This is a genomic window from Paenibacillus tuaregi (assembly GCF_900086655.1).
In the GTDB taxonomy this organism is placed as follows: domain Bacteria; phylum Bacillota; class Bacilli; order Paenibacillales; family Paenibacillaceae; genus Fontibacillus; species Fontibacillus tuaregi.
This window is the reverse complement of the sequence record NZ_LT575476.1, coordinates 2,387,540-2,848,912: the sequence shown is the minus strand read 5'-3', so window position 1 is coordinate 2,848,912 and position 461,373 is coordinate 2,387,540. Positions and strand designations below refer to the sequence as shown.

The following is a 461,373-nucleotide window of genomic DNA, read 5'->3' as shown; positions in this document are numbered from 1 at the left end:
GGATCATTTCATTCATTCTCCAGCGAACCGCCCCATCTTTGATGCTTCGGCCTTTAGCATATTCCTGATCGGAAGCATGGAGGCCATCGCCCCTATGTACGGGGAGAAGGAAGGGCTTGGCTACGCAATGATGGAGGCCGGAATTATATCACAGCTTTTGGAAGAGAAGGGCCCGGAACACGGAATTGGCCTAAGCCAGATGGGCACATTGGGGTTTGATATGATTCGTCCGCTGTTCCGTCTGCGCGCAAGCGACGTGTATCTGCACTGCCTGCTCGGAGGAGGAATTGAGCCAAGCCAGATGACTCTGGAAGGGCAAGTCGAGGAGATGAATTTGTATTCTTCAAGCAAAGGTGAGCATAAGGTGAGCAAACCCGATATAGGGAAAGCCATGACGGCGTATTTGAAGGAACGGCTGCCTGCTTATATGATTCCGGCAGACGTGTATGAGTTGGAGACATTCCCGTTAACCCCGAATGGAAAAGTAGACCGTAAAGCGATTGCGGCGTCGGCTGCATCTGAACCGGAAGCGCCTGAGACAACACCAGTTCCATCGGATGAGCAGCAGCTTCCTGGAATGCTTGTGATTCAATCAGACATTATTGACGCCTGGAGACAGGCGCTTGATCGGAATGAGATCAGCATTCATGATAATTTCTTTGATCTTGGGGGCGACTCGGTATCAATGGTAGCCGTATACCGCGAGCTCCAAAGCAAATATGGGTCCCGCCTGACGATGGTCGAGTTGTTCCGGTATACAACCATCAAGGATTTGACGGAGTTTCTGTATCAAGATGCAGACGGGGAACAAGGGAATGAACGGCAGGAGGCTGAGGCGGAGCGTGCGAACTCGCGAAGAAGCGCCATGCAGCAGTTTGCCGGAAAGAGGGGCTCATCAAGATAAGCTTAGTGGTTGAGAGGAAGCTATAACCCAATATGATAAAAATTTGGAGGGGTACTATGTTTAAGAAACTGGTCCTGATGTTATTGGTTATCTTGATTGCATCTCCTGCAGTACAAGCAGGGGCAGCCTCAGCTCCGATCACGGTTAAATGGCACGGTAAAACTGTTAAATTTACCGGGGTACAGCCTTTTGCCAAAGATAAAACGGTCCTGGTACCGATTCGGCCTGTTGCGGGGGAATTTGGAGCCAACGTGAAGCTCGAGAAAAAGGGGAATTCCCAGCAGCTCACCATAACAACATTTGCCCGTACCGCCATCCTTGTCATTGGAAGCAAGCAAATGAAGGTGAACGAAAGAACCTTAAATCTGGATACTGCGCCGCAGATCAAGCAATCCACCGTGCTTGTTCCTATCCAGGCTTTGCAAGAGATCGGATTAAAGGTCAATTGGTCTAAAGCCAAGCGTTCCATTGAACTCAATCCCGAGTTCACGGTGGTGAAGAAATATGTTATGCCTGTCTTGGTCGCGAGCGTACGTTTCCGTGGACAATATGAAGAAATATCAGACGTATATGAGAAACTGGATCATGAAGTTAAAGATCTCGTGAATGCTAGAGGCTTTAGTTTGTACTATGAACAAAACTATGAAAAAGGACATGATACCGAAATTTGCATTCCTGTAAGCAAATCTGTCGAAGGGGCATCCATAGAATACAAGGGCAAACAGCTCCCGGTTACCTTCAAAATTCTCGAAGGCGGATATTTCTTATCCGTTGTTCATCAAGGAACCCCAGATACGCTGGCCAACGTCTGGGCGCAAATCGAGGAATACGCGAAAAATACAGGCGTTAAAATTCTCTCTCCTTCGAGAGAGATTTATGTGCAGGAGGATCTGAAAGACTACCGCAAGCAGGTGACGGAAATCCAGCTTCAATTGAAAAATTAACTTTATAAAATGAACTTTAAAGATTAACCGATCTCAGCGGAGAGACCGAGTGATTCTGAAGAAGCGGAGCGTCCGCCTTTGTCTCCGAAATGTCCCACTGAATAACTAGTTCAAGCATTTCGGAGACAACAGCGGTCGTAAGAACACTCGACATCGCAGCGTCCCAAAAGGGTAACCTTCATAAGTTCATATTTTATATTATTCATTGAAGGAGGTTATGCACATCATGGATAAAACTTATACAGAAGGATTATTTTGCTGGGCAGAATTGGGCAGTACGAATCCTGAAGAGTCGGGAAAATTCTATTCCAAGCTGTTTCCATGGACGGTCCAGGAATCTGTGTTTGGCCATAATCAGACCTATACGGTCTTTCAATACGACAAACAGGACATTGCAGCGATGTATGGCCTTGGCGAAACAACGATCCCTTCCTATTGGGGCTGTTATATTGCCGTCAACAATATTGAGGTGTCCAGCAAGAGAGCAGAAGAACTCGGTGCCGAGATGCTGATTGCTCCAAGGCGTGTGGACGATAAAGGAAGCATGTGCGCTTTCCGCGATCCGACAGGCGCTACAGTCGCACTTTGGGAGGCGGGTGAGCATCCCGGAGCAGGGCTGATTCATGCGCCATACAGTATGGACTGGCATGAGCTGAGCACCACCGACTTGTCAACTGCAGCCGACTTTTATACGGGACTGCTGGGTTGGACCAAAGAGGAAGTCCGAACGCCTACCGGGCCTTATCTTCAGTTCCGGGCCGGAGATCAGTATGCGGCTGGAATGAATCAGATTTCACCCGAAGCAGGAAGCGCGGGCAGCTATTGGAGCATTTATTTTAAGGTTCCCGATTGTGACAGTGCCGTACAAAAGGCGCAAGAGCTGGGAGCGGAAATTATTGTGCCCCCGTACACGGTGCCAGGCTCTGGAAGATTTGCTGCGATTCGCGACCCTCAAGGGGCTTTCTTCTCTGTACAAAGCGGATTCCAAGAATAAATGATGACTTGGGAAGTTGGCTGCAAGCCTTTAGCTGCAGCCGGCTTCCCAGATGTTTTTACATGAACAAGACCGAAAGGACGATGCATGAATCATGTCTTATTTGCAGATTACGAAAGACAACATCGGCACAGAACATATTTGTTGTGCGCTGGGTGCCAAGCAATATGAAGAAGCGGTACGTGAAAAAAAACAATGGCTCCGTGAACGCATGAATGATGGGCTCAAATTCTATCGCCTTAATGACCGGGCCAAGGTATTCATTGAATATTTGCCCGCAGAGAAAGCTTGGGTTCCCATCGATGCCCCTAACTATATGTACATTGATTGCCTCTGGGTTTCAGGACGGCATAAGGATAACGGTCATAGTAAAAATCTGCTGGAGCAATGCATCCAGGATGCCAAAGAGCAGGGGATGGACGGAATTGTTCATTTGTCGAGTAGTAAGAAAATGCCTTATCTAAGTGACAAGCGTTATCTTGAACATATGGGGTTTACGGTAGCAGATCAGGCTGATCCTTATTTCGAGCTGATGGCTCTGAAATGGAATGATCACGCGGCTAAGCCTGCTTTTATGAAATCGATTCATACCAAACCAGGCTCCGACCAAGGCATCTATATCTATTACACAGCCCAATGCCCATTTGCCGTAGGTGTACTGGATGACTTGCGTAAAGTGGCACAGGGGAGAGGGATTCCTTTTCAGACGCATCGGATCACCCGATTGGAAGAGGCCCAGCAATCACCCGCGATTTGGACAACGTTCAGCTTGTTTTATAACGGGGAATTTGTGACACATGAAATTATGAGCGCCGGAAAATTCGAGAAGCTGCTTGAGAAATGTTCGTAATTCCAAATCAGGGTGTCATCTAGTAAGATCGAGGGAGGAGATCGTATGGAATGGGTTTATCAGACCGCTTCGGAGCTAATTCGCCAATTGGGCGAAGGGCAAGTGACGTCCAAGCAGCTCGTCGAGTATTATTTCACGCGCATAGATCGTTTTAATCCCGAAATAAATGCAGTCATTCAGCAGCAGAGAGAAGCCGCATTACAGCAGGCAGAGCTGGCGGATCTTGAACGGGAGGCTGGCACAATCCGCGGTCCTTTGCACGGGCTTCCGATGACAATCAAAGAGTCTTTTAACGTCAAAGGATTATTGACAACCTCCGGAGCCAAACATTTGCGCAGCAATGTTGCGCAGGGCAATGCTCCAACCGTGCAAAGTCTGCTTAATGCAGGTGCCATCATTATGGGGAAAACCAATGTGCCAACCATGACGTCGGACTGGCAGACGTATAATGATATCTACGGAACGACCAACAACCCGTGGGATTTGAGCTTGAGCCCAGGAGGTTCATCTGGAGGCAGCGCGGCTGCATTGGCCGCAGACTTCACCCCGGTGGAATTCGGGAGTGATTTGATAGGCTGCCTTCGTATCCCAGCTCATTATACCGGGGTATATGCCCATCGCTGCAGTCTTGGGGGCATGTCGGTTAGAGGTCACGTCCCTGGCAACCCACCTGATGATCCGAGCGAACCGGATTTGTCAGCAGCAGGGCCTCTGGCACGCTCTGCCGCCGACTTACGCTTAATGATGAAAGTGTTATATGATCCATGGCTTGAGGTGCCAGATCAGCCTGATTTTACTTCGAATACGTTAATCAGCAAAAACAAAATCAAAGTGCTCACCTGGTTTGGAGATGCCGCTCATGAGCTGGATGCACCCATCATACGCAGATACGAGGACTTTATCGCCAAACTGTCCCAGAAGTCAGAGATTGAGGTTCATCGCCAGATGCCGGCGGATATTCGTATCGAAGAGCTGTTTGAGCTTGCAATCCAGCTGTCCGCCAGATTGGTAGGAACCTCATTTAATGCACGGCAGCGGATGGTGGCCAGTCTTGCTTCCCTTGGGCTGCGAATGTCCAAAGCATTCACCTCCGCCTTCCCGGAGGGGCTTGATAGATATTATGCCGCTATGAATGACGGTCCGGCCGAGCAGCGGCGGACAGATCAATTGCGGCAGGAATACCATCAGAAGTTCGCCGCTTTATTTGAGCAATACGATGTGCTGCTTATGCCGGTGAGTCCGGTACTTGCTATTCCGCATATGCAGATGGCCGTACATAGAAGAAGCCTGGATGTGAACGGCAAAGCAGTCGGATACAATGAGCATTTGATTTGGAACGTGCTGGCTACTGTGCTCGGGTTGCCTTCAACGGTTATGCCCCTTCAGCATCGGGAAGGAGAAATGCCTTGCGGAATTCAGATTGTGTCGGGACAATTTCAGGATCATAAAACGATAGACTTTGCGGAAATATGTGAAGAAATTACCGGCGGATTTGTTGCCCCGGCGCCTTATCGTGCTGCAACCGTATAGACTCACGTTCCTTCAATGCTATATTATTATTTTCAAACATAGAACAGCCCCCCTTTCATGGCTGAGCTTAAATTTTTAATTTCACGACAAGCTCAGCTAGGGGCGGGGACCCTTTTAAGAACAGAAAGGAACACAAATGAAAATAGCTGCGGTATACATAGAAGAGTTTAAGATTAATAACGATTGGTTTCGGCGTATGATGGAGCTTATCAGTGAGGGAAGAGCCCAGAAAGTGAACAAGCTGCATTTTGCCGAGGACAAGATTCGATCGATCCTTGGCGAAATGCTTATTCGAATTCATCTGAGAGAAGCATGGGGGATGGAAGATAAGCATATTCAATTTGAGTATAATGAGTTCGGCAAGCCCCGGCTGCAAAACCACCCCCAGCTTTATTTTAATATCTCTCATTCCGGCCAGTGGGTTATAGCTGCTGTAGATGAATGTCCAATCGGATTGGATGTGGAGCAGATCAAACCGATTGATTTGGACATTGCCGAGCGTTTCTTCGCCCCGGCAGAAATACAATATATATCAGATCAATCTCTGGAACGGAGATTAACGAGCTTTTATCGCATTTGGACACTTAAAGAAAGTTACATCAAAGCGGTAGGGAAAGGGCTGTCCATCCCTTTAGACAGTTTTTCGCTGGTGCCTACTGGAGACCGGATTATTTTAAATGCTCCAACAGATGGGGAAGATTGGTTTTTTAGAGTTTACGAGGACTTATCCGGGTATGCACTGGCGATTTGCAGTGCCCATAACAATATCCCTGACCAGGTACCCCGCTTTTCACTAGCAGAATTTCAAAACAAGCTTTTTCAATTTTATGATGAATAAACTAAAATCTTCATATCTTTTCTGGAATGCGGATATATTACGTTTTGAGTTCGAAAGTTATTGGAATAAAACCGCATTCGGTACTAAAGCATCTTCTTCTTCATAAAAACTCTGGTTTCTCATCCAACATAAACCGGCTGCAGCTCGTTTGCAGCCGGTTTAATTTCATCTTCAGGCAGTTTGACAAGTCATTGTATTTTACGTTAAATGAAATGCTACAATGTGAATAAACAAAATTAACGCCATCGGAGGGATGTTTGAAGCATGAGCGAATCTAATCAGGAATACATAATCATCACGGGTGCGAGGGAAAACAATCTCAAAAATGTATCCTTACGCATTCCAAAGCGGAAGATCACGATCTTTACGGGGGTATCCGGCTCTGGCAAGTCATCGATCGTCTTCGATACGATCGCCGCTGAATCCACGCGCTTGCTGAATGAGAACTTCAGCATGTTCGTACGCACATTCCTGCCCCGCTATCCGCAGCCGGATACAGATTCGATCGAGAACCTGAGTATGGCTGTTATCGTGGATCAGAAGCGGCTGGGTGGAGGCTCCCATTCCACGATGGGCACAATTACTGATATTTCGCCCATTCTTCGTCTTCTCTTCTCCCGGGTGGGGCAGCCCTATGTTGGACAAGCTCATATGTTTTCGTTTAACGATCCGCTAGGTATGTGCCCCGAATGTAACGGAATTGGCCGCAGCCTTGCCGTTGATATGAGCAAGGCGCTTGATATGTCCAAGTCGCTTAATGAAGGAGCAATCCTGCTGCCGGGCTATTCGGTGGACAGTATGGATTGGACGATGGCCGTGCAGTCGGGGCCTTTTGATCCCGACAAGAAGCTTAGCGATTATTCCGAGGAAGAACTGGAACAGCTGCTGTACAGCAAGGCGAGGAAAGTGGCTACGCAGTTCGGCGGAAAGACAATTAATATTACAGTTGAAGGTGTCATTGAGAAGTTCACCAACAAATACATTAAGCAGGATGTCAAGACGAAGTCCGAGCGCACACAAAAAGCTGTTGCGCCGTATATCTCCGAGGGTCCATGCCCCAGCTGCCATGGGGCGAGACTCAGTCAGGCTGCACTTAACTGCAGAATCAATGGACTCAACATTGCCGAAATGTCCTCCATGGAGGTAGGCCAGCTCATTCGCGTTATTCGGGAGATTGACGATACTGTTGCCGAGCCGATCGTGAAGTCGCTGACTGAACGATTGCAGCATTTAGTGGATATCGGACTTGACTACTTGACGCTGGATCGTGAGACAGATACCTTGTCTGGCGGCGAGTCGCAGCGCGTCAAAATGGTGAAGCACCTGAGCGGCAGTCTGGTAGATGTCACTTATATTTTCGATGAGCCCAGCGTTGGCTTGCATCCCCGTGACGTACACCGTTTAAATGAGCTGCTCAAGAAGCTCCGTGACAAGGGTAATACCGTAATTGTCGTCGAGCACGATCCGGATGTAATTAAAGTTGCAGACCATATCGTTGATGTCGGGCCACATGCCGGCAGGCGAGGCGGTACCATTATGTATGAAGGAAGCTTCCAAGGCCTGCTGGAATCAGGTACATTGACAGGTACCCACATGAGGCGGCCGCTCCAATTGAAGCAGGATTGCAGGCAGCCATCCGGCAAGCTGCCCATTAAGCATGCCACGCTTCACAACCTGCAGAACGTGACTGTAGATATCCCAACCGGAGTACTGACTGTGGTTACGGGTGTCGCCGGCTCAGGCAAAAGTACCCTGATTAACGAAGTATTCTTAAGCCAGCATCCGGATGCAATCGTCATCGACCAATCGGCGGTAGGCGTATCCACCCGTTCGAATCCAGCAACATATACCGGAATTATGGATGACGTGCGCAAGGCGTTTGCCTCCGCCAGCAAGGTGAACCAGGGACTGTTCAGCTTTAATTCCAAAGGGGCCTGCGAGAACTGCCAAGGGCTGGGCGTTGTATATACGGATCTTTCCTTCCTTGACAGTGTGAAGCTGCCATGTGAAGTATGCGGAGGTAAACGGTTCAAGGAAGAGGTGCTTGCATACAAGCTGAACGGCAAGTCGATTGCAGAAGTGCTGGAGATGACGGTGGAACAGGCATTGGACTTTTTCCAGTTAAAAGAGGTCGTGCGCAAGCTTCAGGCGATGAGCGATGTTGGGCTGAACTATATTACCCTTGGCCAGCCGCTCAGCACGCTTTCGGGAGGAGAATGCCAGCGCATCAAGCTGGCCAGCGAGCTGCATAAGAAGGGCAGCATCTATGTGATGGACGAGCCGACGACCGGCCTGCATATGTCAGATATCGGTCACCTTCTGGAGATCATGAACCGCCTTGTGGATGCGGGCAATACGGTGATTGTCATCGAGCACAATCTCGATGTAATCAGCCAAGCGGATTGGATCATCGATATGGGACCGGATGGAGGCAGCAAGGGCGGCCAAGTGGTGTTTGAGGGCACGCCTCCTCAGATCATGTATGCGGAGCAGTCGATCACGGGAAGATACTTGAAGCAATAATCGATCAAAAATACAAAACTAAAAAACTACTCTTGTGTAATAAACAGAATCAGATATTTTCTTATAACAAGAAGAACCCATGTAATCATGGGTTCCTAACTAGGGCTGCCGACTATGCCGGCAGTTCTTTTTATATTTCAGCATAAAATTTTCAGTCACACTTACAATTTAATGCGTTTCTCAGCTCAATCCAATTCCGATTTATAGGTCTGGCGGTATTTAAGAGGTGACAGGCCGATGATATCTTTGAAAATGCGCCCGAAGTGCGTCATGCTCTCAAAGCCGACCCTTTCGGCAATATCGGCTATTCTTAAAGTGCTCCCGGTTAAGAGCTGACGAGCTTCCTTAATCCGGACATTGTTCAAATACTCGGTGAAGGTGAAGCCGGTATTCTCCCGAAACATTTTACAGAAATAAGAGGGACTGATGAAGAACCTGCTGGAAACGCCTTGGATCGTTTGGGGCTCGTGGTAATTCTGATTCAAATAATCTACAATATCAAAGATTTTTTTATGAATCGGATTGCTTCTGGATGGTTCGGGCGCAGGCAGCGTTGACGTCTTGCGGTAAATGAAAATAAGCAGCTCAAACAGCAGCGTCTTTAAATAATACTCATAACCGGGAGGTTTCTTGTTAAACTCGGTGATCATTTTATCGAAATGCTTCTCAATAAAGCTTTGTTCCTGGCCATTTAAAGGCATGAAATTTCTGCCGCTTGAAAAGCTGGACAGCACATGAAAACTGTCGTTGTAAGGAAACATATCTTCGAGGAATTCTTCCTGAAACAGCAGCGTAATCCGTTCAAAGGTCTCCTTACTTGAATTGACCAATTTATGGATCTCATTCATATTGATGATCAGCAAAGCTCCCCCAACTACCTGGTAGCTTTTATCTTCAATGAAATAGCTGATATCCCCAGAGACCAGATAAAAAATCTCATAACCGTTGTGATAATGACGCGATGGCATGCTTGTGTTATATTTTCTCTCACGACTAACATCAAATTTAGCAGCTTCATAAAAGTCCGAGTGCATAAACCTACCACCACCATGTTATGTTGTGAATTTCATAGTTATAATAACATATGTAGAAAAAATAGAAAATAGATAATATATGTGCGGAAAAATCATATTTTCATATGCTATATTGATAGCAACAAGGCGCAAAAAACAGTAGGTGATGCATAAAGAAAGAAATTACAAAATTGGGTATTTTAAGTTTGAAGTCAGATTTATTAACATTGTGTAAAATTGTAAAATTGTTTTCGGATTTTCGAGTTAGTTTTATTAACATTAGTTAAAAACTGGGTTTTCGAGGTTCCAAGTTAAAGTGGTTTGTAAATTTGGTCTAATAACGGGGGCAGAATAATCATGAAAAATCAAATCTCGAAAAATCGGTTTCTGATGAGTGTGCTTCTCTTGTTTTCCCTTTCCACGGTGCTGTCTGCTTGCGGCGATACATCCGGATCGAATAAGTCGGATAGTGCAGATCCCCAGAGTAATAAGACAGAGATCGTGTGGGTGATGGCAACAGACCCGGATAAAAAGGCATGGCAGGACACCATGATCTCGACCTTCGAAGCAAGTCATCCCAATGTGAAAGTCCGGCTTGAGAATATTCCGTATGATCAATTTGATCAAAAACTGACTACCTTAATCGCCAGTGGCAATGCACCCGATGTATGGAATCCGAACCAGGCGGACAGCGGCTTTGCCACTTATATGAAGATGGGGGCTTTAAAGGACCTGACTCCTTATATCAAGAAGGGGGCCCCCGAGCTCAATACGATGGACCCGAACCTGCTCAATATTTATAAAATTGATGGCAAGTATTACGGTGTCCCGCTCGTGAGCAACGCGACTTACCTATACTACAATAAGGACCTTTTCGATGCGGCGGGCCTTCCTTACCCGACAACGGACTGGGATGACAAGTCCTGGAATTTCGATACAATGCTCGAAACCGCGAAGAAATTGTCTCATGATGTGGGCAATGCCCGGAAGCAGGTTTTTGGCTTCTCCACTGCTTTAAGCGCAAACGAAATGACATGGTTGTTCGGTGGAGACATGTTCAAACCAGAGGCATATACGACTGGCGTAATGGGTGAGCCTGATCTTACGAAGCCTGTGAATATCCAAGCCATGCAGTTCAACGTGGATCTGATCAACAAGTATAAAGTCGCACCAGACGCAGAGACGGTCGAGGCGTCTAAACAACTTGGTGATCCTTTCCTTACCGGCAAAGTGGGCATGTACATCTCGGGAGGATGGGGACTTGGCTCCTATAGACAAGCGGATTTCAAATGGGGGGTTGCTGCTGTTCCATATCACGAGGGCCGCAAGGTCCCATTATATGTCGATCCTTGGAGCATTTCAGCAACAAGTAAACATCCCGATGAGGCATGGGAATTCGTACGGCATTTGGCTAACCCGGCAGAGGGCGGCGGTGCCTACAAGTATATGAATGATGTAGGGAGAACACCTGCGGATACAAGCCTGTTCAAGCTGTGGTATGACAAAATGGGCAAAGAAGTCGGCATGGATCCCAAGGCGTTCAAACAGGTTCATGAAGGTTCGATCAAATATGGACGTGAAGCAGAAAATCACTTGATTGTTAACTTCAATACCATTCTCGAAACGATGAATCAGTCGCTCTATCAGGTGTGGGGAGGCAAGGAGAGTGTGACTGACGGCTTGAACAACTTGAAGGATAAACTCCTATCGCTAAATTTGAATCACTAACAGCAAGAGCTTGAAGCAAATTACACCGGGCGTGAACTACCACCATCTGCGGTTCCCGCCCGGCAATAGGAGGTACCCATGAGAAAGCTTACGCTCGCCATGAAGCGGGAGGAAAGGTCGTTTTGGTTTTTTATAGCCCCATGGTTTATTGGTTTTGTTTGCTTTACTGGGGGCCCTATTATTTTCTCGCTGCTGCTCAGCTTCACTGAATATAACGTCATCTCTTCCCCGAAATTTGCAGGGGTTAGCAATTATACCCAGTTGTTTGGGGATCGGCTGTTTTACAAATCGCTGTCTGTGACGCTTTATTACAGCTTGCTGGCCGTACCGTTTACCATCTTGACCTCATTAATTATTGCGGTTCTGCTTAATCATCGAATCAAAGGGCAGTCCCTGCTTCGCACGCTGTATTACGCGCCCAGCATTGTATCCGGGGTGGCCGTTTCATTTCTATGGTCTTGGCTGCTCAACCCGCAGTTTGGTGTTGTGAATTCCGTACTTTACGATTGGTTCGGAATTGAAGGGCCGGGATGGTTTACGAGCCCCGGTACAGTAGTACCGTCTATGGTTCTCATGCAGCTCACGGCCTCGGGCAGCACAATGGTCATCTTTCTCGCGGCGCTGCAATCGCTCCCGGCAGATTTGTTCGAGGCTGCCTCATTGGAAGGGGCGAATGGCTTCACTAAGTTCTGGAGAATTACAGTCCCGCTCATTTCACCCGTTATCCTATTCAACACTATTATCAGCATGATCGCATCTCTGCAAATTTTTACGGAATCTTACGTGATTACCAAGGGTGGTCCGGACTGGAACTCTTATTTCTACGTCTATTATTTATTCGACACTGCATTTAAACAGTTCCGGATGGGATATGCCTCTGCTCAAGCATGGATCTTATTCCTGCTGATTTTCGCACTCACACTGGTTTCGATGTGGGGCTCCAAAAGATTCGTCCACTATGAATATGACTCGAAGTAAGGAGGTGCCTTCATCATGCCAAGTAAATCGTACAAATATGGCGAAATGCGTCCCTTGAACAAAGTAGTGCTTTATGTTCTTTTGTACGGTGGTGTTCTTTTATTCGCATTTCCGTTGTTTTGGATGCTCTCCACTTCACTTAAAACGATTGGTGAAATCCATCGGGTTCCGATGACGTGGTTTCCTACTGATTTACAATGGTCCAATTTCAAGCAAATCTTCATTGATGCGCCGTTAGGCCGCTTTCTCTGGAATTCCGTATGGTACTCAGCCGTTACGGTAATTGCGGTCGTATTCTCTTCATCGATGGCTGCATTCGCTTTTGCACGATTGCGGGCGCGCGGCAGCCTCCTGCTATTCGGGCTTGTCCTTAGCACGATGATGATTCCGTCTCAGGTCACATTGATTCCGCAATATTTGCTGTTTACAAAGCTGCACTGGACAGGCACATATTTGCCGCTCGTGATCCCGGCTTTTACGGGAAGTTCATTTACGATCTTTCTGATGCGGCAATTTTATTTAGGTATCACGAGAGAGTTGGATGAAGCCGTCAAAATCGATGGGGGTAATCACTTTACGATGTATTTCCGCGTGCTCATTCCGCTATCCATGCCGGCCTTTGCCACAGCGGCTATATTGGAACTGATATCGAGATGGAATGACTTGTTTGGACCGCTCATTTATTTGAACGATATGACAAAATACCCGATTTCGCTTGGTCTGGCCAATTTTACAGCAGCATATGGGGCAACTCCATGGAACCTGCTGATGGCCGCTTCGCTGGTCGCGATTCTACCGCTGTTGATCATCTTCTTCTTTGCACAAAAGTACTTTATTCAAGGAATCGTGATATCCGGTTCTAAAGGTTAACTGATTTATTGAGCCATTATTATGTAGTTATCGGAGGTTTCCCATGAAATTTGATTTCCATACCCATCATGAGCGCTGCGGACACGCAGTTGGCTCGGTTAGAGACTATATTGAAGCAGCAATAGAGCAGGGATTGGACATGATCGGTATCTCCGACCATACGCCACTTTTTGCCTCTGAAGAGGATCATCCTTCTTCAGGCGGATGCATGGCGAAGAAAGAGTTTCCCCTTTATGTTAACGAGGTTCTGAAGCTGAAGGAAGAATATAAAGGAAGAATAGAGGTGCTGCTCGGCATCGAAGCTGATTTCTTGCCGAAGCACCTGGATTTATACCGTTCGGTCATTGCAGCTTATCCTTTTGATTATGTCATTGGCTCCGTGCATGAGTTCGCAGGAATCAGCATCTATGATTCGGAATATTGGGAGGGCTTGACTGCGGCAGAGAAACTGGCAGTGAAAACTTTATTCTATGATTATATCGCTCAGTCCGCGAAATCTGGACTATATGATATTTTGGGTCACGTGGATTCTTTGAACCGTTACTTCTATGGTTACTCGGAGCTGCGCACGGAAGCAGCCGACGACACTTTGAAAGCGATTGCGTCCAGTGACGTCGTGATTGAAATCAATTCCTCAGACGACAATTGGGTGCCGGACGGTTACTTCCTGGAACGCGCACTCCATTATGGAGTTAAGGTGACTTTTGGTTCTGATGCGCACGAACCCGAACGCGTAGGCGAGCATTTCGCAGCGATCGGCAGACATTTATATGAAATCGGCTACCGGGAGTGGGCCGTGTTCCGCAATCGTGAGCGGCTGATGGTTCCGATCGTTCGGTGAACACCGTAAACAACAAGGAGGGCTATAGCCTGATCTTGTGATATACAACATAAGACTTTATTCAAGTCGGGGTGCAATCTTGTAACCTCGTTTGGATAAAGTCTTTTTGCATTCCGTATGTGATATTGATTTAACTTGCAACGCTTGATGAATTATGTTACATTTCTTTTAGTTAGATAATCTAATTACATTGCGAAGGATCAGTAAATGAGAAAAAAAAGAACTAAAGAGCATTTGGCGGATCAACAACTGCCGCCACTTGGTGTTGGACCTTATCTAGAGCTTATGAGTAAGGCCGCCTCCAAAGATACGGAACGTAAATCGGCTCATATGGGACTGCTTATGCTGTGGCTCAGTGACAACGTGCTTGATGTCATGGACCTGGAGTTAGCCCCTTACGGCATTACAGAGAGCAAGCTGGACTTATTGCTTCTGCTTGTGCTGCATGAGGGAAGGGACCTTATTACTCCTTCCGCCCTAGCAGATCGACTCGGCATCAGACGGGCTTCGGTAACTGCTCTGCTCGATTGGCTGGAAAAGAGGAAGTGGATTATCCGCAGCCAGAGCGATCTGGACCGGCGTATGATTCATGTAAGTATTACGGAAGAGGGAAGCGAATTAGTTAAGCAAGTTCTTCCGACCTTCTGGTCAACTTGTGCCTCTTTGGTTGAAGGCTTGACCGAAGAGGAGAGTGCGGCTTTTGAGCAAATTTTAATTAAACTGCACCGCTTGGCGGAGAAACGTATGGGAGGAGGGCGATAAATTTTTTTCGGAATATGATTAGATTATCTAACTAATTTCATATTATTATAATGAAAGAGGTACTATTATGACACAAGCATCCGCTGCCAGCATGGCAAAACGGAATTATTCTTTCATGACAGCTTTGTTGTGCTGGTCAGGCATGGTTATCATGTCAAGCCTATATGTAACTATTCCTCTCATTTCTCTGTTCTCGGATATTTACGGTGTATCTTCCACGCAGGCTGCGGCTGCGGGAAGTATTTTCTCTTTGGGATTTGCCTTAGGTTGTCTGATATATGGAGCCGTATCAGATAAGTACGGCCGCAAGAAAGTGATCTTTATCGGCTTGATTGCCTTAACCTTCGTTTCTTTGCTGCTAGGCACAGTCCACAGTTTCTCCTGGATTATCGTACTCCGGGGATTACAGGGTGCGGCGGCAGCAACATTCTCCCCTGTTGCGCTTGCTTATGCGGTAGAGATGTATCCGGCGCAGAAACGGGTAACGGCAATTGGATTCATAAGTACAGGATTCCTGGTTGCTGGTATTGTCGGGCAAGTCTTGAGCGGGATCATCAGTCAACATCTTGGATGGAACGCAGTCTTTTATTTGCTGGCCGCTGTATATACGGTTACCGCTATTTTGATATTGAAGTTTCTTCCGAAGGATGATATTCAGCATCCGAATTCCAGCATTCTGGAGCCGATTCGGAATATGGGCAGAGTTTTCACCCATAAAAATCTGATTTTCGCGTATTTGGTGGCACTTGTTCTGCTGATGTCCTTCGTTAGCATGTCGACCGTGCTTGGAAATTACATAAGCGGCTCTACATTCGGGCTGGATAATCAGGGGATTTTATACGTTCGCTCCTTTGGTGTTTTGGGAATGCTGATTTCGCCTTATGCGGGACGGCTTGCCGGGCGGTTTGGCACACTGGCGGTATTGCGGGGAGGGGTATTGTTAGCTATTCTCGGGCTGGCCTCTTTGGGGCTAATCTCCAATTTGCCGCTGCTCGTCGTGATGAGTATCATTTTTACAGCAGGCATTGCCCTTGCAGTTCCATCTCTTGTCTCACTCGTTGGTCAATTCGGCGGTAAATCGCGGGGGGGTGCGGTATCGACTTATACGTTTATCTTGTTTGCTGGAACGAGCCTGGGACCCATGATTTCGATTCAGTGCATGAGAACCGCCAGTTACCCACTCACCTTTATCTTGCTGGCGCTTGTGCTCAGTCTGGGATTGTTAGCTGCCTGCCTAATTCGTAAGGAAAGTCCTTCATTATAACATTAAACATGGCTGTAATCTCGTAGATCGCATTTTTTAGGTTGAACCTTATGTGGGCATCCGCTGCTAAAGAGGCGGAAATGTCCACATTTTTGTTAAAAGGTTACTCCTGTTCAGGTGCTGCATCCAGAATTCATGTCGGATTCAAATAACATTATGACATGCACTTATATCACAGTGACATTCCAATCCACAATACTTATCAGATATACTTGAGCTGTCTAATAGCAGGATTATAACTTTATGACATGCCTTGTGGGAGATGTGATAAGAAGATATGTACATATTTCGGTGTTCAAGATCGGTATCCCGTCAAGGAATGAGAAAGGATGAAACCAAATGACTTATACAGCGAACGAGGAGAGATACGAGAAAATGGAGTACCGACGGATCGGCCGGAGCGGCGTCAGGCTGCCAGCTGTTTCGCTCGGCTTGTGGCAAAACTTCGGAGGGGACAAGCCATTTGAGGATAGTCGTGCGATGATATTACGCGCTTTCGATCTCGGTATCACACATTTTGATTTGGCGAACAATTACGGCCCGCCCCCTGGATCGGCCGAAGAAACCTTTGGAAGCGTTCTGAGAAAGGATCTCGCGCCTTACCGGGATGAGTTGTTTATCTCAACCAAAGCTGGTTACTATATGTGGCCAGGTCCGTACGGTGAGTGGGGATCAAGAAAAAACCTGCTTGCAAGCCTGGACCGCAGCCTTCAGCGGATGGGACTCGACTATGTCGATGTCTTTTATCATCACCGTCCTGATGGCGATACCCCGATAGAGGAGTCGATGGGGGCGCTTGCCCATGCCGTGAAGTCAGGTAAGGCACTATATGCCGGTTTGTCCAACTACGGACCGGAGGAGACAAAACAAGCTGCTGCAATTCTTAAGGACCTGGGTACACCACTGCTTGTCCACCAGCCAATGTATTCGATGCTGAACCGCTGGATTGAGAATGGGCTGCAGGATGTACTGGCTGAAGCTGGGGCCGGCACGGTGGCTTTTTGCCCGCTTGGTCGCGGACAGTTGACCGGGAAATATATCGACAAGCTGGAAGCTGAGTTTAAAACAGGCCTTCGTACTCTGAAGCCGGCGGCTGTGTCTGCAGAACGGATTGATAAGTTCCGTTCGCTGGAAGCGGTCGCGAAGCGCCGAGGCCAGACGCTGGCGCAGATGGCTCTGACATGGGCGCTGCGAGAAGGCGGCGTCGATTCGGTGCTGATTGGTGCAAGCCGTGTAAGTCAAATTGAGGAAAACGTGCAAGCGGTTCACGCGGATCCTTTATCAGCAGCGGAACTTCAAGAGATCGACCAGGTTATGCATAATATCGGGGATGTTCCCTGGTAGAACCAAACCCAGAACTTGATTCGATAAACGGACAAATTAGTCAGGGGTTGTTGAAAGACCTATTGACCTGTCTCTTTTAAGCCCATCCCGAAAGTGTGACGGTGAGTGTCCCTTTACTCTTTTAAACATCTTGGAGAACAGCAGCGGGTCGCTATAGCCAACAGAATGAGAGACCTCCACAATGGATAAAAGCGGGTTGTTCAGCAGTTCACCCGCTTTGTCCATCCGCAGGTTAAGCAAGTATTGTTGTGGGGAAACATCTAGAATTTCCTTGAAAAGCACGGACATATAGACACGGTCAATCCCAACCATGCGAGCAACCTGGGAAATCGAAATCCTCTGGTTATAGTTCATTCGAATAAATTCGACCGCTTTACGAATGTATACATCCTTGGGCCGTGGCTCGGGCAGCAGTTGACTCGTTGCGATCAACATTTCGATCCAATCGGCGAGACACCCGAACAGAATGCTCTGTCTTCGCAGTTCAGACGTGTTATGGTTCTCGTCGCAGGCGGATAATTCATCCAAATAAGGATCGGACCAAAACAACGGAGAGTATCTGAACACAGGTTGAAGGGGAGAGATGTGTACCCGCTCAAATAGAGATATAACCCCAGTACCCGAAAAGGCAATCCACGAATAAATCCAAGGGTCGGTTGGGTCCGCCTCCATATAACATAGAATGTCATTGTATACAATAAAACCTTGACCTTGCTGAAGATGAAAGGTCTGACCGCCGATCTGGTACAAGCCCTTACCCGCATGGATGAACATGATTTTGTATTGCCCTTTGATGCCAGGACCCCAAGCGAAGCCGGGTTCACAAACTTGTTTCCCGTGATAACAGTAACAAATATCCATCTGATATGCGCCTCCTATGATATTACATCATGACACATTTCCGTGCTTTTATCAGCAAAACAAACACATATTTTAAATTGACACGTTAGTAGGAATAAGCCATTCGCTGACGTAACATTTCGTAAACCGAAGAATACTTCTTCGGTTTTTTTGTTGGGCTGCTGGACTACTGCCCGATTGATTTGAAATATCTTTTCCAAACTGGCAGGCTTATTCGTTCTGTGGTGGTGATTATACTTGTGCAACTATTCCGAACTCGAATATAATACAAACAAGTGTTCTCTCGCTTTGACGAGGGACGGAAATCGGCAACCCCAGCGCACTATAATCGGAACCATATTGGATGAAGGTGAATTCAAGCATGAAAAGGAAATCAGATGACCTGTTTTTTTCGGAGTTTGATCTTGATGAAGAAGAAACGGGGACGAGCATTCCCGTAAACACTTTTGCGAACCTTGGGATTACTAGGAATGTGTCCGTGGAAAATGAAACCCGGGAGCAGCGCTTTACCAATCAGGCGAAGGCCCTCGCGGACCGCATTGGAGATCCAGCGCCTTTTGTTCCGTTTATGTGTTACTGGCCCACCTATAACGACATGACCGATCCTCAGCAACAATGGTACTTCTTCTGGAGATCAGAAGTCCGGAATAACCGGTTTCCCCAGACGGATTTGTCCTACATTTTTCTTCATGTCTATGAACTTATTAATGGGGTAGGCTGGACCGAGCCCACAAGCGGACTTGCGCAGCTGATCCGGCTATTAACGCACTATGGGGGAACATTTCATCAGCTCCAGAACTATTTGTTTGAGTGGATCTTTGATTTCACTTTAATCCATGACCTAGCTCTTGAGGCGGATCATCTTACCTCACTTGAAAGAGAACCGGAAAGGCTCCCTGGCGAATTTCTTGATATGCTGCTGTTACGCAAATTCCGGGAATCGCCACTCCAGATCTCACTGGACATGCTCTTAACCTTAAGTGATTATGACATGAAACGAAGCCGGTTTTTCCAAGGGGAAGGCAAGGTGGACCTTGAATATTACATTCCTCGTATTATGGCGGTTGTGGATGCTTATATGACCAAAATGTCTGGCATGCGATTAATTGACATGTTCTCTCCTGAAACGGAGCAGAGGACTCAGCGGCACCTATTCCGCAGCGCAATTTATGACAGCACCTTATCCGGGTTCACCACCTCCGTGAGCCGCTTGCCTGTCCGTAATCATACTCCTCTGCGGCAGTACATAACTCAGGTTCTCAAGTTTGCCGAGAATAGGCTCCGGAAACAGAAGGGCTTTAAAGGGCGCTTAAAAGGAATTGAGCTAGAGTCTGAAGTGGAGCTCCTGATTGATCGTTATCTTTCTAAGGAATATAACCGGAAACCTACTCAGTCAGTCATCCAAATTGACACAGAGAGATTGGTCCAGCTGCAGCAGGATACGGAGTATGTGCGTGAGATGTTAACCGTTGAAGAAGAGGGAGCTCCGGCCGAGACATATGAGGAGATCCATACGCATGAAGATTACGTGAGTGGCTTGATAGGTCAGCCGGACAGTTCGGCTATGGATCACCATAAACCCGAGATTCATTCAGCAGGATGGGTATGGGATACGGGAACCCTTGGAGAGGAGTGGTCGCATCTTGCGGAAGCTCTGGAAGAGATTCATTTAAGAGCTTTGCTGACCCTCATGAGTGACTCCCCGGAGCTAACCCGCTTGGCCGAAGATTATGGAACGCTGCCGGCACTTATTATCGATGAGATTAACCAAGCCGCAATGGAGCATATTGGTGATCTTATCGTGTCTGAAGATGGTGTCGTTGAAGATTATTTGGATTACGTGAAGACCTTGAAAGGGTGATGATGATCCTATGAGTGAACAGAAAATACCTAAGCGGCTTACCACGGCGCTTGTCAACTCCCTTACCGCAGGGGTTGTCCCGCGTGTAGGACTGGAGCATGTTGCAGTTGGCCGCAGAGCTGAAGTCGAGGCTATTTTGAGAGATATGGAGAACATAGCGGAGGGAGGAGCAGCCTTTAAGTTTATTACCGGACGATACGGGAGCGGGAAGAGCTTTCTGCTCCAAACGATCCGGAATTATGCGATGGACCGGGATTTTGTCGTCGCGGATGCCGATCTGTCTCCCGAGCGGCGTTTCGTAGGCACAAAAGGGCAAGGCTTAGCCACCTACCGGGAGTTAATGATGCACCTTTCCACCCGGACCCGGCCGGACGGCGGGGCTCTTGAATCTATCCTGCAGAAGTGGATTGCCTCAATTCAGCAGGAAGCGATGAAGGAGCTGGGGCTTCGCCCAGGTGATCCTGCGCTGAACCTGGAAGTCGAACAACGGATTTTTGCTATTACAGCAGAGATGCAAAGCCTGGTGCATGGATTTGATTTTGCGAGGGTGCTGTCCATCTATTGGAACGGCTACAAGCTTGCAGATGATAACCAGAAGCAGGCCGCGCTCCGATGGCTTCGAGGGGAGTTTCCGACCAAGACCGAGGCGAAGCGGGAGCTCAATGTGGGTGTAATTATTGATGATGAGAATTGGTACGAATACATCAAGCTTTGGGCGGAGTTTACGTCACGGTTAGGATATAAAGGACTTCTGCTGTTTATAGATGAAGCCGTTAATTTATATAAAATTACAAATAGTGTCTCCCGGCAAAGCAACTATGAAAAGCTGCTTACCATGTTTAACGATACCATGCAGGGCAAGGCAGCGAATCTGGGAATCTTCATCGGCGGGACACCGCAATTTGTAGAGGATGAACGAAGAGGTCTGTTCAGTTACGAAGCGCTTCGTTCCCGTTTGATAGAAGGGCGATATGCCAATCAAGGGTACATGAACTACACCGGCCCGATTCTTAAACTCGACATGCTGTCTCATGAGGAAATCTTAATCCTGCTGCAGAAGCTTACTCAAATTCATGGCCAGCATTTTGGATATACACCTGCCTTGACCAATGAGGAGCTTATTGCTTTTATGCAAACAGCCGTTGGACGGCTCGGGGCCGATCAGCTGCTCACTCCGCGGGAAGTGATCCGGGATTTCATGGATCTCCTTCACACGTTACACCAGAATCCGGAAGTCTCATTTGCAAAGCTTGTTGGGGAGAGAACAGTTCAGCCAGCGGACGCTGATCCGGATGAGGTTAGCGACTTTCTCTCGGAGTTTGAACTATGACTCAGAATCCATTTTACAGACTTGCTCCGTTTCTCCAGGAATTTATTTATAAAAAGAAGTGGGATTCGCTCAGACCTGCTCAGGTTGAAGCGTGCCGCGTTTGTTTTGAAACTTCACATCACTTACTTATTGCGGCAGGCACAGCTTCAGGAAAGACGGAAGCAGCCTTTTTCCCCGCCTTAACTGAATTGTACGAACGGCCTTCCCGGTCCGTAGGCATTCTTTATATTGGTCCATTAAAGGCACTGATTAATGATCAATTTGAACGGCTTAAGGATCTCCTGCAGAACTCCCGAATTCCGGTATGGCACTGGCATGGAGATGTTTCCCAATCCGAGAAAACGAAGCTCATGCGTAATCCGTCCGGTATTCTTCAGATTACCCCCGAATCACTGGAGGGACTTCTGATGAACCGCCCGAATGCGATCACAGCTCTCTTCGGCGATCTCAGATATGTCATTGTGGATGAGGTTCATGCCTTCATGGGGGCCGATCGGGGAATTCAGGTGTTAAGCCAGATTAGCCGTATTGAGCGTATGACAGGTACTCACCCCCACAGAATCGGACTATCCGCAACGCTGAGCGACTATGATTCGGCAAAGGCTTGGCTGGGTGCTGGAAGCCCGCAGGACGTGGAGGTTGTTACCGCTGGTGCCGGTCGTAAGCTTCGGCTGCGGGTAGATCACTTTTCTTTCCCGGACGCCCGTGACGAGGAACAGGCAGAGCAGCTGGAGAATGTCAGAAAGGCTTACTATAACCATATCTATGACAGCACTCATCTAAAAAAAGCCCTGATCTTCACAAACAGCCGGTCGGATGCGGAGCTGACCACGCTGGAAATGAGAAGGGTAGCCGCCCGGCGGCAGCAACCGGATATATTTCACGTGCATCATGGGAGCATTTCAGCCATGCTCCGGGAGGAAGCAGAGAATGCGCTCAAGAGTGGTCCTGGACCCGCCGTTACGGCTGCAACGCTAACACTGGAGCTAGGTATCGACTTAGGGGAGCTGGAACGGGTCGTGCAGCTCGGCGCGCCTTACAGCTCATCCAGCTTTGTACAGCGGCTAGGGCGTTCGGGCCGGCGTGAAGATAAAGCCTCAGAAATGATGTTTGTCATTCAAGAGGAGGAAGACGAAGAAGCGCCGCTGCCGGCCCGCATTCCGTGGACACTGCTCCGGGCAATTGCCGTTATCGAGCTGTATGTGCGGCATAAATGGGTAGAACCCCTGGAAGCCCGCAAACTTCCGATCGGGACGCTGTACCATCAGACTATGAGCGTACTTAAGAGCATGGGGGAAGCGGAGCCTGGCGATTTAGCGAGGACGATACTGACGCTGCCTTCCTTTAGTGACGTGACTCCAGACCAATATAGAACATTGCTCAATTATCTGATACAAACGGATCACATCCAGTGGACAGAGGACAAGACTCTGATCATTGGCCTGACTGGGGAAAAGATCGTCAACAATTTCCGGTTTTATGCCGTCTTTAAAGATGATGAAGAACACTCCGTCTACAACGGCTCTGAGGAACTTGGTTCCATCACCACCGTCCCGCCGCCTGGTTACTGCTTCTCTCTTGCCGGGAAGCTGTGGAAAGTCGTTGAGGTGGATACGAAACACAAGGCAGTGTACGTTAAAGCAGCCAAAGGGAAAGTCGATACGTTGTGGCTTGGTTCAGGTGGGGATATTCATACCATTGTCACTCAGAAGATGAGGGAAGTGTTGGCCAGCGGGGAGATCTACTCGTATCTCTCACCTGAAGCGGTGAACCGTTTGGAAAGAGCCCGGCGTTTGGCAAGAGAAAGCGGGCTGCTCAAGGAGATTATCGTGCCGGCGGGAGGGGACTCCTTGTTCATTCTTCCCTGGATTGGAAGCAAACAATTCCGCACAATGGAACGGTTACTAAAACACACCCTTTCCACGAGGCTTGCCTTAAGATCGGTTGTACCGATGGAGCCTTATTATATGATTGTGTCAGGGCCAAGCGATGCAGCCACACTTCTTCAGGAAATCATCTCCGCGTGCAGAACCTGCCATGAGGAGCAGCTGCTTGATGACCAGGAGGCTCCATACTTAGGGAAGTATGACGAATTTGTCGCGCCCGAATTAGTGCGAAGCGCTTTTATTGCTGACGGATTGGACCTTAAAGGGCTTGCTGTCAGCTTGGGGTGGGAGCGTATACAGTAAAAGTAAAAGGCAGCTTAAATATTCGTATTTAGCTGCCTTTTTTAGGGCTTGTAGAGCTGCTAAGTGCACCCTCAGGTGCGCCTCATTATTCGTGGGAGCAGGATAGCGTGTTAGCAATATTACTAACAGAACAACAACTTAAGTATCTTAAAACTATGGAGTTATCGTTAATCAACGACTCCCCTTTTTTAACCGTTTTATTAGGTTGAGCTTATAAATTATAAAAAAGCCTTTTATAGCCGCAACTTCGGTTGACTATAAAAGGTTAGCGTCTACAGCATAGCGGTTACTTAGAATTTTTCAGGGAACTGCCTGACAATGCCTTCTGTCAGAATGTCTGCTAAATGAATCATATGAACTTCATTTTTGTCGGTCGCTGCAATATCCGCCTTCCAATTTCCTTTGAGACATTCAAGGACGATTTCCGTAATGAGCTGAAGGTGTGTATACAGCATATCCTGCAGCTCTTTAAACTGCCAATTCGGATTTGCTGCGCTTAAAAATTTGGCGATATCGTCGGCGTTTCTATGCCAATCCGCCTCTAACTTTTTCACATTCTCCTGATTGCCCGCTTTGGCCGCCTCCACAATTTTCGCTGCAATTAGAATATGCTCCCTTAGAAGATCAGCCAGTTTGTTACCGGCGGCTTCCCCATAATAAGGCTTGATCACATTGCCTATGTCCTGCTGGTTCCGCAACAGCCGGTCCAATACGTCCTTCTGGTCGGGACGATTGGATACGGCACTGACAATATAACTTCTTGTCCATATCGTATGATCGATCCAGACCTTCTGCATATCAACTTTCAGCTGCACCATTTTGGAACTTAGGCAAGTTGAGTCCTTCTTTGCATCCGCCGTCCTCGCATGAACAGGTGCTGCTGGTGGCGTCAAGCCAAATACGAGCGCCAAGGCTAGCATCAACGCCACAAACGATTTATTTTTCACATGAATCTGCTCCTTTGTAAGTTTTGCAATAAAACAGGCTGTCTTATTATGGTGGAAATTTCCGGTTTTATGCAGCGATCACAAGATAGAAAAGGGGCAAATGTTAGAGCAAATTCCTATGGGGAAGAATGTGCAGGTAAGTTCAAATATGCGAAAAAAATAAAAGCCTGGCCAATTCGGCCAGGCTCCATAAAAAACAACACAAAAACAGCACTTCATGTTATAATGAAGAGCACTGTTGACAACATTGAGTTAAATAAGTGTGAGACTATAATTACTATTCCTAATTTCATCTTACACCAGTGGCCTCTGATTTGTCAATGCTCTTTTTTTCCAGACAAGACTGAGAAGGAGTGTTCAGAAAATATGGAAGCAAAGGAATGGCAGACCGAACAAGAACGGCTGGAGCAGGTTAGGGAAAAACTGAAGGCGAGGATCGACGAGTTGGAACCGATGGTTACCGGCATGCGTGATCAGGCTGCCGAGATTCGCCGCCGATTCTGGGAAGAAGTAACGGTGAATACGAGTACGGACGAGGACTTTGAAGAAACATTTTATACGATCAAACAACAAGCTGCGGTGTTATCTGAGCGGGAGCGTGGCCACCGGCTTCTGACGCAGCAGTGGAAGAATTTAAACCGGCTGCTCCCTTCTCCTTATTTCGGTCGCTTTGATTTTCTAGAGGACGGTTTGAATCTGAGCGAACAGATTTATATCGGCGTATCTTCCTTCATTGACGAAGATGGCCTGAGCTTTCTTGTGTATGATTGGCGTACTCCCATCGCTAGTCTCTACTACGATTATACCCCTGGTGAAGCTTCTTACATCACTCCGGGCGGACCGATCACAGGTAAGATGGAACTGAAACGGCAGTATCAAATTCAAGATGGACAGATCCTACGTATGTTTGATGCTAACGTAACGATCGGCGACGAGATACTTCAGGAGATGCTGGCTAAAGGTGCTGACTCGCAAATGAAGAGTATTGTATCTACTATCCAGAAGGAGCAGAATGCCATCATCCGTAACGACCATAGCCGGCTGCTCATTGTTCAGGGTGCGGCTGGAAGCGGGAAGACCTCAGCGGCCTTGCAGCGCGTCGCATATTTACTGTACAAAAATCGCGACTCGATTAAAGCCGACCAGATCGTGCTTTTCTCGCCGAATGCGATCTTTAACAGCTATGTATCCTCCGTCCTGCCTGAGCTCGGCGAGGAGAATATGCAGCAGACGACATTGCAGGAGTATCTGGAATACTGGCTTGGCTCATCCTTACGCCTGGAGGATCCCTTCGATCAGATCGAGTATGTGCTGAACGCACAATCAACTCCAGATTATGAAGCCCGTCTTCAGGGAATTAAATACAAGGCGTCCGAGGCGTTCCTGCGGGCCCTGCAGAACTATGCACAGGGGTTGGGAAGGGAAGGGATGCTATTCAACAGCATCCGGTTTCGAGGCCGTGATCTGATCACTGCGGAGCAAATGAAATCGCAATTTTACAGTTATGATCCCTCGTTGCGGTTGGCTAATCGTGTTAGTCTGCTGCAGAAATGGCTTTTGCAGCAATTAGCACAGTTAGAACGCGAGGAGCGAAGGGCGGCCTGGGTAGAAGAGGAGCTCCAATATCTCGATAACGAGCAGTATGCGGAAGCTTTCGGTTCCCTGCATAAGGAGAGGGAAGTCTTCGATATTGCCGAGCATTACGCCGTAGTTTACGAGAAAATAACCAGGAAACGCCGGGAAGATGAAGGCGACTTCGACTTCTCCGAGCGGGAGGAGGATTTGCTCAGCCAAGAGATAGTGAAAACGAGCTTTAAGCCGTTAAAGCAAGGCGTAAAAAAGTTATCGTTTATTAATGTTCAAGGCTTATACGCCCAATTGTTTGACGATGAATTGGTATATCGGGGCATGACGAATGAGGTGGAGATCCCTGCTTTATGGTCTGAAATTTGCAAGCAAACCAAAGAGAAGCTGGGGCAGCTCGAATTATTTTATGAGGATGCGACTCCGTATTTATATTTAAAAGAACTGATCGAAGGTATTCGAACGAACTCGGAGATTCGGCATGTCTTTGTCGATGAAGGCCAGGATTATTCATTGTTTCAATATGAATATCTCAAGAAGCTTTTTCCTCGTGCGCGCATGACTGTACTCGGAGACTTCGGGCAGGCAATCTTTGCGCAGGCTACAAACTTGCAGGAGTCGGATTCGCCGCTGTACCGGCTTTATGGCGAAGCCGAGACAAGTCTGATCCGGCTTGTACGCAGCTATCGTTCAACGCGGGAGATCGTGGAATTCACGAGAGCATTGCTCTCTGATGAGCCCGAAATCATCCCCTTTGAAAGGAGCGGACCGAAGCCTCTTCTTGCCAGAGTAGAAGGCAACAAGAGACGCGACTCCAGATTATTGCAGGATATCGCTGCACTTAAGGCCGAGGGCTTCGGCTCTATTGCTGTCATTACGAAGACCGCTGCTGAAAGCCGTACAGCTTTTGAATCGTTACAGATGCAAGGAGGCGATGGATTGCATCTCATTACAAAGGATACAGCTACCTTTGAGAAAGGAGCGATGGTTATTCCCGTCTATCTAGCGAAGGGTGTTGAGTTCGATGCAGTCCTGGTGTACGATGCTTCGCCTGAAGCTTATGGCCGGGATAACGAACGCAAGCTTCTGTATACTGCGTGTACGCGGGCCATGCATCGGCTTCACCTTTATACAACAGGCGATTGGTCGCCATTCGTGCAGGCATTGCCTGAGGATTTGTACGAGAAAGCAACCTGCTGACGCAGGGGCCTGTTCTTTCGCGGTAAATACGCGATCAAGATTCAGCAAGCAGATGAGCTTCAGTGGCATCCCGTCCGGCTGCGACGACACGAACCATCTGTTCGATGCCTCGTGATCTCGGGTATCATAAAAGGCACTTCGCTTACGCAAGCCGCAGCTGCAGGAATAACGCGCCCACAGCGGGGATTTATCCGATGCAGTCCGTTGATGCTTCACCAGGCGCGAATCGTCTTCGATCCGCCGGAATACTAACAGCCTTGGCCGATAGTTGGCCAAGGCTGTTTGCTATTGCCCAAAGGCGGTAATTTTATTCCGCCGAGGTTTGGTTGAAGTCAGTAGAATCTTTCATTTTTTCCATCTCAGCCAGTGTCATTTCATTGCATAACCGGATAAATTCAAGGAGTAGATTTGTTTCCTGTTCATCATAACGAGAAAGGATCTTTATTGTTGAGTGCATCACTGAATTAAACAAGGGAGAAATTTGGGCCGAGCTGCCTTCAGCAGGTTTGACCACAACACGTCTCCGGTCTTTCGGGTCCTTGTCCCGAATAACATAACCCGCTTGCTCTAATCGATCGATGACATTGGTTACCGCACCGGTTGTCAAACCGGTTAACTGAGCCAATTGTCCGGCGGTAACAGGCCCGGTACGGTTCAAAAAATCAAGGCACTTGTGATCGGTCGCATTCAGGCCTAACTTTTCAGAAATGAGTTGGTGCATCATAACAGCCCGCGCACTGTTTTGACGTAATTCGTGAAGTAACGACTGCTGTGTCGGGGTGAGGTCAGGAAAATCTGGAGAAATAGTTCTTGACATGACAAAACCTCCAAGTTATTATAAATTTAACTTAATTGATTAAGATAAATAATGAATTAAGAAAGTTTATTAATTAAGATTAATTGTGCCTACAGTATACCACAAGGTTAAAGTGTCCGCCAAATTTAAGCTGAGTAAAAAACGAAGAGGGTTCTGTAAGTGGAAGAGAAATTCGCTTTACAGGCCATAAATCACAATGGGAGAGTGAATATAATGAATATTCGTAACGCACAGGGCACCGGAGAGATCGAGAGCTTGTTCGAAAGACTGAAGTTGGCTTGGGACAGAGGAGACGGGGAAGCTTATGGCGCCTGTTTTACAGAGGATGCCGATTATGTTACGTTTCAAGGCGAACATTTGCAGGGGAGAAAGGCGATTGCTGATACACATCAAGAGCTGTGGAACAGCGTATTGAGAGGTTCGGCTTTGGAAGGCGAGATTAAGAAGATTCGCTTTATTACGCCGGAGATCGCGATTTTCCACGGACTGGGCGTCGTCAAACTCAGATGGCAAAAAACGGCCCCGAAGAAAAGAGATTCTATCAATACGAACATCGCCGTCAAACAAAATGGCGAGTGGAAGATAGCCGCTTTTCAGAATAGCCGGATTTCGGGGCCAGGTCTGATGCAAAAATTGTTTATGAAGCTTAGCAAGTAAAGCTTTAATACTATAGGGACACAGCTATAGCTTATAACTTACAAGGTGCTGTATACAATGTTGCGCAGCTTGCGTGTAATCGCCATTGTGCCAGCATCTTTTTTCTGGATCATAAACAGGATCGTCAGACGGTCTTGCGGACTGTTGCTAAAGTAAGGCCCAAGCCAGCCGTCCCAGCCGTATTCGCCTGGACTGCCGATAAAACCAGCCTTGCGGTTATCTGTGATGATGCGCATTTGGTTCCCGTAGCTGTGACCGCACATGGTATGCCAGGTATCAAATCCCTGCTGCTGCCAATCGGTTAGTGCCGCTGATGTCAAATACTGAACCGTTCGAGGCCTCAAGATTTGAACATCGTTTAAGCTGCCTTGATTGATCAGCATAGTCGTAAATTTAGCGGCATCATCAATCGTTGAGGCAAGACCGGCACCGCCCGACTCAAAAGCTGGGTCACGGTCCATCTGGTGCACAATGCCAAGATGGCTTTCCTCATACAACTCCAATCCGCCTTCGCCGTCATCCTGATAGGTTCTCACAAGGCGGCTTCTTATTTCTTCAGGCAGCCAGAAACCGGTATCTTTCATTCCCAGCGGTTCGAATATTTCCTGTCTCAAAAATTGCCCGTAACGCATGCCGCTTACCGTTTCCACAATCGCACCAAGAATGTCTGCCGATGTGCCATACTGCCAGCTTGACCCCGGATCGAACGATAGAGGGCCTTGGCCCAGACGGTTTGCAAATTCCATGGTGCTCATTGGAGTCTCACCGTACAAACGTCTGCCCAGTTCTTGGAACAAAGCATCCGTGTGCTGCCCGGCTTTGTCGGTTCCGCCGTATACTAACCCTGACGTCATGTTCAGCAGGTCATGAATGTCGACCTCCCGGGTGGGCGGCTCCAGCTTGCCATTTCTCTCGACCAGTTGATTTTTGAAACCAGGAATATAGCGGCTTACAGGATCGAACAAGTCGATCTCACCACGCTCCAGGAGAATCATGATTGAAACAGCGGTAATCGGTTTCGTCATCGAATATAAGCGAAAAATTGAATCTCTTGTCATTGGGCGTCCAGACTCAATATCGGCAAAGCCATCTTCATGGTAAAAAGCTTCATTGCCGTCCTGAATCACCATAAAGTTCGCGCCGGCAATTTCCTTGTTGTCGATACTTGCTCTTAACGTTTTTTTCAACAGGTTTGTTATGTATGGGGTTAACATGTCTTCTTGTCTCCTTCTTCGAAATAAGTTCTTTCTATAATTTGGAGGATGATAACGAGCTGTCTAAAAAAATAATAGGCGCTTTGGAAGCGTTTGTATAGCGCTATTTTGCCGGGCTGCACTAAAACGGTAGGGAATCACCAGTTATACCAGCAGAAGACGAGAGTGCTTGAAAATAAAACTGGCGTCGATAGAGTACCGACGCCAGTCTGTAAATTAGCATTAATATTCAATAAAAAAGAACCCGAGCAATTTTCTCAGGTTCTTTGTATTGCATATAAACAAACAGACTGGTATAATCAGTCTGCGACTTTTTAAAACTTGAATTAGGTATAGTTATCTTATCTTACATTTTAATTGTAACATGCAGCTAAACCTTTGTCAAATTTAAATTTCGCAAACTAATGGTTAGGAGAGATTGGGTATGAATTCTTTGGTTCTTGGGTTTCAGGAGATGGATACAACGCAGCTTATGCTCGTTGGGGGAAAAGGGTTGAACTTAGGAGAATTGTCGAAAATCGAAGGAATTCACGTGCCGGAAGGATTCTGTGTTACAACCGTGGGATTCCAAAAAGCCATTGAACAAAACGAGGTGTACCATACTTTGGTGAGTCAACTAACCAGGCTAAAAGTTGAAGATCGGGATCAAATTTCCGAAATCAGCAGCAAGCTTCGTCAGCTTATACTGGAAATAGAAATTCCTTCCGATGTGGCGAAGACAGTTGCTCACTATCTCTCCCAGTTCGGTGAGGAGCAAGCTTATGCCGTCCGCTCTAGTGCGACTGCTGAAGATCTGCCCCACGCCTCTTTTGCCGGTCAACAAGACACTTACTTAAATATCATTGGCATAGAAGCAATTTTGCGTCATATCAGCAAATGTTGGGCTTCCTTATTTACGGATCGTGCAGTCATCTACCGAATGCAAAATGGATTTGACCATAGTCAAGTATATCTGTCGGTTATTGTGCAAAAGATGGTATTCCCTCAGGTGTCAGGAATTTTATTTACCGCGGACCCAATTACCTCAAACCGAAAGCTGTTATCTATCGATGCAAGTTTCGGACTTGGAGAAGCTCTGGTCTCCGGCTTGGTATCTGCAGACTGTTATAAAGTACAGGAGGGCGAAATCGTCGATAAGCGGATCGCAACCAAAAAAATTGCGATTTACGGACGGAAAGAGGGCGGGACAGAGACCCAGCAGATCGATCCGGATCGGCAAAAGACTCAATCCCTTACTGATGCCCAAATCATACAACTGGCACGCATCGGAAGACAGATCGAAGCCCATTTCGGCCAGCCGCAGGATATCGAATGGTGTTTGGCCGAAGATACATTTTACATTGTCCAGAGCCGTCCGATCACCACGTTATATCCGATCCCTGAAACGAATGATCAAAACAATCACGTGTATGTATCTGTCGGCCATCAGCAGATGATGACCGATCCCATCAAACCACTGGGGATATCTGTTTGGTCGTTAACAGGTAACCGATCCATGTTTAAGGCTGGTGGGGGAAGACTATTTGTAGATATCACGATGGGCTTGGCTTCAGCGGCTGGCAGGCAAAATTTATTGGATGTTTTAGGGCATTCCGATCCGCTCATAAAAGACGCGCTTATTACCATCATAGAGCGGGAAGATTTTATCAAATTGGACCCAAATGACCAAAGCGAACTGGGGCCTGTTAAAAGCCATAAGGGGATGTCGGCTGCGGATATTCTGGCTGAAGCAGGAGACGACCCGGCAATTGTTGCTAGTCTGATTAAGAGTAGTGAGACATCAGTATCAGCGTTAAAACAGAGCCTCCTAACGAAATCAGGATTGGATGTATTTGATTGTATCCTGGAAGATATGCAGCAGCGGAGGCAGCGTTCGTCAGATCTGAAGAATTTGAATGTGATTATGGCCGCCATGCATGCTTCAGCATGGATTAATGAAAAAATGAATGAATGGTTGGGTGAAATAAACGTAGCAGACACACTTTCCCTATCTGTACCTAACAACATCACTTCTGAAATGGGGATGGAGCTGCTGGATGTCGCAGATGTGATTCGTCCTTATCCGGAAATAATTGAATATCTACAACAGATAAAGGATGATAACTTTTTAGATGAACTGGTTCAATTCGAAGGTGGGCAGCGGGTGCGTGACGCTATTGCCGCTTACCTCGACAAATATGGAATGCGATGTGCCGGGGAGATTGATATTACAAGAACACGCTGGAGTGAAAAACCAAGTATACTGGTACCAATGATCCTCAGTAACATCAAAAACCTTGAGCCTGGCGCCAGCAAACGAAAATTTGAGCAAGGGCGGCAGGAAGCTTTGGAGAAAGAACAGGACTTATTAGCCCGCTTGAAACAATTGCCGGATGGTGAACAAAAAGCCGAAGAGACAAAACAAATGATCGACCTGCTCCGGAATTTCATCGGTTATCGTGAATACCCGAAATATGACATTGTTAGCCGCTACTTCATTTATAAACAGGCTTTACTGAAGGAAGCGGAACAGCTTGTCCAAGCGGGCGTTCTTCATGATAAAGAAGATATTTACTATCTCTCATTTGAAGAATTCCAGGAAGCCGTACGCACCCATAAACTGGATTACCAGGTCATCAACAAACGAAAAGATGAGTACAGATTATATGAAAAACTAACCCCGCCACGTGTGATCACGTCTGATGGTGAAATCATTACAGGTAAGTACAAAAGGGAAAATATCCCCGCCGAAGCCATTGCAGGTCTCGCTGTCTCTTCGGGCGTCGTAGAGGGACGGGCACGTGTCATCTTAAATATAGAAGGAGCTAATCTTGAAGATGGCGATATACTAGTCACCGCCTTTACTGACCCGAGCTGGACTCCGCTGTTTCTATCCATAAAAGGCTTGGTTACAGAGGTGGGCGGACTGATGACCCATGGAGCCGTTATCGCACGTGAATATGGCCTGCCGGCCGTTGTAGGCGTGGAGAATGCTACCAAACTAATAAAAGACGGTCAACGCATTCGTGTGCATGGAACAGAAGGATATATCGAAATTTTGTAATGGCTGAGTACATCAAGTCTTAAAAACGGGACAAAAAACATCATGCTAGAACGGCAGCCGGTTAAAGGGATCGGCTGCCGTCGTTTTTTATGATGAGAGTCCAGAGATTCCGTTCTCAGCGATCACGATAAATTACCAGCCTACACGGATAATCAGGCCTTTCGGGTCGCTTACTTCAAGATAAGAGGATTGGCCGTTGACATCGTCATATGGAAAACCGTAGGCCAAGCGGTTAATACTGTGATCGTGCCAGAATTTCGCGTAATAATTGGCCGGCGCGGCTTGATAGTATTTTGACACGTTATTCCAATCGCTTGTCGTATACACATGGCGATTAATCGCTGCACAAGTATCCGCATTGGTTAAGGCCCCATCGCAGCGGAAAATATCCTGCGTACTGTATGGAGCGTACCCGCCGAAATAGTTGGCATTAGCGCCACCCGGGGCGAAGGAGCCGTGAATTGGAGCGACGATGCGATAAGGCGCTTGAATGGTGGCCAGCGATTTGAAAACTGCAGGAACTTCAGCCTGATATTTGGTGAAGATTCCACTGCGAGTCTCGGATTCAAGCTCACCTGTAGTTTGATCGAAGGAACCAGATTTGTTAATCAGTCGATGTTGGATGGGGAAACCGAATCCATCTACGCGGGTCGTATTGCCGTGATAGCCAGCTGCATCAATCGTGAACTCGACGAAATCAAAATAAATATCCCGGTTTGGATCGGTTGGATTATTCAGATCCGGGCCAGCGAATCCATCGTTAAAGGTTTTAAGGTACAGAGGAGTACCGACACTAAGAAACATTCGGCCTGCTGTGATCTTAGGCAAGGTTATCCAGGAAGCATCGCTAGCTTTATGGTAAATGTTGGCGTAATTGATGCCGTTCTTGGTTAGGTGGCCCGGCGCATCATTTAAAGCGGTGGAGATGGGAATCAGATTGCCGTTCAGGTCCAGATAGCTCCATCGATTGTTGGCGGGATTGATGCCGAGAACACCCCAATATATTTGTTGGTCGTTGTAGGTGCCTTTGGTACCATTCATGATCTTTACCGATACAGCACCGTTTGGCGGCATGGGGATTGAGGATGGAAGAATGTCATAAATCGAGCCGGAAGAAGGAGATGGTGTGTTACCCGCAGTGTATGTAAAGTCTTCGGTGTCATAGGCTGGGTTTCCGTTATTGTAAGTGAAAGAATACATAATCACGGAGCCGGTGGAAATGCTGGGGATGGCCTGTTCATATCGGGATTTGCTCGCGTTGTAAGCCATTCTGAAATTTTGCTGTGCACCACCGTTCACTTTGTAATGGACATCAACCCAACTTGTGTTGACAGTGGATTTGAACCATACGGTGGCTACGCTTCCGGATAAATCGACACCCCGCGTATAATCCGCTGCTTCGGCTTTCCCAGCGAAGATCGAGCAGCAAGTCAGCAGTAACGACAGGATCAGCAGGCAAGGCATTCCCTTTCGCATGATTAGAGTTCCTCCTTTTAATATGGGGATGATGACCAGCTTCGGATTAGGTTTTAAAATGGCATCCCTCCTTTGGCGTTAACAAAAAGATTATAATCTCATGAATCATAATTTGGTAAGCACTGGAATTTCGGGATATAGCCCACAATTTCGGGTAAGAAATAGTGCCGATTCACCAGTTCCTACTCAAAAGAATTATGGCTTTTTCGCCTTGTGTATTCCCCACCAAACCATAGCGATACATATGAGTAAGCCTACAATTGCCGGTACGAGGATGGATTGCCCGGATTTTCCACCGTAAGCGACGCTCCATGCCATTTTCCCCATAGCAATCAGTACGAGAACAGTCAGTCCGATGCGAACGCTCCTCTTCCAGAAAGCCATTCCCAAAGAGACGAATGAAAGGGGGACAAGCAGAGCCATTATCATTTTGACGAAATCCCAATTGCCCCGCAACCATCCTTTTTCCATTTCCAAAAATTCCATAACGCTTTGATTCGACTCCTCCGGTTTTGGAAACCAGAACATGCTGGTGAAAAGCAAAAAAATCGTTGCAGTCATTCCGCTCCAGCTTTTTTTGAATGCAAAATAGCAAAAAGGAATAAGAAATACCGGTCGAATATACCAGCTTAATTGATTATGATGCCTGTCGAAAGCCCAGTTGAAAAAATCAGTACTGATGGCTGTCAGCACGAAAAAGCTGATGGTCAGCACAGCAAAGACCATGGCCAGCGTTTTATCGTATTTTCGGCAAAACAAGATCATACCTCTTCATCTCCTTAATAGATCGAACTTCAAGTTATTTTGCTGTTCCACCAAGAGCATTATTTAATATGTATACATATTTATTGACATGCTCAGTCAAAGCCTGGTGGTCCCAAGCTGAAACATCCTTGTCCCGAAGCGTTTCCGAGATTGTCAAACTTAGGGTGGCAATAAAATGATGTAATGCCTCCGTATCGATTTTTCCATCAATTTCCCCGGCCGCTTTTCTTTCTTCAATCAGCGAGCGAAAATACTCTGCGCTTTTGCGTATGCTATCACCAGTAATTTCCTTAATCAGAGCAGTATCCCTGATCTTCAAAAAATCTTGTGCAACTTTTGCCATCACGGGTTGCTCAATGTAGAAACGGATACCACCATAAAATAGATCGCGAACAATTTCGGTAAAAGGAGCCCTATTCATTACAGAAAGTGTGGAGTAGTTATGTTTTTGCTGCCCAATTACTTCAACGATTAAATATCGGTACAGATCTTTTATATCATCGAAATACTGGTAGAAGCTTCCTCGAGCAATGCCCGCAGCAGCCACGATCCGTGCAATACTCGCCTTTTCAAAGCCTGAGAGATGAAACTCATTTAAGGAAGCAGAAACAATTAACGATCTCTTTTCAGCGGATAAATTAAAAAACGTATGAGTTGGCATTTGCAGTCCTCATTCCTTTCTTCACTAAAGTGACACTTGTGTCACATGACACTACTGTCACATTAAATCGTTGTAATGATCTTGTCAACTTTAATTCTGACGGTGTGCCTGTGGAGTAGACCTAGCATGTTGCGTTCTCCAAAGTATGTACAGATATTACAATAGATCAAAGTAATTGCTGGAACAAAAAATTTAGAGATTCTCCGAAAATTGGTGAACCGTTCATGGATGAATTGAGGAAAAACCTTCCTTGATTTTGTTGACAGTAGGAAGAAATAAGAAGTATACTTCATATGAATAAATGCTCATATATAGTTTTGTTGAAGAGGTGAGATCAACATATGAAAACTGGTACTTCTGTAGTTAAGCGAAAACTGGTGCTGGAGGGTTTGGATTGTGCGAACTGCGCTATGAAAATCGAGAACGGTGTCCAGAAGATTGAAGGAGTTTCGGCTTGCACGGTGAATTTTGCAAACCAAACGTTGACTATGGAAATGACGTCGGACCGTTCGGATGACATTCTCGAACAGACAAAGAAAAAAATTCGCACACTGGAGCCCGGTATTAAAGTATTGGAGTATGGGGCAGCGGGAAACCACAAGGGGGGATCCTCCAAACATAATCACGCCAATGACTATGATCACGGTGCCGAAACGGCGGATGATGGGCACGGACATTCCCATGACCATGGGGCGCAAAGCGTCAAAGTCATGACCGCCCGGCTAATCGCGGGTCTTGCCATCGGCGCGGCAGCGTTTTCGTTATCCCTGAGCCGGGAACTTGAACTATTCTTGTTTATTGCATCCTATCTTATTGTTGGCGGGGATATTGTTTTTAAAGCACTGAAGAACATCATAAGAGGTCAGGTGTTCGACGAATACTTCCTTATGGCGATCGCGACTGTCGGTGCTTTTATAATCGGGGAATATCCCGAAGGCGTAGCTGTTATGCTCTTTTACCAAGTTGGCGAACTGTTCCAAAGTATCGCTGTCAACCGGTCACGGAAGTCGATCAGCGCACTGATGGATATCAGACCAGACTTTGCCAATTTGAAAACGGGCGACGAGATCCAACGTGTGAGTCCGGAGGACGTGCAGATCGGCGATTTGATTATCGTTCGGCCTGGTGAAAAGGTCCCTCTTGACGGTAAGGTCATTGATGGGAAATCGGCAATGGATACCTCAGCATTGACCGGCGAATCCATGCCGCGTGAAGTGGCTGCGGGTGATGATGTACTGAGCGGATTCATCAACAAAAACGGGGTTCTGACGGTCGTGGTCTCGAAGGTATTCGGGGAGTCAACCGTCGCCAAAATTTTAGATCTGGTGGAGAACGCAAGCAGTAAGAAGGCACCCACGGAAAACTTCATTACGAAGTTTGCACGTTACTATACACCGTTTGTTGTCATTTTCGCCGCGCTACTGGCTGTTGTTCCACCGCTGCTCTTCAGCGGAGCAACATTCTCGGATTGGGTGTACCGGGCTTTAGTGTTCCTAGTCATCTCGTGTCCTTGTGCTCTAGTGGTATCAATCCCGCTCGGCTTCTTTGGCGGTATCGGGGCTTCCTCCAAGAACGGTGTCCTGGTTAAGGGCAGTAATTACCTGGAAGCGTTGAATAATGTGAAGTATGTTGTATTTGACAAAACAGGAACGTTAACTAAAGGTGCATTTAAAGTAAACGGTATCCATCCGCAACACGGATGGACTGAACAAGAGCTGTTGCGCCAAGCCGCTTTTGCCGAAATGCACTCCACCCATCCGATTGCAGAATCCATCAGGGAAGCTTATGCACAGGAATTGAATGAAGATCATCTTTCGGATTACAACGAAATTTCGGGACACGGCATTCAGGTTGTATTCGAGGGCAAAGAGGTGCTGGCCGGAAACGCGAAGCTTATGGAGCAAGAAAATATCGATTTCGCCGCGCCATCTGAGCTGGGTACCATCGTGCACGTTGCGATTAATAAACAATATGCCGGGTACTTGGTTATTGCCGACGAGGTCAAGGAGGACTCGGCCCAAGCGATCCGCTCGCTTAAGAATCTCGGCGTCAAGAAGGTTGTCATGCTGACAGGCGACATCAAGGCAGTGGGTGAAGCGGTCGGCAAAAAGCTCGGTGTGGACGAGGTTCGGTCAGAACTGCTGCCACAGCATAAGGTCGAAGAGCTGGAGAAGATCGATCGCCAAAAATCGGGCAAAGAAAAGATCGTGTTCGTTGGCGACGGCATTAACGACACGCCGGTTCTGGCCAGAGCCGACATCGGCGTGGCCATGGGCGGCCTGGGGTCCGACGCGGCCATTGAAGCCGCGGATATCGTCATCATGACCGATGAGCCTTCGAAGCTGGCTTCCGCGATTCATATCGCGAAGAGAACTCGGAGCATCGTGTGGCAGAACATCCTTTTCGCGCTGCTTGTCAAAGCGGTCTTCCTGCTTCTGGGTGCGTTCGGAATTGCGACGATGTGGGAGGCGGTCTTCTCGGATGTGGGCGTCACTCTGATCGCTGTATTGAACGCCATGCGCGTCTTAAAGATCAAGCCCAATTTGGTTTAAGGAAAGGAAATTAGGTATGAACAATCGCTGGAATAAGCTGATTTATCGAGCGGGGGCTCCGTTTTACGATGTTTTATTTAATGCAGGCCCATTCGCCCGGGCCAGAAAAAAGGTTTTTGCCGATTTGGCTCCGGAACCGGGCCAGCGAGTGCTGCTGGTCGGGGTTGGAACGGGGGCCGATCTGCGTTATTTCTGTGGAAAGAAGCTTGAGATCACGGCGGTCGACCTCTCCGAGGCTATGCTGGCTCAAGCGAAAATAAAAGTAGACGAAAACGAGCATATCCGTTTTTTGGAGATGGATGCGCAGGATCTGAGGTTTAATGACCAATGCTTTGACCTGGTGATAGCGAGCTTGATTTTGTCGGTGGTTCCCGACGAACACAAATGTATGTCGGAGTTAGTTCGTGTGGTGAAGGAGCGGGGAAGAATCGTTATTTTTGATAAGTTCAAAGGTGGGGAGGGGGGAATGCCTCTGATTAGTCGAATGCTGCGGCCGCTCATAGCCTTATTGGGCACCGATATCGGCAGGGATTACCGGTCGATGCTTAAACCCCACCTTGGACGTGTGATCCTTCGCGAGGATAGCCCCGCCATGTTTGGCGAGATGTATCGAAAAATTGTACTCGAGCGTAAATAAGTTGTGTACTTATTAGCCAAGATTGTGCCTTTGAAGAGGCTCAGTCTTGGTTATTTTTATGCTTTAATCTATGTACTATTGAAGTACTTAAACAACTAAACTATTGCAACAAAAGAAGGACTGTCCGGGGACGCTTAAACACGTTGGAGGACAGTCCTGTCTGCTCTCTAAATAGCCAATTAGCGGAAAGCTCCGCATTATCCGTGGCTGGTATGCTGAAGAGTTTGCAGAAAAATTTGCTCGATATGAGCGTCATCGAGTGAATAATAAACCGTTTTTCCAACCTTTCGCCGTTTCACGATTCTGAGGTTGCGTAAATATCGCAGCTGGTGAGAAACGGCCGATTGTCCCATTTCGATGAGTACCGTCAAGTCGTGTACGCAAAGCTCCCTTTTTAAAAGGGCGCTGATGATTTTGACGCGTGTCGGATCGCTGAAAGCCTTAAACCATTCGGCAAATTGAATCGCTGCCTGGTCATCGATAAGCTCCGCCTTGACCGCATCCAAATCTTCGGTTGTGCCTGGGCAGTTCGTATCGCATTCTTCCGCCGTATTTATGGACTTAGTCATTGATTATCACCTTTCTGTTAGGTGTTTGTATCATTATATCAAAAAAGACGTGTTAAACGAAATCATTACAATTAATCGATAGTTGTCATCACAATAACATATAAGATTACTACGAACAAGAATACTAAGCGAAACCGATGAACAGAAGGAGTTAAGGCCTCCTCATAAACATGATAAAATAAGTATGATTGGAGGGTGATTAACTTACGAAGATTACTTATTTCTTGCCCACGTAAGATAAAGAGCATTTTATTATCAAACAGACGAAAATTATCACAGATAGTTTGATTGAAGATTTCGGTTCTCTCATGGTCAGCTACCTTGTGGATAATTTGGATAAAGCGAATCCGGAGCTTATCGCCAAGCTTACATAGAAATTGGAAGAGTTAAAAAACTAGCACTGAATCATCTGACATTAAGAATTCCCCGGCAAAAAAGCTCGCATTACTTGCGCTCAGAATCACGGGTATGGCCGTAGTTTTTTTGGCTGTAGTAAATATGTTTCATCAATTGCGGTTTACGAACGTCCATTTGGCGGGAACAGGGGCTTTCGGGTCTCGCTTCAAGCTGGGTAGGGCCTTTGCAGGAAATCCATGATGCCTCACCAGAGACGGGAGCGGGGGCTCTTGTTATTATACTGTGAGTTATCTTTGTGATCATGAACTGTGAAAAGATGTTAATCTGTAGACATGAGGAGGATAACACTATGACAAAAAACAAATTACTAAGAATGGACAATGTTGGCATCGTTGTAGAATCGCTTGATGATGCAATCTCTTTCTTCGAGGAGATTGGCTTGAAGCTCGAAGGGCGAGCTACTGTTGAAGGTGAATGGGCTGGTCGCGTAACCGGTCTGGGTTCACAGTGTGTAGAGATTGCTATGATGGTTACCCCAGATGGCCACAGCCGACTTGAACTTTCGCGATTTCTCACCCCACCACCGATATCAGATCACCGAACTGCTCCTGTAAATGCCCTCGGTTATCTACGCGTTATGTTCACCGTGGAGGACATTGACGAAATGGTATCCAGACTCACCAAGTTTGGTGCTCAGCTCGTTGGCGAAGTAGTTCAGTACGGGGACTCGTATCGGCTCTGCTACATTCGTGGAAAAGAAGGAATTTTAGTCGGTTTGGCGGAACAACTCGGTAATAAATAGGTGACGGTTAAATGAACAATACTTCACTGATTGGCGCGGCATTAACAGTAAAACGGCGGCCTAACGATACTCTAGCTGCGGGTTCCCGTCATACTCTTGGCATTAAGTCAGACGGCACGGTAGTGGCTGTAGGGGATAATAACTATGGCCAATGTGAGGTAAGCGGATGGCGCAATATTGTGGCGATAGCCGCAGGCAATGTTCATAGGGCTGCGAACACAGGTAACGCCCACACGGTCGGTCTTAAATCTGATGGTACGGTCGCGGCTGTGGGTTGGAACAAGCATGACCAATGTAATGTAAACGGCTGGCGTGATATTGTAGCGGTCGCGGCCGGTTGGCGTCGTACCGTCGGACTTAGATCGGATGGCACGGTAGTAGCTGCTGGTCGAAATAATGAAGGCCAATGCAATGTAGGGGACTGGCGTGACATGGTGGCGCTAGCCGCAGGAGACTGGCATACCGTTGGTCTTAAATCGAACGGTACAGTGACAGCTGTGGGTAATAACCGGTACGGCCAATGCCATGTGAACTGCTGGTGCGACGTAGTTGCGATAGCCGCGGGTTACCTGCATACCGTTGGGCTTAAATCAGATGGCACGGTGACAGCGGTTGGCTTGAACAAGCATGACCAATGTGAGGTAAGCAGTTGGCAGGATATTGTCGCTATAGCAGCAGGTAGCAGTCATACCATCGGCCTTAAATCGGATGGAACTGTGTCTGCTGTAGGGATGAATAAGCATAATCAATGTAATGTAAGTGGCTGGCGTGATATTGTGGCGATAGCCGCAGGCTGCGCGCATACTCTTGGCCTTAAGTCGGACGGCACAGTGGTGGCTGTGGGGGATAATGAACAAGGGCAATGTGAGGTAAGCGGCTGGCATAGCATCCAGCTTCCTGGAAATTAGCTGTTGGATATCCTAATCTTGAATGATTCCTTCATAGTTAAGGCTAGTAATGCGAAATCATAGCTCAATAAACAATGCCAGCCGATCATGTTGAACGGCTGGCATGTTCTTTTTTTGTTGGGGTTTATATTGAACACTCCCTTAAACAATCAACTCAAATCTATCCCCGAGTATCAACTGTTTGGAGCGATGAATTTTTTGGCCGTCCGCATTGCTGACAGTACTTCTGATGCAGAGCAGTGGATGGCCTTCCTCGATATTTAGATAGGCGGCCACATCGAAGGAGGCGTATTCCATTACGATATATTTTCGGGATATACCAAATGTGATTTTAAGTTTATTTCTTAAAATTTCGTACAGGGATTTATGATTTAAATCCTCCTGCAGCAAAAAGGAAAAAGAAGAAGGAAGCCGGGTATATTCCACAGATACAGGGATATTGTCGGCATACCTGATTCTTTCGATATTAATGATTTTATCCCCGGGTTTTAAGTCCAAATGCTCCTGATCCGCAGCTGTAGCCTCTTCAATCACACACTTAATGACTTTAGCACCAGGGACTTTGTTTTGCAGTCTGCAGGTATCGCTGAAGCCAATCGTTTCTGTGACATTCTTCTTGATTTTCTCTTTCGTAATAAAAGTGCCTTTTCCCGGGATTCGCACCAAATATCCATCTGAGGTGAGTGAATCGAGGGCGGTGCGGACCGTGACCCGGCTCACATTGTTGGTTTCGCTAAGCTCCAATTCCGTGGGGAGTTTGTCCCCTGGCTTCAAAGTACCATTATGGATAGAGTCCAAAATTTTGTCTTGCAGCTGTTTATATAATGGCGAGGATTCCGAATGATCAACCATGATTTTACCTCCAAAACACTTTGTATTATATTGTTTTATCCTTGTACTTCTATATTATAACAATATTTACAAGCAGGGAACAAAAAAAGGCGGAAATATATACTTGTTAATTGTATTATAATGTGCTATTATTTCATCAATACATTCCAATACAAATCACCGGTGTGGAATGAAAACAAACTAATTGTATCATACAAGGAGAAGACGATGGAGATAAAACAAATCATTGGAGAAATTGTTGCGGGGAAACAAGAGGTCGGAGGCATTAAGCAGGTTTATTATGTAGCTTGTGGCGGTTCTTATGGCGCTTTTTATCCAGCCAAAACCTTTCTTGAGAAAGAGGCTAAGGACATTAAAGTTGGCCTGTATAACAGCAATGAATTCGTGCACAACACACCTAAATCATTTGGCGAAAATTCGATACTGGTCGTAGCCTCGCATAAAGGTAATACACCAGAGACTGTGAAAGCGGCTGAGCTCGGCAAAAAGGCGGGAGTTCCGGTCATTGCGTTAACCTGGATTACAGACTCACCGATTACGGAGCATGCCGATTATGTAGTGAAGTATACCTTTGGAGAAGGCAAGGATATTGCTGGAGAAAAGACCATTAAAGCCCTGTTGACGGCGGTAGAAGCCTTGAACCAAACTGAGGGATACGAGCACTATAATCAATTCCTCGATGGAGTAGCCAAAATTGATCATATTGTTAAAAACGCTTCCAAACACGTGGCCAAACGTGCTCTGACATTCGCCAAAAATCACAAGGATGATCAAGTAATCTACACCATGGCCAGCGGAGCCGGTTACGGGGCTGCCTACATGGAAAGCATCTGTATCTTTATGGAAATGCAGTGGATCAACTCTTCGAGCATCCATTCAGGTGAATTTTTCCACGGGCCGTTTGAGATTACAGATGCGGAAATTCCGTTTGTCATTCAAATTTCCGAAGGAAGCACCCGACCTTTGGATGAAAGAGCGCTGGAGTTCCTGAACCGTTATGCCAAGAGAGTGGAAGTGCTGGACGCCAAGGATTTGGGCTTGTCCACCATTGACGGCTCCGTAGTAGATTACTTCAACCATTCCCTATTTAACAACGTTTACCCGGTTTACAATCAAGCTTTGGCGGTGGAAAGAGAGCACCCGCTCACAACCCGCAGATATATGTGGAAGGTTGAGTATTGATTTCGTTTATATTTAGCAGCCTCAAAGGGGATTAATCTTATGGAACAATACAAGGTTATCGGCATTGGCGACAACGTAGTAGACAAGTATGTCCACCAGGGTATGATGTACCCTGGTGGAAACGCCTTGAATTTCTGCGCATATGCCACAATGTGTGGAGTGGAGGCTTCTTATCTAGGGAAATTCGGCAACGATCAGATTGCCCACTATATCAAGCGGGTGATGGACGAACTTCGGATTGAGCATAGTCATTGCCGGACTTTTGACGGAGAGAACGGGTATGCGCGGGTTACGTTAAAGAACGGGGACCGTGAGTTTCTCGGTTCCAATAAAGGTGGTATAGCCAAAGAAAAGGCTTGGGATTTCACGGAAGATGACCTGAATTATATTAAACCATTCTCCGTGATTCATACCAGTCTAAACAGCTATATTGAAGAGGATCTGGCCATCTTACAAACCACCCGTGTGCCGATCTCCTTTGACTTTTCGGTTCGCTGGAATGATGAGTATTTAGAGCGGGTGTGCCGGTACGCGGACATATCCTTTCTTTCCTGCAGCCATCTAACGGAAAGCGAACGAGAGAGAGAAATGCGGAAAGCCCAGGCTTTCGGCTCTAAAATGGTGATCGGAACAGTAGGAGAGAACGGCTCATTTGCGTTGTATAAAGATCAGTGGATATACCAGCCGGCCGTTTTAACGGAAACGGTGGATACGATGGGAGCGGGCGATTCATATTTAACCGCCTTTCTTATCGGGATGATTAGAAGTTCGGAAGAAGGCAACATTTTTGCGGGTTCAGATGAGGAAATGCTGCGCAAGATCAAAGCGAGCATGGAGCAGGGAGCCGCATTTGCCGCGAAGATATGCCGGCTTAACGGCGCTTTTGGTTATGGAACAGCAATCCTATAAAGCACCCTCCGACACAAAAAGAGACATATTGCATCGGCGATTTGTAAGCGCATTCAATCAATAGCGGCACAGCTGCCGCAACAGACTAGACAAGCCGGAAAATCACATAAGGAGGGTGAACCTTCATGTTTTGGTTTCAGCTGATCATCATCATTTTGCTCATTTTCTTTGGTGCCAGAAAAGGCGATATATTTATGGGCTTGCTTGGCGGTGTGGGTGTGGCTATCTTTGTTTTTATCTTTCAAGTCCAGCCGTCGGCTCCTCCCATCGATGTTATGTTGATTATTTTAGCGGTTGTCTTGGCGGCCTCCGCGCTGCAATCTTCGGGCGGGCTTAATTTCCTCGTCTATCTTGCAAAAAAAATGCTCAGTAAGTCGCCTAAAAATATTACGATCATAGCTCCGATTATCTCATGGTTGTTTACATTCATGTCGGGAACGGGACATGTCGTCTACAGTTTATTGCCGATTATAAATGAGCTTGCCATCGACAATAAAATCAGACCGGAAAGACCCATTTCCAACAGTATCATCGCTTCCCAGCAGGCAATTACCTGCTCGCCGGTATCGGCGGCTACCGCTGCGATGATCGGATTTATGGCCCCTCTCGGGGTAGGATTGGGAACCATCTTGACGATTGCGATACCGGCTACCCTCCTGGGGGTTGTTGCAAGCGCAGTATTGACGATACGCAAGGGCAAAGAGCTTGAGGAAGATCCGGAATATTTGCGGAGATTGGCGGAAGGATTAATTGCCAAACCGGAGAATGCCGAGGAACAAACAGTTTCCAAAGGGGCAAAGGCCTCGGTTGTTCTCTTTTTGCTAGGAGTTCTGGCAATTATTATTATGGGTTTGTTTACCAAGCTGCGTCCTTCCTGGGCGGCAAACGGTGAGACTACGATTTTATCCATGCCAAACACGATTGAAATTATTATGCTGGTCTGCGCCACACTCATCATTATCTTTGGCCGTCCAGCAATCGAAACCATTCTTAACGGCCCGATCTTTAGAGCAGGGGCGCTGGCGATGGTTTGTGCTTTCGGGCTGGCTTGGATGAGCAGCACATTCATCAACGGTCAAACCGCTTTTATTCATGATCATGTTGCCACCATTGTAAACAGCCATCCCTGGATGCTTGCTGTGATTATGTTTATCGTCGCCGCTTTGACAACGAGTCAGGGAGCCACGACGTTAATTATGGTCCCGATCGCCATCGCCCTTCATCTGCCTCCTTATATCATCATCGGAGCATGGATGGCCGTTAATGCCAATTACTTTTTGCCGGTCGCGTCCCAATGTCTTGCAGCTATCTCGTTTGATACTGCGGGAACAACCAAAATCGGTAAATTTGTATTAAACCACAGCTTCATGATACCGGGATTAATTAATACTTTGATCTCAGTTATTGTAGCTACTTTAATTGGAAGCGCTTTAGTATAAAAGTTTCCATAAGCATATAAGGCTTTCGGAGAAGGATACAAAATCTCGAAATAATGACCTTGAACAAAGGAAGGGGATCGAGAGCGTGCGAATAGCGGGAGTTGGATTCAGCTGCGTGGATGTTTATGACCAATTGAACAGGATGTATCCAACCGGGAACAGTGTCGATTTTGTTATTCATATGCGCAGAATGGGAGTTCAGGCTTCCATGGTCAGTGCGGTTGGGACGGATGCCTACGGCGATATGATGATCGACATGCTGAAAGCAGAGAAGATCGATGTATCCCATCTTGGCGTATGTGAGGGCAGTACGGCGGTGTTTAAGATGGAGCTGAATGGGAATGATCGCGTTCACAAGGAAAAAATCGAAGGCGTTATGGCGCATTTCGCATTGAATGAGGATGACCGGCGATTTATTGCGGAGCACGATGCACTCCACACCAACCTTTCCGGCAGAATCGAGCGGGAACTGCCTTATTTCCGGGAGCGGGGGGTCTCCATTGTGTTTGATTTCTCCACACGAACGAAGAAGGATATTGCCGGGCCGATTTTGCCGGATGTGGACTACGCATTCTTCTCCTATACAGAGGAAGACGCGTATATTAGGGAGTTCATCACTTGGGCTCAGGCGTTAGGGCCGCGTATTGTCATCGCGACGTTAGGGGAGCTCGGCAGTCTGGCTTATGACGGCACAACGTTGTATCGCGGTCAGATCGTGCCCGCAGAGGTTGTCAATACGGTAGGGGCGGGGGATTCCTTCTGTGCCGGCTTTATGTATGGCGAACTGCGAGGCTGGTCCATTCCGGAATCGCTGAAACATGGCGCTCGAACGGCAGCCGGGGTTGTCACCAAATTCGAACCCTACTGAATGAGTACAGACCAGAGAAGAGGTGTTTTCTTTGATTATTGATGTGCACACACATCCAATTTTTCACAAGGCAATTTGCGAGAACAAAGAGACGTTGGAATATCGAAAACGGGAGTTCGGCATATTCAAACAGTCGCCAACTCCTGTCGAATCGGTGCTTCAGGAGATGGACTACAATGGTGTAACACGCTCCGTGCTGCTCCCGTTAGATCTGACGACCAGAAGCGGAGGCTGGATTGTCGCAAATGAAGAGGTGCGAACGCTGGTCGATCTTGCGCCGGATCGGTTTATCGGTTTTGCCAGCGTGGACCCGTATCGCGAGGATGCGGCAGAGGCGCTGGAATATGCGTTCGCCCATCTGAAGCTAAGCGGCCTGAAGCTCCACCCTTCAAAGCAGAAATTTTACCCCGATGATGACCGGTTGAAGCCGCTCTACGAGATTTGCTTAAAGTACGACAAACCGATCATGTTCCACGCGGGTATGAGCTGGGAGCCTGACGCTCCGGCCATCTATTCGCACCCGCTGCGTTTCGAGGGAGTCGCGATCGCGTATCCCGAGCTGCGTATATGCCTGGCGCATTTCGGCTGGCCATGGATTCAAGAAACAACGATGCTGCTGCTGAAATATCCTAATGTGTTCACAGACACGTCATTGCTCCATATGGATAACGCGCTTGACTTCTATACGCAGATATTCAAAGTGAACATGGGTCCGCTCTGGATCGAGCGCAATCTGAGAGACAAGGTCATGTTCGGCACCAATACGCCTAGGTTCAAGGCGAAGCGGCTATTGCCAGCGCTTGAGGCGATGGCATTCCGGCCGAAGACATTACAAAAGATTCTGAGCGGCAACGCAGAGGTTTTCCTGGGAGAGAGGAGGAATGATCGGCCGTGGTTAAATTAAAATCACTTGTGCTCAGATCGACAGCCGAATTTCAGATGATCAAAATCACGAGAGAGATTCAAAGTTTCGTAGAACAATGCGGCATAGCCAACGGTCTGGCGGCTGTGATCTCGGCGCATACGACTACCGGCATTATGGTTAACGAAGGACTTGAATGCGTGGAGACAGATATCGAGGAACTGCTGGAACGTTTGGCTCCTAAAGATTGGCCATATGCTCATGCGCATTTCCTGCCATCGTACGGAGCAACGGGCAGTAACTCTCCTTCTCATCTCAAGTCGATGATTTCCGGCAACAGCTGCATGTTCGTTGTGCAGGATGGGAAGCTGGTGTCGGGCGACGCCCAGGATGTGTATTTGGCCGAATTCGATGGTCCGAAGAGCAGGAAAGTTTACATTCAGGTCATCGGGGAGTAACAGAGGGTCTTGATAGGAAGTGCCATATTACAACCGTTTGTCACAAGCAAAGGAGGAATCTGGTTCATATGATACAAATCTGGCAAGTAGCCGCCGCCAACTATCATTATAAAAGGTATTCCCTGGAATATTTCCTGAATTCCGTCGCAAGGTTAGGATTCCGTAATATTGAATTGTGGGCTTCGGGTCCACACTTCCATTTGGACTACTTCTCACTTCAAGACGTCAAAAGTCTGCAGCAAAAAATAAAAGCGCACGGGTTAAAGGTCATCTGCTTGACTCCTGAGCAATATGTTTATCCAATCAGCATCAGCCACCCCGATCCGGAATACCGCAAGCAAAGTGTCGAGTTCTTTCGCCGGCATATTGAAGCCGCGTCGCTTCTGGAATGTGATAGAGTGCTGGTAACGACAGGCATTGCCTACTTGGACGCCGATGTGACGGAGACGTGGAAATGGTGCCAGGAATCCCTGAGCGAAATCTGCAAAACAGCGGAAAAAGAAGGGGTATACCTTCCCGTGGAGTCATTTACGAGCTTTACAACACACGTATTTAACCAGGCCGAACACATTTCCAGGATGATCAAAGAGGTGGGCAGTCCGAATTTGAAAGGTTTGGCGGATACGGATGTCATGGCGACAACAGGCAAGGATACGATCCATGACTTCATCAGAGAACTCGGAAATGACCTGAATCATGTTCACTTTGTGGACGGTAATCCTGGAGGGCATTTGGTTCCCGGTGAAGGCCGGCTCAATTTAGATGAAGCATTGAAAGCGCTTAATGATATTGATTACAAAGGATACCTAGGCCTGGAATTACTGGACAGAAGATATATTTTAGATCCGGACAAGGCAATGCGGGATTCGCTCGCCTGGTTTGAAGAGCGTTTGTCCTAATCTCTATCTGCGAAAGCGAAAGGAAGGGTAAACCCATGAAAGCAGATATATTTATTCATGACGGCGAAGGCATCAAATGCGTGTACAAAAATGAGAAGTGGCTGGTATGCATCAAAAACTGGAAGCCGGATAATGATATTGACGGTATTTATCGCCTGGAAGTCCACCGCGAAACCGATGAACAATTTATTCTCGTGAAAGGCAAAGCGATCCTGCTGGCTGCGGACCGGGCCGATGACAAATTTGATATTGAACTGATCGAGATGGAGCCAGGAAAAGTCTACAACATTCCTCAGGACACCTGGTTTTATACAATTATGCAAAAAGATACGGTGATGACGTATGTGCAAGACGCCAACACCACGAATGAAAACAGCGAATACTGCAATATGAGCGAAGCAGAGCTGTCTGACGTTAGAACAAGAGCGCTTGAAATATTTAGTCAGTAGACTTAACACTCCCAATCGACTGAGCATTTAACGGTTGGGAGCTTTTATTTTTGGACATTGAAATAAGATGTACCGAGACTGTGTTAGGTTTCCATGTTGCTTATCATAAATTTAACATGGATAATTATTATGATATTGTTAATGCAGCAGGGGTGGGAGGGCAGGCCATGAACAAAGAAGATCAGGTCATAGCCGGTTTCAGAGACTTGTTTAACAAGTTGGTGTGGCTTAATAAGGACAAGATGGAGGATAAGCTTAAGGGGTATAAGCCCTCTGAGGTACATTGCATCGAATACATTGAGAAAAATGAAGATCCCAACGTGACAAAGCTTGCGGAGTCCCTTTATATGACAAGCGGTGCTATAAGCAAAATAACTAAAAAGCTCATAACCAAGGGCATTATCGAAAGCTACCAGAAGCCGGATAACAAGAAAGAGATCTATTTTCGGCTTACTGAGCAAGGGAAAATCATCTTTAACATCCATGAGGAGTTGCACAAGGAATTCCAAGAGCGGGACAAAGCTGTATTTGAGCAGGTAACCGAAGAACAATTTGACAGTATGCTTGGTTTCATAGAAAAGTATAGTAGGCATCTGGATGCGGAAATAAAAAAACAGGGTAAGGATATGAACTCCGAATAAATAGGTATCATGGTAATCAAACCTCAAGCAGTCGGGCTCTATTGAGAACGGCTGCATTTTTATTGTTGCTATTTTGTTGCCAAGGAAGCAAAATGGTGATACGATGTTTTTGTTTCCTAGGAAGAAAAAACGCTTTAAGAGGAGAATTTAAGTGTACAAATTTAGGTCAAACCATGAACAGAACACAGACCAAGCCGTAGATAAACACGCTTTAATATTCGGTCTTATCTCTGTGTTTCTATGCGGAATAGGGTTCAGCATCATTACACCTGTCGTCCCATTCTTAGTACAGCCTTATACAAGCAATCCGGAAGAACAAGCTATAATTGTTACGCTGTTGACTTCAATTTATGCAGTCTGTGTGTTTTTTGCGGCCCCCGTACTTGGGGCTTTGAGCGACAGATATGGCCGTCGTCCTTTGCTCTTAGTATGCCTTTTGGGTTCAGCGATCGGGTACTTGGTTTTCGGTTTAGGCGGAGCTTTATGGGTACTATTTGCCGGGCGGATAATCGAAGGTATAACAGGCGGGAGCATAAGCACCATCTTTGCATATTTTGCCGACATCATTCCTCCAGAACAAAGAACCAAATATTTTGGATGGGTGAGTGCGGTTGCAGGTGTAGGCACCGTCATTGGCCCAACTCTAGGCGGATTACTTGCCAAGCTAGGTTATGCTGTACCGATGTATTTTGGAGCAATAATAACACTATTGAACGTTGTGTATGGAATCTACTATATGCCCGAGAGCCTTGATAGGATGAAGAGACTTAAAGAGATCACTCTTGCAAGGTTGAATCCATTTATACAGCTTGCAGCCATCCTTTCCATGAAAAACTTAAAAAGGCTGTTAATCTCGGCGTTCTTACTTTGGATACCGGGCGGTTCTTTACAGGCGGTTTTTTCGCAATTTACAATGGAAACCTTCAGTTGGAAGCCTGCACTCATCGGGCTCATGTTTTCAATAATGGGCTTCCAGGACATCATTTCCCAAGGATTTATCATGCCAAAGCTGTTGAAAAAACTCAGTGATACACAGATAGCAGTGGCTGGAATGGCATCTGAGATTATAGGCTACGGTCTTATTGCATTATCTGCTTTGTTCTCATTCTATCCTTTACTTATCGCTGGGATGTTTATCTTTGGGTTTGGTGATTCGGTGTTCGGGCCAGCTTTCAATGGAATGCTATCCAAGTCGGTTGACTCTAGCGAGCAAGGAAGAATTCAAGGAGGGAGCCAATCCATTCAGGCTTTAGCAAGAATAATTGGGCCGATCCTTGGAGGGCAACTCTATGTGTCACTTGGACATGCAGCACCCGCTTTCATGGGAATGATTCTTATAGCTGCAGCAATACCCGTTTTATATAAGAGAACACATTAACAAATTGAGTCAGACGTGTTAACAAACCGGCTGGCAATTCCCGATAAAAATACCTATAGTAGTCTTAAAGTATTGCTGTGAATGCTGCTAATTGCAGATAGCAAATTATGGAGGTAAGAATCGTTGGAATTGTTCGAATTTATACTGCTAATGCTGGTGGCGGTCTCATTATCCAATTTAGTGAACCGGTTTATCCCTTCGCTCTCCGTGCCGATTATTCAAATCGCGCTGGGGGTGTTGATTACTTGGCTGCCCTTGCACTATGAGCTGAAATTAAATCCAGAGCTGTTCTTGCTGCTGTTCATTGCCCCTTTGCTGTTCAACGACGGCAGGCATGCAGACAAAGAAGCGCTGTGGAAGCTGAAGAAACCTATCCTTATGCTGGCGCTGGGTCTAGTGTTTGTAACGGTAGCCGTGATGGGTTATTTCCTGAATTGGCTGCTCCCAGTCATCCCGCTGGCGGCATCCTTTGCACTGGCAGCCGCTCTAGCACCGACGGATGCTGTGGCCGTGGGCGCACTGGAGCAGAAAGTAAAAATCCCCCATCAGACGATGCAGATTCTCGAGGGGGAATCTCTAATCAATGACGCGTCGGGGCTGGTCTCATTTCAATTTGCCGTAGCGGCTATGGTCACGGGTATGTTCTCTTTCAAAACTGCCGGGATCAGCTTTATTTCCATTTCACTTGGAGGTATGGTACTGGGCCTGCTGCTCACGCTAGTGAAATATGGCGTGGTGAAATGGCTCCGGAAACTGGGAATGGAGAACGTCACACTGCACATGCTGATTGAGATTCTGACTCCTTTCTTGATATTTATGGCAGCTGAAGAGTTGGGGGTCAACGGCATCCTGGCCGTTGTCGCCGCAGGAATCGCCCATTCTCTCAATTACAAGAAAATGAATCCTGAGGTAGCCAAGCTGAGAGTGGTATCCAAAAGCACCTGGTCGGTCATTATATTTGTATTAAACGGACTGGTTTTCCTGCTGCTGGGCACGCAGCTTCCTGATATTATTCAGACGATTTGGATCAGCACAGAAATAGGGAATTTTGAAGTAATTATGTACACACTGTTATTGACTGCGGCTGTACTCGGGCTGCGCCTCATCTGGGTGCTTCTGATGGATATTTTCCTTGGAACCAAATCACGCGATCCTTGGCAGCTCAGGTTCAAGAATGCACTTATTCTTAGTCTGTCGGGAGTCCGGGGAACGATCACGCTGGCGAGTACGTTGTCCTTGCCGTTGTTTCTTGATGATGGCACAGCATTTCCGGCTAGAGATCTGATTATCTTCCTTGCGGCTGGGGTAATATTGTGGACATTGCTGGCCTCCAACTATTTGCTGCCGCTTCTATTAGGGAAGGAAACGCGAACAGAGCAGGAAGAGGAGGAGACTCAGGCCAAAATAGAGATTCTGACGAACGTTGTTACGGGATTAAACGAACTGACCACAGACCAGAACCGGCTGGCAGCCGCCCAGATCATCAATACATATACTTCCAGAATTCGAACACTCAGGAAGGATGAGAACAACGATAAGGCACAGCGGTCCTTGGGCTTGTCTGTATTGAAATGGGAGAGAGAGAACACGCTGCTTGCGCTTAAAAGGAAAGATGTGCATCCATACACAGCGTACCGTTACCTTGGGAGGATAAACCAGCTGTTGTATATGCAGACAAGAGATGTCCGTTATAAAAAAGAACTCTTCCCCATTAAGCAATGGGTAGAAATGTTCGGGATGCTGAATCCCGTCCGGTTAAGCTTCCGGGAAAGGCGCGCCGAAATAACCAAGCTCAGAACTCAAAATACGGCTTATATCATTAAGCAGCTTAATGCTCGTCTTGCAGAAGGCGGGCCGGATATGGAGACCGTCAGCTCGCTGATTCTGCAATATGAACGTACACTGCTGCGTCTGACGAGAAATGATTCGGACACCTACAGCCGACAAGAGTTCGACAGCTCGTTGGAGGAGATGGCCCGGATCGGAATTCAGCTGGAGAGAGACAATATTCAAGCCATGTTCGAGACAGGGCGGATCTCCAGACAGGGTATGAAGGAAATGAAGCGCGATATCCTCTTCATGGAGCATGATCTGCGGGAAGAGACGAGTTGAGAATGGTCCCAGACTGATGACCAATGAATTGGAATAGCAGAAGCACTCCGGAGGAGGATTAGAGGTAGGGAGTGGATTCGATTTTGATTGTGAAATAATCATCACATATGTAAGGCTGCCAATTAACTTGGCAGCCTTTATTCATCTTCACTTAGGAATACTTACCTATCATTTCAAGTAAATAATTTCGAAATTGTTCAACATAGGATTGCGGCTCTACAATCTGTAAATTTGTACCGAAACCTGCTAAAAATTGAAATCCAATACGGTTTTGAGGAACCTGGATTGTGGCCAGGAAAAGCTCAGAACTGCACTCCTCAATACTTTTTCTGCCATATCTTTCAATGAACTGGTCTTTTATACTGGGGGAAATTAACGCTCTCAAAGTAACTAACTCCGGTTGATAACTGTCTTCATGCTTTTGGTCTAACGAATCATCTCTTAGGTTAAATGATTCTTTATCCAAATGAAGATCTTCGATTCTGGATAATTTAAACGTTCTATATCTCATGCGATGCAAGCAAAACCCCTTTAGATACCAACTCGTTTCGCTAAAATGGAGCTGATATGGTTCCACCGTTCTATTCGTTTTCAAGCCATTTTTATCCATATACTTGAATGAAATGAGCCTTCTCGCTAATATCGCTTCTTGACACCTCTTCAAGGTTTGAACAATTTCAGACCGGCCCTCCCAATCATAAAATGACAGCTGGATTGAACCCTTAGGAGACAAAGGGCTGACCATCGCTTCTATTTTCCTTATAGTCACTTCAACGTCTTCGCTAATTAGAATTTGTTCCAATCCGCCAAGCGCAGTTAATATATTCTCCAAGTCGGAGCTGCTTAGAAGACGTTTATCAAATTTGTATTCATCCATAATACCGTAGCCACCATGAACACCATTGACAGAATAGATGGGGATGTTTGATAAACTCAGGGTTTCCATATCCCGAAGTATGGTTCTTTTGGAAACGTTAAATAATTGTGCGAATTCTGTGGTTGGAACGACATCCTTTTTCAGCAAGATCATGATGATAGATATTAATCTCTCAACCTTGTTCATATCTGCCCTCGTTTATTCTTCCTCAGGATTAAATGGTGACATATAGTTGTCACCTATTATGAATTATACTACATCCATAACAAGAAGGAGGTTTACTATATGTCAGCCATTGTATATTTGAACTTTGATGGGATTGCAGAACAAGCGATTGAATTTTATTCGGAGGCCTTAAATGCAACCGAGGTCAAAAAAGTGAAATTTAAGGATTTCCCACAAGATCCGAACTACCCTTTGCCGGAAAATGAGTTAAATATGATCATGGAGTCTTCCATACAATTCGCAGGTGGGAAGATCATGATGTCGGATATTGTTCCCTCAATGAAGAGTGTAACTGGCGAGTTGGTTAAGGGCAACAATATACTGATCAGCATCGTTAATGAGGATAAACAGACACTGGAAAATTACTTTTCTAATTTGTCTGTAAATGGTCATGTTATCATGCCATTATCTCATACACCTTGGTCTTCGTGCTTTGGAATGCTGGTTGATAAGTTTGGAGTTTCCTGGAAGTTTAATGGGGACGCGGACAAGTTTCTTGATAACATAGTTTCGGGCAAATAATAACTCATTTTTGAAAAATGGTCTTGCAACTGAAGGCCATTTTTTTATATACCGAGGGGGCACGATTTATGAAAAACAGCTATACTTCGCTGATTTTTTTTCTGGCTTTAGGCATATTTGGTATCATTACAACTGAAATGGGTGTGATCGGAGTTATTCCCCAACTCACCGAGAAATTTCACATATCGGCTTCCCAGGCCGGGTACCTTGTCAGTGCATTTGCTTTAATCGTTGCCATCTCAGGCCCCTTCCTGACATTACTCGCTTCGGGAATGAATCGAAAAGCGATCTTACTATCCGCTATCCTGATGTTTGCTATTTCTAATTTGGTGTATGCTTATACAACCAGGTTCGAAGTTATGCTCGCTTTCCGGATTGTTCCTGCGTTTTTTCACCCTGTCTTTTTTTCGATTGCGCTTGCGACCGCCGCCAGCCTGGTTCCTCCCGAAAAGAGCCGTAAAGCGGTGACCCAGATTATGGCCGGCGTTACCGTTGGATTCGCTTTTGGCGTGCCGATTACAACCTATCTCTCTACAAAAATTTCGCTGGAGGCTGCTTTCCTGTTTGGAGCCATTGTGAGTCTCATTGCCTTTATAGGCATCCTGTTCTGGCTGCCTTCAATGCCTGTTAAGGAACGAATGTCTTTTGGCAAGCAGCTCGGCATATTGAGCAGACCTCAGCTGTGGTTAACGATCTTGATCGTGGCGATGATCTTTACAGCGATGAGTTCAGTTTACAGCTACTTTGCCGAATATCTTGGAGAAGTCACCCATATGAACGGTACATGGATCAGTGTAATGTTGATGATCTTTGGCATCACCATGATTGCAGGGAATTTTTTGTTTGGGTTCTTTCTGAACAAAAGCATGACAAAAACAGTCGTTCTGTTTCCACTCATATATGCGGTCATTTACTTATTCACATATTATTGGGGTGCTTATTTTTTGCCGATGGCGGTCATCGTATTTGTGTGGGGAGCTGTGCATTCCGGCGGGCTTATTCTTAGTCAAGCCTTATTGATGACTGACGCGAAAGAAGCTCCCGAATTCGGTAACAGCTTGTTTGTTTCCTTTTCGAATGTTGGTATTACGGTTGGGACATGGATCGGCGGTTTGTTTATTTCCCGGCTGGGCACGCATCAGATCATCTGGAGTGGTGTTATGCTTTTGCTATTTGCTTTCATACTCATCATGATAAAAGCGGGAATTTCCAAATCACAGGTTGAAAAAGCAAGCATGGATTAACGGATATATGATAAATGTATATAAAATGAACTTTAGAATTAACCGGTCTCAGCTTCGATCCCGAGTGATTCTGAAGAAACGGAGCGTCTGCCTTTGTCTCCGAAATGCCTCACTGATATCTAGTTCAAGGATTTTGGAGACAACAGGGGTCGTAAGAACACTCGGCATCGCATCGCCCGAATACGGCAACTTTCATAAGTTCATTTTATGTAGAAAGGAAATTTTCAATAAATATGGAAATCGATCGTTTAATATCGGTAAAATCGAGAGAAGAGTTGAGGTTTTGGCTGCTGGAAAATAGTAAGACTGAAGAATCTTGCTGGGTCTTGGTTAGTATGATGCCCAAATCGGATACGCTCTTATATCTGGACGCAGTAGAGGAAGCGTTATGCTTTGGATGGATTGATGGAGTTAAGAAGAAGATATCTGATGCGGAGCTGTCTCAGAGACTGTCCCCTCGAAGCAAAAAAAGTTCCTGGACTGAATTAAATAAAGAACGTGTCCGCCGCCTCGAAAAGCTGGGGTTAATGACAGATGAGGGAAGAAAGGTTCTTCCTGATATGAATCCTGATTCTTTTACTATCGATAAAGTGATAGAGCAAAGGCTGCAGGAGGATAGGCAGGTATATGCGAATTTCATGGCGTTTCCAGATCTATATAGAAGAATTCGCATCGACACGATACAGAGCTATAAGAATCAGCCGGAAGTATTTAAGAGCAGGTTAGACAAGTTCATTACCAACACAAGAGATAACAAGATGTACGGCCAGTGGAACGATCACGGTCGTCTGCTAGATTATTAATCATTGTGAGGTGATCTTTAGCGTGGAGCCGAATAGCTTAAGCTTGGAATGGACTGGATCAGAACAGTCATATCTTGATTCGCCATCAGTAGAGAAACTTCAACACATAACAGTCGGCAGATATGGCGGGAACACCGGGAGTGGGGCACACAAGAATGAGGATGGTTTGCTAGTATGGCAAAGTAGTTCATGGGAGTTTGCAGCGCTCATTGATGCGCATTCCTCGTGGGATAGTGCAGAACTGATCATTGCCACTCTGAAGGACAAGGAAACTTCGATTAAGGAAATTCTCGATTCAAAAATAGATGTTTTGTTTGACCCTATTGAGCAATTCCTGCTTCAATTATTTAAATCGGATGAGTTTAAAAGTCAATGTCGTTCCCTAGATGGGGAAGCCTCATGCTTAATCTGTATTCGAAAAGAGAACGTTCTTTGGTGGTTCTCCGTCGGTGATTGTCAGCTGTATCTAATTCATGATGAATTAGAGAAGTGGGGGCAGGTGAGTTTAAACCAAAGAAATTTTTACGAATGGATAGGTAAAGTCAATACGTTCGATAAGGCAGTCCCCTGTTACTCACTTGGACGGAGGGAGCTTAGAACAGGAATTAACTATATTTTGATGATAACAGATGGATATTTGGACGCAAAAGAGGCTGCAATTCCAATTCCTGAGCTTTGCCGCTCGGAGAGTTTGGTTGCAGCCTTTCTGAATAATCTACATTGTCAGCAGACAGTGGACAGTACTACATTAGTGCATTGGTCTGTAAAGAATGAGCTTGATGCAGCAATTCCTTCAGATGGTTGTATTTCACAAAGCAAGCCGAAAAAATCCATTGACCATTACCGTCAAAATTAGATTGCCAGTTAAGCCGTTATTCTCATTTCAAATAGAAGCATAAGTTCATTACGTAGTATGCTCAAATTAGGGCTGCCAGCAGAATTGGCAGCCTTTCGTTTGTTTTATGGTAGATCGGCTTCTATACTAAGTGCCAAATAAAAAAATACATAGTGCATTTTTTTTCAAATGAGCCGAACCTTTTTCAAATAAAGCGACAATATAGGGTGTAAGCTTACTCAGGAGGGTCCTCTGAATGCAAAGTGAATACATGTACGATTTACTCGTGAAAATGAAGGATGGGGATCGACAAGCGTTTCATTCGCTGTATGATGCCACCTATCAGAACGTCTACCGTACAGTCTCCTTTCTGGTGGATCACCAACAGGACCGGAAGGATGTCATGAATGAGATCTATATGCAAATGTGGACTTCACTTGATAACTACGATACAACCCGGCCTTTCCAATTCTGGATGCACGGCTTGGTTATCCGTCAAGTTCAGAGATTTCGGGTCAAGAACTGGCGGAGATTCCGGATTTTCGAACGCATCCGTGCACCTGATTATTTTGCCGACGCCTTTTTGAATGATGAAAAACTGTTCACTTTACTAAATATCAGCGGAGCGGAATTAAAACAAGAATTAACAAAAGGGAAATCTGTTGCAGAAGTTGCCGCTTCTAAAAATATCTCTAAACAACAAGTCATTGATGTTATTAGCAAAACTCAAGTTGATCTACAAAATGAAGGTGATCATAGCAAAGTTTCTAAAGAACAATAGATGAAAGCTATTGAACCAAAGGTATTACAAGTTATTGAATACAAAAGCGAAACTTCATCGAAGAAATAACAAATAAGCCCAATTCACAACGATGACCCGTAAGATGGACATGACAAAGTGTCTATCCTACGGGTTCGTTAGGAAGGAGATTACTGACTCGATCTTGATGAATATTAATGATTATTGTTCATTCTAAAAGACTTGTAGAAAGCACGAATATCCTGAGCTAAAAGCTCGGGCTCTTCCATAGCAGTAAAATGTCCGCCGCTTGGGAACGAAGTCCAGCGAACTATATTTAGATTACGCGCAGCCCATTCCTTGGGCGGCAACAAGATATCCGCAGGGAACAATGCGACGGCTGTTGGTACCTCTATATAGTCCAAGGGCGGTAAAGAGTGGGAATTCTCATAGTACATTCGCGCCGATGATCCAAATGTATTTGTAACCCAATAAATCATAATATGCGTGATTAGTTCATCCTTGTTGAATCTATTCTGCAGATTGCCATTACAATCACTCCACGCGCGGTATTTTTCAATGATCCAGCCAGCCAATCCTGCCGGTGAATCGGAAAGTCCATAAGCAAGGCTTTGGGGCCGTGTAGATTGAAGGGACATATAACCTCCTTCTTGCGCAATCCATTCCGAAGCGTTCTTCTTGTATTGCAGTTCATCCTCGGAAAGATTTGCCTGATCAGATGAAGTCAGGAGGTTTCTTATAATGCCGATATCGGTCAGGTGAATTCCGAATACCAATTCTGGATGGTTTGATGCCAGGTATCTTGTAACACCGGAACCAATATCCCCACCTGCTGCAGCAAATCTTTTGTAGCCTAATTCTTCTGTCATTAGCTTGGCCCACATTTCAGAGACGTGATAATTATTAACCCCAGGTTGTTTGGGGGGACTTGAGAATCCAAATCCAGGTAATGAAGGAACTATCACGTCAAAAGAATCCTCAGGGCTACCTCCGTAGCTGGCCGGATCCGTAAGCAGGGGGATAATCTTTTGGTAGCGAAGGTAGCTGTCGGGCCATCCGTGGGTAAGAATAATAGGCAATGGGTTTGGGCCTTTACCACGCTCATGTACAAAGTGTACATCTATGCCATAGATATTGCAGCGAAACTGGGACAAGCGGTTTAACTTGGATTCTTGGGCGCGCCAATCATAATGGTCCTTCCAATACGAAACGAGCGACTTTAAGTAACTTAATTCTGTGCCTTGTTCCCATTCCGCATTCTCTACTTGATCCGGCCAACGAATGTGATGCAGTCTGTATTTGAGATCGTCAAGAATATCATCGGAAACATGAATATGAAAACGTTCAATAGGCATCGTAGTTCCCTCCTTTTGGTGTTACATCGCCATTATATCTTGGACACATGTGTGATACACTGGCATAAGTGAAGCATCTAACTATAAGATTTGATAGGTGATGGCTATGCCACAAATAGACCGATACAAAGGCCGACCCGTTAATATTGAATTTACCGCAGTGGAGGATTTTAGAGTCCTTCCTTATCCTGAACGTCTCACTCTTGTTCTCATTACGACAGGAAGCATAAACGGAACATTAAACGAACGACCTATATCCATTTCCGCTCCCGGTTTTCTTTGCTTGGCCGAAGATGATGATCTCATAATAATGGAGAAACAAGACGTTGCCGAACAGTCCTTTCGTTTTCATCCCGATTTTCTGAACACCATATCCCTTTCCGAAACGGAGGACTACTTGGCGGCAGGTCTGAGAATACGAACAGGTCTTTCACTTTTTCAAAGAGATGATCCTTATATAGCTGTGCCCCGTATCACAGAGAAAGCATATCCGCTTTTATTTGAATGGTATTTTATATTAGGTACGGAAGTGCAGGCCCAAAGTGATGCGCGGTGGGTATGCAGAATAAAAAAGTACCTCATTCAAATATTGGGTTTGCTGGAGGATTTGCATCGGAATAGCGAACAATCACCGGTTGATGCGGTGCTGGAATATATACACACGAACTATTCCAGAAAGATATTTTTGCAGGATCTGACAAATTGCGCTCATTTAAATCGTGTAACTCTTAATAAGCTGTTTCAGGAACGATGCGGAAACACAGCAATAGGTTACTTGCTTTCACATCGTTTGAAGGTTGCATGTGAACTGTTAACTCACACTGGCATGAAGCTTGATGAGATTGCATGCGCTACCGGATTTGAGTATGATACATACTTGATCAAGCAATTTACGGCTAAAAAAGGGATCTCACCTACAACGTTTAGGAATATCAGCCGTAAGTCCGCCGCGGCCCAATAGAATTCATAAGATTATGGGGAATACAAGGTCAATTTAATTTTGGAGGATATTTATGAATCAACGCTTTCGAATTACGAGATCCATGCAGCCAGACACTAGTGATTCAGAGATTTCATTGGAAGAATGCCAAGTTTATTTCTCATCCAAGGCTGATTTTACTTATCAGACGGTGCTGACCATGAAAGGGGAGGAGAGCACCATGTCTATAGAAGGGGATTTCTTTATGTGGAAGCATGGGGAAGCCCTTATTCCATTCAGACACTATATGGGGGATTTGTATGTAGCCGTCTCCCATCAAGAAATCGTGCCCCTCATGATCGAAATTGCAACAGACCTTCGGGCAGATATTGTGGAAGGGTAGATCCAGCGAACCTCAAATTGGAATAACCTCAACCGAAAGTTAAATGACAACAAGGCCTCTCCCTTAAAGACACATGAAGGGAGAGGCCTTGTATGCCTCTGTCTGCAAACCTTATTTAGAAATGTTCTTTCTTCTTAAGAAACGTCTGTCCGCTAAATAAAGGACGAACAGAGACAACATGCTGACACCGATCGGAATGCCGAACGCTTCGTATGAAAAAGGGGCTCCTTCAAGTTTAAAGTGACCTGTGGCACGGTACTCGAGCCGCTTGGCGGCGAATTTCGCCGTCAGAATGTCTTCCTGTCTGGCCAGATCTTCAAACGCTGGTTCCATCGCGAATCGCTCGGGTGAGTCGGTGTGCAGGTAAAGCTGTTCAGCCCCACCACCGTTTTCGGTCCAGTTTTGTATATCACCCGCAGCGACCGTCTTCACGTTCGGGCCAACGAAAATCATTCTGTCGAGTTTCGGAGCATCCGCAATTTGGTATCGGGCAACAAGATTCAGACCGTGCCGGGTCACGACCGGATCGCGTTTACTTGATACCGTTATGGTTGTCGTTGTTCCGGAAGCTCCATATGTGTCAAAAGCAGAGGATAACATGAGTTCGTCCGCACCGTTATATAACAAGATTCCGTCTTTCTTCTTGCTCCATTGAAATGCGTTGTTTAGAATATAGACGACATCGCTCAATCCGGCAGTGAACGGCTCCATTTGCGGATGCTGAACAAAATGGTACGAAGGATAATTCATTTCCTTCGCCACTTTCTTAGCCGTCGGCTCTCCCATTTGCCGGGAGATGACGTATAGGGTTGCATCGATTCCCGAGGTCAGGCCTGCAGACGAGACCAAATTGCCGTCCGCCACGTAACGCTGGTCTCTCTTCCAAGTAACCTCGGTATATTTCTTTTCCAACCTGCTGATATCTCCCCAATGCGTTGCTGCAGATTTTCCATCCAGTACGCCGGTGTCAGCCAGGTTCTCGGCACCATTACAGATGGACAGTAATGTCGTTTCCTTACCTGAGTGTTTCCTAATCCAATCGCGGACAGGCTTGTATTTCGCTTCATCCAAAATCGGCATGAAAGGAATGACAATAATATCCGGACCTTTGCCCGTCAATTGATCTAATTCATCAAAAGTATAATGGGGCACGATATCAAGACCACCTGTCAAAGATTTGACGTTTTTGTCGGGCGCAGCCGCATACACATTGTATGAGCCGGTCATAGAGAACATTTCGTACGGTACGAGGAAATCGAACACCTCGGTCACCTCATTCGCCAACATAACGGCTACTGTAGGCTTATTGGAATCATATGCAGGAGCCTGGACATTTTGTATAGAAGCAGGAACCGGCTTATCGTAAACCGACATAGACTCCTGCATCGTACTCATATAGCCGATCCCTCCGGTTCCTCCTACTACCAAGATCGTAACGCACACGTATGCGATGAAACGCCATACTTTTTTCAAAATTAATCTCTCCTTTAATAAGTAAGTAAATATTTGTTATTAACTTTCTCAATTAAAGGATAATAGATAAAGGTAACTGTAAAAACCTTCCGAAGGCGGTTATTTCCCTAGACTTAAGTCCAGTCAAGGTTTATTTGCGGATATCGGCATGTCGCTACTTTATCATCATAGCTGACCGAATCTTTTTTGAATATGACTCGATGGGACTATTCAATTTGTCTGGACGCAACTATTACTATTTCAGAATATCAGCAATGCTGGAATAAAGAGTGCAAAAAGGGCTTGATCCTTTGCCGGTTTTTAAAATATGAGCCGAATATGCAAAACAAGGGCACTCCAATGCGCCCTTGTTTTCGGCTTTATATATGATTAAGTCTGATTAACCTATTGCTGCGAACCGTTCAACCATACGGATTTGATCGATAAGGAATCCGAAATATTAGTGGTCGGATCACCATCTACGAGAACAAGGTCAGCGCGAGTACCTTCCATAATACGGCCGCGATCGTGAAGACCAAAGCAGCGGGCCGGTTTGGAAGTAGCCGACTGAAGAGCTTCGATCGGAGAGAATCCAGCCTTTACCGGCAGAAAAATATATATGTATTGCCTAAAGCGATTGAACTGATTGAAGACTTTCAAGATTCATTCCGAAAGGTGAAGGAAGAGATCGTTCAAGCCCTTACCGACGAGGAGAAGCAAGTCTTAAAGAATGAATTTGTTGGTCAAAATCAATGAGCGCATATAAAAAAGACGATCCCCTATGAATTGAAACACAAGGAATTCTCCTTTTATTCCAAAACTTGCTATTGTTATAGAGTTTGATTATACTTTTAGCCACTATAGAATCGCCTATTCCAACCTAGGAGGGATTTAAGTTCGATGAATTCAGCTGTCAATTTGATGCAAAAATTCAAGGACCGCGATACTCAGAAAAGGCTGAAAGTCTATCAGGACAAAGTGGAGCTGATCAGGAAACGGAATTTGGAAGCATGGGATGACGGGCAGCTTCAAGCAGAATCCCTCCGGCTGCAAAAAGAAGCAAAGTCGGGTACAGCTTTGGATGAGCTGCTTATTGATGCTTATGCGTTAGTCTGCGAGGCAGCGAAAAGAAAGCTCGGATTACAGCCTTATGATGTCCAGATCATGGCTGCCATCGCTCTGCACGACCGAATGTTGATCGAGCAGCATACCGGTGAAGGAAAAACGCTCTCTGCTGTGATGCCCGCTTATCTAAATGCACTGACCGGCAAAGGCGTTCATGTGTTGACGTTTAACGATTATTTGGCAAACCGGGATGCAAAGTGGATGGGGCCGATCTATCGCTTCCTCGGGTTAACAGTAAACTCGGTTCAAGCGGGCATGAGCCTATCCGAGAAACGGGAAGCGTACGCCTCAGATATAACTTATGTTACGGCCAAAGAGTCGGGTTTCGATTATTTGCGTGACACAATCGCCTTGACCGAAGCCGATACTGTGCATCGTCCTTTCCACTACGTCATCGTTGACGAAGCAGATTCACTGCTTCTCGATGAAGCTAGGGTTCCGCTGGTCATCACCGGCGAGTCGGACACTTCCAGCGAGGATCGGATTCGTTTCGCAGAAGTGGCTCGGCAGCTTGTGGAAGAGGAGTATTACGACTTCGACGAGTTCCAGCGGAACGTGTACTTGAATGAAGCAGGCTCAGCGAAAGCGGAGGAGCTGCTGGGATGCGGCAATTTGTACGATAGCCATAATAGTCATTTGTTAACCTCATTAAACTGCGCGCTGCATGTGGAATTGCTGCTAAAAAAAGACGTCGATTACATCGTCCGGGACGGTAAAATTGAGCTGATCGAAGAATATACCGGGCGCGTGGCGGAGAACAGATATTTGCCGGAGGGGCTGCAAGCCGCGCTTGCGGCCAAAGAAGGGCTGCAGTCCTTAGCCGGCGGGAAAATTCTCGGCACGATCACCCTTCAGCACTTCATAAGTCTGTATCCGAAAATTTGCGGAATGACGGCTACCGCGCACGCTTCCGCAATGGAATTCGAAGCTATCTATCAGCTTCAGGTTGTACAAATCCCACCGAACCGGCCAAACATACGGATTGACCATCCGCATCGGATTTATACTCATAAAGAAGCAAAACTTAAAGCATTAGTACAAGAAATATCCTCTGTCCACGCAACGGGGCGTCCAATTCTCATTGGGACGTCAAGCGTCGAGGAGTCTGGCATGCTGGCGGAAGCGCTAGCCGTTATAGGCGTGCCCTGCCACGTTTTGAATGCGAAAAACGATGCAGAAGAAGCGGAGATCATCGCCAAAGCGGGAGAAATCGGTGCCGTAACGGTGTCTACGAATATGGCGGGGCGAGGTGTCGACATTCGGCTCGGCGGCGGCGACCGCACGCAAGCTGAACTTGTCACCAAGCTGGGCGGGTTGTACGTGATTGGCACACATGTGAACGAAAGCGTGCGGATCGACGACCAGCTTCGCGGGCGTTCTGGCCGCCAAGGCGACCCGGGAGCTTCCATATTCTTCGTAAGCTTGGAGGACGAGTTGCTGCTTCGGTTCGGCATCAATAAAGCGTTTCGCGCTCCCAGGCAGGATGAGGCTCTCGAAGAGCCCGTGCTCCGCAGCAAGATCGCGCATATTCAGCGCGTTATTATGGGCCAAAACTTCGATATCCAACAGGAACTGAACTGTTATTCGGATATGGTGGAAGATCAGAGGCGAATTCTATACGCGGAGCGGCTCAGAATTTTGAAAGGCGAGAAGCCGATGAGCCTTTCAGAGCAGCGGGTACGGCTTTTTTATATCGATGAGTTCTGGGCTGACCACCTGGCATACGTTTCTTACCTTCGCGAAGGCATCCACTTGGAGAGCCTTGCCAGCCGCAATCCAATCGACGAATTTCATGCGCAAATTACCCAAGCGTACGAGCAAATTCCAGCTAAAATAAATAGCGAGACGGCAAAAATGCTTGTAAAGCTTGGAGGTTCGAATGATCCCGCGGAGTGGGAAAAGTTCGGTCTGAAGAGCCCTTCTTCCACTCGAACCTATATTATCAACGATCAGTACATCCAGAATAAGCGCAGCTCATGGGGCGCAATGACCGTATTTGCTTTTTGGATTCGCAAGACTTTGCAGCCGGTGTTCGGATGGTCAAAACTTTGAACGGGACAGTCAAAAATGGTCTGGTAAATTTATAACGATAAGAAGATCAAATTTAAGGCTTACGATACAAGAGCAGATTGCTTCGGCAGCTGCTTTTTTTCTTTATCCAATTTCTTATTTTACAGATTTAATTTCAATGAACGGTATGAGAGTAGGAGAGAGCAACGTGTTAGAAATGGCTTAGTAAATAGTTAGGAAGATAGCGAGGCAGAGTCTAGTCTATTAGGTCTAGGCTGTGTGTTATAATGGTAGAAATGACCACCAAAGTGATGAGAATAATGGAGGAATGTGATGAAAAACGTACGTCATAAGTACCTGCTAAGCCGGATCATGACGATGATCGGCCTAGCTGTGTTCGTGCTTTTACCGGTGATAACAGCCGCCGGAAGCAAGGCTAGTGCAGCCGGAAATGCCGATTTATCGGAAGTCTTCAGGGGAGAAATTTATACTACTGCGTTCGACCCAGGTATAACCAGCTACACGGCTTATTTAGGCAGTTCAACGGATAATTACTATTCCGCTTTTAAGACGGCCGACCCCAGTGCAACCATGCAGTATTCGTTAAACGGCGGAGGCTGGGTAAATCTACTCTCTTGGACGTCAACAGGCAATCTTGGCATCCAATACGGTCATAATACGTTCGACCTCAAGGTCACTTCATCGGACTCTGCGACAACGAAGACATACCGGTTCAATCTGAACCGTGCCTTTCCGAATGATTCATCATTAAGAGGATTGGTTGTATCTTCAGGAACTTTAAATCCCGGATTTGCACCCGGGACGATGGAGTACACGATGGATGTACCTTATACGACGAATAGTCTTTCATTGACGCCGATTTTAGGCGACAGTTCGGCTGCGGTGACCGTCAATCATGCGAGCACAGCAAGCGGTGCTCCATATGGACCGATAACACTGGAGGTCGGCTCCAATACAATTCAAGTGAACGTTACATCGGCGGATGCCTCGAAGAGCAGCTTGTACCAGATTGTTGTCAACCGTGCCAAATCAAGCAACGCCGACTTAAGTGGATTAACGCTAGATCAAGGTGCAGTGTTGTCACCGGAATTTGCAAGTGGTAAGACAAGTTATACCGCAAATGTTGCAAATGCGGTCCATAGCATAAATGTGACACCATCTTTGGCAGACAGCAGCGCCACCGTGACGGTGAATGGCGGCGTGGTCACCGGCGGCGCTCCCACGGCGGTGAATCTGAACGTGGGATCGAACGAAATCAAGCTGGTGGTAACAGCCCAGGACGGCAGCACGAAAACCTATACCTTGACCGTTACTCGTACCGCATCGAGCAACGCAGCCTTAGACAATATCTCGATTGATCAAGGCTCGCTTACGCCAGCGTTTAAACCGTCAATTCTGAATTATTCGGTCGCTTTGCCGAATACAGCCAGCAATCTGAATCTCTTGTTAACAAAATCCGATTTAAATGAGACCCTCTCGGTATCCGGAGCGGTATATCATTCTGAATTGGGCAGTGTGGTTACCTATAATGCAAGCTTGAGAGCTGGCGAGAATCCGATTCGGATTGTAGTGACTGCACAAGACGGCTCGCAAAACACGTATAACATCAACGTAACCCGGGAGAGCCTGTCGAGCAATGCCGACCTAAGCGGATTGTCACTATCGGAAGGAGAGCTAAGTCCGGCCTTCTCCCCTAGTAAGGCGAGCTACACTTCCTATGTACCGTACCGGGTCTCCAGCCTATCGGTAACGGCGAGTGTCTATGAGCCCCATGCTTCGATCAAGGTAAATGGAGAAAAAGTCGACAGTGGACAAGCAAGTAGAGCACTTCATCTAGACGTAGGGATGAATTTGATCCAGGTGATTGTAACCGCTCGAGATGCTACAACCAAAACGTATTCGATTGCAGTAACAAGGGCATCCGATTCATCGGGTTCTTCATCTTCTGGTTCACCGACCGTTTCTACCGTTAATGAGGTTCCCCCTGTAGCGAGCGCCAGCTGGGAGCTTACTATCAATGGCACCCAGCAGAAAGATGCGGCTAAAGTAACCACCACGAACCTAAACAATCAGACTGTCCTTACGGCTGAACTGGATAAATCTAAATTAGATTCCTTAGTGGGACTTAAGGGGACCATCGTTCTCCGTATCACCTCAACCGTAGATCGCGTAGACTCCGTGTTATCAGGCGAAGCCGTGAAGCTTCTGGAGAATAAGCAGGCTGCACTGGAAATCCAGACACCGAATGGAAACTATATGCTGCCGGCATCCGAGCTATTGATCGACTCATTATCTAAGCAATGGGGCGGGCAAACCGAGCTGAAGGATATCACCGTACGTGTGAGCATTTCGAAAAGCAATACAAACATGGTCCGACTCATGGAGGAAACAGCTGGCAAGGAGAGTTTTACTGTTGTCGCACCTCCGGTGGATTTTGCGGTTACCGCTTCATACAATAATCAGACCGTAAATTTTGATAAATTCAGCTCCTACGTGGAACGAGAAATTCCGATTCCGAATGGAGTGGACACGAGCAAGATTACAACAGCCATTGTTCTCAATGAAAATGGAACGACCCGTCATGTCCCCACTTATGTTACTTCTCACGATGGAAGATCCTACGCTGTAGTAAAAAGTTTAACCAACAGCACGTATGCCTTGATCTGGCATCCGGCAGCTTTTGCAGATGTCGAGGGACATTGGGCTCAAAGTGCAGTAAACGACATGGGTTCACGGATGATTGTTACCGGTGAGGATTCGTCCCATTATCGACCGGATGCGACCATCACGCGGGCAGAGTTCGCTGCCATTGTAGTGAGGGCTTTGGGATTACCTGATAATGGCTCAATCTCTCCATTCGGAGACGTGAAGAGCGGCGATTGGTTTGTCGGGGCAGTGGCTCAAGCCAAGGGATACGGAATGATCAACGGTTATGAAGACGGAACATTCCGTCCGTTGCAGACGATCTCCCGCCAGGAAGCGATGGTCATGATCGAGCGAGCGATGAAGATAATGGGAATGACAACGAAGGTAGATGGCCCTGAGGGGGATACTTTGCTTCAGCCATTTTCCGACAGGGCAGCAGTAGATGGGTGGGCCAAAGCAGCGGTCGCAGCCGTAATCAAAAATGGAATTGTTGATGGCTCCAGTGCCGCACTGCTTCCAAAGAAGGAAATTACCCGAGCGGAGACTGCCGCTATCGTGCAGCGCATGTTAGAAAAGGCGAACTTCATCAATTGAATCTTGGAAATTTCATAATGGTTCAGGACGGGACGAAGAGTTCCGTCCTCTTTTTTGTGCGTGGCGGTGCAATCGGGAAGGGGACCTTTATTCATGCTCCGTTCATATTGCATTCATTAAGAGGACATCTTGGTTGGCAAATCTTGAATTACAGACAAGCTGCAGTCCTTACTAAGAAAACCACCCGTCATTCACATATTTCAACATGAATTACGGGTGATTTTGTTATTCCCATCGAAGCCTGTTGAGGTAACCAATCCGGTTAATAGGCTATCGATTTTTTAAATTGAGGATTTTCTTGAGTCACCGAGTTAAAGGTTGCGATCTAACAAAATCCCTGTCTGTTCTGCTATGACACGGGGGGGAACAGACATTCCATTCCTGAACCACCACTCAACGGCTCCTACTACGGCTGCACCAAAAAATTGTAGGATAACTTCTTTATCTAAGCCTTGATTTTTCCCTTCGGTTACATCGACTTCAACCTCATACTCTTGGACGACTAAGTCAAGGAACCGGCTGCGAAAATGAGCTGCACTTTTCGTGGTTAACATAATTGAAAAAAACAGATGATGCTCTGCAAAATATTCGAACCAGATATAATTTCCTACTTGAAAGCTCATTTCAGATGCAGATCGGCAAAGCTCACTAAGATTATTGATGTGTTCTTCAATAATCTTATCCAGCAGGTCATATTTATCCAAATAGTGCAAATATATCGTGCCTCGATTCACATTTGCCCTGTCGGAAATATCCCGGATGGTGATATCATCAAAGTTTTTTTCTGTCATCAGTTCGAGAATGGCCTTCTTGATGGCTTCTTGGGATTTGAGTACCCTTCGATCCACTTTAGTCATGTTTAAAAGTCCTCCACCTTAAAATAATCGGCAATTTCAAATAATTTGTTGAGTAACGCACAGATTGCAAGGAAATGACCATTGTAAGCATATAGTTTCTGTATAAAATTATAAACACGAGTTGATTAAACAATCAATGTTCATTTCGAATATACAAGTTTTTGATTAGATGCTTAATATCAAGTTCTAAGGAGGAGCCCATTCATGAGAACGTGGTCTAAAGAAGAATTGAACAAAATTGCTGAGTCCGATGATCTTCATATCTCTCCTTTCCGTGAAGACGGAGTTACCTATGGTACACCGACCTGGATTTGGTCCGTTGTTGTTGGAGACTCACTCTATGTACGCGCCTACAACGGGCAGAATTCCCGATGGTACCAGGCAGCAGTACAGCAGAAGGCGGGACGAATCACGGTGGCTGGCATGACAAAGGAGGTCGCATTTGAACTGGTTGATGGCGACGAGATCGGCAACCTCATCAATGATGCGTATCGCGCAAAATACAAGGGCAGTCCATATCTCAACTCGATGATCAGTACGCGAGCCCGTTCAGCGACAGTTAAGGTTGTGCCGCGCGAAACCAATACTGATTTACGTTGATGAATCAGCTCGTTTGATATGCGTCAGGAAAAGAACAGGAGGGAAAATCATGGATTATACGAAACTAGGAAATACCGGCCTGGATGTATCCCGGCTTTGTCTTGGATGTATGGGCTTTGGTGACGCGTCGAAAGGCCATCATCGGTGGGTTCTTGATGAAGAACGGGCACGCCCGATCATCAAAAAAGCTTTGGAGCTGGGAATCAATTTTTTTGATACAGCGAATGTTTATGCTGAAGGAACAAGTGAGGAGATTGTCGGTAGTGCATTAAAGGAATACGCAAACCGTGACGAAATTGTCATCGCAACCAAAATCCATGGGCGAATGCATCAAGGTCCCAACGGCGCCGGACTTTCCCGTAAAGCGATCATGAGTGAAATCGATAAGAGCCTCAAGAGACTGAAAACCGACTATGTGGATTTGTACCAAATTCATCGTTGGGATGCAGAGACCCCAATCGAAGAGACGATGGAGGCTCTTCACGATGTAGTCAAGGCCGGTAAAGCGCGTTACATCGGTGCTTCTGCCATGTGGGCATGGCAGTTTCAGAAGGCGTTACATGTAGCCGAAAAAAACGGGTGGACTCGTTTTGTCTCGATGCAAAATCATTTAAACCTCATTTACCGTGAAGAGGAGCGTGAGATGCTGCCGCTTTGCAAGCAAGAGAAAATCGGGGTCATTCCTTATAGTCCGCTCGCAGGAGGAAGATTGGCTCGAGAAAAAACCACGCCTCGTGCCGAGACCGATGAAATTGCCAAACAAAAATACGATGCAACAGCAGATGCAGATCAGTTGGTGGTAGACCGGGTAGCGAGTCTCGCAGAGAAACATGGCGTTCGCCGGGCTCACATCGCAATTTCGTGGCTTCTCCATAAAGAGCCAGTAACTTCTCCAATTGTTGGTGCGACAAAAATATCCCAGCTCGAAGAAGCGGTTGCTGCTCTTTCCATCCGACTAACGTCAGAAGAAATTGCGTTTTTGGAAGAACCGTATGTACCGCACCGAGTCGTTGGGCATTTTTAAGTGACCGTACGTTAGTAGTAGAGCTTGCGTGAATTGATCCCATTGCACTCATATTAGAGGGAAGAATAAATGAACATACTTGGAAAATATACAAAGGAGCTTCGTTATGGATCGAATTGAGAAGAGTCAAGTCACTTATAATAAACTATTTGGCGATGGGGTATCAGCGGCATACGCTACCGATCCTGATTTTCAGGACATTCTTAGCCGCTTCATTTTCGGGGAGGTTTTTTATCAGGGGAACCTGGACGATAAACTACGCGAGCTGATTACCCTGGTCGTGCTTGCAACCAATCAAACCTTGCCACAGCTCAAGGCACATGTGCATGCCGCCCTGAACATCGGAGTTATGCCAACCGAGATCAAGGAAGCAGTGTATCAGTGCGCGCCTTACATCGGCTTTCCTAAAACGCTGAATGCCATTACGGAGGTCAACGACGTTTTCAAAGCGAGAAATATCGAATTACCTCTTGAGAGTCAGAAGCAGGTTGAAGAAGAGACGCGGTTTGACAAGGGACTTGCCGTGCAGGTGAAGATATTCGGGGGACATTATTTCTAAAAATCGGGGAAATGCCCCAGACAATCAAAAGCATATTCAAGATTATCTTTCCGCCTTCTGTTTCGGCGACTTCTATACCCGAGGAGGTCTCGATTTGAAAACACGGGAGTTGCTGACTCTGTGCATCCTAAGCGCACTCGGGGGTGCAGAAAATCAAGTCAAAGCACATGTGCAGGGTAACCTAAATGTCGGTAACAACAAAGAAATGATGATTACCGCTATCACGCATTGCCTCCCTTATATTGGCTTTCCGAGAACATTAAACGCATTGAGTTGCGTAAATGAAATCATTCCGGAATAGGAAGTGCAAAACAAAGGAGACAACAACATGTTTAGAGAAACTTATAAATTAGCAAATGGTATTGAAGTTCCCAAATTAGGTCTTGGTACCTGGCTGCTGGATAATGAACAAGCAGCTCAGGCCGTACGTGATGCGGTATCTCTTGGATACCGTCATATTGATACGGCTCAGGCTTATATGAATGAAGCTGGTGTAGGCGAAGCAATCCGTTCCTGTGGTGTCGCAAGAGAAGAACTGTTCATTATGACAAAGGTTGCCGCAGAAGCAAAGAACTATGATACAGTTACGCAGTCTATTCATGACTCATTAGCCAAATTGGGACTGGAATATATTGACCTTCTGATTATCCACAGCCCACAGCCTTGGAAGGAGTTTCGCGAGGAGAACCGTTACTTCGAAGAGAACAAAGAAGTATGGAAAGCGATGGAGGATGCTTATAGGACTGGCAAGGTTAAGGCCATCGGCCTTTCCAACTTCCTTCAGGATGATGTAGAGAATATACTTGCCAGCTGTGAGATCAAGCCTATGGTCAATCAGATCTTGGCACATGTGGGCAATACGCCATTGGAGCTTATTGAATTCTGCCAGAAGAATGACATCCTGGTGGAAGCATATTCGCCCATTGCACACGGTGCAATCCTTGATCATGCAGAGGTTAGGATCATGGCCGACAAGTATGGAGTATCTGTTGCTCAGCTTTGCCTTCGATATGATGTCCAGCTTGGTCTTGTCGTACTTCCGAAGACGGCAAATCCAGATCACATGAGAAACAATGCAGAGCTTGACTTTGTTATCGGCGACGCAGATATGGAAAAATTGAAGAATATTGAGCCCATCCAAGATTATGGCGAGCATAGCTTCTTTCCGGTATTTGGCGGGAAATTAAAATAAGGAGGGCCAGAGGCTGCTGATCATAACGATGTTTAAAGGAGGAGCCAAAATGGCAAAACACGAAGAGGTAAGAAACGGCGTGATTTTCCCTGTGGGGGAGAAGAATGAAGCTTTTGCACAATATTTTGTGCGACAAAGTTATCTACAGACGTTGGTTGCCGATCCTAACGTTAACGTTGGAGTTGGGAACGTAACCTTTGAACCGGGATGCCGGAATAATTGGCATATCCATCATAATGGATTTCAGCTTCTATTGGTAACCGGCGGCGAAGGCTGGTACCAGGAAGAAGGAAAAGCTGCCCAGTTCCTAAAAGCCGGTGATGTTATTGTTACCCATGATGGTGTAAAACACTGGCATGGTGCAGCAAAAGACAGCTGGTTTGAACATATTGCGATCACTGCAGGTAAACCGGAATGGTTAGAACCCGTAACGGATGAGTATTACAACAATTTATAATAAAAGATCTTAACAGCCGCGTAACTGCGGCTTTTTTGTTGTAACGAATGATATTTTTGTTAGAACCGATGGACTAGAATATGCGCCGTTCACTTCTACCTAATCTAGTTTTTGGTACCTTCACATAAATAATTTTGTTTTTTTTGTTAATTATACAGGTGAAGAGTTGATCAAATTTGCGGTATTTCGGACACCCTGAATGGAAATACATATCACTTTGGATTATCATAACAGGCCCCTGGTAAAAGGCCGCAGAAGGGGATATGTTTCAAATTCGCTAAATAGGTATATACATTACCATATTTCCTTGAAGGGGGACACCTGTTTTGGATGCGCAGTTTTTAGATTTATTGGCCCACAAATATGATACGGAAGAAAAAGTCATAACAGAGATCATCAACCTTGAAGCGATCTCCAATCTCCCCAAAGGAACTGAGCACTTTGTCAGCGATTTGCACGGGGAGTTTCATGCTTTTCAGCATGTGCTAAGAAACGGTTCGGGCAATGTGAAAGAGAAAATCAAAGATTTATTCCGTGATGTTTGGACAGAGGATGAAATCAATGATTTTGCGGCGTTGGTTTATTATCCAGAAGAAAAGATACAGCTGGTTAAAACAGAGCTGTGCAATAAGCAAGCCTTGAACCGATGGTATAGACAAACGATTGAACATATGCTTAAACTCGTTTCTTATGCTTCTTCCAAATATACACGTTCGAAGTTGCGCAAAGCTCTGCCGGAGCAGTTTGTATATATTGTAGAAGAGCTTCTATACAAGACGGATTCGACCACCAATAAGGATCCTTATTATGAGGAAATATACCGGCAAATTATCTCTCTGGGCCAGGTGGATAAGCTTATTATTGGTCTTGCTTATACGACCCAGCGCTTGGTGGTTGACCATCTTCATGTGGTCGGAGATATCTATGACCGTGGCCCTGACCCCGATAAAATTATGGACACGCTGATCAGCTACCATTCTGTAGACATCCAGTGGGGGAACCATGATGTTCTGTGGATCGGCGCTTATGCAGGCTCCCTGGTCTGCCTTGCGAACATTATCCGAATCTGTGCCAGATACGACAATCTGGACATCATCGAAGATGTGTATGGAATTAATCTTCGTCCGCTGCTGAACTTAGCGGAGCAATATTATGATGACAATCCGGCTTTCAGGCCAAAGCTGCAAGCCGGCCATAATTTATCAGAACAGGAAATCCTGCAGATTACCAAAATTCATCAAGCCATTGCCATGATCCAATTCAAACTTGAAATCCCGATTATCAAGAGACGGCCTTACTTTAATATGTCTGAGAGGGTTTTGCTTGAGAAGATCGATTACGACAAAAATGAAATCAAGATCGGCGGAAAAACTTATCCGCTGGAAAACACCTGCTTCAGGACCGTTAATCCGCAGCAGCCTGAACAATTGCTGGAGGAAGAACAGCAGGTGATGGAGAAGCTGCTGTTCTCCGTTCAGCATTCCGAAAAACTGGCCAGACATATGAATTTTCTTATGAAGAAAGGCAGCTTTTATTTAAAATACAACGGCAATCTGTTAATCCACGGCTGTATTCCTTTGGATGAGGAAGGAAACATGGAAGAGATGCAGATTGAAGGCAAGACATATTCAGGCCGTCGGCTGATCGATGTTTTTGAATATTATTTGCGTTATGCCTTTGCGCATCCGGAAGAGACGGATGATCTGGCTACGGATATGGTATGGTACATCTGGACAGGGGAACGTTCCTCGCTCTTTGGAAAGAGAGAAATGACCACCTTTGAACGGTATTTTATCCAAGATAAAGAAACCCATAAGGAGAGAAAGAACCCTTATTATCATTTACGTGAAAATGAAGAGATCTGCCGGAAAATTCTGTTGGAGTTTGACTTGAATCCGGATCATGGACATATCATTAACGGCCATACACCAGTTAAAGAAATTCGTGGAGAGAACCCGATTAAAGCGAATGGGAAAATGATCGTCATTGACGGCGGTTTTTCCAAAGCTTATCAATCCACAACGGGAATTGCCGGCTATACCTTGTTGTATAATTCCTTTGGCATGCAGCTCGTCGCCCATAATAAATTTAAATCAAAAGAAGATGTGTTATGTAACGGAACGGACGTCTTATCTGTAAAAAGGCTGGTGGACAAAGAACTGGAGCGAAAGCTGGTAAGGGAAACGAATATCGGGGAGGAGCTGCAGCAGAAGATCTCAAATTTGAAGGATCTCCTGGAATATCGCTACATGAAATGAAACAGCTGAAATGAAATAATTCTGGAGAGCTAAAAAGATAGCCAACTCAATAGAGTCGGCTATCTTTTTATGTCATATTAAGATCCAATTACCTTACTGGTATCCCGTTTCTTCTTGTCAAACCGTTCTAATTGAAGTAATTTAATTTTGACTGCCATGTTTTGTTAACAATTCTAGCACTTAGTTAATAATGTAAATCAATTAGAACGGAGAACAGACTTGTTATGAAGTCATCATATTTGACTCGCCCTTTTTATTTCCTGTGGACAACCCAAACCGCTGCGAACGCAGCTGATGTACTTTACATTATGGCGCTTACGGTGCTGGTACTCGACCGTACTGACTCTCTCGTATCGGCAGCGCTGATGCCGCTGATGCGCAGCGGAGCCCAAATGCTGAGCAGTCTGATTGCACCTCTATTGATCAATCGCTTTAAGTTAACCAAACTTCTTTTGTTATCACAAGTGGGGCAATTCCTGCTGTTCGTTTGCCTGGCCATTTATTTGCAGCTTAATGGAGAGGCCTCATCGCTTGTTTTGGTCTTTGCGCTCGTATTCGTGATGTCCTTTCTTGACGGGTGGACTACCCCGGCTCGAAATGCGCTTATTCCGCGTCTGGTGACGCATGAGCAAGGGCTGCTTAAAGCCAACGGACTGCTTAGCGTCAGTGATCAGGTTGTACAATTCGCGGGTTGGGGACTAAGCGGCGTAGTGGTTGCATTTATGGGAGCCGGCCACACTTTGCTGTTCACGGTTGCCATTTATGGCTTGGCGGCGGTATTCACACTGGGCGTTAGAGAACCCACGAATTCGGAAGTCGAAGGCATGGGATTAAGCGCGGTGCCGTCTGACGATACATCGGCTCAAGGTGCATCTAGATGGCATCGGCTAACCGAGGGCTGGAAGATGATATGGAAAATGCCTCGCCTGCGGGTGCTTACGTTTATGGATATCATCGACATGCTCGGTGGTTCAGTGTGGGTAGGTGCCTTTACACTTGCATTCGTTCAAGTCGCACTTGGACAAGGTGAAGAATGGTGGGGCTTCATTAATGCCGCTTATTTTGCAGGTACAATTGGCGGAGGGCTGTTGGTACTGTCGCTAACACGGATCATCGGTAACCGCTATCTCGGAACCATGATGATTGGCATGGCGGGTTACGGGGTTCTAACCGCACTTTACGCACTCAACACGAAGCCCTCCATTGCTCTTATTTTTGTCATATTGATGGGGCCTTTCGCAGAGCTCTCTGCTATAAACCGGCGCACCCTGATTCAGCGCAGCGTAACCAGACTGTTGCTGCCCAAGGTGTTATCTGCTCAAGCTTCACTTTTGCATCTAGTATTTTGCATTTCGTTATTAGGTATGGCAGGGCTTGCCGAATACTTCGGGATCGTAAATCTCTATCTGTTCGCAGCCGGCCTGACCATGCTGGCGCTCGTGGTAGGCTTGCTAAGCCTCCGAGCCTTCCGGGACCAATCTGCACATGATAATGTGTCTACAGCTTCTTGAGTGGACAATTTACCCTGCTTCAGCATAAGAACAAAACAAGCAAAAATTTCAGGATACAGGCAAAAAAAATGGCCAACTCACAGGAGTTGGCCATTTTTTACGTAGAGGTGATATTTATTGCTCTATATAAAACGAACTTTAGAATATACCGATCTCAGCGCCCCTATAGGGTAAATTTCATAAGTTCATTTTATATAATCTCAAATTGAAGCTTTTTATTTTGTACTGTCAATTGAATGCAACTCAGATGAACCAAGGTGTAATAGAATATCACGCAATTGATTTTGCTGTTCCTTACTAAGATGCTCAAGTAAATTTTCCGACACTTCCACCATGACTTCTTCTGCCTTTTCAATATGAGGCTTTGCATGATCTGTGAGCTGAAGGATGGTAGCACGACGATCGGATGGATCGGGGTTTCGCGCAATAAAATGCTCCTTCTCCAGTGCATCGATAAACTGGGTAACCGTCCGAGCCTTAATCCCCAGTTTCTTAGCAAGTTCATTCATTCTTATGCTGCCGGCTGAGGAAATCTCCATCAGAACGCGTAGTCTGGGACCGGTTAATTCATCTGGCATGCCGTAGGCTAATAATCCTTTTTCGAATTGCTGCTGAAGATAATGAGTCGTTTTAAGCAGCAGGTGTATTAAGTCATGTGCGGACAGCTCTCCATTGGCAGATGATGCTTCAAAATCAGTCATAAATCCTCCTTGACGTTAAATTAAATAGAGAGTATACTCACTATATCGCGAAATTGATGAGTATACTCATTATGTCTTTACTCCATATTTATCATTTTACTTCATTCCAAGGCTTGTGTACAGGGAGGTGTTATTTAAATTATCCGGTCCACCATAATTGAAGGAGGAATTGATCAATCATGGCAGATGAAACCATCGCACGCCAGGAACAATTTTCAATTCGCAGCATATTGCCTGCATTATTAGCCATTTTAACCGGAATGCTGCTCGTCATGCTGGATAGTACCGTCATGAATGTAGCAATTCCTCATCTAGAAAAAAGCTTTCAAACAGATCTAAAGACGATACAGTGGGCGATTAGTGGGTATACCCTTGCTTTATCTGCTGTCATCCCTTTGGCAGGCTGGTTTTCAGACCGCTTTACAGCAAAAAAAGTGATCTTAACCTCGATTTTCCTTTTTACGGGTTGCTCTGTACTATGTGCAATTGCCGTTACACCCTCGCAGTTAATTTTGTTTCGAATTCTGCAAGGAATAGGCGGAGGCATGATCGCTCCAATCAGTATGGCGCTTTCCTTCAAGCTGGCTCCCCCAGATAAAAGAGGTTCCGTAATGGGGATATTAGGGCTGCCTATGTTAATTGCTCCTATTGCAGGACCTGTCTTGTCGGGATGGCTTTTAGAGTATGTGAACTGGCAGTGGATTTTTCTCATTAATGTTCCTATCGGTATATTTACACTTGCTTGGGGTGCAAAATTCCTTCCAGATTCCAATGTGGAAAAACGTATCAAATTGGATATTTCGGGTGCCATTTTGGCTCCATTGTCATTCTCTTCTTTGATTTATGGTGTGCATATTGGCGGAAGCGAGAATTGGGGCAATCCTTCCTCTATGATTTTTATCATTGTGGGGTTAATTCTTTTAGTTATTTTCATCCTAGTCGAAATCAGAAAAGAAGAGCCGCTGCTTGAACTTCGTTCCTTTCGTTCTCGAGAATTCAGCAAAGGCGTGATCTTAACCTGCTTGAACTGGATGGCATTAGCCGGATCATCTTTGTTAATCCCGTTATATTTGCAGCAAGTTAAAGGATTTACACCCTTCGAATCAGGGTTGGTTGTCATCCCTCAAGCTATTTTATCGTTCACCGGGATGGTGATTGGCGGCAAATTGTTTGATAGATACGGTGTAAAGCCTGTAGTATTTGCAGGACTTGTATTGCTGACGACTGCTTTGGCAGGTTTATCGGCAATTCAGGAACCAAGCAACCTGTATCTGTTGATCGGCTGCATCTCTATTATGGGTCTTGGACAGGGATTGGCAACGATGCCACTCAGTACGCATGTTTTGAAATCTGCTCCCGAGAAATTTATAAGCAGAGTTACTCCGCTTACCACATCTGTTCAACAAGTTTTTGGCTCCTTTGCTATTGCAGCTATGTCGGGATTTTTAACAACCCATATCCAGAATCATACGGCTCAGATCAATACAGATTTGCCAGGAGTACAAGTTGGGGCAATGGCAGCAGGATTCTGTGATACGTTCTTCCTGTCCATGATACTAGCTATTTGTGGTGTAATTATGAGCTTGTTTTTACGCAAGTCTGAAGTGAAATCCAAAAAAATAATTGAAAAAGGATGATTTCGTATGGCAAATGTACTTTTTTTAAGCATTCCCTCACATGGACATGTAAATCCTTCATTAGGGCTGGTGAGCGAACTAGTCAGACGCGGTGAAAAGGTGATTTATTTTTCTTCCGAAGATTTTAAAGAGAAGGTGGAACGAACAGGAGCTATATTTCAAAAATATAACGAAGATTTGAACATTTTCAAAATGGAGGGGATGGGCGGGCTGCTTGATTCACTTAGTAGAATAGCCAAAGCAAGCACTTCTATTGTTGATGATATGTTCAGCAAAACTGCAGGTGTAAAATTTGATTATATGATTTATTCTGCGGCCTTTCCGTTCGGCAGTGTGATAGCAAAAATTCTACAAATCCCCTCTATTTCAACTTGGCCCGTGTTTACTGGACTCAAAGAAATTCTAAATGACCATCATGAGGAAGACGATGATCAAATTGCACCATTTCAAGAGATACTTGGCTCCTATCAAGAGGCTTCCAGCACCTTAGAAGCTGCTTATTCCGTTAATTTGCCCGATAATATCATGCATCTCTTGTTTAATCGGGGGGATATGAACCTTGTCTATACATCGGAATATTTCATTTCTGAATCAGACCGGGAGTTTCTTGAACAATTTTTTGACGGTAAGCTTACGTTTATCGGACCTCCCGTTTATGATCGTAATGAAAATTTAGATTTTCCTTTTGAGAAATTAGCAGGAAAGCAGGTCCTATATATCTCACTTGGTACCGTATTTAGCAGTTCCAACCTCACTCTGTATGATATATTTTTCAAAAGCTTTGCGGATTGGGACGGGGTTGTTGTAATGGCCGCTCATCATGTGAATTTGACGCAATTTGAGATCCCTGATCATTTTATCGTCAGAAATTACGTCCCCCAATGTGAAATCTTAAAGGTTGCCAATGCGGCCATTACCCATGCGGGTATGAATACAATCAGCGATCTGATGTATCATCAGGTGCCCTTTGCAGCGATTCCTCTGGGGGCAGATCAACCGAAGATGGCCCGCCGGGCTGAAGAATTAGGAGCAGCAATTTACCTTGATGCCCAGACCCTTACTCCTGAAATATTAAGAAATGCAATTGAACAAGTCATGAGTGATTCAAGCTACCTTGAGAACATGAGCAAGATCAGTGATTCCTTTAAAGCAGCCGGAGGTTATAAAAAAGCGGTTGATGAGATTTTTATGATGAAAAAAGAAACAGGTATTGAGGGGTGATTGAAATGAAGGGCATCATATTAGCGGGCGGATCAGGAACTCGTTTATATCCACTAACAAAGTCTGTGTCCAAGCAAATTCTTCCGGTTTATGATAAACCGATGATTTATTACCCTTTATCAATCCTCATGTTAACGGGGATTAGTGAAATATTAATTATTTCTACACCAAGAGATATTCTTCTTTACCAAGAGCTTTTGGGAGATGGCACCCAACTCGGTATTTCCCTTCAATATGCGATCCAAGAACAGCCGAAAGGGCTTGCGGAGGCATTTATTATCGGTGAAGCCTTTATAGGTTCGGATTCGGTCTGTATGATTCTGGGAGACAACATTTTCTATGGACAGGGCATCAGCGCTACCCTAAAAAAGGCTGCTCAAAGGCAAGAGGGCGCTACGATTTTTGGCTATTATGTAAAAGACCCTAGAGCCTACGGGGTGGTTGAATTCGATAGTGAAGGCACGGCCATTTCCATTGAAGAAAAACCGCAAATGCCAAAATCGAATTATGCCGTGCCGGGATTGTATTTCTATGATCATCATGTAGTTGAAATAGCCAAGCAGCTTCAACCTTCTGCACGGGGAGAGCTGGAGATAACATCCGTGAATGAAGCCTATATGCAGCAAGGAAAACTCCATGTGCAGCTGCTGGGGAGAGGTGTGGCGTGGTTAGATACGGGGACAATTGAATCCTTAATGGAAGCCAGTCATTATATTGAAGCCATTCAAAAAAGACAGGGATTGTATGTAGCTTGTATTGAGGAAATTGCCTTCCGAAACGGTTATATATCCAAACACCAGTTATTGGAATTGGCTAAACCGCTAAGTAAAATTGATTATGGCCAATATCTCATAGGTATTGCTGAATGACACCCGAATATATGTAGTCCCGCATATTGAATCAAACAATTTACTATATCAAATAAATGTAAATAAAGGTTGTTAATGTTATTTAAACCGGATATACTAGCAGTGTAAGCGCTTGCTTTAGTAGATTTATACTTCTAGATTTCCCTGACGCTGTGCCAAACCAACATAAAGCGAGGTGATTTCCGTCCCGATTGTAAGCTCATTGATGATGCAGGTCAGATCTTCTTTAAAGTGTCTATGACGTTTTCCCAATATGAAGAGGAGGGAACAAGATGCTGAAAAAAGGACTATGCGTAATCATCATGATCAGTCTTATGATTGCTTTAATTCCTGTCAATCAGGCGAGTGCAGCTCCAAACTGGAAGCTGGTATGGAGTGATGAATTCGACGGCAGCACGCTGAACCGTTCCAATTGGACTCCGGAGATTGGCACTGGCAACGGTGGGTGGGGGAACAACGAACTTCAATACTATACGGATCGGTCGCAGAACTTGCAGGTTACCGGAGGGAATCTCGTAATAACGGCAAGAAAAGAAGCTTACGGCGGAATGAACTACACCTCGGCACGAATCAAAACGCAGAACCTCAAAACCTTTACGTACGGAAAAATAGAAGCTAGGATCAAGCTGCCTTCAGGACAAGGCCTGTGGCCGGCGTTTTGGATGCTGGGCAGCAACTTCGACACGGTTGGATGGCCATACTGCGGGGAAACGGACATCATGGAGCGGGTTAATAACAACCCCTTTGTGAACGGCGCCGTCCACTGGGATGCGGGAGGGCAAGCAGATTACGGCAAAGAATCGGGCAATCTTGATTTTTCCCAATACCATGTGTACAGCGTAGAATGGGATTCGAAGTATATCCGATGGTTCGTTGACGGACAGCAATTTAATGAGTTCTATATCGAGAACGGTACCGGCAACACTGAAGAATTTCAACGGCCGTTCTTCCTGCTCTTGAACCTTGCGGTCGGCGGCAACTGGCCGGGTGCTCCGAACAATTCGACACCATTCCCGTCCCAGATGCTCGTGGACTATGTCCGCGTGTATCAAGACAATGGCCAGTCCAGTACGATCAGTAACGGGGTCTATACCTTGGCCTCCAAGGCTAGCGGAAAAGTGATGGATGTCACCGACGTGTCCATGGCAAGTGGCGCCAAAATCCAGCAGTGGACGAATTATACGGCCAGCAACCAGCAATTCCGGATCGAAAGCACGGGTGACGGCTATTACAAGCTTACTGCCGTACACAGCGGCAAAGTTCTCGATGTGCCGAATTCATCAACGGCGGCCGGTGTCCAGCTGCAGCAGTGGGATGACAATGGAACGAACGCGCAAAGGTGGAGAATCGTTGATGCAGGCGGGGGCTATTACAAGCTGGTTTCCAAAGCTAACGGGCTCGTCGTTGACGTATCCGGTTCATCCACAGCGGATGGGGCGGCCGTTCAGCAGTGGACAGATAATGGAACAGATGCCCAGAAATGGGCCTTAACCAAAATCAATTAAGGCACAAATCAAAAGCAGCGGTTTCCGCCAAAACGGAAATTCGCTGCTTTATTGTTATTTAAGTGATTTTTTGATTAATGTAAACATTCGTGAGGCGAAATCCCACTTCTCTATAATATTAAAATCCTGTTCAAAACAAGAATAAAAGGCGTTAACATTACCTCTACCTGTGAGTTTATTGTTTCGTGTCGCAAGTGGGAGACGTCAGCTCGGGAAAGCTGAGTTTGATGATTGTGCCTTCACCGATGTTCGACTCCACTTTAATCGTTCCTTTGTGTGCAGCCACGACAGCGTAAGCAATGCTCATGCCGAGTCCTACTCCATCGATGCCCTCGTCAGTGTTAGTCCCTCGGTAATAACGATCAAAAAGGCGAGATTGTGTCTCCTCATCCATACCCACACCATTATCGCGGACGGTGATGAAGGCAAATTCTCTTTCTCGTTTGAGACTCAGTACAATCTCCGTGCCCGGCGGGTTATGCTTAACAGCGTTGGAGATTAGGTTGTCAAGCAGACGTTGAAACCACTTTGGATTTGCTAGAATTCGAAGAGAAGTTGCACTTTCTTCGAAATCGAAAGCCACGTTTTGCAGTGTTACATCGTTAACATAACGCAGAACGGCACGCCGGACGAATTCATTTAGTTCCAGCGGTTCGAGCTTCTCGCCTGGCGTATGATTTTTCAACTCGAATGTCAGCGAAAAGTCCTGCAGCAGCTCCAACATATATGTACTTTTTTCGCGGATCGCGCCTCCAACCTCTCTCAATTCGTCCTCATTCCAGCTGAACTGTCCACTCTCAAGCAGGTGACCGTAGCCCTGGATAGTTGTGAGCGGGGTACGCAGATCGTGCGAGATGCCTGTCATCCATTCTTCGCGGGATTGCTCCAGACGCAGGCGTTCACTGCGCGCAAAGGCTAGTTTATCCGCCATATCGGAGAAGCCCGCAATTACCTCATGGTACAGCTTATAGCGGGCGCGAAATCGATTGTTTTTGCCGAAAATCTTCCGCCGCTCTTTATCGGTAAAGACCTGCTCGTATTCTCCCCTGCCCATTCGTTCGAATCCTCTCATGAATAGCAGCAGCGGACCACCGTATCGGTAGCCGTGCCAAACCGCGAGACCAAGGGACAGCAGTAAAATCGCTATGCCGATGATAACTGAAATGATAAGGAACGTACGGAATATTGGCTGGTTTGTCGGTTCTTCACTCTCTCGCGGCCGTTCGAGCAGCCACGTATATTTGGAAGAAGGATCATAATAATAAGAGACTTCAAATTTCGATTTAGCCGGTTGCTGACGCAATTTAATCAGGTCCAGTGCCCCGTATGTACGCTTGTCTGACGGAAGTCCGAAGTTCTGTACGATAAGGCCGGTCTCGTCCAAAACAACAAGTGAAGCTCCGATCGATTCCGCTTTATCGCTTAGAGTTTCAGCCACCGAGGTTGGCACCTGCCCGTTTTTCGAGTACAGTTCGTACCATTCTTCAAGCCTTGTTCCGTCTGAATCTTTCCGCCCGAGTAGATATAAATTTCTGGAACCCAAAATCTCCTCATATAACGTTGTGATCTGATATTCATTCAGCCTTCTTGTGTCACTAATACGCAGTAGATCTGCAGCAGAATATTGCTCCGGCATACCCTCTGGTACGTTCAAAGCATATACTTGCTGACCACTTTCGTTGATGATCTGAAGCCAATAACCCTTTTTTTTAAGCTGATCAGGCCAGAAAGAAGGAAGCTGTACGCTGTCGCCTTCGATCGTTGTCTCGACCGATAGCGAATCCAGCAAGTCTGAAGGTAAGTCGCTCTTCAGTTGTTCATTACCGATATAGTACATAATGGTGAATAAAGAAATTAGAATGATGACTAGCACCAGCAGCCAAGTAGTGAAGAGCTGGGCGGTAAAATGAAGTCCCAAGCGCCTCGCGATACGGCTCCGTTTAAATTTCTCCTGCTTTTTCATTCCTTCTCGCCTTTCACGAGCTTATACCCAAGCCCCCGAATAGTCAGAAGATAACGCGGGCAGCTGGGATCCGGTTCAATGCGTTCACGTATTTTGCGGACATGGACCATGACCGTATTATCGTCACCAAGCCCATCGTAGCCCCAGACTGATTCGTACAGTTGAGCTTTGGAAAAAACGATGTTCGGATTTCGGCACAGGAACAGCAGCAGTTGGTAGGCTTGAGCAGGGCAGGGAATACTCCGGCCCCCGACAAGCAGCTCACCAGCGCGTTCATCCATGACAAAGCCCCCGAAATCATACCGTTGCCGGGGATCGACGTTTGGCGCAACAACGGATTGTACCGCTGTTTCAACGACTCCTCGTCTCAGACGTGCCTTAATTCGGGCTGCAATTTCCAAGGGGTTGAACGGCTTAGTAACATAATCGTCCCCGCCTACAGCAAAGCCCGTCAGTCTATCCAGATCCGTCGTGCGCGCCGTCAGATAGATCAGATGCGCGTCGGAGTTGGACCGAATCTGCGGTCCGAGATCAAAGCCGATCCGATCAGGCAGCATGACATCGAGCAAAATAATATCCGCGCCGTATTCGTGCAGAAGCCGCATTCCTTCTTCTGCGTTACCTGCTGTATAGATATTCTCGAAGCCTTCCTTGCGCAGCACGAACTCGATCATCTGCAAGATGGCTTTTTCATCGTCAACAATGAGAATTTTTGCAGAATTCATTGCGAATTTCCTCCTTATCTTCGTGTTACATTTAGACATTGTATCAGAGAAAACTTAACAGCGCTTAAAGAGAGCAGTCTGTTTTGTGCCCTGCGTTAAGAAAACGTTAAGATAAGCTTTAACCCTCATTTAGGACGGGGCGTTATGCTGAAGAACAGAGGTGATTGATATTGAGTACATTTAAAAAGCGCGTCCAATTAATCGACGGACTGCGCGGATTCAGTCTGATGGGCATTGTACTGGCGAATATGCTTATTTTCCAGTACGGCCTGTTCGGCGAGAGCGAGCCCCAGCTATTTGGGATTAAGGGGGCAGACCTCGCTTTCTATTCATTCTTGCATATCACGGTGGTGGGCAGCTTCATGCCAATCTTTGCATTTATGTTCGGGTTCGGCATGATTAAGATGTCGGAAAGCCTGAAAAAGCGGGAATTACGACCGAAGTGTCATCTAACCCGCCGTTTTCTGCTTCTATTCGTTATCGGATTACTGCACTCGACCTTCCTATGGGAAGGGGATATCCTGACGTTTTATGGCATAACCGGGTTCTTCCTGCTCCTGTTTCTGAATCGGAAACCAAAAACGCTGCTGGTGTGGGCCGTACTACTTCTCTCTGGTGCGGGGTTACTTGGTCTCCCGGCTACAAATCCAGCAGATCCCCTAACTGCTATGTCCCAGGATAAGCAAAATTACATCTTGCAAAGCAAGGACATATACGGCAGCGGCAGCTATTTGGAGATTAAGGATTTTCGCAATAATGCCGATCCGTTTGGGGAGACAGATGAGACGTTCATCATGCTTGCTCTCGTGCTTGCCCCGCTTATCACAATGCCGATGTTTCTGCTTGGCATGCGCGCCGCCAGAATCGGAACGTTTGACGATCCACCAGCAATGAGACGTACATATTCCCGCCGTGCCGCGTTCCTAATTCCTATAGGTCTGATACTTAAAACATATGGCGTATTGGCCCAGCAGCTTGGTGCAGGAAGTTGGCCAGGCGTCGGTATTGGAGAAACGCTTGGGGGGATGCTTCTTGCACTTGGCTACATTTACGCATTTGCACTCTTGTATACGGGAAGCCGTCGTGCTGCCCTAATGGCCAGATTTGAGACGGTTGGCCGTCTCTCGCTCACGAATTACCTAATGCAAAGCGCGATCTGCACAACGATTTTTTACGGATACGGCCTAGGACTATTCGGTCGTGCCGGCGTATTCATTGGGGCACTTATCGCAATCGCCGTTTATTGCACTCAGTTGTGGTTGAGTCCGATCTATTTAAAGAAGTTCAGCAGGGGGCCGATCGAACATGTCATACGCATCTGGACTTACCTTTCTTGGAGAGGACAGCCGAAAAAGAAGAGACGAAAACCTCAGAATGCGTTAGAAAGCGAAGGCAACGTCACTAGAGCCGGGTGAATCTATCACGAGCCGAACTAGTGTATTAAGTGATGGATAAAATGCTTGAGGACAGGTATAAAGTGAGATTGCATTCAGGAGAGGGAGGACGGCAGACGCGAGACGTCTGCCGTTTTTCGTGTATGATTCAAATAGTTTAAGATTTCTGGCCTCGGTAAATCTGGGGAAACCCCGTTGAAGTTCCTGCACGGAAAGTTAGTCCGAATTGGGAATATCGTTATATGATTTGAGACAAAAGTACATTAATCTTCGGCGGCAAGATGATATAATTTCATCTTGCAGAGCTGGAAAAAGTTAGGTAAGATGTGTTGGAATGTTCGCTTTAAGTACATAAATGACGAGAACCAGGAGGGCTTATGAATATCGAAGAGATCAAGAAGATGATTAATTCTGGTGACATGTATGATGATGCCGGAAAAGATGTATCCGCACTTAGAGCGCATGCGATTTCGGAATGTCGGAAATACAATCATAAAGTCAATGCCTATAATGAATACGACATGTCCATATTAAAAGAGTTGTTTGCCGAAGTCGGGGAGAACGTATACATTGAATCTAATTTCCGGTGTGAGTTTGGTTTTAATATTTCCATCGGTAATGATGTGTACATTAATCATGACATGATTATTCTCGATTGTAACGAAGTGAAAATCGGCAACGATGTTTATATTGGTCCGAGGGCGGGATTGTATGGAGCCAATCATGCGGAAGATCCTTTTGAACGGGCAGATAAAGGAGTGTATTCAGCACCAATCATTCTGGAAGACAACGTATGGCTTGGTGGAGATGTTAAGATTACGCAAGGTGTGACCATCGGTAAGAATAGCATCATCGGAGCAGGGAGTGTAGTGACCAAAGATATTCCACCGAATACTATTGCGGCCGGAGTTCCGTGTAAAGTCATCCGACCGGTCCGATTCTCTGACAATCCATGGAGAAGACCTGTTGAATAACCTCAAGCCCAGATCTCACACTGAGGAGGATTCCAATGCAGCAATATCAGGATTTCAAATGGCTTAATGAAAGCAGTGTTCGGTTTGAGAATGATGTAATGATTTTACATGCACCTGAGCATAGCGACTTTTTCTGTAATCATGGAGCTTCAGAGGACGGCAGCCCGGAATCACTCTCTAATGCGCCATTTTTCTATACAGAAATATCAGGAGATTTTGTAATGAGAGTGAAAGTGCAGCATGATTTTAAAGATGTATATGACTCCGCTTCGATTATGGTTATGAAGAATGATACGATCTGGGCAAAGTTGTGCTTTGAACTTACGGACTTTTATTCTCATGCTATCGTAAGTGTAGTTACAAACGGGCTGTCAGATGATGCTAATGGCAGCAATGTTGAAGGGAATGCAGTTTGGCTGCAAGTTGCGAGAGTGGGTCGATCCTTTGCTTTTCACTATTCACAAGACGGTTCAGAGTATTTCATGACCAGGTTTTTTAGTCTGCCCGTCGATGAAGTTGTAAAAGTTGGTTTTGTTCCTCAATCACCTACGGGTAAAGGTGGAGATCGAATCTACTCTAATTACTCCCTGGAAAATAGGACTGTAAAGAACATACGAATGGGGAAATAAACTAGAGTGAAAGATAGAAAGGAGCGGTTTGCCCGTTGGCATCTGCTCCTTTTTTCATTAAGTTAACGGCAGGATAATTTGAAATTGCTCACCGTGACCTTTCTTATGAAAAATCCTTTTTATGTTGGACGGCTAGGTAAATCCCGCCAGCTAAAATTGCCAGCGCATATTTGAACAAGAAAAAAATGTTCCACATATACTCATTAGGAAAAATAATGTCACATAGAATTATGGCCAACAGCACATAGTAACTGCTTTTCAAAAAGATTTTATTTGTCCGTTCGTCGTCCTGCCCAATCTTCTTATAATATACATAGGTCAAAATCGCACTTCCAATAAGCATTAACCCACCAAATCCAACGAGAATATTCCAATTTTCTGGAGATTGTTCAGCCCAGGATTTTAAAGGGTAAAAAATTGCGTTAGGGATATCTGAGATAGACTTAATTTTCATTTTGATCATTTCCTTTCACATAAGTAAAAATATCGTTTACATCTACATTAAAAAATTCGGCAATTCGAAAAGCTAACAGCAGAGTCGGAACATAGTTTCCTTTTTCCATCACGAAGATGGTTTGTTTGGAAACCCCGACTTTCTCTGCCAATTCTTGCTGAGACATTCTGGCAAGTACACGATATTCATAAACCTTGTTAGATATCGAATCACCAAAGTCTTTCTTCATGACCATCACCTCATGAGTCAAATTATAAACTTAATTTTTATAAAAGTAAAGTAAACTTATACAAAGTGATTTAATACCTTTATGTTTGCTTAGACTACTTAGATCTAAAAGAGCCAAAATGCACAAAAATCGTTAGAATTGTAGACATGATAAGCGAAAAATATCTTTTGTTAATTACAGGTATGGGTTATGAAAATATAATCTAAACAGATGTTGTGGAAAAGCGCATTCTCCTATCCGCTGTTTCTTCCTGCCCTTACCGCGGATGAACATTGTAGGATTCATTTTTGAACACTATAATGAGTTGAGGAATGTTCAGCATATGGACCAATACTCTCTGCACAAATTTGCTGAAGATGAACAACACGAATCGATTACAAAAGTGGTGATGGAATGGCAGTAACCGTGAAGGATTTGCTGCAGCTGCCTTCGTTTAGAGGATCTGAAGTGGTTGCCGGCAGAAACAGGCTTCATCAGACCGTGTCCTCTTTATCTGTGCTTGAGGTGGCGGATGTCGATTTTTTCTCGCAAATTATTCAAACCGTTCAGGAGGAATGGTATGCCGAGGAGCTGGTGATCAGCTCATTTTATTCCATTAAGGACAGCGTGGAGCATCAGTGCCGTACAATCCAGTACTTGCATGATCTGGGTGAAGTGGGGCTGATTCTGTACTATGTGGGAATCATTATGCCGGATATACCGGATGAAGTCCTTCAGTTGGCTGACTCTCTGGACTTTATAATCATCTGTATGCCAAGAAACGACTATTCCCTTCGTTACAATGAAGTGATTTATGAAGTGATGGAGACAATTGTAAGCAACCAGAATGTGAATGAGCATTTTGTGAATGAATCGCTGGAAAAGGTAACCCGGCTGCCGGAGCACTTGCGGAGCGTCGAAATTACGCTGAAATTGTTATCCGACCGGATGAAAGCCAATATCGTGCTTACCAATTCCAAACTGGATATCATTAACCGGGTCATGTGGCCGCGCAACTCCACCCTGGATGTTTCGGAACTTATTCGTTCGATGGCTCCAGCGATTTTGAACAGTAGAATAGAGGTGGAAATGCCCAAGCTCTCCAGCTTTGTGGAATACAGACGGGTTCATCAGAAGAATGGGGAAGCTCTTTATTTATTCCTCATTAAAGAAAATAGCAAGCTTCCGCCGAAGACGATGGATCAAATCAGCGAGGTTGTGCAGGTGGCCCTTAATTTGTGGGGAGACAAGCATAACGAGGTCAGCGAATATGCCTTGGTCAGAGCCATCGTTAATGATGAAAGCGAGAAAATGCGCCGGCTGGCCAGTCGGCTTCACATCGATGTTTCAGCGATCCAAATGATGTGGCTTGTTTATATTCAAGACTTGTCAGAGGAAAAAACGATCAGAGAAGACTTAAAGGCGCATCTCTCCCAATATTATAAAACGTCAGTCATTCAAACGATCGATCGGTGCATTGTGGTTCTGCTTGGGAACTGTTCCTATAAATATAAAGAGTTTGAAATCGCAGCTGAATATATAGATACGACAAGTCTTGTCTCCGAGATATCAAATATCGTGTATTCTCCGAGAATGCGGAACACACAGGATGTACGCCGGATGTACCAGCTCGTGAACAGTGTAGGCAACAAGGTTCACCGCATCTATCATGGCCGCAAGCTGTTTACGTCGGCTGAATACCGGTCCATGAAACGAGCGATCGACCTCAGCAAGCAAGGGGAAGAAATGATTGAGGAGTGCCTTGCCGTTATAGATCTGATTAGGGATGATCCTGATGCCCTGACAACGCTGATGACATTTCTTTTGGATGCCAAGGGGAACATAGATGAATGCAGCAGGCTTCTATTTGTCCACAAAAATACGGTGAAATACCGCATCAAAAAAATTAGTGAGCTCTTAGGCTATGACATCACGATTCATTCGGAATCGTATGAAATTTATACTGCCTGCATGGTTTATCGTCTGATCCACAGCTGATCAGCCTCCGATGTTTGTCGAATTAGACAAAAACATCGGATTTTTTTTTATTTTAAGAAAAAGACGGCTTTCCTCATTTCTTTTACAATGAGTAAAAATTATTCGAAACAAAACAAGGTTGAGGAGGGAAGCTCATATGAAAGTCATTAAAGAACATCAGTCCTGGTTCAGCCTTGGGATCATCTGGGCCGGCGCGGTCATTAGCATCCCAAGTCTGTTGGTGGGAAATACGCTGATCACAGGCATGGGACTATCCAAGGCACTGCTCGTCACGCTTGCAGGGTACTCGATCATTGTGGTGCTCATGATATTACAGGGGATTCAAAGTACGGACTTGGGGAGACCGACCGTTCAGGTGGCAGCCCAGGTATTTGGCAAAAAAGGGTCACGCACGATTCTATCCATCATCCTGGCCATCGCGTGCCTAGGTTGGTTTGGTATTCAGGCGAATGTGTGCGGTGCGGCCTTAGCCAATCTGCTTGCCGTGTCCGGCATGGATATTCCGGTGCCGTTAGCATCTCTCATCTGTGGACTCATCATGGTCACCTCGGCGGTCTATGGCGTTAAAGTGCTTCGGGTGATCAGCTATATTGCCGTGCCACTACTGGTGGGAATCAGTGTCTATGGTCTTATCGAAGCTTTGACCGGGGATTCACTGCATATCATTCAAAACTATAAGCCTGCGGGAGCAATGAGCTTTACAGATGGATTAGCCGTAACTCTGGGTTCATTTGCCCTTGGAGCGGTCATTGCAGGGGATTATTCGCAATTTTCAAGACAAAGGTCTGATGTTCTGAAAGCCGCTCTATTTGGAATCATCCCAGCAGGTCTGCTGATGATAGGGGCTGGAGCTGTCCTGACGATTGCTTACCAAACCAGCGATATTACAGCAACCTTTCTCAGTATTACAACTCCGTTTATCGGCGGGGTGGTTTTGATTCTGGCTACCTGGAAGACAAATCTCGTGAACGCGATATCAGGCGGGATTGCTTTGATTAATGTATTCAACGTATCGAAGGAAAAAGAAAAGTGGGCCGTCGGCATCGCCGGAACGATTGGCACAGTACTGGCTGTCATCGGGATACTTAACTATTTCACTCCGATTATGTCCATCCTGTCAGCCATGATTCCACCGGTGGCAGGTGTGATGATTGCGGCTTACTGGGTGCTTGGCAAAGGGGATAAGAACCGCTGGCATGAAGTGGACGGTGTAAATATTCTGGGCGTCGTTTCCTGGCTGGTTGGCGCGCTTATTGCCTGTACCCCTGTTGTGCTGTCATTCTTCCCAAGCCTGCCTCAGGTACCGAATCAACCGCTGATTGGGATAGTCATTTCTTTTGCAGTATATTATGTCGGCTATCGTGTATCGGCTCAAAAGACTGTCATATTGGAGGAAAACTAAATGAGATATATAGATAAAACAGCTGTTGAAAACATTGCCGTCGGCGCCGCCTTCTTAGGAACTGGCGGAGGTGGCGACCCTTATATCGGCAAATTGATGGCTCTCTCGGCCATCGAGAAGTTTGGACCTGTCAAACTATACTCGGTGGAAGAGATTGAGGATGAAGACTTCTTTATACCGGCCGCTATGATGGGTGCGCCTTCCGTATTGATTGAGAAATTCCCTAAAGGGGACGAATTTGTTAAGGTTTTTCAGAAATTAGCGAATTACTTAGGGAAAGAACAAATCGCTGGCACGTATCCGATGGAAGCGGGGGGTGTCAATTCGATGATTCCCATCGTCGTTGCTGCTCAGCTTGGTCTGCCACTGATCGATTGTGACGGGATGGGGCGGGCATTCCCGGAGCTTCAGATGGTGACATTTAACCTGGACGGCATTTCAGCGACGCCGATGGCGATTACCGATGAGAAAGGGAATATCGGCATCTTCGAGACCCTTGACAATAAATGGACGGAACGGCTGGCAAGAGTAGCTACGGTGGAAATGGGAGCAAGCACTCTAGTCAGCCTGTACCCAACAACGGGAGCTCAATTGAAGCAAAGCGGTGTTCATCATATCGTGACCCTCTCGGAGCAGATTGGAGAAATCATTACCTCGAAGAACCGGGATGCCAAGGATAAACTTCAAGAGCTGCTTGCCCTTGTATCCGGCTATGAGCTGTTCCAAGGCAAAATCGTGGATGTCATTCGTGAAACCAAGGGAGGCTTTAACCTCGGCCAGATGCATCTTGAAGGAATCGAGGCGTTTAAGAGCGGAGAGATGAAGGTTCATTTTCAAAATGAAAACCTGGTCGCTGAAATGAACGGTCAAGTGGCCGCGTTGACTCCGGATTTGATCTGTCTGGTTGATTACGACACGCTGTCGCCTGTGACCACAGAGAGTCTGAAATACGGCAAACGTGTAAGAGTGGTTGGATTGCCTGCTCATGAGAAATGGAGAACGGATAAAGGAATCGAAACGGCAGGTCCAAGATACTTCGGATATGATTACGATTATGTTCCGATTGAGGAATTAGTGAAGAAGGCGGTGGCTAAAAATGTATAGAATCGGGATCGATGTGGGCGGCACCAACACAGACGCCATCATTTTGGATCAGAATTATCAGCTGGTTCATGCGGTGAAATCACCGACAAGCCTCGATATCAAAACAGGGATTGAAACTTCCTTGCGTAACCTGCTCCAGGAAGCAAGCATCGATAAACACCAGATTACGCATGCCATGTTAGGTACGACACAGTGCACAAATGCGATTGTTGAACGCAAGAAGCTTGCCAAAGTCGGCGTCATTCGTCTGGGTTATCCCGCCACGGCTTCGGTTCCTCCGTACACGTCCTGGCCTGAAGATATGATTCAGAAGCTGTCAGGCAAATATGCTCTTGTGCATGGCGGATATGAATACGACGGCCAAGTACTGGGAACAGTCGATGAAGCTGAAATTAGTACACTGTTAGAGGATTGGCGTGACAATGTGGAGTCCATTGCGGTCATCGGCGTATTTTCTTCGATTAAGAATGACCAGGAGCTCCAGGTCCGCGATCTTATCCAACAAGTGTATGGCCCAGCGTTTCCGGTATCCTGCTCATCCCTGATCGGTTCGGTTGGTTTAATTGAACGGGAAAATGCAACGATCCTGAATGCTGCATTATGCAAGGTCATCGAAACGACGACCCAGGGATTCATTCAAGCGTTAGAGGAAGAAGGGATCTCTGATGCGGCTGTGTACTTATGCCAAAATGACGGGACTCTGATGTCCATTGATTACGCTAAACAATTTCCGATCCTGACCATCGCTTGCGGACCCACGAACAGCATACGAGGAGCTTCTTACTTGGCGAAAATAAAAAATACAATGGTTCTCGATGTTGGCGGAACGACCTCGGACATCGGTGTATTACAGGACGGCTTCCCGAGAGAATCGTCGGTAGCAGTCGAGGTTGGCGAAATCCGCACAAATTTCCGCATGCCGGATATTATCTCTGTTGGACTCGGCGGAGGCAGTATCGTGCGTATGGACGACAACGGTCAAATTACAGTTGGGCCGGACAGTGTAGGCTACAGGATCGGACAGGAAGCACTGGTCTTTGGCGGAAATACGCTTACGACAACAGATATTGCCGTACGGTTAGGGCTCGCAGATGTCGGGGATAAGAGCCTGGTGGAACATCTGAATGAGGATTTTGCGAGAAGTGTACAAGCGGAGATTGGCTCGATCATTGAGCAGGCCATTGATAAAATGAAAACCTCCTCGGGAGACGTCGAGCTGGTGCTGGTTGGCGGCGGTAGCGTGGTCATTCCGGACACGATACGCGGCGTATCCAGCATGATTAAGCCGGAGAACGGGGGCGTAGCTAATGCCATTGGGGCATGTATTGCCCAAATCAGCGGACAATACGAGCAAATTTATATTTACTCTAGAGAGCCGCGTGAGGTATCGCTTAAGGACGCGCAGGAGAAAGCCGTGAAGCAGGCGGTTCTGGCTGGTGCTGATCCGGATACGGTGGAGCTTGTGGAAGTGGAAGAAACCCCGCTCGCTTATCATCCGGAAAACGCGACAAGACTGAGAGTGAAAGTGGTAGGGAACATGAAGTAAGAGGAGGTAAGCTGATTAGAATATGAACCAAAGATAAATTAGAGAATCAATAAATTTACCGCATTTAACAAATAATGAAACCGACAAAGTTCCCTGTATGGAGCCCTTGTTGGTTTTTTTTCTGCGAAGGAACTTGATTTTCTAATCATAAAGATATATGATTGATCCATCAACCATTGATGGGTCAATGAAATGAAGGGGGCTTTATTATCTCTACATGCCATACAGATGACCTGCTGTACCTGCTCATGCATTTAAACAAGCATATTGCGACCCGGTTTGAACGATGTGCTGGTGTTAGTCCGAATCGGCTCGAACTTCTATGCAAACTGACAGGTGGCCAAATTAGCCAATCGGATCTGCAGAAGGCTGTGTCTATTGATCCGGCCGCGGTGACCCGTCATGTTCAGCAATTGGAAGCGGAAGGAATTCTTCTGCGAACAAGATGTGAGAGTGACAACCGGATTACGTTAGTTCAGCTAACCGAAGAAGGCCAAGCTAAAGTAGCGTGGTTTAAAGCGGAGAAAGATCGGTTTCTGGAGGAGCTGCAGGCAGACCTCACGGAATCAGAACGGCTTGGGTTTATTCAAGTTCTACGCAAGCTGAACAACCAGATTCAACTGATGAAAGAAACAAGCAAAACCAATTAATTATAGAGATTAGGAGAGAATAACATGACTGTAACTTCCTTAAACAACGATTTCAAAGAAATTATTACTTCCCGGCGCTCTGTGCGAGTGTACGATCCTGCGGTCAAAATCAGTCGTGAGGAAATGACTGAAATTTTGGAAGAAGCGACTTTGGCACCGTCATCCGTTAATCTTCAGCCTTGGAGATTTCTTGTCATCGATAGCCCAGAAGGTAAAGCGACGCTTGAAGAGCTTGCACCAGGCAACAAAACGCAAGTTACGACCTCATCTGCAGTCATTGCCGTTTTCGGTGATATGAACGCATTTGACAATGCGGATGAAATTATGGGTTCAGCTGTGGAAAAAGGGTACTTACCGCAAGAGATTAAAGATCAGATGATGGCCAACTATACGGATCTTTTTGGACGCATACCAGCGCAAGCTTTTCGCGAAATGATTCTTGTTGATAGTGGTCTGGTATCCATGCAGCTTATGCTTTCTGCTCGTGCCCGTGGATATGATACCAATCCGATTGGCGGATATGACAAATCCAGAATTGCGGAAGCATTTGGTATGGAGAAGGAACGTTATGTACCAGTCATGCTGATTTCTGTAGGTAAAGCTGCTAAAGAGGCACGCAGAACCACTCGTCTTCCTATTGACCGTATTGCGGAATGGAAGTGAGGTTATCCCCATGATTATTATCCATGCAGAAATGAAAGTAAACCGCGAAGCAGAAGCAGAATTTCTGGAGTCTGTACAAGAACTTATTGAGTCCTCCCGCGCGGAAGCAGGGAATGTGTCGTATCAGCTCCTGAAGGATACAGATCAGGACAACACTTATCTCATGGTCGAGCAGTGGAAGGACCAAGAAGCAGTAGAAGCTCACAATGCAAGCAGCCATTTTCAAGCATTCGTAACCAAAGCTCCAAAGTATTTGACAGCTCCACTAAATGTTCAAGCTTTTATTGGTCAACCCATTAGCAAATGAGATCATTGAAGCTTATGAAATGCAAGTGTTCAAGCTAACGAATAACACAGTTCAAAACAACAAAAACAGCTCCCAGCTAATAGATGGGTGCTGTTTTTTTGTACTAATTGTCGAGGAAAAGAACATGATCCTATTGCCAGTATAATTCAAAACTTGATCTAACCAGATGAATATACGGTATCGTATTTATTACAATAATATTGTATCAAAATCCGATAAATTGATTATATCATTGATTTATTCAAGAATTTTGAAATAAATCGTTGACTTAGCTTGGAAGATGCCGATATACTCACGATGTATTCTAAATATATTGGATGAATTGAGGTGGTGTGATCATGAGAGCAGGTGAATGTCCATAAGATCATTCATCTGTGAAAGCGTTTTAATAAAATAGTGAGGTGATAATTTTGATGTTAAAACGAAGTATTGCGGTCATCCTGTGTGTGCTGCTCTTGATTGCCCCTCAGGCGGCATTCGCCTATAAGAACCCGGCATCGCTGCCGGACGAATGGGGACAATATGGTCTTGGCGACCCTTATGTATTGAAGTTTAACGGTACATATTATTTATATGTCAGTACGAGAGATACCGATATCGGAGTCAAAGTATGGAGCTCGCCAGACCTTGTACACTGGAGCTATGGGGGATTGGCCGCAACCGATCCGGTTACGAAGGGAGCTTACGCCCCTGAAGTCGTTTATTGGAACGGATACTTCTACATGTATACGTCTCCTGCCGGGAATGGTCATTACGTGCTGCGCAGCGAGAGTCCGACCGGTCCGTTCACCGTGCAGACGGGCAATTTGGGCCATTCGATCGACGGCAACGTCTTTATTGACGATGATGGCAAGTGGTATTTCTACCATGCGAACGAGGAGGGAATTCTTGCGGCTGCGATGCCAACGCCGACCATGATCGGCAGCAGCGTGAAAACAGGTGCGAGCATGAACGGTTGGACGGAAGGTTCTACGTTGTTCAAGCGCAACGGTAAATACTATATGACGTATACCGGCAACCATGTATTCAGCAAAGGCTATCGGGTCGACTACGCAGTCAGCTCCAACCCGCTTACGGGGTTCGTGCGTGATACGGATAACCCGATTCTAATCAGTACGGAAGGTCCGACTGTCGGTCTCGGCCATAATACAGTTGTCGTTGGCCCGAACTTGGATGCCCGTTATATTATCTACCACAATCTTGAAGGTAAGGGTATTGTCGGACCTCTTCGCCATTTGGGAATGGACCGGATCGTGTTCAACGGGGATAAAATGTCGGTACTCGGACCAACGGCAACCATACAGCCGGATCCGGAGATGCCGGATTTCGAGGATCGGTTCAAGGGTGCGGAACTCAGCCCGGCGTGGAAGAATGCGGACGGTGTCGGCTGGAGCATTAATTCCGGACTTCTGAGGCAGCAAGCCGTCGGCACAAGCAGACTGCTGACCACGGCTGAGACCGAAGGTAACTATACAGCAGAATTCAACCTGCAGCTTGCTGAGTCCAGCAATACCGGCAGTCCGCGGCTCGGGGCAGTATTCTCCTATAAAGATGATAACAATTTCGGCACAGCGCTATTAAATCCGTCGAGCAATTCGCTGCAGACGCAGTTCCGGGTGAATGGCACCGATCTGGGATGGGTGACGAGTACGCTGCCGGAAGGATACGATTATAAGAAGCTGCACAATATCCGGGTTGAGAAAGCAGGAAATACGTTCAAAATCTATGTCGACGGTATGCTGAAGCAGACGCGCAGCATCATGCTTGACGGCGGCAGTATCGGTTACGTCACGGAGAATGCGAAGGCGAATTTCGGTTATGTCGCTTTCAACAACGACGTGAACGGGAGCAGTGATTTTGACGCCGTGAAGCCGGTTCCGGGTCAGGTCGAGGCTGTTCATTATCTGTCAGGCGGCGAAGGGGTCGGGTATCATGACCTGACACCGGGTACAGTCGGCGATTACCGCGGAGATAGCATGGATACAGCCAGAGCTGGTGACAGCACTTCACATATTACCGATTTCGAAAAAGGCGAATGGCTGCAATACCGGCTGAACATCGCGGAAACAGGCAAATACGATATCGACCTTTCTTATAAGGATGCAGCCCTGGGCAGCAAGGTACAGCTCACATTGGATGGTGGACAGCCGCTGGGCGAGTTTGAGCTGGCAGGAGACACTGACACTGCTGATACAGGATGGCAAACCACACAGCTGAGTGGGATAGCTCTCCCGGCAGGTGTGCATACCTTGAAGGTCACTGCCGTATCAGGCAAGACCTCACTGGATAAGCTGTCGTTCCATCGGCACGTGGACGTTCCAGTTCTCTATGATAACTTCGATGATGGCCAGGATGACGGCTGGCAGCGGTTTGAAGGTTTCTGGAGCGTGAAGAGCGACATGGCCAGGGAGGAGCAGGCTTACGATGCTTATCATCCGATCCCTGGTGAGATCGGTACGGTTCACTATATTTCCGGCGGCGAGGGTGTCGGTTATCACGATAATACACTTCAAAACATTGGTGGCGAGTACAGAGGAGATTCGGTCGACATTCGCTCCAATCCGGTCAGCGGCGGTTTCAACGTTGGCTGGAACCAGACAGGTGAATGGCTAAAGTTTAACATTGACGTAATAAAAGCCGGAACCTACAACGCAGAATTTAAAGTGGCTACTACGATGGATGGAGGTCAGATTCGGCTGTGGCTGGACGATACGACAGATCTAACCGGTATCGTAGACATTCCAAAGACCGGTGACTGGAACATTTGGAATGTGGTGCGTAAATCCGGTGTTACCCTGCCAGCAGGTAAACATACGTTGAAAGCCGAAACGGTACGCGGAGAGTTTGATTTTGCAAGTATAGCCATGACGAGGACAGATCAGCCAATACCCGTACCCGGCGTCATCGAATCCGAGCATTACAAGCCTGGCGGCGAAGGGGTAGGCTACCATGATTTGACACCTGAGAACATTGGAGGCAAATACCGCACCGAAAGCGTCGACATTCGATCCGCTGCATCGGGTGATCAGATCGTAGGCTGGAATCAAACAGGCGAATGGCTGAAGTACAATATCAACGTTGCGCAAGAAGGACTGTACGATCTTGACTTGTGGGCAGCTACGACGTTCAAGGATGCACAAGTCCGGCTGTGGCTGGATGACGCGACGGATCTGACAGGCATATTGGACGTTCCTGCTTCCGGCGACTGGAATAAGTGGAAGTCGGTGACGAAATCCGGTATCAGGCTGCCAGCCGGTGATCATGAACTGAAGGTCGAAATTGTCAAAGGCGAGTTCGACATGACGAGAATGTCGTTCACCCAGTTCGATAAGCCGCACGTGCTGCCCGGATTTATTCAGGCTGTTGATTATAGAGCAGGCGGCGAAGGTACGGGCTACCATGATCTGACACCTGATAACATCGGTACGGAATACCGGAATGATGCGGTCGATATCCGCCGAAATGCGGGCGGCAGTTATAATGTGGGGTGGAACGCTACCGGGGAATGGCTGGCCTACAACGTAGATATTGCCAAAGCCGGTGTATATAACATCGACTTTGTGACCGCTACATCGATGGACGGTGCTAAGGTTCGGCTGTGGCTGGACGATACAACTGATCTAACCGGGGAAGTCAACATTCCGAATTCTGTGACCTGGGAAGATTGGGCGACAACAACGAAGCAAGGCGTCTATCTCCCGGCGGGCGAACATACTTTGAAGGTCGAAACCGTGAAAGGTGAATTCGACTTCCAAGGAATACGCATTCACCAAAATCCCGCCGTACCAAAGGTTGCTCATATCGGCGAATATCAGGCAGCGGTGGGCAGCTTCGGGAAAACGTTGATTGGAGATGCCAATTGGTCGAATTACAGCGTAGAGTCTGATATCAAGCTCATTAGCAATACAGGTGACGGAGGTATCCTGTTCCGGGCGAGCAACCCGGCTCACGGCAAGGAGCTGAATCAGAACAATGCGGATTTCGTACAGGGATATGTTGCCTACCTGAACAAAGAGGGCGTTCATCTCGGCAAGCTGAATTACAGCTGGACCTATTTGACAGGGGCTCCACTCACGGTAATGACAGGGGTATGGAAGCATGTAAAAGTCGTTGCGCAAGGTGCCCGCATCCAAGTGTTTGTCGATGATATGAGCAAGCCGGTTATCGACTACACCGACCGCAGCGGCAATCCATTCACATACGGCAAGGTCGGTATGCGGACGTTCATGAATGAAACGAGCTACGACAATTTCACGATTCTCCCTACCCCCATCAACACTCCTGCCATCGGAAAGCTGCTGGAATGGTTTGGCTCAGCCGGTCAGTTAGACAAGAAGACTTGGAAGCAGCTGGATAAAGAGCTCGAGCATGCAGCCGATGCGGTCAGCAGGAACAAACCGGACTGGAAGCAGGGGATCAAGCATTTGGAGAATTTACTGAAACAGCTGAATAAAGAGAAGAGTCAGGAAAAAGTTTCCGAACAAGCAAGAACCATGCTCAATCGCAGCATTAACGCACTCGTTGAGGTGTGGAGCGTTTCTCAAAGTTTCTGAGCCTAATGGTACATTTTTAAGAGCCTGAGAAGCCTGATTTATTCAGGCTTTAGGCTTTTTTTATTTTAATGTAGCCCAAATTATGTCATCACTATTGACAACGCCACTACTACGTGTTACTTTATAGCAGTAGTAAGTAATACTTCATACCAGTATTACAGAATAGCAAGGAGTGATTGTGCTGGAAAATCTTACGGAAATGCTTAAAGGCGTGCTTGAGGGCTGTGTCCTTGAAATTATAAGCCGCAAAGAAACCTACGGCTACGAAATTACACGGCGGCTGAACGCCCTCGGCTTCTCAGATGTTGTGGAGGGAACGGTATACACCATCTTGGTCCGACTTGAAAAAAACAAGTTAGTGGAGATCACCAAGAAGCCCTCCGACATGGGACCCCCGCGAAAGTTTTTCGCGATCAATGATGCAGGGCATGAAGAACTGCGGAAGTTCTGGGAAAAGTGGGAGTTCGTATCCTCAAAAATTAACGAGTTAAAGGAGAAGATACAATGAATTTTTGGGACAAAATCACCGGCAGCGACATGACCAGAGAAATGAAAGCTTTTGAATCGCGGGTCAAAAAACTGCCGGCCGATTATCAAGCGGCATGGAAAAAAATTAATGAACATCTTTGGTCGTACTCCAATTTCTCGGGTCGCAACCTGATGCCGATCCTCGATGGCGTGCTCGGCCTGCTCGAAGAATCGGCGGCGGAAGGACAGCGCGTCGAAGAGGTGCTGGGCGACGATATCAAAGGCTTCTGTTCAGCACTGGCCGGCGAAGAAGGGGCGAAGTCCTACCGCGACAAGTGGCGCGAGCAGCTCAACAATAATGTCGCAAAAAAATTAGGCAAATAGGAGGAAATCATAATGAACATACGGGATATCATCGAAGGCAAAAAAGAGTGGCGGGCGCATGTGGCGCGTGTCAAAGCGCTGCCGCAGGACTACCAGATTGTTTATAAAGAAATTCAAAAATATCTCTTTAAGGTCGGCCCTGTCGAACTGACAGTAGAGTCCAATCATGGACTTGACCATACCAAGGGGGCGGGGCTGCTGTCGGGCATCGTCGATCTGTTTGAAGAGGGCGCAGCCTCGGGAAAAGGCGTGCTCGAAGTGACGGGCACTGACGTAGCGGCTTTTTGCGACGATCTAATCAAAGATTCCAAGACCTACATGGACATCTATCAAGAATCGGTTAACCAACAAGTAAGCAAGGCCATGAAAAAGGTTACGGATAAAACAAAATAAAAGGGGGAATACCGGATGGAAAAAGTAATTGAAGTGAAAGGTCTGCGAAAATCTTACAAGGACACAGAAGTCCTCAAGGGCGTTGATTTGGAAGTGAAGCGCGGTCAGATTTTTGCCCTGCTTGGCTCCAACGGTGCAGGCAAAACAACGATGGTCAGAATCCTTACCACGCTGCTTAAACAGGACGAAGGCACCGCCACCATCAACGGATTTGACGTCGCATCCAACCCCGATAATGTTCGGCGCTCGATCAGTCTGACCGGGCAATTTGCTGCCGTGGACGAAATATTGACCGGGCGGGAAAATCTTATCATGATCGCCAAGCTGCGGCACCTTAACAATCCGCGTCAGGTTGCGGATCACATGCTTAGTCGCTTCGGCTTGACGGATGCAGCGGACCGAAAGGCATCTACTTATTCGGGTGGCATGCGCCGCAGGCTCGACATCGCCTTGAGCCTTGTTGGGAAACCGCAGATCATTTTCCTCGATGAGCCGACGACCGGGCTTGACCCTGAAGCCCGCATCGCAGTTTGGAAAACTGTCAAGGAACTGGCAGACGGCGGCACGACGATATTTCTAACTACTCAGTATCTAGATGAAGCTGAGCAATTAGCCGACCGAATCGCCATTCTCCACGAAGGCAGGATTATTGCGAATGGCACGCTCTCGGAGCTGAAAAAGCTGTTCCCGCAGGCGAAGGTGGAGTATGTGGAGAAACAACCGTCGTTGGAAGAAATATTCCTCGCAATTGTTGGAAAGAAGGAGGCCATCTAAATGGAGACAGTAAAGAATCACTTTTTTAGCGATATGGGCGTTATGCTTGGGCGCTCCATGCGCCATATTTTCCGCAGTATGGATACCATCATTACGGTTTGCATTACTCCGATTGCGATGATGCTGCTGTTTGTCTATGTGTTTGGCGGCGCAATCCGTACAGGTACGGATAACTATGTGAACTACCTGCTGCCCGGCATCCTGCTGATTGCCATAGCAAGCGGTATATCCTATACAGCTTACCGACTGTTTATGGATAAGCAGCGGGGCATCCTTGAGCGGTTCCACTCCATGCCGATTGCGCGTTCCTCCGTGCTGTGGGGACATGTGCTAACCTCGCTGGTATCCAACATCATTTCTCTTGCCGTCATCATTCTTGTAGCGCTCATGATGGGCTTTCGCTCTTCGGCAGGAGTCCTGCCATGGCTTGCCGTTATCGGCATACTCCTGCTGTTCACGCTGGCTTTGACTTGGGTCGCGGCGATTGCCGGATTGTCTGGAAAATCGGTGGAAGGTGCAAGCGCATTTTCCTATCCGCTGATCTTCCTGCCGTTTATCAGCTCGGCCTTTGTACCAACCGATTCGATGCCGACCGTCGTTCGCGCCTTCGCCGAGAACCAGCCGGTAACTTCCATCGTGGAATCCATCCGTGCACTGCTGTCAGGTCAGCCTGTGGGCAATGATATATGGATCGCCCTGGCGTGGCTTGTTGGGATTACGCTCGTTGCATATTTCTTTGCCATGAGAGCGTATAAAAAAACAGGCGTGAAATAGCAAAATTGAAATCCGCTGTGATACGGATTTTGTCCTCCTCAATGAGAAGTATGAAGTACAATGGACGATAATTGGGGGGCAACAATAATTCAAAGAAAAAGCATATTTTCGCTCCATAATGAGGATATCCCCTGTAAAATTTTGGGATTAATGAACAATATACAATCGCAATAAACCGAACAAATTAGGACAAATCGTGACTTTGCTTCCAACGAAGATTTGAGAACGAAAGGATTAATCATTCCTTTCGTTTTTTTCTTTTCAGTCACTCGAAACCAATTAAACGTTTAACTAGTGATTTATTTGAAGTGGAAATAATAGTAAAATAATCCCAGACGAAGAGAGCCTTCCATGGGTACGGAGAGATTTGGAGCAAAATTTGAGAACTAATCAGATTTTGAAAGAGATTAATCTGAAAGGAAGAGAGTGCGATGCGTAAATTTATTCTTTTATTATTGGCCGCTGTGATAATTATTTCAATTTCGTTATTTTACTTTGGATTTATCAGGAATAATAAGGACATTAATGAAATTATAGGATTGGTGGATGATCATTTAATTAGTAAAGGTAATTCAAAAGGCGAATTTAATGTGGCGGTTGAGTATCATTGGGAAAATAAATTGTTTGGTTATAATCCATATAATATTAATGTTTTTTTAACGATGAACAAGATGTGAAATATTTTTATAATTACAATGAAAAAAATAATGAAATATGGCAGGATGGGATAGCGCCAATGAAAAACACAGAAGATAAGAACTTTAAACATACTGAAGATGTACAGTGACTTAAAGATTCATTCTTAAGAAGTATGTTGATTCACTAAGCTAAATTAAGACGGTACTGGTAAAAATACCTGTATCATTAACCAATACTGATGGGAAAAATCCATTTTTTGTCGAAGGTCAAGAGAATCGTCCCACGAAGGACGTTCTTTACATCGTGGGAAATTTTGCTACTAAAGACTCAAGACCTATTCACCAAATCATTCTAAAATTCAATAATATGTTTTACAATCAACATTACTAAAGAAAAGCACGATAAACAATACTTAGCCGGAGGAATCACTTTGTGAGAAAGTTATCATTCTTTATTGCCATTATCGTATTAAGTGCCGTGTTGTCCGCTTGTTCTGCCAATTCATCCATCGCAGACCAAGCGACTATAGGCCTTACGTCCGGCGAGAGCAAAAAAATCGAGAAATACAATGCGTATGTGGGGCTCAATAACTTGATGACGGGCCGAATCAACGAGGTCTTGGTTCATTATTTCAAGAATTTCGGAGTTGATCAACAGCCTGCAATCGAGAAGAACCTCAGCTTCATCATGCTCGGCGTTGCTGAAACGGAGCGGGAAGTTATCGATAAGGCGAACGGCTATATCTCAAACCAACCTGCTTTTTCGAACGTGGATCCTGTAGTAACCAAACTAACACCGGTCATCAAAGAGCTGTTATCCGTCCTGGACGATATGAAAGCTTACTATGATAGTAGAGGCTATGTGGACGATAATTTCACAAAAGGAAAACAGCTGCATACCAAGCTAGTGAGTGCCAATATCGCTTACGAGACTGTCGCCAAACAATACTTCACCGCTTTACAAAAATTGGATAACGAACAGCGTCAGGCTCAACTGCAAAAACTCAAGGATTCAGACCAGCAGATCAGGTATAATGCCCTGAAGTTCATGATAGACGCTGAGGCTGCGGTCATTGAAATGAACGAGCAGGGAATCACCGCCGGCAATGTGTTGCAGCTTGAGATGAAGAAATTTAAAGCCAAATACGACATTATGACGGAAGATTTGAATTCGCTCATGACCATCGCCAAAGACAAGAAACGAATTCAAACAGAAGGGATTAACAGCTTCAGCATCGAGAGCTATGTTCATTCAGCTACTGAGGCAAAAGCGGCCGCTTCGAAAATCATTGAACGCATCAATAAGAAGCAACCTGTATCTGATTCTGACCTGAACGGCCAGTTCCTGAACACTACGGACGGTACACCTGAGAATTTCTATTATCAGCTAAGCAAGGCAGTCGAAAGCTATAATCAAATGAATTAAGCGTATCTAACGATTGAGTCTTTCAAAATATGGAGTCCCATTAACCAACAAGCCTTAGCCGCGAATGGAACGCGGATAAGGCTTGTTGCGTCTTGGGCGCACCGCTCCTCAACGCAGGCCTACCATATGCGAATTCAAAAGTCTAACAGTTAGTTCCCTAATTTTGGGGGTAGCTAGATAACGGAAAGTTTTGTTGAATAAGGTATAAATTTTATGTTTTAAAGTAAAAGTATTTCTTTGTAATGAGAGATGCTTTTATTTTTGCCAAAATTAAAGTGTATAAAATAACAATAATAACATAACTAAAACAATAATAATTTATTGTAAAACGATAAATAACGTGTTAAAGTCAATTTACAACTAAATTCGTGAGGTGCTCTTTATGAAACGGGGAACAACATTCTTTTTGAAGATGGCTGTTATTCTTATTGGAATCCCAATTCTAGCTTTGTGCATATTTTTAGTGCCTAAGATTGGGAGTTTTGCTGGAGAATTGTATCCAGATATTGCTTATATGAAATCTCTTGTTCTAATAGATATGTACGCGGCAGCAATCCCTTTTTACTTAGCTCTGTATCAGGCTTTTAAACTTTTAAGCTATATTGATAAGAACCAAGCGTTCTCGGAATTATCGGTAAAAGCTTTAAAGAATATAAAATACTGTGCCATCACAATCAGTACCTTGTACCTGCTAGGTATGCCGTTCTACCATCTCATGCAGATGAGAGTTGACCCTCCAGGTATTACAGCAATCGGATTGGTCATTATTTTCACCTCCATGGTGGTCGCCGGTTTTACCGCTATCCTTCAACGGCTTCTACAAGAAGCGATTAATATAAAATCTGAAAATGATTTTACGGTCTGAGGTGGAGGATATGGCAATTATTATTAATATTGATGTGATGTTAGCAAAACGAAAAATGAGCGTAACGGAGCTTTCCGAGAGGGTTGGAATTACTATGGCGAATCTTTCCGTTCTGAAAAATGGGAAAGCAAAAGCGGTTCGTTTCTCGACATTAGAAGCGATATGTAAATCTTTGAATTGTCAGCCGGGTGATATTTTGGAGTACAAAAGTGAAGATGACATTAAATAAAAACGGTCAACAAATTATTTAATTAACGGAATACGTTTGTTGAATTTCCAGGGAGCAGATTACTGTGGTAGCTGCTCCCTGTTTTCATTGAAGTAACGGACATGATCGGGCAAAAAATTATATTGTCATCTGTAGCTATTATTCTTACGAAAATGTAAGAGAAAAGGTCAAAGAGTTAGACAAGAGTCATTAACTTATAAAGAGTAATTATTTATAATCCAAACATCAAGTGATTTTTACAAAGGAGCAGTCAAGGTGAAGAAGTTGATAGGTTTCGTATTGGTTATCGTTATTTTTGCAGGTATTGGATTTGGAGTAAAACGTTTTGTAGAAGGCCCATCCCAATCGGCCAATGGAATTCTAGTGATCGGGGCTGATCAAGATTTGAATAAAGTCAAAGAGCTGTACAAAGATAGAAGCAAAGAAATGACCGACTACAAAATGGAGCTAGTTACGACAAAAATAGGAAGCAATTAAGCCCGATATATCAAGTATTCAGTTATTACTCGTTCTATCGCTGAGCAATTCATCAAGAAGGGAATTATAAGAGCCAGACAAAATCCTGGAAGCACGTCTCTTATTTCAGAGCCAGTTACCGACATCAAAGAATTTTCGAATGGTCAAAATTTGTTCTTCTCCTCAAGTGATGCAGATATGAAGAACAACCAAATCGATTTGAAAGGCCAGATGGTGCCTGTACAGTATGTAAAACGTCAGGCGTGGATTAAAGATAAAGTGAACAAGGTTTTCTATGAAATTAGAATCGTCTATGCAGTAACTGATGAACAAGTTAACTTTGTAGATGTCCAAGATTGAGTATAAGAGAATGAAATAATGAATCTCCCATGCCTAGAGCGATGAGGGCATGGAAGAATCTTAATAATGGACAGATATTAATCTCTCCTTGGTGGTATCTTAGCCTCACACATGGGTTCAGACCAAATTTCAGTTCCTAGGCGACCTCTAATATTAGAACCTACTTTTTCAAAATAACCATCGGTTACCTGATGTGTAAATAGCGTGCATGATGTTACATCTAAATTTGTTAAAGGGAGTTGATGGATAAGGGCACCAGTAACACCCAGAGCTAGGATAGGCTCTCCTTGTGGAGTAATGTTTCCCATGGGATAAAGTGAGGACAATACAGAATCTACCCTAGAAAACCAAACCACGGTACCCTCTTCATTACCACCCGTTAAAGATATTTTAGTTGAAATTGCATATTGACCGGTATTGGTAAAAGAATCTGCTGGAATAGCAGCTGCCATACACCACCAAGATTTGCAAATGGGTATGTAGTCACTTTCTCTGCCTTCATAATATTTTTTTGCGGCAAATGCAACTGCCTCATTTCCTAGGGAATGGGAGACGATATAACCTTCAGTAACGTCAAAGCGAAAAATTTTATTAAATAAAGGTGTTAGGTGTCTCTCGCCAGCATCGTGCGCTCGTTGAACTAACTCCTTCCATAACGCGGCAGTGTATATAATATCTGATTCACCTAAGACTACCTCTTGTAGCACTGTCTCAATAGCTACATTGATCATTGTTTTCGTCTCATTTGTGATTTCACTATCATAATTCAAGACATAAATATCAACATTGGGCGGCCGATCGCCTTTAAATAAGTGAGCTGCCTCCTCGAAATACTTGAAAAATTTGTTAGCTTCCTCATGTTTTCTGGCATAACCGGCACCATGTACTAAAATTATTGGCTTTCTATTCCTTCTTGGATCTTCATTATTAACATCAAACTCTTTCCATATGGGCTCTTCTCTTGACCAAACCTCATCAGGGTTGCTTAGAATAAAAAGAGTTGGCTCTGGATGAGGAGGTAATTTCCCAAAAATAAGCTCCTGTACTTTTCTAATAAGTTCTGAGGGAATTATTTTTTTTTCAATTAATGCTCGCACATATGCGGTTTCGTATTGTATAAATCTTTCTGTTGCACGAATCCGTATCTGATCCATTTCTCCAAAACAGTTCAACGTGTGGTCAATATAATCACTCATATCATCAGTTGTGTTTTGAATTAATTTGTCAGCTTCCTTTTTAAAAGCATCTACCGAACCCTTCGCTATATTCTCAGCAGATTTCATATCCCAACTCATGTTCTAACCCCCAATTAAAATCCTTATTTTTTAGAGTATCTGTAATGTTATTTGAATTATTCATTAATTTGCATTTACGGTCCTGACTCGGAACTACACATTTGAATTTTAAACCGAATACATGTAATTCAGAGGTGAGATTAGAGAAGTTGAACTACATTTTGTAAATAATGTGTAGCTCTTTCAATTTGATTGTGAAGTAAACACAGCCTGACCCTATCTTGACCTTAAGTTGAGCACCATATGACGGTTTTTCCGTGATGGTATGTAAGCATAGAAATGGTAGGAATGACACGCACGGCTGCACAGGCAGCGGATGACCGGGGCATAACTCTTCCCGCTGTTTCTGTTTACAAATGAAATAAAGGTCATACTGGACCAAGGAGATTTCAGCATGCTAGTGCAAGCTGATCATGACCGGTTTATCGAAGGACTCGTTATCGATTACTAAATTAAAAACCCGTTGATCTGATGGATACATGATCGACGGGTTTTTAATTTTGATTTGATGTAAAAAATAGCTAAAGCAAATAAGTAAGAAAGAGGACCGAGGACCACCGGCACAAATCCCTGTCCTCCTACGGGAAAAGATAGGACAAGAACATATGTCTAATGACACAAAGTTACCTACATATATACCTTAAGCGGACTCTCTCAAGCTGAAATATCCCGCAAGATCAAATTACACGGCTGTAAGGTAGATGTAAGGCAAATCAATAGATAAAGCCAGCCTGGCAGGATAAGATGGGAAAAAACAAAAATAGAATGTTTATAAAAGGAGAACCGAGATGAGGCTGTTTGAATTGTTGCTTGTTTTGTCAAACATCGGCTTGTTTGCAATAACCGTCCTATTAAAAAAAGGACGGCGTAGAATTCCAGTCTTCGCTGCAAGCGGAATCGCCACACTTTTACTGGTCATTCATTGGACGGTGGAAGGATATAGACTTCAGCTATTATTCTCATATTGCCTAACGATCATTTTTTTAGCCATTTCAGGTTATAGCTATTTCACAAAGACCGGCCCAAAAAAAATTCCACGCTTCATGTTGGGTTCAGCTTATACCGCTATAGCATTAATGCTGGCCGCAACCGCAAGTCTCATGTATGTTTTTCCTGTATTTAAACTACCTGAACCGACTGGCGAATTTAAAGTAGGAACGCAAACTTTTCATTTTGTGGATCCAAATAGGGAAGAAACTTTCGATGAAGCCAGAGACAGTAAGAGAGAGCTGATGGTTCAGGTATGGTATCCGGCTCAAGCTGGCACCGGCAAGTACGCTCCCTTTGTTCCCAATCCCCAGATTTTGCGTTATATGGCTGCGAACTATGGCCTTCCCGGATTTACTCTTCAACACCTGAAGTACGTATCCAGTCATGCTTATTCGGGGGCCGAAGTCTCTTCGGCACAGACTTCATACCCGCTGATCCTTGCGAATCCCGGCAACGGCTCTTCCAGGTTCCTCCACACGTCGCAAGCCGAAAATCTCGCGAGTCACGGATACATCGTTGCCGTGATCGACCACACCTACAATACATTTGCAACCGAGTTTCCGGACGGGCGAATCACGACCAGTACAACCAACGACTTATTCTCTCCGGGCGATGATTACAAGACGAGTAGAGAAAGTCGTGACAAGTTGGGAAAAGTACTAACCGACGATGTGGCGTTTACACTGGATCAATTCGAGCTTATCCAATCGGGGAAGATTCCAAGTCATCTAAAAGGAAGGATTGATCTCGGCCATATTGGTGTGTTCGGTCATTCCATCGGCGGAGCAACGGCCTATGACGCTGCTTACGATCCGCGAATCGCAGTTGGAATAGACCTTGATGGAGGGCTTTATCGTATGCGTGACAGAGAAGGTCTGCGAAAGCCGTTTTTGTTCATCAACTCGGAAAGCTATTTCGAAAAATTAAAAATGGTGTTGGATAGCCGGGTCTACACGGATGATGAGCTTAACCGTATGGGTTCAACAAGAGAGTGGGAGGATCAAGTAGCGGAGGATAAAAAGTTAGAGCTCAAGCGGATGCGCGAAACGGTTGCTTCAGGGGGACAATTCCTCTATATCGAAGCTACGGAGCATTTGAATTTTACGGACGTACAGTACATTTCTCCGATTTTCAAAATGCTGGGCGTTACAGGAAAGATTGCACCCGAAAGAGCGGACTTCGTGATCAATGCCTATATGCTGGATTTCTTCGATAAGCATCTGAAAAATCAAGGCGGAACCTTAATGAAAGGACCGGATAACCGCTTTCCGGAGGTGAAGTTCGCAACCCCGCTATTATAAATTACGGAAATATATTACGGATCAAGCTGCCGATTTTGATATGCTCCCCTTCAAGCAGACAGGTTTATAAATAAACCGCTGCTCGAAGGGGAGTTTTCCTTTATCTAAGAAGAACGAATACAATATGGAACTTTTCGAATATAGCCAAAAGACCTCTTATCGGTATAAAGTGGAAGATGAGTAGGATTCAACCATTCATACTCATAACAGATCCGACGTACGTTGATAAAGTGGTTAGGAAGTAACAGAGATAGGAGCGATAATCTTGATTGAAATTACAGCATCATACGTGGATTCACTGGCTTCGAATGCCGCGGCGATAAAAAATGCACAAGGTCTGGTGAAGAAGCGAAGTTTCGTGCAGCTGCATCAATCCGAAGATGGTACCTTGTTATTCGCGGAATGCAAAGGAAGCGGAAGCTCGAATTACCAATGTTCCGCAGATTTCATCCAACCTGATAAACCGATCCTGCGCTGTTCTTGCCCAAGCAGGCAGCTGCCGTGTAAGCATGCGTTGGGACTGTTATATGCCTACACCGGGGGAGAAGCCTTCACTACCGCCGCAGTACCGGAAGACATTGTTGCCAAACGGGAAAAAGCGGAGAAGCGGGAAGAGAAGAAGTCGCAACAGACGAGTCAAGGGGCGGAACCCAAGCCTAAAAAGGTGAACAAGACAGCGCTCAAGAAAAAAGTCCAATCTCAGCTCGAAGGATTGGATGTGCTCGAGAAGCTGCTGCGATCCTTGGTTCGCAACGGTCTGGGAACGATGGATAAGAAGGTCATCAAGACGATGCAAGAACATGTGAAGCAGATGGGGAATTATTATCTCACGGGCGCGCAGACGGAGTTGCGGCGGCTTACCTTACTGCTCTCGGATGCAGATGATCGTGAGCAAATCTACACAGATGTCGGAGAGCAATTGGCCGTAATGCATGCTTTTATTAAGAAGGGACGTGCCCATTTAACAAGCAAATTGGAAGATCCGGCACTCGCGCTTGATCATGAATCAACGATCGAGGAATGGCTGGGACATGCATGGCAGCTCACAGATCTGAAGGAATACGGGCTGATGAAGGAGCAGGTAGAGTTGGTTCAGCTCGCATTTGTAAGTTATGACGATTCGGCAAGACAAGAGTATGTTGACGAAGGGTATTGGCTGGAGCGAGACAGCGGAGAGATTCATCGAACGATTCAATATCGGCCTTACAAAGCAGCTAAGCTGATGCGTGAAGAGGACAGCTTCTTTGATGCTGTGCGTATTCCTTCCTTATATCAATATCCAGGGGATATGAACCGAAGAGTTCGGTGGGAAGAGATGGCTGTTAGACCGCTCGAGTCGCATGAGACCCTGGATATATCCAAATATGCCGAGCGGTCGTATACAGATGTCATCAAAAAAGTGAAAACCCAGTTGAAGAATCCGCTAAGTCACGCCAATCCGCTCGTGCTGCTGCATGTGGCCGAGGTTAAGCAATCCAATCAAGATGAAGTTGTCATTGCTGATGAATCCGGTCAACATCTCGTGTTACGGGATCACGAATCAAATGGGCATCGGACCCTTCCACTGTTCAAGCATTTGTCTGCATCGCAATTAGAGGATATAAGCATGCTGGTTCGGTTCGAGCACGATATGGACACGGGGCAGTTAACAGCAATGCCTTTAACGATATTGAAAGATACGGAAATGCTCCGTCTCTTGTATTAGGAGGAATGAAGATGAGCACAGACTTACTACAAGAGCTCCATCAAGAGCTTCGCAGAATCTACATCGCAGGAAGCGATCTGGCACTCGGGGATTACCGGCTAAAACGGATGCTGCCGCAATTCCTGCAGCTTGGCGAGCGAGCACCGATTTTTAAGAGATTAGGGGAGGGGATTGCGGCTCTAATTGAGCCTAAGGATGCAGAAAACTATCAATCTGCAGAACAGCTGCAGGATTTGAATCTACTTCTGACTTCCGTGCTTCGTACACAAGGCATAACAACACCGCAGGGTGAGCTTCGGCCACTAGAGAATCACCCCGTATCCTTATCCACATTTCTTTCATATCGCAAGCTGGCTGCTGTGGAGGAGGCGCTTACGACGACAGGAAGCAATCGGTATGAGGTGGTTGCTCACGCATTCGAAGAAGGCATGTTCCGGGATCTTCGTCTGCTGGAGCTTGCCGTTCGAGCGCTGGGGGATCCCTACTCGGAGATCGCTGAATTTGCAATGCAGAAGATCCTTCCATCCTATGGGGCTGAGGTCGTGCCCTATCTGATCGACAGCTTCGATCCAATGGGAGGCAAGGTAGAGAGCCGCAAGCTTCAAGTGATCGGGCAGGCCGGTGGAGAAGACGTATTGGATCTGATCTTTCAGGCAGCTGAAGCCGGGTCGGAGGAAGTTCGTGTGACGGCGATTCGTCTTCTAGCAGCTCATGCTTCCTTTGCGTCAGATTTGCTCACTTGGACGAGAGACAAGAAGAAATCGATTCGTGAAGCGGCCTATCAAGCCTTAGCAGTAATGAACGATGAGGCAGCGGTTGAACGGATCTATGAAGCTTTTGCGGGCAAAGACATCGAAATCGCAGCTGAAGCCGCTGCCAAATGCAGCTCGGAGCAATTAACGGCATGGCTGGTTCGTGATCTCGGTGAAGAGCTGAAGCACCTACTTGAGTACAAAGAAGATAAGAAGAAGGCAGAAGCATCACAGAAAAAAATGAGGCACGTTCTCACCGCTCTGGAAGGGAAAAGGAGCGACACGTTATATGAACTATACCTTGAGGTATCAAGACAATATTCATTATATATTTCTTCTGCTGGACTCGATCTTGTGGATGCCGCAGCACATTACTTGGAACACGAAAATTCCTTGGAAGCTTTGGAAGCTCTATATGCCTTAGAACAACACAATATGCGCTACCTGTCCTATGCCTTCCGTGCTTCGTTCCGGCAGCTCTCGCCATCCGCGTTGTATGAGCACTATGTGCATTCCATTCGTAACAAATGGAAGATGAAAACCAATAAGGAGACCCAGAAAAAACTGAAGCAGTTCCTATCTATACTGGAAGAGCAAGTGATTGCCTATCCCTATCAGCTTTACCCTAATCTGTGGGGCTCCCCTGGAGAGTCAATTTACCTGAGCACAGTGGAAATGATGCCTGTAGAACAGGTCGCACAGCTATGGGATTCGCGTTGGTTAGATTGGCTGATTGAGATCCAGGCCACTCATCTCGTCTGTGTGTTCGCGCGGCCGGACCATACGGAATCGCAGTCATTCCTAACAGAGCGGATGCGAGACATGACAGATCTGCGTCATCCATCCTTGGATATTCTGCTTCTTGGCCTTGAACGAGCGGGGGTAGATGCATCAATCCGGTTGGAATTGCTCATGAATGTGCTTGAACAAAAGCGGGGTGGCAATCTTTACTCGTTCGAAGGCCCTGTGCTGGAAAATTTATATCAGCTGCCTTTAAGTTATCAAGATCGTCTGGCTGATATGATCCAGAAATATCGGTATACCGCTCGCGAACAGCTGCAATATGTATGGAACGAGATGGAAAGAAAGAAGCATGAAGCGGTCGTGACGGATTCTGTGTAATTTTGATCACGGTCTTCGAAATGCGACACAGGATGTCTAGTTCAAGGATTTTGGAGACAACAGCGGTCGTATGAACACTCGGCATCGCAGGGCCCGAACTGTGTAAACCTTGCTTAATTCAATTTATATAGAAAAGATCATTAGGAGATGGGAAAATGGTTACGAGTCAAGAGCAATGGCAAGAGATGATGCGGCTGCCAGCCGAGCAATTATATCAAGAAGAAATAGCTGCTCTTAAGAAAGCAGATAAAGGGAAGGTCCCTGCTGGATGGCAGATGTCCCCGCAATCCGTACTTACGTTCATTACTGGAGGGAAAGTCGGTAAAACGGTGATTACACCTAAATACATTGGCAACAAAAGGCTGATTGAAATGGCCATCGCCACGCTGGTTACTGATCGTGCGCTGCTGTTAATTGGGGAGCCTGGTACGGCTAAATCCTGGTTATCCGAAAATCTAACCGCCGCCATTTATGGAAATTCCGGCCTTGTTGTTCAGGGGACGGCGGGCACGAGTGAGGAGCATGTGCGATACACATGGAACTATGCCATGCTGCTCGCGAATGGACCTACACCGGAGGCGCTTGTGCAGAGCCCTGTGATGCGGGCGATGGAAGCCGGAGGTATTGCCCGTTTCGAAGAAATTTCACGATGTGCTTCTGAGGTACAGGATGCGCTGATCTCGATTCTATCGGAGAAGACGATTTCGGTTCCAGAGCTCAGCCGAGAGGTTAGTGCACGGAAAGGGTTCTCGATTATCGCTACGGCGAACACGCGGGATCGGGGTGTCAATGAGATGTCGGCAGCCCTGAAGCGTCGCTTCAATATTCTGATCCTGCCGACACCAAGCGATATGGACACAGAAGTCGAAATTGTGAAGAAAAGAGTACGTGAAATTGCTTCCTCCTATGATCTGCAAGCCGCTGTCCCTGCGGATGAGGCGCTGATTAAGGTGGTAACCATCTTCCGGGAATTGCGCAGTGGGATGACACTCGATAAGAAGGAGAAGCTGAAATCTCCTGCGGGTGTAATCTCCACAGCGGAGGCAATTTCTCTGCTCACGAACTCCATGGCTTTAGCAGCGAGCTTCGGCAATGGCGACATTACAGATGAAGATCTTGCCGCAGGTTTGCAAGGAGCCATCGTCAAGGATGACGTAAAAGATAAGCTGGTCTGGAAAGAGTATCTCGATAATGTGATGAAGAAGCGCGGCGCAGAATGGCGAGGTCTGTACACAGCCTGTAAGGAGATGAACGAGTGAATAGCGTAGCGGCGGCCGCTGTACATATCTTTGGTGTGCGGCATCTGTCACCCGGCGGCTCCTTGCATCTTCTGGAGCTGCTGCAGGAAGTGCAGCCAACCGCCGTACTCATTGAAGGACCCGCAGATGCGAATTCGGAGCTCCATCACCTAACGAACCGGAACACAACTCCGCCTGTCGCCATTCTCGCTTTTACAGAGGATATCCCTGTTCGAACGGTTTTATGGCCTTTCGCTGCCTACTCCCCGGAGTATCAAGCCATGAAATGGGCAGCTGAGAATGGAGCTCACGCCGCATTTATCGACCTGCCGTCCTCAGTTACGGTTGCGATGCAGCAGCTGCGATCAGAAGCGAAAGAAAACGCGGAGGATAATGATACGGTAACTGGAGAGCGTAGCGATACCGATACCAATTCCGCTTCCTATTTTCCCAACGATTCTTCCATTTACAGTCGTATCGCTGCGATTGCAGGCGAGTATGATTACGATATGTACTGGGAGCGTAATTATGAGCTCAATCCTACCAAAGGGGCCTATCAGGAGGCAATTATCGCCTTCTCTACACAGATGCGCGAACTGACGGAGGAAGAGGAGAGGCAGCATCAACGCGTGGAATACGCCTATAACGCAGTTCGAGAAGCTTACATGCGCAGACAGATTCAGGACACGATTGCCGCAGGCCATGAACCGAACCGCATTGTTGTCGTCTGCGGAGCATATCATGCGTCTGCGCTGGCACACGATTACCATGCCATGACGGATCAAGAGTGTACACAGCTGCCATCCCGGAAGACGAAGCTGACACTTATGCCTTATTCGTATTATAAGTTATCTTCGATGTCCGGCTACGGGGCAGGCAATAATGCGCCGAATTATTATCAAATGATGTGGGAGCGCATGCGGACCAACGCGCTGGAGGAGCTTCCGCATTATTACTTATCATCAATCGCAAGGTGGATGAGGGAGACGGGGAACCATCGTTCAACCGCTGAAGTGATCGAAGCGGTTCGGCTTGCGGAAGCACTAGCAGCTATGCATGGAGGGAGCGCGCCAACCCTTCGTGATTTGAGAGATGCTGCTCAGACGTTGCTGGGACGCGGCGACCTCTCTGTCATCGCAGAAGCGCTCGCACGCGTTGATGTCGGAACTGCCATCGGTTCATTGGCCGAAGGTGTCAGCCAGACCCCGATTCAAGATGATCTGAATCGCCTGTTGAAGCAATTGAAGCTCGAGAAATACAAGACAACCGTGGCGACCGACTTATCCCTGGATTTACGTGAGAATCGCCGGGTTACATCGGAAGACTCTGCCTTCCTTGATTTGAATCGGTCCACGTTATTGCATCGCTTGGCATGGCTCGGCATCTCTTTTGCGAAGCTTCGTCCTAGCGGGCAGGAACATGCAACTTGGGCAGAGCATTGGGTGATTCAATGGTCTCCCGAGGTGGAAATTCAGGTAGTGGAATCGACGCTTCTTGGGGAGACGATTGAAGTAGCCTCTGCGTATGTGCTGCAGCAGAAGTTGGATAGCTGCACAACCATCGCGGACGCATCTTTACTGATCCGTACAGCATGCGATTGCCGTATGCTGGAGCAGATGGAAACCGCACGGCAGACCCTGCAGCGGCTTGCCGCAGATAGCCGTGATGTGGTCCAGATCGCTGCCGCAGCGAAAGAGCTGTCCATGATTATCGGTTACGGCGGCTTGCGCCGCATGGATACCGCACGGTTGCTGCCGCTCCTGGAACAATTATTTATGAGGGCATGCCTGTTCCTCCAAGATGCAGCGCAGTGCAATGACGAGAGGGCAAACGACATGATGTCGGCGATGAATGAGCTGAACCGGATTTCCTTGGAGCATAGCGACCAAGTGGATGAAGCGTTATGGCTTCAAGAGCTACTGCATTTATCCGAAAGGGATGATCGGAATCCGCGTCTCTCCGGTTTTGCTTGCGCCATCTTAATGGAACGTCATGCCATTACCGCTCAGCAATGTGCTGAAGAAGTATCTAGAAGGCTCTCTCCCGGCATTCCAGCAGACCTCGGCGCAGGCTGGTTCGAAGGGGTGTCGCAGCGCAATCGGTATGCCCTTCTATCCCGGCAGAGCTTATGGGAGCAGTTGAATGCGTACATTGTCTCACTGAGCGATGATGAATTTGCTCGTGCGCTCGTGTTCCTGCGGCGGGCTTTCAGCTCGTTCGCTCCGCGCGAGAAAACGATGATTGCCGAGTTATTAGGTGAATTGTGGGGAGTTCATGCCGATCAAGCAGCTGAGATTTTGACGGGGGAATTGAAGGAGGACGAAGTAAAGATGATTGACGAGCTAAATGATTTTGATTTTGAGGAATTCTGACCATGGACAACTATGCAGATACACAGACAGTGACGAGATGGAGATTGATATTAGGCGCTTCTGCCGAGAAGCAGCTTGCGGGCTGTTGTTCAGGCGGGAGCATTGCGTTAACGGAAGAAGAGAGAATTATGGATGAAGCCTTGGCGGCAATCTATGATGATACAGGTGGGGAAAATACGGGGCAGAGCAGCACCGGGTCTTCTGCGGGGAGAAATGCAGGTCTCGGCAAGTCTGCGCCCCGACTATCCAAATGGCTCGGTGATGTCAGACAATGTTTCCCCGAAGATGTCGTCTCGATCATTCAGAACGATGCGATGGAAAGAAAGGGGTGGAAGCAGCTCCTATTCGAGCCTGAAGTGCTAGCCCAAGTAAAACCCGATATTCAATTGGTGGGCACGCTGTTATCGTTGAAAGGGAAAATTCCGGAAAAGACGAAGGACACAGCAAGAATGTTGGTAGCTTCCGTTGTGGAAGAACTAGTCAAGCGTCTCGAACACGACATCCGGCGCGCGGTTACTGGAGCATTGAACCGTCGGCAGCATTCCCCGCTCCCTTCTGTGAGCGGTATCGATTGGAAGCGTACAATTCAGCGGAATTTGAAGCATTATGATCGAGAGAGCCGTCAGATTATACCGGAAAAGTTCTACTTTTTTGACCGGGCACAGCGCAGTCAGGAATGGACGGTGATTCTGGATATTGATCAGAGCGGATCGATGGCGGATTCGGTCATATGGGCCTCGGTCATCGGTTCGATCTTCGCCAGCATTCCTGCGCTGCGTACACGTGTCGTCGTATTCGATACGGAAGTTGTAGATTTGACAGAGCAATGCGCGAACGATCCTGTGGAGATGCTGTTCGGCATTCAATTGGGCGGCGGAACGGATATTAACAAATCTGTTGCCTATTGTGAGCAATTTGTGGAAGAACCGAAGAAGACCTTGTTTATCATCATTTCGGATCTATACGAGGGCGGCAATCAATCCACATTGATACGACGGATGCGTGAACTGCGAGAAGCGGGTGTACGAACGATGTGCTTGCTCGCGTTGTCGGATCAGGGCCAACCGTTCTATGACGAACATGTTGCGAGACAGCTCGCTCGGGATGGAACGCCTTGTTTTGCTTGTACACCTGCGTTACTGCCTGAACTCGTAGAAGGCGCGCTGAAAGGGTTAGATTTAGCCGAACTTGCAAAGCGGGTAGGATCGAAGTCAGGGTGATGCCTTCTGAAGGGTGACATAACATTATCTTATTAACAGCCGCGTAAATCGCGGCTTTTGCATTTTATGACCACCTTAGTGATATGGCGATATCGCTACGAGTGAAATCCGCCCAACGATTTGGGTGGACGATGGGGAACTTTATCGTTAAGACTCCCTTTATAAGGTATACTTAATCTGGCAATGGACAACGCTTAAGGTTAAATATTGTCTTACGCGGGAGGTTATCGCTTCTTGAAATTTGAACTTGGGCGCTGCTTACTGAATGAACGACTAATAGAATCCGGAAAGTCAGCGGAATGGCTGGCAAATAACATGCTTGTTAAACCGGAACGAGTTTACGACTTTATTGACAACAAAAGAGTGATGCCGCTCAAATTTGCCATATCGATTGCTGATTTCATCGGTTGTGATGTTCGTGATTTGTATGAATTAATTCCGAACGAATATGAAGTGAAGAGGAAAAGTCAATATCCTTAATGCTTACTGGAGGTTTCTTCGATGGCAAATATGAACGATGCGGCCAAGGTCAACACCGCAGTTATTCCCGTGCCGAAGCTAGAGGAGGACTGCTACGATTGGTGGGAGCGCCACGAACAGGTGCTGCGGGAGAAGGATAAGATCAACCCGGAAGTTGTCTTGATTGGTGATTCCATTACCCATTTCTGGGGAGGCGATCCGCAGACAGAGGGGATAGAAGGGGCGAAGGAGGCATGGCGATCCGTATTCGCCTCTTATCGAGTGCTCAATCTCGGCTTTGGTTGGGACCGAACACAGAATGTGCTCTGGCGAATCGATCACGGTGAGCTGACCGGCCTAAACCCAACAACAGTTGTAATTCTGATCGGGACAAATAACACGAGCGAGACTGTGAACGCCCGCGCCAACGATCCGGACGAAATTGCGGAGGGCCTGCGGGCGATCTGCGACCGCGTTCATGTCCATGTGCCGCATGCAGCAATCGTCATCATGGCTGTACTTCCCCGTGAGGAGAAGCCGGACCATCCCCGCCGCACATTGATCGCAGAAATCAATGCCAGGTATGCGGAATTAGCCAAGAAACGCAATTACGCCTTTGTTGACATCGGCCTGAAGCTGCTTGAGGCGGACGGTACGCTGACACAGCAAATGGCGTCCGACTTCTGCCACTTGACGGAGCAAGGGTATCAACTCTGGGCGGATGCCCTTCGTCCGCTGCTTCCACAGCGATAGGACGGATGGGCACCCTCTTGCAAAAGTGGAGGGATTGGACTATAATCAATTTCGCAATAGTGATTAGATTATCTAACTAATTTGACCGGTTGAGACGCCGAAGAGCATAAAGTATTCGAGAAAGGGGAGAAGAAGCTGCATCAATCGATGAAGGCAAGGGTGGATGAGGGAGGATAATTTTTTCAAACAAATAGTTAGATAATCTTACTATATGAAAAAGAAATGCAGGTGATGCAAAATGAACAAGAGACAACCCTCTTCGGAAATGTTCAGGGAGCTGCTGGCTCACACAAGGGGGCAATGGCCTCTAATCCTGCTCGCGGCAGTGGCGCTTGTGGCGATTTCCATACTAGAATTCTGGATTCCCCAATTTACGAAAATCGTGTTCGACGAGCTGATTCCCAACCGTCGTTATGACGCCTTACTGAAGATAGGAGGTTATATGATCGGCGCCGCGCTGCTGCTGGGGGTATTTCGATTTTGCAGCGGCTTCATGATGACACTGGTGAGCCAGCGGGCGATTATGCGGCTGCGGAATTTGCTCTACCGGCACACCTTGAGCTTAGACTTGCAGTTTTTCGAGCGCAATCGTACCGGCGATCTGATGAACCGGCTCACAAGCGACGTCAATCAACTGCAGGAGTTAATGTCCACAGACACGTTGTCAATTGCGGCCGATCTGGTCACATTCATCGCCGTGTGCGGCTTCTTGCTCTATGTCGATGGGGAGCTGGCGCTGCTGGTCATTGCAACATTCCCTTTCCTGTTCTTTACGTCGCGTTATTTCAGCGGTCGCATCAAGTCAGCTTACCGGCGCGTACGCCGGAGTTCCGCCGAAACGAGCAATCATCTTCAGGATACGCTATCCGGCATTCAGATGATCAAATCGTTCGCCACCGAGAACGAGGCAGAGCGACAATTCATTCGTTGGAGCGAAGAGAGCCGGGGCGATACGGTGACCGCTTCGCGGCTGTCCACGCTGTTCGCTCCGATCATCGAGCTGCTGAATTTTGTTGGCATGACACTTGTACTGTTATTCGGCGCTTGGCAGGTGATGCGGGCGGAGCTTACGGTTGGCGACATCGTGGCTTTTCTTGCTTACTTGCGCCTGCTGCAAGGGCCGGTTCGCTCGTTCAGTCGCATCGTCAGCCGGGTGCAGCAATCGGCCTCCGCGTATGAACGGATTTACGAGCTCTTGAAGGAGCAGCCGCTCATTCGCAGTTCAACGGACGCGGCTGTACTGCCTACGATTCAGGGAGACATCTTTTTCGATGATGTGTATTTCGAGTATGAAGCGAATGCACCGGTGCTGCAGGATTTCCATCTGCACATCCGAGCGAATCAGGTGACGGCACTGGTCGGCTCATCAGGCTCCGGCAAATCGACGATTGCGCATCTTATTCTTCGTCTGTATGATGTGCAGAAAGGGACAATTTTTATCGACGGGCATCCGCTCCGTCAAGTGGCCTTGGATTCGCTGCGTCGGCAGGTCGGCATAGTGTCCCAGGACGTGATTCTGTTCAATGGTACGATCCGGGACAACATTGCCTACGGCAAAACGGATGCGTCAGAAGATGAGATCGTAGCAGCGGCTCGAGCGGCAAACGCGTTGGAGTTCATTGAAGCTTTTCCCCAAGGGTATGATACGTTGATCGGCGAAAGAGGCGTCAAGCTGTCGGGTGGGCAAAAGCAGCGGCTTTCGATTGCACGGGCGCTGCTGCGAAATCCACGCCTGATTATTTTAGACGAGGCGACGGCGGCGCTCGACACCGAGTCCGAACAGCTTATTCAAGCGGCGCTGGCTCGGCTGCTGCCCGGACGAACTTGCCTTGTCATCGCGCACCGTCTCTCCACGATTCGCAACGCGGATCAGATTGTGGTGTTGGAGAAAGGGGAGATTGTAGAGGCAGGCAATCACGAACAATTGCTGCGCCGGGCCGGACGGTACAAAGCACTGTATGACAAGCAGTTTCCGCAAGCGATCATGGGGACGGGATAATTCTTGATCACGACATCTGATGGAACACCATATGTCTGACTTTCAGTATTGGGTTAAAAACTTCTTGACTATGACGTTAGGTCATAGCGCATAATTCTCTCTATCTAATAAATAGGAGTGAGAGAAATGAATATAAGAACGCTGCGTTCAGACCACATTTATCAAAAGGTTGCCCAAGCTTCGCCTGATGAAAAGCTTGAATTATTCAGAAACGAAATGATGGCTCCCTTTATGAAGCAATGGCAAATTCAGCAGATCCCTTTTAAAGCTGAAGAAACGAATGGTTTTGACGTGATTTCGTTTAATAACATGATGCATCGTTCCCCTGATCAGATTACCCCTCAGATTTCGGCAGAGATTGAGCAGATTTCGTCCGAGACATTTTGGTCAGAGTGTGAGCATGCTGTGAGGAAAAGTCTACATTTATTTATAGAGCAGGGAATTAATCTCCCTGTATCCGAATATTTGTTTACCATTCAGCTAGGGAATCCGGAAAGCCGTGCCTTGGTTATCAACGAAGGATATAGCGGCTTTGGGGGCATTCCGGGGTTTATCTGGGGTACACTCCTGCCAAATGAGTATACGATTCCCCGAATGAAGGCTTCGCTGGCGCACGAATGCAACCATAATGTGCGATATCAATTTATTCAGTGGGATCACACCGTTAATTTGGGCGAGCTCATTGTAAGTGAAGGATTAGCTGAAAACTATGCTACGTTCATGTTTGGCGAAGAATTCCTCGGCCCTTGGGTAACGAGAACAAACGCAGACACACTTAACAAGCGCATCAAGCCTGTCCTTAGAGATCAACTGCAATTAACAGGATTTGATCAATTTGCTCCGTATCTTTACGGAGATGAGATCGCAAAGCTTCAAAACCTTGAACCGGTTAATATGCCTTACAGCGCTGGCTACGCATGCGGCTATTATTTAATCCAATATTATTTAAGAAAAACAGGAAAAACGATTTTTGAGGCCACAATCACACCAGCTGCGCAAATACTAGACGAAGTAAAAGGATTTTGGGATGAAGAAACCACTATTAGCAGTTAAAGATATTGTTCGGATTACAGGCATTACAAGCCGGACCTTGCATTATTACGATCGGATTGATTTATTTAAACCGACATATCTGACCGAAAAAGGGTACCGCTTGTATGATCGAAGCAGTTTGGAAAAACTTCAAACGATTTTATTCTTAAAGGAATTGGATTTCTCCTTGAAAGAAATTGCGGACATTTTAAAGCTGACCAGGCAGGAACAGAAACAATTATTAAAGAAGCACAGCCAAACCTTGTTATCGAAAAAGCAAAGACTAGAAACCATCATGATAGCCCTCGAAGAATACGTTTCGGGCAGTGATATCAGTCACTTACAAATCTTCAACAGTTCTTCCGTTCTACCTTTAAAAGAACAATACGCAAATGAGGCGAGATTCATTTATGGTGAAACAGAAGCGTATCAAGTGTTTAACGAAACAATGGATAAACTATCCCAAGATGAGATAGATGAACGTTATCGATCGATGGAGGAAGTATTCAAGCAACTTGCGTCTTGTATGGATCGGCCTCCTTCTTCCGATGAAGTTCAGCGATTAATTGAGAAGTGGAAAAAAATCCTCATGCAGTTCATGCCATGTGATACAGAGCTGCTGGCTTGCATTGCCGATACTTATAAATCCGATGCACGATTCAATAACTACTTTAATCAATATGGCAATGAGAATTTCGCAGATTTTCTATATCGTGCTATTATGCATCATATATCTCAGTCGGATTGAGAACAATGAAGCCCCGTCAAAATGGCGGGGCTTTACCAGTTATATCGTTAGAGGCACGACTTTTTTATTGACATTACTTGGGTGAAGCAATATTATAAGTATACATATTATATGTACACTTATAAAAGGAGTTTTAATGATGGAACTTGGTATTAAGATTGCTTTTAATGCACCAAAAGAGAAAATATGGGAACACTATGTTGACAAAGAAAAGCGTGTCTTATGGGAGGAAGACTTAGAAGATCTTCAATATGATGCGGAAATAAAAACTGGCACTACCGGCCGAATGAAATTGAAGGGCAGGCCAGCAATGGATTTTGTTTTATCAAAGATAATTGAGAACGAGGTCTATTATGATATGTATTCCATTCCGAACGCAGGAACATTTTATTTTTGTCATGATATCACGGAAGAAGATGGACAACTATTTGTAAAGCATTCAATTTGTTCTGATGAGGATAATGAAATTGCATTAAATGTTTTGACTGAAATTTTTTCAGATTTCCCAAAAGTGTTGTGGAAATTCAAAGAGGTAGTTGAAGCTTAATGGAATTCAACTCAATGTTTAAGAACAATGCTGATGAATCAACTGGATTGTTGTTTGTTAAAACATACAATAAGTGGCATGGTAGAATAAAGTCAGCTTTAAGCCATTTAGGAATAACTCATCCTCAGTTTGTTGTGTTATGTACTGTTAACTACTTAAGTCAATTTGAAAAACATATAACGCAGGCAAAAATTTCAAGCGTTTCAGAGATTGATGTAATGACAGTTTCACAAATACTCCGTACACTTGAGAAAAATGAACTTGTAAGTAGAAAGCAAAGTCCAATAGACTCAAGGGCCAATTCCATTGAAATTGTCCAAAAAGGTTTAGAAATTATCAGTAAAGCTATACCCATTGTTGAATCCATAGATGCTGAGTTCTTTGGGACATTAGAGCCTGAATTGGCACAGTTTAAAGATCATCTAAGAATGATTGCAAATGCCAATGAAGTATGAAGTAAAGTATGGAGAAACAACAACATGTTCCCATTAAAGTCGCTATTTAAGCGGCTTTTTTTGTTTGTTCGGTAGATGTATGAAGGAAAACTATTACTACAAGTAAGAAATAAGATAGCGAAGAGCTAAAAATCGTGAATATGGTCGTAGCATTAGTTAATTAATGAACCTTTTTCCTCTGTTATTTGTTCATATATCAGACGGTAATAACTCCTCCTAATAAGCTTTCACTGGGAGACCGTTGATCTAGAATTTACAGAAGAACGGATGGAGGTGTTTTAAGGATGAAGAGTAACAGGGACCTGTTCGAGGCTTACAAGCAGGATGTATATAAGCTTTGCCGGTACATGACAAATAACGGAGCCGATGCCGAGGATATCTGCCAGGAAGTGTTCATTAAAGCCTTTGGACAGGACCGGAACCGGGTAACCGAGGAAAAGGCATGGTTGCTGCGCATTGCGGCTAACCTGTGCCGGAATCATTACAATCGGAAGAAGCGAGGGGCCCATAAGGAGATTCGCTCCGTCTTCCTCATGAAGCCGTCCATGCCGGCGCAGCCGGAGGACGAGGTAGTGAGGCAGGAGCAGTCGAATGAGTTCGCTCAACTGCTAGAAGGGCTGCCGGTGAAACTTCGTACGGCCCTCACACTCCGTTATGGGAATGGTCTCAGTCTGGAAGAAGTAGCTCAAATAATGGAGATTCCACTCGGCACCGTGAAATCGAGAATCCATAAGGGGTTAGCGCTGATGAGAAAAAAGATGGAATCACAGGAAAGCTACAATAGGAAGGGAGAGAAGTGTTTTGACTAAATCAATGGAAGGGAATCTGGAGCGGATGGGGCGCCAACCTTTGGACGGGGAGCCGGATTATGAGGCCATGTGGAATCGGATCGAAGCACAGCTCGTGCAGAAGAATCAACAAGAGCGTGCTTCCCATCGGGGGATATCTCGTCATAAGAAGAAAGTGCTTGTACTGGTCGCTTCTGTCTCTATTTTGGCGGCCCTTCCGGCTATGGCAGCCGTAAATGGCAGCTGGGACAGCTTATGGAATGGCCGAAGCTCGCTTAACGCTATTGAGCAAGGGCTAGGAGATCGTCTTGATCAAACAGTCACAAGCGGAGATATCCCCGTTACCTTGAACGGAGTGGCAACCGATGACCAGCGGATGAACATGCTTCTGACCATGAATGTTTCCGGTCTTCCTGCTTACGATGCTATAGAGTTCGAGAGGTCGGAGCTGTCAGAAGGCAAGAATAAGGCGGAGCATATACAAGTGCAGCTCAAGCAGGAGCAGGGCCAAGGGCGTCTGTTCGGATTGGCCACAGTACAGAACAAGCTTGGGGAAGAGAGAAAGAGTTACCAGCTTACTCTGGAGAACGTAGTCTTCTACCAGTACCGCAGCTTCCCGCTGGATCTGATTCCAGTTGAATCACAGGACAAGAAAGCAGCGCTTTCTGGTACCCCTGTGTCTTCCGTCGAAATGACATCGGTGATCAGGGAAGGCAACGTTTTCACGGTACGGTATAAGCTTAGCGGTGTAAATTTAGAGGCTGTGGCCAATCCGCATCTTGTACTGACCTCAGGTGGGCAGGTTATTAAAGAAATGTACGCGGCTGTTCTCCCTTCTGAGGATCCGAACGTGATTGTACGCCAAAGCAACTTTGAAATCTCGGATGCCGATCTTAAAAAGGCGCGTTTCGAGCTCTCTGCTCTTGAGGAATCCGGAAGAAAAGAGGGCCGCTGGAACTTCGCCTTCGAAGCCGACGGGAAAAAAGCGGCTCAGGCCATGTTTGCGGTTAAGCTGAATCCGACGGATGATGCCAATGATTCCATGATGAAGTTCACGGAAATGGTGGTTACCCCTCTCGAAATCCGGCTTATGTACGAAGAGGGGGGGCGTTTCCCTGAACCTGGTGTTCCCCTGGTTAATTATGACTCGGTTAAACTCATAGTTGACGGCCGCGAAATGGACAGCGGATCGGGCTTCTGGACGACGAAAGATGGCCGCTTCTACCGCAGGTTCGAGCTCCCGCAGTGGTACGAGCAGAAGGATTGGCGCAACGTGCCCGTCAAAGTGATTCTTTCCGGCAAAAAGGTTCAGGAGCGCGCCAACAAAAATCATTTACTTGAACTGGTTCAGCCTGCAGCCGAAAGAAAGACGGTAAAGACGGAGCTACATGGCACTTCGGTTGAGTTTACTTATTACAAAAAAGGTAAGGATCTGATTGTGGAGTCTTCCTCCAGCGATCCATCGTTTGGGGGCATAACTCAAAGCTACCTTGACATGAAAGGTGAGAGAAAGTTTCCCGAAATGAACCCGAATCCTCCAGGAGGAAATGGGACCAACCACAAAACCGAACGCTACGTCAATGTACCAGAGGGCGACTTGAAACTGAATCCTTTCTTGTACCAGTGGGTTGATCCCAAGGCTAGAGTGGAGTTGAACCTCCGCTAACGTATCAGATGCAGCTTTTTTCTGAACAAAAAAACATGTGTGAGTTGCGATAGAAAAGTGTATCTGTCTCTACTGCTTCTTCCGCTGAAAGGTTAATGTTGTATGCCCGCCAGAACCTATGGCGGGTTATTTTATGTGACGGGACTATTTGAATGGAGTATGCTACCATAAATACGAAAAACTACTATAAGGGGTTGTTTGGCTATGAAAAAGAAGAGAGTGTTTACTGGTACTCTAGCAGTATTATTAGTTTTACCAAGCGCATCAATAGTTTCTGCTCATCCAGGTAGAACAGATGCAAATGGAGGCCATACTTGCTGGACGAATTGTTCAAAATGGGGACTGGAATATGGGGAATATCACTATCACAATGGAGGAAATTCATCCTCGGGAAGTTCATCGTCTTCCAATACAAGTAAAAACAAGTCATCTTCAAAAAGCTCTACACGCAAATCAACAACACCTGCCTACAAATCCTCTGGACTTAAGGTATATATAAATGGTCAAAAGATCAGCTTTAAAAGTGAGCCAGTGATATACCAAAACACAAACCTTGTCCCTTTGCGTGAAATTGCTGAAGGTTTGGGAGCGAAAATTACCTACGACAAAGATAGTGGAACGATTGAAGTCACTAAAACGAGTAACAAGGTTACTTTAACTATTGGGAGCAAAACTGTTTATTACAACGGTACATCCGACATAGCTAGTGCAGCCCCAAAAGTGATTAAGGGTGTTACCTATGTTCCTGTGCAAATTTTTGCCAAGGGGCTAGGCGCAAGGATTGAGTATAGCTCTTCCAGTAACTCACTCAAAATTTCAATTTAATATTTTAAACTAGAAAGGGAGAGACCCCTTGGACTCTCCCTTAAATCGGTTAATTCACGAGAACTCCTTAACCACGGTTTATTCACAATATCACAGCAAAAGAAACGCACTGTTACTATATTGTCAGGTGAGAAGAAACATATATACAATGGAAGTCGCATAAACTGCGGCTTTTTTGTTTATCTTGGCCCGATTACCGATTAGATAGATATCTAACTGATTGAAACTCGGAGACAATTTATTGACAATTTGATTAATAAATGATGATATCTCGGGATTATTTTAAATATACGACATTTAAAAATGGATATATATATATTTTTGAATAAGAAAAATCGAAGTACACGGGGGTTCAAAAAATGAAGAAAAAGTATTTTTCAATCGTTTTGGTTTCAGTAGTAACGATTTTAACAGCGCTCACTCTGGGAGGATGCTCATCTTCATCTAATCAACCTCAACATACGGCCCCAGCAACAGACGTCGTTAAGAAAACACCACCAGCCAAAGTGCCGAACATCCCAACAAACCCACCGGTTGAGTATGAACCTGCCTGGCCGGATCGTACGGTGAAGTCTTCTAGCGGGCATCTTTTGAATAGTTGTGTTCCTGATAAGCTGCACGATAAAGCAACTACATTGACAACCAGCGATGGGGTGTATCTGTCAGCACTTGTGCTTGGCAGCGGAGATAAAGGAGTCCTGCTTGCACACGAGCAAGGTTATAACATTTGCTCTTTTCTTGACATGGGAACGGAGCTGGCAGAAAGTGGATATCTGGTCGTTATTCCTGAATATCGTAATCACGGTGCCTCACAGAATATTCAAGAGGATAATCAACCTATAGATCGTGATGCAGATGCAGCCTTAAGCGAACTCAAGCGATTGGGTGCAAAGAAAGTATTTTTGGCAGGAGCATCATGTGGAGGTAGTACAGCAATCATTGCAGGTGTTCGTCAAGAGCTGCCTATTGAGGGGCTCATTATTCTTTCTTCTCCTGCAAAATGTGGGCCCCACGATGCAATTCCAAGTGTCAAAAAGATTAAAGCACCATCCTTGTTTGTTTTTTCACCTGGCGATTATGGAGGCTCAATTGAAAAAGAAGTGCGCAAATTATATCAAGCATCTGGAGCAACTGATAAAGAGCTAATTGTGGATGAGAGTGGTTATCATGGAACAGATATGTACCATAAAGGAGAGCATGGTGATGCACTAAAATCCAAACTCATTAACTTTGTTAAAAAGAATTTTAATTAAGGTGAGTGGATCGAGTCAGACAGCGTTAAAGAAGAAACCAATTTTTGGATTGTGTGTGTTGTGTGTTAATCTGTCTAATAGGGAACCCATTTAGAGAGAGGGAAGTTACTTGGACAGAAGCATATTATATATTGAGGATAATGAGAAAATAGGCAGCCTGCTAAAAGAAGAATTGGAACAGCGGGGATATTCAGTACAGTGGCTGCTTTCTGGTGAAGGAGCCGAAGAAGAAGTACATCAGCATCAAATCGTAATTTTGGATATCATGTTACCCGGTTTAGACGGATTTACGGTGGGAAAACGATTAAAAAAGGCAGCTCCTGCTGTTCCTATTTTACTATTATCTGCCCGAACATCGGTAAATGATAAGGTCGATGGTTTACAATTTGCTGATGACTATTTAACGAAACCATTCCATACGGATGAATTAGTTGCAAGATTAGAAGTATTAATCCGGCGAAGTGGCGGAATACATACTGAACGCATTTCATTAGGAAATCATATTGAGGTAGATCCAGAAGCCCAAATGGTATTTGACAAACGCACAGGAGAAGAAATTATATTGACAGGGAAACAACATCGAATTTTAATGTATTTCTTACGTCATCCTAATCAAGTTTTACCGAAAGAACAAATTTATGAAGCCATTTGGGAAGAACCTTATCTCACTGGAGACAAAACATTAATGGTACATATCTCTCGTCTGCGTCAAAAGCTGGAACGTAGTCCAGATTCCCCAGAGATTATTGAAACGCTGAAGGGAATAGGCTATCGGGTGAAACTATGAAACAGACTAGATCTTTATTTCGTCGTTTTATAAAAGGACAATTTCTAGTTATCTTCTTTCCTCCAATTGTGCTTCTTTTCTTCTCTGCGTTCGTTGGGGTTGCTATCAATGAAAAAGATCTGAATATCCATACGTTAAATCAATTTTACGTCACACTGCTTATATTTGGTTTTATTATTGTCTCATTTGTTGTCATATCTTGGCTGTTCTTCTTGAGACTTCGTAAACGTCTTGCACGCTTACAGGAAGTCATGTCGTTTTCAGCTCATAATCACTCATTTCCTAAACCAGTGCCTGTCCAAAGTGATCGTATGGATGAAATAGACCAGTTAGGAAGCTCTTTTAATTGGATGATTCAGCAGCTTGAAGACAGCCGCAAGCGGGAATATGAAGAGGAATTATTACGACATCGTCTCATTGCGAATTTATCTCACGATTTACGAACGCCGCTTACCATTCTAAGAGGACATATCACCAAATTAAATAAAGAACCCATGAGTTTGGAAGAGCACAACTCATTAACAGAAATGAACCATACGATTACAAGAGTCGGAGATCTAATGGATGATTTACTTTCCTATACATTGCTTACATCAGGAAAACATCCTTTTCATCCCACTTCAACAGATATTGGACGTTTAGTAAGAGCATCTGTTGCTGCGTGGTATCCTGTATTTGAAGAACAAGAAATTCAGCTAGATGTTGATTTACCGACAGAGCAGACTTTTTATTGGGAAGCAGATCCTAAATGGATGACACGGGTTCTGGATAATTTATTTCAGAATGTTGTTCGCCATGCAGCCGAGGGGAAATATGCAAACATTGTGGTTGATGTAGAAAAAGAACAGATCATTGTTGCAGACAGAGGTCCAGGTATGGATAACTCTCCCTATGAGCGTGGAGCGGGGATAGGTTTATCGACTTCCAATTATATGTTGAAAAAAATGAAACTGAAAGCTGACTTTACATCAAATGCACATGGCACAAGAGTAACGATTGGTAGAGCTTAACCTAAAGTTAACCCAGAAGTAAACAGGCTGATACCCGAGATGTAACTTTGCTTTTTTATAATTAGAACCATAACAGAAAGGAAGTGTTATGGTTGCTTACCATTAATAACTTAGTCAAACATCGCGGAACTGTGGAAATCTTATCAGGGATCAGCTTTAAAGCTAGACCAGGTAGAGTAACTGGTTTTTTAGGTCCAAATGGGGCAGGTAAAAGTTCAACACTTCGCATCCTGCTAGGATTAGATCGCGCCACTTCAGGGAGTGCATTAATCAATGGAAAGCCATTTGCAGAATTACATAATCCTCTAACAACAATAGGTGCTGCACTTGATGGATTTGGAGCTCATCGTATGCGAACAGGACGGGCACACTTGCGTTGGATTGCTCATGCCGCGGGATTGTCCCGCTCACGCGTCGAGGAAGTTCTGGAAATAGTAGGTCTTACGAATGCAGCTGACAAAAGGGTTGGGAATTACTCCCTTGGTATGGGGAGAAGGCTTGGAATAGCCGCTGCGCTGCTTGGTGATCCAAAAATATTGGTTTTAGATGAACCTGTAAATGGACTTGACCCGGAAGGAATTCGGTGGATTCGGACATTCTTACGTGAACGGGCGGAGTCTGGAAACACGGTGTTACTATCCAGTCATCTCATGGGGGAGCTTGCAGAGACTGTGGATGATGTAGTGATTATTAAGCATGGGAGGATCGTTGCAGATGGAACCTTGGAAGAAGTAATAGGTACCCATTCCACGCTGGAGGAAGCCTTTTTTGCCCTGACATCTGAAAGTGCAGGTGGTGTGGTATGAGAGCATTCAAGGCGGAACTATCTAAATTGTTCTCTCTGCCGGGCATTTGGCTTGCCTTTCTTATTGGAGCATTCGCCCCAGCGGTCATTGCTGCTTTGGACAGTATAGCAGAAAAAGAAGAGATTATAGCTGGAGTTAGCACACGGCTATCGGAAATTGGCTATATTGGATTAGGTCTTGGCGTGCAAGGTGTCATTATTCTTGGTGTGCTTGCTGTCAGTAGCGAATATTTGACAGAGAGCAGTGAATCTGGTGGAGGACGACAGATTACAACAAGTTTAACTGTTGTTTCATCCCGGCTTCGTTTTTTGCTGGCAAAAGCAGGCGCTGTGACTGTAATCAGCCTACTGCTCTGTATGGTTGCTATACTGACAACTGTGTCGGCAACTCATCTTATTCTTGGTGAATACACCCCTGCATTTGAAGCATCCAGACTTATTGGTGCAGTTTGTTACTGGACATTGACCGCACTTTTAGCATTTGGGATTACGGTTCTAACTAAGAATAGCATGATCCCGCTTACTGTGCTCCTCATAAATTCATCCCTGGTTTCATTTAGCGTTCTGCTTTCTAAGGTTACAAAGCTGGCGTTTTACTTACCAGATCGAGCTGGCCTTGAACTGTTTATGTTTACGAACGACAGATTTCATCCCCCGTTCACAGGGGGGTTAATCTTATTTGGCTGGGTAGTCGTTTTTTTCATTGCTGCAGCTATTGTATTCCATAGGAGGGACGTTGCATCATGAGTGTCTCTACTAGTAGAAAGATAACACCAATCCTTCGTGCTGAACTGGATAAATTAGTTACATTACCATTGATATGGCTCACTCTTATGGGTACGTTCATTCTTAATTTAGTTTTAGCCGCAGCTTTTACTTCTATTGGTCTGCAAGGGGCAGCCGGAACGCAAAGTATACTGAATATAGGACTTGCTTCTATGGGATATCTTCAAGCAGGGTTCATTATCCTGGGGATCATAGCTACTTGTTCGGAGTATACTGGTGGGCAGATTCGAACTACTTTAACTGCGATACCTTGGCGTGGACTTCAATTATCCGCCAAGCATTTGGCATTGGCAATTATAACCCTTCCCGCGGCGTTTATTATTGCTGCTTCAGGCGTGCTATATACTTTTATTATGATGAGAGACACAGCAGTAGTAGCTGAAATAAACACAATGATAAAAACCTTAGCAGGAGCAGCAGGCTACCTAACCTTAACCACACTTCTCAGTGCAGCTATAGGTGCTTTAATAAGACGAACCACCCCTGCTTTAGTGGTGTTGCTTGGTTATTATTTCACTGTCAGTCCATTGACGAGAGATTCTTTACCTAAATATTTTCCGGATACGGCAGGATATTATATGTATATGCCACCTTCCTCTAATGAGATAAATGCCCTTACACCAATGCAAGGGACTGGTATTTTAATATTATGGACACTGATCTTAATAATAATAGCTATTGTATTTTACTGTAAAAGAGATGCCTAAGTTTAGATTCACAGGAAGTATGAGGGGTGCTACCCTTTAGATATGTGTCGAATCAATTTAAAAATTGATATCTCCTTAAGCTGTCGGCCAGTTTTGCAGAGTACAAAGGAAGGATTTTTTCTAGTTAGTAAAATACTCCATTTGTGATTAGCAATCCGTAAGAAACAATCCAAGTTGAAATGTCCTATAATGTAGTTAATGTAGATATCCCTCATGAACAAAGGAGAACTGAAGATGAGAAAACTCGTTCTATTTTTGCACGCATCGCTTGACGGTTTTGTAGAAGGACCGAACGGTGAAATGGACATTGGCTGGATTTCCTACGATGCTGATTTGGAGAAACACGCGAAAGAAATTCTGAGTACTGCCGACACTGTCATTTGGGGACGTGGGACTTATCAGATGATGCACAGTTACTGGCCTTCTGTGCCTTCGAACCCATCAGCTTCGCAGCATGAACGGAATCATGCCGAGTGGATTGAAAAGACAGCCAAAATTGTTTTTTCCACGACGCTGGAGAAAGTCGAATGGAACAATTCCAGACTGGTGAAAGAAAATGTCGAGGAAGAGATCAAGAACCTCAAACAGCAGCCAGGCAAGGATATGGTCATCCTCGGCAGTCCTAGATTCGCACACTACCTTATGCAGCTTGATTTAATAGATGAGTATAAAATTACGGTTTCTCCCATTTTGATCGGCAGCGGGTTGCCGTTATTCCAAGGTCTCAAGGAGAAGATCAATCTTAAACTTATCGAGAACAAGACCTTTGATTCTGGAGCCATAGGCCTCGTTTACCAGACGGTTAGATGACCTTGGCTCCAAAAGTAAATTACGCGAATAGCTCAATGAAGACATTTGTAGGCAGCCGACCCAAAAGCCGGCTGCTTTGAGTTTCCCGTTCACATTTTGGATAGTAGAGAAGATCAGCTTTTCATAGAGTTTCTTCCTTAATGCTGTCACGGGTTTTGTTGCCACAAACAGGACAGCGTATCCAATCTGTTATATTTACTTCCCATATTGAATTGCTTATTCTCAACAATTAGGAGAAGACGGAGGAATATTTAACAGACTATTTGAAGATAAGATTCAGTTGGAGAAGCAGCAATCTGATCATAACGGATACCGGAAAAAATATTAGAATCATTATCTGTAGCAAGGCCCAATATAGCCTAGAATTGCAAGAGCTTGTCTTATCGACAGCAAGTTACTTTAATGACAACGGTACTAATGAATTTTTTAGTAGAGCACAAGTTAATTGTTATAGAACCTTTCTATGAGGATGGTTCGCTCAAGGACGACTTGGAACTGCGAAGCTCTGATTTAACCGATTTAGGAAATGAATTCTTCAAAGAAATTTTCCCCAAATGGTCTGCGTATATTGATCGTGGCGGAGATGTACAAAAAACAACCATTCTTTTAAAGGGATTGAACAAGCTGCAAATATAGCTGTTCGTTTCTGTCGAGGAACAACAATAAATAGATAACAGCAAGTGGAAATGTTAAGGAGAATATACTCAGTCAAGGATAGGATGAGATATATGAACGAAAAGCGAATATATAAACCACTCGATGACCTCTCAACTGAAGAAGTGATAGACATTCTGAATAGAGATCAGCATGAAGAGCTACTAACCTTGCCCCTTTCCGTAGGACAGAATCACCCTAATTGGAAATTTGCCCAAGACGTTTGCATTCGACTCGCAAGCCATGAATCCTCTGTCGTTAGAGCCAACGCTGTTTTAGGACTTGCATATATTGCAAGAACAAAAGGACAGTTGGAAAAACACATCGTTAAACCAATCGTACTTAGAGAATTCCGTGAGAATCATGAATATCACTGGAGAATATTGGATTCTATAAATGATATTAATCTATTTATGAAGTGGAATATAGCTTCTAAAAGATATTGAGCTCTTAGCCAAAACATTCGGCGTCACGCCCAAGCGGGGCATACTGACGGATAGGTAACCAAGATTGTGTGTTCTAGTTTGGAACTGCAGAAAAGTAGGCCGAATAATTATTTTTGGCCTACTTTTATTATCAAGAGTTTCTCGTCAATATACTTGTTGTATCAATATTCCCGTCTAAATTCTATCATGTGTTTTGTTGCCACAAACAGGACAGCGTATTTCAATCTGTTTTATTTACTTCCCATATACCGTTCCAGATACTCATTTATCTTTTCTATATATTTTGCAGAAAGCTTAGTGTCATTTTGCAGACCGTGTCCCGAATGGGGAAACTCGATATAATCGTGGGGAACATTGTTTTTCTCCAATGCATTAACCAGATGTTTTACTGTTCCGAACGGACATACCTTATCGTATCTTCCATAGGCAGCCAGCGTAGGTACAGCATTTTTATCAATCCACATATACGGTGAAATATCTTTGATTACTTCCTCATATTTTGGCGTTCCAATCATATCTGTTGTAATGGTGTTACCAGACATAACGCTGAATAAGTTTGCTGCTGCCTCTGGACTCTGATCCAAACCATAGGTAGTCCAGTCCTCTGGATAAAAGCTGGACGGCCCGACCATCTCAAAGACCATTTTAATGGGAATAGGAGAGGTATCCGCATCACGGTAAGCATACAATAATGCCAGAGTCCCGCCCGCCGAGCCACCGGAGATAGCCATTCTATCGAGATTGTAGCCTAATTTTTCCGCTTCTGCTTTTACAACGGGGATACTGTTTTTGATTTCTTGAGACATGGTATAAACGCTGGTTTTAGAGTTATTGTTGTCACGCAGCGTGTAATTAATACCTGCGGCAACATAGCCTTTTGAACAGAGCCATTTCAGCATATCGGCGTCATCGCTTTTGTCACCGGATGTAAAACCTCCTGCATGGAGATATACCACAAGACCGTAGGTTTTCTTTGTATGATCCGCAGGAACATACAGGTCAAATTTGTTCTTCTCCTTTTCGCCATATGCGATATCCGTATATACACGACCAACGGAATCATTCCAGTTCACCTGCATTTCTCCAGACAGTGGATTGTATGTCATTTTGATGATTGCAGAAACGGCAAATGCAACAACGAAAACACATACATAAATAAATCCCCATAATACTCTTTTCCTGCCTTTTTCTTTATTTTTCATAGGAAGTTACCTCCGAACAGTGTACCTCCGAGCATAAAATTCAAAAATGCTCGCACCGCAAGCCGCCCCAAAACGGCAGCTACGATGATAACTACAATCAGAATGACGATGCGTTTTTGTATAAGTGTCATTTCGTTAATCTCCTTTTCGTTTTTGTATCAGAACAGCCCTTTTGACATGCAACAGATGTATCTTTTTTTGCGTAACAAATGTATCATTGGTTAATATCAGAATCAATACAACAATAGAAAATGATACACAAAGGATGAAATGTAACGTGGCAGATAAAAAGGTGAAAAACACATATGTGAAGCTTCGAATTACAAATTCACTTCTTGATTTGTTGAAAACAAAAGAGCTTAAGTCGATCTCAATTAGTGATCTTACCTCCACGGCACAAGTAAGCCGCGTTTCCTTTTACAGGAATTATGATGAAAAAGAAGATGTACTAAAAGAGTATCTCTATAAACTTATAGGTGACTGGTATACGGAATCTCAAGAGAGTGGAAGTACTTCTGAAGATGAAATTCTGGGTAGTTTGTTTGGACACTTTAGTAAAAACAAAGATTTCTATCTGCTTCTTAGTCAAAGAAACTTGTTCTATCTTCTGAAGGATATGCTCAAAGAGCTCTTCGGACCGAAACCGGAATATCCAAACTTCGGTGCATATGTGGCAGCTTATTTTTCTTATGGACTGTTTGGATGGATTGAAGAATGGTTTGCTAGAGGGATGCAGGAAACTTCCGAAGAAATGACTATACTACTAAAAAATCGTGATCTAAATCAAAAATAGTTTCCATCAGAAACTTTTTCTATAATCAGAAGCAGTCAGATTCGTTTTTTGTTTGAATATCTTGGCGAACTGTTGAGGGTCTTCATATCCAACGGACTGGGCAATCGTATTAATGGGAGAGTCCGTATTAGCTAGCAGCTCTTTAGCTTTTCTGATTCGCACTTCGGTTAGGTATTCTTTAGGACTCATATTTAATTCCTTCTTAAATAATCGATGTAAGTAAGTCCGGTCAATCGCTAAGGAAGCAGCAAGTTCGGAAATTTGTATGTCCGTTTCATAGTTATTCCGAATGAACTGCAAAGCTCGTACGAATAACGTATTTTTCTTGCTTGCGTTACTGCCTTTTTCTTCGCTAGGGAAAAGGACGCTTAAATGATACAAAATTTCTAATAACTTTGCATTTAATAACAGATCATTGTCTTCTTTTATAAAAGAAAGTTCAATCATCTCACTTAACTTATCTTTAATGGCAGATGCTTTGTCTATATTAAATATGGGATTAAATCTTGATATGGAAGTTCTGTTTAGATATTCTGCTGCGAGTTCACCACGAAATCCTATCCAATATAAAGCCCACGGATGGGTTGAGTCTGCCACGCATTTTACAATTCTATTACGCTCAATAAAGAAAAAATCCCCTTTTTCAAGTTGAAATTCTATTCCTTCGCTAGTGAAAATCCCTCTTCCGGAATGGACATAATGGATCATATAACCACTTCTTATAGTTGGGCCATATGTATGCCCCTTTACTGTTGGATCATAACCTCCTGAGTAGAGATATAACTGACTATTCTCATGATGATTATTAAAAAAGTATCGCATTAGCATCCCCCACAGCCGTAACATTTAAATTAACATTGTCTACATTTCTCCATTTAATGATATCCCAAACGCGCGTAAAATGAAACCTAGCTGAAAGAGCTTACATGCAAAAGGAGGGGCAAATTTTATGGGGAAGAAATATGAGGATATTTCCAGAGATATTGAAAAATACGTTGGTGGAAAAAATAATATTCAAAGCGTAACACATTGTGCTACGAGATTACGGTTAGTTTTGAAGGATAATGATAAGGCCGATTTGAAGAAGATTGAAGATATCCGACTGGCCAAAGGGGCTTTTGTTGCTGGAGACCAGCTGCAAATCATATTTGGTGCAGGATTGGTCAATGGGGTATGTGAAGAGCTTATGGACTACTTAAGTATCGATCAGAATCAAACACCGTCAAAAAGCTCATCCAGTCAAAAAATGAATCCGCTTCAACGGTTTCTGAAGTCCATTTCAGACGTTTTTATTGAAATCATGCCTTGTATTTTAGCAGCTGCGCTATTAATGGGATTAACTTCCTTATTGTCTACAAAAGGTTTGTTCGGGGCTAATTCTATAGTTGAGATGTATCCTGCTATAGCAGGCTTAAACCGAATCATTTCCATTTCTTCTTCAGGAATCTTTGCATTCTTGCCCATGATCGTGGCTTACTCGGCCACAAAACGATATGGGGGGAGACCAGCTTTAGGTTTAGCGATTGGTGCAATCATGGTTCATCCCAATTTAGCAGATGCTTTTGCTGCTGCACAAGGAAATGCCCATGTTGAAACAGTCCATCTTTTCGGACTCAATATTCAATTGATAGGATTCCAGGGCGGAATCATTATTGCTTTAATGATTGGTTACGTTGTTGCTTGGTTAGACCAGTTCTTTAATCGATTATTACCAGATATTATAAAGTTCATTCTCAATCCAATGCTTACCATTCTGATTTCCTCTCTTTTACTCTTTACCGTCATTGGTCCATTAGGTGGAATGTTAGGCAATGGAATAACCAATGGTTTGCTGTGGATGGCAGAAAATTTCGGAGTATTTGGCTATATGATTTTCGCTGGAGTCCAACAGCTTATTGTGATTACAGGGTTACATCACACCTTCGGTGCGATTGAAGGGCAGTTATTAGCGAACACACAAAGAGACTTTTTGAACCCTTTGATGTCAGTTGCGTTAGTGGCGCAGGGCGGAGCTGTCTTAGGTTATATGATACTAAACTTGAAAGACAAAAAAGCTAGAGAAATCAGTATTTCTGCGTTTACGTCTGTACTGTTTGGCATTTCAGAACCGGCATTGTTTGGCGTTAACATAAAATATAGATTCCCACTTTTGGCAGGGTGTATTGCTGGGGCAATCAGTGGTGCATATGTGTACTTCACAAAACTAACTTCCGTTGGCTATGGAACAACAGGCCTTCCAGGCTTCACGATTGTAGATCCAGCGAATAACGGTTATCTTCATTTTGTTATTGCACACTTGATTGCAGTTGGATTAGGCATTGTTTTTTCATATATCATAGGCCTAACTCGAAAAAAATCTGACGCTATTTGAAGAGTTTAAATGAACTAGCACAAAACGTAAGGCGGTGCAAAAATAGAACTCATGATGAGATATAAGAAATATTCTGACATACCGATATCTTTAATTAAAACTGCTGAACTGACACCAAAAAGCAGCTTGTACAGACAAAACTTTCATATTGAGCCAAGCAGCGGATACTTGAATGATCCGAATGGGTGGAGCTATTTTAATGGAAAATACCATTTATTCTATCAATGGTCTCCGCTTCGATATGTAGGAAATTCAGAGGTTTGGTATCAAGGATGGTTCCATATGATATCTGAAGATCTAGTGCATTGGGAAGCTCTGGGCCCAGGCATCGAACCAGATTCTGTCTATGATAGCCATGGAGCATATTCTGGCAGCGCGATAGAGGATAACGACCAATTACTCATTTTCTATACAGGGAATACAAGAGACAAGGATTGGGTTAGAATCCCTTATCAAATGACTGCAACCATGGACAAAGACGGAAGGATTAGCAAGAACAAAACCCCTGGGTTTACAGGATTAATACCAGGTTACACAGATCATTTTCGCGATCCGAAAATTTGGAAAGAACAAAATGCTTATTACGCAATTGTAGGAATTCAAAGAGAAAATAAAACAGGTACGTGCATGGTTCTCAAATCAGATGATGCTATCCATTGGGATGCGCTAGGAGAAATACAAACGAAGCTCACCCAGTTTGGATATATGTGGGAATGTCCGGATTACTTTGAATTAGGCAACCAAGGCGTATTGATTTTTTCCCCACAAGGACTTACAGCAGAGGGAGATAAATATCAAAATATTTACCAAACTGGTTACTTAGTTGGCGATCCACTTAACCGGGAAAGTCTACAGTTCAATCATGGAGAATTTCATGAATTAGATCTCGGATTCGATTTCTACGCCACACAAACCATGATTTCTCCAGATGGAAGAAGAATTTTGAGTGCATGGATGGGATTGCCGGAAATCAACTATCCCACGGAGAAATTTGGATACTGCGGTTGTTTAACCATTCCAAGAGAATTAAACATAAAGGAAGGAAAGCTAATTCAGCAGCCTATTGAGGAACTAAAACAGCTAAGATATGATCATAAACAATTTCATGAGACAATAAATACTAACGAATATTTTATGCTGGAAACAGGGGCATTGTTCGAGTTAGCAGTAACTATTGAATTTAAGAAATCGACTAAATTAAGCTTAGGAATTCGAGCAGATAAACAGAACGAAGCCAGAACATTAATTGAAGTTGATAAAAATGCGAATGAAATTAGAATTGATAGAAGTCAATCAGGAGCCTCATTTGCTGAAGAGTATGGAACTACCAGAACCATTCCCTGCACTATTAGTAACGAAACGAAACTACAAATTTTTGTGGATCAAAGCTCGATTGAAATATTTATTAATGGCGGGGAAAGTGTCGCTTCTGGACGAATATTTCCAAATGAAGATCAGAATTATTTATTCATTGAATCGACTGACGGAGACAGCGCTGTTCAACTAGATTATTGGAAATTAACAAAGTGCTAACTAAGATAGTTCATGATATTCTTATTGATAGAATAAAGCGACAGATCCAAGAAAGGCAGGCACATGTTATGAAACTAATGTTCCCACGCGTGAACACAGCTGAACAAACTGCTGAGGTTGCCCGATTGGCGGCAGAAATATGGCATGAGTATTATATTTCCATTATTACAAGCGAGCAGATTGATTACATGATTGAAAAGTTCCAATCTGTTAGAGCGATTACGGATCAGATCCATCATCTGGGCTATGAATATTACTTGGTCCATAACCATGGCTCCGCAGTGGGATATATTTCGCTCAGACAAGAAGAGGGGAAGCTCTTCCTAAGCAAGTTTTATATAGTTAAGGAATATAGGGGACGCGGCTATGCCAGCCAAGCGTTGGAATTCCTGGAGAAGCTGTGTAAAGATCGAAACCTAAGTCATATTTGGCTAACAGTCAATCGTAATAACAACTCCAGTATAGCGGTATATGAGAAAAAAGGCTTCCAGACTGTGCGGGAACAAATTTCGGATATTGGAAATGGATTTGTCATGGATGATTTTATTATGGAAAAAGAGGTTCTCAATTGGGTCTGAAATGAGGATAGCATGGCGCTACTTCATAAAAGTCCTTATTGTTCATAATTTGGTTTCACCGTAAATTACCCTACAATTTATCAGATTAATGCTGAAGTTGGGCGAAACAGGATATTACATCAGCTAGTGTCGAAAAAGAGAAGAAGCAGGCTACTTCGCTGAAAGGAGACATTGCGGCATGATTGTGATCCCTGATACTTTTATTGAAAGAATGAACGAACTCCACGGTAAGCAAGGCGTAGCATGGTCGGAAGCCCTACCTGGGTTGCTTAACGATTATACAAGCCGCTTCGAAGTCACACCGGAAGCTCCATTTCCTAATTTATCCTATAATTATGTGCTCCGCGCAAAGCTCAACGACGGGAAACCAGTAGTCCTAAAATCATCTTTCATGAAGGATGAGCTTTCTAGGGAAGTTAGTGTGCTACGTGCCTATGAGGGCCGGGGGGCGATTCATGTACTAGATGCAGACGAGGAGTTGGGCATGGTCCTGTTGGAGGGTGCCAACCCTGGTACTCCGTTGTCTTCAATTGAAGATGATGAGCGTGCGACTGATATCTTTTGTAATGTATTTCGCCGCCTTCACCTTCCTGCACCAGCTGGTAGTCTGTACCCGTCCATGAGACAACACTTCGCGGCAATTGAGCGATACCGCGAGCGATTCGACGATGTGAACATTGTCGCACCACTGCCTGAGACCTGGGTGGAAAATGCCGAAGAATGTCTGGCGTATCTTATTACGACCACGAGTGAGAGTCTTCTACTGCATGGCGATCTGCATCATGATAACATCCTTCGCCAAGGCGAAGAGCAATGGGTTGTCATTGACCCCAAAGGACTGATCGGCGACATCCATTTTGATACTATCCAGTATCTGCTTAACTACGAAGATCGAGGCGGTGATTGCGAACAGGTACTGCGGGGGCGGATTGCGATTATGGCCGATCGCCTCGGCTTGGACCCTCGCCGTATCGCAATGTGGGGTGTGGCACGAGGCGTGCTCGAGGCATGCTGGACGATTGAAAACGGAGGGACTGATTGGCACAGGGGCATCCAAATAACTGAGCGCTTCGCTAAATGCCTGGATTGAGGTCTACCCAAAAAGCAGTCCAGAGTAGTTGAGCTAACGGGACACGATAGCATAATAAGAACAGGCTGCCGGCAAATCGACAGCGCTAATGGGCAGTTTAGTTTAAGATCATACGCAGTGAACCGTATCACAAATGGCGCAATTTTTTTGGTAAAAGGTGATGAAGAGTAGAAAAGCTACGTCGGCATGGAAGAGAGGGCTGTGACAGGGTGGAAGCAAGTTGCCTGTCACTGCCTTTTTTAATAGATATTTACCGCTCCCATTATATAGATGCTGGTTAGGATTGAAGCGCGGCGCAAGCAAGAATGTGCTCGGACGAGCGGATTCTGCCAATACGCGGGAAGATGACCTTAATTACGTGTTCATGTTCCTCCTCGCTGAAGCCTGTCATGGCATCTGTCGCAAAAATTACCTGATACCCATGGGCGAAGGCTTCACGCGCAGTGGTATCTACGCCGATACCAGAAGCAATGCCGCAAAGCACAATCGTCGTGATGCCCCTCCGGCGCAACTGCAGATCCAAGTCCGTTCCGTAAAATGCTCCCCATTGGCGCTTGGTAATTAAATGATCGGTTTCAGTGACTCCGATCTCGGGTACAATTTCATCCCATCCAGGCACCAGATTTAAGGCTGGGGGGGCCTGATCCAGCAACGGACGAGGCATATCTTTGAAGTCTTTCGTGGATACGCGAACAAGCCCTACGAATGCGCCTGCCTCACGGAATGCCTGAACCATAGTGGCGGCGCGGGTGACGACTTGCTCTGCCGAGTGAGGGGCATACTGGGTTCCAAGCCACTTTTGCAAGTCGATTACGATTAATGCCGTCTTAGGAAATTGAAACAAAAGTTCTTCCAAGATTAATCACACTCCAACTAAGAAATCGAGTTTGACCCAGCTTGACCTACAGTTTAATATTTTGAAAAATGGGTCAATTGACTCTATGTTCATAATTCTGTACTATGAGTTTAAAACTGTCAAGTGGGGGATACGTGAGGATGAGTGTAACCAAACAGGATATTATTCGTTCGGCTTCTAAGATGTTTAAAGAAAAAGGCTTTCTGGCGACCTCAATTCAGGAAATTGCTCAGGACTGTTCCATTGCAAAGGGCTCGGTGTATAAGTATTTTCCATCCAAAGAGGATTTATTGTGCGCGGTTTTCGACGAGTGTCAGACGGTTTATTTTGATCGGGCTGAGCACCTGAAACAAACTGAGACGGGCACTCCCAAGGAGCGGCTCGTCAATCAAATCGTATTTCGCTTTCAATATTTTATTGAATATAGTCACATTATGGTTGACTTCATAGACCTTCCTATTACGCAGTACGCAACTTTCCGTTTACTAAGGAATCATGTTCGCGCCCGTATGATGGAGTGGCATAGATACTGGCTACTTGAGGTTTATGGTGAGAGAATTGAATCGTTTCTCTGGGATCTAATTTTTATATACCGCGCGATCCTGAAGGACTATCTGCAGCGCATCATCTTCGAGGTGAAGCTACTGTCGATAGAGGATACAGCTTGGTTCATCGTCGATATAATGGATGCGCTAGTCGAACATATGTCTAGGTCAGGTTCGAAGGGGCTACTTGGACAAACCGCATTCACAAAATTTATTCATTCAGATTCAAAGGATTGGAATAGCGAAAAAGAAAGAATTATCGAAGAATTGTTCGGTAGAGTGACCGCGCTGCTTGAGGCTTGGCCCGGCGGGCTCGCTCGGCGGAGGGAACTGCAAGAGATTGTTCAATTGCTGGAGAAGGAGATCTCTCAGACTCAGCCCAAGAGATCGCTCATTCAGGCGCTTTGTGCCTACTTGGAACAAGAACAGGAGCTGAGAAGTCCGGTCATTCAGTTGAAGCAAATTGTCCTGGAAGAGTGGGAAAGCCATATTACATAGAGACTAGTTTCTGCAAAAGACATCCGATCGAGTCCCTTTCGATTTCGCTATAAAAGTGTTGCGGCGAACCGCATCATAAATAAGGGAAAGTTACAAGTGAACCCTAGGCAAAGTATAATAAAAAGAAAATGCCGAGGCAGGTGATAGAACAGTGTGGTTAACGATCAATTTTATACGATAGGACACGTGTCAAGAATATGCGGAATTTCCATCCAAACGTTGCGATATTACGATAAACTTGGATTGGTTAGTCCCAGTCGGACCGATCCTTTTACCCATTATCGTTATTATTCCAACATGGATATTCTAGTGGTAAAAATTGTTCAAGATTTGAAGATGCTACGGCTATCATTAGAAGAGATCGGCAGCATCTTGAAACAGAGAGGTCTAGAAGGATTAAGCTCGGCCCTGAAGGAGAAAAGGAATGAAACGCTGATGGAAATCAGTTATCTTCAATTGGCCGCTGCATCTATAGAGCACCGAATCGGCCAGTTAGATAGTCTGAAAATTCTAAATGAGAAGCTTGCAGAGAAACACATTTTAATTGAGTTGAAGGTATTGTCCGAACGCATTGTCGCATTCGAAAGGAAACGGGCTGTATGCGGAATGGAAGCATCTATTCTGCGCGTTACTCAGCTGTTTGATAAGCTGGAAACGCATGGATTGACTTCACAAGGCCCAATCATGAGTATATATCACGAAAATCTGCTCACATTTGACAGGTCTGATTCAGACATAGAAATATGTATTCCATTGTCTGTGAATGCCCTTCAATATCCGTTCGTTCGGGCATTGCCCAGTGGCGTTTATATTACGGCAACCTACAGCGGCCTTCCAAACGAGGAGTCATGCAAAAATGTATATCTTCAACTTATGGACTGGATAAGTCAACACGGGTATGCCGAATGCGGGCCTGTAATAGAGCAGTATGTCGTTGATTTAAGTCAGATGCGTGATCCAAGCGAGTTCATCGTAGAATTGCAAATTCCTGTAAAAGAGGTATTGACCCTATAGCGACTATAGGGTTTATTTTAGTTTTATACCAAATTCAGGGGGGATTCACGACATGCACTTAATATTAGGCACAGGACCACTCGGAAGATCTGTATTCAGTGAGCTTAGAAGGAGAGAAGAGCCGGTTAGAATGATCAATTCCTCTGGCCAGTCGACTTGGAATGACGGTGTAACCGTTGAAAAAGCCGATCTGATGGATCTTGATCAAGCGAAGGCGGCAGTTAAAGGCGCAACAATAGTCTATCAATGTGCGCAGCCTCCATATCACCTGTGGGAAGGTAGATTCGAGCGGCTTCAAGAGAATATCATCAAGGCTGTAATCGAAGCCGATGCCAAGCTTGTTGTCGCAGAAAATATGTATATGTACGGAGATGTAGACGTCGAGAGGCACGAAGGACTGCCGAACTCGGAACAGACGAAAAAGGGGCGGATTCGTGCGAAGCTTTCAGAGCGGCTGTTAGAATTGTACCGACGCGGTGAGCTTCAGTCCGTAATTGGTCGCGGGTCTGACTTCTTCGGACCTGGCGTGACGGACTCGTCCGCTGGTGCAAGGATGTTTCAGCCGCTTGTCGAAGGTAAGCAAGTGACTGTAATGGGGGATCCCTCTCGGAGGCATACGTATACGTTCATTGAAGATTTCGGAAGAGCGCTCGTGATGCTCGGTCAAGCAGATGATACTTATGGAGAGCCTTGGCATGTGCCCAATGCTGAAGCAGTATCCGTAACAGAGTTCGTAAAGTTAGCCGCAGGGATTGCCGATGTTGAGGCAACGATAAGGCCTATGGGAAAGTGGATGCTCCGATTTGGCGGGTTATTCACCCCAGCAGCGAGGGAAAGTATCGAGATGTTCTATCAATTTGAGAATGATTTTGTTGTAAGCAACCAAAAATTTACGAATCGGTTCGGACAGCAGGCGACAGCGTTGGAAGAGTCTCTGGCAGCAACAGTCGAATGGTATCAAGCCCAAAATTTCTACAGGAAAAGATAGATCAGGCCTTTCCTGAAAACTTGCCGATGCACAGCACGGAGAACCATACAGTAGGTAAAAGTGCGGATCATTACGCTAACGGGACACTATAGCTTAATAAAGCGGAATAACCGATTTACTAAGGAGCGTCAAGGGTCTGAGCTGTACGGATTTGGATGAGTGCTTCCCGGAGTCAAAAAATCAATGCTCATTTTTCGGCGGCACCGCAAGCTGCTAAAATTTATAATAGGAGTAAATAGAGAAAAGGAGGGGGATTGATGGTACCGACATCAACAAAGCAAGAGTACTATCGTGCGCTGCTGGATAAGAGGCCGGAGTATGACGGCGTCTTTTATGTCGGTGTCAAGACGACCGGTGTATTCTGCCGTCCCACGTGTCCGGCGAGAAAGCCGAAATTCGAAAACTGTGAGTTTTATCGCTCAGCAGAAGAGGCATTGCTTGCTTCTTTCCGACCTTGCAGGCGCTGCCGTCCGCTATCGCACCCCAATCAGGTGTCCGATCTGGTACAGTTACTGGTTGACGCTGTAGAGTCGAATCCGGAGAAACGCTGGACAGATAAGGACTTTGATGGTTTATCGGTGGATGCCTCCACCGCAAGGCGGCAATTCAAGAAACGGTTCGGCATGACATTCGTTCAATATGCACGCGCACGCCGAATGGGGATTGCATTCAAGCAAATCAGAGAGGGGGATGCTGTTATTGATGCTCAGCTTACCGCAGGATATGAATCCGGCAGCGGGTTTAGAGACGCCTTTTCGCGCATTATGGGTGAAGCGCCGTCCAAACTCTCACATAACAGGGTATTGAAAGCATCTTGGCTGGACACGCCGCTAGGGCCAATGGTCGCCATTGCCGACGACGACTCGTTGTACCTGCTCGAGTTTGTCGACCGCAGAGGGCTTGAGCGTGAAATCGAACGGATGCGGGAGCAGTTGAAATGTGCGATTATACCGGGCGATACGCCGGCAATTCGCTCAATAGAATCGGAGCTCCAGCGTTATTTCAATGGAGAGCTGGACGAATTCCTAACTCCGCTTTATCTCCTTGGTTCACCCTTTCAAAAGCAGGTGTGGGGGAACCTGATGAATATTCCGGCCGGAAAAACGACTTCCTATGCAGAGCTCGCCGCAGTGGTGGGAAATCCTAATGCGTATCGGGCTGTAGCCCGGGCTAATGGCGCCAATCAGATTGCAATCGTCATACCGTGCCATCGGGTGATCAACCTGAACGGCCAGCTGGGCGGGTACGGCGGCGGATTATTGCGAAAACAATGGCTGCTGGAGCACGAACAAAAGGCCTTCCATAAGCATCCATCTCCACCTTCCGCACAGGAACGAGGTTGAGCCATGAGAGGGACAATGTCGGGAAAATGGTCGGTCTTAATCGTGATCACGCTTGTCTCATTCATAACAAACCTGGATGCTACGATCGTCATTGTCGGTTTACCTACATTGACGGCAGATCTCGACATGTCGATGAGCTTCGGGTTATGGACGATTACTTCCTTTTATATTACGAGTACCGTATTATTGCTGCCGTCGGGAAGATGGTCGGATATCATCGGGGCAAAGCGGATTTTCATCTGGGGTTTCGCCATATTTACGGCTGCGACCACCCTTTGCGGAGCAGCTGGCTCCGGCGAATGGCTGATCGGTTTCCGTTTTCTGCAGGGGGCGGGAGCAGCTATGGCATTGGCTGCATCGACGCCGTTGTTGATGCAGACGTTCCCGCCGCAGCAGCTTGGCTTCGCCATAGGCGTAAATAATATTTCGTGGGTAACCGGCTCGCTGATCGGTCCTGTCGCAGGCGGTGCGCTGATCGGGGAGTTCGGCTGGCGTTCCATGTTCTACGTTGTCGTTCCGTTCGGCATCATCGGCCTTACCGCCGGTATAGCGGTGCTCAGGAACAAAACGTCGGAATCGGAAGAGAAGACGGACTGGCCTGGTGTGTTTACATTCGCCCTCGGCCTGGTAGCCTTGCTCGTCGCGTTGTCCGAAGGCCCCCAATGGGGGTGGACATCCATCCCGACGATCATTTTGTTCGCCGCATTCATCCTGTTCTGGATCGTATTCGTAATCATCGAAATGCGCACCCGCCACCCCCTGTTTCAACTAAGCCTTCTCAACTATCGAACCTACGTTGTAGGACTCGGGATTACGATGAGTTACTGTATCGGTTATTTTGCCGTAACGATTCTGTTGACCTTGTATCTGCAGGAGGCTCAAGGTTTGAGTCCGCTTGAGACTGGCTTGCTGTTCATTCCATTATCGGCCCCTCAACTGTTTACGGCGCCACTGGGCGGCAGGCTTGCCGACAGGATGGGACCAGCCCCCTTGATCCTGACGGGCTCTTCGCTCATCGGTCTGTCGCTGCTGCTGCTCGGACAGCTTGGCAGTGAAATGTCCTATCTGGCCGTAATGATTCCACTCGCCGTCATATCCGCTGCAACGGGACTTTCTTGGCCCTCGCTGGCAAAGGTCGTAATGACGGCAGTTCCTAAGCGGCATGAGGGCGCCGCTTCGGGAATGTTTTGGACTGTCTACAACATGTGCAGAGCTATTAGCCAGGCATTGGCGCTCGTTATCGTGCAGGCTGCAGTTGGTACAGCGCAAGACGGAACGGACATGCTTCGGAATCGGTTAATCCAGGCTACGACCAACGGATTCACTGTATTCTCGGCATTTCTCGGCATTGCCGTCGTTCTGGGCGTGCTGCTGCTTCGGCCGCATGTCCAATCCAGTCGCCATACCACAGACTAACGGTGCTTAAATACATTTCTTGGATGAGGCCTTTATAGTCTTTGGAATATGCACTATTCGGTTTCCTGACACTTTGTGAAAGTGACAGCAACAGCGTTTTTGCCGGCGAGCGAGGAGACGGGGGTTAGGTATATCGGAGAATGCAATTAGAAGCATTCATTATGTTTAAATCCAGTGATAGAGATTAGTTCTTCAGTCAACGTTTCGAAAGGGAGAGAAGCCACTCATTGAGTGGCTATTTTTTTTGTTCTAATAAGTTTGGAGCATTCTCGGGTCAATTAGATAGCACCATTGCCCAGCTTTTTTAATCTAACGGTATACAGAGCCTTCCGGTTCTTACATTCCCAAAATAATTCCCCGCTTTATGACTGTGTGTATTTTGATTTAATCGTAAAACCCGGTCATCTGACCCCTCTTGTATATGCTTATCAAATGATTTGTAAAAAAAGATTTTCAATTAATTATCGGTATGATATAGTGTTGTTACGTAACAATACGTAATCTATTTTGTGCTTCGTAAGTTAATCATCGACGGGAGGTATTTACAATGTATCGGATGGGACGAAGATTGGGCTTGTTAATGTTGGCGGGTTTATTGGTGGTAATGACGGCGTGTAACAGCAATAATTCTACACCTTCAGCCAACGGGAATGGGGATGCAAAAGGCAAGACAACAACGCTAAAGTTTTTTCACCGCTGGCCCAATGAACCAAGAAATTCGTATTTCAATTACATTAAAGAGGAATTCGAAAAACAGAATCCTGGAGTCAAAATTGAGATGGAATCCGTCCTGAACGATAGCTACAAGGAGAAAATCAAGGTTCTTGTCTCCTCGGGGGAAATCCCGGATGTCTTCTCCTCCTGGTCGGACAGCTTTGCCGAAAGTCTGGTCTCCTCAGGCCGGGTTGAAGATCTTACTTCTATGTACAAATCTGATCCGAACTGGACAAAAACCCTGGTTCAGAATCAGATGAAATCCTTCACTTTTGATGACAAAATATATGGTGTGCCTTTTACCATGGATGGAAAGGTCTTCTTTTATAATAAGAAAATATTCAACAAGCTGGGTCTGGAAAAACCAAAGACCTGGGACGAGTTCATAGCCCTGCTGGACAAGCTTAAGGCTTCCGGCTACGACACGCCGATTATCGAAGGCCTTCAGGATTCCTGGGCCGTAGGGCATTACCTGGGCACAATGAATCAGCGGATGATGAGTCCGGAGGTGCTGGCAACCGACTATGCAGGGGGTACAGGCAAGTTCACCGATCCGGGGTACCTACAGGTACTGAAGTATTGGCAGAAATTATCCTCATATATGGGGCCAAACGCGACTTCCGTCAATCATGAAGCTACGAGAAATATGTTCATTGCCGGAAAAGTGCCGATCCACTATTTACAGTTCGCCGAGCTAGGTTATCTGAAAGATAAACCTGATCTTGAGTTTGATTACTTTAACTTCCCTCAGTTCTCCGAAGGGAAGGGGAATGCCGAAGGTCTGACAGGTGCGCCTGAAGGATTCATGATCAGCAAGGAAACAGCCAATAAAGCGCTTGCTGAGAAATTTGTAAAGTTCATTGTCTCTCCTGAGAATGCAGCGAAGTTTCAGCATGATGTAGGTTCTATGACCACTGTAATTGGTGCGGCTACGAAGGAGAATTCCCCTCCGGGAACCCTGGAAGCGATCAAATTGATCCAGAATGCGGCAGAAACCACCCCTTGGCTTGATAATGCAATGGATGCTAGCGTAGCCGATGCCTATATGCGTGGAGGCCAAGCCATTGCCGCAGGTATCGAGACTCCTGAGAATGTGATCAAAGAAGTTCAAGATGCAGCGGCGAAGCTTCCTGCAGTCAAAAAATAGAAACGAAGTGCATCAACTGTGAAGAGGGGCTTAGCTCCCCTCTTTTCTTCTAAGATAAAGGGGAATGCGTCTAACTGGGTTCCCGAGATAAAACAGGGGGAAAGTGATGAGAACAAGAAGAACGATAGCTCCTTATTTGTTTGTCTTGCCGTGTGTGCTGATGCTTGCAGTCTTCGTATATATGCCTCTGATCCAGAATTTCTTCTATAGCTTTCAGAATGTCTCACTGCTGTCAGGAAAAAGCTCATTCGCCGGTTTTGATAACTATAGAACACTGTTCTCCGACCCTGTTGTGGGCAAAGCCTTAATCAATAATGTGAAATATGCCGTCATCTCTTTAATCTTCCAGGTAGGATTTGGGCTGGTTCTAGCCGCCATCTTGGAGGAAGAGTTTCTGAGAAAGGTCTCGACGGTATTCCGGACAATCTTTTTTATTCCCGTTATTATTTCTATTACGGTTATCTGTTTGTTGTTTTCCTTCGTCTATGATCCGACGGAAGGTCTGTTGAATATGTTTCTGCATTCTGTGGGACTTGATGCCTGGGCTAAACCGTGGCTGGGTTCCGGTGATACAGCCATTTATGCCGTTATTGCCGTATCGCAGTGGCAGAGTATCGGCTATTGCATGATGTTGTTCATTGTGGCCATTCAGAAAATTCCGCGCGACCTTTATGAAGCGGCCAAAATCGACGGGGCAGGCAGAGTAAAAATCTTTTTCAGCATCACGCTGCCTCAGGTGAAAGAAATGATTTTTGTAAATTCACTTCTGACCATAACAGGGGCGTTCATGGTATTTAACGAACCCTTTATTCTAACCAAGGGCGGAGGTCCCGGAACCAGCTCCATTACGATTGCGGTTCTGATGTATCAGAACGGTTTTGTCAAAGACAGCATGGGTTATGCCGCGACTATCTCACTGCTTATTTTTGTCATTACAGCAGTGCTTGCGCTCATACAGACATTATCATTCAGAACAGGGAAGGGGGACTGAACATGGCCAGCAAGCTGCCTGTTTACAGACTCATTGTGCTGCTGCCTCTTCTGGTAGGGGTAGTGGTGGTGATGTACCCGTTGTTCTGGATGGTATCCTCATCCTTTAAAAGCTACGATGAAATTTTTGGAGCCGTTTGGAGTCTGCCAAGCAAGTGGTTGTTTTCGAACTACGCAACCGCCTGGACCAAAGGGATAGGCAATTATTTTATGAACAGTGTGATTGTCACCGTCAGCACGATTGCGGGTGTTGTCATCATTGCTTCATTGTGTGCGTATGGACTTAGCCGCTTCCGTTTCCGGTACAGCAAGACACTATTTATGTTTGTGCTCGGTGGAATGATGCTGGACCCGCAGGTGTGCCTGGTACCCCTGTACAAACTTTTACAGAATTTAAATATTCATAATACGTATTTCGCCCTGATTCTGCCCTACATTGCCTTCAGGCTGTCGATCGCAGTGCTGCTAATCCGCTCTTATTTCCTGGGCATCCCCAAAGAGATTGAAGAGTCGGCAACCATAGACGGGTGTTCGGTCTTCCGGACCTACTCCAGTATTTTCCTGCCCATGTCTCTTCCTATTATTATGACTACCATCATCTTTACTTCGTATTATGCCTGGAACGAGTTTCTGTTCTCCATTATCTTTATTGACTCTGACAAATACAGAACTATTCCGTCCGGGCTGATGAACTTTAAAGATGCATTGTCAACCGACTGGGGGGTTCTGCTTGCCGGGCTGGTGATCTCTTCAATGCCGCTTATTATTCTATTTATTTTTATGCAGAAATACTTCATTCAGGGCATGTCTGAAGGCTCTGTAAAAGGCTGAATATCGCACATAAGAACTTGGGAGGATTTATTCATGAGAATAATTGCCGTAGGCGACAATGTTGCGGATTGTTATTTGGATCAAGGGCTCTACTATCCCGGAGGCAATGCCGTCAATGTGGCCGTGAACTGTAAGCGGAACGGATGCCAGGAAGTGTCCTATATCGGTGTATTCGGGAATGACAAGAAGTCCGATCATATTATGGACTCGCTGGATAAGGAAGGAATCAGCTACCGTTATTCACGCAGAGTGTATGCGAACAGCGGCTCGCCCGGTGTGAAGCTGGTCGGCAATGACAGAGTATTCGTACGCGGTGCCCAGGATACAGCCCAGCATGTGCTCCGGCTGCGCCTAACACCTGCGGATCTGGAATATATCGCCGGACATGACGTCTGCCATACCAGCTGTTATTCCAGCATAGAGAGGGAGCTTCCTGTAATTAAGGAACACTGCGATATTTCCTTCGACTTCTCCACAAGGACGGACGAAGATTATTTAAGGCAGGTGTGCCCTTATATTAAATATGCATTTTTTTCGGGTGCAGAGCTTGACTCTGCGCAGATCGAAGCACTCATAAAGACCTGCCACGCGTTGGGAACGGAAATTGTAGGCATAACGTTAGGAAGTGAAGGCGCGCTGTTCTCCAAAAACGGAGTGCAGTACAAACAAGGAGTTACTCCAGCTGATGTCGTGGATACAATGGGAGCGGGAGACAGCTTCATTGCCGGATTTCTGGTATCTTATCTAAAAAAAGGAGTTATGGAAGAGGCGCTGCAGTCCGGGGCAAATTCTGCCGCGTATACCTGCACTTTTTACGGGGGGTTCGGGTATCCCAAACCCATGGGGGAGTAATTATACACTTGAATGCATGGTCACAAGCTGTTCATTGCTTGAACAGCTTTTTGACATGTTATTTATTGCTTACTAAATATACAATACGAATTTGTCGCCTACGATATGCTGTTCCCCGAAATGAATGATTTCCATGTTGGAGGAAACAACGGTGCCCTGGGAGAGCAGCAGCGGATAGCCGACCGGAATCTCCAAGTACTGTGCTTGTGCCGAATCGGCAAATACGGTCTGGATCGATTTGCGCTGGCGCATGAAGGAGACATCACGTTTGGCTTTGATAGTAGCGTATAGCGAACGGTTGTCCAAATTTTCCTGCAGCAAAAAGTTATAAGCATCTGTAAACACAGCGTAATCCATCATTACCGGAACTTCATCGGCCAGCATAATGCGGCGGATCGCTACAAGATTGGAGTTCACAGGAACATTCAGCGCTTCAGCCAGTTTGGAGGTGGCACTGATCTGCCGCTGTTCAACCAATTTGGAGGAAGGTCTAAGGTTGTTAAGCTTGCAAATTTCTGTAAATCCCAATACCGAGGGGCCGAAATTCGCTTGAATCTTAGGTGTGGTGATAAAGGTGCCTTTTCCTTGCTTGCGGTCAAGCAAGCCCTCTTCAATCAGTTCACTGATCGCGGTTCTGACTGTGCGACGGCTGATCGAGTACATTTCGCATAACTCAAATTCAGTAGGAATCTTCTGCCCTGGCTTCATAATGCCTGCTTCTATATCGGATTTGATAATGTCTTTTAACTGCACATAAAGAGGGATAATACTATCCGGCTGTAATTGTCTCATTGCAGCTCCTTTTGAGAACGTTATTAGAGTTCAACTAATTATTATATCGTTGGCAATTATTTCTGTCAAAAAGCCAACCACAGGTAATATATAATACTTTTTTTATTATGTAAACTATTTGAATTTTAGGAAAAGGGGGTTGATTTAAGAGAATATCCATAGTAACATAAAGATACATTACGTTACATAACGTAACAAATAGATATTTCTGGTCTGCCGGAGATATCTACAACAAGAGGAGGAATTTTTCAATGAACCAAGAGCATGTGCAACAACTGGAAGCAGCGATTCAGGCCGTAGCCCAAAGAAAGGTATCCAATTTCTATTTTGTAGCCTGCGGCGGCTCGCTCGCAAACGTTACACCAGCGCAATATATTCTGGATCGTGAGATTGAGATCCCCTCAGCCGCTTATTCCTCTAACGAATTTATTCACCGTTCCCCCAAAGCGCTTGGGCCAGGTTCCGTGGTCATAACCTGCTCCCACTCCGGAAATACCCCGGAAACGGTTGCGGCAACGACATTTGCCCGTGAGAAGGGTGCATTAACGATTTGCCTGACCAATCTGGTGGATTCACCGCTCTGGGAGGCTGCCGAATTCAAACTGCATTACGATTATGCCCCTTATGGCGAGGCTCTCCGCGGGGAAGAGACCAATATGGCGATCCTGTACCGGCTGGTATTCGGAATTCTCCAGACTTTGTATCCGAATGAGAAGTATGCCAACGCGATCAGTTCCATTGAGAACGGCCTGCATGGTGTGTATGAACGGAATAAGGCCTTAACCTTGGAAGCGGCCAAAGCATTCGGACGCACTTACAAGCAGGAAAAGCTGATCTACACCATGGCCAGCGGAATTAACTATTCTGTAGCCTACTCATTCGCCATCTGCCTGCTGCAGGAGATGCAATGGATTCATTCCAGTGCGATCCATTCCGGGGAATACTTCCATGGACCTTTTGAAATTACAGACTTTGATGTACCATTCATCGTAATTAAAGGGCTGGGAGAAACCCGGCCGCTGGATGACCGTGCTTACGATTTCTGTGTAAAATATTCCGACAAAACTATTCTGATTGATGCGGAGACTTTCGACCTCGAGGGAATCTCCCCGGATGTGCGTCCTTACTTTACGAACCTTGTGGCTGGTGTAGTTCTTAGACAGTACGCACAGCATTTATCTGAAGAAACCGGACATGCGCTTTCGGTGCGCCGTTATATGTGGAAGATGGAGTATTAAGATATTCCAGCAAGCTCAATTATGTAGGTAATATTTCTTAAGATCCAAAGAGGAAACGGGAGCGGTAATGTTCCCGTTTCCTTTTGGATTGATACAATGCAACATTGACGGTACCTTTGTGTGATCGAACATAGGGCTTTATCAGTTAGACACCATTCATAGTTTTAGTGAATAAGTGGATAAGTGTATAATGAAGAAAATAGGAACGGAGGGCAGATGGGTGAAGATACAACTATTGGTACTAATCATTTCTATTGCTGGAGTAGTATTAGCGACATTCATTTCTGTGTTTGCTGTGCTTCGATTGAAAAAAAGTCATCAAACGGCGACTGACGAACAGAAGAATAGTGGAAACGCAAACATAGCGATACCGTCTAAAACATTTGAAGTTGAACTCCATCAATCACTTTTTCAGGACTGGGGAAGTGGTGTGGAGGAATCGTTTCAAGGCGAAAAATCTAGTTTTTATCTAGAAGTTAATAATCATGGAAATATCCCAGCAGAAAATGTCATGGTTGAAATTGCGGTTAATTTTGATGAATTAAATGATTTTATGAAAGATCACACTGTTTTCAATGATGAAGATAATCATTCATTTTACCTTTCTGAGGAAGAAGAAAAAGTCTTTATTTCATTTAATAAAGTAGAAAGTATCAAACATGAAATCAATTTTCATCTTGAGAATTTGGGAACGATTCATCCTGTTAGCGCAGAAAAACACGGTATAAAAATACATCTTCCTAAATGGTACATATACTTATTGAACATAAAGGCATTTAATGAAAACTTGGATTTATTCAGTTTGAATATCATATTGGTGTACAAAGATCCGAATAATGAAAGTAAATTATGTACAAAAGAGTTTTTAATTGAACCTGAGATACATATGGCGAAGAGGGAAGAAGAGCCTTTTAATAATAAGGTGAAGTACAGAATTAAGGGTGAGTTAATAATAGAATAACTGTATTGGCCGGTTTATACCGGCTTCCAGTCGGGAGTCGTTCTTATTTGTTTCAAAAGATACTTAACAATACCCTGGCAGCCAGCACGTATACTTGAGCAGTGTTGTTCTTCATTTCATATATTTTTTGAAGCGTATAGACAAGCTTTTTTTGTGTTTAAACGCCCCGATAAATCGAGAATGGAGAGGAGAGGTGTATCAACTATGACAAACAATAATAATCAAATTATCCTTAACATACGATTCAAAGTAAAGCCCGGTAAGAAAGAAGATTTTCGCAAGCAATTATTCTCATTGGTTGACATTATGTCAAATGAAACTAACTTTGTGAACGCCATTATTCATGATGACATGGATCAATCGGAAGACATCGTCATTTACGAGATATGGAAAGGCACAAAAGAAAGCTGGCTGCAAGAAGAGTTTCCTAAGCCCTACCGCAAAGAGTACGAAGGAGTCCTCTCCGAATTGCTGAATGATAGAATGGTTAGCTGGTTAATCCCGGTTGCTGAATGGGGAAGCAACTTAACTGGAGCATCAAAAAAGTAATCCTTAAGAAATTACGGAAAAGAAATGTTAGTGTTTCCTAGATGAAGTCGGCATTCGACGCTTACTAAAATGAGGTCTTTTCTTTTTTTTTGCGTACCATTGTAAACGTTTTGTCGTTTTATTGATATTAGTGCAGATTTCTTCAGACAATCCACTCCATACAGAAGAATAAATAAAGAAGTGATGAACGTTCTAATTAGAGATCATCACTACCTTCCTGATAATGGCCAAGCAGAAATTTTAGGGTTTTAGCTTAAGATGTAGTAATTGTTTTCTTTAAGCAATGGGTAGGTTTCTTTATCTACAACATTAACGTTCGGAAAAACACAAGATCTACAGCGATGCCAAATCGATACTTTCTTATCTAATCAAAACATTACCTATACCCTTGGTAAGGTAGCGTGATACCATATTACTGTTGTCCAAAAATTTCTATTTCCGCGGGGTATCTTAATATATGTGCATTAACTTACAAGATTGGATTCAAGAAGCCGATTTGGTCAGTATGCAAAAGGCAATGTCTTCAGGTGAATGTACATCCGAAGCCCTCGTACTTGCATACATTGAGCGTATTCATAAATATAATCCTCTGATTAATGCTGTTTTAGAGGTCAATCCAGATGCGCTTGAAATAGCAAGGAGTCTTGATCTTGAGCGAAATACAACAGGCAGTAGGGGGCCGCTGCACGGAATTCCAATCCTTCTCAAGGATAACATCAATACGTACGACCGGATGCACACGAGTGCTGGTTCAATCGCGTTGGCTGAGTCATTTGCTCCTGAAGATTCGTTCATAGCTGCAAAGCTCCGCGCTGCAGGCGCAGTTCTACTGGGTAAGGCAAGTATGACCGAGTGGTCGAATTTCATGTCCAATAGTATGCCAGCTGGATACAGTTCCAGGGGTGGATATGTATTGAATCCATATGGACCTGGCAAGCTCTTCGTCAGTGGATCAAGTTCTGGATCGGCTGCTGCAGTAGCAGCAAACTTAGCGGCGGCAGCTATTGGAACTGAAACCGCAGGTTCTATTGTTGGGCCAGCCAGCCAACATTTTCTCGTCGGAATCAAGCCTACAGTTGGGCTTGCGAGCCGTAGCGGCATTATTCCGATCTCCATAAGTCAGGATACACCAGGGCCACTCTCCAGGACAGTCACTGATGCTGCGGCACTACTCGGGGCAATCGTCGGGATGGACGAAAACGATAAGGCGACATGGGCTAATCCGCACCGTACTTTTCATGACTATACATCTTATCTCGACATAGACTTTCTGAGTAAAGCTCGTATTGGGATTCCAAGACATTACTATCGTTCGTTGGATGAAGAAAGACTTTCCATTATGGAGTCCGCCATCGATGTTCTACGTGAGCAAGGTGCAACAGTTATCGATCCCGTAGACCTCCATTTGGAACAGCATCCATGGAACAATGATGTTATCTGCTACGAATTCAAAACGGGCCTGAATCGTTATTTGTCGAAGTTGAACTCGGATATTCCCGTACATTCTCTTCAAGAACTGATTAAGTATAATCAGAAACACGCTGCTTCTGCATTGAAGTTTGGCCAAGACAATCTGATTCGCTCAGAAGAAAATACGTTAAACGAGATGACCTATCAACTTAAACGTCAAGAATATAACCAACAAGCTGTAACAAGAGGGATTGACTATGCACTCGATCAACACGGCTTAGATGCATTAATGTTACCGGGTGACATTGATGGCATGTACATCGCTGCCAGGTTAGGCTATCCACTTATCACGGTTCCTGCCGGTTATTCAGTCAAAGGAACAATTGATGCAAATGGCAATTCGACTAAGGGTCCATTTGGTGTTGTTTTTTCCGGGAGGGCTTTCAGTGAGCCCACGTTAATAGGAATCGCCTATAGTTTCGAGCAGGCGACACTTTCCCGTCGTCCGCCAGAGCTGGGGAAATGATGACCGTGCCATGAGGTTGGACTTAACCATCGCGTTATTAAGCTAACGGGAGACTACAGCTTAATAAATAACCTGAGCGCGGCTGCCAGCCTGGATCGGCAGCCGCGTAGTAATTGCGACGGGTTATATTTTTGTTAAAACGATAATCGAAAGAAATTTAAAAAGCGAAAAGGGCAGGTTGCGGGAAAAGTTTGTTGAGGGACAAAAACATATTCCCATTGAAGTCGCTAATTTAGCGGCTTTTTTGTTTATCGGAACAAGTTCTTGTCCCGAATCGAGAACAAGAACTTGTTCCGATTACCGATTAGGCGTACATCTTACCATCTTTCCATGCAATTTAATTAAGCTCACAGGTAGTGAGCTCTTCCATTAAATACGAATCTACGGAAGAGGAGAAATATTTATTCGGATTGAGGCTGTTCGCTTCATTGCATATAATGAAGGTACAACCCTTCGGGGAGATCGTTAAGGGAGGACGCGATGCACGAGACCGTATTTGACGAAACAATATTTGCAAGCTTGAAGCCGGGCTTAACCTCGTTCTGTTACCGAATGCTAGGCTCCATGGACGATGCGGACGATGCCGTTCAGGAGACGAGTATTCGGGTCTGGCAGAGCTGGAGCACGTTCAGACAGGATTCCTCGTTCAAAACTTGGGTCTATCGGATTGCCTCCAACCTGTGCCTGGACAAGCTGAGACAATCCAAGCGCCGCGCGCTTCCCGTCGACCTGTTCGACCCGGCCGCCGCCATCGTCGAGCCGCGCAACACATTGCCGGACTCTGCCTGGATCTGGCCGTCCCCTGACTTTGGGGGCAATCCGGAGGATCGGCTCGTCCGCAGAGATACCCTTCAACTGTGCTTCATCGCTCTTCTGCAGACCTTGCCTCCGCGGCAGCGCGCGGTACTCATTTTGAAGGACGTATTCGAATGGTCCTCCAAGCAGATCGCTGAAGCGTTGGCGATGTCGCCGGCAGCTGTGAACAGCGCCTTGCAACGAGCCCGAGAGACGATGGACCGGGCGCAGCTTCGCTCGGATGAGCTCAGCAGCATGGACGTTCAACCGGAGCAGGGGCTGCTGTCCCGGTATGTGGAAGCCTTCGAGCAATTCGATATCGCAGCGCTCGTCGCGTTATTCCACGAAGAAGGCTGTATGTCGATGCCGCCCTTCGAGATGTGGGTCCGCGGCAAGGACGATTTGTCCGCTTTCTTTTCGCTTACTCGCTGGCATTGCGAAGGTTCGCGATTTGTGTCCATTACGGTGAATGGCGGTTATCCAGCATTGGCCCAGTATATGCCGGATAAAGACGGCTCCAGCCTGGTGCCCTGGGGCATCCATGTCATCGAAACCAAAAAAAATCAAATCCTGCACGTTCAAAACTTCATTAATACGCAATTATTTTCGCGATTTGGTCTGCCTGAGCGACTCGACCGATGAATTTCGTCATTGGCTTACGTCTATATCATTGAGAATAACAAAACAACGAAAAGCATGAGAGAGGTGTCTATTCAAAATGGAAACGAATCAACCGACGAAAGTAACCGTGCAAGCCGTAATTCAAGCCCCGATCGAGAAGGTATGGCGCTATTGGACCGAGCCGGAACACATCACGAAGTGGAATCAAGCGTCCGAGGACTGGCATGCGCCGAGAGCCGAAAACGATCTGCAAGTCGGCGGCAAGTTTCTGACACGGATGGAAGCGAAGGATGGCAGCATGGGCTTTGATTTTGGCGGAGTCTACGATGCCGTGAAGCAGCATGAGGCGATCGGCTACACCATGGATGACGGAAGAAGAGTGGATATTGCTTTCGTTGATCAAGGCAGCGAGACGAAGGTCATCGAAACGTTCGACGCGGAAAGCTCAAATCCCGTCGAGTTCCAGCAAGCAGGCTGGCAAGCGATCATGGACAATTTCAAAGCCTATACCGAACAAAATTAATCATCGCAAAGAAGACGCCGGGAAGATGCCCGGCGTCTTTCTTTTTGAACCCTAGTACAACCTTGCTCTCCGTTAGCCTTAACCTTGTGCCACATCCATGTTCATGCAGTTAATAGCCCACAGATGGCCGTCCAGGTCCACGAAGCCCCAATGATACATGAACCCATGATCTTCAGGTTCAGCGTGTAATTTCCCACCCAAGGAGAGCGCAGTATTCACGATTTCATTGACCTTTTCCCGGCTCTCGAAGGCCAATGCGATCGTCATCTGAGCATACTTGCTCGTATCGACGGACTCCCTCTCCGTAAGCGTATTAAAGAATGCATGATTGATCAGCATGACCTGCAGGTTGTCGCCAATCACAATGGCTACCGAATTTTCGTTCTCGGGGAATTGCGGGTTGAGCTCGAATCCGAGTCCAGTAAAGAACGCTTTCGATTGTTCTACGTTTTTTACAGGCAGGTTGAAGCTTGTGAATACGGACGTTAATGCCATCTTAAACACCTCTTCGTCAAATTAGTTTGTGTTCATTATGCCTTCGTTTATATAGACGACAGCCGATCCGGGAATTCATCGGTTTCATGGATTCGGAGGCATAAATTTTGAAAAAGACTGGAAAGCGTGAAAAATTCCAGTATGTATTTTAGGTGAATTAATTTACTCTTAGCGTGTGAAACTGGTTCATATCTGGTATAATAATCAGGAAGTACAATGAACTATAGTTAGAACATAAAAAGATGAAGAGGATAGGTGGAACGGCCAATGGCGAAAATAGATCGTCATACTTTTCAGAACAGAACCAGACATATGTCTGCCGATCTGAAGCAAAAAATTAACTCCGGAGCTTACAGTCCGGGAGAATTTCTTCCTTCCGAGCTGGCACTAACAGAACAATACAAACTAAGCAAAAACTCCGTGAGATACGTTCTGGATGAGCTTGTACAAGAGGGATTGATCATTAAAATCCCCAGGGTAGGCACGCAGGTAACCAAGCCTGCTTCCAAGGAAACCATTTATTTTGGCGTATATCCGTCATTGTATAAAGAAGCGGGGATGGAGGAACTAATTAAGCGATTCCACGAGAAACACCCACATATTCATGTGGAAACGATTGAGCTTCCTTATATGAATTCAGACAATATCGCCAATCTTATCAAACTAGGGATTATCGATGCGTTAACTATCAACTTGCAGGATATGTACCAATTCCAAGAGAAAAACTACCTTGATTTGTTTGTCGACCAGGATCGAGACGATACGATATACCCTTTTCTTACACCTTATTTTGAGAAGGAATCGGGTGTTCTGACAGCACAGCCTTTCGTTTACTCACCCGTTATTTTGTGTTACAACAAGGAGCACCTGAGGGAGAAAAGACTTGGTGAACCTAACAGCAGCTGGAGCTGGGATGAACTGGCAGCACTGCTCAGGGAGCTCAAGGCGCCTCATCGCTACAGCATCGCTTTTCAATTATTTTCCATGAACCGGTGGCCCATTTTCTGGTTACAAAATGAGGACGATCCATCTTCGATCGATTCCAGTCCAGCTCAGAACGGAACTCGCTTGCCCTCAGAAGGATTACGCTGGCTCAGGGATCTTGTGACAGAGGAAGGAATATTTCCGCTTGCTTTGGCACAAGGTGAATTCGAAGCCGAGAAATTGTTTAAGGAGCAGAAGGTATCCGTTATGCTAACCACATATTACATGCTGAATGAACTGAAGAATGCGAACTTTTCCTTTGATATCGCTCAACTGCCACATTTTAAGAATGATAGGACACTCCTTCTCTCTACAGCCATTGCTCTCAGTGCAGAATCGAGCCGAAAGGAAACGGCAGCCTGCTTTGTGAATTATCTCACTTCAGATGAGGCACAGACCTACATTAGAAAGTACACATACAGTTTACCTGCAAGCAGATATATTACAGAAACATTTTCAGTGGAGCTTAAAAACAAACCGTCCAGGTTGGAGCTTCATCGAGACTATAGTTCGAAATACGCGACGTATCGCGATCTGTCGATTTCCATGCAAACCCAGATTCGTTTCGGAGAAAGCCTGAAGCAGTACATATCTTATTTAACGGATGAAGAGGGACTCGCTGAAGTGTTGCTTCCGTCTAAAAGTCTCAATCTATAAAAAACGAAAAGAAGTCTAAAAAGCACTGCCATGAGGAGGTGCTTTTTTTTTATTTTTATATGAACTACAAAAGAACCAGTTGACAGACAACTTGGCATATGTTAATTTCTTAGTGAAAATAAATACCACATATGATCCAGTTATAGAACTTAACAAGTGAGGTGACTGTATTCGGATGAAGACCGTGGCTGAATTGGAAGCAAAGCTTTCGGAGGCATCAGACCGGCTAATCAACGACTTACATAAAGTGGACGGGGATCTTTTAATATTAGGCGCAGGCGGGAAGATGGGTCCAAGTCTTGCAAAATTGGCCGCTCAAGCCATCAAGGCGGGAGGGATGAACAAGAAGGTGACTGCTGTATCCCGATTTCAGGATCAGGAGGTGAGGAACGATCTTGAAAGCGCTGGTGTAAAGACGATTTCATGCGATCTTTTAGACGATCAAGAGTTAATGCAGCTGCCTGCAGCGGATAACGTCATATACATGGCAGGCAACAAGTTTGGTACCACGGGTAGAGAGTATTATACATGGGCAATGAATACTTACCTGCCCGGAAGAGTGGCAAATAAGTATAGAGATTCGCGTATCGTCGTTTTTTCTTCTGGCAACGTGTATCCGTTTTCATCAGTTGGTCTCGGCGGAGTGGATGAATCGGTATCCCCTGAACCTCTCGGTGAATATGCACAATCCACACTGGGGAGAGAGCGGATATTTGAATACTTCTCTTACAAGAATGGCACGCCGATGCTGTTGTACCGCTTAAACTATGCCATTGATTTACGTTATGGAGTGCTTCTCGAAATTGCCAAAAAAGTTCACGAAGGCAAGCCGGTGCCGCTTGCGATGGGGCATGCCAACGTAATATGGCAGGGAGATGCCAATGAGATGGCCTTAAGGAGCCTGCTCAAGTGCCAAAGCCCTCCCGAAATTTTGAATGTGACCGGACCTGAAACCATGTCAGTTCGCTGGGCAGCGCAGCAGTTTGCTGAAAGGTTCAGTACTGCGCCAGCCTTTGAGGGAAGCGAATCCGAAACGGCTCTGCTCAGCAATGCAGCTAAGGCGTTTCGCGAATTCGGTTATCCGAGAGTAGGCTTGCTGGAAATGATTGATTTCATTGCCGATTGGGTTGAATCCGGCGGACATACGTGGAACAAACCAACCCATTTTTCGGAAAGGAAGGGGAGGTTCTAATGCACAAAACACAAGCATCCCTTACGCCGGAACAAGCAGCTGCATTCCATGAAGGTCTGGTCATCCCTGCTCATCCGCTTGCCTTAAATGAACGAAGAGAGCTGGATGAAGTCTATCAACGGCTCCTGACAAATTACTATATCGCTTCAGGAGCCGGCGGAATTGCGGTTGGCGTACATTCCACCCAGTTCGAGATTCGGGATCCCAAGGTTAACCTCTATGAACGGGTGCTCCGCTTGGCCGCGGAGGAAACGGAGCAGGCCCGCTTGCAACGGCCTTTCATCAAAGTGGCGGGTGTTTGCGGGGATATGGAACAGGCAACGGAAGAAGCCCAGATCAGTAAAGACCTCGGATATGATGCGGTGCTGCTGAGTATGGGCGGACTTGACGAATGGAGCGAGAAAGACCTGCTTCGGCATACGGAAAGGATAGCCGAAATCATGCCGGTCATCGGTTTTTATCTTCAACCTTCCGTCGGAGGTCGTAGGTTGAGCTTCGGTTTTTGGCAGGCTTTTGCCGAAATCGATAATGTCATCGCTATCAAAATAGCCCCTTTTAACCGGTATCAAACCATTGATGTCGTCCGAGCGGTATGCTGCTCAAGCCGCCGGGATGACATTGCACTGTACACAGGGAACGATGACAACATCCTGATGGATCTACTCACAACCTTTCGGTTCGAAACGGAAGAAGGCATCATTGAGAAAGACATCGTTGGCGGGCTGCTGGGTCACTTCGCAGTCTGGACACATAAGGCGGTCCAGCTGCTGGAAGAAGTGAAACGTCTCCGCAAGCAAGAGGGATCGCCGCTGTCACGGGACTTGCTCACGCGCAGCGTGGAGATTACAGATGCCAACGCCGCTTTTTTTGATCCCGCCCATCAGTTTGCTGGCTGTATACCAGGGATACACGAGGTTCTTCGAAGGCAGGGTCTCATGAGAGGGATCTGGTGCTTGAATCCGCAGGAGACCTTATCCGAAGGACAAAAAGAGGAAATCGATCGTGTATACTGCCAGTATCCTCACCTGAATGATGACGATTTTGTGAAGCAGCATCTGGATGAATGGCTTAGGCCTGCTTCTAGTTCCCAGTCATGAATATCGGAATCATCGGGCTTGACAGCTCGCATGCCCTGACATTCACCCGTATTCTTCACGAAAGCCAGGAGGCTCTTTTTTCAGATGTGACCGTGACGGCCGCATATGCGGGCGGATCTCTGGATTTTCCGCTCAGTATAAGCCGTGTTGACACTTTTGCCGGTCGAATGACGAAAGAATACGGAGTGAGATTAATGCCCACGATGCAGCAAGTTGCTGGAAGCACCGATGCCATCCTTATCCTGAGTGCCGACGGAAGAATACATCTGAATCAGTTCAAGGCGATCTGCCCTTACCAGAAACCGGTATTTATCGATAAGCCTTTTGCTTTGTCAACAGCAGACGCAAGTGAAATCATCAGACTCGCGGAAGAGTTTCAAATCCCTTTAATGAGTGCTTCAAGCTTGCGTTATGCAGAAGACCTGCCCGAAAACACAAGGGGAGACATCTTGGGTGCGGACGTGTACGGCCCGATGCACGTCGAAACGACGCAAGGGCATTATTTCTGGTACGGCATCCATGCGGCAGATCTGTTGTTTCGAATCATGGGTCCCGGGTGCAGGGAAGTGACCGCTTTTTCCACAGATCACGACGATCTCATTACCGGAACCTGGAAAGATGGGAGAATGGGAACGATTCGCGGAATCCGAAGTGGCCCAGAGTCTTTTGGAATAAGCCTGCACACCAGAAAAGCTACCCGGCATGTCCCGCTTGAACCGAGCTACAAAGAGCTCCTAAAGTCGGTCCTGAATTTGTTCAAAAACGGCGTGTGCACGGTGCATCCCTCTGAAACGCTGGAAGTCATCCGGTTCTTGGAGTGTGCAGAGCAAAGCCGTCTACAAAAACGCACCGTCCTCATGGAAATGTGATAAAGCCTTATATCGGGGTGACCCCTTGATTCTAGTTAATCAGATCCACCTATCTGAAGGAGGAATGTTTGATGAAGCTGAAAAAGAGGATTTCCATACTGCTTGCAACCACGCTGTTAACCTCGATCCTTGCCGCATGCAGCAGCGGTACGGACAAAGGCGCTTCTGCCACCTTGCCGCCCCAGAAGCCCGGACAGTACGGTGATACAGGCGGCTTGACTTTGCCTCTTGTCAATGAGCCGACGACCATCACGTACATGCTGCCAAGCAACGCGAAAGACCTCGGTCCGAGCAAACTGGTTGTCCAGGAGCTTGAAAAACGGACCGGTATTAAAGTTAACTTCCAAACCTATTCCCCACAAACCTACCAGGATAAATTAAAAGTCATTGTGGCATCCGGTAAGCTGCCGGACATATTTACAGGACTAAAACCGGCCGAACTCAAAAAAATCGGCAAACAAAAAGGTGTAGTTGCCATCAATGAATACGCGGATCAGCTCCCTAACTTCAAAAAGCTATATATGGAAGAAAACAAATGGGTCATCAAATCCTTCGGCGATGAAGCCGGCAATATATATACCTGGCCTATATATAATCTGAATCGCAAAGTGAATCATGGATTCATGTACAGGAAGGATATCTTTGATAAGCTGGGCATTAAGGAATGGACGAACACAAACGAGTTTTACGAAGCTTTGAAAAAAGTAAAAAAAGCTTATCCCGATTCTTACCCCTATGCATCCAAAAGCTTGGCCAATATCTTCAGGGATTGGGCCTTCGGCTGGGGGCTCGGTAATACGGATCAGTACCCGGCCTATTATGATGAAAAAGATGGAACCTGGAAGTACGCTGCAGTACAGAAAGAGCATAAGGACATGCTTGATTTCATGAAGAAGCTGTACAACGAAAAACTGCTTGATCCGGAATTTTTGACGGACACTCAAGATTCCTGGACGACCAAGATGACGACGGACAAATCGTTTGTCACGTTTGACTGGATTGGACGCCTTGATCTCTTTTACAACCAGATCAAGAAGCAAAATCCAGACTATAACCTCAGGTATGCCAATCCCGTCGGACCGACCGGCCATATCAGATCACTGCCAGAAGTTTCGGATTTCAGCGTTGCCGTAGCCAAGAACAAAAATACAGAAGCTTCGCTCAAACTGCTCGACTATCTGACCAGCCCATCCGGAAGTGAACTGATGACCATCGGGGTGGAAGGGGTTAACTTCGAATGGGGCAAGGACGGATATCCGGTTTACCCGGAACTAAAGGATCTTCCACTTGTAGATATCACCGTGCTCGAGGATCGTTATGCCATGTGGCTGGAAGGAGCTTACCTAAGACCGGACCATCGAAGCATCTACTATCGTTTCTCGGAAAAAGAGCAGGAGGCGCAGGATAAAATCGTGAAGGAGATTCGTTTCGAACCACTTGATCCTATACTTAATTTTACGGACGAAGAAACTTCCAAGATCGCCGAATTGCAGACATCGCTGCAAAAATCGGCTGAAGAATTTAACTCGAAGTATATTCTTGACGCCAGCTATGGTGATGCCGAGTGGGAGAGTTTCAAGAGCCAAATCAGCAAAGGCGGTGTGGAGGAACTGATGACGATCTATAATGAAGCGCAAAAAAGATACAATGAGTCCAAATAAAAGGACTTAAACCTGTGTATCAACTGGAGGGGACGAGGCATGGAACGTTTCCCTCCTTGTGGGAAAAAGTATTGGAGGCGAAAATCTTATGGCAGACATCGGCACGGAACATTCGGCAGTTTACCATAAAGAAGTGCCAAAGAAGAGCTTTAGAAGCCGGCTTGGAAAAACGTGGAATCATATTAAACGCGACAGGCAGCTGCTTCTGCTGTTTCTTCCTTGCATCCTATTCTACATCATCTTTCGTTACGGGCCACTTTATGGATTGATTATTGCCTTCAAAGACTACAGCGTGTTTACAGGAGTGCTTGGCAGCGAATGGGTGGGATTTGAGCATTTCATCAAGTTTTTTACGAACCAGGACTTCTGGATGCTGTTCCGGAACACGCTGCTCCTTGGGCTCTATACACTCATTTTTGGCTTTCCTTTTCCAATCATACTTGCGCTTCTGCTGAACGAAGTCAGAAACAAATGGTTTAAGAAATCCGTTCAAACCTTCAGTTATTTACCGGCATTTTTGTCCGTGGTCATTGTCAGCAGCATGATTATCGATTTCCTCTCTCCGAACCATGGTATTTTGAATCAAGTGCTGGCTGCGTTCGGTTTCGAGAAAAAATATTTTCTCGTTGATCCGGGTTGGTTCCGTCCGATCTATGTCATTTCGGAAATATGGGCGAACGCTGGATACGAATCGATCATTTATCTGGCGGCGATTGCGGGAATCAGTCCTACGCTCTATGAAGCCGCCAAGGTGGACGGCGCCAGTCGTTTCCATATGATCCGCCATATCACGCTTCCCGGATTGTTTCCCACGATGCTCATCATGTTTATATTGAAAACCGGCTCCATGATTCGCGTCGGTTATGAGAAAGTACTGCTGCTCTACAATCCGATGACCTATGGTGTTGCCGATGTATTTTCAACGTATGTATACCGTAAAGGACTGCTTGAATCGAATTACAGTTATGCGGCCGCAGTAGGGCTATTCGAAGCGCTCGTGGCCATGGTGATGCTGCTGTCCGCCAATGCGATCAGCAAACGGCTGGGAGGAAACGGCTTATGGTAGGAGAGCGCAAAATATCTGTTTTTGATGTCATGAATACGTTGATACTCTGCCTTGTTGCTGTAGCGACACTCTATCCCATCGTGTACATTACGGCCGTTTCTTTAAGCGATACAGCAGCAGTCGTTCAAGGTAGGGTGTTTCTTTTCCCGAAAGGTCTGAACTTTGGGGCTTATGCCGAGGTGCTTAAAAATGACACGATTCCAAGAGCCTACCTGAATTCTATTTTTTATACGGCATTCGGCACGTTTGTGAATTTACTTTTTACGGCTGTTGCCGCGTATCCTTTGTCCCAAAAAGGATTTTTCGGACGCAAGTTTTTTATGATGGCCATCGTTCTAACCATGTTCCTGAATCCCGGCATTATTCCCACTTATGTGGTCGTGCAGCAGCTGGGGTTAACGAATTCGGTTTGGGCACTCGTACTTCCCAATGCCATCTGGACCATGGAACTGATCATCCTAAAAAGCTTTTACGAAAACATGTCTTCCCAGATCCGCGAAGCGGCCCTGATCGATGGAGCTTCCGAATACCGGATTCTGTTCAACATTGTCATTCCCTTATCCAAGCCTGCGCTTGCTTCCATCGGACTTTTTTATTTCATGGGTCACTGGAACAGCTTTTTCCTGCCGCTGATTTACTTGAACGACCCGGATAAATATCCTTTGCAGGTCGTGCTGCGGGATATGCTAATCTACAGCGCAGAAAACGACGCGGGACTTGTGGATCGTTCAGCCATTGCCCCTCAGTCCATCAAAAATGCAACCATCGTGCTTTCCATGATTCCCGTTCTGCTCATCTATCCGTTTGCTCAGAAGTATTTCGCCAAAGGGGTGATGCTCGGTTCGGAAAAAGGCTAAATAGGCATAAGGAGGAGCTCTATCTAATGAAAATCGTTGCTGCGAAGGAAGGAAAAGTTACGATACTGCAAGCAAATATCCCCGAACTAAACAAACGACATGTCCAAGTGAGAACCGAATATTCGGCGATTAGTCCCGGTACGGAGATGAGTGCGATTAAGAGATCAGGCGTATCTCCCGTATACCTTGGCTATAGCGCTGTTGGGATTGTGGAAAAAACGGGAAGTGAAGTCAGAGATATTCTTCCGGGAGACCGGGTGGCTTGTTACGGTGTGCCCTATGTAAGACATGCAGAGGTGATTTCGGTGCCGACCAATCTAGTAACCAAAGTGCCTCATCATGTCAAACCTGAGGAGGCCGCATTTACAGGGCTCGGGGCGATTGCCATACATGCACTGCGTATAGCCGACGTGAGGTTCGGCGACAAGGTGCTTGTCGTTGGACTGGGTATTCTCGGTAATCTTGTAGCCCAAATTGCCGCTGCTGGTGCATGTCACACTGCTGCATACGATCTGAGCGAAGCAAGGGTTCAGCTGCTTCAGGAGCAGATGGGAATTCAAGCGGGCTTTTCAAGTGAAGAGGAAGTGGAACGTTTTGTGGTGAACGAAACGGGGGGATACGGGTTTGATTCCATTCTCTTATGTGCTGGCGGACCTGGAGAAATGCTGATCAACAAGTCGCTTGAGTGGCTTCGTGACCGGGGAAAGGTCGTGATTGTCGGTGATTTGTCCATGAAGTTCTCAAGAGATTTGATGTTTCGCAAAGAAGCCCAGGTCCTGATCTCGAGAGCGGGCGGTCCTGGAAGGTACGATATGCAGTACGAGAAGGACAATCAGGATTATCCCATCGGTTTCGTACGCTGGACGGAAGGAAGAAATATGGATGAGTATATCAGGTTGCTTGCTGATAAGCGAATTACGGTAAGTCCTGCTATCACGCATAGGTTTGCGTTGGAAGAAGCGTTTGAAGCCTATGGCAATTACCAGTCCGACTCGGCTCAAGGGGCCCTAGCCACGTTAATCAAGTATTTTTAATGACATGAAGAAGGGGGGAATACATGATGAAAAAGTCTTCTTTCAACCTGATCACCATATTCATGAGCTGTTTACTTGTATTTGCGATGTTTCCCGTCCAGCCTGCTCCTGCCCAAGCGGAGGAATCCAAACTTTCTCAAAAAAACTTCAGCGAACCTGAAGAATTGCTTGTTCCCAACAATTACACGGTAGCTGTCTTTAACGGAACCGTAGGTTACGAGGATGGAAAACCCGTGATGTACGCCACCAGTAAAGGAAAGCCCGGCTTCCTTAATGTGATCGACCTCGAAGAGTACAAACTGCTTCGGACCGTTTCTCTTGCGCCGTCGGAAAGCTCCTGGGCGCATACCGTTGCTCCGAACGGTATGCTATATGTCGCGGCTGAAGGATCGGGTGCAAGATTATGGGAGTATTCGCCTGTCACTCATGAGGCCGTTCAAGTGGCCCAATTTGAGGGACAGTCTGTTTCCAACAGCATTACAACGGATGAACAGGGGAGAGTGTACGTTGGGACTTATCCGGGCGGAAAAATCTGGCAGTATGACCCGGCTACCAAACAAGTGAGGGATTACGGCCGTGTTATTGGTGCGCTTGATCAGGAATATGTCCGATCCATTGCTTACCAGGGAGGATATATTTATGCCGGTACGGCTCATGAACAGATCGTGCGTGTGGATTTGGCTACAGGCGAAAAAACGAATATTGCCGCTTCGCTTTCCGTAAAAAACGATACGGTATACGATTTGAGTACAATCGATAACCGTTATTTGTTCGCCCGTTATACAGATGGAAGTGGTATACCGGGTGAGGGTTACATTTACGATACAACAACAGGAACATGGCTTGATGTGGAGCTCCAGCAGGTAACCGGGCTTCATGCGACCGACTCGGTCGATGGGAAGCTGTATTACATGTCCGAGAAAAAACTGAAAACTTTTGACCTCGTCACACATCAGGTAGAGGAAACTGGCATGACCTATGAGAGTGGATTTAGAGGAGCAGATTGGGTAGAGTTTAAAAACAATCCCGAGCTTCCAGGAAAAACACTCGTTACGGTCCGATATGACGGCGGGGTAGCCATGTTAAATATCGATACCAAGAAAGTCATTGTAAAACCGCCGATTATCCCGGGATTGCCGGGTGTTGTCAATCGGCTTCAAAGCGTATCAAAGACACAGCTGATAACAACGGGTTCACAAGCCAGATCTTCGTTGGTTGACTTAGAGACGATGACGTCAAAACCTTTCAGCATCGGTCAAGCGGACAGTGTATACCCGATTGGAAACAAAGTTTATATGGGAGTCTACCCGGAAGGTGGCTTGTACGTTTATGATCTGAATCAAGAACCGGGGAGCACGAATCCGCAGCGTCTCGCTGTACTCGGGAACGATCAGGAACGGCTTGTCCATATGTCCGAAGGTGACGGTAAGCTGTTTATTTCGACCATCTCCGGATACGGAACATTAGGAGGATCGCTTACGGTCCATGATACCGCTACAGGTGAAACCAAAGTCCATCGCAACGTAGTGCAGAATCAGAGTGTGCTTAGTACTGCCTATGTTGATGGAAAGGTTTTTGGATCAACGACCATTAGGGGAGGACTGGGCTCCACGCCAAGCGAGCAGCAGGCCAAAATTTTTGTATGGGATGTTCAGAAAGAACAAAAAATAAAGGAGTTTACGCTGGATATTCCCGAACTTGTCGATCCTATTTTCATTGGGGACCTGTCTCTCGGGCCGGATGGACTCATCTGGGGAGCGTCCTATGAATATATTTTTGCAATCGATCCGGACACGTACAAACTTGTAAAATATAAAAAAATTTATCCAAAGCTTTATTACACCCAGTGGCATCATCATCCGATGCGCTGGTCTGAAGACGGACTTTTGTATGTACTGTTTAACAATAAGCTGACGGTAATTGATCCGGAAACGCTGGATTTCAAAACATTAACGGATACATCGAGATTTGATCTTGGGATGGATGGCAATCTTTATTTTACTGATTCTGCAACGAATACAGTTCTCTATAGAATCAAGGTCGATGGAGAAATTGTATCCGAACCGCCGGGACTACCTTTGCCAGTAAACAATGCCGGGTTGGAGCAGCCGGAAGAGAGCGGAAAGCTGCCGGGCTGGACCTCCATGTTTGCGACCAGCGGGGATGCTTATTTTGAGCGGAGCGGCAGCAAGAGGTATGCCGGTAATTACAGCCTGAAAACTACGGATCTTATCCGTACCGCCTCCGTAGCGGTGCAAAGTGATCCAATCGCATTATCGCCCGGGGAAGAGTATACCGCAAGTACTCAAATTTATATTGAATCAGGCCAGCCTGGATTCATGTTTCGATTTTATAATGCGGAAGGGCAGAGTTTGTCTACTTTGGAGACTCATCTGGATGAATCCAGGCTTCATCAATGGCAAAAAGTAACCCTCCGCGGTAAGGCACCGGAAGGAACGGCTTATGCCAGGCTGATCGCAGTAACCAGCCGTTATAATATTTCAACAGCTTACTATGATGATTTTTCCGTAACGGTTAAGGATAATACAGCTCCCTTGACTAAAATTACCTTTAATCCACAGGCAAATGAGCAGGGGTGGCACCATGAAGATGTTTCCATAACGTTGAACTCGGAAGGAGCAGCCTCCCTCTTCTACGAAACCACGGGGGCTGAGAGAATAAATCAGCGTGAGACCGCAGGCAGTACCACAGAGTTTAAAGTAAGCGCAGAAGGCATAACCTCAGTAAATTATTGGGCAAAATCGGCTTATGGCGTGTCCGGGGTGCCTTCTACTACCGAAGTCAAGATTGACAAAACGGCCCCTAAAATTCAATTTTCAGGAAAACCCGTCTATGAAGTGGATGATGTAATTCGGATCGAATGCTCTGCTCAGGATGCATTATCAGGTGTATCCAAAAGTGATTGTGATGCTGTGCTTACCGATAGCCCCGCGTATTTGACGGGTATCGGGGTGCACTTGGTTAATGCATCCGCGAGTGATATAGCCGGGAACGCTGCAAAGTCCTCTTTTTCTTATGAAGTGATTCTTACCTATAAAGGCATGGCCGGACTTATTGACAAGTTCCTATCTAACGATCCACAGCTGGCTGAGAGACTGAAGGAACAATGGTTCAAAGTACAAAGAGCCGATGAATCGGGCAATGAGGGAGGAAAAAAAGGAGCACTAAACGGATTTATCTATCAAGTGCAAGCCGAGAGTGGTAAGGGATTAGCTCAAGAACATGCTGAGCTTTTGGTACAGTTGGGGTCCCAAATTTAAATCGATTTGAATGAAAAGCTATTCTCGCAGGATCGGGACCAGGCTTAATTGCGCAATGTGCTTAGGTTTGAGGTAGAAGGTAGCTAATCTGTTCACTAGTAAAAGACGTTGTCATATTGTATGACAACGTCTTTTTTCGCTCCTAATAAACTGATGATGCCTCAAAAAGAGGGTTCCTTTTATATCCCTCTTTTCTTATGATGGAAACAGAGAAAATCTGCTAAAACTGGTTCGATTGTACGTGTGATGTTTAGTAGGTTACAAGTTCTCTTTTGCATGGATTCGTATATATATTTAGGAGGTTTCTGCATGGTGAAAGTACAAGAACGTCGGCATCTAGTCTTGATTGGCAACGGGATGGCGGGCATCAACACGGTGGAACAGATATTAAAACTGGCGCCGAGCACCTACAGGATCACCGTATTTGGAAGCGAGCCTTATCCCAACTACAATCGTATTCAGTTATCGTATGTGCTAGAGAAGAGTAAAGCAGTAGAAGACATCATTCTGAACGACTGGGATTGGTATTTAGAAAACGGAATAGAGCTACATACGGGAACGACTGTAACGCATATTGATACGGAACAAAAAATCGTGAAAGCAGACAATGGTATAAAGGTTCCATACGACACCCTCATTATTGCAACCGGTTCCAATCCGTTTATGCTTCCTGTTCCAGGAGCAGATAAAGAAGGAATTGTAGGTTTCAGAGATATTGCAGATTGCCAGAACATGCTGCATGCAGCAGATCAGTACAAGAAGGCCGCTGTTATTGGCGGGGGCTTGCTTGGATTGGAGGCGGCCAAGGGGCTGCTTAAATTGGGGATGGATGTGACAGTGGTCCATCTGTTTGAGGAGATCATGGAACGTCAGCTCGATCATACCGCCTCGCTGATGCTTCAGGCAGAGCTGGAAAGCCAGGGTTTGAAATTTGCTACCGGCAAACAGACGGAGGAGTTTCTGGGAGATGATCGGGTCAGCGGTATTCGTTTTACCGACGGAACGACACTGGATGCGGAATTCGTAGTCATGGCGGTAGGGATCAGGCCAAACACTGCACTAGCCAAGAAAAGCGGCATTGAGGTTAATCGCGGTATTCTTGTGGATGATTTTATGCGTACTTCAGTACCAGATATTTATGCGGTAGGGGAGTGTAACGAGCATCGGGGTATTACATATGGACTCGTAGCTCCGCTATTTGAGCAGGGGGCTATTCTTGCGAAGTATCTATGCGGAGTGGAGACGAAGCCGTATGAAGGATCTGTGGTATCTACTCAACTCAAAATATCTGGCGTAGACGTGTTCTCCGCTGGTGAGTTTATGGATGCAGAAGGGCTGTCTATTGTGCGGATGCATGATGACTGGCGGCGTATTTACAAAAAAGTGCTGCTGCGCGGCGGACGGATCGTCGGCGGTGTTCTGATCGGTGACGGTAAGGAATCCTCCAGACTGCAGCAGTGGATTCGAACAGGCACCGTGATGACAGAAGCCATTCATGATGCGATTGTGGGACAAGCTTCCGTCGAAACGGGGAATACGGCCGCAGATCTGGCGGATGAGGAAATCGTATGCGGTTGTAATGGTGTGACAAAGAAACACATTGTCGATGCCATTAACGAAAAGGGATTAACCACGGTGGAAGAGATCAAGGTCGCAACAAGTGCATCGCGTTCTTGTGGAGGCTGCCGACCTGTTGTAGAGCAGATTCTTCAATATGTGCTCGGGGACAAATATGATTCAGCGGCGGCGAAACAGGAAGCAATCTGTTCTTGTACCACACTGAGCAGAGATGAAGTCGTGACGGCGATTAAAGAAAAGGGGCTGATCACATCTAAAGAAGTAAGGTATGCGCTGGATTGGGATAACCCGGAGGGCTGCTCCAAATGTCGTCCTGCGCTGAACTACTATCTGGGTATGATTTGGCCCGCTGAGCATGTGGACGAGAAAGATTCACGTTTTGTGAATGAACGGATGCATGCGAATATCCAGAAGGACGGTACCTTTGGCGTTGTGCCGCGGATGTACGGCGGGGTAACCACACCGGAGGATCTCAGACTTATTGCTGATATTGCCGACAAATACAACGTCAAGCTGGTTAAGGTAACCGGTGGTCAGCGGCTTGACCTGCTTGGGGTCAAAAAGGAGGACCTGCCGAAGATCTGGAAGGACCTTGGCATGCCGTCCGGTTATGCATATGCAAAGGCGCTGCGTACGGTGAAGACCTGCGTGGGATCACAGTTCTGCCGTTTTGGCACGAAAGATTCGATGGGAATGGGAATAATCCTCGAGAAGAAGTTCGAGCGGTTAGATATGCCAGCCAAGTTCAAGCTCGCCGTAAATGGCTGTCCGCGTAACTGTGCGGAGTCATCAACCAAGGATATTGGGATCGTCGGCAATGAGGGGGCATGGGAAATTTACGTTGGTGGTAATGGCGGGATTAAAGCCCGACTTGCTGAACTTCTGTGTAAGGTACGGACAGATGAAGAACTTCTGGAGATTGTCTCCGCGTTCATGCAGTACTACCGGGAGACAGGCAAATATCTGGAGCGGACCTCGGAATGGATCGAAAGGATGGGACTTAAATCCGTCACCGAAGCTGTAGTCAATGATCTGGATAACCGCCGGGCTTTGGCTGAGCGAATGGAGGTCGCTCTGGCGCAGGTGAAGGAACCTTGGAGTGAAATCCTGAATAATTCAAATTTAAGGGAACGGATGTTTGAAGAGATCAATGTCTCTACGAAACAGGATTAGAAACAGGAAGGGGCTGCAAGATGGAACCTATATTGAACAGAAATGAATACACGTATTACCTTGTTGGCAATGTAGATGATTTCACGGAGAGACTGGGACGGGTTGTGCACTTGGGTAAGGATAAGATTGCGGTATTCAAGACAACGGACGGACAAATCTATGCGCTTGAGAATAAAAGCCCTGGGCCGCGCGGAGGCACGATTGCAGAAGGAATTATATCCGGGGAGGTCCTGTTCGACCCGATCTGTGACTGGAAAATATCGTTGACGGATGGTAAGGTGCTTGATCCTGATACGGGGCAGGTTCGGACTTATCCGGTTCAGATTCACGGAAACGAGGTGCGAGTTGGATTACTTAAGAATGAGGGAGGGCTGCTCCATGAGTAAAGACCTTCAGAACAAAAAAATTGTCATTGCCGGGTCGCAAAAGACAGAAGAAATGGCGGAGATTATTGAACGAAGAGGAGGAGTCCCCCTTATCCGGTCACTTCAGGGAGTGACATATTCTGATCCGGTTGAAGTGGAAGAGGATGTAAAGCGCTTTATCCGGCAGGGGGCAGACTGGTTTATTTTCACGACAGGTATTGGATTTGAATCCATGATTCACGCTGCGGAGAGGATTAACGCGGTCTCTGAATTCGAAAAGAGATTGAAAGAAACCAAGATTGCCTGCCGCGGTTACAAAACAAACGCCTTTTTAAAGAAATCTGGTATTCATCCGGTCGTCTGTGATGACGATGGAACGATTGCCAGTATGATCGAAAAGCTTGAGGTATTTGATTTTATTGGTCAAAAGGTGTGGATTCAGCTTCATGGCGAGTTGTCGTCGCAGTTATATCAGTTTATCAAAAACAAGGGCAGCATGGATGTTCAGGTCATACTGCCTTATCATTATCAAGCTCCTGAGCAGGAGACGCTTGCAACGATTATGAATGAACTGATTCAGCGGGAAGTGGATGCCGTTTGTTTCACAACAAGAGTTCAAGTCGGATATTTATTTGATTATGCGAGAGAACATGGGCGTGAAGAAGAGGTGAAAGCCGTCTTTGAACAGGATGTACTGGCTGCCGCTATCGGTAAAGTAACGGCTGAAGCGCTTCGAGATCAAGGGATAAGCCGGATTATCGTGCCTGAGAAAGAACGAATGGGTGCTTTAATCGTAGAGCTCGCGAATTATTATGAAGGTCAGCAAAGTGGAGTAAAAGTAGATTAAAAGCGGAGAACACAAATATCTGGAGTAAAGGCAGGAATACAAGGGCTGTCCCACTCGGGGTGTTAGCGAGCAGTGACAACAGTCTTGTCGAGAGGCAAGAACATGATCCCATAGAAAGTCGCTAATTTAGCGGCTTTTTTGTTTTAGCGGTACAAGTTTGTGTCTCTAGCCAAGATCAAGGACTTATACCGATTAAAACCTCATTAAGTAGCATTATGCAGGACAGTTTTTGTATTTCGATGAGATGAATATCTGAGTAGAAGTATTGTGTCTCTTTTGAGTGACTGAAACACACAGATCAGATCAAAGGGGTATTTTAACCTTGCATCCTATGCGACAGGAACAGCTTTAGCAGGTTCTTCAGGCACTGAAAGAATGGATGAAACCAGTACAAAAAAAGGACCTTAAGTGTTCATTTTCCAGTTAGTGGAGGAATCTAAAGTGTCTGTGCTAAGATGAGGGTAAATTATGATTCAAGCTGGGGAACAAGGCTAGAAGGAGTGCACATTGAAGAAAATACTTGTCATTGACGATGAAGTCGCAATCAGAGATTTAATTGAGCTCGTACTGAGAAGAGAAAACTACGTCGTTCAAACGGCTGAGAACGGTAAAATAGCCCTGCAGCTGCTGGATGCTTTTGGGCCGGATCTCGTGGTGCTTGACTTGATGCTGCCTGACTGCTCCGGATATGACCTGTGTAAGGAAATCACCGGGAAACGTGCCGTTCCTGTGATCATGCTCTCTGCCAAAAATGAGGTAATCGACAAGGTATTGGGACTAGAGCTAGGGGCGGAAGATTACATGACCAAACCCTTTGACAATCGTGAATTGCTCGCTCGGATCAAGGTGATTCTGAGAAGAAACGAGAGCAAGGAGGAATCAGGTGAAGGAACAGAAGTGAAATCTACTCGCATCATTCATGAAGAGCTGACATTTGATCTGGAAAGCCGAAGGGTGCTGAAAAACGATGTACCCGTGTCTTTAACAGCCAAAGAGTTTAAAATTCTGGAAACGTTACTCAAAAGGCCAGACAAAATCTTTACCCGGGATGAGCTGCTGCAGATCGGATGGGGCTATGACTTTATGGGGGACAGTCGCAGTGTGGATATGACCATCATGCGATTACGGAAGAAGCTGGAGGATAACGCGGACGAACCGAAGTATGTAAGGACGATCTATGGATTTGGCTATCAACTTGGAGGTGGCGAGGCCTGAAGTATGCAACCCGGTTACTGCTGAATTATTTATTTTTCTCCGTGCTGTCCTTTAGCATCATCATTTTTGCGGTGAATAAAGCCATCGATTACTACAGCTTCATTACCATTGAGAAACAGATGATGGAGAGGGCGGATCTGTCCGAGCTGTCCTTCCGTGAGGTGTTGGCACAGCATAGATCATCGACAGGAGAGCCGCAGACCAAAGAAATCGTCAGACTTGCTCTGGAGAAGCTGAAAGCTTCAGGCAAGGAAGTACGTATCTATGACAGCTCCAAGCAGTTGCTGGGCTTGGCTGTGGATGGCATCATCATTAATGATGGCAAACCTCTTATTTTTGAAAAGAATATTCAGAAAGCCCTGAGCGGCAGTTATGCCTACACCGTAACGGAAGATCATTTGCTTTATTTTGCCACTCCCATTCAGGATCAATACTACCAAAACGCTTATGTGTATGAGTTCGTGGAGGACATTTCCTACTTTTATGCGATTATGGATCAAATCCGTTATATCCTGTTTGCGGGTGCAGGCGGATTTATTGTACTGATTACGTTAGCCAGTCTGTGGATTGCCCGGGGCACAACCAAGCCGATTAAGCTGTTGCTGGGCGCTGCGCAAAGTTTCTCCAGACAGGAGTTTCGGAGAGTTCATCTAAACCGGAAGGATGAGCTGGGCATGCTGGCAGATGGGCTGGATTCCATGGGGCGGCAGCTTCATGATTACATTCAGTACCAGAAACAATTTGTCTCCAACGTATCTCACGAGTTAAAAACACCCTTGGCAGCCATTCGTGGTTTCTCTCAATACTTGTATGAAGGGGAGAACGAGAACAAGGAACTGCAAAAAATCTATGCTCATCTGCTGCAGGAATCGGATCGGCTGACGCGCTTGATTAATGAACTGTTGCTGCTATCCCGATTCGACAAGGCTGGTTCTAACGAACTGGAAGCCCGGAAAACGGAAATGAACGAACTGATTCAGCAAGTCGCAACGAGTATGAGAGCCAAAGCCAAAGATAAAGGAATTGAGATTATATTCAGGGAGGCGGAAGCGGAACAAGAGGATAAGCTTATGACGAGAGTCTACGCCAACGTGAATCCCATGCTGATGTCCCATGCGATCGCCAATCTTGTGGACAATGCCATCAAATATTCAGGCAGTTCATCGCTAATCGAATTGAAGCTTACACATACGCCAAGCGAGGTAATTATACGGATACGTGATCAAGGCATTGGTATCGCGGGCGATGAGTTGGAGAGAGTGCAGGAACGCTTTTACCGGGCGAAAAATGCAAGCACAGCGAACGGTTCAGGTCTTGGACTTTCTATTTGCAAAGAGATTGTAGAGCGATTTAATGGATATATCGACATGGAAAGTCAAATCGGGGAAGGAACGACCGTTACGATTGTGTTACCTCGTGCGTAAACACGCGCAAATAGTTGACGTTACAAGATTGGTACAATTCTGTTATGAGACTAACAAATGCTTTTTTTATAATCACTTCATAAGAAGAAATCACACATTTATGGAGGGATCATGATGAAATGGATAAACAAAGCTACAGCTGTTATCCTGCTGAGTATTTTACTAACGATGGCAATGACGGGCTGTCAGTCGAGTGGTGCCAAGTCGCCAGAAGGGGCGCAGAACTCGGCAGAAAAAAACACGCCCGACGAACAGGCCAAAGGCGGAGGAGCATCAAATTCTACTTCGCCTGCTTCAGAAAATTCGAAAGGACAAAGCGCTGAAACTATTAAGGAAGGTTCGATGGAGAAGAAAGGCAATGTGGTGCTGAAGGAGCTTGCTTTTGTCTATAATGAGATCACCATTGCGATTTCGGATACAGCGAATGAAGATCAGATGGAACAGATGCTGGGCAAACCGGATAACCTGAAGTCTCATACGTACAGTGCCGACGATGGAACAAACATGGATACGTTAATCGGTTTTACAGAAAAGGTTTATACGTATCCTGGTCTGGAGATTAAAACAATCAGTATACCGAAGGGGAAACAAGACTCCATTTTTCATATCGAAATTACAGATCCTAAGTACGCGACAGTGCGAAACATTAAAGCAGGAGATAGCCTGGATACACTTAAAACCGCCTACCCCGAGGGGAAGCTGCTTGGTAATGGAGCCCCTAATGAGGAGGATGACTTCCGTTACGAGCCATCCAATTATGTGGATGTGATGTCGTTTCATATCAAGGATGCCAAGGTGGAGAGCATTCAGATCTACAGCCTTCTGGACTAATATTTAGTGATCGATGTTAGTAAGCCATTCATACGACTCACCTTTAATACCTGTCCGGGAGAGGGCAGGTATTTTTCTCGTTTAAAGAATCGTATCGAGCTGACCGGTTTTTGATCTGTAACCCTCAAGATTCCAATGTAATTTAATTCGTTTACCATAGCTGCAGCCTTGCTTCCAAAATTCTAGCCATCTGTTCAACCATCTCTTCTGGCGTGTATGGCATAGATTGGACGACCCACCACTCAATCAACCCCGTAATGGAAACGGATAAGAATTGCGCCAACACATCTTTGTGGATACCGGTTTCTAATTTCATTTGTTTCACCACCAAAGTGATATTCGCTTCAATCATCTGTGTCATACGGTGTCTGAACGTCGGAATACCTTTATTGGTAATCAAAACGCTATAAATTTCTGCATGCTCTTTCAGATACGTGAACGTACGAATCAGCAGGTCCCGGGACAGTTCATTGGTTGGCCCATCCTCCGGCACACAACTGTCAGCCAGCATCATCAGATACGTTTCCACGCTCTGTTCCAGCAGGTCATATTTGTCTGTAAAATGCAAATAGATCGTTCCGCGGTTGACATTGGCCCGATCCGCAATACCTTGAATGGTGACCCTCTCAAATTCCTGCTCTCCCAGCAGCCCAATGAACGCTTGCATAATCATTTGTCTTGATCGTACGATGCGCCGATCCATAGTTCTCCCCTCTTTCCTGAACACATACATCATTCGTTGTTCATTTCTCAACAGAAACGACAGCAATTAGCCATTGCACCTGCATCCGTTCCAATGATATCTTGATTGTAATCCACAGGTGTTATATATTCAACAACTGTTAATTATAAAAGGAGCGATAATATTGAATATACTTGTGTACGGTGCAGGTGTGCAGGGAAGCTATCTGGCACATGTCCTGGTAAAGGGCGGTCATGACGTGACTGTGTTGGCAAGAGGAAAGCGAGCGGAGGAACTGGAAAAGGAGGGACTAGTCATTCGGCATTACCTTCAGCGCAAGACAACTGTTGATCGGGTTCGTATAATTCGTAGGCTAGAGTCAGGAGACGCGTATGACTTGATCTTCGTCATGATGAAATATTCGGATTTCGGGGCTGTGCTACCGATCCTCGAAGAAAACGTTAGCCGACATATCGTATTGGTCGGCAACAATATGAATACCTACGCCATGCAGGACCATTTGAGTAAACATGGAACGTCACCTAAACAGGTCGCTTTTGGATTTCAAACTACCGCAGGTACACGTACCGACGGACGAGTCATTTGCATTCGTGTCGGCCACGGGGAGATGGTCATCGGGGGTCTGGACGGTCCTGTTCCGTTCCGCTCCCTGCTGGAGCAGGCATTCATGACAACCAAATACAAGCTCAGTTACCATGATCAGATCGATGCCTGGCTGAAAAACCACATGGTGCTGGTCGTGCCCATGAACATGGTCATTCTGTTCCATAGCTTCCAGATGAAACAAGTTGTCCGTGACAACAGGCGAATGCGTCAGTTAGTGGCGGCAATGGGAGAGGGCTTTCGTGTACTTGAATCCTTGGGGTACCCGTTAACCCCTGCGAAGCAGGCGTCTTGGATTACCGGCTATCCAAACTTAATCCGCTGTGCGTTGAAGATTTTCTTCATGCTTCCGGTTAGCAGGTTGATTGATGGGACAGCAGTTGAGCTCACTGCCTTGAATGAGGACTTTACCGAATGGAGGGCAAGGTCGAATGTGCCTACGCCAAACTGGAATGCGTTAGAGACAGATTGCCTTACTCAATCATAGTCACTGCTGCAAGCCATGTGATATATCGTGAAGAGTGATGTCGGGAAGTGTTGAAGCACTTACAGGGCCGTACTTACGGCCTGTCTTTCCGATAGAGAGTGAGAAGAACATTGTACTATTGCCGAAATGGACAAGAACTATCGAGGGACAAGAACATACTTTTTATTATCGACTTATTAAAAGTTCCAAGGAACGTGTGTAGCAAGTGGTACTTGGTTAGGCGCACTCATAGCATGCAGTCGGAAACAATATGTGTTTGGATCGAGCTGAAGCCCTGGCGGGCGGCACGAATGGGCATGTTGGATCACTTGTTTAAGCATCTCCCATCTGGAGTGCCATAATAGGCGGATTTGGGAGCGGTATGCCAGAATAGCCGCAGCCTTCTGCTTCAAACTGCATTTGGGAAGCGAAATGTAGACGGGATGTAAGTTCTGTGCTAAGTCAATTTCCCATTGCAAATCTTGACCATAGTTTAAATACGGCAGATCTTCGTAGTAAATCAAACGGGCAGAGACTTCCAAATCACTAATATTTCGTACAGCTTGTTCAGCCGCAATCCGTACGATACCATGATCCACATGTCTTCCGATTGCAAGCGGAATATAAATATGATCGTAGTCTGTAAGACAGAGACGTGTTGAAAGCACTGTTGTTACCTCAGAAATCAGGTCCAGCTCGGTCTCGTAGTCAGTATGGAACAAATCGTCCAGCATTTTATATAAGGGGGCACCGCCCGGATCTTTACGATAGATACATTCCTGCAGGTCCAGATGAATCGTATCCACACCGAGTAGGTCGCATGCTCTAACGTCCTCTTCCCGGCGCACTTTCATCACGTCGGAGCTGAGCCCGAATTTTTTGTGTAGGATGCGAGCAAGTAGGGATAGAGTTGTGCCAGAACCAGTGAAAACAGTTGCTATGGTCACATGGTGGCCAGCACGAACAAGCGAATCGATATAATCGCCGCATGAAATAATAGCATCGTCCAGATGGGCGGAAACGAACAGGTAGTGATGATTCAATGCTGAACACCTCTTTTTAACATTAATTGGATATATAACTACTATATCATTTATTTAAAATAATGGTAATGAAGTTAAACGGATTCGAGTTTAAAGACAATGTTAAATAGAAAAGATATTGGCTGGCAGAGCCAATCTTAAATTAGGACTGTATTATTAACAACCTTTCTTGCTTTTTCAACCTAGTCATACCCCGAAACAATTAAATCTCCCATTGCTTAATAACTGTAAGAAGAAAATAATGTGTAAAAAATTGAATTTCTAAAAAACCGTTGATGATTAAGTTTCAACGGTGCCGATTACTGATCAGATAGGTAGTTAGGGTTCCATGCAATGAATTTCGTTAAGCTAGCAGGCAGGTTAGTTGAAAAGAATTCGAATAAAATATTATGAAGAAAAAATGCGTGAACAACTATTTCAACTATTGGGTGAGTTAGATTTATGACTAATTTTGTCGTTAAACTAAGGGCAGGATAGTGCGAGCCAGATGTTGTTGGAGGATTGGACTATGAGAAGGAAGAAAGTCAATATCGGCGATGTTTTTATTATTCCGTTTAAAGTAAATCGATACGGTTATGGTGGTAGATTGCTACCCATTGTGTAATTTCTCACTTTTATTCAAGTCCACATCTGCTGAACAGGTGGGGACTATTTGACGCTTACCTAGATTCAGCCACAATTTTTTTTAGCCGTATTCTCTTCCGAAGTCTTTCATCTTCTCAAGAATCGGCAGTAATTTATTTCCCTTGTCTGTAAGCGAATACTCTACCCGTGGAGGAACTTCCGGATAGACCTCACGTTTAATGACCCCATCTTGCTCCAGCTCTTTAAGATGCTTTGTGAGAGAGCCTTGCGATAAACCGCCAAGAAATTTTTTTATCTCCGTATAGCGACGCGTTTCTCCTCTTAGATACCATAATATAAAGTGTTTCCAACGTCCTGAAAGGACATATTGGGTAAAGGATATCGCGTACATATCCCTGTTATCATCGATAAACGCTTTATCAAATCCTTCATTACAGACCCTCATCGATATCCCCCCTAAAGGTACAAAAAGTTGTACTATGTTCATTTATATTGCCCTCTTTGCGGATCCAACGAAAAATTTTATGATAGTGTCAATGTCACCGGGACAGAACAACATTGGCCAATGTTTAGTTAGCAGTCTTAATGTAATTATAGCAAAAAGATGATTCAACTCTAAGCCTGTACAGCATAAAGGAGAGTAGGGAAAGAACACTACGCGAAATATGAGAGTTCCTTATCAATACGGAGTTATTATATCAAATAAATATGGAGATGGATTACATGAATGAAACCATTTCATTGCTTCATAATCATGCATCTGTGCGATCTTTTACTAATAAACCCTTGACAGAAGAACAGCGAGAAGCAATCTTTAAAGCAGCCAGTCAAACTTCATCTTCCAGTCTTCTTCAAGCCGTTTCGATTATTCGAATCACAAATCCTGATCTTCGAAAAAAAGTGATGCAGCTCAGTATGGATCAACCCTATATTGAAGAAGCACCAGAATTTTGGATTTTTTGTGCAGATTTCAACCGTAATCATCAAATTGCTCCAAAGGTGGATATTGAATATATCGAATTCCTATTGGTTGGTACGTTCGATGCTGGACTGATGGCACAAAATGCTTTAACAGCAGCCGAATCCATGGGACTTGGCGGTGTATTTATCGGAGCTGTCAGAGCTAATATTAACGAATTATCTGACCTATTGAAATTGCCGAAGTATGTGATACCTTTGGTGGGATTATGCCTCGGTACCCCGGCAGAAGAAAAACCTGAACTTAAGCCGCGACTGCCTCAATCCATGGTCATGCTGGAAAATCAGTATCAACCACTGGATCAAGAGAAATTAGCCATCTATGATGAAGCCATGTTGAAGTATTATGAGAGCCGCCCGGTTATGGCTCCCTTCACAGTGAAAAGAGTGAAAGGATGGAGTGAGCATATCCAAGATCATCTCCAGAGAAGTATTCTCCCTCAAATGATGAACTATTTGAACAAGCAAGGATATGCGAAAAAATAAAGTAAGCTTAAAGTCCCCATCCTCTGAACAGGTGGGAACTATTTTAAGCCTACCGAACATCACCGTCCGGGCGCGCTCGAAGCTCTAAAAAATAAGTTCGTTGTCTTCCGGGCGCCGAAGTACACTCTCGGGAATTGATCTAAAGACTACTGGAAGAGACAATCGTTGGCGTCTGGGAAAACCAGAGTGACCAGCGTAACCGAGTACTACTAAAAGCCCAACGGGTTTTAATTTTTATTAAAAAATGATGGATGAAAATTTTAGAGGGAAAAAGATATTTGTTTTTTTGTCAATTGTCGAGGGACAAGAACATAGTCTCATTGAAAGTCGCTAATTTAGCGGCTTTTTTGTTTTATCGGACCAAGTTCCTGTCCAGCGTCCAGGACAAGAACTTGGTCCGATTACCGATTAGATGATGATCTAAACAGATTCATATTTGTAGAGCTAACTTAAGGATCCGACCGGCTACAAAGGGAGGGGACGCGAACGTCGGAGCCAGATATTTAAACTCTTGTGAAAGCTGTCGGACGAACGACGTGCGCAATCAAACAGCACATAAATGATGTCGGAGATGGAAGAAACGGTCAAATGAACAGAAACACCGATTCAAAAAATAAAATACTTAAAGAATGATCTTATATCTGATATTACTGGGGGTATAGGCAGATCAGCTGTCCGGGTTCAACAGCTTGCTCTTCTCTTCGGAATGTTCAAAAGCCTCGAGAATGGAAGCGAGCAGACCAGGAAAACGAAGATTCAAGTCTTCCGCCCGCAGAGTCACGATTCTCTGCGTTCCATGAGGACGCACCTGAACAATGCCTGATTCACGGAGATTCTTGATATGATGAGACGCTGTGGATTTGACCACAGGAACGTTAATTTCACCGCAGGGGCGTTCACCGGCTTGATACAGTTCAGAAACGATTAACAGACGAATGGGATCGCTTAGTGCATTAAGTACCGTGGATAAATGAATATCCGCCCGGTCGGGATGATATAAGAGCTTCACGGGAGGCCCTCCTTTTTTTACTGATGATTGCATTATAACACAAACCGTGCTATATTATTTTCAAATTTCGATAACAATCGAACAATAGAAATTGGATGGTGGAGAAAATGAATAAAAAAACAGTACCAGCCGAATCTAACGGACAGGAACCGGCCGTAATAAATGAACGGGCTGTAGTCATTTTACTAGGTGTAGCGATCGTCCTGGTCATCATGAATACCATGATGTTCAATCTGGCTCTGCCTGATGTTGCAGTCGCTTTTCATCTGACACCTGCGTTAACCTCGTGGATTGTCACTGGATATTCGATCGTTTTTGCCGTCTCGTCTATTACATACAGCCGTATTGCCGATTTTGTACCGATCCGCAGGCTGTTCATAATAGGTATCTTGTCACTGAGTCTTGCTGCCATAGCAGGGTTGTTCAGCAACAGTTTCATGATGCTTCTAATTGTACGGCTCGTTCAAGCCACTGGCGCGGGTTCGATTCTTGCGCTGACGATGGTTCTGAACTCCCGTTACATTCCGGTTGAGCGCCGCGGCAAGGCGATGAGCATTACCATGTCCTCCGTCTCGATGGGTCTTGGACTGGGTCCGGTTATTGGTGGAGCCATTGTCGAGTATTTAGGCTGGCATATGTTGTTTGTAGTTACCGCAATCACGATGCTTCTGATACCGCTGTTCGTCATTTTTATTCCAAAAGAGAGTGTGCAGAAGGGGTCTTTCGATTTCCTGGGCGCATTGTTCATTAGCGTGGGCACGACAGGCCTGCTAATTGCCTTAACGAATCATTCCTGGATTGGTCTGGCTGGAGGGATTGTATCGCTTGTGTTGTTCGCTGCCCGGATTCGCTCGGCGAAGGAACCGTTTGTCCTGCCATCCCTGTTCCAGAACCGCCGCTATCTGATCCTGGCAGCGGTCGGTATCGCTGCTTATCTCTGCAGCTTTGCGACCTTGTTCCTGATGCCGCAGATTCTGGTGAAACAGTACAGTCTAAGCGCCATCCAGGCGGGAATGGTGATTTTTCCGGGATCGTTCCTGGCCATGATTGTCTCTCAGCGGGTCGGTCGGTTTATTGATTCTCGTGGCAACAACCCTATTCTTCGGATTATCCCGGTGTTCTTCCTGGTAGCCGTCGTCTTGTTTGCATTATTTGAGGGAAGCTCATATGTAGCCATCATCTTCATTTACATGCTGATGAGCACCTGCTTCACAATTCTGTCGAGCAGCGTATCCAACGAAATTTCCCGTATTCTGCTGCCGGCCGAGATGGGCTCCGGGATGGGGCTGTACCAGCTGCTGCAGTTCTGCAGCGGAGCCATGGGGGTTGCTGCTTCTGCCAGCGCACTGGCGATGCAAAAGAATCTGCCAATGGGCATGGCCTACAGCAATATTTACTGGGGGCTGACCATCATCGTCATCGTATCTATTAGCTGTGCGGTGCTCTACCTGAGATCAGCCATGCAACACCAGCCGCAAGTGTAACTGCTTTAACCATAGCATTTCAAAAGCCTGAAAATCCTGCTGGACGGATCTTGGGCTTTTGTCTTTTTAACGCAATATTTTTCTGTGGTAAGTCCAATGATACTTATTGTCAGCCTATCGAATAGATGTTTAATTAAATAATTGAGATCCAATATACTTACTTTGAATTATCGAAATAAATGACCGACTGTTCCGACAGAGGATTGCGCAGGAATGGCGTGATACCTCTGTCTTTTTGTATATTAATACTAGTGGGATTGAAATGGGTGAGTCGCTATTGTGGCGAAGGAGGATTCCCGATTAGTATTCTCAATGAATCCGCGTTTACTGAAGTTGCTGGAGGGAACCAATAACTTCCATTATTGATTTATCTAATACAATTATTTTGGTACATAAACGAGCTCGCGACAAACAAGAAATCGTTGGTCATGGCCTTATCAATTTTGAAAAATTGATCAAGATATGAAAGAATTAACTGACGATATTATTGAAATTGGGATGGGTTCATTACATTGGCCGAAGAGGAAGGAAATGATGGAGGGATACATATGATAAATATAATTGAAGAGCTTAAGAAAATGTCCCAAAAAAGAGGGTTTGAAAATAAAAACGATTTTCAACAGTTGCTGGAAAGATGTAAGGATATAACGTTGTCAAATGAAGATGTTGAATTTTTAATAGAACTATATTTTAAGGCTAAAAATTTGTACATTCGCAACACAATATTGAAAGCACTTGTGTTCTGTGAAGATATTGATTTAAAGGAATTCTTCTTAAAAGCGTTTAAAAAAGAGCGCTACCTAGACATGAGATTGACTGCAATTCGAGGCTATGCAAAGTATGCGACTGAGAAAGAAGTAGAGAAACTGATGTCTAAATTCATAGAAATTCTGATGAAACGTCCTGAAAGCACCCCTTATAACTTTCAAGAATATGAGCTGCTTCGTTCTGCTTTTGGGCTGCCGTATTTAGTAAATCAATATGGATATGCTTGTTTTATTCAGGCATATGAGCAGGAAGAAAAACAATATAATGCCATGCCAGATGCTTTCAAAGGACATTTTACTTTAAATGAAAAAGGGGATATTGTCCAACTTCGCTCATTAGGAGAAAGCAAGAAGATGCTTGATGAATTTAGGAGCAGAGGTAATTGAAGCTTGAAAGGAAGTGACACTAATGATAAAACAACATCTGTTATTTAAATTCACCAAAGAATTCAACTAACGGGAAACGTTAGTTTAGTAAATCCGAGAAGCAGCCGACCATAGTGATCGGCTGCTTTTGTTTAACTAACGGACAGAATAGCATAATATCGCGAATAATATATACATAAACTGACTCTTCCTATGATACGTTTGTGGAGACGTATTAAGCGGTACATTAGCTTCGAGTACAAACGTTCCTGTCCTTGCGTTTAGCAATCGATTAGTTACTCGAAGTTCTCAATCACAATTTTACCTGTCATACGTCCTTCTTCCAGCATTGCATGGGCTTTACGCAAATTGGCTGCATTGATGGGAGAGAGGATCTGGGCAACCGTAGTTCGTAAGCGTCCTTCATCGATCATACGGGAAACTTCGTTTAACAGGTTGTGCTGTTCAATCATATCCGAAGTCTGGAATAATGGTCTGGTGAACATCAGCTCCCAGGCAAAAGTGACGCTTTTGTTTTTCAGTAAGGTCAGATCAAGCAGCTCATCCGTCTCTACAATGGAGCAGATTTTCCCTTGAGGAGCAATGGCTTCAGCCATATTGACCCAATGCTTCTCCGTACTGTTCAAGCAGAAAATATAGTCAACGTGTTCCAAGCCCAGCGCTTTAAGCTGAGGGAGAAATGCTTCGTAATGATTGATGATGTGATCAGCTCCCATGTTTTTAGCCCAATCAGAAGATTCAGGGCGTGAAGCTGTGCCGATGACAGTCAAGCCAGCGTGTTTGGCCAGTTGTGTCGCAATAGAACCAACACCACCCGCCGCCCCGATGATCAAAATGGTTTTGCCTTCGTTGCGCTCGGTGGCTGCAGACACGCCCAAACGATCAAATAATCCTTCCCAAGCGGTGATAGCGGTTAACGGCAGAGCGGCTGCATGCGCAAATTCCAGTGTTGCTGGTTTAAAACCGACGATTCTCTCATCAACGAGGTGAAACTCGCTATTCCCACCAGGACGGGCAATGCTGCCGGCATAATACACTTCATCGCCAGGTTTGAACAGTGAGGATTCTGGTCCGGCTTGTTCGACGACACCAGCAACATCCCAACCGAGAACCTTTGGCACGTTTTCGGTCCGATTTTTGGGAGCGCGCACTTTAACGTCGACGGGATTAACAGAAATGGCTTTGACTCGGATCAGCAAGTCTCTCCCTGTAGGTTCAGGTACATCCATCATGACGTCCAGCAAGCTCTCAGGTTGATTAATGGGTAAATACTTCAGCAAGCCGATAGCTTTCATTTGTGGTTTTGACATTGTCGTTTCCTCCTTGAATATATATCACTTATTGCTTTCTGGTTGTAATATAACGTATATTAACTATCATGAATAGTACGCACATTAGTGTGATGTAGTATCAATTTGTATACTGTTAAAAGAGGAGGATAAATACATGCGTGACCGCAAATCGGGATATGGCCAATGCCCGAATGAAGAAGGTTGTCCCGTCGAGTATACGTTGGATGTCATTGGCGGCAAGTGGAAGGGTGTACTTTTGTATCATATGATCGAAGGTCCCGTACGATTTAATGAGTTTCGCAGAATATGTCCGACCATTACACAGAGAATGCTGGCGCTACAGCTTCGAGAGCTTGAAGAAGACGGGATCGTACACCGTGAAGTGTACCCGCAAGTTCCTCCCAAAGTGGAATACTCGCTATCGGAATTCGGACGCACATTAGTGCCGATCATTATCGAAATGAAAATCTGGGGAGAAAAACATAAAAATTTATCAAGTGCTACTTCTAGACAGACAGAAAACGTGGTTGAATCCATGGTAGATTCGATGTGACTTTCTCCTTATAACTATACTATTTAAAGTGTATATTTAATTAATTAAAATCCTCTCCCTAGTTCATTGAACTAACGGGAAACGATAGCATGATAACAAAAAAGAAAGCAGCAGATCCATGTGATCTTGCTGCTTTTGTTTACTAACGGGCAGACTAGTTGAATTAGAACCACCGCTGACAAGCAATACACCGTTAATCTTTACGTAATTATGATTAACGGTTTTCATCTATGATCTTATAAGTATTAACGTGAGTTTGTATTTTCTCTTAGTACCAATGTTAAGGATGATATCAGGAGTACTAGTATACTACCTAATAACAACCAAGCGACATTTTTAAAAACAACTAAAGTACGGGCTTGTTAGCTTAAGTTGCTATCTGAGCATTTAATAAGAGAGCTCTGTTATTCGCTAAAAATAGTGATTTTCGCCAAAGGATAAACTACCAACTTAAGCGAATGCAAGAATCTGAGCCGATTACCGATTAGATAAATATCTAACCATGTTTCCATGCAATTTCATTAAGCTAACGGGCAGAGTAGTTCTAAATAAGTTGCCTAATTTATCTTTATTAATGGTACAATTTGCTGTACCTACGTATTTTTCGGCTGGATAGATACGAATTGTGTAAAATGGGAGGGTATTCAAATTAAACGTAAGGAAACGGGATGCAAGCGAGACCGGTTCCGATTCAAAGAGCAAGAGAGTCCGTTCTGTGCGGATGTTGACGGCCGGTATAGCTGTCCGTGGTATAATGGATCCTTGGCCCATGCTGATCAACCTTGATGCGCAGCATCCGGCATTGGCATGGCTTTCCTGGAAGTCGGATCTATTTGTCGTCCAGACCTGTGTTGCTTGCAGTTGTAACGGTACGGTGTATATAGGGACTGATAGGGCAGGGAGAGCCTGCCTGGAATGAACATAATGCAATGTCGTAAGGAGCGGAAGAAACTGACTTAAAGAATCGTTATCATTCAAAGATAAGGAGAGGATAAGCGGAACATGAATGTGGAAGTGTATACGTTAAATGCGTTTGCGAAAGGGGAGCGTGGTGGTAATCCAGCAGGCGTTGTCTTGGAGGGTGACCTTTCGCTGTATGCTGCCGATATGCAGCTTATAGCGAAAGAATTGGGCTTTTCAGAGACGGCCTTTATGGAAAAATCCCTGCTTGCGGATTACAAAATCCGCTATTTCACCCCCGCCAGCGAAGTTGATCTGTGCGGACATGCCACGATTGCTGCATTTGGACTAATGCATTCGCTGGGCTTGGTAAAGGAAGGGACCTCCTATAAGATAGAAACCAAGGCAGGGATTTTGGATGTCGATATTAGCTCTGAGGGTCTTGTTTATTTGTCACAAGCCTTACCACAATTTCTTGAAAGGATATCCTGTGAGGAAATCGCCCCATCTTTGGGGATGGATGCCGAGGATCTGGAAACCGGGTTGCCCATCCAGATTGTTTCGACGGGGCTGCGGGACATTTTGATCCCGATCCGCAGCAGGAAGCTCTTGAATGAAGTTCAGCCAAATTTTGACGCCATAACCGCCATCAGCAAAAAATATGATGTAGTTGGATATCACCTGTTCACGATGGATACTCCAGACGATGCTGCTGCGGAATGTCGGAATTTTGCGCCGCTGTACGATATTCCCGAGGAGAGCGCGACAGGAACATCCAACGGTGCCCTGCTCAGCTATTTGTACCAACATGGCCAACTGTCTTTGCGGGAAGTGGAGCACGTCACGTTCAGACAAGGGTATTCGATGAATTGTCCTTCTGAAATTAAGGTAGGAATGCGCCTGAGCGAGAGCGGTGAAATCAACCAGGTTCGGGTTGGCGGAGCAGTGGTTGGCATTGAACGAAGACATATCACAATATAAGTGAAATCAAACTGGCTGTTTGCAGCTACGGTACCTTACGGGGCAACGGGAGGATTCTGCTACTGGCGAGTCTAGATAGCGGAGGATGCTTGCGTGAGCAGACGACGGGTTAACATTACTTCATCCAAGCTGTCGTTTCCCTTGATTTTGATCGTTTTGCGGCGTTTCTTTCCTTCCTGAAATGTCGAGTTGAAAACGGGGGAATGTCGAGGGACAAGAACTTGGTCCCATTGAAGTCGCTATTTTAGCGGCTTTTTTATTTTATCGGTACAAATTCTTGTGTCCCAAGCCAAGGACAGGAACTTGTACCGATTAGATGTATATCTAAACACAGCATCCAGCGACATACGATACACTCTTTAAAATGGGTCCAGCATTAGAAATTGACCCATCCGATCCAACAACGTAATTTTTTTCCGTATTATGATACGAGTGCATTCATTGAACCACTTAGACTGCAAAATAACTATTTAGATTTAAGCAAGGGATCGATTCGTGAAACTGGCAGGAAATGAGTTGCCGGGTGGTCAGCGTAAGTAATCTCACCCTAATTGATGTATAATCACCCATATTAGTTAAGAAAGGCAGTTGATCATCCTAATCAACGTCATCTTCAGGTAATCGTTAACTGAAGACTACGAATCATCGCACCACTAAAATCGTTCTTTTAATGCATCTTAGGAGGAAATTATGGAATTAAGAGTGCTTCGATATTTTTTAACAGTTGCCCGTGTAGAGAATATAACGCATGCAGCAACGATTCTCCATGTAACACAACCTACGTTAAGTAGGCAATTGGCTGATTTGGAGAAAGATTTAGGAACCCAACTGTTTACCCGTGGGAAAAGCAAAATTACACTAACGGAGGCAGGTATGCTTTTGCGTCAAAGGGCAGAGGAGATCCTTACTCTTGCGGATAGAACGGAGAAGGAATTTAGGGATCAGCATAATCTGGTGGGAGGAACCCTCTCCATTGGAAGTGTTGAATCTTTAACATCTAATGTGATATTAAGTCTGCTAAAAGAGTTCAATGTCGAGTATCCACAGGTTAAGTACCATATTTTTAGTGGAACGGGCGATGACATAAAGGAGCGTATAGATAAAGGACTGCTCGACGTAGGTATTTTATTAGAGCCGATTCACATTGAGAAATATGATTTTATCAGGCTGCCTCAAAAAGAGCGCTGGGGAGTGCTTATGAAGAGCTCATCACCACTCGCACAGAATGAGTATGTAACTTCAACCGATTTAGTCGGGGTGCCTCTGCTCATATCCAGTCGATCTGTCGTACAAAACGAGATTGCAAGCTGGTTTGCCGATGAGTACGCACATCTAAACTTTGTAGCGACCTACAATTTAATATCTAACGTGCTTAACCTCGTCGAACAGGGGTTAGGAACTGCAATTTGTATTGAAGGTGCGCTTGCAATGAAGCAGTCTAACACGCTATGTTTTAGACCCTTTTACCCGGAACTTCAGTTTCCAACGGTGATTGTCTGGAAAAAACATAAGATATTCAGTCAAACTGCAGTACGTTTTTTGGAGCATATCAAACATGCTTTTCAAGCATAATAAAGTATAAATTATAGGTATTGGCTATAGCTGTTTATCTGATGATATTTTAAAGGTGTAATGAATGCAGCCTTTATGTTTTTTAGATAAATAGCTTTTTCTATTGTTTATTTAAAGCGCTTTCGGCTCCATTCATTTAGACGGCAACAACAAGAGGGGGCGGTATGGATGAGCAAGAAATATGAGAAGTTAGCTCAGGATATTGTAGAGAAAGTGGGCGGTAGTGAGAATGTATCCACGCTGACTCACTGTATGACCAGGCTTAGATTTGCACTGAATGACAATAGCAAGGCAGATCAAAATGCGCTTAAGTCGTTCGATGGTGTTATTGATGCTATCGAGAGTGGTGGACAGTTCCAGGTCGTTATTGGGACACATGTTGAAGACGTTTACAAAGAAGTGATCAAGCACCTTAAACCTAACATGAGTTCATCGGAAGAGCCAACTGATGCTAGAAAAGTTAGTGTTTTGGGGAAATTAATTGATTTCATATCTGGAACTTTTAGCCCAATCGTTCCTGCTATAGCTGGCGCCGGTATGATCAAGGCAGTACTCGCGCTACTGATTTTGTTCAAGTGGATATCTAAAGATTCCCAAACTTACTATGTAGTCAGTCTTATGTCGGATGCCATTTTCTACTTCTTACCGTTTCTATTGGCATATTCGGCTGCGAATAAATTAAAATGTAGTCCCGTTCTGGCACTCGTTTTAGCGGGTATTTTACTTCATCCAAACTTGACGCAATTGCGTTTAGATGGGAATGCCGTGAGTGTTTTTGGAATCCCACTAACCCTTGTATCTTATAGCTCATCAGTGGTCCCAATTCTCTTGATCGTTTGGTCACAATCCTATATTGAATCTATGTTTAAGAAGATCATTCCTAATGCAGTAAAAATTATTTTTGTTCCGATGTGCACCATTTTAGTTGCGGGAATTCTCGCTTTAACCGTATTGGGGCCACTGGGGTCATTTTTCGGAACATATTTAGCTATGGGCTTTGATTTATTGGGTGCACATGGTAGCTGGCTGGTTATTTTCCTTGTTGCAACCTTCTGGCCAATACTGGTTATGTTTGGACTGCACCATAATATTGTTCCTCTATCCATCGCTCAAATTACCACATCAGGTTATGAGAATATCCTCGGTCCGGGAGCGATGATCAACTGTATTGGACAAGGTGTGGCGGCATTAGTTGTAGGGATGAGAACCAAGGACAAAGCATTAAAACAAATCTCAGCTTCCAGTGGTATTACAGCGTTGATGGGAATTACGGAACCAGCTCTTTATGGTGTGAATTTACCGAAGAGATACCCACTTGTAGCGGGTATGATTGGAGCTGCCATTGGAGGACTCTATGCAGGGGTAATGGATGTTTCTCGTTATGCGACAGGCGCTTCAGGAATTCCAGCGATTCCGTTGTACATTGGTGAAAATATCTGGAATCTATATAACATTCTGATCGCACTAGTTATAACAACTGTTGTGACGGCAGCACTGACCTATTTGCTCAGTTTGAAATACGAAAAAGACCTACCCGCTCAAAATCCTGTTGCAAGCACGGACGAGGTGAGTGCGGTTCCGGATGAAGTCATTGCAATTAAAGATTCCGTTATTACGACTCCAATCAAAGGTCAGATCATTCCACTCCAGGACGTACAGGATGCAGCTTTTGCTGCTGAGGCCATGGGGAAAGGAATTGCGATAGAACCTAGTGAGGGCAAAGTAATCGCTCCTTTTGATGGCAAGATTGTATCCTTGTTTCCTAAGAAACATGCGATGGGGTTATTGTCCGATGAGGGGGTCGAAATTCTAATTCATGTTGGCTTAAATACAGTGAAACTGAATGGGAAATACTTTGAAGCTTTTGTTGAAGAAGGTCAGAGAATTACGAAAGGACAGACACTGATAACCTTTGATCTGGAAAAAATCAGACAGGAGGGCTATGTTACTCAAACGCCTATCATTGTCACCAATTCCTATAGTTACTCAGATGTAATACCAGAAACCAGTCAGCAAAATGTTGATTTTGTCAATACGTTGTTGGTTGTAAAAGCGTAACAATTATTTAAATTGAGGAGTGTTATAGATGGCACTAAGAGAAGATTTTCTGTGGGGTGGAGCCGTTGCGGCCAATCAATGCGAAGGGGGATATAGAGAAGGTAACAAGGGACTATCCACCGTTGATGTCATTCCGGCAGGCAAGGATCGTGTTCCTGTGTTGCGAGGTAAAATGAAAATGCTGGAATGTGATAATGAGCATTTCTATCCAAGTCATGAGGCGATCGATTTTTATCATCGCTACAAAGAAGACATTGCCTTGCTTGCTGAAATGGGCTTTAAATGTTTCCGTTTATCGTTGGCATGGACAAGAATCTTCCCTAATGGAGATGACGAGCTTCCAAACGAAGAGGGCTTGAAATTTTATGATGATGTGTTCGACGAGTGCTTGAAATATGGGATCGAGCCATTAGTAACGATTACCCACTTTGATGTGCCCATCCATTTGGTGAAAACGATCGGTTCGTGGAGAAGTCGGAAAATGGTTGATCATTATGAGAGATTGTGTGAAACGATCTTCAACCGTTATCAGCATAAAGTGAAATACTGGCTTACTTTTAACGAAATCAACATGTTGTTACACCTGCCTTTCGGAAGTTCCGGGCTTGTCTTTGAAGAAGGCGAAAATGAAGATGTTGTTAAGTATCAGGCTGCTCATCATCAGTTAATTGCAAGTGCAAAAGCAACTCAAATTGCTCGTAGAATCAATCCCGAGATGAAGATTGGCTGTATGTTGGCGGGTGCCAACACGTATCCGTATACGTGTGCACCAAAGGATGTCTGGAAAGCAATGACAAGAGATCGTGAGCATTATTTCTTCGTCGATGTACAATCCCGTGGCGAGTATCCGAATTATGCGAAGAAAATGTTAGAACGAATGAATATTAATATCGTGATGGAAGACGGAGATGAGGAATGCTTACGAAACAATACCGTTGATTTTATATCCTTCAGCTATTATGGTTCAAGGTTAACAAGTGCAGATCCGGAAGTGAATACAAAAACGGCGGCCAACCTGTTCCCAACACTGCGCAACCCACATCTGAGAACGAGTGAATGGGGATGGCAAATCGATTCGGAAGGTTTAAGAATTACATTGAACTCATTATATGACCGTTATCAGAAGCCGCTATTTATCGTCGAAAATGGATTGGGTGCGATCGATACGCCTGACGAGATGGGGGTTATTGCAGATGATTACCGAATTGAGTATTTGCGTGAACATATCCAAGCCTTTATAACCGCCGTGGAGGAAGATGGCGTAGATTTGTTGGGGTACACAACTTGGGGATGTATTGATTTAGTAAGCTCTAGTTCGGGGCAAATGAGTAAAAGATACGGCTTTATTTATGTTGATAAAGATGACGATGGCAAGGGTACATTGAAACGCAGCAAGAAAAAATCGTTTGATTGGTATAAAAAAGTCATTGAAAGCAATGGTAAAGTGCTCTAAACGGATGAGCAATAACGCATAGAGTCATTGGCTTTATGCGTTATTTCGTTCTCCCATACAACGGAGTAAAGACATAAAGGGGTTGGTCGGCCATCCCTCGGTAGAGGTACGCAAGGGACCTTTCTAAAGATAACTTCTCGATTTAAGCCTTGATTTTTTCCTTCGGTTACATTCACTTCAACAGTTCAAGAATAGCCTTCTTGATGGCTTCTTGGGACGTGAGTTCTCTTCGACCCACTTTAGTCATTTTTAATGTCCTTCATCTTAAGATAATCGGCAATTATAGATCAATTGTTGAGTAACGCACACATTGCGGGGAAATGATCATTGAAAGCATATGATTTCTGTATAAAATTATAAACACGAGTTGATTAAACAACCAATGTTCATTTCAAGCCGAGGAGTCCATTCGGGTTTAGCACACACTATAAATGCTTTTGATTGCAGGCTGTACCGATTGACAGGAAAGATCTTAAAACCCAATTACGATATCATCTCGTTGGAAATATGGGGACGGTCCATACTTGGATTCGATGATCAGTACGAGAGCCCGTTCCGTGACAGTATTTTTATACTCTTCAGGGAAAGAAAAGGAGGAACGATCAAATGGATTATACGAAACTAGGAAATACCGGATTGGACGTATCCCGGATTTGTCTTGGATGTATGGGCTTTGGCGAAGCATTGAAAGGCCATCATCGGTGGGTTCTTGATGAGGAGCGGGCACGTCCGATCATCAAGAAAGCTTTGGAGCTTGGAATTAATTTTTTTGATACAGCGAATGTCTATGCTGAGGGAACAAGTGAGGAGATTGTCGGAAATGCATTAAAGGATTATGCGAACCGTGACGAAATTGTTATCGCGACCAAAATCCATGGACGAATGCATCCAGGTCCCAACGGAGCCGGACTTTCCCGTAAAGCGATCATGAGCGAAATCGATAAGAGCCTTAAGAGGCTAAAAACTGACTATGTTGATTTGTACCAAATTCATCGCTGGGATCCAGGCACACCGATCGAAGAGACGATGGAGGCTCTTCACGACGTAGTTAAAGCAGGTAAAGCCCGTTACATTGGGGCTTCTGCCATGTGGGCATGGCAGTTTCAGAAGGCGTTACATGTAGCTGAGAAAAACGGGTGGACGCGATTTGTATCGATGCAGAATCATTTAAACCTCATTTACCGCGAAGAGGAGCGAGAGATGCTGCCGCTGTGCAAGGAAGAAAAAATCGGGGTCATACCCTATAGCCCGCTGGCAGGCGGAAGATTGGCCCGGGAGCAGGCTACACATCGAGCCGAAACCGATGAAATTGCCAAAGAAAAATACGATGCAACGGCAGATGCGGATCAATTGGTGGTAGACCGGGCAGCGAGTCTCGCGAAGAAACATGGCGTACGCCGGGTTCACATCGCACTTGCGTGGCTGCTCCACAAAGAACCGGTAACTTCTCCGATTGTCGGCGCGACAAAAATCTCCCAGCTCGAAGATGCGGAGGCCGCGCTTTCCATTTCATTAACGCCTGAAGAAATTGCATTTTTGGAAGAACCGTATGTACCGCACCGAGTCGTTGGTCATTTTTAAGACAAGGAGATCAGATGATGCCTGTATGTATTAACGAGTTAACGTGTATTTAAATAATCAAATCAGAAAAATACCAATTGGATGGAGAGTAATGAAGATGAAAACACTTGTACTTGTTTTTCACCCTAATTTTGGAGCTTCGCGTGTGAATCGACGCTTGACTGAAGAAATGGAGAAACAAGCTGGCGTTACCGTTCACCGTGTTTATGAGGCATATCCCGACGAGAACATCGACGTCGCAACCGAGCAAAGACTTCTTGAGCAGCACGATCGTATCGTTTTGCAATTTCCCTTTTATTGGTACAGCAGCCCTTCTTTGTTGAAAAAATGGGAGGATGCTGTCCTTACCTACGGCTGGGCTTATGGGAGCAAAGGCGATAAGCTCCACGGAAAAGAACTGCTGCTTGCTATTTCTGCCGGTGCAGCTAGAGAAAACTATTCGTCGGATGGCAATTTTAAATACACTGTTCCAGAGCTGCTACGACCTTTTCAGGCAACCAGTCATTTGATTGGGACACGCTATTTGACACCCTATATCTTGTATGGGGTTATGCAGCACCTATCAGACGAGGAGCTTGAACAAGCCGCCCGTAATTACGTGGACTATGTCCTAAACCCAGGACTTGAGCGGCTTGCTGTGCGGTAATCTTTTTAAAAGGTGTGGCACAAATGAAAAGGTCAGAGATTCGTGGGAGAACCCGATGCATTAGCAGAACAATGAATCGGTCAATTCAACTAACGTAGTAGGAGTTTTAGTAAATGACACATAAAGCAAAAAGAAACAGTCTTGGTTTTGCCCTAATATTGGCAACCTTTTCGGCATTGGGGCCGTTTACCGTCGACATGTATCTTGCGTCGCTTCCGCAAATTGGTGAATTTTTTGAAACAGGGGCATCGGCAGTTCAAGCGAGTTTAACTACTAGCCTGTTAGGGTTAGGTTTAGGACAGTTGATTATGGGACCTTTAAGTGACATTTATGGAAGGCGGCGGCCATTGCTGACTTCCATGGTCTTGTACATCCTTTCCTCGGTTGGGTGCGCTTTTGCACCAAGTATTCAATGGTTTATTGTTTTAAGATTCATCCAAGGGGCTGCGGCGTCCTCCGGACTCGTTATTTCTCGCGCGATTGTTCGCGATCGGTTTAGCGGGGTTGAGATGACTAAGTTTATATCGCTGCTTACGATGATAAGCAACGTGGCTCCGTTAATTTCCCCTACAGCCGGAAGTATAGTCGTATCCTATAGCTCATGGGTAGGTGTGTTTATTTTTTTGGGGGGACTAGGTATAGCATTGACTGGGATAACAACCTGGTGGATAAAGGAAAGTTTACCGATTCAGCAACGTGTGCCGAGCAGTTTCAGAACGTTGATTAAAAACTATAGCAACTTGTTTTGCGATCGCTCGTTTATGGGCTATGCCCTTGTCAACGGCATATTGTTCGCTGGAGTTTTTGCCTATGTTGCGGGCACTCCATTTATCTATCAGAACATATACGGTGTGTCACCGCAAATGTTTTCGATCCTCTTTGGTTTGAATGGCCTTGCTATTATTATGGGATCTCAATTCGTTAAACTTCTTGCAAGTAGGGTACCGGAACGTCAACTATTTTTGATCGGAATCATCACCGCCTTTATATCTGCTGCTGCAATTTTCTTAGTCGTATTGTCACATGCACCTTTATCTACCATATTTATTTCGATTTTTTTATTTGCTTTTTCCATTGGGATAATTGGACCCGTTTCTTTTACGTTAGCTATGGAGTCGCAGGGGCACATTGCTGGGAGCGCTTCGGCAGTGCTTGGTGCATTCCAATTTGCGTTAGGTGCTTTAACGTCCCCGCTTGTGGGAATTGCGGGTGAAAATTCTGCTCTACCTTTTGGAGTCGTTATTTTTTCGACCAGTTTGTTATCCATCATTACTTATATCGTTCTCATTAAGGGTATAAAAAGGTTACCCGGCAACAAAAACAGCTTAAATTCAAATAAATAACCAATCGTTGCCGAAACAGGGGGATTTAGCATGCAAAAGGTTACATTGAACAATGGTGTTGAAATGCCGATACTCGGATTTGGAGTTTATCAAATTGAAGATATAGAATTGTGTGAAGAATCGGTTTATAACGCCTTAATGGAAGGATATCGCTTGATTGATACCGCTGCAGGTTATGAAAACGAGGAAGCCGTTGGCCGTGCCATCAAGCGGAGTGGCGTGCCTAGAGAGGAGATATTTGTTACAACAAAGCTTTGGATTCAGGATGCAGGTTATGAGAGTGCAAAGAAAGCATTCGAAACATCACTTAAAAAACTGCAGCTGGATTATCTGGATCTGTATCTTATTCATATGCCGTTTGGCGATGTCCATGGTTCATGGCGTGCGATGGAGGAATTATTTCATCAGGGGAAGATCAGAGCAATCGGCGTAAGTAATTTTCTAAATGACCGCCTGATGGATCTAATCGTTCATCATGAAATCGTTCCTGCTGTTAACCAGGTTGAAACGCATGTATTCACACAACAAGTAGAAAATGCTCAATTTATGATGGATTTCGATGTTCAGATTGAATCATGGGGGCCATTAGCTGAAGGGAAAAACAACATATTTAAAAATGAACTATTGGTATCCATAGCTGAAAAACACCAAAAAACTGTAGCTCAAGTGGCTTTACGTTGGTTGATACAGAGAGGGGTTGTTGTGATTCCAAAATCCGTTCATAAGGAGAGAATCATCGAGAACTTCGATATCTTTAATTTTGAATTAAGTAGGGGAGATATGGAAAAGATCGCTACGTTAGATACCAAAAAGAGCTTAATCCTATCTCTTCATGATCCTGAAGAAGTGGAGCGGCTCAGCAACATGAAATTTTAATACTAATTTTCAGTAGTGGAAAAAACCTAATACTGGCTGCCCGTAGACAAGAGTTTCAGTAAGAAGGACAAGTTCCTAAGTTTCATACATCAAAAGAAATGGCTTGTTTTATGTTAAACCTTATGTTTAAGCGAGAAATATATTTAGAAAGTGGAGGATGGGTGTATGGATTATATTAAACTTGGAAATACGGGACTAGACGTATCTCGTCTCTGCCTTGGATGTATGGGCTTTGGTGTAGCTGAGCGGTGGACGCACCCGTGGGTACTGAATGAAGAAAACAGTCGCCCCATACTAAAACAGGCATTAGAGCTCGGAATCAATTTTTTTGATACAGCGAATGTATATTCAGACGGTACAAGTGAGGAGATTGTCGGGCGCGCTTTGAAGGATTATGCGAACCGAGACCAAATCGTAATAGCAACAAAGGTTTATTTCAAAATGCACGAAGGTGCGAACGGGAAGGGACTATCCCGGAAGGTAATTATGAGTGAAATCGATAAGAGTCTCAAACGCTTGGGTACCGATTATGTAGATCTGTATCAAATTCATAGATGGGATTACGAAACACCGATCGAAGAAACGATGGAGGCACTGCACGATGTGGTTAAAGCCGGAAAAGTCCGTTACATCGGGGCTTCCGCCATGTTTGCATGGCAGTTTCTAAAGGCGCAGCATGTAGCTGAGAATAATGGCTGGACCCGATTCGTCTCGATGCAGAACCATTATAACCTCATTTACCGCGAAGAAGAGCGTGAAATGATGCCGCTGTGTAAAGCCGAAAAAATCGGCGTAATCCCTTACAGCCCGCTTGCATCAGGACGATTGGCGCGAGATTGGTCGGAAGCGACGCATCGATCTCTAACAGATCAGGCTCAGAAATCCAAATATGACGCCACAGCCAATGCAGACCGGGTGATTGTGGAGCGGCTTGCATCCATTGCAAAAGAGCGGGGCGTTCCCCGTGCACAAGTTGCACTTGCCTGGTTGCTTCAAAAAGAACCAGTTACGGCTCCTATAATAGGTGCCACTAAAATTTCGCATCTCGAAGACGCTACGGCAGCTCTTGCGTTAACGCTCACACCGAAGGAGATGACTTTGCTGGAAGAATCGTATGTACCTCACCCGGTTGTGGGTGCATTGTAAGGATTTCAGTAATCTCATTTTATCGTAATATCAAACAGGAGGTTAGTTATGATGGATCGAATTGAAAAGAGTCAAGTCACGTATAAAAAACTGTTTGGCGATGGAGTGCCCGCGGCATACGCTACCGATCCTGATTTTCAGGACATTCTTAGCCGCTTCATTTTTGGGGAAGTATTTTATCAGGGGAGCCTGGACGATAAACTTCGCGAGCTGATTACCCTGGTTGTGCTTTCTGCCAATCAAACCTTACCCCAGATCAAGGCACATGCCCATGCCGCGCTTAACGTTGGGCTTACACCGATCGAAATCAAGGAAGCCATCTATCAATGCGCACCTTATTTAGGATTCCCGAAAACCCTGAATGCGATAGCGGAAATAAATGAAGTGTTCAAAGAAAGAAACATCCCACTGCCTCTCGAAAGCCAAAACCAGGTTGATGAAAATCATCGATTGGACCAAGGGCTTGCCATGCAGGTAGAGATATTTGGCGATGTGATTGAAAAAAATCGTAAGAATGCTCCCTCCAATCAAAAGCATATTCAGGACTATCTGTCGGCGTTCTGTTTTGGCGACTTTTATACCCGTGGAGGCCTGGATTCGAAAACACGGGAGCTGCTTACGCTCAGCATCATCAGCGCACTCGGAGGTGCCGAAAATCAAGTCAAGGCACATGTACAAGGAAATCTAAATGTCGGCAATGACAAGGAAACGATGATCGCAGCCATCACGCATAGCCTTCCATATATAGGATTCCCCAGATCATTAAATGCTTTGAGTTGCATAAATGAAATCATTCCGGAATAGCCGTGAACAAGAAGAAATTTACCAAGCATACGAAGGAGACAAAAACATGTTTAACGAAACTTACAAATTATCCAATGGTATTTAAATTCCCAAATTAGGTCTTGGTACCTGGATGCTAGATGATGAACAGACAGCACAGGCAGTGCGCGCTGTGATATCTCTTGGATATCGTCATATTGATACTGCTCAGATTTATATGAATGAAGCGGGTGTAGGCAAAGCAATCCTTTCCTGCGGTGTCGCAATAAAAGAACTTTTCATTACGACGAAGGTTGCTGCTGAAGTGAAGAACTACGATGCAGTTACGCAGTCCATTCATGAGTCACTAGCCAAATTGGTGAACCAATGTAAGAGGACAAGAACATATACCTTTTGTAATCCGCGCCTGGCGCGGATTTTTTATTATGGCTTTAGTCAGTTGAGTGCGTGAAACGCGCGAAACAAAAAACCACCCGCTATGCGGGTGGAGGAAACGAGGGTTTGACCAACAAGACCATCCCGATAAAATTGAGATGTTCAGGCTCAAAGAAAGGATGGTCTTAGATGACAAACAAGAGCTATAGTTTAGCTCACACAAAGTGGATGTTGTCGAAGGACAGGAACTTGTACCGATTACCGGAATGGACAAGAACATAGTCCGATTACTGATTAGATGTTTAGCTAAACACAGCATCCAGCGACATACGATGCACTCTTTAAAATGGGTACAGCATTAGAAATTGACCCATCCGATCCAACAACGTAATTTTTTCCGTATTATGATACGAGTGCATTCATTGAACTACTTAGGCTGCAAAATAACTATTTAGATTTAAGCAAGGGATCGAAAACATATAACTCATTCATGAAACTGGCAGGAAATGAGTTGCCTGGCGGTCAGCGTAAGCAATCTCACGAGTTGAATACGCATCTGGGTTACGAGAAGCATAGACGAAAGCGAAAGCTACTTTCAACAGTGGACGGGGCGGATCTATAACTGGGGCCAAATCCTCCTCTAGCTCTCCGTCTTCTTCCCCGATCGCATCGGTCAGCATTTACGCTAAGGTTCCACTGTTGGTGGGTTTACACAAAATTATTGACAGACCCTTACATTACAGGATGATGTGCTATATCCCAGAACATGCTACAAGACCGTTTCAGCAAGTCGATACATGCCTTCCACGATAAGCCTTTCGTCTACCTTGGCAAAGCCCAATACCCATCCTTTGCGTCTACTCTCCAAACAATAGGAATGTAGCTGGTGTACCCGAACTCCGCCCTGAAGCGCCCGAAGGGTCATCGCATCCTCGTCAAACGATTCATCCGCTTCCAGTAGTACATGCAAACCGGTTTCAATCCCTCGCAACGTGAACTTGTCTCCGAGACCACTGGCTGTAATCGCCTTTTGCATGACTTCATGACGACGTCTATAAATATTTCTGGCTCGTCGCATATGGCGCATAAAATACCCATGCTCGATGAAATGTGCTAGTGCCACTTGTTCCATGATCGGGAGGTGGCGATAGGTGAATGCTTGCACGCGAGCCAGTTGTGCAATGGCTTCGGCAGGTCCAACAATTGCGGATATGCGAATGCCCGGCATGGTCAATTTCGAGAAACTCATTAAATAGAGACAATTTTGTGGAAGTTGGCTAAATAAAGTGAGCATCGGATCTCCACGGTACCGGAATTCACTGTCATAATCGTCCTCGACAATCCATGCACGTTGCTGAGCGGCTCTATGCAAAAGCTGTTGCCTGCGTGGTTCTGATAACATTACACCTACGGCACACTGATGAGCAGGGGTCACAAGTATGAGCTTCGCGTCAGCGGGCACCTTCTCTATGACAAGACCGTGCTCATCAACAGGAACTGGAGTAACCTTCATTTGCCGGTATTTCATCGTCATCCAAGCAACGGGATAGCCTGGGTCCTCGACGGTTACGATATCTCCTTTGGTCAAAAGTGTTTGTGCGATGAGATCAATACTGTGCTGGGCTCCGGATGTTAGCAAGATTTGATCCGTTTGCACATGAATCCCGCGTTCTAGCGATAAATATCGTTGGATTTGTCGGCGTAACGGCTCAAAGCCATAAGCATCCCCGTAAAACCAGGAAGAAACATTGAATTGGGAAGAGGCATTCAAATACGATTTGCGCCACGCTTTTAACAACTGCGTATCTACAAAAGGTTGATAGGGACTAAAATCAATGACCGATTCCTGATTATCCTTACTTCTAAACCAGCGTTGGGACTGTTCGACTAGCAACGGCAGTTCAGGAAGCTTTGGCGGATCAAGCGAGGGAGCGCATTTGTCAATGATCTGAAACCAATCATTAACGCGTGTCCCCCCGCGTCCTGATGTTACCGTATAACCACGAGTTAGCAGTTCATCATACACAATTTGGATGGTGGAGCGGGACACTCCCAACTGCTGAGCGAGCTCTCGAGTAGGCGTCAAGAGCTGTCCTGGCTTCCAGACACCATTGGTAATATGATCGATGGCCTGACCGAGCAATTGCTGCCATAGGGGTCTTTTATCGTCCCGGTTTACTTTCAGCAATTTGATCCCCCCCTATAGGATGAAGTGAAATCAGGCCTATTTTGGATTGCTTAAACACATATCTATTGGACGTATGTAACCAATCCACTTATTGATATACTAGCATAGTGTTTTTCTTCTTTGCAATGCTGTACAGTTTTCGCGTAGTGAACGGTCGATGCAGTTTTATATCTTGATTCGTCTCCCGCAGGAGTAGAGGATGATTTGGAGTTGACGATATATTATGCCGTTATTCGTGTGACCAAACCCAACCCTCCGGTTGCTATTCATTTTTCAGGGCTTGCTGTTGAGATTCACCATGAACGAATGCAGGAACGTGGTATATAGTCACATCAGCAAACTTGTTGATCAAAATATTGGACGAGGTGATTTAAATGGCATCTATCGAAATTCTTTCATTATTTAACGATAAGAGGTTTGTTGGAAACCGATGTCTGCATTGGGGACATTTTTGAGCTTGGTAAAGCAATCGTTCAAGTTAGTCAGCCGAGACAGCCTTGTTACAAGTTGACGATCAGGCACGGTGTACCGGATATGCTCTTGAAGGTACAACAAACGGGCTACACGGGATTTTACTTCCGCGTTCTGGCAGAGGGGGTTGTTTCTAAAGACGACGGACTATCTCTTCTTCATCGTCATCCTAAGGAAATTACAGTTTCATTTGCCAATCGGATTATGCACCGAGAGAAGGATAATATCGAGGGCATCAAACAAATCCTCGAAGTGGAAGAATTGTCCTTGAATTGGAGAAATACGTTTCTAAAACGTTTGGCGGGAACCGAGACGGATTCTCGAGAAAGACTGACAGGCAACACGTAAGGCAATGAATCTGGAATGTCGTCTGTCCATGTAGAAAGGAATTGAATCTATAATGAATCTCATTTAAGGCGGTAGGCGGCGGGGCGCCCGTATTTATGAAGAGGGCCAGAGGCGCTTACTTCTGGGATGAAGACGTAAGAGGAGTGATCCAATGAATCTGCAAGATCGTCTGTCCATGGTCGAACATCGCATCCGCGAAGCTTGCGGGCGATGCGGTAGAAGCGAAGAGGAGATCCAGATCATAGCTGTGACGAAATATACGACGATGAAAACCGTGGAGCAAGTATTGTTGTCTGGTATAGGCCATGTCGGGGAAAGCCGTACGAAAGAAGCTCAGTCAAAATATGAGACCTTCCATCCACTAGGAACGTGGCATTTTATCGGTCATTTGCAAACTAATAAAGTAAAAGATATTGTCGGTAAATTCGAGTATATACATTCATTAGACCGCTTATCGTTAATGAAAGAAATAGAGAAGAAGGCTGCTGATTTGAATGCCGTCGTAAATTGTTTTATTCAGGTTAACGTTTCGGGGGAGAAGAGCAAACAAGGGCTTTCTCCGGAAGCTTTATTTTCATTTGCGCAGGAAGTTTCGCGGATGAAACAGATTCGAGTCGTGGGGCTGATGACGATGGCCCCGTACGAGCTCGATGCTGAAGCGACTAGACCGGTTTTTAGAGAATTGAGACGATTACGTGATGAACTTAATGCAAAAGATATTTTTTCCTATCCCGTGCAACATCTTTCTATGGGGATGTCCAATGATTTCGAAGTTGCGATCGAAGAAGGGGCTACCTGGTTGAGGCTTGGTTCGGTATTAGTTGGAGAGGAACCGATTCAGGCGAGGGATGCTTGACGGTCGTGAACAATTCGCTAATCCTTCGGGACGGCCAATACGAGATGAATATTGCGCGACATATTTAAAACGAGAGTTTGCAAGGTGGATCGAGATTATGGATTTGAAATAGACTAACAATCTAAATCGATTGATCTACCGGATATTGCTGACGAGATAGCTCATCAAAACCGCCTTTTCACCAAGGCGGTTTTATTTTGGTCAATTATCAACATTAGAATTTACCGGATAATGGGACTTGAGAATCAACTTTGTTTTATGGATTGCTCAAATACACTATTTTTGGATATGTAGATACAAACCATATTTTGATAAACTGACGTTGTGTTTCACTAATACGCATGGGTATACAGACACAAGCCCGCATTTCCTAGCGGACTGTCTTCGCATTGAAAGGCAGGGATGGTCAGATTAAAGTTCTGGTGTCAGATCAGCTGCTAATGTGACCTTGCTTGGTGTCGGCAGCACTTTTTGAAGACTTGTCGCAGGGTTAACTGCCCATGTACAAGAATAACAGGAGGCGTGAATATGAACACGAACATGAATACAGGTACAGAGCGGGTAAAAAGAGGGATGGCGGAAATGCAAAAAGGCGGCGTCATCATGGACGTGATGAATGCCGAGCAGGCCAAGATTGCGGAAGCGGCCGGAGCAACAGCCGTTATGGCACTGGAACGTGTGCCTTCCGATATCCGCGCAGCTGGCGGAGTAGCCCGCATGGCTGATCCGGCCATTGTGGAAGAGGTCATGAAGGTTGTATCGATACCGGTGATGGCCAAAGCTCGCATCGGGCATTATGTAGAAGCCAAAGTACTCGAATCGTTAGGCGTAGATTATATTGACGAGAGCGAAGTGCTGACACCTGCAGACGAAGTTTTCCATATTAGCAAAAGCGAATTCACCGTTCCTTTTGTCTGCGGTGCCAGAGATCTTGGCGAAGCGCTGCGCCGCATTCAGGAAGGAGCCGCCATGCTTCGCACGAAGGGCGAACCAGGGACTGGCAACATTGTGGAAGCAGTACGTCATATGCGCTTGATCAATGGTCAGATTCGCAAAGTGACGGGGCTGTCTAAGGACGAATTGTATCACGAAGCGAAGTTGCACGCCGTATCGTATGATCTGCTGTTACAGGTTCACGAATCCGGCAAGCTGCCGGTGGTCAACTTTGCCGCAGGTGGGGTGGCTACGCCAGCCGATGCAGCACTAATGATGCATCTGGGCGCGGACGGCGTCTTTGTGGGATCGGGTATTTTTAAGTCAGATAGCCCTGAAAAGTTTGCACGTTCGATTGTTGAAGCGACGACACACTACGAAGATTATGCGTTGATCGCAAGCGTATCGAAAAATTTGGGAACGCCGATGAAAGGAATTGAAATATCCAGTTTGCTGGAGCATGAACGGATGCAGGAACGCGGTCAGTAACAGTGTAAGAAAGCGGTGGTTAATCTGAAAAAGAGTTATTTATTTCCTACCTATAATAAGTTCCCGCTCACACTGGTGAGAGGACATCAAACCACCTTGTGGGATGATGAAGGGGAATCGTATTTGGACTTTATGGCTGGACTTGCCGTTTGTAATTTGGGTCATGTTCCGGAGCGGGTAAAAGCACGGATTCAAGAGCAACTGGAGCAATTATGGCATGTATCCAATTTGTTTCATATCCCGATTCAGGAAGAGTTTGCCGAGAAACTTGTGACGATCAGTTGTACGGATCTTGTGTTTTTCTGCAATAGCGGCGCTGAGGCAAACGAAGCGGCGATCAAATGCGCTCGCCGGTATCACCAGCGCGTGCTGGGAAATAATCGCTACGAGATTATTACATTTGAACAATCGTTCCATGGCCGTACAATGGCTACTTTGACAGCTACCGGACAAGAAAAGGTTAAGGATGGGTTTCTTCCGTTGCCGGAAGGGTTTGTGCATGCTCGCTTTAACGATATTCAGAGCGTAAGAAACAGCATCACGAACAAAACGGCGGCTGTCATGCTGGAACTGGTGCAGGGAGAGAGCGGCGTTCATCTTGCCGAACCCAAATTCGTATTTGAGCTGACTAAGTTATGCAAAGAGGAAGGGGTTCTCATGATCGTCGATGAAGTGCAAACCGGAATCGGGAGAACGGGGAGCCTGTTCGCTTATGAGCAGTATGGCATCGAACCGGATATCATTACACTGGCGAAGGGATTGGCCAGCGGTTTGCCGATCGGGGCGATGCTGGGGAAGGAGAAGCTACAAGAGGCCTTTTCGGCCGGCAGCCATGCTTCCACTTTTGGCGGTTCGCCTCTTCCTATGGCAGCAGGGCTGGCAACGATTGAAACATTGCTGGAGGACGGATTGGCAAAGCAAGCGCAACAGACGGGAGCATATGCGCTGGATAAGCTGCGCAAGGAGTTAAAAGCTTGTCCAGCCATCCGTGCCGTTCGAGGGCTAGGATTGCTGATAGGTATTGAATTTGCCGAACCTGTTGCGCCGATCATTCAGAAGCTGCACCAGAATGGACTTCTTGTTCTAGCGGGAGGAACCCACGTCATCCGTTTTATGCCAAGCTTATACGTAACTTGCGATGAGATCGATCAAGCGATCGACATTTTGAACAAGGTGCTGAAAGAACGCGATGGCAGCGCAAGCGGGACTCCCATATAAGCAAACCTCTGGCGGGCTACTTGTGCAAAAGGATCTCTGCCAGACGCTCAATCCCTTCTTCAATGGCGGCTTCGTCAACTTTAGCGAAACCCAGTACCCAACCTTTCCGCTTGCTTTCCAAAGCATACTGGCTGAGCGGATAAATGCGGATTCCTCTTTGCAGCGCGAGGCTCGTCACGGTTGCCTCGTCAAACGATGGCTCAGCTTCAAGCAGCATATGCAGCCCTGTTTCTGCGCCGCTTAACGTGAAGCGTTCGCTCAAACCTGTCGCCACGATGGCTTTCGTCATGGCTGCGTGTCTTCGCCGGTATATATTCCGCACTTTTCTCATATGGCGCATAAAGTGACCGTGTTCGATAAAATGGGTGAGCGTTAATTGCTCCATAATCGGAAGATGACGATAGGTTAGTTCATGGACGCGAGCGAGCTGACGAATGGCTTCTTTGGGGCCAACGAGGGCCGACATCCGAATACCGGGAGCGATCATTTTGGAAAAACTCAACATATATAACGTGTTCTGAGGCCGCTGACTGAACAAAGTGGGAAGCGGGTCGCCGCGATAGCGAAATTCACTGTCGTAATCATCCTCAACGATCCAAAATCGCTGATCCGCAGCCAAATGCAGCAATTGTTGCCTGCGAGGCTCCGACATAATAACGCCAACCGCGCACTGATGAGATGGCGTAACATACACAAGTCTGGATTCAGGGTGAATGCCGTCTACGCATAGCCCGTGCTCGTCGACCGGGACGGATACAACTTGCATACGCCGGTACTTCATCGCCATCCAGGCAGCAGGGAAGCCGGGATCTTCAACCGAAACGGTTGCTCCTTCATGCAACAGGGCTTGAGCGATTAAATCGAGGCTATGTTGTGCGCCTGAGGTCAGCAGAATTTGATCGACCTCCACATGAACGCCTCGTTCAAGCGACAAATAACGCTGAATCTGTTTTCGCAGCGGCAGATATCCATAGGCGTCACCGTAGGCCCAACTGTCCAGGTCTGTTTCTGTTGAAGCCTGCAAAAAGGATTGCCGCCAATTATTTAGAAATTGCTCATCTAAATACGGTTCATGGGGACTGAAATCGATCTCATCTCTACCCTTTTCTTTGTTTCCGAACCAGCTATGCAAATGGCCGATGGCGGTGTTTAATAGCGGCAATTCTGGCGGAACAGGCCCAAGGGCTGGAACTTCGTCTGCAGAGTGGGGCTTATATGTCCATTCACTAACTCTTGTTCCGCCGCGGCGAGAGGTTACGGTGTATCCGCGACTGAATAGCTCCTCATACACACTTTGGATAGTTGAACGGGAAACCCCAATCAGTTGCGCGAGCTCGCGGGACGGGAGCAGCAATTCGCCAGGCGGCCATTTTCCGGTCGTAATATTATGGATCGCTTGGTCAAGCAGCTGCTGCCAAATGGGACGTTCATCATCTCGGTTCACTTTGAGCATCGGATTCACCTCCAATATTTATTTTGGAATTATGGATTGTTCAGATGAATGGTTTATGGATAGTTTTTTATAATCCATTGATTGCTATACTATCATGAAAATCGTTGCTATTGCAACGCGTTGGTGGGAAGGAAGATGTCTGTGAAATTATTGGAACAACAGGACAAAACAATTGCGAACGCCATTTGGCAAGAAGCAGCACGACAGCGGAATAAAATAGAGTTGATTGCTTCGGAAAATTTTGTGAGCCGAGCGGTTATGGAAGCAACGGGTACGGTACTGACCAATAAGTATGCCGAAGGATACCCGGGAAGAAGGTACTATGGCGGTTGTGAATATGTGGATCGGGTCGAGGAACTGGCTATAGAGCGTGCGAAAACCCTTTTTGGTGCAGAACATGTCAATGTACAGCCTCACTCCGGCGCTCAGGCAAATATGGCGGTTTATTTTGCTTCCGTTGAACCAGGGGATACGATTTTAGGCATGAATCTATCTCATGGCGGCCATCTGACACATGGGAGCCCGGTTAATTTTTCCGGAAGATTCTACAATTTTGTGCCTTATGGTGTTGATGAGAAATCGGGGTGCATTGACATTGAACTTGTGCGAAAACTTGCGCTTAAGCACCGCCCGCGTATGATCGTTGTTGGTGCTAGCGCTTATCCACGGACGATCGATTTTGAGCCATTTGCTCAGATCGCAGCCGAAGTAGGAGCACTTTTCTTTGTAGATATGGCGCATATTGCAGGAATTGTCGCGGCAGGATTCCATCCTAGCCCCATTCCACACGCGCACTTTGTTACCACTACAACGCATAAAACGCTGCGAGGTCCAAGAGGCGGTATCATCATGTGCCGCAAGCCGTGGGCGCAAGCGATTGATAAAGCGATCTTTCCTGGAGTCCAAGGCGGTCCTCTTATGCATGCCATCGCGGCAAAAGCGGTTGCGTTCGGCGAAGCGTTGCAACCGGAATTCAAATCTTATATCGAAAAAGTGCTGGTTAACGCCAAAGTATTGGCTGAGGCATTATTAAATGAAGGGTTAACCGTTGTGTCGGGAGGTACCGACAATCATATTACTTTGCTCGACCTGCGCCCGATCGGATTAACCGGGAAAGAAGCTGAAAGCATACTTGATGAGGTGGGGATTACGGCGAATAAAAATGCGATTCCTCATGATACGGCAAGCCCGTTCATAACGAGCGGCATTCGCTTCGGGACTCCAGCTATGACAACAAGAGGATTGGGACCCCAAGAAATGAAAGAAATTGCTCGGCTTATTGGACTTGCACTTAAAAAACCTGAGAGTTCAGTCGCCAAGGAGCAAATACGAAGAAGTGTGCAGGAAATCACGTCACAATTCCCTTTATATGAAGGTCTACAGGAGGGATAAGCTATGGTCAATACCTATAATTTTAATGCTGGTCCGGGGGCGTTGCCGGCGGAAGTGTTGCAAGAAGCGCAAGAAGATTTGCGAAATTATCGAGGGATTGGCGCATCCATTCTGGAAATCTCCCATCGAAGCAAAGCATACGAAGCCATTCATCATGAAGCACAACAGTTAATTAAAGAGTTGATGGGCCTCTCTTCAGATTATGAGGTTTTATTTCTTCCCGGAGGGGCAAGCCTTCAATTTTCGATGGTGCCGATCAACTTTTTGGCAGAAGGAAAAGTTGCGGGGTATATACACTGCGGGACATGGTCGGGAAAAGCATGGCAAGAAGCGCAGAAAACAGGGCAGACCCTCGTGTTGGCAAGCGGGGAGAAACAAAATTTCAAACAGATGCCCGATCTAAGCAACTTGAATATTCCGAAAGAGATGGCGTATGTCCATCTTACATCCAACGAAACGATTGACGGCATACAATGCCGAAGCTTCCCTGATACCGGACATGTCTCCTTAGTGGTGGATATGTCTAGCGATATTTTTTCCCGTCCCATTGAAGCATCTCGATTTTCATTGATATACGCAGGCGCTCAGAAAAATTTGGGACCTGCGGGCGTCACGATCGTCATTGTCCGTCGCTCTTTGCTGGAGCGCATTCCGGAAGCGATTCCCGATATATTAAGTTATCGCACACATGTCAACCATCATTCGCTCTACAATACACCGCCAGTTTTTTCTGTATATATGGTGAACCTTGTGCTCAGGTGGATTATGAATCAAGGCGGCGTACAAGGGATGGCTGTCCGCAACCAGCAGAAAGCGGACCTTCTTTATCATGTGCTCGACAACAGCGGCGGATTTTATAAAGGATTGGCTTATAAGGACAGCAGATCGATGATGAACGTAACGTTTCGTGCATCCAGTCCAGAAATTGAAAACAAGTTACTTGTTGAACTGGAGCAGGAAGGATTCATGGGATTAAAAGGCCATCGGGATGCAGGACATTTGCGTGCTTCTATTTATAATGCAGTTCCTTATGAGCATTGCAAAGCTTTAGCGGATTTTTTGTCTGATTTCCAAAAGAGGAACAGCTGAATAGCCATTGAACAATGGTCTGGTTCAACTTTAAATTACAATAACTTGATCTTGCTATCTCGTTTTGAAAGGAATTGAACAATAATATGGATCATCACCGTACGCCATTGTTTACTGCTTTGCTTGAGCATGCGAATCGAAACCCGATTCCTTTTCATATACCAGGCCATAAAAAAGGAGAAGGGATGGAAGCCGGGTTTAAAACATTTCTGGGCGAAAATGCCCTGTCCATTGACTTGATCAATATTGCGCCATTGGATGATTTGCACCAGCCTACTGGCGTGATTGACGAAGCTCAGCGCATGGCTGCCCATGCTTTTGACGCGGACTATACATTATTTTCCGTTCAAGGAACGAGTAGTGCGATTATAACGATGATTATGTCTGTGTGTGGGCCGGGCGATAAGATTATTGTGCCGCGCAACCTGCATAAGTCGATTTTATCTGCCATCATCTTTGCTGGAGCTAAACCTGTATTCGTCACACCCGAGAGAGACAGACGATGGGGGATCGATCATGGCGTTTCTGTTCGTTCAGTGAAGAAGGCGATTGAAAGACATACGGATGCCAAAGCGGTACTCGTGATCAATCCAACCTATTTCGGTGTATGTACCGATCTGAAAGCCATCGTTGATTTAGCTCATGATTACGGCATACCGGTACTTGTTGACGAGGCGCATGGGGCATTGCTCCACTTTCATAACATACTTCCGTTATCAGCTATGCAGGCTGGGGCAGATATGGCTGCAACAAGCATGCACAAACTTGGCGGATCGTTGACACAAAGCTCGCTGCTCCATATTAAAAAAGGGCTCATTCAGCGTGAAAAAGTACAAACCATCTTTAGCATGCTGACAACCACATCGACTTCCTATATTCTCTTGGCTTCCCTGGACGCAGCACGGAAGCATCTTGCCTTGAATGGCTCAAAAATGGCAGCAAAAGCGATTCAACTAGCAGAATACGCCAGAGATCAAATCAACCAAATTCCCGGTCTGGCTTCTTTCGGCAGGGAGATTCTGTGGACGGATGCGGCCTTTGATTTCGACCCTACGAAGCTTACCATACATGTCCGAGAGTTAGGCATTACCGGATATGCTGCGGAGGAATGGCTGCGGAAGCACTACAATATTGAAGTAGAACTGAGCGATTTGTACAACATTCTTTGCTTAATCACACCAGGTGATTCGACAGAAACGGTAGTTTGTTTGCTGGACGGTTTAGCTGAACTTGCCAAAGCTCATCAAAACTCAAAAGCGGAAGCTGGAGCCATTGATGTCAAATTACCAGAAATTCCGCTGCTTGCTTTGACGCCAAGAGATGCCTTTTATGGGGAGGTCGAACTCATTCCCTTTGCGCATTCTGCTGGGCGCATCATGGCAGAGTCCGTTTATGTGTATCCCCCTGGTATTCCTATTTTACTGCCTGGGGAAGTCATAGCAGAACAACATATCCGATATATTCATGAGCATCTGAATGTCGGTTTGCCTGTAAGAGGACCACAAGATTTAACTGTAAAAAACATCAAGGTAGTTATCGAAGCCAAGGCGTTTTAACTAAAGGGGGAGCAACTATGAATCTCAGCACAAAAAGAAAGGATTCCTCTTCCATTGCGGCATTCGAGCAAGCCAAAAAAGTGATACCTGGAGGGGTAAATAGCCCTGTTCGTGCATTCTCAATGGTAGACTTACCGCCTGTTTTTGCGGCAAGAGGTCAAGGGGCGCGCGTGTTCGATATCGACGGCAACGAATTTATCGATTATATCGGATCGTGGGGGCCGTTGATTCTTGGACATGCTCATCCTGAAGTGGTAGAGGCGATCAAGGAAGCAGCGTTTCACGGAACTAGCTTTGGATTGTCTACGGAAATTGAAATCAAAATGGCTGAACTGATATGCAGGAGTATGCCGTCTATTGAAATGGTGCGTATGGTGAACTCTGGTACGGAAGCTTCGATGAGCGCATTGCGATTGGCAAGAGGATATACAAAGCGGCAAAAAATCGTAAAGTTTCAAGGTGGGTACCATGGGCATGCCGATGCGCTATTGATCAAGTCAGGCTCGGGCGCCGCTACCCTGGGATTGCCGGATAGTCCGGGAGTACCCGATAGTGTTGCTGCCCATACACTTACAGCGCCCTATAATAGCCTGGACAGCGTCCGCTTCCTATTTGAACAATATGGGGAACAAATTGCTGCCGTTATCGTCGAGCCTGTTGCGGGCAACATGGGGGTTATCCCGCCAGCTCCCGGATTTCTCCATGGGTTGCGCGAGATTACGAAGCAGTATGGCAGCTTGCTTATTTTTGATGAAGTGATGACGGGATATCGCGTAGGTTTTCATGGGGCACAAGGGCTGTATGGAATCGATCCGGATCTCACCTGTCTTGGTAAGATCATCGGAGGCGGGTTGCCCGTCGGCGCTTACGGCGGTAAACGCGAGATTATGGAGCAGGTTGCTCCTGTCGGGTCAATCTATCAGGCGGGCACATTATCAGGCAATCCGCTTGCTATGGCTGCCGGATATCGAACCTTACGATTGCTTGAAGAGCCGGGAGTGTATGAGGAGTTGGATAGAAAAGCGGCCAGATTGACAGAAGGTTTTGCACAAATTGCCAAACTTGCAGGCATACCGCTCAAAATAAACAGGGTGGGCTCTATGTTTTCAGCTTTTTTTGCGGAGCAGGAGGTTGTTGACTACGATACCGCCAAACGTTCGAATATGCAGTTATTTAAAGCGTATTATGCAGCCATGCTGGAGCTCGGTATTTTAACTGCCCCTACACCTTACGAGGTGAATTTCGTCTCGGCAGCTCATTCCGACGAAGATATCGAAAGGACGATCAGCGCTTATTATCAAGCATTAATTAGGATCAGCAATAAGGGGTGATCATTCTGGATACTTCTAACATAAGAAAACTGTTCCTTATGAAGGAGCGCGGGCGAAAGCAGTTCGTTTTATCCATGCAGAACGGGTTGGGCGATTGCCGCGATTTGCTTCACTGGCATGGGGCGGTCGTCATGGTAGATGGAGCGCAGAGCATTCCCGATATCAAGGTGGATGTGCAAGAGCTGGATTGCGATTTTTATGCCTTTTCGGGGCATAAAATGTGCGGGCCAACCGGCATCGGAGTGTTATACGGAAAAAGAGGTTATCTCGAGAAAATGGAGCCGAAAATACTTTAGGGAAGTGGAATAATATGAGAATTCATTACTTGCAGCATGTTCCATTCGAATCACCTGAACGAATATCGGATTGGGTTAAGGACAAAGGCTATGAGTTAACGGGCACTTTATTATACGAAAGCACGCATTTCCCATTTCAGTCGGAGTTCGATATGCTCATCATTTTGGGCGGTCCGATGGGGGTGTACAATGAGGAGAATTTTCCATGGCTTGTCCGCGAGAAGGCGTTTATTAAAGAAACGATCCGGCAGCGGAAGATGGTACTCGGCATATGCTTGGGCGCACAATTGATTGCAGAAGCGCTTGGCGGAAAAGTATATAGCAATCGGTACAAGGAAATTGGCTGGCATCCTGTAAAAATGACGGAAGAGTCTCAGAACTCTGTAGTTTTTAAACAGTTTCCGCAGGAGTATGTTCCTTTTCACTGGCATGGAGACACGTTTGAATTACCTGATGAAGTTAAGACGGCTGCAATCAGTCTTGGCTGTGCAAATCAGGCGTTCGAATACAACGGCCACGTGATCGGGCTGCAATTTCACCTGGAGAGCAGCAATGACAGCATCAAAAAGCTGATTGAACACTGCGGTGATGAAATTGAACCAGGCACGTATGTCCAACTTCCAGATCAAATGATGGATCAGACGTCTTTCCTTGCTCATTCGAATACCATTTTGGTACATTTACTCGATACATTGGATAAGAACAATCGGGCTCCTAATAAGGGGCAAGATTTGGTTTATAAGAAGAGCAGCGGGGAAGTGATTTAAATTTCAGGAGAAAAGGAAGGCTTACAATTACTGAGTTTGTGGAAGATGAGATTGAATCTTATCTCACGAAGCTATTCGAATACTATAAATCATACCAAGTCCAATTCCTATAGAAAGAAGCTAATTACATGAGAAATCGAAGAACCAACAGCCTTAGAGTACCAACGATGAGCCCATCACCTGAGAGTATATCTCCCATACCAATCATACCAAATGACAAAGAGTATGAATTGAATCGTTGGCTATGCGTTACAGCACTTTTTATGGCATCCCTAAATCTCAGACCTGTTGTTTCATCTATTGCACCTGTCTTGGCGAACATTCAACATGACCTTGGCCTAAGCGGCGCTGTATCCAGCTTACTCGTTTCTATTCCGGTGTTATGTATGGGAATACTTGCTCCGTACTCTGTAAAATTGAGTGAAAGACTGGGGATTGAGCAGATCATCACCTTCTCCTTGATGCTGATCGGAGGGAGCACATTTTTACGCCTGTTTATCCATTCCGCTTCATTGTTATTTTTCACTACATTGTTATCCGGTGTGGGTATTGCTATGATGGGACCCTTGTTATCCGGTTATATTAAAAAGCATATGGCTGACAGAGCACCCTCCATGATTGCAATCTACTCAATGGCTCTAGCATTGGGTGCTGCACTTGGTTCAAGCCTTACTTCACCCTTGCATTGGAAGCTTCATTCGTGGCAAATGTCATTATCGGTTTGGGTGATACCTGTCATTCTCGCATTGCCGCTATGGTTTAATGTACTAAAGCGACAGCCTTCTAGCTCTAAACTGAACTCAACCGTTTCATACAGAAAATCGTTAGAACTACCTTGGCAAAAGGGAAAAGCATGGATTCTAGCTGTGCAATTCGGAATGTTATCTCTTGTATTTTATTCCCTTTTAGGTTGGCTTCCCTTAATCCTTATTGGAGCAGGTGCATCCAAACTTCACGCCGGGCTTATGGTTACCTTGTTCGCTTTGATACAAATTCCGAGTGGTACCGTTGTGCAGCAGCTTCTTATAAGACATCCTTCAAGACGAAATTGGCTCATCGTATCCTCCATGATTCAAGCTGCTGGTCTGTTACTTATTTTCTTTTCCACTTATTTATGGCTTGCTGTGTTAATTTGTGGTTTGGGATCGGGTATGCTGTTTGCACTGCTCAACTTGCTTCCGGTTGAACTGACTACTTCACCTGAAGAGGCGGCCTCATGGGCGGCTATGACTCAGTGCATAGGCTTTCTGATTGGAGCGTCTGGACCATTCTTAACTGGCTATTTGCATGATCGTATGGGTCATTTTAATACAGGAATATTGGCAATGGTATTCATCTCTATTGCAATGGGAATTCTATCCCTAACTATGGTGTCTAAAGAAGATTCATTGGTTTTATCAACAAGATAACAGAAAATATCAAAAGAATAGAATGTAAAAATGAACCTGGAGGTCTACATTTATGAGAATTTTCGTTGCTAGGGCAAGTGGTGTTATTGGGAGATTGTTGCTGCCGCAATTAGTACAGACTGGACACGAAGTCATTGGCATGACGCGGAAAGAAGGACAAAGAGAAGCCATTGAACAAACAGGAGCCAAAGCACTTCCTACTGGGAGTGATGACTGTTCTTCCGCCTTGAATATCGGGCGTTTTTTTTGATGTCAGACGACATGTCGAGGGACAAGAACATAGTCGCATTGAAGTCGCTATTTTAGCGGCTTTTTTTATTTTATCGGTACAAGTTCTTGTCCCAATCCAAGGACAAGAACTTGTACCGATTCCCGGAATGGACAAGAACATGAGCCGATTGCCGGTTAGATAAGTATCTAACAATGTTTCCGTGCAATTTCATTAAGCTAACTGCACTAACAAGAACAAGAAACGATAGTTCAAAACAACACCACAGCAGCCGACGATGGGCTCCTCTAAACAGTATCATTTTTTGACATGATTTATCGTTATGATTAACCCATCAAGAAAAAACAAATGATTGATCAAAAAAGGAGCTGGGATGATGGCAGCTATACCCTTGAGGAGAAAGACGGCTTAATCGTTGTAGGTATTGGAACGGAACTGAAGAGCGAATACACGGACTATGCGGGCATGGACAAGGAGAAGGAAAACTTCTGGCGAACAGTGGAGCAGGATGGAAGGCTTGACGCTTTAAAGGCTGTCGCTGCGAACGACTACATCTTTGCTGTGAACGAACTAGTAAACCGCAAGAGGATGTATTATGTCGGCGTCATGACAGAGGCACTGGTACCTGAAGAACACAGAGAGATCCAATTTCCTAAAGGACAATACCTCGTCATTAAAGGCGAAGGGAAAACGTCCGATGATTTGAGTCGGATGCTTACCGGCATTGCCTTTGGTCAAATCTTGCCGGAATCCGATAACTTCGCTTATGTCGGCGGCCCCAATGCAACGGTTGAGATGGGGCAACGTGACAACCTTGTATATGGAGAAATGTGGATTCCGGTTGTGAAGAATTAAATAAACGAAACCAGAGGAGGAATAGAAATGAGTACAATTAAGAGTAATGAAAAGATCGCAAAGGTTGGATCCCGTCATATCGGAAGGACGGCCGTTTATTGGACCGTCACTATCATTCTTGCTTTCTCTATTGCATTAAGCGGGATCGGACAATTGGTGCGATATGGTGGCAATGTCGATTTAGTGACTGATATTGGTTTCCCTTTATATATCACGAATATTCTCGGGACTTGGAAATTGCTTGGAGTCCTTGCGATCATCATGCCAGGTTTCCCCCGTCTTAAGGAATGGGCTTACAGCGGTATGTTCTTTCTAATGACGGGTGCGGCCTTATCTCATGTGTTCGCTCATGATTATGGGGCTGGTGGATTCCATGTTATTCTTCCACTTTTCTATGCCGCGCTTTGCATAGCTTCCTGGGCGCTTCGTCCAAAAAGCCGCAGACTCTAATAAGTCGTGACATTAAGCTAACCCATTCGTGATTCCAATAGACTTCAACTAACAACTGTATAACAAACGTTTTACCGCTAGAGAGCATCATATTTGTATTGTAGCAAAACCGTTACCGCTAATAATTGTACTTTTAATCGCATTAACAATTGAAACAATTCTTGCTCGGACATTATTTATAGCAAGGTTATAGTGGAAGCGGAAAAGGTCTAGGGCAAATAAAAATCAGGGGATAACGTTTATAGCCCTGGAAACAACGATTACTACGGGGTAACCGTTATTAATAAGCCGGGAGCAGAGAAGCTAAAAAAGATATTAGGTAAATGGCTTGAATTAATCGAAGAAGCACCTGACATATTCAGTTTAAGAGGAGATACTGTTTGGAAAGAAGAAGAGAATGAAGATGGCTACTGGGAACAGACGAGAAATTGGTTGAAGCGAGAAACAATGCAGAGTGAATTAGAAGCTTTAATTGACTTAGCTATCAAAGCTTCAGCGAATAACCAATTGATTATTCATTTTGGAATCTAAGATAGCCGATTAAGGTGAAAAACTATTCGGGCCATACGGCCCTCGGTCCGGCAGAGTGATTTCGGGGAAGTGGAAGCAGCCGGACAACCCTGCACTGGCTAAGTCCGTCGGACCCGCGCTTGCACGCTTAAGCCAGTGAGGGTTCGTGAATACAAGAACGTTGTCCGAAAGAACCGAATCATTATAAAAGGATGAAAAGTATGAAAATCAGTTCAAGAATGATTTATTGGATCGGCGGCTCGCCGTGTTCTGGTAAGAGCACTATTGCTGAGTTATTAACTGATAAGTATGACCTAATTTATTACAAATGTGATGAGGCTTATCAAAAACACATAGAAAGATGTAAAGCAGACCTTCATCCAATTATGACCAAAATAAAGGGATTATCAATAAATGGTATTTTTTCACGGCCTCTAGAGCAACAAGTTAAAGAAACAATTATGTTTTATAAGGAGGAATTTGGAATGATTCTGGGTGATATAGATAGAATTGTTTCAAGTAAACCTTTATTAATTGAGGGAGCAGCTATATTGCCTGATGTTGTTTTTCCGCTTCTAAGCAACTTAAATCATGGTATATGGATAATTCCAACAGCAGATTTTCAAATAGAGCAATATTCGAAACGGGAGTGGATTCATTCCATATTAGAAGAATGTCAGGATCCGAATCAATCTTTTGAGAATTGGATGAATCGGGATATTCAGTTTGCCGAATACATCAATAAAGACGCGCATAGCAAGGGGTTAAAGTTAATTAAAGTAGATGGACGTGCTTCAATTGAAGATAATTTGGCAATAGTTGAAGAACATTTTAAATTAACGAAAAAACGGTATTAGCACTTCAGCGATTTGAAAGTATATTCGAAGATGTCGGTTCCTTCGGATAACACCGTTTTCCTGCTGCGGAGCTTACGCTCTTTATTTTGGATGGTACACAGTTTACAATCATAGTTGTCGGACGACAAGAACATATATACAACGGAAGTCGCATAAAATGCGGCTTTTTTATTTTTTGTATAGAAGTTCTTGTCGTTGGCTCAAGACAAGAACTTCTATACAAAGCCGTATTAGGACAAGAACTTCTATACAATTCCGTGATCCCTGGAAATGAACCGGGTTATTAAACTAACGGGCAGTTTAGCGCAACCATTTCTTCCCATTTTCGTATATATGTTGTTCAGATATAGGCAACGAAGAGAGGGATTATAATGAATTTTGGTATGTATAGAAAAGAAATTAATCAAATGATAGCCAGTTTACCTGATGAAGAATTAGTGAAAGTTTACTGGTCCATTGAAGAAATCCGTCAAAAATATCTCTTTACTAAAAACATGCTTGATAAAGGGGTAGTTATTTTAACCTTATTGGAAAAAGAGCATGGAATTATGGACCTTTGGGATAGCTCATTTGCAAAAAATATTAGCGACGAGACCAAAAGTAAAATTCGTTATAATCAGTATAAGTGGCATATTTTTAGTTATAAGAAGCAAGAATGTTTTGAAAAAGAAGCAGCAAGAAACGCATTTGATGCTATGACTAAAAATGAATTATATGTCATGTATCAAAATATTTCAGATATTGTATTTGAATATAATAACGCTAATGATATTGTCGCATCCGATTTTGATTATGAACAAGATATATATATATTTGATAAGAATTTTACATGGACGTACATACACACTCATGAATCAATGTGCGGACCATACTTTTATAAAATTGTTTAGGGATAGTTAAACATCTTTTCAACAGGCTCCCTCATTTGGACAGAAGAGATGGAATTAACCTAACGCAGAACGTTAGGTCAGCGATCCAGGAGCAGTTTGCCGCCGATCCAACTGCTCTTTCTGTCATTAAGTTAACGGGCAGTTATGTTACATAGACCAGAAACAGGAGGATGAGTGTATGGCTATTGTACGATTAGCGACATTAGACGATGTAGATGAACTTGTTAAAATGCGTTGGGACTTTTCTATGGAGGATAATGGGGTTAGTACGGTTAGTTTTGAGGAGTTTCACCAGATTTGTAGCGAGTTTTTAGTTAAAGCGATTGAAAGCAGAGATTGGTATATTTGGGTGGCAGAAGTTGAAAAAAACATAGTTTCACATATGTATTTACAGTTGATACATAAAGTACCGAGACCGGGAAAAACTCGTGATCCTTATTACGGATATGTCACTAATGTCTATACCCACCCAGCTTTTAGAAGCCAAGGTATAGGAGCTGAAATTCACATGACAATGGAAAAATGGTCCAAAGAAATTGATGTTGAATTTCTTATTCTTTGGCCAAGTAGCACCAGTGTTCAGTTTTTTACAAGAAATGGATTTGCTCGATGTGAAGAAGCAATGGAAAAACATTGGTGATGACATACCAAGGCATTGAAGTAACGGGAAACTTTAGTACAACAAGACAAACAGCAGCCGTCAAGCCAGCTGCTGTTCAACTAAAGGGCAGTATAGCTTGGTTAAATCACGAATAATTGGAATATGAAGAATATTCGATATAACGGATGTGTTAATATAGAAGAAGAAGTGTCAGGGTCATAGAAAGTTGCTAATTTAGCGGCTTTTTTATGTTATCGGTACAAGTTCTTGTCCAAAGCCAAGGACAAGAACTTGTACCGATTGCCGGAATGGACAAGAACATAGTCCGATTGCCGATTAGGCTAATTTTGACGGTGGCCGTACTCCAAATGCCTCCGATATCCCGGCGACTATGCAAGTGGATTATGTACGCGTGTATAAAGAACAGTAATAAAATTGCTGTTTCCACAATTAACAAACCGTTGATCTGAATAATGAAGATCAACGGTTTGTTGTTGTTAATTTGAATTGATGTTATTTAGGCTAGGGTCGCATCATACGGGAATGGAAAGTCTCGAGAATGTTTGGGGAATAGTAATTCATAATGAACAGAAATGGAGCGTAGAGGAATGAAAGTATTATCTATGATTCAACCATGGGCGACTCTGCTTGTCCAAGGCGAAACTCTCTATGAAACAAGATCCTGGAAGACCCGGTATCGCGGTCCGTTGGCCATTCATGCAAGCCTGAAAGTCGATAAGCAGGCCTGCAAATATGAACCCATACGTTCTTTACTTGCCAAGAATGGCTATACGGAACAAAACCTCCCTACGGGGGTTATCCTTGCAACTTGCGAGCTTTCCAATTGTTATCAAGTCATCGACGCTAATCATACGTCAGCCATTCTGGATTGCGGGAAGGTTGTGACGGGTGAGGACTTGCTGTTAGGCGATTATAGTCCAGGTTATTTTGCGTGGGAAATAGCGGGTTTCCGTCTGCTGAAGCCCTATATTCCAGCGAAGGGAAAACTGGGACTATGGGAATATCCAATAGACGAAGAGTTGATGATATGACCTATGTAAACAATGAATCCAATTAAAATAATCGAAAAGAAATAATTCTATAAACCGTTATAGTATCTGTAATACAGAGGTAAGAATAAGTAAGGAGCCGTGTTGTAACACGACTCTAGTGTACATTACTACATAAAGAGCAGTCGGCCGCTAGGTGGTGGTCGGAATAGACTGTTACCTTAGGGTGGGCGATCTATTTCTTTTCATGTAAGCAAGAAGCACCAAAATAAAAATGCCGAAAAGGAATATTAATGAAAGTGTTCTGTGCCTCAATGCTTGGGTTTATGGTTATTTCGTGATTGGACTTGCTTTTTTACCCATAATGTAAATTCCAATCCAGCCTAGCAATAATAAGATCTGAGCCAGAGCGACCAGCCACAATACTTCGGTGTAACCTCCTATAATGCAAAATATAGTATTGACTAGGGGGAACCCCACGAAAGTAAACATGATAGGAAAATCTTTTTTGGGAGTGATTGAATAATTAACCTTCCGGTCCCAAAACTTTATAAAAGCTAATGCTAAAATTCCGATTGTAATTACAGAAAGTGTAATCAACATCACCCATTGCATATTAGAGGTTCTTTCGAAGAACGGCCCCATATAATTAAAGAAGTTAGATAAAGGTGAGAACATACACGCTAATGACAGAATGGCCGCCAGAAAAGGATAGATATAACCAATTGATTTACTGTAGCCTTTCTTTTTATGCCACCATTCACCAATTAGAATAAAGATGGTCCAATATCCCGCTATATAAATCCATCCTGTAAAATTCATCACAGGTTCCCCATAGATTTGAGGTTCACCGGCTAGCGGATAATAAGTCCATCTTGCCATGAGTCCATCTGTAGTCTGAAATATCTGTTTAACAGCCACCGGGTCCAATGAAAAGTCAAAAACCATAGCGCTCAATCCCGTAATAAATGGTTTAGTCCAGGACGGTATATTTACAGACTTTAGAACACGCAAAGTTGAATAAATGATCAGAAACTCAATAATAGGGACAGTAATCGGTATATTAAATAACATTAAAATACTCCGCCCATAGGCGTAAAAACCTTCCCCAAGCGATGAAGCAGTAATTTCAAAAACGGCTGCGTAAAAAAACACAAAACCTATAAACTGCAGTAGAACCGTTTTGGGATGTGTTTCCTTATCAAGGATATAGAAAACCATTAGAACAGCAGCAATTAAGACTATAATATCTTGAATTATCCATACAGGCACTACAGTTATATCACCCATATTTTACCTCCATTTAAGTTTAAAAATAGAATTGAACGTTCAAATAAATTATAATTTCACTGTGTTACTTAAACAACAGACTGTTCGATTGAGATATGTTAGTTATCATACAAACCACATTAGATTTGTTCATTATTTTAAATTGGGAGGATATTATGGCAGACAAAAAAACAGATCCAATTCATTATACTAACGGGCAGGTTAGTTATAATCAAAAATTACTATCAACAGAATGGATTCATTAGTTATAATGCGGAGGAATTATTAAATTATTGGAGGGACTCCCAATGAGGAATATAGATTACAATAATTATTTTTGGCAAGATGAGGTTATAAGACTGTGTGCGATACAGCCAGAAGATTGGGAAGGTCACTATATTAACCGTTTCGATACACCAGCACGACGCTTGTTAGAATGCGCTGTTGAGCTACCACCCACGGTTTCAGAAGCAAAAGCTTTCGCAGAGAACTTTTCTGAGTTTTCATCTAATCGACTTATGTTTACAATTGAGAGTTTGGACGGTGAAAATGTTGGAGGAGTTAACCTAAACAGTATCGATGAAAGAAATGGTACCTTTAGTCTCGGGATTCAAATCGACAGAGATTATCGAGGAAAGGGTTACGGTACACGGGCTGTACATATACTCTTAAAATATGCATTCTTCGAGCGAAGGCTTAATAAATTCAATGATTACGTTCTTGAAGGAAACGAGGCATCGGCTGCAATGCTTAGGAACGTAGGATGTATCCAAGAAGGGGTCCGTCGGCAAGTGTTTTACACTAATGGAAGATACTACGATTCCATATTGTTTGGGCTAACAAAGGACGAATATATAGAACGCTACAAAGGTTCAGTGTAATACTTAACCAGGGATTAAGCTCCTAACGGGCAGCATTAGTTATAATGTACGCGGCCGTGCGCCGATTAGCCACGCGCTATGATAAATTGGCTTGTACATTCAGGGCTTTTTTGACCCTTGCCTCAATTATCGTGGCGGTCCACATATTTTTTGTTTCCATGAATTGGATTTCACTGTATGATTAGAGTGCTAATATCATTGGAAGGAATTGAGCTTGATTATGAAGTTACGCTATCAAATCATAATCCTATTATGTATGTTTATAGGACTATTAGGTTGTTCCGACGAGTTGAACGAGGCTAAAAAGAATGCTGATGCTGGTATGCGCATGTATGAGCAATCACAATTATTAGAAGGTGATAATGCGGTACAAGCAGGCCTAAAATGGCTATTCGATATATTGGATGCAACTGATCTTTCTGAGAAGCAATTGGATAGTGAGTTATTGGACAAGCGAAACAACGTGTTTTACTTACTAACCAATACATATATGTTGTCTAAGGAACAAATAGAGGATATCTCGGGTATAAAGGATGATATAACACGCAATAAGAAGATCGATAGTATTTATAAACCAATAGCCGATAAACTGGCTAAGCAGCAAAAAGCAACGGAGTGAAGAAGCAAGAAGTACTCCAACAGCAATTAGCCGAATGTTGAAGGACAAGAACTTGATCCCATTGAAAGTCGCTAAAATAGCGGCTTTTTTGTTTTTGTATTATTTGCCCTTAAAATGGCAAGCCTCAAATTTATTACAAACTAAATCACGCGACCATTGTTATATTATGTGAAAAGGCATTCATTATAGCAGGGGGGGGTGAGATATATGAACAGATGACAAGATGGACTTTACTGCTACCGAAAACGCATATTTGGCGGCTTTTAAAATAATATATGAGGGAGATCAAATTATGAAACGAATTGCAGAAAGTCTCGGAGTTATCTTAATTAAAAAGGTTGCTCTTCTAGCAGTTGCTTTTCTATTTCTTTTCGCCTCCAGCGGTGTTTCCTTTGCGAGCAACGATCTGTCTCTTGGAAATACCAAGCTGCTTAAGCAAGCAGATGTCCTGAAAATTGTACAAACCAACCTAGAGGGCTACATGAAGAATGACCTCCAGACGCATGATAAGAAGCTGACTGCTTCCAAGGATTTCGTTCCCTTGTACGATTTAGATCATAACCTCTTTGCTTACATGGTCCCATTGCTTGAAGAGGGCCGAGAGATCGGATATATCACCGTTGGTGCCATTGAAGATGGCTATGCTACTTACGAGATAAATATCCAGGATAAGGCTGTCAGTGAAATTAAGGCCAAGCTGAAGGACAAAGCAGCTAAGTCTAATGGCAAGGGTGAGGTTGTTTTTATTCCCCCATTAGACTATCTGATTAAAGTGTCCGACCAAGGTCAGGATTTTTATTTTGATCCAGCTAAGGGCTCCATGGATGTCACAGATAAAGTAAAGCAGACGAAAGAAAAGTTAAAGGAAGACTTTAAACGTATTCGTAAAGTCGAAAACAAGAAACACATAAGCGACATGTTGGCACAGACAGTCACTACAGCTTCGGTCACGCAAGAAGACGTGGCTCTAACGGTCGAGCGTAACTATGGCATGTTTGTTCCCGTCGAATATACCACAAACACTTACAGCTACGGCGGAGACCAGAATTGGTACGATACCACGACTAAGAAGGATAGGGGTTGCGGCCCGACCGCCGCAGCTAATCTAACAAATTACCTTGCCAAGATTAAGGATCCCGTAAAATATGGAAAATTGTATGTTGGTAATACAAATTCCAAAACGGATTTTGTGGCCCACATGGATAAGCTATACTCTTATATTGATCCTGGTATGTTTGGCGAGACTTCAGGAACTGACTTTACCTCAGATGTCGAGAGATTCGCTAGGGACCGTGGAGTTGCCCTTAAGGGGGTAACAAACTCTGCCTCGTTTACTCTTGATAATGTTGCAAATTATATTAAAGCCGGTCTGAACATTAATTCACCTGTCGCTACACTTAACACCAAAAAATGGTCCGACTATGAATATGAGTGGCATTGGATGACGATCACAAAGTATTACCGCGATGTTAATGACAATCGTTGGATCGCCGTATCCACTTGGGGTCAGCGGCGCAGTATTGATTACCGTGTCCATTTTGATGCGATGGCTAATGGATGGGTAATGGGCGGAGTGATGTATTTCCAATAAAATTTACTATAGAATAAGGATAGGTCTATGACTGCCCATGGATCTATCCTTTGCATTTAGAGGAGGTGAGCCTGATGAGTAAAATGGTGCCGGTCGTGGTAGTAATCGTCTTTCTCTTAGCCGGCTGCATGACCCACAGAGCTATATCCACGGAACAATTGGATGACTTTAAAAAAACGGTATTTTCTGAGCATAAGGACATTTCTGATCTAAAAATTCAAATGGCCCCCACTCAAATAGAGTTCAATTATTTTCTAAATCGTAAGACAGATAGGGAAGCTGATAAAGACGTCTTTATAAAGACAAAAGCGCTTATTCTTTCTCCAGATTTTCAGAAAACCGTGATTGAGGAGTCTTATTTCAAACATTATTCCAAGGACGATCGACGATATCCCGACATCCACATTCGTTTCTTCGGCGCTCAAAAAGAAAGGTCCGATTATGAATATACAACCTCTTATTATGGACCGGGCGTGGAGGGAAAGAAGGAGCGGCCGATCGACGGTTATAGGACGTGGTATTTTAATGATCTTAAGACAAAAGGTGTTCCAGTAACCCAATGATCTCGACTCCAGAGTGATGACTGTTCTTCCGCCTTGAATATCGGGCGGTTTTTTTGATGTCAGACGACAAGAACATATACAACGGAAGTCGCATAAAATGCGGCTTTTTTATTTTTTGTATAGAAGTTCTTAGATTTAGGGGATTTTCAGTCACGTATTTGCTACCAAGTTAATTCAATAGTTAACGTTAAAAAGATTGTTTCGATTCTAGGGAACAGTCTAATACTTATTTTCCGAGTAATGCAAACATATGTACAAAATACGGGTTTTGTGAATATGTAATAGCAATTTCTTTTGTTTGAAGCAAAACTTTGGTTACAACTATACAACCAGGCACCACCTAAAATCAGGTTAGTGCCTAGTTCATTTTAATGCATCTATACTTTTTACTTATTGAACTTTCAATAATTTACTGATTTCATTAAGATTCTCTGCGAAGCCGATAAACACCTGATCACCGATGACAATGGTTGGAACGATTTGTTTCCCTGTTATTTTTTTTACTTCGACAGCGTAATCGAAGTTCTCTTCACAATTATAATCTTCATAAGAAATGTTATGTTCCTTGAAATACCGTTTGGCAAAGTTGCAATCACTACATGTTGGAATGGAATAGATTTTTACTGCCGTCATATCCTTATCCCCTTATTTTTTAGTCAATCACTGAATAACCTTTGCCTCGGATCGCGTCCTTAATATCTGCCAGCTTTGCTTGCTTCTTGCATGGGATCCCCTCCTTTCAATCGATTGGTTATATTTGTTTCCTTTTTAGCCTTTTATTTTGACCCGTTGTAATCGAAGTGCATTCAGGACGACAGAGACGGAGCTTAGAGCCATTGCCGCTCCTGCAACCCATGGTGCCAACAATCCGATGGCGGCAATCGGAATACCAAGTGTGTTATATCCAAGAGCCCAAAACAGGTTTTGCCGAATGTTCCCCATCGTTTTACGACTCATATAGATTGCGTCTGGAATGCTTGTCAAGTCACCACGCATGAGGGTCACGTCAGCGGCTTCCATCGCAACATCGGTCCCCGTTCCGATGGCCATACCGATATCTGCTGTAGCAAGAGCCGGTGCATCATTGATGCCGTCTCCAACCATCGCAACGGTTTTACCTTGTGATTGGAGTGTTTTAACTTCCTCTGCTTTTCCTTCAGGAAGGACTTCAGCGCGTACATGATCTATTCCAACCTGAGCCGCGATCGCTTTAGCAGTCCGCTCATTATCCCCGGTAATCATAATGACCTGAATTCCCATTTCTTTTAATCGGCTGACAGCTTCTTTCGAGGTTTCTTTAATGGTGTCAGCCACTGCGACCATTCCCGCATATCGGTTATCGATGGCAACAAGCATTGCGGTTTTGCCGGTTTCCTCAAGCCTGGTCATCGTTTCATAAGCTTGCGTTGCCTTGACATCATACTTTTCCATTAAACGACGTGTGCCGACCAGCAATTCTTTACCTTCAACCACAGATTTAATTCCAAATCCAGGAATTGCTTCAAAGTACTCTGTTCCAGGAAGCGTGATTTGGCGTTCCAGGATTCCTGCCACGATTGCTTCAGCCAAAGGATGCTCAGAGTTTTTTTCGGCAGCGCCGACAAGTCTCAGAAACTCTTCTTCATCACCTTCGGTGAGTACATCGGTCAGTTCAGGTTTCCCTTTGGTGACTGTTCCGGTTTTATCCAAGATGATCGCGTTAATCTTATGGGTCTGCTCCAAGTGTTCCCCACCTTTAAACAATATCCCAAGCTCTGCTGCCCGCCCGGAACCGGCCATAATAGAAGTTGGGGTTGCCAAGCCGAGAGCACACGGACAGGCAATGACAAGAATGGCTATTGCTTTTTCCAAGGCTTCTGCAAACTCACCTGGTGTCACGAGGAAGAACCAAACCAGGAATGCCACAATTGCAATCCCTACAACAATCGGAACGAAAATACCCGAAATCACATCTGCCACCCTCTGAATAGGCGCTTTAGAACCTTGTGCCTCTTCTACAACCTTGATAATCTGTGCCAGTGCTGTTTCTTTACCGACCTTTGTAGCTTGAATGCGGAGTATGCCGTTTTTATTGATGGTCGCTCCGATCACCGTGTCTCCAGCTTTCTTTTCTACCGGCAAGCTCTCCCCTGTCAACATGGATTCGTCAACGGATGAGGTCCCTTCAAGCACTAGTCCATCTACAGGCACTTTATCGCCGGGACGAACGAGAACGGTGTCGCCAGTCATGACTTCATCAACCGAAATCGTCATCTCTTGGCCATCGCGCACAACAAGTGCGGTCTTGGCCTGAAGCCCCATCAAGGATTTGATGGCCTCTGAGGTACGTCCTTTGGCGAGTGATTCAAACAATTTACCCATAATGACCAACGTAATCAGAATCGCACTGGTCTCATAATACAAGGATGGACCGTGATGAACGCTGGCACCTGCAGCGAACCATTCCAACGTCACGTACAAACTGTAAAAATAGGCGGCTGATGTTCCTAAGGATACCAATACGTCCATATTCGCGCTTCCATTGCGCAGCGCTTTATAAGCGCCCACATAAAACTGTTTGCCTACATAAAACTGAACTGGTGTAGCTAAGATGAGCTGAAACCACGGATTCATCAGAATATCCGGCATGTAGATCCAAGAGGTAAACGAAAAGTGCGCAACCATACTCCAGAGGAGCGGGAAGGATAAGATCGCCGAGAGGAGCAAAAGTCGTTTTTGATGCTTAATTTCTTGTTTGCGATGATCCCCGGCTTCTTTTGACTCTTGCTTTGTTACCGCTTTATAACCAAGCTGCTTTACTTTGTTCTGCATTTCAGTGATCGAGATATCTCCAGCCGAATATTCCACTCTTGCCGTTTCCATGGCAAAATTGACGGATGCATGAGTAACCCCTGGAAGTTTACTTAGACCTTTTTCGATTCGATTTGCGCATGCTGCGCAAGTCATGCCTTCCAGGTTAAAGTTAACTACCTCTTTGGCAGTGTCGTATCCCAGCTTCTTGATCGTTTCCTCTAATTTATCAGCTCCGATTCTTCCCGGATCATAGGTTACGCTGGCTTTTTCCAAAGCAAAATTGACGTTGGCTGAGGAAACACCCTCCAGTTTGTTCAAGCCTTTTTCGATTCGATTTGCGCATGCTGCACATGTCATGCCTGTGATTTGTAAGGTTGTTTGTTTACTTTCGTTTCTAGCCTGAGCTTCCACGATTCATCACTCCTACTGAATAATGGCAAATTTATTCGTTGTTTTATTTTAGTATACCCCCGTACCCTATATTTAGTCAATCAGATTTTTCTATTTATGTGTACTCCGGTACCCTATAATGGTGATCTAAAAAAGCAGCACCCAGTGCTGCTTCAAACCCACTTATTTCATCAACTTATTCATCGTGGTTAACAGTTCATCGAGTACTTCGGTATCGCCATCTTGTATACGCTCGATGACGCAGCTTTTCATATGATGTTCCAGTAATAGCTTACCCACCCCGTTTAATGCGGATTGGACCGAAGCAATCTGATTCAGAACGTCATCACAATAGGTGTCTTTTTCAATAAGACCCTTGATGCCTCGAATCTGACCTTCAATACGATTCAATCTTGAAATCATATTACTTTTCACTTTATCGGAATGATGACTCTTCCGCTCCGTTTCATCGCTGGAACAGCATCCTGGATCTAGGGTTACCGATTCTTGATTCGTTTCAACTTCAACACTCATTCCATTTACCCCCATTCTTGAAATGCTCGATTAATCTGTGGCGATTCATTAACGTTTCTTATTCTAATTTATGCCCCCCACCCCTATACTGTCAAGTTATGTACACACCATATCCTTTCCAGTTCTTAATTTAAAAATGAAGAACTCCCGCCATTGGGTGACGGCAGGAGTTCAGTTTGAATCACATCGTATTTGACATGGTGGTATCAGCTTGTTTTGAAGTTCGTACAAACAATAGGGTTAACACGGCTCCGGTAAAGGCAACGATTCCGGACCATAAGAAGGCAGCTTGAAATCCGGCATTAAGGGCTTCCGCGGAATGATCTCCCGTTTGGGCAGCGGTTGTGGTAGCCGCGATGGTCACCATAACGGCAAGACTGATAGCGGAGCCGATCTGGTAACTTGTATTAGCTAGACCGGACGCCAATCCCGCCTCGTCGGGTTTTGCTCCGGACATCGCCGTCATCATGGATGGTATATAGGCCAGTGACATACCAAGTGCACCCAAAAGCGATGCAGGAAGCACGTTTATCAGGAAGCTTCCATTCACTGGCGTATTATTGGAGAATAAAATCAAGGAAGTCCCTAGAGCGGTCAGCCCGATGACAATATTTGCTTTCATTCCGAATTTGGCGATTAATTTACCAGTGACCGCGATCATAAAGATGGCAATTAATATGGTCATCGGGAGCAAAGCGACCCCGCCAGTAAATGCTGAAAATTTGAGAACTTGCTGCATGTAGAGATTGAGGAAATACCATAACGGAATCCATCCACCGGACAACATGATCAAAGCGATGTTTCCAGCAGCCAGGTTCGGAGTTTTGAAAATTTTCAAAGGGATCAAAGGTTCTTTTTTGATTGCCTGAATGATAAGGAAGAGGATAAAGAGTGCTGCTCCTGAGATAAGGGTCCATATAGTGGTTGGGGCTCCCCATCCATTATGTTCTGCCGTTACGATACCGTACACGATTAATACCAAAGCTGCAGTGACAAAAAGGGAACCGATAATATCGATGCTGCCTTTTCCTCTTGTCCCTTTCGGCAGCAATCCCAGCGATAAAAGGAGTGCGAGAATCCCGACGGGAACATTGATTAGAAATGTCCATTCCCAGCTGAGCCACTGCGTAATGACACCACCGAGAAATACACCAGCGGAACCTCCAGCAGCAGCGGATGCACCCCAAAATCCCATGGCTTTTCCAAGTTCCTTCGGATTACCACTAAACAGGGTCATGACTATCGTTAAGGCCGAGGGAGCAATCAAAGCCGAACCGAAGCCTTGCAAAGCGCGACCGATATTTAAAACATTCTCATTCCAAGCAAGACCCGCCAGCAATGAAGCTAGGGTAAGAATTAAAAATCCCCACATAAACATGCGTTTATGTCCTAACAAGTCAGATAATTTTCCTCCAAGCAACAAGAGTCCTCCAAAAAAGATAACATAAGCATTAAAAACCCATTGCAAGCTTTCTTGGGAATATCCCAGGGCTTCTTTGATAGCTGGTAAGGCAACCCCGATAATCGATGTATCCATAATCACCATAAAATTCGCAAGGCATAATAACGCTAGTCCCATCCATCGTTTTGGATCAGCCTTGGGAATACTTTGGGTCTGTATTGACATGAGTGGACCTCCTACATTTGAATTCAACCGGCACTTCCTTGATAAGACCCTTATTCACCCGTGACGGCCGTCATTGACGAGTGCTGGTCTCATAAACTACCGGTTGATGAAAATATAGTATAGCCCCCTACCCTATATTGTCAAGATTATTTTTGTCTTGTGTTAGTTCATGATTTAAGTCATGAAGAGAGCACTTTAAGTTCCATTTCAGAAAAGGAACACTTGTGGTGATACCGGAACGTTTTCACTGGACTATTGGCAGTTTGACATGAATTTGTGTACCCACACCTTCATCACTCTCCGCCCACACTTGTCCGCCATGACGTTCTAAGAGTGTCTTTGTTATCGCTAACCCCAGCCCCCCTCCGCCCATTTTCCGGTTCCGCGATTTCTCCACACGGTAGAACCTCTCGAATATATGGGGCAGGTCTTCTGCAGGGATGCCAATACCACTATCGGTTACGGTGATCAGAACGGAATCGGCCATGATTTCCCCATCCAATCGTACATTGCCACCTTTGGGTGTGAATTTTAAGGCATTTGAAAGGATATTGGTCCAAATTTGAACCAACCGGCTCTCATCGGCAAGGATCGTGGCACAGGGGATATAACCCTCTGACAGCTGAATTTCATGTTCTTTAAATGATGGGCGCATCAGTCCCATAACTTGTTCAATGGATCTCTGCAGGGGAACTGCTTTGCGGGATAAGGAAAAGTCACTGGAACTAAAAATTTGCAGTTCTTCTAAGTCCTGAACTAATTGAATCAACCTAAAGATCTCTTCTCGACTTGATTGTATACGTTCCGGAGTTGGTTCCCACACTCCGTCTTGAATCGCTGCCAGATAACTATTTAGCGTGGTCAGCGGTGTTCTGAGTTCATGGGCTATATTCTCAGTCATCGCAATCCTTAACTGCTCCTGTTGCTGTAGCTGCTCTGCCAAATGATTGATGGAGGTCGCAAGCTCGTCTAATTCATCTTTCGGTGCTCCTTTTAAAGGCAATCGCACATCACGCTCTCCTCCCGCCATTACCAGAGTTAAATTTCTCATACCGATTAAGGGTGAAGAAATACGTCTGGCAATATAGATACTCAAGATTAATGCGATACTCAATGCCCCACCAATCGTTAACCCGATCGATTGAATAATAGCTTGCTCCAAATGTGAATTTAACAAATCGGTGGAATGATGGCTCTCTTCCATTTCGTTCCCATATAACTGGAAATGGTAATGGGTAGCATGGATCATTGCAATTGATGCAATGATCAATATAGCGCCGGTATACATAATCAAAAGAATGCTTAATCGGAACGACAAAGAACGCTTCATTGGCTTCCCCCATGAAATCGATATCCGGTTCCAAAGACTGTCTGTATAAACGAAGGTTTTTTGGGGTCGTCTTCAATTTTTTGACGCAGATTTTTAATATGCTGGTCAATGATTCGTGCGTCCCCATCAAAATCATATCCCATAACCAATTCAATCAGTTTTTCTCTGGAGAATGTACGATCAGTGTTCCTAGCCATGACTAGAAGGAGTCTATATTCTGAAGGGGTTAAACCGATCGCTTCGTTTTTAACAAACACCATTTTGGCCTGGTTATCAATGATCAGCCTTCCCTCTCCGTATTCCATCCGTTCAGCCAGAAGTTCCTGCGGATTCGTCCGTCGCAGCACTGTTCGAACCCGTGCGATAAGTTCATTCGGATCAAAAGGCTTCACGATATAATCATCAGCACCGATGGAGAGACCATGAATACGGTGGTTAATCGATGCCTTTGCCGTTAACATTATAATGGGCATCGGACATGTTGCTCGTACCTGTTGGCAGACATCTTCCCCATTCATATCGGGCAGCATTAAATCCAGAATCATCAAATCGAATGTATTTTTTGAGACTTCATGCAGGGCTTCATTCCCGCTGCCTGTCTCCGTGGTTTCGAAGCCGTCTCTTTTTAAATATGCCACAATAACCTCCCTAATTTTTTCTTCGTCTTCTACAATTAAAGTTTTTCGCATGATGGTTACTCATCTCCTTTGCCATCATTTTTATAATTATTCAGCTGCCCTGATTTGATTTATTTTCACCCTAATCAAACAGGCCATTTCCCTGTTTAAAGAAATGACCTGTTGTGGATTTTCTTTGATGTTACGCTGTGATTTGTTTTAAGTGTTCCATGGAAATCCGATTGACGAACTTACTGAATTTTTCTTTGCCTTTGGCGTGAGCCTTATAATAATCAATGAGTTTCAATACTGCCCGAATGACTTGTTCTTCGGTTAGACCTGTTAAAAAAAGCTGAGCCAAAGATGCCTTGATGCCTTTGGAATCTCCGCCCACATAAATATCAAACTTGTCTTTCATTTTGACAACCCCGATATCTCTTAATAGGGGTTCACTCGTTCCAAGGGCGCAGCCGGCATATCCCACTTTGAGCGGAGCTGGTGTTAGAATGCCTGCGATCGCAAGATTCAACTTCTGTGCAATATCTAGTCCCGCATTCTCTGGCCCCCTGCAGAAATTGCAAGCAATCAGGCTTTTGATTGCAAATCCTGAGGGGTTGACCTCGAGGCCAACGCTTCGCAAATCCCGGGTCACCGTATCTTGGGATTCAACCGGAATTTCAATATACAGCTGTCGGAACGGTGTCATTTCAATCTGTTGATCTGGACCCATAATCTTACTGATAGTGAGGAACTGCTTAGCAGTAAATAAGCTTCCTCCAACTTGAACCGGTGGGGACACCGCAATCACAACTTTGTTATTCGTCATTTTCTCACGTCGTAACCTTGATCCTCAATTGCTTCTTTTATGGCGTCTAAGGAAAGTCTATTCTCGTCGAATTTAACATCAACTGAATTGTTCGCTAGATCCACTTTTCCATCGGCTCCGATTTGTTTCAAAGCCCCCTCAATCGAATTTACACAATGCTGGCAGCTCATTCCACTGACATTTAAAGTAATTGTTTTCATGGACCAACACTCCTTTATTTATATTCAATATTAGTATACCCCCCTATAGTATAATTTTCAATATTTGATTTATATTATACGTAGGGGACTTTTTAGGAATCAACGTTAATTACGGCGAATAAATGCGGTTAACTGAAAGCCTTGAATTCATATAGGTATCTTCATAAATTCTATATACCTTTGTTTTATGATGGATAAGGCCAAGATGATATGAATGACAAGGGGGATTCTGAAATGAAGACAGCGATACTTAAAACCTTGGTTGTAGCAAGCTCAATTGCGATCATTGCCACAGGCTGTGCCAAGGTCAACAATATGGAGGGCATGGATCATTCGAAAATGAACACAACACCGGATTCTAATGCCGTTAAACTGACATCCGCCATGAATGTGGTCGACGGTAAGGAAGTTACTATTACAGCTCAAGAAAGCAATCTGGAGGTTTCTAAAGGAACAACGCTGCCTGTGTGGACCTTTAACAACTCGGTACCGGGGCCGCAAATTCGTGTGAAGGTCGGGGACACAGTAAAAATTAACCTCAAAAATGAGATGAAGCAACCTGTCTCCATTCACTGGCATGGGTATCCAGTCCCGAATAACATGGATGGAATTCCTGGTGTGACCCAAGACGCTGTAGAGCCTGGAAAAACGTTTACCTATGAATTTAAAGCTACAACCCCGGGCACGTACTGGTACCACTCTCATCAAGACAGTGTGAACCAGGTGGATAAAGGCTTGTATGGTTCATTGATCGTTGAAGATCCAAAGGATGATTTCGATAAGGATTATACGCTGATATTAGATGAGTGGATGAGCTCTGGGGGCATGAACATGGGTGGAAAAACTGAGGAGTCCACCAGCACCAATATGGAGATGACACATGATTCAAGCAACATGGATATGGGAAATATGGATCATGGCAACATGGATATGTCCGGATCCGATATGAATGTGGATCACAGCAGTATGGACATGAGTGGGCATGATATGAGCATGTATGATATCTACACGATCAATGGGAAATCGGGTAATTCGATAGATCCGTTACTTGTAAAAGAAGGCGACAAGGTTAGAATCCGCCTCATTAACGCAGGATTTATCACACATCAAATGCATCTGCATGGCCATGATTTCAAAGTCATCGCAACCGATGGGCAGCCGGTGAATGATCCTGCTGTCATCCAGAACCAGCTGCTTTCCATTGCACCCGGAGAGCGTTATGATATTGAGTTTACTGCCGATAATCCAGGCTCCTGGTTTTTGGAAGAGCACGGAAAAGCATCGTCTAAAATTCAGAATATGAAAGCTGTCATTCAATACGAAGGCTCAGACGCAAAAACTGATAAATCCAATGCTTCTGACACCACCCTACCTCTGTTCGACCTCGAACAATACGGTAAGATGTCTAAAGCCAAGTTCTCTTTATCTCAGAAATTTGATCAAGTAGTCACATTGAATTTAAATACAGAAATGAAGAACGGCGAAATGGCCTATACGATCAACGGAAAGGTATTCCCGGATACCGATAAAATTAACGTCAAAAAAGGGGACAAGGTCAAAGTGATCTTTGTTAACAAGTCCAATTCGGATGATCATCCGATGCACCTGCACGGACACTTCTTCCAAGTATTAAGTAAAAATGGCCAACTGTTTCAAGGATCACCGATCATGAAAGATACGCTCAATGTGAAGCCAGGGGAAACTTATGAAGTCGCATTTGAAGCAGACAGCCCGGGAGATTGGATGTTCCATTGCCATGATTTACACCACGCTGCTGCTGGGATGGTCACGGATGTGATGTATTCGGACTATCAAAGCAGTTATATCCCTGATCCGAATGTTGAAAATATTCCAGAGTAAATTAACATAAAACAAAATTACGCTGCTGCTTATAATAATAACCATACGTTGACAGATGCTTAAAAATGGTGGAACCATTTCAGGGCTAAAGAAAAGAAGGGCCCAACGGCCCTTCTTAAGCGTCTGTCTCACTAAACTTAGGAGTACCTCTCAATCCTCAATCGCCGCTTTACGGGAATTGATGCGGCGAATCACCTCCGGATCGAACTTCTGACGCCGGTCGTAGGTATACAGACCGTTCACTTCCTGTTCCACGTCATACAGCTGGGTATAACAAAATCCGAACATCATCGGATGATCAAGCAGAGCATTCGTCAAGCCCTCGTATCGCTTGATGAACTCCTCTTCGGATGCCGGCCGGTCGCCGTAGCCCCAAGCGTTGTCTTCCTTCTGGCCGGGGTTCCACCAAATGCCGCCGTATTCGCTGATGAAATATGGTTGCCCGCCATACGTCTGCCGGTCTGGGAACGTGTTATACACCTCTCCGCCGGTTTTCATCGGTTCGTATCTGGCCCGGAACGTTTCCGGATTCTGATCGTAATCATGCAGGTCGAAAATATCCGTCACGACGTGGAAGTTGCCGCTGGTATCAATCACCGGGCGTGTCGGGTCAAGCCGTTTGGTCATCTCGTACACGATGCGCAGCACCTCGTTATCCTGCTTGGCGCCGTCCCGGTCCCAAGTCTCGTTGAACGGGCACCAGCCGATAATCGCCGGATGATTGTAATCCCGCTCCACCCCTTCTATCCACTCGGGTAAGAACCGCGATAAGCTTGCGGTCGTGGTAATGTCAAGTCCCCAGTTGGCATGTTCGCCCCAGACGAGATATCCAAGCCGATCAGCCCAATACAAAAAGCGCGGCTCGAACATTTTCTCATGCAGTCTTGCGCCATTGAATCCAAGGCCCATCGAAATTTCGATATCTTTCCGCAGATCCTCATCCGAGGGCGCGGTATAAATGCCGTCCGGGTAAAAGCCTTGATCCAGCACAAGCCGCTGGAACACCGACTTCTCATTGATCCGGAACGCCATGCCATCCAGCCGCACCGTGCGCAGTCCGAAATACGAATCGACCTTATCAGCAGTCAGGCCCTGCCGTTCGAGCGACAGCTTCAGATCATACAGCCGACCGTGGCCCGCCTCCCACAAATGGACTTCCGATAAAGGCACGGTAACCTTGACGCATGGCCCATGCACCCGGGCCACAGCTTCGCCGACGGCTTTCCCGTCATACCATGCGGAAGCCTTCAGCTCGGCCCCCGCAGCGTTTCCGATGACCTTCACTTCCAGGTGTGCGCATGCATTAGCCGGATCGGCCACTACTTTCATGTCCGACATATATGCTTCAGGCACCGATTCAATCCATACCGTTTGCCAAATGCCAGTCGTGCGGGTATAGTCGCAGCCATGCGAATGGAAGCGTTCACTCTGCTTACCGCGCGGCTGACGTCCCGAGCGGACATCGTCCTCCGCATAGACGGTCACCACGTTGACACCTTCCGTGACATGCGGGCTTATATCAAAGCTAAACGAGGAATACCCGCCGCGATGCATGCCAACGGAAGCCCCGTTGACCCATACCTCGGTTTCATAATCAACAGCACCGAAATGAAGCAGAACTCTGCCCTTCATCCAATCCTTAGGCAAGGTGAATTCCCGCTTATACCAGACCGCAGCCATAAAGTCCTTGTATTCCACACCAGACAGCTTGCTTTCTGGACAAAATGGAACGGTGATCGTTCCTTTGAGATCATGCTCCGGTTGGTGGTAGCCGCGCTCTTTCCCGCTTTTGCCGTGATCAATTTCGAATTGCCAGGCGCCGTTCAAATTCAGCCAGTGGTCCCGCACCCATTGCGGACGCGGGTATTCGGGACGGGGGATCGTGATCGTGGGTTCCATAGTAAAAACTCCTTTTCCCATGATTTGATTTGATATTTCAGAATTGGCTTGCGTATTGCGGTGGTTTGCCTTCAGCCTTTGCTGCATTGTTTTCCCAAGTTTTTTGGTTAACTAATTAGTTAATGATTAATCTATGAGTTCTCACGTAAATATTAAATTAACCGTTAAATTTAGTCAATTATTTTCTTGTTTAGTTAATCATATGGTTATAGAATAGATACAAAACAACTTATAAAATAACATCGGGGGCTCTATGGAAATCAAAGTAAGCCAGGAAAATTTGCCTTTATTCATGGCGTTGGCATCAGAGACGCGTATTCGAATGATCGAAATGCTCGGCAAGGAAAGCCTCAATATAAAAGAAATGGCACATAAGCTGAATCTCTCCTCTGCGATCGTGACCAAGCATGTACAGCAGTTGGAGGAGGCGGGCATTCTCCGCACGGAAATTACCGCTGGCAAGCGCGGCATGCAGAAGCAATGCTCCCTTCGTCTGGAGCAGGCCTCGCTGGTCTTCAAAACCGATGAAGGCCGCCCGGCCGAGTCCCAGCAGGACGGCTACGACGTGGACATTCCTGTCGGGCAGTATGCCGACTGGCAGGTGAAGCCCACCTGCGGACTCGCCTCCGAGGCGAAGCTGATCGGGATGCGCGACGACCCGCGGTATTTCGCCGAGCCCGAGCACGTTAAGGCCCAGCATATCTGGTTCGCCAGCGGTTATGTCGAATACCGCATTCCGAACTACGTATCCGGCAAGAACCGTATCAGCTCGCTGCGTATTTCTTTGGAGATTGGCTCGGAAGCACCGGGCTATGCCGAGGATTGGCCGTCAGACATAACATTTCTGCTCAATGACATTCCCGTATGCGTCTGGACCTCGCCAGGCGATTTCGGCAGCGTGCGCGGGAAGCTGACTCCTTCGTGGTGGGAAATCGGCAGCACCCAGCACGGCTTGCTGAAAACGCTGCTCGTCACCTCTTCAGGTACGTATATGGACGGCATGCGGATGTCCGATGTATCGATGAAGGATATTCCGATCCTGCCTAGAGAGGAAATCCGGTTTCGCATCGTCTCCCCAGAGGATGCCCGTCATGCCGGCGGCGTCAGTCTGTTCGGCAAGCACTTCGGCAACTACGAGCAGAATATCCAGGTGCGGATAAATTATTAAGTAAATGACAAATCAGGCCAAGCGGTCATGTTTTTATAGAACATGCTGCTTGGCCTGATCTTGTTTCCTTGTTTTTCTTTAGAAGTCGGCTTCTAGATTCGTTTATGGAAGGATTCAAAGGCGAGATTGACAAAAAGTGTGGAGAGAAAACGGATTTAATTGAAGACGTTATGCTGCAATATGCCAGAACTGCTTATGTTGGGGTCATTGAGTGGTGGATTCGGAATGGAATGCCCTATCCGCCTCAAGTTATGGCTAAACAAGTGGGAACCCTGTTGGAAAGAAGTCTGTAATCCATGTGGATTTCTGCATACCTGTCAATAAAATCCCCTTTTTTGAACAATTATTTGACTTGTTAATGCCAACTGTAAAAATTAAACTGTAAATGTAAACGTTTGCACAACTTACACACGCGCGTGCAGTCCGTCGGTTTGGTTTGTTCCCTATTATCTGAATTATGAGGAGGATGACCGGTTTGGCCTTTGTCAAAAAAATATGGAAAGAAGGCTGTTTATTTACTCTTATTCTATCCCTCATCCTAGGCACTTTTCTTACTCCCCTCACGAACACCGCCAAAGCAGAAGTTGCATCTGACTTTCAAGCTTACGTAATGGCTCCACTGACCAAAATTACCGATTGGAATGCTTTTCGTAATCAGCTCCAAACTCTGAAGAACAATGGCGTATATGCCCTCACCACCGATGTATGGTGGGGGGATGTTGAGGCTGCAGGTGACAACCAGTTCGATTGGAGTTACTACAAGACGTATGCGAACGTGGTCCAAGAATCCGGCTTGAAGTGGGTCCCTATTCTATCGACGCATGCCTGCGGCGGCAACCCAGGTGATGACTGCAATATTCCTATTCCCTCCTGGCTTTGGAATAAAGGCTCTGCCGATGAAATGAAGTATAAAAGTGAGACCGGCTATGTAAACAATGAAGCCCTTTCCCCTTTCTGGAGCGGAATCGGCCAGCAGTACAACGATTTGTATGCTTCTTTTGCCTCCAATTTCTCAAGCTATAAAGGGTTAATCGCCAAAATATACTTGAGCGGAGGGCCTTCCGGCGAGCTTCGATTCCCTTCCTACTATCAGGCTGCTGGCTGGAGTTATCCATCCCGCGGAAAGTTCCAGGTCTACACAGACACGGCCAAGAATGCGTTCAGAACCGCCATGCTCAGCAAATACGGCTCCTTAAATGGTGTGAACCAGGCTTGGGGTCTTCAGTTGACCAATACCAGCAGCATTAATCCGCCAAGTGACGGAGATGGATTCTACTCTAACGGAGGTTATTCAACCGCTTATGGCAAGGATTTTCTAGCGTGGTACCAAAGTGTGCTTGAGAAACATCTGGACACCATCGCGAGTGCGGCTCATGCCAACTTTGATCCTGTATTCGGGGTCCGGATTGGCGCCAAAATCTCGGGCATTCACTGGCAGATTAACAATCCTGCAGCGCCGCACAGTGCCGAGCATGCCGCTGGCTATTACGATTACAACACCCTGATCCAGAAGTTCAAGGACAATAACATTGACCTTACATTTACGGCTCTGGAAATGTATGATAGCGGGACTTCCCCCGCCTACTCTCTCCCCTCTACGTTAGTGGACACGGTTTCTTCCATCGCCAAGGGCAAAGGTGTGCGGCTAAACGGAGAGAATGCTCTACCAACCGGCAATTTTCAGAAAATTGAAGAGAAGATTTTGAATTGGGGTTATAACGGATTTACCCTGCTGCGGCTGGGGAACCTTGTTAATTCGGACGGCTCGCCGACTGGAGATCTGGCGAATTTCAAGAAGTATGTAATTAATCATGCTACACCTGTCGTGGACCCGGGCGGGAACAACAAGGTCACAATTTATTATAAGAAAGGCTACGCAACGCCTTATCTGCATTACCGTCCAGCAGGCGGCACATGGACTACAGCTCCAGGCACGAAAATCCCTGATGCCGAATCGGCCTACCCGGGATATGGCAAAATCACGGTCGATATCGGGTCAGCCACCCAACTGGAAGCGGCTTTTAATAATGGAAGCGGTACATGGGACAGCAACAACATGAAGAACTATTTCTTTAGTGTGGGGACGTCAACCTACACACCAGCTGCAAATGGATCGGCAGGCACGATTACGGCAGGAGCTCCGGCCGTTGATCCCGGCAATGGAAACACAGCCACGATTTATTATAAGAAAGGGTATGCCACACCCTACATCCATTATCGTACAGAAGGCGGCACATGGACGCAGGTCCCAGGGAGGCCCATGCCCGATGCGGAATCCTCTTATCCTGGATATGCCAAAATCACACTCAATCTCGGCACAGCAAGCCGGATTGAAGCCGCTTTTAATAACGGAAACGGCACCTGGGACAGCAACAACATGAAGAACTATTTTTTCGGTAAAGGCACATCCACCTATACTCCAAATGCAAACGGATCGGCAGGCGCGATATCCCCGGGAGTCCCGGGGTCTGTCCCGGATGGAGGAACATCAGCAACGGACTGGAGCAAGCAAAGCATTTATTTTATCATGACAGACCGCTTCAGCAACGGGGATACTTCCAACGACAATTGGGGAGGATTCGCATCGGTCAAGAATGATCCGGCGAAGTGGCATGGCGGAGATTTCCAAGGAATTATCAATCAGCTGGACTATATCAAGGACTTGGGCTTCACGGCAATCTGGATTACTCCAGTTACCGCCCAGAAGAGTGTCAATGCCTATCACGGCTATCATACTTATGACTTTTACTCCATCGACGGACACCTGGGTACCATGGATAAACTGAAGGAGCTGGTGAATACAGCACACAGCAAGCAGATTGCTGTCATGCTGGATGTCGTCCCCAACCACACAGGAGATTTCCAGCCTGGCAACGGCACAGCTGCGGCTCCCTTCAATAATCCAGACTGGTACCATCATAACGGGAGCATTACAGATGCTGACTATGACTCCAACAACCAGTGGAAGATCGAGAACGGGGATGTAGCTGGGCTTGATGACCTTAATCAGGAGAATCCGGCAACAGCGCAGGAATTGAAAAACTGGATTAAATGGCTCGTTCAAGAGACTAAGGTGGACGGTCTACGTGTAGACACTGCCAAACATATGCCTAAATGGTTCCTGAAGGATTTCGATACAGCCGCGGGTACGTTCACTATGGGGGAAATCTATGACGGCAACCCGTCCAGGATCGGGGACTACTCCAACTATCTCGATGCGGTGGTCGACTTCCCTATGTATTATACGATCAGGGACGTATTCGGCCATGACGCTTCAACAACCAAGATTAAGGACCGATACAGTGAAGATGCCAACTATCGGGATGCTAAGCTTAATGGTGTATTTCTAGACAATCATGACGTTAAGCGCTTCTTGAACGAGGCTTCCGGCAAGCCCGGTGCTTCCTATGACAAATGGCCGCAGCTCAAAGCTGCGCTTGGATTTGTACTGACCTCAAGGGGCATCCCGATCATTTATCAAGGGACGGAGCTCGGATACAGCGGCGGAGCTGACCCGCAGAACCGGGAGGACATTGTGCCGGACGCCAATCATGAACTGTATAAGTATATTGCGAAGATCAGCGCCGTTCGCAGCAGCCATCCGGCCCTGCAAAATGGATCACAGAAAGAAAAGCTTGCAGACGGTTCTTTCTACGGCTACCAACGTTCCAAGGATGGAGATGAGGTTGTGGTAGTCATCAACAACTCCTGGAACACTGCCACCCGGACCGTCTCGAACATCGAGAATATCTCCAATGGTTCCACACTAAAGAACCAGCTTGGGACAGATACAGTCCAAATCCACAACGGTTCCGTAAACGTGACACTGGGGCCTAAGGAAGTGAAAATACTGGCCAAGGCGGGTTAATATGATTTCCTCAGAAAAAAATAGGAGGCGGCTGGTTACCAGCCCCTCCCTCTCTTCTCTATTATTCAAAAAGGACCGTTCTTTGCTCCAGACTGCTTTTCTTGGCTAATTCAATCACCTTAATCGTATTCATCGCTTCACTTGGACTTACAGGTACTGGAGCTTGATCGGTTATCGATTGAAAAATGCCCTGATAGAAGTTTTCGTAAGAACCCGGTATTGTTTCTAGTTTTTTGGTTATCTCTTGTTCCCCAATTTCAGTTGTCAACTCACCATACCACTGCTCTTGGTCTCTCCCCCAACCGGGACTTCCCGGCTTTTTGCCTTGACGAAGAGCATCCTCTTGTGAATCGAGACCAAATTTAATAAAGCTCCCTTTACTGCCGTGAACTTGAAATTTCGGCCCGGAGCTTCTAACTATTGAACCACTGTGCAGAATGGCCCGCATTTCCCCATAATTTAAGATAATATGAAAATAATCATCCACCACGGAACCCGCTCGTTGTGCAAATACATCCCCGTACACGCTTATCGGGTTACCAAATAGATACAGCGCTTGATCGATGAGGTGCGCTCCTAAATCATAAAGCATTCCGGCGCCTGGTCCACTTTGTTCTCTCCATCTTTCTCTAACTTCTGGCCGATACCGGTCAAAATGCGCTTCATACTGATAAATTTCGCCCATAACGCCGGATTCGATACAATTCTTCACGGTCAGAAAATCATTATCCCATCTCCGATTGTGAAAAACGCTCAGCATTTTGTTCTGCCCGCTAGCGGTTTCGATCAGATCTTGTGCTTCTTCTTTTTGGATAACGAACGGTTTCTCAACTACAACGTGTTTCCCAGCGAGTAAAGACTGTTTCGCATAAGAATAATGTGTTGAATTCGGAGTTGTGATGACGACTAGATCAATTCTTTCATCGGATAATAGATCTTCTATAGAAGATGCTACTTCCGTATCTGGCAGCTTTCTTTTCACTTTATCAGCATTCCTGGAGACAATCTTAAGAATCTCCATTCCCTCAATAGATTGGATAAGTGGTGCGTGAAAGGTCTCACCCGACAGTCCATAACCCACAATGCCGACCTTAATTGTATTCATTAGTTATTCCCCGCTTTCTCTGGAGCTTGTTAAGCCTCGAATTTATTTCATTGTATTTATTATACCGAAAATACATGACAAATAATAGTTTAAATAATTACAAATTCAATTATTTCACTTAATTATACCTGGTTTCTTGCAACCTTTGTGCAGGTTAACAATGACAATAAATTGAGCTTGCATTGTATTAGGAGGCAACAAATACTAAAATAAAGGGAGACTAAACAGCTAAGGTGGACAAATATGAATCAGGAAGAAAGAATAAAATCCATTCTGGACTATTTAAAATCAAATCTGAAGATCAGCATGGAGGAAATTTGCTCACTATACGAGGTTTCTTATGATACGGCCAGACGCGATATGGTGAAGATGGAACAGGATGGTTTAATCGTTCGAATCCGAGGCGGTGCTATGTTGCCTGCGCTTACCAAGCATATAAACAGCTATAAAGATCGATTAGAAAACGCTGAGAATAAACGTCGAATTGCCTATATGGCTGCTTCCATCATTCAGGACGGGGACTATCTCCTAATGGATGCAGGGACTACGACACAATACACCACTGAATTTTTAACATCGAAAAATAACATTATTGTGACTAATTCCATCGACATTGCTGCTATCCTATGCGACAAACCTGAAATCACCACCCATTTGTTAGGTGGTGAGCTAAATACTTGGCATCGATACGTATTCGGTCCTCGTGCAATCGAAATGCTGTCCGATATCAAAGTAGATAAATTGTTCTTAGGTGCATGCGGGCTGTCACTCGAAGGCGTATTCGCTTCTACAGTAGAAGAAGCCTATATGAAAAGAGAGATGATCAAAAGAGCAAACCAGATTATTTTACTAGCAGATTCAAGCAAATTTGAAAAAAGTTTGTTTCACCGTGTTTGTCAATTCGATCAAATTGATATGATAGTCACAGATATCGAGCCAGTACAATCATTTGATAAAATTTTTAAGGACTTTGAAGTTAAGGTTATGATTGCGTCCGTCTAGACTGATACACATAAAAAAAGCCGCAACTACTGCGGCTTTTTTTATGTGTATGTTCTTATGGTTTATAGATTAAAAGTCAAAATTGTCAGGGTCTGGACCTACCCGGTGATTCTGATTCAATTCATCAATCAGCTTCATATCTTCTGCAGTGAGTTCAAAATCAAAAATAGCAGCATTTTCTATAATACGATGCTCTTTAGTTGATTTTGGAATCGTAATAATGCCGTTCTGCACATCCCAGCGCAAAATCACTTGAGCTACAGATTTATTATATTTCGCAGCAATCGTAGTCAATACTTCGTTGTCTAATAGTCCACCTTGCATTAGCGGAGACCAAGCTTCCATTTGAATGCCGTGTTGTTCACAGAATGCTCGCAGCTCTTTTTGAGTTAAACATGGATGATATTCCACCTGGTTGATTACCGGTTTAATTTCTGCGTCTTTCAACAAGTCTTCAAGATGATGGATTTGGAAGTTGCTTACACCAATCGCTTTTACCCGTCCTTCTTTATAAAGCGTTTCTAATGCACGCCATGCTTCTTTATATTTGCCCTCAACAGGCCAATGAATCAGATATAGATCGAGGTACTCGAGTCCAAGCTTTTTAAGGCTTGTCTCATAAGCTGCGATTGTCGATTCATTGCCTAGATCAGCATTCCATACTTTTGAAGTAACAAATACCTCTTCTCTTGAGATACCTGCTGCTTGCAATCCTTCACGGATACCTTGACCTACGCCTTCTTCATTTCCATAAATCGCTGCTGTATCGATACTCCGGTATCCATGTGTGATGGCTGCTTTAACCGCATTTACAAGCTCTGGCCCCTCTTCTACTTTAAATACCCCGAGACCAAATCCTGGCATGTCCACACCATTGTGTAGAGTCACTGTATCTTGCAAATTCTTTATCATTGAAAATTCCTCCTAAACTAAACGATCTGCCGGAACTAATGATTTTGCTATTTAAAATTTTGACTGACCTTGCCGGCGAAATCTATTATGTAATAGGACAAGTGAAAATAAAAGTACGTACTTTTTAGTGCTATAGGTACTAAAAAGTGCCTATCCAGTTATGCAGCTGGAAGAGTCTATTCATAACATTACGGTTATTAATCCATATTATTAAAAACATTTGGAGGAATACACATGGAACTTCATTTGCAAGGAAAGACAGCTCTGGTTACAGGGTCTACAGCAGGTATCGGAAAAGCGATCGCCACATCATTAGCGGCGGAAGGCGCCACCGTGCTTATCAATGGCCGCAGTGAGGAGAAAGTAACCAACACGATTAAGGAAATTCGAGATAGGCATGCGAGCGCTAAACTCGAATCCGCAGCTGCGGATTTGGGAACAGAGCAAGGGTGTCGACAGATAATTGAGAAATTCGCTGATGTTGACATTTTGATTAACAACCTTGGCATATTCGAGGCTGCCGAATATTTTGATATTCCTGATGAAGATTGGTTTAGATTCTTCGAGGTCAACATTATGAGTGGGGTTAGGCTCTCCCGTCACTATTTAAACCGAATGATTGAGAAGAAAGAAGGCCGGGTCATCTTTATTGCCAGCGAAGCAGCTATCATGCCTTCACAAGAAATGGCTCATTATAGTGCAACCAAGTCTATGCAGCTCTCGATTTCCCGGAGCTTAGCGGAGCTGGCCAAAGGAACGAATGTAACGGTCAATACCGTTATGCCTGGTTCCACTTTAACGGAAGGAGTTGAGACATGGTTAAACACGCTCTATCCTGATGAGAAAATGACTGTAGAAGAAGCTGAGAAACGATTTATGAAAGAGAATCGGCCAACCTCGATCATTCAAAGGCTTATTCGGCCAGAAGAAATAGCCAACCTGGTTACCTTCCTAAGCAGCCCCCTTTCCTCGGCCATTACCGGTGCTGCTTACCGGATTGACGGAGGCCTTGTACGCAGCGTGTTCTAAGATTCACTCATAGAAATGGAAATGGATTGAGGAATGTCCTCAATCCATTCATTTTTGTTTTCACGATTTCCTCGCGGAATCGTTAGCTGTCTAGTATTCTCCCTTAATTACAAAGAACGAACCCCGAATCGTTCCAGCTAATTTAGATTTCTGTCTGGCAAACTTAAATTTCCCTTCTAGCTCCTGAGGGACTTCCATCCCCTCAGACAGCTTAAAACCAACAGCCCGCTTCTTAGGATCATCAATCGTGTACATCACATTGAGTCCGAGGCCATCTTCATAAAAAACATAGGCCATTAGGATATTTTCCACCTGAAAACGGGACGTCTCTAAAGGCTTGGCCGCGAACTCAATATCACGTTCTTCTTTCAAAATCCGGTTCACGTAATCCAGCGTCTCCTGGCTCTCACTGGCGGGAACGACCGTAAACTCATGTTTGTATTTGTTCATGTAGTAACGCGCTTCATTAGCCCGTAGTCCAGCAAGCGCCTCAGCTACCGGTGAAGACTCCAATCCAACTGTAGACACATTATTAAAATCAACAACATAGGACATGTTCATTCCTCCTAACAAGTTTTGCGAGCGTTACAAAATCTGTTTACTTCCTTACAACGGGAATCCACATTTCACCAAATACTACACCGTCCCGCTGTCCCATCTCAACTGCTGCATTCGGCCCCCCAACATAGGCAATGTTATTTGCTTCTGGCAGGACTTGACCAAAGGCGATGCCGGCAAGCTGATTGCTCAGCTCCTCAGCCGTCTTCGCTTCCCCTTTAACAATCAGGTATTCCCCTTTAGGAAACTGAATAATTCTTGATTCTTCCGGTACCGACTTTTCAGTCATAACGCCAGCATAATACATCATCTTGTTATTGACTGCCTCGCTCACGGCAAAAATATAGTCATTTATAGCTATGGACTTTAAAGTATCCAGTCTTCCATCTTGTTCTACGGCTGACCAAAAGTCTGCCTTTTCCTTGTTGATGCCTGCATAGTCGGTATAATCGCTCTTCAGCTTAGTTCCAATTCCCAATACAGTAAAGCTGTCTTTTTCCTCAAGAGTATACTGTGCCATATTCAAAACCATCCTTTTTCTCAAATTTTCAAATGATTTGTCTTTTCACTTGATGGGTTTATAATAACCTTAAATCATGTCAAAAAGTGATACTGTTTAGGAGGCCCCGATGAGAAAAGTAGAACGGATTAATATCATCATGCGGTATGTCAACAACCGCGCCCACTTTACCATTTCTGAAATCATGCGGGAATTTAACATCTCCCGGTCAACAGCAATTAGAGACATTAGAGAAATTGAATCACTAGGGGTCCCCCTTGTTGCAGAAGTTGGAAGGGACGGGGGCTATTTTGTCATGAACAACTCTGTCCTTCCCACGGTTCGTTTTACCGATAATGAGATCAAAGCCCTCTTTATTGCGTTTATGGCTACAAGAAATCAACAGCTCCCCTATCTTAAAAGCCGCCAGTCTTTAGCTGAGAAATTACTGGGACTTATCTCAAAGAACCAGCAGGATGACCTTGTTCTTTTGAATCAAATCCTGCTATTTGAGGGCACCAACCCTAACAATCCTGACCTGCTTGATCTATCAGACCTGCCTCACCCTATGTTGGAAAAACTCATCCAAATCCTCCTTTCAGACAGCTATCTATCGGTTGCCCTCCAAGAAGAGAAGGAAATCGTGTCTTACCCCATCTATCTCTTGCACCTTTATCGTGAGAAGAGCCTGTGGCTAGTTGAAGGTTTTGACTTGGATGAGAAGAAGAGGCGGACCTTTTCTGTCGACAATCTCGTCACAGTAGAACCCTACCCAATCAAAAAAAGATTAAGTAAAAAGAAAATTTTAGAACTCATGAAGCAGGAAGAAGCAGTCAATCTTGTCCTTGAGCTTGGCCCCAAAGCGATCGCTCAGTTCAGAAAATACCATCCTTTAAAAGTTTCAATTTCCTATACGAACCCCTACCAAACCACAGCTATTCTGCGGACTTTTATTAATGTTCATAAATCCGAAGAACTGAACGAAATCACAAATTGGCTGCTTTTCCTGGGTGGAGATATCAAGATCAGGGAAATGCCAGAAGAAGTGTTGGAAGGTATGCGGGAGAGATTTAGCTTATTTTGCCCATAAACATCCCCAGTTAAAACCAATTTTTTTCCAAGAGAGATTTAGCCAACGGTAGATGTTCTAGCCTCTTGTCTAATGAAGAATGTATGTATTGGTTCTACTATCCCTTGAGTGCGTGAAAACAAGGCGGCCGACCTCCTCATAAATAGAAGGGCAGCCAGCCTTAGTACTGCGTTAAATGTTGTTTTGTAACAGCAGCCTCTTGGAATTGATTTCTTGCTGTCGTTGGCCCAAAGCGGCTTAATTCACGCCTCCAGCATTGCAATTAATTTGCGCAATAAAGCCGGCTCTTCCTCCCGGAACTGGTTAAACCGAAGCCTCAGCCGCTCGAACACTTCCTTATCTTCACGGATTTCGTGACGGATGTACTGATCTCTCAGCTTCATCGCCCTTTTAGTGATATCCTTGTAGCCTTCAACCAGCTCCTCATCATAGGGGATGATCTCCTCTTCGACCAAATAGGCAATCCGCTCACTCATCATTTTCTTATGCTCCCACAGGACATGAAGGTGTCTCACATCACTGCGGCTATCCAACCGGGGATCGCTGCTCTCTACGGCATCATAGTACATTTGCAGGTAGTCGTATACTTTAATTCCGAAGGCTTCCACGTCGTCGGTATTGTAATTAATCCGGTTTAAGTGGTTCTCCCCGTTAATATAATCCCGCAGCTGATCGAGGACAGCCGTTTTATCGAATGGATACGGCGAATGCGGTTCATATTTAAAGAAATACGTATGATGATCAGCCGTGACGTTATCCCTCAGAAGATGTCTCATAGATTGGACAGCCTCTATGAACTCCTGAAACGGGATCTGCAGATTGCGGTATACTCCCGTATAGTCGAACATGGAAACATAGAAGAGACTTTCATCCCAATCGAAACCGTATATAAAAAGATGATGAGGAAACGGCTCCTTCTGATAGTAGGGGGCCGGTGATAGCTTGGACTCATCCAAAAAGACGATGCAATAATAACCGCTCTTGATCTGGTCCGCGAAAAATCTGGGCCAGTTGTCCATGGCGAGACTCTCCATAATCGTATAATTAACAGAGCAGGTGAGCAGAAACGGATTGTTAAAATTCAGTTCGTTGGGTTTGCCTCTGAAAAAGTCCATATAGCAATGGCTGCCGTGCTCCAGAAATTTCTTGGTGCAGGATAGCTGAATAAAATTGCTGTAATACCATGGGATGGTTTCTTCATGGGCGCTGGTAATCGAAAGCGTGTAGGCCCATCGTAAAAATCCTTTAAGTGGCGGATTCAGCACTGGAAGCTGAACGGCATTCATATAATACTCCCCCCTTTTGATGAGTATTCTGGAATCGTGACTGGCAGTGTTCCTGTAGGCTTCAGCTTGCCCATCAGAACGAGGGATAGAGCCTGCAAAGTATGCGGATGGGGCTCATAACAGGCAAGGAAGCCCTTGGCATCCGGGAATGCCGCGAGATCCACGGGGTTGCGCAGGGAGACCGGAATAACCTTGGACTTTCCTGTTAACAGCTTGTCCACCAAAGCTGGCTGGCCAGGATTTGAAGCCGTGTGGAACACGCCCACGACGATCTGATCATAATTTGCGGCCTCTGAGATCAGAGCCTCAATCTCATCCGGTCCCGGACTGCTTCCGTACATACGCTCCTTAAACTTGGCTGTAATAAACGAGCACAGTATGTCCCCAAGGGTGGCATCGTATATCGGTTCATCCTCGGATTTACTGGCGGCAGCTACTTGTGGCCAGAGCACTAGCGTGTCCATCTCGGGAGACAACCCGCAATAATCCGGTTCCCGATTCACAGCGGTGATGCTCATCTCGCGCAGCCGCTCAATGGCCCGGAGGGTTTGGGGTTGCTGCAGACGACGGCTTACCTCTTCCCAGCTAAGCTCCCTCCCCTCGACAATGTGGCGCTCCTTAAGATAGAGGATTCGTTTCACAGAAGCATCAATCCTCTCCTCCGTCAGACGCCCTTCCGCCACCGCACGCTCCAGGGCCGCCACTGCCTCCAACTGGCTTTGATAAATATGACTGACAAGATGAAGGTCCGATCCGGCCAGTACAGCCCGGACGACGGCCTCGCCCACGCCGATCCCCTGTGTTACAGCATCCATCTCCATGCAATCGGTTACAACAAGGCCGTTAAAATCAAGCTCTTCCCGCAGCAGGCCTGTCAGAATTTCCGGGGAGAGCGTGGCTGGTACAGGCTTGCCGCCAGTGAGCACCGGAACACCAACGTGTGCCGTCATAATGGCTTCGGCTCCGGCCCGTGCAGCCTTATGGAACGGCACAAGCTCCACGAGCCACAGCCGTTCAAGGGAATGCCTCAGGACAGGCAGCTCCGCATGGGAATCCGTCTCCGTATCGCCATGGCCGGGAAAGTGCTTGATGACGGAGACGATTCCCCCGTCCTGAAAGCCCTGCATGGCGGCGATTCCCAGCTCTGCGACAAGCTCCGCATCGTCTCCGAACGAGCGGACATCAATAATTGGATTCCGCGGATTAACATTGATGTCTACTACAGGCGCGAAATTCATATTGATGCCAAGTGTCCTCAGTTCCTCCGCCGTTCCCTTGGCGGCTTCGTAAAGCAAGCGGGGATCACGGGCCGCTCCCAAGGCCATGGCCGCTGGCAGCTGGGCGATGCCCTGCCTTAAGCGGACAACCATGCCTCCCTCCTGATCCGTCCCGATCCATAGCGGGATGCCAGTAGATGACATCGCCATCCGTTGGAGTTCCTGTGTTAAGGCAAATGACTGCCGGGTAGTATCCAGGTTACGGGAAAATAACACAACTCCTCCGGCGAAATGGTTGTGCAGCAGGTCCCGAATATTCGCATCCGGTGTGAGACCCTCGAAGCCAACCATCAGAAGCTGGCCAATTTTCTCCTTCAGTGTAAGCTCATTGCACGCTTTCATGTTGGTTCTCCTTTGACCTTACAATTGTGTCCAATCGAATAATACTCCCATGAAATCGGATCTGCGATCGACGAGCTGGGAATAGACGGATACGGCTTCGAGCGGGCTTGCTTGTTCTGTAATGAGTTTTTTCACATCAAGTTTCCCACGGGCGATGGATTCAAAAATGAATCCATCCATATCCTCTTCCGTCCAGCCTTTAAACCCCTGCATCAACCGGCCATGGGCCCCTAGGATACTGACAGAATTAAAAACCACTTTGGGCCCGACCGTCTGCTTGGAAGGTTCCGTTGTATCACCAAGCAAGATGACTTTGCCGAGCTCCCGGGTTAACATCGTGCAGTAAGGCAGCACAGGATAAGAACCCGTCACATCGTAGATTGTGTCCAGCATTCGGCCCCCGGTAATCTCCTCGATAGCTTCGAAGGCTTCGGCTATCGGAAGATTCAGCAGATCCGTTGCCCCGTTGTTACCGGCTTGCTTCAATCGAAGGGGTTCCGTTCCTATCGCTACAATCTGACGAGAGCCGCTCATAGCAAGAAGCTGGATGACTAGCTGACCAATCAGACCGAGCCCAACAACGCCCACTCTTTCTCCGAATGCCGGTTCGGCGCGCAGGACCCCGACCAAGGCAACCTTTGCAACCTGCGTAAACACCGCTTCCTCATCACGGACTGAATCAGGAATAAGAGCCGCTTCTTTCTCGTTGGCAAGAAAGAACTGGCGGTGTCCAGCCGGACAGATAATCCTGTCACCAGGCTTCATCCTCTCAACCGCAGCTCCTGTCTTCAGCACTTGCGCGGCCATAGAGTATCCTGGATAAAACGGGTACTTGACCCAAGAAGACCAGACGGTCCCCTCATCGAATTGACCCTGCAGACAAGCCAGCTCCGTTCCCGTGCTAATCAGTGACTTCTGGGCTGCACATAAAATTTGTCCTGGTCCCGGCTCCTGCACCTGCTCCTCAACTAGTTCAACGCGGCCTGGCCCCTGAAATACGCAATTTAACGAAATGCGGCCTTGAGTATTTGTAAGGTTGAACATGCGTATAACACTTCCTTTTCTACATTCAGGATAGAAAGCATTAATAACTTTAAACGCTTAAATTCCATTGTTATAAAGAAGTACGCATTTCGAGCAAATCGGCATTAAGCCGCAGGCCACAACCTCGCGCTGTTTGCGGAGATCTTCGCCGTGGAAAATATCCGCCACACTTTCTTCATTGAGATTGCCAACGCTGAATTCGGGGAAAAACTTACACGGATTCACCTTGCCGTCCGGCATAACATCCATCCGGTTTGAGATCGAGAAGCATTTGGTCCGGTTCATGGCCGGCTTCTCACTGCCCCGGATAAATCCTTCCACCTCTTCGGGTTCCAGTGCAGGCTGATAGCGGATACGGATGTTCCATACCCTTGAGTTGACGCGGTTAAGCTCTTCAATCAATGTATCGAAATTGTCAGGTGAGATGTGAAAGGTGAAGGAATGCCAGCTGTTCTTGTGGTCGTCGGCAAAACGGGAGGCGAGATGCGGGAAATGAGCATCAAAGTAAGTGTCCATTTTCTCCGCCGTATCAGAAGGGATATACCAAGGGAAGCAGAAGTAGACGGAATCTACACCCATCTCTTCAAAGAACTCCATGAAGCTGTAAAGCTGGCCGACCATCTGGTCGTTCACCGTCAATGCAACAGACACTTTGCCTTTATACAAGCCTTGCTTCTGGAGATCCAGCAGCAGCTGTATGGCGTGGATCACTTTCTTGAATGTGCCTTTGCCCCGGATCGCGTCGTTCTCCTTCTCGAAGCCCTCCAGGCTGACCAGCATGACCAAATTCTCCGACATTTTGAGAATGGAATCCAGCTTCTGCTCAATGAGGATCGCGTTCGTACAGATCGTCGTGTACCGGTCTTCTCTAGCCAGCAGCTCAGCCAGTTCATCGAACTTGGAATAGAACAGCGGCTCCCCGCCCCACAGGAATACACGTGATTTGCGCTCTCTCGTCTCAAGCAGAAGCTTCTCCACAACGGAAATCTCGATCTCATCATTCTTCACTTCTTTGGCGAATCCGTGATGGAAGCCTTCCGGATTCCATTCGAAGCAGTGCTTGCAGCGCAGATTACAGCCGTTATTCAGCTTGATCCCGATCTCATAAGGCACAGGGGCTGCATAAGTGGGGTCCTCCCGGCGCTTTCTTTCTGTTTCCGCCAGCGGAATCAGGGTTCTTTTCATATTACGGAATGTCAGTTGGTCAAACGTAACTGCTGTTTTCGGCTGCATAAATTTCCCTCCCAAAATGATTGATTTTTGATCGCTGCTCCAGCAAACGTCTGCTAATCTCTTTTAGAAGATGACCGGAAAAGCCCTGTGCTTTCCAATCCGCATAGCGGATACCCAGACCGCAGGTTTCCCAATACGTCAAATTATGAAGCTCATGGTCGCCGAACGGCTCCAGCATGACAAAAGGAACTCCAAGCGACAGAGAATCGTTCAGCGTCGCTCCTCCCGGCTTGCTAACGACCGCCGCGCAATTCCGCATCAGATCCGTATAGGCGGAGTAATCTCCCAGCGGATACTCGCACAGAACGCCGTCCTTGCGGACATAACGGACCATTGGCGGAAACGTATGCTGCCCTTGGGCGTCCCTGCTCCACGGGTTCCAGGAAGCTTCCGCTGCGAAGTAGCGCGTGACCCCGTCGTCCTCCTCTACTTCGGAGGGATCGTAGACGATCACATCAAGACTGTAGCCGACTGTGCGAAGCTCAGAGATTGTACTGGCGTAAGTGCCGATTCCCCAGCCGCCACCGTGCACCAGAACGCGTCCGGTGCGGTTCCCGTAAGGCAGCGGCTCCGCCTCGTCTGAAGCGATATAGCTGCTCGGGGAAAGCTTCGAGGGCTCGTAGAACCAGATATTATCGTAACTGGGGTACAGCTGCTTGTGCACCTTAAACGAAGGGGTGTCGAACGCATCGAGCCGGATCAGCCGGATGTCGAGGGGCATGCCAGCTGCAGCCTTGTAACGATCTAGGATCGGCAGCCAAAAGCCGGTAAAGGCGGCAAACCGGGAGGCCCCCGCCTGTTTCCAACCTTGCACCAGTCTCTGAACCGCTTCCTCATCCAGGGAAGAGTCAATAGGCTTGGCCAGCTTATGACCCATACGGGCAACAGAGAAATCCGCATGGAACGCTTTCTTGGTAGAGCTGATCCTGTTCCGGACTTCCTCGTGATACAGGTTCTCCAGAACTTGAACTTCTGTTCCGATTCCTCTGCCCTGCAGGTAGGTGTGCAGGTGCATAGCCGGAATGTACGCGCCGAGCGAATTCCCCGACGCCAGTAAGGTAACCGAAGTTGAAGTCATACGCGGCCTCCGAGTTCCAGATTTAGTTGTACACCTTAACGGGCAAGTCAGCGAGCAGCTGCCTCAGGCCTTCGGCCAATTCGCTGCGGTGTCCGTCATCCCGGCCCACCACAGATACATAGAGCCTTCCCTTAGGCAATCCCCGCTTGGTCAGTGTTCCATCAGCAATACGGCGGCGGGTCAAAATTTCATTGACCATTAAGGTATTTGAAGATAGAGGAACGATGCCGTACCCTCCCGGGGCTGTCAATAGAAGATCCGATTCACGCAGAGCATAAAGCAGCCTCTCGAACTCGAAGCCTTCTGGAAGTCCAAGGGACAAGAACGTAAGCCATCCGTTATGGCCGAACGGTTCCCAGTATCTGTCGAGATAAGCGTTGATCAGGCCCATGGATTTGCGGGCATTAATCTCCACAATGGGTACGACTTCACCGTCGTCCAGGATCATGGAGTCGAAGCATACGTAACCGTGATAGCCATCCTCCCTTAGAATCCGGAGCGCTTTCTGGATCACACTGAAATAACCGGCATTCTCCAGCAAGTCCATGAAAGCTTGATCCGCTTGGATGGAGCCCCCGTAATTTTGCTGGTGATTAATCATACGCTGAACAGAAATGAACTCCTTCTCACCGCTCTCGCGGATGAACCAGTGAGAACTGAAGTCGGTCTCCTTCCTAAGCAGCGGCTCCAATAAGAATTGGCAGCGTAATCCGCCAACCTCTTGTTTCTGCAGGTGCGCTGCGATCCTCTGCTGCATAGCTTCGCTGTCGATAAGCAGGTTTCCCTTCCCGGAAACACCGAAGGGATCTTTCAGCAGGTATGGCCCGCGCTTCAGAAGGGCATTTCCGGCCAGCTCGAGCTCCACCGCGCTGTTCACCTCAGTGCCATGGCACTTCTCGCCAATCCTGGCCAAAAGCCGGTTGGAGTATATCTTGGAGTTCACGCGCACAACTGTCTCCAGGCTGGGCAAAGGACCAAATGGTCCGGCGGCGTGCAGGTAATCTTCCGTATCTGCCGTGATGGCATACGGGGACAACAATTTTACAGTGTTAGTAACTACGTCTTTATCAGGTAATTGGGTTTGCCGTAGATTTTCGTCGGCATTCATAGGAGAGTTAGGTACTGGTAAGGATGCATCCTGAGGATATTTGGAACCGGCTGTCTGCAGCACCCTGTTAGCCGGCTGTACAAGCTGAGCCCGATCAGCGGCCAGCCTGAACATACATGTTTTGAAAACGTCCGGTTCAGGCAAGGGCTGGTTCTCATCGTTTAAATCATAGTAATAGCGGTTTCTAAACGAAAAACCCAAACCGTTCAGATAATCGTGCAGCACCGGATCGATCTTGCAGCGGCTGTGGAGATCATCCTCCGGCCGGCAGAATGGAAAGAGCAGCTCGTCCATACACAGGACAATCGATTCCCGGTCCTTGTCAGGCATTGCCGGAAGCCGGGCCAGTCCCGGGTCCCTCCAGCGGGTTTCGGGATCAAAGTTACCCATCACGATTTTGGGTATCATGCTGACGTCACGGCTTGGCATCTTCATACAACGGCCGCTCCTGCGGGGTGCAGCTTTTTAGAAAAGTGATAAAAGCGTCAATAGATTGGAGATGTTCGTAATCGAATTGGTCATAGTCAATCACCACGTTTAACTGATTTTCGACTTTGAGCATAAACTGGATCATTTGGAGAGAATCGAGGCCAACATCGTTATTCAGATCTGTTTGAGGGGACAGGGTTTGGCGGAATTCCGGCTGCTCTTCTTTGATAGAGCACAAAATGTCAACGATTTTATCGTACATAACTACACTCCTTTAAAGGGTTAATGTGTGAGGGTACAACCGAATCCTTGCATTTACAAATTCCATTAAATTAATACTAGGTACTAATCTGCTGTATCGCCTCCCTTTCCCATAGTTACAATTATTATCCTTGTCATGTTAAAATCTGTCAATAAAAAATAGAGTTCATAGAGTTCGTTTTTTTCCTCTTACTTAATTCAGAACCAATTAGGCGTACCGTGAATAAAATCTAAGGAATCACTTTAATCATGAAGGGAAGGTTGAAATGGAAGTCCCTATTCAAGGTTACCTTGTTCACTCCGATAACTCGGATTCTTCTCACTCGCATAAACTGTACATTACCTCTTGGGATGGCCGCCCCGTCCATACGCATCATTTTTCCGGCCATACCTCGTTTGATGTGGGTCACAATCACTATTACGCGGGAGTGACTGAACCCGCACCTTCAGGCGTGCAGCACGTACACAATTACATGACCAGAACGTCCTTCAACGACGGCCACATTCACAGCATTAGCGGTACAACGGGTCCGGCGGTGCCTCTGCCTTCGGGTGGGCATTACCATTTTTTCGAGGGTTATACGACTGTTGACGGGAGAGTACCTCACAGGCACGCATACCACGGGCGTACAGGGAACGAGGATTGAGAATGTGAGGAAAGAAGGCCCCTTCAGCTGTAGCTCAAAGGGCCTTCTATGCATATGCTTAAGTTCTAACTTTAACAAATTTCCTAAATAAAAAGCGGACAAGAGGACCCACGATGAACAACTGCCATTTTTATGATTTTTTCCGGACCCACAACACTATATTTAACACTCCTATAGACAGCAAAATAAAAGAATAAATAACCATGAAATGAGATATGCCCGGCTGGAAGGCAAATGCCACAGACCAAGGTGTCATTAGTTTCGGAAATCCGATAAGTACAGCCACAGGTATTACCAGATAAACGATTGCAATCCCGGCCTTTACGGCATAAGTGCGCCATCGGTTCCTTGCCTTATCCACAGTTTCTTCTTGGTCAATGTTTCTCTTCCTTCCAAACATCCACTTTAACGGCAGTATCGTAGTTATAACAACCAAAATTAAGAACAGAACGATCCGAAGATGAGTCCTTTTCATGCTGGGCAGGTCCTCAACATTCGGTTCCTGTCCTTTGAGCAGCTTAAGAACTCCAAGCGGTACCTCGTCGTAACTGACGATACTATCAGCTGAATTCAGCAGAAGAACGATGCCGTATTCTCCCTCCATCGTTAGGTAAGATGAAGTATTCTCGGTTGAACCGCTGTGTTCAACTCTCTTGTCTGTAATGCCCCAACCCATCCCATAATAGGCTTGGTCCCCAGTATAAGCATAGGGCTGATGCATCTCTCGCACACGATCTGGGGGCAGCACGCTTCGTTCCTTATAGCGTCCCCCATTCATCTGTGCAATCAGGTAATGCGTCATATCCTCAGCACTGGAGATTAGGCTCCCATCCGGAACGCCAGCAACCCGATCTTTTCTAAAAGTTGGAACGACCATACCAAATACTGATTGATACCCGGATGCAAGCCCATAGGCTCGGGCCTCAGAAGCATAGGCCGTGCTGTGGCTCATCTTAAGCGGCTTGAATATATGTTCTTTCACATAATCCCCGAATGTCTGACGGGAGACCGCTTCAACAACCCCACCCAGAATGGCGTAGTTAAGATTGCAGTATTGATATTTAAAGCCCACAGGCGCAGCGAGCGGAACATCCTTCATTTTACGGATAAAATCCTGCAGCGGGATATCATCTGAGACGAGGGTTACTTGTCCTTCATAGGTGGACAGACCGCTTGTCTGCTCAAGCAGATGACGAACCGTGATCTTGGCGGATGCGGTTTCATCAGCCAAGCGGAACCACGGCAAATACCGCTGAACGGGAGCATTTAGCTCGATCTCCTTTTTATCAACCAACTGCATTACCGCCATGGCCGTAACCGATTTCGATGTTGATCCCAGCACAAATGGGGTTTGCGGGGTAACCGGCCCCTGGCCAGGTCCTGCTGTGCCGTAACCTTTCGTATATAAGACGGTCTTTCCTCTAACAATCCCAACGGAGGCTCCGGGAATACCTAGACGGTCCATGGCCTGTTCTATGTAAGCATCGACCTTGGAACTGTCAAATTTCGATTCAGTTCCTGCCCTCGTGCTAGGCACAAGGCTTGATAACAAGAATATCAACACGCATATCCAAATTAACTTAATGGCCCGTTTCCTAAATTTATTCCACTCCAAATACATGACGTCTTCTCCCCTAACTTGTAGATGTCACCTCCCCATGCGGTCAGCCTGAGCCTAGAAGAATATGTCCGGCTGTAATAACGCACCTGATACATGAGGTAGCTTCGAGCCCCAGTATAAAAAAGGAATTCGACATCCATGTGTACAGAACATTACATTTAGAGCTTCATATACCGTAGTGGAAGGATAACGGTGAAGGTCGTTTCAATGCCTGGCTGGCTTGTGACCTCCACCTTTCCATAATGGAGATCCACAATCTGCCGAACAATGGACAGACCAAGTCCATGCCCGCCAACCTGCCTTTCTCTGGACGGGTCAACCTTATAGAACGGCTTAAATATTCGGCTAAGTTCACCGCCAGGAACGCCGATCCCATTATCGGTGACGGACATCGAGACCACCTGGCCTGTCTGTCTTGCGGTAAGTATAATCCGGCCTCCGGTGCTAGAGAACTTGATGCTATTGCCGATTAGATTGAGCCAGACCTGAAACAGCTTGTCTTCGTCTGCGGTAATTGTCACCTCCTCAAGCCTCAACTGCATCTCCAGTTGGAATTCAGACCATTTCGGCTCCAGCCGGATTACGGCCTGACGAAGCTGCTCATCCAACCGGAAGCTGCGGACCGAGGACAGCTGTTGTTCATGCTCCAGACTGGTTAATTGGAGGAGATCGCCGCACATTCTGGACATTCTGTCGCTCTCCTCTTCAATAATACCCAGCAGGCGATTCCGGCTGGCTTCGTCCAGCCTCTTGTGCCGGAGCGCATGGGCATATCCACGGATATTGGTCAGAGGTGTTCCTAGTTCATGAGACACATCGGACACAAATCTTCTCCGAATTCCATCCATTCTCCCCAGTTCAGAAGCCATAGCTTTAAAGCTGCGGGTAAGCTGACCAATATCATCATTACGCGTAGAGTGCAAATCGACCTCGAAGTTGCCTCTGGACACAGTTTGTGAAGCCTGGATTAACAGCCGTAAGGGTCTGACAATATAGCGTGCCGCAATGACTACTAACACACTGCCTAGAACGAAGACAAACAACTGCAAATATTGAATCTGAGTCCCCGTTTCACTCAGGAAAAAATCCAATTGAGCCGTCATAAAAAGGACATGGGTTAAGCCGCCGAGCTCAAATGGCAGCCCAATTGTAATATGATCCTCCCTTTTGGAGACATCCCGATATATTTGTTTGGATTTCAATACGTGGCGGATCCCGGCTTGAATATCCGGCAATTCCTGTGCAGGTTCCGTCCCCGAAGTGTACACTTGCTGTTCGCGGTTGTCGTAAATTTGAATCGCGTAAAACGGAATGGAGCCACTAGCCTCCATAAAGAGGCTGCCATTTTGCCCGCCCAGCTGCTTGTAAGCCCTGATCATACTCTGGGCGTGAACAATCATTTTGTCCTGGACAAGCGTATCTATCCGGTTCTCATAGAAATAGTTGATAATGCTGCCTCCCACAACCAGACTCAGGCTTACCACACCTATAAAGCTAAGCACAATACGGGCATAAAGGGACTTAATCATGGTCTGTCTCCAGTCTGTACCCTATACCACGCATGGTCACAATCCTAAAGTCATCCGTATGATTCCGGAAACGGTCACGTAACCGCTTGATATGGGTGTCTACTGTACGCTCATCTCCCATATACGAGTAGCCCCAGATATCGCGGATAAGCATATCACGGGTGAAGATTTGTCCCGGATAACTAGCCAGCTTATAGAGCAGCTCGAACTCCTTAAGCGGAAGAACCCATTCTGCTTCTGGATTGGTTAACTTGACGAGATAACTAATCTTGTCCAGCGTTATGCGGCCGAGCGTCAGCTTATTCGAGAAAGAAACTCCATATCTTCTAAGCAGCGCTTTCACCCGCATCACCATCTCAATGGGCTCAAACGGTTTGCAGATATAATCATCCGTCCCAAGCCGGAATCCCTTGATAACGTCCTCCGTCTCACTTTTGGCTGTAATCATGAGAATCGGCTGGCTTCCCTTTTCCCGCAGCCTTTGACATAGCTCCCACCCATCCATTTCGGGCATCATAATGTCAACAATACTTAAATCCACGGGAAAGTGTGTATAGTACTCCCATGCTTCTGTGCCATTTTGCTTCTCAACAACTTCCATTCCTTCGTCCTTCAAAAATAAACCGATCAGCTCGCGGATGTACGGGTCATCATCAACAACCATAATCTTTGTCATACCTTTTTCTCCCCACGCTTTATTATTTTGGTAATTATATCATTCATGATATGAATGAATTTAAACTCAGCATGAACGGGAGATTACGAAAGAACCTGCCTGCACAACTCTCCGAATCACCTCAAATTCAAACAATAAAGTCACCAAATTAAAAACTCCACAGGCTGCAGCCTGCGGAGGAAACTTATTCTATGACACGCCAAACCTCTATCCAAACCCTTGATTGGATTGTTGCCGTACAAACCAATGACTGGTCGCTAAGCTCACCAGATTACTGCTTTATGCCTTTCTCGGATAACCGGGTGGCTTTGACCAGATAAGTGGCAAGCCATGGAAGAACTCGGGCTAGCCCCGGATATAACCGGTTCGTCTTGGCAAAAGCGAGCTTCTGAATCCGTCTTGCTCTGCTCAGAAGCTGCGTAAATTCAAGCGCGGCCTCCGCCATATAGCCCTGCTCCCATTCATTAAAGCTTACTTCCCCTCTCAAATATTTGTCCGTCCATTGGCTGCACAATAGTGAGGATCGAAGAGCAATGGACATTCCATCTCCACATAATGGAGGTATCACAAGCATAGCATCTCCAATGTGCGGAAATTGGGACCAGGGCTCGGGAACTTCAGAAACCCGGATTGGAGCAATGGACACCTGGGTACCCGGAACTGGAGTCCCTTCACTCAGCCTGGCGCCAAATCTTGTATTTTCCCGGGATGCTCCGCTCAGGATGTCCAGCACCGATTTGCCAGCACGCTGAACCGTATCCAGAGGCAGTAGGGCGGCCACATTGACGAGCCCATCTTCGATTGGAGAAAGACCCACATAACCTCCTTGACAGAAATACAGCTCGACCTGCGAAGGAATACTAATCCCCCGGTAATGGGATTTAACACCAACATAGACCGTTTCATCCTGGCTTTCACCCGAAGAAGCCAGACCACGTGGTTTTCTTGCTCCATAAGCGCCAATAACGGCCTTTGCTTCGTAGCGGACCAGCTGCCCCTCCTGTCTTGCTTCAACCTCATAATATCCATTCGGAAGTTGCTTAACTCCGGTTATGGATGCCTTGGCTGCAATCTCTGTACCAGATCTACATGCCTGTTCATGGAGAAGACGGTCAAGCGTGAAGCGGCTGATGCCGATGGCTTGGCCTGGCAAGGGGGCTTCGATTACTCCCCCATGAGGCATGATGATAACTGCCTTGTCTATGGTGCTGGGAGCGATCTGTTCGACAAGGAGATCCACACCCAGAAACTTTAGCATTTCCTTTGTCTCCGGTGACATGAACTCACCACAAGTTTTGTGACGGGGAAATGCCTGCCGATCAAGCAAGACCGTTCGGTGTCCACACCGGGCCAACTGCAGCGCACAGCTGCTTCCCGCGATTCCCGCACCGATGACTAAGACGTCGATTTGCTTCAACAAGGATTAGCACCGCCTTCATACTATGCATTACGTGACTAGTGGGAAATACCTTTGGCCGGGATAACTACGGAATACCTGAACAAGGGCTTCCAGGCATAGGTCATGGAATCATGTCCGAGCTTCGCTTTTAACTGCTGCCAATCCGTGTTTCTGAACCCCTTGGCTACGGAGAGAGGCCCGTCGTGACGGATATAGCGGTTGCGGGAAATGAGCCGGGTTGTTACCCATACCGCAGAGTATGATAATCTGTGCCGATGAATATCGTTAATCACTACGCCATATCTGGAAGCTCTGAGCATATGCGATATGATGTCAATCAGCTGCTCCCCTTCAAAATGATGAATGAACTGGGCTCCCGTAACTATGTCCGCGGATGCATCCGCCAGCTCCCTCACATCGGCCTGGCGAACCTTAACCCGTGGTTCGTGCCTGAAGAGCAGCTTGGCTTCCTCGCAGGCCTCACGGGTCATATCGACCAGGGTGACATCCAGCTGAATCCCCTTGTGCTTAGCCCACCGAAGAAGCCTCAAGTTAACGTCCCCCGAGCCAGCACCAACGTCCAGAATGCTGAGTGTGCCAGGGCATCCGGCCAGAGTCCACAGCTTCTCAACCCCGTCCTTGGTAGGTCCCGGTGCCGCGAATATTTTGTTCAGACGCCTCAGGTGCCGCAAAGCTTCACGAAGTTCGTCTCCCCCCATGGAGAAATCATCCATGAGTTCATCCTCCTGCGCCCGGTTGGATAAGGCTCTAAAGAAGGACATGATCCTGCTCCAGGTTTAAGGAGGAATACGACGGAACATAGGCAAAGCGCATAAGCTCTGCGGTTAGACCTGGACCGAACGCCATGGCCACACCCTCTGTTAATTCCCGGCTGTTGTCTCTCATTTCACGCCGCATCATCTGCAGTACGAACATAATTGTCACGGATGACAAATTGCCCGCGGTTCTCAAGATTTCCCGGCTGTATCGGGTCTGATCAGCTGTAAGGCTCATCACAGATTCCACGGAGTCAACGATTCCCCGTCCACCTGGATGGATAGCCCAAAGCTCAGGCAGCGGGTCTCCCTGAAGCAAGTGTTGAAGCTCTGCCTCAAGATGCGTGCCTAGCAGCTTCGGAATCCGCGGGGATAGATAGAGATGATATCCGGTATTGCCAACCTCCCATGTCATATCCTCGGTAGAATCGGGAAGGAGTACAGAGTATCCCGTGCTCAACGTGAGAAAGTGCTTATGCTGCAGCTCCGGGGCTCCAATCACACAGGAGGATGCGCCGTCACCGAAGAAGGAAGCGGCAAACAGCGCCTCTCTTTCCTGAATAGGTTGAAAATGAAGCGTGCACAGCTCCACACACACCACCAGAACCTGTGATCCGGACGCTCCGTGAACGACGTCACGTGCCATTTGCACCGCTTTTAGACCGGCCGCACAGCCTTGAAAAATAAGTGGAAGCCGGTTCACACGAGGGGACAACCCTAACTCCTTGATCAGCATAACATCCAGGCCCGGCAGGTATTGGCCAGTACAGCTGACCGTAATGAGATGCGTAATCCGCTTGGGTGACATGTCCGCCTCAATCAAGGCTCTCCTGGCTGCCTCTAATCCAAGAGGAAGTGCCTTACGCTGATATGTATGCATCCGCTCTTCAGTTGTCGGAACGTCGATCTTATCGTCTAAAGGGAGGTAACGGCATTTCTCTGGCTCCCCAAGATAGCTTGGATCACAGGTATACCTTGTCTCCACACCACATGTCTTGAAGATCCGCCTGGTGAAACGGGCCAGGTCTGGCCTGTCCTTCAACGATGAAGCAATAAGATCAGCAACGTCAGACTGGGAGATGGAATGGGCCGGCAGGGCTGTTCCAATCCCCAGGATGGCTGGCTGAGAGCTGATGATCGATAATTTCATTTTCAAACCTCCTGTAACAGATTGACACGAATTAACATCTCTTACCCTGAACCGTATTACTGTAATCTGACCTATTGGATATATTTCTCTTGTTAAAGGTAGGATATCCAAACCCAGGAAGTCGAATTCCACAGTTATTTAATTCATGATATAAATTATTAATCTAATTATTTGTTCTGGCTTTAAGGCCTTCAAGTGAAAGCAGAAAATATGACGAACCCTTAGAAAAACAAAACAGCGACAACAAAGGACCGTGAAATAAGTCCAAGACTGTCGCTGTTTTCGCATGCAAAAAAACGCCCGCAAATACGGGCGCTCTTTGGCGGACAAATCAGCTGAATCAGTTATCCGGTGTCCACCAGTTGCCGGATACTACGATCATGCTAAGAAGACGAATGCTGTTGTCAAAATAGTAGCTGTCAGAGGTAGGAGAATCCACGAGTTCGGTCCACAATTTGTTGAGCCACTGCTGATTGGATGAATCCACCATAGCGCTTACGGCAAACGGTGCTGTAAAGGCGATCGCATGCGCTTTATCATATACCTTGCCGTCAAGCTCGTAACCCGATGCGATCTTGGTCGGATTACCGCCAGTCGCTGACTGAATCCAGCTGTTCATCTTGCGAAGCTGATCCAGTGCGCGGGTATCTCCACTAACCAGATAATCGGTTGCAATTCTCCAAGGCGTGCGGCAGGAGTTCCAGCTGTAAATATCGTCAGTATCCTCTTCCAGGAATCCGTCAGGAGCTGGAGCGTAACTACCGTCGGATTTGCGAACCACAAAGTCAGGCAGCAGCCCAGTCTTTGGTGAGTATTTAGAGAAGATAGCATTGATGATTTTGTACGTAGTGTCAGTAACCTTATCCCACTTCGAATCACTCGTTGCTGCCTTGTATGCTTTCAAATGATTAAGCATGAAATCAGATGGACGTGTTCCCGGACCGAACTCGGAATCGCTGTCCGAAGCCCAATCCCCCAACTTTAAGTGAAAATTCTTGGCGTGAACATCGCTTTTCATAATCGCGTTGATCATCTTCACTGCTTCAGCCTTGTAGTTAATGGAGCCGGAGCTTCCCCACTGCTTGTCTGCCAAAAGCAGGGAGTAAGCGATGTCCATATCCCCATCAGTAGCAGAGTTATCCCCATTGGAATCTACAATATTGCCTGATGAGTCCTTCTTCTGCTGCCAAGCCATCAAGGCCGAATTGATTGAACTTGGATGCGCTTTATAGAAGCGGTATAATCCGTCATAATAGGTTTGGGCTTTGGAATCATAACCTGCCATGTAGGCCGTGATCAGCATGCCATAACCATGTCCCTCGGAACAGGAAACGATCTCAGGCGCGACTATTTTCTCCAGGTTATAGTATACGTAATATTGATTCGAGATCTTGGGATGTTTGATGAGATACTTGGCTTTCCATTCATCGTATTTCTTGGTTACCTGCTGGTCGAGCTGAGCCTGAGTGAAATGGTTGGGTTTAATTGTGCCTGATAAATAGGAAATGTGCTGAGGGAATGGTTTGTTGATAGCTGCGGCAATTGCGGATGATTCTTCCACACTGGCGCTAGCAGCGGCTTCAGTCTGATAGGATGGAGCCAAGCCTGCATCTGATTCCAAAGCCAGAGCTGGCCCTGCAGCTAAGCTGCAAATCAAACATGCGGATACACTTAATCCAAGTAATTTCTTGTTCATAAATGCGTCTCCTCTCAAATTAGGTTTCCTGCCTCTCAGATATCCCTGCAACTTGTAACCTTATGAGTTTGACTGCCCCTCCCCCCACCTCCTTAAGTTACGTAACCTCATTCATCAAATTAAAGCGCTTTAATTTTAGAACAAAAAAATCAGCTGCTCTTCTCTGAACCCTTAGTATCTTTGACGAAAAAGAGAATGTAAGAGTAAAGCAGCAGCTGATTTCACTTAAAACAATAAACGCTTTAATTTTATGTGTCAACCGGAAATTTGTAAAAATCCCACTTCTTCTATACTTCGATAATAATTGGAAGAATCATTGGCCGTCTCTTGGTTTGGCTGTAGATAAAACTTCCAACGCTGTCCTTAAGCGTCTGTTTAATCAAGCTCCATTGACTGATCTCCGATTCACTCAAACCGTTCAATGTTGTCATCACGAGTTCGTGAATCTGCTTCATCAGCGCTTCGGAATCACGCACATACACGAATCCCCTGGAAATAATCTCAGGTGCTGCCATCAGATGTCCCTCGGTCTTGCTGTACGTGGTTACAATGATCAGCATGCCATCCGACGAGAGCTGCTTGCGGTCGCGCAGTACAATATTGCCCACATCCCCAATCCCGAGCCCATCTACCAGACTGTTGCCGGAAGGAATTTTTGGCCCGAGATGCGCCATGCCACCCTCAACCTGAACGGTATCCCCATTGTTAACGATGAATACATTCTCAGTTGGGATGCCTACCGACTCGGCCAGAATCCGGTGCTGGTAGAGCATCCGGAATTCCCCGTGTACAGGAATCAGATAGTCAGGCTTCATCAGGGTTAGCATTAACTTTAGCTCTTCCTGGCTTCCGTGCCCGGATACGTGCATCCCGGCAGCACTGCCGGACCCGTATATCACACGTGCACCGATCACATATAGATTGTCAATGACCCTGGCTAGATTGCGCTCGTTCCCTGGGATGGCCCCGGCAGCGATGATGACCGTATCCCCCGGCAGGATTTCAATCTGCTGATGCTTGGAGCTCGCCAACCGGGACAAAGCAGCCATCGGCTCGCCCTGGCTGCCCGTGCAGAGAATTGCAATTTGTTCAGGGGGAAACCGCTCCGTATCCCCTGCATCGATCAGCAGCCCATCCGGCATCTTCAAGTACCCTAGGTCCTTGGCTACCGAAACTACATTAACCATGCTTCGTCCCAGGAGAACCAGCTTTCTTCGGGTCTCTACGGCAGCATCAATAATTTGCTGAACACGATTTACGTTCGAGGCGAACGTGGAAATAAACACCTGCTGCTTTGCCCGGACAAAAGCTTCAAGGATATGGTCACCCACAACCCTCTCAGAAGGCGTAAAGCCTGGTCTTTCCGCGTTTGTGCTCTCCGACAGAAGCACTTTTACTCCCTGCTTGCCGATTTCGGCCATCCGGTGCAGGTCTGGAAACGGCCCCGTCACCGGAGACATATCAAATTTGAAGTCACCAGTATGAACAACGTTCCCTTCCGGTGTTTTGAAACAGATGCCCAGGCAATCGGGAATGCTGTGGCTGGTGGTGAAGAACGAAGCCTCAATGCTCCCTGCATGTACTATAGAATCGGCATTAATGGTGTGAAGTTGAGCCTGATTCAACAGTCCGTGTTCCTTTAATTTGATTTTAATTAAGCCAAGTGTAAGCGGGGCTCCATAGACCGGTATGTTGATCTGCTTGAGCAGATACGGGATGCCCCCAATATGATCCTCATGGCCGTGGGTTACGATCAAAGCTCTGACCTTCTCCTGATTATCAAGCAGATAACCGATATCCGGCACGATCAAATCGATTCCTGGAAGGCTCTCATCGGGAAACTTCGAGCCGCAATCAATCACAACAATATCTTGGTCATATTGAATAAAGTACATATTTTTACCGATTTCATTGACGCCCCCCAGCGCGGCAATAAACAATTTGTTCCCTGAAAGATTCAACATTTAGCCCTCCCTGCCCCAATAGATGAGACCTTATTAGAGTAATTTAGAGTAATGATTTCCTCTTGCGTTTATTATTGAAATCTGGGGGAAACTTATACACTATTGGTCGGGAAACATACCAATTGGCATCAGGGGGTTCGTTCATGTCAACCAAACACATTAAGCTTACTTTTATGTTCTAGACATTCAAACTTCGGTGAATTGCATCCAGGAGCCGATGCGTCCGGTCGCAGCCATATTCCCAGAACATCACTCCAGCCAGATTATTGCTTTTCACATACTCGCACTTATGCCGGATCGATTCCTCATCATCATACGAGATAAAGCTGGTGCCATTGAACAAATATGGGGCACATGCTTCGGCATCCCAATAGCGGACATATCCGTTCTTATTGATGTATTCAGCTTCAAGCTGGGTATAATCCGGCCCATAACCTCCTGTACTGCCGGCCATTTGATGCAGCCCATTACTCCTGTCAGGAACCTCATGCCAGATGCGTGAATAGAAAGCCACCCCGATCACAATCTTCTCCCTAGGGACACCTGCACGGATAAACATATTTACAGAGAAATCCGTACTGATCCGGAACAAGTCTCCGGAAGGGGTGTACAGATTGGTATGATGTCCTGTCAGGATTTGAAAGCCGCCACGCATGTCATAGGTCATCAGTTGAATGAAATCCAGATATTTCTGAACCTCAGCCATTTCCGTGCCGTCCACATAATACTGGTCTGCACCTGCCGCTATAGTGAGCAGGTAATGTCTCCCCTCCTGGTCTCCCAAGTGGTCCAGCGCCTGCCGGAAAGTCTTCAGCAAAAGAGTAAAGTTGTGCTTATCCTCCGGACTTGCGGCAATACCTGCCTCTCCATAGCAAGGGTATTCCCAGTCCAGATCTATGCCGTCCAGTGGGTAGCTTGTCAAGATTTGTACGGCTGAGGCTGCCATGTCCCCTCTCCCTTTCTCCGAGGAAGCGGCCTCCGAGAAGCCGCCGGCACTCCAGCCGCCTACGGACAAAATCAGGCGGAGATCGGGATGATTCCTTTTGATATTTTCCAATAAATCAAGGTTATTCAGATGATCCACGGAAATTACACCCTCTACAACATGTCCAAAAGCCACATTCAGGTGGGTTAACTTACCCAAATCCTCCGTGGTTAGTTCTGGCAGCTTGTCATCCACGACATATCCGGCAGCGATATAATGATGCTCCATCACTTGACGCCCCCTTCTCCGCTTAGTCCCCAACTCAATCTGCTCAATCTGTTCAACAATTGCCAAGAGTCCTGGCCAGTTCCAATCCGGTAACCTGATGACGAGAAGCGAATGCGGTGATTCCCATCAAGGACAAACAGATGTGGGAAGCCTGACTCCTCTGATCTAAGGGTGGAGGCCACCGAATCAAGCATTTGGTGGCCATGATCTCTTACCAGTACCGTATTCACCGGCATACTGGACAGCCGGGACGCATCAAAGGCCGGGCTGCTGCCAGCGCTGCCAAGAATGAGGATCACCGGCACGCCCAGATCATCAAATGCGTCTTTCAGCTCACTCATTTCCCGTATTAAATGCTGGGTTGGCTCACGCTCCGGCTCAATCCAAGCGACCAAAGCGCCAGACATGCTGGTGAGCTCACCCAGGGTAAGAACCCTGCCATCCATGAAAGCCAGCCTGGCGTTACGATCCAGCTGACCTAGTACCGGGATCTCTTCACTCTCCTCGCGGAAGCTTAATTTGTGGGTAGTCTCTTCACCGGCTAGCAAGGGGAAATAACTGAACCTTACGCGAACACTCCCGTCCGGAAGGCGGATACCCGTTGTCATCCGGTAAGCTCCTGGTTCCACTTCAAGCGGATTTTGGCATAAGTCTTTGGCTGCATAAGGAAAAATCAGCGTTTTATACCACCCACTCTCCAATCTGGCCAGCGTAAAGTTCTCGTAATATGAAGGAGTCACATGCCCTTCTCTTTGTGAATCAGACTGAAGGATGAGCCTCGCCGCAGGAGTGTTGTGATCTCCTGACACAACGTCTGGTACAGCATCCTCCCATTTCCCGTGTGACCAATACTCCGGCTTAAGCTCACTCGGGTGAAGTCTTGCCGGAATTCCCAGGCTGCGGCACAAGGCCACAAAAAGAATGCCCACCGAAATCTGATCACCACGCTTGAGCTTGTAGGTTCCCGCTGCAGTCCCTTTTCCGAGGAGCCCAGGAAGATCTCCGTCAACTTCAATTTCATTCGTTAATCTTCTCATAAGTAGTGCAGGGTCCGCTCTAAAAGTGGCGGAATCATAAGGAGAATAAGCCCTTTGGAATAACTGCCTGTATGGAGCGATCATCTCAAACCATACCCGTGGACATAAAACGTAGGGTACAAAGATGTCCTCTGGGAACTCGTGCACATGCGTAAGTCCACCCGTCAAATGATCGTCCAAGGTCTCCCGGAAGGTGTCAATCAAGTCCTTCTCGTTTAAGCTTTCAAGCAGAAGAAGCGGCCACTCCCCATACTCGGGGCAGCGCTCCAGCAGGAAGATATACAGCTCCCGGCCGTTCCCCCTCGCCTTTCTGAGCACATCCCATAACCGGTCGCATGAAAGTCCGGTCGAGCGGGCCAGCTCTGAAACCTGCTCTTCCTGGATGAATGTACTCTCATATTCTGAGCGAAGCCTGCTCCCTTCTTCTAGCCGAAGCTGATGCTGCGCCAGTAATTCATCAGACATGGGGGCATGAGCTTCCCCGGTTCCTTCTGGCGGAGGAACCATATCCAGATCAAGGGTCCCTTCCGGTTGGCCGGATTGATCGAGCACAATTTCGGCATGATCCCCATCTGCTGCGGCCGCCTTCATTTCGCCCCATCTGCCATCTTTAACGGCGCGGACAAGCAAGTCGCCATGCCCTGTCTTGAAGGAAACCATGCCTTCTTCATTCGTAAATAAAGAGGCAAGCGGGTAGAATTCGGCCATGTTATAAAGCTCGAAATGTACTTCCGCGCCCGCTGCTGGCGTCCCGTTCGAGCCCGTAACCAATATGCTGAGTGTTCTAGTCTTGGCATATCCCTCCAATAGATTGATCTCGGTATAGGTGTCTTCCCGGAGTGTAATATCCTCCGGACCTGGATAATCAGCCAATACCCGGGTGTTGACCAGCATTGCCCGGCGTGAAGGCGGTGTGAACCAGCCCCGGTTCAGGCAGGGCTCCGGCTCACATGCCCCGAAGTAGTACCACTGCCCGTCAGCCCAAGCTTCCACCCATGCGTGGTTGTCATCGCAGTGGGCCCAGCGCGGGGTATACACCTGCCGCGCCGGAATCCCTATGCTGCGAAGCGCCGCCACCGCCAAGGTGGACTCTTCCCCACAGCGGCCCCGAGCGCTGCGGATTAGCGTCAAGGGGGAAGCTGTGCGCTGATCGCTTGCGATGTACGTTGCCTTCTCGTGGCACCAGTAATTCGTTTCCAGAATGGCCTCTTTCATCGACAGGCCGCGGGTTCTTCCAGCAAGCGCCCCATACAGAATACCCCTGGAATCCTCAATGTTCTCGGTATTCACCCGGTAAGGCAGCACAAAGTGAAGAAACAAATGGTCAGGAACCAGGTGTCCCCAAGCAACTTCATCCCGGACTTTCAGGGTCTGCCTTACATGACTTAAGAATAAATCCCCGTCGTAATCGGCCAGATCATTAACCGGCATAAAGGCATACAAATACTTCAGCGCCCAAATCTCTTCCTCGGTTAGCGGCTCTTCGAATATATCGAACAGTTCATGTTTTCTAGCACGGCCCACCTGCTGTCTATTCAGAAATCGCTGCTCAATTTCATATTTGGTCTTGGTATCTAACGAATGAACAAAGCTGTTAAGGGTCAATGAAATTCACTCCTTCCAAAGTTTTCCGTCCTCCCGAATGCTAATCAGGGAGTTTCCATCTGCGGACGGAAGCGATATCTGGAACAGACTGCGGGTGACCTCAATCTGCGGTAACGTGTCTGACTCCCATGTCTCGTTATCCGCAATTTCATGGATGTTCTTGGTGAATACACCATGTTCCTTATAATAATTTCGCTGGCGATAATACAAAGTTCTCAATTTCCACTTGATAATTTCATCAGGTGGAAGAGTGAAGGAGTCAGGGTCTTCAGCTTCCGCAAACAAAACATATCCCCACAATTCGGGATAATGCATATTGATGAGCCCCATTGGTGACCATACCCAATTGTCCTCTGGCAGCGGCCTGCCCGTATCCGGATCAAGAACTTTGCTGTACTTCCCATCTCTGATTTCAACCTTCCACTGTACGCGGGAGAAGTTCACCCTCCAGAATTCACCGGGAACCGGAACCCGTCCTTCGGGAGCACACTCGCGCAGACTTGACCAAGGAAGTGCACACTCCACGCTCCACTTCCGGTTCTCCGCTCCCGGCTTGTTCAATTCCCCATCGATATGGACGGCTGTCTTAAGCCCCTGTATATCCCAGCCGTTCACAGGCGGTCCGCCGTCACGGTATGGCTTGATCAGGAGCAGGTCCCAAACGGTATTGAGTGCGTTAACCTCAAGCTCATAATAGTGATGGCTGTCCCCATCCGGGTCAATAAACACCTCAAAGTCGTTATCATGAAAAATGACCGAGTCCCTCTCCGTAAGAGTGGCCCAAATCTCGTCCTCTTCCAGCTCCGCCCCAATATAGAAAAATTGTTCGTCCCAGAGCATCTTTACCCGGGTCCGCTTGGACGGCCTGGGGCGCAAATCGCCCTCGATATCTACGAAATCCTCGGTCCACGCGGCATTCGCCCAAAAGGGCTTCTCGATTCTTCCGTCCAATACCGGCTTCTGTACCGTATGGCGGCATACGTACTGTTTCGGAGCATATTGTATCTTTGGCTCCGGTACTCCGCTCAGTTTCATGATTCTACCTCCAGCTCCTTTGTTGGAATCTCTATCTATTCATCCTATTCATCGTCGGCGTCTCATCATCGGGTGTCCTGAAGCCTCATTTCTTGATGCTCTGCTAGTTGTGGCTAACTACCGCTCCAGAACTCGATCTCACCATCCAGCTCTAACTTCAGCACGGTAACCTGATCGTGGGCGTCCTCTTTAGACATATAAATCCAAGTGGTTCCGGGGATATCAAACCACGGTACACCTCCATGTATTTCATATTCCAGTTCCTTGCCGGAATGAAGCACGGTGATCTTGCGAATCGAATTACATAGGCCCTTCAAGCATATATTCTCTTTAGGATCGTCATATACAAACAGGTATAAGATCTTTCTGTCTTTGGACAACGTGCTGCCGCCAAGATAATACCGGTTCATAATCCCTTCGGTGGTACCGTATACCGCCTCTTCATGTGTCCGGATCCAGTCGCCGAGTCCAAGCAGGATTTGCTCCTGCCGTGGGTCGAGCGTGCCATCTTCCTTCGGCCCGATATCCAGCAGCATATTGCCGCCCATGGAGATACAATCACAGAACATTCGAATAATCTGGTTTAACGACTTGTACTTATTGTCGGTTGGCACATAACCCCACGAGGAGTTTATCGTGGTGCAGAATTCCGAGGGCCCTGCCGGCCTTGTAATGGGAAGTCCTTGCTCGGGTGTCTTGTAATCGCCATAGCCCTGTAACCGGGAGTTGATGATCACATTCGGGTTCATAGACAGCAGATAGGTTTTGAAATCTGGCAAATTCCACTGCTCCGCACTTCGTTCCCAATCCCCATCGAACCAGAGCAGATCCACTGTTCCATAGTTCGTCATAAGCTCACGAAGCTGGTTGTTGTTGAACTCCAAAAACCTCTTCCACCGTGCTTCATCCTGCTTCCCCCCAGCCGGGCTGGAATATGGATTTGTCTGGGCCGGATTCTCCGGTTCCTTTCCCCCTTCATACACGGTTGGATAATCCGGATGCGACCAGTCAATCAGCGAGAAATACATGCCAAGGCGGATTCCTCTTTTACGTATGGCTTCCGCATATTCCTTAACCAGGTCCCGCTTGGCTGGCGTTCTGGCAACCACATTGAGGTCACTGTATTTCGTATCCCAGAGCGCCACACCATCGTGGTGTTTGCTGGTAAGCACAGCATATCTTGCTCCAGATTTCTCAATCAGGTCCGCCCATTGATCAGCATCATAATTGGACGCGGTGAATCCCTGCAATTGACTCATATATTCTTCATAAGTGATCCTGCCGTTATAGAACGACCAGGACTCCGAAACTCCATTTACTGCATATATCCCGTAATGGATGAAAATACCCAGCTTCGCTTCCTCAAACCATTTTTGCATTTTCGGCTTGCCTCCTCACAGATTTTCACAATCTTGTAAATCCGTCTTGTAATTCTGCCTTTGGCTCTATGTGCAAGCCCCGATTTTGTTGCTATCATAATAGGAACAACAGAGATTTGCGTTCATAGGAGGCGGTAAAATGAAATCCAATTACTTCCGATCCAAGCTCTTTCTCAAATATATTTGGTCTTATCTGTTCATTTTGCTTATTCCTTTAGTCCTGATGACCATCCTGATCTACCGGAATGCGGTCGAGAGCCTTCGCTCGGAAATCGAGCAGTCCCGCTCTTCCCAGCTGACCCAGACCAAAATCATCGTTGACGGACGGATGAAGGAGCTAAATGACATTGCCTCCCGCGTCTCGTATGACAACCGCTTAACCCCTTACCGGGTGCATGATCCTATATACAGTGGGGAAGCCATTCAGGCGCTGGATCAATATAAAGCCACCAGTTCCATCATCAGTGAAATGTATTTGTACTTTCACAAAGATTCCAAGATCTACTCAAGTAAAGGTCTCTCTAATTTCGAGGTCTTCGCGAAGACACTCAGCTTCCACAATTGGAACAAGACCTCCTTGCTGAGCGATCTGAACAGTATCCAATATCCGACTATGAGGCCTGCGGATACAGTTAACCTGACTCCTCATAGGCAGGAGACCATGATGGCCTACCTTATTCCGATTACACCGAACAGTCCCCACCCGCACGGTACAGTGATGTATCTGATCAAAGAATCCGAGCTAACCAGCTTGATCGATTCGGTTCTGGGAAACTTCCAGGGACTGAGCTACATTCTGGACAATCAAGGACAGATTCTTGCCAGCAACCGGCAGGGTGAAGGGCTGACGGAGGCCGAAATGAAGGAGATTTCGGAGATGAAGCCTGGCATCTTTGAATTGACCCTAAATAAGAAAGCGCTGTCAATCGTGTCGGTGAAATCAGACAATAACGGCTGGACTTATGTTACCGTGATGCCCAGCGCCCAGTTCTTCAGCAGCGTCCTTCATGTACGCAGCTTCATCATCATATTGTTCGTCATTCTGGTTCTTATTGGTGCGGGAATCGCGCTCATTCTGGCAAGAAAACAATATCAGCCGATCTCCATGCTGGTGGAATTTGCGGCTTCCAAGTCCAGTGCAAAACAAGTGGCTGATCGGACCCCGGTTAACGGCGGCAACGAGCTTGACCGGATTCGAACTGCACTGCAGGAGTATGGCTCACGGATTGATCTGCAGGAGTCCTTTGCCCGCAATCACTTATTGTCCACCCTGTTAAAGCACGGAAATGCGCACAGCCTCTCCCCTGAGTTTCAGGAAGCGCTGGATATTCATTTTGATGGCTCCTGCTTTTTTGTGATGGTCATTGGCTGGGAACCTTCCGGTGATCTGCAGGAAGACAGGCTGGAGCAGGAACGCCGGGATATAACCGAACTGCTCACCCAAGTGGAATTTCCAGAGATGAACGCGGCAGCTTTTGGTGTAGAGCTGCCACAGCTGGATCAGCTTGCACTCATCATCAACTTTAATCCACTAGCAGAAATGGACAGATTCCATCAGGTGCAGCATATCGTCGAAGCTGTCCGAAGCATACTGCTTGAGACTTTTGCGGTTATTCCCAAGATAGGTGTGGGCAGCTGTTACCACAGTCCGAGTTACTTGAACCAAACATTTATTGAAGCCTGCTCCGCATTTGATTTGAAGGTGTCCTCCTTATCCGGCACGGTCACTTACTTTGAGAAACTGACATTTTCTATGGATAACCTGACCCTATGGATTCCAAGCAGCTCGCTAATGAAGCTGTCCCAAAGTCTTAAACAGGGAAGTTTGGAGGTTGCCGAACAAACGATACGGTCGGCTCTTCATAATCTTCATGTCTCTGAGCTGCCCGTGCTGCTTAAGCGCTGCATTTGCTTTGACGTACTGAACACCCTGCTAAAGACCGCTTCCGGTCTTGGAATTCATCAATTCGTTCAGGATGTCGATCCCAATCTGATATACAGCCAGTCCCCAGAGGAAATTGAACGGGGCCTCCTGGAATTGGCAGGCAGAATCTGCAATCAGGTTGAGCAGAACAATAAAAAGAAGGAACAATCCCTGATTGACCAGATTGTGGCCTATATCAATCACCACTTTACGGACCAGGCCTTGAGCCTGGAGGCGGTAGCGAGCGAATTTTCAGTATCGGCTGCCCATGTCAGCCGCTCATTCAAAGAGAAGACGGGCGTCAATTTTGTGCAGTATATTTGGCAAAAGCGGCTGGATGAAGTCATCCGGCAGCTTGTTTCTACCACCGATCCACTCAAAGAGATTATTCAGAGGGTTGGATACCTCGATACGCCTAACTTTATCCGCAAGTTCAAGAAGGAGACTGGGCTTACCCCAGGCCAATACCGAAAAATCTACTCTGGCACCTCCCCGGACTCGGCCGCTGCTGGCCAGCAGTCCGACGCTTAAAGATACAGCCAACACCCGGTCTCTTGCAGACCGGATATGTTGGCTGTTTTTTTGCCCGGTTAGGCGCTACTTACCAGAGTTCCAGCGGTCATATGCCGCCTGATAGAGCTCTACAATGCGGTCTCCGCCCATCTTTTTCACTTGAGCGATATATTTATCCCAGTTCGATAAAGGCTCCTGGCCGGTGATGAACTTCGCTTCCATCTGCTGAACGTAGGTGTTTAGGTCTGAGAGAAGACCTGTTGCTTCCGCCTGCTCTTCATTAGTCAGGTACACGTTAGGGAACGGCGACTTCGCAATAGGAACGAGCTTCTGCTTCGTTTCTTGGTCAATCCACTCATCGAAATCGGTCCGCAGGCCTTTGACAACTTCCGGATCATTCATACCTGGGGTCAGGATGCCGTAGTTCGGTGTAATGGTGCCGCGATATTCCTCCCGGTCTCCTCCACCCGGAACAGGCAGCCACTCTTTGACATGATTAGCTTTGTCTTTATACTTCCAAAGCAGGTTCTCCGGTCCTTGTGAGAACAGGGTTGCCCCATCATAGCTGTACAGGTAATCAATCCAGCGCATACTGGCTTCTGGAGCTGGATTACTGCTAGTGATCGCAAAAGTGCCGTTAGAGCTTATGCCCGGATGCTTGCCGTACACCGGAGAGCCAGGAATCTCGCTCTTCACCGGGGTCATGAGCGGATTGTCCGGTCCAGGCTCGCCGCCCAGTGTGAAGTAAGGGAACCAGTCGCTGAACAAGGCAACCTGGTTGTTCTTGCCTTTGGCTTTCTTCTGCTCATCGGTTTGCGAGAAGGTCTCGTGGTCGAGCAGGTCCTCCTTCCATAGACGGTTCATAAATGTGAGATAGCCCTTATACCCTTCTTCCTGCGGCGCGTAATGGACTTTGCCACCGGCATCCGCGTAATAGGTCTCGCTGTACATTCCCCAGAATCCGAAGAAATACATGCGCAGGTCGTCCAGCTTTACTGAAGTAAGAGGGATTTCATCCTTCTTGCCGTTGCCGTTCGGATCTTCATTCTTCACCCGCTTCAAGAGCGTATACAATTCATCCGTTGTCTTAGGCAGCTCAGTCACCTTGAGCGTTTTCAGGAATTTGCCGTTATACCACATCGGCCCACGGTACCATATCGCAGCTGTATCAATAAACGGCAGGGCGTACATGTGCCCGTCAGGTGTGGTGAACGACTTGCGGATATCCGGATGCTCATCCAGGATCTTCTTCAGGTTGGGAGCATAACCTTCATCAATATATTTCTCTAGGGGAATCAGCACCCCCTGCGAGCCATAGGTCACCTGCTCCGCTGGCTTCAGATCGGCGGCATAGAAGATATCCGGGAGATTGCCGCTCGCAAAGACCAAGTTCTTCTTGGTAGCAAAGCTGTCGATCGGGGCATTCTGGAATTCAAGCTTGATGCCCGACAGCTTCTCCATCTCCTGCAAAACCGGCATCTTGCTCCAATCGGCAATCCCGGCATCCTGGGACATAACCTTCAGGGTAACCGGCTTGTTTACAATCGGGAAGCCTTCCTTCTTCACCCCATCCGTACTTCCTGCATTTGGGGATGCGGTATCCGCTTTGCCTGAACTGCACGCGGACATCAGGGATGCTGCCAGTGTGAGGCTTAGAAGTAAAACAGACGCTTTGCGAAGTTTTCTCATTCAATAACTCCCCTTTTTTAATTGGTATATGAGTAAGATCAGCCCTTAACCGAACCGATCATCACACCTTGAACAAAGTACCTTTGCAGGAATGGATACACGGCGATCACAGGTACGGTGGCAACAATAATCACCGCATATTTGACCAGTGCCGCAATCTGCGCTTTATTGTTCAGTGCGGATGCAGTAGCCGCATCCATCACACTCCCTGCTTGCGCGGACATCTCCTGAAGGACAAGGATTTGTCTCAAGACCAGCTGAAGCGGATATTTAGCCGAATCATTCAGGTAGATCAGCGCCGAGAAGTAGCTGTTCCAGTTACCCACGCCGTAGAACAGAGCCATCACAGCAATGATCGGCATCGATAAGGGCAGGATGATCTTGACGAACAGCCTGAGATTCGTACAGCCGTCCATCTGAGCCGCTTCCTGAAGCTCTTTCGGAATGGACGTCTGGAAGAAAGTCCGGGATACAATGATGTTCCAGATGGATGCAGCAGACGGAATGACGATAGCCCACATGGTGTTCACCATGCCAAGCTCTTTCACAAGCAGATAGGTCGGCACCAGCCCCCCGCCGAAGAACATGGTTACCATGAACATACCCATGAAGAAATTCCGGCCCAGAAAATCCTTGCGGCTGAGTGCATAAGCTGCGGGCAGCGTTACGATCAGATTGATAGCTGTGCCTACCCCGGTATATAGAATAGTGTTCGCATAACCCGACCAAATGCTCTTGTCCTGAAATACCCTTTGATAGCCTTCAAATGTGATGCCTTTAGGCCACAGCCACATTTCACCGGAACCGACAAACTTCGGATCACTGATTGAAGCGCTGAGCATATAGATGATCGGATAAGCCACAAGGATAAAGGCTAACCAAACATAGATATAATTGCAAATCAGAAAGATTTTGTCCCGGCCGCTCTCTCTCACTGCTGTTGTCATCAGCAGTCCCCCCTTTCTGCACACGTTAGTACTACCATAAGCTGTTGCTCTCACTTGACCGCCGCACCATCTGATTCACGGCGATGAGCAGGATGGCATTCACCAGTGAGTTGAACAGACCGATCGCTGTCGAGAAGCTGTACTGTGCGTTAACAAGACCGGACCGGTAGACAAAGGTGGAGATCACGTCCGAAGACTCCATGTTAAGTGGATTTTGCAGGAGCAGAATCTTCTCAAATCCGACCCCGAGCAGACTGCCCATATTCAGAATTAAAAGAATCGTCATCGTGGGCACCAGGACGGGAATGTTAATATGCCTTACCCGCTGAAAGCGTGACGCCCCATCGATTATCGCGGCCTCATGCAGGCCGGGGTCAACTCCAGACAATGCCGCAAGGTAGATAATCGTCCCCCACCCGGCACTCTGCCACACTCCTGAGAAGACATACATTGTCTTGAACCACCTCGGATCAGTAAGGAAATCCGGAGGTTGTATCCCAACCCACTCCATGATATGAATGATAATGCCTGTAGTAGGTGACAGGAATGTGATGATCATGCCCGCCATAACCACCACCGAGATGAAGTGAGGCGCATACGTGACAGTCTGGGCCATTTTCTTAAAGAAACCGCCCTTTACTTCATTAAAAGCCAGAGCCAATATAATCGGAATCGGAAAGCCGATGGCCAATTCATACAAGCTGATACTTAACGTGTTCCAGATCAAATCCCAGAAATAATAGGAATTGAAGAATCTCTCGAAATGATCAAAGCCAACCCATGGACTGCCAAGTATCCCTTTGCTGGGGATGAAGTTTTTGAATGCAATCTGAATTCCGTACATCGGCAGATAAGAGAAGATAAGGAAGTAGAAAAAGGCGGGGGCAATGAACACATACAGCTCCCAATTTAAAATGATCCTTTTCCAGACCGTTCGTTTCACCTTCCCTGGCTCCCGTATGACACTGCCCGCAGCGATACTTTTCGTATCCTGCATAGAATCACCCCTTTTGTGTTTATAATCCACAGCTGATTCAAGCCGGGTTCCCTGCTGCGCAGCGTATACAATGGAAGGAGATTTATCTGACTGCGGCTCCGCTTCGTATGCGCTTACATTTCAACGGTATACGAGAGTTTGCAGCTCCGTAAATATGTTATTTCGAACCTGATTGAAAGCGCTTTATCCATCTGGATTGCACTGTCATTGGCCAGCCCTATGACAATTGCTGAATGTGTGGTTTTTGATCCCGGTTAATGCACGTGTAAACTGACAATTTGTGATATATCGCAGCGAACTTACATACCTCTTCTTAGTAAACAGCTGCAAAAATACAAAGAACCCGAATCCTAAGATCCGGGCTCCTTGTTTTAAGTTAGGGCTTGAGTGTCTTCCAGTATTCATATGCGTGAACAGCAATCCCTGTATAGGAATCGTACTTACTGAGAAGAGTTGGAAGCTTAGCTAGTTCTCTCTCAAGAATCGCGCTGCCCAATTCATGGAAGCTGACGTAAGGACCTTCTGAGCTGACTTTGGTCTCGACGGCGAGAACGACAGGCTTGCCCAGTTCGCTGCCGAAGGCGAGTTCTTCCTTGGCCATGTCTGCAATACCGCCGATACCGGACGCATAGTTCCGGAAATCCATAATAGTTACATGATCCATCTTTTGAATGAACCATTTGCTGATTGAAATTCCATCCTCGTCTTTCACCTTGTATCGGTCCAGCCATGCTGCAATGTCTACACTAGTCTGAAGCTTAGAATTTTTCTTCACTTCTCCGATAAAATAATTCATGTTGCCGGTCCACTCGTTAATAACTCGATCAGTCGCCGACTGCCAAGCCGGGAGTACCCATGGCTCTACATCAAGATGGATACCAAAGAATCTTTCATCCGCGTCGACAAGCCGGTTATAGTTCTTCACATAATTAATTAATTTGGTGATCTGCGCACGGTTCTCGGTAAAGGCATAACCCGTGTTGCCGCCCATGGCATGCACTTCGATCCCTGCTGCGGAGGCCTTCTTCATGAACGGACGGTATGCTGCATAGCCGTAGTCCACATCAATGTGCAGATACAGTACATTAATCTTCTTATTCTTGGCAAATGTGAGAACTTCATCCGGCCGGTTAACTACATCTCCTGCCTCCCAAATATACGTAGCTCTTATATCAGAGCTACGGTTGACCGGCTTAGCCTCCGGTACCGGGGAATCCGGTTGAGTCGGTTCAGGCTGAGGCACCGGAGTTGGATCCGGTTGCTGCGGAGGCTCTTGACCTGGGTCCGGTTGAGGTACCGGGTCAGGTACGGGAACTGGAACTGGAGCAGGAGTTACAATGTCCTGCTTCATAAGCGCCGCCCAGCCCTCTGCGTCGTTAATCGCGGCTCCGGCATACGATCTCTCACTGCCGAACTGATCATTCACTTCCCAAAGCGCATCATCAACTAGTTGAGGATCCTTGCCGTAGAAGGATGCATCTGTGCTGCTGGCATCCTCTCTCGTATTCAGCGCGACAACAATTTGTCTGCCCAGCGAGGAAGCCATCTGAATCTGCGGCCGTACACTTTCTATAATTCCACTCTTGTCGTATACACTCGTCTTATAATCTAGAATCGTAACATGATTAAATGATTTGATGAACCATTGCAGAGTTGTGTCCCCGCCGGGGAGCTTATCTCCTTTTAACCAGTAAGGGAGATCAATTCCGAGCTCTGTCCCTGGAAGCTTGGTTGCGGCTGCGGTTATGAACTCCTGAAGATTCGACTTCCAAGAATCCATCACCTCAGAGGCTCCGGTAGTCCACTGCGGAAGGGAATACGCCTCGATTCTCAGGTGCACACCTTTTATCTTTTGATCCGCAGCGGCCTGGGCATTGTATGCGCTAACCCAGCTAACCAGGTCAGTCAGCTTAGACTTGCCCGCAGTTAATGCCCAATCAGCACTGCCGTCTAAGGCATGGACTGCAATGCCCCGCTTGCTGGCATTCGCGATAAATTGCCCGTAAACCGTGTTTGGTATCGACCTGTTAACTTGCAGGTAAATGACGTTCACACCTTGTGATGTGGCAAAATCCAGCAGTTTCCCTCCACCATTCTCGATCAGCTCCGTCTGCTTCACCCATGTCGCTTTCACATCATGCCTGGAAGAGAACCCCGTGAGCATGGTAGCTGTGATGACCAACAAGACAATAGCTGCCCAAGAAAACATCCGTTTCATTATTTTCCCCCTCTTATTCGTTAAAATTGGATATGGAACCGACGAAGAAATTTATCGCTCCATGTCTTTTTTTATCGGATTTTGACGAGTGGAATTTAGTAATTTCTACATATTCAGACTAATTTTCATTAATTTTTTTAATATTTTATACACTACGCAATTTCTATTCTAACTTGGTTAATAACATAAAACAAATAAACCGATCCAAAGGATCGGTTTACAGTGCTTATTTACGGGATTAATCTACGATTTCCTCGACTTTTTCAGACAAGAACAATTTGTACAGCCTTACCGTAATAATTTTGATGATCATATATACCGGGATGACCAGAATCATGCCAAGAATTCCGGCATACTCCCCGCCGATTAAGAGCAAAATCACCGTAGTCAGCGGGTGAATGTTGATTGTTTTGCCATAGATATACGGGGCGATCAGATTCCCTTCCACCTGTTGTGCGACAACGATGACAATGAGCACCCACAGGGCCATGGATGGGGATACCGTAAAAGCAACGATGAGACAAGGAATAGCTCCAAGAAAGGCGCCCACATATGGAATGAAATTGAACAAGGCTCCTATAACAGCGAGCAGGAGCGGATATGGAAGTCCAACAATCCAAAATCCGACAAAGCTCATCACCGCCAGGATCACCGCACTGATAATTCGACCGGAGATGAAGCCGCTGAGCGCAGCATCAATGCTCTGCACAACCTGAGCTCCATCACGGGCGAACCGTTTAGGCATGGCTCTGACAATCGCCGGGGAGATCCGTTTGTCCTCTTTTAGCATGTAGTACAGAATAATTGGCACGGTACCAATGATTACAACAAAATCACTAATAAAGTTAAAGAAGTGGGACATATACCCGGTAACCATCTCTACCGCACCGTTAATATACTCCGTGATCTTGGTCGAAATCTGGGTATTGCCTGAATCGATCATGGACAAGAAACGGCTTTTCTGAATCAGTCCGATCTGGGTACGGACTCCCTCAAGCAAGCTTGGCAGATTGCTGATGAACTCCTGAACCTGCTTCGTGAGCGGAGGCCAGACGACGAAGAAGAAGAGTGTAATCAGTCCCGCAAAGCATAAATAGATCAACAGCACGGATAACATCCGGTTTACGTTTTTGGTATCCAAATAATGCACGATCGGACGAAGCAAATAGTAGAGAAAGCCTGAAATCGTCAGCGGCACAATAAGGATTTTGACGAAGGTGACCACCGGATTGAAGATAAAACTGACTTTATGTAACAGAAAAACAATCGTTAGCAGCATGATAATGCCTAGGCATGTGCGAAAAAAAGGTTTTTCCAGCAAAAACATCCCTCCCTATTCATGTATTGGTCTCAAAGACCTTACTCCTCGCCCGGCAGCGTATCCATCGCTGCATCCAGCAGCCGGTCGAACCACTCGTCATCCTCCTCAATGCGGGCATCAACCGCTAACAGCTCGTCCTCATCCCCGGATTCATTTGCAAAATGGAGACTATAATCCCACTCTTTCCCCCGTTTGCTGAAGAACGTAATTTCATAGTCCTGCTTGTGCCCGATAACCTTAAATACGGTTCGTCCCAGATAAGTTTCGTCCTCTTGCCGCTGCATAACTGCGCTAATTAACTCAAGTTCCACTTTGCCTTCTCTCCTTCGCATTATCAATAGCTTCTATTATTGTATATCCATTGTTATACTGGCATAATCAGAATCAGCTGCAGTATGACATTTGGAGTATGACCTATTATCCTAAATTTTAGAAATAGATTGCTGTAGGTTCACGCTATATCGTATCATGTTTTAGAAAGTCATTCATTTCTTTTTATACCATATCCGAATTAGCATTACCCGCATTTGGTGACTACCTAGTGAAGAGGTGTCTACATCTTGAAAACAGCTATACGCTTCCATCATACCCTTTCGCCCTCCAAGGTTCTGACGGCAGGCTTCGCTATCATTATCCTGACAGGAACAATTCTGCTGTCACTTCCGGTTTCTTCGACTGATGGAAATCGTATTCCCTTGTTGGATGCATTCTTTATGGCCACCTCTGCTACGTGTGTAACCGGCCTTACGGTCCTTGACCCGGGCACAGACCTGACTCTGCTGGGGCAGCTTGTCCTGCTTGTCTTAACCCAGGTGGGCGGTTTGGGTTTCATGACCATGGGGACTATCATTGCGCTGGCTTTCAACAAACGTATATCATTAAGAGAACGGCTGATTCTCCAAGAGGCTATGAATTACAACTCTATGGAGGGGCTGATCTCACTGATCCGGCGCGTCATCATGTATTCTTTTGTCATCGAAGCCGTTGGTGCCTTCTTGCTCTCAAGCCGCTGGGCGCTGGATATGCCGCTTACCCAGGCTGTGTATTTCGGAATCTACCACAGTATTACGATGTTCAACAATGCGGGTTTCGATTTGTTCGGGCAGGTTACAGGCCCGTTCTCGGGTTTAAGCGCTTATGCCCAGGACCTGTATGTCAATCTCGTCATTATGGGCTTGATCTTTCTTGGCGGAATTGGTTTTGTGGTGATGTCGGATCTTCTCGAATTCCGTGCCAAGCGGAAATTAAGTTTGCACTCCAAAGTTGTTCTCTCTTTCTCTCTTGCTCTTGTTGTTCTAGGCGCGCTTCTCATTTACATTATGGAGCGGACCAATGAACATACCATGGGACCACTTGGGGAAGGTGGGCGTATCCTGGCCTCTTTCTTTCAATCGGTAAGCTCGCGGTCAGGTGGTGTCAGCACGCTTGGCACAACGGATATGAATCCGTCAACCCAATTTCTTCTAGTTATTCTGATGTTCATTGGAGCTGCTCCCGGCTCTACAGGTGGTGGAATTAAAGTAACAGTTTTTGCTGTACTTATTGGAGCTGTGTTCGCCCTCATCAGAGGCAAGGACGACATTGTAATGTACAACAGACGGCTTGCCAAAGATACGATTATCAAAGCGGTCACCCAAACCTGGTTAGCTTTATTCCTTGTCATATTCGTTACAATGGCGCTATCTGTGCTGGAGGACCGCAGTTTTTTGCCTATATTATTTGAGACTACCTCCGCCTTTGGCACAACCGGGATGAGTCTTGGGCTTACCCCCATGCTCACACCGGCTGGCAAAATCATTATATGCATCGTAATGTTCCTTGGAAGGGTAGGGCCCCTCACTCTGGCCTATGCACTTGCTCCCCGGTCGTCTAAGGAGCTTTACCGTCATCCTGAAGGCAGAATCACCATTGGTTAGCCAATTTACAGAGTCGTGCGTATATACCTTTGAATATAAAACAATTGAGGAACGAACCAAACCTTCGTTCCATGGGAGGTTAATCAGATGAACAGCTTAGCTTATGCCCTGCTAGCCATGCTTGTCCGTAAGCCGTGCTCCGGTTATGAGCTTGCGGAGATGCTGGAAGTATTCTGGCAGGCCAAGCACAGCCAAATTTATCCGCTGCTGGCCAAGCTTGAGAATGACGGGTATTTGACCCCAGAGAACGTGGAGCAAACCGGACGGCCCAACAAGAAGCTGTATCACATCACCGATTCTGGCAGGGACAAGCTCAAAGCCTGGATGGATAAGGCCCCTTCCATTCCGGTTAGCAGAGATGAATTTCTAATTAAGGCTTACTCCATCTCACTGACAGATTCTGCAACAGCCAACCGGTTGTTCGAGGACCGGATCACTTATTACAAAGACAAGGTTTATAAACGGGAGAAGCTGATCCAGGAGATGGAAGCGGAATATGGGCCTGACTTAAAAAATCTGGAGCATCAAATCTTCGGAAGATATATTGTTCATCAGCGCAAGCTGCTGATGGAGCAGCAGGAAATTGCTTGGTGCAGGTGGGTGCTTACCTTAATTCGATAATGAATATAAGCTTTGCCATTCACATGGTAATGTTTATAATTCCACGCGGTAAATAGATGAATTATATTTTCTTTATAATTAAGTTTCCTGTAATATAGTACCTGTAACTTAATTGAATGGAGGTCAATTCCATGTCCGATTTTCAACAAAAATTGAACAAATATGCAGAACTGGCAGTTAAAGTAGGTGTCAATGTACAGCCAGGCCAGACGCTGGTGGTCAACTCCAGCCTGGAAGGCGCTGAGCTGGTGCGCCTCATTGTGAAGAAAGCCTATGAAGCCGGAGCCAGAACTGTCAAGGTGAACTGGAACGACGATACCGTTACCCGTCTGCGGTATGAAATGGCCGCTGAGGAATCTTTCCTTGATGAGCCAAAATGGTATGCGGGCGAAATTCTGGAGCTGGTTGAGAACGGAGCTGCCGTGCTTCACGTCATCTCTTCGGACCCGGACTTGCTGAAGGGAATCTCCAGTGAGCGTCTGACCAATCACCAGAAAACTTATGGCAAAGCCATGAGCAAATTCCGTCAATACCAGCAAGCGGACAAGTTCAGCTGGTCCATCGTTGCTGTCCCTTCTGCCGCATGGGCTGCCAAAGTATTCCCGGATGTGCCGGCAGATCAACAGGTTGACAAGCTGTGGGAAGCGATCTTCCGCACCGTTCGTGTGGATCAACCAGATACGCTTGCTGCCTGGGATGAGCATGTGAAGAATCTGAATCAGAAATCGACGTACTTAAACGACAAGAACTTCAAGAAGCTTCATTACATAGCTCCAGGGACGGATCTTACGATTGAACTTCCGGAGGGTCACCTCTGGGTTGCTGCGGACAGCACTAACGAGCGCGGACACAAGTTCCTCGCCAATCTGCCTACAGAGGAAGTCTTCACCGCACCGCATCGCACAGGTGTCAACGGGAAGGTGTCCAGTACGAAACCTCTGAGCCATGCCGGCAATATTATTGACGAGTTCACCATTACTTTTGAGAATGGCCGGATCGTCGATGTGAAAGCCAAACAAGGCGAAGAAACTTTGAAGCAGCTCGTCGAGCTGGACGAGGGCTCCCACTATCTGGGCGAAGTTGCCTTGGTTCCGCACGGCTCGCCGATTTCTCAATCGAATATTCTGTTCTATAACACTTTGTTTGATGAAAATGCCTCAAATCACCTTGCGATCGGCAGCGCCTATGCCTTTAATCTTAAGGACGGCAAGGCACTATCCCAGGAAGAGCTTCATGAGCGCGGCTTGAACACAAGCATTACGCATGTGGACTTTATGGTTGGCTCTGCGGAGATGGACATCTTCGGCATCACAGCTGACGGGGAAGAAATCCAGCTGTTTAAGCAAGGGAATTGGGCTATCTAAGCTGAGATAAGTCAAATAAGGATGCATTACGGCTGTTCTAACTTCAGGCCGGATGCATCCTTTTTTTATAACGATTATAAAGGCAGTCTGATCGGCTGCTTGTTTTTAAAATATACGATTTCCTCATAACCGATCGATTTAGCCATAATCACCGCTTCATCCAACATCGTGCCGATGTCGTCTGGAAAATGGGCGTCTGAGCTAAGTGTCACCGGAACTCCATAGCGGTACAAAACTCTGAGGAAATTCGGACTCGGACACATCTCCTTAACCGGATAACGGTAAGCGAGACCCGTATTAATTTCCGAGGCGACTCCCGCATTAGCCAAAGCCGATGCAACAGCTTCATACCAACCCAGCAATTTGCCCTCCGATGGGCGATAGCCAAACACTTTCAGGTTATCCAAGTGGGCAATGAACTGGAACAAGCCGCTGTTCACGGCTTTAATCACCGTCTCAAAGTGCCGGGCGTACAATTCATGAAGCTGCTGTTCCTTAAAATGATGCTGGGTTTCCGGATTGTCGAAGCCCCAACCGTTAAGAAAATGCACCGAACCGATAATATAATCGAACTCATATTGGGAGAGCAGCTCGCCCAGTTCCACTTCCCCGTCCTCGAAGTAATCTGCTTCAACTCCAACCGATAAATTCCCATAGAACCTGGCGGCGTTCTGAACACCTTCCAGATAATCGCGAATGGAATATATACATACCTGATCGAGCCATTCCCTTTGAAGCCTCCCGATGGGGCTGTCATCCAGCAGCATGTGCTTCTCGTAATAGGGCTTAAATTCCTTAAACCGGTACAGATGATCTACAACGCCAAAATAGCTGATCCCCTCGCGTGAACCCTGTTCCAGGTACTTGGTGATCCATCGTTCCGAATAACAGCCCTCCTCCATGCGTCTTGAGAGCTGACGCACCACAGATTGGACTGCTTCCAGACTGTTTGGACTTACCGACTCCGGTGTCCGCCGTGTAGACTGAAGAGCCTGACATGTGCGCTGAAGCCAATTTAGACTATAAGGCCCTTCTTCCAAGTGAAAATGAAAATCTACCTTCACATCAATTCCCTCCCGGATGTTCTCCATTAAACTTAAAGCCTGGCACCTTGGTGTAGATCATCTCTTCCGTTACTGGAAGAGACATCATCCGGCACAGCAGTGGAGCTATGGTGAGCTGCGGAATATATTGATCTGTATAACAGCCTGGCTCGAACATGGAGCCTATGCCATAAAGCGGAACATCCCTCTCTTCCTCTCCCGTCCCACCATGCTGTCCATCCTTGTTCATGCCATGATCGGACGTCACGATGATCTCGTACCCGAGAGACATCCAGAGTGGAAGGAATGTCGCCAGAATCATGTCGGCTTCAAGCGCCTTCCCCCGGTACTCCCTGGAATCTGAGGAGAACTTGTGTCCGATATCATCAATTCCCATGGGATGGATGTATAGGAAGTCAGGGGCATGCTGGCGCCGCAGAATCTCGGCATCTACAAATAAATGAGAATCGGGATATCCATCGTCAAAATAAAACTTGCCATGCTGGATCGGCAGCTTTACGTCATGCTGCTCCCGGTCTTCAATCCGGTCGAAGGGAGCACGGTTGTACAGCTCGCTGACCCAGTAATAAGCAGCTGCCGCTGTAGTCAACCCCTTCTCCGCAGCCAGATGAAACAGGCTCTTCTGCTTGGATAATCTGACGATATGATTTGCAGTAATGCCGTTCACCGAGCTAGGAGTACCGGTAAGAAGCACTTCGTACAGCGGTCTGGATAGACTGGGAAGCTCGGATTTCACCTTGTAGCAAGCGGCCTTCGAGGCTTCAACCAGATGATTCAAATACCCCATCGACGCTCTTGCAGTTTCGTATTTGAGCCCATCTAACACAATCATAATAACCTTGGCCATGTTCCATTCCTCCTGTTCTTCTCTTTCCTTCCGTTGTTATAAAATAATTACCCGCTGCCCGGTGTAATCCACTCTACCTTCTTGCGCTTTATGAATTCTTGCCAGGAAGGCGGAGGATTCTGATCGGATACGATCACATCACACTTCTCCAAGGGCATAATCGGAGCGAATGTATTAATCCCAAACTTGGAATGGTCCGCAAGAACAACCACTTCTTGAGCCGCCTCCGCAAATACACTGGACATAGATGCTTCATTGAGGTCATAATCCGTGAACCCGTGGGTGAGTGAGACACCACCTACGGAGAGAAAGGCCTGATCGATATTGAACCCGCTCATCATCCGCTCTGCAAGGATACCTGAGACAGACAACTGCCTAGAGCTTGCCTCTCCGCCCAGAATGATCACCTTCCCATCGAACAGGTCACGGCTCAGCGCCTCCAGCAAACAGGATGCAACCGGAATCGAGCCTGTTAAAATCGTTAAACCGGTCCGCCCGGAAATGGCTTGCGCCATTTCAAGTGTGGTCGTTCCCCCATCAATCACGATGGTTCTCCCATCTTTGACCAGCCCGGCAGCGCGTCCGCCAATAGCCTTTTTCTCGGCGGCATGCATATTCTGCCTTTGGGTGTATGGGGCTTCATCACTGCGGAATGAGGATTTGACGGCCCCACCATAGACTCTACGTAGGTAGCCCTGCCGTTCAAGCACTTGAAGGTCTCTACGGATCGTCTCCATGGAGACACAGAACTGCTCAGCCAGGGGAGCAACCATGACCTTGCCCTCCCGCTCCAGTTCCGTTAGAATTCTGGTTTTTCTGCCTTCTGCCAATACAGACATGACTTACACCTCACCGGCCTCAAGCGGAATACAAGCAGCCAGTTCAAACTCTATCTGGACAGGCTCTCCATCGTGAGCTTTGGTTACCGGTGATGCGTTAAGCATATCCGCATGAAGCTTCACCCCATCCGCTTCAATCTGATAGCGGATTATATTGCCCAGCATCACAGACTCAAGCACCACACCTGTTACGGTTACAGAAGGCCCTTCCTCCACTGCCCCCTGTTGCCGGTCAGAGGTGCCGGCACGCTCCGGCGTCACCGTCACCGCCTCTGGACGAAGCGCATAGTATATGCCTGAAGCAAGCGGCTGTCTCGTAAGCCTCATCAGGTCTTCCGCGGCTATGACGTTATAGCTGCCGATAAAGCGTGCCGCGAACTCATCTCTAGGACGCGAGTAGACTTCATCCGGTGTGCCTGTTTGCACGATCCGTCCCTGATTCATCAGACAGACTTTATCCGAGATTGTAAGGGCTTCCTCCTGATCGTGGGTAACGAACAGCATCGTCATTCCTACCCGCTTCTGGATCTGTCTTAGCTCCGTACGAAGGTGCTTGCGGATCTTGGCATCAAGGGCACTGAGAGGTTCATCCATCAGCATCAGCTTCGGTTCCACAGCCAGTGAACGGGCCAGGGACACCCGCTGCTGCTGCCCGCCGGACAACTCATGAGGATAAGCTTTGGCTTTATCCTCCAGGTCCACAAGCTGGAGCATCTCCCCGACCTTTGCTTTGACCTGTGCCCCGCTCTTCTTTTGCATCGAAAGTCCAAAAGCGATATTGTCATAGACATTCATATTGGGGAACAGGGCATACGATTGGAATACCATTCCAACGTCCCGGTTTTTCGGAGGAAGCCCGGTAATGTCTCTTCCCCCAAGAACGATCCTGCCCCGGTCCATGCCGGTGAGCCCGGAAATACATCTGAGCAAAGTGCTCTTCCCGCACCCGCTTGGCCCGAGCAGGGTGACCATTTCTCCTTCATTCACTTCAAGATCCAGTTCCTTCAGAACCGAAATCCTGTTAAATGTTTTATTCACTTGATTCAGGAATAAGTAGCTCATAGATCTGATCCTTTCTTAGTTACTGGTGTGGATTGTTTATACAGAAGACCGCTGAGCGCAAGGAGAAGTCCAGAGAGGACGAGAATAACAAGAAAATAGCAGATGACCACAGCACTTGCGACATGCCCGCTCTCAATCAGTCGATGGTACAAATAAATTTGGATGGTCTCGAACCGGCCGCCCACGAGTAGATTGGCAAGCACAAACTCACCGAACAGAATGGAAAATGACAGCAGCACAGAGACGCGGATTCCCGGCAGAACGTTGGGAATGATGATTCTGCGGAAGGCTTCAAGCTTCCCGGCGCCGAGCAGTTCCGCTGCTTCAATAAGTTCCTTGGCTCGTACGGTCCGCATACTGTTGCGTATCCCCTGGTACATATAAGGAAGAACGGCGACAAAATATACGCCAACCAGAATCCAGATCGTACCGGAGATCGCTACCGGACCAGAGGAATACAATTTGAGCAGTCCCACAGCCATCACCACAGGCGGGGCGGCATAAGGAATCAGCACCAGGATATTGAGCAATCTCTCCAGCTTGGGTAGGTAGACTGTGACAATAAAGATCGTTGGCAGCATGACAACAACACTGAGAATGACACTTAGGAAACAGATCCCCAGCGTTCTCCACATAGACTCCTGGAATCTGGAATCAAGGAACAATTGACGGAACCAGTCCAAGGTCCACTCATCTGGAAGAATACTGCTCTGCCAAGATCGGGCTAACGAATAGATTAAGGTCGCTATAAGCGGAAGAATCAGATAGATCATCGTCAGGGTAAGAACCACCGTGGGAAAGACGCGCCCTTTTCTTTCGTTCTTCATCCGAGATCCCTCCTTACCCGCTTCATTAAACGGTCATTAATCCATAAGCTCAGAATCATGGTTAAGCCAAGCACCATGGCCAGCGCGCTGCCAAGCTGCGGCCTTGTTATGACCTCACCGGCAACAAGGGAACTGATCCGGATGGCAAGCAGATTGTAGTTGGCACCGACCAGCGCATAGGCTGTGGCATAGGCCCCCATGGCATTCGCGAACAGAATGGTGAAGGTTCCTGCCGCCGCAGGCAGCAGAAGAGGCAGAGCAATACGGCTCCAGTACTGGAAGGCTCCCGCTCCGAGCAAAGCCGAGGCCTCCCTCCACTCCTCCCGGATGCCGTAATAGGTCGGGTAGAGCAGAAGCGCCGCAAGCGGAATTTGGAAATAAACATACACAAGAATCAGACCTGACCAAGAATACAGATTAAAGCCCGAGAAGATGGAAAGCCCCCAATGCTCGAACAAGAGCGTAAATACCCCGTTGCTGCCAAGCAGGATAATGTAGGCGAATGCCAGAGGAATCCCGGCGAAGTTAGAGGTCATATTGGAGATCATTAGGACGCGTGTCCGGGTCCGCTCCGATACCCGGGTGATCGCATAGGCTATGAACAAGCCGGCAATGATTGCAATGAAGCTGGATGCGGCAGAGATCAGCACGCTGTTCTTGATTGCCTGAAGGTAGAACATCTTGGTGAACGCCGTGACATACTGCTCGAATGAAAAGCCGGTGCCCTCATCATTCTTGAAGCTTTCTATAACTACAGAGAGCGCCGGCAGAATCTCAAAGGCCAGAATTAATATACAGAAAGGAACCAACGCCAGCAGCAGCTTGGTATCCACTCGCCGTTTCAACATGAGGATTCTCCTTTTTAGCCGAAACAGTTACTTCCCTGTTGGAAAGTAACTGTATGGTGAAAAATTCGTTGCAATTTTGAGCTGCGTCATTTAGTTCATATGGACAAGAACTCTCTCCTGCCACAGTTCAGGAATCTGCTTGGAAGTGGCTTCCCATGCCTTGAAGTCCTTGATCGGCTTCGCAGTCTTGTACGCTTCGGTAGGCAGCAGCTTGGCGGCCACATCTTCCGGAAGCTTCACGCTATCCCGGATCGGACGGGCAAAACCTTTGGCAAGGTTGATCTGTCCTTCATCACTCAGAATATATTCACGTGTCAGCTTTGCCGCATTCGGATGAGGCGCATATTTGTTGATGATCGTTGCGTAACCGCTGACGACACTTCCTTCAGTCGGAATGGTAACCTCATAGCTGTCAGGCCCTAACTGAGCCCGGTAACCCAGCGCGTTGAAATCCCAGAGGAATGCGACTTCCACCTCACCTTTCTCCAAGTTGGCCAGGGTCAGATCGGTCTTGGCCAGACGTCCGGCCTTGGCAAGCTTTTCAAAAAAAGCGATACCCGGTTCGATATTTGTCTCATCTCCGCCGAAAGCTATCGCGGCAGCCAGAACTGCGCTTTGCGCCTGGGCGGCTTTGGTAACATCGCCAACCGAAATTTTATAATTTCCTTTAAGAAGATCATCGAAGCTTTTTGGAGGATTAGCTACTTTTTTCGTGTTGGTCAGGATCGAAATCGTCCCCTGATACCCTACAACCCAGTGTCCATCCTTGTCCTTGGCCCAATCCGGAATCTCGTCCCAATGGGAGGTCTTGTACGGCTGGGTAACCCCTTTATCTACGGCAACTGGGCCAAAAGCCATACCTACATCCCCCAGATCGGCGGTGGGCTTGTCTTTCTCCGAGTCAAACTTGGCAATCTCCTCGGCACTCGACATATCGGTATCCGTATGCTTCAGTCCATACTTGGCCGTAATATCGTTCCAAGTATCTTTCCAGTTCGCCCATGAATCCGGCATACCTACACTTACAATTTCCCCTTCCGTCTTGGCCCCTTTCTGCAATTCCTCCAGACTGACAACCGCTCCGTCTCCGGCTGATGCGCTTGCCTCTGTCGAAGCTGATTTACCGCAGCCGGACAGCATGGAACCGGCAAGTATCACAGCGGCTAACCCCATAAAAGCTTTTCTCACTGATTTTCTCCTCCTTGAACCTCATGTGATTTGTTGTGACTTTATGTTGTTTCCGTATGACTTCATTGTAGGATGGCATCATCAGCAGCATTTCAAGTGGAGGTAAACCTCATGTTAATTTGCAAATTAAGCAAATATACTGTGGAAACAAGAAGCGGCATCAGCGTTTACAAAACTGCAGTTCTCGTCTCTTCTCTTCAGGCGAAGCTGCGTCATAACAACGGGCCGGAGGGTAAGTAAGGATATATCAGAGACAGGAGGAAGCCACAATGAGCCATTTAACCGATTCACAACTGAACAAGCTGGAACAGAGCCTGCTGGAAGAGAAGCAAGAGCTCGAGCATCATTTCGAAGGAGATGATACCGAGGTTGATCATAATGAATCGCTTCGTGCTTCGACGGGGGAACTAACCGCGGTGGATAACCATCCAGGCGATGTCGGCACCGAAACGTTCGAGCGGAGCCGGGACATGGCGATCGATGACAATTTGGACTGGGAGCTTGAGCAGATCAATCATGCCCTCGAGCGGATTAAATCCGGTGAATACGGGACCTGTGAAGTCTGCGGAAAAGAGATTCCTTATCTGCGCCTGCAGGCCCTCCCTTATACGGCCTTCTGTATTGACCACACGCCTGAACGCAAGCTATCGGACGATCGGCCTATTGAAGAGCAGGTGATGACGCTTCCACCCAAGGGGGCTGGTGAGCATCGTCAGCAGGATGCCGGACGTTTTGACGATGCAGATGCCTGGCACACGGTCCAGGAATACGGAAACTCGGACTCTCCGGCCATGGCCGCCAAAAGAAATGTCAAAGATTACAATTCCATGTCCACTGATGAGGAATAATCCGATTCAGTAATAATTAGGATGAATGGCACTTCCGTCTGGAAGTGCCTTCTTTTTGTCAGCTATGCAGCTGTGACACTTTCTCGTAATACATATCTTTACAAGGAAAAATGAGGTAAAATGACTAAAGCACACCACCCACTCATCCATCTGTCGATACTGCCAACTAGGTTCAGGTGGTTCTTATGTATTAAATAGCATTGCAGGTAGAGAGGGGATTACCATGCCGGAGAAGTTGATCTATCTTCTGGCTGCCAGTTACCATGATCTCGATGAGATCATTCAGGAGCAGGTTTATTACAATTTTTACGAGCTCGTGTATGGCATGATCTTATACATCGTGAGGGATCATTCGGCAGCAGAGGATGTTATCCAAGATGCTTTTTTGAAAGTCATTCGTAAGAAACCCGCCTTTGAAAGCGAACAAAAAATGAAAGCCTGGTTAAAGGTTGTTGCCAGGAACACAGCGATCAATTATTTAAGAAAAAATAAAAAATTTCGTAACCATTTAGATTCGGACAGTGTTTTTATAAATACAGAACCTTATAACCCGGAGCCTTCCGTCGAGCAGACCGTTGAGGCCAAAATGCTGGAAGAAGCTATTATCAGCTGCCTGGAGAAGCTGAAACCAGAATACCGCCAGCTCGTTGAGTACCGATGGAAGCAAGGCCTTACTTATAAAGAGATCGCAGATGAATTGGATACGGATGAAGATGTCGTCAGACAGAGACTTTACCGGGCAAGAGAGAGTATCAAGAAGATGCTGAAAAAGGAATGGGGTGAGATCGATGCGAAGAAATTCAACAAGGTGGGATCCAGATTGTAATGAACAGCTGGATCAGCTGATTCATGATGCCCTCTCCAGGGCCCCTCAATATTCAGTACCTACTGAAGAGCAGAAGAAGACTTCCTGGCTTGAAGTAAAACAGAAGCTGGACATGGAGAAACGGCGAAACCGGATCAAAACCAAAATGCAGTGGTTCAGCGTTGTTGCCGCATCCATCACACTGGGAGCCCTGCTCTTCTCGCCTCCGCTAATGACCCAAGCCGTATCGCCTTTCTATCAGCAAATCAAGCAGATGGGAACGGGACTCATTCAAGTGGTCTTCGGCAAAGATACGTACGTCGATACTACCCACGCGAAGACCGCTCCTCCTCCTGACGTTTATCGTGAGGATCAGAGCAAAGCCTTCATCAAGCTGGGTGAAGTAGATAAGCTGGAGCCTCAGCTGGTCACGTTAGAAGAAGCGAAGCGCAGTCTGTCATTCCCCCTTCCTAATCTTCCTTCTCTACCTTCACGATTTCAGTTGGAGAACATCTCTTTATTCCAGACAGAGACGGATAAGCCGGCGGGATGGATCGAATTCAGATACAAGACGAGGGATGCGAAGCTATTCTGCATCAGTATGAGAAGAATGGAAGGCAACCGGAGCATCAACTCAACCACCACGGTAGATACACGTGAAATTAAGCTTGATAATGGGGGCAAAGCTTTTTTTTCCGGTGGAGAGCTCCCCCAGATTAAATTTATGGAAGATAATATCTATATTCATATGTACGGAGCCCTAACGGAAGAAGAACTTCTGCAGGCCGCGAATCAAATCGGTAATTAAGCTGATCAAAATATTCAAGGATTCAAACCAACCGCGATGGGAGCGGGCGTCTCCTCCTTGAAGCCTTCCGAACACCAACGAACTCATAAACAAAATCAGGGGCGTCTCTGCGACGGCCCCTGATTTGTCTTGCTAACAGACTCGTTTAGCTGCCTAGAAGTGAATTGCTGTAGACAACGGACTGTTCATAGATTCCGCCCTGGCTGACCCAAAGTACGGCCTTCGCACGATAATAGTACCCGCTCTTAACCTCAAAGTTAGCGTAGCCCTTCAAGTTGCTTACATTAGAGTCGCTTAAATTCACTGAAGGCCCATCCTCCCAATTCGTGCCTGTCCACCGCTGCAGGGTAAATATGATGCCCATGGATTCTACCTTTTGATTCGCAATCGTCTCCGCAGTACATTTTACTTTGAGTGACCCATTTGACTCAATGAGTACATTGCCCCCATATAAGTACTTGTTAGCTGCTCCGAGGATATATGTATTTGTCTCCTGCGGCGGCGGGGATGTGAGCGCAGCGCCCTTACTCGCTTCCGCGCCCACACTTACTGGCGCTGCCAGCAGCATGAACACCAAGATGAAAGACAGTACTGCAGATGAAGCCAATCGTTTTGAAACCTTCATAACTAATCTACTCTCCTCATTTATATGATTACTACAACTAATTAACATCATCGAAAGAAGAGTAGTTACATAGTTAGCAAAAAAATGTTGAAAATTAGCGTAAGTTGTTAGGATTATCAGCGCTTCTCTCTTATACTAAATGACAAGCCACATAATGGCCGCCGCCGGCATCGCGAAAGTCGGGAACTTCCTCCCTGCATCTCGCTTCCGCAAATGGGCACCGGGTATGAAACTTGCAGCCGCGCGGCGGGTTAGCCGGACTTGGGATGTCCCCTTTAAGAACAATCCGCTCCCTCTTTAATTTGGGAATAGGAACAGGTACAGCTGAGAGCAGCGCCTTCGTATAGGGATGAAGCGGATTGCGGAACAGTTCATCCCTGGATGCGGTCTCAACCATGGACCCCAAATACATAACACCGATCCGGGTGCATAAATGCTCCACAACACTAAGGTCATGGGAGATAAATAAATAGGCAAGCCCTCTGGTCTCTTGTAGATTGCGGAACAGGTTAATGATCTGGGCCTGGATCGAGACATCCAGCGCCGAGACCGGCTCATCCGCAATAATGAGATCCGGGTTCAAGATCAGCGCCCGGGCGATGCCAATCCGCTGCCGCTGACCGCCTGAGAACTCATGCGGGAACCGGTCGATATGGTAAGCCGACAAGCCGCATGATGCGAGCACCTCCTGAACACGCTCCCGGATTTCTCCCCGGTCAGCCAGGCCATGGTCGAGAAGCGCTTCACCAATCGCATCACCTACCCTTACCCTTGGATTCAAAGAGCTGTAAGGGTCCTGAAAGATCAGCTGCATTCGGGGCCGAAGCTTCCGAAGCTCCTGCGGGGCAAGATTATAGACATCGATTCCCTTGAATTTCACTTCTCCGCTCGTCTTATCCGTTAATCTGACGATGGTTCGGCCTACTGTGCTTTTTCCGCTGCCGGACTCGCCTACCAATCCAAAGGTTTCCCCTGGTCCAATCGTAATGGAGACATCGTCAACCGCCTTAACATAACCCGTAGTTCTGTTCAGAAGACCGGACTTCACAGGGAAATATTTCTTCAAATGTTGAACCTCGAGCAGCTGCTCAGGCATACACTTTCGCCTCCTCGTACAGCCAACAGGCTGCCTTCTGCTGTTCCCCAACCTTCTTCAGATTTGGTTCTTCCATACGGCACACAGCCATGCAATGCTCACAGCGATCGTGGAAATAGCAGGACGGCTGAAGCTCCAACGGATTCGGCACCTGCCCGGGTATCGAATACAGCTCATCCTGACGCTGGTTAATCACCGGTTTAGATCGAAGCAGGCCCTGCGTATAAGGATGCTTCGGGTTGGCAAATAGCTGGGTAACCTCGCCCTCTTCGACAATTTTGCCGGAATACATAACGATGACATAATCCGCCATTTCAGCGACAACCCCCAGATCATGGGTAATCAGCAGAATGGACATGTCCGAATCCTCTTTGAATCTGCGAAGCAGATCGAGGATTTGCGCCTGGATCGTAACATCCAGGGCCGTAGTCGGCTCATCAGCAATCAATAGCTTTGGGTTACAGGAGATTGCGATCGCAATCATAATCCGCTGCAGCATGCCCCCGCTAAGCTCATGCGGGTAGCTCCGGAAAATCTGCTCAGGACGGGAGATTCCCACCTGTTCAATTAACTCAATAGCCCGGGTGTGCGCATCCCGGCGGCTTAAGTTCAGATGAACCCGAAGGGGTTCCACAATCTGTTCGCCAATCGTAATCACGGGATTCAGAGATGACATTGGCTCCTGAAAAATCATGGCGATCTCATTCCCCCGCAAATGGCGAAGCTCATGTCTGTTCAGCTTGGTCAGATCACGCCCGTCAAAATGGATCGATCCACCGGCCACTTTCCCCGCCGGACCCTCGATAAGCCCCATGATGGACATCGCCGTAATGCTTTTGCCACAGCCGGACTCTCCCACAATGCATACCGTCTCCCCTTTGCGGACATGCAGACTAATGTCATCAACCGCCTTGATCGTTCCTTCTTCTGTTTTGAAATGTGTGCTTAGATGTTCAATATTCAGTAAATCGTTCATCAGATGTCCACCTACTTCTTCTTTTTCGGGTCCAGCACATCCCTCAGACCGTCGCCAAAAATATTGATTGCGATAACCGTGATAAATATCGATAACCCCGGAGGAATCCAGAGCCAAGGACGGTTTTGGAAATCGAGCATATTGTTTGCCGCATCAATCATGTTCCCCCACGTTGCTGTCGGGGGCATTACGCCAAGTCCAAAGAAGCTCAGCACGGACTCCATCAGGATGGAACCCCCAATATTCAAGGTGGCTATAACAATCAGAAGCGGCACAATGTTCGGGAGCAGATGATGAAACAGCTTGCGCTTCGCACTTAACCCCAGGACAGTAGCAGCCTGCATGAACTCCCTCTCCCGCAGGCTCAGCATCTGCCCCCTCACAAGACGGGCAAGAGAAGGCCAACCAATTAGACTAAGCATGACCATTACGATGTACATCCGGTACTCTGTCGGCACCTTCCACTCCGAGAGTAGAGCCCCGAAGATAAACAGCAGCGGCAGTCCAGGGATCGTCAGCAGAAGATCCGCAATCCGCATAACCACCTGGTCAACAATCCCTTTGAAATAACCGGCGATTACACCAAGCAGCGAGCCAATCAATACGGACAGTACCATAGACGCCAACCCTACAGTGAGTGAAATTCTCCCTGCTTGAAGAACACGCGTCAGGACATCCCTGCCCAGTCCGTCCGTACCGAGCCAATGCCTCATATTAGGGGGACGGTTCATGATATTCATATGAATTTTGTTGCTGGCATATGGAGAGAAGACCGGTCCTATAAAACATGCCAGGAACATAATAACTACCACAACGAGGCCAATAACAGCGAGCTTGTTCCGAAGCAGCCGCTGCATGGATTGTCTCCAGATCGATGACTTCGCACGCTCTTGTCTGGCTGATCCTCCCGCAGTAATCTCACGGCCTATAGATGACATGGTGATAACCTCCTTATTGCAGCTTGACGCGCGGATCGGCCACATGATAGAGAATGTCCGACAGAAGCGTCCCAATCACAGTTAATACCGCGATCAACATGGTGAATCCTACGAGCAGAGGGTAATCCCTTAAGCCGAAGGATTGCATATACAGCTGGCCGATCCCTGGCCAGTTGAAAATTTTCTCTATAATCAACGAGCCTCCAAACAGAGCCGGAAGCTCAAACCCAACCAGCGTGATCGCAGGCAGGAGGGCATTTCGCAGCGCATGCGTGAACAGCACTTTTCGCTCGCTAAGCCCTTTGGCCCGCGCCGTGCGGATATAATCCTGCTTGATGACATCAATCATGTTGCTGCGGAAATACCGGGTCAGCGAGCCCAGCCCCAGCAGCGTCATCACAATTACAGGCAGGGTCATATGCTGAATCACTTCCTTGACATAAGCAAGCCCTGTGGAGCTGCTTCCGGTTGTAAGCATTCCTCCTGGCGGAAGCCAATGAAGATCAACGGCCAAGGTCTTAATAAGGAATAACCCTATGAAGAAGGACGGCAGCGACATGGCTGCAAAAATACCGATCATCACCAGCGTATCGAACCAGGAATACTGCTTATAGGCGGCGATCACACCAATAATGACCGCAATGACCCAGGTCAGAAATGTTGAAACGACCGCAAGCAGGAACGAATTCCAGATATATTGATTAAATAGAGTTAATACCGGGGTCTGCTGGGACAACGAATAACCGAAATTACCGTGCAGAGCGTTCTTCATCCAAATCAAATAGCGCTCCAGCAGCGGTTTGTTCAGGCCGTAAATCTCTCTGAGCTCCGCTTTCCTCTCCGGAGATAACTTCATGTTCCCGCTGATGAAATCCCCCGGGGTAAGGGCATACAGGCTAAAGACCAGGAAAGACGCAGCCAGCAGGATAACCAGCATATAGATAAGTCTTTTTGAAATATACGTGCTCATGACATGCTCCTTCATCTACATTCCCGGCTCCGCCCCAACCAAGCTTTGCGGAGCGGGAACAAATTCATGGTTACTTGCTGAGGGACCATTCAGGCAAACTTTCAGAAATTCCATTAAACGGGCTTACGCTAAGATTCTGAATCCGGCCATTATAGCCATATACAGTCTTCTTGTAGCTGGTAAAGATGACCGGCAGCTCATCGTTCAGAAGCTGGAATATTTCTTTGTAAATTTTCTTGCGTGCTTCAATGTCCGTAGTGGCAAGTGACTGCTTATAGAGCTCGGTAAATTTCGGATTGTTGAACCCTTTCACATCTCCATTCGGCAGGAACATAGCCAGCCCGTCAGAAGGATCACTCAGCATCGGTGTAGAGAAGCTGGCCATGTCATAATCCTTGCTTTCCACTTTAGAGACCAGCGCATTAAAGTCTGCAAACACTTCAGGCTGGAAGTCGATGCCCAGCGCTTGGAAATTCTCTTTTGCAATCGGAATGAAGATATCGGTACCTTTGTTCTTTGAACCCAGGAAATGAATCGTCAGCTTCTTGCCATCCTTCACCCGAATTCCATCTGACCCCGCCTTCCATCCAGCCTCATCGAGCAGCTGCTTTGCCTTCTCCAAATCATGTTTATACGGGTTAATTCCTTCCTCCGTATAAGCCCAGGATATTGGTGATGCAGGAATGTTAGCGATAGCCCCGGCACCTTGAGCAGCATCCACGTAAATGCTCTGGCGGTCAAGACCATAGGTCAGGGCCTGCCTTACCTTCTTATCTTTTAACTGTTCATGTTCAAGATTTAACTGAAGATATCCATACGAGCTTGGGGTATAAGACAGAATGTTGGCGAAGCCCCGAGCTTTTAACTTATCAATGTTCTCCTGGGTGGCACTGAAGCTGGCAAAATCAATCTCTCCAGTCTCCAGATACTGCCAAGTATCCCCTTCAGACGTTTTATAGATGAAATGCTCCGTTTTGGGTTTGCCTTTGTAATAATACGGATTAGCCACAAAACGAACTTCCTGACCAGGTATGAATTTCTCCAGCGTATAAGGTCCTGTTCCCACCGGAGCCAGATACAGCTTCTTTATGTAATCAAGATTGCCAAATTTGTAATCCTTCCCGTAATAAGCCTTTGATAGAACAGGGCCGCCCAGCGTAGTAAGAGCGGTCGCATTTGGCTGTTCCAAGGTAACCGAAATGGTTAGCGGGTCAATCACCTTAATGCCGGAGATTGTTTTGGCTTTACCGGCTTTGTAGTCAGCCCCCCCTTTCACATGAATCACATCGACTGCTGTATCCCCGGAGTAAGCTTTATCGTGAAGGATAGTCCATGTAAAAGCTACGTCATCCGCGGTAACCGGAGAACCATCACTAAACTTCAGATCTTTGCGCAAATGGTATGTAATCGTTAAGTTATCTGGCGAGATGTCCCATTTCTCGGCCAGATCAGGTGCAGGTACACCTTTGTCATCCGTAGTGACGAGTGAGGATTGCAGCTGTGAATTGACATTACCGTCATACCCGCTCTGGGTAAAATAGGGGACAAATGCTCCGGCAGGATCGGTCAGACTCGCAATAATGGTATCCGTCCTCTTCTTGGCGGCTTCCGGAAGCTTAGACAGGTCTGCCGCTTGGATGACCTGGCCATTTGCTTGCTCCGACGATGCGGAGCCCGTTGTCGTTGTCGCTGTTGGATTCGTTACTGCTGCGGCTCCAGATGCCGGTGCAGCATCATCCTGATTATCGGAGCAAGCGCTGAAGAGAAGTGAGCTCGCCAGGATTAGAGAAGTCAATAAAAGTGTGCTTTTTTTCATAGTATCCTCTCCTATGCCAATGAATATAATATATTCCGATCAGTTAACTATGCATTGTGATCGATACAGCTATTATATGTATCCGTCCTGGTTCTGTAAAGAGAGAACTGACACAAATTTCTCCACTTACAGAAAATTTAGTTCTTAAAGCATACATAAAAAGCCCTTTCTCCCTAAGGAAGAAAAGGCTTTGACTGGTTTATTCCCCGCTTATATATTCCAGCAGATTTTTTTGGATCTCCTCTAGGGCTCCCGGCCTTAGACTATATTCGGTCAACGTCTCTCCCTCGAAGTGGGCATAGATCAATCCGGCCCTCCTAAGATTGGAGATGTGGTCGTGGGTAATCCCCTTGGACAGCTTCATATGTCTGACGATCTCGATGAAGCTTCGAGGCCCCTGATGTAAATACCGGAGAATCTTGAGACGGCTCTTCTCGCCTATACTGCGCAGCATCCGGTAATTCTGCGGATTCATTACATCCTTGTTCTCAGGGAAATACACCCTTGCCGAGTAACAGCATAAGGTTAGCCTACCGTAGTAATTAATCACATTAATGGGCTGAAAATGATACTGGGGAATTAGAATCACTTCCTCCAGTCCTTGAATCGGCTTAAACACCAGCCCGTTAGTTGTCGTATCAACAAACTGCTCGGTGGAAAGGCTGGGGAGCTGCTCAAGTCTCCTTCTTTTCTCTTCCTGCAAGGAGATGAGAATATCAGGGTTAATACTGCTGAAGTACGCATGATTCCACTCTTCGAAGACCCGAAGCGTTCTGGCTCGGAAGCTGCTCATGTTGTCGGGAAAATAACTGCTGTATTCGGCAATCTTCTCATACATATCCCCAGGGCTCAGACTCTCCAGCCACTTAAGAAACCCCCTAACATCGGACTTGTCCGGGCATAAATGAACGAGCAGGAAGGTAAGTTTCCAATCCGCATCAATCGCCATTTCGCTTAAAGCTGTGGCGAATTCGGGAGTCAACTTCATCCGGGCAGCTTCAGCCCAAGCTGATGAAAGATCCGTTTTCTTATAAGAACTTCTGCAAATGTATGCATGAAGGCTGTTTATCAGTTCATGAACCGGTTCAAACTGCACATCAAGTCGAAAAGCCAAATCTGTTCACTCCTTCCTTATCACATTATAACGTGAACGCGCTAAAGTCACTACATAGTGATGCGGCACATATTGTATATGTATTTGGGTACAGATGAAAAACCCAGCAAATGAATATGCTGGGTTCAACTGAGAAATGGCTATGCACCTGCTTCTTCCAAGGGCAAGAGCTCCTGTTTGAGCAGCTTAATCCGCGATATTCTCTTCTGGTCTGTCTCTTCGACAATAAAGGTGTGTCCCTCAAATTCGGCAGACTGTCCGATTCTGGGGGGAAGCACTTCAATTCTGGAATACAGCCAGCCACCGATCGTGTCATAATCATCGGAGTCCATTTCAAGACCAAAGCGGTCATTCACGGCCTCAATCAGCATCAAGCCGTCAATGGAATAGATATGTTCGCTGATCTGTTCGAAACCAGGGCGTTCCTCGTCAAATTCATCCTGAATCTCTCCGACGATCTGCTCCACGATATCCTCCAAAGTCACAATTCCGGAGGTGCCTCCATACTCATCAATCAGAAGCGCAATCTGTGTCTTGCCACGCTGCATGCGTTTCATCAGATCGCTGATGGGAATGGAATCGGGAACGGTCATCATCGGCCTGAGCAAATCCCGATAGTCCGAGCTTCCCGTACGAATCAGGTCTTTGATATGAATGAAGCCAATAATATGATCTTTATCATTGTCGCATACCGGATAACGGGTACGCATACCTTCGAGCGCGATTTCCAAATTTTCTTCAAGTGTATTTTGTGAATATAAACAGATCATTTCCGTGCGGGGGATCATGATCTCCCTTGCGGTTGTATCAGCGAACTCGAAGATGTTGTCCACAAGTGTAAGCTCCGTGCTGTCCAGCAGTCCGCTCTCACTGCTCTCCTTCATAAGCACCCGGATCTCCTCTTCGGTATGGACATTGTCCTGATCGGATGCAGGGTCCACACGCATCAGACGGAGCAGCGTATTCGCAAGTCCGTTAAGCACCCAAATGAAAGGATAAGCAATCCGGTAAAAGATAGACATCGGACCGGCCGACAGCAGGGTGATGTTCTCCGCTTTACGGATAGCAATGGCTTTGGGTGCAAGCTCACCCAACACGATATGCATAACAGCAATCAGAACGAAGGCCACCGTAAACGAAACACCATGCACGAAGGCGGTTCCCCAGCCCAGCCAGGCAAATAAAGGCATCAGCATCGAGGCGATTAACGGGCCGCCCAGCCATCCGAGACCGAGTGAGCATAAGGTAATTCCCAGTTGGCATGCCGAGAGATAGGCTTCCGGATGGTTTACCATTCCTCTGGCAATGCGGGCGCTGCGGTTCCCCTCTTCAGCCAGGGCTTCAATCCGGCTGCTGCGGATTTTGACCAAGGCAAATTCAACTGATACAAAAAATCCGTTTAAAATCACTAAAACTAAAATAAGTCCCACTTGCAAAATACTTGGTAAAGGGTCACTGTCCAATACGTTTCCTGTCCACAGCTAGGCTGCGCGGCGAACAGGTGCACCTCCTTCGCGGTATAGAATACAAATTAATAATTCAGAGTTAAACTTCCTGCAAGTATGAACATTCACGAAGTTCACTCCATATTATTATATAATTATACCTTACACAGTCAAATTTCGGGATATGTCACTTCGACGTTAGGGTCACCCACATATTTATTCGGGTCCTACGAATAAAGGACCGGGAATCCTTAAGCTGTACGCAAATAATCCCCCGGCCAGCATGCCAAAGGGGACTACAGCGGTAAGTTAATGGATCAGCGCGTTCCTTGTGCAGGGGGATTCCCAATTACACCAGGGTATTGATAGACAAGCGGCTGATCAAACGTGGCAAAGTCCAGGTTGACCATTAGCAGAATCGTACGCACACCTGTGTTCGGGTCACTGATAATAATGTGATCGCGGCCAGCGGCTTCCAGCACACCCTTAAAGATCTTAGCATTCCACTCCCGGTTGTTCTCATACGTCATATAGAACGTTCCGACTTTACCAAGATTCAGACGTAGGATATTCTCGATAAAAGATTGCTCGGTTAAAGATGGTGGTGTAGCCACAATGGTCCCTTGTGGTGTGATCTGATTACCGCTGGCTACGGGTGGAAAAGTTCCCATGTTCGTGCCCACATTTGGCATATTCGTACCCATGTTTGGCATATTCGTACCCATGTTTGGCATGTTCGTTCCCATACCAGGTCCCATAGTTGGTCCCATACCAGAGCCCATTGTAGGTCCCATTGTGGACCCCATAGTGGCGCCGCCCACCTTATAAGTCACCGGACGATATTGCGGGTTATACATTTGTCTGTTTCCTCCTCGGATATAGGTTGGTATTTCTTAATACACACTCGGACAATCTTCAGCCGTTGGTGCAAAGAAGCAATGCGCTTTGTACCTGCCTGTATTGGCCTGGTTATACCACGTGTCCGGGCAATCTCCCTGCGGGCGGAAAAACCACAGCGCGTTTGTGGCTGGCCAGGTCCGTTCGCCGCCGATGGCGCGCTGGGCGAGCCTGAGTTCTCTGTCCCGCGCTTTTTGGTAAAAGTAGCCCTTCTGGGTAGACTCAAATCCCCCTGGAGACTGGAACACCATCTGATTCATGGTCCGGATATTCTTGAAGTCCAGGCAGTCCGCCAGAATCCGGTTCACCCCCACATTGCCCACCATCAGCATGCCGGGCTCCTGATCTTCCTCGGCTTCGGCGCGCATCAATCGTGCCAGCAGCTTGACATCTTCTGAGTTTGCTTTGATGACCGCCACGCGGCTTTCCTCCTTCAAAACACTTCATCAACGGTATATCCTATGTGCATTCGCCCATTTTGTGACTAAAAAATACACTTTTTCTGCCCGAAATTTTAATTTTATACACAGGAAATGATTGCGATACCAAGTATGTACATTTCGTGTCTATTCCTATGGACGCGCTTTCATGAATAGCATATACTAAAAAAGAATCTGTAAATTACTCTTACATTTTGGACTGGACTAAAACGGCTGTTAAGTTCATCTCTTTAGTTCATTTCATAGAGAAGTGCTTTATAAGTCGGCAGAACTTTTAGGAGGTACTTTCATGAAAATCGCAATTATCGGTGGAGGTTTAGCTGGTTTGACCGCCGCCGCCTATCTATCTGAAAACCGCGAATTGGAAGGCACTGTATTTGAACGCAGCCCGCAGCTCGGGGGCCGGGCTTTTACTTATCAGAAATCCGGCTTCACCCTTAATTATGGAGCACATGCGGTCTATGGAATCGACCGCCACACGCTTCATCATATGGAAGAGGATCTAGGACTGGTATTTGAGAGCAAGCAGGTCGACAAGCGCAAAGTTGTGTATGCGAAGAATGATCACCTCACCCCCGCTCCTCTCGATTTTGTGAATATTATGAAAACCGACGTTCTGACTGCAATGGAGAAAGTACGTTTTGTGGCCGAAATCGCAGCGATTGTCGGAAATGTTCATCACCTGAAGAACTATCCGACTCTGGGTGATTACCTGGATAAGTCCAATGCGGCTGAGGATGTCAAAGAACTGTGGCAGCATCTGGTCTGCTCGAATTTCTTCATCACCCCCGGGGATGCCCGCAAGGTCTCAGGCGAAGTGATTGCAGAATACTATCATAACCTCTTCCTCTCTTCCAAGCCGGTCAATTATATCCTTGGAAGCTGGGCAACCATCACCGATCAGCTTCAGGACAAGATTAACCGCAACGGGAACTGGAACATCGCCTTGAAAGAGCCTGTAGAATCCATCACGCAAGAAGGCGGCCAGTTCATATTGAAGACGAAAGCCCAGGAAGCCGCAGTATTTGACAAGGTCATCATCGCGACTCCCGTTCAGCAAGCTGTGAAGCTGCTTGAGAATTCGGAATGGGCACAGTACCTAGAACCGTATCAGAACAACACATCCACTGAAGTTATGGTTTACGATTTGGGTTTCAAGGAAATCGTCGCCCGCCCGTTCCACTATATCAGCGACATGACCAACAAGATGTTCATCAGCGACGTATCCGCAACTGACCATACCGTTGTTCCTCCTGGCGGCCAGCTTCTGCAGGGAATCGCCTATTTGAATGACGACTTCAAGGATGAGGATGAGCGTAAAGTATATCTGGAGAAGAAGACTGCTGGCATGGAGTCCCTGTTCGACAAGTATTACCCGGGTTGGCGCGAAGCTGTAGAGGTCAAGCGGGTATCCAAGAAAGCCATGGTCTCTAGTGTCAAGAATATCAGCACGAACCGTCTCCTCCCTAACCATCTCCCGAATGTGCCATTCTACTTCTGTGGTGACGGATGCGAAGGTAAAGGCGAACTCGCCGAAAGAGCCTTCTCTAGCGGCCGTAAGGTTGCCCTGAAGCTCTTGAATCAATTAATCAAGCCAGAGCGGGTTACAGGATAGCCGGCAGATTTATCGGATCGCAAATTCCAAAGCTTGCTTAAAGCAGACTAACCCTCAGGCTGGCGCCTGGGGGTTAGTTTTTACTCATTTGCTATTCAGCCCTGCCCTTGTTACCAACTGTTTAAGCAATCTGAATCCTCCATGATCATAAAAGACCCCATCCTTATCGGGGAGGACAAGGTCAGACGTAATTAATACATATTGGAATGGCGCCTGTCATTTCTGTAATTCGGAAACGCGCCTGCAGCCATTCTTTCAGTCCGTTTGAAACCCAGATAACGGCTCCCCTGTAGGGTAAGCTTGCCTTCATCTCCTTCAGCACACTGGCCAAACTCTTCCCCGCTGACGCGGAACTCCAGACGGTCTCCGCTTTCAACCTCAAACGTCACATAATACGTTGTGCTGGAATGGTGCGCAGCGGAATCCTGGTCATGATGATGTGCGACCATGGTTCGCTTGCTGCTAATTACGGAATAGACACTGAGCACAGGCTGCTTGCTGTTTCGAAACCAGCGGTACACCCCACCAGACACGGTTAAGAGCGCGATAGATACGAGAACAATGAGAAAAATAGGTAGGAACGTACCGGCGATGTCGAAGACTTCGAAGCCAGAATGCATGATTTCTGCCCCCTTTCTACTGCGCCGGAGGAAGCACTCGCTTCCCGCACTATCCATGTATATGCGCGAGCCTGGCAATCTTGTATTCCCTTGACCCGAAAAAAGGACAAATTACAAAAAAACTGACACGGCTTGTTCAAAGCACGTGCCAGTGGACTCCACCGTCCTGGGTCTGCAGCAGAAGAGAACGTTTGAGATTGTTATTCTGTACAAGCAGCCACCCGACTTTTGAGGAGTAGAACTGAAATTTCACAACTTCCGGATATTTTGTCATCGTTTGTTTCAAGACTGAGCTCTCAGGCAGCTCCTCCCATTTGGTACCCTGGGTCGTTGTATGATAAACCTTGTTGGACTGCAGCGCCCATCCCTCTTTGCTGTTCAGGAAAGTAGGCGACAGCATCTGATTCACTCCAGTCTGCCAGCCGATAGGAAACGAAACGAAATTCCAAGTTTCACCGGCATCTTTCGTATAATATGCATTAAATTTCGTCTGGGCTTTACGGTTGCAGCCAACCGAAATCCAGCCTTCCTGAGTTCCCCCTCTGAAGAAATACGGGGCGCTGCTGATAAATCTGGAGCAGCCTTGATACTTGTCCTTGTTAAAGAAATTCGTGTTCTCCTTCCAGCTCATCCCCCCGTCTGTCGTTCTGTGCAGATGCGGGATGCCATTCAGAATGGAGGTGGCATAACCATGAAGCTCATCAGTGAATACCATGCCGCTGAGCGCCCCAAAAGTCGGACTGGAGTTATCTCTCTTCCCATCTTGGCCAATCAAACTGCCCATAATCTTCTCCCAGCTCACCCCACCATCTTTGGTCCGGTAAAGTGTCTTATGCATGTCCGGTGCATTCAGATCATCCTCTGTGATGATCCATCCGACATTCTTGGAGACAAAAAAAATTGCGATGGATTTGGCCTGCTGTGGCAATGAGGCCAGTTTCCAGCTGGCTCCTCCATCCACCGTACGCAGAACTACCGTTTCCGCTGATCCGAGTGAGTTGCGAACCACCCACCCTGTCTGCGAATCAATAAAGAAGATATCCTTGCCATATTGAGGGTTGCTCTGAAATTGAACAGATGACGAAGGGGATATATTGGTCCACACTTTGCCGTTATCCTGGGTTAGATAAAGACGCAGTTCATTGCGGGTGGAACCCCATGCGATCCCCGTCGTATCCGATATAAGCTGAAAATCAGACAACCGGGTCTGAATTTGATATTTTTGCTTGTCCGGAGACTTGGCGTTTTCGTTAATCTTGCTGTTGGAATTTTGATTAATTACGGTAATTGTCTGTCCGGAGTCCTGAATTTCGTCTTTGGGTGGAATCAGAGCTTCATTGGATTTATCAGAAGTACAGGCCGTTAACAATAGACTCATAACGAGCATAATCAAGGTTATTGAGCGCCAAGAGGTCAAAAGTCTGTTCCCTCCTCAGAATTGTAGTAAATATAGAATTGTAGGTACATCAATATATTATAGCATAATCTATCTATCTAACCGCAAATCATGGTCATAATCTTGTATCTTTCCCGAAGTTAGCCACAATGTGGTGGTCAGGCTTGTATACTGCAAACGAATATCCTTTCTGCTTCAAATAAGCGATAATCCGCGGCAGAGCTTGAACCGTTTGCTTCTTCTCGTGCATCAGGATGATTTCCTGCTTCCGGTGAATTTGCCGTTTTACCTGTTGTACCACCTTATCCGGCTTGCCGGTATAACTCCAGTCTTGGGAATCAACGGTCCAATCCCACATTTTGAAACCCGCATGAGCTATATCCGTACGAAAGTTATATCCAATTTGCGGGGCACTTCCGTAGGGAGCCCGGATTAATGTGGCTTTAAATCCTGTCAACTTGTAGAGCAGGGCCTGTTCCTGTTTGAATTCATCAATAAAATGACTGGAACCTCCGTTTTTGTATAGCTTGTTGTAGTTGTGGCTCATGCTGTGCAGCCCGGCATAGTGTCCCTCCTTGAGCAGCCGTTCAATTGAAGACTGATTATCACGAAGCTGGGTTCCGATCATGAAAAAGGTAGCGTGAATCTCATTTTCCTTAAGAATATTGAGAATCTGCTCCGTATATTCATTAGGTCCATCATCAAAAGTGAGGTACACTACTTTAGTTTTTTGATTTGAGTCAGCGTTTAAGACTTGCGGTTTATTGTTCTCCCCCGAGATTACCGCTTTGTTATTACCACTGTTCGGGGTTTTGCCACTGTTCGTCTGATTTTGCTTGGAATCTTCCGTCCCAACAGGCTTCACGGTGTTCGGGCTCTTCTTCTGATCTGACGGTCCACCATCATTCGTCTTCTTAACACCAGCATCTACTTTTTGAGGTTCCTTGGAGTGGACGGCGGCAAGCTTTGGAAGCTCCGCTCCTGACTTATCCTGTTTCATATTATATGTAAGGATAACTGTCGTGGTTATAGCACCCAATAGCACCAGATTGACGGCTATGATAAGTCTGTTGCGTTTCTTTCTTCCCAGCTGAGCTCTCTCACTGCGTGTCTTGTTACTGCGTTCCATGATGATGTTCACCGTGTTCCTCTCTCTATGTTATATCAATAGGATAATATAATTATAGATGAGGAATCTTACAGAAAGGTTACACCTATGGTTACAATCTCCTAAACTATTAGTAAATGGCTAATTAGTTAACGTAATATATATTATGTTAACTTTTATTTATTGTTTGTCATTTTTGTGTACAATAGAGTTATCCTGCTTCTTCCTCGCTTACATAATTTAAACATCGCGTTGTAATCTGGTGCTTATCGGGTAAAAATGGGGAGAGCAGGCTGATTGATCACACATAATAACGATCTTGCCAAGGAGATGATTTTAATGAAACCATCCAAAACGGGTTCAAGCAGAGTTGTAATTATTGGAACAGGAGCTGTCGGAGCGACCACGGCTTACACCCTGCTGCTCAGAGAACGGGTATCCGAGCTTGTCCTGATTGATGCCAACCATGAGAAAGCACTGGGAGAAGCACTTGATATGAACCACGGTCTTCCTTTTACAGGAGGAGTTAAATTATGGGCCGGAGATTACAGCGATTGCGCGGGAGCAGATATTGTTATTATTGCTGCTGGGGCATCCCAGCGTCCAGGAGAGACAAGAATCGATTTGTTAAAGCGTAATGCTGGTATATTCGACAGCATTATTCAGAATATCGTGAAGTACAACGATCATGGAATTATCCTGGTAGCCACCAATCCTGTAGATATCCTGACTTATGTATCCTGGAAAAAGAGCGGCTTCCCCACCAACCGGGTTATCGGCTCAGGCACCCTGCTCGACAGCGCCCGCTTCCGCTATTTGATCGGCCAGAGCAAAGGCATTAACCCGCGCAGCATTCATGCCCACATCGTTGGTGAGCACGGGGATTCCGAGCTTCCACTCTGGAGTCTTGCCAACGTGGCTGGAGTTGGACTTGAATTCGAAGAACAAGAGCGTGAAGATATTTTCTCACGGACAAAGAATGCCGCCTATGAGATTATTAATGCTAAAGGCTCCACTTCTTATGCGATCGCGCTCGCCCTTGACCGGATTGTAGTCTCCATTCTTCAGGATGAGGGCTCTGTGCTTAACGTGTCTACGCTGCTCACAGACTATAATGGAATCTCTGATGTCTATCTTGGGGTACCGAGTATTGTGGACCGCTCAGGAGTGAGACAAATTCTCGACCTTAATCTGACCGACAAAGAGATGGAACAACTGCAGGCTTCTGCAAACAAATTGAAATCTGAAATCGAGAAGCTTGAGCTTTAAGATCACAGAAGGCAAGCGGCCCCTTTTCCAGCGGGCCGCTTGTTTCTTTCTGTCCAGCTATAGAAGCTCCGCCTAACCTGCCGTGGCCAGCTAGGATTGGATCGTTATATTACCTTCCCGGTCCGGGCCGCTCTGCCGCACGGCAAGCCGATTCATCGCATCCAGATAGGCTTTGGCACTTGCTTCAATGATATCCGTACTGATTCCCCGGCCCCCAGCTGTATCCTCCCCCATCCGAATCACAACATGAACTTCTCCAAGCGCATCTGTTCCTTGGGTAACCGAATGAATCTTGTAATCCTCAAGCTCGGTGACAAGCCCTGTAGCCTTCTCAATTGCGCGGTATACCGCATCAACAGACCCATTCCCCACGGAAGCCTCTTCGATGCTCCCCCCGTCCTCTTTGAGTATGCGCACAGCGGCTGTTGGCAGCGAACGGTTGCCATAAGAGACTTGCATGCTGTCCAGCTTGAAAGGCACTGGTCCCTCTGTAACATTCTCCATAACCAAAGCCCGGATATCCTCCGTAAGCACTTCCTTCTTGCGGTCAGCCAGATCCTTGAACTTGGCAAAAGCAATATTCAGCCGCTCCTCATCCAAGGTGTAACCAAGATCGATGAGGTGCTCCTTAAACGCATGGCGCCCAGAGTGCTTGCCGAGCACGAGCTTGCTAGCGCGGACCCCAATCGTCTCAGGTGTAATAATTTCATAGGTCTGCCGGTTCTTCAGCATCCCATCCTGATGGATTCCCGATTCATGCGCAAAAGCATTCGCCCCTACGATGGCTTTATTCCCTGGTACGGTAATGCCGGTCAGCTTGCTGACAAGCCGGCTTGTGCGGTAAATTTCGCTTAGATTAAGTGTGGTCTTTGCTCCGCCATAACTGTCACTCCGCGTCTCAAGAGCCAGGGCCACTTCCTCGATCGCCGTATTACCGGCGCGTTCACCAATCCCGTTGATTGTGCCTTCAATCTGATCCACGCCGCCTTCAATCGCCGCAAGCGTATTCGCGGTTGCCATCCCAAGATCATCATGGCAGTGGGTGCTTAGCTGGATTCGTTCAATCCCGGCTACCCGGTCCTTCACTGTCTTAAATATGCGTCCGAACTGCTCAGGAGTCGCAAAGCCGACCGTATCAGGCAGGTTGACCACCGTGACACCAGCCCGAATGGCGCGCTCCGTAACCTCGCAGAGGAAATCCACTTCTGTGCGGCTGGCATCCTCAGCGGAGAATTCTACTTTGTCAAAGTATTTACGGCCATACCGGATTGCCGCTTCAAGAGTATCCAGCACTTTGGCTTTATCCATCTTAAGCTTATATTCCCGGTGAATAGGCGATGTTGCAAGGAACAGATGCAGGCAAGGGTCCCCCGCATTCTTCAAGGCTTCTCTGACTGCATCAATATCCTGTTCCCTTGACCGGGCAAAAGCGACAACCGTAGCATTCTGAATGACCTTGGCCACCTCCTGCACACTGGCTACTTCACCTTTGGAGGTGATCGGAAAGCCGGCTTCAATACGGTCAATTCCGAGCCGTTCCAGCTGTAGGGCAATCTCCACCTTCTCCTGAGAGGTCAAGCTAACTCCTGGCGATTGCTCCCCGTCCCGCAGCGTTGTGTCCAGTACATAAATTTTGCGCATGTTCATTCCACCTTTTCTTGTAATTTTATAAAAAAAACCTCCTTCATCCCCAGCTGCAGATTAGACTGCAGCTGGGGCGAAAGAGGTTCTTCTTCCACGATACCACCCAGGCTTTGCTGCAGAGATTCTCTGCAGCCTCAATGAATTACGGTTCACACCGTAATTCTGCACACTAACGGGTGCCAACCGGTTCCTCCTAACCTGCCTTATCGTTAAGCTCTAAGCAGGTTTCAAAAGAACAGCTCCAAGGCGAGTCGGCTTCGGGATTAAGACGATGATCTCAGCGTGCTCATCGCTCTCTGGGCTTAAGTGCCCGCCTGCCTGCTCCTTGTCATTGCGAATGTCGTTATTTGAATATAAAAAAACCCTATCATCCCTGCGCCAATATAAGACGCATTACAGGGACGAAAGGGGTTATCTTCCGTGGTACCACCCATGTTCACAGCAGATCCATAGGGACCGCTGCCTCAGGAGATCCAGATTAAAGTGCTGCTGGACCTTGATGCACGTTAACGGGTGCCATCCGGCTGTTCTTAGAGGATAAATATCCGTTCAGAACAGCAGCTCCAAGGCGAGTGGGTATCGGCATTATGGCGGAAATTTCAGCGTGCTTCCCGCTCTCTGGGTCATAATCAACCGAAACCGGCTCCTTTTCACAGCCAGTAAATTAAAAGGTTGCTGCTATTATATGCATGAATCAGAACAATAGTCAACATCTGGATGAATAATTTGTTGAAGTTCGATAAATCCGCGCCGCACAAGGGTTATTCTATATAATTAATATGATTAACTAAATTAATTAACGATATGAATTATATGATTTTCGCTCTAATTTTGACCTTCATCCTCAGTATAAATCCTCAGGTTCTTCCGTCTTTTTCTCCAAAATCCTTTTGGCTACCACTTCGAAGGATTCTGGCTGAAGCAGCTCCACAGGGGAGAATCCTTTATCAAAAACGAACGAGTCTCCTTCCAGGACTACCGCATAACGTCCATTTAATTTGGCAATATGGATCTGCTCTCCGAAGTCTGCGAGTCTGCCCCGGACCATAGTATCTCCCAAACGGAACTTGAGTTCAATTTCGGGTTTGATCTCAATAATCCTCTCAGCAGCTTCAACTACAGCTTCCGGCTCCCATTTCTCTTGAATATCCCGTTTCTCACTCGCCGCCCAGAACTCTAACTCCCGCTCGACAGACTGGCGCTCCTCATGAGTTTCATCCGGCCACTTAGTCTCCACATAATCCTGAACGAAATTCAGCACTTGATCATTTACGATCTCGGGAATTGACTGCTCGTAAGTAACGAACTTTAGGAAGTCCTCGAAATAACGGGCATGTGAGGACTGATGGATTTTAAGCTCCCATTCCTCGAACATCCCTTCTTCCGGCATATACGGATATTGGATCGATTTCATATTCCGTGCACTGATCGCCATTTCCACCTCATTAACCAGGCTCTTCTCATCAGAAATCCGGGCGATTTTCTGTTCGAAATCACATTTCAGCAGGAAAATGATCGGCGTATCGGAGTGGGTGGCCAGCTCTGCTTGCACAATAATCATGGCACCTCCACGTACCGCACTGGTATCCAGATAGCTCCGCATCAGATCGTCACATGCGTTCTTGAAGTCCTCCTTCTCACTTGCCGCCCGGAGCCGGGTGAATAGATTGAAGTTCGGATTGCTGTCCAATTCATGGCCGGGTTCCACGATGAAGGTCCCTATCTTGGTGGGCGCCTGCTCAACAGAAGGGTTCTTCTCCACCTTCCGTTTTGCGATTCTGGTAAATTCCCCATCCAGAAACTTCTTAATTTCGCTGTCCACGTATTCATAGCCATCCATAGTCTGGTAATGCTTATAAGACCGGGTGCCTTGGGACTCACTCCCTTCCACCTGGATAACAAAGAAGGACAAAAATTGAATTGAGAATTGCATAAATAAGCTCCTTTATATAGAGTAAATGAATTTAGCGCAGCGATAAGTTTACATAATATTTATTATGTTAACATGTTTGATTAAAGCGGAATTTTTACATCCAATCTGCCTACGGCCTCTTCTTTCTCCCGGCTCGTAATATGGGTATATATCGTCGTAGTTTGAATCGATGAATGGCCGAGAAGCTCCTGCACGGTCCGAAGATCGGCCCCTTTTCTTAATAGCATCGTGGCAAAAGAGTGTCTCAGCTTATGACTGGAATATGCCACTCTTCGCTCGGGAGGAATCTGCTGTTGGAACCGCGCAAACGTATCTGCCGCAATCTGCTGTATACACCGGATTGACAGCCTTCGGCCTTTTTGGGAGATGAACATTGCCGTCTCTTTGGCTCTCCATGGGTTCAGCCTCTCATTCACGGCCAGCTGCAGCACCTCGCTTACAGCTTCTGGAACTGGTACCGAGCGCCATTTCCGGCCTTTTCCGTACACGTTTAACAACCTGCGTTCCGGATTGTAATCGGCAAGGTTAAGTGAGTGAACCTCTCCAACCCGCAGGCCCATATACGCCATCAATAGGAACACCGCCAGATTGCGGAGCCTGTGCTTGCCTTCAATGGACTGCATAAATCTGCCCAAGTCATCTTCATCCAGAAATACGGGAGCGCGGTGCTTGTCCATTTTGGATTTCTTGATCCCTGCAGCAGGATTGTCCTTATACAGCTCTAGTTCGATTAGCGCCTTGAAAAAACAGCTGACCGAAGCATGCTTCCGATTCCGCGTTGAATCGCTCACTCCCCTCTCCCGAACGGAAGATAGGAAAGACACGATGTGAAACTTCTTCACACTTTTCAGTTCTCTTCCACCTAAAGTGCTCAGGAACTCCCGTACATCGCTTAAGTAGGATTTTTGAGTATAAGTCGTATACCCTGCATCTTTCATCCAAATCAGGAAGGCCTCAAGTTCGTCGGCATACCATTCATTAAGGGAATCCGGCATATGTGACGCCCCTCTTTCTCTGCAAAATCTAATTCTATCACAGCTGATATCAAAATTGGTCATAGAATTGAATCTATCAATTGATCGCTAGCCTATGTAGTTAGAACATAGTCGTTTAAAATCAAAACAGCGTATAACATATATTATACGCTGTTTTTGAAAGGATTTCACCAGTATCCTATAAGTACCGGATCGCCACGTCATGAAAGCCTCCGCTCTTGAGTTTAGGCATCTTCACCTGCAGAGATCCCAGCTTGAAGGTAGCGCTGCTTTTTAGCGGGTTTACGGGAGCGGCCAATGTAATAATCTGCGGTTGTTCCTCTTCATGGCCGCTAAATTTGACTTGGGTGCGGCTTACCTGCACCCACAGGTTTTCGGGGTGAATTTGCCGGGGAACTCTAATTTTTGCAATGATGAAATGATGTGTATCCATAATTTCATGATTCATTTTCCTACTGCCTACTGCTCCTGCATCGAATAGACTATTGCCGGACATCGCTTTGCTGATGGCATCCTCGACGTATTTGTCAACCTCAGATGGGTCCAGCTTGAACTGATCCTTGAAATCCTTGAATGGGAATAGATTTTTGAAAAAAGGATCTTCCCCAAGCCATTCCAGATTTATGCCTTTTTTGGTATCCATGAACTTCGCCGCCCTTATCCCCTTTTTCACAGCTTATGTAGGCTCATATTGGAGAGTGACATCTGGGCTTCCATCCACATACAATATTCTGCAACCCGAAAAAATGGAGCGGATCATCCATCCATTTGAGATTAGAGGTGAAGCCTGTGGTTTCCATTATCGGAAACTTGAAAATCGTCAATGTCAGTGCCAGCTCCACTGTACTCATTGGAAATACAGCTGCAGTAGTGCTGAATAGCGATAATAAGCAGTATGGCGGCGCCAACTCCTTTGCGGTTGGTGATTCCATAGGAACGGTTATCACGAATAACTCGGCGAGCAGCACGAATACCATGGATTCCGATCTTGTGGACCAGGTTGGAGGCTTGGGCTAAGAAATGAGGGAGATTATGAGCTATACGGTTCACCAGACCATTACCATACATTTGATCCGGATCAATAATATGACCAACTCATCCGTCCTGCAAATTGGCACCTCCGGTTCGATCAACGCCCATTCACAAGTCCAAAACGCCGAGCCTCCTGAACCGGTAAGTGAAGAACAGCCTGATCTGGAACCAATTCCCAATAATAAGACGCCGTCCTTAATCCTGCTGCCTGATCCGGTTACTGGCTTGATTCAGGGACCAGCTGGGGAAATGGGCTTAAGCAGCAGTGCAGCGAATGCATAGAATTGATTCCCCCCTCTCCGCATAAACTTCATCAGGAAGGGGGAGGCTGCAGTGCATCCATACTATTTTCAGCAGATCATCAATCAACTTCAGTCTATTGCTGCAAAGTTGGACCAGTTCGAGGAGACCATTAAAGGAATGTCACAAACCATAGAGGGAATGAAGTCGCGGGAGCCCGCCTCAGCTGACCGGGTTCAGTATCATTTTGACCTTCTCAAGATAGAGAAGCTCGAAGGGACTTTAAATATTGGGACGGCTCCCGGGAATGGCCAGTCAATAGACCAGATTGCTGTAGGTGATCAGCCTGCAGCGTCTCCCGAAGCCAAAGATTCAGAAGTGGCAGATATGAACCAGAAAATAAAAGCTCTGGTGTTAAAGTACATTGATGAAGAAGTACCCGGGCTGTTCGATTATATGTTAAGTGTCCACCAACTCACATTAAGTGACGAGTACAAGAAACAAGTATTTGATGATATCCGCAGGCAAATTAACGACCGAATTGCCATCTACGCCAAACAAGTAAATGCACTTCCGGACATAACGGATACGAATCAGAAAATAGATATGGTGACTGCGCAATTAAAACGCGATATCCAAACCGCTCTCAATTATCATATTGAGCAAACTCTTCTAGGGAAGTGAAGGATTATGAAGCTAACTGTAATAAACAAAGATTTATATGTGGGAACCGTCCGAGTGGTCAGTGTAAGCCGCTCTTCCCTCATCCATGCCGGAGATTCTCAAATGCTTCAGCTCTACTCGCTGTATGACTCCAGCAAGGAAACCTTAAGCGGACCAAAGCCAGTGCTGCTGCCTCCCGCACATCAGTTTGGATCATCATGACCAGAGCACTTAAAGTAGAGCAAATCTATATATTAAACGTATCCGACAGCTCCGCCGTCGTTGGCGGCAGTACAGCGAACGTTCACGCCTGCTCTAGGACTATCTCCGTAGAGAGGAGCATCCCCATCTTTAGGCATGGGGAGGGCAGCTTCTCTGATTTCTCAGTTTTCAGTAAAGCTGGACCTGATCTGGCTGAATCTAATATTTCAATGTTTAGTGTGGATAATACATCAAGCAAGTTGAAAATTGGCATGATTCATGTCAATGAAGTCACGTCTTCATCCGCCATTCAAATTGGAGAAACAGGGCGAGTGGATATGATCAGCAGAATGAAATATTTAAAGCAGGAAAGTGAGATTGTTTCAGATTCCACATTGGCTAAAAGCTTGAAAGTATACTAAAAAACTAATAGTTTACATAATATATTTTATGTTAACTATGAGCTTTTTATATAGTTGCTATATTCCCTGGAAGAAGAAAGCAACTATATTCATATCGTCGTTCAATAGCAGCAATATGGATAGATATTTTTCCTCTGTACGTCCCCCATCTGTTATAAGGTCGCTGTCGCTCGCAGATTTCTTGAATTGAATTCATATCAAAATTATGCCAAAAAAAGTCCCACAAGCTCTCGCCCGTCATTGGATAAATCATGACGATGATGCGATGCGCTTGCAGGACGTCCTTAGTCTGCTCTTTAAGACAGTCTTCTACTCTAGTCTTCCATCTATTTGAACGGGACCCTTTATACAAGTCCGTCCTTACAACGGTTATTCACTCCGGATTAGCCGGTCATACCAGACCGAAGCTGCCGCAAGTAGCCGCTGCGGATAACCATGAAGTACACGATCTGGATGATCGCGAATGCACTGAGCACAATGGCCGACTCCTTGACGAGCGTATAATTGAACATGCTCTGCATGGCCGTCAACGCTACCGCTCCGTGAATGAGTGCTATTCCGATCGGCAGAAAGAACAGAATCGCCATCTGGCGAGTGACGATCTTCGACAGCTCACGGCTGGTCAGCCCCAGCTTCATAATCGAAGCGTACTTCGCCTTGTCGTCGGCCAGATCCGTGTACAGCCGGAAATAGAGAAAGCTGCCGGATGCGACGAAGAATACCGCACCGACGAACAGCCCAACGAACATCACCGCGCTGTAGCCCTGAAGCAGCTGCTTGACGTCGAACGCCAGCGAGAAGAAGCTGTCGTTCTGGGAACGTCCAATCTTGTCGTGCAGCCTCTGTCCGACGGCTTCCGTCGCCTCCAAGTTGTGGACGTCGAACGCATAGTAACCTTCGGATGATTGCGGCGCTGGCAGCCGCGCGAAGCGGTCATCATCCACAACGTAGTATTTGCTGTAGCCTGGAATGAAGAACGCGGCACTCTGCGTGATCTGCAGCGGTTCCCCACCGCCCTCTACGGCTAGCTCCCGCTCGATGGTCGACTCACCCTTCTCGTCTTTCTCCTTGCTAAACTGGATTACCGCCGCCTCATTCACCCCCAGCTGTAGTGGCTTGCTCCCGGCAGCCTTAACCAAGCTGTTATATTCCGACTCACTTACGATCATCACTGCTCCGTTGCCGCTGGTCAGCTTATAGGAGCGAAGCTCGGCCTTCAGCTTGGTAAAGCCAATCCCTTCCGCGCGGAGCTCCCGTTCGATCAAGTCTACCGCTGCAGCGGACCGTTCGGGTGAGTTGCCCTTATATGAGGAGTACTCGAAAGCGAACGGTTTTTCGATTGACTTCATAAGAACCGTCTTGAACCCGACAAGGGCACCGATCGCCGAGAATGCGACAGTAGACAGCACCGTCACGAGAAAAAAAGTGCGCGCATTGTCCTTCATCCGATAGGCTAGATCAGAGAAGAACAGCAGGTTTGTGCGTCGCCAGAACAGCTCCCGGTTGCGCTTTAGGGCGCGAATCGTGTACACGCTCAATTGGGTGAACAAGAAGTACGTGCCAATGACGACCATCACCGTTACCGGCAGCAGCGCATACACCACTGCTAGGCGTTCAACGGCCAGCGACACGCCATATCCAATGCCGATCAACACAAGCGCCGCGAGCGACAGCCAGATCGAAGCATGCGGCTCAGGACGAGGCTTGCTGGACCCTTTAAGCAGATCAATCAGCTTGTTGCCGCGAAAGAACAGCACGGTAAATAGCGAGATGAACAGAAAAAGCAGCATAAACGCAGCGAAGGTCAGAGCGAGCGCCTGATACGGCATGTAGAAGGGCAGTTTCTCGTCGATCCCGATTAGCGACTCCGCCGCCAGCAGCAGCAGCTTGACCAGTACAAGTCCTGACGCGATGCCGGCCAACGTGGCGCCTAAGCCGATCACCATATTCTCAATAAAGACGAGCCTCCGCAGCTGCATATTAGTGATGCCGAACATGGTCAACAGCCCGAACTCCTTGCTGCGCGACTTGATAAAGGCGCTCATGGAATACAGGACGAAAAAGAAGGAAAACACGTAAATGAGCCCCTGGGCGATTTGCAGTGCGATCGTCGCCGAACCGCCGATCTCTGCCGGCGCCAGCCCCGGATGAAAGGCGAAGACGCCGTAGACGAAAAACACCATTACCGCGAACGCACTGCTAAGAAAATACGCCATATACAGGCGCTTATTCCGCATGACGTTGTTAAACGCGAATTGTCGAAAGGTCATGCGCATTCCCTCCAAGCAGCGACAGCATATCGATGATTTTCTGGAAAAACGCCTGCCGGCTGTCTCCGCGATGAATCTCGTTATACAGTTCACCATCCTTGATGAACAGCACACGGTGGCAGTAGCTGGCTGCCACCGCATCGTGTGTGACAAGCAGCAGCGTCGTGCCGTCCGCCTGGTTGATTGCCGTTAACGTCTCCATGACATCCAAGGACGACTTGGAATCGAGATTGCCCGTTGGTTCGTCAGCCAGGAGCAACTTTGGCTCATGAATGATCGCCCGGGCGATCGCCGTCCGCTGGGCCTGCCCGCCGGACACTTCATAAGGCCGCTTTTCCAGAATGGCGGTGATCCCTAGCTTGTCTGCGATCGCGTGCGCCTTTTCCACCATTGTAGACACCTTCGCGCCTTCCAGCGTCAACGGCAGCACGATATTTTCCAGAATCGTCAGTGTGCTCAGCAGATTGAAGTCTTGGAAAATAAAGCCGAGCTGCTGCCGGCGAAACTGGGCAAGCTCGTTATGGCTCAGGAGATGCGGATTCTGCCCGTCGATGAGCACTTCGCCGGAAGTCGGCTTGTCAATCGTGGCAATTAGCTGCAAAAGCGTTGTTTTGCCGCTGCCCGATGGTCCCATGATGCCAACGAATTCGCCTTTCTCGACGCTGAATGATATATCGCCTAGCGCCTGCTGTGTGACCTGGCCGCCGTAGATTTTACCCAGATGAGTCGTTCTCAGAAGTTCCATATTCTCTCTCCTTTTTATGCAACTAATGAATTCTTGTTCCTCATCTTAAGTATACGGAGGCCCGCCGGGCGAACCAATCGGCGAAGCTTTCATTCAGCTTACATCGATGTAAGGTTAGGCACGGTCCGGAAGTGAACCCGGACCCGGGTGCCGACATCAACGGTCGACTCAATCTGAAGCGAGTGGCCAAGTCGGCTGCATACCTCTTGCGCCAAATACAGTCCCATTCCCGTTGACTCCCGGTACTTACGGCCATTCTCGCCGGTGTAGAACGCCCGGGTCACCCGCTTTAAATCGGCCGTTGTTATGCCGATGCCTTCGTCGGCCACCTCTAGCACGGTTTCCGGGCCTTGGCGCCAAGCTCGAACCGCAACGGTGCGGCCGCGGCCCGCCGAATATTTAATCGCGTTCGACAGCAATTGAGCCAGCACGAATCCGATCCACTTCTCGTCGGTCGGCACCGTCAGCTCGTCATCCACCTCAACTTGAGGGTATAAGTTATTGACAATGAACATCCGCTTGTGCTCGTTAACCGTTTTTTGCACGACACGCTTGAGCGGCACAAGATCAGCCTGGAAGTCCTCCTCGAACGTCTCCAACCGTGCTGCATGCAGCACGGTTTCAAGCCCCCGCCCAATCCGGTCTGCTTCGTCGCGGATGTCGGACAGCCGCTGATCACTCTCGTTCTCGGTCAGCAGGTGGATGACCGAAAGCGGCGTTTTCATTTGATGAACCCATTGGGTAATGAAAGTCGCATGCTGGCGCCGCCGGCGCTCCATCTCCATGATCCGGGCCATACACAGCGCATACTGCGCCTGAAGTAATTGTCTGACCGCCTTAGCGATTGGGGCGCCGCCACCAGAACCGGCCGCCGACTCGTCCAGTACGGTTAGCGGCTCCTCAAGCCGATTGTACATCTCCCGGTGGCTGGTATACCGCCAACAGACATACACTATCAAAGTGACCATGCCGAGAAATACCGAATAGAGTGCGGTATATACATTTCGATATCCGTCCAGCCAGTAGACCGCCACAATCAACGTCAGCTGAACAATATGCATGACAAGCAAAGGCCAGTGCTCGCGAATCATCAGCTTCATCCGGGCTCACCCAGTTCATACGGCTCCAGCACCAGCTTGTAGCCGGACCCTCGCACGGTCTCAATGCTGCCCGTAACCTCCAGCTCCTGAAGCTTCTTGCGAGCGCGGGCGATGTTCACATTCAGCGTGTTCTCATCTACGAACTGCTGGTCGTCCCACAACTTCTCCAGGAGCACTTCACGGGTGACTACCAGCGGATAGCGCTGCAGCAGCAAGTCCAGCAGATCCGCCTCCTTGCGCGTCAAGGTCACGGTCGTTTCCTGCCACTTCAGTTCAAGCCGTTCAGGATAAAGCGCGAGACCGCCTTGCTCGATCTTCTTTTCCCGTACTTCCCCCGCATATTCGCCGTCCACCCGCCGCAGCTGGCTGCGCACCTTGGCAATGACCAGCTCTTGGTGAAACGGCTTGGTCATATAATCGTCAGCACCGTATTCAAGCGCCATGACCTGATCCATGTCACTCGTGCGGGCGCTGATGAAGATGATCGGACAGGTGGACACTTTACGAATCTGCCGACACCAGTAATACCCGTCATAACTCGGCAAATTGACATCCAGCAGCACAAGATGGGGCTCGTATTGCTGGAAATGTGACATTATATCTTCAAAATCATCCGCACACCGCGCTGCCAACCCATACTTCTCCAAACAAACCCGCAGCAGCGAAGCCAGCTTCGGATCGTCCTCCACAATCCAGATGCGGTACATTATCTTTCCCCTCCTACCCGTAACCGTGCCCCACAGAAGCACGGCTCCTATCTGTTCTGAGTGAACTGAACAATTATCTCTATACTATCATAAACGCAATTGCTGGTAATCGTTACATGACCATCGATGGCATGCTTGTCTAAAAGAGAAATGGCGTCACCTTATTTATATACCATATATTGGATACGGTTGCTGCTAACTTGTTCTGTTTGTTCGAACACTAAATACGTGGTTGGGGAGCATAAAATTATAAGTAGCTAGATATGGATATGGGTTATCTATTATGAATTTTTCATATAATGATTTTTTCTTACATTTTTCTCTATTGTTGCTGCGCGGCTTCCCCTGCCTCATAGGTTCAGTACTAAATTATAGTCTAGGGCAATTTAGCTCGTATTAATGAAATGCTTCTGCCATTCCCGTGCTTCTTGTTATTGGAGAAAATCACTTTATTCTTCTTAAGCCTGCCACTTCCCTGTAGAGTAAAGCTCCCCCTTCACTGTCCCCCTACTTTTTTCCGCTGCTTCTCTATCAGGATATGTTGCGAATGCTATGCTGGTCTATTCCTCCTGTAGATACATTAATCTCTTTCCTCTCGCATATCTTGCTATTGTGAATTTTTCATATGATGTATTTTTCCAATCAAAAACCCAATCCTCAGATAGATTGGGCTGATGCAGGTATGTAGAAACAAAGGGCTGGATACCTTGCAGCACCTCTCACGAAGAGAATCGCTGGGTAATTTGCCGATTTTCGAAATGGCTGTCCTCTTCATAATTTCCAGCGGTATATTTCTTAATAATTTTACGCCAAAACATCTGCGCAGGAAGGTTCGTGCTAATTTGGGAGACCAGCCAAGTCCCCTGGTATTTATCGAACAATTGTACGGCTGCATCGCTGCCAATGCCGAGCCTGCGGTATTTTCTAAGGACAAAGAACTCCGTCATATAATAATCCGCATTTCTCCTGCCTTCCAGAAGCTCTACAGAAGCAAAACCGGCGATGCACCCACCTGACTTGAGCAGATATGGTACGTGCCTAGAGCTTGCGTCCCACCACTTATCCAGGTCCGGATAGGGTGGGTACGAACCCGTAGCTCCATCCACTTCCAAATCCAAATAAGTGCTGAAATCATATATATAGAACTGCATCAAATTTCGGAGTATTTCCTTCTTGTCCGCTCCCACCTGGACCAATTCAATCCGCACTTGTCATCCCCCTTAGGTTAACAATATAAATATGTTAGAATAAAAATAGTATTTGGACCTGTGAACCGTGTTAAAAAGGAGCTGTCTATGAACTTACAAAAAATTTCCGATCGTAAAAAATTGGATGAGAAAGTCATCCATATGCCATGGTTCGTACAGCAGTTCATTGATTATAAACTGCCGGACCTGTCTCCATCCACGCTGCTTGAGTATATCCGGGATTATGAGCAATTCTTCGGTTGGCTGCGGGCTGAGGGGTTGTCAGCCGCTGAATCGAATTCCATGGTGACCCTTCAGGAACTTGAGGTGCTCCGAATGGATAATATTGTTGGATACCGTCTTCACTTAACCACCAGACTGGAAGGTCATAACTCCAGAGTTACCGTATCCCGCAAAATGTCCTCGCTGCGTTCCCTATTTCATTATTTAAGCCAAATTGCTGAGGACGAGGAGTTCTATCCTCTGCTTAAACGCAACATCATGGCCAAGGTCGAAATCAAGCGCATCCACAAGCCGAAAGACACAGCCGCCAAGCTTAAAGGAAAAATTCTGGAAGAAGATGAACTGCTGGAATTCATCGGATATATCCTTGAGGGATATGGCCGGGACATCGAGAATAACAAACAGGCCTTGTACAGCTATGAGCTGAACAAGGAACGGGATGCTTGTATTGCCAGCCTGATCCTTAATTCAGGCCTGCGGGTATCCGAAGTTGTCAATCTGAATATGGATGATATCGATCTCTCCAACAAGCTTTTGTATGTATACCGCAAGGGAAATAATGACGAAACTTTCAAGACCCCTGTCTATTTCCGGGAACAGAGCAAGGATGAGCTGCATGCCTATTTGGCGATCCGCAGCACCAGGTATCGAACTCCCAAGAAGGAGAAGGCCTTGTTCGTTGCCCTTCCCAACGGTCAACAAGAGGGCAAGCGAATGACGAAACGGGCCATTCAAGCCATGATCATCAAGTATGCCAGCCGGTTTGGCAAGCCATATCTGACTGTGCACAAGCTCCGTCATTCCTTTGCAACAGACTACTACTTACAAAATGATATTTATAAAACAAAGGAACAGCTTGGACACGCCTCAACAGAAACCACAGAAGTATATACACATCTCACCGACAAAACGATGTCCGATGCGATTGAAAGACGCTCTGATGACTAGGCACCCTGCCTCATCTGGGCGTCCTTCCATTCTCACAACCCACATTCCATTCGGATAAAAGCAGCAATTTCAGCCGTATCTCCGATGTCAAACCTTCTTAATGATGACTCCAAATTTAAGGGTGAGTCCCCGGCAGTAAAAGATGGCCAGACGGCTGTCCCGCGGGTGCCTGCCAGCTTGCGCAAGAGCTCCGTATCTTCTTCCCTTCGAATAAGCACAAGCTTAGGATAGTTTTCAAACTTAAACCCTTCGACCAAGATTAGATCGTATTTATTAAAGTTGTCAATCAACTCTCCCAAAGAGCGTTCATGTTCTTCCACCACCGCGGTGCGGTTCTGTGAAGTTATCGCCACGGCGGCGGCTCCGGACTTGCTAATCTGATAGGTATCGGTCCCTTCCCTATCAATTTCAAATCCATGATAGTCGTGCTTAATCACCGCCACCCGAAGACCTTCAGCCGTAAATTGGGACACCAGCCTGGACACAAGATGGGTCTTCCCGGTATTTTTGTAACCTACGATCTGGAAGACTGGCGCGCCCGGCCTGCTCATATTGAACTCCCCGCTAATCGGAGCACCTTCACTTTGGTTCCTGCCTCAAGCGCTTCTGAAGCAGGTGGTACAATAATCAAACAATCTGAATCTTTGATCGTGATCATCACACCGGATTCATCCAGACTTGCCGGGTGGGCGATTAACTGCCCGTCCTCAACCTGCAGACTACCCCTCACAAATCGCGTAAAATTATTAATTTTATTGTACCGTTGTCCCAGAACAGCAGTTATTTCCGTCAAATAGGGCTGCGTGTTGCCCTGCATCATGCCAATGGCCGGGCGTACAAACAACTCACAGCCCACAAAGCACGCTCCCGGATTTCCGGACAGGGCAAACAGCATTTTGCCGTCCTTGACTGCTGCTGTTGTTACACTCCCGGGGCGCATCGTCACTTTATTAAACAGCATCGTCACATCGTCGTCACGCACCAGATCAGCCATAATATCGAAGTCCCCAACGGATACGCCCCCGGTGGTTACCACGATATCATAGTACTGGAACGCTTCCTCCACACGCTGTTTCGCAATTTGCAGATCATCGGGTATCGCATCAAGGATAACCGGTTCTCCCCCGGCATCGCGGATCTGGCAGGCCAGCATATACGTATTGCTGTTGCGGATTTTCCCGTCTTGAATGGGCTCCTCAATGCCCAGCAGCTCAGAGCCTGTAGAGAACAAAGCGACCCTGGGGCGTTTATATACCTGAACCTGATGAATTCCGAAGGTAGCCAGCACTGAAACTTCCCCGGCGGAAATGACCCTTCCCTTTTTCATAATCACATCGCCTTCAGAGAGCTCAAATCCGACAGGAGTGATGTTCTTCCCGGGTTCTATCTCCCGCTTCAGTTGGATAAGCGTCCGTCCCTGGTTCTCCATAGCTTCGGTCATTTCAAGCATTACAACCGCATCGGCCTGGTCAGGAACCTTAGCCCCCGTCATGATTCTGGAAGCGGTGCCCGGCACTATAGCAACGGAAGGCAGCGAGCCAGCTGGAATCTCATCCACCACCTCCAGCAGGATGGGATTTTCTGTGCTTGTTCCCAAGGTATCACTGCTAATGATTGCAAAACCATCCATTCCTGAACGCCGGAAATGTGGATATGGATGTGGCGCGGTAACCTCCTGTGCCAGAAACCTGCCCCGGGCATCAGCTAAATCAATGATCTCGGTATCTCCTTGCCTAACATGCGCTTGAATTAATGCCTGCGCTTCTTTTACTTGTATAGCAGAGCGGTGCATTTTAGACGAAGGATTTGGATTAGTCATGAAGGAGCCCCCTTGATTGTCGACAATTTAAACTTTAGTGAAAGAATAATCTATATAAGTTGAACTTGGAAATTACCCATAGGTAAGATGTAAATGATATCACACTACTTATTATCACTTATCATGCTTAGATTGCAATCTTAATTAACAGAAAAAGCATGCACTGAGTGCATGCTTTATTCCACGGACGGTGAGTTCACTATCGCTTCCTTCTCGTAATACCACCGGACCCTGACCGTGTCTTAGGTTTGGTTATGGATTTCTTAGGTGATGAATACGAGCCGGAGCTTGAACCGCTGCCATCCTTGTTTCTTGTTATACTTCCTCTGGAGCCGGACCCGGAGCTGCCGTCATAACTGCTGCCGCCGCTCGATCCTGATCCTCCGCGCCTTGTAATCGATCCCTTCTTCTCTACAGTTAGAGGAGGGGCTGCTTTCTTATCATCCTTCGTAGGCGCATGATAGTCCTGCTTGGGCTTATAAGTATCCTTGCTAGAGTACCCGCGGTACGAACCATGTCCACCAAAAGTATCAAACAGGCTTCCAATTAAGGAAGCAGCAAGATAACCCTGCAGGAAGCTGGAATCGTAATTATTCTTAACATACTGTTCCGAATCCACTTCAATTAGTGTATCCTCTGGTTTTTTCGGGTCCTTTTGCAGATGATAATATTCCTTGCCATAAACCAGGAACATATGATCATCGTTCACAGGTGATTTCTGGTCGGGCTCACGCTCGGCTATAATATCCGCAGCAACTTCCGGAACCTTCTCCCCCGCCGCCCTGTATACGTAAGAGGTCGAATTCCCCTCACGGTTAACCGATTCCAGCGGGTAATTCTCCTTTACATTTGGAGTTCCGCAGCCAGCCAGCAGGGAGACCAGAAGGCTGAGAATCAGAGCCAGCTTAACATATAAAGATGAGCCTTTCTTCACTATATATCACTCCTAAGAGGCACGGATGACCTTCACATCTCCCGGGATTGTTTTATCCCCTTCATAGAGCATAAACCGCCCATCCTGCCATTCAATCCTGAGCAAACGATAATCGTCGGATTGAAACTGCCATACATGCTGTTCTCCGCCTTGGCGGAAAGGGGTTCTGCCTTTGATATGCACATTCCCCTCATATTCCTCATCCAGATGGTAGGATCTATCGTCCAGATCTATGATTGTTGGCACTTCATTCGGATTATCGAGCCGCCCGTCAATGGGCTCGTATAAAGCATACTGCAAAATTTCGCGCTCTTCAATGTGCAAATAACGTATATCGTTGCCGTCCTGCAAGGACAGCATCGCCGCGTTTCTTCCCGGGTTGCGAACGCTTCCGACAACCTCATAAGTTACAAGCGACACCTCACAAATGTCCCCTGGGCTCAGCTCCAGCATACTCTTCTCCCGTGCCGGGGGTTCTGGCTTGGCAAACAATCTGCCGATTCTCTTCAATACACTCATATGCTCAGGCTCCTTATTTCTCATGTTCAGCTTCCGCTACGAATAATAGGCTTCTCATAAACGAAGGAGAAACAATGAATTGTCTCTCCTTCGCTCATCAGCGTATCGCAGATGATTATTTCTCGTACTGCTTGAGCAGGGCAGCCAGCTCATCCTCAACCGCTTTATCCTTATTCAACTCAGCGAACTCATCATCAAGGGATTTGCCTTTATTCGACAGCTCATTGCTGGCTTCAGCCTGAGCTTCCATCTGAAGCATCTTCTCTTCCATACGTTTAAGTCCGGCAGCAGCCGTATCAGAACTCATACCGGAGAGCGATTTGTTAATTTCGTTTTGCGCTTTGGCCGCATTATAACGGGCAACCAGAGTCTCGCGCTTGTTCTTCATTTCGGTAAGCTGCTTGCGCATTTGGTCCAGCTTGTCACGCAGATTGTCTGCTGCGGCTTTGTTGCTTTCGTAGCTTGTTTTGTACTCGGCCAGCTTCACTTCAGCAGCCTTCTTCTCTTCAAGGGCACGACGGGCCAGGTCGACGTTCTGTGCTTGAGCCGCCGCATGGGCCTGCTCATTACGCTTCGCAGCGAGAGCTTCCTGCTCTTCATAAAGCTGCTTGAATTTCTTCTCGATAGCAATTTGCGCGGCTACGGATTTCTCTGCGTCTTCCAGATCTTCCTGCATATCCCGAATATATTGATCCGTCAGTTTAATCGGATCTTCGGCTTTATCGATAAGAGCGTTAATGTTAGACATCGTTAGGTCGCGTAATCTTTTGAAAATAGACATTTTGAATTTCCTCCCAGGAATAAATATGTTTTATGATTAGGTTTACGCAGCAAGTGGGAAGGACGTTTCAAATTTCTGCAATATTTTTTCGCCCTAACCGTTTGCCTCTCTGCTCTTATCATAACTTGAAGGAGATTCGATTTGCAAAAAATTTTCCAATTCACGCTCAGCCAGCATGCACACAGACTCGATTTGACTTGGACTCAAGTGATCATAGTGAATTCCCATGACAATCGTTACCGTCCGGTTCAGCCGCATGGATGCCTGTAGGGCAAAGTCTGCGCTAAGAAGCTGCTCCTTATGCCCAGGAATGGCTGTCGTATGAACCTGTGTCCCTGCCTCTGTTCGGTAGGCGGTCGATACAGCCCCAATATGGGCTTCCCCGCCCGTAATTAACAGCAGGATATCCCGGCCCACCTCCTGAGCCACCAGCCGGATTCCTTCCTTGCCCATAAACGATTCAAAGCCGGACATGTATTCATCCCCTTAGTTACACAATTCCCCGGATTTCGTCCAGCGAACAAATGCCCTCCGCATTCATAAAATCAATCAGCCCATTCAGCAGCTCTTCCCCGGCCTGCGGGCGGATGAAATTATGTGTGCCTACCTGGACAGCGGAGGCCCCTGTCATAATGAACTCCACGATATCCGTAGCGCTGGATATACCTCCTGCTCCGATCACCGGCAGGTTCACCTGACAAGCTACCTGGTGGACCATGCGCAGCGCAATCGGTTTAACCGCTGGGCCAGACAGACCAGCATATTTGCTCTGAAATACACTCTTGCGGGCATACACATCAATCTTCATGGCAGATATCGTGTTGATCAGAGTGATTCCATCTGCCCCTTCCTCTTCACACATCCCAGCCATTCCAACCAGATCCTCCGCGTCCGGCGACAGCTTGACCAGAAGCGGAATTGACGTTGCGTCCCTTACTCTTTGTACGACCTCTCTCGCGTCCCTCGTCTTGATTCCATAGGCGGCTCCGCCCTGCTTCACATTCGGACAGGAAATGTTCAGCTCGATCATGTCCACGGCTCTGGCTCCTCTGGCTTGGCGTACCCTGCAGTCTTCACTGATCAGCTTCGCGCCTTGGACGTATTGGTCAATATCGTCGCCACCCAAATTCACAATTCGGACCAGATCCAGCTTCTCCCAATCGTTCGCTTCATTCGCGAGAAACGCAGGGATACCAGGGTTCTCAAGCCCCACGCTGTTCATAATCCCTGACGCGGTTTCATATATCCGCAGACCCGAATTTCCCTGCTTTGGATTTAGCGTAAGTCCCTTTCCCGATATTCCGCCAAGCTTTGAGATATCGTAATATCTTGTATACTCCTTACCAAATCCAAATGTGCCTGAAGCCATGATAAGAGGGTTCTTTAGGCGTACTCCTGCTATAGTACAGCTTAAATCAAGCATCGATCTCCACCTCCTGGGCGGTAAATACGGGTCCTTCCACGCAGGTGCGCCGATTGCCCGACTTCGTCTTAACGCTGCACACCAGGCATGCGCCAATTCCGCAAGCCATTCTTTTCTCAAGGGACAGATACAAATTCCCCTTATACCCCTGCTCGGTCTGCATCCTCTGCGCTGCTCTCAGCATTCCTTCAGGTCCGCACATATAAATATGATCATATGAATTCATACTCAGCTGATCGAGAATGCTGCCCCCAACAGTTACCTGCATGGACAATCCCAATGACTTGAACGCCTGAATTACATAAGGTTCCTCCCGAAAACCTAAATATAGATCAGGCCGCAGTAAATGACTTGCCGTATAATACAGCGGGGCGATCCCAATCCCCCCACCCACCAATGCAGATCTTCCTTCATGTATAGGAAAGCCGTTTCCTAGCGGTCCCGTGAGTTCAATCTCATCTCCCCTTCTAAGATGGGCGAACTGTCGTGTTCCTTCACCAACAACCTGATACAGGAACTCAATATAATGCTTCTGCTTCTGCAAATCGAAGATGCTCAGCGGTCTTGGCAGCAGTGGCAGCCCCCGGTCTTTTCTCACCATAAAGAATTGGCCCGGCTTACCCTCGTATTCCCCGGCCACCTTCATCCGGAACACATCGTGTGACACCTGTATATTTGATAAGATTTCAGCCATTTGCACGCTCCCCCTTGTTCCTATAAAATGCCCTTTTCTGCTGGAGGATGCCGTGATATTCCTCACTCGTCAGCTTTCTGTGGATAAAAGCAACCCCGTAGGGAAATAACAACACGTATCAAACTAAGGAAAAGGGGGAGATTCCTAATGCGATTACGTACTACTGCTCTCCTGCTGACTAGTATTTCGGCCTTGCTGCTGTCGCTAGTTACCCCAGCGGCTATCGCATCTCCGGACAAGCAGACTCTGTCCAAAATCAGCCCAGAGTCCAATCAGGAGTCTCTAACTCTAAGCGAGCTTAGAAAAAAATATTCAGAGACCTTCAAGTTCAGAGGACCTCATATTAAACAAGTTGCTTTAACCTTCGACGATGTTCCAGATCCCAGATTCACCCCGCAGGTTCTAAATATTCTCGCCAGACATCACGTCAAAGCCACGTTCTTCGTCGTTGGAGCACGTGCGCAAAAACACCCTGAACTCGTCCGCCGTATACATAGAGAAGGACACATGATTGGCAACCATTCTTATAATCATCCTTTATTTAAGAACCGCGACCTGGCCTATTTCCAGAAACAGATCCTTCGTACCGAGAAAATCATCAATTCTATGACAGGTGTAAGACCCAAACTGATCCGTCCTCCTTACGGAGAAATTAATGAAGATCAGCTCAGATGGGTAAAACGCAGCGGTTACAAGGTCATTAACTGGAATGTGGATTCGAAGGATTGGAAAGGACTGAACAAAAGCGCGGTTAAAAGCAACATTCTTCAAGCCGCAGGGCCAGGGTCCATTATTCTTCAGCATGCCGGTGGCGGCGTAGGCGCAGACCTGTCGGGAACGATCCAGGCGCTGCCTGATGTGATTTCCGTGCTTAGAAAGCAGGGGTATACTTTTGTGGATTTGAAAAGGCTTCTTCACACTCAGGAGTCAAAATAAAAAGAAGAGGCCAAGCGGCCTCCCTTATCCTGCGGTATGATCACAGTCAGTATGATCAAATACAATCTATGTTACTTGATGACGTAAAGTTTGATATCCTGGAAGCCAAATGTGTTTACAGATTCCTGGCTGCCCGGAATGAAGATATCGATCCGGCGACCTTTAATCGCGCTTCCCTGATCAGTCGCAGTGGCTACAAATGCGTTCTTCGGCAGGCCGCTATGGCTGTGTCCGGTCACGAGCACCTTTGTACCCATAGGAATGACTTTAGGGTCTACGGCAATCGTACCGAGCGTCAGCGGATTCCCATAATAGTCTACAGGACCCCATCCATTCTCGCTGGAGTGGGCTGAATAGGCGGTAGCCACCACATCGATCGTCTTAGAATAGTTGAAGGTCTTGCCCCAGGCTTCCACGATCTTATCAGCTGTAAATACCTTAAGTGAGGCAATCGGATCCTGCTTCAGGATAACCGGACTAGAGACTGCTGCCTCTGCCTTAAGACTGGTTGGAATGTTAAGGGGCAGGCCTTCATAAATATTCGTCGGACTTACACCCGGGTTCGCATTCATCAGGTTATCTACGGATATTCCGTATTTTTTGGAGAGGAGATAGAATGTATCCCCTTCCATAGCGGTATGTACTGCGTCAGCATGGGCAGGCGCCATATGTATACATGCGGCAATCCCTAGTGCGGCTGCAACCGTTTTCGCGGCAAGCGCCAGTTTGTTCTTTTTTGTGGACTTGTAGTCATTCTTAGATGTCATTGTAATATCCTCCTTTTAACTATGCCTGCGGAGTTAGCTGTCGGATTCGGATTGAGGATACAACCCGGCGCCGCGGATAACCGGCACTTCACCCCAAGGATAAGCTCTGATCTCATCTCGTACCTAAGCTTGATCCGCAAATCATCCCCCGCACCATGTTCTGGTTTCGGCATTACGAATATATCACAATTTTGTAACCAATCAAGCAAGTAATTCCTGGAAATCACAAATTGAAACAGTTAATTATTACAAAAAATTAAGATTTTCTGGAGCGTTACTGCCCGTTTCACTGCTGTTTATAGCGCTGCTTTAGGGCAGCAGGTCTTTCTTCAGCACGCGGCTGGAATATAAGAAGACCCGGAGCAAAGCTCCGAGCCTTTTTGCTGTTGGCAAACGATTTGTGTCCTAACTGTAGACAACCCATCAGCAGAAATCTCGATTAAGAGGCAGGATCACCTTCTTACAAGTGATTTCTATACAAAATCTTTTTTTGTAAATCATTGTTGCTCTCTGTTTTGCAACCATTTTACCGTCCCAACGAAACCTATTACTCCTATTAAAAATACCAGCAAATAACTAGTACTCATCAAGGGAAACAAAGCGGCTCCGCTTTCCTTCAAATGCAAAGCAGGTACAGACCAAGGCAGATAAGCTCCAATGGTGGTAGGTCCGAACACCAATGCCAACATTAAAGTTGTAAATGCAAAACCGATCGGCATCAGATAACCACGCGATATACAGGCCAATAGAGCAAGTGGTGCACTTAATAATAGGTGGAGAGCACCAATTATTAATATTAGGAACAAATAATGTTGTGCTATCGCAAAAGAAAAGCCCGGAAGTCCAATAAAAAAACCCAGCATTAAAGCATAAACAAAGCTGATCAACATCATTACAAAACACCAGAATATAATTGCGACATATTTGGCAATCGCAATTTCACCACGCGATACAGGCAAAACGAGCAAATCCTTGAGCGTCCGGTCGGAATACTCACGGCCAAATGTCCAACTTGTTACCATTCCAAACCCCAGCAAACCAAACACGGATGAATACAAAAACGCAGTCCGTTCAAAAAAAGAAGACCAATTGGGCTGTCCTAAGAACAACGTGATGACAAACAATATAAACAGAAGCATACCCCATAAAACAAAGGACCGACGCAATTTGTAAACTTCAACGCTGCAGGCTGTCAACAATGATCTCATTCGGTCCCCTCCTCCTCAACTCCGATTACTTTGAGAAAATAATGTTCCAAATTCTCTTCTTCAATTTTAAGCATGGTGAGCGGTACTTCATGATGAGCAAGCAATCTCGCAATATGTTCGGGGTGCTTCACGGCATGTTCGTCGGGCAGCACAAAGCAGTTATTCGATGTCGAATGTACCGCATACCCGGAGTCTGAAAGAATAACTTGAGCTTTCCGAGTTTCCTTCGTTCCGATCATCAACTGCTTTCGGCGGATGGTTTCAAAGTCTTTGGTTGTCAGTTCTTCAAGCAAGACGCCCTTGTGAATAATGCCGATTCGAGAAGCCAATTTGGACATTTCCTCAAGGATATGGCTCGATATAAACACGGTAACCCCATGTTGAGATGCTAGAGATTTCAGCATTTCCCTTATCTCCACAATTCCGGCTGGATCAAGTGCATTCGTTGGCTCATCAAGAATCAGAACGTCAGGTTTATGAATTAACGCTTTAGCCAATCCAAGTTTCTGCGCGTTACCAAGTGACAAATCTTTTGCCTTACTATCCGCATATTGGGTCAAATTCAGTTGCTCCATAATCTCGTCAACGGCCCTCGGAACCGGTAATCCTCGCAACTTGGCCATCAAATTCAAATTTTCCCTAACTGTAAATTGAGGATAGGCATAAGGTACTTCCACCATATAACCTACCCGTCTCGACAAATCAGGATTCCCGTTAGCCCAGCGCTGACCAAATAAATACACTTCTCCCGAAGAGGGTTTGCTTAAGCCGAGAAGGGCTCGGATGGTTGTCGTCTTCCCTGCACCGTTTAACCCCAAGAATCCATAGATTTCTCCTTTCTTAACGGAAATTGAAACGCGATCTACAATGACTCTACTCCCGTATTGCTTTGTCAAATTAACGGTTCGAATAATATCTTCCATAATAACAGTCCTTCCTATTGCCTAATTAAAGGAATAAAAGAGCCGGCGGCCATACGAGATGTTGAATAGATCCCTACCGGCTTTGTCCAAATCAGTTTGCGCGATAAATGGAATTCAAGTAATTCGAAATCGATGCTGTATCATCAAGGGAAGTACGCAGTGCGATGTAACCGTCGGGTCGTATCAATACGAGTTCTTCGCTTGTTACATCGTAAATTCGATAGGCATTCCCTGCTGAGTCGATTATGCCTTCCACCCCTTCCACATCGGTGGCAGGATGCAATGCACATGGAGCTCATCGCTGATGAAGTTCATCAGAGAAGGATGGATATCATTTGCAAAAGCCAAGAGCGTCCAGTGCGGGCCGCGCAAAAGGTCAAAGACACTTCCTGCAACGCCGTTGCCTTGCAGACCCGTAGCATTAGGAGCACGATCTCCCGGAAATGAACGGGTAACATTTATTTGATCAGACGGGTGGGTAAGAGAACTTGACCGATAGGAAATGAGAAGCCCGCTCGTCAGATCGTCGGATACGGTGCTCAAGGATTGGGACAACTCGCCACCTTCAGTTGCCGTTCCTACAATCCCTCCCATCTTCTTTGTGCTGTCCTCGAGCACGGCTTGAGCCACAGGGCGGCGCTCCTCATCGTACGTGTCGAGCAAGGCGGTGTCCGCACCGCGTATGACAGCCGCTAGCTTCCAGCCGAGGTTATAGGCGTCCTGTATCCCCGTGTTCATTCCTTGACCACCGGCTGGCGAATGAACATGAGCGGCATCGCCGGCAAGGAAAACCCGGCCATTACGGTAACATTCAACCATGCGGACATTGATCCGGTAGATAGACAGCCAGGATGCATCCGTGAGCCGAACACGTCCGGCACCGGCTCGCCGGTCAAACGTCGCTTGGTACACTTCTAGCGACGGTTCCTCCGGTTCCTCGATCTCTTCCGGAATTGTTGCCTGCAGTTGCCAGATGTCGGATTTGGGCAGCGGTGTTACCCCGACCATCCCCTCCGGAGAGGTCCAGATATGGATATGGTCACGATCCAGCCCTTCCAATCGCACATCGCCAAGATACCACCGCTCATGATCGTGTGTTTCCCCAACCAGTGGCAAATGAATAAACTTACGGATATTGCTTTTGCCCCCATCAGCGCCGACTACATAACGAGCATGAATTTGCTCTTCTCCTTGAGGTGTATTTACGGTCACCGTAACCCCATCCGAACCCTGAACAAGTCCTACAGCTTCCACTCCCAACTGGGCTTGACCGCCAAGCACTGCATATCGGTCGCGCAATGCTTTTTCCACATCAAATTGAGCAATCCAGATCGGATCACGATAGGGTGTCTCAAGTTCGGCGCTGGCTGCAACGGTAATAGCAGGTTTGTCCACACTCCTGCCATTTGCGGTATAATAACGAACAGGCAAATCCCAAACACCTGTGTCAATAATGTAGCGAACGGCCTCCAAATCATCGAGGACTTCAAGCGAGCGAGGCTGGATTCCTTTGGCACGAGATGCAACGTTATAAAAGAGGCTTCGTTCAATAATAAGATGGTCGACGTTTCGACGGGCAAGGTCGCAGGCAAGTGTAAGCCCTGTGGGTCCGGCCCCGACAATGAAAACATCAACACAAGACGGCATAGTGTTCATGGATAGAATCCTCCTTGATCATCAATGATTTGATATGTTACATTAACTACACTACACCGTGCAGTGTAGTTTGTAAAGCGTAACTCTAACCGATTTCTGATAATGCTCATAAGGGGAGAACGTAAGTATGGATAATACGGAAAACAAGAAAATCAGAAAAGGCTCTTCAGACAAACGAGCTAAAATTATTGCGGCGGCACGAAACCTGTTTCTTTCGGATGGATTTAATCGTTCCAGCGTGGATGCGGTCGCAGCTAAAGCGGAGGTTTCCAAACGGACAGTTTATGATTATTTTGGCGATAAACAGAATTTACTGCTTGCCGTTGTGGAAGAAACTAGTTCGGCAGTTCTAGACATGATAGAGCAAGGGATTTCAGACCACCTCTGCGAATTCGAGGATCTGGAGCAGGCACTCATCTTATTTTGCGAACAAGTCGTAGCTTCTGCGAACGGTTCGTCCGACTACACCGCTTTGAACCGTCTGGTTATGGTGGAAGCCGCCAACCTACCAGCCTCGTTTTTAGTAAGTCTGGATAACGCGACGGAAAAAGGGATTATCAAGAGGTTTACAGAGTTTGGACAAACAGGCTTGCTCAATGTGCCCGATCCGGAGATGGCTACAAAGCACTTTGCTGCATTAACGTTTTTATTGGTATTTAATCAACCTAGAAGAACAGAGACATTGGATGAAGAACAAACCAAACGTATCATCACTGATGGCGTACGCGTCTTTCTTTGCGCTTATGGACAACACATCGTTCAAAAGGAAAATCAAGTATCTTACTGATCGTCGATTTTGCTTCACTATATTAATACAAAGGTCATTCAGGGAAGCTATGAACGCATTGGCGCCAGAGCCATCATCTTCGGCATACATGGCGAGTTGCAAGAACCTGGGCTGCAACAACAGCCCAACGGGCAAGTGCATTGAATTTATCGTCAATGCGATTAACGTTTGGAACACAGTATACCTTCATCAAGCAACTGAACACCAATTCCTTGAGCGGATACAAATTCAGAGTTCTGGCCTCTGGCGCGATTTTGCATAATCCGATTCAAAATATTGTCCGGCACAACCAAGCTTGTGGCGTGTAGTTTACCGGATTCGCTAATATGGAGTATTCGGATCTTATATCATCCTCAAAGTTGACGCGCTTGCTCCGTTGATAAAGAAAAAAGCTTCCTATGACAAGGAAGCTTTTTTTCTCACTTTCGTATTTTCGAGTAAAAAGTCAGATCTGACATACCATTAGCCGGTTTATAACAGGGCTAAAGTTATAGCACTTTACTTAGGAAATCCTGAGTCCTTGGATGTGTTGGTGTGCCGAGTACGACTTCTGGTGTGCCTTGCTCAATGATTTTACCCTGGTCCATGAAAAGAATCCGGTCCCCCACTTCCCGGGCAAAGCCCATCTCGTGAGTGACAATAACCATGGTCATTCCCTTCTCAGCCAATCGTTTCATGACATCCAATACCTCGCCGACCATCTCAGGATCGAGTGCAGAGGTAGGCTCATCAAACAACATGACGTGCGGCTCCATAGCGAGTGCTCTTGCAATGGCAATGCGCTGCTTCTGTCCACCGGACAGCTGGGACGGATATGCATCCTTCTTGTCCTCAAGACCAACGGTGCGCAGAAGCTCCATGGCAATGCTCTCGGCTTTATCACTGCTAAGCCCTTTAACCTTAAGAGGGGCCAAAGTGATGTTTTGCAGCACCGTTTTATGCGGGAACAAATTGAACTGCTGGAAGACCATGCCCATCTTCACACGGGTTGCGTTGAGGTTATGCTTAGGGTCGGTAATCAGTTCCCCCTCGAAGCGGATCTCTCCTGCGGTTGGCTGCTCGAGCAGATTAAGGCAGCGGAGAAAGGTGCTTTTGCCGGAGCCGCTCGGGCCAATGACTACAACGACCTCCCCCTTCTTAATTTCCGCATCAATGCCTTTGAGAATTTCCAGCTTGCCGTACGATTTATGCAAATTTTTAATGGATATCACTAGTTCTCAGCTTCCTTTCCAGTACACCCAATAGTTTAGAGAGTCCAAATGTCATGATGAAGTAGATCACGGCGGCCACGAGCAGCGGATTCAGACCCGCAAACGAAATGCCCCGCACTACCTGGGCTTGGAACATCAGATCGGCCACACCGATGAAGGAGACGATGGAAGATTCTTTAATAATCGTAATGAACTCATTCCCTATCGCCGGCAGAACATTCTTAATCGCCTGTGGCAAAATGATATACCGGAACGCCTGGCTGCTCGTCATACCGAGAGACCGGGCAGCTTCGCTCTGGCCTTTGTCAACGCCTTGAATACCCGCACGGAACACCTCGGCCAGATAGGCAGAACTGTTGATGGACAAGGTAATAATCCCGGACTCCAGCGCCGTGAATTCGATGCCGAACGTAAGCGCAAAGCCATAATGTATGATCAGAAGCTGAACCAGCATTGGCGTACCGCGAAGAATTTCAATATAGGCTACTCCAATCCAGCGAAGAACGGCCAGCTTATTCATGCGCAGAAGGCTGATGAACAGACCAATAATAAAACCAAACAACACGCCAAGTGCAGAGAGCAGCAGCGTATATTTAATTCCCGCAATGTAATATTCTTTATAGTCCCAGAAGAAAGAGAAGGTGTCTTTGGAAGCTTGCTTACCATTTACCATGGCGCTTGCTTCATTAACGAATTGCTCTACCTTACCTTCTTTGGTTAAACGGGCAAGCGTATTGTTAATGCTATTGAGCAGCTCGGGATTATTTTTCTTCACACCGATGGCATAACCGTAATCTTCCACTTCAGGCACGGCATCAGTAATCGCGAACGCCTCGGTTAAGTTGGCCTTGGCCACGGGACCTTCAATGATCGCCGCATCGACACGTTTGGTCTGCAGCTGCATCAGAATATCCGAAACTTTATCCAGGGATGTAAGCTTGGCTCCCTCAATTTTTTGTCCAATTTCCTCCTGCAGGGAGGACTTCTGAACCCCGATTTTTGCGCCTTTCAGCGTATCCATCGTGTTATATTTATCTTTGTCTTCCTTACGAACCATAATGGATTGATTGGCACGGTAGTAGACATCTGAGAAATCGATACTCTTTCTGCGTTCCGGCGTTGGGTTCATTCCCGAGATCAGGAAGTCGACACGACCGCTCGTGAGGGCAGGCAGCAGACTGTCAAAGCTCATATCTTCAATCTTAAGCTCGGCCCCCATGTCCGCGGCAATCTGCTTGGCGATCTGGATATCAAACCCTAAAATCTGGTCTTCCCCATTAATCATCTTATGGAACTCATAAGGAGGAAAGTCGGCACTGGTTCCCAGTACAATGGTCTTCTTCGTTTCAACAGCCCCTGTGCCAGATTCCGCGTGAACGGGCTGAATTATACCCGTCCAGGATAATCCGAAGATCAGCAGGGCAATGATCGTCATGTGTAATTTTCTCAATTTTGTTATCTCCCCTTGCCTTTATAATAGTCAATTAATCAATGTAGGACTGAGTCATTATAAATCATCATGTATTATTATGCAATATAACAATTCCTTTTTTCTTCAGTGGAAAATCACACCACTTCAAACACAAAAACGGCATCCCTTTAGGATGCCGTCGGTTGACAAGTTTATTCTGTTATCCCCGTCAATCTTCTATAGATCTCAAGGTACTCGTCCGCAGACACATTCCAGCTGTAATCTCCAGCAAAAGCGTTCCGTACCACCTTCTTCCATTGGCCAGGCTCATGATACATATGGACCGCTCTGCGAATCGTGTAGAGCATGTCATGTGCATTAAAGTGGTTGAACGAGAAGCCATTGCCTTCCCCCGTAAACTCGTTAAAAGAATGAACCGTATCGTTCAAACCTCCCGTCTCTCTGACCACAGGAATGCTGCCATAACGAAGCGCCAGCAGTTGGCTGATGCCGCACGGCTCGAACTTCGAAGGCATCAGGAAGATGTCACTTCCTGCGTAAATCCGGCGGGACAGGCCATCATTGAATTTGATCTGTGCGGACAGCTTCTGCGGATGGCGGCCAGCCGCTTCCCTGAACCACTGCTCATATTCATGATCCCCTGTGCCAAGGACAACCACCTGCACATTATCAAAATACAACAGCTCATCAAGAACTCTTCGCACCAGCTCTAAGCCCTTGGAATCCACGAGCCGTGTCACCATCGCAATCAGCGGGATGTCCGGGTCAACAGGCAGCCCAAGTTCCTGCTGCAGTGCAGGCTTGTTCTCCCTCTTCTTGCTGAGGCTTGTTCGGTACCGGGCGATAATTTCCGCATCTGTTGCCGGATTGTACAGCTTGGTATCTATGCCGTTAACAATCCCGGACAAGCGCCCGCCAAGCGAGCGAAGCAGCCCATCCAGGCCATAACCATAGTGCTCGGTCTTGATTTCCTCCGCATAGGTTGGACTTACGGTGGTAACGTGGTCTGCATACACTAGGCCTGCCTTAAGATAATTCACATTGCCGTAATACTCAAGTCCGTCCGGGGTGAAATAATCATGCGGGAGATCCAGCAGATCAGGAAGCACCTCATAGGGAAAGATGCCCTGGTAGAGCAGGTTATGTACCGTGAACACGGTTTTGATGGCTTGATATGACGGGTTATGTGAATAATGATGCTTCAAGAACACCGGAATCAGAGCAGTATGCCAATCATGACAATGAAGAACGTCCGGATAGAAATCAATATACGGCAGGATCTCCAGAACTGCGCGGTTCAGGAATGCAAACCGCTCTCCATCATCCCCATATCCATAAATCCCGTCTCTCCCGAAATAAAATTCATTATCGATGAAATAGACCGGTATTCCTTCAAAAGTCAGCTTTTCGATCCCGCAATACTGGGACCTCCAGGCAAGGGGAACCTCTGTAATATTCACCGTTTCAAGCTGAGACCGGTACTTCTCAGGCATAATTTTATATTTCGGCATCACGATTCTTACATCGTGGCCAGCTTTAAGCAGTGCCTTTGGAAGCGCACCGATAACATCCGCGAGCCCGCCCGTTTTGACAAATGGAATGGCTTCCGCAGCTGCAAACAAAATCTTCACGTAGTCTTCCTCCTTTGGGTCGTTTTCCGCCCTTTTGGCGGCTCCTGTTTGGAAGCCTTCGGCGGGGTATCCTGCTTTTTCACTGCACGGCCTTGCTTCTTCCATATGGTTATACTAAGCGGCGGCACTTTAAGCTCCAGGCTGCTCTGCTGTCCGTGCCACGAAATCTTCTCGGATTTCACGGAAGTGGTATCAATCAAGCCCATACCTCCATATTCTATGGAGTCACTATTGAACACGAGCTCATACGTGCCTGGTTTGGCAATGCCAACCCTGTAATTATTTCTGAGAACTGGCTGGAAGTTAATGATCACCATCACGCTGTCTGACGCCCTCTTTCCCTTTCGGAAGAAAGATATGACACTCTGGGAAGCATCATGCGGCGATATCCACTCGTATCCCTCAAAGGTATGATCCTGCTCCCATAGCGCTTTTTGCTGCAGGTAGAAGTGATTGAGGTCGGCAGTATACTTAAGCATCTTGCGGTGGGATTCATAGTTCAGCAAGAACCAGTCGAGCTCGCCCTGATCTCTCCACTCGATGAACTGCCCGAACTCACCACCCATGAACAGAAGCTTCTTTCCCGGGCTCGTAAGCTGGTACCCGAGGAGCACACGGAGGCCGGCGAATTTCTCTTCATAATTGCCCGGCATCTTATCAAGCAGGGATTTCTTACCGTGCACAACCTCATCATGGGATAAGGGCAGTGTAAAGTTCTCGGAGTAAGCATACACGATCGGGAACGTGAGCAGATTATGGTGCTGCGGCCGGTCATAAAAGTCCGTCTCCACATAATCAAGTGTGTCGTTCATCCAGCCCATGTTCCATTTGTAGTTGAAGCCGAGGCCTCCATCATGAACCGGAGAAGTCACCTGCGGCCACGCACTGGATTCCTCAGCCATCATGAGCGCGTGCGGATAGTGCTGAAATACCGCTTCATTCAGCTGCTGCAGGAACGCAACAGCCTCCAGGTTCTCGTAACCGCCATGCTCATTCGGCACGTATTGACCCTCACCCTTCTCAAAGTCAAGCCGAACCATACTTGTGACCGCATCCACCCTGAGCCCGTCAAAGTGATACATGTCCATCCAATACAGGGCATTGGAGATCAGGAAAGAGCGGACTTCCGGCTTGCCGAAGTCGAAGCTGAGTGTCCCCCATCCCGGCTTATCGGCCTTTCTGGGGTCCGAGTATTCAAACTGCGGGGTTCCGTCAAACAATCGGAGGCCGTGATCATCCCGTGTAAAGTGGCCTGGTACCCAGTCCAGAATCACCCCGATGTTCGCCTGATGGCAGCGGTCCACAAAGTACATAAGGTCCTTCGGGCTGCCGTAACGGCTCGTCGGAGCGAAATATCCGGTAATTTGGTATCCCCATGACAAGTCATAAGGATGTTCGGCCAGGGGCATAATTTCAATATGCGTGTAGCCCATTTCTTGTATGTAAGGAATCAGCAGATCGGCCATTTCACGGTACGTGTAAAAGGAGCCGTCCTCCTTCTGCCGCCAGGTGCCAAAATGAATTTCGTATATATTCATCGGCTTCTGATATGGAGCTCGGTTCTTGCGCCGCCAGGAGGCATCATTCCAGGAATATCCCTCAAGCGACTGCACCACAGACGCTGTTGCCGGTCTTACTTCAGCATGGAAGGCATAGGGATCTGCTTTCAAGAAGGTCTTGCCATCCGGGCCTGTAATTTCATACTTGTAAAATGTTCCTTCTGCAATTCCCGGGAAAAAGCGAGTCCAAAGCCCCGAATCGGGCATCCTATACAAAGGATCGTTCTCTCCCTTCCAATGATTGAAGTCAGAAGCAAGGCTAACTTGCAGCGCATGGGGTGCCCACACCGTAAACCGGACACCAGGGATTCCTTCCTCAACTGTAAGATGGGCCCCTAGAGAACGGTAGCTGCGGTATAAGGTTCCTTCATGGAACAAGTATACATCCAGAGGCGAAATTGCATTTTGCTGATTGATGTTCTCTGACAACTCTCCACCGCCTTATTTAAACATAGTCCACTTAGTTTATTACCCCAATCATACACGAATGAATTAACAAATTCCTGCAGGAAAATAAAATTGTAATTTTTCATGGAATTAACAATAAAATAGTTTCAACTGTAGCCCATTTCGTTTACTAAGTACTACACTGACATAATCCTTGGGAGGGAAACGTAATGAACAAGAAAGAATGCATTGCCATGCTGCTGGCCGGAGGAGAGGGTCGCAGATTATCCCCACTTACGTCCAAGCAGGCCAAACCGGCCGTGCCGTTTGGTGGTCGATACAGAATAATTGATTTTCCTCTCAGTAACTGTGTTAACTCAGGTATTGATACAATTGGTGTACTTACCCAATACGAGGCGGAATCACTTCACTCACATATCGGAGAAGGAGATGCTTGGGGCCTTAAGCAGGAAGGCCAAAGCGGGATCACACTTCTCCCATCTTACAATACAGGTTCTGAGGAATACGCTGGAACCGCCGATGCGATTTATCAGAATATCGAGTACATCGATGCGCAGAATCCTGAGAACGTGCTGATTTTGTCTGGCGATCATATTTATCATATGAATTATCGGGAAATGCTTGAATTCCATGTGAGCAGCGGCGCTCCAGCTACCATCTCGGTTATGCCTGTACCTTGGAATGAAGCTCACCGGTTCGGAGTCATGTCCATCGATGAGGAATTCCGGATTACCGAGTTTGCCGAGAAGCCGGAGGAACCGCAAAGCAACCTGGCTTCCATGGGAATTTATATTTTTAAATGGGATTATTTGAAACAGCATCTGATCGAGGATGCGAAGAACCCGGAATCGTCCCATGACTTTGGTAAAGATGTAATCCCTAACATGCTTGCCGGAATCACATCGCTTTATGCTTTTGAATTCAAAGGCTACTGGCGTGATGTAGGTACGGTAGACAGCTTATGGGAAGCACACATGGACCTGCTTGATGAGTCCAACGATTGGAAGCTTCACAACGAAGCATGGCCGATGTACACGAACGAAAAGGCGGTTAGAAAAGTTGCAGCCAAACACCGCGGGATTCAGTCCAGCGGCTGCCTGATCCATGATAACTGCACCCTTGACGGCTACTCGGAACGTTCGGTGTTGTTCGGTGGAACCGAAGTTGGGCGCTTCAGTAAAATCAAAGACAGTATTATCATGCCCCATGTGAAAATCGGCCGGAACGTGGTCATTGAACGGGCGATTATCGGAGAAGGTGCTGTGATTAAGGACGGAGCGGTGATCAAGGGCACAATGAACGAAATCATGGTCATCGGACCTGGAGAGACCGTGGTGGCTAAACCCGCTGTCAGACCTCAACCGGCCAGATTGCTTAAAGAAGTTTATGACAGCGCAAGCCGTCTCCGCGCTGGTGGCATGTCATCTTAAAGCATGAAAAATGGACCTTCGGGTCCATTTTTATTTTTTTCTTGGCAAGTTCCTTCCCTGTTTGGTTACACAACTGTATTCCTAAAATTATGCTCATTGTTTCTACGCACAAGGTTTCATCTCAACACACAAAAGAAGCGGATCCGCAGATCCGCTTCTTTTGTGTGTTGAGGATAACATTGATTCATCGGAGCTTACGGTTCTTCCTGGTACAGCTCCTCCCATTCCCTGCGAAGCATGCTCATTTCGAGCATACTCCAGTACTCATTGCGGTAAAGAGTTTTCTCCCGCATCAGGCCTTCCTTTCTGAATCCTGCAGACAGGTACAGCTGGATAGCCGGCTTGTTAAAATCAAATACCCCCAGCGTAATCCGGTGCAAATTCAGTGCCTGAAATCCAATCCTCAACATTTCCACAATCATCGCCTTGCCAATTCCCCGTCCCCGGTAATCCGGATCTCCAAGAATGACCCGGCTGATCCGTGCGGACCGGTTCCTCCGGTCAATCTGTGATAAGCTGATATGACCGATACTCTCCCCGCTGTCCCTGTGTATGACTTTGAAGATCAGCTTATCTGATTTCCAGGGAAGATTTGCGCCTTCCATATAAGTGCGCATGTCTTCTTCTGTCAATGGATACGACCAGTTCCCTCCCGCCCACTGCAGCTGAAAAGCTTCGGAAGCCGACCACCGCTGAAGCAGGTGGAAATCCCGGTCATTGAAATATACAAAGTCCACCAGATCGGGGTCCCGTACTGGAGCCCTGAATTCCCACTGCTCATACAGATTATATTCACGTCCATTCTTCAGGGCGGTCCCCATGTAGCGGAAGCCCAGGCGTTGATAGAAGCTGTTCAGCTTCAAGTTCTGGGCTAAACAGTCGAGGCGCAGACCCTTGCCGCCATTCTCACGCGTACGGTTCGAGGCCCACTCCACAATACGGGCGCCAAGGCCCCCACTGCTATAGGCCCGTCTCACTGTAAGGCGGTGCAAATAGTTGTATCCTCTGGAATTTCGCATTCCCCAATAATCGGGGTCGCTCTGCTGTAATGTAAACATGGCTGCAGGCTGAGTCTGAGCGTATACGATATAGATTTCCCTATACTCGAAATAAGACAATATCTCTTCCATTGTAAATTGTTCGGGTGTCCATTGATAAATACCTTGCGAGATCATCCATTCTGCGGCTTCAATCAACATTTGGCAAATCAGATCAGCGTCTTCTCGTTCTGCCAGGTGAATATCGAACTGTTGGTCTGGCAGTTTCAGCACTCCTGTAGGCTTGCTCATGACAGATCATCCTCTTCTCCCGAATCGTACACATTACATAACGGATAGCTCATCCTCTTCCTTATTTAATTCATCCAGCAGCGGCAGCCGTACACTCACCGTGGTTCCGACTCCAAGTTCACTGCGCATCTCCATGTCCCCGTTATGCAGCTCGACCAGCTGTTGACTTATCGCAAGTCCCAGGCCTGTTCCCCCACCTTGATGGTTAACCTGGAAGAAACGGTCCTTCACGCGGCGCAAATGTTCCTCACTAATCCCGATTCCACTATCAATAACCTCAACAACCGCCCATTCGTCCTTAACGCTGATATCCAGATGAATCCAGGACTCCTCCGTAGAGAACTTAATAGCGTTATCCACCAGGTTCAGAAACACCTGCTTGAGCCGGTTACCATCGCCTAAGACCATGACTGTCTTCTCGGTATGTTCATCCAGCTTAATCTTAATACGCTTCTGTTCAGCCTTAGCCCAGACATTCAGCATCGTCTCCTGAAGAATCTCCTTCAGGTTAACATGGCCGATGACCAGCTTCATTTCATTCTGTTGAAGCTTCGAGAAATCCAGCATTTCCTCTACAAGCCCAATCAGCCGGTCCGTCTCTTTCGCGATAATCTGCATCCCAATCTTCGTCTCCTCCGGATCGAAGCCCCCCGAAGTCAGCGTCTCACTCCAACCCTTAATCCCCGTTAGCGGAGTCCTGAGCTCATGCGAGATCGATGAGATGAAATCATCCTTTATCTGATTGCCGCGCACGATCTCCTGGGCCATATAGTTCAGCGTGCTGGCGAGCTCGCCAAGCTCATATTTATATTCACCCTTAACGCGGACATCGAATTTACCACGCGCCAGCTGAGCGGATACCGCCCTGATGTTATTGATCGGCTTAACGATCGAATTGGCAAGTCCCATGCTGAACAGCAGAACTACCGCAAGAATCACCACACCAACCAATGCCGCAAGCAGGGTAATATTCAATAGCTTGGAGTTAATCGGCTCCATGGATGTGATATATCTTATGACATATTTGTTCTCCCCCATCACCTGTATGGGACTCGATACAGCCATAACCATTTCTCCGGTCCCCGGTTCACGGCCAATCCATTTGCCAATGTTATTCGTCAGCGCTTGGGTTAAGTCACTGGTCTGAACCGGCTGATCCGGCTGGAAAGAGCTGTTGGTGATCAAGACGTCACCTTTGCGGTTAAGGACCTGGAGCTCCGTACTAGCCAAGGCAAACCGGTTCAGGATATCCCGGTAATACTTAAGGTTCTCACTTTCCGTATTCTCCGTATTGGTATTGTTATAATTGTCCGTTACCATTGCGGCATGATTGGCAATATGGCTGTACACACTATCATAATAATAAGTCCGGATGGCAAACATGAAGATAATTTCGACCAATAGAAGGGTCATAAATACTACGATAAAATAGTGAAGAACGATCTGACGACCGATCCCTTTGCTGATCATTGACCCTCGCCCTTCCACTTATAGCCGTGTCCCCAAACCGTCTGCAAATAGGCCGGATCAGACGGGTTCGTCTCAATCTTTTGCCGGATTCTCCGGATGTTCACATCTACAATCTTAGGATCTCCCATATACTCCTTGCCCCATACATGATCCAGAAGCTGATCCCTGCTAAGAGGGGTGTTCTCCTTCTCCAGGAAATATTGAATGAGCGAGAACTCCGTTGGAGTCAGCTCAATCATGGTACCATCCTTCTTAAACTGCTTGGTAATCAGATCCAGCGTGAAAGGACCAGAGGTGAAAGATACCTTGGCACTGGTCTCTCTATATACATTAACCCGCCGGAGCAGGGAATGAATACGGGCGATCAGCTCCGTAGGACTAAAGGGCTTGCTGACATGGTCGTCCGCCCCTACGGACAAGGCATACACTTTATCCTGCTCCTGAACCTTGGCTGTGAGGAAAATGATGCCGATCCTCTCATTCGTCTCCCGGATGCGCCGGCAGACTTCGAAACCGTCGATGCCCGGCACCATCACGTCAAGAAGTGCAATATCGATGTCCGGAACGCTGGTCAGCTTGCTCAAGGCTTCATGGCCGTCGGCCGCTTCCAATACTTCAAATCCGTTGCGTTTCAGATTGATGACAATAAAGCTGCGGATGGACTCCTCATCCTCCAGAATAAGTACTTTACTCAACACATAACATCCTCTCTATATAGAAACAAATCACTATCTTATATTTTTCTTGATCATATCTGAGCCATAATTCGTCTTGTACGCAATAATCTGGTCGTTATCGCGCTTCAGCATGGACCATTCGTTCTTAGAGCTTTCCCACTGAGATGCCGGTATGAATTTGATCTCCGCAACCTGCTCGTTATCACTCAACTTCACAAACCGCAAATATTGGTCCATAACGGAATTCGGGTCCAGCGTAATCTTGTTCTTGAGATCATCCGGGAAATTAAACACAAACCGCCCCTCAGGATCGAGGTACTGCTCCTTAATTAACTTCATGTTCTTGAGATCTTCCGAAGGTACGGTCTCATCCCATTGATAATAATCCAGAAAACGCGGAGGTTTATCAAGGATGACCTTCTCCCACCCGGGAGGGACACGAAGCCTTCCCATCTCCAGAATATCGTCGTCATTAACGTCCGAGCTGCGGATAGGCATATCGTTCAGGTTGTCATCCTGATCGATGACATTCACAAGCTTGTTATTATTTAACACAATCAGAGTGGAATAAGCGGAATGCGTCAAATACGAAGCATCCAATATAATCCCGTGCTTGTTCTTCGTGACCTTACCGGCTATCGCATTCAAATATCCGTTGATGTTGTTGCCTAATTCAAGCTGGTCCAACGGCTCGGCTTGATTGTTAGCCTTGATCTGATAACAGGTCACCGTATTGTAATCATTTTGCTTAAAAGCAACTGTGGTCAGTTCGACGAGATCATCATTGTTCAAGTCATCCAACAAGTAAATGGTGTAAGGAGCCTGCAGAATCTTCTCCACCTGGCCTCCGTTATACGCATAAACAGCAAGTGTGTTCGGGTCCGTTGGATCTACCACCCCGAAGGCAGCTATGATCTCCTTCTTCCCGTCATGGTTAAGATCCTTATACTCCAGAGACAACAGATTCTTGCCTGCCGCCTCGAATTTCTGTTTGACAACCCACGCATTACCCTCTTCTTCAAGAATCATGCCCTGTGCGTTGCGGTCCCCTTTCAAACTTTCAAAAAATACAACTGCTTCCAAATTGCCGTCATTGTTAAGATCTGCCGTCTGAATCGAGCTGATCGAATTCCCGTCCCTCGTCTGCAGCCTCATCTCCTGCGGAGTATAGGCATCCACCGCACTCCTCAATGACTGCTGACTCGATAACAGTTCAGGGGGCTTCATTAACAATTTGGGATCGGTAATAAGATCACAGCCGCTTAACACAGCAAGACATAAACATCCTACTGCGATAAATATCCACCTTGCATTCACCAACCCAATCACTCTTTTCATCCTATATCAGCTGCTTCTCTTCCTGGGTCAGTCTTCTCCCTGTCACATCCCACTGCAGCCGTCCTTGATTTAGTCCCCAGAGCCTTGTACAGTATTTCTCCGCAAGCTCCAGTGGAAGAACGGTAATTACCGTTGCCTTTTCTTCCTTACATAAATTCTTTAACGTATCAAGCACCTTTTCAGTTGCGAATTTATCTAAACCAATTACTGGTTCATCCGCGGCGATCAGGTTCGCCCCGTGCACGAGCGCCCGGCAAATGGCGACCCGCTGCCGCTCGCCTCCACTTAATTTGCCTGCTTTGACGTGCGCTTTATCCAGAAGTCCGAATTTTTCCAGCTCATCCATGGCCCCCATGTAATCATCCGAACGAATCATACCAGTCACCCTCCGGATCAGTGGCGTCTGGCCGGCCTGACCAATTATCACATTCTTCAATGCCGTTTTCTGAATGTTCAGCTCAGGGTTCTGTTCCAGATATGCAAATTTGGACCGGAACTTAGATGAGCCTCTTCCCCCAGACTTAATGATCTCCTTGCCATCAAACACATATTTGCCTGAATTCCAGGGCATCCGCAGGGCAAGACTGCGCAGAAGGGTACTTTTTCCGCTTCCGCTTGGACCCACTACCCCGATCATTTCCCCTTGCTCAAACTGCAGATTAATATCCTCCAAAATCTTCTTCTTCTCTGCACCCACAGTGATGTTCAACTGACTGACTTCAATCATGCCCAGCTCTCCTTTATCCCCCTAAATCTCTATTCTTTATTCTATCTTATCTCTATCTTGTTTGAAAGCATCGCAACTGCGGTAATAATCAGGTGGTCAATTGTTTATAGTGGACAACTCACAGGCGCAAGGGGGATAATGGATAAAGAAAGCAATTTGGGGAGGTTACCTTTCACATGGCTTATAATGTAAAAGTAGACGTATCTCCAGTCTACGAACTGCTTGGAAGCTTCCTGGTTCATGTCGTCCGCAAATGGACAAGTAATATGGATATGGGACCGGAATGGATAAGCACCATTGAATCACGGCTTGACGAAGCTACCCGGGCTGCATTTGCAGAGGCGGCTTCCTGGCCATTTGATGATTATGACGTGCTGTACGCATGGGCGGTGGAGCGCGGTCGGAACAACGAAATCCTGGACTTCCTCAAAGATCTGGAACTATCCAGCCCAGAGCAGTTGTGCGGCAGGATCATACAATACATACCAGGGCTAACACCCGAGAAATCAGCATTAATCCGCAACAATTATGTCCCCCTGCTTCATATCTGGTATGACGTTTATTTTAAGGATATTGAACCGCTATACGTTCCTCTTCTTGAAGAGGACGCTGCTGAGAAACTTACGCTGCTTGATAAAATGGAAGCCGAAAGCCTGATCGATTATGCATCCGGCGGATTGGTGGTGCCTCAGGAGCTGCCAATTGAGCAGGTTATCCTGCTTCCCATTATCCACTTGCGTCCCATCAACACGTATTGCTTCTATAACAATATGCTGCTGATTCAGTACCCTGTGGATTTGCCGCTGGAGGACCCAAATGAGGCACCTAACGTCCTGCTGCGTCTTACCCGGGCATTAGCCGCGCCAGAACGGCTTCGTCTGCTTCGTTACCTGGCGAATGAGCCCAAGACGCTCTCGGAGATACAGCTGTTTCTGAATGAGTCGGAAGAGAATTTGATGGTTCATTTAAGACAGCTGAGAATAGCCGGTCTTCTACAGGTTCATCTTGGTGGAAATAATCAGGAGAAGTTCTGTCTCCGGCCCGATGGGATATCGGAGCTGCAGATTTTCCTGGAATCCTACATCCAAATATAACGCGGCTAAGCTTGATATAATAAGCAGATCAGATCTACATAAGAGAGGAGCACCCTGCTTTGAGCGCTTATACGTTAAGACAGCACATTATTTTTGACATGGATGATACCCTCATTCACTGCAACAAATATTTTGAAATGATTTTGAGCAGATTTACCGACATCATGCTGGATTGGTTCCAGGAATACCGCCTGACCGGGAAAGAGATCCGGGACAAGCAGATTGAGATTGATGTGGCTGGTGTCCTGAAATCCGGATTTGCCAGCAAACACTTTCCTCTGTCGTTGATTGAGACCTATCACTACTTCTCCAGATTAATCGGCCGTCCCATTCAGCTTGCTGAGGAGAACCACCTGATGGAGCTTGGGCTGAGCGTATATGAGCAAGAGATTGAACCCTATCCAGGCATGGTGGAGACCTTGGAAGTGTTGACCCGCCAAGGACACGAGCTGATCTTGTATACAGGCGGGGAGCAGGCGATCCAACAGCGGAAGATCGAGCAAATGAAGCTGGCTGCTTATTTCCAGGAGCGGATTTATATCCGCCAGCACAAAAACCAGGAGGCCTTGGAGCAAATTCTGTCCTCCCGCCATTTCGACAGAGACAATACCTGGATGATTGGCAACAGTTTGCGGACGGATATTATTCCCGCTCTAGCCGCTGGAATTAATACGATCTATATCAAACTTCCGAATGAGTGGGCCTACAACGTCGTTGAGCTTAAGAATAAACCTTCAACCGCGATGTACACCGTATCCTCCCTCGAAGAAGTCCCCGATATTATCGCGCAAAGCATCAGCGTCAAACCAAACACCAACAAACGGACCCTTTAGAGCAGGGTCCGTTTGTTTCATTTTATTCCGCTTTGTCCAGGGCAAGCTGCCCTGTCTCATGATCCAGCAGCTTGATGCGGGCCTTGTAGTCCATATCTCCATCCTTGAAAGTCAGAAGCTGAGTTTGACCCTTTTCAAGCAGGGCGGTCAACATACTCTGGGAAACCTTCTTGCCTGAGAACTCCTTCCAGATGACGAATCCGCACCCCGCCTTGAAATGGGTGCATCCGTACCCCTTCTTGCCTTCAATCAGCTGTCCACCGCACCCCGCCCGCGGACAAGGTCCAAGCGGTTGACGGACGGATGAAGAAGCTCCCGCCGTGGCCGTAACTTTGGTTTGACTGGCCATCCTGGAGCCTGCTTGCGATGCTGGCCGTTTGGCTGCGCCGGCCTGTCGCCCTTTGCCGGCAGGCTCCGCCTCCCCTTCGAAGCGGGAAGGCGGAGCCATGGGCTGCGAGCGCACCTTATCAATAATGGAGACCGTAAACTTCTTGACGTTCTCCATAAATTTCTCACCGGCTGCCTCGCCCCGTGAAATTTGGTGCAGACGCCGCTCCCACTGGCCCGTCATCTCCGGCGAAGTCAACAGCTCAACTCCAGCATGGCGGATCAGTTCAACCGCGGTCCGGCCTTTTTGCGTGACCGTTATTTTCTTGCCCTGCATGGTAATGTAGCCGACCTTCTTGAGCCGTTCGATCGTGGCGGCCCGGGTCGCTGGCGTACCCAAGCCGGCATCTTTCATGGCATCCCGCAGCTCTTCATTCTCCAGCTGCTTGCCCGCGCTTTCCATCGCTTTCAAAAGCGTACCTTCTGTATAGGCTTTAGGAGGCTGAGTCGCCTTCTCTTTTACCTCGGCTTTACGGCAAACTACAGGCTTGTCCGGGTCCACCTGGAACGGTTCACTAACAAGCTGCTCCGCTTCCTCTTCTTCATCCTTCTTCTTGCTTTTGGAACCGGATTTACGGCCTTCCTCGGTTCCCTGGCACACCTTCCAGCCTAACGACAGCAGTTCTTTAACATTGGTCTTAAAGATCTCGCTTTCAACTTCAGTAAGCACCGTGTGCTGTTTGTACTCAGCTGGGGGATAGAATTGGGATAGGAACCGCCGGATCACAAGATCATACACGTTCTGCTCCTCCGCGCTTAAAGAGCCGGCCCGTTTTAGAGTTGGAAGAATCGCATGGTGATCTTCCACACGTGCAGGATTGCAAACCGATTTGTTATTTTTGTGTACCAGTCCAGGGCTGGCGCCGTTAGCCAATTCCTGATAGCTTGTAGACTTCAGCATATGAAGAGCTTTGTGCATCCCCTCAATATTCTGCTCCGTAACATAGTTCGAGCTGGTACGCGGATAGGTGATCACTTTATGCTTCTCATACAGCGCCTGTGCGATATCGAGCGTCTTCTTCGCAGAGTACCCGTATTTCGCATTAGCTTCCCGCTGAAGCAGGGTCAGATCGTACAGCTTGTAGGGGTACTCCTTTGTATCCTTAACCTCGTACCCAGTAATCCGGCCTTCCTTCCCCTTCACCTTACCCGCAATCCGCTCCGCCTTCTCCTTATCTGTCAGACGGTCACCCTGCCAGGACCCGGAATATACCCGGTCCTCCTGATGAAATTCCGCTTTAATCTCGTAATACGTGAGAGAATCAAAGCTTTCGATCTCTTTCTGCCGATCGTAGATCAGAGCCAGAACCGGAGTCTGGACCCTCCCTACAGACAGCAGCTCCTTATGTTTGGTAGTGAACGCTCTCGAGGCATTCATGCCCACAAGCCAGTCGGCCTCGCTGCGGGCCCTTGCGGCAACAGTTAGGTTGGCGAACTCCGAGCTGTCCTTAAGCTCGGCAAAGCCCTTCGCTATACTCTCCGCAGTCAAATCGGAAATCCACAGCCTTCTTACTGGCTGGGTCAACCGAAGCTGCTGCTGGATCAAAGCGAAGATGTATTGGCCTTCCCGCCCGGCATCACAGGCATTTACGATCCGGTCCGCCCGTTTGGCCAAATCCCCGATAATTTTGAGCTGATCCTTCGTCTTCGGATTCGGCACAATCTTGAAATGCTCCGGCAGAATCGGCAGATCCGCGAAGTTCCATCGTTTATATTTGGGATCATAAGCATCCGGCTCGGCAAGACCCAGCAAGTGCCCGATCGCCCAGGTAATGATATACTGCTCTCCCTCGAGATAAGACCGGTTATTCTTCGCCTTCGGTTCAATGACCGCGGCAATGGTCCGTCCCATATCCGGCTTCTCTGCGATGACTAACGTTTTCATGGTGAGACGCTTCCCCTCTCCCAAGATCTTCTCGGCAAAAAAAGAGCCGCGCACAGCGCAGCCCCGTTGCATTCTATTATTATATCATTACACCAGAACCGTTGCACCCATCAAATACTTATCGACTTCACGGGCAGCTTCGCGTCCCTCGTTGATGGCCCATACCACAAGGCTCTGACCACGGCGCATATCGCCAGCAGCAAATACTTTGTCCACATTGGTGTTGTATTTGCCATAACGCGCCTTCACATTTGAACGACGGTCCGTCTCCAGAGACAGTTCATTGATGATCGTGTTCTCCGGTCCGTCAAATCCGATCGCGATCAGCGCTAGCTGAGCCGGGAATACGCGTTCCGTACCTGGAATCGGCTGATAAATCTTGCGTCCGGTTTCATCGACAATCCGCTGAATTTGAACGGTATGCAGCTCCTTCAGGTTGCCCTGCTCATCCCCCACAAACTTCGTGGTCATGATGGAGAACTCACGCGGATCTTCCCCGTAAAGTGCCTTGGCTTCCTCTTGGGCATAATCCAGCGTGTATACGTTCGGGAACTGCGGCCAAGGGTTTTGGATCGGGTCCCGCTCGAGCGGAGCCTTTGCATGTGTACCGAACTGGGTGATGCTCTTGCAGCCATGACGAAGCGAAGTAGCCACACAGTCAGAACCGGTGTCCCCACCTCCGATAACGATAACGTCTTTGCCTTCTGCGGACAAATAATCGCCATCTTGCAGGCCGGAGTTCAGATAGCTGCGAATCGTGCCGTTAAGGAACGGCATGGCATAATGCACTCCATTCAACTCGCTGCCTTCAATATTAAATTCCCGTGGTTTGGTCGCCCCTCCGCACAGGACTACCGCATCAAACTCATCAACAAGCTGCTGCGCAGGAATATCCCTGCCAATTTCCGTGTTGGTGATAAATTTCACCCCTTCTTGGACCAGAAGGTTCACACGTCTCTCTACAACGGACTTATCCAGCTTCATTGTCGGAATTCCATACATTAGAAGCCCACCGACACGGTCTGCCCGCTCATATACCGTTACCTCATGACCTGCCTTGTTAAGCTGTGCTGCACAGGCAAGACCCGCTGGTCCAGAGCCAACCACGGCTACACGCTTACCTGTACGCTTCTCGGGCGGCTGTGCTACGACCCAGCCTTCTTCAAAACCGCGCTCGATAATAGCTTCTTCAATCGTCTTGATTGTAACCGGCTGTCCGATCAAACCTACCGTACAGGAGCCCTCGCAAGGGGCTGGACATACACGGCCCGTAAACTCCGGGAAGTTGTTCGTCTTATGAAGACGGTCAAGCGCATCCTTCCATTGTCCACGGTAAACCAGATTATTCCACTCTGGAATCAGATTGTGGACCGGGCATCCCGAGGTTCCCCCAGTCATATCGATTCCGGTGTGACAGTATGGTGTACCACAATCCATACACCGGGCTCCTTGTGTCCGGAGCTCCTCTTCCGAAGCATGTTTATGGAATTCCTCCCAATCCTTAACCCGTTCAGAGGGACTGCGGTCTCCCGGAAGCTGTCGCTTAAATTCCATAAACCCCGTAGGTGTAGACATCTTACTTTCCCCCATCTCTATATTCGTATATCTATACGGAAGTAGAATGCAGCCATCACAAGCCATCCCATCTTCACCATAAAAAGAACAAAGCACAGTTTAACCGCCCTGTTCCCTTTATATTATATGATTAAAATTAATCAATAAAAGTAGAACAACTGATTATATAGATCCAGACAGCCGGGTGACAAGTTCTTCCGATCGCTGTTGTTCATGGATTTCTTGGTTAAAACATTTGCTATAAGCTGAGATCCGTTCACAAAGGCGAGCGCTACGCTTCTCCAGAATCCTTCCACCCTTTGCCTACTTCTATACTGTTAAAATATTTTATCACTCACGACAAAGCATATTAATGGACTTTATTCATAATAGTTTGCATTATTGCGCAACTGCTTTAACGCGTTCATAGGTTACAAACCGATAATCATATGGATTCTTCTCGTCCCGAATTCCCTGTACCTCATCCGTGAGCTTGAACGAGGACCAGTCCAGTTCAGGAAAGACTACATCCCCTTCGATATCCTCATCGATAAAGGTAACCAGCAGGCGGGTGGCATATGGCAGGAAATGCTCAAACACTCCCGCTCCACCGATGACCATAAGTTCCTCTCCGGGCCCGGCCAGCTCTAAGGCTTCAGACATGGAATGCACAGTCTCCGCTCCATCTGCCTGAAATGACTTGTCCGTTGTCAGAATCACATTCCGGCGGCCTGGAAGCGGCTTTGAACCGATGGATTCCCACGTCTTTCTTCCCATCAGCATCGTCTTGCCGATTGTCTGGGCCTTGAAGAAAGCCAAATCCGCAGGCAGCCGCCACGGCAGCTTGTTGTCCCTGCCGATTACACCCCCCCGGGCCATGGCCCATATCAGTGTAATACCCATCATTTGACCCCCTTTTTCAAAATGTCTAAACGGTCTTCTGTCCGCTTCCACCATCCGTTGTCACACAGTAGAGTTAGACGGACACCGGCGCCTTAATAGCCGGGTGGTACACATAGTTTTCAAATTCGAAATCCTCATACTTATAATCAAAAATAGACTCGGGCTTCCGCTTGATGACCAGCTTCGGCAGTTCATATGGTGTACGGGTCAGCTGAAGCTGCACCTGCTCCAAATGATTGGTATAGATGTGCACGTCCCCGCCGGACCAGATGAACTCTCCAACCTCAAGATCACACTGCTGAGCCACCATATGTGTGAGCAGAGCATAACTTGCAATATTGAAGGGAAGTCCCAGGAACGTGTCCACCGAGCGCATGGTCAGCATACAGCTTAATTTCCCGTCAGCCACATAGAATTGAAACACAAAATGGCATGGCGGCAGCTTCATATTCTCAATCTCAGCCACGTTCCAAGCACTCACCAGATGACGGCGGGAATCCGGATTGTTCTTGATGCCCTCGACCACGTTGGTGATCTGATCAATCACACGGCCATCCGGGGTCTCCCAAGAACGCCATTGGGAGCCATACACAGGACCGAGATCCCCGTTCTCATCCGCCCATTCGTCCCATATCCGGACTCCGTGTTCCTTCAAATAAGCGATGTTGGTGTCCCCTTTAAGGAACCACAACAGCTCATGAATTACTGATTTGAGATGAATGCGTTTGGTTGTAACCAGCGGGAACCCTTTGGACAGATCAAAGCGCAGCTGACGACCAAAGACCGAGATTGTTCCCGTACCTGTGCGGTCGTCTTTCCGGGTCCCGTGTTCCTGAATATCCTTAAGCAAATCCAAATAATTTTGCACGATCCACACCTCCGACTTTCTCTTATGTAATATATCATGATGCCGCCCATCTTGTTAACAGACAATAAAAAGAAAGGCAAGAACGCGGGCTGCGTTCTTGCCAAAATATGTTCAATTTCGCTTAAGAGACCCGTGTCCATGTGCACATAGGAGTAACAAGATTAACGGGAAATGACGTGGATTGGATGACCTTCCACAAGCTCTGCAGTCTCCATAACAATCTCACCAAGTGTTGGGTGAGCATGGATTGTAAGGGAGATATCCTCAAGAGTTGCTCCCATCTCGATGGCCAGGCCAAGCTCGGCAATCAAGTTGGATGCTTCAATACCTACGATTTGTGCGCCAAGAACCAGGTTGTTCTCTTCATTCGCTACAATTTTAATGAATCCGTCTGGAGCATTCAGAGAAGTTGCACGGCCATTACCCGCAAACGGGAATTTACCGGCTTTCACTTTGAAGCCTTTCTCCTTAGCTTCCTTCTCGGTGTAGCCAACACTGGAGCATTCAGGATCTGTAAATACAACAGCCGGAATCGCTTTGTAGTCAACTACAGATGGCAGGCCAGAGATCGCTTCTGCGGCCACTTTACCTTCGTAAGAAGCTTTGTGGGCCAGCGCAAGACCTGGAACAATATCGCCAATCGCAAAGATGTTCGGGTTGGTTGTGCGTCCTTGATGGTCAACTTTAACCAGACCACGGTCGGTCAGTTCCACACCCGCAAGATCAAGACCCAGATCGCCATCAGTATTTGGACGGCGTCCAACAGTCACCAGCAGATAGTCTGCAGTAACTTCTTTGCTCTCTCCGTTGACGGAGTATTTCACAGTCACGTTCTTATCTGTCTGCTCAGCACTTTCCGCCTTCGCATTTGTCACGATTTCAATGCCGGTCTTCTCCATGCTCTTCGCAACAAGACGGGTCATGTCCTTGTCGAAGCCAGGAAGCACAGTGTCCAGACCTTCAATGATCGTTACTTTAGTTCCGAATTTGGAGAACATTTGACCAAGCTCGGCACCGATGTAACCACCGCCGATAACGACGAGGCTCGAAGGAATCTCTTCAAGCTGCAGCGCTTCGGTGGAGGACAGGATACGGCCGCCGAATGGGAACGGCTTAAGTTCAATCGGACGGGAACCTGTTGCCAGGATACAATGTTTGAACCGGTAGCGTGGGGATTCGTGTTCATTGAAAGCACGCGCTTCGGTTTCGTTAATGAACATAACCTCACCGCTGAATACCTCGATCTTATTGCCTTTCAGAAGTCCAGCCACACCTTGAGTCATCTTCTTCACAACACCATTTTTGAAAGCTTGGGTTTTGGAGAAGTCAACCTTTACGTTGTCTGCGGAAATCCCGAATGCGTCGCCATGCTTGGCAGCTTCATATTGGTGAGCCGCGGAGATCAGAGCCTTGGATGGAATACATCCACGGTTCAAGCACACGCCGCCAAGCTCGGATTTATCCACGATTACTACTTTTTGTCCCAGTTGGGCAGCACGAATGGCTGCCACATAACCGCCGGGACCGGCACCTACGACCAATGTATCGATATCAAGAGAAGCGTCTCCTACTACCATTACTTACACCTCCATAACCAGCAGCTCAGGATTAGCGAGCAGTGATTTAATGTAGTTCATAAAGTTTTGAGCTGTTGCACCATCAATCAGACGGTGGTCGAAGCTAAGGGACAGAGCCATTACTGGAGCAACTACGATTTCACCGTTCTTCACAACTGGTTTCTCGGAAATACGTCCAGTACCCAAGATAGCTACCTCAGGATAGTTAATGATTGGGGTAAAGAACATACCGCCGGCAGAACCGATATTTGTGATCGAAATTGTGCTGCCTTTCATTTCGGCAGGGCTCAGCTTGCCTTCACGGCCGCGTGCAGCCAGGTCACGAATAGCGTCAGCAATCATCCAGATGCTCTTACGGTCAGCATCTTTAATGACTGGAACGATCAAGCCGTTATCTGTATCGGTAGCAATACCGATGTCATAATGCTTCTTGTAAACAATTTCGTTGTTCTCTTCGTCAATGGAAGCGTTAAGCGCCGGGAATTGACGGGAAGCCGCAACCAAAGCTTTAACGATGAACGGCAGGTAAGTCACTTTCGTGCCTTTCTTCTCGGCGATTGGTTTCATGCGGGTACGGAACGCCACCAGCTCAGTAACATCCACTTCGTCCATGATAGTAACGTGAGGAGCTGTGTACGCCGATTTAACCATAGCATTGGAAATCGCTTTGCGGATTCCTTTGAATGGAACGCGCTCTTCTTCCAGATGCACAGCACCTGTTGAAGCTGCCGCTGGAGCTGCTTTGGCTTCAGATTTAGCTTCTTGAGCCGCTGGAGCTGCAGCCGCACCGCCGCCGTTCTTGAAGGCTTCAACATCTTCTCTGGTGATCTTGCCAGCATTGCCTGTACCCGTTACTTGAGTCAGATCGATGCCTTGCTCACGTGCGAATTTGCGAACGCTAGGTGTAGCAAGCACTTCCTTGTTCGGAGCCGCAGGAGCAGGTGCGCCAGCTGCATCGCCTTGCTTAGCTTCGGACGGGCTGTCAGAAGCAGGGGAAGATTTCGTATCCGCTCCGCCTTTCGCCGCATCAGCCTCTTGGCTTCCGTGCTGTTCAGGGGCGCCTTCTTGCTCAGGAACTTCGCCTTCAGCATCGATAACGGCAACTACGTCGCCAACGCGGAAGATCGCGCCGTCTTTACCGAATACTTCTTGAACTGTACCGTTCACAGGACAAGGAACTTCTACTACTGCCTTGTCGTTTTGCACTTCCATGATGATGTCATCGTCGGTTACTTTATCCCCTGGCTTGATGTGCATTTTGATAATTTCGCCTTCATGCAATCCTTCGCCCAGTTCCGGGAAACGATATTCAAATTTTGCCACCTAGAAGACCTCCTTATAGTCCGGTTGTTAATTAAAATTCAAGTACTTTGTTTACTGCGGAAATCACACGAGCTGGAGATGGAAGCCACTGATCCTCGATTTGGGCAAATGGATACACGGTATCCGGACCTGCCACACGAAGAACTGGCGCTTCGAGGTGAAGAATAGCCTTCTCATTGATTTGAGCAATAACTTCCGCAGCGATACCCGCGGATTTCTGAGCTTCCTGTACAACGATGGCACGGTTGGTTCTCTTAATGGACGCCACAATGGTGTCGATATCCAGAGGAACCAGGGTGCGCAGATCGATAACCTCAGCTTTAATGCCCTTTGTTTTTTCAAGTTCTTCAGCCGCTTTAACTGCGGTGTGAACCATCAGACCATAAGCAATGATGGTAACATCGGAGCCTTCTTTAACCACGTTCGCCTTGCCAAGTTCAACAGTGTACTCACCATCTGGAACTTCAGCACGGAAAGCATGGTACAGATTAAGGTGCTCCATGAAGAAGACAGGGTCATTATCGCGAATCGCGGAAATCATAAGACCTTTAGCATCGTATGGGTTGGAAGGGATTACTAGTTTAATACCCGGTGTTTGGGCAATCAATCCTTCCAGGGAATCCGTATGAAGCTCAGCCGCTTTAACACCGCCGCCAAATGGCGTACGGAATACGATAGGCGCATTGTAGCGGCCGCCGGAACGGTAGCGCAGACGCGCAGCTTGAACCAGAATCTGGTCAAGAGCTTCAAAGATAAAACCTACAAATTGAATCTCGGCAACAGGACGGAAGCCCTGGATACCAAGACCGAACGCCAAACCGCCAATCGCGGATTCAGCCAGCGGCGTATCGAATACGCGCTCTTCCCCAAACTCTTTTTGCAGTCCTTCGGTTGCGCGGAATACGCCCCCTACATTACCTACGTCTTCCCCGAAAAGCAGGACATTGGCATCGCGTTTCAATTCCACGCGCAATGCATCGCGAATCGCTTCTTTCATGTTCATTTGTGCCATTGCTAGATATCCTCCTATAAGTCAGGATTGGTTCCTGATTCAATGAAATAAGTTGAACCTCACCGGCATAAACCGGCAGTGCAATAACTCCCCTTCCGGTCAGTAAAAAAACAAACGGGGAGTATTCGCGGGATATATTATTGGAAGTCAGCCTTTTGCTCTTCCAGATATTTCGGAGTGGTTTCGAACATGCTGTCAATCAAGCCTGGAACCGTCATTTTCTCGGTTTGTTCCGCTTTCTTGATCTGCTCGTTCACTTTTGCTTTCGCTTCTTCTTTCACACGGGCAGTATCTTCTTCAGTCCAAAGACCTTTCTTCTCCAGGTACTTGGCAAGACGTGCAATTGGGTCCTTCTCACTCCACTCGCCTTCTTCTTCCTTCGTACGATACTTGGAAGCATCATCAGACAGGGAATGCGGACGGAAACGGTAAGTAACCGCTTCGATCAAGGTAGCACCTTCGCCGTTGCGGCCGCGCTCAGCAGCTTCTTGAACAGCTTTGATTACGGCAAGAACATCCATACCGTCAACCTTCACGCCTTTAATACCGGCTGCAACCGCTTTGTGGGCGATGGAAAGAGCCGCAGTCTGCTTGGAGAATGGAGTAGTGATCGCATAACCGTTGTTTTGCACAAAGAAAATAACCGGCAGCTTGTAAACACCGGCATAGTTCAGACCTTCATAGAAGTCACCTTCGGAAGATCCGCCATCCCCTGTATAAGTAATTACGACCTGCTTTTGTTTTCTGAGCTTGTAGCCCATTGCAATCCCCATTGCATGCAGGATTTGTGCCCCAATGATAATTTGCGGCATAAGTACATTGACACCTTGAGGAATTTCACCGCCGTGTTGATGCCCACGGGAATACAGGAAGGCTTGATACAATGGAAGACCGTGCCATACGATTTGTGGCATATCACGGTATCCAGGACATACAAAGTCATCTTTCTCTAGCGCAAACTCACTGCCAACCATAGTAGCTTCTTGGCCGGATACCGGCGCATAGAAACCAAGACGTCCTTGGCGGCCCAAGTTCACAGCACGATCATCCCAAGTACGGGTAAATACCATACGGTACATAATTTCTTTCAATTGATCATCAGTCAAGTCAGGAAGTTTATCTTTGTTTACGATTTCACCAGCAGGTGAAAGTACGGACAGCGTGTCAACGTCCTCCGTATATACTTCATAAGGAACCTTGCTCATTATCTTCACCTCGATAAAAAATTTGAATATCATGTTCCACTGTTATAGAATTATTATACATCTGTTTCACCACTTAAGTCAAAGGATATACTTTAAAATGTGTTCAACCCTGATTTTTGTATGTATAACAGATGAACAATAATTGTATAACACATTAAAAAAGGAAATCCTCCCTTTTTCCAAGACATGCCTAGGGGTATCTTACCTGATCAGGCTTTCAAAAGCAAAATATCAAGAGACGGAGCGTGAACCATCCATGACCGATTCGCGGTACCTAAAACGGACGATTGTGAAAGAAGTCATTGACAGCAAGTTCTTGGGGGAACAGCGTTCTTTGCGCATTTATCTTCCTCCAGGTTACAACGAAATCCTCAGCTATCCTGTAATTTATTGCCAGGACGGTGAGGAATTTTTCAATTACGGCCGCATTGCGACCACGGCCAACCAGCTTATCCTGGATGAAGGAATCGATCCGTTTATCGTAGTTGGAGTTGAAGTAGACACAAAGGTCCGGACAGCGGAATACGCCCCATTCGGCCATAGGTTTGAGGCCTACACATCCTGTTTCACACAAGAAATCATTCCCTTTGTTGAACGCAATTATCCGGTTAGAACCCAGCGCGAGGAGCGGATATTGGCGGGAGATTCACTTGGCGGTACCGTATCCCTGCATCTGGCTATGAAAAATCCGGAGCTGTTTTCCAAAATCATCAGCCTTTCCGGTGCCTTCTATATTCCGACCCAGGAACTCGTGGTTCAGGAGAGCGATCTCTCAGGCTTGTCCCTGTATATGATCGTCGGCCTTCAGGAACGGGACTATCAGACAGATACCGGTATTTATGATTTCGTGGAACTGAACCGGAACACCAAGGCCCTGCTTGAAGCACGGGGAGCCAAAGTCCACTATCTTGAAAAGGACGGCAAGCACCTGTGGGGCTTCTGGCAGAAGGAGCTTCCCGAAGCGTTGATGTATTTCCTTAAATAAAATGGTTCAGCGTGAAAACGCCGGAAGTCGATGCATATCGATTCCGGCGTTTTCTTGTTCCTATACACTTTTAAAGCAAATTTGCCATTATGAATCCACATGCTGTGAATGCGGGGTGTATTCTTTGAGGGAACGTCTTGGAAGCTTCCATTTATAATGAACGGACAGCATTCTAAACAAGACTACCGCGGCGAACAGCAGCAGGAGCTGCCAAGTGTTCTGGGCAATTCCGAACCCTACGACCGCTCCACCCACCATTGCCCACACAGCATAAATTTCATCACGCAGCACTAGCGGCTTGCGTCCAGCCAGCAGGTCGCGGATAATCCCTCCGCCGATTCCGGTGAGGACCGCCGCCACAATAACAGCGCTCATCGGGTGATGCATTTTGGTTGCATAAAGCGCCCCCTGTATGGCAAAAGCCGAAAGTCCGATAGCGTCAAAAAGCGCCTCCGTCCTTTTCCAGTGATGAATCCATTTGAGCGGAAGCACAAAGGCCACAAAAACTGACAGGTTCGCCAAAATAATCAAATCCCCCTGGGTCCAAAGCGTGGTCACCGGCACTCCGATGAGCACATTGCGGATGATCCCCCCGCCAAATGCGGTTACCAGGCCAAGAACAAGCACGCCAAGAATATCGTACTCCTCCTCCATCGCCACAAAAGCTCCAGACATAGCGAAGGCGATAGTTCCGATAATACTGAAAATATCAAAAATATGCATCTGTTCTCTGCCCCTACTCTCTCGACTCTTTGCACGACTTTTTTATTGTAATCCGGCGCTTCAAAATTGTGCAAGACATAAAGTTGTCCTATACTTAAGAAATAGAACTTACGTTAAGGTGAGAAAGGAAGTGCAGCATGGCGCCAAAACGGGTTTTAATATTTACGGGTGGGAATATCAGTCCGGACAGCATCAAGGAAATCCGGCAGGACGACTTCATCATTGGAGCGGATAAGGGGGCATTATTCCTTGTTCAGAATGGCATTAAACCCGACATAGCTGTTGGAGATTTTGATTCGGTTACCGCTGAGGAGCTTGAATTGGTTCGTCAGAGCTGCGGGGAAATTATCGTGTGTGATCCAGTGGACAAAAATCTAACCGATACAGAGCTGGCTTTCGATATGGCCATTGACCAGCAGGCACCGGAAGTCATTATGATAGGGGCCATGGGGTCAAGGCAGGATCATTCTCTCTCCAATATTCAGATGATGCTTCGGGGGCTGCAGCATCAGGTTGTCAGCTCCATTATAGATGAGCATAACTACATTACACTCACAGGCTCTTCATTGGTTGTTGAAGACCGGGGATTTACATACGTCTCGCTTCTTCCTCTTACACCTGAAGTTACCGGCATTACGCTTAGCGGATTTATGTACCCTTTGCAAGATGCCACCATTAAGATGGGGCAATCCTTAGGCATAAGCAACCGGCTTACCGGCCAACAGGGGAAGATTCAGATTGAGAGCGGACTTCTATTGGTCATCCAAAGTAAGGATTGACTGTATCTATTACAATGACAACATTGTAATTCTCCAAATTAAAAGTTTCAAACGGTAAAAAGCAAAGAACCCTTGTCCCTCAAGGGTTCTTTGCTTTTGTTTTACAATGTAAACGCTGTTAAAGTTAAAGATTTTGTAACTTTAATGATATTTTAATAATTATCCTCAACCTACTGCCAGGCCTGGCCCGATAAGGCCATCTCCAAATTATAGGTGGTAAATAACCTGCTATACTACAGCCATACCCAACAGAAAAGAAATTTGGAGGTACAACATGAGAACACAGAATACATTATTCCAAAAAGTATTGACTCTAGGGCTGTGTGCTGCAGTCACTTCTATAGGATTCTTTGCAACAGGTGCTGCTTCCGTCCATGCTGCTTCATCTACGGTATCCGTTCAGGCAACCGCAACTTCTAAAGCTCAAAAAGCGATCACCCTCGGTAAACGATACCTGGGCGTACCTTATAAATTCGGTGCTTCAACTTCTACTACACGGAACTTTGACTGCTCTTCCTTTACGAAATATGTGTTTAAGTCTGTTGGAGTTACCCTGCCCCGTACGGCAGCTGAACAATCCAAGTCCGGTGTGGCCGTATCCCGCTCGAACCTGAGAGCCGGCGATCTCGTATTCTTCTCCAGCGGCAGCCGTGCCAATGGCAGAAATGTGACTCACGTGGCCATCTATGTAGGAAACGGGAAAATTCTGCACACTTATGGCAGCCCGGGTGTGACGTACTCTAACCTGAATGCCGGCAACTGGGACCGCACTTATCTGAAAGCACGCCGGGTTCTTTAATTAGAACAAAGAACAAAGAACGGCTATCCTAATCCTACCAAACAAGCTGATCCTGTCTGACAGGGCCAGCTTGTTTTTTCATATTATTAATGAATCATGTAGCCCATTCCCCGCACGGTATGGATGATTTTACGGGGATACCCCCGGTCAATCTTGGTTCTCAGATGACGGATATATACGTCAACGACATTGGTATCCACCCGGAAATCATAGCCCCACACTTCCTGGAGCAGTTCCTCTCGGCTGCACACATGATTCACCTTCCGCAGCATGAAACACAGCAGCTCGTATTCTTTCGGAGTCAGCTTGATATGAGTATCTCCGCGAAATGCTTTCCGGCTTTTTAAGTGAACGGTCACATCTTCAAAGTTCAGCACTGTCTCCGCAGGGCCCCTGGCCATATAAAAAAGCTCCAGCAGCTTACGAATCCGCGCCAGCAGCTCCTCAGGCGGCCTCGTCAAATCCACATAGTCATGGGCACCTTCCTGAAACGCCTTTACAAGCTCTGAAGTTGAAAGATCCATGGTCAGTACGATCACTGGACATTGTATGGCAGATGCGCCGTCTTTTAGCTCACGTAAAAAATCAAAAACATCCATATCCTTCAGTTGCGTGCTTGTCAGAACCAATGTGGGGATTTCTTGCCGAATCCTATCCAATGCCTCGATGCCGCTCTCAGTATGTCGTATTTCAAAACCCGCCTGATTTAAAGCTGATGTCAGCTCCTCACACGCCCCATCCAGCTCACCGACAATCAGTATCCACTCATGTAAGACGGTGTCCGACCTCCTTTTGTGCCCTTGCTTATTTTGGCACACAAAAAGAAATCCATACTTCTCGCGGGAAGTATGGATTTCTTAAGTATGGGTTTCTCAATTTGGATAACTATACAACCATTTTTCCGTTTGACCGCGAACCCTTGGTGTACTCACAGGTTTAAAAAGCTTAATGGAGATCGGCTTTTGCCGATTGCACCGCTTCCTTGAGCCGCTTGGCTGCGGCTTCCGGGTCCGCTGCCCCTGCAATGGCTGATACCACAGCAATGCCGTCCGCACCAGCCAAGATCAACTCGGAAGCCACTTCGCCATTTATACCTCCTATGGCCGTCATAGGAAGCGTAACACCGCTGCTCCGGATGTTGCTTAGAATGGATGGTCCTTTGGCTTCTTCGGCATCCATCTTGCTGAGGGTCGGGTAAATAGGACCAACCCCAATGTAATCCGCTCCAAGCTCAGCTGCGGCCCTAGCCTCTTCGACAGTATGTGTGGACACGCCTAAGATCATGTGCTTCACTCTTTCGCGGATCATCGCATGATCCCCATCATCCTGCCCCAAATGCACCCCGTCCGCTCCAATTTGAATCGCAAGCCCCACATCATCATTAACAATAAAGGGGATTCCGTGATGATGGCAGACATTTCTTAATTGCATCGCCAGCATTAAACGCTCGGTATGGTGAAGGGACCGCACTCCCTTTTCCCGGTATTGGAACAACGTAATCCCGCCCCGGATGGCTGCTTCAAGCACCTGAACAGGGCTTCTCCCCCTGCAATTTGAACTGCCCATCACCAAATACAAGCTTAACAAGTCTCTATTCATTTGACTCAAGCTATCTCATCCTTCCGGTGTCCAGTCTGCTCCGGTATGCCCAATGATTCACCGGTCCATGGCCGGCGCCCATGCTGATCGGCTGGCTGATTGCCGCCTCTATGAAGCTCTTACCCAGAGCCACAGCTTCTTGGACAGAAAGTCCCTGTGCCAATCCGGAGGCTACAGCCGAGGATAATGTGCACCCCGTTCCATGTGTATGCCTTGTCTTGTACCGGGGGCCGGAGAACCAGAATTCCTCAGTGCCTGTAAACAAATAATCCTGGGAAGTCTCACCTTCCTCATGAAAATGCCCGCCTTTGATCAGCACACCGCCGACACCAAAGCGGGAAATCCGCTCAGCCGCAAGCCTCATGGAGTCTTCATCGACTATATCCACACCAGTGAGCAGCCGGGCTTCCGGAAGATTTGGCGTAATCAGCCGGGCTAACGGGAGCAGTCTGTGGACCAAATCATCTACCGCCTCATCCTGAAGAAGGGAGGCCCCACTCTTGGACAACATAACCGGATCCACCACCAGGTTGCGCCATTCCCACCGCTTCACACTTTGTACAACCGCTTCAATGATCTCCGAGCTGTACAGCATGCCCGTCTTCACGGCATGGGGTCCCAGATCCTCTCCAATTGCAGTAAGCTGCCGTCTAACCGTCTCAGGGGGTAAGGGAAACACATCGGATACCACAACCGTATTCTGGGCGGTCACGGCAGTAATGACACTCATCCCGTAGACGCCAAGCTCCTGAAAAGTTTTGAGGTCGGCCTGAATGCCGGCACCACCTCCCGAATCCGAACCGGCAATGGTTAACACACGCGGTATACTCATATCTGACCGCCCTCCTTTTGCCAATTAACCGAAGAACCGATGATAAATCGTTTTAGCTTCCATGATATCCTTGGTTCCATGAACCATGGCGCGCCCGTCCTTAAATAGCACCAGCCGCTTATCGCCCATCGTCAGCGAGACAAGGAATGGATTGCGTTCTACCACCCCTTCATTCAGCTGGCTGAGCACTTCCGCTGTCTTGCTCAAGTCAATCTCCCTGCGAACAGGCGGGCGGATCTGAACGGTATCTCTGCCGCACAACACTTCGGTCTTCTGTAAGTTCCCGGAAGATAAATAAGGATAAGTCCGCTCTGGGCCGCAGGAGAGACAATCTGGCTTCCTGGCACTTCCGATCTTAATCGATGCTTGTTCATTACGCCACAAATCAAAGGAGAGCAGGGTTCCCCGGAGCGCCTCTTTGCTGCCGGTTAGCAGCTTCAATGCCTCTGTGGTCTGATGTGCCACCACGGTTTGAACCGCAGAGGGAATAATGCCTGCTGTATCACAAGTGTCCCCACCCAGGGGAATTGCGCCAAGCAGACAGTTCAGACACGGAGTCTCTCCCGGGAGAATGGTGTATGTAATCCCATAACTGCCAACACACCCTCCGTAAATCCAAGGGATTCGGTGTTTCTGGGAAATATCATTAATCAGGAGACGGGTATCAAAATTATCGGTGGCGTCCAGGATCAAATCGACCCCAGGCAGCAAATCCTCAATCTCCTGCAAGGTCACATCCATGACAAAGGCCTCTACTGTAACTTCCGAATTGATCGCGAGAAGCCGCTCCTTGGCCGCTACAGCCTTTGGCAGCCTTGCTGCCGCGTCAGATTCAGAGAATAGCTGCTGACGCTGCAAATTGCTCCACTCCACATAATCACGGTCCGCGAGCACTAGATGTCCCACTCCCGCGCGGGCCAAAGTCTCCGCAATCCCGGTGCCGAGCGCGCCCACTCCAACAATCAGGACTTTGCTTCCCAACAGCTTCAGCTGACCGTTCCTGCCAATTGGAGTGAATCTTTCTTGTCTGGAATAGCGGTCTGCACTTGACCTGCTGTCTGTGCTCCCGGTTGAACCGGCAGAACCGCGTTCCTCTTCATTCATGTTGTAATCATCCCTTCCTGCGGACTGCTTGCCGCAGCATATCTTTTTACCGGAATCCGCCCCGCTTCAAACCCCAAGCGTCCGGCCAGTACCGCCAGCTTCATCGCTTCAGCCATCTTCACTGGATCAGCCGCACCCGAAACAGCCGAATTGAGAAGCACACCATCCGCTCCAAGCTCCATGGCATAAGCGGCATCCTTTGGTGAACCAATGCCCGCATCCACAATCACTGGCACCTCGGCCTGTTCAATAATCAGCTCAAGATTAAACGGATTGACGATCCCACGTCCTGCCCCGATGGGTGAAGCTCCCGGCATAACGGCATGCACACCTAGCTGCTGAAGTCTTTTGGCCAGAATAACGTCATCAGAAATATAAGGTAGAACTATAAATCCTTCCTCAAGGAGAATTTCACACGCTTTCCAGGTTTCCAGCGGATCTGGAAGCAGCGTACGGGGATCTCCGATGACCTCAACCTTGATCATATCACAAAGTCCGGATGCTTTCGCGAGTTTGGCGATTCGCACCGCCTCCTCTGCGTTCTCGGCACCCGCTGTATTCGGCAGAAGTGTGTACCGCTTCAAATCAAGGCGTTCCAGAAAATGTTCCTCACGCGGGTTGGATAGATTCAATCTGCGTACCGCGAAGGTTAATATTTCCGTCCCCGAGACTTCCACCGCCTGCCCCTGTACATCTAAGTCACTAAACTTTCCGGTTCCCAACAGCAAACGGGAGTGGAACTCATGTGATCCAATTGTTAACATCATTAACCGCCTCCTACAAAATGTACAATTTCTATGGAATCCCCATCCGACAATAAAGCCTCTTCATGCTGATCCTGGTGCAGAATATCATGGTTTTGCTCCACCACCACGGTTTTGACACCCAAATCCAAGCTTTCCAGAAGATCGTGCACCGTTCTGATTTCCTGGTCTAACGTCATGATCTGACCATTGATCCGAATCTTCACAGCACCATTTCCCCTTCCCTCTGTCTCTGATAACGGTCCGGACTGAAGGGCTCAAGATTGACCCCGGGTGTGGCAATTCCCTCCATTACATTAGCCAGGATGCTTGAGCTTACCGCACTCATCAGCACTCCGTTACGGTAGTGCCCGGCTGCAGCGTAAAGTCCGTGAATCCCTGAAAATCCACCCAGATACGGAAGTCCGTCGGGTGTCTTCGGCCTGTGTCCAGACCAGGCCCTGATAAATTGACTGGACCGGATTTCAGGTATGTACTCCGAGCCTGCGCTTAACAGCTTATACACGCTGTCAGCCCTAACTCCAGACGAACGATCCCCTGAATAACTGGTCGCTCCAAGCCACAGCTTATTTCCTGGTTTGGGAACGATGTACACATTGCGGGCATACAGCGTACTTGTGAGCAGCGGTGATTCAGAATGGACCTCCACGATCTCCCCCTTAACCGGCTCAAGGGGAAGCGTTAGCCCCAATGGCTGAAGCAGCTGGTCCATCTGCCAGCCCCCGGCAAGCACTGCCTGCTCACACTCCAGTAAGCCCCTGGATGTCATAACTCCTTGAACCGAGCCGTTGATCTCACGAATCTCCGCAGCTTTAGTTTGCAGCAGGAGTTCTGCGCCTTTGCTCTGAGCGCTGTACGCTAGAGCTTCCGTAAGTCTGGCAGGAAGCAGCTGGGTCTCCTCTGCCCTGTAAACCGCTCCATGAAGAGCTTTGCACAGAGCAGGCTCTGCTGTCTGCAGCTTCTCAGGCCTCCACCATTCGCCGGAGCAATCAGCCAGCATGCCAGCATGCAGCTCCTCCGCTTCTTGGGCGTCTCTTGCCGGAACGAGGAATCCCCGCTCGTTCAGACCAGCGTCGATACCGCTAAGCTGCCGCAGCTCGCGGATGACGGAAGGAAAAGCATCGCGGCTGAGCCGGGCCATGCTCTTAAGCTCTGGATGCTCGAAATGCTCACAATCCGCAGCCAGCATCCCAGCTGCCGCTCCGGAAGCTCCCGAAGCCAATTCCCCCTGTTCCACAAGGGCCACCTTCTTGCCCCGCTTCGTTAACTGATAGGCAAGAAAGCACCCGATTACTCCGCCGCCGATGATGACAGCATCATATCTGCTGCTCATTTTCTCTCCAACTCCTCTCGTAATAAACCACCGATGGTCTCTTTAAGCAATGCCTGCTGATATTGCCCGGCTGCCCCAGCCGGATCTGGCGAGCCCATAACGCCCGACATCACGGCAATCCCGTCGACACCTGCCTGAAGAACCTCCGATACTCTGCCGGGGGTGATTCCCCCAATTGCAATTACCGGAATAGCCGATGGCCCGCACAGGTTAGCAAGTTGATGCAGCCCCCTTGCGGTTAACCCTTGTTTCGACGATGTCGGATAAATGTGGCCATAAATACAATAATCTGCTCCCTGACCGGCCGCCTCCCGCAGTTCTTCAGCATTGTGGATGGAGCGTCCGATCATTGTACGGCTGCCTACTACAGTCCTGGCGCGGATTGGGGAAAGGCTCTCCCCACCCAGCTGCACACCTCCGAGCTTATAAGCTTTGGCAATATCCGCCCGGTCATTGATATACAGCTTGCCCGCAGGCATCCCGGCTTCAAGGAGCTGCTCCACCGCATAAGACAGCTTATAAGCACTCCAGCTCTTTTCCCTGAGATGAAAAGCATCAAGATATGGATGAATGGCGATAGCATACCGAACAAGTTCAGGCACATCTTTCGTTCCGTCTGAAATGACATGAAACTTAGGCAGACCGTTCATTTGCTGCTTCCTCTCCATAGGTATAAATTAAACGCAGCCTGTAAAAGCGCACAAAAAAGCCGCTCTCGCAGAGAGCGGCTGAACGTGTATATCAAAGCAATGAAGCTAAGCTCTGAGAACCACCTTACACCGGCTTGAATGGCTTACATTGCTAAGCTGGTGGAATGCTGGTTCCATCACGATTACCACTTCCCTACGCTGGTATAACCCAGATCAGGTGCAAAGGGTCCGGATGCTTAAAGCTTCCATCTCAGCCGAATTTGGCCCCCCTAGTGTGTAACTATTAAGTTAATGACAGTGTAACATGTTTTGGAAACAGATTGAACCCTAAATTCATGAACAAGTTTGTTCACAGGTGTGAGTTACACCTGAGTTAAGCTTTAATCAGGCTTTTTTTGTTGACCAAGCTTCCACGTCCCAGGTTTTGGTCACCCAATCCTCATAGAAGTCAGGTTCGTGGGAGACAAGGATCACAGTCCCTTTGAATGCCTTCAGTGCACGCTTTAGCTCTTCCTTCGCAACGACATCCAGGTGATTGGTAGGCTCGTCAAAAAGAATATAGTTCGTCTCGCGCATCATCAGCTTGCAAAGACGGACCTTTGCCTGTTCTCCCCCGCTAAGCGCCTTAAGCGGCCGGGTAATATGCTCATTCTTGAGACCACAGCGGGCAAGATGCGCACGGACCTCGTGTTGGTTAAGGTGAGAGAACTCATTCCAAACATCATCTATCGGAGTGATGTTCTCAGCCTTGACCTCCTGCTCGAAATAAGCCGGGAACAGAAAATCACCTTGATAGATTTTTCCGCTGATCGGTTTGATTTTGCCAAGTATTGTTTTAAGCAAAGTTGATTTACCCACACCGTTACAGCCAACAATTGCAATTTTGTCCCCGCGTTCGATGATCATCGACATCTTTGGAAGCAGTGCGTGGGTATAACCGATTTCAAAATCAATGCCTTCAAACACCGTTTTGCCGCTCGCTCTGGCCTCTTTGAAACCAAATGTCGGCTTGGCAGCTTCTTCAGGTCTGTCAATACGCTCAATCCGCTCCAGCTGCTTCTCGCGGCTCTTTGCCCGTCCCGAAGTGGAATAACGGGCTTTGTTCCGCTGAATGAAGTCTTCCTGCTTCTTAATGAATTCCTGCTGCTTCTCATAAGCGTCAATATGTTGATTCTTATTGATGTCAGCCATCTCCAGGAACTTCTCATAGTTGGCGGTATAACGGGTGAGCTTGGCAAATTCAAGATGGTAAATGACATTAACGACCTTGTTCATGAACTCCGTATCATGGGAGATCAGCATGAAAGCATAAGGATAGTTCTGCAAATAGCTCGTCAGCCACTGAATGTGCTCGACATCCAGATAGTTGGTAGGCTCATCGAGCAGCAGCACATTTGGCTTCTCCAACAGCAGCTTTGCAAGCAGCACCTTGGTGCGCTGCCCACCGCTAAGGGCTGAAACATCACGGTCAAGGCCGATCGCGGATAGACCCAGGCCGTTCGCCATTTCCTCAACCTTAACATCAATTAGATAAAAGTCGCCGATATCCAACTGCTCCTGAATGTCACCCATCTGAACCAGCAGCTCTTCCAGCTCTTCAGGCGTGGCATCTCCCATCTTGTTCGTAATCTCCATCATTTCCTTCTCAAGTTCAAGAAGAGGTAGAAAAGCATCTTTCAACACATCACGTACCGTCTTGCCCGGAGTCAGCACGGAGTGCTGATCCAAATATCCATAACGGACCTTGGGAGTCCATTCGACCTTGCCGCTGTCTTTAAGCAGTTTCCCGGTCAATATATTCATCAGTGTGGATTTCCCCACACCATTTGCACCCACCAGACCCACGCGCTCTCCGGCCAACAGGCGGAAAGAGACATTTTTAAACAATGTGCGGTCCCCGAAATTATGGGAGACATTCTCTACTGTTAATAAGCTCATAAAAAAGTACTGCTCCTATCTGTATAATTAATAATTTTATCTCAAGTAAAGGACATTCAAGATTTCATTTTAGCATAAGAACCAGGTTTTCTGAAACAAGGTGTTCAAAATTTAATCAGCTGTCACTGTCCTCATCAGCCAAATTTCATTATAAAAATGCAACAGCATCTTCAGGAAATTCAGATCTTCGATTTATTTATCAAAATCTATGAAAAATGTCTCTTAAAATTGGTAAATTTGTGTTACAATTGCTATGTAACTAATATCCAAATAATCCCTTATTTACATATTTGTATATATAGTTGCTTTTTATTTCGAACGTTTTGTATTCGCTTACAACTTATGTCGTTGTTTCGATGTTTATGTAATTTACTCAAATCTTCATCTGTTTCCGGTATAAGCTCTTAGGAGTTTATATAAATTCTCTTTTTAGAAAGGAGTTGAGGCATTCCCATTGATATCTGCCTGAACGTATTTCTAGCGTCAACCCGCATCTGAGTGACAACAGAACACTTCGTTCAGCAATACTCTAAAAACCCAAATTCGAAGGAGGTAACTTATGACATCCATCCGTTTATCCCAATCACCTGTATCCAAACTTGCCGCTGTCGCTATCTTTACCCTGCTCTCCGTAGCTCTGATGATTCTGCTGTCGGACAAAGCATCCGCACACGGCTACGTTGAAGGGCCTGCCAGCCGTGCCGCTCTGTGTAAGTCCGGCCAGAACACCGACTGTGGCGCTATCGTGTACGAACCTCAGAGCTTGGAAGCTCCAAAAGGCTTTCCTGCAGCAGGGCCTGCTGACGGCAAAATCGCCAGTGCTGGCGGAGCGTTCCCTAAGCTTGATGAGCAATCGGCATCCCGCTGGACTAAAGTGAACATTTCTTCCGGTACGAACACCTTTACTTGGAAGTTTACTGCGGCTCATGCCACAAGCAACTGGAAATATTACATCACTAAAGCAAACTGGAATCCAAACGCAGCCCTGACCCGTGATTCCTTCGACCTGACTCCATTCTGCTCTGTGAACTATGGCGGCAAGCAGCCTCCAACCTCTTACACAGACACTTGTAATGTACCCGCCCGCAGCGGATACCATGTTATCCTGGCTGTATGGGACATCGCTGACACAGCAAACGCTTTCTACAACGTAATTGATGTTAACTTCAGCGGCAGCACCCCTACCGATACTCAAGCTCCTACAGCTCCAACCGGACTGACTGCATCTTCCAAAACTGCAACAAGCGTATCTCTGTCTTGGGGCGCTTCTACTGATAATGTTGGCGTGACAGGATACCGCGTTTTCAATGGCTCCAGTGTCGTTGCTAATGTATCTGGCTCAACTTTGAACTACAATGTAACCGGTTTGACTCCTAGCACAGCCTACACGTTCAGCGTAAAGGCCATTGATGCCGCAGGAAATCTTTCCGCTGCAAGCAATACTCTTAACGTAACTACGGATGCCCCTCCAGCCAATGACACTGTGGCTCCAACAGCTCCAGGCGGACTTCATGTGATGGGGACTCCAACATCTTCCAGCATCAATCTGATGTGGAATGCTTCTACTGATAATGTAGGTGTTACCGGCTACCGTATCTATCAAGGTACAACCCTTGTAGCTACAGTCTCTGGCACAACTACAAGCTATAATGTCACCGGCCTGACTGCTAATACATCTTACACTTTCAAAGTCCATGCCTTTGATGCTGCTGGCAACCAATCTGCAGCGAGCACGGTAACCGGCAAAACTGCTGATGCTTCTGCTGCTCCGGCTTGGGCAGTGAACACAGCCTATACAGTTGGATCACTTGTTACTTATAACGGCTCTGTATACGAGTGCCTTCAGCCCCATACTTCCCTCGCTGGCTGGGAACCATCCAATGTTCCAGCCCTCTGGAAGCTGAAATAACTAAGCTTGCAATAACCTATTAACCCTGTTATGACAACACCCCCAAGTGCTGAAGAGCTTAGGCTTTTCACGCTTAGGGGTGTTTTATTGACTTCAACTCTGATCACTGCAACCGGGTAGCGAACTGTCTCATAACATATCTAGTTTTTTCTCAATTATTACTTTGTTTTTCCTTGACTGGGACACCTGGCTTCATAGTAACCCTTAGCAGCAGCTTCCCGCTCGTGGGTAAATACCTCCTCCAATTTGAACTCCTGCTTGCAGGTATCCCTATAATAGTATTTGAGTCCGTTCACAGGATGAGTACCTCCATAGATTACCGGCCGTTTAAGAAGCCGGCCTCCGCCAAGCCCATAGTTGTTGTAATACTGATCTCCAATGGGGATTCCCTGGAGGAATACAAGCAGGCCGATATCATTCAGAGTATTGATCCACTCTTCTCCTGAAATAGTTGGCAGGGTAAAGGTGTAGTCAATGCCCAGTCTGGACGCATAGCGATTATGACTATTCATCACTCTGGCTAAATCCTCCTCAATAGCCTGAACGATGACGGTACGTCTTTTCGCCTCAAACAAATCCTTGTCCCGAAGCAGTGGAATCGAACCTTCTTCATAGAGTTGATCCCGGCTTCCCTTCAACCATTTCGTTTCTGACGCCTGATATACAGTAGTGTGTTCATCCAATGTGAAGTGAACGATATTTCCTGCTTGATCCGAGAAGGCATATGGCTTTTTGGATGTCCAGCGATAATCCCCTAACTCCTCACCTTCCGAACTCTGAAAGCTATGAAAGCTGTAGATGTAGTACCCGTCATAATCAATTACAACAACAGCTGGGATATACGTAAGAAGGGCCATTTGAGCCGCCCGGTCATCTCCTATACCGAAGTTCATATATAACGTACGCAGCATAGAGTCCAGCGCCTTCTCCTTATTCGCTCTAAAAAACTTGGTTGAAGCATAACCCGGCTCGTATTCCTGGAGCGCGTTCTCGTTCAGCCTGCTTCCTCCATCCTGGGCAGCGGTCCTTAGTGCAGAAGTATACCGCATGCTCAGCTGCTGAGCTTCCATTCTGTTATGGCTGTGCACTGAATTTATCCAGAAGAAGGGGCTAACTATAAGGATAAAAACCACCGCTAGATCAGTAATCTTCATTCAACACCATTCCCCCGTAATGCAAGGGGCCCGCCTCAGCACCCTGAGCTGAATTATAAAGGAAATTGGTTAGTACGGTTAACGGACTGAGACCTTTGCGATGAATGCTAACTGTAAAATAGTCCCCCGCTTCCATCTTGTACTTGCGTCTCAGATCCTCCCTGCTTAAAGCATTTTCCGGAAATATGGTCCTCTCCAATTCATCCGTATAATGACTCTCATAATGAATAGAATAATTTTGCTGAAACGTTGTTTTGTCCGCCGGGTCGACATACTCAGGATGATATGTCTTATGCCGATGCTCCAGCTCAACTTCATAGAATTCCCCAGCTCCCCCGAGACTCCGCCTGAAATCCTCATACATTACCGGCGAAATATATCCCTTGTTTCGTACAGAGTCCACAAACTCTGTGAGGCTGTTATATGCAACTAGCAATGATATATCCTCCTGCCTTTGAGCCTGCTGCATTGCAGGGACCAGATACAGCAGCATAACGGCAAGCAAGGCTGCGAGTATTTTGGATATAGAGTTAAACATACTGCTTCCCCTTAATTCATTTTATGAAACGCAATATGGACTACCTTGCCCGAAGCTCCCCAGCTGTAGCTGACCCCGTATGCACCGTCCAATTGGATTTGCTGTATCAGGCTTGCCTTTAATTCTTCGGAACGGTTAGGGTATACACGCCCTTCCAGCTCAAGGCCTATAGAATCGTTCGCGGAATCCTGAACAAAGCAGATGATTTGGGCACCTGTATAATGTTCACGCTCTGTTATGTTTGATGGACTCTCGTATAGGGTTCTCATCTGTGGATGAGTCTGTATTCCCGAGGCATCCAGCAGCTGCTCGGTATGCCTTATTCCCATCCAGGTGTACACAAGAGCTCCTATCCACAGGGAGACTCCAATCGCAAGCCAAATAATCCGCCTCGTACTCTCCAGCATTATTTAGCCGTATTCTGAGTGAAAATTAAGCCCCGCACGACATTTGAACTGTCTTTAACAACCTGGGCCCTGAACTTTCCGCTGGGGTTTACATAATTCGGACTCGTCTCGTCCCAGGAGACACCGGCGTCTGTATCGCTTTTTCCGATTACTGAACCGTAGCTGCCGTCGGAAGCATCCCCCACATTTAAGGATGAACCGTACCATACCCCGCTTTTGTTTTTTCCTGTATGTACTTTAATGCCGAATTGGCCTTTATCCTTAAATTTACGGATGGCATTGACAACTTGAGACCCGCTGATTGAGGTATCATCATACACAGTAAAGGATGCCTGGGCCAGCTCAGTCTGAATATCGGAAAAATTGTTTTGTGCGGTTTTTGTAGCTTCTTGAGCGGAAATGAACAAGATGACAACAATCGTAATCAGGGCAATTGTCAGAAAGATCCCTGCCGCCACTTTTAATGCTGTAGATGCATTATTCATAAATTAATTAACCTCCAACTGGTATATAATTAAAGTTTCTGAATTTGCTCATAATACTGGCTCATCTGGGTAAAGCTCATCCAGATCAATGGAATGACCAAATACATAAATATGAGGGAGTACATCGGGATGAATCCGATCATTCGGCCTAAGCCCGCCTTGCTGTCCAGCATCTTGTCGTAATCCAGCCTTCGCTGTTCAAAACGGTAGGACATCTCGCCTTCCAAATCATCAAAAGCCCGGCTGATCGGGATTTTCTCCACAGCAAGCAGCAGCTTGTCCGTCAGCCGTTGAAATTCAGGAAAGCCAGCCTCCTCCCTCATCTCGAGGAGGGAACTCTCGGCTCCAGAATCATAATGAAGCAGACACTTCTCTATCGGATTTTTAAATACGGCCGCATAGGAGCACATCCACTCTAAAATCTCCTCCACGGATATACGGTCCATCTCCCTTAAAATCGTAATCATAGTCTGGAACTGGTATACCTCGTGCCTCATCTCCATCGCCCTAACTCTCCGCTGAAAATACAGCAGCCATAAAGGGAGACAGTAACCCAAATATCCAATCCCCAGAGCCAGCAGCAGCTCCCACCATTTCAAGTACTCATCACGTAACCGCTCCATCTTAACCATCAGCCGGTTAACAGTTGCCGTGATTTCATCCTTCGTAAGCGCCTTGGCTGACTCCGAAGAAGCCACCGTCCGTGATATCATCTGATATCTCTCATTCCTGTCGTTGACACTCCCAAAACGGTTGATCCATACACGATCCTGCTCCGTAATTCTCCTGTTATTAAGTGCTTCTTCCTGTGAGATTGACCCAAAAACCACCGAGCTTTTTGGAGGTTCGGACAAGATCCGATGCTTCTCGGTAGAATGCAGAAACATACTCAGCAGGAAAGCGGCCAAGAACCCGCCGGCAAAAAGAAGAACCCGCCTAACATAAAACCACTCTGGGGTAAGTCTATGTCCTGTGTCGGCAAGCAGTCTTTTTACCCGCTCATATCCTGAAGACCTTCGGCCCGGTATTAATGCCCTCCACAAACCGTTAATACCTCTCATCTCATATATTCTCTGCTCCCAGCCTGTTCTTGTGCCTTCGGACCGGTTTGATTTCTCATCCAGACTGCTTAATTTCTGCAGGAAAACATAAGAAACGATAATTAACACATAGATCGCAAGTTTGGTCATCAATCCATATTTGCCTAGATAGTAATCCTCCATTAGCGGAAAGCTGCTTCGCGCCCATACTTCAATAGGTTTGGTGAAAAAAACGGGAACCAATGCAATCACATGAAGCCCCCGCAGCAGATAGTCCAGCTTAGTTCTTCTTAACATATCCAGATGGATCTCCTGGGATAGGCTGCTGATCGCCTTCAGATAAATCGAGCCCTCCTTCTTCACCCTGTCCCCGTACTCCATAATTAAATATGAAATACCGGCAAATGATTTCAGAAAGCGGCTGGGACAAGTCAGATAATACTTGTCCAGCTCCTCTTCAGGTTTTGGTGAGACCAGCGCATCCGCAATGGCATATCCGTGTCTAGCAATCTCTTCTTCCGATTCCTCAGCAGCTTCCGTAAGGGCTTCTTCAACGATTCCGTGCCGGTGATAGGCGTGTCTGACCTCAGTGAGGTAACTAGCCATTTGCTGGAGAAGCTTCTTCTCAATCCGGTTAATGTATGAATCCACAAACACATTGTTCAGTACGATGACCGTAAGAAGAAGCGTCAACAAGTACAGCCAATCTGGATTAAGACTAAACAAGATGCCTATGCTCAGGCCAAAAATTAATATCGCAGCTGTTCCTGCCGCCATGGTATGAAACCGAAGTTCAAACTCATCATACAGATTGATAGCTGCAATTCTTTTTCGGACCTTGCTTAAGTAAGTACGAAGTAAAGGAACCTTCAGGCTAAAGACATACATGGATAGCATCCACAACTTGAAACTGCGGGACCACGCAGAGGCGTTCGGAGATTCTACAACGGTAAATGAGCTTTTCCTTTTTCTTAGTCCCATTAATTGAATTACTATGACAACGATGCCAAAACCCACCGCCGATATTGCCGCAATCCAGATCAGCCAGCTCTTAAGCTCCAATCTGATCACCCCAATGTCTGTTTAGAAATAACTGAAAGCTTCTTGCGTCATCTGGGGTCATTTGATCTCTCATCTCCTGCAGACAGCGATCTGAAAGCTTACCGGCGGGGATGTAGCAGCCATTATGATACTCAATGATATTCCGGCTCATGGATGCATCGTCTTTTACACACTCCGTAATCCGTTCAATATAACGGTTCCCCTCCATGTCCGCCCTAAGGTGAATGTTGAAATCAATCACACTGATAACCTGGCGTTCTGCCATTTGCTCATCCCGGAACATTCCGGATTTGAGCAAGGAGTTACGGAGGGACTGTATAAGACCGTCAAAAGTCTTAGCATGGTGGGTAAACACGGTAAATAAACTGGCTACCTGAGCCATTTGGATCATCCAAGTTGCCACTTCATCAGTAGCAACCTCACCTAAAATGTTCACGGTCCCGTCTGTTTTCTTCTGCAGATCAAGCCCTTCCTGCCCTGGAATATAATCAGTCTCCCGGAAGCTTAGAATATTTCGGCTGCTGTACAGATTCCTTAAATGCAGTTCAAAGGACATCTCCTGCACCCGCAAAGTATATGAAGCATAAATATGCTTGACCATTGCCATAAGAAGGGTTGTTTTCCCTGAACCCTGAGCCCCGGTAATTGCGGTAATCCGGCTGCCCTTCATAAGATATTTGAGAAGCTGGACCGGAAGCTCGCTATGCTCACCTCGAACCAGCTGCTCAAGAACCGCAGATTTAACATCAAACTTACGTACGAAGAATGCCCATGATTCCGCAAAAGGGGGTCTGACCACAACTACCCGGGACCCGTCCTTCATTTCATTTACTTTATAACCGGTTGTCTCCGACAGCTGGCCGGGAAGATTATATTTATATATGTTCTGACAGACTCTCTTCAGCTCACTTTCACTTCCGAAGGAGAGAAAGGATAGGCGGATTGACTTTCCTTTATAGAAAATCCAGACACTCTCAAAGCTCCTGGGTATATGCACGTTATTCCCATTCATGTTCATTGCCGGAAAATAATCTGTCCGCTCCTTGGTCAATAATAGCCCCGTCTGCTCAGTAACACCGCTGACTCCCCCGCTTATCCCGTCAATTCGCTGATCCCGCAGTTCATCCGCCACAGAGAAGCCTTTATACTGCTGATAGATTCGCTGTACAATAATATCCAGCTTTTCTTGGAACAGCAGCGGTCTGTACTCCAAATAAAAGGCATGTTTAATATCCTCGGCAGTAATTTCAAACCTTTGCTCCTCCCCATGCCGATCCCCTCTAATCCGATCGAGCTCATAGGTCTCAATTAGAGTGCTCATGGCCTGCTCGTCATGACTGGATTTGTATAAATACAGGAGGATTTCGAACTGATCTTGTACCGACAGCAGATGGGCATCCTCGAACGGTATGACCTTATTGATATTAATCTCATTTATGCCGCAGGTAGTCTGGAGTAAATGTGCAATTTTAACCTTCACGTAGGCCTTGTCAGCGGCATCCCCTGACACACATCCCTTTAGCGCTTTACGGAGTTCTGCCCTCTGATTTTGTCTTCTCCGGTACTCCTCCTCACCGTAATACAAGTCCTGAAGCTGCGCCCGGCTTAACTGGTGAAGGGACAGTTTGATGATCTGTGTAAGATTATTCAATACAAAATAATCATCAGAGTCTTCTTCTGGCGAGTCCTGGCGGCTTGCGGTCCACAGTTTTACAACAGGATATACAGCACAGAGCAGTACTATGCTTCCTATGATGAAAAGATTCAGATGACTCCCCATCTACGCCCCCCTATTTGAACAGGGCACCGCATTTAAGTCCATCATCCCGATCAGCCGGGCAGACACGGCACGGATGCTCTCAATATAGTGGGCGGCATTCCCTTTCGAGCGAGAGATTCCATAGTGCCGCTGGTAGAAAGCCATGACCTGCCCCGTGTTCCATGAATTGGCAAATTCTCGATTGTAGGGGACACCAAGTATTGGATTCTTCCACCGGAATCTGCGCCGAATATTGGCAATTGAGATGACCTGATCTGCATCGTAATTCGTAATAACGATAAGATACGGCCGGCTCTGCAGCAGCGAGCTCTGGTTGGCCTCTTCAAAAAAGGTTTCCAGCTGCCGAATGTTCTGCTTCACGACAACAACTACAACGTCCCCCGTCTTCAAAGTGTTCTCCGCAAATGAGCCATCCAGCGGAGTATCCAACATCAGCAGATCATAACAGGCATTTGCCGTCTGCAGCAGATGCTGTACACCTTCTTCCTTGTGCAAAATCAGCCCTGCTCCCCCAAACTCAGGACCGTAAGCCAAGTCAAGCCTGCCCTGAATAAGTGAAGCTGTATAATCCGAAATATTGCCCGGATGAAGCAGTCTTGCGGATGCCATTCGGAGCAGGGCGTCCATGCCCTGATCTTTGAAAGCAGACAATAGACCCTCTTGGCGGTTCCGAAGCTTAAATGCCTCATCAATGCCGGTTCCCCTCTTTCCAGTCTGGGCCAGCAATATCCTAATCTTATAATCCATAGCGGTTATAATCCCCAGAGATACAGCAATTTCAGCCGCTCCGCTATGTGCATAATCCCAAAAAGTGACTGTACTCATGCTCTTCTCCTATCCGCGTACCGGACAGCTTTTCGTGTCAAGCCTCTGTCCCACTTTGTAAGCTCTTCTACCAGTTCTATTAGAACCCGCTTATATGCGCGCGTAATTCTCCTGATCTCAATCGTGCCTGCATGTTCGCCTTCCAACCTGACCGCCACATTCCCTTCATCCAGAGGTATCCGGACGGGCTTGGCTTCCCAGCAGATCGGCAGACTGCTGACAAAGCTTGAAATATATTCATCAGTCAGCTGGCTGTCTACACTGTGCATGTATACCTTTTTGACTCTCCTTCCGACCAGATCGGGATACAGTTCCAGCAGCGATACAAACTGTTCTCTGCCTTTTTCCAAAGCATACCGCCCTAGGCCCGTCACCCAAACAATCTCGTCAGCCCCTTCCCACAGGTCCTGATGGCCGAAAGAACCGTTATCCATATCATACAAAATATAATCATAAGCTAGCTCTGACTCCCCACCCTCATCCAGCGCACGATACAAATCCAGCGAGTCAGCAAATCCGGTGGCCACATCCATACCGCAAAACTCGGCAATCGGAAGCCCGTCGGATTCCATCGCCATGGCATACCTGTATCTCAGCTCCTTAGAGGTATCCACAAGAAGAACTCTCTTCCGGTTGGCAGCCAGTATTCTTCCCAGATACATCAGAAGCTCCCGTTTATCACATGCTCCGATAAATATCCAATGCTTCACCTGATTTCCTCCTTGTTATTCGCCACTACCGGTTGGTCTCCCGATTTATTCGAACCGGGCGCAGCCGCTGTCCCCGCCTCTCTTGAAGCCTCATAGTATTCGGACTGCTTACCCTCAAACTCCGATGCCGTCTGAGGGGTCAGTGCACTCAGATCCTTCTCCAGCAGCGCCCTGGAGGTGATGCTAAGCCCATGCTCCGCACGCTTAAGAATATTCGGGTCCTTCGCAATAAGCTTCAGCACCTCTTGATTCGCCGGGTAAGTCGGGATAGCAGAGGTTTGAAGTTCGGGCTCAACATAGGTCAAGGCATATATGGATGCTTTATGCAGATATGCGTCAACTACCGCACTGGAAAGGGACAGAATTTCAGCTTCAGATAAGGTTAGTGTCATAGTTGACGACTTAAGGTCTTTCACTTTCTTCTTAGATAGAACAATGTAATCCTGGCCGGTGGGGAATTGAATCCTCACATCGACCACATCCTTGGTTTTCAGCACAAACGGAATTTTCACAAAGCTGATCTCCCGGTTCCTAAGATCGTCAGCTGCGGGCTCTTCCTCATACAGCAGGGAGTCCGTGATCAGGGTGCTTTTTCTAAGCGACACCTTGGCGATTTTGCCTTCAATTTGCTCTTTGGACACAACATAATCGGCGGGCGTCCGGTCCGAAGGAAGCTCGATGAGCTTCAGATCACTCGCCCCCATCTTCTCTCCAGCATCGATATCACGTACAGGAATCCAGCCTTGAATCCGCTTCCCAGCCTGCTCCTGCTTCAACCGGTTAATCTCCGCCCGGTAACGGGCTTCCCTTGCCTCCTGCTGCCTCTGACTTTGATTCTGGAGGGACCCAATCCAGGTACCGGCCAAAATTCCAGTTGTGACTGCACCAGCCAATGCCGAATAGATCAAATGTCTGGTCCGCTGCCTCAGTCGTAACATCAACTTCTTCCTCCCCACATTTTTCGGTGAAATTTAAATTTAAACCGCTTCCCGGGCTTTTGGGCCTGGAGTATCGGACGGCATAAATTTTCAAGTACTTGTACGGTCTCCGGACTGGGCTGAAAAGGATCATCTTCAAATGGAATCGGCAGCAGTCTCGAAGTGCCTAACTTCCTCCTTAGATGATGGATCACCTCCAAAGACACGGCGGGTACCACATAGATCCATTTGCTGTGCGGATAAGCGGAGGACATCCGGCAAAAAGCAACCAGATCCTGAAACCTCCATTCAGCACCTGAGCCGATAACAAGCGAAATATCCGCCCTCATAAACTCCTCGAACGCCTCCTTACTGCGGTCATTACCTAAATCAAGCACGACCAGCCCGTCCTCACCCGAGATAAGCTCCAGCATCTCCATCCGGCTGGGCCTCCGGCAGTACCTGACTCCCTGTAAAGTGAAGTGACGCTCGGCGGACTGTCCGCTTATTTCATCCTTTCTGCCAGTCAAAGATTGGAGTCTGGAAAATGCGTTTGATTTATCCGAAAGCTCAAGCAAACACACCTCTTTGAAATGCCTTTGCAGAGAGTAGCCCAGCATGATCGCGGTATGAGTGGACCCAACCCCACCCGATACGCCCATAATGGCGATCACTCTGGTTCTGGAAAGCTCGGAAGCTCCAGACCCGGAGCGTTTGGAATCGGAGTACTTCAAGGCAAGAGTCTGCATCGCTTCCTGCAGTTCCTGTACCGAGGAATACCGCTGCTCCGGCTCGTATTGAAGGAGCTTCCTGATCATCGCAAGCAGCTCCGGAGAGCGGGCAGGTCCTGATGAGCTCTTCAGCCTCTGATCTGTTTCCTGCCTCCATTCGCTCTCCTGCCCGCCGGTTATCAAATATAGAAGCAGTGCTCCCAGTGAATACAAATCTGTTCTCGCATCGGTCTGCCTTCCTCCATATTGTTCAGGCGCAGCAAACCCCACCGTCCCGAGCTTAACCGTATCTTCAGGCTGATCCTCCTTGAATTGTCGGGCAATTCCGAAGTCTATGAACCGGATACCGCCTAACCGGTCGACCATCAGATTAGAAGGTTTAAGGTCCCTGTATACCACCGGAGGATCATGCTGATGCAAATAGGCAAGACCTTCACATATCTGCTCCGCGATTCGCAGTATCTCCGCATCCGTCATTCCCTCCGAACGTTGAATCATATGCTGCTCCAGGGTAAGACCCTCAATAAAGTCCATAATCAAATAAGTGTAACCCTCCGGATCAGGAGGAAAAAAATCCACGATATGCGGAAGCCTAGAATGGTTCAGCCTGATAAGAAGCTCCGCTTCTTCCTCAAGATTGGCATACTGTTCCGGAACCGTTATGGTCTCTTTGATTGCCCATTTCTTCCCTTGTAACCTAAGATCGGTTGCACAATAGACATGGCTCATTCCTCCGCTGCCAACCCGCTTCTCAATACGATATCTGCCCCCAAGGACTGCGCCTGGCATAAGCTTTGAAGGAAACTGCAACAACTCTCCCCCTTTCAAGGACAACAAAAAAGGGAAAGCATCCATGCTCCCTGATCAGTTATGTTACCTGACCAAGGATGCTTGGAATACTTTCCCTAAGCGGCCTTTTGTATAATATTGGAATTAGTATAGTTCAATCGGCATCTAAAAGTAAAGCAAAATTTTTCCGCCTATATAAAATGAACTTACGAAGTTTACCCTTATGTGGCGCTGTGATGCCGAGTGTTCTTGCAACCCCTGTTGTCTCGAAATCTTTGAAATAACTATCCAATGGGGCATTTTCTAAAGTTCATTTTTTACATTAATTAACGGCATTAATATTTAATCATATATAACGTAATTTCATCCCGGTTATGGAACAGCTGCTTGGCCCGCTGAATCTGCATATGGGCGTTCTCAAACGTGTCCATCACTTCCTTGATCAGGGCTAGCGGCTTTTTGCTCAGCAGCTTAACCGTCACTACCGCCGTCCCCCCCGGTGAAAGGCTGTACAGCAGCCCGGTTACCAGCTTGGCCGTCAGTTTCGGACTCCAGCTCATATCGCAGACCAATAAATCAAATTGATTGTCGCGGAACTTCACGCTGTCCGCATTTTTCTGCAAATAGGTTAACCGTTCTGAAGCCATTAACGAAGGGTGCATTTTCGCAGGGTCCACGGCAGTTACTCTTAGCCCCCGTTCCAGCAGAAACGAAGTCCAGCCCCCAGGTGCTGCCCCGATGTCTAGAGCATCCCGGAATGAAGCAAAGTCAATCCCAAATACCTTTTCCGCTTCAAGCAGCTTGAACTTGGCTCTGGAAATCTGACCCTCCTCCTTCTGAAACCGGACAGCCCCTCCATTCCAATCCGACAGATTATCCCGTGGGGCGGAAATTCCAGTGAACATGGCATTCTCCGTGACCAGAACGGAAACAATCCGCTCAGCATCTTTAACCACAAACTCCTTCACCACGTCCGAGATTCCCATCTGCACTGCCTCTTTCAAATCATTAGAGGTTCCATCCCAGCACTGATGGGACGCCTTGCGCGCTTGAACGGTAACATGTGCATCATGCAGTTCGTGGAGATGCTTTAAGCAGGCTACCAGCTGCTCCATAGCGTTCTCTTTGTCCCCGTTTACGATTCCGATCTGGTATTGAACCGGAAAAATATGACGCAAGAAGATAGGCTGCTCCATGCGCAGCCTTTCCGTTGCTTCACCCACCGAAACATCCAAAGTACCGAGGAAGATCTCCCCTGGCACCAGTACGGTGCTTTTTACCGAGCCGAACTTCCTTCTTAACTCTTCCTGTGCATACGGAGCAAATCCATGATTTGCCGTACAAATGAACCGGGATGAATGTCCCGATACCCGACTCTCTATTTCCTCATGACTGATCAAAAGCCTAAAACCTCCAGTATTTTGCGTTTGTTGCCGCTTCCTTGGTCTATTTCAACTTACGGGTCACCTGGTGGGCAATTTCATCCAGACGTTCAAACGGCACCGGGCCGTTATGAATAATCACATGGTCGGGCTTGCTGCTGTACAAAGTCTCATACATGCTCATTTTGCCGTGCAGACTAGAGGTATGGAGGAAAATTTCCCTCGCAAACAGACCTTCACGAGCCATGACCGCCGCAACCTCGCCTCCAGACATCCCTTCCGGACCCATATCATAATCAAGTGACAGAATATCAACCTCAGTGGTCCGAAGAACCTCAAGACATTCCTGGCCGCTTCGCACCAGGGTGAATCCTGCTGGACAACGCCGCATATCATCCATATATAAGTGGATCACAAGTGTTCTTCCCTTCCCCAACTGTGTAATCAGCTTAAGCTTCAGCCCAAAGACTAACCTGCTCCATATCCCGTTTATATGTACCATCTTCCCCGGTTTCGCTCTCAAGGATGAAGGCTTTATCTCTAATGTCCAAGGCAGTCAAAAGCTTGCGGAACCCTGCCTCTCCAATATATCCATGACCGACCCTGGCATGGCGGTCCTTCCGCGATCCAAGTGGATACTTGGAATCATTTAAGTGAATGACCCGCACCTCTTCCCAAAAGCCGAGCTTATGGCCTTTCTCCACAAAAGAATTATCCTCAGCCCCCTGCCACACACCTGCAGCAAAAGCATGACAGGTATCCAGGCAGAACCCGATATGTTCAGGCGACTCACATAATTTGCGGATTTGGGTCATTTCCTCCATGGTCATTCCCATGTCTCCGTGGTCCCCCGCCTGATTCTCTATCAGCAGCTTGGCAGCGCCGCTCCAGTCACGAAGAACCTCGTTAATACATTGTATAACATTTTTGTATCCCTGTAAGGGGTTTCCAGCCTTAGATGTGCCAAAATGAACAACAATACCTATAGAGCCGCAGGCTTCAGCAATGTTCAGGTCATTTCGCAAAGACTCTACGATCCGGCGGTAGCCCTCGGGATCTTTCTGGGAATCCACAGCAAGGTTGCTGGGGTAGGGCGTATGGGCAACAGACAGGATATCGTTCTCTTTACACCATACCCTGCATTTCTCCGCATCTCTAGGATCAAACGCCTTCACTCCCAGACTCCGTGGATTTTTGGGAAAATACTGAAACGCGCCGGCTCCCATTATGGAAGCCGTTTTGGCAGCCCCTGCATATCCCCCGCGTATGCTTAAATGCCCGCCTACCTTAACCTTACTTGTCATGCTGGCATTTCGGGCAGAAAAACACCTTTCTGCCGCCGATTTCACTTTTTTCAATAACCCCGTCACATCGGATACATCCCTCGCCCGCCCGGTCATAGACCCGGCAGAGATCGTTGAAGCCTCCAGTGAGCTTATCTTCCTTCGTCAGTGGAAGTTCAATATAACCCCCATGCTCAGTGGCATGCCTGAAGACAGCAAGGGTGGAATGATACAGCTTGGCAAGATCATCCCGGCTCAAGTTTTGAATTTTGCTGGAAGGTCTGAGCTCCGCTTCAAAAGCAATCTCATCCGCATAACAATTACCGATTCCTGCAATCACGTGCTGGTTAACCAGCGTGCTCTTGAGCGCCCCGCGCCGCTTCGCGAACAGCTGAATGAACTTCTCCTCCGTCATCCTGCGGTCGATGATCTCTGGTCCTAGATCGGACAGAAATTCATCACTTTCCTTAGCACTGTATAGGTGTAGATAACCGAGCCGAAGACCCATGAAATATAACGTTTGATTTCCAAAACTGATCTCCACCTGTGTGCTCCGCTCAGGTTTATCCTCATCCGTACCTAAATAAAGAAGTCCGCCCAGCATCAAATGAAGCAGCAGCCTCCGGCCGCTGTCCAGGTGGAACAGCAAGTGCTTGCCCCGCCGCTCTATAAATATAATCCGGGTCCCCGTCACTTCGCGAATGAAATCAGCGGAGTCCTTGTTGATTGATTTCTCCCTGCCCACGGTCACTTTCGTAATAGGACGGTCAAGTATAAGCTGGGATAATTGAATTCGGTAATTCTCCATCTCCGGAAGTTCCGGCATAGATCATCTTTCCCTTCGTCATTCATGTTTCCTTCTTCAGCTCATAATAAGCTGTTTCAATTCATGAAGGTCAGTGCAAATCACATCCGGCTGTACACCTGATCTCTCCATGTATGTATTTACATTATCCGTGGTCGTTACTCCGGTCAGAATAAGCACCGTACCGCAGCCGGCATGGACACCTGCTGTGATGTCAGTAAGCATATTATCTCCAATAACGGCAACTTGCTTCGGGTCCAGACCAATCCGGTCGGTAGCGAACTTCATCAGAATACCAGAAGGCTTCCCGATGACCACTGGCTCCTCACCGGTTGCCGCCTTAATGGAAGCTGACAGCGTGCCCGCCCCTGGCATCAGCCCATCTTGGGAAGGAAGCAGGAGATCCGGATTGGTCAGGATATACGTTGCCCCTGCCATAATCCACCTGGCGGCCTCAGTCAGCTTATCGTATGTAAAAGACCGGTCAATCCCCTGCACGACATAATCCGGATTGTCCCCGGTCAGCTTCAAACCAGCGTCTTCCACTGCGGCATTAAGCCCTCGCTCGCCGATCACAGCAACCCTGCATCCTGGAGACTTCTCCGCTACATACTGTGCCGCCGCTACCGCGGATGTGCAGACCTGCTCAGCAGATGCCTCAATCCCCATTCCATTTAAATGCTCGGCAACCTCCTCCGGTGTACGCGAGGAATTATTAGTTACAAACAGAAACGGAATCTCCCTTTCATTAAGCGTACGGATCAGCTCATCCGCACCTGGAATCCGCTGAGTGCCGTGATATAACGTTCCATCCAGATCTATTAAAAAACCTTTCCAAGCCTTCATGTCCCTCTCTCCCCAGCTGTCACTGCTTGGACTGTAGTCCAGCAATACATGAATCTGTACCTCATAAATTCATTTCTCATCTCTTATTGTAAAAGAATCCCCATGTGCGGGCAAATTCACAAGAACCATGGGAAAAGCGTGCAAATATGCCTGTCACCGTCGAACCCTAGCGAAGGTTGAAAAAACCTTGCTAAGTCCATGAAAAACTTTGATAGGGCATGTCATTTCCTGCGCTTTCCCGGAAAATAATTTTAAAATTTCCTAGATTATTCCCCGTCTCCCCTGCAAATCGGCACAAGTTCATGCTCCTTGGCCAGCCGGGTATTCGGGAATATGGAGCTGGCTTCTTCTAAGAGCGGACGAAGCTGATCCTCATCTTTATAACGTGAGCTAAAATGAGTCAGTATAAGTTCTTTGGCGCCTGCTTCTACTGCCGTCTCCGCAGCCTGGAGAGCCGTACTGTGATGGTAGTTGTGTGCAGTCTCAGCAAGCTCATGCAAAAAGGTCGCTTCATGCACCAGCAGATCTGCCCCTCTTGCCAATTCCACCGCAGCCGCGCATGGGCGGGTATCCCCGAGGATCGTGATGATCCGGCCCTTCTTCGGCTTGCCAAGGACCTGATCGGCATGAACTGTTCCTGCCTCAGTCTCGATACTCTCCCCCTTCTTCAGTTTTCCATATAAGGGTCCAGGCTTCACACCCAGCTTCGCCAACGCTTCAAAGTCCAACTTGCCAGGCCTGTCGAGTTCAGTGATGCGATAGCCATAACTGTCAATCCGGTGATCCAGCAAAGCTGACTCCACACGAAACGTCTCATCTTCACAGATAAGCCCGCCCGCATGCTCCTTAATGATCAAATCATAATTAATATGAGACTCGCTGATCCCAAGCGACATTCTCACATATTGTTCAAGCCCCTTCGGTCCGTACAGAACAAGCGGGGAATCCCCGCCTTGATAAGACCGGCTGGAGAGAAGACCTGGAAGACCGAATAAATGGTCTCCATGCAAATGTGTAATGAATATCTTCTCCAGCTTGCTCAGCTTCAGGGGCGAACGCAGCACTTGATGCTGTGTGCCTTCCCCGCAATCAAAGAGCCATAGGGTACGTCTTTCCTCCAGCATACGCAAAGCTACAGAGGTGACATTCCGCTGCAGCGAAGGCACACCGGCATTCGTCCCCAAAAAATAGAGCTCCATGTCATCAACCTTCTTCCGCTTCCTAGATTTTTAGCCGATGTAACAAAAATCCTCCGTTCCCGGAGGATTTTGTGTTGAAGCCTATTTTATACCATCAGCTTATGCCTTCTCAACATTGAAATACTGGGCTTCCGGATGGCTGAACACCAGCGCGGACACCGAAGCTTCCGGTTCCATCATGAAGCCTTCCGTCAGCTCGACCCCAATATCCTGCGGTTTAAGAAGATCGAACAGCGGCTCCTGGAGTTCAAGATCCGGGCAAGCCGGGTATCCGAACGATACCCGGATGCCTTGATATCTCGCTCCATGGCGCTGCTTCATCGTCATATCCGCCGGATCAGGGAAGCCCCAGCTGTCTCGCATAATATGGTGAACCCGCTCGGCGAGTCCTTCCGCCACCTCAAGGGCGGTGGACTGTACAACGTGGGAACGGAGATAGTCGCCTTTCAGCTTCCAATCCTCAGATAGCTGGCGGACACCGTGTCCTGCCGTAACTACCATAAATCCAACGTAGTCCATAATCCCGCTGTCCACAGTTTTCAAATAATCCGATAGACATAGGTAAGGTTCAACCCGCTGGCGCGGGAAGCTGAACGTCTTCAGCACTTTGCTGTGATCCTCAGGATCATAAATCAAAATATCATTGCCTCTGGACTGGGCAGGGAAGAATCGGTAAATTGCGTGAGCTTGAATTATCCCCTTGGTAACCGCCTCATGCAGTACCTGGTCCACTGTGCTTTTCAGTTCCACTGCCTTAGGGTCCTGCTGGGCAAGAAGCTGCTCCACTGAACCTCGCAGGCCCAAGTGATGACCAAGCAGCATCTGCATATTTACATACGGGATAATATGGTTGATCGGGTAGTCCCGCAGCACGTGACGATCCAAGTCGGGCGGAAGATAGACCGGAGCATCCGGCGAAATGTTCGAGCGGACCGCACGGGTCAGCTCCGGCAGGACGGTCTTCACCACTTCCTGTTCGCCAGCTTCCTTCTCCGCCTCGAATTCGAGCCGCATCTTCTCCCTTTGACCAGGGTCCATCAGCTTGTTGGCCAGATCAAGACCATCCATCGCGTCTTTGGCATAAACGACAAGACCGTTATACTCCGGGCGAATCCGTGTTTTCGTGAACTTGCGCGTCAAAGCGGCGCCTCCAACCATAATCGGCACGTCGATCCCGGCATTCCGCAAATCTTGAGCGGTAGATACCATCTGCTGCGCGGATTTGACCAATAGTCCGGACAATCCGATCGCATCGGCTTTCTGTTCGCGGAATGCTTCAATGATACGTTCCGGTGGTACTTTTATACCCAAATTCACAATTTGATAACCGTTATTGGACAGAATGATTTCCACAAGATTTTTGCCGATATCATGGACATCCCCTTTAACCGTCGCAAGCATAATCCGGCCTTTAACCGAGCTCTCGTTCTTCTCCATGAACTGCTCAAGGTAAGCCACAGAAGCCTTCATAACCTCCGCACTCTGAAGCACCTCGGCCACAATCAGCTCATTGTTGTTGAACAGACGGCCGACTTCTTCCATTCCTGCCATCAGCGGCCCGTTAATAATCTCAAGCGCAGTGTATTTGCCCAGTGCCTCCTCAAGATCAGGAATCAGGCCTTCCTTAGTTCCCTCAACCACATAGGAAGCAAGGCGTTCCTCAAGGGAGAGATTGCTGATCTTCTCCTTCTTCTCTACCTTCTTATTACGGAAAGCAGCTACGAACAGAGCCAGAGTCTCATCATTCGTATTGTAAATAAGATCTTCAGCAAGCTTGCGTTCCTCTTCTGGTATGGAAGCGTACCGTTCCACCTTCTCCGTGTTAACAATGGCATAGTCCAGCCCTGCCTTCGTGCACTCATACAGAAAGACCGAGTTCAGCACTTCACGGCCAGCTTCGGGAAGCCCGAACGACACGTTGCTGATTCCAAGTACGGTATGACAAGCAGGCAGCGCCTGTTTGATAAGACGTATTCCTTCAATTGTTTCCTTGGCCGAGCCAATATACTGCTCATCCCCAGTTCCAACCGGAAACACCAGTGGATCAAAAATAATATCTTCAGCCTGCAGGCCATACTTATTAACTAACAGGTCGTGAGAACGCTTGGCTACCTCAAGCTTGTCCTCCCGGGTGATAGCCTGGCCGCGCTCGTCAATCGTTCCCACCACCACAGCAGCTCCGTACTTGTGAATGATCGGGGTCACAAGTTCGAACTTTTCTTCACCATCTTCAAGATTAATGGAATTAATTATCGATTTGCCCTGGCAGTATTTCAGTGACAGGTCAATCACCGCAGGGTCCGTTGTGTCAATCATGAGCGGGACTTTAACCTTCTTGACAACAAGCTCCAAAAATTTCTTCATGTCTTCCGTCTCATCACGGTCAGGGTCCTGCACACAGACATCAATCACCTGGGCTCCGCCCTTGACCTGGGCACGGGCGATTTCAGAAGCTTCTTCATATTTCCCTTCCACGATGAGCCGCTTGAACTTTCTTGAACCAAGAACATTTGTCCGCTCCCCAATCATGTAAGGACGGTTGTCCTGCTCAATATATACGGGCTCAATCCCCGAAATGGCCGGCGGATGCGGATCGCGATCGATGTCGCGAGGCTTGTACAGCTTCATTTTTTCCGACATCGCATAGATATGCTCCGGCGTAGTTCCGCAGCATCCTCCGGCAATGTTCAGCCAGCCCTTCTCGGCAAAGGCTGCCATCTTCGTTGCGAGCGAATCCGGCGACTCATGATAGTTGCCGTTCTCATCCGGCAGACCCGCGTTCGGATAACAGCTGATGGCCGTGCTGGCCATCTCGGATAAAGTCCGGATGTGGTCGCGCATGAATTCGGGACCTGTTGCACAGTTAAGCCCGACTGAAACAGGCTTCAGATGCTCCAAAGACACGTAGAAGGCCTCAATGTTCTGCCCGGCCAGCGTTGTGCCCATCGGTTCAATCGTACCGGAGATCATGATCGGCAGTGTAATGCCCGTCGCTTCAAAAGCACGGCGGATCGCAATGCTCCCAGCCTTAACGTTAAGCGTATCCTGAGAAGTCTCAAGAAGCATTGCGTCCACGCCCGCTTCAATGAGGGCGATTGCCTGCTCTTCATAGCTTTCGATCAATTCGTCAAAAGTTACCCCGCCTGTTACGGATAAGGTCTTTGTTGTCGGACCCATCGCACCAACTGCGTATCTGGGATGGTCCGGGGTTGAATATTTATTTACCGCATCCACGGCCAGCTTAGCCGCGGCAAGATTGATCTCTCTTGCTTTATCTTGGATATCATACTCAGCAAGCACCACCGAGGCACCGCCGAATGTATTGGTTTCAATCAGATCAGCTCCGGCTTCCAAATACTTCTCGTGGATTCTGGAGATGACATCAGGCCGGGTAAGAACAAGTATTTCATTGCAGCCATCGAGTTCTTCCCCGCCGAAATCTTCGGGTTTCAGCTGTTCTTGCTGGATCATGGTGCCCATGGCTCCGTCAAGAATTAGTATTTTTTCCTTCATTCTGGATTGCAGAGTCGGCTTGCTCAAGTTCATTCCCCCCTGTAAAACGCTAGATTTAAGTGTAGCAGAATAACCCGCTTAAGAAAAGGGATTGCCGGAAATCCCCGTATTCCAGCCGAAGTGTTTCAACTCCTTTTCACAGGCAAAATAAGGGTCGACACACCTAGGTTTATCCTTTATAATTTTATCTAAATACCAAATGAAAGCGGGGTAATCCCATGGCGGAAATAAGAATTAGAAATACGAACGAATTGATTACCGGTGAAGAGAACGTTCGCAATTTCCTCAGTCAGTACGAAGTGATATATGAGCACTGGGATATCAGCAAACTGCCTGCCCATCTCCAGGAAAATTTTTCATTGACTGATGAACAAAAAGCTGAGGTTCTGGCCACCTTTGAAGCTGAAATCCAAGATTTGGTGAAACGCCGCGGCTACCGGACCTGGGATGTCATTACCCTGTCGGAGACAACGCCGAATATCGAAGAGCTGCTTGCTAAGTTTGAACAAATTCATACCCACACAGAAGATGAAATCCGAGCCATTGTTGGCGGAGCTGGAACCTTTGTTATCAAAGGCTCTGAAGAGATCGGCTATTTCGATGTGAATCTGCTCCCCGGTGATTTGATTTCCGTGCCAGAGAATACGGTTCACTTCTTCACCTTGACTGATGAGCGCAAGGTTGTGGCGATCCGCCTGTTCGTTGAGGAGAACGGCTGGATTGCTCATCCGTTTGAAGATCCTTCCTTCCAGAAAGCTTAACCAAAATTATACTAAAAAAGCTGTCTGCCCATCCCCGGATGAGCAAACAGCTTTTTTTGATATTTGATAAATATATTAGGGCTTTACTGTAAAATCCGCAGATGGCATAGAGTGCTGACTATTCGCAGTCACATGAGAGATAACATGATAAGTACCGGATTCCGTGAAAGACTTCACCATGACATACTTGCCTTCTCCTGTTGAGGTAACAGTAATCTTACTGTGCTTCTCCGTCCCCTCTTTCCACAGTTCAAAGGTGACTTCTTTGGCATCATTAATGTCTTTGCCGCCCTGGGTTACCTTGGCTTCAAATGAAATCTTCTCGTTCACTTTCCCCTCTGTAGGCGTAACGGTCAGTTTAACATCCAGTGGAGACAGCATATCATCATGACCTGAATGACCGGAGTCTTGATTGCATGCCGTTAATATCATTAACAATCCAATGAATGCCAAAACCAGCTTCAACGGACGCAGTCTCAATGCTCCCGACCTCCAAGACCGTCAATGATCTTATGCAGTTCAGATAAGTGTCTGATCTCATACGCAGGGACAATCTCGTCCGAGCGAGTTCTTCCGTCGCGGTTCACCCACACGGAGTGAATCCCTGCACTTAGCGCCCCTTTGATATCAGTGGTAAGCTTGTCCCCCACCATCAAGGCTTCGGAAGGTTCAACACCAAGCAGGCTGAGCGCATGCTCGAATATGCTTGGATCCGGCTTGCCCTTGCCAAAGGACCCGGAAATAATAATTTCATCGAAGTATGGTGCCAGCTTCGGTACCCCGTCCAGCTTCTCCTGCTGGAGAGCCGGGCAACCGTTGGTCAGCAGCAGCAGCTTGACCTCACCCTTCAGCTCATCAAGAATTTGAAAGGTCTCTTCATAGACATGTGGGCGATTGCGGCGTTCTGCCCCGAACTGTTCGGCAAGCTCGCCAGCGAGCTCCTCATTATCTACCCCAACGGCGAGCAGCCCCCGTCTCCAGGATTCTTTACGGTAGATAGGAGCCAGCTTCTCCATCGCCCGAAACTCCGGCTGTTCCCCAGCCGTGAAGTTCCCCCATAACCCCTCGAAGGGGTTGATCCCAATCATTTTTGTAAAAGGAAAAGTCTCATAAGATTCATACAACGCTCTTGCTTCCTTACGGACAGCTTCCTCAAGACGTTCTGGCTTAACACCTGCAACTTCGGCAGCTTTCTGGCAAGTTGACTCAAAAGCTTCCTTTATACTGCGGTCGTCCCACAAGAGTGTATCATCCAGATCAAAGCAAACAGCCTTTATCGACATTTCGCCCGATTCCCCTTTTCTAATGATTCTCTACTGTAACATTGTTGGTCTTGCCGAATTCCTTCAAGCGCTCGCCCATAGCAGCTGTATCAAAACGGTTGCGTGAACGCGAGAAGTTCCACTTCTGTCCGTTTCCTTTTGGCACAATGCTAACCATTCCTTGCGAGAGGACAATTTTCTGAATGCTCTCTGCAGACAGCATGCGGTCTCTGTTAAACTTGGACGTATACAGCGCCTTTTGCCCGACGCGCAGATAGGGTTTACGGATGAAGACAACAACCCCGAGCATGATGTACAGCCCGATGGTAATCCAATAGAGGAATGAATTAATTTCTGTATTTTTCCCAATAAAGCCTAGGGAACCATACATCCCCCCGAACAGAATTAAGACGACCGGAAGGATAATATTACGTCCTTTAAAAGTATCCCCTTCTCCTTTGACCCCAAGCTTGCCGGGCTGCACTCCTTGTTTCTTTTGCTGCATCAAAATTTTCTGCCTGTTCTTTTCTACCTGCTTCTCAAACGAACGTGCCATGTGGCTGCTTTCCCCCTCTGGTATGAGCATGATCATCTATATGTTTTTGATTATATCCCAACATAATAAACGGAATCTTATCCGCAATGTGAATTTCTTATGTCAGCTATGTATATCCGGCAGAGCCGGACTGCTTAGTTATCTACAATTTCAATGGAGTCCAGCTGCTGACGGAAATTTTTGCGTATATTACCCAGGTAGATCTCCCGAAGTTCTGCTCTTTCGAGGGTCTCTTCCTCAGTTAATCCTGACTCTTTATGTTTACGCGCAAGCTCATTAATGCGCTGTACCAATTGGTCGATGTCCATATCCCATACTCCTCCTTCACTTCAGGCATTAACTCTTACTTTGACATGTGAAAAAGAGCTTGTCAAGGATCGCGGAGTCCTCGAAAAGCTCTTTATAACAACAAATATATTAATGGGCAGGAAGCATAAGCACATCGCCCGCTTGGATCTCACTCGATGGCAGGTTGTTCTCCTGAATTATAGCATGAATGAAATCGCGTATATCTTCACCTTCACTCTTATTAGAGGAAGCAATACTCCAAAGAGAATCGCCCGGCTGAACAACAACCTGCTCTAGTTCGGCAGGAGTGGGACGATCGCTAGAGGACGCAAAAGCTGTGATCATGCCTGTACAGGTTACAGCAATCATGCATACTAATAGAACAATGCGAAAAATAGAGTTTGAGAAAGATAGATGCATCTTCATTTTATGTTTAACAGGCTGCGCCGGTACTGATTCATAAATACTTTGGTATGTAGAATATCTTAACATAATCAATCACTCCAAACGTTTGTTCTTGTTTACTGAATTCAATATAACACGAACATTTGTTTCGTTCAATAGTTTTTTAGAACAATTGTTCGCACATTTGGGTGATGACATTTTTATCCTATTTAAACGGATCATCTCTATATATTGGCATCAATAGACCCATTTCGTAACGCTCCTTTCCATTTATCCTGAATATTCCACAATAAATTTAGAACTAACGTTTGTACGAACGGAGGTTCTATGTTATAATTTTTCCAAACGTTACTAAATGGGGTTGATAACATATGTCGAAGGTTTCCAGCCGTCAACAGGCGATACTTGAATTTATAAGAAACGAAGTCCGCATGAAAGGTTATCCGCCTTCCGTCCGGGAGATCGGAGAAGCTGTAGGTCTTGCTTCCAGTTCCACGGTCCATGGTCACTTGGACAGGCTTGAGAAGAAAGGGTTCATCCGTCGTGACCCTACCAAACCTCGAGCTATTGAATTGCTTGGCCAGGAAGATTCGGAGAATTACAATCTGTTCGCTCACACGGTTGCCCGTGTTCCTGTGGTAGGTAAGGTAACCGCGGGTGTTCCTATTACAGCCACCGAGAATATTGAAGATTATTTCCCTCTGCCTAGCCACTATGTTGGGGACAAGGAAGTCTTCATGTTATCGGTTGTTGGTGACAGTATGATTGAAGCTGGTATTCATAACGGAGATTTTGTTATCGTCCGGCAGCAGCAGACTGCGGATAACGGAGATATTGTGGTGGCTATGACTGAGGATGATGAAGCTACGGTCAAGACATTTTATAAAGAGCGTGATCACATTCGCCTCCAGCCGGAGAACCCGACATATGAGCCGCTCCGTTTAAAGCATGTAACTATTCTCGGCAAGGTCGTTGGTCTATTCAGAGACATTCATTAATATTGGCCGGTAAATCTAAGAAGAGGATGCCTATTTGGCATCCTCTTCTTCTCGCTGCATATCCTGTTATTCTCTGCGGTGCGCCTCTGTAGACGACGTACTATTTAATCTCCTCGATCCCCATGATATGGTCAAATGGGATAGGGCCAAGCTCCCTACTGTCACTGCTATTGTTCCGGTTATCACCAAGAACAAAGATCGAATTATCCGGCACCACCCATTTCTGATCTGGTGCTGGATTCATTTTCTCCTTAATATAAGGCTCATCCAGTACAGTTCCATTCCGGTATACCTGCTGATTTTTAATTTCAATTACATCCCCAGACTTGCCTATAACTCTCTTAATATAAAAAATATGTTCGTCTGTCTCACCTGCAATGAACTGAATCAACGGGTGCTCCCGGACGCTATCCATAAAGCTGCGCTCCCTGTTGATACGGCTATCGATGACCACAATGTCTCCATAAGCCGGCATATGTGAGAATGTTCTAGCCAACTTGGAGGCATAAACTCTCTGTTTGTCCTGCAATGTAGGTTCCATGGAATGCCCCTCGACTTTATAAGGCTGAAATACAAAAATACCTATGAATAAAGTCAGAGCAAATGCAATCGCAATCGCAGGTATGTAGCTCACTACAAATTTTATAACTTTCATGCCTCGCTTATCCTCCTATGATTTGTTAAAAGAAGTATATCATCAAATAATTTACCAGTTCAAATTTTTCTCCCTTTCATGAGCAGTATATTGATTAAACAAAAGAAAGACCGCAATTTGCGGTCATCCAAAATAGCTGCTAATCTCATTTAGCCTCTAATTCGCTTTCTGTCACCCATTTATGATTTTTGACTTCGTCTCCGCCCGTAGTGGGCGTGTAATCGATCATATAGACAACGGTCTTCTCACCCGAATCAATCGTGCCGGAGGCTCCTTTCATACCCGGCATATGATCCGCCAATATCGTCACCTTCTCCCCAGGCTTAAAAGCCTTATCTCCAGCGTCCGCGATTTCTTGCTGTACCACCCATCTGTGGTTCTTCACTTTCTCTCCGCCGTTGGTCGGTGTATAAGTCACCTCGTAGACTGTTGTATCATAGGCACCCACAATAGTGGCTACAGCCCCCTTCATCCCTTTCATATGATCCGCGGTGACTACAGCTTGGCTGCCTGGTTTAAAAGCAGGATGCTTAGCTTCTTGCATTCCTGGCGGCAGCTCACCCGAGCTTGAATGGCTCATTTCAGAATGATCCATCTCTGTTGCCTGCTGCTGTTGTTCTGCTTGTGTGCTGATACTTGTCTTCTCTTGATCTACCGAATGATCACATCCGCTTAGCGCCAGCATGAATGCTGCTCCAAGCAGTACCGAAGTCTTTTTCATTTCCTCAACACCTCTATAGTTTATTTCTTCGCTCATTCACAATATACCCATATGGGGTATATTTATAACTACAGGGGATTTCGAACGTTTTTCTGAGTACGTGAAAATTGTTCCAAATATGTACTTAATATAGCCATATAAAGAAGCGAGGGTGTTAAATAAAAGCGGAATTAAAAAAAGCTTTGCCGGCGTATACAGCCGACAAAACCTTTTCTCATCTAAAATTAATTAGCCTCATCACATGAGTAATTTCGTTAAATGGAATAGAAACAACTTCGCCTTCCCCGTGAAACTTGATCCCATCCTTTGACCTTAACTCACATGGCAAGCCTATTCTGACTTTACCGTCTCTCGTTTTTAAACTAACCATTTGTTTCATGCTGCAAGCAATTTTTAATTCATCCAGGTACATAAACTCCCTCCAATTACATTTATCTATGTATGTAAATAAGTCTCTATTTATATTTCGGTATATTTGCCAAATATTTCATGGTAAATATTTAATATTATCGCTATAAAGTAAAGATTTAAATTAATTCAAAGACACCAACCGGCTTTGTGAGGTCTCCGGCATGTTGCATCTGAACTTGTAGAAGTCTTTATCCACTAAGGGCCTTGGCAATATTAAATATCCAAATAAAAAAAAGGCCCCGGTAAACTACCCGAGGCCCTTCAACTTAAGATTTATACAGATACGTTCTGTCCTGATTGAGGTGCTTTCTTGGAAAGAATCCCCATAAACCCGCCAACTACAAACAATACAGCGGAAAGGATGTAGAACATAAAAATACTGATAAAACCTGCAATCCGCTAATTAGCATTAACCAGCCGGCAACTTTGGGCTTAGTCTTTGTCATAGCAGCTCCTACAATTCCCAAAATACTAAATAACAGAGCAGAAATGCCTAGACCCGTAATTTGCGAAGTTCCCGTACTTGAAAAAGCTGCGTCCACTCCTCCTACCATCATAGCAAGAACAGACGCTACAATTCCAAAAATACCAGCTATTAAACCCATTGCAAACATTTCGGTATAAAGGAGTTATAGATAGATAACCTATTTCACACTCTAAGGTAAGAAGAAAGCTTAAGCAGGTTTACTGCTGGATGTGCAGGTTCTCTTGTGGTCTTTCGTTCTTTATCTCACCAGCATTGTAACCCTTCATGCTGCAATATCCACTGAATTCGTTTACGAATAAGAGTTTTCTGCGCGAAGCAATATGGTGATTTTTCAGTATCCATACCAGAATTTACGCTGTACACAAAGCTGTCGAATCTGTCTAAGACAGGATTCCATTAACTAGAAAGTGTTTTGATTTTTCTCAAGTTGTCGGCTCAGTACCAAGGCAAAATAAAAAGAGCCGTAGAGTTTCTTCTCCGACTCTTTTATCTAATTTTTTAAGGATGAATTCTAATGTAGAGATTGTATTGTTCTAAAACAAATTTAGTTGAGTCAACTATAAGATATGCTGTTGCTCCGTTAGGAATGAGAACATCCGTATGCGACTGACTATTCCCTGGGCCGCTATAATAAGGATAAGAGATACTAGTCTCAAGTCCATTAGTATACGCAATTTGTAATCCTAATCTAAACGCATTTTGATTACCCACTGGAGCAAGAAAAGCACTTAAATATTGATCTTTTCCTGTTGTATTAGTCCACTTATACCAGTCTTTATCTTCACTATTTGATAAGAATAGGCTGAAATTCTCGCTAGTACTTGGAATTGTAATTGCCTGAGTTTTTGTATCTCCAACCCCCACTGCATAAGGCGTTACTTCAGCTGCAAAAGCAGATTGTGACACAGTAAGTAACATCAACGAAGTTAAAAGAACAGCTAAACTTTTCTTAAGTTTCATGCTCTTCCACCTTTCACTTACATATTTAATCGGCCCGATTCCTCTCTATTATAAACGACATAATATGCAAATTAATGAGTATCAATTCCTAAATATTGTAAAAATATATATATTATTGTATATTCATAGTCCTTCTCAGGTCCTATAACATAAAAACCCGCCTTACGGCGCCGTCCCTGTCTACTATTGCACTGTACTGTTAACCACTCCAGAAACTACTTCCTTGATCTGTAGCTACATATAATTTCAAAGATCTCTGATAACAAAACACTTGATTTTACAGTTAAAGAAAAGAGTGAATTGTTTGGTGATCCAAAAATATTCAAATCAAAAAGAAAAGTGAAATTCCAAAGATATACTTTAAATCAAAAAAGCGTGGGCTTTTGGGGGCAGCCCTAAAAATGATACTCCACCTCTCATAATGCTCCCAAAAAAGAAAACCCCCCGACGCTTACTGAAGTGCACTGTGAAGTGCACCCCTTAGAATAGACATTGGAAAAACCCCCTGGTTAATCCGATGAAATCTAAGGGGTGCATTTTTATGGCGATTAAAGGACAGAAGTTTAAATCATATACTGAAGAAGATAAGAAAGAGGCAATCCGACTACACGTGGAAGAGAAATGGACATACAGACAGATCACTGAACATCTTGGGATCCAGGATAAGGATAGGGTTAAGAAATGGATGCGTAAGTACAGAGAACTGGGTGAGTATGGACTACTGGATCAGCGAGGACGCCGAGATGAATATATGGATCAGGATCGGTATGTTCAAAGGCTTAAACAGGAGAATGACATGTTAAAAAAGTGTTTGGAAATCTGGATGCAGGAGGTAAGGAAGAACGCTTTAAACTCATCGAGCAAGCCGTAGGCCTAGGAGGAATTGCGGAGTTGTGCCAACTCTTTGGCGTCTCCAGAAGCGGTTACTACGCCTATTTGAAGCGAAAAGGGGACGAGCGCAACGCCGAAGCCAAACAACAAATTCGTAAAGTCTACAAGCGCTACGAGGGAAAGTACGGGTATCGGCAGCTCCAATTGTTCTTGTGGCAAGATGACGGCATATGGATGAACCACAAGAAGATTCTGCGCCTCATGCAAATGCTTGGGCTTCAAGCCAGGATTCGCCGGAAACGTAGGAGGAACGGGATGAAGCAGCAGGCTGGAGATCGTGTGGCAGAGAACCTGCTGAAACGAGACTTTACGGCAGACAAACCCAACCAGAAATGGGTAACGGATGTGACCCAATACCGGGTAGGCGAACGCTGGCTCTATCTCTCGGCGATAAAAGATCTGTTCAACAATGAGATTATTGCCTACCAGCTAAGCGAACGTAACGATAACGAGTTAGTTCTCCAAACGTTTGCCAAGCGAAAAGACGTGACCGGAGTGGTCGTTCACAGCGACCAGGGATTCCAGTACACGTCTCATGCATACCATGACATGCTGCCAAAGGTTGGCGCCCAAATCAGCATGTCACGCCGGGGCAATTGCCTAGACAACGCCTCTATGGAGAGCTTCTTCTCGCATCTTAAAACGGAAGGGCTCTACCCTTATGATATCCGAAAAATGGCGGAGGCACAAAAGAGAATTAAGAAATACATTCAATTTTACAACCGAAGACGACCACAGCGTAAATTAAAAAAACTGACGCCGGTAGATTACCGACGCCAGTTTGCTGCCTAGGTGTTTTTTTCAATGTCTACTAATTGGGGGCTTGACCATACAGCGCCAGGGGTTCCACCTATTAGTACAGCGTAATGTATTGATCGCGTTCCCATTGGTGAACTTGGGTACGGAACATATCCCACTCGATTTCCTTCAGCTCGTAGAAGTGAGACAAAGCATGGTCGCCTAGAGCTTCGGTAATAACCTCGCTGCGGATCAGCTCGCCTAGAGCTTCTTTCAGATCCGACGGCAGGCTTGGAATGCCTTCTTCCACACGCTCTTCCTCAGACATTACATAGATGTTGCGGTCAATTGGATCAACGAGAGGAATCTCATTCTTGATCCCGTCAAGACCTGCTCTCAACATCACAGCCAGTGCCAGGTAAGGGTTGGCAGCCGGGTCCGGGTTACGTACTTCAACACGAGTCCCAAGTCCACGGGAAGCTGGGATACGGATCATCGGGCTGCGGTTGCTTGAAGACCAAGCTACATAGCAAGGAGCCTCGTAACCAGGAACAAGACGCTTATAAGAGTTCACGGTTGGGTTAGTAATTGCCGCAAACGCACGGGCATGCTTCAGGATACCGGCCATATAGTGGCGGGCAGTCTGGCTAAGTCCCAATGTGTCGCTTTCTTCATAGAACGAGTTCACATTTCCTTTGAACAAGGATTGGTGACAGTGCATACCGGAACCGTTCACACCGAACAATGGCTTAGGCATAAATGTTGCATGCAGTCCATGCTGGCGGGCAATTGTCTTAACTACCAGCTTGAATGTTTGGATTTGATCGGCCGCTTTAACCGCGTCCGCATATTTAAAGTCGATTTCGTGCTGTCCTGGAGCTACCTCATGGTGAGAAGCTTCAATTTCAAAGCCCATCTCTTCAAGAGTAAGTACGATTTCACGACGGCAGTTCTCACCAAGGTCTGTCGGAGCAAGGTCAAAGTATCCGCCTTGGTCGTTCAGCTCCATTGTAGGATTACCCTTCTCATCGGTCTTAAACAGGAAGAACTCAGGTTCCGGACCTACATTCATGGATGTATAACCCAGCTTTTTCGCCTCTTCCAGGTTGCGCTTGAGGATACCGCGTGGGTCCCCTGCAAATGGAGTGCCATCCGGCATGTAGACATCACAGATCAGACGGGCTACACGATCTTCTGTTACCCATGGGAAGATGACCCATGTCTCAAGATCCGGATACAAATACATATCAGATTCTTCGATGCGGACATAACCCTCAATGGAGGAACCATCAAACATCATTTTGTTGTCCAGAGCCTTCTCCAGCTGACTTACAGGAATTTCAACGTTCTTGATTGTACCCAGCAAATCAGTGAATTGCAGACGAATAAAGCGTACGTTCTCTTCCTTGGCAATGCGAAGAATATCTTCTTTAGTGTAACTCACGATACCCTCTCCCTTTGTCATAAATAGTGATGTTTACTCTTACTTGAAAAATCTGGATAATTCACCTTGAATCAATGAAACTTGACCTGGTCTCTTGCCTGTAACGAGTTCCTGCTTGAGCATACGATAGAGCTGCGAGTCCGTCAGAACCTTTCGTTTCTCTTCGGTGTCATTCGTAATTACAGTCGCTTCCTGGGATTCTTTGTTCACCGGATTCATAACCTGCTTGATGCCTGCGATGTTAACACCTTTGTCAATCAGAGCTTTGATCTCCAGCAAGCGCTCAACGTCGTTAAAAGAGAACAAACGCTGATTACCTGAAGTTCTCGCCGGCACGATCAGCTGGTGCTGCTCGTAATAGCGGATTTGACGGGCAGACAAATCAGTAAGCTTCATTACGATGCCAATTGGAAACAAGGCCATATTTCTACGAATTTCATCACCCATCGCTCTCAACCTTCCAGTTAATTAATCATAATCCCATTCTATGTTACATACCCTAACACTGTCAAGCATATGTTAGATAATCTTACAGTACATTGCGGTTAATCATATTTTGCAGGGCCGTGAGTATTCCATACTTCACATGGGAGTAGGTAAGCCCTCCCTGCATATAAGCAATATACGGCTCACGGATAGGAGCATCCGCAGACAGCTCCAGACTTCCTCCTTGAATGAAAGTGCCTGCGGCCATAATGACAGGATGCTCGTATCCAGGCATGTCCCATGGCTCAGGCACAACATGCCCATCCACCGCAGAGGCACGTTGAATCCCCTGCACGAAAGCAATCAAATGCTCAGGAGAAGTAAAAGAAATCGCTTGAATTAAGTCTGTCCGGGGTTCATGCCATGCAGGCTTGCTCACAAATCCGGCTAACTCAAACACCGCTGCTGCCAGAACACTGCCCTTTACAGCTTGTCCGACAATGGTTGGAGCGAGGAACAGGCCTTGATAAATCCCTCTTGTCGTACCAAGCATGGCCCCTACCTCACCGCCGATTCCAGGTGCGGTTAGTCTATAAGCCGCAAGTTCGACGTACTTGGCTTGGCCGCATATGTATCCGCCAGTCTCGGCAAGTCCCCCGCCGGGATTCTTAATCAGCGAGCCTGCTATCAGATCGGCGCCCACCTCAGTTGGCTCCTTCTCTTCCGTAAATTCACCGTAACAGTTATCCACGAACACGATAACATCCGGCTTGATTTCTTTAACCTGCTGTATCATTTGAGCAATCTCGCTTATACTGAAGGACTCACGCCAATCATAGCCGCGGGAGCGCTGAATCCCGATCACTTTAGTAGCTGGAGTGATGAGCCGCTTAACTTCATCCCAATTAACTTTTCCGCTCTCCAGTAAGGCAGCTTCCTGATAACGAATTCCATAATCCTGTAGTGAGCCCGTCCCGTCCCCCGGCTTTCCGATCACTTTATGGAGTGTGTCGTATGGGCGGCCGGTTATGTACAACAGTTCATCTCCCGGTCTTAGCACACCAAACAAAGCCGTTGCAATCGTGTGTGTTCCCGAAGCAAAATGCGGCCTTACGAGCGCTGCCTCGGCGCCGAACACATCCGCATATACCAGGTCCAACACCTCACGTCCCCGGTCATTGTAGGCATAACCTGTAGAACCGGCAAAATGAAAGTCACTTACCTGTTGCTTCTGAAAGGCTTCGATAACTTTCCACTGGTTCACGTCCACGATCTTGTCAATCTGCTTGAGGCGGGAGTCAATCTTTGCTTCTGCCTCTTCCATCCAATGTCTTACTTGCTGCGAAAAAACTGCCATCCTAGTATCCCCTCGTTCTTAATCTGCTCACACATATGGGATGGACTAATGTCCATCCCATACCGCTGTCATTTTCTTTAAGCGTGTACTTCATATTCCTTCAACAAATAACTGTTCTTCTCATAGTCGGCTTGATTCAGCCTCACCTCGAACAACAAATCCTCATCCTCGAAGTCCTGATTCAGAACCTCACCCACCCGGTATATAACAGAGCTTAAATCACCGCGGGCAGCCGGAATCCGGAAGGTCACGGTATCCCCGGTCAGGCGATCTTGAATTACCTGTCTAACCATCTGCAGATCGTGTTCATCATAAGCGCTGATCTTCAAATGATTCTCGTCCGATGGAAGCAGCTGAAGCTGTTCAGGTGTGCACAGGTCCTTTTTATTATACAAAATCACCTGAGGTGTACTGCTTGCTCCCAGTTCGTCCAGTATGCGGTCAACCACCTTCATCTGTTCATCCCGGGTTTCAGCGGAAGCGTCTACCACGTGCAAAATCAAATCCGCCTCGTTGGCTTCCTCCAGAGTAGCCCGGAAAGATGCGACCAAGTCATGCGGCAAATTCTGAATAAACCCGACCGTATCCGTAATGACCACCTCTTTGCCGCTAGGCAGTTCCATCGCTCGGGAGGTTGGGTCCAGGGTTGCGAACAGTTGATTCTCAATGTATACATCAGCCGCTGTAAGCTGCTTCAGCAGCGTGGATTTCCCCGCATTGGTGTAACCTACCAGCGCAACCTGAACCACGCCGTTCTCCTTGCGGCGCTTACGGTGCAGCGTGCGGTGCTTCGTCACCTCATCAAGCTGCTGCTTGAGGTCGGTAATTCTGCCGCGAATATGGCGGCGGTCGGTCTCAAGCTTGCTCTCCCCCGGGCCACGGGTTCCAATTCCACCACCGAGTCGGGAGAGGTTTTTGCCATGCCCGGATAACCGGGGCAGCAGATAACTGAGCTGAGCCAGCTCAACCTGAATGATACCCTCACGAGTTTTGGCTCTTCCCGCAAAAATATCCAAGATCAGCTGGGTGCGGTCAATAATCTTCACATCCAGTGCCTCTTCCAGATTTCTGACCTGAGCCCCTGACAGCTCCTGGTCAAAAATAGCCGTATTGGCTTCAAGAGCATCAATCGCAGCTTTTAACTCTTCCACCTTCCCTTTGCCGATGAACCAACGACTGTCAGGAGTCTCCTTGTTCTGTACGATCACGTCAGCAACTTCCACACCCGCCGTCTCTGCCAGTTGCACCAGCTCATTCAGAGAATGCTCGGAGTTCACACCGCTACGCTTCACCTCATTGGTAACAAGACTGACAAGAACGGCTTTATCAGGCAGGGTTGTATTTGTGTCAAATGTTTCATTTCTCATAGATTCATTGCTCCTTCAAAGCGACAACCTTAGCGTATTCCTCACCTGTCATCTGCCTTTTTCAAATTTGAAGTCTTCTGTTCGAATGGTCATTAATTCAAGCTTGCCCGGAGAGCCTGATGAATATTGATGCAGCAGCCGGACGGCCTGGTGACGGATTGAGCGTTCGATCACATTCCTTACATATCTGGCATTGCTAAATGCAAGCGGGCTCTCATTCTTCTCTGCCATCAGATGCTGCTTCAGTTTGAGTATCGCCTGAGGCATTAAGATATAGTCACGCTCCTTGACCATACTCTCCGAAATTTGAATTAATTGATCAATCGTATAATCGGGAAAATCAATCTGGATAGGGAACCGCGACGGAAGACCTGGATTCGTGTGAAGGAAGAAGTCCATTTCATCAGAGTAACCTGCCAGAATAAGCACAAATTGATTCTTATAATCCTCCATGGCCTTAACTAGCGTATCAATAGCCTCCTTGCCGAAATCCTTCTCCCCGCCCCGTGCCAGGCTGTAGGCCTCATCAATAAACAGAATGCCCCCTAATGCTTTTTTAACCAAATCGCGGGTCTTTTGTGCTGTGTGTCCAATATATTCTCCTACCAAATCGGCTCGTTCCGCTTCTATAAAATGGCCTTTGGTAAGCACCCCCATTTTCTGAAACATTTTGGCCACGATCCGGGCTACCGTTGTTTTACCTGTGCCGGGGTTGCCTTTGTAAATCATGTGATACACCTGTGAACCCGCCACCAGGCCGGCCTCAGCACGCATTTGTGTAACTTGAAGCAGTGCAAAAATCTCAAAAACCAGCTCTTTAATATTCTCAAGCCCGATCAATTGATCCAGTTCCTTCTGGATCTCCGCAAACACGCCTTGATGGTGCATAGCACTCTTGTTCGCCACAGTCGATTCCGGCTCGGCAGCCAACTGAGAGATAACCGGCGGTTCAGTGTTCCGCAGAATTACATTGATTTGCCGGGAGGGCCTATCTTCTGAACGTCCGCCAGCGGCCACAACACGCCCTTGCATGCGGTATCACCTCTTCCTAAAATAAAGGGGCAGCAAACTACTATAAATGTGTATTCCTGTGGTTCGTCACTTATTAGAAGTTTGTTAACTATAGGACAGAGTTTATAATTCCGCTAATAAAATCAGGTGTGGATAGGGATACCGAACCGGTTAAGCTGCCATTTGGTATAGGCAAGAATCTCTCTAATTGTATTCGGGGCCTTGGGCATTACCTTGGATTCTACCACGGATAGCTGGGGATCCATATAATTGAGGAAATGAGCCATTTCAAGTGCTCTCGCCGCATGAAAGGTATGTGTGACAATAACAGCGTTACTAAGCTTCCGCTCCTGCATAAGCCTGCTGCTGTACTCCAAATTCTCATATGTATTGGTCGCCTGGTTCTCCAAGATGATGGCCTCCTTGGGCACTCCCTGCCTCTGCAGATAACTAGCCATACCTTCGGCTTCCGTCAATCTGGACCGTACTGTATCCCGTCCGCCTGATACGATAAAATACTGGAACATGCCGGCCCGGTATTCCTTCAAGCCCTGCTCCAGACGTTCCTTCAGCCCTGGACTCGGCTCGTCGCCCCAAAGGGCAGCTCCAAGAATAATACCTACATCTGCCTTTTTCACCGCTTGAGTAACTGGTGTATTGGAAACCTGATACCAAGCGTAACCAAGCCATAACACAAACATAACAGTTAATACAATAACGGTCTGCGCTATTCTTAATACCAGCGGATGCTTCTTCGGCCTAGCCATGGGAAGGGTCCTCCAGAAATCCGGTGCGCCGATGCTCAAGAGACATCAGGAAATAAGGAAAGGTGTGGGCATCAATGGCATGAAGCAGCTCACGGGTAGTCTGGGAAGCGAGCTCATAGTCCTTCGGCGAGATCTGTCTTTGTGTTAATGCCTCGTCAAGCTCATCCTGATCCAGTAAAAATACCTCTCCGTTCTTCAGTACCACAATATCCAGGTATAAATCATCAAACCAAGGCACCCCCTGATCCGTAATTCCTTGGCTCTTGCAAATATCTATGTACCATTCAATAATTTGCTGTTTGTCATCAAACATGGCTGTAACGATATAATTAGAGTCTTTAGGATAATACTGCAGCCATGAATACCCCTTATCCGCAATCCGGAACGTATGATTGCCATAGGATTTCCACAGCGGCTCTTTAAGCGCTTGTATGCTGTACAGAGTAATATATCCAGTGAAATCTTCGCTCTCTATATATCGTGATGTGAACTGGCGCCGGGTCACCCGGCGCCAATTCGCCCGGTCTCCAAATTTTCGCTTCATGAATATTACCCTTTCACTCTTATCTTACACTCAAGCTTACCATATTTCTCTTTACCGCACCAAATATATGCACCGTTAAAGTTGCCGATCTCATCTTCATTACAGCACAAAAAACCCGATCTTCTATAGAAGATCGGGTCCTTGCCGCAAACCTAAGCGAATTACCCTCCGGAGTTGGAGCCTGTGGTTCCCCCTCCTGTATTCCCGGTTCCGCTATTGGTGCCTTGCGTATCCTTTGTACCGCCGGTACCGTTACCCTGTGTTGACCCGGGAACCGTAATTCCTGTTCCCGGATCAGTAACACCGGAGCCGCTGCCGCCGCCTGTACCATTATTAGTTCCTTGGTCCGTGCCGTCTCCTGACCCGCCATTGTCGGTTTCTGTACCTCCACCCGAACCATTTCCGTTTCCATTCCCGTTGTTGCCATTACCATTGTTATTTCCATTGTTCCCATTACCGTTCCCATGTCCGTTACCATTGTTCTCGCCGTTGTTGCCTTGGTTATTATCCTGACCATTTCCAGTTCCATCCGTATTGCCGTTATTATTTTGGCCAGGATCTGTTGTAACTGGAGGCTCTGCTTGCTGCGTCGAGACTGTAGCCGAACCTGATCTCTCGCTTTCAAGCCCCGTAGCCGGATCAACAAAGGTAACATAATACTCATAGCTGGTATTTGGAATTACCGTAACATCCTCGGCAGATGCCGAATTAGTCTCAAGAAGCTGAGTGAAGTCCGCTTCGGAAGCTTCTTTACGGTACACACGGTATTTCACATTTGGAATGTCGACACCCTTCCAGCTGAGCAGTACGGTACCAGTGTCCTGATTATAAGCCCCAGCAACCCCACTGACGGTGGTAGGCTTCTTAACCTCTTCCTTCTTCTTCTCCTGTAAATCTTTAGGTACAGGGAAGTCCTTGATAGGTACGTCCTTAAGCGCATCCTTCATAATTGCCGCGAACAAGGCGGCAGACTGACCACTGCTGCCTTTGAGCAGATGATCTTTGTCCGGATTATCATAGCCCATCCAAATGGATGCGGTCCATTCTGCGGTGTACCCCACGAACCAGGCGTCCCGGTTGCGGCTGCTCTTCAGGCCTTTAATCCCGTGTTGGGTAGTTCCTGTCTTACCCGCTACAGGACGCGCACCAAGGCTGGCCCGTTTCCCTGTACCGCTGGTTACAACCTGTTCAAGCATATCTGTCATGTAATAAGCGGTGTCCGGGCTGATGACTTCTTCACCCTTCGGCGCATTATACGTGTAGACGTCCTTACCGTCCGGACCTTGAATACTCTTGATGGAATAAGCCGGGTAGTGATAGCCGCCATTCGCGAATACACTGAAGGCTTCGGCCATTTCTAGCGTATTCGTGCCCTTCGTGAGACCTCCAAGGGCTACAGCAAGGTTCGTATCTCTGTCGTCCATCGTAATGCCCATCTTCTTCGCATATTCCACACCTGTCTTGACCCCCACTTGATTCAGCAGCCACACAGCCGGAATATTGGCTGATTCTTCAAGCGCCTGCCGCATGCCAATCGTCTTGGAATATCCGTGCAGGTTGCTAGGGCAATAGTTGCCAAAGCACTGCTTCTCATTGCTAAGATACGAATCCGGTGTGAATTTCTTGGTATCCAGCGCAGGCGCGAAGCTTACGATCGGCTTGAAGGCTGAACCCGGCTGTCTGCGGGCTTCCACGCGGCTGAAGCCTTTGCGCTGGTAATCACGCCCGCCCAGCAGGGCAATCAGACTTCCGTTCTGATGGTTCATAATAACCGCCGCAGCCTGCACCTGCTTGTCGTCCTTGCTTTTCTCAAAATTATCATCATCAGCAAAGGCCTTCTCAACGGCCAGCTGCGCCTGTTTATCCATTGTCGTATAGATCTTGTAACCGCCACGGTTAAGCTGGTCCTCGGTCAGACCGGTCTTCGCCTCGGCTTCCTTCATCACAAAATCTTTAAAGGCCAGGTAGTTCTGACTCTTCTTCGGCGGCGTATAGTCATAATCAACTGCCTTGGCCTTGTCACGGTCTGCCGCAGAAATGTATCCCTGCTCAAACATGAGATCCAATACAACGCCTCTGCGGGTCTTCGACAGCTCCGGATTGGATATCGGGTTGTAGGCCGAAGGTCCTTTAGGCAAAGCCGCCAGTGTGGCAATTTCCCACAGATCCAGCGTTTTTAGATCACTCTTCCCGAAATATCGCTGGGATGCCGCTTTAATTCCATAAGAGCCTTGGCCGAAGTAAATCCGGTTAAGGTACTTCTCAAGAATTTCATCTTTTGTCAGATTTCGTTCTAGCGCCATAGCAATCGAGACTTCCGTGGCCTTTCGGAAGAAGGTCTTGTCTCTGGACAAAAACATATTCTTTGCCAGCTGCTGGGTAATCGTACTACCGCCCTCCACCTTGGAACGGGCGATAATATCCTTCACTGCTGCGCGGCCAATTGACCAGAGATCCACGCCGGAGTGCTCATAGAATCTTTTATCCTCCGTTGCCACAAATGCATTCCTAAGCAGCTTCGGAATTTGATCAATCTTCACCGGCTCACTCTTATTGATGGACAATTCACCCATCAGGTTACCGGAGCGGTCATACACCTTGGATGTTTCGTAAATGGTAAGCTTATCTTCATTCTCTTTAAGTATCTTTTCACCGTTCAGAGACAAGAAGATATAACCTCCAACAGCACATATAATTGCAAAAGCCATCGTAAAAAACATGGTCCAAAGCACACGCTTCGTTGTTACCTTTTTCTTGCCTTTCCCCTTAGGTTTATTTCCCTTGCCTGTCTTCTCCGTCTTATCAGGAGTGTTCGTCCGGGACAGCCTTTGGGGTTTGTTGTCATTCGTAGACATGGTTCTATCTAGACTCCCTTCATGACATTCTCTTTCTCTCTATAGTGGACGGAAAGAAAAGAACAACCTTGCTCAGGTTGCTCTATCTCAACATCATATACCATTTAACGTAACGTGTTCAAAAAAGTTTCATTCCAATCTTACCCTTCAGACGAGGTCTCCTGCATCAAAGATACATTGCGCTGCGGCTGGAAGGTCGAAATAGCATGCTTGTACACCATTTGCTGGCGTCCATCGCTGTCAATCACAATCGTAAAATTGTCAAATGCTTTAATCGTTCCCCTAATTTGGAACCCATTTGTCAAAAATACAGTGACAGGGATGTTCTCTTTACGTAATTGGTTTAAGAACGTATCTTGGATGTTAATGGACTTGTTCATATCGGTACCCCCAATGAGTTTCGATTAGTGTTCTGAAGTATATTCGAGATCGGTAAGGAACTTTCCTGCTATTATAGCACGTACCTTTGCCAAATTCTCCGGGTAATTTTCCGGATGGGTCATATCCACCCAATGAATGTCGCGCATATGGCGGAACCAGCTCAGCTGCCTCTTGGCATATCTGCGCGTATCCCTCTTCAGCTTGATTACCGCCTCTTCAAGCGGAACGCCATCTTCCAGATGCTCCATCATTTCTTTATAACCAAGCCCCTGCATGGCCACAAGTCCACGGGAATATCCCTTCTTCAGCAGTGATTCCACTTCCGCAAGCAGCCCCTGATTCATCATCTCATCAATTCGTGCTTCTATTCGGTTATATAGCAACTGACGGTCCATTGTCAAACCGATGATGCATAAATCATAAGGAGACTGCTTCTTCTGGGAGGCGAGCTGGGAAGATAAGGTCTGGCCCGTCAGATGAAAAATCTCCAGCGCCCGCACGATCCGCCGCTGATCATTGGGATGCAGTCTCGCCGCCGATTCGGGATCGACAGCCTTCAGCCTGTCATGAAGAGCCTCAGCACCATGCACCTCCGCGAACTTAAATTGTTCATTCCGGAAGTCTTCGTCCGCAGGCGCATCGGTGAATTTAAACTCATAACAGACCGACTCCACATACAGCCCCGTACCTCCTACGATAAAAGGCAGATGCCCTCTGGAGGTGATCTCCGGGATCAGCTGGCTGCAGTAGTCCTGAAACAGAGCCACGGAGAACGGTTCATGCGGGTCTAAAACATCGATTAAATGATGCGGGACTCCGTCCATCTCTGCTTCCGTGATTTTAGCTGTGCCAATATCCATGCCCCGGTATACCTGCATCGAATCACCTGAGATAATTTCACAGTTAAACAGGTGTGCAAGCTCAATACTCATTCTGGTCTTTCCGACCGCGGTGGGGCCAACCAGAACCAGCAGTTTCGGTTTCTTAGCTGTTGTCAAGCGCGATCACTCCGTATGCAATTTTGGTATGGGCTCGTTCGCGAACCGTGAATCCGAGCCTGCTGAACTCTCCGCTGTCTCTCTTCTCCTTCATGACGACAGCTCTCCGGGCCACCCGGCAGGCTTCCTGAATAGCGGCCTCTTCCAGCGGCATTCCGTTGGCTAATGTCCGAAGCGGAGAAAGCGACGAGGATTCCATAACCGGCTCCCGGAACATGGGGTCAAAATAGACCACATCCATGCAGTTGTCCGGCATGCCTTTTAACGCATCCAGGTGATCAGCGTGTCTGACTTCAATACGGCGAAGTGCTTCGTCAAACTCTTTTAACCCTGATTGGTAGGTAGTTAAACCTTCCTTCAGCAATCCATACAATGGAAGAGAGCTTTCAAGCGCCGTCACTTTTCCTTCCTTCCCTGCGGCCAAGGAGAAAATGATCGAATCCGAGCCTAACCCGGCGGTGCAGTCCAGGATCTGATCACCCGGCTGAATTCCGGAAATCTCCAGCATATAATCCTGCTCTCCTTTGAGCAGCCTCTTGGCCCTAACAAATGACATACTGGGGTGAAATTCCATTGGCTCGCCATAAGTACCCGCAATCCGGATTCCACTCTCCAAAATAACAAGCACCTTATCCGTCTGATGACGGGATAACAGCTTGTTTAACGAGGTACGGCTGCGCCGCACATAAGGCACACCTAGCTCAGATGCCAGCGCAAGTGCCCGGCTAACTGAATCCGGAGCTTCGTTATCCCCCGTAGTAATAATCAATCCGCTTCCTCCGTTCACATTACACGTTTAAACATTTTCTCCAAATCATAGGTAGAGAAGGAGACCACAATCGGACGTCCGTGCGGACAGGTGTAGGGCTGCTTGCAGGCAGCCAGACGGTCAAGCAAGGTGGTTGCCTCCTGATCCGTTAGTCTCTGGTTCGCTTTAATAGAGGCCTTGCACGAGCAGAGAATCGAGGAACGCTCTCTCAGCTTGGCCAGGTCAATCGCCCGCTCGCTTAGCACCCACTCTGCCATCTCTTCAATAATCGAAGCCTCTTCTCCTTGCGGGAACCAGTACGGATGGGAGATCACCCTGAACGTCCCGCCCCCAAAGTGCTCCAGGATAACCCCGGCGTTCTCAAACCACTGCAAACGGGTTTTAAGCTTCTCGCTATCTGCTGATGTAAATTCCAGAGTAATAGGGATAAGCAGTTCCTGGGAAGCATCAGCGGGATTGCCAAACTTCTCATAATAGTATTCGTAATTCACTCGTTCATGGGCAGCGTGCTGATCAATCAGGTACAGGCCCTCCTCATTCTGTGCTATCAGGTAAGTGCCGTGGTGCTGACCGATCAGGGACAGCTTGGGAAAAGCCGGCATCGCCGGCTTGCTGCCCGGCACGCCGTACAGCTTGTCCGGTGACACGGAAGCGGCAGGAGGAGCGGGACGCTCGTAATCGTATCTGCTGCCTACAGAGGATCGGCTGCTGCTTCCTCCAGCGGTCCCAGCAGGGGAGTTACCCACCGGTCTTGCTTCATCCCCGATTTTTCGCTGATCTGTGTTCCCTGGCGTTTGGGCATATGAAATCTGCTGGGTTGAAGTGTCTCCGTTAGGACCAGCGGCCGGGAGCCCATCTTCAGAACCTCCATTTCGTTCAGGGAGGGAATACGACGGAGTTGCAGCTGCTTCTCTCACCCGGTCATTCTGCGGACTTGCTGCTCCCTCATGAGCACCACCTGGCGAACCTCCTGGTCTTTCCGGGTAGCCCGCGTGCTCTGGACGCTTCTCAGCTTCATGGCCGGAATCGGATACAGCTGCCGGGGTAGCCGTGGATTGAAAGTTGAACTGCTCCTGAATGACCGATTTCGTCTCCCCACGGTTTACCGTTGTCTTCACCACATGAGGAATCAACACCTCCTGGGACAAGACTGCCCGTATGCTTTCCTCCAAGAAGACATACAGCTCCTGCTCCTTGCTGAAGCGAACCTCCAGCTTGGACGGATGCACATTGACATCAACCAGGGACGGGTGCATAGTCAGCTGGAGGACAGCAAGCGGGTAACGGTTGATCGGAAGAAGCGTGTGGTACGCTCTCATCATGGCCGCTTGCAGCCCCGGATTGCGGATATATCTTCCATTAATCATCGTCGAAATTCCACCCCGGTTCGAACGGGTTAAATCCGGACGCCCAATGAACCCTTCTACTTTATAATCCGGGTTCTCGGCCTGAATCGGGAGCATCGCTTTCGCGGCTTGGGTCCCGTAGATTGAAGCAATCACCTGGAGCAGGTCTCCATTGCCAGGACTTTGAAGCAGCACATTCCCGTTGTGCCTGAGCGTAAAAGCAATCTCCGCGTGCGCTAGCGCCTGCCTGTACATCACGTCCGAGATGTGCCCCAGCTCGGTCTGAATCGTCTTCATATATTTCAGCCTTGCCGGAGTATTGTAAAATAATTCCCTGACACTGATATCCGTGCCCTGCGGAGCCGGAGTATCTTCATTCATCTTGAGCGATCCGCCTTCAATGACAATCCGCTTGCCAAGCGAAAGCTCGCTGGTCGAGGATACCAGCTCCACCTTGGAGACAGCGGCAATACTCGGAAGCGCCTCCCCGCGAAAGCCAAGTGTGCGAATCTGGAACAAATCTCGGCCGAGGGAGAGCTTGCTGGTTGCATGCCGGTAAAAGGCTGTCTCGCAATCCTCCGGCTCGATTCCGCTCCCGTTATCTATAATCCGGATTAGGGAAAGGCCTCCCTCCTCCACCGTGACGTCTATCCGCTTGGCCCCAGCGTCAATCGCATTCTCGACCAGCTCCTTCACCACAGAGGACGGTCTCTCTACAACTTCTCCCGCAGCGATCTGGTTCGCAATATGCTCGTCCAAAATTTGAATTTGTCCCATACGTTTCCCCCGCTTTCTTCAAGGAGCTACATGTCCTTCACTTTCATCTTCAAATCATTCAGCAGCTGCATCGCCTGGATCGGCGTCATATTCATTAAATCCGCGTTTTTAACCAGCTTGATGATCTGTTTGGTCCGGGGATCTTCTTTGGCAGCCTCAGGCTTAGCCAAGGCGGGCTCCTCACCGAACATAGACAGCTGCACAGCCTCTTCATGCTGTGAACCGCCCGGAATTAAAGCGGCATCTGGAGCCTCACGCAGAATCTCTGCTCTGACGACAGACCCCTCTGACGCTTCTGAAACCGTCAGATCTGTGCGTCTTTCCTGCAGGATAGCTCCTGATGTCCCGGCTGCTTCAGCTTGCTTCAGCTCATCGGCGCCACCAGCGGACCCTGTCCGTGCCGCTGTGCCTGACACAGCAAGAACGGGCTGCTTGGCCTGATCCACCTCCTTTGATTCGGCTGCATTTTCCAGTGCCCCCACTGTCTTCCCGCCGTTCTCCTGCCTATACTCGGTAGATATCGGCGTTCCCCCGGAAGCCCGTCCAGCCGTTACAAGGGGAGCCGCTTCTTCCAGGCCTTGCAGCAATCCATAAGCCCTGTCAATAATGCTGTCCGGCAGACCGGCCAATCTTGCACAGTAGATGCCATAACTGGTACTAGCCGCTCCTGGAATCAGCTTGCGAAGGAAGTGAACCTTCTCCCCGCTCTCCTGCACCGCCATGCTGTAATTACGAAGCGAATCAAGGCTCGCCTCCAGATGAGCAAGCTCATGAAAATGCGTGGAGACCAGTGCCTTACAGCCAATATGGTCATGGACATACTCAATAACGGCCTGGGCGATGGACATGCCTTCCGTAGTGGAAGTCCCCCGTCCCAGCTCATCAATAATAATCAGACTGCGTGAAGTCGCCTTCTCCGTCATCAGCTGAATATCCGCCATTTCCACCATGAAGGTGCTCTGGCCCCCGATCAGGTCGTCCGCCGCCCCGATCCGGGTAAATATCCGGTCGATCAGAGGGATCTCGGCGGCTGCCGCGGGTACAAAACATCCGATCTGCGCCATGATGACGATCAGGGCAACCTGGCGCATATAAGTGCTCTTGCCCGCCATATTCGGTCCGGTGATCAGCAGGATTCCCGCCTCGTCTTTGCGGAGCTGCGTGCCGTTTGCAATAAATCCGCTGCCTTCCGTCACCCTCTCCACCACGGGATGGCGTCCTTGCTCAATTACAAGGTTATAACCGTCCGTCAGAACCGGCTTCACGAAGTTGCCCTCGCTGCTTACAGCCGCAAAAGAACGGTACACGTCAATTTCTGCGATCTTCTCCGCAAGGCGCTGAAGCCGCGGAATCTCCCGGTTGAGGCGTTCACGAAGCTCGCTGAACAGCGCGAATTCGAGATCAACCATCTTCTCCTCTGCTTCGAGAATCAAAGCTTCCTTCTCTTTAAGCTCTGGAGTTACGTACCGCTCGGCGTTCGCCAGCGTCTGCTTGCGCTCATACCGGCCCTCAGGCAGGGAAGCCAGGTTGGATTTCGTTACTTCGATATAATAACCGAATACTTTGTTGTAACCGATCTTCAGCGACTTGATCCCGGTAGCCTGGCGCTCCGCGCTTTCAAGCTCCGCGATCCAGCGTTTGCCGTTCGCACCGGCTTCGCGGAGCGCATCCAAGTGCTCGTGATACCCCGGCTTGATAATACCGCCATCACGGACAGAGACAGGCGGTTCATCCGCGATCGCCGCTTCAATGGCCTCCGCCAGATCCTCACAGCGGTCCAGTTCGCCCGCAATCCTCCTCAGTGTTGAGGATGCCGAATTCTCGCACAGCTCCTTAATCGAAGGAATCTGCCTAAGCGATTTCTTAAGGGCGATCATATCCCGCCCGTTCGCACTAGAGAAAGCGATTCTTCCGACCAGGCGCTCCAAGTCATAAATTTCTCCAAGCTTCTCGCGCAGGTCTTCACGCAGGATATAACCGGCATGAAGCTGCTCTACCGCTTCCAGACGGTCTTCTATCTGAGACCGCTGAAGCAGAGGTTTATCAATCCATCTGCGCAGCAGTCTCGCACCCATAGAGGTCTCGGTACGGTCCAGCAGCCAGAGCAGCGAGCCCTTCTTGGACCTTTCCCTCACAGTCTCCACAAGCTCCAGATTACGCCGTGTGAACGGGTCCAGAATCATATAATGATTAGGCTCATATGCCGTGATCCGGATCAGCTGGCCCAAGGAACGCTTCTGAGTTTCGGACAGATAGGATACCAACAGGGAGATGTTATGTCTCCGCTGCTCCTCAAGCCGGATCCATGCCGCTTCACCGAACTGTTTGCGGCCGAGATCTTCCTTGTCTTTATCCCAGGCCGTATAAACAACGGGTCTTCCGACCGGATTCGCGGTGGACTCAATCCATTCCAGCAGATGACGGTCTCCGATGATTTCGGAAGGATTATAGATTCCGATTTCATCCCTGAGCCATTCCTGATTGGAAGGAGCTGAAGTAACATACAATTCACCCGTTGAGAGATCACAAGCCGAGACAGCCATAACCCCTTCCAGCTCGGTTACGCAAAGCATATAATTGTTCGCTTTGTCGCCAACCGTTTTACCTTCCATGACTGTACCCGGCGTGATTACACGCACAATTTCCCGGCGGACAATGCCCTTGGCCTCAGCAGGGTCTTCCACCTGCTCACAAATCGCCACCTTGTAACCCTTCTCTATCAATCTGTGTATGTAATTTTCCGCAGAATGATAAGGCACCCCGCACATCGGGATTTTGCCTTCGGCTCCCCCGTCGCGTGCCGTTAACGTAATTTCCAGCTCACGCGCCGCTTGCACCGCGTCTTCAAAAAACATCTCATAGAAATCACCCAAGCGGAAAAACAGAAAAGCGTCCTGTGCGCCTTCCTTTACCTTCAAATATTGTTCAATCATCGGCGTATATTTAGCCATGATGTACCTCCAGCCCATTCTTTCTACAGACTTCTATTATAACAGAAAAGCACAAGGGCTTACGAGGAATCTGCTATTTTCCAAGCTTTGCGGATATCCCGGCGCTCATCCCACAGCCGTCCCGAATCCACCATATCAAGCAGCGCCAATATGTGCCCCCCATTCTCCCGGGAATCGCTTATCCGCCGCAGCTCCTCATTTAATGGGGCGAACGCGGTCCTAAGCACATTCTTGTCCCCGCTGTAGTAGGCCTGGTGCACCTCTGTTCTGCTGAGCGGACGAAGAAGCAGACGCTCCGGGTGCCTCATGATCAGCTCTGCTAGGGCCACTACTCCCTTGGCCAGAGCAGGAGATACGAGAAAGCTGGGAAGCGTCCGGTATTCAAATCCGCCATGGCTCTGAAGACGGAAATCCCCCAGATATCCGTATTTCGGCCGCCGCGCAGCCGCCCTCGGGTCCTCCAGCAGCGTCACGGGCAGGGTCAAATAATTGTCAAGCGTCCTGAGCAGCCCGGCCGTTAGGGGCACACCGCTGAAATGAAGATGTCCGCCAAGCGGAATTCCATGCACAGGCATCCCCCCTGCCAGCCACTCCAGGTCCGTTGCTTCAATTCTTCTGGATGCATATTGAAGCGCACCCATCAGGCTCCGCAGCATCTGCTTGGGATCAGCAGATGGCTGCGGTCGCAATTCTGCAATCGGGTACAAGGTTCTGTCTCCCCTGCGGATCGCATCACAGCCAGCTATTCCAGCCCGATCCAAGTAACGCGATGCGGGAATGATCTTCCCTTCGGCAGGGTGATACAGAAGGAATTCGGGGTCCATGCCAAGCAGCAGCGTCTGACCATGGAGAGCGGCAAGCCGCTCATATTCCTCCACCACCGCCTCTGCGAATCTGCGGACCGCATTTTCCCCCTCAAGATCAGGCATAGCTTGAACGGAGTGGATAACCATTCCGTTTGCACCAGCGGTAATTCCAACCTCACCGAAATCCAGATTAAGTGCGTAGAGGGCTCTTACCGCAGTCTTTTCCAGTTTACGATAGAGCTGTGAACGGCCATGTACACCATCACCTGCCTGATCTTCTCTTGCCTGGCTCAGTGCCCTTTCCGCCCAGCCGTAAGGAACAATTTCCACCGCCTTGAGGTGGAACACCCGCACGATGAACCTGCGTTCATAGATCTGGCCGGAGGCCGCAGAATCCCCGGCATCCCAGCCCTTCCCAAGCTTAGCCTTCAGTCCCGAGCAGTGCAGTCTCTGCTCTTGCTCCTGTACAGACCACGCTAGCAGATCAGATGCCATACTGTTGAGCCATATCCCCCCCTCTTCAGGCGTATTCCCCCTGGACAGTCCCTCCACCGGGCTTGATTCATCAGCTTCAGACGAAGCTATGTTCCGCCGCCTTCCCTCACGCATTCCAGCCTCATTCGCAAGAGCAAGCCTGCCGTACCCCATTTGGGTGAGGATGCCCCGAAGCCGTTCCGAGGATGGGTCACTGCCCAGGTTCAGCCTTAGTTCCATTTCCCCGTCTCCCCCTTATTGGCCTTAGCAGCATTCCAACCATATAAAATGAACTTTTGAAGGTTACCCTTTGGGTTGCTGCGATGCCGGGTATTCTTACGACTACGGTTGTCTCCGAAATCCTTGAACTAGATATCCAAGTAGGTACATTTCGGAAACAAAGACGGACGCTCCGCTTCTTCAGAATCACTCGTCCTCTCCGCTGAGATCGGTTAAATCTAAAGTTCATTTTATACAGCATACTGTTCAAAAAATCCTGCTCAAAAATTTTGCAAAAAAAAGAGGGCTCCCGCCCTCGTCGCTGCTCAGGCAGCTGCATACAATAGAGTATTCTGTTACAGATCGTCATCCAGAAGATCCGGGTCCAAATCGTCATAATCCCCGCCATCCCCGCTGAAGTCAAAGTCTTTGTCTTCGAAGTCGCTGCCGCCCGGAACGACCAGGACATTGATCTTAGTCTCAGCAACCAGTTCAACAGCGAATTCACGCTCTACACGAATGAGTACGCTGCCGTCACCGGATACGCTCGCTTCGACGGTGCTGGGTTCCTGCGTTGCATCCGCGGAAACCTCCACGGACGAAGAGCGGTGTCTGGAGTCAAGATAAGAAAGCGGCACATTTTCCACATAAGACACTTTCTCCTTGGCTACAGCTGTCTGGGAATTCCTGTCATAAGAATACCAGATGTTCACATCGTAAGTACCAATAACTTCAATTCCGTCACCAGCAGCAACCGCTTCGTATTGGTGGTTGATGATCCAGGCCCCCAGAATACTTGTCGGATTGTGTGGCGGAGTCACGGTATGTGTTACGGTAGAGAACTTACGACCTTTTCCGCAGATCGCTTTCGTAATGATCTCTCTACTTTGATATTTCGATGACATGGTTTGAACCTCCTCCATACAAATCAATCATTCACTATCAAGTGTATGCATGACATGGGCGAATGTTGATTAATTGGAGACGGCGAAATAAAGAATATTTAAACAACCCGTATTCGGTCAAGCTCTTCCAGTAGACCGTAATGCCCTGGACCGCTCTGATCTCCCTGTTGGATACTTGCTTTTCTTGGAGATATCCAGATAGAGGGCAAGCTCACGGCAGAGCTGCAGAATCGCTGAACGAATCTCAAATTCTTCCCGGCTTGCTGGAAGTTCCATAGCTTTGAACTCCATTTCAAGCTCCTTAAGCATTTGCTCTGTAGTTCCCGCGTAAATCTCCTGTTTCACATCTAAAGACAGCTGATCAAATAGAACCGCGGTACTCTCACCCTGGGGCATTCTTTGATAGATCTGGGAAATAAGCTGCAGCATACTTTCTATGCGGTCCAGCTGCTGCTTGCGCATATAGAAATAGATCGTCCAAGCTTCATTTGGGGAGATCACCTGGTTATCAAGCGCCCGCTTGGCGGTGGACAAGCCTAGTCCCACTTCACGGCTGGCTTCAATCAGCTCCTGACCGCTCCAGACATAATCTGGGCTGCGTAGCTGACTTGCAATATGAGTGAAGATGCAGGCGAACAATCCGTCCACCTTGCGCCGGATGCTTGTGAGCTTATCCTCTTCATTAGGCATATAAATAAGGTTGACAACCGTGGCACAGCCAAGGCCAATGGTCAGCAGCACGACTTGTGTGCCGAGAGCTGTCATGCTGATATCCTCGCCTCCGAATACCCGGAATACAACAACCGAACAGGTGACAATTCCCTCCTTCAAATTTGCTCTGGCGATAAGCGGAAATCCTACGAGAATAAACACGGCCAGAACCCAAATATGAAAGCCGAACAGATAGAATAAGACCGAAGACATCGCAAGCCCAACAATTGAAGCCAGAAAACGGGAGCTCACCGTCCTGATGCTCCGCTTGCGGGTTACGTCTACGCCCAGAATGGCGAGCAGTCCCGCTGAGAGCGGATTGGCAATATGAAGCAGATGGGCAATAAGAATCGCAAGCACGGTTGCGATGGTCGTCTTAATTACACGAAAGCCCATAGGACACCCCCGTAAGCAGTAGTTTGATAACTTGGTATAATCTATATCCTAATGGATTTGCGGCTTGTCCACAATGAAGCGGTACTCCGCACCTTGTTAGGCCAAATGAAAAGTACAGGACTGACAAACAAAAAACAGGGGCGTTACCGCTCCCTGATCAGTTTGCGTTCGATATATACAACGAGTTGGTACATGGCGGTAGCCGCGACGGCAATAATCACCAGGCTGGATAGTACCAGTGTGAAGTTGAATACTTGGAACCCATAGATGATTAAGTAACCAAGCCCGATCTTGGCAACCAGAAATTCCCCCACAATAACCCCTACCCAGGCCATACCCACATTGACTTTCAAGGTCGACACAATCGCCGGGAAAGAAGCAGGAAGAATCACTTTACGGAAAATATCCTTCCTTCCGCCCCCAAACGTCCGCACTACCTTCACCAGGTTGGGGTCTACCTCATTAAAGCTGCTAATTACAACCAGGGTCGTTATGATTACCGTAATCGACAAGGTGGTCATTACAATCGCGGTGAAGCCTCCCCCGAACAGGACGATAAAGATCGGCCCAAGCGCGACCTTAGGCATGCTGTTAAAGACAACCATATAAGGATCAAGCACTCTGGATAGAAAAGGAGACCACCAGATTACAACGGCAAGCAGCGTTCCGACCAAGGTGCCCAAGATAAATCCGGCCGCCGTCTCAAGTACCGTCATTCCCAGGTGAGGCCATAGTTCTCCGCTCCAGATGTCCTGCCAGATCTGGGCGAACATTTTGGACGGATAACTGAAGATGAGGACATCCACCCATTTCAGCCTTCCCGCGAGCTCCCAGAGAATAATCAGGCTGAGAAGGATGGCAAGCTGCACGGCCAGCACGATCCGCCCCGCCTTGCGCTTGCGAGTCTTGAAATCCTGATGAATCGATTTCAGCCATGTCTTCTTAGAATGCCGGGCATCCCTGGAAAACTCATGGCCTGCCGGTAAATTACGGTCCATTCCGCTCCCCCCTTCCCTCCGATGCCTCGAGCTCCTTCCATATCTGATGAAACAGGTCGTTGAACCCCTCTTGCTCCCGAGCGTAGAACGGCTGGGTCAATCTGATATTTTCCGGCACCTCAAAGGTCCGCCGGATTCGTCCAGGGCCTGCCGCCAGCACGATAACGCGGTCACTGACCGCAATCGCCTCGGCCAAATCATGCGTCACCAGCACCGCAGTTTTGTTCCGAGCGTGCAGTGTTTCTGCGATCAGGTCCTCAAGCTGCAGCTTGGTCTGATAATCCAGGGCCGAGAACGGCTCATCCAGCAGGAGCAGATCCGGCTCGGTGGCCAAGGTCCGGACCAAGGCCACACGCTGCCGCATGCCGCCCGACAGCTGTGAAGGATACAGGCTGCCGGTACCGCCAAGGCCCATGCCCTCAAGAAGCTGGATCACCGATGCTTTCCTCTCCTGCGTCAGCATGCCGCGCAGCTCAAGTCCAATTAACGCGTTATCCAGTATTGTGCGCCAAGGGAACAAGTAATCCTGCTGCAGCATATACCCCACATCCGGGTCTGGGCCGCTCACACGCCGGCCATGAAGAAGCACTTCCCCCCGTGTGGGAACGAGTAGGCCTGCCATAATGGAGAGAAGCGTGGTTTTACCGCATCCGCTGGGTCCAACCAGACTAATGAACTCCCCAGGCTGCACGGATATGTTCATTCCTTCCAGTGCAAGAACGGCTTCCCTGTCTGTCACATAGACATGCTCTACATCTTTTAGCTCAATCACAGCATTCATTCCCACGCTCCCCCTTTCTAATCATATTACTTGTGGCCTCCTGCAGCCTGGTCTGCAAAGACCGGGTCCACGAGCTTCGTTACAGGAACACGCTGCTTCAGTTCACCAGCTGAGTCCATAACATCAAGCAGATTGTTCCAAGCCTTCTCAGAAATCACGGGTGTCTCTGCGTAGGTTCCCTGTTCCTTGTATCTCTTGATGGAACTGGCAAGAATAACTTGATCTGTGTCCTTAAAAAACGGGGAAATCGTCTTGGCAATTTCCTCAGGTGAATGATCGCGGACCCAAATCTGAGCCTTGGATAGGGCGTTTGTGAATTTTTGGATCTGGTCTTTGTGGCTATCCATAAAGCTATTCTTACTCATGTACACCGTGTAAGGGAGTTGGCCGCTCTCGGTCCCAAAGGAAGCCACCACATGCCCCTTGCCTTCCTTCTCAAGGATGGAAGCTTGAGGTTCGAACAATTGCACATAATTTCCTGTCCCCGAAATAAAGGCGGCGGTGATATTGGCGAAGTCCACATTTTGGATCAACTGAAGATCCTTATGCGGGTCGATGCCGTGCTTCTTCAGGGTGAATTCCCCAGCCATCTGCGGCATGCCGCCCTTGCGCTGACCCAGGAACACTTCGCCCTTAAGCGAATCCCAGCTGAAGCTTCCCACATCCTTACGGGAGACGAGGAAAGTTCCATCGGTTTGGGTAAGGCCTGCAAAGCTAAGAACAGGATCGTCTGCCCCCTGCTGATATACATAAATGGAGGTTTCCGCTCCAACTAGCGCAACATCAATCGAACCGGACAAGAGGGCCGTCATCGTCTTGTCTCCGCCGGAAGTCGTTCTCAGCTCCACGTCAAGACCATTCTCTTTGAAAAATCCTTTCTCCAGCGCCACATACTGCGGCGCATAAAATACCGAACGCGTAACTTCCCCGAGCTGGATCTTCGCCTTCTGATCTCCAGTTCCACACCCGCTTAGCAGGGTGCCAAGGATGATCAGATTAACCAGCCATAATCTACCGCGGAGGCTTCTCATGTCCTCATCCCCTTTCATTACTGCTGAGCCCCTTTTCGTCCAACCAGCTAAAGGCTATGGTCCAATGTATGCAGAGGCCTAACAAAAGGTTAAGAGCATACCAAAAAGACTGAACCGGCATACCGCCAATTCAGTCTTGTGCGCTCTTCTACACTTCAGAATCACTCGTTCTCTCCGCTGAGATCGGTTAATTTCTAAAGTTCATTTTTATAGAATTATAAATTGTAGATCGACTTGTACTTCTTCTCCAGATAATCCGCAAGGTAATCCGGGTTCAGATCTTCGCCAGTAATCGCCTTGATCAGCTCGGCAGGCTTCCGGCTCTTGCCGTACTTGTAAACCTTATCTGTCAGCCAGTCCTTAATTGGAGCAAAATTACCTTCCGCAATCAGCCCCTCAAAGTTCGGGATCTCCTTGCGGATCGTATTCTCAATCTGTGCCGCATACATATTCCCGAGCGCATATGACGGGAAATACCCGAAGCTGCCGCCGGACCAGTGCACATCCTGAAGAACGCCCACTCCATCATTGGGTGGAATGATGCCCAGGTACTGCTCATATTTTTCATTCCAAACCCGCGGCAGTTCCTTTACATCCAGATTCTCGTTAAAAAGCATCTTCTCAATCTCATAACGGATGATGATATGCAGATTGTAAGTAAGCTCATCCGCTTCAATGCGGATCAAAGAGTTCTCAACCCGGTTAATAGCACGGTGAAAATCTTCTACCTTTACTTGGGCAAGCTGCTCAGGGAAATGGGACTGGAGCTCACTATAATAGCGGTCCCAGAAAGCGCGGCTGCGTCCGATCATATTTTCCCAGAAACGGGACTGGGATTCATGAATCCCCATCGAGGTGCCTTGCGCAAGCGGTGTGCCGGTCAGCTCAGGGCTGATATTCTGCTCGTAGAGGGCATGACCGCCCTCATGCAGGGAGCTGAACACCGCACTGGCCACATCATCCTGCAAATAATGGGTTGTGATTCGCACATCCCCAGGATTCAGGCCCGTTGCAAAAGGATGCACACTTTCGTCAATTCGGCCCGCATCAAAATCATAACCAATCTGCTCAAGAAGGAATTTACTGAATTTCTCTTGCTGGTCTTTATCAAACAATTGGTTCAGAAACTCAGACTTCGGCTTATCCGGTGCGGATTGAACCGCTTCCACCAAAGGCACCAGTCGATCCCGCAGCTGCCCGAACACTTCATCCAGCTTGGTCGTTGTCAGTTCTGGCTCATACATATGAAGCAGGGTATCATAACGTGTTGCGCGTGGACCCCAGTAGTCGATAAATTCCTGCGTTTTGGCAACAATCTGGGTTAGGTATGGTTCAAATCCCGCAAAATCACAGTTCTCTTTGAACTCCTCCCAAAGCGTCTCTGCGTGTGAGGTAAGTGTCACATACTCCTGATATTTATCAGCAGGAATCTTCACACTGCGGTCGTATTCCTCCTGCACATCTTCCACAATACGCCGGTTTACATCATCAAGCTGCTTCAGCACTTCCGGCCGGTTCAATACATCGAGCAGCTCTCCCATTTCCTGGGAAGTCTGAAGCTTGAAGGACTCGGTGGACAGAACTCCGATCGTCTCGGCTCTAGTCTCCGCCCCTTTTCTAGGTGCTCCTGTACGCAAATCCCAGGCCATGAGGGACACGGCTTCATAATAGCTTCTAATTTTCTTGTTCAATTCCCGAAATGATTCCAGTTTCTGCTGAATTTCCTGCTCCATCTTCGGTTCACCCCAGTCTTGAATTTTGGTGCTCCTCTTGATGATACTTATTACAATCTATATAATCAACTTTTAACAGAGGTTTTATCTAGGACCTCATGCTAGGCATTCATTGTAAGTACAAACGTTATAGACTGGGGAGGAGCAGACGATGAAGATTACATTAGACGAGAACGCGGAGCAGATTATCCATAAACGTCTGGATGGCCGGCCAGGACAGATCCGTCTTCTCTATGATACCGAAGGATGTGGGTGTTACGGAATTACCACATTCCAGATTATCAGCCAGCCCGACTCCACCGATGTGCCTATCGAGAACAAGACCTTCCCTTTCTGGGTTGACCCTCAGCGGGCGGTCTTTTATGAGGAGCAGCTCAGGCTTAAAGGGGATCCCCTAGATGGGTCATTCCGCCTGGAAGGCGATTCACAGATCTACGGGCAAAATGTAAAGCTTAACGATATACGCTGATATTAAAAAAATTAGGAGGGTATTAAACACATGACTAAGATTTCTGAAATCCTGGAATACAACAAAAATTTTGTAGAGAACAAAGAGTACGAAACTTATATTGCAGACAAGTTCCCTGCCAAGAAGCTTGCCATTGTAACGTGTATGGATACCCGCCTGGTGGAACTGCTGCCAAGAGCCATGAACCTCCGCAACGGGGATGCCAAAATTATCAAGAATGCAGGCGCCATTATCTCGCAGCCTTTCGGCTCCGTCATGCGTAGTGTCCTGGTGGCCATCTATGAACTCGGTGCTGAACAGGTTATTGTGGTGGGTCACACCGGATGCGGTATGGCTTCGATCAACGCGGACCGGATGATTGCCTCGATGCATGAACGTGGAATTCACCCTGAAGTCTTTAATACGCTTGAAAATTCGGGCATTAAGCTAAAAAGGTTCCTTCGCGGGTTTAGCTCGGAAAAAGAGGGGGTAATCCATACTGTGGAGATTATTAAAAATCACCCACTACTCCCACCCCATTTGCCTGTTCACGGCATGCTCATTGATTCAACTACCGGAGAATTGGAACTGGTCGTGGACGGGAGTGAACAGGACTAGACATCTCTCTTATTTCTGGCACAGCCTACAGGTCTGTGCCGCTTTTTTTTTATGCTATGAGATGTGCGAAGGGATTCCAGTGAAGCTTACCAAATCTGAGGGTCAAAATGTTCAAAGACCGGGCACCGCATATGGATATGCGTACCCGGTCTTTGTGTGTGTTTAAGCGCTTTAACTTTTGGATGATGATACACCCGATTAACCCAGATGAGACGCTAGTTGATCAGATCTACGGCCTCCTGTGGAACCCATACCCGATCCTTGATCCAAACGGTCACGGCGTTCAGCTTGATCGTCTTGCCGTCCAAAATGGCTACATTCTTGTCAATAGGCAGCTTAAGGACTTGACCGCCTTTTTTCACAACAACAACCGGATTGGCTTTATCCGACTTGTCAATGCTGACCGCTGCTCCCTTGGCCTTCAATTGATCCGCCGAAGCAAATAATGTACTCTCAAGCCCGGTAAGATTGAGGCCTGCCACTTCCTGAATGTACTTGTTCACGTCGACATTCTGAACCACTCCGCTCTTTACGAAGTCGGTTGGCTTGTAGCCTGCCGGATGATAAGCGAACAATCCGATCTCCTCAGCGACATGGTCTTCCGTAGAGAATGACACCCCGATCTTATTACCAATAATTTTACCGATAACTGGGGAGAGGTTGCCGCCAATTCCTTTTCTTACCTGATCCGCTTCTTCCTTGGTGAGGTTGGTGAGACCGTAGTTTTCTGCCAGGATCTTTTTGAAGTTGTTTTTATTGATTTCATTTTCGAAATAATAGCTAGTATGCTTTGCTTTCTTCATAACGGAGACCAGATCCTTGCTGGAATCATAGTTCGTCATGTTAAGGCCGCCAGTGGCATGGTCGGACACGGACAGCACAGCCGTATTTCCATCCTTCTCGGCAAATTCAACCGCTGCCTTGAAGGCTCTGTCAAATGCCAAAGTCTCGCTTATGATCCCAACCGGATCGTTATCATGGCCGTACCAATCAATCTGGCTGGCTTCAACCATCAGCACAAAACCCTTGTCATTCTGCGACAGCTTATCAACGGCTACCTTCGTCATTTCAGCAAGCGTTGGCTGCTGCTTCGGATTCAAATCGAAATCCGCATCCAAGGCCTCAGGATTGAACATTCCCCAGACTTTATTCGTCTTGGTATTCAGCAGACCCGCTTTATCCGTCACATATTCATAACCGTTGGACTTCAGAACCTTCGTTAAGTCTTCCCCATCTTTGCGGTTAATGTCCTTCTTGCCAGGGACCAGATAGCCTGAACCCCCACCAAGCAGCACATCCACACCGCTGTACACCATTTGCTCCGCAATGGAATGGGCGTTGTCTCTGGTGTAGGCATGACTCAGGAAGGTTGCAGGCGTGGCATCCGTCAGCTCACAAGTGAATACGGTTCCAATACTTTTGCCAGCTAATCTGGCCGCATCCATAATTGTTGGCAGAGGTTTGTTCGCTTCTCCCGGTTTAACCTGATCAACCATCGGCATCGTGATGCGTTCAGGAAGGATGGAGACCGTCTCATTCTTCACCTTATGGCCTGTAGCGTACGCCGTTGCACCTGCAGCCGAGTCCGTAGTAAGGGAGTCCGTGGAATACGTTCTTACCAGCCCGCTGAAGTACTTATCGATTGTCAGCGGTTTCCCTTCCTGATACCACCTGGCCAGGTTAACATCGGACAAGCTCATTCCGTCGGTAATGAACAAAATCACGTTCTTGACCGACTTGTTCTGCGGCTCTGACGCCGCAGTAACGCTGCCGTCGGCGCTGGCCAGGCCACTCCCCGCGACGAGCAGACTGCAGGACAGAACCGTGCTGCACAGACCTGCGATTACCTTGTTGCGCATGTGATTAAATCCCCCTCTATGCTGATATGGTTAAGTACGCTACAAGTGTAAAGCAGGTAACTTGGCAGCAGCAGCACATATTCTCTTGTAACCTATCAATTTTCTACATATTTTGTCTTGATTTTCGTAGGGAGCTTCACCCCGATTATGAAATACCGTGGTATTTAAAAACGGCCCAATAAATAAACGACCCCAGAGATTTAGATCCCCGGGGTCATTATTCCTTCTCATTCATCCGCTTGTTTAGAAGCAAGCAGTAGCTTCTTGATCTCCTTTAACTCACCTTCTATTCTATGAAGATGGCTCTGCATATCATCAATTTCCAATTCAGCTTTGTAATTTATAGCAAAATCAATAATCGACTCGTGTTTATCTCTGGCCGCCTGCCGATTCTGGCTCATCATAATGAGAGGCGCCTGAAACGCCGCGATAAAGGACAGGCACAGATTCAGCAGAATAAACGGCGGCTCATCAAAATGAACTTTTATAAATGGAAGTGAATTCCACATAATCCATACGAGAAGAAACACTGCAAAGTATGTGATAAACTTCCAGCTGCCGCCAAACGAAGCGATTTGGTCCGCGAGCCGGTCAGACCAGCTGGTCTTTCTTTGATAAGCATCATCCAGGTGCGAAAGGATGCTTTTCTCATAGCTATCCACTAACCGGTCAATACGGCGAATACTCTCCTGATTCAGCTCAATATCAAAACCCTGAATATTGGATGCTTCATGAATAGGATTATTTTTTTGAAAAAAACTCATTTTGGACATTTCAACTACCTCCTTGTTATAAGGCAGTCAGGTCCAACTTTAAGCCGAAAGAGAGAAGTTGTAACCAACCTCCAATACGGTATTTAGTTTTAACCCGACTGCCCTTAGACTCCTCGGTTCTGGTTCAGATGAATGATGACTACCCATACAGAATGGTTCAACTCCTCTCACATGATCAATTTACAGACTCTTCATTGTACTCATGAAACCACGGCTTGTCACTGCGGTACCTGAATTTTCCGAATAAAAAATGCCCCTCAGCTCACCTGAAGGGCATCGATTTGCACACTAAATATAAAGAAGACATGCAAATAACCGAATCCCCCAAGCCGAGCTTTGGCACTATACGACGTAAAAGAACCCGGTTCTTTAGCCACGTTAAGAAGAGCCTTAAGCCGGCAATTCCTGTTATACCCATTGGCATCTTTCGATGTTTCCGGGCAGTGGCTTGTGTTCGTATAGGAGCCTCACCTAACGAGGACATTTTTTAATTCCTTTGTCATCATAATGCGGACCATATCATCTGTCAATGTCAATATGAAATAAGCCACCCCCCTCGTTTTATCCAAGGGAGTGGCTTCTTATCTCATATTATACTTTCAGCTCTTCATTTGTGCTCTAACTATGCTGATGGCAACACTCTCACAGCCCTGCGATCCGCTGCTGAATGCGCGGAAACAGCCCAAAGGCATTTTCGTAAAATACTTTCTCGTGAAACTTCTCCGGCACAAGCCTGCGGATGAATTCCGCATACAGATCAATCGGTGCGAGCGGCCAGTCGGTCCCGAACAGCATTTTCTCATAATGATCTGAGTAGACTAGCGCCCGGCGGAAATGGTCCATGAACAGCGGCTCGTTCATAAACCGCTCGAAATGAGGCCGATCTCCCACAACTAATCCGGACAAATCAGCGTAGACGTTCGGATTCTTCGCCACCACTTCCGCAGCATCCATTACCCAAGGATCGCCCAAATGGCAGATCATAAAGTTCACACCGCGCTGCTGGTAGGCCAGTTCATCTACTGTGAGCGGATGTGAATATTTGAGCAGACCGTTCATGGAGTAGGTGTCTCCCGTATGGATCACCACGGGCAGCCCGTACTTGGCAGCGAGCTCATAGATCGGTGTGTAGATTTTATCATGAACAAAATAATGATAATACCCGGCATACAGCTTGATTCCAGCCACTTCAGGAGCTTGAAGCCTCGCTTCGATCCGGTCCAGCTCGTCGGCGGCCTGCTTGCCGCTCAGCAGGTTCGGGTTGATGCCGACACATTCCATGAGGAATGGCGGGACACGTTCTTCCAGATCCAGTCCCATCGGATTAGGTGAACTGGAATCGGGAAAAGCTCCCTTGGTCTGCTCCGTGACACCCATGCCGATTCCAAGAATGACATCGTTCTTGTCAAACTCCGCCTTGAGGCCAGCGGCACTATAATCGACTTTGGATTGATGAATCGCCGTTTGATGGAAACTGTCAATGTCCGATAGATGAATGTGGATGTCAATGATCGGCATCGTTAGCCTCCTTTTCACCTTGATTGGTATTAAAAGCGACCTTCAACAAATTACGAACATCTCCCGAGTCCAGAGCGATTCGGCCCAGGATCAGGAAAGCCGGCTGGGTCCATGCGGTTTCCCCGTCTTTAATGGAAAGATGGTGGTACACTTCGTTACAAATCACTTTATTGTTCACATAGACACTTGAGCTTTGATTAGGCGCATGATTCACAATTTGCAAAAAGTTCTGCCTGGAAGCTGCCCCGATCCGCAAAGGCCCCTGCGACTTCACATCGGTTTCCAGTTTCCCTGCCAGATACTGTCCTCCTCCAGGAACTTCTATCGTTCCTTCCGTGAAGACCGGTGAAGGCTTAAGGAAATTTTCGCCCATAAGTGAGAAGTCCCGCAGATACCTCCCGCTTTCGTTGGTCACCGAATGCAGTACACAGAGTACAGGAGTACCCGGCAGCATGAGGTAATATTGGTCGACTGTGATTCCCCGGTTCGCTTCCTGCTTCTCAATGCGGGTTGTCAAGCGAAGCCCCTTCCATACATTCCCGTGGATATCTGTCCGCTCCGCCCAAGCTGCCGCTCGGGGCTCCTGCTGCTGACTGAAACCGCTCATGCCAGGAATGTTCACGCCGAGTCCGCCATGCCAAGGATTCCACCAAGAACGTGGAACTGCTTCCGGGTAGGAGCTGTCCAGCCATTCCTCGTCCTGATATACCATGGAATGCACCACGCTGCCAAAGCCGGACGCTGCTGCTATGGATAGAACTCCGTTGTTCACCGTATACACGGGGCCTGCCGGTCCTTCTTTAAGTCTGCAATCGACGGCTTCATCCGACTGGGGGAACCAGAGCCCCGACCGCTCCTGAATCCGGTCCTCGCCGAGATAGACGGCCCGGAACTTCCACATCGATTCATTTTGCTCAGGTGTAAATTCAAAACTTGCAGAACGCAAATCCTGCTCTGGAAGCAGCTTCAGATCCGCAGCAGCTTTCCGCTCAGGTTCCCCGCTGTTCTGCACGTATAATTCCAAGCTTCCAGCCAGCGGAACCATTTTTCTCTCGAGCAGTTCTACCGTAAGCGGTCCCGCAGCAAACGGATTGCCGCCGCCAACCAATAGTTCAAGATGATCGTCTAACACAGGTACAACCGTTTCCCGCAGCTTCCTGGCGAAAGAACGGAACTCCCACCACTTGGTGAAGGTATTCAAGGCAAGCACGGTTGGCTTCGTCCGCACGACAGCTCCAGCTGAGATCCGGCCAAGCTCCTGCTCCAACCCGAAAGGATATTCTGGGCGCAGCAGCTTTAAGGAAGGGTCCCAGCAGATTCCGCAAGCTGTATTCTCCTGTTTGCAGAACAGCCAGTTCTCGGTAATTTGAGCACTGTCCCAATGATCAGGATGGCTGAAGTGACTATCCTCCATGTCAACATAACGACCTTGATATGGGAGGATAAGCCGACTGCCGAAGAATCCAAAGTTGATAAGTAGACCCATGTTCTCTTCGATATTTTCGCTGCTGGTGTTGTGGACTTCGTGATGAAATTCGGTAATACCGTTCGCAAACAGCCTAGCCATCGCCTTGATTTGCAGTGCAGGATACTCTTCCGATTCGTAGATTGCTTCGAGAACCTGACTCTCCCCTTCCGGGTACAACCTCACTTCCCGGGCCTGTTTCTTCGAGAATTCTTCCGAGAACGGCCTGCCCAGCTTCGGATAGGTCCACCAGAAATTATGATCAGACCCAGGATAATCAATCCACATATGATTCTCATGCTTGCTCAGATGCAGAGAGTATGCCCCGTTCACGGCCACCCATTGATCCCCGTCTTCCCCACCAAATCGGCCATAGCTCCCCTTCATCAGGACAGACAGCTTGGTAGTAAAGGTAACTGCATTTCCTCCTATAGGGACAGTCTTCACCTCTACCTCCCTGGAGAAGAGACCGTAGGAGCGCAAGGTAAAGGGTACCGGAAGCGAGACCTTGCCCTTGGCTGGGATTGTAAAGCGAATCCCCGGCTCTGCCCACTGCAGGCTTTCGTGCACCGGCCATTCAAAAGCAAACTCCGCCTCCGCATCAAAATTATTTTCCACATTTAAATACAGTTCGGCAGGGATGCCTGGATAAAGCTCTTTGGGCGGCAGCGCGATTTTCATTTTTGCCGGGAACTTCGGCGCAATTCCCATGCGGAACTCAGCCCGTTTTCCCCCAATCAGCCATTGGCTAAAGACAACCGGATGGGTTTTCTTGTTGCTTTGCTCCTCTTGAACCGGATCAAGCTCGAATTCACCCTCGAGTACAGCTGATTCCCCCGGCCCGATTGTACGTGATACATCCAGGGCAAAACGAATATTCTTGTCGTCCTGGCCCTTAATCTCAATTGGCAGCACGGAAGTGGAACGGTTCTCGATACGGTAACGAACCTTATAGGTGGAACCAAACACCAGATCATGATCATCAATTTCAGTGAAGATGGCAAAGTCAGGTGTCTCCAGCGCAGCCAACCCGCGCCCTGTCTTCTCGAACACCGCCCGCACCGAGAGGTCTCCCTTGCTCCACGTGTAATCAAAGAAATCAAAGCCGCACTCCCGGCGGCCATCCGGCTCAATCACAAGTTCCCGTGTGCTGTCCGCATACCAATCCAGCTCCTCGAAATAGGGAGTGAGCGCTTCGGTCTGCAGGATGGTCGGGATGAAATTCATCAGGTGAACGGAATCCTCATTTTTTTCCCAGAAGAATCCACATTTCTTATACATCGGAACAGCCTTTGTGTTCCCAGGCCAAGTGAACAGATCCAGCCGCGGCCAGCCAGCCTCAACGGTTTTGCGGACAGCGTTCAGAATCAAATTACGGCCGATCTTAAGGCCGTGATAATCAGGCCGCACATTCAGCAGCGGCACATATAATGCCCCTTCATCAAAACGGTAGTGGGCGAAGCTGCAGAACCCGACAACCTCTTCGCCGTCAACGGCGAGAAAGACATGAAGGTTGGACGAGGATTCCATATTCCGGCTCACGGTATCCTCCGTTTTCTGACTAGTTCCTCCACCCCAGCTTTCATTGCTGAGGTTCCACATTTCTGCTACTGCGCCAGCGTAGGACGGGTCGTATTCAATAATGCGGATTTCCTTCGCTGTGGAATTCGTTGTCATTCTCTCATCTCCCTATAACTTCTTGCGTATGTACTTGGAGTGCTGCTCACGGCTTATTATCTAAACAAATGAAGTGTACTGGCGGATATGACAAAGAGGGGCAGAAGCCCCCTCTTTGTGCTGCTAAGTTCACTTTGCAAGCCGAATTGGATATCCTTGCCATCAACACTAGCATAAACTAACTTTTGTTTCCATGCTACTTTACAGCTATAGCTAATTTTTCCTCCTTAGTCATTTATTTTATCCGGTTCATAAATTCTCTAAAGTGATCATCGATGGCTTTGAATTGGATGTGGTGCAGATAAATGTGATCCATCCATTGGCCACCATGGGATACTCAGCTTAGATTTGCTGTACATTTGACACGACTTGTCCTCTCTTTCTCATCTATGAATCTGTCCATTTACCATTAAGCAGTAACTGCTCATATTTTCCAGATAGTAGGGTGAACGAACTGATTTGCTAATCACAAAATGCCCGAATCTTGTAAGATACACTCATTCAAACTTTTCAATTAAATGATCCACATAGAAAACTGCTGCTTTCAAAGCTATGATCCTTCTCGTAATGTAGGTCCTCTGCCCACTGCCTTCTTTGGATCTCTCAAGAAATGAAGGAAGTGTTAACAGCAAACCCTCCAGCTCTTCTTTTGCTTCGATTAAATCCATTTTGCTGACATCCAGTTTCCGGCCTTCCCAATGTGCAAGAAGCGTATCTAAGCCAAGCTGAGCAGCCTTCATTCGCTTCGCGAGCAACCTTGTCTGTGGCGCATCTGTCTTCATATGAGAGAGTGCCTTTTCCGATTTACGAATAATCGACTCAAACGCTTCAACCGACTGCTGCTTTTCTTCTGCTGTTAAATTGTCCATATACCTATCATCCTCCTACTTTGATCATATAACATTCATGCAATATTTCGTTTTATATCCCAGGAACCGTCGCAGGGACAGCTGTTATTCCATGTAAACTTGTTTACGTACTTTAAGCTTTGACTTTAAGGATAACTTAGTTAAAAATAGATCACGTCTATCTTCCCATCCGCTAAATATGAAATTGGACATAGATTCAGGGATAGCTTCTACTCAGTAAATTTATTGAGACTGTTAAATTTCCACTAAAAAAGCCTCAAATCCACGAAACTGGATTAGAGGCTTTCTTCAAAACACATTTTAGATTATTAATTATCACACATTATCTCCAAGACTCAATCTAGCCACAACCGGGAAATGGTCGCTCGGGAACCTCCCATCGGCGAGATCATTGATAATTCCTGCTGAGGCAACCGTCATATTCCCCCGGCCTAGAACCCAATCAATCCGCTCAGATCCACCCTGCGGGTCCCGGAAATCGTTAAACGATCCCAGATCCTCATTAAAGCGCGTCTTTGTAAGCTCCCAAGTATCCTTAAAGCTCCCCTCTTCAGTCAAAATGTTGTATGGCTGTGAGTGCACATCTGTATTAAAATCACCAGTCAGTAATACAGGCAATGTGGAATCAAAGTCCTGAGCCTCCTGGATTACCAACCTCGCACTCTTCTCTCTGGCATTTAACGACTCATGATCAAAATGCGTGTTCATGTGATAGAACTGCTGATTCGTCTGCAGATCCTTAAATCTCGCCCAGGTTACCATGCGGGTATACATATTGCCCCAAGTAGCGGAGGCGATCATGTTTGGCGTATCGGAGAGCCAGAAATGATTGTATTCAAGCACCTGGAAGCGTTCTTTCTTATAGAAGATGGCTGAATACTCGCCCCTGCTCCCTCCGTCTCTCCCAAGTCCCACCAATCCGTATTCCGGCAGCATCTCCAGCAGGTCACTTATCTGGGCGAATACGCCTTCCTGTGTGCCTATTAAATCCGGCGACTCGCGCCGGATAACATCCCGGACCATCTCTCTGCGGTCACTCCAAGAATGGGGCGGCACGCCTACTTCACATTTCAAATTGTAAGTCATAATCCGAAGTTCTTTTGATGTCATGGTTTGTTCCTCCTGTTGTTGTCACTTAGATAATGATTGATGTTTCTTCCACTTTCTCAGCTTTGCCCGAAAAGATTTAAAAGGGGCCGCTGAGTTGATATGAATCCATCGCACCATCGGCCAGTTCGGCTTGTCCCCTGTCCACTTGCGGACCCCCTGAGTAAACAACTCTTCCTCACTCAGCGTGTCAATCCAATCCAACCACTTCTTCTCCGCTTCCCCAAACAACCGGCGCAGGTCCGCAAGTGAGCAATCCGCATATTGATCATAAAAAGATTGATATAACCCGCCCAGTTGATTCCACTTATAACCAGGAGCAGGCATAACAACGGTTCGCCCCGCTTTCTCATCGCGGTCCCAGCTCATCACCAGATCAAGCCAGCCTAGTTGATAGGCGATAATTTGAGCTGGAGTCCGGTCCACTTCAGGAACAAGAACATCCTTTTGGTCCTCAGGCATCCCTTCATACTCCCCATCAAGCAGCAAATATCCCGTATGTACAGCCTCAATTAACTCAGCTTTGGATTGGTAATCAAAACTCGCCATATTTTCACCATCCATTTTTTTACTATTATCGTAACACAAAGGGCTGCAAAAGCTAAGGAGGACAATAGGCTGATTTCTTACAAATCTATGATAATCTTTTATTTTGTATCTTCGCCTAGAGATCATCTCCAAAGCGTCGGGCGAGTTCATCGGCTGGTGCTGTACTGGAATTAAGGATGGGCTTCCATACCCGAACCGGGAAATTATGTACGGAATCTCAAAAGACTACAGGGGCAAAGGCTACACTACCCAAGCGGCCAAAGGATTGATCGGCTATCTCTTTAACAACAATACTGAGATTGAAGTCCTTAATGCGGTGGCTCTGGAATGCAACCTTCCCTCTATAAAAGTGATCCAAAAATGCGGGTTCAGCTTTAACAGTTTAATTGAATTGGATGGTAAGAGCTATCAGTGGTATACGCTCCACAGTTCGGATTGGATGAATAGAAGTGAATCTAATACTGCCCTAGGCTAACTGGGCTAAAACAAAAATCCGGTGCCGATTCAAATAGAATCGCAGCACCGGATTTATTCGCGCCAAGCTCTAGGACAGAGCCAGCATGGTCTTCATATCTTCCTCAGCAGTTGTGATCAGCTTCAAGCCAAACATATCCACGAGCACATCTAGTACCCCTTGGGAAATGAACTCGGGCGGTTTCGGTCCAATACGGATGTCCTGGATACCGAGACTGAAGAGACCCAGCAGAATGGCCACCGCCTTCTGCTCGAACCAGGACAGCACGATGCTGACCGGAAGCTCGTTCACGCTGCAGCCGAAGGCATCGGCTAAGGCAAGGGCTATTTTCACAGTGGAACCTGAGTTATTGCACTGCCCAAGATCGATATAACGTGGAATACCAGTATTCCCAACCGTTCCATAATCAACATCGTTAAAACGGAATTTACCGCAGGAAGTCGTCAAGATCACAGTGTCATTTGGCAGCGAAGTTGCCAGCTCCCTGTAATATTCCCCTCCTTTACCTGGTGCATCGCAGCCTGCGATGACGAAGAACCGGCGGATATGTCCGTCTTTGACCGCCTGGATGATCTCAGGCGCAAGCCCGATCACCGTCTCGTGATGATAACCTGTAGTTAGAACCTGCTCGGAATCCACATCTGCCGCAGGCAGAGCAAGTGCCCGCTCGATCAACGGGGAGAAGTCGTCATTAGCAATTTTCTGAACCCCTTCCAGCCCTGCAACCTCATACGAGAAGAAGCGGTCGGCATAGGTTCCCTTGATTGGCATAACACAGTTTGTAGTGGCAAGGATCGCCCCTGGGAACTGCTCAAACAATCTGCGCTGGTCGTACCACGCTTTACCGATATTGCCTTTTAGATGTGCATATTTTTTAAGAGCGGGATAGCCATGAGCTGGCAGCATCTCCGAGTGGGTATAGATGTTAATACCCTTTCCTTCAGTTTGCTTCAGAAGTTCCTCTAGCGCATACAAATTATGTCCGGTCACTACGATGCATTTGCCCTCAATCTTATTCTGGCTGACAGTAACCGGCTGTGGAATACCGAACCGCTCGGTATGCGCGCGGTCGAGCACATCCATAATCCGCACCTCGGCATTTCCGACCTTCATAGCCATTTCCAGGTGCTCTTGCGTGTTAAAGTTAGAGTTGGTCAACGTCATATATAGAGCCTCGTGAGTAATCCGGTCGACTTCCGGATCGCTGTAGCCAAGTTGGCGCGCATGTGTCGCATACGCCGCAATTCCTTTTAAAGCAAAAATCATCGTGTCCTGCAAGCTTGCAATCGTCTCATTCTTGCCACATACGCCGACTACAGTGCAGCCGCCATCCGGTGTCTGCTCACACTGATAACAAAACATATCAATATCCCCCATTTCGATAATTGGATCATTGTTATGCTCAGCGTAACAGAGCCTCAGACCTCAAGTTGTGACATTTAGCACACTGGAAAAGAACATTATTTGGCGACAAATTCCCTAGGCTTTGTGTTAATTCCAGTCAAGGAACTGATTGGTATACTACTCATTTTTTGTTCATTTCTTTTAATTGCTCTTGTGCTTCTAATCTCGCTTCGTTATATTTATCGCCTTCTGTCAGCTTAATTACTTCTTGCAACAGCTTTACTTTTTTAGATTTGTCACTAGTTCCAATTGCTCCTCCAGCATATAAAAATATATTAGGATAGTTAACCTTCTTATTTTCAAAAGTCACTAGTATAACCATACTAAGATATTTTTCTCTAGAATTTTTAAAATCCTGTTCAATTACATAATCTCTGGGAATCGGGTATCCAATTTTTTCAAACAAAATCAGATCGTTTGATACATCAGTTTTTTTCAAGGGGAAATTTAATGGTGTTTTATAAATAGATATATTTTTATATTGAGAATAATTTTTCAAAACTAGGCTGATGGATTGATCCAACTGCTTCTTTGTTGACTCATGTTCTGATGATAATTTATCCATCATTTTTTTCAACTTCTGAATACCGTCAGCATCTCCAAGGTCACTGTTCATATATTCTTCAATGCCCTTCAAATACCTCATATTCACATTCACATTTCCGATCATTTCCGACAGCAAAATTACCGTTTTTAAAACCTGTGCCCGGTAACTGTGTTTGGTATTCGGAAAGTCGGCGATCGTTAAGTCCAAATATTTTTTAGCCAATTTGGTGTTTTTTACATTCATTTGCTCAACTGCTTTTATGTAAGGCACAACATATTCTGCTTCAGCTTTTACTAGCTTGACATTTACTGGTGCTTGCTTGTAGCTCATTTGCTTCGTAAGTTGTACTGTGGATTTCTCAGCATTCCCTGCACTGAAATCCGACTTAGCTTCACGATTTGACGTAGAGCACCCCGTTAATACTATTGAACCAACCGCTATGTAAGTCAACAATCTAGACAATTTAGTCATATTAATCTCTCCTACCAAAGAAATAGTCCCTAAAAACCATACTAACACGTGTACCCTTAGAATAATATGGGTTTATTTCCTTATACATGAGAAGAAACCCCTCGTGCCAATTCAAGGGGCTTCAGCGTGCAATTCTTTTAATGCCTACTCATTCAAATAAGTAGTCACCCTGTTCTGGATCAGCTTCGCCACTTCCTCGGCTGACTTCTGGCCGGAGAAGAACGATCTGGACTCATCACTGACAATAGCGACAACCTTTCCCTTGGCCTCTGAGTAATTATTAACGGTATTTATCATCTGTTTGAACTGTTCAAATTCACTGTCCGGCACATTAGCTGTTTTGCCATCTGGAAGCTTGAACGATCCGTTCTTTACTTGTTCCTGAACATCGTCCAGCTTCTTTCCGTTCACGGATTTAACCAGTGAGAATCCTTCCCTGCTTTTAAGTGACTGCGTTTCCTTCGATAACAGATATGCAATGAATCTCCATGCTTCTTCCTTCACGGATGAATTCGCTCCGATGGCAAACTCAGATAACGGAATGATTCTCATCCCTCCCTTCTGTCCTTGTCCGTGAGGCTTCTGTAACAACTTCGGATTGGAAAACAAGGAGTACGGGGTATTAACAAAATCGGCAGGCTGAGACAAGACTTCCGAATAAAATAACTGGGTGCCCGTTTCCGCTGGTTCTGAGCTCATCACTTTATCATCGTACATTTGTTTAACTTCCTGCATTAAGCTCACAAATTCCGGGGAATCAAATTTGCCCTTCTTGGCAGCCTGATCCACGAACTGGTTGTAGCTGTCAACCACCATCTCCGTAAGAATGTAGTCTGGCGGGTTATTGGCGATTGCATAACGGATGATCTGGCCGGACTTATCCGCTTGCAGCAACTGCTTCGATACCGCTCCAAAATCCTTCCAGGTCCAGTTTTGGTCATCTACAGGAACCTTTGAACGGCCAAGTACGTCCCCGTCCCCAATAAAGGCTCGTAACATGAATCCCATAGGTATCGTATACAAACCACCATTCACCTTTAGAGCATCAAGCACATTCATCTGTAGGTCGTTCTTGTTTAAGGTGTTGTCCTTATCCATATACTCGCTCATATTGACTAACAGCTGTTTGCTCATATACTCATTGGTAGGAAGACCCTCTAACTGAATGATATCCGGTCCTTTCCCAGCGAGCATGGCGGTATTGGTTGTTTTTTCATATTTTTCATATTTACTATGATCGTAATTCTCTCCCACTTGTAAAGCAGCTTTGATTTGCAGATCTATATCCGGATTCTTCTCTTCAAAATCTTTTTCCACAGCCTGCATAAATTCTGTTGCCTGCGTCATTGACAAAGTAACCACTGTTTTGCCATTCTTCTTTGTCTTCTCTTTGCTTTCTGTAGACCCGGAACTACTACAGGCGGTTGTTGCCGCCAGAATCATACAAATACTAACCAGCCACAGCTTTCTCTTCATCCTATAATTCCTCCATTATCTATATAAAGTGAACTTATGAAGGTTACCCTTTTGGGGCGCTGAGGTGGGTTAATTCTAAAGTTCATTTTATATAACGTATATATTTTTAGTACGCTCCTTAAACTCAATTACTCCAGACGAATCCGGTTGCCGTCCTGTAACGGCTCACTGCTCTCCAAAATAATCTTGTCATCGTCATAAAGGCCTTCCGACTGAACCATCGTTTCCCTGCCATTGGTTTCAACGGAAGTGAGACGGACCTTACGGGCAACAAACACGTTACCGAGTGCTCCTACCTGTTCCTCAACTTTAAACATATACATGCCCTCTCGTTCCTTGCGAATCGCCCCTGGAGATACCTTAAAGCCCTCTTTGCTTGATCGCTTCTCAAGCTTGATTAATGCTTGCTCACCTCCTTGCAGGCCGGAATCTACCACTTTTATACTCAGTGTCTTCTGGGGAATGGTTAGCGTGCTGCCTGTTCCCGCATCGGCCTCACTCTGCGTTCGCGGCTCCGCCGATCTCATCTCGGTAATTGTGCCTTGACTCATCCGCGGCTTGGGTTCCTGGGATGTAGATATCTCTACCTCCAGCTTCTCCCCAATGGACAAGCCGAGGACGGACAATAGCGGACCATCCAGCGAAATGTCAAATTGATATCCCGAAGTACTGTTTGAGATCACCACATCCGGCTCTCCTCCCCCGGCCATGCCTTTGATGGCACTTACTTTCGTGATTACTCCATCAAAAGGGGCAGTAAGCTCCTTTTGGCTATTCAATTGCTCCTTGAGCCCATTAATTTTGCGTTCCTGCACGGTCTGATCAAGTTTGTGGGCTTCGATATCGCGCTTTGCTGCCCGGATTTTGAATTCATCCCCCTCTGTGGCCGATTGGATGAACTGATCCTGAAGACGCTGAAGTTCGATATTTTGCTTATTCAAGTTGCTTAGCTCATCCTGCAGTTCGCGTTCAGCGGCTTTGCTGTCGTATTGGATAAGCTTCTGTCCCTTTTTAACACGATCCCCCTCCTTCACAAGAACTTTCTGTACTTTCCAGCCAGAAGAATTTGTCAGCCTCGCTTCCGCGACAGGCTTTAGTACCCCGCCGCCTTCATACGTATGTACAAGACTACCTCTAGCCGGTTTTTCAGTGCTGACTTTTGGAAGGGTTAACGATTGCAGTGTGTTACTGAATAAGGTAAAGAGCACCAGTCCCACTACAAATACAATGAACGCAATCATGATCATCCGTTTGCGCTTGCGATCCGAGATCTCTTTTCCTGACTCCATATCCCGCTTTTCTCCTCCTAAGAGCGATGTTGTATATATTTCATCCCAACCTGCAAATTCTCTTCCCCAGTCCTACCCCTTGATCCCGGACAGCTGAACCCCTTCAATAAAGTAAGACTCCGCATATAAATACAGCAGCACCATCGGTGCCATATACAGCGCGGACGCGGCAAAAGCAACACCACGCTGACCTTCATTCACATTGGACAAATACACAGATAATGGCTGTTTGAACGGATCATCCAAAAAAATAAGCGGCTGCTCCACCATGTTCCAATAATCCACAAACAAAAGGATCACCAGCGCGGAAAGACCAGGTTTAACCATAGGCAGTATTATCGTATAAAAGATCCGCAAATGGCTGGCTCCGTCTATCTTGGCCGCTTCGATATAGGCATAGGGAATATGCAGCATGAACTGGCGAAGCATAAACACCCCGAACGCTGCAAAAATACCCGGCAGAATAATTGCACTTGGACTATTCAGCAGTCCCAGTCGATCGGCCATCATGTAATTCGGCACCAAGGTCACTTGAAACGGCATAAGCATCGTCAAGAGATAGGCAAAGAACAGCGCATCACGTCCCCGAAAGTTCAGCTTGGAAAGGGCATAAGCGGCGAGAGATGCAACGAACACTTGTCCGGCGATGATCGGCAGCACCAGGAACACCGAATTCCAGAACATCATTAGAAATTTCGGGCTGTTCACGAGCACTTCGCCATACTGTTCCAGGGACACCAGATCCGGCATCAGCTTTAAATTCACAAATGGCATTTCTCGTCCAACTACCGTCTCGTTGATTCGGCCTATAGGGCCATAGTTGAGTTCAATTTCCTGCTTGGTCGTGAGCGAATTTATAAAGGTAATTCCTATCGGAAACAGCAGTAAGACGGCAAATACACACATCACTATGGTTAATACAATCTTTACAAGGGTTAATCTAACCCGCAATCGTCCCCTCCTCCTTCCTACTCCATGGATCGCCGATGGCGGCGTTCCACCCCGAACAAAACCATGACGATGATGAGAATACCTAGAGCCATCATAGCTGCCGCCGCAGTCAGTTTCTGGATGTCTAGTTCCATAAACATGTTGTTCATATAATGCTGAAGCATATAGATACTGTCATGCGGATAAGCCCCTGCGATCAAATACGTTTCTCTGAACACTTTAAAAGAGTTAATAATGGACATGATGGTTACAAAGAACAGAGTCGATGTCAGATAGACGAGCGTGATGCTTCTCAGCTGCCAGAATCGTCCAGCGCCTTCCACTTGGGCCGTTTCATAATAATCCTTAGGGATCTGCTGAAGTCCCGCAAGAAACAGGATGATGTTGTACCCGATGTTCTTCCAAATATAAATAACGATCACCACATACCTGGCCGCATCCGTCTTCATCCAATCCACACGGCTCTTTCCTAAATAACTCAGCCAGAGATTTAAAGAACCGTTCCAATCGAACAGGATCTGCCAAATCAAGATAATCGAGGCGACGGGTACAACAAGCGGCATTACGTAGGCAGTCCGCAGCCATTTTCGGAAATATAAATTTTTATTCAGAAGCATCGCCAAACCCAGCGACACAACAATCATGATCGGCACACTAACCGCACTGAAATAAAAGGTATTGAATGCCGCCTTTTTAAATGAGCCGCTCGCAATTAGCTCACTGTAATGACTCAGACTGACAGCCTGGCTGTCTCCAGTACCCTCCATAAAGGACTGGAATACCCCTTGGGCAAACGGAATCAGGTAGAACAGCGAGAACCCGACACCACTTGGAATTAAAAATAACCAGGCCACGGCCGCGTCCTTCCGAAGCCACCTGATCATCTTGATCCGCCCCGCGAGCCCCAACCCACGGCAAAAACCCCACATCCTCATTCTCAGTTCCTCCTGCCTTTCCTAGAGACAGATTAGGATAATCTGATAAAAAAAGATGTAGGGTAAAAATAAAGTTTTCCTTAAATTGGCGTTCTATAGTTAAACGGTTGTGCTAGACGCTGTCGCCGCTGCTGGCAATCGGACTTCAAACACCGTACGAATAAAACTGCTCTGAGCTGAAATATGGCCCTGATGCTGATCCACAATATTTTTGGCAATATATAAACCTAGTCCAGTACTTCCTTCCGTATGGTTGCGTGACTTGTCTCCGATAAAGAACTCATCAAAGAGGTGGGGGATTTCTTCCTGAGGGATCGGGTCCCCAAAAT

Annotated in this window: 414 protein-coding genes, 6 pseudogenes and 3 riboswitches (2 of these 423 only partly in view); of the genes and pseudogenes, 217 read left to right on the top strand and 203 right to left on the bottom strand. The window is 46.9% G+C overall.

What is annotated here, in order from left to right; all coding sequences use genetic code 11:
- From BN6628_RS13105 to BN6628_RS13075, 7 genes are all read left to right on the top strand, one after another.
- Positions 1-904, top strand: the 3' end of a protein-coding gene (locus tag BN6628_RS13105; protein WP_068618087.1) for a non-ribosomal peptide synthetase. Its footprint begins 5,750 nt before the window's first position; 904 of the gene's 6,654 nt are visible here — the last part of the coding sequence; the start codon falls outside the window, past its left edge; it ends in the stop codon at positions 902-904.
- 56 nt (positions 905-960) lie between these two features.
- A complete protein-coding gene (locus tag BN6628_RS13100) occupies positions 961-1,848 on the top strand; it encodes a stalk domain-containing protein (RefSeq protein WP_068618085.1) in 888 nt (295 codons plus the stop codon).
- Positions 1,849-2,074: 226 nt separating this feature from the next.
- Entirely contained in the window at positions 2,075-2,842 is a 768-nt protein-coding gene (locus BN6628_RS13095; protein WP_068618083.1) for a VOC family protein, read from the top strand.
- A 94-nt stretch (positions 2,843-2,936) separates the two neighbouring features.
- Positions 2,937-3,692, top strand: coding sequence for an N-acetyltransferase (locus BN6628_RS13090; RefSeq protein WP_068618081.1), 756 nt, complete (start codon positions 2,937-2,939; stop codon positions 3,690-3,692).
- Between the two features lie 45 nt (positions 3,693-3,737).
- Entirely contained in the window at positions 3,738-5,222 is a 1,485-nt protein-coding gene (locus BN6628_RS13085) for an amidase family protein (RefSeq protein WP_068618079.1), read from the top strand.
- A 136-nt stretch (positions 5,223-5,358) separates the two neighbouring features.
- Entirely contained in the window at positions 5,359-6,060 is a 702-nt protein-coding gene (locus BN6628_RS13080; RefSeq protein ID WP_068618077.1) for a 4'-phosphopantetheinyl transferase family protein, read from the top strand.
- Positions 6,061-6,324: 264 nt separating this feature from the next.
- Complete coding sequence (locus BN6628_RS13075; RefSeq protein ID WP_068618075.1) at positions 6,325-8,583, top strand: ATP-binding cassette domain-containing protein; 2,259 nt, start codon at positions 6,325-6,327, stop codon at positions 8,581-8,583.
- 185 nt (positions 8,584-8,768) lie between these two features.
- On the opposite strand, the gene BN6628_RS13070 is transcribed toward BN6628_RS13075, so the two are convergent.
- Entirely contained in the window at positions 8,769-9,617 is an 849-nt protein-coding gene (locus BN6628_RS13070; RefSeq protein WP_068618073.1) for an AraC family transcriptional regulator, read from the bottom strand.
- Between the two features lie 336 nt (positions 9,618-9,953).
- Here BN6628_RS13070 and BN6628_RS13065 point away from each other — a divergent pair, with 336 nt between their 5' ends.
- The 7 genes from BN6628_RS13065 (at position 9,954) to BN6628_RS13035 (ending at position 17,383) form a co-directional block, all read left to right on the top strand.
- Positions 9,954-11,324: an ABC transporter substrate-binding protein gene (locus BN6628_RS13065; protein ID WP_068618071.1), complete on the top strand. Its 1,371-nt coding sequence runs from the start codon at positions 9,954-9,956 to the stop codon at positions 11,322-11,324.
- Positions 11,325-11,402: 78 nt separating this feature from the next.
- The gene (locus BN6628_RS13060) at positions 11,403-12,302 is read left to right on the top strand and encodes a carbohydrate ABC transporter permease (RefSeq protein WP_068618069.1); all 900 of its coding nucleotides are present in this window, start codon (positions 11,403-11,405) and stop codon (positions 12,300-12,302) included.
- Positions 12,303-12,317: 15 nt separating this feature from the next.
- Positions 12,318-13,172, top strand: coding sequence for a carbohydrate ABC transporter permease (locus tag BN6628_RS13055; RefSeq protein WP_068618067.1), 855 nt, complete (start codon positions 12,318-12,320; stop codon positions 13,170-13,172).
- A 43-nt stretch (positions 13,173-13,215) separates the two neighbouring features.
- Positions 13,216-14,013: a histidinol-phosphatase gene (locus tag BN6628_RS13050; RefSeq protein ID WP_068618065.1), complete on the top strand. Its 798-nt coding sequence runs from the start codon at positions 13,216-13,218 to the stop codon at positions 14,011-14,013.
- A gap of 207 nt (positions 14,014-14,220) precedes the next feature.
- A complete protein-coding gene (locus tag BN6628_RS13045) occupies positions 14,221-14,775 on the top strand; it encodes a MarR family winged helix-turn-helix transcriptional regulator (protein WP_068618063.1) in 555 nt (184 codons plus the stop codon).
- 67 nt (positions 14,776-14,842) lie between these two features.
- On the top strand, positions 14,843-16,039 hold the full coding sequence (locus BN6628_RS13040) for an MFS transporter (RefSeq protein WP_235847638.1): 1,197 nt from the start codon (positions 14,843-14,845) through the stop codon (positions 16,037-16,039).
- Between the two features lie 339 nt (positions 16,040-16,378).
- Entirely contained in the window at positions 16,379-17,383 is a 1,005-nt protein-coding gene (locus BN6628_RS13035; protein WP_068618061.1) for an aldo/keto reductase, read from the top strand.
- A gap of 36 nt (positions 17,384-17,419) precedes the next feature.
- Here BN6628_RS13035 and BN6628_RS13030 read toward each other — a convergent pair whose 3' ends face one another.
- Positions 17,420-18,244 (bottom strand): AraC family transcriptional regulator, encoded by an 825-nt coding sequence (locus tag BN6628_RS13030; RefSeq protein ID WP_068618058.1) that lies wholly within the window; start codon positions 18,242-18,244, stop codon positions 17,420-17,422.
- 361 nt (positions 18,245-18,605) lie between these two features.
- Here BN6628_RS13030 and BN6628_RS13025 point away from each other — a divergent pair, with 361 nt between their 5' ends.
- Genes BN6628_RS13025 through BN6628_RS13015 form a run of 3 tightly spaced genes read left to right on the top strand, consistent with a single transcriptional unit; the run spans position 18,606 to position 23,624 of the window.
- Positions 18,606-20,105 (top strand): TerB N-terminal domain-containing protein, encoded by a 1,500-nt coding sequence (locus BN6628_RS13025; RefSeq protein WP_068618056.1) that lies wholly within the window; start codon positions 18,606-18,608, stop codon positions 20,103-20,105.
- A 10-nt stretch (positions 20,106-20,115) separates the two neighbouring features.
- Entirely contained in the window at positions 20,116-21,435 is a 1,320-nt protein-coding gene (locus tag BN6628_RS13020) for an ATP-binding protein (protein WP_068618054.1), read from the top strand.
- Positions 21,432-23,624: a DEAD/DEAH box helicase gene (locus BN6628_RS13015; protein WP_068618052.1), complete on the top strand. Its 2,193-nt coding sequence runs from the start codon at positions 21,432-21,434 to the stop codon at positions 23,622-23,624. The genes BN6628_RS13020 and BN6628_RS13015 overlap by 4 nt, the downstream gene beginning before the upstream one ends.
- Positions 23,625-23,914: 290 nt before the next feature.
- On the opposite strand, the gene BN6628_RS13010 is transcribed toward BN6628_RS13015, so the two are convergent.
- Positions 23,915-24,571, bottom strand: coding sequence for a glycosyltransferase (locus BN6628_RS13010; RefSeq protein WP_187386134.1), 657 nt, complete (start codon positions 24,569-24,571; stop codon positions 23,915-23,917).
- 366 nt (positions 24,572-24,937) lie between these two features.
- Between BN6628_RS13010 and helD the strand changes: the two genes are divergently transcribed.
- The gene (gene helD / locus BN6628_RS13005) at positions 24,938-27,355 is read left to right on the top strand and encodes an RNA polymerase recycling motor HelD (protein ID WP_068618048.1); all 2,418 of its coding nucleotides are present in this window, start codon (positions 24,938-24,940) and stop codon (positions 27,353-27,355) included.
- Positions 27,356-27,662: 307 nt separating this feature from the next.
- Here the strand turns inward: helD and BN6628_RS13000 are convergent, their stop codons facing one another.
- A complete protein-coding gene (locus tag BN6628_RS13000; RefSeq protein WP_068618046.1) occupies positions 27,663-28,172 on the bottom strand; it encodes a MarR family winged helix-turn-helix transcriptional regulator in 510 nt (169 codons plus the stop codon).
- Positions 28,173-28,385: 213 nt separating this feature from the next.
- Between BN6628_RS13000 and BN6628_RS12995 the strand changes: the two genes are divergently transcribed.
- Complete coding sequence (locus BN6628_RS12995; protein WP_068622269.1) at positions 28,386-28,829, top strand: SgcJ/EcaC family oxidoreductase; 444 nt, start codon at positions 28,386-28,388, stop codon at positions 28,827-28,829.
- Between the two features lie 38 nt (positions 28,830-28,867).
- Here BN6628_RS12995 and BN6628_RS12990 read toward each other — a convergent pair whose 3' ends face one another.
- Positions 28,868-30,043: a serine hydrolase domain-containing protein gene (locus BN6628_RS12990; protein WP_068618044.1), complete on the bottom strand. Its 1,176-nt coding sequence runs from the start codon at positions 30,041-30,043 to the stop codon at positions 28,868-28,870.
- A 424-nt stretch (positions 30,044-30,467) separates the two neighbouring features.
- Between BN6628_RS12990 and ppsA the strand changes: the two genes are divergently transcribed.
- The gene (gene ppsA / locus BN6628_RS12985; protein WP_068618041.1) at positions 30,468-33,086 is read left to right on the top strand and encodes a phosphoenolpyruvate synthase; all 2,619 of its coding nucleotides are present in this window, start codon (positions 30,468-30,470) and stop codon (positions 33,084-33,086) included.
- Positions 33,087-33,218: 132 nt separating this feature from the next.
- Here the strand turns inward: ppsA and BN6628_RS12980 are convergent, their stop codons facing one another.
- The 3 genes from BN6628_RS12980 to BN6628_RS12970 all read right to left on the bottom strand — a co-directional run bounded on the left by BN6628_RS12980 (position 33,219) and on the right by BN6628_RS12970 (position 35,940).
- The gene (locus BN6628_RS12980; RefSeq protein WP_068618039.1) at positions 33,219-34,562 is read right to left on the bottom strand and encodes a glycoside hydrolase family 64 protein; all 1,344 of its coding nucleotides are present in this window, start codon (positions 34,560-34,562) and stop codon (positions 33,219-33,221) included.
- A gap of 195 nt (positions 34,563-34,757) precedes the next feature.
- Positions 34,758-35,327: a hypothetical protein gene (locus BN6628_RS12975; protein WP_068618037.1), complete on the bottom strand. Its 570-nt coding sequence runs from the start codon at positions 35,325-35,327 to the stop codon at positions 34,758-34,760.
- Between the two features lie 34 nt (positions 35,328-35,361).
- Positions 35,362-35,940: a TetR/AcrR family transcriptional regulator gene (locus BN6628_RS12970; protein ID WP_392397662.1), complete on the bottom strand. Its 579-nt coding sequence runs from the start codon at positions 35,938-35,940 to the stop codon at positions 35,362-35,364.
- 389 nt (positions 35,941-36,329) lie between these two features.
- Between BN6628_RS12970 and BN6628_RS12965 the strand changes: the two genes are divergently transcribed.
- Together BN6628_RS12965 and BN6628_RS12960 are read left to right on the top strand one after the other, a co-directional pair.
- Complete coding sequence (locus BN6628_RS12965) at positions 36,330-38,540, top strand: heavy metal translocating P-type ATPase (RefSeq protein ID WP_068618033.1); 2,211 nt, start codon at positions 36,330-36,332, stop codon at positions 38,538-38,540.
- 16 nt (positions 38,541-38,556) lie between these two features.
- Positions 38,557-39,177 (top strand): class I SAM-dependent methyltransferase, encoded by a 621-nt coding sequence (locus tag BN6628_RS12960; RefSeq protein ID WP_068618031.1) that lies wholly within the window; start codon positions 38,557-38,559, stop codon positions 39,175-39,177.
- Between the two features lie 197 nt (positions 39,178-39,374).
- On the opposite strand, the gene BN6628_RS12955 is transcribed toward BN6628_RS12960, so the two are convergent.
- The gene (locus BN6628_RS12955) at positions 39,375-39,746 is read right to left on the bottom strand and encodes an ArsR/SmtB family transcription factor (RefSeq protein WP_068618029.1); all 372 of its coding nucleotides are present in this window, start codon (positions 39,744-39,746) and stop codon (positions 39,375-39,377) included.
- Positions 39,747-40,255: 509 nt separating this feature from the next.
- On the opposite strand from BN6628_RS12955, the pseudogene BN6628_RS26680 reads away from it, so the two are divergent.
- The 3 genes and pseudogenes from BN6628_RS26680 to BN6628_RS12945 form a co-directional block, all read left to right on the top strand.
- Positions 40,256-40,374 (top strand): annotated as a pseudogene (locus BN6628_RS26680) (flavin monoamine oxidase family protein); the annotation flags it as partial.
- Between the two features lie 78 nt (positions 40,375-40,452).
- Positions 40,453-40,905, top strand: a complete 453-nt coding sequence (locus BN6628_RS12950; RefSeq protein WP_068618027.1) for a VOC family protein — start codon at positions 40,453-40,455, stop codon at positions 40,903-40,905.
- An 11-nt stretch (positions 40,906-40,916) separates the two neighbouring features.
- Positions 40,917-41,813 (top strand): RCC1 domain-containing protein, encoded by an 897-nt coding sequence (locus BN6628_RS12945; protein ID WP_068618025.1) that lies wholly within the window; start codon positions 40,917-40,919, stop codon positions 41,811-41,813.
- A gap of 141 nt (positions 41,814-41,954) precedes the next feature.
- On the opposite strand, the gene BN6628_RS12940 is transcribed toward BN6628_RS12945, so the two are convergent.
- Complete coding sequence (locus BN6628_RS12940; RefSeq protein ID WP_068618023.1) at positions 41,955-42,665, bottom strand: GntR family transcriptional regulator; 711 nt, start codon at positions 42,663-42,665, stop codon at positions 41,955-41,957.
- A 207-nt stretch (positions 42,666-42,872) separates the two neighbouring features.
- Between BN6628_RS12940 and BN6628_RS12935 the strand changes: the two genes are divergently transcribed.
- From BN6628_RS12935 to BN6628_RS12885, 11 genes are all read left to right on the top strand, one after another.
- Positions 42,873-43,847 carry an SIS domain-containing protein gene (locus tag BN6628_RS12935; protein WP_068618021.1) on the top strand — a complete coding sequence of 325 codons (975 nt, stop codon included), beginning with the start codon at positions 42,873-42,875 and terminating at the stop codon, positions 43,845-43,847.
- 39 nt (positions 43,848-43,886) lie between these two features.
- Positions 43,887-44,756 carry a fructoselysine 6-kinase gene (locus tag BN6628_RS12930; RefSeq protein ID WP_068618019.1) on the top strand — a complete coding sequence of 290 codons (870 nt, stop codon included), beginning with the start codon at positions 43,887-43,889 and terminating at the stop codon, positions 44,754-44,756.
- 125 nt (positions 44,757-44,881) lie between these two features.
- Positions 44,882-46,195 carry an anaerobic C4-dicarboxylate transporter family protein gene (locus BN6628_RS12925; RefSeq protein ID WP_068618017.1) on the top strand — a complete coding sequence of 438 codons (1,314 nt, stop codon included), beginning with the start codon at positions 44,882-44,884 and terminating at the stop codon, positions 46,193-46,195.
- 85 nt (positions 46,196-46,280) lie between these two features.
- The gene (frlD, locus tag BN6628_RS12920; protein WP_068618015.1) at positions 46,281-47,063 is read left to right on the top strand and encodes a fructoselysine 6-kinase; all 783 of its coding nucleotides are present in this window, start codon (positions 46,281-46,283) and stop codon (positions 47,061-47,063) included.
- Positions 47,064-47,094: 31 nt separating this feature from the next.
- Positions 47,095-47,967, top strand: a complete 873-nt coding sequence (locus BN6628_RS12915; RefSeq protein ID WP_068618013.1) for an amidohydrolase family protein — start codon at positions 47,095-47,097, stop codon at positions 47,965-47,967.
- A complete protein-coding gene (locus BN6628_RS12910) occupies positions 47,955-48,383 on the top strand; it encodes a secondary thiamine-phosphate synthase enzyme YjbQ (RefSeq protein ID WP_082926895.1) in 429 nt (142 codons plus the stop codon). The genes BN6628_RS12915 and BN6628_RS12910 overlap by 13 nt, the downstream gene beginning before the upstream one ends.
- A 68-nt stretch (positions 48,384-48,451) precedes the next feature.
- A complete protein-coding gene (locus BN6628_RS12905) occupies positions 48,452-49,282 on the top strand; it encodes a sugar phosphate isomerase/epimerase family protein (RefSeq protein WP_068618011.1) in 831 nt (276 codons plus the stop codon).
- A gap of 35 nt (positions 49,283-49,317) precedes the next feature.
- Positions 49,318-49,731, top strand: coding sequence for a cupin (locus tag BN6628_RS12900; RefSeq protein ID WP_068618009.1), 414 nt, complete (start codon positions 49,318-49,320; stop codon positions 49,729-49,731).
- 167 nt (positions 49,732-49,898) lie between these two features.
- Positions 49,899-50,372, top strand: coding sequence for a MarR family transcriptional regulator (locus tag BN6628_RS12895; RefSeq protein ID WP_068622265.1), 474 nt, complete (start codon positions 49,899-49,901; stop codon positions 50,370-50,372).
- A 151-nt stretch (positions 50,373-50,523) separates the two neighbouring features.
- Entirely contained in the window at positions 50,524-51,750 is a 1,227-nt protein-coding gene (locus BN6628_RS12890) for an MFS transporter (RefSeq protein WP_068618007.1), read from the top strand.
- 123 nt (positions 51,751-51,873) lie between these two features.
- Positions 51,874-53,862: a Na+/H+ antiporter gene (locus BN6628_RS12885; protein ID WP_068618006.1), complete on the top strand. Its 1,989-nt coding sequence runs from the start codon at positions 51,874-51,876 to the stop codon at positions 53,860-53,862.
- A 151-nt stretch (positions 53,863-54,013) separates the two neighbouring features.
- Here BN6628_RS12885 and BN6628_RS12880 read toward each other — a convergent pair whose 3' ends face one another.
- The gene (locus BN6628_RS12880) at positions 54,014-54,925 is read right to left on the bottom strand and encodes a helix-turn-helix transcriptional regulator (protein WP_068618003.1); all 912 of its coding nucleotides are present in this window, start codon (positions 54,923-54,925) and stop codon (positions 54,014-54,016) included.
- Positions 54,926-55,024: 99 nt separating this feature from the next.
- Here BN6628_RS12880 and BN6628_RS12875 point away from each other — a divergent pair, with 99 nt between their 5' ends.
- From BN6628_RS12875 to BN6628_RS26675, 5 genes are all read left to right on the top strand, one after another.
- Positions 55,025-55,486 (top strand): VOC family protein, encoded by a 462-nt coding sequence (locus BN6628_RS12875; protein ID WP_068618002.1) that lies wholly within the window; start codon positions 55,025-55,027, stop codon positions 55,484-55,486.
- Positions 55,487-55,554: 68 nt separating this feature from the next.
- The gene (locus BN6628_RS12870) at positions 55,555-56,730 is read left to right on the top strand and encodes an MFS transporter (protein WP_068617999.1); all 1,176 of its coding nucleotides are present in this window, start codon (positions 55,555-55,557) and stop codon (positions 56,728-56,730) included.
- Between the two features lie 233 nt (positions 56,731-56,963).
- Positions 56,964-57,533, top strand: coding sequence for a YdeI/OmpD-associated family protein (locus tag BN6628_RS12865; protein WP_068617997.1), 570 nt, complete (start codon positions 56,964-56,966; stop codon positions 57,531-57,533).
- Between the two features lie 22 nt (positions 57,534-57,555).
- On the top strand, positions 57,556-58,389 hold the full coding sequence (locus BN6628_RS12860; protein WP_068617995.1) for a PP2C family serine/threonine-protein phosphatase: 834 nt from the start codon (positions 57,556-57,558) through the stop codon (positions 58,387-58,389).
- 235 nt (positions 58,390-58,624) lie between these two features.
- Complete coding sequence (locus tag BN6628_RS26675; protein WP_235847637.1) at positions 58,625-59,149, top strand: sigma factor; 525 nt, start codon at positions 58,625-58,627, stop codon at positions 59,147-59,149.
- Between the two features lie 173 nt (positions 59,150-59,322).
- Here BN6628_RS26675 and BN6628_RS12850 read toward each other — a convergent pair whose 3' ends face one another.
- Positions 59,323-60,483: an epoxide hydrolase family protein gene (locus BN6628_RS12850; RefSeq protein WP_068617993.1), complete on the bottom strand. Its 1,161-nt coding sequence runs from the start codon at positions 60,481-60,483 to the stop codon at positions 59,323-59,325.
- Positions 60,484-60,589: 106 nt separating this feature from the next.
- Here BN6628_RS12850 and BN6628_RS12845 point away from each other — a divergent pair, with 106 nt between their 5' ends.
- Together BN6628_RS12845 and BN6628_RS12840 are read left to right on the top strand one after the other, a co-directional pair.
- A complete protein-coding gene (locus BN6628_RS12845; protein WP_068617991.1) occupies positions 60,590-61,444 on the top strand; it encodes a helix-turn-helix domain-containing protein in 855 nt (284 codons plus the stop codon).
- Positions 61,445-61,496: 52 nt separating this feature from the next.
- Positions 61,497-61,805: a hypothetical protein gene (locus BN6628_RS12840; RefSeq protein ID WP_068617989.1), complete on the top strand. Its 309-nt coding sequence runs from the start codon at positions 61,497-61,499 to the stop codon at positions 61,803-61,805.
- 111 nt (positions 61,806-61,916) lie between these two features.
- Here BN6628_RS12840 and BN6628_RS12835 read toward each other — a convergent pair whose 3' ends face one another.
- Positions 61,917-63,278 (bottom strand): DJ-1/PfpI family protein, encoded by a 1,362-nt coding sequence (locus BN6628_RS12835; protein ID WP_068617987.1) that lies wholly within the window; start codon positions 63,276-63,278, stop codon positions 61,917-61,919.
- A 384-nt stretch (positions 63,279-63,662) separates the two neighbouring features.
- Positions 63,663-63,866 (bottom strand): annotated as a pseudogene (locus BN6628_RS25660) (amidohydrolase family protein); the annotation flags it as partial.
- Between the two features lie 291 nt (positions 63,867-64,157).
- Here BN6628_RS25660 and BN6628_RS12825 point away from each other — a divergent pair.
- The gene (locus tag BN6628_RS12825; protein ID WP_068617982.1) at positions 64,158-66,434 is read left to right on the top strand and encodes a preprotein translocase subunit SecA; all 2,277 of its coding nucleotides are present in this window, start codon (positions 64,158-64,160) and stop codon (positions 66,432-66,434) included.
- A 291-nt stretch (positions 66,435-66,725) separates the two neighbouring features.
- Positions 66,726-69,653, top strand: a complete 2,928-nt coding sequence (locus tag BN6628_RS12820) for a cadherin-like beta sandwich domain-containing protein (protein WP_068617979.1) — start codon at positions 66,726-66,728, stop codon at positions 69,651-69,653.
- A gap of 311 nt (positions 69,654-69,964) precedes the next feature.
- Here BN6628_RS12820 and BN6628_RS12815 read toward each other — a convergent pair whose 3' ends face one another.
- Complete coding sequence (locus BN6628_RS12815) at positions 69,965-70,510, bottom strand: TetR/AcrR family transcriptional regulator (RefSeq protein WP_068617977.1); 546 nt, start codon at positions 70,508-70,510, stop codon at positions 69,965-69,967.
- A gap of 204 nt (positions 70,511-70,714) precedes the next feature.
- Between BN6628_RS12815 and BN6628_RS12810 the strand changes: the two genes are divergently transcribed.
- The 8 genes from BN6628_RS12810 to BN6628_RS12780 all read left to right on the top strand — a co-directional run bounded on the left by BN6628_RS12810 (position 70,715) and on the right by BN6628_RS12780 (position 78,111).
- A complete protein-coding gene (locus BN6628_RS12810) occupies positions 70,715-71,110 on the top strand; it encodes a DUF2255 family protein (protein WP_068617975.1) in 396 nt (131 codons plus the stop codon).
- Positions 71,111-71,159: 49 nt separating this feature from the next.
- Positions 71,160-72,134 carry an aldo/keto reductase gene (locus BN6628_RS12805; protein WP_068617973.1) on the top strand — a complete coding sequence of 325 codons (975 nt, stop codon included), beginning with the start codon at positions 71,160-71,162 and terminating at the stop codon, positions 72,132-72,134.
- A 106-nt stretch (positions 72,135-72,240) separates the two neighbouring features.
- Positions 72,241-72,693, top strand: a complete 453-nt coding sequence (locus BN6628_RS26670; RefSeq protein ID WP_235847636.1) for a carboxymuconolactone decarboxylase family protein — start codon at positions 72,241-72,243, stop codon at positions 72,691-72,693.
- A 94-nt stretch (positions 72,694-72,787) separates the two neighbouring features.
- Complete coding sequence (locus BN6628_RS26665) at positions 72,788-72,994, top strand: carboxymuconolactone decarboxylase family protein (RefSeq protein WP_235847635.1); 207 nt, start codon at positions 72,788-72,790, stop codon at positions 72,992-72,994.
- Positions 72,995-73,021: 27 nt separating this feature from the next.
- Entirely contained in the window at positions 73,022-73,885 is an 864-nt protein-coding gene (locus BN6628_RS12795; protein WP_068617971.1) for an aldo/keto reductase, read from the top strand.
- Positions 73,886-73,934: 49 nt separating this feature from the next.
- Positions 73,935-74,342 carry a cupin domain-containing protein gene (locus tag BN6628_RS12790; RefSeq protein WP_068617969.1) on the top strand — a complete coding sequence of 136 codons (408 nt, stop codon included), beginning with the start codon at positions 73,935-73,937 and terminating at the stop codon, positions 74,340-74,342.
- A 326-nt stretch (positions 74,343-74,668) separates the two neighbouring features.
- Positions 74,669-76,600, top strand: coding sequence for a fructose-1,6-bisphosphatase (locus BN6628_RS12785; protein ID WP_068617967.1), 1,932 nt, complete (start codon positions 74,669-74,671; stop codon positions 76,598-76,600).
- A 224-nt stretch (positions 76,601-76,824) separates the two neighbouring features.
- On the top strand, positions 76,825-78,111 hold the full coding sequence (locus tag BN6628_RS12780; RefSeq protein WP_068617965.1) for an MFS transporter: 1,287 nt from the start codon (positions 76,825-76,827) through the stop codon (positions 78,109-78,111).
- Positions 78,112-78,326: 215 nt separating this feature from the next.
- On the opposite strand, the gene BN6628_RS12775 is transcribed toward BN6628_RS12780, so the two are convergent.
- Positions 78,327-78,812 (bottom strand): MarR family winged helix-turn-helix transcriptional regulator, encoded by a 486-nt coding sequence (locus tag BN6628_RS12775; protein WP_068617961.1) that lies wholly within the window; start codon positions 78,810-78,812, stop codon positions 78,327-78,329.
- Positions 78,813-78,991: 179 nt separating this feature from the next.
- Between BN6628_RS12775 and BN6628_RS12770 the strand changes: the two genes are divergently transcribed.
- The 4 genes from BN6628_RS12770 to BN6628_RS12755 all read left to right on the top strand — a co-directional run bounded on the left by BN6628_RS12770 (position 78,992) and on the right by BN6628_RS12755 (position 84,044).
- Positions 78,992-80,449: an MDR family MFS transporter gene (locus BN6628_RS12770; protein ID WP_068617959.1), complete on the top strand. Its 1,458-nt coding sequence runs from the start codon at positions 78,992-78,994 to the stop codon at positions 80,447-80,449.
- A 6-nt stretch (positions 80,450-80,455) separates the two neighbouring features.
- Positions 80,456-81,670 (top strand): macrolide family glycosyltransferase, encoded by a 1,215-nt coding sequence (locus BN6628_RS12765; RefSeq protein ID WP_068617958.1) that lies wholly within the window; start codon positions 80,456-80,458, stop codon positions 81,668-81,670.
- Between the two features lie 5 nt (positions 81,671-81,675).
- A complete protein-coding gene (gene rfbA, locus BN6628_RS12760; protein ID WP_068617956.1) occupies positions 81,676-82,539 on the top strand; it encodes a glucose-1-phosphate thymidylyltransferase RfbA in 864 nt (287 codons plus the stop codon).
- 272 nt (positions 82,540-82,811) lie between these two features.
- Positions 82,812-84,044 (top strand): RICIN domain-containing protein, encoded by a 1,233-nt coding sequence (locus BN6628_RS12755; RefSeq protein ID WP_068617954.1) that lies wholly within the window; start codon positions 82,812-82,814, stop codon positions 84,042-84,044.
- Positions 84,045-84,219: 175 nt separating this feature from the next.
- Here the strand turns inward: BN6628_RS12755 and BN6628_RS12750 are convergent, their stop codons facing one another.
- Entirely contained in the window at positions 84,220-86,007 is a 1,788-nt protein-coding gene (locus tag BN6628_RS12750) for a sensor histidine kinase (RefSeq protein ID WP_068617953.1), read from the bottom strand.
- Positions 86,004-86,732, bottom strand: a complete 729-nt coding sequence (locus tag BN6628_RS12745; protein WP_068617951.1) for a response regulator transcription factor — start codon at positions 86,730-86,732, stop codon at positions 86,004-86,006. Before BN6628_RS12745 ends, BN6628_RS12750 begins: the two co-directional genes overlap by 4 nt.
- A 170-nt stretch (positions 86,733-86,902) precedes the next feature.
- Here BN6628_RS12745 and BN6628_RS12740 point away from each other — a divergent pair, with 170 nt between their 5' ends.
- From BN6628_RS12740 to BN6628_RS12730, 3 genes are all read left to right on the top strand, one after another.
- Positions 86,903-88,147, top strand: coding sequence for a DUF418 domain-containing protein (locus BN6628_RS12740; RefSeq protein WP_089153551.1), 1,245 nt, complete (start codon positions 86,903-86,905; stop codon positions 88,145-88,147).
- 356 nt (positions 88,148-88,503) lie between these two features.
- Entirely contained in the window at positions 88,504-89,100 is a 597-nt protein-coding gene (locus BN6628_RS26845) for a sugar O-acetyltransferase (protein ID WP_068617950.1), read from the top strand.
- A gap of 35 nt (positions 89,101-89,135) precedes the next feature.
- Positions 89,136-89,729, top strand: coding sequence for a DUF1349 domain-containing protein (locus tag BN6628_RS12730; protein ID WP_068617948.1), 594 nt, complete (start codon positions 89,136-89,138; stop codon positions 89,727-89,729).
- 103 nt (positions 89,730-89,832) lie between these two features.
- Here the strand turns inward: BN6628_RS12730 and BN6628_RS12725 are convergent, their stop codons facing one another.
- Together BN6628_RS12725 and BN6628_RS12720 are read right to left on the bottom strand one after the other, a co-directional pair.
- On the bottom strand, positions 89,833-90,183 hold the full coding sequence (locus BN6628_RS12725; RefSeq protein ID WP_068617945.1) for a DUF2178 domain-containing protein: 351 nt from the start codon (positions 90,181-90,183) through the stop codon (positions 89,833-89,835).
- On the bottom strand, positions 90,173-90,412 hold the full coding sequence (locus tag BN6628_RS12720) for a helix-turn-helix transcriptional regulator (protein WP_068617944.1): 240 nt from the start codon (positions 90,410-90,412) through the stop codon (positions 90,173-90,175). Before BN6628_RS12720 ends, BN6628_RS12725 begins: the two co-directional genes overlap by 11 nt.
- A gap of 393 nt (positions 90,413-90,805) precedes the next feature.
- Here BN6628_RS12720 and BN6628_RS12715 point away from each other — a divergent pair, with 393 nt between their 5' ends.
- The 19 genes from BN6628_RS12715 (at position 90,806) to BN6628_RS26645 (ending at position 109,381) form a co-directional block, all read left to right on the top strand.
- Entirely contained in the window at positions 90,806-92,389 is a 1,584-nt protein-coding gene (locus BN6628_RS12715; RefSeq protein WP_068617942.1) for a PucR family transcriptional regulator, read from the top strand.
- A gap of 136 nt (positions 92,390-92,525) precedes the next feature.
- The gene (locus tag BN6628_RS12710; RefSeq protein ID WP_068617940.1) at positions 92,526-93,791 is read left to right on the top strand and encodes a cytosine permease; all 1,266 of its coding nucleotides are present in this window, start codon (positions 92,526-92,528) and stop codon (positions 93,789-93,791) included.
- Positions 93,792-94,895 (top strand): DUF917 domain-containing protein, encoded by a 1,104-nt coding sequence (locus BN6628_RS12705; protein WP_068617938.1) that lies wholly within the window; start codon positions 93,792-93,794, stop codon positions 94,893-94,895.
- Positions 94,888-96,441: a hydantoinase/oxoprolinase family protein gene (locus tag BN6628_RS12700; RefSeq protein WP_068617936.1), complete on the top strand. Its 1,554-nt coding sequence runs from the start codon at positions 94,888-94,890 to the stop codon at positions 96,439-96,441. The genes BN6628_RS12705 and BN6628_RS12700 overlap by 8 nt, the downstream gene beginning before the upstream one ends.
- Before the next feature lie 248 nt (positions 96,442-96,689).
- Positions 96,690-97,091, top strand: coding sequence for a MarR family winged helix-turn-helix transcriptional regulator (locus BN6628_RS12695; RefSeq protein ID WP_068617934.1), 402 nt, complete (start codon positions 96,690-96,692; stop codon positions 97,089-97,091).
- Between the two features lie 24 nt (positions 97,092-97,115).
- Positions 97,116-97,754: a nitroreductase family protein gene (locus BN6628_RS12690; RefSeq protein ID WP_068617932.1), complete on the top strand. Its 639-nt coding sequence runs from the start codon at positions 97,116-97,118 to the stop codon at positions 97,752-97,754.
- 10 nt (positions 97,755-97,764) lie between these two features.
- Complete coding sequence (locus BN6628_RS12685; protein ID WP_068617930.1) at positions 97,765-98,061, top strand: putative quinol monooxygenase; 297 nt, start codon at positions 97,765-97,767, stop codon at positions 98,059-98,061.
- Positions 98,062-98,474: 413 nt separating this feature from the next.
- Positions 98,475-102,614, top strand: coding sequence for a carbohydrate-binding protein (locus BN6628_RS12680; RefSeq protein ID WP_068617928.1), 4,140 nt, complete (start codon positions 98,475-98,477; stop codon positions 102,612-102,614).
- A gap of 199 nt (positions 102,615-102,813) precedes the next feature.
- Positions 102,814-103,122, top strand: a complete 309-nt coding sequence (locus BN6628_RS12675) for a PadR family transcriptional regulator (protein WP_316245822.1) — start codon at positions 102,814-102,816, stop codon at positions 103,120-103,122.
- The gene (locus BN6628_RS12670) at positions 103,119-103,466 is read left to right on the top strand and encodes a DUF1048 domain-containing protein (RefSeq protein WP_068617925.1); all 348 of its coding nucleotides are present in this window, start codon (positions 103,119-103,121) and stop codon (positions 103,464-103,466) included. The genes BN6628_RS12675 and BN6628_RS12670 overlap by 4 nt, the downstream gene beginning before the upstream one ends.
- A gap of 12 nt (positions 103,467-103,478) precedes the next feature.
- On the top strand, positions 103,479-103,859 hold the full coding sequence (locus tag BN6628_RS12665) for a DUF1048 domain-containing protein (protein WP_068617924.1): 381 nt from the start codon (positions 103,479-103,481) through the stop codon (positions 103,857-103,859).
- A 15-nt stretch (positions 103,860-103,874) separates the two neighbouring features.
- Positions 103,875-104,633, top strand: coding sequence for an ABC transporter ATP-binding protein (locus tag BN6628_RS12660; protein ID WP_068617922.1), 759 nt, complete (start codon positions 103,875-103,877; stop codon positions 104,631-104,633).
- On the top strand, positions 104,634-105,407 hold the full coding sequence (locus BN6628_RS12655; protein ID WP_068617920.1) for an ABC transporter permease: 774 nt from the start codon (positions 104,634-104,636) through the stop codon (positions 105,405-105,407).
- 431 nt (positions 105,408-105,838) lie between these two features.
- Positions 105,839-106,084: a hypothetical protein gene (locus tag BN6628_RS12650; RefSeq protein ID WP_068617919.1), complete on the top strand. Its 246-nt coding sequence runs from the start codon at positions 105,839-105,841 to the stop codon at positions 106,082-106,084.
- 394 nt (positions 106,085-106,478) lie between these two features.
- Positions 106,479-107,471 carry a YiiG family protein gene (locus BN6628_RS12645; protein WP_068617917.1) on the top strand — a complete coding sequence of 331 codons (993 nt, stop codon included), beginning with the start codon at positions 106,479-106,481 and terminating at the stop codon, positions 107,469-107,471.
- A 382-nt stretch (positions 107,472-107,853) separates the two neighbouring features.
- The gene (locus tag BN6628_RS12640; protein WP_068617915.1) at positions 107,854-108,336 is read left to right on the top strand and encodes a DUF2975 domain-containing protein; all 483 of its coding nucleotides are present in this window, start codon (positions 107,854-107,856) and stop codon (positions 108,334-108,336) included.
- 10 nt (positions 108,337-108,346) lie between these two features.
- Positions 108,347-108,565 carry a helix-turn-helix domain-containing protein gene (locus BN6628_RS12635; protein WP_068617913.1) on the top strand — a complete coding sequence of 73 codons (219 nt, stop codon included), beginning with the start codon at positions 108,347-108,349 and terminating at the stop codon, positions 108,563-108,565.
- Between the two features lie 255 nt (positions 108,566-108,820).
- Entirely contained in the window at positions 108,821-109,042 is a 222-nt protein-coding gene (locus BN6628_RS26650; RefSeq protein WP_235847634.1) for a hypothetical protein, read from the top strand.
- 9 nt (positions 109,043-109,051) lie between these two features.
- A complete protein-coding gene (locus BN6628_RS26645; protein WP_262363169.1) occupies positions 109,052-109,381 on the top strand; it encodes a lipoprotein BA_5634 family protein in 330 nt (109 codons plus the stop codon).
- Positions 109,382-109,458: 77 nt separating this feature from the next.
- Here the strand turns inward: BN6628_RS26645 and BN6628_RS12625 are convergent, their stop codons facing one another.
- On the bottom strand, positions 109,459-110,676 hold the full coding sequence (locus BN6628_RS12625) for a hypothetical protein (protein WP_068617911.1): 1,218 nt from the start codon (positions 110,674-110,676) through the stop codon (positions 109,459-109,461).
- 788 nt (positions 110,677-111,464) lie between these two features.
- Between BN6628_RS12625 and BN6628_RS12620 the strand changes: the two genes are divergently transcribed.
- The 23 genes from BN6628_RS12620 to BN6628_RS12510 all read left to right on the top strand — a co-directional run bounded on the left by BN6628_RS12620 (position 111,465) and on the right by BN6628_RS12510 (position 136,806).
- Entirely contained in the window at positions 111,465-112,967 is a 1,503-nt protein-coding gene (locus BN6628_RS12620) for an alpha/beta hydrolase family protein (protein WP_068617909.1), read from the top strand.
- A gap of 265 nt (positions 112,968-113,232) precedes the next feature.
- The gene (locus tag BN6628_RS12615) at positions 113,233-114,672 is read left to right on the top strand and encodes an SWIM zinc finger family protein (RefSeq protein ID WP_068617907.1); all 1,440 of its coding nucleotides are present in this window, start codon (positions 113,233-113,235) and stop codon (positions 114,670-114,672) included.
- A gap of 11 nt (positions 114,673-114,683) precedes the next feature.
- Entirely contained in the window at positions 114,684-116,546 is a 1,863-nt protein-coding gene (locus BN6628_RS12610; RefSeq protein ID WP_068617905.1) for a HEAT repeat domain-containing protein, read from the top strand.
- Positions 116,547-116,701: 155 nt separating this feature from the next.
- A complete protein-coding gene (locus BN6628_RS12605; protein ID WP_068617904.1) occupies positions 116,702-117,805 on the top strand; it encodes an AAA family ATPase in 1,104 nt (367 codons plus the stop codon).
- The gene (locus BN6628_RS12600) at positions 117,802-120,156 is read left to right on the top strand and encodes a DUF5682 family protein (RefSeq protein WP_068617902.1); all 2,355 of its coding nucleotides are present in this window, start codon (positions 117,802-117,804) and stop codon (positions 120,154-120,156) included. The genes BN6628_RS12605 and BN6628_RS12600 overlap by 4 nt, the downstream gene beginning before the upstream one ends.
- 2 nt (positions 120,157-120,158) lie before the next feature.
- A complete protein-coding gene (locus BN6628_RS12595; RefSeq protein WP_068617900.1) occupies positions 120,159-121,376 on the top strand; it encodes a VWA domain-containing protein in 1,218 nt (405 codons plus the stop codon).
- 234 nt (positions 121,377-121,610) lie between these two features.
- Positions 121,611-121,856 (top strand): transcriptional regulator, encoded by a 246-nt coding sequence (locus tag BN6628_RS12590; RefSeq protein WP_068617898.1) that lies wholly within the window; start codon positions 121,611-121,613, stop codon positions 121,854-121,856.
- 21 nt (positions 121,857-121,877) lie between these two features.
- Positions 121,878-122,588, top strand: coding sequence for a GDSL-type esterase/lipase family protein (locus BN6628_RS12585; protein WP_235847633.1), 711 nt, complete (start codon positions 121,878-121,880; stop codon positions 122,586-122,588).
- A 238-nt stretch (positions 122,589-122,826) separates the two neighbouring features.
- Positions 122,827-124,587 (top strand): ABC transporter ATP-binding protein, encoded by a 1,761-nt coding sequence (locus tag BN6628_RS12580; RefSeq protein WP_068617896.1) that lies wholly within the window; start codon positions 122,827-122,829, stop codon positions 124,585-124,587.
- Between the two features lie 126 nt (positions 124,588-124,713).
- Entirely contained in the window at positions 124,714-125,640 is a 927-nt protein-coding gene (locus BN6628_RS12575) for a DUF2268 domain-containing putative Zn-dependent protease (RefSeq protein WP_068617895.1), read from the top strand.
- Positions 125,615-126,367 carry a MerR family transcriptional regulator gene (locus BN6628_RS12570; protein WP_068617893.1) on the top strand — a complete coding sequence of 251 codons (753 nt, stop codon included), beginning with the start codon at positions 125,615-125,617 and terminating at the stop codon, positions 126,365-126,367. The genes BN6628_RS12575 and BN6628_RS12570 overlap by 26 nt, the downstream gene beginning before the upstream one ends.
- A 136-nt stretch (positions 126,368-126,503) precedes the next feature.
- Entirely contained in the window at positions 126,504-126,914 is a 411-nt protein-coding gene (locus BN6628_RS12565; protein WP_204249255.1) for an SRPBCC family protein, read from the top strand.
- Positions 126,914-127,369 (top strand): MarR family winged helix-turn-helix transcriptional regulator, encoded by a 456-nt coding sequence (locus tag BN6628_RS12560; RefSeq protein ID WP_068617890.1) that lies wholly within the window; start codon positions 126,914-126,916, stop codon positions 127,367-127,369. Before BN6628_RS12565 ends, BN6628_RS12560 begins: the two co-directional genes overlap by 1 nt.
- A gap of 284 nt (positions 127,370-127,653) precedes the next feature.
- Positions 127,654-128,178 (top strand): RNA polymerase sigma factor, encoded by a 525-nt coding sequence (locus BN6628_RS12555; RefSeq protein ID WP_068617888.1) that lies wholly within the window; start codon positions 127,654-127,656, stop codon positions 128,176-128,178.
- On the top strand, positions 128,171-129,823 hold the full coding sequence (locus BN6628_RS12550; RefSeq protein WP_068617886.1) for a DUF4179 domain-containing protein: 1,653 nt from the start codon (positions 128,171-128,173) through the stop codon (positions 129,821-129,823). Before BN6628_RS12555 ends, BN6628_RS12550 begins: the two co-directional genes overlap by 8 nt.
- Positions 129,824-130,027: 204 nt before the next feature.
- The gene (locus tag BN6628_RS12545; protein ID WP_068617885.1) at positions 130,028-130,648 is read left to right on the top strand and encodes a copper amine oxidase N-terminal domain-containing protein; all 621 of its coding nucleotides are present in this window, start codon (positions 130,028-130,030) and stop codon (positions 130,646-130,648) included.
- A 359-nt stretch (positions 130,649-131,007) separates the two neighbouring features.
- Entirely contained in the window at positions 131,008-131,901 is an 894-nt protein-coding gene (locus BN6628_RS12540) for an alpha/beta hydrolase (RefSeq protein ID WP_068617883.1), read from the top strand.
- A gap of 109 nt (positions 131,902-132,010) precedes the next feature.
- On the top strand, positions 132,011-132,688 hold the full coding sequence (locus BN6628_RS12535; protein ID WP_068617882.1) for a response regulator transcription factor: 678 nt from the start codon (positions 132,011-132,013) through the stop codon (positions 132,686-132,688).
- Complete coding sequence (locus BN6628_RS12530) at positions 132,685-133,698, top strand: HAMP domain-containing sensor histidine kinase (protein WP_068617879.1); 1,014 nt, start codon at positions 132,685-132,687, stop codon at positions 133,696-133,698. Before BN6628_RS12535 ends, BN6628_RS12530 begins: the two co-directional genes overlap by 4 nt.
- A gap of 92 nt (positions 133,699-133,790) precedes the next feature.
- The gene (locus BN6628_RS12525) at positions 133,791-134,504 is read left to right on the top strand and encodes an ABC transporter ATP-binding protein (protein WP_068617878.1); all 714 of its coding nucleotides are present in this window, start codon (positions 133,791-133,793) and stop codon (positions 134,502-134,504) included.
- A complete protein-coding gene (locus tag BN6628_RS12520) occupies positions 134,501-135,250 on the top strand; it encodes an ABC transporter permease (protein ID WP_068617875.1) in 750 nt (249 codons plus the stop codon). Before BN6628_RS12525 ends, BN6628_RS12520 begins: the two co-directional genes overlap by 4 nt.
- Positions 135,247-135,996 (top strand): ABC transporter permease, encoded by a 750-nt coding sequence (locus BN6628_RS12515; RefSeq protein WP_068617874.1) that lies wholly within the window; start codon positions 135,247-135,249, stop codon positions 135,994-135,996. The genes BN6628_RS12520 and BN6628_RS12515 overlap by 4 nt, the downstream gene beginning before the upstream one ends.
- A 234-nt stretch (positions 135,997-136,230) precedes the next feature.
- The gene (locus tag BN6628_RS12510) at positions 136,231-136,806 is read left to right on the top strand and encodes a dihydrofolate reductase family protein (protein ID WP_068617872.1); all 576 of its coding nucleotides are present in this window, start codon (positions 136,231-136,233) and stop codon (positions 136,804-136,806) included.
- Positions 136,807-136,927: 121 nt separating this feature from the next.
- Here the strand turns inward: BN6628_RS12510 and BN6628_RS25655 are convergent, their stop codons facing one another.
- Entirely contained in the window at positions 136,928-137,032 is a 105-nt protein-coding gene (locus tag BN6628_RS25655) for a cysteine-rich KTR domain-containing protein (protein ID WP_235847731.1), read from the bottom strand.
- Positions 137,033-137,208: 176 nt separating this feature from the next.
- On the opposite strand from BN6628_RS25655, the gene BN6628_RS12505 reads away from it, so the two are divergent.
- Entirely contained in the window at positions 137,209-137,442 is a 234-nt protein-coding gene (locus BN6628_RS12505; RefSeq protein WP_235847632.1) for a hypothetical protein, read from the top strand.
- 92 nt (positions 137,443-137,534) lie between these two features.
- The gene (locus BN6628_RS12500) at positions 137,535-137,906 is read left to right on the top strand and encodes a hypothetical protein (RefSeq protein WP_068617868.1); all 372 of its coding nucleotides are present in this window, start codon (positions 137,535-137,537) and stop codon (positions 137,904-137,906) included.
- Positions 137,907-138,136: 230 nt separating this feature from the next.
- Here BN6628_RS12500 and BN6628_RS12495 read toward each other — a convergent pair whose 3' ends face one another.
- Together BN6628_RS12495 and BN6628_RS26840 are read right to left on the bottom strand one after the other, a co-directional pair.
- Positions 138,137-139,108, bottom strand: coding sequence for an alpha/beta hydrolase (locus tag BN6628_RS12495; protein WP_068617866.1), 972 nt, complete (start codon positions 139,106-139,108; stop codon positions 138,137-138,139).
- Positions 139,105-139,239: a hypothetical protein gene (locus BN6628_RS26840; protein WP_262363155.1), complete on the bottom strand. Its 135-nt coding sequence runs from the start codon at positions 139,237-139,239 to the stop codon at positions 139,105-139,107. The genes BN6628_RS12495 and BN6628_RS26840 overlap by 4 nt, the downstream gene beginning before the upstream one ends.
- Before the next feature lie 146 nt (positions 139,240-139,385).
- On the opposite strand from BN6628_RS26840, the gene BN6628_RS12490 reads away from it, so the two are divergent.
- Entirely contained in the window at positions 139,386-139,901 is a 516-nt protein-coding gene (locus BN6628_RS12490) for a TetR/AcrR family transcriptional regulator (protein ID WP_082926892.1), read from the top strand.
- A 6-nt stretch (positions 139,902-139,907) separates the two neighbouring features.
- Here BN6628_RS12490 and BN6628_RS12485 read toward each other — a convergent pair whose 3' ends face one another.
- Positions 139,908-140,723 (bottom strand): AraC family transcriptional regulator, encoded by an 816-nt coding sequence (locus BN6628_RS12485; protein ID WP_082926891.1) that lies wholly within the window; start codon positions 140,721-140,723, stop codon positions 139,908-139,910.
- A 127-nt stretch (positions 140,724-140,850) separates the two neighbouring features.
- Between BN6628_RS12485 and BN6628_RS12480 the strand changes: the two genes are divergently transcribed.
- From BN6628_RS12480 to BN6628_RS12465, 4 genes are all read left to right on the top strand, one after another.
- Positions 140,851-142,272, top strand: a complete 1,422-nt coding sequence (locus BN6628_RS12480; protein WP_068617862.1) for a PTS transporter subunit EIIC — start codon at positions 140,851-140,853, stop codon at positions 142,270-142,272.
- A 51-nt stretch (positions 142,273-142,323) separates the two neighbouring features.
- On the top strand, positions 142,324-143,805 hold the full coding sequence (locus BN6628_RS12475; protein WP_068617860.1) for a sucrose-6-phosphate hydrolase: 1,482 nt from the start codon (positions 142,324-142,326) through the stop codon (positions 143,803-143,805).
- 68 nt (positions 143,806-143,873) lie between these two features.
- Positions 143,874-144,383: a GNAT family N-acetyltransferase gene (locus BN6628_RS12470; RefSeq protein WP_068622256.1), complete on the top strand. Its 510-nt coding sequence runs from the start codon at positions 143,874-143,876 to the stop codon at positions 144,381-144,383.
- A 178-nt stretch (positions 144,384-144,561) separates the two neighbouring features.
- Positions 144,562-145,473: an aminoglycoside phosphotransferase family protein gene (locus BN6628_RS12465; protein WP_068617859.1), complete on the top strand. Its 912-nt coding sequence runs from the start codon at positions 144,562-144,564 to the stop codon at positions 145,471-145,473.
- 277 nt (positions 145,474-145,750) lie between these two features.
- Here the strand turns inward: BN6628_RS12465 and BN6628_RS12460 are convergent, their stop codons facing one another.
- Positions 145,751-146,329: an isochorismatase family protein gene (locus BN6628_RS12460; protein WP_068617856.1), complete on the bottom strand. Its 579-nt coding sequence runs from the start codon at positions 146,327-146,329 to the stop codon at positions 145,751-145,753.
- A 140-nt stretch (positions 146,330-146,469) separates the two neighbouring features.
- On the opposite strand from BN6628_RS12460, the gene BN6628_RS12455 reads away from it, so the two are divergent.
- The 9 genes from BN6628_RS12455 (at position 146,470) to BN6628_RS12415 (ending at position 156,667) form a co-directional block, all read left to right on the top strand.
- The gene (locus BN6628_RS12455) at positions 146,470-147,372 is read left to right on the top strand and encodes a TetR/AcrR family transcriptional regulator (protein ID WP_068617854.1); all 903 of its coding nucleotides are present in this window, start codon (positions 146,470-146,472) and stop codon (positions 147,370-147,372) included.
- A 153-nt stretch (positions 147,373-147,525) separates the two neighbouring features.
- Positions 147,526-148,386, top strand: a complete 861-nt coding sequence (locus BN6628_RS12450; protein ID WP_068617852.1) for a MerR family transcriptional regulator — start codon at positions 147,526-147,528, stop codon at positions 148,384-148,386.
- 52 nt (positions 148,387-148,438) lie between these two features.
- Complete coding sequence (locus BN6628_RS12445) at positions 148,439-149,374, top strand: NAD-dependent epimerase/dehydratase family protein (protein WP_068617850.1); 936 nt, start codon at positions 148,439-148,441, stop codon at positions 149,372-149,374.
- Positions 149,375-149,631: 257 nt separating this feature from the next.
- Positions 149,632-150,717, top strand: coding sequence for a bifunctional transcriptional activator/DNA repair enzyme AdaA (locus BN6628_RS12440; protein ID WP_068617848.1), 1,086 nt, complete (start codon positions 149,632-149,634; stop codon positions 150,715-150,717).
- A gap of 3 nt (positions 150,718-150,720) precedes the next feature.
- Positions 150,721-152,133 (top strand): MFS transporter, encoded by a 1,413-nt coding sequence (locus BN6628_RS12435; protein WP_068617846.1) that lies wholly within the window; start codon positions 150,721-150,723, stop codon positions 152,131-152,133.
- Between the two features lie 547 nt (positions 152,134-152,680).
- Positions 152,681-153,994, top strand: coding sequence for an ABC transporter substrate-binding protein (locus tag BN6628_RS12430; RefSeq protein WP_235847631.1), 1,314 nt, complete (start codon positions 152,681-152,683; stop codon positions 153,992-153,994).
- A gap of 106 nt (positions 153,995-154,100) precedes the next feature.
- A complete protein-coding gene (locus tag BN6628_RS12425; protein ID WP_068617844.1) occupies positions 154,101-154,985 on the top strand; it encodes a carbohydrate ABC transporter permease in 885 nt (294 codons plus the stop codon).
- Between the two features lie 2 nt (positions 154,986-154,987).
- On the top strand, positions 154,988-155,815 hold the full coding sequence (locus tag BN6628_RS12420) for a carbohydrate ABC transporter permease (protein ID WP_068617842.1): 828 nt from the start codon (positions 154,988-154,990) through the stop codon (positions 155,813-155,815).
- Between the two features lie 33 nt (positions 155,816-155,848).
- Entirely contained in the window at positions 155,849-156,667 is an 819-nt protein-coding gene (locus BN6628_RS12415) for a PfkB family carbohydrate kinase (RefSeq protein WP_068617841.1), read from the top strand.
- A gap of 72 nt (positions 156,668-156,739) precedes the next feature.
- On the opposite strand, the gene BN6628_RS12410 is transcribed toward BN6628_RS12415, so the two are convergent.
- A complete protein-coding gene (locus BN6628_RS12410; RefSeq protein ID WP_068617839.1) occupies positions 156,740-157,459 on the bottom strand; it encodes a GntR family transcriptional regulator in 720 nt (239 codons plus the stop codon).
- Positions 157,460-157,710: 251 nt separating this feature from the next.
- On the opposite strand from BN6628_RS12410, the gene BN6628_RS12405 reads away from it, so the two are divergent.
- From BN6628_RS12405 to BN6628_RS12380, 6 genes are all read left to right on the top strand, one after another.
- On the top strand, positions 157,711-158,697 hold the full coding sequence (locus BN6628_RS12405) for an SIS domain-containing protein (protein ID WP_068617837.1): 987 nt from the start codon (positions 157,711-157,713) through the stop codon (positions 158,695-158,697).
- Positions 158,698-158,917: 220 nt separating this feature from the next.
- Positions 158,918-159,658 carry a hypothetical protein gene (locus BN6628_RS12400; protein ID WP_235847630.1) on the top strand — a complete coding sequence of 247 codons (741 nt, stop codon included), beginning with the start codon at positions 158,918-158,920 and terminating at the stop codon, positions 159,656-159,658.
- A gap of 204 nt (positions 159,659-159,862) precedes the next feature.
- The gene (locus BN6628_RS12395; RefSeq protein WP_068617833.1) at positions 159,863-160,207 is read left to right on the top strand and encodes an antibiotic biosynthesis monooxygenase family protein; all 345 of its coding nucleotides are present in this window, start codon (positions 159,863-159,865) and stop codon (positions 160,205-160,207) included.
- A gap of 457 nt (positions 160,208-160,664) precedes the next feature.
- Positions 160,665-162,143 carry an amidase family protein gene (locus BN6628_RS12390; protein ID WP_068617831.1) on the top strand — a complete coding sequence of 493 codons (1,479 nt, stop codon included), beginning with the start codon at positions 160,665-160,667 and terminating at the stop codon, positions 162,141-162,143.
- A gap of 480 nt (positions 162,144-162,623) precedes the next feature.
- Positions 162,624-163,580 (top strand): sigma-70 family RNA polymerase sigma factor, encoded by a 957-nt coding sequence (locus BN6628_RS12385; RefSeq protein ID WP_068617829.1) that lies wholly within the window; start codon positions 162,624-162,626, stop codon positions 163,578-163,580.
- Positions 163,581-163,656: 76 nt separating this feature from the next.
- Entirely contained in the window at positions 163,657-164,082 is a 426-nt protein-coding gene (locus tag BN6628_RS12380) for an SRPBCC family protein (RefSeq protein WP_068617827.1), read from the top strand.
- Between the two features lie 78 nt (positions 164,083-164,160).
- On the opposite strand, the gene BN6628_RS12375 is transcribed toward BN6628_RS12380, so the two are convergent.
- Positions 164,161-164,577 (bottom strand): VOC family protein, encoded by a 417-nt coding sequence (locus BN6628_RS12375; protein WP_068617825.1) that lies wholly within the window; start codon positions 164,575-164,577, stop codon positions 164,161-164,163.
- A gap of 267 nt (positions 164,578-164,844) precedes the next feature.
- Here BN6628_RS12375 and BN6628_RS12370 point away from each other — a divergent pair, with 267 nt between their 5' ends.
- The 15 genes from BN6628_RS12370 to BN6628_RS12300 all read left to right on the top strand — a co-directional run bounded on the left by BN6628_RS12370 (position 164,845) and on the right by BN6628_RS12300 (position 184,708).
- Positions 164,845-166,218: an extracellular solute-binding protein gene (locus BN6628_RS12370; RefSeq protein WP_068617823.1), complete on the top strand. Its 1,374-nt coding sequence runs from the start codon at positions 164,845-164,847 to the stop codon at positions 166,216-166,218.
- Positions 166,219-166,393: 175 nt separating this feature from the next.
- Positions 166,394-167,410: an NAD-dependent epimerase/dehydratase family protein gene (locus tag BN6628_RS12365; protein ID WP_068617821.1), complete on the top strand. Its 1,017-nt coding sequence runs from the start codon at positions 166,394-166,396 to the stop codon at positions 167,408-167,410.
- The gene (locus BN6628_RS12360; protein WP_068617819.1) at positions 167,410-168,507 is read left to right on the top strand and encodes a dihydrodipicolinate synthase family protein; all 1,098 of its coding nucleotides are present in this window, start codon (positions 167,410-167,412) and stop codon (positions 168,505-168,507) included. Before BN6628_RS12365 ends, BN6628_RS12360 begins: the two co-directional genes overlap by 1 nt.
- Complete coding sequence (locus tag BN6628_RS12355; RefSeq protein WP_068617817.1) at positions 168,504-169,376, top strand: Gfo/Idh/MocA family protein; 873 nt, start codon at positions 168,504-168,506, stop codon at positions 169,374-169,376. The genes BN6628_RS12360 and BN6628_RS12355 overlap by 4 nt, the downstream gene beginning before the upstream one ends.
- A 71-nt stretch (positions 169,377-169,447) precedes the next feature.
- The gene (locus BN6628_RS12350) at positions 169,448-171,037 is read left to right on the top strand and encodes an extracellular solute-binding protein (protein WP_068617815.1); all 1,590 of its coding nucleotides are present in this window, start codon (positions 169,448-169,450) and stop codon (positions 171,035-171,037) included.
- Between the two features lie 88 nt (positions 171,038-171,125).
- On the top strand, positions 171,126-172,103 hold the full coding sequence (locus BN6628_RS12345; RefSeq protein WP_068617813.1) for an ABC transporter permease: 978 nt from the start codon (positions 171,126-171,128) through the stop codon (positions 172,101-172,103).
- A complete protein-coding gene (locus tag BN6628_RS12340; protein ID WP_068617811.1) occupies positions 172,097-172,960 on the top strand; it encodes a carbohydrate ABC transporter permease in 864 nt (287 codons plus the stop codon). The genes BN6628_RS12345 and BN6628_RS12340 overlap by 7 nt, the downstream gene beginning before the upstream one ends.
- A 26-nt stretch (positions 172,961-172,986) precedes the next feature.
- Entirely contained in the window at positions 172,987-173,994 is a 1,008-nt protein-coding gene (locus BN6628_RS12335) for a zinc-dependent alcohol dehydrogenase (protein ID WP_068617809.1), read from the top strand.
- Positions 173,995-174,017: 23 nt separating this feature from the next.
- Positions 174,018-177,275: an NHL repeat-containing protein gene (locus tag BN6628_RS12330; RefSeq protein ID WP_068617807.1), complete on the top strand. Its 3,258-nt coding sequence runs from the start codon at positions 174,018-174,020 to the stop codon at positions 177,273-177,275.
- Between the two features lie 309 nt (positions 177,276-177,584).
- Entirely contained in the window at positions 177,585-180,026 is a 2,442-nt protein-coding gene (nirB, locus tag BN6628_RS12325; RefSeq protein WP_068617806.1) for a nitrite reductase large subunit NirB, read from the top strand.
- Between the two features lie 20 nt (positions 180,027-180,046).
- Positions 180,047-180,412, top strand: a complete 366-nt coding sequence (locus BN6628_RS12320) for a nitrite reductase (NAD(P)H) small subunit (protein ID WP_068617804.1) — start codon at positions 180,047-180,049, stop codon at positions 180,410-180,412.
- Positions 180,405-181,238, top strand: coding sequence for a uroporphyrinogen-III synthase (locus tag BN6628_RS12315; RefSeq protein ID WP_068617802.1), 834 nt, complete (start codon positions 180,405-180,407; stop codon positions 181,236-181,238). The genes BN6628_RS12320 and BN6628_RS12315 overlap by 8 nt, the downstream gene beginning before the upstream one ends.
- Positions 181,239-181,745: 507 nt before the next feature.
- Positions 181,746-182,453 (top strand): response regulator transcription factor, encoded by a 708-nt coding sequence (locus tag BN6628_RS12310; protein WP_068617800.1) that lies wholly within the window; start codon positions 181,746-181,748, stop codon positions 182,451-182,453.
- A gap of 71 nt (positions 182,454-182,524) precedes the next feature.
- Complete coding sequence (locus BN6628_RS12305; RefSeq protein WP_235847629.1) at positions 182,525-183,877, top strand: sensor histidine kinase; 1,353 nt, start codon at positions 182,525-182,527, stop codon at positions 183,875-183,877.
- A 111-nt stretch (positions 183,878-183,988) separates the two neighbouring features.
- A complete protein-coding gene (locus BN6628_RS12300; RefSeq protein WP_235847628.1) occupies positions 183,989-184,708 on the top strand; it encodes a hypothetical protein in 720 nt (239 codons plus the stop codon).
- 151 nt (positions 184,709-184,859) lie between these two features.
- Here the strand turns inward: BN6628_RS12300 and BN6628_RS12295 are convergent, their stop codons facing one another.
- A complete protein-coding gene (locus BN6628_RS12295; protein WP_187386133.1) occupies positions 184,860-185,411 on the bottom strand; it encodes a TetR/AcrR family transcriptional regulator in 552 nt (183 codons plus the stop codon).
- Positions 185,412-185,574: 163 nt separating this feature from the next.
- On the opposite strand from BN6628_RS12295, the gene BN6628_RS12290 reads away from it, so the two are divergent.
- Positions 185,575-186,501, top strand: coding sequence for a ketopantoate reductase family protein (locus BN6628_RS12290; protein ID WP_068617792.1), 927 nt, complete (start codon positions 185,575-185,577; stop codon positions 186,499-186,501).
- A 176-nt stretch (positions 186,502-186,677) separates the two neighbouring features.
- Here BN6628_RS12290 and BN6628_RS12285 read toward each other — a convergent pair whose 3' ends face one another.
- Together BN6628_RS12285 and BN6628_RS12280 are read right to left on the bottom strand one after the other, a co-directional pair.
- The gene (locus tag BN6628_RS12285; protein WP_068617790.1) at positions 186,678-187,523 is read right to left on the bottom strand and encodes a PIG-L deacetylase family protein; all 846 of its coding nucleotides are present in this window, start codon (positions 187,521-187,523) and stop codon (positions 186,678-186,680) included.
- Between the two features lie 685 nt (positions 187,524-188,208).
- Positions 188,209-188,553: a winged helix-turn-helix transcriptional regulator gene (locus BN6628_RS12280; protein ID WP_068617789.1), complete on the bottom strand. Its 345-nt coding sequence runs from the start codon at positions 188,551-188,553 to the stop codon at positions 188,209-188,211.
- 278 nt (positions 188,554-188,831) lie between these two features.
- On the opposite strand from BN6628_RS12280, the gene nfsA reads away from it, so the two are divergent.
- The gene (nfsA, locus tag BN6628_RS12275; protein WP_068617787.1) at positions 188,832-189,572 is read left to right on the top strand and encodes an oxygen-insensitive NADPH nitroreductase; all 741 of its coding nucleotides are present in this window, start codon (positions 188,832-188,834) and stop codon (positions 189,570-189,572) included.
- Between the two features lie 667 nt (positions 189,573-190,239).
- On the opposite strand, the gene BN6628_RS12270 is transcribed toward nfsA, so the two are convergent.
- A complete protein-coding gene (locus tag BN6628_RS12270; protein WP_068617785.1) occupies positions 190,240-190,581 on the bottom strand; it encodes an ArsR/SmtB family transcription factor in 342 nt (113 codons plus the stop codon).
- 107 nt (positions 190,582-190,688) lie between these two features.
- Here BN6628_RS12270 and BN6628_RS12265 point away from each other — a divergent pair, with 107 nt between their 5' ends.
- Positions 190,689-192,065 carry an MFS transporter gene (locus tag BN6628_RS12265; protein ID WP_068617783.1) on the top strand — a complete coding sequence of 459 codons (1,377 nt, stop codon included), beginning with the start codon at positions 190,689-190,691 and terminating at the stop codon, positions 192,063-192,065.
- Positions 192,066-192,577: 512 nt separating this feature from the next.
- A complete protein-coding gene (locus tag BN6628_RS12260; RefSeq protein WP_235847627.1) occupies positions 192,578-193,219 on the top strand; it encodes a hypothetical protein in 642 nt (213 codons plus the stop codon).
- 275 nt (positions 193,220-193,494) lie between these two features.
- Here the strand turns inward: BN6628_RS12260 and BN6628_RS12255 are convergent, their stop codons facing one another.
- Positions 193,495-194,529, bottom strand: a complete 1,035-nt coding sequence (locus tag BN6628_RS12255; protein ID WP_068617779.1) for a zinc-binding alcohol dehydrogenase family protein — start codon at positions 194,527-194,529, stop codon at positions 193,495-193,497.
- Between the two features lie 136 nt (positions 194,530-194,665).
- Between BN6628_RS12255 and BN6628_RS12250 the strand changes: the two genes are divergently transcribed.
- From BN6628_RS12250 to BN6628_RS12195, 12 genes are all read left to right on the top strand, one after another.
- Positions 194,666-195,064: a winged helix-turn-helix transcriptional regulator gene (locus BN6628_RS12250; protein WP_068617777.1), complete on the top strand. Its 399-nt coding sequence runs from the start codon at positions 194,666-194,668 to the stop codon at positions 195,062-195,064.
- Positions 195,065-196,066: 1,002 nt separating this feature from the next.
- The gene (locus tag BN6628_RS12245) at positions 196,067-196,945 is read left to right on the top strand and encodes a PhzF family phenazine biosynthesis protein (RefSeq protein WP_068617775.1); all 879 of its coding nucleotides are present in this window, start codon (positions 196,067-196,069) and stop codon (positions 196,943-196,945) included.
- A gap of 690 nt (positions 196,946-197,635) precedes the next feature.
- Entirely contained in the window at positions 197,636-198,517 is an 882-nt protein-coding gene (locus BN6628_RS12240; RefSeq protein ID WP_068617773.1) for a LysR family transcriptional regulator, read from the top strand.
- Positions 198,518-198,685: 168 nt separating this feature from the next.
- Positions 198,686-200,575 carry a beta-glucoside-specific PTS transporter subunit IIABC gene (locus BN6628_RS12235; RefSeq protein WP_068617771.1) on the top strand — a complete coding sequence of 630 codons (1,890 nt, stop codon included), beginning with the start codon at positions 198,686-198,688 and terminating at the stop codon, positions 200,573-200,575.
- 28 nt (positions 200,576-200,603) lie between these two features.
- Entirely contained in the window at positions 200,604-202,028 is a 1,425-nt protein-coding gene (locus tag BN6628_RS12230; RefSeq protein WP_068617769.1) for a 6-phospho-beta-glucosidase, read from the top strand.
- 606 nt (positions 202,029-202,634) lie between these two features.
- Positions 202,635-203,609 carry an aldo/keto reductase gene (locus BN6628_RS12225; RefSeq protein ID WP_068617767.1) on the top strand — a complete coding sequence of 325 codons (975 nt, stop codon included), beginning with the start codon at positions 202,635-202,637 and terminating at the stop codon, positions 203,607-203,609.
- 97 nt (positions 203,610-203,706) lie between these two features.
- Positions 203,707-204,255 (top strand): NAD(P)H-dependent oxidoreductase, encoded by a 549-nt coding sequence (locus tag BN6628_RS12220; protein WP_068617765.1) that lies wholly within the window; start codon positions 203,707-203,709, stop codon positions 204,253-204,255.
- Positions 204,256-204,368: 113 nt separating this feature from the next.
- Positions 204,369-205,598: a multidrug effflux MFS transporter gene (locus tag BN6628_RS12215; protein WP_068617763.1), complete on the top strand. Its 1,230-nt coding sequence runs from the start codon at positions 204,369-204,371 to the stop codon at positions 205,596-205,598.
- Positions 205,599-205,628: 30 nt separating this feature from the next.
- Positions 205,629-206,474 (top strand): aldo/keto reductase, encoded by an 846-nt coding sequence (locus BN6628_RS12210; RefSeq protein ID WP_068617761.1) that lies wholly within the window; start codon positions 205,629-205,631, stop codon positions 206,472-206,474.
- A gap of 165 nt (positions 206,475-206,639) precedes the next feature.
- Complete coding sequence (locus BN6628_RS12205; RefSeq protein WP_068617759.1) at positions 206,640-207,620, top strand: aldo/keto reductase; 981 nt, start codon at positions 206,640-206,642, stop codon at positions 207,618-207,620.
- A 48-nt stretch (positions 207,621-207,668) separates the two neighbouring features.
- The gene (locus BN6628_RS12200; protein ID WP_235847626.1) at positions 207,669-208,424 is read left to right on the top strand and encodes a carboxymuconolactone decarboxylase family protein; all 756 of its coding nucleotides are present in this window, start codon (positions 207,669-207,671) and stop codon (positions 208,422-208,424) included.
- Positions 208,425-208,509: 85 nt separating this feature from the next.
- Entirely contained in the window at positions 208,510-208,854 is a 345-nt protein-coding gene (locus BN6628_RS12195; protein WP_262363168.1) for an aldo/keto reductase, read from the top strand.
- Positions 208,855-209,547: 693 nt separating this feature from the next.
- Here BN6628_RS12195 and pdxR (BN6628_RS12185) read toward each other — a convergent pair.
- Entirely contained in the window at positions 209,548-210,966 is a 1,419-nt protein-coding gene (gene pdxR / locus BN6628_RS12185) for a MocR-like pyridoxine biosynthesis transcription factor PdxR (RefSeq protein ID WP_068617753.1), read from the bottom strand.
- Positions 210,967-211,356: 390 nt separating this feature from the next.
- Between pdxR (BN6628_RS12185) and BN6628_RS12180 the strand changes: the two are divergent.
- From BN6628_RS12180 to BN6628_RS12165, 4 genes and pseudogenes are all read left to right on the top strand, one after another.
- Positions 211,357-211,785, top strand: a pseudogene (locus BN6628_RS12180) (MOSC domain-containing protein); the annotation flags it as partial.
- A gap of 151 nt (positions 211,786-211,936) precedes the next feature.
- On the top strand, positions 211,937-212,641 hold the full coding sequence (locus BN6628_RS12175; protein WP_068617751.1) for a YggS family pyridoxal phosphate-dependent enzyme: 705 nt from the start codon (positions 211,937-211,939) through the stop codon (positions 212,639-212,641).
- A 540-nt stretch (positions 212,642-213,181) separates the two neighbouring features.
- Positions 213,182-214,063, top strand: coding sequence for a pyridoxal 5'-phosphate synthase lyase subunit PdxS (gene pdxS / locus BN6628_RS12170; protein WP_068622250.1), 882 nt, complete (start codon positions 213,182-213,184; stop codon positions 214,061-214,063).
- Between the two features lie 15 nt (positions 214,064-214,078).
- The gene (locus BN6628_RS12165; protein WP_068617749.1) at positions 214,079-215,281 is read left to right on the top strand and encodes an acetylornithine transaminase; all 1,203 of its coding nucleotides are present in this window, start codon (positions 214,079-214,081) and stop codon (positions 215,279-215,281) included.
- Between the two features lie 16 nt (positions 215,282-215,297).
- On the opposite strand, the gene pdxR (BN6628_RS12160) is transcribed toward BN6628_RS12165, so the two are convergent.
- Positions 215,298-216,734: a MocR-like pyridoxine biosynthesis transcription factor PdxR gene (pdxR, locus tag BN6628_RS12160; protein ID WP_068617747.1), complete on the bottom strand. Its 1,437-nt coding sequence runs from the start codon at positions 216,732-216,734 to the stop codon at positions 215,298-215,300.
- 141 nt (positions 216,735-216,875) lie between these two features.
- On the opposite strand from pdxR (BN6628_RS12160), the gene BN6628_RS12155 reads away from it, so the two are divergent.
- From BN6628_RS12155 to BN6628_RS12090, 14 genes and pseudogenes are all read left to right on the top strand, one after another.
- Positions 216,876-218,126 carry a serine hydroxymethyltransferase gene (locus BN6628_RS12155; protein WP_148449326.1) on the top strand — a complete coding sequence of 417 codons (1,251 nt, stop codon included), beginning with the start codon at positions 216,876-216,878 and terminating at the stop codon, positions 218,124-218,126.
- Positions 218,127-218,129: 3 nt separating this feature from the next.
- Positions 218,130-219,215: a 3-phosphoserine/phosphohydroxythreonine transaminase gene (gene serC / locus BN6628_RS12150; protein ID WP_068617743.1), complete on the top strand. Its 1,086-nt coding sequence runs from the start codon at positions 218,130-218,132 to the stop codon at positions 219,213-219,215.
- 86 nt (positions 219,216-219,301) lie between these two features.
- On the top strand, positions 219,302-220,771 hold the full coding sequence (locus BN6628_RS12145; protein ID WP_068617741.1) for an aminotransferase class I/II-fold pyridoxal phosphate-dependent enzyme: 1,470 nt from the start codon (positions 219,302-219,304) through the stop codon (positions 220,769-220,771).
- 17 nt (positions 220,772-220,788) lie between these two features.
- Entirely contained in the window at positions 220,789-222,102 is a 1,314-nt protein-coding gene (gene hemL / locus BN6628_RS12140; protein ID WP_068617739.1) for a glutamate-1-semialdehyde 2,1-aminomutase, read from the top strand.
- Positions 222,103-222,212: 110 nt separating this feature from the next.
- A pseudogene (locus tag BN6628_RS25650) lies at positions 222,213-222,386 on the top strand (aminotransferase class V-fold PLP-dependent enzyme); the annotation flags it as partial.
- A gap of 26 nt (positions 222,387-222,412) precedes the next feature.
- Positions 222,413-223,165 carry a type 1 glutamine amidotransferase gene (locus tag BN6628_RS12130; protein ID WP_068617735.1) on the top strand — a complete coding sequence of 251 codons (753 nt, stop codon included), beginning with the start codon at positions 222,413-222,415 and terminating at the stop codon, positions 223,163-223,165.
- A gap of 128 nt (positions 223,166-223,293) precedes the next feature.
- Entirely contained in the window at positions 223,294-224,574 is a 1,281-nt protein-coding gene (locus tag BN6628_RS12125) for an MFS transporter (RefSeq protein ID WP_082926888.1), read from the top strand.
- A gap of 52 nt (positions 224,575-224,626) precedes the next feature.
- Positions 224,627-224,824 carry a hypothetical protein gene (locus tag BN6628_RS26640; protein WP_068617733.1) on the top strand — a complete coding sequence of 66 codons (198 nt, stop codon included), beginning with the start codon at positions 224,627-224,629 and terminating at the stop codon, positions 224,822-224,824.
- A 327-nt stretch (positions 224,825-225,151) separates the two neighbouring features.
- Positions 225,152-225,658, top strand: coding sequence for a GyrI-like domain-containing protein (locus tag BN6628_RS12115; protein ID WP_068617730.1), 507 nt, complete (start codon positions 225,152-225,154; stop codon positions 225,656-225,658).
- 27 nt (positions 225,659-225,685) lie between these two features.
- Positions 225,686-226,108, top strand: a complete 423-nt coding sequence (locus BN6628_RS12110) for a DoxX family protein (protein WP_068617728.1) — start codon at positions 225,686-225,688, stop codon at positions 226,106-226,108.
- A gap of 731 nt (positions 226,109-226,839) precedes the next feature.
- Positions 226,840-227,475 (top strand): hypothetical protein, encoded by a 636-nt coding sequence (locus BN6628_RS12105; protein ID WP_235847625.1) that lies wholly within the window; start codon positions 226,840-226,842, stop codon positions 227,473-227,475.
- 371 nt (positions 227,476-227,846) lie between these two features.
- Positions 227,847-228,365 carry a DUF4275 family protein gene (locus BN6628_RS12100; RefSeq protein WP_068617724.1) on the top strand — a complete coding sequence of 173 codons (519 nt, stop codon included), beginning with the start codon at positions 227,847-227,849 and terminating at the stop codon, positions 228,363-228,365.
- Between the two features lie 178 nt (positions 228,366-228,543).
- Complete coding sequence (locus BN6628_RS12095; protein WP_068617722.1) at positions 228,544-229,005, top strand: GNAT family N-acetyltransferase; 462 nt, start codon at positions 228,544-228,546, stop codon at positions 229,003-229,005.
- A 569-nt stretch (positions 229,006-229,574) separates the two neighbouring features.
- A complete protein-coding gene (locus tag BN6628_RS12090) occupies positions 229,575-230,018 on the top strand; it encodes an ASCH domain-containing protein (RefSeq protein ID WP_068617721.1) in 444 nt (147 codons plus the stop codon).
- Between the two features lie 288 nt (positions 230,019-230,306).
- Here the strand turns inward: BN6628_RS12090 and BN6628_RS12085 are convergent, their stop codons facing one another.
- Entirely contained in the window at positions 230,307-231,266 is a 960-nt protein-coding gene (locus BN6628_RS12085; RefSeq protein WP_068617719.1) for a carotenoid biosynthesis protein, read from the bottom strand.
- A 287-nt stretch (positions 231,267-231,553) separates the two neighbouring features.
- Here BN6628_RS12085 and BN6628_RS12080 point away from each other — a divergent pair, with 287 nt between their 5' ends.
- The 4 genes from BN6628_RS12080 to BN6628_RS12065 all read left to right on the top strand — a co-directional run bounded on the left by BN6628_RS12080 (position 231,554) and on the right by BN6628_RS12065 (position 234,899).
- On the top strand, positions 231,554-232,126 hold the full coding sequence (locus tag BN6628_RS12080) for a GNAT family N-acetyltransferase (protein ID WP_068617717.1): 573 nt from the start codon (positions 231,554-231,556) through the stop codon (positions 232,124-232,126).
- 289 nt (positions 232,127-232,415) lie between these two features.
- Positions 232,416-232,745: a hypothetical protein gene (locus tag BN6628_RS12075; RefSeq protein ID WP_148449277.1), complete on the top strand. Its 330-nt coding sequence runs from the start codon at positions 232,416-232,418 to the stop codon at positions 232,743-232,745.
- 292 nt (positions 232,746-233,037) lie between these two features.
- Positions 233,038-234,336, top strand: a complete 1,299-nt coding sequence (locus tag BN6628_RS12070) for a cysteine peptidase family C39 domain-containing protein (RefSeq protein WP_068622247.1) — start codon at positions 233,038-233,040, stop codon at positions 234,334-234,336.
- 74 nt (positions 234,337-234,410) lie between these two features.
- Positions 234,411-234,899 (top strand): hypothetical protein, encoded by a 489-nt coding sequence (locus tag BN6628_RS12065; RefSeq protein WP_068617713.1) that lies wholly within the window; start codon positions 234,411-234,413, stop codon positions 234,897-234,899.
- 390 nt (positions 234,900-235,289) lie between these two features.
- On the opposite strand, the gene BN6628_RS12060 is transcribed toward BN6628_RS12065, so the two are convergent.
- The 8 genes from BN6628_RS12060 to BN6628_RS12025 form a co-directional block, all read right to left on the bottom strand.
- Entirely contained in the window at positions 235,290-235,532 is a 243-nt protein-coding gene (locus tag BN6628_RS12060) for a glutaredoxin family protein (RefSeq protein ID WP_068617710.1), read from the bottom strand.
- Between the two features lie 135 nt (positions 235,533-235,667).
- The gene (locus tag BN6628_RS12055) at positions 235,668-238,103 is read right to left on the bottom strand and encodes a heavy metal translocating P-type ATPase (RefSeq protein ID WP_068617709.1); all 2,436 of its coding nucleotides are present in this window, start codon (positions 238,101-238,103) and stop codon (positions 235,668-235,670) included.
- Between the two features lie 162 nt (positions 238,104-238,265).
- Positions 238,266-238,616 (bottom strand): metal-sensitive transcriptional regulator, encoded by a 351-nt coding sequence (locus BN6628_RS12050; protein WP_068617707.1) that lies wholly within the window; start codon positions 238,614-238,616, stop codon positions 238,266-238,268.
- A gap of 181 nt (positions 238,617-238,797) precedes the next feature.
- Positions 238,798-240,243: an MFS transporter gene (locus BN6628_RS12045; protein WP_068617705.1), complete on the bottom strand. Its 1,446-nt coding sequence runs from the start codon at positions 240,241-240,243 to the stop codon at positions 238,798-238,800.
- Positions 240,244-240,487: 244 nt separating this feature from the next.
- Entirely contained in the window at positions 240,488-241,573 is a 1,086-nt protein-coding gene (locus tag BN6628_RS12040; protein WP_068617703.1) for a sensor histidine kinase, read from the bottom strand.
- Positions 241,570-242,262: a response regulator transcription factor gene (locus BN6628_RS12035; protein ID WP_068617701.1), complete on the bottom strand. Its 693-nt coding sequence runs from the start codon at positions 242,260-242,262 to the stop codon at positions 241,570-241,572. The genes BN6628_RS12040 and BN6628_RS12035 overlap by 4 nt, the downstream gene beginning before the upstream one ends.
- A 130-nt stretch (positions 242,263-242,392) precedes the next feature.
- Complete coding sequence (locus BN6628_RS12030; protein ID WP_068617699.1) at positions 242,393-243,016, bottom strand: NAD(P)/FAD-dependent oxidoreductase; 624 nt, start codon at positions 243,014-243,016, stop codon at positions 242,393-242,395.
- Positions 243,013-243,216 (bottom strand): copper ion binding protein, encoded by a 204-nt coding sequence (locus tag BN6628_RS12025; protein ID WP_068617697.1) that lies wholly within the window; start codon positions 243,214-243,216, stop codon positions 243,013-243,015. Before BN6628_RS12025 ends, BN6628_RS12030 begins: the two co-directional genes overlap by 4 nt.
- 234 nt (positions 243,217-243,450) lie before the next feature.
- Here BN6628_RS12025 and BN6628_RS12020 point away from each other — a divergent pair, with 234 nt between their 5' ends.
- Positions 243,451-245,076 carry a multicopper oxidase family protein gene (locus BN6628_RS12020; RefSeq protein ID WP_068617695.1) on the top strand — a complete coding sequence of 542 codons (1,626 nt, stop codon included), beginning with the start codon at positions 243,451-243,453 and terminating at the stop codon, positions 245,074-245,076.
- A 150-nt stretch (positions 245,077-245,226) separates the two neighbouring features.
- Here BN6628_RS12020 and BN6628_RS12015 read toward each other — a convergent pair whose 3' ends face one another.
- Entirely contained in the window at positions 245,227-246,975 is a 1,749-nt protein-coding gene (locus tag BN6628_RS12015; RefSeq protein ID WP_068617693.1) for a glycoside hydrolase family 2 protein, read from the bottom strand.
- A 253-nt stretch (positions 246,976-247,228) separates the two neighbouring features.
- On the opposite strand from BN6628_RS12015, the gene BN6628_RS12010 reads away from it, so the two are divergent.
- From BN6628_RS12010 to BN6628_RS12000, 3 genes and pseudogenes are all read left to right on the top strand, one after another.
- Positions 247,229-248,143: an ArsR/SmtB family transcription factor gene (locus BN6628_RS12010; protein WP_068617691.1), complete on the top strand. Its 915-nt coding sequence runs from the start codon at positions 247,229-247,231 to the stop codon at positions 248,141-248,143.
- A gap of 77 nt (positions 248,144-248,220) precedes the next feature.
- Positions 248,221-248,436: pseudogene (locus BN6628_RS12005) on the top strand (TetR-like C-terminal domain-containing protein); the annotation flags it as partial.
- A gap of 182 nt (positions 248,437-248,618) precedes the next feature.
- Positions 248,619-252,011 (top strand): family 14 glycosylhydrolase, encoded by a 3,393-nt coding sequence (locus BN6628_RS12000; RefSeq protein WP_068617689.1) that lies wholly within the window; start codon positions 248,619-248,621, stop codon positions 252,009-252,011.
- A gap of 61 nt (positions 252,012-252,072) precedes the next feature.
- On the opposite strand, the gene BN6628_RS11995 is transcribed toward BN6628_RS12000, so the two are convergent.
- Positions 252,073-253,116, bottom strand: a complete 1,044-nt coding sequence (locus tag BN6628_RS11995) for an oxidoreductase (RefSeq protein WP_068617687.1) — start codon at positions 253,114-253,116, stop codon at positions 252,073-252,075.
- Positions 253,117-253,359: 243 nt separating this feature from the next.
- On the opposite strand from BN6628_RS11995, the gene BN6628_RS11990 reads away from it, so the two are divergent.
- Positions 253,360-254,118: a DeoR/GlpR family DNA-binding transcription regulator gene (locus BN6628_RS11990; protein WP_068617685.1), complete on the top strand. Its 759-nt coding sequence runs from the start codon at positions 253,360-253,362 to the stop codon at positions 254,116-254,118.
- A 69-nt stretch (positions 254,119-254,187) separates the two neighbouring features.
- On the opposite strand, the gene BN6628_RS11985 is transcribed toward BN6628_RS11990, so the two are convergent.
- Positions 254,188-255,030 carry an aldo/keto reductase gene (locus tag BN6628_RS11985; RefSeq protein WP_068617683.1) on the bottom strand — a complete coding sequence of 281 codons (843 nt, stop codon included), beginning with the start codon at positions 255,028-255,030 and terminating at the stop codon, positions 254,188-254,190.
- 234 nt (positions 255,031-255,264) lie between these two features.
- On the opposite strand from BN6628_RS11985, the gene BN6628_RS11980 reads away from it, so the two are divergent.
- Positions 255,265-256,059: an SDR family NAD(P)-dependent oxidoreductase gene (locus BN6628_RS11980; RefSeq protein ID WP_068617681.1), complete on the top strand. Its 795-nt coding sequence runs from the start codon at positions 255,265-255,267 to the stop codon at positions 256,057-256,059.
- A 90-nt stretch (positions 256,060-256,149) separates the two neighbouring features.
- Here the strand turns inward: BN6628_RS11980 and BN6628_RS11975 are convergent, their stop codons facing one another.
- Both BN6628_RS11975 and BN6628_RS11970 read right to left on the bottom strand, forming a co-directional pair.
- On the bottom strand, positions 256,150-256,614 hold the full coding sequence (locus BN6628_RS11975) for a phage tail protein (protein WP_068617679.1): 465 nt from the start codon (positions 256,612-256,614) through the stop codon (positions 256,150-256,152).
- Positions 256,615-256,657: 43 nt separating this feature from the next.
- Entirely contained in the window at positions 256,658-257,137 is a 480-nt protein-coding gene (locus BN6628_RS11970) for a GyrI-like domain-containing protein (RefSeq protein ID WP_068617677.1), read from the bottom strand.
- A 109-nt stretch (positions 257,138-257,246) separates the two neighbouring features.
- On the opposite strand from BN6628_RS11970, the gene BN6628_RS11965 reads away from it, so the two are divergent.
- The gene (locus tag BN6628_RS11965; RefSeq protein WP_068617675.1) at positions 257,247-258,206 is read left to right on the top strand and encodes a helix-turn-helix transcriptional regulator; all 960 of its coding nucleotides are present in this window, start codon (positions 257,247-257,249) and stop codon (positions 258,204-258,206) included.
- A gap of 242 nt (positions 258,207-258,448) precedes the next feature.
- Here the strand turns inward: BN6628_RS11965 and BN6628_RS11960 are convergent, their stop codons facing one another.
- From BN6628_RS11960 to BN6628_RS11930, 7 genes are read right to left on the bottom strand one after another with little or no spacing between them, the layout of a single operon-like run.
- Entirely contained in the window at positions 258,449-259,492 is a 1,044-nt protein-coding gene (locus BN6628_RS11960) for a hypothetical protein (protein ID WP_068617673.1), read from the bottom strand.
- On the bottom strand, positions 259,489-261,111 hold the full coding sequence (locus BN6628_RS11955) for a glycoside hydrolase family 3 protein (RefSeq protein WP_068617672.1): 1,623 nt from the start codon (positions 261,109-261,111) through the stop codon (positions 259,489-259,491). The genes BN6628_RS11960 and BN6628_RS11955 overlap by 4 nt, the downstream gene beginning before the upstream one ends.
- An 18-nt stretch (positions 261,112-261,129) precedes the next feature.
- Complete coding sequence (locus BN6628_RS11950; RefSeq protein ID WP_068617670.1) at positions 261,130-262,155, bottom strand: zinc-dependent alcohol dehydrogenase; 1,026 nt, start codon at positions 262,153-262,155, stop codon at positions 261,130-261,132.
- Positions 262,156-262,212: 57 nt separating this feature from the next.
- On the bottom strand, positions 262,213-263,388 hold the full coding sequence (locus tag BN6628_RS11945) for a radical SAM protein (RefSeq protein ID WP_068617668.1): 1,176 nt from the start codon (positions 263,386-263,388) through the stop codon (positions 262,213-262,215).
- Complete coding sequence (locus tag BN6628_RS11940) at positions 263,360-264,466, bottom strand: hypothetical protein (RefSeq protein WP_068617666.1); 1,107 nt, start codon at positions 264,464-264,466, stop codon at positions 263,360-263,362. The genes BN6628_RS11945 and BN6628_RS11940 overlap by 29 nt, the downstream gene beginning before the upstream one ends.
- A gap of 22 nt (positions 264,467-264,488) precedes the next feature.
- Positions 264,489-266,009, bottom strand: coding sequence for a hypothetical protein (locus BN6628_RS11935; RefSeq protein WP_235847624.1), 1,521 nt, complete (start codon positions 266,007-266,009; stop codon positions 264,489-264,491).
- Positions 265,990-266,265 (bottom strand): acyl carrier protein, encoded by a 276-nt coding sequence (locus BN6628_RS11930; RefSeq protein WP_068617664.1) that lies wholly within the window; start codon positions 266,263-266,265, stop codon positions 265,990-265,992. Before BN6628_RS11930 ends, BN6628_RS11935 begins: the two co-directional genes overlap by 20 nt.
- Positions 266,266-266,530: 265 nt before the next feature.
- Between BN6628_RS11930 and BN6628_RS25645 the strand changes: the two genes are divergently transcribed.
- Positions 266,531-266,911, top strand: coding sequence for a YmaF family protein (locus tag BN6628_RS25645; RefSeq protein ID WP_082926887.1), 381 nt, complete (start codon positions 266,531-266,533; stop codon positions 266,909-266,911).
- A gap of 130 nt (positions 266,912-267,041) precedes the next feature.
- Here BN6628_RS25645 and BN6628_RS11925 read toward each other — a convergent pair whose 3' ends face one another.
- The 12 genes from BN6628_RS11925 to BN6628_RS11870 form a co-directional block, all read right to left on the bottom strand.
- Positions 267,042-268,532, bottom strand: coding sequence for a serine hydrolase domain-containing protein (locus BN6628_RS11925; protein ID WP_068617662.1), 1,491 nt, complete (start codon positions 268,530-268,532; stop codon positions 267,042-267,044).
- 158 nt (positions 268,533-268,690) lie between these two features.
- On the bottom strand, positions 268,691-270,061 hold the full coding sequence (locus tag BN6628_RS11920) for a sensor histidine kinase (protein ID WP_082926886.1): 1,371 nt from the start codon (positions 270,059-270,061) through the stop codon (positions 268,691-268,693).
- Positions 270,054-270,737: a response regulator transcription factor gene (locus tag BN6628_RS11915; protein WP_068617660.1), complete on the bottom strand. Its 684-nt coding sequence runs from the start codon at positions 270,735-270,737 to the stop codon at positions 270,054-270,056. The genes BN6628_RS11920 and BN6628_RS11915 overlap by 8 nt, the downstream gene beginning before the upstream one ends.
- Before the next feature lie 271 nt (positions 270,738-271,008).
- Entirely contained in the window at positions 271,009-272,157 is a 1,149-nt protein-coding gene (locus tag BN6628_RS11910; protein WP_068617658.1) for an FAD-dependent oxidoreductase, read from the bottom strand.
- A gap of 35 nt (positions 272,158-272,192) precedes the next feature.
- Positions 272,193-272,918: a methyltransferase domain-containing protein gene (locus BN6628_RS11905; protein ID WP_068617656.1), complete on the bottom strand. Its 726-nt coding sequence runs from the start codon at positions 272,916-272,918 to the stop codon at positions 272,193-272,195.
- Positions 272,905-274,062: a type III polyketide synthase gene (locus BN6628_RS11900; protein WP_068617654.1), complete on the bottom strand. Its 1,158-nt coding sequence runs from the start codon at positions 274,060-274,062 to the stop codon at positions 272,905-272,907. Before BN6628_RS11900 ends, BN6628_RS11905 begins: the two co-directional genes overlap by 14 nt.
- 340 nt (positions 274,063-274,402) lie before the next feature.
- Positions 274,403-275,758, bottom strand: coding sequence for a family 8 glycosyl hydrolase (locus BN6628_RS11895; RefSeq protein WP_068617652.1), 1,356 nt, complete (start codon positions 275,756-275,758; stop codon positions 274,403-274,405).
- A 287-nt stretch (positions 275,759-276,045) separates the two neighbouring features.
- Positions 276,046-277,722 (bottom strand): ribonuclease J, encoded by a 1,677-nt coding sequence (locus BN6628_RS11890; RefSeq protein ID WP_187386132.1) that lies wholly within the window; start codon positions 277,720-277,722, stop codon positions 276,046-276,048.
- 178 nt (positions 277,723-277,900) lie between these two features.
- Positions 277,901-278,935: a glycoside hydrolase family 18 protein gene (locus tag BN6628_RS11885; protein WP_068617649.1), complete on the bottom strand. Its 1,035-nt coding sequence runs from the start codon at positions 278,933-278,935 to the stop codon at positions 277,901-277,903.
- Complete coding sequence (locus BN6628_RS11880; RefSeq protein WP_068617647.1) at positions 278,935-281,577, bottom strand: transglutaminase domain-containing protein; 2,643 nt, start codon at positions 281,575-281,577, stop codon at positions 278,935-278,937. The genes BN6628_RS11885 and BN6628_RS11880 overlap by 1 nt, the downstream gene beginning before the upstream one ends.
- Positions 281,578-281,583: 6 nt before the next feature.
- Positions 281,584-282,612 (bottom strand): carbohydrate-binding family 9-like protein, encoded by a 1,029-nt coding sequence (locus tag BN6628_RS11875; RefSeq protein ID WP_068617645.1) that lies wholly within the window; start codon positions 282,610-282,612, stop codon positions 281,584-281,586.
- Between the two features lie 113 nt (positions 282,613-282,725).
- Positions 282,726-283,991 (bottom strand): alpha-L-fucosidase, encoded by a 1,266-nt coding sequence (locus BN6628_RS11870; protein ID WP_068617643.1) that lies wholly within the window; start codon positions 283,989-283,991, stop codon positions 282,726-282,728.
- 139 nt (positions 283,992-284,130) lie between these two features.
- Here BN6628_RS11870 and BN6628_RS11865 point away from each other — a divergent pair, with 139 nt between their 5' ends.
- Positions 284,131-286,446 (top strand): AraC family transcriptional regulator, encoded by a 2,316-nt coding sequence (locus BN6628_RS11865; protein WP_068617640.1) that lies wholly within the window; start codon positions 284,131-284,133, stop codon positions 286,444-286,446.
- Between the two features lie 66 nt (positions 286,447-286,512).
- On the opposite strand, the gene BN6628_RS11860 is transcribed toward BN6628_RS11865, so the two are convergent.
- The 6 genes from BN6628_RS11860 to BN6628_RS11835 all read right to left on the bottom strand — a co-directional run bounded on the left by BN6628_RS11860 (position 286,513) and on the right by BN6628_RS11835 (position 293,884).
- Complete coding sequence (locus BN6628_RS11860; protein ID WP_068617638.1) at positions 286,513-288,117, bottom strand: extracellular solute-binding protein; 1,605 nt, start codon at positions 288,115-288,117, stop codon at positions 286,513-286,515.
- Between the two features lie 38 nt (positions 288,118-288,155).
- Positions 288,156-289,064: a carbohydrate ABC transporter permease gene (locus BN6628_RS11855; RefSeq protein WP_068617636.1), complete on the bottom strand. Its 909-nt coding sequence runs from the start codon at positions 289,062-289,064 to the stop codon at positions 288,156-288,158.
- A gap of 31 nt (positions 289,065-289,095) precedes the next feature.
- A complete protein-coding gene (locus BN6628_RS11850) occupies positions 289,096-290,061 on the bottom strand; it encodes an ABC transporter permease (protein ID WP_068617634.1) in 966 nt (321 codons plus the stop codon).
- Between the two features lie 376 nt (positions 290,062-290,437).
- Positions 290,438-292,279, bottom strand: a complete 1,842-nt coding sequence (locus tag BN6628_RS11845) for a hypothetical protein (protein WP_068617633.1) — start codon at positions 292,277-292,279, stop codon at positions 290,438-290,440.
- Positions 292,280-292,517: 238 nt separating this feature from the next.
- Complete coding sequence (locus tag BN6628_RS11840) at positions 292,518-293,600, bottom strand: AI-2E family transporter (RefSeq protein ID WP_187386131.1); 1,083 nt, start codon at positions 293,598-293,600, stop codon at positions 292,518-292,520.
- 38 nt (positions 293,601-293,638) lie between these two features.
- On the bottom strand, positions 293,639-293,884 hold the full coding sequence (locus tag BN6628_RS11835) for a hypothetical protein (RefSeq protein WP_235847727.1): 246 nt from the start codon (positions 293,882-293,884) through the stop codon (positions 293,639-293,641).
- Positions 293,885-294,160: 276 nt separating this feature from the next.
- On the opposite strand from BN6628_RS11835, the gene BN6628_RS11830 reads away from it, so the two are divergent.
- From BN6628_RS11830 to BN6628_RS11820, 3 genes are all read left to right on the top strand, one after another.
- Positions 294,161-295,516, top strand: coding sequence for a TrkH family potassium uptake protein (locus BN6628_RS11830; protein ID WP_082926885.1), 1,356 nt, complete (start codon positions 294,161-294,163; stop codon positions 295,514-295,516).
- 87 nt (positions 295,517-295,603) lie between these two features.
- A complete protein-coding gene (locus BN6628_RS11825) occupies positions 295,604-296,137 on the top strand; it encodes a PadR family transcriptional regulator (RefSeq protein WP_068617625.1) in 534 nt (177 codons plus the stop codon).
- 131 nt (positions 296,138-296,268) lie between these two features.
- Complete coding sequence (locus BN6628_RS11820; RefSeq protein WP_068617622.1) at positions 296,269-297,501, top strand: aminopeptidase; 1,233 nt, start codon at positions 296,269-296,271, stop codon at positions 297,499-297,501.
- A 74-nt stretch (positions 297,502-297,575) separates the two neighbouring features.
- On the opposite strand, the gene BN6628_RS11815 is transcribed toward BN6628_RS11820, so the two are convergent.
- The 7 genes from BN6628_RS11815 to BN6628_RS11785 all read right to left on the bottom strand — a co-directional run bounded on the left by BN6628_RS11815 (position 297,576) and on the right by BN6628_RS11785 (position 304,161).
- The gene (locus BN6628_RS11815; RefSeq protein ID WP_068622238.1) at positions 297,576-298,565 is read right to left on the bottom strand and encodes a PHP domain-containing protein; all 990 of its coding nucleotides are present in this window, start codon (positions 298,563-298,565) and stop codon (positions 297,576-297,578) included.
- Between the two features lies 1 nt (position 298,566).
- Positions 298,567-299,412 (bottom strand): alkaline phosphatase family protein, encoded by an 846-nt coding sequence (locus tag BN6628_RS11810; RefSeq protein WP_068617620.1) that lies wholly within the window; start codon positions 299,410-299,412, stop codon positions 298,567-298,569.
- Between the two features lie 47 nt (positions 299,413-299,459).
- Entirely contained in the window at positions 299,460-300,251 is a 792-nt protein-coding gene (locus BN6628_RS11805) for a DeoR/GlpR family DNA-binding transcription regulator (protein ID WP_068617618.1), read from the bottom strand.
- A gap of 3 nt (positions 300,252-300,254) precedes the next feature.
- Entirely contained in the window at positions 300,255-301,313 is a 1,059-nt protein-coding gene (locus BN6628_RS11800; RefSeq protein ID WP_068617616.1) for an ABC transporter ATP-binding protein, read from the bottom strand.
- A complete protein-coding gene (locus BN6628_RS11795; protein ID WP_068617614.1) occupies positions 301,310-302,140 on the bottom strand; it encodes an ABC transporter permease in 831 nt (276 codons plus the stop codon). Before BN6628_RS11795 ends, BN6628_RS11800 begins: the two co-directional genes overlap by 4 nt.
- A complete protein-coding gene (locus tag BN6628_RS11790) occupies positions 302,137-302,988 on the bottom strand; it encodes an ABC transporter permease (protein WP_068617612.1) in 852 nt (283 codons plus the stop codon). The genes BN6628_RS11795 and BN6628_RS11790 overlap by 4 nt, the downstream gene beginning before the upstream one ends.
- A gap of 90 nt (positions 302,989-303,078) precedes the next feature.
- On the bottom strand, positions 303,079-304,161 hold the full coding sequence (locus tag BN6628_RS11785; protein WP_068622236.1) for an ABC transporter substrate-binding protein: 1,083 nt from the start codon (positions 304,159-304,161) through the stop codon (positions 303,079-303,081).
- Between the two features lie 126 nt (positions 304,162-304,287).
- On the opposite strand from BN6628_RS11785, the gene BN6628_RS26835 reads away from it, so the two are divergent.
- The 4 genes from BN6628_RS26835 to BN6628_RS11770 all read left to right on the top strand — a co-directional run bounded on the left by BN6628_RS26835 (position 304,288) and on the right by BN6628_RS11770 (position 306,637).
- The gene (locus BN6628_RS26835) at positions 304,288-304,416 is read left to right on the top strand and encodes a hypothetical protein (RefSeq protein ID WP_262363154.1); all 129 of its coding nucleotides are present in this window, start codon (positions 304,288-304,290) and stop codon (positions 304,414-304,416) included.
- A gap of 29 nt (positions 304,417-304,445) precedes the next feature.
- Entirely contained in the window at positions 304,446-305,024 is a 579-nt protein-coding gene (locus tag BN6628_RS11780) for a TraR/DksA C4-type zinc finger protein (RefSeq protein ID WP_068617610.1), read from the top strand.
- A gap of 223 nt (positions 305,025-305,247) precedes the next feature.
- Positions 305,248-305,850, top strand: a complete 603-nt coding sequence (locus tag BN6628_RS11775) for an RNA polymerase sigma factor (protein ID WP_068617608.1) — start codon at positions 305,248-305,250, stop codon at positions 305,848-305,850.
- Positions 305,813-306,637 carry a hypothetical protein gene (locus tag BN6628_RS11770; protein WP_068617606.1) on the top strand — a complete coding sequence of 275 codons (825 nt, stop codon included), beginning with the start codon at positions 305,813-305,815 and terminating at the stop codon, positions 306,635-306,637. The genes BN6628_RS11775 and BN6628_RS11770 overlap by 38 nt, the downstream gene beginning before the upstream one ends.
- Positions 306,638-306,782: 145 nt before the next feature.
- Here BN6628_RS11770 and BN6628_RS11765 read toward each other — a convergent pair whose 3' ends face one another.
- From BN6628_RS11765 to BN6628_RS11720, 10 genes are all read right to left on the bottom strand, one after another.
- Positions 306,783-307,262, bottom strand: a complete 480-nt coding sequence (locus tag BN6628_RS11765; protein ID WP_068617604.1) for a hypothetical protein — start codon at positions 307,260-307,262, stop codon at positions 306,783-306,785.
- A gap of 130 nt (positions 307,263-307,392) precedes the next feature.
- The gene (locus tag BN6628_RS11760) at positions 307,393-308,358 is read right to left on the bottom strand and encodes an ABC transporter ATP-binding protein (RefSeq protein ID WP_068617602.1); all 966 of its coding nucleotides are present in this window, start codon (positions 308,356-308,358) and stop codon (positions 307,393-307,395) included.
- Positions 308,351-309,334 (bottom strand): ABC transporter ATP-binding protein, encoded by a 984-nt coding sequence (locus BN6628_RS11755; protein ID WP_068617600.1) that lies wholly within the window; start codon positions 309,332-309,334, stop codon positions 308,351-308,353. The genes BN6628_RS11760 and BN6628_RS11755 overlap by 8 nt, the downstream gene beginning before the upstream one ends.
- A gap of 11 nt (positions 309,335-309,345) precedes the next feature.
- Complete coding sequence (opp4C, locus tag BN6628_RS11750; RefSeq protein WP_068617598.1) at positions 309,346-310,272, bottom strand: oligopeptide ABC transporter permease; 927 nt, start codon at positions 310,270-310,272, stop codon at positions 309,346-309,348.
- 13 nt (positions 310,273-310,285) lie between these two features.
- Entirely contained in the window at positions 310,286-311,242 is a 957-nt protein-coding gene (locus BN6628_RS11745; protein WP_068617596.1) for an ABC transporter permease, read from the bottom strand.
- Between the two features lie 70 nt (positions 311,243-311,312).
- Positions 311,313-313,058, bottom strand: coding sequence for an ABC transporter substrate-binding protein (locus tag BN6628_RS11740; protein ID WP_068617593.1), 1,746 nt, complete (start codon positions 313,056-313,058; stop codon positions 311,313-311,315).
- A gap of 199 nt (positions 313,059-313,257) precedes the next feature.
- Positions 313,258-314,172 carry an ArsR/SmtB family transcription factor gene (locus tag BN6628_RS11735; RefSeq protein ID WP_068617591.1) on the bottom strand — a complete coding sequence of 305 codons (915 nt, stop codon included), beginning with the start codon at positions 314,170-314,172 and terminating at the stop codon, positions 313,258-313,260.
- A gap of 140 nt (positions 314,173-314,312) precedes the next feature.
- Positions 314,313-315,611 (bottom strand): hemolysin family protein, encoded by a 1,299-nt coding sequence (locus tag BN6628_RS11730; protein WP_089153610.1) that lies wholly within the window; start codon positions 315,609-315,611, stop codon positions 314,313-314,315.
- A gap of 323 nt (positions 315,612-315,934) precedes the next feature.
- Complete coding sequence (gene gerQ, locus BN6628_RS11725; protein ID WP_082926884.1) at positions 315,935-316,474, bottom strand: spore coat protein GerQ; 540 nt, start codon at positions 316,472-316,474, stop codon at positions 315,935-315,937.
- A 36-nt stretch (positions 316,475-316,510) separates the two neighbouring features.
- A complete protein-coding gene (locus BN6628_RS11720) occupies positions 316,511-316,933 on the bottom strand; it encodes a cell wall hydrolase (RefSeq protein ID WP_068617586.1) in 423 nt (140 codons plus the stop codon).
- 310 nt (positions 316,934-317,243) lie between these two features.
- Here BN6628_RS11720 and BN6628_RS11715 point away from each other — a divergent pair, with 310 nt between their 5' ends.
- Positions 317,244-318,569: an FAD-dependent oxidoreductase gene (locus BN6628_RS11715; RefSeq protein WP_068617584.1), complete on the top strand. Its 1,326-nt coding sequence runs from the start codon at positions 317,244-317,246 to the stop codon at positions 318,567-318,569.
- A 191-nt stretch (positions 318,570-318,760) separates the two neighbouring features.
- Here BN6628_RS11715 and BN6628_RS11710 read toward each other — a convergent pair whose 3' ends face one another.
- The 3 genes from BN6628_RS11710 to BN6628_RS11700 all read right to left on the bottom strand — a co-directional run bounded on the left by BN6628_RS11710 (position 318,761) and on the right by BN6628_RS11700 (position 321,726).
- On the bottom strand, positions 318,761-319,189 hold the full coding sequence (locus BN6628_RS11710) for a DUF2500 domain-containing protein (protein ID WP_068617582.1): 429 nt from the start codon (positions 319,187-319,189) through the stop codon (positions 318,761-318,763).
- 136 nt (positions 319,190-319,325) lie between these two features.
- Complete coding sequence (locus BN6628_RS11705; RefSeq protein ID WP_235847623.1) at positions 319,326-320,606, bottom strand: VPS10 domain-containing protein; 1,281 nt, start codon at positions 320,604-320,606, stop codon at positions 319,326-319,328.
- Between the two features lie 94 nt (positions 320,607-320,700).
- On the bottom strand, positions 320,701-321,726 hold the full coding sequence (locus BN6628_RS11700; protein WP_068617579.1) for a polysaccharide deacetylase family protein: 1,026 nt from the start codon (positions 321,724-321,726) through the stop codon (positions 320,701-320,703).
- Between the two features lie 306 nt (positions 321,727-322,032).
- Between BN6628_RS11700 and BN6628_RS11695 the strand changes: the two genes are divergently transcribed.
- Positions 322,033-322,962 (top strand): L-lactate dehydrogenase, encoded by a 930-nt coding sequence (locus tag BN6628_RS11695; RefSeq protein WP_068622229.1) that lies wholly within the window; start codon positions 322,033-322,035, stop codon positions 322,960-322,962.
- Between the two features lie 90 nt (positions 322,963-323,052).
- Here BN6628_RS11695 and BN6628_RS11690 read toward each other — a convergent pair whose 3' ends face one another.
- The 4 genes from BN6628_RS11690 to BN6628_RS11675 form a co-directional block, all read right to left on the bottom strand.
- Positions 323,053-324,603: a 2-isopropylmalate synthase gene (locus BN6628_RS11690; protein WP_068617577.1), complete on the bottom strand. Its 1,551-nt coding sequence runs from the start codon at positions 324,601-324,603 to the stop codon at positions 323,053-323,055.
- 847 nt (positions 324,604-325,450) lie between these two features.
- Positions 325,451-326,539, bottom strand: coding sequence for a DUF3900 domain-containing protein (locus tag BN6628_RS11685; RefSeq protein ID WP_068617575.1), 1,089 nt, complete (start codon positions 326,537-326,539; stop codon positions 325,451-325,453).
- Between the two features lie 80 nt (positions 326,540-326,619).
- A complete protein-coding gene (locus BN6628_RS11680) occupies positions 326,620-327,534 on the bottom strand; it encodes a tyrosine-type recombinase/integrase (protein WP_068617574.1) in 915 nt (304 codons plus the stop codon).
- A 178-nt stretch (positions 327,535-327,712) separates the two neighbouring features.
- Positions 327,713-328,177 carry an Hsp20/alpha crystallin family protein gene (locus tag BN6628_RS11675; protein WP_068617572.1) on the bottom strand — a complete coding sequence of 155 codons (465 nt, stop codon included), beginning with the start codon at positions 328,175-328,177 and terminating at the stop codon, positions 327,713-327,715.
- 146 nt (positions 328,178-328,323) lie between these two features.
- Between BN6628_RS11675 and BN6628_RS11670 the strand changes: the two genes are divergently transcribed.
- From BN6628_RS11670 to BN6628_RS11650, 5 genes are read left to right on the top strand one after another with little or no spacing between them, the layout of a single operon-like run.
- Positions 328,324-328,551 carry a spore germination protein gene (locus tag BN6628_RS11670; protein WP_068617571.1) on the top strand — a complete coding sequence of 76 codons (228 nt, stop codon included), beginning with the start codon at positions 328,324-328,326 and terminating at the stop codon, positions 328,549-328,551.
- Positions 328,552-328,566: 15 nt separating this feature from the next.
- Positions 328,567-328,848 (top strand): spore germination protein GerPB, encoded by a 282-nt coding sequence (locus tag BN6628_RS11665; protein ID WP_068622226.1) that lies wholly within the window; start codon positions 328,567-328,569, stop codon positions 328,846-328,848.
- 51 nt (positions 328,849-328,899) lie between these two features.
- Complete coding sequence (gene gerPC / locus BN6628_RS11660) at positions 328,900-329,490, top strand: spore germination protein GerPC (protein ID WP_068617569.1); 591 nt, start codon at positions 328,900-328,902, stop codon at positions 329,488-329,490.
- A 6-nt stretch (positions 329,491-329,496) separates the two neighbouring features.
- Positions 329,497-329,691: a hypothetical protein gene (locus tag BN6628_RS11655; protein WP_068617568.1), complete on the top strand. Its 195-nt coding sequence runs from the start codon at positions 329,497-329,499 to the stop codon at positions 329,689-329,691.
- The gene (locus tag BN6628_RS11650) at positions 329,688-330,092 is read left to right on the top strand and encodes a spore germination protein GerPE (RefSeq protein ID WP_068617566.1); all 405 of its coding nucleotides are present in this window, start codon (positions 329,688-329,690) and stop codon (positions 330,090-330,092) included. Before BN6628_RS11655 ends, BN6628_RS11650 begins: the two co-directional genes overlap by 4 nt.
- 383 nt (positions 330,093-330,475) lie before the next feature.
- On the opposite strand, the gene BN6628_RS11645 is transcribed toward BN6628_RS11650, so the two are convergent.
- The 5 genes from BN6628_RS11645 to BN6628_RS11625 all read right to left on the bottom strand — a co-directional run bounded on the left by BN6628_RS11645 (position 330,476) and on the right by BN6628_RS11625 (position 336,122).
- A complete protein-coding gene (locus BN6628_RS11645; protein WP_235847622.1) occupies positions 330,476-332,167 on the bottom strand; it encodes an FtsX-like permease family protein in 1,692 nt (563 codons plus the stop codon).
- 169 nt (positions 332,168-332,336) lie between these two features.
- The gene (locus BN6628_RS11640) at positions 332,337-333,107 is read right to left on the bottom strand and encodes an ABC transporter ATP-binding protein (protein ID WP_068617563.1); all 771 of its coding nucleotides are present in this window, start codon (positions 333,105-333,107) and stop codon (positions 332,337-332,339) included.
- A 98-nt stretch (positions 333,108-333,205) separates the two neighbouring features.
- On the bottom strand, positions 333,206-334,207 hold the full coding sequence (locus tag BN6628_RS11635) for a sensor histidine kinase (RefSeq protein ID WP_068617561.1): 1,002 nt from the start codon (positions 334,205-334,207) through the stop codon (positions 333,206-333,208).
- Complete coding sequence (locus BN6628_RS11630) at positions 334,204-334,914, bottom strand: response regulator transcription factor (protein WP_068617559.1); 711 nt, start codon at positions 334,912-334,914, stop codon at positions 334,204-334,206. The genes BN6628_RS11635 and BN6628_RS11630 overlap by 4 nt, the downstream gene beginning before the upstream one ends.
- Positions 334,915-335,633: 719 nt before the next feature.
- Complete coding sequence (locus BN6628_RS11625) at positions 335,634-336,122, bottom strand: GNAT family N-acetyltransferase (protein ID WP_068617557.1); 489 nt, start codon at positions 336,120-336,122, stop codon at positions 335,634-335,636.
- An 87-nt stretch (positions 336,123-336,209) separates the two neighbouring features.
- Between BN6628_RS11625 and xerS the strand changes: the two genes are divergently transcribed.
- On the top strand, positions 336,210-337,292 hold the full coding sequence (gene xerS / locus BN6628_RS11620) for a tyrosine recombinase XerS (protein ID WP_068617554.1): 1,083 nt from the start codon (positions 336,210-336,212) through the stop codon (positions 337,290-337,292).
- A gap of 32 nt (positions 337,293-337,324) precedes the next feature.
- Here the strand turns inward: xerS and mobB are convergent, their stop codons facing one another.
- From mobB to BN6628_RS11580, 8 genes are all read right to left on the bottom strand, one after another.
- On the bottom strand, positions 337,325-337,843 hold the full coding sequence (gene mobB, locus BN6628_RS11615; RefSeq protein WP_068617553.1) for a molybdopterin-guanine dinucleotide biosynthesis protein B: 519 nt from the start codon (positions 337,841-337,843) through the stop codon (positions 337,325-337,327).
- Entirely contained in the window at positions 337,840-339,111 is a 1,272-nt protein-coding gene (locus BN6628_RS11610; protein WP_068617551.1) for a molybdopterin molybdotransferase MoeA, read from the bottom strand. The genes mobB and BN6628_RS11610 overlap by 4 nt, the downstream gene beginning before the upstream one ends.
- A 199-nt stretch (positions 339,112-339,310) precedes the next feature.
- Positions 339,311-340,048, bottom strand: coding sequence for a DUF4247 domain-containing protein (locus BN6628_RS11605; protein ID WP_392397661.1), 738 nt, complete (start codon positions 340,046-340,048; stop codon positions 339,311-339,313).
- A gap of 9 nt (positions 340,049-340,057) precedes the next feature.
- Positions 340,058-340,564 (bottom strand): DUF4178 domain-containing protein, encoded by a 507-nt coding sequence (locus BN6628_RS11600; protein WP_068617546.1) that lies wholly within the window; start codon positions 340,562-340,564, stop codon positions 340,058-340,060.
- A gap of 115 nt (positions 340,565-340,679) precedes the next feature.
- A complete protein-coding gene (locus BN6628_RS11595) occupies positions 340,680-341,345 on the bottom strand; it encodes a PspA/IM30 family protein (RefSeq protein ID WP_068617544.1) in 666 nt (221 codons plus the stop codon).
- A gap of 93 nt (positions 341,346-341,438) precedes the next feature.
- Complete coding sequence (gene lpdD, locus BN6628_RS11590; protein ID WP_187386130.1) at positions 341,439-341,819, bottom strand: prenylated flavin chaperone LpdD; 381 nt, start codon at positions 341,817-341,819, stop codon at positions 341,439-341,441.
- A 16-nt stretch (positions 341,820-341,835) separates the two neighbouring features.
- On the bottom strand, positions 341,836-342,768 hold the full coding sequence (locus BN6628_RS11585; RefSeq protein ID WP_068617542.1) for a dihydroorotate dehydrogenase: 933 nt from the start codon (positions 342,766-342,768) through the stop codon (positions 341,836-341,838).
- The gene (locus tag BN6628_RS11580; protein ID WP_068617540.1) at positions 342,761-343,462 is read right to left on the bottom strand and encodes a dihydroorotate dehydrogenase electron transfer subunit; all 702 of its coding nucleotides are present in this window, start codon (positions 343,460-343,462) and stop codon (positions 342,761-342,763) included. Before BN6628_RS11580 ends, BN6628_RS11585 begins: the two co-directional genes overlap by 8 nt.
- 147 nt (positions 343,463-343,609) lie before the next feature.
- Here BN6628_RS11580 and BN6628_RS11575 point away from each other — a divergent pair, with 147 nt between their 5' ends.
- Entirely contained in the window at positions 343,610-344,398 is a 789-nt protein-coding gene (locus BN6628_RS11575; protein WP_068617538.1) for a polysaccharide deacetylase family protein, read from the top strand.
- A gap of 71 nt (positions 344,399-344,469) precedes the next feature.
- On the opposite strand, the gene BN6628_RS11570 is transcribed toward BN6628_RS11575, so the two are convergent.
- From BN6628_RS11570 to BN6628_RS11555, 5 genes are all read right to left on the bottom strand, one after another.
- Entirely contained in the window at positions 344,470-345,165 is a 696-nt protein-coding gene (locus BN6628_RS11570; RefSeq protein ID WP_068617536.1) for a 3D domain-containing protein, read from the bottom strand.
- Between the two features lie 7 nt (positions 345,166-345,172).
- A riboswitch (cyclic di-AMP (ydaO/yuaA leader) is annotated at positions 345,173-345,347 on the bottom strand.
- A 315-nt stretch (positions 345,348-345,662) separates the two neighbouring features.
- Positions 345,663-346,373 carry an ABC transporter permease gene (locus BN6628_RS11565; RefSeq protein WP_068617534.1) on the bottom strand — a complete coding sequence of 237 codons (711 nt, stop codon included), beginning with the start codon at positions 346,371-346,373 and terminating at the stop codon, positions 345,663-345,665.
- Entirely contained in the window at positions 346,370-347,296 is a 927-nt protein-coding gene (locus tag BN6628_RS11560; RefSeq protein ID WP_068617532.1) for an ABC transporter ATP-binding protein, read from the bottom strand. The genes BN6628_RS11565 and BN6628_RS11560 overlap by 4 nt, the downstream gene beginning before the upstream one ends.
- A gap of 91 nt (positions 347,297-347,387) precedes the next feature.
- Positions 347,388-347,552 (bottom strand): hypothetical protein, encoded by a 165-nt coding sequence (locus BN6628_RS27030; RefSeq protein WP_454188884.1) that lies wholly within the window; start codon positions 347,550-347,552, stop codon positions 347,388-347,390.
- A complete protein-coding gene (locus tag BN6628_RS11555) occupies positions 347,540-348,952 on the bottom strand; it encodes an FAD-dependent monooxygenase (RefSeq protein ID WP_235847621.1) in 1,413 nt (470 codons plus the stop codon). Before BN6628_RS11555 ends, BN6628_RS27030 begins: the two co-directional genes overlap by 13 nt.
- Positions 348,953-349,079: 127 nt before the next feature.
- On the opposite strand from BN6628_RS11555, the gene BN6628_RS11550 reads away from it, so the two are divergent.
- Positions 349,080-349,739, top strand: a complete 660-nt coding sequence (locus tag BN6628_RS11550) for a TetR/AcrR family transcriptional regulator (RefSeq protein ID WP_068617530.1) — start codon at positions 349,080-349,082, stop codon at positions 349,737-349,739.
- A 488-nt stretch (positions 349,740-350,227) separates the two neighbouring features.
- On the opposite strand, the gene BN6628_RS11545 is transcribed toward BN6628_RS11550, so the two are convergent.
- The 4 genes from BN6628_RS11545 to glgB all read right to left on the bottom strand — a co-directional run bounded on the left by BN6628_RS11545 (position 350,228) and on the right by glgB (position 356,001).
- Positions 350,228-350,950: an amino acid ABC transporter ATP-binding protein gene (locus tag BN6628_RS11545; protein WP_068617528.1), complete on the bottom strand. Its 723-nt coding sequence runs from the start codon at positions 350,948-350,950 to the stop codon at positions 350,228-350,230.
- Positions 350,937-352,409 carry an ABC transporter substrate-binding protein/permease gene (locus tag BN6628_RS11540; RefSeq protein ID WP_454188893.1) on the bottom strand — a complete coding sequence of 491 codons (1,473 nt, stop codon included), beginning with the start codon at positions 352,407-352,409 and terminating at the stop codon, positions 350,937-350,939. The genes BN6628_RS11545 and BN6628_RS11540 overlap by 14 nt, the downstream gene beginning before the upstream one ends.
- Positions 352,410-352,573: 164 nt before the next feature.
- Positions 352,574-354,013 carry a glycogen synthase GlgA gene (gene glgA / locus BN6628_RS11535; protein WP_068617524.1) on the bottom strand — a complete coding sequence of 480 codons (1,440 nt, stop codon included), beginning with the start codon at positions 354,011-354,013 and terminating at the stop codon, positions 352,574-352,576.
- Positions 354,010-356,001: a 1,4-alpha-glucan branching protein GlgB gene (gene glgB, locus BN6628_RS11530; RefSeq protein ID WP_068617522.1), complete on the bottom strand. Its 1,992-nt coding sequence runs from the start codon at positions 355,999-356,001 to the stop codon at positions 354,010-354,012. The genes glgA and glgB overlap by 4 nt, the downstream gene beginning before the upstream one ends.
- Positions 356,002-356,189: 188 nt before the next feature.
- Between glgB and BN6628_RS11525 the strand changes: the two genes are divergently transcribed.
- A complete protein-coding gene (locus BN6628_RS11525) occupies positions 356,190-357,410 on the top strand; it encodes a glucose-1-phosphate adenylyltransferase (protein WP_068617520.1) in 1,221 nt (406 codons plus the stop codon).
- 194 nt (positions 357,411-357,604) lie between these two features.
- On the opposite strand, the gene BN6628_RS25640 is transcribed toward BN6628_RS11525, so the two are convergent.
- Genes BN6628_RS25640 through BN6628_RS11500 form a run of 5 tightly spaced genes read right to left on the bottom strand, consistent with a single transcriptional unit; the run spans position 357,605 to position 362,911 of the window.
- Positions 357,605-358,699, bottom strand: coding sequence for a GNAT family N-acetyltransferase (locus BN6628_RS25640; protein WP_082926882.1), 1,095 nt, complete (start codon positions 358,697-358,699; stop codon positions 357,605-357,607).
- Between the two features lie 33 nt (positions 358,700-358,732).
- A complete protein-coding gene (locus tag BN6628_RS11515; RefSeq protein ID WP_068617517.1) occupies positions 358,733-360,169 on the bottom strand; it encodes a sensor histidine kinase in 1,437 nt (478 codons plus the stop codon).
- Positions 360,166-360,864, bottom strand: a complete 699-nt coding sequence (locus tag BN6628_RS11510; protein ID WP_068617515.1) for a response regulator transcription factor — start codon at positions 360,862-360,864, stop codon at positions 360,166-360,168. Before BN6628_RS11510 ends, BN6628_RS11515 begins: the two co-directional genes overlap by 4 nt.
- A 33-nt stretch (positions 360,865-360,897) precedes the next feature.
- On the bottom strand, positions 360,898-362,184 hold the full coding sequence (locus BN6628_RS11505) for a hypothetical protein (RefSeq protein WP_068617513.1): 1,287 nt from the start codon (positions 362,182-362,184) through the stop codon (positions 360,898-360,900).
- Position 362,185: 1 nt separating this feature from the next.
- Complete coding sequence (locus tag BN6628_RS11500; RefSeq protein WP_068617511.1) at positions 362,186-362,911, bottom strand: phosphonate ABC transporter ATP-binding protein; 726 nt, start codon at positions 362,909-362,911, stop codon at positions 362,186-362,188.
- A gap of 176 nt (positions 362,912-363,087) precedes the next feature.
- Between BN6628_RS11500 and BN6628_RS11495 the strand changes: the two genes are divergently transcribed.
- Both BN6628_RS11495 and BN6628_RS11490 read left to right on the top strand, forming a co-directional pair.
- The gene (locus tag BN6628_RS11495; protein ID WP_068617509.1) at positions 363,088-364,005 is read left to right on the top strand and encodes an ArsR/SmtB family transcription factor; all 918 of its coding nucleotides are present in this window, start codon (positions 363,088-363,090) and stop codon (positions 364,003-364,005) included.
- A 59-nt stretch (positions 364,006-364,064) separates the two neighbouring features.
- Complete coding sequence (locus BN6628_RS11490) at positions 364,065-364,838, top strand: HAD family hydrolase (protein WP_328586953.1); 774 nt, start codon at positions 364,065-364,067, stop codon at positions 364,836-364,838.
- 22 nt (positions 364,839-364,860) lie between these two features.
- Here the strand turns inward: BN6628_RS11490 and BN6628_RS11485 are convergent, their stop codons facing one another.
- The 8 genes from BN6628_RS11485 to pdhA all read right to left on the bottom strand — a co-directional run bounded on the left by BN6628_RS11485 (position 364,861) and on the right by pdhA (position 375,552).
- On the bottom strand, positions 364,861-367,110 hold the full coding sequence (locus BN6628_RS11485; protein WP_068622218.1) for a type IA DNA topoisomerase: 2,250 nt from the start codon (positions 367,108-367,110) through the stop codon (positions 364,861-364,863).
- A gap of 87 nt (positions 367,111-367,197) precedes the next feature.
- Positions 367,198-368,685: a glutamate synthase subunit beta gene (locus tag BN6628_RS11480; protein ID WP_068617508.1), complete on the bottom strand. Its 1,488-nt coding sequence runs from the start codon at positions 368,683-368,685 to the stop codon at positions 367,198-367,200.
- 378 nt (positions 368,686-369,063) lie between these two features.
- The gene (locus tag BN6628_RS11475) at positions 369,064-369,567 is read right to left on the bottom strand and encodes a dihydrofolate reductase (RefSeq protein ID WP_068617505.1); all 504 of its coding nucleotides are present in this window, start codon (positions 369,565-369,567) and stop codon (positions 369,064-369,066) included.
- Between the two features lie 73 nt (positions 369,568-369,640).
- Positions 369,641-370,435, bottom strand: coding sequence for a thymidylate synthase (gene thyA, locus BN6628_RS11470; RefSeq protein WP_068617503.1), 795 nt, complete (start codon positions 370,433-370,435; stop codon positions 369,641-369,643).
- 161 nt (positions 370,436-370,596) lie between these two features.
- Entirely contained in the window at positions 370,597-372,012 is a 1,416-nt protein-coding gene (gene lpdA, locus BN6628_RS11465) for a dihydrolipoyl dehydrogenase (protein ID WP_068617502.1), read from the bottom strand.
- A gap of 3 nt (positions 372,013-372,015) precedes the next feature.
- Positions 372,016-373,335 (bottom strand): dihydrolipoamide acetyltransferase family protein, encoded by a 1,320-nt coding sequence (locus tag BN6628_RS11460; RefSeq protein WP_068617500.1) that lies wholly within the window; start codon positions 373,333-373,335, stop codon positions 372,016-372,018.
- Positions 373,336-373,366: 31 nt separating this feature from the next.
- Positions 373,367-374,347 (bottom strand): alpha-ketoacid dehydrogenase subunit beta, encoded by a 981-nt coding sequence (locus BN6628_RS11455; RefSeq protein ID WP_068617498.1) that lies wholly within the window; start codon positions 374,345-374,347, stop codon positions 373,367-373,369.
- Between the two features lie 137 nt (positions 374,348-374,484).
- Positions 374,485-375,552: a pyruvate dehydrogenase (acetyl-transferring) E1 component subunit alpha gene (pdhA, locus tag BN6628_RS11450; protein ID WP_068617497.1), complete on the bottom strand. Its 1,068-nt coding sequence runs from the start codon at positions 375,550-375,552 to the stop codon at positions 374,485-374,487.
- 256 nt (positions 375,553-375,808) lie between these two features.
- Between pdhA and BN6628_RS11445 the strand changes: the two genes are divergently transcribed.
- Complete coding sequence (locus BN6628_RS11445) at positions 375,809-376,537, top strand: alpha/beta hydrolase (RefSeq protein ID WP_068617495.1); 729 nt, start codon at positions 375,809-375,811, stop codon at positions 376,535-376,537.
- A gap of 87 nt (positions 376,538-376,624) precedes the next feature.
- On the opposite strand, the gene BN6628_RS11440 is transcribed toward BN6628_RS11445, so the two are convergent.
- Entirely contained in the window at positions 376,625-377,260 is a 636-nt protein-coding gene (locus BN6628_RS11440; RefSeq protein WP_068617494.1) for a trimeric intracellular cation channel family protein, read from the bottom strand.
- Positions 377,261-377,397: 137 nt separating this feature from the next.
- On the opposite strand from BN6628_RS11440, the gene BN6628_RS11435 reads away from it, so the two are divergent.
- Positions 377,398-378,039 (top strand): thiamine diphosphokinase, encoded by a 642-nt coding sequence (locus tag BN6628_RS11435; protein ID WP_068617492.1) that lies wholly within the window; start codon positions 377,398-377,400, stop codon positions 378,037-378,039.
- A gap of 274 nt (positions 378,040-378,313) precedes the next feature.
- Entirely contained in the window at positions 378,314-378,838 is a 525-nt protein-coding gene (locus BN6628_RS11430; protein WP_068617490.1) for a C40 family peptidase, read from the top strand.
- An 86-nt stretch (positions 378,839-378,924) separates the two neighbouring features.
- Here BN6628_RS11430 and BN6628_RS11425 read toward each other — a convergent pair whose 3' ends face one another.
- The 9 genes from BN6628_RS11425 to BN6628_RS11385 all read right to left on the bottom strand — a co-directional run bounded on the left by BN6628_RS11425 (position 378,925) and on the right by BN6628_RS11385 (position 387,058).
- A complete protein-coding gene (locus BN6628_RS11425; RefSeq protein ID WP_068617488.1) occupies positions 378,925-379,656 on the bottom strand; it encodes a response regulator transcription factor in 732 nt (243 codons plus the stop codon).
- Positions 379,657-379,783: 127 nt separating this feature from the next.
- Positions 379,784-380,437 (bottom strand): thiamine phosphate synthase, encoded by a 654-nt coding sequence (gene thiE / locus BN6628_RS11420; protein ID WP_089153607.1) that lies wholly within the window; start codon positions 380,435-380,437, stop codon positions 379,784-379,786.
- Positions 380,438-380,447: 10 nt separating this feature from the next.
- On the bottom strand, positions 380,448-381,269 hold the full coding sequence (gene thiD, locus BN6628_RS11415; protein ID WP_068617484.1) for a bifunctional hydroxymethylpyrimidine kinase/phosphomethylpyrimidine kinase: 822 nt from the start codon (positions 381,267-381,269) through the stop codon (positions 380,448-380,450).
- 24 nt (positions 381,270-381,293) lie between these two features.
- Complete coding sequence (locus tag BN6628_RS11410) at positions 381,294-382,373, bottom strand: MoeB/ThiF family adenylyltransferase (RefSeq protein ID WP_068617476.1); 1,080 nt, start codon at positions 382,371-382,373, stop codon at positions 381,294-381,296.
- Positions 382,370-383,137 (bottom strand): thiazole synthase, encoded by a 768-nt coding sequence (locus tag BN6628_RS11405; protein ID WP_068617474.1) that lies wholly within the window; start codon positions 383,135-383,137, stop codon positions 382,370-382,372. Before BN6628_RS11405 ends, BN6628_RS11410 begins: the two co-directional genes overlap by 4 nt.
- Positions 383,138-383,139: 2 nt before the next feature.
- The gene (gene thiS, locus BN6628_RS11400) at positions 383,140-383,343 is read right to left on the bottom strand and encodes a sulfur carrier protein ThiS (protein ID WP_068617472.1); all 204 of its coding nucleotides are present in this window, start codon (positions 383,341-383,343) and stop codon (positions 383,140-383,142) included.
- Positions 383,340-384,470 (bottom strand): glycine oxidase ThiO, encoded by a 1,131-nt coding sequence (thiO, locus tag BN6628_RS11395; RefSeq protein ID WP_068617470.1) that lies wholly within the window; start codon positions 384,468-384,470, stop codon positions 383,340-383,342. Before thiO ends, thiS begins: the two co-directional genes overlap by 4 nt.
- Positions 384,467-385,120, bottom strand: a complete 654-nt coding sequence (locus BN6628_RS11390; RefSeq protein ID WP_157692475.1) for a thiamine phosphate synthase — start codon at positions 385,118-385,120, stop codon at positions 384,467-384,469. The genes thiO and BN6628_RS11390 overlap by 4 nt, the downstream gene beginning before the upstream one ends.
- Positions 385,121-385,293: 173 nt before the next feature.
- A riboswitch (TPP riboswitch) is annotated at positions 385,294-385,401 on the bottom strand.
- 103 nt (positions 385,402-385,504) lie between these two features.
- A complete protein-coding gene (locus BN6628_RS11385; RefSeq protein WP_068617468.1) occupies positions 385,505-387,058 on the bottom strand; it encodes an ABC-F family ATP-binding cassette domain-containing protein in 1,554 nt (517 codons plus the stop codon).
- Positions 387,059-387,617: 559 nt separating this feature from the next.
- Here BN6628_RS11385 and BN6628_RS11380 point away from each other — a divergent pair.
- The gene (locus BN6628_RS11380) at positions 387,618-388,967 is read left to right on the top strand and encodes a lytic polysaccharide monooxygenase (protein ID WP_068617467.1); all 1,350 of its coding nucleotides are present in this window, start codon (positions 387,618-387,620) and stop codon (positions 388,965-388,967) included.
- Positions 388,968-389,125: 158 nt separating this feature from the next.
- Here BN6628_RS11380 and BN6628_RS11375 read toward each other — a convergent pair whose 3' ends face one another.
- The 17 genes from BN6628_RS11375 to metH all read right to left on the bottom strand — a co-directional run bounded on the left by BN6628_RS11375 (position 389,126) and on the right by metH (position 408,466).
- Positions 389,126-390,121, bottom strand: coding sequence for a hypothetical protein (locus BN6628_RS11375; protein WP_068617465.1), 996 nt, complete (start codon positions 390,119-390,121; stop codon positions 389,126-389,128).
- Entirely contained in the window at positions 390,108-390,659 is a 552-nt protein-coding gene (locus tag BN6628_RS11370) for a hypothetical protein (RefSeq protein WP_068617463.1), read from the bottom strand. The genes BN6628_RS11375 and BN6628_RS11370 overlap by 14 nt, the downstream gene beginning before the upstream one ends.
- An 11-nt stretch (positions 390,660-390,670) precedes the next feature.
- Positions 390,671-391,066, bottom strand: coding sequence for a hypothetical protein (locus BN6628_RS11365; RefSeq protein WP_068617461.1), 396 nt, complete (start codon positions 391,064-391,066; stop codon positions 390,671-390,673).
- The gene (locus tag BN6628_RS11360) at positions 391,066-391,551 is read right to left on the bottom strand and encodes an ABC transporter permease (protein WP_068617459.1); all 486 of its coding nucleotides are present in this window, start codon (positions 391,549-391,551) and stop codon (positions 391,066-391,068) included. The genes BN6628_RS11365 and BN6628_RS11360 overlap by 1 nt, the downstream gene beginning before the upstream one ends.
- A gap of 29 nt (positions 391,552-391,580) precedes the next feature.
- Positions 391,581-393,653 carry a hypothetical protein gene (locus tag BN6628_RS11355; RefSeq protein ID WP_068617456.1) on the bottom strand — a complete coding sequence of 691 codons (2,073 nt, stop codon included), beginning with the start codon at positions 393,651-393,653 and terminating at the stop codon, positions 391,581-391,583.
- Positions 393,643-395,433, bottom strand: a complete 1,791-nt coding sequence (locus BN6628_RS11350; protein WP_068617454.1) for an ATPase, T2SS/T4P/T4SS family — start codon at positions 395,431-395,433, stop codon at positions 393,643-393,645. The genes BN6628_RS11355 and BN6628_RS11350 overlap by 11 nt, the downstream gene beginning before the upstream one ends.
- Positions 395,434-396,258 carry a hypothetical protein gene (locus tag BN6628_RS11345; protein ID WP_068617453.1) on the bottom strand — a complete coding sequence of 275 codons (825 nt, stop codon included), beginning with the start codon at positions 396,256-396,258 and terminating at the stop codon, positions 395,434-395,436. It lies immediately after the preceding gene.
- Positions 396,255-396,968, bottom strand: a complete 714-nt coding sequence (locus tag BN6628_RS11340) for a hypothetical protein (RefSeq protein WP_068617452.1) — start codon at positions 396,966-396,968, stop codon at positions 396,255-396,257. The genes BN6628_RS11345 and BN6628_RS11340 overlap by 4 nt, the downstream gene beginning before the upstream one ends.
- Positions 396,965-397,906: an SAF domain-containing protein gene (locus BN6628_RS11335; protein ID WP_068617449.1), complete on the bottom strand. Its 942-nt coding sequence runs from the start codon at positions 397,904-397,906 to the stop codon at positions 396,965-396,967. Before BN6628_RS11335 ends, BN6628_RS11340 begins: the two co-directional genes overlap by 4 nt.
- Complete coding sequence (locus BN6628_RS11330) at positions 397,906-399,426, bottom strand: protein kinase domain-containing protein (RefSeq protein ID WP_157692474.1); 1,521 nt, start codon at positions 399,424-399,426, stop codon at positions 397,906-397,908. The genes BN6628_RS11335 and BN6628_RS11330 overlap by 1 nt, the downstream gene beginning before the upstream one ends.
- 314 nt (positions 399,427-399,740) lie before the next feature.
- Positions 399,741-400,805 (bottom strand): SAM-dependent methyltransferase, encoded by a 1,065-nt coding sequence (locus tag BN6628_RS11325; RefSeq protein ID WP_068617447.1) that lies wholly within the window; start codon positions 400,803-400,805, stop codon positions 399,741-399,743.
- Positions 400,806-400,851: 46 nt separating this feature from the next.
- Positions 400,852-401,202, bottom strand: coding sequence for a cyclic-phosphate processing receiver domain-containing protein (locus tag BN6628_RS11320; RefSeq protein ID WP_068617441.1), 351 nt, complete (start codon positions 401,200-401,202; stop codon positions 400,852-400,854).
- Between the two features lie 34 nt (positions 401,203-401,236).
- On the bottom strand, positions 401,237-402,091 hold the full coding sequence (locus BN6628_RS11315) for a deoxyribonuclease IV (protein WP_068617440.1): 855 nt from the start codon (positions 402,089-402,091) through the stop codon (positions 401,237-401,239).
- Entirely contained in the window at positions 402,081-402,896 is an 816-nt protein-coding gene (locus BN6628_RS11310; RefSeq protein ID WP_068617438.1) for an Fpg/Nei family DNA glycosylase, read from the bottom strand. Before BN6628_RS11310 ends, BN6628_RS11315 begins: the two co-directional genes overlap by 11 nt.
- Positions 402,897-402,932: 36 nt before the next feature.
- The gene (locus BN6628_RS11305; RefSeq protein ID WP_068617436.1) at positions 402,933-403,721 is read right to left on the bottom strand and encodes a TIGR01457 family HAD-type hydrolase; all 789 of its coding nucleotides are present in this window, start codon (positions 403,719-403,721) and stop codon (positions 402,933-402,935) included.
- 266 nt (positions 403,722-403,987) lie between these two features.
- Positions 403,988-404,920 (bottom strand): ribonuclease Z, encoded by a 933-nt coding sequence (gene rnz, locus BN6628_RS11300; RefSeq protein ID WP_068617434.1) that lies wholly within the window; start codon positions 404,918-404,920, stop codon positions 403,988-403,990.
- Between the two features lie 99 nt (positions 404,921-405,019).
- Complete coding sequence (gene metH / locus BN6628_RS11295; RefSeq protein ID WP_392397638.1) at positions 405,020-408,466, bottom strand: methionine synthase; 3,447 nt, start codon at positions 408,464-408,466, stop codon at positions 405,020-405,022.
- Positions 408,467-408,651: 185 nt separating this feature from the next.
- On the opposite strand from metH, the gene BN6628_RS11290 reads away from it, so the two are divergent.
- Positions 408,652-409,194: an acireductone dioxygenase gene (locus tag BN6628_RS11290; protein ID WP_068617430.1), complete on the top strand. Its 543-nt coding sequence runs from the start codon at positions 408,652-408,654 to the stop codon at positions 409,192-409,194.
- Positions 409,195-409,269: 75 nt separating this feature from the next.
- On the opposite strand, the gene BN6628_RS11285 is transcribed toward BN6628_RS11290, so the two are convergent.
- The 5 genes from BN6628_RS11285 to yneA form a co-directional block, all read right to left on the bottom strand.
- Positions 409,270-409,674, bottom strand: a complete 405-nt coding sequence (locus BN6628_RS11285; RefSeq protein WP_235847619.1) for a FixH family protein — start codon at positions 409,672-409,674, stop codon at positions 409,270-409,272.
- Positions 409,671-410,477 (bottom strand): HAD family hydrolase, encoded by an 807-nt coding sequence (locus BN6628_RS11280; protein ID WP_068617428.1) that lies wholly within the window; start codon positions 410,475-410,477, stop codon positions 409,671-409,673. Before BN6628_RS11280 ends, BN6628_RS11285 begins: the two co-directional genes overlap by 4 nt.
- A 19-nt stretch (positions 410,478-410,496) precedes the next feature.
- Positions 410,497-411,012, bottom strand: a complete 516-nt coding sequence (locus BN6628_RS11275; RefSeq protein WP_068617427.1) for a hypothetical protein — start codon at positions 411,010-411,012, stop codon at positions 410,497-410,499.
- Positions 411,013-411,146: 134 nt separating this feature from the next.
- Entirely contained in the window at positions 411,147-411,320 is a 174-nt protein-coding gene (locus tag BN6628_RS25635) for a DUF896 domain-containing protein (protein WP_082926879.1), read from the bottom strand.
- 109 nt (positions 411,321-411,429) lie between these two features.
- Positions 411,430-411,792, bottom strand: coding sequence for a cell division suppressor protein YneA (yneA, locus tag BN6628_RS11270; protein WP_068617420.1), 363 nt, complete (start codon positions 411,790-411,792; stop codon positions 411,430-411,432).
- 284 nt (positions 411,793-412,076) lie between these two features.
- Here yneA and lexA point away from each other — a divergent pair, with 284 nt between their 5' ends.
- Complete coding sequence (lexA, locus tag BN6628_RS11265; protein ID WP_068617418.1) at positions 412,077-412,703, top strand: transcriptional repressor LexA; 627 nt, start codon at positions 412,077-412,079, stop codon at positions 412,701-412,703.
- A gap of 100 nt (positions 412,704-412,803) precedes the next feature.
- Here lexA and lepB read toward each other — a convergent pair whose 3' ends face one another.
- From lepB to BN6628_RS11245, 4 genes and pseudogenes are all read right to left on the bottom strand, one after another.
- Positions 412,804-413,358 carry a signal peptidase I gene (lepB, locus tag BN6628_RS11260; protein ID WP_068617416.1) on the bottom strand — a complete coding sequence of 185 codons (555 nt, stop codon included), beginning with the start codon at positions 413,356-413,358 and terminating at the stop codon, positions 412,804-412,806.
- Positions 413,359-413,503: 145 nt separating this feature from the next.
- Positions 413,504-414,079, bottom strand: a complete 576-nt coding sequence (locus tag BN6628_RS11255; RefSeq protein ID WP_068617414.1) for a YdhK family protein — start codon at positions 414,077-414,079, stop codon at positions 413,504-413,506.
- A gap of 684 nt (positions 414,080-414,763) precedes the next feature.
- Positions 414,764-415,104 (bottom strand): annotated as a pseudogene (locus tag BN6628_RS25630) (DUF4064 domain-containing protein).
- Between the two features lie 371 nt (positions 415,105-415,475).
- On the bottom strand, positions 415,476-415,937 hold the full coding sequence (locus BN6628_RS11245) for a hypothetical protein (RefSeq protein ID WP_068617410.1): 462 nt from the start codon (positions 415,935-415,937) through the stop codon (positions 415,476-415,478).
- A 541-nt stretch (positions 415,938-416,478) separates the two neighbouring features.
- Here BN6628_RS11245 and BN6628_RS11240 point away from each other — a divergent pair.
- Both BN6628_RS11240 and BN6628_RS11235 read left to right on the top strand, forming a co-directional pair.
- Positions 416,479-416,808: a helix-turn-helix domain-containing protein gene (locus BN6628_RS11240; RefSeq protein ID WP_068617408.1), complete on the top strand. Its 330-nt coding sequence runs from the start codon at positions 416,479-416,481 to the stop codon at positions 416,806-416,808.
- Complete coding sequence (locus BN6628_RS11235) at positions 416,745-417,620, top strand: IS3 family transposase (protein ID WP_089153549.1); 876 nt, start codon at positions 416,745-416,747, stop codon at positions 417,618-417,620. Before BN6628_RS11240 ends, BN6628_RS11235 begins: the two co-directional genes overlap by 64 nt.
- A 61-nt stretch (positions 417,621-417,681) precedes the next feature.
- Here BN6628_RS11235 and glnA read toward each other — a convergent pair whose 3' ends face one another.
- The 20 genes from glnA to BN6628_RS11135 all read right to left on the bottom strand — a co-directional run bounded on the left by glnA (position 417,682) and on the right by BN6628_RS11135 (position 442,613).
- Positions 417,682-419,010, bottom strand: a complete 1,329-nt coding sequence (glnA, locus tag BN6628_RS11230; protein WP_068617406.1) for a type I glutamate--ammonia ligase — start codon at positions 419,008-419,010, stop codon at positions 417,682-417,684.
- Between the two features lie 39 nt (positions 419,011-419,049).
- Positions 419,050-419,457, bottom strand: coding sequence for a MerR family transcriptional regulator (locus tag BN6628_RS11225; protein WP_068617404.1), 408 nt, complete (start codon positions 419,455-419,457; stop codon positions 419,050-419,052).
- A gap of 82 nt (positions 419,458-419,539) precedes the next feature.
- Positions 419,540-420,793, bottom strand: coding sequence for a methionine gamma-lyase family protein (locus BN6628_RS11220; RefSeq protein ID WP_068617402.1), 1,254 nt, complete (start codon positions 420,791-420,793; stop codon positions 419,540-419,542).
- A 77-nt stretch (positions 420,794-420,870) separates the two neighbouring features.
- Positions 420,871-422,160 carry a GTPase HflX gene (gene hflX, locus BN6628_RS11215; RefSeq protein ID WP_068617400.1) on the bottom strand — a complete coding sequence of 430 codons (1,290 nt, stop codon included), beginning with the start codon at positions 422,158-422,160 and terminating at the stop codon, positions 420,871-420,873.
- A 48-nt stretch (positions 422,161-422,208) separates the two neighbouring features.
- Complete coding sequence (locus BN6628_RS11210) at positions 422,209-423,192, bottom strand: AAA family ATPase (RefSeq protein WP_068617398.1); 984 nt, start codon at positions 423,190-423,192, stop codon at positions 422,209-422,211.
- A 122-nt stretch (positions 423,193-423,314) separates the two neighbouring features.
- Entirely contained in the window at positions 423,315-423,938 is a 624-nt protein-coding gene (locus BN6628_RS11205) for a YdcF family protein (RefSeq protein ID WP_068617396.1), read from the bottom strand.
- Positions 423,931-424,482 (bottom strand): ribonuclease FAU-1 family protein, encoded by a 552-nt coding sequence (locus tag BN6628_RS11200; protein ID WP_068617394.1) that lies wholly within the window; start codon positions 424,480-424,482, stop codon positions 423,931-423,933. Before BN6628_RS11200 ends, BN6628_RS11205 begins: the two co-directional genes overlap by 8 nt.
- Before the next feature lie 161 nt (positions 424,483-424,643).
- Complete coding sequence (locus tag BN6628_RS11195; RefSeq protein WP_068617392.1) at positions 424,644-427,337, bottom strand: transglycosylase domain-containing protein; 2,694 nt, start codon at positions 427,335-427,337, stop codon at positions 424,644-424,646.
- 140 nt (positions 427,338-427,477) lie between these two features.
- Entirely contained in the window at positions 427,478-427,717 is a 240-nt protein-coding gene (gene hfq, locus BN6628_RS11190; protein WP_068617390.1) for an RNA chaperone Hfq, read from the bottom strand.
- A 24-nt stretch (positions 427,718-427,741) separates the two neighbouring features.
- Entirely contained in the window at positions 427,742-428,716 is a 975-nt protein-coding gene (gene miaA / locus BN6628_RS11185; RefSeq protein ID WP_068617388.1) for a tRNA (adenosine(37)-N6)-dimethylallyltransferase MiaA, read from the bottom strand.
- On the bottom strand, positions 428,703-429,485 hold the full coding sequence (locus tag BN6628_RS11180) for a class I SAM-dependent methyltransferase (protein WP_068617386.1): 783 nt from the start codon (positions 429,483-429,485) through the stop codon (positions 428,703-428,705). Before BN6628_RS11180 ends, miaA begins: the two co-directional genes overlap by 14 nt.
- A 14-nt stretch (positions 429,486-429,499) precedes the next feature.
- On the bottom strand, positions 429,500-431,608 hold the full coding sequence (gene mutL, locus BN6628_RS11175; protein ID WP_068617384.1) for a DNA mismatch repair endonuclease MutL: 2,109 nt from the start codon (positions 431,606-431,608) through the stop codon (positions 429,500-429,502).
- Positions 431,609-431,634: 26 nt separating this feature from the next.
- On the bottom strand, positions 431,635-434,559 hold the full coding sequence (mutS, locus tag BN6628_RS11170) for a DNA mismatch repair protein MutS (protein WP_068617379.1): 2,925 nt from the start codon (positions 434,557-434,559) through the stop codon (positions 431,635-431,637).
- Between the two features lie 59 nt (positions 434,560-434,618).
- Positions 434,619-436,079, bottom strand: a complete 1,461-nt coding sequence (locus BN6628_RS11165) for a putative amidoligase domain-containing protein (protein WP_089153548.1) — start codon at positions 436,077-436,079, stop codon at positions 434,619-434,621.
- A 335-nt stretch (positions 436,080-436,414) separates the two neighbouring features.
- On the bottom strand, positions 436,415-436,963 hold the full coding sequence (gene cotE, locus BN6628_RS11160) for an outer spore coat protein CotE (RefSeq protein WP_082926878.1): 549 nt from the start codon (positions 436,961-436,963) through the stop codon (positions 436,415-436,417).
- 117 nt (positions 436,964-437,080) lie between these two features.
- Positions 437,081-438,070: an aromatic acid exporter family protein gene (locus BN6628_RS11155; protein WP_068617374.1), complete on the bottom strand. Its 990-nt coding sequence runs from the start codon at positions 438,068-438,070 to the stop codon at positions 437,081-437,083.
- Between the two features lie 143 nt (positions 438,071-438,213).
- The gene (locus BN6628_RS11150; protein ID WP_068617372.1) at positions 438,214-439,068 is read right to left on the bottom strand and encodes an ABC transporter permease; all 855 of its coding nucleotides are present in this window, start codon (positions 439,066-439,068) and stop codon (positions 438,214-438,216) included.
- Positions 439,058-439,849 (bottom strand): ABC transporter ATP-binding protein, encoded by a 792-nt coding sequence (locus BN6628_RS11145; protein ID WP_068617370.1) that lies wholly within the window; start codon positions 439,847-439,849, stop codon positions 439,058-439,060. The genes BN6628_RS11150 and BN6628_RS11145 overlap by 11 nt, the downstream gene beginning before the upstream one ends.
- Before the next feature lie 26 nt (positions 439,850-439,875).
- Entirely contained in the window at positions 439,876-440,898 is a 1,023-nt protein-coding gene (locus BN6628_RS11140) for an ABC transporter substrate-binding protein (RefSeq protein ID WP_082926877.1), read from the bottom strand.
- 197 nt (positions 440,899-441,095) lie between these two features.
- Positions 441,096-442,613, bottom strand: coding sequence for a carboxypeptidase M32 (locus BN6628_RS11135; RefSeq protein ID WP_068617368.1), 1,518 nt, complete (start codon positions 442,611-442,613; stop codon positions 441,096-441,098).
- Between the two features lie 151 nt (positions 442,614-442,764).
- Between BN6628_RS11135 and BN6628_RS11130 the strand changes: the two genes are divergently transcribed.
- Together BN6628_RS11130 and BN6628_RS11125 are read left to right on the top strand one after the other, a co-directional pair.
- On the top strand, positions 442,765-443,082 hold the full coding sequence (locus BN6628_RS11130) for an iron-sulfur cluster biosynthesis family protein (RefSeq protein WP_068617365.1): 318 nt from the start codon (positions 442,765-442,767) through the stop codon (positions 443,080-443,082).
- Between the two features lie 30 nt (positions 443,083-443,112).
- Positions 443,113-443,679 (top strand): beta-class carbonic anhydrase, encoded by a 567-nt coding sequence (locus BN6628_RS11125; RefSeq protein WP_068617362.1) that lies wholly within the window; start codon positions 443,113-443,115, stop codon positions 443,677-443,679.
- Positions 443,680-443,894: 215 nt separating this feature from the next.
- On the opposite strand, the gene BN6628_RS11120 is transcribed toward BN6628_RS11125, so the two are convergent.
- From BN6628_RS11120 to BN6628_RS11090, 7 genes are all read right to left on the bottom strand, one after another.
- Positions 443,895-445,538 (bottom strand): alkaline phosphatase, encoded by a 1,644-nt coding sequence (locus tag BN6628_RS11120; protein ID WP_068617360.1) that lies wholly within the window; start codon positions 445,536-445,538, stop codon positions 443,895-443,897.
- A 227-nt stretch (positions 445,539-445,765) separates the two neighbouring features.
- Positions 445,766-446,311: a DUF1003 domain-containing protein gene (locus BN6628_RS11115; protein WP_068617358.1), complete on the bottom strand. Its 546-nt coding sequence runs from the start codon at positions 446,309-446,311 to the stop codon at positions 445,766-445,768.
- A 315-nt stretch (positions 446,312-446,626) separates the two neighbouring features.
- A riboswitch (M-box (ykoK) riboswitch) is annotated at positions 446,627-446,797 on the bottom strand.
- 156 nt (positions 446,798-446,953) lie between these two features.
- Positions 446,954-447,829 carry an amidohydrolase family protein gene (locus tag BN6628_RS11110; RefSeq protein ID WP_068617356.1) on the bottom strand — a complete coding sequence of 292 codons (876 nt, stop codon included), beginning with the start codon at positions 447,827-447,829 and terminating at the stop codon, positions 446,954-446,956.
- On the bottom strand, positions 447,816-450,971 hold the full coding sequence (locus BN6628_RS11105; RefSeq protein ID WP_068617355.1) for a GNAT family N-acetyltransferase: 3,156 nt from the start codon (positions 450,969-450,971) through the stop codon (positions 447,816-447,818). The genes BN6628_RS11110 and BN6628_RS11105 overlap by 14 nt, the downstream gene beginning before the upstream one ends.
- A 497-nt stretch (positions 450,972-451,468) precedes the next feature.
- Entirely contained in the window at positions 451,469-451,840 is a 372-nt protein-coding gene (locus tag BN6628_RS11100; RefSeq protein WP_068617354.1) for a hypothetical protein, read from the bottom strand.
- Between the two features lie 315 nt (positions 451,841-452,155).
- A complete protein-coding gene (locus BN6628_RS11095) occupies positions 452,156-452,950 on the bottom strand; it encodes an endonuclease/exonuclease/phosphatase family protein (protein WP_082926876.1) in 795 nt (264 codons plus the stop codon).
- A 21-nt stretch (positions 452,951-452,971) separates the two neighbouring features.
- Positions 452,972-453,496, bottom strand: coding sequence for a ClbS/DfsB family four-helix bundle protein (locus tag BN6628_RS11090; protein ID WP_068617352.1), 525 nt, complete (start codon positions 453,494-453,496; stop codon positions 452,972-452,974).
- Positions 453,497-453,599: 103 nt separating this feature from the next.
- Here BN6628_RS11090 and BN6628_RS11085 point away from each other — a divergent pair, with 103 nt between their 5' ends.
- Entirely contained in the window at positions 453,600-453,971 is a 372-nt protein-coding gene (locus BN6628_RS11085) for a GNAT family N-acetyltransferase (RefSeq protein WP_235847618.1), read from the top strand.
- A 69-nt stretch (positions 453,972-454,040) separates the two neighbouring features.
- On the opposite strand, the gene hcp is transcribed toward BN6628_RS11085, so the two are convergent.
- The 7 genes from hcp to BN6628_RS11050 all read right to left on the bottom strand — a co-directional run.
- Positions 454,041-455,333, bottom strand: a complete 1,293-nt coding sequence (gene hcp / locus BN6628_RS11080; RefSeq protein WP_068617347.1) for a hydroxylamine reductase — start codon at positions 455,331-455,333, stop codon at positions 454,041-454,043.
- 163 nt (positions 455,334-455,496) lie between these two features.
- On the bottom strand, positions 455,497-456,393 hold the full coding sequence (locus BN6628_RS11075; protein ID WP_068617345.1) for a hypothetical protein: 897 nt from the start codon (positions 456,391-456,393) through the stop codon (positions 455,497-455,499).
- 144 nt (positions 456,394-456,537) lie between these two features.
- On the bottom strand, positions 456,538-457,869 hold the full coding sequence (locus BN6628_RS11070) for an ABC transporter substrate-binding protein (protein WP_068617343.1): 1,332 nt from the start codon (positions 457,867-457,869) through the stop codon (positions 456,538-456,540).
- A 128-nt stretch (positions 457,870-457,997) separates the two neighbouring features.
- On the bottom strand, positions 457,998-459,158 hold the full coding sequence (locus BN6628_RS11065) for an RND family efflux transporter (RefSeq protein ID WP_068617341.1): 1,161 nt from the start codon (positions 459,156-459,158) through the stop codon (positions 457,998-458,000).
- Positions 459,159-459,230: 72 nt separating this feature from the next.
- A complete protein-coding gene (locus BN6628_RS11060; RefSeq protein ID WP_068622203.1) occupies positions 459,231-460,064 on the bottom strand; it encodes a carbohydrate ABC transporter permease in 834 nt (277 codons plus the stop codon).
- A 62-nt stretch (positions 460,065-460,126) separates the two neighbouring features.
- Positions 460,127-460,993, bottom strand: coding sequence for a carbohydrate ABC transporter permease (locus BN6628_RS11055; RefSeq protein WP_068622201.1), 867 nt, complete (start codon positions 460,991-460,993; stop codon positions 460,127-460,129).
- A 150-nt stretch (positions 460,994-461,143) separates the two neighbouring features.
- A protein-coding gene (locus tag BN6628_RS11050) for a HAMP domain-containing sensor histidine kinase (protein ID WP_068617339.1) crosses the window boundary here: on the bottom strand, positions 461,144-461,373 show its 3' end. 883 nt of this gene lie beyond the right edge of the window; only the last 230 of its 1,113 coding nucleotides appear in the window; its start codon lies off the right edge, out of view; the stop codon is at positions 461,144-461,146.

Coding starts and splice junctions, on each gene's coding strand:
- BN6628_RS12355 (WP_068617817.1), top strand. CDS start 168,504: ATGAATATCGGAATCATCGGGCTTGACAGCTCGCATGCCCTGACATTC.
- BN6628_RS12845 (WP_068617991.1), top strand. CDS start 60,590: ATGCCACAAATAGACCGATACAAAGGCCGACCCGTTAATATTGAATTT.
- BN6628_RS12650 (WP_068617919.1), top strand. CDS start 105,839: ATGCGTAAATTTATTCTTTTATTATTGGCCGCTGTGATAATTATTTCA.
- BN6628_RS11275 (WP_068617427.1), bottom strand. CDS start 411,012: ATGGCACGTTCGTTTGAGAAGCAGGTAGAAAAGAACAGGCAGAAAATT.
- BN6628_RS26675 (WP_235847637.1), top strand. CDS start 58,625: ATGCAAAGTGAATACATGTACGATTTACTCGTGAAAATGAAGGATGGG.
- BN6628_RS12825 (WP_068617982.1), top strand. CDS start 64,158: ATGAATTCAGCTGTCAATTTGATGCAAAAATTCAAGGACCGCGATACT.
- BN6628_RS12045 (WP_068617705.1), bottom strand. CDS start 240,243: ATGTCAATACAGACCCAAAGTATTCCCAAGGCTGATCCAAAACGATGG.
- BN6628_RS12225 (WP_068617767.1), top strand. CDS start 202,635: ATGGATTATACGAAACTAGGAAATACCGGATTGGACGTATCCCGGATT.
- BN6628_RS12395 (WP_068617833.1), top strand. CDS start 159,863: ATGACAAACAATAATAATCAAATTATCCTTAACATACGATTCAAAGTA.
- BN6628_RS12230 (WP_068617769.1), top strand. CDS start 200,604: ATGGCACTAAGAGAAGATTTTCTGTGGGGTGGAGCCGTTGCGGCCAAT.
- BN6628_RS12340 (WP_068617811.1), top strand. CDS start 172,097: ATGGTAGGAGAGCGCAAAATATCTGTTTTTGATGTCATGAATACGTTG.
- BN6628_RS13020 (WP_068618054.1), top strand. CDS start 20,116: ATGAGTGAACAGAAAATACCTAAGCGGCTTACCACGGCGCTTGTCAAC.
- BN6628_RS11860 (WP_068617638.1), bottom strand. CDS start 288,117: ATGAGAAAACTTCGCAAAGCGTCTGTTTTACTTCTAAGCCTCACACTG.
- BN6628_RS13060 (WP_068618069.1), top strand. CDS start 11,403: ATGAGAAAGCTTACGCTCGCCATGAAGCGGGAGGAAAGGTCGTTTTGG.
- BN6628_RS12065 (WP_068617713.1), top strand. CDS start 234,411: ATGAGTAAAATGGTGCCGGTCGTGGTAGTAATCGTCTTTCTCTTAGCC.
- BN6628_RS12565 (WP_204249255.1), top strand. CDS start 126,504: ATGATGGAACTTGGTATTAAGATTGCTTTTAATGCACCAAAAGAGAAA.
- BN6628_RS12570 (WP_068617893.1), top strand. CDS start 125,615: ATGAAGAAACCACTATTAGCAGTTAAAGATATTGTTCGGATTACAGGC.
- BN6628_RS12145 (WP_068617741.1), top strand. CDS start 219,302: ATGGATCATCACCGTACGCCATTGTTTACTGCTTTGCTTGAGCATGCG.
- BN6628_RS11630 (WP_068617559.1), bottom strand. CDS start 334,914: ATGTACCGCATCTGGATTGTGGAGGACGATCCGAAGCTGGCTTCGCTG.
- BN6628_RS13085 (WP_068618079.1), top strand. CDS start 3,738: ATGGAATGGGTTTATCAGACCGCTTCGGAGCTAATTCGCCAATTGGGC.
- BN6628_RS12625 (WP_068617911.1), bottom strand. CDS start 110,676: ATGAGTTGGGATATGAAATCTGCTGAGAATATAGCGAAGGGTTCGGTA.
- BN6628_RS12485 (WP_082926891.1), bottom strand. CDS start 140,723: ATGCGATACTTTTTTAATAATCATCATGAGAATAGTCAGTTATATCTC.
- BN6628_RS11445 (WP_068617495.1), top strand. CDS start 375,809: ATGACCGATTCGCGGTACCTAAAACGGACGATTGTGAAAGAAGTCATT.
- BN6628_RS12350 (WP_068617815.1), top strand. CDS start 169,448: ATGAAGCTGAAAAAGAGGATTTCCATACTGCTTGCAACCACGCTGTTA.
- BN6628_RS11980 (WP_068617681.1), top strand. CDS start 255,265: ATGGAACTTCATTTGCAAGGAAAGACAGCTCTGGTTACAGGGTCTACA.
- BN6628_RS11865 (WP_068617640.1), top strand. CDS start 284,131: ATGAAATCCAATTACTTCCGATCCAAGCTCTTTCTCAAATATATTTGG.
- BN6628_RS11595 (WP_068617544.1), bottom strand. CDS start 341,345: ATGTCTATTTTCAAAAGATTACGCGACCTAACGATGTCTAACATTAAC.
- BN6628_RS11945 (WP_068617668.1), bottom strand. CDS start 263,388: ATGCAGCCGAAAACAGCAGTTACGTTTGACCAACTGACATTCCGTAAT.
- BN6628_RS11845 (WP_068617633.1), bottom strand. CDS start 292,279: ATGAAACGGATGTTTTCTTGGGCAGCTATTGTCTTGTTGGTCATCACA.
- BN6628_RS12990 (WP_068618044.1), bottom strand. CDS start 30,043: ATGTTAACCCCATACATAACAAACCTGTTGAAAAAAACGTTAAGAGCA.
- BN6628_RS12335 (WP_068617809.1), top strand. CDS start 172,987: ATGAAAATCGTTGCTGCGAAGGAAGGAAAAGTTACGATACTGCAAGCA.
- BN6628_RS11075 (WP_068617345.1), bottom strand. CDS start 456,393: ATGACTAAATTGTCTAGATTGTTGACTTACATAGCGGTTGGTTCAATA.
- BN6628_RS12365 (WP_068617821.1), top strand. CDS start 166,394: ATGAAGACCGTGGCTGAATTGGAAGCAAAGCTTTCGGAGGCATCAGAC.
- BN6628_RS12975 (WP_068618037.1), bottom strand. CDS start 35,327: ATGATCTTGTTTTGCCGAAAATACGATAAAACGCTGGCCATGGTCTTT.
- BN6628_RS11890 (WP_187386132.1), bottom strand. CDS start 277,722: ATGTTGAATCTTTCAGGGAACAAATTGTTTATTGCCGCGCTGGGGGGC.
- BN6628_RS11975 (WP_068617679.1), bottom strand. CDS start 256,614: ATGTCCTATGTTGTTGATTTTAATAATGTGTCTACAGTTGGATTGGAG.
- BN6628_RS11210 (WP_068617398.1), bottom strand. CDS start 423,192: ATGCAAGGGCGTGTTGTGGCCGCTGGCGGACGTTCAGAAGATAGGCCC.
- BN6628_RS11855 (WP_068617636.1), bottom strand. CDS start 289,064: ATGACAACAGCAGTGAGAGAGAGCGGCCGGGACAAAATCTTTCTGATT.
- BN6628_RS12820 (WP_068617979.1), top strand. CDS start 66,726: ATGAAAAACGTACGTCATAAGTACCTGCTAAGCCGGATCATGACGATG.
- BN6628_RS11950 (WP_068617670.1), bottom strand. CDS start 262,155: ATGTTCAACCTTACAAATACTCAAGGCCGCATTTCGTTAAATTGCGTA.
- BN6628_RS11765 (WP_068617604.1), bottom strand. CDS start 307,262: ATGAAGGTTTCAAAACGATTGGCTTCATCTGCAGTACTGTCTTTCATC.
- BN6628_RS11775 (WP_068617608.1), top strand. CDS start 305,248: ATGCCGGAGAAGTTGATCTATCTTCTGGCTGCCAGTTACCATGATCTC.
- BN6628_RS11715 (WP_068617584.1), top strand. CDS start 317,244: ATGAAAATCGCAATTATCGGTGGAGGTTTAGCTGGTTTGACCGCCGCC.
- BN6628_RS11240 (WP_068617408.1), top strand. CDS start 416,479: ATGGCGATTAAAGGACAGAAGTTTAAATCATATACTGAAGAAGATAAG.
- BN6628_RS12360 (WP_068617819.1), top strand. CDS start 167,410: ATGCACAAAACACAAGCATCCCTTACGCCGGAACAAGCAGCTGCATTC.
- BN6628_RS11965 (WP_068617675.1), top strand. CDS start 257,247: ATGAGAAAAGTAGAACGGATTAATATCATCATGCGGTATGTCAACAAC.
- BN6628_RS12775 (WP_068617961.1), bottom strand. CDS start 78,812: ATGACTGATTTTGAAGCATCATCTGCCAATGGAGAGCTGTCCGCACAT.
- BN6628_RS25635 (WP_082926879.1), bottom strand. CDS start 411,320: ATGGACATCGACCAATTGGTACAGCGCATTAATGAGCTTGCGCGTAAA.
- BN6628_RS12585 (WP_235847633.1), top strand. CDS start 121,878: ATGGCAAATATGAACGATGCGGCCAAGGTCAACACCGCAGTTATTCCC.
- BN6628_RS12295 (WP_187386133.1), bottom strand. CDS start 185,411: ATGGATCGGCGCATCGTACGATCAAGACAAATGATTATGCAAGCGTTC.
- BN6628_RS11710 (WP_068617582.1), bottom strand. CDS start 319,189: ATGCATTCTGGCTTCGAAGTCTTCGACATCGCCGGTACGTTCCTACCT.
- BN6628_RS26835 (WP_262363154.1), top strand. CDS start 304,288: ATGTTAATTTGCAAATTAAGCAAATATACTGTGGAAACAAGAAGCGGC.
- BN6628_RS12430 (WP_235847631.1), top strand. CDS start 152,681: ATGTATCGGATGGGACGAAGATTGGGCTTGTTAATGTTGGCGGGTTTA.
- BN6628_RS12745 (WP_068617951.1), bottom strand. CDS start 86,732: ATGAATTCTGCAAAAATTCTCATTGTTGACGATGAAAAAGCCATCTTG.
- lexA (WP_068617418.1), top strand. CDS start 412,077: ATGTCGAAGGTTTCCAGCCGTCAACAGGCGATACTTGAATTTATAAGA.
- BN6628_RS11385 (WP_068617468.1), bottom strand. CDS start 387,058: ATGAGCTTATTAACAGTAGAGAATGTCTCCCATAATTTCGGGGACCGC.
- BN6628_RS11780 (WP_068617610.1), top strand. CDS start 304,446: ATGAGCCATTTAACCGATTCACAACTGAACAAGCTGGAACAGAGCCTG.
- BN6628_RS12445 (WP_068617850.1), top strand. CDS start 148,439: ATGCACTTAATATTAGGCACAGGACCACTCGGAAGATCTGTATTCAGT.
- BN6628_RS13075 (WP_068618075.1), top strand. CDS start 6,325: ATGAGCGAATCTAATCAGGAATACATAATCATCACGGGTGCGAGGGAA.
- BN6628_RS26840 (WP_262363155.1), bottom strand. CDS start 139,239: ATGACACTTATACAAAAACGCATCGTCATTCTGATTGTAGTTATCATC.
- BN6628_RS11875 (WP_068617645.1), bottom strand. CDS start 282,612: ATGAAACTGAGCGGAGTACCGGAGCCAAAGATACAATATGCTCCGAAA.
- BN6628_RS11335 (WP_068617449.1), bottom strand. CDS start 397,906: ATGTTACGACTGAGGCAGCGGACCAGACATTTGATCTATTCGGCATTG.
- BN6628_RS12025 (WP_068617697.1), bottom strand. CDS start 243,216: ATGAAAACAATTACTTTAAATGTCAGTGGAATGAGCTGCCAGCATTGT.
- ppsA (WP_068618041.1), top strand. CDS start 30,468: ATGAATTCTTTGGTTCTTGGGTTTCAGGAGATGGATACAACGCAGCTT.
- BN6628_RS12730 (WP_068617948.1), top strand. CDS start 89,136: ATGCAGCAATATCAGGATTTCAAATGGCTTAATGAAAGCAGTGTTCGG.
- lpdD (WP_187386130.1), bottom strand. CDS start 341,819: ATGTCCGGCTTTGAATCGTTTATGGGCAAGGAAGGAATCCGGCTGGTG.
- BN6628_RS11525 (WP_068617520.1), top strand. CDS start 356,190: ATGAACAAGAAAGAATGCATTGCCATGCTGCTGGCCGGAGGAGAGGGT.
- BN6628_RS11305 (WP_068617436.1), bottom strand. CDS start 403,721: ATGAAGGCTTGGAAAGGTTTTTTAATAGATCTGGATGGAACGTTATAT.
- BN6628_RS12220 (WP_068617765.1), top strand. CDS start 203,707: ATGAAAACACTTGTACTTGTTTTTCACCCTAATTTTGGAGCTTCGCGT.
- BN6628_RS12660 (WP_068617922.1), top strand. CDS start 103,875: ATGGAAAAAGTAATTGAAGTGAAAGGTCTGCGAAAATCTTACAAGGAC.
- BN6628_RS11515 (WP_068617517.1), bottom strand. CDS start 360,169: ATGATCAGCAAAGGGATCGGTCGTCAGATCGTTCTTCACTATTTTATC.
- BN6628_RS11105 (WP_068617355.1), bottom strand. CDS start 450,971: ATGACAACGAATTCCACAGCGAAGGAAATCCGCATTATTGAATACGAC.
- BN6628_RS11440 (WP_068617494.1), bottom strand. CDS start 377,260: ATGCATATTTTTGATATTTTCAGTATTATCGGAACTATCGCCTTCGCT.
- BN6628_RS12950 (WP_068618027.1), top strand. CDS start 40,453: ATGACAAAAAACAAATTACTAAGAATGGACAATGTTGGCATCGTTGTA.
- BN6628_RS11485 (WP_068622218.1), bottom strand. CDS start 367,110: ATGAAAACGTTAGTCATCGCAGAGAAGCCGGATATGGGACGGACCATT.
- BN6628_RS11500 (WP_068617511.1), bottom strand. CDS start 362,911: ATGATTGAAGTCAGTCAGTTGAACATCACTGTGGGTGCAGAGAAGAAG.
- BN6628_RS12410 (WP_068617839.1), bottom strand. CDS start 157,459: ATGAGACAATTACAGCCGGATAGTATTATCCCTCTTTATGTGCAGTTA.
- BN6628_RS11820 (WP_068617622.1), top strand. CDS start 296,269: ATGTCCGATTTTCAACAAAAATTGAACAAATATGCAGAACTGGCAGTT.
- BN6628_RS11805 (WP_068617618.1), bottom strand. CDS start 300,251: ATGTCTGTATTGGCAGAAGGCAGAAAAACCAGAATTCTAACGGAACTG.
- BN6628_RS12815 (WP_068617977.1), bottom strand. CDS start 70,510: ATGACTAAAGTGGATCGAAGGGTACTCAAATCCCAAGAAGCCATCAAG.
- BN6628_RS11635 (WP_068617561.1), bottom strand. CDS start 334,207: ATGAAGCTGATGATTCGCGAGCACTGGCCTTTGCTTGTCATGCATATT.
- BN6628_RS26670 (WP_235847636.1), top strand. CDS start 72,241: ATGGATCGAATTGAGAAGAGTCAAGTCACTTATAATAAACTATTTGGC.
- BN6628_RS12725 (WP_068617945.1), bottom strand. CDS start 90,183: ATGAAAATTAAGTCTATCTCAGATATCCCTAACGCAATTTTTTACCCT.
- BN6628_RS12545 (WP_068617885.1), top strand. CDS start 130,028: ATGAAAAAGAAGAGAGTGTTTACTGGTACTCTAGCAGTATTATTAGTT.
- BN6628_RS12015 (WP_068617693.1), bottom strand. CDS start 246,975: ATGGAACCCACGATCACGATCCCCCGTCCCGAATACCCGCGTCCGCAA.
- BN6628_RS12205 (WP_068617759.1), top strand. CDS start 206,640: ATGGATTATATTAAACTTGGAAATACGGGACTAGACGTATCTCGTCTC.
- BN6628_RS11680 (WP_068617574.1), bottom strand. CDS start 327,534: ATGCCGGATTCCCTTAATGAATGGTATGCCGACGAACTTGAGGCCTTC.
- BN6628_RS11800 (WP_068617616.1), bottom strand. CDS start 301,313: ATGAGCTACTTATTCCTGAATCAAGTGAATAAAACATTTAACAGGATT.
- BN6628_RS11985 (WP_068617683.1), bottom strand. CDS start 255,030: ATGATAAAGAATTTGCAAGATACAGTGACTCTACACAATGGTGTGGAC.
- BN6628_RS12090 (WP_068617721.1), top strand. CDS start 229,575: ATGAAAGTATTATCTATGATTCAACCATGGGCGACTCTGCTTGTCCAA.
- lpdA (WP_068617502.1), bottom strand. CDS start 372,012: ATGGTAGTAGGAGACGCTTCTCTTGATATCGATACATTGGTCGTAGGT.
- BN6628_RS11665 (WP_068622226.1), top strand. CDS start 328,567: ATGAGCTATACGGTTCACCAGACCATTACCATACATTTGATCCGGATC.
- BN6628_RS11130 (WP_068617365.1), top strand. CDS start 442,765: ATGAAGATTACATTAGACGAGAACGCGGAGCAGATTATCCATAAACGT.
- BN6628_RS11745 (WP_068617596.1), bottom strand. CDS start 311,242: ATGAGCACGTATATTTCAAAAAGACTTATCTATATGCTGGTTATCCTG.
- BN6628_RS12215 (WP_068617763.1), top strand. CDS start 204,369: ATGACACATAAAGCAAAAAGAAACAGTCTTGGTTTTGCCCTAATATTG.
- BN6628_RS12635 (WP_068617913.1), top strand. CDS start 108,347: ATGGCAATTATTATTAATATTGATGTGATGTTAGCAAAACGAAAAATG.
- BN6628_RS11995 (WP_068617687.1), bottom strand. CDS start 253,116: ATGAATACAATTAAGGTCGGCATTGTGGGTTATGGACTGTCGGGTGAG.
- BN6628_RS11090 (WP_068617352.1), bottom strand. CDS start 453,496: ATGGCGAGTTTTGATTACCAATCCAAAGCTGAGTTAATTGAGGCTGTA.
- BN6628_RS11225 (WP_068617404.1), bottom strand. CDS start 419,457: ATGGGTGATGAAATTCGTAGAAATATGGCCTTGTTTCCAATTGGCATC.
- BN6628_RS12235 (WP_068617771.1), top strand. CDS start 198,686: ATGAGCAAGAAATATGAGAAGTTAGCTCAGGATATTGTAGAGAAAGTG.
- BN6628_RS11200 (WP_068617394.1), bottom strand. CDS start 424,482: ATGAAGCGAAAATTTGGAGACCGGGCGAATTGGCGCCGGGTGACCCGG.
- BN6628_RS12895 (WP_068622265.1), top strand. CDS start 49,899: ATGAACAAAGAAGATCAGGTCATAGCCGGTTTCAGAGACTTGTTTAAC.
- BN6628_RS12245 (WP_068617775.1), top strand. CDS start 196,067: ATGAATGTGGAAGTGTATACGTTAAATGCGTTTGCGAAAGGGGAGCGT.
- BN6628_RS12385 (WP_068617829.1), top strand. CDS start 162,624: ATGCACGAGACCGTATTTGACGAAACAATATTTGCAAGCTTGAAGCCG.
- BN6628_RS12850 (WP_068617993.1), bottom strand. CDS start 60,483: ATGCCTATTGAACGTTTTCATATTCATGTTTCCGATGATATTCTTGAC.
- BN6628_RS12265 (WP_068617783.1), top strand. CDS start 190,689: ATGAATAAAAAAACAGTACCAGCCGAATCTAACGGACAGGAACCGGCC.
- opp4C (WP_068617598.1), bottom strand. CDS start 310,272: ATGTCATCTATAGGCCGTGAGATTACTGCGGGAGGATCAGCCAGACAA.
- BN6628_RS12250 (WP_068617777.1), top strand. CDS start 194,666: ATGCGTGACCGCAAATCGGGATATGGCCAATGCCCGAATGAAGAAGGT.
- BN6628_RS11115 (WP_068617358.1), bottom strand. CDS start 446,311: ATGTCCAAAATGAGTTTTTTTCAAAAAAATAATCCTATTCATGAAGCA.
- BN6628_RS11685 (WP_068617575.1), bottom strand. CDS start 326,539: ATGCAATTCTCAATTCAATTTTTGTCCTTCTTTGTTATCCAGGTGGAA.
- BN6628_RS11695 (WP_068622229.1), top strand. CDS start 322,033: ATGAAACCATCCAAAACGGGTTCAAGCAGAGTTGTAATTATTGGAACA.
- BN6628_RS12255 (WP_068617779.1), bottom strand. CDS start 194,529: ATGTCAAAACCACAAATGAAAGCTATCGGCTTGCTGAAGTATTTACCC.
- BN6628_RS12965 (WP_068618033.1), top strand. CDS start 36,330: ATGAAAACTGGTACTTCTGTAGTTAAGCGAAAACTGGTGCTGGAGGGT.
- BN6628_RS11785 (WP_068622236.1), bottom strand. CDS start 304,161: ATGGGGTTAGCCGCTGTGATACTTGCCGGTTCCATGCTGTCCGGCTGC.
- thiD (WP_068617484.1), bottom strand. CDS start 381,269: ATGAGTATACCGCGTGTGTTAACCATTGCCGGTTCGGATTCGGGAGGT.
- BN6628_RS12455 (WP_068617854.1), top strand. CDS start 146,470: ATGAGTGTAACCAAACAGGATATTATTCGTTCGGCTTCTAAGATGTTT.
- BN6628_RS11435 (WP_068617492.1), top strand. CDS start 377,398: ATGGCGCCAAAACGGGTTTTAATATTTACGGGTGGGAATATCAGTCCG.
- BN6628_RS12505 (WP_235847632.1), top strand. CDS start 137,209: ATGACAACGGTACTAATGAATTTTTTAGTAGAGCACAAGTTAATTGTT.
- BN6628_RS12100 (WP_068617724.1), top strand. CDS start 227,847: ATGAATTTTGGTATGTATAGAAAAGAAATTAATCAAATGATAGCCAGT.
- BN6628_RS11100 (WP_068617354.1), bottom strand. CDS start 451,840: ATGGACAATTTAACAGCAGAAGAAAAGCAGCAGTCGGTTGAAGCGTTT.
- mobB (WP_068617553.1), bottom strand. CDS start 337,843: ATGAGCAGGCCGGGCGCGCCAGTCTTCCAGATCGTAGGTTACAAAAAT.
- BN6628_RS12925 (WP_068618017.1), top strand. CDS start 44,882: ATGTTTTGGTTTCAGCTGATCATCATCATTTTGCTCATTTTCTTTGGT.
- BN6628_RS11795 (WP_068617614.1), bottom strand. CDS start 302,140: ATGAAGAACGAAAGAAAAGGGCGCGTCTTTCCCACGGTGGTTCTTACC.
- BN6628_RS11885 (WP_068617649.1), bottom strand. CDS start 278,935: ATGGAGCATCATTATATCGCTGCCGGATATGTCGTGGATGACAAGCTG.
- BN6628_RS12715 (WP_068617942.1), top strand. CDS start 90,806: ATGGCAGTAACCGTGAAGGATTTGCTGCAGCTGCCTTCGTTTAGAGGA.
- BN6628_RS12515 (WP_068617874.1), top strand. CDS start 135,247: ATGAGTGTCTCTACTAGTAGAAAGATAACACCAATCCTTCGTGCTGAA.
- pdhA (WP_068617497.1), bottom strand. CDS start 375,552: ATGAGCAAGGTTCCTTATGAAGTATATACGGAGGACGTTGACACGCTG.
- BN6628_RS11810 (WP_068617620.1), bottom strand. CDS start 299,412: ATGGCCAAGGTTATTATGATTGTGTTAGATGGGCTCAAATACGAAACT.
- BN6628_RS12020 (WP_068617695.1), top strand. CDS start 243,451: ATGAAGACAGCGATACTTAAAACCTTGGTTGTAGCAAGCTCAATTGCG.
- mutS (WP_068617379.1), bottom strand. CDS start 434,559: ATGGCTAAATATACGCCGATGATTGAACAATATTTGAAGGTAAAGGAA.
- BN6628_RS12695 (WP_068617934.1), top strand. CDS start 96,690: ATGCATTTAAACAAGCATATTGCGACCCGGTTTGAACGATGTGCTGGT.
- BN6628_RS12035 (WP_068617701.1), bottom strand. CDS start 242,262: ATGCGAAAAACTTTAATTGTAGAAGACGAAGAAAAAATTAGGGAGGTT.
- BN6628_RS11905 (WP_068617656.1), bottom strand. CDS start 272,918: ATGTCCTTCTTTAGAGCCTTATCCAACCGGGCGCAGGAGGATGAACTC.
- BN6628_RS11940 (WP_068617666.1), bottom strand. CDS start 264,466: ATGACTTCAACTTCGGTTACCTTACTGGCGTCGGGGAATTCGCTCGGC.
- BN6628_RS12580 (WP_068617896.1), top strand. CDS start 122,827: ATGAACAAGAGACAACCCTCTTCGGAAATGTTCAGGGAGCTGCTGGCT.
- BN6628_RS11135 (WP_068617368.1), bottom strand. CDS start 442,613: ATGGAGCAGGAAATTCAGCAGAAACTGGAATCATTTCGGGAATTGAAC.
- BN6628_RS11495 (WP_068617509.1), top strand. CDS start 363,088: ATGGCTTATAATGTAAAAGTAGACGTATCTCCAGTCTACGAACTGCTT.
- BN6628_RS13000 (WP_068618046.1), bottom strand. CDS start 28,172: ATGTCAAGAACTATTTCTCCAGATTTTCCTGACCTCACCCCGACACAG.
- BN6628_RS12380 (WP_068617827.1), top strand. CDS start 163,657: ATGGAAACGAATCAACCGACGAAAGTAACCGTGCAAGCCGTAATTCAA.
- BN6628_RS11095 (WP_082926876.1), bottom strand. CDS start 452,950: ATGACATCAAAAGAACTTCGGATTATGACTTACAATTTGAAATGTGAA.
- BN6628_RS12610 (WP_068617905.1), top strand. CDS start 114,684: ATGAGCACAGACTTACTACAAGAGCTCCATCAAGAGCTTCGCAGAATC.
- BN6628_RS11165 (WP_089153548.1), bottom strand. CDS start 436,079: ATGGAACTAAGGCTGAACCTGGGCAGTGACCCATCCTCGGAACGGCTT.
- BN6628_RS12330 (WP_068617807.1), top strand. CDS start 174,018: ATGATGAAAAAGTCTTCTTTCAACCTGATCACCATATTCATGAGCTGT.
- BN6628_RS12175 (WP_068617751.1), top strand. CDS start 211,937: ATGAATCTGCAAGATCGTCTGTCCATGGTCGAACATCGCATCCGCGAA.
- metH (WP_392397638.1), bottom strand. CDS start 408,466: ATGAACTTGAGCAAGCCGACTCTGCAATCCAGAATGAAGGAAAAAATA.
- BN6628_RS11760 (WP_068617602.1), bottom strand. CDS start 308,358: ATGCCTGAGCAGCTGCTCGAGGTTCAACATTTGAAGAAATATTTCCCT.
- BN6628_RS11610 (WP_068617551.1), bottom strand. CDS start 339,111: ATGACTAATCCAAATCCTTCGTCTAAAATGCACCGCTCTGCTATACAA.
- BN6628_RS13090 (WP_068618081.1), top strand. CDS start 2,937: ATGTCTTATTTGCAGATTACGAAAGACAACATCGGCACAGAACATATT.
- BN6628_RS11290 (WP_068617430.1), top strand. CDS start 408,652: ATGGCGGAAATAAGAATTAGAAATACGAACGAATTGATTACCGGTGAA.
- BN6628_RS12750 (WP_068617953.1), bottom strand. CDS start 86,007: ATGAAAAAGCAGGAGAAATTTAAACGGAGCCGTATCGCGAGGCGCTTG.
- BN6628_RS12200 (WP_235847626.1), top strand. CDS start 207,669: ATGATGGATCGAATTGAAAAGAGTCAAGTCACGTATAAAAAACTGTTT.
- helD (WP_068618048.1), top strand. CDS start 24,938: ATGGAAGCAAAGGAATGGCAGACCGAACAAGAACGGCTGGAGCAGGTT.
- BN6628_RS12555 (WP_068617888.1), top strand. CDS start 127,654: ATGAAGAGTAACAGGGACCTGTTCGAGGCTTACAAGCAGGATGTATAT.
- BN6628_RS11770 (WP_068617606.1), top strand. CDS start 305,813: ATGCGAAGAAATTCAACAAGGTGGGATCCAGATTGTAATGAACAGCTG.
- BN6628_RS12375 (WP_068617825.1), bottom strand. CDS start 164,577: ATGGCATTAACGTCCGTATTCACAAGCTTCAACCTGCCTGTAAAAAAC.
- BN6628_RS12805 (WP_068617973.1), top strand. CDS start 71,160: ATGGATTATACGAAACTAGGAAATACCGGCCTGGATGTATCCCGGCTT.
- BN6628_RS12560 (WP_068617890.1), top strand. CDS start 126,914: ATGGAATTCAACTCAATGTTTAAGAACAATGCTGATGAATCAACTGGA.
- BN6628_RS12690 (WP_068617932.1), top strand. CDS start 97,116: ATGACTGTAACTTCCTTAAACAACGATTTCAAAGAAATTATTACTTCC.
- BN6628_RS11315 (WP_068617440.1), bottom strand. CDS start 402,091: ATGACAAGTAAGGTTAAGGTAGGCGGGCATTTAAGCATACGCGGGGGA.
- BN6628_RS11925 (WP_068617662.1), bottom strand. CDS start 268,532: ATGTATTTGGAGTGGAATAAATTTAGGAAACGGGCCATTAAGTTAATT.
- BN6628_RS26845 (WP_068617950.1), top strand. CDS start 88,504: ATGAATATCGAAGAGATCAAGAAGATGATTAATTCTGGTGACATGTAT.
- BN6628_RS11960 (WP_068617673.1), bottom strand. CDS start 259,492: ATGAATGCCGTTCAGCTTCCAGTGCTGAATCCGCCACTTAAAGGATTT.
- BN6628_RS11245 (WP_068617410.1), bottom strand. CDS start 415,937: ATGAAACTTAAGAAAAGTTTAGCTGTTCTTTTAACTTCGTTGATGTTA.
- BN6628_RS11140 (WP_082926877.1), bottom strand. CDS start 440,898: ATGAAAGGGGATGAGGACATGAGAAGCCTCCGCGGTAGATTATGGCTG.
- BN6628_RS12710 (WP_068617940.1), top strand. CDS start 92,526: ATGAAAGTCATTAAAGAACATCAGTCCTGGTTCAGCCTTGGGATCATC.
- BN6628_RS12665 (WP_068617924.1), top strand. CDS start 103,479: ATGAACATACGGGATATCATCGAAGGCAAAAAAGAGTGGCGGGCGCAT.
- BN6628_RS12770 (WP_068617959.1), top strand. CDS start 78,992: ATGGCAGATGAAACCATCGCACGCCAGGAACAATTTTCAATTCGCAGC.
- BN6628_RS12080 (WP_068617717.1), top strand. CDS start 231,554: ATGAGGAATATAGATTACAATAATTATTTTTGGCAAGATGAGGTTATA.
- BN6628_RS12300 (WP_235847628.1), top strand. CDS start 183,989: ATGATGAAATGGATAAACAAAGCTACAGCTGTTATCCTGCTGAGTATT.
- BN6628_RS11125 (WP_068617362.1), top strand. CDS start 443,113: ATGACTAAGATTTCTGAAATCCTGGAATACAACAAAAATTTTGTAGAG.
- hfq (WP_068617390.1), bottom strand. CDS start 427,717: ATGAACAAGTCCATTAACATCCAAGATACGTTCTTAAACCAATTACGT.
- BN6628_RS12795 (WP_068617971.1), top strand. CDS start 73,022: ATGTTTAGAGAAACTTATAAATTAGCAAATGGTATTGAAGTTCCCAAA.
- BN6628_RS11110 (WP_068617356.1), bottom strand. CDS start 447,829: ATGCCGATCATTGACATCCACATTCATCTATCGGACATTGACAGTTTC.
- BN6628_RS12540 (WP_068617883.1), top strand. CDS start 131,008: ATGAAGAAAAAGTATTTTTCAATCGTTTTGGTTTCAGTAGTAACGATT.
- BN6628_RS11935 (WP_235847624.1), bottom strand. CDS start 266,009: ATGAAGATGCCAAGCCGTGACGTCAGCATGATACCCAAAATCGTGATG.
- BN6628_RS11580 (WP_068617540.1), bottom strand. CDS start 343,462: ATGGCTGAAATCTTATCAAATATACAGGTGTCACACGATGTGTTCCGG.
- BN6628_RS12115 (WP_068617730.1), top strand. CDS start 225,152: ATGATTGATCAAAAAAGGAGCTGGGATGATGGCAGCTATACCCTTGAG.
- lepB (WP_068617416.1), bottom strand. CDS start 413,358: ATGAAAGTTATAAAATTTGTAGTGAGCTACATACCTGCGATTGCGATT.
- BN6628_RS13080 (WP_068618077.1), top strand. CDS start 5,359: ATGAAAATAGCTGCGGTATACATAGAAGAGTTTAAGATTAATAACGAT.
- BN6628_RS12675 (WP_316245822.1), top strand. CDS start 102,814: ATGCTTAAAGGCGTGCTTGAGGGCTGTGTCCTTGAAATTATAAGCCGC.
- BN6628_RS12865 (WP_068617997.1), top strand. CDS start 56,964: ATGGAAATCGATCGTTTAATATCGGTAAAATCGAGAGAAGAGTTGAGG.
- BN6628_RS11070 (WP_068617343.1), bottom strand. CDS start 457,869: ATGAAGAGAAAGCTGTGGCTGGTTAGTATTTGTATGATTCTGGCGGCA.
- BN6628_RS12420 (WP_068617842.1), top strand. CDS start 154,988: ATGGCCAGCAAGCTGCCTGTTTACAGACTCATTGTGCTGCTGCCTCTT.
- BN6628_RS11955 (WP_068617672.1), bottom strand. CDS start 261,111: ATGAAAGCGTGCAATGAGCTTACACTGAAGGAGAAAATTGGCCAGCTT.
- BN6628_RS12640 (WP_068617915.1), top strand. CDS start 107,854: ATGAAACGGGGAACAACATTCTTTTTGAAGATGGCTGTTATTCTTATT.
- BN6628_RS13015 (WP_068618052.1), top strand. CDS start 21,432: ATGACTCAGAATCCATTTTACAGACTTGCTCCGTTTCTCCAGGAATTT.
- BN6628_RS12465 (WP_068617859.1), top strand. CDS start 144,562: ATGATTGTGATCCCTGATACTTTTATTGAAAGAATGAACGAACTCCAC.
- BN6628_RS11900 (WP_068617654.1), bottom strand. CDS start 274,062: ATGAAATTATCGATCATCAGCTCTCAGCCAGCCATCCTGGGGATTGGA.
- cotE (WP_082926878.1), bottom strand. CDS start 436,963: ATGTCATCGAAATATCAAAGTAGAGAGATCATTACGAAAGCGATCTGC.
- BN6628_RS12280 (WP_068617789.1), bottom strand. CDS start 188,553: ATGAGGGTCTGTAATGAAGGATTTGATAAAGCGTTTATCGATGATAAC.
- BN6628_RS12415 (WP_068617841.1), top strand. CDS start 155,849: ATGAGAATAATTGCCGTAGGCGACAATGTTGCGGATTGTTATTTGGAT.
- BN6628_RS11650 (WP_068617566.1), top strand. CDS start 329,688: ATGACCAGAGCACTTAAAGTAGAGCAAATCTATATATTAAACGTATCC.
- gerQ (WP_082926884.1), bottom strand. CDS start 316,474: ATGTATAACCCGCAATATCGTCCGGTGACTTATAAGGTGGGCGGCGCC.
- BN6628_RS11690 (WP_068617577.1), bottom strand. CDS start 324,603: ATGCGCAAAATTTATGTACTGGACACAACGCTGCGGGACGGGGAGCAA.
- BN6628_RS11990 (WP_068617685.1), top strand. CDS start 253,360: ATGAATCAGGAAGAAAGAATAAAATCCATTCTGGACTATTTAAAATCA.
- BN6628_RS12110 (WP_068617728.1), top strand. CDS start 225,686: ATGAGTACAATTAAGAGTAATGAAAAGATCGCAAAGGTTGGATCCCGT.
- BN6628_RS12880 (WP_068618003.1), bottom strand. CDS start 54,925: ATGAACAAGGTTGAGAGATTAATATCTATCATCATGATCTTGCTGAAA.
- BN6628_RS11930 (WP_068617664.1), bottom strand. CDS start 266,265: ATGTACGATAAAATCGTTGACATTTTGTGCTCTATCAAAGAAGAGCAG.
- BN6628_RS11560 (WP_068617532.1), bottom strand. CDS start 347,296: ATGGAAGATATTATTCGAACCGTTAATTTGACAAAGCAATACGGGAGT.
- BN6628_RS12390 (WP_068617831.1), top strand. CDS start 160,665: ATGTGCATTAACTTACAAGATTGGATTCAAGAAGCCGATTTGGTCAGT.
- BN6628_RS11575 (WP_068617538.1), top strand. CDS start 343,610: ATGCGATTACGTACTACTGCTCTCCTGCTGACTAGTATTTCGGCCTTG.
- BN6628_RS12085 (WP_068617719.1), bottom strand. CDS start 231,266: ATGGGTGATATAACTGTAGTGCCTGTATGGATAATTCAAGATATTATA.
- BN6628_RS11345 (WP_068617453.1), bottom strand. CDS start 396,258: ATGAGTACAGTCACTTTTTGGGATTATGCACATAGCGGAGCGGCTGAA.
- BN6628_RS11370 (WP_068617463.1), bottom strand. CDS start 390,659: ATGTTTAACTCTATATCCAAAATACTCGCAGCCTTGCTTGCCGTTATG.
- BN6628_RS12425 (WP_068617844.1), top strand. CDS start 154,101: ATGAGAACAAGAAGAACGATAGCTCCTTATTTGTTTGTCTTGCCGTGT.
- BN6628_RS12240 (WP_068617773.1), top strand. CDS start 197,636: ATGGAATTAAGAGTGCTTCGATATTTTTTAACAGTTGCCCGTGTAGAG.
- BN6628_RS13055 (WP_068618067.1), top strand. CDS start 12,318: ATGCCAAGTAAATCGTACAAATATGGCGAAATGCGTCCCTTGAACAAA.
- BN6628_RS11220 (WP_068617402.1), bottom strand. CDS start 420,793: ATGGCAGTTTTTTCGCAGCAAGTAAGACATTGGATGGAAGAGGCAGAA.
- BN6628_RS12755 (WP_068617954.1), top strand. CDS start 82,812: ATGCTGAAAAAAGGACTATGCGTAATCATCATGATCAGTCTTATGATT.
- BN6628_RS12605 (WP_068617904.1), top strand. CDS start 116,702: ATGGTTACGAGTCAAGAGCAATGGCAAGAGATGATGCGGCTGCCAGCC.
- rnz (WP_068617434.1), bottom strand. CDS start 404,920: ATGGAGCTCTATTTTTTGGGGACGAATGCCGGTGTGCCTTCGCTGCAG.
- BN6628_RS11255 (WP_068617414.1), bottom strand. CDS start 414,079: ATGAAAAAGACTTCGGTACTGCTTGGAGCAGCATTCATGCTGGCGCTA.
- BN6628_RS13025 (WP_068618056.1), top strand. CDS start 18,606: ATGAAAAGGAAATCAGATGACCTGTTTTTTTCGGAGTTTGATCTTGAT.
- BN6628_RS13100 (WP_068618085.1), top strand. CDS start 961: ATGTTTAAGAAACTGGTCCTGATGTTATTGGTTATCTTGATTGCATCT.
- BN6628_RS13070 (WP_068618073.1), bottom strand. CDS start 9,617: ATGCACTCGGACTTTTATGAAGCTGCTAAATTTGATGTTAGTCGTGAG.
- BN6628_RS11480 (WP_068617508.1), bottom strand. CDS start 368,685: ATGTCTACACCTACGGGGTTTATGGAATTTAAGCGACAGCTTCCGGGA.
- BN6628_RS13030 (WP_068618058.1), bottom strand. CDS start 18,244: ATGGATATTTGTTACTGTTATCACGGGAAACAAGTTTGTGAACCCGGC.
- BN6628_RS12105 (WP_235847625.1), top strand. CDS start 226,840: ATGAAAATCAGTTCAAGAATGATTTATTGGATCGGCGGCTCGCCGTGT.
- BN6628_RS11195 (WP_068617392.1), bottom strand. CDS start 427,337: ATGTCTACGAATGACAACAAACCCCAAAGGCTGTCCCGGACGAACACT.
- BN6628_RS12670 (WP_068617925.1), top strand. CDS start 103,119: ATGAATTTTTGGGACAAAATCACCGGCAGCGACATGACCAGAGAAATG.
- BN6628_RS12130 (WP_068617735.1), top strand. CDS start 222,413: ATGAGAATTCATTACTTGCAGCATGTTCCATTCGAATCACCTGAACGA.
- BN6628_RS11205 (WP_068617396.1), bottom strand. CDS start 423,938: ATGGCTAGGCCGAAGAAGCATCCGCTGGTATTAAGAATAGCGCAGACC.
- BN6628_RS25645 (WP_082926887.1), top strand. CDS start 266,531: ATGGAAGTCCCTATTCAAGGTTACCTTGTTCACTCCGATAACTCGGAT.
- BN6628_RS11280 (WP_068617428.1), bottom strand. CDS start 410,477: ATGTCGATAAAGGCTGTTTGCTTTGATCTGGATGATACACTCTTGTGG.
- BN6628_RS11895 (WP_068617652.1), bottom strand. CDS start 275,758: ATGAACAAGAAATTACTTGGATTAAGTGTATCCGCATGTTTGATTTGC.
- BN6628_RS12620 (WP_068617909.1), top strand. CDS start 111,465: ATGAGGCTGTTTGAATTGTTGCTTGTTTTGTCAAACATCGGCTTGTTT.
- BN6628_RS11565 (WP_068617534.1), bottom strand. CDS start 346,373: ATGAGATCATTGTTGACAGCCTGCAGCGTTGAAGTTTACAAATTGCGT.
- yneA (WP_068617420.1), bottom strand. CDS start 411,792: ATGTTAAGATATTCTACATACCAAAGTATTTATGAATCAGTACCGGCG.
- BN6628_RS12905 (WP_068618011.1), top strand. CDS start 48,452: ATGATACAAATCTGGCAAGTAGCCGCCGCCAACTATCATTATAAAAGG.
- BN6628_RS13095 (WP_068618083.1), top strand. CDS start 2,075: ATGGATAAAACTTATACAGAAGGATTATTTTGCTGGGCAGAATTGGGC.
- BN6628_RS12810 (WP_068617975.1), top strand. CDS start 70,715: ATGAGAACGTGGTCTAAAGAAGAATTGAACAAAATTGCTGAGTCCGAT.
- BN6628_RS12030 (WP_068617699.1), bottom strand. CDS start 243,016: ATGACGAATAACAAAGTTGTGATTGCGGTGTCCCCACCGGTTCAAGTT.
- BN6628_RS12955 (WP_068618029.1), bottom strand. CDS start 39,746: ATGACTAAGTCCATAAATACGGCGGAAGAATGCGATACGAACTGCCCA.
- thiO (WP_068617470.1), bottom strand. CDS start 384,470: ATGAGCAGCAGATATGATGCTGTCATCATCGGCGGCGGAGTAATCGGG.
- BN6628_RS12790 (WP_068617969.1), top strand. CDS start 73,935: ATGGCAAAACACGAAGAGGTAAGAAACGGCGTGATTTTCCCTGTGGGG.
- BN6628_RS11585 (WP_068617542.1), bottom strand. CDS start 342,768: ATGCTTGATTTAAGCTGTACTATAGCAGGAGTACGCCTAAAGAACCCT.
- BN6628_RS12875 (WP_068618002.1), top strand. CDS start 55,025: ATGTCAGCCATTGTATATTTGAACTTTGATGGGATTGCAGAACAAGCG.
- BN6628_RS11600 (WP_068617546.1), bottom strand. CDS start 340,564: ATGAGTGTATTGAAGAGAATCGGCAGATTGTTTGCCAAGCCAGAACCC.
- BN6628_RS11375 (WP_068617465.1), bottom strand. CDS start 390,121: ATGAAGATTACTGATCTAGCGGTGGTTTTTATCCTTATAGTTAGCCCC.
- BN6628_RS11870 (WP_068617643.1), bottom strand. CDS start 283,991: ATGCAAAAATGGTTTGAGGAAGCGAAGCTGGGTATTTTCATCCATTAC.
- rfbA (WP_068617956.1), top strand. CDS start 81,676: ATGAAGGGCATCATATTAGCGGGCGGATCAGGAACTCGTTTATATCCA.
- BN6628_RS11915 (WP_068617660.1), bottom strand. CDS start 270,737: ATGACAAAGATTATGGTTGTTGATGATGACCCGTACATCCGCGAGCTG.
- BN6628_RS12070 (WP_068622247.1), top strand. CDS start 233,038: ATGAAACGAATTGCAGAAAGTCTCGGAGTTATCTTAATTAAAAAGGTT.
- BN6628_RS12595 (WP_068617900.1), top strand. CDS start 120,159: ATGGACAACTATGCAGATACACAGACAGTGACGAGATGGAGATTGATA.
- BN6628_RS11555 (WP_235847621.1), bottom strand. CDS start 348,952: ATGAACACTATGCCGTCTTGTGTTGATGTTTTCATTGTCGGGGCCGGA.
- xerS (WP_068617554.1), top strand. CDS start 336,210: ATGAACTTACAAAAAATTTCCGATCGTAAAAAATTGGATGAGAAAGTC.
- BN6628_RS12510 (WP_068617872.1), top strand. CDS start 136,231: ATGAGAAAACTCGTTCTATTTTTGCACGCATCGCTTGACGGTTTTGTA.
- BN6628_RS12960 (WP_068618031.1), top strand. CDS start 38,557: ATGAACAATCGCTGGAATAAGCTGATTTATCGAGCGGGGGCTCCGTTT.
- mutL (WP_068617384.1), bottom strand. CDS start 431,608: ATGGGACAAATTCAAATTTTGGACGAGCATATTGCGAACCAGATCGCT.
- serC (WP_068617743.1), top strand. CDS start 218,130: ATGGTCAATACCTATAATTTTAATGCTGGTCCGGGGGCGTTGCCGGCG.
- BN6628_RS11350 (WP_068617454.1), bottom strand. CDS start 395,433: ATGGGGAGTCATCTGAATCTTTTCATCATAGGAAGCATAGTACTGCTC.
- BN6628_RS12930 (WP_068618019.1), top strand. CDS start 43,887: ATGGAACAATACAAGGTTATCGGCATTGGCGACAACGTAGTAGACAAG.
- BN6628_RS12210 (WP_068617761.1), top strand. CDS start 205,629: ATGCAAAAGGTTACATTGAACAATGGTGTTGAAATGCCGATACTCGGA.
- BN6628_RS11920 (WP_082926886.1), bottom strand. CDS start 270,061: ATGATTAAGTCCCTTTATGCCCGTATTGTGCTTAGCTTTATAGGTGTG.
- BN6628_RS11970 (WP_068617677.1), bottom strand. CDS start 257,137: ATGGCACAGTATACTCTTGAGGAAAAAGACAGCTTTACTGTATTGGGA.
- BN6628_RS11060 (WP_068622203.1), bottom strand. CDS start 460,064: ATGTGTGTATTTGCCGTCTTACTGCTGTTTCCGATAGGAATTACCTTT.
- BN6628_RS11655 (WP_068617568.1), top strand. CDS start 329,497: ATGAAGCTAACTGTAATAAACAAAGATTTATATGTGGGAACCGTCCGA.
- BN6628_RS12720 (WP_068617944.1), bottom strand. CDS start 90,412: ATGAAGAAAGACTTTGGTGATTCGATATCTAACAAGGTTTATGAATAT.
- BN6628_RS12470 (WP_068622256.1), top strand. CDS start 143,874: ATGAAACTAATGTTCCCACGCGTGAACACAGCTGAACAAACTGCTGAG.
- BN6628_RS12345 (WP_068617813.1), top strand. CDS start 171,126: ATGGCAGACATCGGCACGGAACATTCGGCAGTTTACCATAAAGAAGTG.
- BN6628_RS12095 (WP_068617722.1), top strand. CDS start 228,544: ATGGCTATTGTACGATTAGCGACATTAGACGATGTAGATGAACTTGTT.
- BN6628_RS11850 (WP_068617634.1), bottom strand. CDS start 290,061: ATGCAGGATACGAAAAGTATCGCTGCGGGCAGTGTCATACGGGAGCCA.
- BN6628_RS11825 (WP_068617625.1), top strand. CDS start 295,604: ATGAACAGCTTAGCTTATGCCCTGCTAGCCATGCTTGTCCGTAAGCCG.
- BN6628_RS12370 (WP_068617823.1), top strand. CDS start 164,845: ATGGCGAAAATAGATCGTCATACTTTTCAGAACAGAACCAGACATATG.
- BN6628_RS11410 (WP_068617476.1), bottom strand. CDS start 382,373: ATGAATGAAGAGGAACGCGGTTCTGCCGGTTCAACCGGGAGCACAGAC.
- BN6628_RS12945 (WP_068618025.1), top strand. CDS start 40,917: ATGAACAATACTTCACTGATTGGCGCGGCATTAACAGTAAAACGGCGG.
- BN6628_RS13035 (WP_068618061.1), top strand. CDS start 16,379: ATGACTTATACAGCGAACGAGGAGAGATACGAGAAAATGGAGTACCGA.
- BN6628_RS13050 (WP_068618065.1), top strand. CDS start 13,216: ATGAAATTTGATTTCCATACCCATCATGAGCGCTGCGGACACGCAGTT.
- BN6628_RS13045 (WP_068618063.1), top strand. CDS start 14,221: ATGAGAAAAAAAAGAACTAAAGAGCATTTGGCGGATCAACAACTGCCG.
- BN6628_RS12940 (WP_068618023.1), bottom strand. CDS start 42,665: ATGGTTGATCATTCGGAATCCTCGCCATTATATAAACAGCTGCAAGAC.
- BN6628_RS12520 (WP_068617875.1), top strand. CDS start 134,501: ATGAGAGCATTCAAGGCGGAACTATCTAAATTGTTCTCTCTGCCGGGC.
- BN6628_RS11155 (WP_068617374.1), bottom strand. CDS start 438,070: ATGGGCTTTCGTGTAATTAAGACGACCATCGCAACCGTGCTTGCGATT.
- BN6628_RS12780 (WP_068617965.1), top strand. CDS start 76,825: ATGAAGTCATCATATTTGACTCGCCCTTTTTATTTCCTGTGGACAACC.
- BN6628_RS11790 (WP_068617612.1), bottom strand. CDS start 302,988: ATGTTGAAACGGCGAGTGGATACCAAGCTGCTGCTGGCGTTGGTTCCT.
- BN6628_RS12480 (WP_068617862.1), top strand. CDS start 140,851: ATGGGGAAGAAATATGAGGATATTTCCAGAGATATTGAAAAATACGTT.
- BN6628_RS12125 (WP_082926888.1), top strand. CDS start 223,294: ATGAGAAATCGAAGAACCAACAGCCTTAGAGTACCAACGATGAGCCCA.
- BN6628_RS11310 (WP_068617438.1), bottom strand. CDS start 402,896: ATGCCGGAACTTCCGGAGATGGAGAATTACCGAATTCAATTATCCCAG.
- BN6628_RS12500 (WP_068617868.1), top strand. CDS start 137,535: ATGAACGAAAAGCGAATATATAAACCACTCGATGACCTCTCAACTGAA.
- pdxR (WP_068617747.1), bottom strand. CDS start 216,734: ATGCTCAAAGTGAACCGAGATGATGAACGTCCCATTTGGCAGCAGCTG.
- BN6628_RS11550 (WP_068617530.1), top strand. CDS start 349,080: ATGGATAATACGGAAAACAAGAAAATCAGAAAAGGCTCTTCAGACAAA.
- BN6628_RS12475 (WP_068617860.1), top strand. CDS start 142,324: ATGATGAGATATAAGAAATATTCTGACATACCGATATCTTTAATTAAA.
- BN6628_RS11405 (WP_068617474.1), bottom strand. CDS start 383,137: ATGTTAACAATTGGATCACATGAGTTCCACTCCCGTTTGCTGTTGGGA.
- BN6628_RS11505 (WP_068617513.1), bottom strand. CDS start 362,184: ATGAAAAGAGTGATTGGGTTGGTGAATGCAAGGTGGATATTTATCGCA.
- BN6628_RS12050 (WP_068617707.1), bottom strand. CDS start 238,616: ATGAGTGTTGAAGTTGAAACGAATCAAGAATCGGTAACCCTAGATCCA.
- nirB (WP_068617806.1), top strand. CDS start 177,585: ATGGTGAAAGTACAAGAACGTCGGCATCTAGTCTTGATTGGCAACGGG.
- BN6628_RS11740 (WP_068617593.1), bottom strand. CDS start 313,058: ATGAAAAAAAGCACACTTTTATTGACTTCTCTAATCCTGGCGAGCTCA.
- BN6628_RS13065 (WP_068618071.1), top strand. CDS start 9,954: ATGAAAAATCAAATCTCGAAAAATCGGTTTCTGATGAGTGTGCTTCTC.
- BN6628_RS11145 (WP_068617370.1), bottom strand. CDS start 439,849: ATGAATGCTGTGATTGAGCTAAAAGATGTAGAGCATGTCTATGTGACA.
- BN6628_RS11150 (WP_068617372.1), bottom strand. CDS start 439,068: ATGGACCGTAATTTACCGGCAGGCCATGAGTTTTCCAGGGATGCCCGG.
- BN6628_RS12685 (WP_068617930.1), top strand. CDS start 97,765: ATGATTATTATCCATGCAGAAATGAAAGTAAACCGCGAAGCAGAAGCA.
- BN6628_RS11120 (WP_068617360.1), bottom strand. CDS start 445,538: ATGCGCAACAAGGTAATCGCAGGTCTGTGCAGCACGGTTCTGTCCTGC.
- BN6628_RS11365 (WP_068617461.1), bottom strand. CDS start 391,066: ATGCTGGAGAGTACGAGGCGGATTATTTGGCTTGCGATTGGAGTCTCC.
- BN6628_RS12320 (WP_068617804.1), top strand. CDS start 180,047: ATGGAACCTATATTGAACAGAAATGAATACACGTATTACCTTGTTGGC.
- BN6628_RS11065 (WP_068617341.1), bottom strand. CDS start 459,158: ATGGAGTCAGGAAAAGAGATCTCGGATCGCAAGCGCAAACGGATGATC.
- BN6628_RS12935 (WP_068618021.1), top strand. CDS start 42,873: ATGGAGATAAAACAAATCATTGGAGAAATTGTTGCGGGGAAACAAGAG.
- BN6628_RS11640 (WP_068617563.1), bottom strand. CDS start 333,107: ATGGAACTTCTGAGAACGACTCATCTGGGTAAAATCTACGGCGGCCAG.
- BN6628_RS12700 (WP_068617936.1), top strand. CDS start 94,888: ATGTATAGAATCGGGATCGATGTGGGCGGCACCAACACAGACGCCATC.
- hcp (WP_068617347.1), bottom strand. CDS start 455,333: ATGTTTTGTTATCAGTGTGAGCAGACACCGGATGGCGGCTGCACTGTA.
- BN6628_RS12705 (WP_068617938.1), top strand. CDS start 93,792: ATGAGATATATAGATAAAACAGCTGTTGAAAACATTGCCGTCGGCGCC.
- BN6628_RS12765 (WP_068617958.1), top strand. CDS start 80,456: ATGGCAAATGTACTTTTTTTAAGCATTCCCTCACATGGACATGTAAAT.
- BN6628_RS12870 (WP_068617999.1), top strand. CDS start 55,555: ATGAAAAACAGCTATACTTCGCTGATTTTTTTTCTGGCTTTAGGCATA.
- BN6628_RS12680 (WP_068617928.1), top strand. CDS start 98,475: ATGTTAAAACGAAGTATTGCGGTCATCCTGTGTGTGCTGCTCTTGATT.
- hemL (WP_068617739.1), top strand. CDS start 220,789: ATGAATCTCAGCACAAAAAGAAAGGATTCCTCTTCCATTGCGGCATTC.
- BN6628_RS12440 (WP_068617848.1), top strand. CDS start 149,632: ATGGTACCGACATCAACAAAGCAAGAGTACTATCGTGCGCTGCTGGAT.
- BN6628_RS11570 (WP_068617536.1), bottom strand. CDS start 345,165: ATGACATCTAAGAATGACTACAAGTCCACAAAAAAGAACAAACTGGCG.
- BN6628_RS11360 (WP_068617459.1), bottom strand. CDS start 391,551: ATGAATAATGCATCTACAGCATTAAAAGTGGCGGCAGGGATCTTTCTG.
- pdxS (WP_068622250.1), top strand. CDS start 213,182: ATGAATACAGGTACAGAGCGGGTAAAAAGAGGGATGGCGGAAATGCAA.
- BN6628_RS11430 (WP_068617490.1), top strand. CDS start 378,314: ATGAGAACACAGAATACATTATTCCAAAAAGTATTGACTCTAGGGCTG.
- BN6628_RS11380 (WP_068617467.1), top strand. CDS start 387,618: ATGACATCCATCCGTTTATCCCAATCACCTGTATCCAAACTTGCCGCT.
- BN6628_RS11475 (WP_068617505.1), bottom strand. CDS start 369,567: ATGGGTATTACACTGATATGGGCCATGGCCCGGGGGGGTGTAATCGGC.
- BN6628_RS11835 (WP_235847727.1), bottom strand. CDS start 293,884: ATGCAGCGGCAAGAGGACGAAACTTATCTGGGACGAACCGTATTTAAG.
- BN6628_RS11755 (WP_068617600.1), bottom strand. CDS start 309,334: ATGAACGATTTACTGAATATTGAACATCTAAGCACACATTTCAAAACA.
- BN6628_RS12060 (WP_068617710.1), bottom strand. CDS start 235,532: ATGACGGCAGTAAAAATCTATTCCATTCCAACATGTAGTGATTGCAAC.
- BN6628_RS12040 (WP_068617703.1), bottom strand. CDS start 241,573: ATGAAGCGTTCTTTGTCGTTCCGATTAAGCATTCTTTTGATTATGTAT.
- BN6628_RS11455 (WP_068617498.1), bottom strand. CDS start 374,347: ATGGCACAAATGAACATGAAAGAAGCGATTCGCGATGCATTGCGCGTG.
- BN6628_RS12840 (WP_068617989.1), top strand. CDS start 61,497: ATGAATCAACGCTTTCGAATTACGAGATCCATGCAGCCAGACACTAGT.
- BN6628_RS11055 (WP_068622201.1), bottom strand. CDS start 460,993: ATGATCAGGTGGCTTCGGAAGGACGCGGCCGTGGCCTGGTTATTTTTA.
- BN6628_RS12980 (WP_068618039.1), bottom strand. CDS start 34,562: ATGCGAAAGGGAATGCCTTGCCTGCTGATCCTGTCGTTACTGCTGACT.
- BN6628_RS12530 (WP_068617879.1), top strand. CDS start 132,685: ATGAAACAGACTAGATCTTTATTTCGTCGTTTTATAAAAGGACAATTT.
- BN6628_RS13040 (WP_235847638.1), top strand. CDS start 14,843: ATGACACAAGCATCCGCTGCCAGCATGGCAAAACGGAATTATTCTTTC.
- BN6628_RS12405 (WP_068617837.1), top strand. CDS start 157,711: ATGAACCAAGAGCATGTGCAACAACTGGAAGCAGCGATTCAGGCCGTA.
- BN6628_RS12900 (WP_068618009.1), top strand. CDS start 49,318: ATGAAAGCAGATATATTTATTCATGACGGCGAAGGCATCAAATGCGTG.
- BN6628_RS12655 (WP_068617920.1), top strand. CDS start 104,634: ATGGAGACAGTAAAGAATCACTTTTTTAGCGATATGGGCGTTATGCTT.
- BN6628_RS12010 (WP_068617691.1), top strand. CDS start 247,229: ATGGAAATCAAAGTAAGCCAGGAAAATTTGCCTTTATTCATGGCGTTG.
- BN6628_RS11390 (WP_157692475.1), bottom strand. CDS start 385,120: ATGAACGGTCTGCCTAAGTTTCATGTCATTTCAGACGGAACGAAAGAT.
- BN6628_RS12495 (WP_068617866.1), bottom strand. CDS start 139,108: ATGAAAAATAAAGAAAAAGGCAGGAAAAGAGTATTATGGGGATTTATT.
- nfsA (WP_068617787.1), top strand. CDS start 188,832: ATGAATGAAACCATTTCATTGCTTCATAATCATGCATCTGTGCGATCT.
- BN6628_RS12315 (WP_068617802.1), top strand. CDS start 180,405: ATGAGTAAAGACCTTCAGAACAAAAAAATTGTCATTGCCGGGTCGCAA.
- BN6628_RS12995 (WP_068622269.1), top strand. CDS start 28,386: ATGAATATTCGTAACGCACAGGGCACCGGAGAGATCGAGAGCTTGTTC.
- BN6628_RS12435 (WP_068617846.1), top strand. CDS start 150,721: ATGAGAGGGACAATGTCGGGAAAATGGTCGGTCTTAATCGTGATCACG.
- BN6628_RS26640 (WP_068617733.1), top strand. CDS start 224,627: ATGAGAATTTTCGTTGCTAGGGCAAGTGGTGTTATTGGGAGATTGTTG.
- thiE (WP_089153607.1), bottom strand. CDS start 380,437: ATGAATAGAGACTTGTTAAGCTTGTATTTGGTGATGGGCAGTTCAAAT.
- BN6628_RS12575 (WP_068617895.1), top strand. CDS start 124,714: ATGAATATAAGAACGCTGCGTTCAGACCACATTTATCAAAAGGTTGCC.
- BN6628_RS25640 (WP_082926882.1), bottom strand. CDS start 358,699: ATGAGCAAGCCTACAGGAGTGCTGAAACTGCCAGACCAACAGTTCGAT.
- BN6628_RS11675 (WP_068617572.1), bottom strand. CDS start 328,177: ATGGATACCAAAAAAGGCATAAATCTGGAATGGCTTGGGGAAGATCCT.
- hflX (WP_068617400.1), bottom strand. CDS start 422,160: ATGAGAAATGAAACATTTGACACAAATACAACCCTGCCTGATAAAGCC.